A 461,373-nucleotide genomic window follows, 5' to 3' on the forward strand; every position below is an offset into this window, starting at 1 on the left:
TACACACGATCTCGGTGTAGTGGCAGGAATGTGTGATCGTGTAGTAGTGATGAAAGAAGGAGAAATAGTAGAGACTGGCACAACAGAGGACATATTTGAGCAGCCAAAGCATGTCTATACAAAAAAGCTGTTAAATGCTTTACCAAGACTTGATGAGAAAAAGAAGGTGAAACGAAAAGTCAGTATAACTTCAGAAGCCCTTGTTCACCCAATCCTTGAGGTTAATTCATTAAACAAGCATTTTGATCTTGGCAAGGGGAAGATAGTAAAAGCAGTAGATGACATTAGTTTTCATATCCAGGCTGGTGAAACATTAGGGCTTGTGGGAGAATCAGGATCTGGTAAATCAACGACAGGAAGATCGATTTTACGCTTGCATGAGCCAACTAGCGGTGAAACCCTATTTCAGGGAATTCCTGTTAATCGACTAACTAAGAAAGAGTTGAAAATGCTTCGACGTCATATGCAAATTATTTTTCAAGATCCTTATGCAAGTCTTAATCCAAGGTTTAAAGTTCTTGATATTATTGGCCAGGCGCTAGATATCCATCAGCTATATAAAGATACTCATCTCCGTTTAAAAAGGGTAGAAGAGTTATTAGAACTGGTAGGATTGGAAGCAAGTCACGCTTACCGTTATCCACATGAATTTTCAGGCGGACAAAGGCAAAGAATTGGCATTGCAAGAGCACTGGCAGTGGAGCCATCTTTCATCGTTTGTGATGAACCGTTATCTGCGTTGGATGTATCTATTCAAGCACAGATAGTAAAGCTTCTAGAAGAACTGCAACAAAAACTGGGTCTTACGTATTTATTTATTGCTCATGACTTAGCTATGGTGAAACATATTTGTGACAGAGTTGCCGTCATGTATGCGGGGAAAATAGTAGAAATTGCCGAAAGCGAAGAACTTTATTCCAATCCTTTACACGATTATACAAAGGCATTACTTTCCGCCATCCCAATCCCTGACCCTAAGATAGAGAAAAATAAGAAGATAATGAATCCAATAGATAATCGACAAATAAAATATGAGGTGGAGAATACACAACTTAAAGAGGTTTCAACTGGACATTGGGTAGCGATGCCTGTTTAGCATTGCTGCTCTGATAGGAAAATTCATAATATTATACACTTTGAGGTACTCCTAATTCATTAGATAGCTTTCATAATTTTTAATTTAAAAAAATAATCCATAAAGGTAATAGACGTTTTTGTTACATTATAATTCCGCAAACTCTTCTAACTATAAAGGACAGTTTACCTAAACAAAAGATAGAACTTAAAAACATTTAGAAAAAATGGTATTCTTAATAAGTGATATAAATTCTTTAGAAGAAGGTTGAAAAGTAGTGAGAATAGGATTTTTTGATTCTGGGATTGGTGGAATGAGTGTTCTTCACCAAGCAGTGCGGTTGCTTCCAAATGAAGATTACATATTTTATGCAGATACCTTACATGTTCCGTATGGTGAAAAATCAAAAGAAGAAGTACGAGATTATATTTTTAGTGCAGCAGATTTTTTAGCTGATCAAGGTATTAAAGCATTAGTGATTGCCTGTAATACGGCAACTAGTATCGCTGTAGACGATCTTCGCCAGAAATATGATTTTCCTATTTTGGGAATTGAACCTGCAGTAAAACCAGCAATTCAAAGCTGTGAAGGGAAACAAAAAAAGGTATTAGTATTGGCGACTAATTTAACACTTAAGGAAGAAAAGTTTCATAATCTTGTCAGAAGTTTGGACCAGCATGATATTGTGGACAGTTTAGCTCTTCCAGGTCTTGTCCAATTTGCCGAGAACTTTGAATTCAGGGAAGAGAAAGTAATCCCTTATTTAGAAGAACAATTGGCTTCGTTCGATCTTAGGCAATATGGAACAATAGTGCTTGGATGTACCCATTTCCCATATTTCGAAAACAGCTTAAGAGCAATATTCCCTGGGAATACGAATATCATTTCTGGAAGTATTGGAACGGCAAAGAACCTGAAAAGAACTCTTGAAGAAAAGAATCTAATTAATATAGAGGGAACTGGCGATATTACATTTTTCCAATCAGATATTAAGATAGAAGCTCAAGAAACATTAGCAAAGTATAAAAAATTATTAGGAATATTAGATAAAGTAATATCTTGATGCATTTCGAAGGTTGTCTTTATTAATTTAGTCAATATAATAGGGTAAGGTAAATAGAAAGGTAAGCCTGTTTATTCGGCTTACCTTTAATCTTGTAGTTATTTTTGCTATTTTTCTTTTTGCGTAATTTTATGAGGTTCAGGGAGGAATATGTTTAAGATGGCTGCTCCTACAAGGATTATAATGGAAAAATAAAAAGAAATAGTATAACTACCTGTTTCATTATAAAAGAAGCCTGGTAAATAAGCGCCCAATGCTGATCCTATTTGATGACTAAGAAATAGCCACCCTAAAATGAATCCAATGGAATATTCCTCAAAATACTGCGTTGCCAGCAATTGCGTTGGAGCAACAGTAGCAAAGTCGACCAATCCAAAGATTACTGCAAAAATGAGTAATAAAGTGGAATTGTGACTAGACAAGAGAATCGCAATAGATAATGCCCTTATTCCATATAAAAGGAATAACATTTTGCGACTGCTCCAGCGGTCAGCAATTATACCTGATAGTAAGATACCAATAATATTAAACCCAGCTAGTATACTTACGGCAGCACTAGTAACACTTGTTGAAAAACCATGATCATGCGAAAATGGTATAAGATGTGTATCCATTAATCCTGTGGTAGTAAAACCACAGATCGCAAAAGGTAAAATTAAAAACCAAAACTGTCTTTTTAGAAAGACATTCCATATGGAAGTGTTTGTATCTAGAGTCTTTTTTGGAACTGAATCGTCTTCGGCAATTTCGCCGCCAATAGGAACTAACCCTTTCTCTTTAGGATGATTTCGTAAAAATAAAAGGACGATAGGAAAGACAAAAAGCACTAAAAAGGCGCCTAAGATAACAACGGTCATTTTCCAATTTAGTAAGTGGATCAGCAAAAGGGATCCAGGGACGAGAAGCATTTGTCCCGCACCAAAGCCAGCCTCCATAATTCCAAACGCTAGTCCACGTTTTTCATTAAACCAATTGGTTACAACTACTGTTGCAGCTACATTAGAGGCTCCTCCCACACCGAGAGAAACCATAATTCCATAGAGAAAGAATAACTGCCAGGGATGTGTTACAAAAGCCGTGAGAAAAATACTTATACCTACTAAGAAAGTGCTAAAAGATAAAATGAGCCGAGCCCCCAATTTATCTACTAGTCTCCCAATAAGTGGTTGAGACAGTCCATAGATGATAAAACTCAACGTGGAGATAAGTGAAATGGTTCCTCTATTCATGGAAAATTCTGTTTCCCACGGCTCAACAAAAGCTCCAAATGAAAGACGAACACCTTGGACGGCTAGAAAAGTCAAAAATGTAACAAAAACAATAATCCATGCGTAATGAAATGTTCTTTTCATATTTACCCCTCAAATAATAGTAATTAGCTTTTTTTTAGATCTAAATCCCAGCGTTCTTCTATTAAATCGGCTCCCCACAAAGATTTTTCCTCTTGTATTTCCGTTATTTCAAACCCAAATTTTTTATATAGTGGTCTAGCTGTAACCATTTCACTAACGGTCCAAAGAAAAATTTGCTCATAATCATGTTCTTTACAATATTGGATAAGAGCGTTAATAAGTTGAGTGCCGATTCCTTTTTTGTGAAAGGATGGATTTACTAAGAACCATCTTAACTGTCCTATGTTATTGCCATCATTCACTAAGCCAATACAGCCTGCAAATTCGCGATTTATTTCTGCAATCCAGATTCTTTCGATATCAGCACGAAATGTCTCCTCCAGATAGGCTAAAAAACTGTTATCCCATTTATGGACTTGATTATAAAATAACCATTGATGTTCAATCATGTTGTTAATATCTTCTAAAGTATAATAACTTCTAATAGAAACGGTCTCCTCGTTTTTTTCGTTAAATGAGGCAGAAAGAATTTCTTGGATTGTACACATGGAGGCTATTAGCTTTTGCTGCTGCTCAGGGTTCAAAGATTCACGTATGTATTCTACTTGCTGATTAGCTTTTTTCTCCAACTCTTTGTAAATCAATTCCCCATGACTGGTAACATATAAAAGATGATTACGGCCATCATCTTTACACTTTTGCTTATAAACCATTTTCTCTTTTTCGAATTTTTTGACAATTCTACTTACATAACCGCCATCTAAATCTAATCTTTCTTGAATATTTTTGGCTGTACAATTTTCTGTGTTATAAATTTCAAAGAGAATACGAGTTTCTGTTAATGAAAAAGGGCTATTATAAATATGTTCATTTAGAAAGCCTAACACATCTGTGTAAAACCTATTGAATTTTCTGAATTCAAACCCAAACTTACTCTGCACATCTATCATTTTTAACACCTCAATTAATAGTATAATGTCATTATTTTCTTATTCTAGTCAAAATACTTGCTGAAGTCAACTATTTATTGAGCGTTATTTTTTAAAAGATAAATAGGTTAGTTTGCATGTAAAGTAGGAAAAAACGTTCCTGCAGGGATAGGAACGTTTTTGTTAAAGGGAGACTAATAAGTTTTCGATCAGCCGTCAAGTTCTTTCGACTTTCATTTTTCACTTTTCATTCTAGTACTTATGCTGCTCAGTGATAGATTAGTATGGTGAATGTTATTTTTATAGGTGGCATTGGTATTTTCCACGTGATGGTAGTACTTTAAAACATCCGTGTCTTTGAGAATATTTCCAGTCAGAATACATAAGGCGGATTCTTCTTTATCAATTACCTGTTTAGAAACTAAATTGCGCAGTCCGGCAATGGTTGCTGCTGAAGCAGGCTCACAGCCAATTCCGCTTTTATCAATCATAGCTTTAGCATCAAGAATCTCCTCATCTGTTACAGATATAGTAACTCCCTGTGTTTGGAATAGAGTATGCAATGCTTTTTTCCAGCTTGGTGGATTACCGATATTCAACGCAGAAGCACGAGTGTATGGAACAGGCTCAGGAATAAGTTCCTTTTTTTGTTGGGATACCATTTTATGAAATGGGCTAGCGCCTTCTGCTTGAACAACTGCCACTCGCGGCATTTTCTTAATTAATCCCAGCGTATATAAATCAGATAAGCCTTTTCCTAATGCTGTTGCATTGCTTAAAGCACCACCAGGAACGATTATCCATTCAGGTAATTCCCAGTTTAAATACTGTGCGATTTCATAAATAATACTTTTTTGACCTTCAATTCTAAATGGATTGATAGAATTACAAACATATAATTCAAGCTCATGGCTATATTTTTCTAAAAATTGAATGCCGTCGTCATAAGTCCCTGGAAAACTAAACACTTTTGCACCATAAGAAACTGTCTGTAGAACTTTATTTAAAGAGATATCTTTATCTGGGACGAATACATAAGAATTTGCGCTAGCAATGGATGCGTACATCGCTAAAGAAGAAGAAGTATTTCCGGTCGACGTACAAGTGAACTTCTTATATCCTAAGGAGTTTCCATGAGAAACAGCAACAGTCATGCCGTTATCCTTAAATGAACCACTAGGGTTCTCACTTTGTGCCTTGACAAAAACTTGTTTAAGCCCTGTATAAGTTTGTAGTAATTCTGAAGCATATAATCCTGTATTCCCTTCATATTTTGTGACAATAAAGTTATCAGGCAACTCAGGAAAGATTAACTCTTTGTATCTCCATACTCCACTTGCATAAGGTGTCATCCGTTCTGAAAGTCGTTCTTTAAATAAATGCTTTAAAAAATCAGCATCGTAATGTTGGAAATCATGCACGATATCAAGCAGACCGCCGCATGAACAATGATAGGCAAATTCACTTGAAGTAAATACTTTCTTACAGTCAATACATATAAATTTCATCGTTTTGGGTATCTTCTAGATCCCATTCACCTCTTTAAAAGAAAATTTTTATTGCGAATTAGCTTTTGTAATTTTAGAATAAAAGAAAATAATAAATAAATCTAATATATATTTATTTGACATTGATAACTTTTATCTATGAATCTAGAGGTGTAATATGAATCTTCACGCATTGAAGCTATTTCACATCGTGGCTGAAAAAGGAAATGTTACTCGCGCTGCAGAGGAGCTGAATATAAGTCAACCCGCTGTAACAGCGCAAATAAAAAAATTAGAACAAGAGATAGGGATGACTTTATTAGCACCGAAAGGAAGAGGGATTTTATTAACGGAAGTAGGAATAGAACTTGCCAAACACTCTAAAAGAGTATTTTCCCTTGAAGGAGAAATGGAAGCATATCTTGACCAATATAAAAATGGTTCGATTGGAAAGCTGCGTATTGTTGCAACCTATCTTCCAGCAAATTTTCTGTTGCCTAAATGGCTTGCAAAATATAAGCGAAGATATCCTGAGGTTGAAGTAGAATTAACTACTACTAATTCGCTTAAAGCGATGGATCAAATAATTAATTATCAGGCAGAAATAGCTTTCATTGGTGGGAAAAGAGAGTCCCATCCATTTCTAAACACAAGCGAATTATTTGAGGATGAAATGTGGTTTGTAGTGCACAAAAACCATAAGTTTGCTGCAAAAAAGGTTACATTAGGACAAGTTATGTGCGAGCCATTTGTATTTAGAGAAAAGGGTAGTTCTGCGCGGGAAAAGTTGGTTTCGCTATGTACAATAAACAGCATTAATCAACCAACCGTCGGCTTACAAATTAATGGATTAAATGAAGCGATTAGGGTTGTCATGGAAGGTTATGGGATTACTTTTGTCTCATCTCTAGAAGTTAAAGAATATATTGCTCGTGGAGATTTAGCAAAAGTGAATGTAGAAGGGGTTGAGTTAAAAAACCCTATCTCCATCTGCAGGAGAAGAGAAGATGAACTTTCAATGCCTGCCCAACATTTCATCCAAATGGTTATGAATGACGAGAATAATTAACTCGCAGTTAAAGAGGAAGAAGGATGGATGGAGTTGTGTTATTTATACAAGGGGGGAGAGAAAAAGAATGAAAAAAAATAAAAGCAATGCGGAACATTACCTATGGGGAGATAATTGTGATGGATGGCATTTAGTGAAGAGCCAAGATTTGAGTATAATTCATGAACGTATGCCTGCTCATACATCAGAAGTAAGACATTATCATCAACACGCACGCCAGTTTTTCTATGTTTTATCAGGAGTAGCAACGATTGAAGTTGACGGCAAAGAAATAACTTTAAAACCGTACGAGGGAATAGAGGTTCCACCTTTAGTGCCACACCAAATGTTTAATAAATCAAATAATGAAGTAGAGTTTTTGGTGACTTCTCAACCGACAAGTAAAGGAGATAGGGTTTTAGTGGATTAAAAAGATTCATGAATTTAAGAAGAATTCATGTTATTTTGTTAGAGTAGGATTGCTAAAAAATAGTAATCAGGAAAAATATGCTTTTGTAACAGGGGGAACTGAATTATATGGGGAACAACTCATTAAAAATAAAACAGATAGAAGCAGCTCTGTATAAATCTTGGTCTTTAGAATCAAGTTCAAAATGGAGGGAGGACAATCCAGCTAAGGGACATTGCGGTGTAACCACATTAGTAGTAAATGATATATTAGGTGGAGAAATTAAAAAAACTAAATTTCCTGATGGATGGCATTTTTATAATGTTTTGGATGGGAAACGATACGATTTTACAGCATCTCAATTTAGAGAAGCTATCGTATACATGGATTTTCCTTCAAACAGAGAAGAAGCATATATGGATACAAATGAGAAACAGTATAATTATTTAAAACAAAGAGTTTTGAAAAACTTGGATATTACTTGAATTAATGATGCTTTCCTTTAGAGTTTGGATGGCATTTTCTTATGGTGTACAACGAAGTATGTGAGTTTCATAGGAAAAATTTTATAGGAAATATAATTGTGGATTATATTGGTAAATGAAGAGGGGAATTAATATGCTATTAGATTTAAAGGGCGATTCGCAAATGGATCCAATTGTCGGAATGCTATATTCCATGGTAGAAAATAATTATCAAAGACTCAAATCGATTGTGGCTGGTATGAATCAAGAGGAGCTAGAATACAAAGGTCCTAGTCAAAATGACAATAGTACTGCGCAATTACTGAGACATTTAATGTATGTTGACTTAAATTGGGTCTACCGAATAAGAGGAAAGCTAATTCCCAAAGAACTTGAAGATAGATATGGACCAATGTTAGATAAAAATAATCAATTACCGCAAGTTACAGATATTTCATTAGAAGTACTTCTAAACGAATATGATTATGTTTTATCTTTGCTTAAATCTTTATGCTGCCAGCTAACGGATAAAGATATACTTCAAACAGTGGAATATGAGGATGGAAACGATGCAACCATTCAATGGGGGATTTGGCATCTGGCAGACCATAACAGATATCATCAAGCACATATTAATCAATTGCGTAAATGGTTCAATACATACAATTAAAAGATTTATGTTCCATAAAGAGATAATAATAGTGGATGTCAATAGAATAGGGTGGAAAACAAAATGGATAATGGGTAAAGAAAACAAACTCTAATTTAGTAGTGAAACAAATTCGTTTCGATATTCCTATATTTTTCCAACCTTTAAACATTGTTAGTAGGAAAAATGGAGCAGACAGAATACACATGGATTCATTGGAAGCTTTTTTAGAGCCTGCAGGTGAAGAAAGACCGTGTCTTAAAACTTTAAAACCTATAAAAGCGAAGTGTATCCAATCAGCAGGGATTACCACCAGTTTTCTTTCTTAAAATAAATTACCCGAACAGTTCAACGAAAATTCTTCGTATAATTGTTCGTTTTTTTATTTGGTTAGAATATTATTCCCAAGAACCTTACAGTTACTTGTTCCCTTTTTCTTATTCGACTTTAAATCGGTATAATAGGAACGATCGTTTAATTGTAAACCAACTTATCCACAAGAGAAAATCTCTACCAGATTAAAACATAATAAAGCTAGCAAATAATATCAAAAAATATAATCGGTTATCCTCTAATATTATAAGTGAGGTGAGTAAGGTGTATCGCAAAGTAGCTCAAGATGTAATTTGTTTTCTAGAAGACTATTTGTTAGAAGATTGGCATTTAGAGGATTATGCATCAAAAATCGGTTATTCAAAATTTCATTTATCACGAATCTTTAAAGAGGAAACTGGATTGACGATAAGTGAATATATTCGAAAACGAAGACTGGCAACAGCAGCAATGCAATTATTATATTCAGATGAATCGCTAATTGACATTGCGTTTAAATTACATTTTCAGTCACAAGAAGCTTTCACACGTTCTTTTAAAGAGCTATATACAATGCCGCCAGGAAAATACCGCAGAGTAATGCGAATACTTCAAGGAATGGAGGAAAAAGTGATGAGTGATCATACAATAATTAAAGGATGGAATTTAAGCGGTTCAAACCCAGCATTATATGAAATGAGAACAGATGAACAAGTATTTCATACAGGTACGAAATCAGGCTTGCTGACTTCAAAATCAGATATAGGAGAAGGACAATTTGGAACAATGATGCAAAGTTTTTCTGCAGATAATTGGAAAGGAAAACGTATTAAAATGTCTTGCTTTATAAAGACAGAAGAAGTTAGAAAGTGTGGAGTCTGGTGTCGAGTAGACAATGCTTTAAGCGATGTAATCCAATTTGATAATATGGACGATCGGCCGATAGAAGGTACAACAGATTGGAACTTTTATACGATAGTTTTAGATGTTCCGAAAGAAAGTAAATCGATCCACTTCGGAGTCCTGCTAACAGGAAGAGGTAAAGTATGGGCTGATGGTTTTAAATTTGAAGAAGTAAATCTTTCTGTGCAATCGACTAATATGCTGATACGAGATACTTTACCGCTAGAGCCAATTAATTTAGATTTTAATGAAGTCTGATGATTTTTTCTATTAGTTATTGATTTACTGCAACTTTCTAAACGTCGCTAGGTTAATAGAAAAAAGCTTAATAAGAATATTCGATCATGCTGCATAATCAAAGGATATTTGAAATGGCTGAAGAATTAGAAGAAATGTTTTAAAATTGCGAAGTAATAATTTAAATAGTAAGGCAGCAATTTTCTTATGCTAGCGCTAAGAAAAATAAGTACTTTTGTAATGGAAAAATTGTAAAAGGTCATATTTATGAAGAAACACATTAAACTCCTTCAGTTTAATACAATTTTTTCTCGAATACTCGCTTATTCGCAGAACTTCGTACCCGTTAGATTAGGTTAACGGTGAAGGAGTATAGATAAGTGAAGATTTATAAATCTATGTGGATATACCTAATGTAGAAGCATAATTTAAGGCATCCAGTTAATAAAGCAGGATGCCTTTTTTTGCAGAAAGATATAATTTATACAGAATCAAGTACCTTTAATATCTTATGTATATTCTTTAAAGCTAATATTTATCCGTGAAAATCTTATTCCAGCAGAACAGTTTGCTTTGCAAGAGGATGATCCAGTGCAACGAAAAATCAGAAAGTTTCTTCGATTAATAGCCTCTACTTCAAGTCTTGTTGAAAGAATGGTTCGTCGAGCATAAAAATACATCTGCCGTTCTTTCAAAAGTGTTTGTTAGATTTGTAGATTTGAAACAGAAGTTAATACATACTCCTGGATGGCGTAACGAAATAGCAAAAGACATGAGGAAGCAGGTAGGCACAAAGAACTTCATTGAAACTTATTGTTATGATACTATTAAGGATTCCAGTTTCTTGTACAACAACACTATGAGCTTTGTCTAATTAGTCTAGAATGCTCTGACACGAAAAAGTGATTACCCGCAGTGGTTGAAGAGGAGGGTTCTATGAAAAGGAAATAATCAGTAAAACCTGCTGAGAAATTTCATTGCTAATATTATCGGCCAACTTGAACTTTATTAAAGGAACAAAGAGGATTAATTAAGTAAGATACGATTAAAATCGAATTATTACTTATTACGAATTATAATTTTATCCTAAGCTAAGAATAACAAAAAAACAAATAATGAGGTGAAACGTTGCCTGAACATATTGAAGTTATTTTAAGATCTATTACTTCTTTTGGACTTTTATTGATTGGTGCCCGAATATTAGGTAAACAAACTATATCGCAAATGACTATCTTTGATTTTGTTGCAACAATTTCGATGGGAGCAATATCAGCGAATTTAGCATTTAATACTTCTATAAAAGTACATCATACGATCATTGCATTTTCTATTTATGTAATCGTTATTTTTCTCATTGCGATATTGTCGTTGAAAAACAGGAAAGCAAGAAAATTTCTAGCTGGCGATCCAACTATTGTAATACAAAATGGTAAAGTTTTAGAAAAAAACATGAATAAAATGCGATATACAATAGATTATTTAAATCAACAACTTAGAGAGAAAGATGTGTTTAATGTAGAAGAGGTTCTATTTGCCATTATTGAGACGAATGGGTCAATGACAGTATTAAAAAAGCCACAATATAGGAGCGTAACTAGGCAGGATTTAATGGTGCAGGTGCTGCCTGAACATAGGCTGCCAATTGAACTCATTATGGATGGTGAAATAATTAAGGAGAACTTAGAACAAAATAATCTTTCCGATTCTTGGCTGCAATCAGAGTTAAGAAAACGTAATGTAACGAAAAATGAAGTGGTTTATGCAGTTCTTGCAGCGAATGGGAATATTTATATTGATACTTTTACAGATCATATTCATTCGCCTATTGACAAAGAATAGTAATGATAAAAGAGCTAGTTATCGTTGGAATTATATTATGCAGATATAGTATTTTCTAGTTTGTTAAAAAACGTATCTGGCACTAACTAGACATGCTCAAAAAAAGGTAATTAACGTATATTGTTGATAACTACCTTTTAGGAGAGATGTGCTTTGTACAATTATAATGGTCTGTATTTGAATCACTTCATTAACAGTGGTAATTATGTGATGCCCTACGTTTATCCAAGTACAAATGGGTATAGAAATAATCGTTATGCGGCTCGGGCTAAATCCTTTTCTAGAGAAGAAGCGGCAGCAATTGCTTTACTTTTAGGTATTGATTTCAATAAAAGTATGTTTGATTTAGATGAGTTCTGGGTGGGAGTAAATACAGAGCTTGAACATGGAAAAATATCTAGTCAAACAAATGTCACAGATGATGATCCTATTATTACTGGAAAGATTGCATTAGCTCATCTTAATGAGTTCCCTGATTACTACAAAAGATTAAAGGCACTGGAAGAGGAAGCTAAAGCTTATTGGAATAAATGATGAAGCTGAAGCTTATATTGCAAAACGAAATAGCCAAATTGTAAAGATGAATAATCGTTCATAAAATTAATTAGTTAAAAAAAAATAAAGCAGCTTGAAGACAAGATAATTCCTATTGGTATCAGGGCTACTGCGTGAACTACACGAGGGTTTAGCATTGATTTAGTAGTAAGATAAGTGTATTCACGCTGTTGGTATTAGAAATAAACCTTCATGAAACTGCATCCTTAAAAAATGAGAATGAATATAAGAATCTTTCTTTAGTATTTCTGTTTAATTATTAGAATTTATTTAGAAGCTAGAATAATTATATCCTAAATTCTCTCAATATCTGAATATATTATTTGGCTGACTGAGTGTCTTTTTGAATGGAGCGAATTGTTTCGGCTATACCTACTTCAAATGAAGTTTGGATTAAGGAACCAATTGTCTTTTTATACTTGCTGCCATCTAAGTAAACAGGAGTTTCTGTTAAATAAGACATTTCAACCATCTCTTTCATAACAGGGCTGAATATTCCAATCAGCTTTAACATGTATCTTGTTAAGGGGATTACCGTAGCAGATTTTCCTGCTGTAGATTGGGCTATCTGGATGAGTCTCTTGCCGGTTATAATGTTTCCTGGGATATTCCAGTTTTGTCCGTATGCATCATTATTCATAGCAAGTTCTATTATCATTTTTGCCGCATCGGGTAGATATACATACTCTCTTGGAATAGAAAGAGAACCAATATAAGAAGATATTTTTCCTTTCGCTATATTTACCAACGTCATCCCTAAATAGGAGTTGAAATTTGCTGTAGGGCCATAATAATCTGGAAGTCTTATAATCATTGGTTCGACCTTTATCCAATCATTACTGAAAATTAGTTTTTCTAATTCAAGTTTAACTTTTCCCTTCTTAGTATGGGGATTTTTTGGATGTTCCTCATCGACTAATGGGGTTCTTGCTTTTCCATAGGGATATATTCCATCAATAAATACGATTTTTTTGCTACGTTTATCCGCAGCAGTCATGACAGCCTTTCCTAAAGGGATTTGAGAATGATGCATTTCCACATATGGAACAGCTGCACATTGAAAAATTACGTCAACATCTTTAGCAGCCTCATAAATACTGTTATTGTCAAAGGCATTTCCTGCTTTCAATGTCAATAAATTGCTATTACTCAATTTTTCTTTTAAGCTACGAAGTTTTTCCATAGATCTACCAAAAGCTATCGTTTTAATTCCTCTATTTAGTAATTCCTCTGTAATGGCAGCTCCAGTACCGCCGGTTGCACCTAATACAATAACATTTTTCATAATAAGTTCAGCCTTTCTATTTTATTTAGTAATTGATCAATAACTAAATTTTAATAAAATAGACGATAGTTAGTCGTCTATTTCCATTAATTTTGGCAAATTTAAAGCTAGTGATATGTTACACAACATTCCACGGGCTAAAAATAATAAAGTTTTTTCAGAGGGGTTAGAGACACCAGCTGTTTGAAAGGCCGTATATACGATGGAATGTACCTTTAAAAACTCCTCTTGCATAAGTGTAACTATATTAGTTTCTCTTATTGTTTGAGCCTGCATTTGTAGCAAGATTTCATTTTCATAATTCCTCATAATTCCTTCATAAGCCTGAATAAGTTCCTTTTCTAGATTTTCTGCAGAAGCAGCTTGGATAACTTGTGTAAAAGCAGCTTGAATTCTAGACCATGATAATTTTAAGGCTTCTTCTAGTAATAGTTCTTTTGAAGAAAAAAAACGGAATATATAAGGCTGAGAAATCTCCGCTTTATTAGCAACCTTCATTGTTGTTGCCCGATAATATCCTTCTTGTGCAAACACTTCGATGGCAGCAGATAAAATTTCATCTCGGCGATTACTTCTATTTTGTTTTTCTTTCAATAAATTCCCATCCTTTTATTTAGTGATTGATCAATTACTAAACAAAATATAATGTATAGTTGGAAAAAAATCAAGCATAAACAGTAAAGATATAAAATCAGTTAGACATGACCTATTCTTAGTTAAAAAAATCAACTTTAAGAGGGGGTGTGGCAGGCAATAAAAAGAAATAAAAAACAGTACATTATAACTGTGACCTACAGAAACCTTTCCCAGCTAATAGGGGAAGCCGATATTTACTTATCAAGGTCTATAAGGTGTTTTTTTCTCATAAAATACTTTGGAGGTGAAAAAATGGCAAGAATAGCATACAGGGATGCAGATATTGATTTAATGGCAAGAATGATGAGAGCGGAAGCGGAAGGTGAAGGAAACCAAGGAATGCTCTATGTCGGAAATGTGATTGTTAACCGTGTTGTTGGAGATTGTTTAGACTTTAAAGATTTACGGACTGTTGAACAAGTCATTTTTCATGTTCAAGGGGGAAATTACTCTTTTGAAGCTGTTCAAAAAGGAAATGTCTTTTATCAAAGAGCAAGAGAATCGGAAAGACGGTTAGCGCTTCAAAATGTGAAATACTGGAGAGATCATCCCGCAAAATTTGCTTTGTGGTACTTTAATCCATATGGCCCTTGTCCATCCACATGGTATGATCAGCCTTTTACTGGTCAATTTAAACAACATTGTTTTTATGAACCAAAGGCCGGAACTTGTGAAAGTGTTTATAGAGGATGAACATTTATAAATAAGCTGAAAATATGCATGTTATTTGCATATTTTTGGCTTTTTTAGAGGGGAAGATTTAAATATACCCCATATTTTAAGCTGCCAAACTAGTTATGGAAGAAAATAGGCATGCATTTATACAACGGATAAGCTACCTAAAAATAAAGAAAACATACAATACTTTAGACATTGATAAAAAATAAGGTGGTTATGTTTGTATGTATAATCAAGAAGTATATCCTACTACGAATGCCTATCAACAATCAGAGAGACTGAATTTTCTATTCCCATCAGCGCCAGGATCTATAGGAACTCCAGGTATCCCAGGTCCTGGATTTGGAGGCCCTGGAGGTATACCTGGATTCGGAGGACCATCAGGTATACCTGGATTACAACCTTCACAAGCTCCAACCGCACCTCCTCCCGCATTTATTCCACAGCAAGCAGCGGCTTCACCATTTGCGATTGATCCAGGTGCCATTAGCTTGTGCATGTTTCGAAATACTTATATATGGCTAAGTAATGGAGATAGCTTTTGGTTTTTTCCTGTTTTCATAGGACCAAGATCTGTAGCTGGTTTTAGATGGAACGGCAGGTTTTGGATGATTTTTGGTATTGATACAAGAAGAATTGTTTCGTTTACATGTTTTTAAATGATTTTTTAGGGTGATGCTTCCAAGCATTGCTCTTTGTTTTGTTTAAGTATACATGCTATTTATACTTTTACAATGCCAATAGCAAAAAAGATTGGGCGAGAAATATCGGTGACAGACTATTTGCTTCTTAATAGCCAATGAGAATTAAGTACATTTTTGAGCGGGAAGGAGAATATCTTAAATTATACCCAGCAAGAAAAAGTGTTGAATGGAGGAGCAAATGTTACAAATAGCAGGAACAACCTTTCAGCTTCCAGAAAATTGGCCATTGGATCAAATCGGAAGAAGTATTTTGCAGTACATGCAAGATGATCATAACATGTATTCTTATCCTTCATTAGAGGAATTGCAGTTCGAATTGACAATGCGCAAAAATATCATTAATAGTGCAAGAGCAATGAATGAAACAGAGGCACAGTTTACTGTTTTCGAGCAATCTCGGTGCAACCCTGCTTACTGGCAACTAACCTCGGCCGGGGGGTTCTCGCTGAGCCCGGATGTGCAGCCTTCTGATGCCATTATGGATATTTATTCGAACAGTTCGCTGTATGCATTTGAATGTGCAACTGCTGCTGTTATTATCATTTATCATGCTACACTACAGACGATCGGGAAACGTGCATTCGATACTCATTTTCGCAATCTTTATCTATACAGCTGGCATGTTGACACAGACCTCGGCCTTGTTACGTTTAATTCCAATAGTTTTTTGCCTGGTGACATTATCTACTTTGAAAATCCCGATTTTGACTTAGCAGCCCCATGGTTTAGAGGGCTAAATGCCATACTTTTGGATGATGGGAGGTTTTTCGGACATGGCTTTTCCATAAGAACTGATCAGGAAATTATTCAAAATCTTAATGAAATAAGAATACCAGCAAGTAATCGATCTGCCTTTCTGTCAAGTTTGGTAACGAGACCATCATTTACCCATTTATCCAGATTGACACGGCAGCAGACAAGAAGCGCTACGTTCAAACTACAACTACCTGTTGTACATCATAACCGCAGTTCTATTTCAACTCTAAGGTATCAGAACTATCTAGTGCAGCTAGGATATATGTACAAAGGTTAATTTGTTTTTATTCTGCAACATGGTGGCTGCTGGGTACATACCCATTTTTCAATAGACGGGCTCCATTTTCATTTTTGAGAGTATGATGTAGGGATAGCCTTACTCAAAGAAAGGATGAATGAAAATGTACGCAAACGTAAATGCACCTCCAACTTTTGGTGCAAATGCTGCACCTCAGCCGAATGTATCACCTGAATTTTTTCCGAGTGCGCCATCTTTCCCTACCTATACAGCACCAGCTTATACAACACCTGCCTACGGTTATTGCGCACCAGCTTGTCCAAAGAATGACTTTGTTTTAATAGTTGTATTGTTTATTCTATTGATTATTGTAGGAGCATTTATTTGCTTCTAATTACCATGACGCTTTTTCTTTAAGCTATAATAAAGTTTTCCCCAAAAAAGAATGGTAGTGACACCTAGTTGATAGCCGGTGCTGATCAATGGTAACATCTTGTTTGTTCCTTGCCATCAAGGAGAGGAACTGCTAAATCGAAAGAGACAAGGGAAGGGGCAATTGGTCCGACCTAAATATAAAACATATATATGAAGTGGTGTGCATTCCTTCTTACAAATAAGGAGTGCTTTTTTCTATTCTTTTCAACTTCAGCCGAATAATGATATAGTAGCCGTAATTGGAGGTGCTCTTGTGAATGAACTAGAAGAGATTTTAGAAAGATCTAAATATAGGTATGAAATCATTCATCATCAAAAACCGATTCACTCAAGAGAAGATGGCATGAATTATTTTGAGATTGAGGCAGGACAGACTGCTCCCACGTTCATTTTGAAAACAGATAAAGGATACTTTGTTTTTATCGTGTCGGGTAAGCGTGACAAACTTGATTTGAAAAAAATAGCAATTCTATTAGACTGTAGCAAAGTAAAATTAGCATCTCCAAAGGAAGTTAAAACGGTGACAGGATTTGAGGTTGGTAGTGTTCCGATGGTCGGTTTAAATTTGCCTTGTGTCCTTGATAAAAAGCTTTTTAAATATGATTTTGTCTATGGAGGTACAGGAAAAGCTACATGCACATTAAAAATCGAACCCCAAGCCTTGCAGGAATTAAATCATGTAGTGGCAATATTAGAATCCTGATAAATAAATGATTGACTATCACCTTAGGGGGTAGCTTAAGCTTTAGTTGAGAGGTGGTAGTATGTTAATAAGTGAAGCAAGTCAGACAACAAATTTAACGAAAAAAGCGATTGAGTATTACATCGAACAAAAATTAATCATTCCGAATACGTTAGAAAATGGCTATCGGGATTTTAGCGAAAAGGATATTGAATGTTTAAAGAAAATTTATGTACTTCGGAAACTGGGACTGAGTACAGAAGAAATTAGGTCCGTGCTTGTTGATAAGACAAATAACATATTACTGAGGATATCCATCCAAAAAGAATTGACGTTACAGAGAGAACAAGAGAAAAAATCCTTATTGAACGAACTCGGCATTTGTAAAGATTATGCTGAAATAAGTAAGAAACTGAGAGCGATAGAACACCATGAAACTGTAACCGAAAAGATATTAGAGGCTTTTCCAGATTACTACGGTCGATTTATTTGTCTGCATTTTGCACGATTTTTAAAAGATCCTATTACTACTGCGGTGCAGCAATCGGCATATGAAGAAATCATTGCGTTTTTAGATAATGTTCCGCCACTTCAGTTAGCGGAGGACTTACAATTATTCTTAATGGAAAATACAAACAATATGGACACAGAAAGTATGCAGGACATGCTGGCGAATATAAAGCAGTCTATTGAAGATCCTGATCAGTTTTTAACGGAAAGTAAGGATTTTATAGAGCGATACTTGGAGTACATAAAATCTGAGGAATACAAAAATTCTCCCATTAATAAAATCCAACAAATTTTCAAAGAGTTTAATAATACAAGTGGCTATTATGATGTATTCATTCCTGCTATGAAAAAGCTGAGTGCTTCTTATGCAGCATATTGCAAGCAACTGGCATCAGCAAATGAAAAATTATTGTTAAAGTATCCAGCATTAGATACCTTGAAAGAATAAAAAGAGCGATTTTGCTCCTTAGCACATAGTGGATATTATTTTTTCTGCTTCTGCCATTATGTTTTGGATTAATATTTTTGCAGATTGTTGTTTAGCTAATCTTGGGCTTTGACCAGCCCAAAGTGATATAAATTCTTTGTTATTTTTAGAGACAGCGCTTTTTCTAATATTGCGAGGGATAAGGTATTAACTGTGCAGAATGCCAGAGGGCATTATTTTTTACCTGGTGGCGAAATAGAAAATGATGAAAGTTATCAAGAATGTCTAGAAAGAGAAATGCTGGAAGAAACGGGATATAAAATATCCATAGGTACTTTTATCGGTGATGCAAAGAGATATTTTCGATCGAGTAAGAATGAACCATTAATAAACGAAGGATATTTTTACATGGCGAAACTGTTAGAAACAATACAAGAACCTATGACCACTTTATTAAGTGGATAGATATTGGTAGTGTGAAAGGCCAGCTTTTTCACGAACATCATTGTTGGGCAGTGTATCAGGCCTTAAGCAGAGTTGGTTAATCTCTTTCGGCTGAATTAAAGGATTTTTTTCAGTCTATATATTAATAAAAAAAGGAGTCTCTTTTATAATGAAAAGAAACTCCTTGTAGCTTGAATAGGGACAATTTTGCTATTTTATTTTTTTAAATGATAAGGTACGGTTGTTATTACAACATTTCTTCGGTACAATAAAAATGTTCTAATCAATAAACTAGATTGATTATGAAGGATATTGTGCCAGCCTTTCTTCGGTATAAATTGCGGAATCACCACTGTTACCTGATAGTTTCCTTCTTTTGCTTTATGTTCAATTGTATCAACAAATTTTCTAAGGGGGTTAATGATACTTCGATAATATGAATGAAGTGTCACAAGCCTAATTTCGGGCTGCCATTTATTCCATTTCGCTTCGAATACTTTTTCTTCTTCTCTCTCAAAAGAAACATAAACAGCAATAATTTGTTCTGGTTTAAGTGATTTAACGTAATTTAACGTATTTTCCACGACATGTGTCATTCCTGCTATTGGTACAATCATCACATTTCCCTGAATAGTCAGTGGCGGTTCAGAAGTAGTAAGTCTAAGCTGATCACCAACTGCTAAATAGTGCTTATTTATTTTATAAAAGATAAACACGATGATAGGCAAGAAAATTAAAATCGACCATATTTGGGAGAATTTTGTTATAAAGAATACCATTGTAACGATGAAACTGATCGCTGCACCAATGGTATTAATAATAAATTTCGGTACCCAGCCTTTTGGTTTTTCTCTAAGCCATTTAACCATCATGCCACTTTGAGACAAAGTGAATGGGAGGAAAACACCAACAGCATAGAGTGGAATTAAATGCTCTGTTTTTGCGTTAAATACTAATATTAATAGGATGGAAGCTAGACCAAGAATGATTATCCCATTGGAATAACCTAGACGGTCTCCTCTAATGAGAAACATCCTAGGAACAAATTTATCTTTTGCAAGATTAACTGCAAGTAAAGGAAAAGCAGAATATCCAGTATTAGCAGCAAGAATTAAAATCAAGGCTGTAGTTACTTGAATAAAGAAATACATAAAATTACGCCCAAAGACTCCCTCAGCAATTTGAGAAACAACGGTCACTTCTGCTTTCGGTGTGATTCCGTAAAAATAGGCGAGAGTAACAATCCCTGCAAATAATACCGCTAGTAAAGCTCCCATCATGACTAGTGTTTTAGCAGCATTGTTAGGCGCTGGTTTTTTGAAATTGGGAATCGCATTTGAAATTGCTTCGACTCCTGTTAAAGCAGAGCTTCCTGAAGCAAATGCTTTTAATATAATAAATAAGCTGATTCCCGCTACAGGAGTACCGATTGGCGTATGCAATTCAGATGAAACATTTCCGGTTAATATATTATAGATACCAACACCAATTAGAATAAATAATGCTAAGACAAATAAATAAACGGGATAGGCTAATATAGAAGCAGATTCCGTCACTCCTCTCAAATTCAAAACAGTGAGAAGAAGTACAAATGCAATGGCAATCTCTGCGTTATAACCATGTAAAACAGGAAAAGCAGATGTAATGGCATCTGTACCAGCAGAGACACTTACTGCAACCGTTAAGATATAATCTACTAACAAGGAGCCTCCAGCAATTAAACCAGGAGTTACACCTAAATTGCTTTTGGACACCATGTAAGCACCGCCGCCATTTGGGTAGGCAAAGATGATTTGTCTATAGGACAAGATAAGGGCGCTTAGAAGAATTAATACTCCTACTGCAATCGGGATGGAATACCAAAACGCAGTCGCACTTATCGTTATTAAAGCAATTAAAATTTGTTCAGGACCATATGCAACCGAAGATAGAGCATCGGAAGATAAAACCGCTAAAGCTTTTGTTTTGTTGAGTTTTTGTTCACCTAGTTCATAGGATTTCAATGGACGTCCAATTAATAATCTTTTAATGGAACCTAACATGCGAATTCACCGCCTGATTATAAGTGTTATTAATAACTACCTCAAATAATGTTTTTACTCATTTACGTAATTAAATAAAAAAGCCTACAAGCCATTATTAATAGACTTGTAGGCACGTTAATTTTCTTGTGTCACAAGTTCCACCTTCCTTCTCATAATAACGCTTACGAGGTTAGCTGTCGGATTCGGGCCTTGAGTAGCCCTACCTTAAAAAGGATTCACCCCATGGGCATAATAAATGCCCAGCAAAGAATGGTTCCCCCGTACCGTATGGTTTCAGCGATCTAGAAATTTGAAACAACGATATTATCTTACTCTTGTACTTGGGAAATGTAAATAGTTATTTTGTGTAATAATTGTGAAGCTGGAAAAGCTAATAGAAATAGCTATTTTCCTTTTCACTGACTTAATAAAAGTTAATTAATAAAGGAGGAATTTTATGAGCAAAGAAAACAAATTTATTATTTCAGATGAATTTTTAGATCAATTAGCAAAAGAAATTAATCAACTAAATGGAGAACCAGAAGAGGAAGAAAGTAAAGATGATGAATCGGGGGAATAATAGCTTTAAAAAGAAACAAAAGTTGTTAATGATATTTTAAAAAAGAAGACTTTAATTATTTTATTGGAAAGAAAGCATGAAGAGAAAATTACCTGTGGATTTGAAAGATAAGAAAGAGAATAATAATAAGCGCGCATCAAGCAAAAAATTTACGAACTAAGTCTGGTTCTACACCGTATCCATATTAGTAAATTAGTTGCTTCCTATCGCGCTTATGTTGGAATGAATAATTTTTTTCTAAACTTACAAACTTGCATTCTCGCTGTTTCTATTTTTATCTATTTAACATAGATATCAAATTACAATATAAAAATAAGGGAATATTAATCCCAAATTTGCGATCGTTCAATCCCCATTGTCCTCATATAGCCCAATAACTGACCTGTATGTACTGATTCGTGATAAGCAATACGCAAGAGCATATCCTCAAGTGGTCTAATATAACCAACATCTGAACGGTCAATCATTCCATTTTCCAGGTCATCATTACTAATTGATTTAATATATGTCAAAAATTCCTTACGATATGGTTGAGAGAATTTTAATTCTTCCTCAACGGTTGTAAATTCCTTTTGCTCGAATGGATTGTGAAAAGAATTGGGCTCGATACTGCCTTTGTTAATAAGCATTTGATGATAAAGATATTCTCCTTCAATAACATGTCTAATCATGTCAGCACATGAAAGGGCCTCTTCGTCTGGCTTCCATTTTAGCAGCTGAGGAGGGATTGCTTTCCAAACTTTTATACTTCTACGTCGTACCTCTTTAAAATTTAAGATTAATAAATCTGTTTTGCCCATTAGGTGAATCTCCTTTCAAATTGATATTTATAATAGTAGCATATAAAAACTTCGGTTATAATCGAACTATCAATGTAAAGGGAGGATGGTCATGGCTATTAGCCCAGATTTTTCATATGTTGCAAAACTAATGGCTGATTCATCAAGAGCGGCTATGTTGGAGGCTCTTCTCGGACTTGATGGACTTCCAGCGAATGAACTAGCAAGAAAAGCAGACGTTACCTTACAAACAGCAAGCAGCCATCTTTCTAAAATGGTTGAAGGAAAACTGATCCGTGTAGAAAAACATGGCAGACACCGCTATTATAGTCTAGCAAATACCGATGTTGCTAAAGCAATAGAGACATTGATCGTTATTGCCCCACCTGTGCGCATTCGCTCATTAAAAGATTCTTCACGAGCAGAAAAGCTTAAAATCGCTCGAACTTGTTATGATCATTTGGCAGGGATACTTGGTGTAAAGTTAACCGAAGCCTTTATTGTAAAAGGATATATGATTGAGGAAGAGGATAATTTTAGCGTAACGGAAGAGGGAGAAACGTTTTTGCGTGATTTTGGAATTGATCTTGACACTTTGAGAAATAAAAGAAGACATTTCGCTAGAAAGTGTTTAGACTGGAGCGAAAGGCGTTATCATCTAGCAGGATCATTAGGTCATGCAGTTTTATTAAAATTATTAGAACTTAATTGGATTGAAAAGCTGCCTGATCGAGCAGTGAAAATTACCATAGAAGGAAAAGAAAAGTTAGAGAATATCCTAGGTATTGAAATATAAAGAATTTATCTTGAACTAATGATAGAAGGAGAAATGCGGATATTCATATAAATAAAGTAGTGTTTATAGTGCACGAAGGTGATTTCTAATATAAATAATAAGACAGTAAGAAAAGAATAAAGCTTTGATTTTAAGAAATCAGGTAACTGGTCATGAGAATGAGATAAATGCTAGAACTCTTTTATATTCATAGCATTTGAAGGATTACAATTGATAATAAGACTATATGGAAGTGATTTTTTTTCAAGGTTTAATTAAAAAGTCTCTCATTAATGATAATGGGAGACTGTTAGCAGCATGAAAGTATGCGTTAAAGGTTATCTTTGTTTGAATAACTTGAATTGATTTTTATTTTCAAAATAAAATTGAAGGAAATATAATAATGGTGCTTTTAAAAAGAAATAAATAAAAAATTGGAAATAATTAAATCGAACCAATGAATAATATTTTATTTTCTTTGCAAAAAATGAAAAAGGAAATGCAAAGAAGGCATGTATCATTGCATTGATTAATAGATATTTCTTGAAATTTCCATATGCCAATTTTAGTGTCCATAGTGAGATAAAGACAAATGGTCCAGCATTAAATGGTAATTCACCAAACCAATAAGAATTTGGTTTATTATAGAAAACCCACCACTTTCGTTTTTTTCCAATCCATGCATTTAAGATTTCGATTATCCCTATAGTGAGTGTGGCAGGAAAAAATCTTTTTATATTACGTGAATCTATAAGAGTTAACGATAACCATGATAGAACAAGCAGTAAGATATTGTATGACCGTTGTAGTTTTAATGACATCTTAGAATCCTCCCTGTTTTTCATAGGATTCTTTTTTCGATTATTTATTATGCATAAAAAATGCCATTTTGTTTCTAATTTAACGAATATAAAAGATTAAGTACACGCTATTATTAATGTCTCAATTAGTAAAGTAATTTGAAGCAATTCTTTGTTAGGACCTTACCTAAGTTTTTGGGGGAACTGCAGGAGAGTTATTGCTGATTGCTATTCTAATGATGGTTACATCTGCATAGTGGATATTCAAAGTCGGTGAACGTAAAAGAAACGATTGACTGTTACACCAATCGCAGAAGAAATTTGGAATTAGCTATTTACCCATACGAATATTCTTTACGGTCTTCTTTTCAATGCTCAAGTTTTCATAAATTCTCACTCCGCCATTTCCTAAGGGAGCTTGTGCTAATAGTCCAACCTTTATAATCTCATCAACAGGCAAGCTGAAATATCTCATCATATAATAATTTTCCCCATCTATGGAATAATGGAATGCGAATGAATGTCCACTTCTGCAAACTTGTAACCATACAGCATTAGCATCAATATTGCAACCGTTCGCATCATCCGACTCTTCCTTTGTTACAACGCTTACAACTGCATGTGTATCAAAATCAGTTAATTCAAAACATGCCTTTGCCCAATAAGTCATATCCTTCATAACCATTATGGAAGCAGAATCATAAGTGTCCTTAAAATCATGAGAAACTTTTACTTTCATGATAAAATCTCCTGCTACCTCTGTATAATAAAATGGCGCGTTGCACAATGATTGAGGTGTGATACCTTCTGCTCCAATTGCGCCATTGTTACAGAAAAAATCAGTTTCTTGTGGAGCGTATATTTTTATTCTGCCGTCTTCTTCCACGATAGTGCTTTCGTTAATCCAGGTGAAATTTAACATGTTTTCCCTCCTTTAAAAATAGAGCTATTTGTAATCCATCATATTACCTCCTCGTCTAATATTATAGACTAAAAGTGACTTCCAACAAATAACAACATTTTTACATAGAGGTCCTATTGGATAAAAAATGTATTTCATAACAGTCCAAAAAGAGCATAAAAAGACAGGAAATTATCTTTCCTTTTAAGTATAGTCAGATTTAGAAACAAGAATGGAGAGGATTTCATGATTAATTTTGAGGTGGATATAATTCAAATTAGGGATCGTTCTTTTCATATTGGTTTAAAAACAGCAGAGAGAATATTGGATCGTTCTATTATTAAGATGTGGAGTGAGGTTTTCGAACAGGACATTGATTATAAAAATATGCACTCCATCTATTCCGCTTATGCTCCACATCTTTTAGAAGAATTAGAAGGGTTGGCACAGGGGCTGGGGATTTCGTCTATCAGAGCTGCATCTATGTTCAGCGGTTATCAAGTTCCCAAGATAGATGCGATGGGATGCACGGCTATTCTTACAGATGAAACATATGTTCGCAACTACGATTTTTCCCCTGATCTATACGATGGTATTTTTAGTTGTATCCAAGCGGAGGATGCGCTGGCCACCGCAGGATATAATTTGCAAATTTTAGGGAGACATGATGGAGTAAATGAGGAAGGGCTAGTAATGGGGTTTCATTTTGTAAGTTATAGTGGCTATACAAAGGGTATTTCCCCATGGGCTGCAATACGGATGGCCTTGGATACTTGTTCTTCGGTCGATGATGCATCTGCTCTGCTAAAAGAAATCCCTCATTCAGCCTGCTACAATTTTTCGGTGGGAGATAAAAAAGGAAACATCGCGGTGATAGAAGCTACTCCAGAAAAAGTGTGCATTAGAAAGGATGAGAAGCTCTTATCATGTGTTAATCATTTTCAAACTTCGGAACTCCAAGATAAAAACAGATTAGCTATTGATGGTTCCGTCAAAAGAAATAATTATTTACAATCATTTCAAGGGAAGAAACGAACACAGCAAGAGTTGTTTAGCATTTTTGCAAAGAAAAGTTCTCCTTTATTTTTTCGGAATTATGACGAACTATTCGGAACACTACACACATTTTCCTACTCTTTCCAAGAATCAAGAATTCTTACTTCTCTAGCGCAAGGAAGGGCCGTTCTCGATTTTAATTTTCATGATTGGACAAATGGAGAAGATCTTGTCAGCAAAAAGATGACAGGTTATATCGAGACCATTAATTAGTTTAATTACTTTTATTAATAAACGTCTAAAACATTGGTATATAAGGGATTAGACGTTTTTAGGATTAACTTTTATTTAGAAGTTACGATTGTTTTATTTTAAAAAAAGAAAGTGGTCTTATATAACTATCGGGGCAGTTTATGTATTGAATGAAAGGGAGCATAAAGATAAAGTTTGACCGAAAACACAACATAAAACGATTTCACCTTAAAATCAAAAGAAGCCATTGTGAATAGAGATTAAATAACATGGCTTCTTTCTTTGGGAAAAACTTATCTATTTTAACATACTTTAATAATAATCATCAGTTGCTATCCCGTTATATGTCCAAGTAACGAGGTTCTTACCATAGATAGTAAAGAGCCATAATATCAAGCATTCTAGTAGTTTGAATGCTTGATATTATGATTTAAAGGTAATGAATTATAGTATTTCTACATATCCTTCTGTCCCATTCACCCTGATCCTTTGTCCGTCTTTTATTAGTTTCGTGGCATTTTCTACTCCAACCACAGCTGGTAATCCGTACTCCCGTGCAATAACGGCTCCATGCGTCATAAGTCCACCAACTTCGGTGATGAGACCCTTTATTGATACAAACAATGGTGTCCAGCTAGGATCAGTAAAGGTGGTGACTAGTATATCTCCATCTTCTAAATCTGCGTCTTCCAAGTTTAAGATAACGCGAGCGCGGCCCTCCATAATTCCTGAAGAAACAGGTAGACCTGCAATTGCTTCTTCTGGCAGATTTTCACGTTTATACTTACCTTCAATGATTTCGCCATCAGATGTTATCACACGTGGGGGAGACAGCTTTTCATATATGTTGTAATCTTCTTTTCTCTTGCTGATAATTTGATAATCCAGCTTATTTGTGCGTACTACATTGTGGAGTTCTTCGAATGTGAGATAGAATATATCTTCTTTTTCATGAATAACTCCCGCTTGCACGAGCTGGGTAGCTTCATTCAATATGGCCTGCTTGTAAATGAAGTAACGGCTGATCATACCGAATTTCGGATATTCACGATAACCGATGAAATTTCGGATTAGGTCAATCATCTGTTTTGTTTCGTTTGCTTTTTGTTCACCATCCGGTAATTGTTTTAAACGCTCCAATAACTCTTTTTCTTTTTGCATAGCTTCATGAAGCCCTTGTTCAAATAACTGCTGACTAGCATGGGGTTCAAAGTTTTTGATATTACCAAGAATCATGGGAATAAGTGTAAGTGGTTTTTCACTCCAACGTGGTCTCGTAATATCAATTTCTCCAGCACATCGCATTCCGTATTTGTTGAGAAATGCCCTTATGGCATCGCTTGCTTCCTGACCACCATGTAACTTGAGCATTTCATTCAAAAAGTTATCATCTTTTACACTTTGCAAATAATCAATTACTTTTGGAAAAGGTCGAATCACATCTGCGACATCCAAGAGAGCTAAACCCATTTCTGAAGTAATATTATTCGAGACAGATTGGGAAATGGTGTCCGCCGCGTTTTTTTCTCCCAGCCATTCGTTCATCTTCTCATTGAGCCATGTTGCTGCATTCATAGCAGCCATAAATACAGCAGTGCTTTGCGGATCAAATAATATCCTCTTTAATTCCTGAATATCTTCCAGAATAAAATCAAATAACGCTGATCCTGATTTAGTTTTAATGTTATGTTTTAACTCTTCAATGGATATTTGGCTACGCTTTATGAAATCAGCAACGATGGATGGATTATTATTTTCTAATTGTGCCTGCCTAGCCGTACTGCCTCTTCTCTGACTCGGAGCTTGATCATTATCAGGTAATCGCTCTATAAAATCTTCCCGCTCCAAGATGGTCATGAGTGCATCTTTTAGGAGTGGATCGTGCTGTCCCATGCCATTTAATAACACGTTTCTGCTAGCAGGTGAAGCAAGCTGCTGGGTGACATCAACAAACAACCTTCCACCCGCTATACGCATAGGTGCGTTTGTCGTTAACAGAAAAAAAGACAATCCCAGTGGTTTAATTGCATCAGTCATCATTTGCTGATGACCGACAGAGATATAGACATGGTTTTCTTGATCATTTGCCTCCGGAATTGGGAAAAGCGTAGTAATGGGACGACTCTGAACCATATAAAATTTATCATCAACTAAACACCACTCAATATCTTGAGGACAGCCAAAATAATCTTCAATCTTTCTTCCGATGCGTGCCAGTTGCAAGATTTGCTTATCAGTCAGTGATTGTGTTTTTTGTTGTTCAAGGTTAACGGCTTGCGTCTTTGTTCCGCCGTCATTAACAGCAGTTACAGCCAACTTTTTGGCAGCGATCTTTTTATGGACAATTTCATTTTCTTGAATCTTATAATTATCGGCTGATACCAAGCCAGAGACTAGCGCTTCTCCAAGTCCAAAACTGGCATCAATCGATAGTGTTTTTCGGTTGGAGGTAAGGGGATCAGCTGTAAATAAAATCCCAGAAGCCTGTGGAAAAACCATCCTTTGAATAATGACAGATAAATAAACTTGCTGATAGTCGAAGCCATTTTGCATTCGGTAGATTACAGCACGATCTGTAAATAGAGAAGCCCAACATTTCTTGATATGCTCCAAGATGGCTTCTTTGCCGATGATATTTAAATAAGTGTCTTGCTGGCCGGCAAAAGAAGCATGCGGCAAATCCTCAGCAGTTGCACTAGAACGTACTGCATATGCATGTTTCTCGCCAAAACGGGCGAGATAGGTGACAACTTCACTAACAACATCGGAGGGAATATCCGTTTCCATGATGATTTGCCGAATTTTCCTAGAAATCTCACTTATTTGCTTTTGATTTTCTATTTTTAAGCATGTAAGATTTTCTACTAATGTTTGAAATGTTTCGTTATGTTCGATGCTTTTTTGATAGCCTGCTGTTGTAACACAAAATCCATCTGGTACTTGTATTCCATGAATTTTTGATAATTCTCCTAAATTAACTCCCTTTCCACCAACGAGCATATATTCTGTTTTTCCAACTTCTTTCAGATCGAGGACCAAAGAACTCATTCGCATCTCTCCTAACCATTAATGTTCTATTGATTTTAGCAGTAATAAAGGAGAATAAATAGTCTATAATAACCATTTTTTGTATGGTATAATTAATATAGAGGGTACTATAAAAATAAAATCTAGCTTTACAATAACTTAATTCATGTCATTTCTTATTTAACTTTATATTCTAATATTTAATAGGAGATATTAAGCCTTTATCATACACACTGTGCGATACTTAATAATGAAGTATCGTATTTTAATTGAACAATAGGTGTATGAAAAAACGCTATCTCATGATATATAATGGACAAGAAATAAGGAGGAGATTCATAATGCTAAGCAATAAATTTTGTAGAATCGGTATTTTGGCGGGGATGGGTCCACGTTCTACTGCTCCATTTATTGAGTCGGTTTTAGATGAATGCGAACGACAATATGGTGCAAAAAATGACATTGATTTTCCCCATATGATTATTTATTCATTACCTACACCCTTTCATCCAAAAGAACCTATTATTAAAGAAGATATGGTGAAAACTTTACAAATAGGAATACAATCTTTAACAGAAGCTAATTGCGATTTTATTGCTGTTCCTTGTAATGTAGTCCATCAATTTTATGAAGATATGACAAAGATGACCAATGTACCTATTCTTAATATTATCCAAGAAACAATAAACGCTATTGGTGTCCAAAGTTCAAAAGTTGGTTTAATTGGTACCAGAAGTACAGTAGAAAATCAGCTATACCAGCCTTACCTACACAATAATAATAAAGATATTTATTGGACAGAACGTATTCAAAGCCAGGTTGATCAATTAATTTATGATGTTAAACAGAATCGCGAAATGGAAGAGCTTATTCAACAATGGAAAAATATAGAAATGGATCTTGCGGAAAATGGTGTAACAGATGTAGTTTGTGTATGTACTGATCTATATTTTTGTGGATCTTATACTTCTTTAAATTTCTTCGATTCATCAAAAATTCTTGCTAAAAGTTTAGTAGAAAGATATTTAGCCTTTAAATAGGTGATATTCGTGTTCAACTATAGGGTGGTTTATGTAGAGGATAAATAGTTGCACGGAGGGGAGTATAGGAAGTTCTATTAAATAGACATCTTTATTTTATGATCATAAATAGAGTGCGTTTATATAATACATATTAATGTAATACTTCAAAGATTTATAATAAAAAACGTCTAAAACCTGATATATAAGGAATTAGACGTTTTTTATTTCAGTTTAAAAAGGAATAACATGTACTTCATGTAAAAAGAAGAAGACTCCTGTGTAACTTCGTGAGCATTCCTTTAGTAAGTAAAACCTTACTTTTGATAGAAGGTGCAGTTTACTAGAAGTGGTTTCTTAATTAAATAGCACTTAAAGGACTGTTTTGTTATTAATTTGAGTGTATTATGTCCATAATTCTTTCTGGGTGGTGGAAGTGCCGTTAATTAGTATAAAACAAATGTTTTTTAGTAAATAATACAATGGTTAAACAATATTATTTAAAGGGGGATAAGTATGCAGCACCATCGAAAAACAGAACTTCAAAATGATACATACGAAGAAAAAGAGATGATTTCAGATAATTCACAAAGTCTACCTCGTCACATGCAAATGGAGCTGCCGCATGAATTATCGGTAAATCCTCTATTTGCCCGTGAAGGGGAATCGGACGTTCCGCGTTTCCACATGGCTGATAAAGGCATGTTACCAGAAACAGCCTATCAAATCGTCCATGATGAAATTGCACTTGATGGCAATGCTCGCTTAAATCTTGCCACATTTGTTAGCACATGGATGGAACCAGCTGCAGAGCACTTATATACTAAATCATTCGATAAGAATATGATTGACAAAGATGAATATCCACAGACAGCCGAAATTGAGGAGCGATGTGTCCGCATTTTAGCCAACCTCTGGCATTCGCCCAACCCACTTACGACGATGGGTGTTTCTACAACTGGTTCATCGGAAGCCTGTATGCTCGCAGGGCTTGCGTTAAAGAGACGCTGGCAGAACATACGCAAAAGCAAAGGGAAATCGGTGGAGCGTCCCAATATTGTATTTAGTTCTGCTGTTCAAGTTGTTTGGGAAAAATTCGCGAACTATTGGGAGGTTGAACCACGTTATGTGAAGGTTAACCCTGATCATCCCTTATTAGATCCTCAAGGGGTCCTCGGCGCAGTGGATGAAAATACAATTGGTGTGGTTCCAATCCTCGGTGAGACCTATAGAGGGCTTTACGAACCGGTTGCTGCTATTGCAAAAGCGTTGGATGATTTACAAAAAAGAACGGGTATTGACATTCCCATTCATGTAGATGCGGCTTCTGGAGGATTTATAGCGCCGTTTCTTCAACCAGATTTAGTTTGGGATTTTCAATTGCCAAGAGTGAAATCAATCAATGTATCTGGACATAAATATGGATTAGTATACCCTGGGCTTGGCTGGATAATTTGGCGGGAAGCTGCAGATCTCCCTGAGGATCTCATCTTTCGTGTCTCTTATTTAGGTGGGAACATGCCGACTTTCGCCTTAAATTTCTCTCGTCCTGGCGCACAGGTGCTCCTTCAATATTATAATTACCTGCGTTTAGGGAAAAGTGGCTACTATGAAGTTCAAAGGGCTTCTCAGAAAGTCGCTCTTTTTCTAAGTGAGGCTATTCAAAAGATGGGATCGTTCGAACTTTTATCTGATGGTTCGGATATTCCAGTTTTTGCTTGGCGACTCAAAGATGGTTATACATTGAACTGGAATCTTTATGATTTATCCCGACAATTACGCGTGTTCGGCTGGCAAGTACCCGCCTATCCATTGCCTCCAGATATGGAAGAAGTGACGATAATGCGCATTGTGGTTCGCAATGGATTTTCCATGGATCTCGCGCATTTGTTTATGATGAATCTCAAACAAGCTGTTGCTTTTTTAGATTCTCTAGACGGACCCATGCCACATGATTCAAAGTCTAATAATGGGTTTCATCACTAAAAGGGAATAGGTCCCATTGTCCTTAAGTTCAGCTAACTATTAATGAAATTAATATACTTAGATAATCCCTCCAAGCAGAAGTTTATTGGAGGGATTTTTATGGAGATTACGTCAATCAGGGGAATATGCATTTGACAGCTTATAAAACATAAACATAGATGATTCACTTGGAAAGAAAGGTTTCTAATCGACCCTTATAGTATATCTTAATAACCAAATAGTTTATGATAGTAATAATTACAATGAAATATTAGTTAATAAAAATATTGAAAGAAAGGAGTGTTAAAAAATGCTCGAAAATAGAAAAGTTATAATAACAGGTGCAGCCTCTGGGATTGGAAAGGAAAGCGTCAGAAAATGTTTAAATGAAGGTGCTTCCGTCATTGCTTGCGATATTAATAAACACTCCTTGCATAGCTTGAAACAGTCAATGGGTGACTGCTATGATCTACATACGTATCATTTGGATATAAGTAACTATGAAGAGGTTCATAAATTTTTTGTATATATTGATAAAGAGCATTCTGATATAGATGGTTTGGTCAATAATGCAGGAATTTATTTAGCTAAAAATATCTTGGATTATCAAGTAAATGAAATTGATAAAGTTTTAGATGTAAATGTAAAGGGATTTATTTATTTTTCGCAAATGTTTGGTAAGAAATTGATGGAAAGCAAGTCAAATGGAGTAATCGTAAATATGTCTTCCGTGTCAGGCATGGAAGGCAGTTCAGATGCAATTTACGGGCTCTCCAAAGCTGCCATAATAGGGTTAACTAAAAGCTGTGCCATGAATTTCTCACCGTATATTCGAGTTAATGCCGTTGCACCCACGATGGTAGATACATCTATGATGGATACAATACCGAATTGGAGAAAAGAGGCATATCTAAGCCACCAGCTTATTGATAAGCCTGTCTTACCGGAAGATGTGGCTAATACGGTTGTTTTTTTATTATCAGATAAAGCTAAACATTATACTGGTGCCACATTTGATATTAATAATGGAGGATATTTAAGATAATATATAATATGATGCTTTTGTAGTCTTTGCTAAACAAATAAGGGAATGGCAGTTATAGCAGTATTGTAAGTTATAGGCAAAAGAGAACCTAATATAGTTAAGAATTAATAAAATTTGATTTATGTAATTATAAGATTCGATTTTATTTAGGAGGGGAATCATTGAAGCATAAAAATTGGATATTATATGAGGATTTTGCAGATAAGAGTTTAAATGAAAATCTGGAGTGGCGTTGTGAACCAAAGAAATGGTTTATAGACACGAAATCTTCCCAACTTGTTTTAGAAACAGATCAAGAAACCGATTATTGGCAAAAAACTCACTACGGTTTTGAAGTAGATAATGGCCATTTTCTCTTTACCAAAACTAACAAGAATTTCAGAATGACAACAAGAGTTAAAGCTATTCCAAAATCTAAATATGACCAAGCTGGACTGATGATTCGATTTTCGGAAGAGGTATGGGTGAAAACTTCTCTAGAGTACATTCCAGATGGGTTAAGCAAGCTGGGTGCAGTTGTCACTAATAAGGGCTATTCCGATTGGTCTACTCAATATGTAGACTGTGAAGAAGTTCAAATATATTACCGTATATCCAAAATTGGACAAAATTGTTATGTGGATTTTTCATGGGACGGGGAAGTATGGAACCAAATTAGAATTGCCCACTTAGATGTGGCAGAAAATTCAACTATTTTAGCAGGAGTCTATGCTTGCAGTCCTCAAGGAAGAGAACAAGAAGTTCGTTTTGATTTTATAACAATTGAAGAGCTAAATAATGACCCAGCAACGGCATATTTGTAAGTCAACGATATTTACTATAAAGTATAAGTGTTTTATTTAGATTAGATAAAAGAATTACTATGGCGCATTAATCCAATAAGGGATAATGCTTCTTTTTTGTTCTTGTACGAACGGGGTGTAGTATAGCGCAAGAAGGATGATTTAAAGCAATCTAGAATAGTAAAACGGAGTTAATTGTAGGATAGAAAAGAGAAATTCTTCTTGAAAATAGATAAAACCAATGCGGCTTTACATCAACAAGTGGATACTGAGCTTAAAGAGCTAAATGTCGTTTAAATGCTGTCCATGTGGATGAACAGACTTAATTCCTTTCAAATAATAAGCATACAGCTAACGAAAATTTTATAGATTAAAGTACTTTAATCATTTGACGAGTCATGTTATAGTAAATACTACAAATGTAAAAGATGGGAAGTGATGAATGTAATTTTAAAAAATCTAAATATAGAAAATAAGCTAAATTATAGAGTTTTACGATCATTAAATGACTAACGAATTATTTTAAATAATTTTTTTGGCTTTAAAAACTACAAATGTAGTATTTAGAGAAAAGCGAATCTATATCCAATATGGAAGAACAAATGTCAAAATACGTATATTCATTGTTATGAAAGGGAGGGTGCCGTTGAAGAAAAAAAAAGAGAGGACAAAACCATTTGTTTCCTCCTTCCGAATAAATATATTATTTTTAATTGTTTTTTTGCTGTTCTCGCTTCTTATTTTAAGGCTTGGAATTGTGCAAATAGTAAATGGAGAGGACTATAAGCGGGAAGTTGACAGAAAGGAGAATGTAACTGTAAAAATTGCTATGCCGCGTGGGGAAATATTAGATCGAAATGGGAAGTTAATTGTAGGGAATAAGCCGTCTAACGCCATAACGTTCACAAGAGCACAAAATAGTAAAACTGAAGAAATGTTAAAAATTGCAGAAAAGCTAGCGATATTTATTAAAAAGGATTCTAAAGAGGATTTAAAAGCAATAACAGAAAGAGATAAAAAAGATTACTGGATGATAAAACACCCAAATGAAGCAGAAGCGAAAATTACTGTAGCTGACAAGAAAAAGCTTAAACATGATGAACATTACGATACAAAAATTTATCAGCTAACCTTAGACCGTATAACAAGTAAAGAAGTAAACTCATTTACTAAGCAAGAACTAGAAGTATTAGCTATTTATCGTGAAATGAGTAGCGGATATCCGTTAACACCACAGATTATCAAAAAAGATGCTACAACTAAAGAAGTTGCAATGATTAGTGAAAATTTAGATTCCCTGCCTGGTGTTGATACAACGATAGATTGGGATCGCTATAATCTTTATAAAGATACAGAAGGGAATGAAACTTTAGACTCAGTCATTGGTAAAGTCTCCTCTTCTAAAGAAGGCTTGCCTAAAGATTCTATTGATTATTATTTAGCAAGAGGCTATAGCAGAAATGATCGAGTAGGAAAAAGTTATATTGAAAATCAATATGAGGATGTATTGCAAGGGCAGAAAGAAAAAATCAAAAACATAATCGATAAAAACGGAAATATATTAGAGTCTGAAGTCGTGCAAGAAGGAAAACGAGGTGATGATTTAATCCTTTCAATTGATATCGATTTACAGCGTGAGATTGAAAAGATAATTGCAGAAAAAATAGGTAAAGCTAGAATTGGTGAGCCTTATCTCGATCGAACATTTGTTACTGTTATGAATCCGTATTCCGGTGAAGTTCTTTCCATGGCGGGAAAACAATTTGAGCAAAATAAAAAAACAGGTAAAACGGAAGTAAATGATTTTGCATTAGGAAATATAACGACCTCATATGAAATGGGATCAGTTGTGAAAGGAGCTACTGTATTAACGGGTTATCAAACAGGTGCAATTGTTCCAGGTGAGGTACTTAATGATCGACCTTTAAAATTTTTAGGAACGAATGCAAAAAAATCTTGGAATAAGACAGGATTCGGTCCAATTAATGATCTTTATGCATTGAAACGATCTTCTAATGGATATATGTTTTTAACGGCCATGAAATTAGGTGGACAGCAAACCTATATTCCCAATGGACTATTAAGTATTGATAAAGTGTCTGCGATTGAAACATTCAGATACAATTTCTCTCAATTTGGGCTAGGAGTAAGAACAGGAATTGATTTACCTGGTGAACACAGTGGTTATGGTGGCGGTCAAATTCCTCCTGAATCCGGAAAAGTATTAGACTATGCGATTGGGCAGTATGATACATATACTCCATTGCAAATTGTCCAATATATTTCCACTATTGCAAATGGGGGATATCGAATCCAGCCGCATATTGCCAAGGAAGTACGTGAACCTAACCAAGCAAATGAATTGGGACCTATTATTCAGGAAATGAAACCAAAGGTGTACAATAAAATTGACATGAAGGAAGAGTGGATTAAACGTGTGCAGCTTGGCTTTAAGCAAGTAGTGAATGAGCCACTTGGAACCGGATATGGAATAAAGAACAAAGAATATAAGATTGCTGGGAAAACAGGGACTGCACAGGCGTTATATAATGGCCCGCTACCACATAGCCAAGGCCTAATGCTCTGGAATATTACATTTGGAGGGTATGCACCTTATGATCACCCGGAAATTGCTGTTTCTGTCACTGTCCCTTGGTTACGAACAGACCAATCACATGTTAATTTAGAAATAGCGAATGATGTGTTTAAAGCTTACTTTGAACTAAAGGAAAAGCGGTATGATTCTGAATAATTATTGTGTTTAATTTACCTTAATTACTACAAATGTAGTAATTAAGTGGAAGGAAATGAGGGGAAGAGAGTTGAGTAGCAGAGTAGAAAGAAAAAAGAGAAGAATCAGACCCTATATCATATTGATATTGATCTCTTTAGCTGGGATTATCAGTTTAAGTCTATATATGATTACGAATAATAGTGAGAATAGCCAAGGACAAAAAGTTGCTAATGCCTTTATTCAAATATTAGTGAACAAAGAGTATGAAAAATTAGGAGAAGTTCTCGAAAAAGACTCATACGACTCATTAGGTTATACGTTGAAGGAAGTGATCGACAAATATGATCATATATTTAATGGAATTAATATTGATGGGATTCACGCATCCAATATGGACCTAAAAAAAATTAATCGCAATGAGCAAGAGTTAACCTATCAATTAAGCTTAACAACTCCTTTAGGTAGATTAGATAAAATTAATTACCAAGCAAGGATTATCAAATCAGGAGATCAGTATTTGATAAAATGGGACCCTTCATTAATTTTTCCTAATATGGAGGGAAAAGATAAGGTAGCTTTTCATCAATGGAGAGCAGAACGTGGAGAAATTAAAGATCGCCTTGGCAATGGCATTGCCGTGAATGAAAACTTTAAGGAGGCAGGGATTGTTCCGAAAGACTTACTCAAAGGAAATGAAAAAACGAAGCGACTGCAAAACATTAGCAAACAATTAAATATATCTATAGAAGAGATTCAACAAAAACTGAAACAAGGATGGGTAAAGGATAACCTATTTGTTCCTCTTAAAATTATCGAAGCCAATAATGCGGAAGTCATACCTGGGATTTCCTATCAAAATACGAACCTCCGTTATTACCCTTTAAAAGAAGCTGCGGCACATTTAATTGGTTATATCGGAGAAGTAACAAGGGAAGATTTAGATAAAAATTCTGATTTGAAAGAAGGAGACATGATAGGGAAAGCCGGATTAGAAAGAGCTCTTGATAAAGAGCTGCGTGGGAAAGATGGTGGAGAAATTCTGATTGTCGATGAAAATGGCAAAACCAAGCAAACAATTCAAAAAGCTGAAAAAATAGATGGAAAAGATATTAAACTAACCATTGATGCTTATATTCAAATGGAGGCATACAATCATTTGAAAGAAAATCCAGGTTCTACTGTAGTCATGAATCCGAAAGAAGGTGGTCTTTATGCTGTAGTTAGCTCTCCTTCATACGATCCGAACAAAATGGTTCGTGGCATATCACAGAATGAATATGATAAATATGCTAAGGATGAAAACAAGCCATTTCTTTCAAGGTTTGCTTCAGCTTATGCTCCAGGCTCCACTTTTAAAACGATTACAGCTAGTATCGGGCTTGATGCGGGTGTGACATATCCAGAAAAGCGAAGAATAATAAATGGGTTTAGTTGGCAAAAGGATAAATCTTGGGGAGGGTATTCCGTTACTCGTGTTTCTAATGTACAACATGTCGATATGAGAAAGGCACTTATTTATTCCGATAATATTTATTTTGCTCAAGAAACGTTAGAACTGGGAGAAAAAACGTTTCGAAATGGGCTGGATAAATTTATCTTTGGCGAGGAATTAGATTTACCAATCGCAATGAATCCAGCGCAAATTTCAAATCACAGGACATTTAATTCAGATATCCTTCTTGCTGATACAGGATATGGACAAGGAGAATTATTACTTTCACCTATTCAACAAGCTGCCATGTATTCTGTTTTCCAAAACGAAGGAAAAATCGTTTATCCGAGATTGCTAGAAGACAATAGCAGGCCAAAAACTAAATCAGCGATTACCCCTTCAACAGCAAATGAAATGAGAACCTTTTTAGAAGCTGTTGTGAGCAACCCAAATGGAACGGCTCATCTACTCTATAATCAACAGTATCAGTTAGCAGCCAAAACGGGTACCGCTGAATTAAAGATGAACCAAGGAGAGAAAGGGGATGAAAATAGCTTTTTACTAGCTTTTGATACAGGGAATGATCAGTTTCTTTTACTTTCATTAGTGGAACACTATTCAAAAGGTGGTTCGGCTACTCAATTAAATAAATCATTCATTGATGAGTTGTATGAATATTTTCAGTCCTTCTGATGCTTTAATAATTTGGGTCAACCTGCTATAATAAATACTACAAATGTAAAAGCAGGAGGGTCATGATGAAGGAAATTCCGCAAATTTCTGAAGCTGAATATGAAGTGATGAAGGTAGTCTGGAACTATGAACCGATTTCCACTCCTGAAATCGTGGAGAAAGTATTAAAAAATAGCGATTGGAAGCCGAATACAATTCATACAATGCTTGTACGTCTAGTGAAGAAAAAAGTATTACAAACAAGAAAAGATGGCAGAGCATTTATTTATACATCACTTGTTAAAGAGAACGAATATGTGGAACAGAAAAGTAAATCTTTCCTGAAACAATTTTTTGGTGGTACATTAAACTCAATGGTATTAAATTTTATTGAAAATGAACAGCTATCAAAGGAAGACATTTCAGAACTAAAGAGCATCTTAGCTGAGAGGGATAAGAAAGAAGGGGAAAAATAATGGTTGTAACCCGGTTATTATTAAGTACGCTTGTTGTATCCCTCCTTATTTTAATAATTCTGTTAATCAAAAGAGTATTTTACAACCAGTTATCCCAGCAATCACATTATAAAATTTGGTATTTTCTTTTTGCTCCAATAATTACTTGCGTGATTCCATGGGATTTTTTACGGTTTCAAGAAATATTTCAATATATGCAAAACTTACTATTCAACGAGAAAGAGATAACTAGGGGCAATCAAACGTTCAGTGGTTTGGACATTTCACAGACATCCAATCATGATTTTTTGAATGATTTCTCTATTTCTGTGAATAAAACAAATACAGAATTTTTTCAACAGTTCTTTTTTGTAATTTGGATCATTGGCATCATGGTTTTCATTGCGAGTGCCATTTATGCAATTTATCAAATTAGGCAAATTAAAAAGTCATCTACGAGCATTAAAGATCAAAATATAAATGAATTGTTAGAAGAGTGCAAGGAGATTGTCGGGGTAAAAAGAAAAATAATTTTACGGGAGACCGCGCTTATTAACTCTCCTATTACATTAGGATTGTGGAAGCCATATGTATTTTTACCCCAAAAAACAAAAGAAGAATTCTCGTTAAGTAAAATAAAATATGTCTTTTTACATGAATTATGCCATCAAAAAAGTAAAGATAGTTTCGTTAATTACCTAATGTGGTTAGTTCAAATTATTTATTGGTTTAATCCATTAGTATGGCTGGCTTTAAAAAAAATGCGAATCGATCGAGAGTTAGCATGTGATGCTTCTGTTCTAAGTCTTTTGGATGAAAGTAGATACACCGAATATGGCTATACAATCATTCATTTTGCGGATAAAAAGTTTAACCGACCATATAAACAGTTTTCCACTGGAATAGGAGGAACGAAAGAACAACTTAAACGACGAATTCAGAGTATAGCTAACTACAGAGTGGATTCTCCATTACTAAAATGGAAGAGTAAAGTTATTTATGCACTATTGGCAATGGTTGTGTTACTCTTTACTTCGCTTTCCTCTGCACTCGCTAGTTCAGACGATAAGTATCATTTTAATGAGAAAAATGTTACTTATGAAGATCTTAGTTCTTATTTTAATGGGTATAAGGGTAGTTTTGTTCTATATGATCCTATCAAAAAACAATATCAAATATATAATCGTGAAATGAGTGAACAGAGGGTTTCCCCAAATAGCACATATAAAATTTATTCTGCATTATTCGCTTTAGAAACGAATGTAATTTCCACTACAAGCAACGAGCAATTGTGGGATGGAACGGCATATCCTTTTGAAAAATGGAATACCAATCAGAATTTATCAACCGCTTTGGAGAATTCTGTTAACTGGTATTTTCAACAACTTGATCGTGAAGTTGGGAAGAAAAAGCTACAAAGTTATTTTCACAAACTAAACTACGGGAATGAAAATCTGTCAGGTAATATAGATAACTATTGGATGGAATCTTCTTTGAAAATTTCTCCAATTGAGCAAGTTCAATTATTATTTGCATTAGAAGAAAATAAATTGGGCTTTAAAGAGGAAAATATTCGTTCAGTAAATAATGCTATTTTCATAGATGAACAAAAGCAGGCACAGCTATATGGAAAAACAGGAACTGGTACAATTAATGGAAAAGAAATAAATGGTTGGTTTGTTGGCTTTGTGAAAAAAGATGGCTATAGTTATTATTTTTCGATAAATATTCAAAATAAAACTGGAAAAGCCAATGGAAAAAAGGCGGCTAATATCGCAAAACGAATATTACATGACAAAAATATTTTCTAAATAAACCTAGTATGATACATGAAAATTATAGCGGCTTGAATATTTTAAAGATGACTAGATTAGGAGAATTTAATACTAGATTAAATACCTTTACTTTTTTGGAAGAGTCTGTCACTAAGGGATACATATGTCTCTTTAGTGACAGGCTTTTTTCTGAATTATGTTTGGTTTGGGACTTTAATCGATTTTATCATCTGTCGTATTGATCCGAGATGGTAGGCGGAGTGAGCGAGCGCCCCCAACAAACCATTCGATGTTTGTTTATCTAAGGAGCGAAGAGAATCAATCTTTTTTATTAGTTTAGTGTATTCTTGTTGAAGTTCGTCAGTAAATTGAGCCCATGTGATTTTATCAACGGTTGTGATTTTCCATGATGCTCCCCAGTCCTTACTGGGTACTTCCCCATTTAAGTAAGAGTTCGCAACCCATAAGTAATAGCGGGTATGATCTGTTTGTGCGGCGATTGTCGTACCGTTGACAGGCAATGAAGCATCTTCTGCCGATATCTTTTCAAGTGTTCCGAATAAACCACTACCAGGTTTCGCTTCTGTGTACCAGCTTGCGTTTTTTTCAGGTCCATCATATGTTTCCTTCAACAATGTTCTAACAGCTACCAACATCGGATTGTCCATCTCAGTACCTCCTGAATTTAGTGTTTAACCATCAAAAATACTTTTGATGGTTAAATTATAGCTGGGTTGATTCTAACTGTCAATTTGTATTATGATAGTTATAGTAAAGGAGCTTTGAATATGCCGGAAATGAACTCTTATATGATGGTCGGAGAACGTTTGTGTATGGATTTTATCAATACCGTCAGTTGGCGTGAAAGTGATGAGAAAAGGCGGGATTGGTTTACGAGTTACGCTAAAATAGTCGACTGGTGCATCCATGCTGACGTCTTGACCGAGCAACAAGCAAAAGTACTTCTTTTAAAGGCTGAGGAGAAACCGTCTGAAGCGGGAGAAGTTCTAAAGCAGACTATCGAAATGCGGGAAGTCATGTATCGAATCTTCAAGTCCGTTTCAAAGGGGACATCGCCACAACCGCTTGACCTTGAATGTTTCAATGAATCTGTAAGTAAATTCTATCAAACTTTGCGTGTAATCCAGGAAAAGGATCATTACACATTGAAGTTCATGGATAACGAGGAAAACTTGGACACTATGCTGCCTCCAATTTTGCAATCTGCTGTTGATTTACTTGTTTCTAAAAACGATTTAGAACGAGTCAAAAAATGTGAGGGAGATTCTTGTGGATGGTTATTTTTTGATACGAGTCGGAACAGGAGCCGCCGCTGGTGTTCAATGGCTGATTGTGGCAATCGAGCTAAAGCCCGCCGATTTTATCAAAAAGAAAAATGATTAAATTTTCTCTGTCTAGAAATAGTAATTGGACAGGCAGGAAATAAAAGTGGTTTTCAAAGATTATTGACTTGCTTAATAAATAAATCGTAGCTTATAAGCTATATCATCAATTTTGGTGATTGCCCCTTGGGTGAAGCGTTAGAAATACGAGCAAACCATGAAGGCATAATTATCCATTCTGATCAATGCAGCGTCTACGCTTCTTATACATATCAAAAAATAGGATTAAAGAAAAAATTTAGTCATTAGTATGTCACGCCGAGGGACTATTGGGAAAACACAGTCATTGAGTCTTTTCATTCGAATGTAAAATTAGAGAGGTTTCAAAGAAGTAACAGAACATGTAGAACAATTTATGAGGATCATAACGAAAAAACATAGGCTGCCCCATTTGGCTAGGTCAGTCTAATTTAAAAATATAATTTTTTTAACTTTTGCAGTTTCTAATAACCTCTGTTATAAAGTTGCCGGATATCCTAGACTAGAACTTTCATTAACTGCCCGAAAGGAATCCTGAAAAGTGTACGCTATTTAATCTATATCTTTTATGCTTCTTTTTTGTTCTGGTACTACCAGGAATAGTTAGTTACACAAAGAATATAATAAATACAATCATAATTTAAGTATTATAGGGGGAATTTATATAAATCCCATTTTATTAGATATTCCGTTACGAATCGAAACAGATAGACTTATTCTTCGAGCACCACATCAAGCTGGTGACGGGGATGTCGTATTTCATGCTATAAAGGATTCATTTCATGAGTTAAAGCAATGGTTAAGCTTATTCCAAACAATTCCTACTGTGGATGAAATTGAAATTATCTTGAGAAATGCCCATATTGATTTTCTGAAAAGAGAAAGCTTTCGTTATCTTATCTTTCATAAGGAAACTAAAGAATTTATTGGAACTGCTAGCCTTCACGGAATTAATTGGAAGATTGCTAAAGGTGAAATTGGATACTGGATTAATACAACATATACTGGCAATGGATATATGACAGAAGCAGTAAGAGCGTTAATTAATCATGGCTTTCAACAACTCAAATTTAGCAGGATTGGAATAAGATGTGAATCAACAAATGTTAAAAGTCGTTCAATTCCAGAAAAACTAGGTTTTAAATTAGAAGGAACCTTAAGAAATGATGATTTGTCTGCGGATGGTAGCAGGCTAACTGACATTTGTATTTATTCAATAATAAAGGAAAATCACCCTTGAATTAATGGGTGATTTGGTCAATAAACTAGGCTGTTTTTTGATATAGTAAAGCTATATTAGTTAATTTAATGATGTGTTCATTATACGAGTTTGATAGAAAACTAAGATTACTTCTGAGTGAGAATAAAATTAATAGGAAGCTAAATAAAAAAAAGTAGGTAAAAACAACTGAAGATCGTTTGTTTTCACCTACTTAGTTTTTGTTAATAACCGGAGTCTTCTGAGGTAAGGTTATCGGTCATTTTATAATCATATTTTTTTAATGGCTTTTCAGCGGGTCCTTCAAGCACTTCCCCTGTATACGAGAACCTAGAACCATGACACGGGCAATCCCAAGATCGTTCACCATCATTCCATGCAACCTCACACCCCATGTGCGTACAAGTTGTATCGACAATATGAAGCTTACCCTCTTTATCTCTATACGCTCCTTTTTTGTGCCCATTAATTTCAATAACAGCTCCCTCATCATGGGATAGGTTATTAATATCGTTCTGAGGAATTTCCAACTTTCCTTTAATTAGGTGACTAACAACGTTCGCATTTTGCGTTAAGAAATTTTTTAGACTTGGATTCAAATTGAAACGGGAAGGAGTATACAATTTCTGGTACTTGCTCTTTTTACCAAGTATGGTGTCTCGGAATAAAAGCGCAGCTGCAGTTCCGTTTGTCATTCCCCATTTCCGGTATCCAGTAGCGATTAAGATATTTTTTTGACCGGAAGTAATTTCGCCAATGTATGGAATTTTATCCAGAGTAGTTAGATCTTGCGCTGACCATCGGTAGGTAATATTCTCAATTCCGAATACTTTTTGACCAAAAGTCTCTAAGGCCTCGTAATGCTTCAATGTTTCTCCACCTTGTCCTGTTTTATGACTTTCTCCAGAAATGAGAATCATTTCTTCTCCATTAATTATTGCATAGCGTAGAGATCTTTTCGGCTCATCTGCACTAATATACATACCACCTGGATAGTCTGTTTTTGCTTTTGCAGCAATAATATAAGAACGGTCTGCATGCATTCTTGTAGAATAAAGTCCAGCACCTTCATAAAAAGGGAAATGAGAACAGGCAAGAACATATTTCGCTGTAATTCGTGCTCCTCCACGGGTAAGGACTGCGGGGTGTTCGCCAGTATCGATATTTACAGCCGTTGTATTTTCAAAGATGTATCCTCCTTTTTCGGTGATTATTTTGGTAAGATGAGCCAAGTATTTAAGTGGATGGAATTGAGCTTGATCTTCCATAACAAGTGCATTATATATTTCTAAATCGAAAGGAAGTTTGTTTACGAGTTTTCCTTCAATATGAAGCTCTTCATAGGCTTCTGCTTCTTTTTCTAGTTTACGGGCATATTCTTCTGTTGTGCTATACACATAGGCATCTTGATGAGTGAAATCACAATCAATTTGATGCTTATTAACCGTTTCTTGAATGAATTCTAAAGCATCGGTGTTCGCCTCATAATATAATCTTGCCGTGTCTTTCCCAGCATAGCGGATTAGTTCCTCATAAATTAAATCGTGCTGGGCAGTGATTTTAGCTGTGGTATGTCCCGTTGTTCCGTTCAGTAATTTGTCTGCTTCAATTATAGCAACTTTCAGCCCTTCATTTACCAACAGATAGGCAGAAGTAATGCCTGTAATTCCGCCACCTACAATAGCTACATCAACTTGCATGTCATCCTCAAGGCAGGGGTACTCTGGTAAATGAATAGTGTTTGTCCAATAAGATTCAGCGTTAGGTGGTAATTTTTCCTTATAATTAGCGTTTTCGGCCACTTTAACTCCTCCATTTAATAGTTTTTAACATTATTATTTCCGTTTACTAGAAGGATAAACTTTTAGTTTGGAAAACCGTGAACTTTTTCACCGCTTGTAATGTGGAATAAATGATTTTATGACCTATTTTTATGCGTATCTTGGCTGTATCACTATAAGTCCTAATATGTAAACATGACTAAAAGAGAAGGATAAAAAATATTAACAGCTTGTTATTAAAAAAAATCAATTCGTTAAAAAATGAGATATGTTAGTCAAAATTGTTGGAATTTTAAAAAGAAGAGAATAAAGAATATGGTGGATTTATACATTTGTTCCGATATTATTGATCTTATCTAAATAAAAATAGGTTGGTTAAAAACAGGAAGAAGTTTCTGCTATAACAGATATATAATAAATAAAGGAAGTAAAAGATAGGAGGTAATGAATGGATGATTTGGGAAGAAAAATGAAAAGCAGTGAGTACCTGTAATAATTATTATGATGGCATGTTTTACTATGCAGTCATTACAACAGGAATCTTCTGTAGGCCATCCTGTAAAGCCAAGACACCCTTGCAGAAGAACATTATTTTCTTCGATTCCATAAAGGATGCACTAAAGAATGGGTTTAGACCATGTAAAATGTGTAGACCAGATCTTAGTGAAACAATTTACGACCCAAATAAAGATTTGGTAGAGAGAGTAAAAGAACTAATTTCTAACAACTACAGTAAATCTTTTGAAACTAAGAAAATAGCACCGATGCTTGGAGTGAGTAATAATCATCTAGTTAGACTTTTTAAACAGTATTATGGCAAGACAATTTCTGAATACTTAATTGAGTTGAGATTAAAAGAAGCAACTAGGTTGTTGACTCGTACAGATACAGAAATTACGAAAGTCGCCTTTGAAGCTGGCTTTCAAAGTATGTCTAATTTTTACAAGATTTTTAAAACGAGAACAGGCTTAACACCAAAAGAATATAGAATGAAGTGTTTATATGGTAGTTATTCCATATAATGCATTATTCCCTCTAGATAAATTTAAACTGAAGGAGATAAGTATATGAGAAATAATTTTCAATTCATTGCGTTACAAGATAATGAGTTTAATGACCTATTCTTAATGGATGAAGAAGAACTAATAAATATTGGAGCAGTCAAAATGATAGCAGATAAGAAGCCTGGATTTCCTTGCAGGGTAAGCTTGAAGGATGCAGAAATAGGAGAAGAAGTTATATTATTGAATTACCAATATCATTTTGTTAATTCACCTTATAAAGCAAATGGACCCATATTTATACGAAAAGAAGCAACTACCGCTATGTTAGATGTAAATGAAATTCCGGATATCATATATCATAGGCTTCTTTCTTTACGCGGTTACAATATTGACGCAATGTTAGTAGATGCTAGGGTTACAGAAGGTGTGAATGTGAGGGAAATGATAGATGATGTATTTGATAATGAAGAAGTAGCATATATTCACATTCATTACGCTAAACCAGGATGTTATAGTTGCCTCGTTAAAAGAATGTAAAATGATATGAATCATTTTATTACTGAAACTCAAGCTTCAAAAATTTCTAATAATAAACGTCTAAAACGCTGATACATAAGGGATTAGATGTTTTCTTTATTATACCTTATTTAAGGTTAAGAAGGATTAACGCTTATCCATTTTAAAAGAAGGAGTCCGGTTAATTCTATTAATCTAAGACTTTCTAGCTAGTGAGGATTCTAATTGGTTAACAGAGCAAACCATTCGGTATAAAGGAGTTATAGGTAAACAATTTTTCGGAGAGATTGCTTTTTTAGCAGTCTCTTTTGTTGAAATAATTAGCATAGTTAACGGATCTTTTCTAATACAAGTTCCTTTAGTAATCTGTATCGAATTATGTCTTAACTGGCAAGTGTTAAGGGGAATTAATCCTCTGAATCAATAATTAGGCAGGAGCGGATATCAACTGGAGGATTCCATCATATAGTAAACAGAATAAAAACCCAATTATAAAGAACAACCCTAGATATAAATGGAGGTACTTTTCTATGAATGAATCACTTATTGTTCCAAGTATATATCAACCTAATTTGAACTTTATCGAAACCCAAATCGCTATAAATAAATTAAAACATCACTTTGAGAATCACTTTTCTAAAGAGTTAAATTTAACAAAGATTTCCGCCCCGATTATATTAAAGGCAGGAAGTGGTATTAATGATAATTTAAATGGAGTAGAGCGCATTGTTACTTTTAATGCAATGGATGTGGAACATTCACAAATAGAAATAGTTCAATCATTGGCCAAGTGGAAGAGAATGGCCCTAGGACAGTATGGATTTAGTTATGGTGAAGGGTTATACACTGATATGAATGCAATTAGGAGAGATGAGGTTTTAGACAATCTACACTCTATGTTTGTTGATCAATGGGACTGGGAGAAAGTTATCAGCTTCGATGAACGTCAGTTAGCGACTCTAAAATTAGAGGTCCAAAAAATTTATAGTGCTATAAAGTCTTCGGAAGATTTCTTATATACGTTATATCCTCGTATCGAACCCACACTGCCAGAAAATATTCATTTTATTACGACACAAGATCTTGAGGATATATATCCATCTCTAACACCAAAACAGCGGGAAGATGAAATAGCCAAGGAGTTTGGGGCAGTTTTCATTATGAAGATTGGAGGGGAATTGTTATCTGGTATCAAGCATGATGGACGTTCGCCTGATTATGATGACTGGAATCTAAACGGAGATATTATTTTATGGTATCCTCTGTTAGAAAAGTCTATCGAGATATCTTCTATGGGGATACGTGTGGATGAGAAGACACTTTTGCAACAATTAAAATGCTCAAAGAATGAAAATCGGAAAGATCTAGAATATCACCAAGGCATACTAAATAAAAGACTTCCGTATACAATCGGTGGCGGGATAGGCCAATCGAGATTAATGATGTTTCTGTTAAAGAAAGCACATATTGGCGAAGTTCAAGTATCTGTTTGGAATGATGCTATTATTACTGCTTGTAAAGAAAGTAATATACCGCTTTTGTAATTTTTTTAGGCAAGGGCAGAATATCAAGTTTACACAACCAGAGTTAGAGAATTTTGCTAAGCTGCGGATTAGATACTAAAATAATTGCAGGTGAATTATATACTTGGAGAGATAAACTTAAAAGAATTATAATAGGCTGAAGGGAACGTAATGCTAAAGGTAGGGAACTATCCATATGATTGGAATAAAGTATTGAAAAAGAAAAAACATCCACTTAAAAATCAGAGTGGATGTTTTTTGGGGATAAAAAAGTAATACTAAGATTCATCATTATCTGTTTTTGAGTTTGGATGAAATTCTTCAGCCATTTCAGTTTGAAACTGCAGTTTTTCCTGTCGTGGATTGGATTTCGCTTCCTGTATAAAGTTTTGAATAAGGTACTTATGAAAGAAGTATTCGAAAATTAAAACGCCTATAGAGGCAATTAACGACATCATAACCGTATTCCCTCTATATGTGAAATTTTCACTCATTAGCCATATAACAAAGAAAGCTAATCCGAAATCCGAAAGGGTAGCAACTAGATTATTGGTGCGCGGAAGAATAAGTAAATCGCCAATAATGTATGCTAAAACTCCTAATACAACCGTAATCATGAAGACATTTGTAAATGGCAAATTAAATAGAATCATTAAAATTAACGATAATAGAACAAGTGTTGAAAGAAATTTTATCGCAAAAGCTTTAACATGTTTCATTATTACACCACCTTTCTTCATTAAATTATTGTGGTTTTTAATTTGGTTTTTATACAATCGTTTTCTTCACTATAAAGGTTGTGCTTAAATAATTGGGTGCATTTGTTTAAGCGCGGTAAACATTACCTAAGAATGATCAATCAATTTAGATACTATTTAAGACTTAATAGAAAATATAGAGAGGAATAAAAGCAATCCGATAAAAGAGAAAATACTTTAAAATATAGCTGAAAACGAAAAAAGAAGCAATCTATTATCTTTACAAGAAAATGATAAAAGGATTATGATTACTTTGAATAAAATTATGTCTAAATCGCTGGTGCTTAAACAGAGTTTGGGATTGATTTGTGCGAACAAAAATTAAGCGAAAAAGAGGTTATATCGATATCTTCTTCTGGAGGGAGGTGCGAGAATATGAATAAAACAGACATTGAATATAAAATTTTGGAATTAAAGAACGAATATTTACAGGTACAAGACAATCTAGAAAAATTGGAATATGTAAATGGAAATATACGCCCTTTAGAAAATAGACTTACTAAGATTGAAGAAGAACTGAAATCTCTTTATAATAGGCTAAAGACAATTTAGAAGAATCTGCTAAATCTATACAAATGGTGAATAGAATAAAGCTATTTTTCATATGTTATGATTAAGACTCCAATGTTTAAAAAAACTTTTAAAATCGTTATACCATAAGGCTTAGACGTTTTTTGTATACCATCATATGCTTATGATGAATTAAAGGAAGAATATGAATGGGTAAAACAAACAATGCTTCGCTTACGCGGATACATACAAAAAAACACAGATATACTTGCGTTACTAGAGAGCTTTCATTATACAAAAATAAGATTTTAGCTTGTTTCATATTAAAATTGAATACACCTTTAAAAAACCAGCTGCCAGAGACAGCTGGTTTTTTGTTATGGAGGGACACTACAAGAGAAGGAAAATATTTTACCAAAAAAATTTTATTTATTTTTTTGATTCCGCTTGCAATTATTAGATAATTATAATAAGATTTACTTAACTTAATATATTAACATATTAACCTATTAAGTTAAGTCATACATATTTTAATTGGATCGGGGGGATTAGGATGCCTAAGTACCTAAAAATAAAAAATAGTTTGCTGGAAAGATTGACAAATGGTGAATTTCAACCTGGTGATAAGTTTTATAGTGAGTCGGAGCTTAAAAAAGAGTTTAATGTAAGCAGTATCACTGTAATTAAAGCAATTACAGAGTTAGTGAATGATGGGTATTTGGTACGTTACCAGGGAAAAGGCACTTTCGTATCGAAGGCAAGACGGGGGAAAATTGTTAAATTTACGGAAAAAGAAAATATTCAGTATGATGAAGAGGATGTCAAAGTAATAGAAGTGGAATTAATGAAAGACCCACGGATCGCAAAAGAATTACGGATTGCAGAGGATAAGCTTTTTTATTCCGTAAAACGGATTCGGTATAGTGATGGGTGTGCTTTTATATTGCAAAATACCTTTATTTTACCCGAATTCATCGGGAATGAAGAGATCGAAAATCTGGAAAACTTTAAATCAATTTATGAAATGATAAAAAATAAATTTGGCATCAATCTATTTCAGGCAGAATTTACGGAAACAACCGAAATAATCTTTCCAGCTCCACATGAAATTTGCGCAGAAATAGATCTTAAAGAAGCTGCTCCTGTTGTTTTTACAAAAAGGCATACGTATCTTGCAAATGGTAGAGTGGTGGAGTATATCGAGAGTTACAAACGTTGGGACTATTTTAATATAAGAATTGATTCCGTTTAGTATAGGGAGCTGAAAAAATGAAAAATATTGTTATACTTTCTCATCAAGGCGTTGCATCAGGGTTGAAAAGATCTGCACAAATGATAGTAGGAGAATTCAACCCTCTCATAACAATTGAATTAACAGAAATGGGTGTAGAAACTTTTACGAATGAAGTACAGCAGTTTCTGCAAAATGAGGTCATAGATAAACAAAAGGAATATTTAGCCTTTGTTGAATTAAAGGGGGGCACCCCCTATAACCAAATTGTAAAGGAAACATTGAGATTAAACCTTGCTGATAAGGTGAGAATTATCTCAGGTGTTAATTTACCATTAATTTTAGAAGCGTTTTATTTCGAAGAGGATGATCTGACCATTTTAGAGAAAAAAGGAAAAAGAGCAATTGAATTTTGTCAGTTGGAAATGAATGTATCTAATTTAGATGAATAGGGGAATGGTATATGGCTGGTATTGAATGGTGGCAAATAATTTTATTAACCCTTTATGCTGCATTTGCAATTTATGATGGAAATAACACGACGTTTGGATTTGTTAAACCTACGATGGCAGGATTTTTTGCAGGATTAATCTTAGGTGATATCCAAACCGGGCTAATTGTTGGTGGTACATTAAATCTTCTTGTTCTTGGCGTTGGAAATTTTGGCGGAGCATCGATTCCAGATTATATGACAGGTGCGCTTCTTGGTACAACATTTGCAGTATTGAGTGGGGAAGGTGCAGAGTTTGGGGCAACATTAGCAGTACCAATCGGTTTGTTAATGGTTCAATTAGATGTATTAGCCCGTTTTACGAATACTTTTTTTCAACATCGTGCAGAAAAGTTAGTCAAGGAAGGGAAAACATAGAAGGCAACGTATATGAATATTTGGGGAATAGTACCAACTTCTCTTTCGCGAATGATCCCTGTTTTTTTAGCACTTGTACTAGGATCTCATTTTGTTCAAGATGTTGTGGATTGGATTCCTACATGGTTAATGAAAGGATTATCAGTTTCGGGTGGCATTTTACCAGCATTAGGTATAGCAATTTTATTACGTTATTTACCGATTAAACCAAACTTTGCATTTCTGTTAATTGGTTTCTTCTTAGCAGCCTATCTAAAAGTACCGGTACTTGGAGTAGCGATTGTTGGGGTAGCACTTGCGCTTATTTACTTACAATTTTTTGCGAAAGCAGAGAAAGAAGAACAAGTTACACCAGTAGGAGGAATGGGTGATGAGTAATAATCAAAAAGAATTAAACAGTGTCTTTTGGAGATGGTATTTCCTAGGGCAGGCCGGCTGGAATTATGAAAAGATGCAAGGTTTAGGTTATTATTATAGCATTTATCCATTATTGGAATCGGTTTATGGGAAGCAAGAGAATAAAGAAGAATTGAAAGAAGCATCATTGAATCAGCTCCAGTTCTTCAATACCAATAATACTATGGCTCCGATGATATTAGGGGTAAATACAGCTATTGAAAGTGAAGAAGGAATTAAGGCCAAAGAAGTAGTAACATCTATTAAAACAGGCTTAATGGGACCACTTGCTGGTATTGGAGACACCCTGTTTTTTATGATTCCAACCACTATAATAGGTTCAATTGCTTCTTATCTTGCTCTTAAGGGGAATCCAGCAGGATTAATATTGTGGATAGTTTTCGGAATAGTTCGACTAATATGTATGCGTTTGTTTGTAAAGGCTGGACATAGAGAGGGCACGAAACTTATCAGTGAAATAGGAAATCGCTTGAAAAAAGTAACAAGTGCAGCCAATATTCTTGGAATAACAGTGGTTGGTGCGCTCATTCCAAGTGTTGTGAAAGCAACCTTTGGCTATCAATTTACACAAGGTGAGGTCAAATTAAACTTACAGGACATTGCTGATCAAATAATGCCAGGGCTTGCTCCTGCATTAATTGTCTTACTAACTTACTGGGTTTTAGGTCGTAAGAAGATGAATTCAACAAAGGTTATTTTTATGTTAATTGCTTTTGGTATTATTGCTTATAATTTAAAAATTTTCGCTTAAAAAGGAGTGTGCAGGATGGAAGGAATCGTTCATATCCGTGTAGATGATCGTTTAATTCATGGTCAAGTGGCTACACGATGGGCAACAGGTTTAAAAGTTAATCGGATTATGGTTATTGATGATAAAGTGGCAGCGAATGAATTGGAGAAATCGGTGTTAAGAATGGCAGCTCCTTCCGGTGTAAATACATCGATTTTAGATGTTGAAAAGGCTGTAAATAATATTAAAAATGGAAATTATCAAGGACAGCGTGTTCTCGTTGTAATCAAAACTCCTGAAGTGGCAGTTCAGCTATTGAAGGCAGGATTAAATGTGAAACAAGTGAATATTGGAAATCTCTCGAATCGACCGAATACGTTACAAATTAAGAAATCTGTTAGTTTGTCAGAATCAGAGAGAAAAGCAGTAGACTTCCTAATCGAAAAGGGTGTTGAGGTGACAGCCCAAATGGTGCCTGATGATCCAGCAGCCAATATTATTTCCTACCTATGAGGTGAATAAATGGCAGAGTTACAAAGTATCAAAGAGAAGTTATTAGAATCAGGCAACCTATTAACAAATGATGATATCGAGAAAGAGCTTGATTGGATTTGCGCAAAGCTAAAGTCGAATCTAGCACGATATCAGAATAAATTTCCCTCTGCAGAAGTGACAAATGGAAAATATCGTTTGAAAGACAATGATGACTGGACAAACGGCTTCTGGACAGGGATGCTGTGGATCGCCTATGAATATACTCAGGATGCAGCCTTTAAAAATGCTGCACTTGAACAAATAAAAAGCTTTAAAATTCGCTTAAAAGAGAATATTGTGTTAGATCATCACGATCTCGGCTTTTTATATAGTTTATCAGTAGGTGCTGGTTATCGTGTTACTAGTACGGAAGATTTTATTCCACTGTTAAAAGGAGCAGCAGATAAATTATTAGAGAGATACCAGCCTAAGGGCAAGTTTTTGCAAGCATGGGGTGCATTAAACAATGAAAAAGAATATCGCCTTATTATTGATTCCTTAATAAATTTGCCCTTATTATTCGATGTCTGGCGGTTATCAGGGGAAGAGAAATATTATCAAAAAGCAGTGAACCATTATCACCAAGTGTGCAACCACATCTTTAGAGAAGATTATTCAACATACCATACGTACTATTTTAATCATGAAAATGGGGAACCTCTATCTGGAGCAACGCACCAAGGTTATCGTGATGATTCATGCTGGGCAAGAGGGCAAGCTTGGGCTGTTTTAGGATTGCCGCTTAACAGCTTATACAATCCATCACTGCGAAATGAATTCGTCTATGAAAAAACGGTTGATTATTTTTTGGCAAACCTTCCTGATGATATAGTACCTTACTGGGATTTTGCCTTTACGAAGGAAGATGGTCAAGTACGCGATAGTTCGTCATTGGCTATAGCGGCCTGTGGTCTTTTATCTGCGAAGAAAGTCAGTCTTTATCCGGATGCAGACAAATTAGCTGCTGGAATGGTGAAAGTGCTACGAGATTCGTATACTTCTCAAAATGTGGAAGGGAATGAAGGTTTACTATTACATGGTGTTTATGCATATCAAGAGGGTAAAGGCGTAGACGAACCTAATCTATGGGGAGATTACTTCTATATGGAGGCATTATTTCGTCTATTAAGACCTACCTGGGAAACATATTGGTAATAAAATGTTTAACGATGTTCATGAAATAAGATGGGAGGATAAGATGACAAGCTTTCAAATTGGTAAAGAGTTCTTGTTAAATGGAGAGGAATTTAAAATTATTTCAGGTGCAGTTCATTATTTTAGGATTGTGCCTGAGTATTGGGAGCACAGCCTCTTTAATTTGAAAGCACTCGGCTGCAATACGGTAGAGACTTATATTCCTTGGAATTTACATGAACCACAAGAAGGAATATACAACTTTGACGGGATTGCAGATGTTAAAGAATTTATAAAGACAGCTGAAAGGCTTGGATTATATGTCATAGTAAGACCTTCTCCTTATATTTGTGCTGAATGGGAATTTGGAGGTTTACCAGCATGGCTTTTAAAAGATCGGACAATGCGAATCCGCAGTCGTTCATCCAATTTTTTATCAAAAGTAGATACTTATTATCAATCACTATTTGATGTGATTAGACCACTTCAAGTTACAAAGGGTGGTCCTGTTATTATGATGCAAGTGGAAAATGAGTATGGATCCTTTGGAAATGATAAAGAGTATGTGAAAAGAATAAAAGATTTAATGGTTAAGCATGGGGCAGAAGTACCACTATTTACTTCTGATGGCACATGGCATGAGGCTTTAAAAGCGGGAAGTCTTTTGGAGGATGATATTCTACCTACAGGAAACTTTGGATCCAAGTCAAGTCATAATCTCAAAGAGTTAGCTGCTTTCCATCAGGAAAATAATAAAGCATGGCCGTTAATGTGTATGGAATTTTGGGATGGCTGGTTTAATCGCTGGGGAAACGAAATTATCAGACGGGACCCAGATGAGCTAGCTGGTGAAGTGGAGGAACTACTGCAACTTGGAAGCATCAATTTTTACATGTTTCATGGTGGAACGAACTTTGGTTTTATGAATGGTTGTTCAAGCCGTAACGGCATTGACCTTCCGCAAATCACCTCCTATGATTACGATGCCCTTCTAACGGAGTGGGGAGAACCAACAGAAAAATATTTTGCTGTCCAAAAGGCCATAAAAAAAGTAGTTGAAAACTGCTGGCAAGATCAACCGCGAGATTTAGTCAGAAAAGATTTAGGGAGCGTCAAACTAAACCGAAAAGTCTCTTTATTTAGTACGCTTCCGACTTTAAGCCAAAAGATAACTCATTCACATACACTAACAATGGAAGAATTAGATCAGAATTATGGCTATATTCTCTATCAAACAAAAATAGACAATAGAGAGCAAATCGACAACTGTCAAGTCGTTGAGGCAAACGATCGAGTACAAATTTTTGCGGATGAACAATGGATTCACACTGAATATCAGGAAACACTCGGCAGTTCTTTTGTTTTACCAAAAGAAACAAAGGAATTGAGTATTTTAGTGGAAAATGTTGGACGGGTAAATTATGGAGGAAGATTACTCTCGCCAACCCAACGAAAAGGAATTCGTTCTGGAGTGATGATTGACATTCATTTTCATCATTATTTTGATCATTATCCATTAACATTAGATGACTTAAGCAAGGTAGACTTTTCTCGCAGCTGGGAGAAAAATCAACCAGGTTTTTATGAATATGTGTTTGAATTAGAAGAATGTGTGGATACATTTCTAGACTGTTCGGGTTTCGGGAAAGGGATGGCAGAATTAAATGGTTTTCATTTAGGGCGTTTTTGGAATGTAGGCCCAACCGGTTCATTGTATATACCGGCTCCTTTGTTAAAAAAAGGAATGAACCGTTTAATTATATTTGAAACAGAAGGTATCTACTCAGAAGAAATCCATTTTGCTAATAAACCAATATATATAAAATAATTTCAGATTACCATATACTTTATCTCCCCTGATTAGACAGATAGAAAATAATAATGTCAAGATCAGGGGACTTTTTTGAACAAATTCCTTATAGAACTTGTTTTGCTCTAATGACAATTCAAAGATTACTTAACTGTCGACCAGTTAATGTCGAGCTTAATAATACCTAGTTTAACTCTCATGACTTTATCTAATAAAAATACGATTCTAACTAAAAGCTATAATCCACGTTTTGATTACAAAACTGTATATGGAGGATGGGAAAATGCAAAAAGGAATTAGTGTTTTTTTATTCACTTTCATGATAATTAGTTTCGTTCTCCCTGCTCGTAACATCACAGCTGAAGAAACGATAAACGAGAACTTGATCCAGAATGGTGGGTTTGAGACGGTAACGAGTAATAGTTCTTGGGCAAATAGTGAGGGGCCAGGAAAATGGAGCACCTGGATTCCAAGTGGTACCCCGGAGCTGCGAATGGACGATAGTGTATTTTACGAGGGTGAAAAATCTATTTCTATCAAAGCCACAGAAACTAGCAGAGCGGATGTTCTCCAAGATGTTTCTGTCAAGTCTGGCTTCACTTATCAATTATCTTTCTGGGTCAAAACAGAAAATATTGAAGCCTCTGGTGGAGGTGTATTTGTCCGAACACAATATTTAGATAGTGCGAACAAAAAAATCAGCGATGGACCTTCTACTGAAAAATTAAAAGGTTCACAGGATTGGAACACAAAACGGCTTGGTTTAACGATTCCTAATAATGCAAGTAAAGTAAGAATAGAGTTATTTTTTGAAACAGCAAAAGGACAGGCTTGGTTTGATGAAGTGGCTTTGAAAGAATCAGATAAAACAGTAACGGATTTTTCGTTAAAGCAAAATGCCGTTAAGGTAGGAATAGGAGAGACAGTGACTTTGGAGCCTGTTTTTACACCGGCTGATGTGACAGACAAAACGGTAACTTGGACATCCTCCAACCCTGAAATTGCCTCTGTTAATAGCGCGGGCGTTGTTACAGGCGCAGAGTCAGGAGCTGCGACTATTAAAGCAACATCAAAAGATGGCGGTTTTACGGCAGAATGTCTAATTAGTGTAGATTCTGTGGAGGACATTGGGTACTATGATGAGCTCCGATTAAGTTGGTTCCATAAACTTACAGGAAATGAGCTTTATAATCCGGCTGATCAGGATGCAGCCGCCTATATGAGTGGCTTAGAAAAGAAAGTTACAAATAAGGATGGAACAGGTATATGGGATATGATGAATAAAATGGAGAATCGAAATTCCTTGTGGGCAGATAATGAAAGTACAACTAATTCAGCTCAAATTACTACCTCCTATCAACGCTTAAAGGATATGGCTCTTGCTTATTCAAGTAAAGGTTCAGCATTGTTTCGCAATCAAGCTTTAAAGACTGATATTATTATTGGATTAGATTGGTTGCATAATAATCGATACAATGCTGATAAAGAAGAATACGGTAATTGGTGGGACTGGGAAATTGGAATTCCCCAAACGTTGAACGATATTATGGTGTTAATGTATAACGATTTATCATCGCTTCAAATTAATAATTATATTAAAGCAATTGACAGGTTTGTTCCTGATCCTGCGAAACGGGTTTCACTTGGTGACCCAAACTTCCGTGAAACAGGCGCAAACCTTTTGGATAAGGCTTTAGTTGTTTCTCTTCGCGGTATTATCGAAAAAAATAGCGGAAAGGTACTGAAAGGGCGTGATTCCATTAGTAAAGAATATATCTATGTTAACAGCGGGGACGGTGTATACAGAGACGGTTCACTTGTTCAACACTTTAATGTTGCATACACAGGGGGATATGGAGCAACATGGGTCGGCCGAACAGCTGATATGTTGTATTTATTAAAAGATTCACCATGGGAGGTCAAGGATTCAAACGTTGACAACGTATTTAACTGGGTGAGCGATTCGTTTGAACCACTTATTTATAAAGGCGCCATGATGGACATGGTGTCAGGCAGAGGTGTTTCGAGGCAGAGCACCAATGATCATGCAACAGGCAGATCGACGATTTTGAGTTTGCTTCGGTTAGCAGATGCCGCTCCACAAGAACATGCATTGTCCATTAAACAAATGGTCAAAGAGTGGATTCAAACAGATACGACCTTTAGCAATTATGTTAATGGTTTATCCATTTATCAAATCCATCTTGTCCATACACTGGTGAATGACACAACGATCGAACCGAGGGGAGAGTTAATCAAGAATCAAGTGTTTGCAGGCATGGACCGTGTTGTTCATTTGCGTCCTGGTTTTGGTTTTGGAATCAGTATGTTTTCTGATAGAATTTCAGGTTTCGAATATGGCAATGGAGAAAATAAAAAAGGCTGGTACACAGGGGCTGGTGCTACATATTTATATAACAATGATTTAAAGCAATTCAGCAATGATTACTGGCCAACTGTGGACAGCTATCGATTACCAGGAACAACAACCGATCAATCGAAAGGAACACTAAAAGATTGGGAAAGCTACTATAACCCAAGGTCATGGGTTGGCGGTTCTAATCTGGATGATCTTTATGGTGCAGCAGGAATGGATTTTTCCCTTGAGAAATTAACGGGAAGTTCATTAAAAGGAAAAAAATCATGGTTTATGTTTGATGATGAAATTGTGGCATTAGGTGCAGCTATTTATAGCACGGGAGAATCTGAAGTAGAAACAATTGTTGAAAATCGACAATTAAATGCCAACGGTAATAATAAGCTATTGATCAATGGAGAAGAAAAGATAAAAGAACTTGGTGATTCAGAGGTCTTAAACGATGTTCAATGGGCTCATTTAGAGAAAAATGTTCAAGGATCAGATATAGGCTATTATTTTCCCAATTCACCTAGTCTCCGTGGTTTACGGGAATCAAGAACAGGATCTTGGAATGAAATTAATAGTGGAGGATCTACCGAATCCATTACAAGAAATTATTTAAGTTTAGCCTTTGACCATGGCAAACAGCCTGTAGATGAAACTTACTCCTATGTTCTTTTACCTAATAAGGATGTGGAACAAACAAAAAATTACAGCGAGAAACCTGATGTTACTATTCTTGCCAATACAGCATCTGTTCAGGCAGTTAGAGAGGAAACACTTAAGCTAACAGCAGCAAACTTTTATCAAAAAGACACAGTAGGTTTCATTAAAGCAGGGAGCGCTGCATCTGTAATGGTAAAAGAAGAGAAAAATGGCTTGACACTTTCCGTCTCAGATCCGACACAAAAACAGGATAAAATTAGGATCGAGATGAATAAAACAGGACTAGAAGTAGATAAGAAAGATGATAAAATAAAAGTTCTGCAGACTTCCCCAACCATTCAGGTGGAAGTGAATGTGGCCAATTCGATTGGCAAAACACATTCTATTCAATTTATCGATAAAGAATCTCCAACTATTTCAGCGCCAAAAACGGATGATATTTATCGAACGGACACCGTCAATTTAACATTTGCGATGTCTGATTCTTATAGCGATATAGCAAGTAAAGAGTTTTACTTAGATGATGTGGCTGTAAGCAACCCGATAGAAATCAAACCGTATTCTCTATCTTTAGGAGAACATACCATTAAGGTAATCGCTACCGATCAGGCTGGAAATGTGGCTGAAGAAACATATCAGCTAAACGTTATAATGGATATCAATCATTTAAGGGAAGCGATTAATTATGGAAGAGACAAAGAATGGATAAATAATGAGATCGCTAATAATCTACATGTAAAGATTAACCATATTATTCAAAAGGAAAAGATGAATAACAAACAAATCAGGAATAATTTACATGCCATGACAAAATTAATTCAAGCACAATCCGGTAAAAAGATCGATGAATCCTTTGCCAACTTACTGTTGGAGGATATATCTAATTTACTTACCTTATATCAATAAAACATATATGTGAATAAGCATGGATATCTTTATAGTTATGGAAGAGACGGTATTTGATGATATTATAATCCCTAATTGACTTACTTGTTGTAATCGTTTTCGTTATATAGATGAAAGTGAAATTATCAATATTCTTCTCTTATGTTGGAAAAGCTATGGAAGTGCGAAAGGACGCACTAACTATAGAGTTACTAAACATGAAGGAGGATTATTGATGGGGATTTTATCTGGAAATCCAAAGGAAGAGCCGTTACACTATGGGGAAGTTTTTGATATTTGGGCATCGCAACTAGTCGGAAATAGTATGACAGCAGGCTATCAAACGATGTTGAATCATGCTGGTGATGGGGATTTAAAGAAGTTATTAGTCGAAGTTATTGAAACTTGCAAAGAAGAAAAAAGGCAGCTGGAAGAGCTTTTAAAAGAAAATGGTGTCGGTTTACCACCGGCTGCACCCGAACCTCCTGATGCTTGTTTAGAGGATATTCCAGTCGGTGCAAGAATACCAGATCCTGCAATAGCCGCAACACTTTCTGCTGATATTGCTGCAGGTTTAGTAACTTGCAGTCAAATAATTGGTAAATCCATCAGAGAAGACGTTGCTGCTATGTATGGTCAATTTCATACCAAAAAGGCAGCTCTTGGAGCAAAAGTTCTTCGCTTAAATAAAGAAAAAGGCTGGCTTATCCCACCGCCATTACATCTTAATAAACATGGTGATTGTTAATTCTCAAACACGGTTAATACTAGCCGTGTTTTTTGTTTTGCTAGCTAACGAGCTATTCACAAAATTGATGCTTTAGATCGATGAGAGAATTGTAAATACATAAAAGATAGTAGTGTTTAATAATATAGTCTCTGTTTTGTTAATTGTGGTATCCTGAATTTAATAAATACAAGTGGGGTACTTAAAATGACTGTTTCGACCATACTATCTGATATTGCTAATTTAAGTGACAAAGAAAAAAGTATATTTTAGATTTTTTAACTCGCCATTTACGCTTTCTGCTTCTCAGCACGGTGGATTAATTGACGAATTAAGAGAAAGAAAAATTTCTAGTGGCTTTCATTGTCGCCATTGTGTAAGCCTTTTTGGTAAAAGAAATGGTCGCCAACGTTACAAATGCAAAGACTGCTCAAAATTAAGCAACCACCTTACAAATTTGCCTATGTATAGAACCAAAAAAGCAGACAAATGGGTGAATTTTATTGAATGTATGTTGAAAGGTTTATCGTTACGAAAAACAGCTAAAATCGTTGGCATTACCCACGTTACTGTTTTTTTATTGGAGACATAAAGTTTTATCTTCATTAGTTAAAGAAGGGTTAGATTCATTTGAAGGAATTGTAGAAGTTGATGAGACCTATTTCTTGGAAAGTTCAAAAGGTCGAAATATTATTTCACGTCATAAGCACAGAAAACGGGGCGGATCCGCTACTAAAAGAGGAATATCCAATGAACATGTTTGTGTATTAGTAGCAAGAGACCGAAATAAGACTACCCTATCTAGACAAGTTGGGTCAGGAAGGATTTTAACTGAACAAATCGATGGAATTCTTACACCCTATCTTCCTAGTGATACAGTGTTAATTTCCGATGCCCATAATTCATATAAATTTTATACTACTAAAAACGATATAGAGCACGTTGTTATCAATGGAAACAAGAATGAATATGTCAAAAAAGGCATTTACAATTTGAACAACATCAATAATTATCATTCTAGATTGAAGAAATGGATTAATCGATTTAATGGTGTATCAACAAAATATTTGCAGCTCTATTTAGTTTGGTTTCAGTTCCTTGATAATAGAAGAATGGAAAACGATTTAAGTAAGAAAAAATCAATGCTAATTATAGCTAGTGTGAACTGAACCTTGGAAACTGCAAAGATGTTGAGATTAAGAGAGATTGCTTTTTAATAGGTAGAGAGGAATTTTAAAAATATGAGAAATAAACAAATAAAGAAAATTGAAATACCGAAGTGGGGAAACTATTTGCGAGGGAGATGGCGTGAATGTTTTGCAAGTCATCTTTCAAAAGAGGAACAAAAAGAGATTTGGATGGATAATTTCCTCTGGCACTTATGTAGTTGGGAAAAGGTTAAGTGCCTTGAGAAGGATGAAGCAATAACAGCATTTCTTAATCAATCAAAGAATAAATGTACAATATTTTATCAATTTATTGACGATGCTTACCTTCTTGAAAATGGAGACACTCTTTCAATCAATGAACTACCATATATCGAACGCCACATGTACTATAGTGACATTTATGTAATGGATTGGAATTACAAATGGACATTTATTATGACGCATGAAACTGAATGTGGTCCATATTTTATTCAGAGAGATTAATTTAAAATTAAAACAACTCGCCTTCCAAATGGAATTTAGCGAGTTTTTTATTTGATAATTTTAAAACAACCTTTATCTTTAACATAGCCTACTTTTTTTGAAGAAGAGGAAATGAATAAAAAAGGTTTATTATAATAATAAAAGAGAAAAGGAGTTTAATACCACGTATTTTCAAGTAGAGTTGTGTATCCGAAAGGCGTATTCATCTAATCTTTGAACAGACTAGAAAAAGTTACCGGTTGTTTCTGCTCTTAAAATATATAACAATGATATAGCAAGATAGCAGTCAACCAAACAGGGAGGAATATCATGAAAAAAACTAAACTATTATTATCACTAACTATGAGTATCGCGATTATCATTTCTGTTATGGGTATGAATCCAACTGTTTTAAAAGCTCAGACAACTGGACATGATCCAGTAATTTATGTTCACGGAACTGGCGGCAACAGTACAAACTTTCTTGCAATAAAAAATTATTTACTTAAGCAAGGCTGGTCTTCTGATGAATTATTCGCTATTGAATTAATTGATAAAACAGGCAACAGCTTGACGAATGCAAAGCAGCTTGAATCATATGTAGATAAAGTGTTAAAGGAAACTGGAAAAAATAAAGTGGATATTATCGCTCACAGTGCTGGTGGAATCAATACCCTTAAGTATATCCAAAATACGGGCGGAACGAAGGTAAATGATGTGATTACATTGGGATCTCCCAACAAATTCATCACATCAAAAGCACCTGTAGGGGAAGATCCTAATCACAAAATCCTATACACTTCTATTTACAGCAAAAATGATTATTTAGTTCCTAATATGCTTTCAAAATTGGAAGGCGCTAAAAACGTACAAATAAGCGGTGTTGGCCATTTGGGATTAGTTGTAAATAGTCAGGTAAATGAGTTAATTAAAGAAGGTTTAAATGGTGGAGGAAAAAACACCAATTAAGATAAGAACAATAAAGAGCCCTTCGATGTGTAGTATAAGCATGGAAGGGCTCTTTTAGTATGTTTTTGTTTTGATTACTTACGGTCTACATCCTCTTTAAATTTTCCTGCGGCTTCTTGCATTTTTCCTTTCAGTTTATCTTTTTTACCATCAGCTTGCATGCTTGTATCGCCTTTTGCATTACCAAGCTGGTCTTTTACTTCGCCTTTTACTTTCGATACGCCACTTTTAACTTTATCCGCTATACTATGTTTATTTTCTGCCATGATTCAACACTCCTTATTTCAGGTTATGTTTAATTTGTACCCTGTTGTTTTTTTCGTTAAACGTTTGTTTGATTAATTTAGCGATAAAGGTATAGCCTATATAGATGCTCAACAAATTCCAACATCAATTATACAAAAACGCTCATAAACACATCCTCTGAAACATGATTTTTCGAGGGGAGTGGTGACCAAATTTGAAAATTGCTTGAATTCAAATGATTTGATTTTTATTTTATAGTTTATTAATATAATAAAGTGACAAAAAACTGATTTTTCAGTAATAATTTATTACAAGAGGTGTTTATTCAATGAGTAAAGTTGCAGTTATTACAGGTTCAGCCGGTGGTTTAGGGCGTGGTATTGCAGAGCGTTTACTTAAAGATGGTTTCAAAGTAGTAATACATGACATCAATCAAGAGTTATTGAATGCCACTCTGGAAGAAATGAAATCTCAAAATGCTGATGTAATTGGTGTTGTGGGAGATGTTTCAAAACGAGAAGATCAGTTTAATCTTGTCCAAAAAGCAGTAGACGCATTTGGACGTTTAGATGTATTTGTAAACAATGCAGGTATTGATGCAGTTAAACCTTTCTTAGAAATTGAAGAAAATGAATTAAACCGCCTATTTAACATCAATGTAAATGGTGTAGTTTTTGGTACACAAGCTGCTGCTAAACAATTTATAGCGCAAGGGTCAAAAGGTAAAGTCATAAACGCTTGCAGTATAGCAGGTCATGAATCTTTTGAAATGTTAGGTACTTATTCTGCTACAAAACATGCAGTACGTTCATTTACACATTCTGCTGCGAAAGAACTTGCCAAATATCAAATTACAGTTAATGCTTATTGTCCAGGGATTGCGAAAACAAAAATGTGGGATCGAATTGATGAAGAAATGGTACGTTATAGTAATGGTGCTTTACAACCAGGTGAAGCATTTGCTCAGTATAGCGCAGATATTGCATTACAACGTTACCAAACACCAAGAGATGTAGCAAACTTAGTATCATTTTTAGCTTCTGATGATGCCGATTATATTACAGGACAAGCAATCTTAACAGATGGTGGCTTAGTTTATCGTTAATTTTCTAAAGTTTGATTAGATAACTTTTAGAGAGGCTGCTGTTTGTAAATGCAGACAGCAGCTTCAAAATTCATTGTCCAGCTGTTTTCTACTTATTCTTTTCAAACGGTTGTCTACCTTCTAATTATTAGCGCACAGAAATAGTCTATTTATCGTAACCTAAATTGGCGCCTTTCTAGATAATATTAATAGAGCCATAAACCGTTCCATTATCCTCCAATAAAATCTTCATTTTATCTCGTTTTCTATTACAACTACAAAATAGATTAGAAGAAAAGGAATTTAGCCCCAAAAAAGCCAATCCACCAATCAATTTTCTCGTATCCGTATTTTCTTCTCACCAAAGATTCAATCAACAGTCACTTTATTTAATCTTGCGTTATCAGTATCTTTATCAGGAGAAAAAGTGAATTAAATCCAAGAATAAACATTTTCCTCCGCTATCCCAAACCATTGTCAGAGTAAAACATTGTTTTATGAATCAAAGACATGTATAAAACTCCTTTTCTATCATTTAAACAGTTATTTATTAGCGAAAAAGGAAGAAATATGGGAATCTATGTTAAAATGAATAGGGAAGGTTAAACTTTTCGGAAAAGACATAAAGAGATTGGAGTTTTAAAAAATGAAAAAAAGCAGTATATTTTTTGCAGCAACCCTGTTTGTTCTTTTATTAGCAGGCATGTCTGCATGCAGCAATGCATCTGAAAGTGATTCAGCGAACAACACAAATAATAAGCAGTCAGAAACTGATCAGAAAGCAGAAAACAAAGACGTTTCTTCTCCGTCTAATGAGTCACCTGCAGATAGTACAGAAACTGCTGAAAATAGTAAGGATAGCCAGATGGATGAACCGGCCAGCGAAGATAAATCGCAAGCTGACGATAAAGTAGAGGGAAGAAAAGCGGAGTTTATCAAAAAATTAGATAACATCCAAAAAGAAGTAGATGCTATGCCTGATAAGAAGGATTCAGATAAAGGCGTAACAAATGCAATGAAAAATTACTATGGTGTATCCTATGAAAAGTACGATGAGGTTTTGAACGAGATTTATAGCATTTTAAAAGCAGAGTTAGCACCAGAGGTAATGAATAATTTGAAAACAGAACAAATGAAGTGGATTGAACAAAAGGAAGCGGCAGCAAAGGAAGAGAGAGAAAAATATAGTGGCGGTACGTTTGAGAATGTTGCCAATTATATTTCTTTATACGAATCAACTAAGAAAAGATGCTATGAATTAGTGAATGAATATATGGCAGATTAGCCGTCTTTATCAATGCCACCTGGATACGACATTTATAGGCAACATATGTCGGACAAAATGTCTCTAAGTTTTATAACATAGGAAGTGAAAGGAGGGAATCTATGGACTGGCTGGATAGAATGAATAATGTACTAGACTACATAGAAGCAAATCTAGAAGGAGAGATAGACTACAAAGAATTAGCCAAAATTGCGTACTGTTCCGAGTTCCATTTTTCGAGAATGTTTGCATCTATATCTGGATTTACCCTATCTGAATATATTAGACGCAGACGGTTAACGCTTGCTGCTTTTGAATTACAACAAAGCGATAGGCGGATTATTGAAATTGCTCAATTATATGGTTATGAATCGGCTGATTCTTTTTCTCGCGCTTTCAAGAAACTGCATGGAATAAAGCCTTCTGAATGCCGCCATCAAGGAACACAGCTAAAGGCCTTTCCAAAAATCTCCTTTCAAATCGCTATGAAAGGGGACACAGAAATGGAATATCGAATCGAAAATATAGACTTTGAAGTAAAGATTGTTGGGAAAAGTAATCCGGTTCAAACAAGTAAAGCTTTTAAAAAAATCCCGACCATCTGGAGCAAAGCGAAAAAAGATGGATTTATGCAGGAATTGATTGATCTATCTTGGGAAAATCCGAAGTGCTTACTGGAAGGCATTTTAGGTATTTGTGGGAAAGAAGCCGCCATAATGGACGAGGAATTCAATTATTTTACGGGTGTCCGGTATGAGGGAGAAGCAAAAAATGGGATGGAAACCATCTTAATTCCTCCAGCAACATGGGCTGTTTTTCCCAATATCGTAGAAGCATGGAAACGATTATATTCCGAGTGGGTTCCTACCTCTGGATATGAGCTTGCTAATTTACCATGTATAGAATGTTATTATGGCCCAGGACATAAACCTCGCCATGAACTCTGGGTGCCTATTATTCCTAAACCATCCAAGTAAATGACTATAAAAGTAGCTATTAAGAAGGATAACGATGTTTCTTCTCTAATATCTTTATATCGACAAACCGAAAGCCCTGCTTCTTACACAGGGCTTTTTTTAAAATCTCCTTTAAGGATCGAATACATATATAAATCATCAAACTTTCCGCGTGTATACTCATAATGCCTTAATAGGCCTTCTTTTAAGAAGCCGTGTTTTTCGACTAATTTTTGCGAGGCTGTATTGGCTGGTTCGATTAAGGCCTCGACTCTTTCTAAGCTAAGCTGTTGAAATCCATAGGCGAGAACAGCGTTGAGGGCTTCGCCTGCGATTCCTTGCCCCCAATAGCTTCTGCTTAATTCATAGCCAATTTCTGCTTTATAATGCTTTGGCTGTCTATTCAGAAAGCCGCAGCTTCCTATAACGATGTTCTCCTTTTTCAATGTGATGCACCAGCGTATGCCAGTGCCTTTTTCCCAGATTGATTTGTACCAATTTATTTCTTCTAATACATCATCTGCTGACTTGTAAGGTTCAAGCCCCATATGCTGCACTACCTCTTGATTCGATAAGTAGATATACATATCTTTTGCATCTTCATTTGTTGCCTGTCTTAAATGCAAACGCTCTGTTTCTATGATAGGGAATGGCTGCTTCATTGACAATACTCCTTTTTTCTAAATACAATGGATAGGTGTATACTTCAACAAGAAACAGATAAATTCCTTCAATTGTCAAAAGTCCGCAGAATATATATTTGAATTAAAATAATAGAAGAGGAAGTGAAACAATGGATTTGGAAACAGTTATGCAGGAACTAGAAGCACTAGGGAAGGAAAGAACGAAAAAGATTTATATGGGAAACGGAGCGCAGGAGCCGGTTTTTGGGGTTGCAACAGGTGCGATGAAGCCACTTTCCAGGATAATTAAGAAAAATCAGCCCTTAGCAGAAGAACTATATGCAACGGGTAACTATGATGCCATGTATTTTGCAGGGGTTATTTGTGATCCAAAGAGCATGACAGAGGAAGATTTTGAACGGTGGATTGATGCAGCTTATTTTTACATGATTTCCGATTACATAGTAGCCGTTTCTTTAGCGGAAACTGATTTTGCCCAAGCTGTTGCTGATAAGTGGATCGAAAGCGGAGAAGAATTTCGTATGTCAGCCGGATGGAGCTGTTATTGCTGGCTGTTAGGAAACCGCAAGGACGAGGAGTTTAGTGAAACCAAGCTTGCAAGCATGTTGGAGCAAGTGAAAAATACGATTCATCAAGCTCCAGATATTGTGAAATCCTCTATGAACAACTTTATTGCCACTGTGGCCATTTCCTATGTTCCCTTACATGAGCTGGCAGTAGCAACAGCTAAAGCAGTAGGTCCAGTGGAAATCAAGAAAGGCAAGAAAAAAAGCACGACCTCGATTGTAGCAGACAGAATACAAAAAGAGCTGGACAGGGGAATGCTTGGGTTCAAGCGGAAATATGTAAGATGTTAAAGAAAAAGGCCAAATTCCTTCATGTTCAGGGGGAATTTGACCTTTTATTTATCCTTTGTATTTATGAAAAACCTTTTCTAAACCAGAAGGCAAATGTCTTAGTCATATATAAAACGAGGAAGTCGATACTGACAGCAAGCCACCAATGCCAGTTTAGATCATGAATAAGATTGCTATTTTTCTCTACTAAAAACATATAAAGATGTATGCCATTGCTAAAGATTAAGTAATAGAGGAAAATTTTTAGCCGATGTTTCTTTTCCGGATAATAGAGAAGAAAAAGAACAGCGAAGGTTGGCAATACTATGTAGTAGAGGGAGAAACTCATTTTTGTTGCATGCGAAAATTCTCTATATGGAAATCTCACCAAGTCCATCGATACTTGTATATGTGTAAAGATCCAAGCAGTTGCATGGGCAAATAAAAAAACAATTTGAAAATATCTTTTTCTCTCTTTCGGAATAAAGCGAATGAGTAAAAACAAACAGACAACCCATGAAACAATTAAAATAATTAGTTCCTTATTCATTGTATTTCAGTTCCTTTTTAAACCAACTATAGTAAGTATGGTTAATATACAATGTGACCATAACACTTAGCAGCGTATAATATCCGTGCCAACTAAGATAGTCCACGAGTTCGGTGTAGCGCTCTATTACTACTTCAAGACAAGTAAAGAATCCAGCAAAGAGAAAATAATAGAAGAATTTTCCTGTTTTTTTAAATTTTTTGGGAAAGTATAAACTAAACATAATCGCTGTCACAGGGAAAAGGAAAAACTCAAATGTAAAGCTAGACCGGTTAAATTCGTTTGCGGAGGAGAAGAGTTGAACAGGGTAGTCAATCATATTCCATTCCACAGCAAGTAATCCGGCAGGCCAGGTAATAATCTGCAGAGATAAAAATATCACCCACGCATCTCTCGTTTTCTGTTTGGGAACAAGTAAGAAAATGGCAAGGATACTGATTGCGATAATCCCAACTAAAATCCATCTTTCCATATTCATGGGGAATTTCACCTGCTCAAATAGATAGTTATTCATAGTATTGCCGCGGGGACAGAATTTATCCAGAAAAATAAAATGGAAGACTTCTAGATTATTCTACCCTTAACAAGTGAAGGCAGGTGGAAAGCAACTGTCCATTGGCAGATAGAGAAGTAATAGCAGCAAACAAATTTATTGCTTGCGTTCTCTGGCTTTCCCGTAATGTTTCCAAACATAATAAATGCACCAAAATACAATCGGCAAAGATAAGGGAATATAACTCTTTTCTGGTGGAAGAAAGAGAATAAGTACAATTCCTATTATTAAAAAAGAAGGCATTAATAGCCAATACTTTTTATCTATGTTCATTTGTACCACTCCAAATAGTTTGTTTATTACATATACGCGCTAGTGGATGAGAAAGTTTCCTTTCGTTATCAAACTTTCCCCAAGAATGAGAAAAATGCTGTTTTTTCTATAACCAAATTGTTAAGACTGCATATGATAAAGTGGATGGACAACCAATAACTTGCCAGCTAGGAACGCGAAAAACTCTGCTCATTTCATCCTGAGCAGAGTTTTTTTTAGCAAAAAATTAATAATCAATCTGTTTATGATTAATTTGGATAGATATTTTATCGGGAACTTCTTTTTTTGTTTGTTCCAGATTGGAGACGGAGGAAGTTTGGAGGCGATGGGAATCTGGTGGACCAATGACAACAGATTCCTTCAGCGCAGAAAAAGCATTGGCAACCTTTTCTGAATCCACTCCATATGCTGCTTCAAAAACCTCTGGTGGAGTTAAGCGTAATGTATCGGAACCTTCCGCACTTTCAAACTGGTCATTATTAAAGAAGAGATGTAAGTGCAATTTCTCTGTCGTCGGCTGTATCCAATGCCACCATGCCATTGGAATAAATACGACATCCCCAACCTTCGCATGGTAATGATGAAGTTTTCTTGTATCTGGATCAACAATCGAAATCATTGCTTCTCCGGATACAATGACATCTAATTCCCATGCGTTTGGATGCCAATGTGGCTCTCGCATATGTCCTCTTGTTAAAAATAAATCGACAAAGGCTCCACCGATCATAGCTGGTAATTGTGTGGAAGAAACTTTATAGGCAATGTTTTCGGGATTTCTTTCAAAAAATACATTATCACGACTGTTATAAATAAGATTAGGAGTGCCACTTGATGAATGAATATTCGTGTTATCAGGAATATAGCCTGACTTTGACATGCGTTTTTCCTCCAATACATAATTTTTAAGGAATAGATCCTATTTTTTAATATGCACATGGAATGACGATGGTGTTAAGGAGAGCAAGAAAAGAGGAAGAAAAAATGGAAGATGCCATAATGCATCTCCCATTTTTTAAGCTTAATTATTTAAATCCATAAGGCCTGATGCATGCTCATTTGGCATATCTGGCAGTTCTGGAACTGGATAGCCTTGCGGTGGTGGAACGACATTTAAATCGCCATTATTTCGGCTAGGGGTTGTGCCTTGAAAAATCTCACCGATTCTCGTGTCGTCTAGGCGGAAATTAAATTGGGCATTGTGGAAGCCCATCTCTACATATTTGCGGCATTCAGGATATTTATTAATATCGTAGTTTGGAACAGGCAGAATTTTCCCCCAATCTACTCCTAATGTTTCTAATGCTTTGGCAAAAGCATTTTGATGAGCATTATCACGAACGATTAAAAAAGCAATCGTTTCTCTTAATGTCTTATTATCGCTCATTTCATAAATTCTTGATTTTTGAAGAACTCCTGTTGATTCTAACATTACATTATTGAGAAGATTAGCAACGAGGTTTCCATGGTCGTACACCCAAGAACCATTCCATGGATTTCCGCCTGCATCGACAGGAAGAGAAGCTTTTGCACCAATTATATAATGGTGAGGGTTTGCCCCGCCTTTGATGACATCATCTAAAGGAGCTCCATCACTTGCCATATTTCCTGGCATGCTACCACCAGAATCGTTTAGAAGCTGATTGATAGTGGATTGTACAAGCTCTACATGGCTAAGCTCTTCCAAGAATACGCCGCGGATAAGATCACGATACTTTTTTGCTTTTCCACGGAAGTTAGCGCTTTGAAAGGAGAACTGCATTAGTGTTCTCATTTCTCCAAACTGTCCGCCTAATGCCTCCTGCAATACTTTTGCTGCATTTGGATCTGGTTTGTCTGGGACGATCATATTGATTAAATCTTCTTTATAAAAATACATACATCATCTAGCTCCTTTTTGATAATCTGCATATCGTTTTTATGATTCCAAAAGTAGCTGAATCTATTCTGTACTAGAGAGAGTTGGAAATTTTTTGATAGGAAAAGATGATGATTTTTGTTAGAGTGAAGGAAGCATTTTGCTAATGGGGGAACATGAAAAGATTAGTCATCATGACAGTGGGCGTGACACATAGCGGAAAGTCCACTTTTTACGCAAACGTTAAAAGCAGACTTGAAAACGCGATTGTCATGGATCAAGATAATCATGCAGAATTTTTGCAGACCTATTATGAAAAGCTTTTGCCAAAGAAGTGGCCTAATCTTATTAAGCATGCTCTCACAAAAACAATTGTTGATTATGCCGTCCATCACTCTGACTGTCATCTCATTTTGAGTAATAGCAATCGCGAAAGTCGGATGGAACTGCTTCAATAGTATAAAACACATGGTTTCACGACGATTCTTGTCCATTTTGATCTGCCGATAGAGCTGCTAAAGGAGAGAATTGCGAGAAGCAAGCAGGGAAAATTACGTTTGAGAACAGCAGCCACTTACGAAGTCGCTTCTTGAGCGTCAGCATAAATAAGCAGCGAAGGGGTAGCGGATTATTTATATAGGGTAAAGCAGGAAGCAGATATCTCAGTTACGAGGGATTTGATTGTTAGTATATTTAAGTAGGCTAAAAAAATTGATTCCTGAGATGAATGGAGTCCATTTTTCATGACCATTAATCTCAGGATTTTATTTATTTAAGGCAACTTAAAAAACAGCATTTTCCTTAAATAAATAGTAAGATAATAGCTTTTCTGTATTTGCTTTTAATTCTGTATTAGCAAATCGGTGAACTTCGTGATAGTTGGCTACATAGTAATGATACTCGGTAAAGTTTTTATCCATATTGCCTTTTATTAGTTTTAATTTCTTTCTATCCATTTTTTCTTTGAAGCCTTTTAAATCATCTTGGACTTTTTTCATCGTATGTTCGATTAAGTTTAGATAGACTTGATTAAGTTTAAAGGGAGTTGTTTTTGCTTGCTGGTAATCTCTTTCTAAAACAGTTAGCAAGAGAGGCAAATAAATGAGATGTTCCAGTATTTTTATGTCTTCCTTTGATAGTCTATTCATGGTGATTTCCTTTAAATTATAGGCGTTCCACATCGATTAATAGATGGAATGGAATGTAGTGAATAACATTGGTTTCGTCTTCTATCCGAAGTTCCTTTTTTAAGTAGTCAATAAAAACAGTTCTGCCAATGAATGTTTCGATAAATCCATTTTTAAATAATGAAAATTGCAGAAATAAATGATATTCCATTCCCTCGTGAATAAGTAAATCGATATCATTTAATTTTTCTTGATCTAATTCTGGCTTTTTTATTTTTTTCTCATTTAATAGCTCTTCTTTCACAGCAGCAACATGTTCTGGCAGCATCATTGCTACCCATTTTTTTGTTCCACGGTCTTTAATCATGTAAACACTCTCCTTATATTATTATAATAAAACGAACAGACGTTCTTTTCAATACTTTTTTGAGAACGTTTGTTCGTTTTATAATATGCACATAATGATTATATATATGTGAAGTTAGAAAAAATCGTAGCGTATAGGAAACCACTGGTTAGGTGAGTGCGTATAAAACATAAAAGCGAGGGTGATCGAAGAGAGTAGGGGATTTTCGGTTTCGCTAATAAACGTGGAGGAGCTGATTATATGTTTGACTATCAATTTGTTTCCATTCCCGTTAAAGGATTGAGTGGAATACTCAAAATGGATTATCAACCAATTTGTTCATGAATATGCAAGAAACGGTGGAGTTGCTTTTAACAATGGAGCTAGTTTTTGAAAAAAAACGAAAAGAAGGGGAAGGCAGTGGGCCTTCCCTTTTTATTTAATCGGTCTTTCCAGTGTCAATAATTCGTCTTCAAGAGAGCTGGCTCTTTCTTCCACGATTTTTCTTGCATCTTTTACTCCAGCATTATAAAAATGGGGAGCAAGGGAGTCTTTCACAAAGTCTAACACTCGTTCGGCAGCAAATTCCGAAATCTCTTCTTCTCGCTCTTGAGAAAAAAAGAATTGAATGTCTGCAATCATTGCTTTTTGTTGTTCTCTAGTCAATTTATAAAACATGGTATCCCGTCCTTTATTTTGAGTTTTCCCATTCTTCACGCAACAAACCATAGATAACATGGTCGACATAATGGTCATAAAGCCATTCTGCTTGTCTAATAATCCCTTCTTCTGTAAATCCAAGTCTTTCTGGAAGTGCTCTGCTTTTTTTATTTTCGCTTGCTGCTGCAATTTGAATACGATTAAGCTTTAATTCAGTGAAGCCATAATGGATGATTGCTTGGCATGCCTTTGTCATAATTCCCTTTCCCTGATATTCTTCCCCTAACCAATAGCCAATTTCACCAATCTTACTTGTACGGTTAATCACGTTGAAACCAATGGTTCCGGCAATTTTTCCTTTATAGAGAATGGCTGTGGATTTTGGATAGCCGCCCATTTCAATAATTTCTTGCAGTCTTTGCCGAATATTTTCTTTTGTGTCTTCTACTGTTCGCGTATAATCGAGCCAGCCGAGCCATTCCTTTAAATAGGCTTTATTTTTCATCGTTAATTGGAAAAATTGTTCGGCATCATTTAAACGGAACATTCTCAGTGCTAAATCTTCATCAATTGTATGTTCAAACATATGTATCCCTCCGCGGTTAGATTATGTATATTCTTTCATTGTAAGGGAAGTGAATCAGAAGTTCATTACTTTTTTCTTCGCTAACACAATAGTTGTAATTCGAGACATCTCCTGTTTTAATAGAGAAGAAGATATGATTTTTGTGTCATTATTAAGGAGGATATATTCATAGTGGAGATAGGTATTAGTACGTTTGTAGAGACAACTCCAGACCCGCATACAGGGAAGGTAGTAAGCCATGCAGAGCGAATTCGTCAAGTAGTGGAGGAAATTATTTTAGCAGATAAAGTTGGGTTAGATGTTTTTGGCGTAGGAGAACATCATCGAAAAGATTATGCCGCGTCCGCCCCTGCGCTTATTTTAGCAGCAGCAGCCACACAGACAAGTAAGATTCGGTTAACAAGTGCGGTGACGGTTCTTTCTTCTGATGATCCGGTTCGGGTGTTTCAAGATTTTGCAACATTGGACGGGCTATCAAATGGACGTGCCGAAATTATGGCCGGCCGAGGTTCTTTTATTGAATCATTTCCGCTCTTTGGCTATGATTTAAATGATTATAATGAATTATTTGATGAAAAATTAGATTTGCTTTTAAAATTGCAAGCATCCGAGAAAGTAACATGGAGTGGAAAGCATCGTGCAGCTATTCAGAATCGTGGTGTTTATCCACGGCCAGTGCAAGATCCACTGCCAATATGGATTGGAAGTGGAGGAAATAGTGAGTCTGTTGTACGAGCTGGGATTCTTGGATTACCACTAGTGTTAGCGATTATCGGAGGAAACCCGGCAAACTTTGCCCCGCTTGTCGACCTGTATTACCGTGCAGTGGAGCATGCCGGTCATGATCCGAAAAAGTTAACGGTCGCGTCTCATTCTCATGGATTTGTAGGAGAAGATCCACTGCTTGCAGCAGATGCATTCTTCCCATCTACTCAATATGCCATGAATGTGCTTGGGAAAGAAAGAGGATGGGAACCATATACTCGAGAAACTTTTGATGCCGCTTGCAGTGAAACTGGAGCCTTATATGTCGGAGATCCGCGTACTGTCGCAGATAAAATTATTGCACTGCGCAAAAATGTGGGAATCACACGATTTATGCTCCATGTTCCTGTTGGCAGCATGCCACACGACCAAGTGATGCGTTCAATCGAATTGCTTGGAACAGAAGTTGCCCCAATTGTCCGCAAAGAAATTGCCGAATGGGAAAGTAATAATTAAAAAGATAAGGACCGCTCGTTAAGAAGCAGTCCTTATCTTTTTATCGGAGATGATAAATTTTTGAAACCAGTAATTAAGAAAAGAGAGGCCATATGCAATTAAGAATAAATGAATGGATGTGAATTTTTTTAATTTATAAAAGCCTACTTTTTGAAAAAAGGAATTTAGTGGAAACGAAAAAATAAGATCCATGATTAAGTTTACTAATGTGTACACAAGGAATCTTTTTTGTGTTAAATGAAATATCCAAATATTAATGGCGGCGAAAGGTCCGAATATAAACCCTAATGCGTCTGCGACCAATGATTTTAATCCGCCTTTGACCTCCCACCATTTAAAGATAAGTGATAAGAGCGTTTCAATTAAGAGGATAGAAGCAGAGAAAAAAGTAACCGGAAGAAATTTTTTAATTGCTGATTTTGGAAGAAAAAACAAGCTTCCCCAACTAATCAGAACCATAAAAATTCGTAAAATAACAATCGACATTGGATTTCATCTCCATTTTGAAATTTTCTTAAATATGAAATATCTTTAGTTTTCTTCTATAATAATAATTTTATTCTCAGTAGAGTCGGAAAATTGCAGAATAAAGTTTGATTTGCTAAAGGGGATGGAACAGCAGAAAATAAAAAATCCATCATTAATTAATGATGGACTGGCAGTAAGGACAGGTGATATCAGTTAACTGCTTAAATTCAATTCGTTTAAAGTCTGATTTTTTAAAGGTGGAGTATGATTTATACTTTGATCCACACATACAATAATTTTTGTCCTTTACAACATGTCTAAGACAAGGCTTTTCATCCGTTACTACAGTTGGGTAAAACATTAACATTCCTCTTTTCTAATTTTATAAGGCAAATTAGACAGGAAGATTTATTAACAAGATATACAATAATCTTGGCAACCCGGCTGCCATAGCATTTCGCTTTAGGCCCGTGGCTTTGCGTCTTTTACTTTCGTAAAATTTGCCCAAACTTAATTCTACCATGTTTCTCTGTTAATTCAAGGTATAAAGTCATGATTTTTTAATGTTTTTTGTAAAAAAAATGAGTTTATAGTCCTATTTGCTGTCAAATAGGAAATATAGACGCGCGTAAATACTAATTTCAGATATATATTCGATTATATTCATGAATGTGGCAGAGGAAAACGGGATGGATTTTTGGGTATACGGCCAAAAGTGGAAGGAAAACGGGATGGATTTTTGGGTATACGGCCAAAAGTGACGAAGAAAGAGGATGAATTGCCACTATATCAGCTAAAGTGGAGGGGGAATCAGCCAAACTACAGAATATATCAGCCAAAGTGGAAAGAAAATCAGCCAAACCACAGGGTATATCAGCCAAAGTGGAGAGGAAATCAGCCAAATTACAGATATATCAGCCAAAGTGGAGAGGAAATCAGCCAAATTACAGATATATCAGCCAAACCAAATAAAACCCCAACAAAAAAGCCGAGTAGCAATCCAATAGGGCGCGCTTTCTTTATAATTACGCCAAAAAGGATTTCTTCTCGAGCTTATTTATTAGCTTATAATATTTAATTAAAATAAATAATAAGAACGGATTAATAAGAAAGGAGTAGGCGAGTTTCCACCAGCCGTAATGAAAGAATCCCCATGGGGAAGGGAGTAAAGTAAGCCACTCGTATCCCACAATGATAAAATTCCATAGGAAAATAAACAAAATTTTATTTAGAATCCGCTTTTTCATCGGATAAAGGTTTAAGAAAATAATATTTACAGGCGGTACTAAAAATAGAATATGAATGATGGATTCCCAATCTACTTCGGTTTTGCTGAAGTACCAGTAGGCATGATATCCAATATCAATATATAAGTCAAATAGCTGTTGAAATGCAATCGTGAAGATCCATATATGTAAGATTTGATTTACTGTTAACTTTTTATTTGTTTTATAAGCAATCAAGTTAAATAAAAAGACAGAGAGTAATAATCCAAGCATAACATCCTCCTGGAAGTAATTAGATAGTTATACTATTTACTTACTTTGATTAGATTATCCTATATATGTTTTTTTACATTTCTTCTTCTGTAAATATATCTTTTAACATTTTCTCCCGATATTGCAAAAAGTATTTAGTAATTTGATAATGTTCTGTATCCTCATATGCTATTTCTTCGATTTGATCCCCGTCGAAGCTTAGAATTGTTGCATTTGGATACCCTAATAGAATCGGAGAATGGGTGGCAATAATAAATTGACATTCTTCTGTTTCTGCTAAATCATGGAGGATGCGGAGAAAGCTTAATTGCCGCTGCGGCGATAGCGCTGCCTCAGGCTCATCGAGCAAATAAATGGCTTCCCCTCTAAAACGATGGAGAAAGAGGGATAAGAAGGATTCGCCATGAGATTGCTGCAATAAGGACTTTCCGCCATAGCTCGCGAATTTTTTATTACTATCGAACTCATCTAGTTGATCAATATGGGTGGCAAATTGATAAAAGGATTCGGCCCGCAGAAAGAATCCATTGGTGAGCTTAGTCGGGGACCAAGATAGCTGCAGATATTCTCCTAAATCCGATTGAGAAGCATGAACCTCATAGCGGTTATTTCTTCCGCCGCCTGCTGTGTTAAATTGACATTGATAGGCAATTGCCTCAAGCAAGGTCGACTTTCCAGAACCATTTTCCCCTACAAAAAAAGTCACTTTATTTTGAAAATCGAGGGAGCTGAAATGGCTAATAGCAGGGATTGTAAAAGGATAGCTATTTTTTGATGGGATATTTTCTTCTTTTAAGCGAATTTGTTTTAGCATTTGAAACACCTCATTTTTGTTTATTTTTTATGACCGCCAAGCAGCTGTGCGCGCTGCAAGGCTGTACCGCCAGAAGTGTAGGAAACAGCACGTAAAAGGGCGGTCGATCCATAGCGATTTCGAATAGTATCGACAACATACCCAAGCTTTCTTTTTTTCCAGCCTCCTGTATCAAATAAATCTAATTGCATTTCATTATCATTCTCTAATTTTGTAATAGAAACAGAAATTTGTCTAACGGTTTGTCCTCGGTGATGCTCATGAAATAATTCAAGACAAACTTGATAAATAATCATGGTTACATTGGTCGGATTTTCGATTGTTCGCGAGCGCTGGAAACCGCCGCCGAACTCATCTTTGCTGTAGGAAATGCCTAATGTAACGGTGCGCCCTGCATGGTGATTACTTCGTGCTCTTTTGGCAACATCTTCGCACATTTCAAGAAGAACTGATTTGATTTCATCAATCTCTTTATAATCCCGTAATAAAATCTGACTTTTCCCATAGCTGATTTGTCCCTGCATAATAGGTGCGCCAATTTCCGATAAATCAATGCCCCAAGCATGATGGTAAAGTTGATTGCCCATAATTCCAAATTTTTTCTCTAGTAAGCCTAAATCATAGTGTGCAAGTTGACCAACAGAGAATATGCCCATATTATTTAATGTTTTTTCCGTTCGCTTCCCAATCCCCCACATATCGCGTAAAGGGGAGATAGGCCATAGTTTATCTGGAATGTCTTTATAAGTCCATCTGCTTATACCACCATCTGCTTTTTTTGCTTCTAAATCGAGGCAAAGCTTCGCCATCAGCATATTGGGACCGATGCCGATTGTTGAAGGCAGCCCAAACTCACGCATAATATCAGCTTTTATTTTTTGTGCTATTTGGAAGGGAGTGCCCAAGCTTTTTTCCATTCCACTGACATCCAGAAAGCTTTCATCGACAGAATAGGTATGGACAGCAGTCACAGGGACATATCGAAAAAATAATTTCGTTATTTCCGTTGACACCCGAACGAATAGTCCCATTTGGGGATTACTTACAATAATTCGTGGATCATCTGGTATTTCAAAAAGGCGGGAGCCAGTCTTTATCTTAAAATCCTTTTTCATAGCAGGAGATGCCGCAAGTACGACACTGCCTTTTTGATCGGTATTGCCGACAACAACTAGATGACAGGTTAGAGGGTCTAAACCTTTAGTGACCGCTATAATACTTGCATAAAAGCTTTTCATATCAACGCAAAGAATCGCTCTATTGGCCAATTGGTCATAATCAAACACGGTAGTGCTCCTTTTTTTATTGTTTTGTATGTTTACTAAGCTGTGAAAAGGAATAGAGTGCATATGATTATTCTTATCCTTGAATACGAAACTCTTGTTTTAGATGGTTTTGCCAGTTAAACGATCGATCGTTCCATGGTTAAAAAGATCATAGTGAAGCAAAAGATTATATTCGAGTCCTTCTAGTAAGAGTAGTTCTATTTCTGTATTTTATCTTTTTCTAAAATGAGAATTGATATTTTTTCGGGTTACTCTAAAATCTCTTTTATACTTTGAACATGCTCCGGCGGCAGCATCGCTGTCCATTTAATCGAACCTCGATTACGTATTCATCATCTCCTTAATGGTTTTATCATATCAGAACAAACGTTCGTAAACAAGAAGGGGAACAAGAAAAATAAGAGGTAAAAGAAGGAAATGAATTATTAGAGAATAAAAATTTTACGTATCCAAAAAGTAAAAAAACTTTCAACGTCTATAAAACAAGAATTGACAACAAGAAATTATCGTGCTAATATTTTGTTAATTCAAAATCGAATAAAAACTCTTATATAGAGAGGTGGAGGGACTGGCCCGTCGAAGCCTCAGCAACCATTCTTTTTAAAGAAAAGGTGCTAATTCCAGCAAAGCTACTATGCTTTGAAAGATAAGAGGGGGATAAGGATACAAGGTGAAACCTCTCTTTTTTTTAAGGGAGGTTTTTTATTTTTTACACAGGACAATTGAATAGCGCAAATAGGTGCTGTGAATGAAGTATTCATAGCTTAAAAGGGAAGACCGGTTAGAATCCGGCACGGTCCCGCCACTGTAAAGAGGAGCAATTTCTCAATATCCACTGTCTTTTTAGATGGGAAGGGGAGAAAGAGTGATGATTCTAAGTCAGGAGACCTGCCTATTTTGTAAGTAAGCTACTCTACGTGGATATAGAGGAGGGAGACCATGTGTTGGGACAAAGCGTATCTCAACTCTAGTTAGTGCTGACTAAAATGAGAGAAAATCTCATAAGAGTCTGACTCCACTGTTTATCCAAGAAGCAAGAATGTAGGAAGCTTCTGTAAAGAGAATGTGGATGTCAGACTCTTTTTTTACTAACTTTCGGCTGAGAAAAAATAAGAAATGGGGAAAAGAAATGTACAAAAGTTCTAATTTAGGCTATCCGAGAATTGGAGAAAAGCGAGAATGGAAAAAAGCATTGGAACGTTATTGGAAGGGAGAGTGTTCCGAAGAAGAGCTTTTACAAGAAACGAAAAACCTTCGATTGAAAAACTTACAAAAGCAAAAGCTTCAAGGAATTGACTTGATTCCAGTTGGCGATTTTAGTTTCTATGACCATGTATTAGATACGGCTGCAATGTTTGGGCAAGTGCCAGCTAGATTTGCTTATGATGGGGGCAGGGTCCCGTTACAAACTTATTTTCAGATAGCTCGCGGAAATCCGGCTGCTGTAGCAGCAGCCATGAAAAAATGGTTTAACACAAATTATCACTATATCGTGCCAGAGCTTGGGGAGAGAACACCAACATTAACGGAGAATCGCCCGCTGTTTTTTTATCGGGAAGCAAAAGCAGCATTAGGAATCGAGGGGAAACCAGTATTATTAGGACCGCTGACCTTTGTCAAATTAGCAAAAGGCTATGAAGAAGATAAGCTTGCAGAAACAGTGGCATCCTATCTTCCTTTATATGCGCAGGTTTTAAAAGAGCTAGAAGCAGAAGGGGTACAATGGCTTCAAATTGATGAACCATATTTAGTAACAGATGTCACAGCAAGAGAATGGGAGATCACGCAGCAAATATATCAAACATTGCGAGAAGCGGCTCCAAACTTAAAAATAATTCTCCAAACCTATTTTGATTCTGTAACAGATTATAAAACAATTGTTTCGTTGCCTGTTGCAGGAATCGGTTTAGATTTCGTTCATGATGATGGAGAGAATTTAGTATCCATCCAGCAATACGGATTTCCCCAAGATAAAATCCTAGCGGCAGGCATTATTGATGGTAGAAATGTATGGAGAGCTAATTTAGAGGAAAAGTGGAATCTGCTTACAGAGATACAGAAAGCAATCGGAAGTGATAAGTTAATTGTTCAGCCGTCATCAAGCTTACTTCATGTACCGGTAACAGTGAAGGAAGAGCAAATCACTCCCATTTTAAAAGAAGCACTTTCTTTTGCAGATGAAAAACTACAAGAATTAAATGCATTAACAGAAGGAATTAGAAAAGGAAAAGCAGTTATTCAAGCAGAAATCAATAAAAGCGTAGAAGCAATCGGTCAATTGAATGCCTCCTCAGCAAGAAATAATCAACGCCTTCAAGAAGAATTAAAATGGCTTCCTGATAAAGTGGAAAGAAGCGAAAATGCAAAAATCAGACAGCAAGCACAACAAGAAGCTTTTAAACTCCCTATTCTTCCAACCACTACAATCGGAAGTTTTCCGCAGACAAAGGAAGTAAGGAAGGAACGCTTGCGATGGCGAAAAGGAGAAATAACGAATGAGGAGTACGAGACTTTTATTCAAGCAGAAATAAAAAAATGGATGGAAATACAAGAAGACTTGGGATTAGATGTATTGGTACATGGAGAATTCGAACGAACCGATATGGTTGAATATTTTGGCGAAAAACTAGCTGGTTTTCAGTTTACAACATTCGGCTGGGTTCAATCCTATGGTTCCCGCTGTGTGAAGCCGCCTATTATATATGGAGATGTGGCCTATGTGAATCCAATGACGGTGAAAGAAACGGTTTATGCCCAAAGTCTGACGAATAAGCCTGTGAAAGGAATGCTGACAGGGCCCATTACGATTTTAAACTGGTCTTTTGTAAGAGATGATATTTCACGAGCAGAAGTTGCCAAACAAATTGCCTTCAGCCTTAAGAATGAAGTAGAGGAGCTGGAGAAAAACGATATACGCCTGATCCAAGTAGATGAACCGGCACTTCGTGAAGGGCTGCCATTGAAAAAAGAAAAGTGGCAGGGCTATTTAAATACTGCCGTCTATTCTTTTAAACTTGCTACCACTTTTGTGGAAAAGGAAACACAAATTCATACCCATATGTGTTATTCGAATTTTGAAGACATTATCGATGCTATTGATGCCCTGGATGTGGATGTCATTTCTATTGAAACTTCGAGAAGTCACGGTGAATTTATTCAAACATTTGCAAATAAAACATATGAGAAAGGAATTGGCCTTGGTGTATATGATATACATAGTCCTAGAGTGCCAACAAAAGAAGAAATAATGCAAACAATCGGAAACTCCTTAGGTGTTTTGGATCCACAATTATTCTGGATTAATCCTGATTGCGGCTTGAAGACTAGAAATGAAGAAGAAACGATTCGTGCACTTGAAGTAATGGTAGAGGCAGCGAAAGAAACAAGAGAAAAGCTATTTGTGCAAAAACAGTAATTGATCGTAAAAACTTGTAACCTTGGTTGCAAGTTTTTTTTGCATTCCCATTAAAAATGTCCAAGGTTTGCCACAAAGTTTTTTTCAAAAAGCTGAATAAAATGGTCATTTCATGTATAATATTAGTGGCTTTAAGTAATGACAGATAGATAAGCGCTTAAATACAGTAACTAAAAGTTGAAGAAGTACCGTGTTTTTATCTATAATAAATAAGTTGAATGTATAAGCAGAAAGAGAGTGTTCATAATGGGTCGTAAATGGAACAATATTAAAGACAAAAAAGCTTCAAAAGATGCAAATACTAGTCGGATTTATGCAAAATTCGGACGTGAAATTTATGTAGCGGCTAAACAAGGGGAACCAGATCCAGAATCTAATCAAGCATTAAAAGTTGTACTAGAGCGTGCAAAAACATATAGTGTACCAAAACACATCATTGATCGTGCGATTGAAAAAGCAAAAGGCGGTTCCGAAGAAACATATGACGAGCTTCGCTATGAAGGCTTTGGCCCTAACGGTTCGATGGTAATCGTTGATGCTTTAACAAATAACGTAAACAGAACTGCTTCAGATGTTCGTGCCGCATTTGGCAAAAATGGCGGAAACATGGGAGTAAGTGGATCTGTTTCTTATATGTTTGATGCAACAGCTGTTATCGGTGTAGAAGGAAAAACAGAAGAAGAAGCATTAGAGCTACTAATGGAAGCAGATGTAGATGTCCGTGATATCATGGAAGAAGAAGATTCTGTTATTGTATACGCAGAGCCAGATCAATTCCACGCTGTCCAAGAAGCATTTAAACAAGCTGGTGTAACAGAATTCACTGTAGCCGAGTTAACAATGCTTGCTCAAAACGATGTAACATTAGATCCAGAGGCACAGGCGCAATTCGAGAAAATGATTGATGCAATCGAAGATTTAGATGACGTGCAGCAAGTATACCACAATGTGGATTTAGGCGAGTAAGCTGGATAAGAATAAATGATACCCCCCACTTTTGGATGGATGAGAGCCATTCAGAAAGTGGGGTTTATTTGTTGTTAGAAGAAGTATATCCACAGTCTATAAGCTGGGGAATTTTTAACTTATTCCCCAATAGCCAACCATTAGGTAGAATTTTTCCAATTCTCCCTTGAACCTCCAGTTACTTGAGGAGTTATAATGAGATTAAACTTTGAATAGGGGGAATTTTAATGGACAAAAATAACAAGTTTTCGATTGGGGAATTCTCAGAAAAGACAGGAGTATCAATTCCTACATTACATTATTATGATGAGATTGGTATATTACGACCCGAAAAGAATCCATCATCCGGTCACCGAATTTACAATTATCAGGATATTGTAACCTTACAGAAAATTCTTAGCCTAAAATTTCTAGGATATAGTCTAGATAATATTGCTAATTTGTTATATGAATCAAGTTTTACTACTGATTTGAATGAAAGTTTGTCTCTCCAATTGCAAGTGTTAGAAAAAGAACAAGAACAAATTGAACAATCCATAAAATCTATTAAAAGAGTAATTAAGCTAGTCAAGGAAGAAGGAGAAGTAGATAGTGCTGTTTTATTTAGCCTCATTCATAGCATGCGTACCGAATATATCCAAGAAGAGTGGATGGAGCGTCATATGTTAACAGATGTTGTTGAAGAGCTATCAAAGAAATCGGAAGAAGATAAAATCACTTTAGATAAAACATATATTCAGATGTCTAAAAAAGTAAAACGATTATATGGTAAACCAGTAGAGGATCCAGAAGTCCAAGAAATGATAAAGACCTATATAGAAGCATCCTTGGCATTTCTTGGGGAGGATTTGATGCAAAAGCTGGCTGATACTAATATGGAAGAGCTTGATATTCAAGAAATTGAAAATATGACACCATCTCCTTTTACAGAAGAAGAACAACAATGGATTAATCAAGCAATGGAATTTTATATGAAGCAAGAAGAATTGGAATAGATAGATTTAACCTTGAAGTTAGAGAGAGAGAGAACTATTAATAGGGTATGCTTGCGGGATTTAACAGGTCTTTCCTTAAATAAAAGGGAAGCCTTTTTTTATGCTGGAATAAACAAAAAAATATTAGTAGAGGTAAAACTTCCCTTGGTTGAGAATCGTCTAATCATTGAAAGAGAGTAAATAAAGGGATGTACCAGCTTACAAAACATAGCAAAGTAATGGAGGGGAAAATGAAGAAAATAGGAAAAGTAGTTTTAAAGATAAGTTTCGTGTTTTATTTATTAGCACTAGTTTATTTATTATTCTTAGGCACAAGAGCGATCTTCTGGTCAGATATATCATGGATAGAATATATAAAATACTCATCCAATTTTGTCCCATTTAAAACGATCACTACCTATATTCTAGCAATGTTTAACGGAAGTATGAATATGTATATACCTATCGAAAATCTTTTTGGTAATTTTATGATGTTCATGCCAATGGGTATATACTTACCTTATTTATTCAAGCATTTAAACAAATTTAGCAAATTTATTATTTCGATGTGTTCCTTACTAATAGTTATTGAAGTAGTACAAGTAGTTACAAGATTAGGGAGTTTCGATATTGATGATTTTATCTTAAATATGTTAGGTGCATGGATAGGATATGGTATTTGGAAAACAAAAGTTGTCCAATATGTACTTAAATGACTTATGTTGAAGAAGGAGTACAACGAGAGAACAAAGAATATAAAAGGCGAGAATTTACAAGGGGATGATGTACGATGGAAGGGATACTGCAATCATTTTTAGAAGCGGAAATTTCAGATCAAGAGTTTTATGACGGCATTATTGATTTTATTTATAATGGCAATATAAGATGTGGAGAATATGAATGCAATGAATTTGTCATTCGGAAAATGGATCTTTTAAATTTCGTCGTTTATGTAGAGTATGTTATAGATGATAAGAGAGAAATTCACGGGTCTTTTTCTATCGCTAAAAATAAATTACTTCAAGCTATTAATGAATATGCACGAAAGCAAGGATTTTCCATAAGAAATTTCGAAGGTTATCCTAAACATAAAGGACATTGATCTAAAAAAGATTAATGTCTTTTTCGTTTGGATGTTTTATGGAAGAAAAGAGACGGTTTAGTAAAATTAAAGCAAGGGAAGAAACGATGGTGGATATTGTAAATTATAAAATATGGACTGTTTGTATGATTCAAAAGGACATAAATGCTGAAGAAAGAAGAAACAGATTAATTGAAGAAGAGTTGAAACCATCACTAATATTGCTATTCCAAAAAATGCTGGGATTTTTTCTTGTCCTTATAAAGATGATGGTCATCATATGTTAGTAGTTCAAGGTTTGAGCAAACATTTGGAATTTCCCAGGGGGCAGACAGGAATTAGGAAAGGAATGTGCAAAACGAGAAATACAAGAAGAACTCGATCTTTATATTCATCAACTTACAGAGATTTTTATTTCGGACATACTAAGTGGAAGGACTATTTCTATTTTGCAGCGTCTGTTGGTAGAATACCTTCGATAAATGAAATGGATAAAATAAAAGGGTTTAGATTTATAAATAGTAATGAAAAGGTTAATTTTCCAATTGAGTTATCTTCAGCAATAAAAACAGTATTAGCTAGTAATCTTGTCCACGATAAAATAACTAAATGGATTTAACGTTTAGGTGGTTTCCTTTAAATAAAAGGGAGCTTTTTTTACGTTGCTATGGGAAAGACTAGTGGAATAATGATAAAAAGAAGTAGCATAAAGTCCTCTTACAATGAGGGGAAGCTAAAATCTAAGTATTAGTATTTTAGCTTTGTTCTCTTGGCAAATTATGCATTAAAAATCATCTTAATAAACTCATTTTTTCTCTCCCCCGATATTAGGCATCCATCCACCTTGACCCAAAAAGTTCCCATTTTTTGAAATGGAATCATAAAAATCTAACTCTTTTCATTGTAAGGATTCTGATTAACTCAGTTTCATCACTGTTTCTTAATCAATCAGCAAGATTAAACATGGGCTTTACCTCGTCTAGCTGAGTACTTAATTTTAATACTAATAATAGGGAACAAGTCTAGGTCTCCATCCTCTTAAAAGCTAAAGTTCAGGAAGCGTTCTCCTAATATTTCGTGTTTATGAATAAATGAGCGTAAAGGATAAAGAATATAAAATATTTCACTTATCTTCAATAGGAAGAGGATGATCATTTGTTAAGGAAAATCACTCGAAGTAAAGTACAAGAAGTAACAGAAGAGAAAAAGGAGACGACTCTTTCAACAATTCTTCATGAAAATCAAAATATACTACAATCGATTTTTCATTCATGCTTTGATGTAGTATTCCATTCATTTAAAATTTTCAATGAAATAAATGCGATTGTTATTTATATAGATGGGTTGAATAATAAAGAGGTATTAGAAGATCATGTATTAAAACCATTGCAGCAAAGGGAAAATAAACATACAACAAGCTTAAAAGAGAACATAGAAGAAAGCGTATTTTCGACAGATGTAAAGGAAGTCACTACAGTAGAGGAAGTGGTTAAGGAAATATTAAATGGAAAACCTGTATTAATGGTGGATTCTATCAATAAAGCATATACTTTTGGTTTAGCTAATTGGCAGAAACGATCAATTGAAGAGCCATCCAGTGAAAGTGTTGTTAGGGGACCAAGAGAAGGATTTATAGAGACTATGCAGATTAATCTATCACTCATTAGAAGAAAGATTAAAAGTTCTATGTTAAAAGCAGAATTAATCAATCTTGGTAGATATACGAATACAAGTGTGGCAATCACCTATATCGACGGTCTAGTAGAGGTAGATCTCTTAGAGGAGATAAAAAGAAGACTAAATAGTATTCAAGTAGATAGTATTTTAGAGAGTGGATATATAGAGGAGCTAATAGAAGATAACTCGTATTCTCCATTCCCACAAATTCTCAATACAGAGCGACCGGACGTAGTTGCAGCGCATTTATTAGAAGGAAGAGTGGCTATTTTGGTAGATGGAACGCCTTTTGTTTTGATTGTTCCAATCAGCCTCATAAGCTTATTGCATTCATCTGAAGATTACTATGAGCGTTTCATAATAAGTACAGCAGTACGAATTCTACGTTTTGTGTTTATGGTTATTTCGCTTTTATTACCGTCACTTTATGTTTCAATAGTTACGTTTCATCAAGAAATGATTCCGACAAATTTATTAATTAGTATTGCAGCAGCAAGAGAAGCTGTTCCGTTTCCAGCGGTTGTTGAAGCACTTATTATGGAAATATCCTTTGAAGCGCTAAGAGAGGCAGGAGTTCGACTGCCAAAGCAAATCGGCTCGGCGGTAAGTATTGTCGGAGCACTAGTTATTGGGCAAGCGGCAGTTCAGGCTGGATTAGTATCTGCACCAATGGTTATTGTAGTTGCTTTAACTGGAATTGCATCTTTTATGTCCCCTTATACAGCTACTGGCTCAGCATTAAGACTATTACGATTTCCGATTATGTTGTTTGCAAGTATGTTAGGCTTGCTCGGAATCATGCTATGTGTGATTGCTATTATCATTCATTTATGTAGTTTACGCTCATTTGGTCTTCCGTATCTTGCACCACTAGCGCCAGTCAAGAATTAAAGGATGCGATTGCTAGAGCTCCATGGTGGAAAATGGATACACGACCAAGTTTAACGGGAAATGTTAATAAGTATCGACAGAGGGCAAGCCAGAAACCAAAAACAAAAAGAAATTAATGCCAAAACCAATTAACAAGATGTAATCTGCTTCCTGGATCTTGTTTTTGAGTATTTAGTAAATAGAAGCTAAAGGATCGAATTATTGCTTTATTATTAAAAACTCTATTATGAAAGGACTTACTTATATGGATAAGCAATTTCTATCTGAAGCAATTAAATATAAAATGATCATGCTTATTCTTTTTAGTTCAATATTTTTAACTGGATGCTGGGATAGAAGAGAAGTGTTTGATATGGCTATTGTCTTAGGAACAGCAATCGATAAGACAGATGACGGACAAATAGAAGTAAGTATTCAGGTTTTAATTCCCCAATCAATAGGAGGGAGTTCCGAATCTGGTGGACAAGGTGGTAATAAAGAGATTGTGATGGTGAAAAACGGGAAAGGGAAAACTATTTCAGATGCTACATCTAATTTAGAGATGCAATTATCTAGAAATATATTTTGGGGACATTGCAAAATGTATATTTTTAGTGAGAATTTCGCTAAAGAAAATGGAATTAGAAAGGAGCTAGAATATCTTATTCGCCATCCCAATCCTAGAGAAAGAGCGTATCTTTATATAGCAAAAGGGCTTGCTAAGGATATGTTAGAAGTAACTCCAGATTTAGAGTTATATGTTGGAGAAGGAATGAGAAGGTTAGTAGAAAAGCAAATAGTTGTGAAACAAACAATTAAAGATGTAGAGGAAATGCTGACAAGTGATACAAAATCAATTATTTTGCCTTATATGTACATAGAAAAAAGTGAAAAGGGAGAGGCATCTATTGTTATTACCGAAGCTTCTATTTTTAATAGAGATAAGATGGTCGGAGTTATTAATAATGATGCAATGAGGGGAGTTCTCTGGCTCCGTAATGAAGTCAAGATAAATAGTATTACAGTTCCTTTAAAAGAGCGAGAATATATATCTGTCAGAGTGACTTCAGGAAAGACTAGCTTGAAACCGAAAATCATTAACGGAAACTGGAGGATGGATATAAATGTGCAGATCAAATGTGAAGTTACTCAAAATGGGACAAATTTAAATGTGTTTGACCCTAAAATAGTGGCAACATTAGAAGAGGAGTTAGAAAAGGCAACGAGGAAAAAAATAGAAGTAGCACTTCAAGCTGTTCAACAAGACCTCAAGGTAGATGTTATAGGTTTTGGCGAAGCATTCCATCGTAAATATCCAAAGGATTGGAAACAAGCGGAAATCGATTGGGAATATTATTTTTCAAATATCAAGACAAAAACGAAAGTAAAGGCAACTGTATTGCGATCTGGATTAACCACATCATCATCAAGTTTAAAATAGAGGGAGTGAGTCAAATGAAGTGGCTTTCTTTATTAGGGATTACGTGTTTGATTGCTCTTATAGTTATTTATGAGTGGCCGAGGGTAAAAATAGCAGAAAAAAGGGGGAAAGTCGTTTTTTTATTTCTAACGATTATAGGTGGAGCATTATCTATTGTTTTACTTTTTTTTCCTCAGTTTCCTGGTCCGATTGAATGGGTTCATACCATTTTCAGACCAATATGTAAGTATTTAGAATAATGATGATATGTGCCAGAAAAAAATTGGGTTATGAATGTTGCAGTGTTGTTTCTTGACCGTTTTTAACTCCTCAATATTTTTTTGTATTATGCTTAGGACTTTTGCAAGGGAAACTAAATAATGGTGTGTGATTGCTTCATAGCATTTAACCGTAATATGCTATCTCCCTATTTGAAAAGAAAAGCTGTTTCCATTAACAAAGAGCTAGATTTGAATGATTTAAGCTGTTTTTATATTTCTTCTATAAAGGAGATTAAGAAGATGAATAACAAAATAAGAATTTCAGCTAAACAAATGATGTCTTTATTAATGATGACTATTATTTCAACAGCTATTCTTTCGATTCCGGCAGTTACATCAAAGCATGCTGGGCATGATATGTGGGTTTCTCCTATATTCTCAAGTATAAGTGGATTAATTACGGCATTTATTATTTTACAACTTCATAAATTATATCCCAATGAAACCATTTTCCAGTATAGTAAGCATATTGTGGGGACTTTTTTATCGAAGTGTACAGGTTTAGCTTATTTGCTATACATTCTATTGGTCACAAGCATTATTGTAAGAGAATATGCAGACTTTATCTTAACTTCTCTTTTATATTCTACCCCTTTAGTGGTAATTATAGGAGTAATGGTTATTCTTTGTGCCTATTCGGTTAAAAGTGGATTGGAAGTATTTGCACGGGCATCACAAGTATTTTTGCCAATTTATATCTTCTCTTTATTAGTATTATTATTGTTATTTCATGAATTTGATGTGAAAAATATGCTGCCGCTTTTTGAGGGTAAATGGAAATCGATGCTTCATGGTGCGTTGCAGCCTGCACTTTGGTTTAATCAAATTTTTTATATGGGGATATTATTGCCATATGTCAAGGATAAAGCGACAAAAAAAGTAGTGGGGTATAAAGTAATTTTATATAGCTTGATAGTTATGTTTTCTTTAAATATTATTTGTCTTTTTTTGTTTGGCGAGAATGTGGATAGTTACCAATTTCCTGTATTTACAGCGTTTCGCTATATTTATATCCCTCCGTTTTTTGAACGTTTTGAATCAGTTCTTGTAGTTATTTGGGTATTAGGTGTATTTATTAAAATTTCGTTATTTTACTTTACTTTGTGTTTAGGAACAGCTCAATGGTTAGGTGTTGAAAAAGAAAAAACTTTTGTCTTTCCATATGGTATTTTAATCATAATCATAGCCTTATGGGTTAGTACGAACCTAGCAGATTTAAATAAATTCATCGAAAGCACAATACCTGTATTAGAGATTGGGCTGTATGTTCTAATTCCACTTAGTCTTCTTCTCCTTTCATTTATTAGAAAAAAGAGAAAAGCAAGTGTATAAATTGGGATGATTAAATGCTATAGATCTCGTTTTAAGGTTAGCATGAACAGTTATTTGGTTCAGGAAGTGATCATTATCCTATAGGTAATTATATAATTACTATCTCGGATGCAAACTTTGATTTTTGAGTGGAGTAGAACTAACAATTATTAAATTCAGGTGATAGGCCAACTATTTAAGGATTATCATTCATAAAAAGAGAAAATTTTCATATCATTTCATGAATTTTCTTTGGGAAAATAGAAACTTAGTCAGGAAATCAGCCAAAGCAGCGGGGAAATCAGCCAAACTAAAAAATATCAGCCAAAGTAGCGGGAAAATCAGCCAAAGCAACCAAATATCAGCCAAACCACATACAAAGAAGAGGATATGTTTTCCTTTTCGCCGAATATAAAAGCAAGCTATTCTATCGAAAAGGAGAAAAATAATGAATACAATCATCCACAGAGTGGGAACAATTTATCTGCCAGTTGAAAATCCAGAATTAGCCTCAAACTGGTATCAAGAAAAATTAGGAGCAAGAGAAAATTTCAGAAATGAAGATAAAGCTATTTTAGATTTTGCGAATCAAAGTTTCTTTCTTGTTAAAGCAAAAAAAGGAGAAAAAGCAGCCTTTCAAGATGATGCAGGAAATGAGCATTTTTTTCTGACATTTGAAGTCGATGGGATAGACCAATTAAAGAAACTTCATTACTCCTTAAAAGAAAAAGGTGTTACGGTTGACGATATTGAGGATAGAGGACATCCAGGCAACAATTTTGTCTTTTACGATCTTGATGGAAATAAATTTGATGTGTGGAGTCAGTTAAGCCCGAGCTTTAAAGAAAAATACTTGCTTAACGATAGTGAAAGATAGATGATACATAATTCGAAAACTCCAGAGCATACTAATGTTTTGGAGGTGGCTGTAATGGATGAAAAAGACTATCAAAAAATTTACGATGATTATTTGCAGCAAGCAAGTAGCGAAGCTCAAATAGAAGCGGCCGAAGAAATCGATCCCAATATAGAACAAATTGTGGCTGTTCGTAAAAATGAGGATGATGATATTATTGCTTTTAAAACAAACAGTGGTAGAGAATTAGATTATATTACTGCCCTTGATGAAGCTAAAGCAGGAAAATTAGCGCATGTGGATGTTTTTCATAAATATGGCAGGGATATTATCCGTAGTGAACCAGATGGGATTAAAGAAAATAACTTAGATAATTTGCCTACTTTTTAAATAGGGAAATAAAAGAGAATATTCAAGTGGTGGATATTCTCTTTTAACATTTGGGAGGAGAGAGCTATAAATATACATACATATATATTTAATTCAAAAAGAGAAAAAATAGCTATCTCAGAAGAGAAAGCAATAAGCATAGCAAATAACTATCAAGTGCGAAATAATGGCTATATAGACGGCTTCATCCAAATAACGTATTATGATCATAATATAACATCAGAGGAAAACAATGATGATGTAGAATTAATATGGATTGGTCTCCTGCGAATGACGTTAGAATACTTGGAAAATGGCAGCGGAGAAACGAGTTATTTTATGAACGATCAGACTTGGAAAATGGAAAGAATCAACACAAAGCCAGAAAATCAAATATTGTTCAGTATCAGAAACAAGCAGGGGAAATTCGCAGTTGCAGAGCAAATGTTTCTAAAAGAATTACTAAAAAGTGGGGAAGAATTCACGAAATTTATAAGTGAGTTATCTCAGCCAAATAGTATAACTGTTTTAGAGCCAGTAATAATGAAAATAAAAAAACTAGTATACTAGCTCTAACTATTGACTATAAATTTAATTTAAGGTAATATTTTCTAAAATAAATACGGAATAGTTGGCTAAGAAGAGAAGAGTAATTTTGATTCATTATTTAAAGAGAGCTCCAGCTGGTGAAAAGGGGTAATAAGAATCTTAATGAAAAAAGACTTGGAGCTTTCGCACGGATCAAAGAAACCCTCTTTGTGATACTGCGACGGGATCTCCCGTTATAGAGATAGGGTATAATCAATTTTTTAATTGCCGTACCCGAAGAGGTTGATATGGCAACATATCAATAAACTGGGGTGGTACCACGAAGTTAATAATAACTCTCGTCCTCAAGATGAATAATCTTGGGGGTGAGAGTTTTTTTATTTTATAAGTATAAGTAAATAATCCAATAAAAGGACTGGAGGGCCATAGAATGAGCCAGGAACAAACAACGCGGAGAATAGAAAAATTAGCGGCATTAAGATCACAGGGAGTTTTCGTATATCCAGAAAGATTTGCGACAAATTATGAACTTTATGAAGCAGCTTTACTGGAGGATGGCACAGAAGCAGTGCGGGTGGCAGGAAGAATCATGGGGATTCGCCAGTTTAGTAAATTTAGCTTCCTGACGATTTCAGATATTCAAGGAAGTCTGCAGCTGCTTTTGAAAAAAAAAGAGGTCGGAGAGCAGTCAGCTAATGATTTCGCTTACTATTTAGATGTAGGAGATTTTATTGGTGTGGAAGGGAGAATGTATTCGACGAAAACAAAGGAAAAAACGCTGCGAATAGAAAAATATGTTTTACTAGGAAAAGCTCTGCATCCTCTGCCAGAAAAATGGCATGGGTTAAACAATGTAGAAACCCGTTATCGACAACGTTATTTAGACCTAATGATGACAAAGGAAACAAAAGAAAGAATGTTAACACGAACAAAGTTAGTGCGTGCGATTCGGAGATTTTTAGAAGAAAGAGATTTTCTAGAAGTGGAGACACCTGTGTTACAGCATACTTCTTCCGGGGCATTAGCTCGTCCATTTAGAACGTATCATCATGCATTGGATTCGGAACTAAATTTACGAATTGCACCAGAGACTTACTTAAAAAGATTAATAGTAGGAGGTTTTACAAAAATATATGAGTTTGCTAAGTGCTTTCGAAATGAAGGAGTCAGTCCTCAGCATCTTCAAGAATTTACAATGGTAGAAGGCTATGCGGCTTATTGGAGCTATGAAGATACAATGGCACTTATGCGTGATCTACTTCTATATGTTCTGAATGAGACTTTTCAAACAACCGTTATTCCAGTCCAAGGAAAAACAATTGATTTTTCTTTAGACTGGAAAGTCGTCTCCTTTAGAGAGCTAATCCTCCAAGATACAGGCATTGATATTGATTTATATCCAAATGTAGATGACTTGTATGAAGAAACAAAGCGGAGAAATATCTATTTAGAACAAGACAATATCGAGACCTTAGGGAGAGGGAACTTTATCGATTTGCTATATAAAAAAATGTGTCGTCCGCAACTAATAGAGCCAACTTTTTTAATCAATCATCCTATTGATTTGTCACCCTTGGCAAGAGCAAATGATCATAATCCCGCAATTACGGATCGCTTTCAACTAGTAGTAAATGGGGTTGAAATTATCAATGCATATTCAGAATTAGTGGATCCTCTTGAACAAAGAAGAAGATTAGAGGCACAGGCTGTGTTGAAAAGCGGCGGTGATCTGGAGGCGATGGAAATGGATGAGGACTACCTATTGGCAATGGAATATGGAATGCCGCCAATTTCTGGTTGGGGATTTGGAATTGAACGGCTTTTAATGATATTAACGGACAGTGAGACAATTAAAGATTGTGCACTATTTCCATTAACGAAAAAAGTTTAATGGAATTTTACAAAAGAAAAGCAGTAAGCATACCTTTTTAGTAAAATAGCAATAGAGACCAAAAAGTTTTGGTCTCCATTGCTTTAGATTAGGAAATTTAAAACGCTTATTTAATTGAAGTAGGAGAGGTCAGCTGATAAAAAGAAAAATAATTGATTTCTAGATTGAAAAAAGAGATACCTAATAGGTGATATGTTTTCCAAAAAACTGGATGGAATCAGATTGGTCTGTTAAAATCTAATGAAAAAGAAGAATGAGAGAATGATAACAAATATAGTGAAACAGCTGTAAAGGAAAAGAGGGACTAATTTTGCAAGATCATATAAATGCTATCGCAGCAAGCATCCCAACACCCGCAAAAGGGAAAAGAGTTGTGGTTGGGATAGATGGGCTAAGCCGGTCTGGAAAAACAACCATAGTGAAAAAACTACAAGCATGTCTCCATGAAAAAGGATTTTCTGTAACAGTTTTACACTTAGATGATTATATTGTACAAAGAAATCGGCGTTATCATACCAGCTATGAGGAATGGCATGAATACTATCATTTACAATGGGATGTCCAAGCTTTACAAGAATCACTTTTTAAGAAACTAAAAGATAAAACAGTATTACAGCTGTGTAAATATAATCCGGACTCTGATACCCACCAAATAGAAAAGATTTCCTTATTGCATACCGACTTAATCATAATGGAAGGAGTTTTCTTACAACGAAAAGAATGGAGAGAATTCTTCGATTTTATCCTCTATTTAGATTGTTCCAAGGAAACTAGATTTGCTCGAGAAAGCAAGGAAACACAGCAGAATCTAAATAAATTTAAGAATAGATACTGGAAGGCAGAGGATTATTATGTAAACACAGAATATCCCAAAGAACGAGCAAATATGGTGTTTAAAGTTTAAGGAAAAGTAGCGATTACATAATATGGAGACAAGATTGTGCAATCGATTTTTGCATAAGCGAGGCGGGGGATTACTTGAATATGATCTGATGTTGATTACTTCAATAGCTATTATCGATGTATAGTAAACATGGAGTATACGGGACAGTAGATTAGGTGCTTGTATGCCTTTTGCTAATAGTTACTTGGAGGATAATGAATAAGGTAAAGCACAATGATGTGCGGAAAGGGTGATATAGGATGACAGGTAATATAGAACAATTTGTTACACTACTTCCGGTAAACAAGAATATGCTGGTTGATTTTAAGCAGGAATTACACGAAGCCTTTTTAAAAGGGTTAAAAGATAGTTTTCCAGAGCATGACAATCCAACCGAAATAGCACCGGTTCCACCTGAAAAGGATGTTGACAAAATGCTCACAGAACCAGATGCAGAGATTTATCATCTCGTAATGAACGGAGAAAAGCTGGGTGGGGCAGTATTAAAAATTGATGAAGACACACAGCATAATGAAGTTGTATTTTTATATATGAATGCGAATGCACATGGAAAAGGTATCGGGACAAAAGCATGGCAAGCAATAGAGGCGGCATACCCAGAAACAAAAGTTTGGGAGCTATATACACCTTATTTTGAAAAACGCAATATTCACTTTTATGTGAATAAATGTGGTTTTCATATCGTGGAATTTTTGCATAGAGGTAACCCAGGCCCAGACTTTGAAGTGGATGAAACGAAACCAGATACAGAATATGAATTTTTCCACTTTAAAAAAGTCATGAAGAAGTAAGAGCGTAATTTTATAATTTAACTAAAAAGTTGACTATTTAGTTAAATTAACTTTCAGCTTATATAAAAGCTGCGTTTTTATGCGTTGGAATGGATATAGTCTTTTGATATGTGTGTAATAAACAAAAAGAAGAAGGCAAAACTTGCATTTCCAATGATATAATCATAGGGTTGTTTTCGATTAATCAAGAGAGGAGATAGTATGAATAGTATACGTTTTTATAGTTTCTGGTTTGCTAAGACAAGCATAGCCTTAGCAGATGTCATTTACATTATGGTTATTACCACATACATATATCAAAAAACGGACTCTGCATTAATGTCTTCGTTGTTTCCTTTATTCAAAGCTTTGGCTAATTTAACTGCTGGTCTAACATCCCCATTAATTTATAGAAAGTTTGCTTTCGCTAAATTAATGGTAAAGTTTCAGGGGTTGAAGGCATTATTACTTACTTTTTTACTACTCGGTTTTTTGCCGATAACGAATCATATTTATGTTTTGCTGCTATTTATTTTAGTTATATCTTTTATGGAAGGATGGGGGAACCCATTACTTAACTCTGTTACACCTAAAATTGTATCAAAGGAAAATCTTGTGAGAGCTAACAGTTCTTTATCCATCACAACTCAATCTGTTCAAATAGCTGGTTATAGCTTTACAGGTTTTGCGGTAATAAATTGGGGGCATAATTCTACTTTGGCGTTTAATGTAGTATTGCTCTGGCTTTCTGTATTGGCTTTATATATTACATCAAAACATTTCGTTTCTAATATGGAAGTTCCTGTCGAAAATAAATCCAAGTGGGCGCTGATGAATGAAGGATGGAAGATTTTATGGCATAATCAGACGCTTAGAATGGTTACTTTAATGGATGTTATTGAGGGAATGGCAGGTTCCATTTGGGTTGGAGCAATAACATTGGTGTATGTAAAAGAAGCCCTAAACCAAGGAGAGCAATGGTGGGGTTTTATTAATGCAAGCTATTATGTTGGCGCTATTTTGGGGGGGATAATCACCATATTCATAGCTAAAACAATTCAGAAGCATTTGATATTTAGTATGGCGATTGGTTCGTTAGTATTTAGTATTTTTACTTTAATTTATGGGCTGACCAGTAGTCCTATATTGGCTCTTCTGCTTTGTATTGCAATGGGTCCCGCCTACCAAATAAGAGATGTGGCTCAACAAACTGCATTTCAAATAAATATTCAAACCATAGACTTACCCAAGGTGTTTGCATCCCAAAGTATTCTATTATCAACTGTTTCAGGTTTATCCATTTTTCTAATAGGTTTCATTGCTGACTTTGTTGGAATACGAGCCGTTTATATATTTGCCGCTATCTTAATCTTTATTTCTGCTTTATTATCGTTTACCTTAGTTAAGGTAAATAAAAAGAAATTTTCTACTGTGGATGTTAAGTAATATTAAATGGGGCAATTCCTGACTTGGAATAGTGCTTTTTTAATCATACTAAATAGCATCTTTTGTTGAATCGAAAAGCGAATACTAGTGAAACTTCTAATTAGAAAAAAATGTAATATCTCTCTTAATCTTTTACGTAATTGAACTGAGTATCTACTGTAATAATATTAAAATTGTAATATACTATTATAAACGGGTTAACATTGTTAATTCTGCTTTCGTCAAAAATTTCTAGAATGATTTATAAGAAAACACCATGAGGAGTCTTGACATGAAAAAGAAAATGAACTATTTAATCTTACTTTTAACTGCCATCTTTATAGTTGGTTGCTCCAACGTAGAAGATGTATCGAATACGGATGGGAATGCTAATTCACAAGAAGTAACTACTAAAAATAGTGAAAAAGAAAAAACATCGACTGGAAAACAAGTAGTAGAGGAAACGGTAACCCAATCAAAAAATGAACTGTTTAAAGGATACAAGCTTATTGAAGTGGATGGCGGTGATTTGTCTGGGCATCGTGAACCAAATGTTGTTGTTGACGTTGGATATGGGGATCGTGAATATTGGGCATTTACAAATAAGCATGGGCAGCTAGTCCGTGTCGTTGCTGAGAAAATCATTCTACAAGATGACAAAAATGAACCAGTAACATCGTCTGGCAGATACTATTCTGATGAAGCAAAGGTTCCTGGTGTCGAGAGAGCAGATTTAGATGAAGGACATATCATTGCAGATTCACTAGGCGGAGTGTCGAATGCTTATAATATTACCCCACAAGATAGTACGCTTAACCGCCATGGTGATCAAGCCTATATGGAAGACGCAATCCGTAAGGCAGGTGGAGCTACGAACTTTGAAGCCATCATCACCTATCCTAATACAGAAACGCAGATTCCTTCTAGATATCAGTATACCTATACTATAAAAGGAAATGTCATTAAGGATGAATTCGACAATATGAACCCTGATGAAGTAAATAAATCACTTGGACTAACTGGTAGTAAGTCTTCCGAGTCAACTACTTCAAAGGAAAAAGAGGATATTTCAACTATTGATACAAACGGTGATGGTCAAGTAACAATTAAAGAAGCAAAAGCAGCAGGATATAGCATGCCTATAACAAGTGATCACTGGCTGTACAAATATATGCGCGATAATGATAACGACGGTATGGTGGGGGAGTAAGCCGCTAGAACTTTAGGAGATTGGAAAACTCCTCTTATACTAGGAGGAATTATTTAAATTCAGGCATCGAAGTAAGAGATAAAAAGTCCGAATAATAACTATTGATTAACACGTAGTTGGTGTTGGTAAAAGTAGTAAGAGAAAATCGGACTCCGGTAGCGAAGGAATTCTCTGTAAACACATATAAATCGAATGAACTTACGATGAAATGAGGAGCGTTAATTAAAAAATGCAGCTGATACTATCAGTTGCATTTTTTTGTCCTTCTAAGCATCTCTATCGTCATCCGATTTGTTTTATGGACAGCATGAAAATGAAAGTTGCTTCACTCATTTTTTGTGAGCTAACTTTTGCTATTAATATATCTAAAGGTAGAGAAGAATTTATTTTCTTTCAGATAAGTCTTCTATAAAAAGAGAGTTATCGAAAGTATGATAAATGCGTTTAAAACCTTTGGAAGAAATAAAATGCTCTAAAAAAGAGCTGTTAATATCATTTTCTGGTTATTTAAAGCAAAGATTTAAAGTCCTTCCATTGGAACGATTAGTTTTGCTATAATTTAAAAAATAAAAAACTATAAGGGACTCTCCTTTAATTAAAGGGAAGTATTTCTCATATTTTGCTGTAGAAGCAGGGGAGTTCAAGAAGAGACTATACAGGATATAGAAACAATTGAAATTTTGGTTGATGAAAAGTCAGGAACCATTATGAATACAGAAGACACACATACGATTTATTCTTTCCCTATTAACACAATCAAAAAAATTAATGGGTTATTTCACTAATGGTTGCGATACTTTTACAAAAAGGTATCGCATTTTTTACTGAAGAGGGAGGTTAGTGGAAGAAGGAAATAATGACTTTATAGCGAAAGATATAATATTAAGCTAAATTAGGGGTGTTCAAAATATTAATAAAATTCTTTGTATATAACTGGCAAGTAAGAGATGAATGGTTTGACTGGTGTAATCAATTAACAACTGAAGAGTTATTAAAAAATCGTATTGGCGGAGTAGGAAATATTTTATTTACACTTTTCCATATAATTGATGTGGAATATAGTTGGATTCGTGGTATTCAAGGGAAAGAGGATGTAGTATTTCAGTTTGATGACTATCATACACTTGAAAAGGTTAAAACTCTTTCAGATAAATTAAGGAATGAAATCGCTGAATTTTTGAAAAACACAGATGACTTGAAGGAACAGAGTGTCAGTGTCCCTTGGGATGAAAAAAAATATGCTGTGAATGATATTATTCACCATATTATTGCACACGAAATTCATCATATCGGACAACTTTCAGTTTGGTCGAGAGAATTAAAACTACAACCTCCATCTTCTAATTTTGTTGGCAGAGAACTAAAATTTGTTCATTTTTCTTGAACTATCGGGGCATTTTTTTTCATAGAAAGTCAATTTATATATTGAAACAACCGCACCAATTAAGGCATAGCCTTAATTAATAACGGAGCACTATAAAGGAACATGGAGAAGGAGGGAATTTTATCTTAGGAATAAAAAATTACAATCCCAAATTGTATGAAGAATCATTTAAAATCATAGCAGAATATAAATATAAGCTGGAATCTCTGAAAGGGCAAACAATAGAAGAACTATGGGTGTCCTGGGATAGTATTAATGATGAATGGTTTAATGACCTGCCAGTAATATTAAAATTTAAAACTTGCCAGTTAGAACTATGTGCATACAAGACTAATCAATATGCTGTAACTTTTGATCACATTGACCTGTTACAAGAGATTAATTACTTTGGTAGAAAACTAGTTTGGAAAAAGAACAAATTGGTAGAGCTTAATAAATTTTTTAAGAAAGAAATAAATACTGTTGAAATTATTCAATGGATGGAACAATTGATTGGCGTCGGTTTTGAAACTAATGAAGGTTTTTTTGCAATATGTAATGGCTTAGATGAAAATGAAATTGTTACAAGAAAGCATATAGATCAGGATTACAAATATATCACTATATAGTTTACACAAAGGGGAACTTGCTTAAAATAGGTAGCATCATTGTAAGAAACTAAAGTAAGTGAAGAATTGTTCTTAAACTATACCGGGGCATTGATCCAAGACGGATGAATGCTTTTTTATTTATGCAGGCACTAAAGGGGGCTGGTTAATTAAATAGCTAGAAGGAATTTTAATTTACATCTCATTAGAATAATTGCTAAGGAATTCATGAATTTTGTGTTATAGTTTAAAATATAAGGGGAAAAATGGTGATTATTTTATGTTGATATCTTTAACAATAAATACTAAGTGAGGTAATAAATATGAGGAAAGCTTCAATGGCATCATTTTTAAAGAATTATATAGGATTAGCAACAATTATGTTATTAGCTTACCTAGTTTTAGGACCAAATGAACATACATCCCTACCTTTTGTGCTACTTATGGGCATACCAATAACAGCATTCATGCTTTTTACTGGATTAGATGAAAAACTTAAAAAAATTTTCCCTTAAAATAAATGAAATGATCTTGGGAGGGGCAGTTGCTATAGGCAGCTGTTTTTTTTATGGTTTTAAGGGTCAACTTTCCTGTAATAAATAAAGTTATGAATAACTATAATACGCTAGTTCTTCAGGAAACTGATGTATTGATCCAAGACGGATGAATGCAATTTTATCTATTAAGGTATTAAAGAAGCTGGTTAGGGGAATAAGGACTTCATCACTATTAGTGTGTAGTGGACTTAGATGATCCAGTTAAAATAACTTCTGACCAACTTTCAATAGAAGATGTGGAGAAGGTTGAAAATAGTGACTTCGACGGAGATTCGATTGCTCACCAGTGGGTGCTGCAATTCATTAATTTAATTAATATGCTCTACTTTTATCGGGCGGCAGAAAATCAAATTTTATACTTATCTTTTATAAAGAATGAGATGAAGTTACATACAAATTCAACGAGTAATTGGATCATGGCTATCACTCCGTTTTTCTTTTTATTATATTGTATGGGCGAAACGAAGTATTAATTACATAAAATATAGGAGGAATTCAAGGGAAGTTTTCTACTTACAAGTACAGATTTTACCTAAGAATATAGATGGAGTCGGAAAAGACGAATGCTGATATACAGAAAAAACTAGACAATGAAATTACCTTACTATCGAGATAGCATTCCTGCAATAAGTGAAATCTTGCTATTGGTAAAGATTTGTTAAATAACGGGAACTTTTTCTAAAACTAATCGTAGTAATACTAATAATATATATTTATCCTATTTCACCATAACTAAATCAAAAATAGACAAGGGCGTGAAAACTATGAAGTTATCTTTATTAGAAAGAATCACTCTTATTATCCTAACTATTTGTACAGTAATTTTTATTTATGGTTTTATAGTAAATCAAAACATAATGTCACTAGTATTTTTATTGATCCCTATTATATATATTACAAGGCTTGTTATAATCAAAAAAAGAAAAAATACCCCAATTTAACTATGTTTAAGTTTTATAATAATAAAAAAACAAAGATCCGGATAAGGTGTGTCATAAAATTTTGAGCTAAGGAGTGATAAGGTTGATCGTCTTGAGAGGTATTGGAAGGTTTCAGGAGCTGCCGGAAATGGCGATGCATATTTATAAAGGAAATATTCCGGCTTTAGAGGCGGAAATCGCAGCAGGCTGGGATATTGAGGAGGGTATCGTACTTAGTAAGCGTATTTCTCTTAGTCCGTTAGATCTGGCGCTAGTATTGCAGAAAAAGGAGGTTATAAAGCTGCTGGTAGAGCATGGCGTTAACCTGAATGTTCATCATAATCCGGCTTTTTTGAGAGCTGTACGTTATTGCGGGGAGGATATCGTCCGTTACATTGCAGCGCAAGGAGCTGAGATGGACAAGCATAATCAAACGGGGTCGGGTGCATATTCAGAAGCCTATTATGGCAACAAAAAAAACATCCCGCTTATTCATGAGCTGGGATTAGATATTAAGCTGTACGGCGGTGCCATCATACGTGAAGCTGCATCGGACCATGACCTGATGACACTCAAATATTTGCTCGATCATGGGGTGGACATCAATTATAATCAACCGGATATGGTCTATCCTTATCAAGCTACTCCATTAACGGTGGCTGCTCGTATGGGGAATATGGGCATGGTTAAATTTTTGATTGAACACGGTGCAGATGTTACTAAAGCGGAAAAAGACGGCGATCGGCCATATACGATTGCGGTCAGCAATAAGGATACGGTCATGGCTAATTATTTGAAATCGCTGGAGCCGGCTGAATTCCATGATCCAGCGAACAAGAAAAATGAGCTTAAAAAATATAAATTACCCGATGAACTGGTCTGCTTTCTTACAGGAAATCAGCTACGCATTGAGCTAGCGCAAAATGAATATGAAATCGAGTATATAGATTTTTTTACGCTGAACGATACAATTGAGATGAAAATCGGTAGACAAAAGCTGCTTCGTCTTTCAGCTGATATCGACAATTACTCTGACCTACAGTTGGTTTGGAACCCAAAGAATAAAGGCCTGATAGGATGTTATGATGTAGAGCATCAGACGTATCTGGATTTATGCAGCTTTACAGAGTTCCTCGAACAGCCTGAATTGTACCTAATAAAGTATCTTGAGGGAGAATTGTAAAGATAAGAAGGATGGAAGATCAGATGAAGATTTTAGCAAAGAGAACAGATGGTATTTTTTTCTTTTTTCTATAGATTATAATTTAGATTTTCTTGAACTTCAATTGATGTGATCTACCTTTATCTTGTTAAGCTAACGGGGCAGCATTCCTGTAATAAGTGAAATCTTACTCATGTAGAAACGAAGCAGGTTAGTTTTATGTAGATCAGGGTTCTGCGTAAAATTACACAAGAGCAACAGGGGAGATATTAAATGATTAAAGGAATATTGAATTTAAGCGAACCATAGTTAAAAAGTACGTAGAACTTGCTGTACGAGCTGGTGTAAATTAAAAGGAACTTGGGCAGATGGGAAAAATCCGATAAAAAATTGGGAATGTCACAATAGAGCCTTCGAGACTCGAAGAAAAATCCTAAACGATTGGTATGATGAAAAGAGTTCCAATTATTTTTGAAGGGAAAAACCCGGAAATACAGCAATGTGGAAATCTTTGACTATGGAAAAAATAGATCAATTAAAAAACTCTCTAATGTTGAATCTAAAGGTATGATTCAAGCATCTACAAACTTTTCTGATGGACGTATGGAAGAAAAAGGAGAGCTTGATCAGTATATAGGAGTAGCAGCAACAGAAGAATGTCCTGAAAACTTTTCAAAACTTGAAGTTCCTGCATTAACCTGGACGATATTTGAATCAACGGGAGCTTTTCCTAGTACTTTACAGGAAACTTGGGGGAGGATTTTTTCTGAGTGGTTTCCATCTTCTAATTATCAAGTAACAGAAGGACCCAAATCTTGTCGATTAAAACCAAAGATTTAACTTCACCATTTGTGAAAAGCAAAATTTGGATTGCAGTTATAAAAAAATAAATTTATTTTTTAGATCAAAGAGCTGCTTGTGTCAGCTCTTTTTTTCTTAAGAGATGGAATGATTGTGAGTGCGATACCTCAACAAAGAGGTATCGTATTTCTTGCTAAAGTAGGATAGTTGATTAAATTGAATAATAGATGTGCTAGAATTGGTAATAAGTGTGGGATTGGGTAAATATAGCATACAAGTGTAGGGGGATTAAAAATGAAGATTCGTTCAGTAAACAGTTTAGATTATTATGAAATCTCGCCATTACTAAATCAATGGTGGGGGGGAAGACAAATGGCTGATAAGTTACCAAAGCTCTTTTTTGATCATTTTACAGATACAAGTTTTATTGCTGAAAAAGATGGGGAAATAGTGGGGTTTCTAATTGGGTTTTTATCACAATCACAGCCTGAAGAGGCATATATTCATTTCGTTGGAGTGCACCCAAAATATAGAAAACACAATGTAGGAAAAACACTCTACAATAAATTTTTTTATGTGGTTAAACAAAAAGGTGCTAGTATAATCCGTTGTGTAACCTCACCTATTAATAAAATTTCAATTTTCTTTCATACTAATATGGGTTTTGATATTGAACAAGGAAATGCAGTCGTAGATGGAGTTACTGTTTATAAGGACTATGACGGACCAAATCAAGATAGAGTTTTATTTAAAAAGAATTTACAATAAATTTGGGAGCTCATAGAACTATCGAGGAATTAATCCATGAAGGATTTACCTTTTTTGGCTATGGTACGAACGGAGCAGGTTAGTGCAAGAAGGATAATTCAAAGTAACCTAGAATAAGTATTTAGATTAAAGGAGTTAAAATATTAATAAAGGAAGAAGTAGGAAAATGAATAACAGAGTTAATGAATTTTGGAATCAATTTTGTATAGACACCCAAAAAGAAGGGGTTCAATATAAAGATGCTACTCAATTTGGTGCTTCGGCTGATTGGTTAGCAGAATTAGTTGTAAATGGAAAAAAGACAGCTACAACTTCGGGTTATGTGTTTTACGAAATTGAAAAAGAAGCTATTCCTAAAGTTGGTGAATATTATATTATTTTAAATGGTAAGGAAAATCCAGTTGCTATTATTGAAATTGAATCAGTTCAAATTGTTCCAATGAATGAGGTAACCGAGGAATTTGCTTTAGCCGAAGGTGAAGGTGATTATCAATTCTGGTGGGATGCTCACGAGAAGTTCTTTACAGAATTATTAAAGGAATATGATATAGCATTTACACAAGATATGTTAGTTGTGTGTGAACGATTTAAAAAGGTATATCCTAAATAAGCAATTAAATGATATAGAATAATAAGTAACTTTTAATTTAATAGTTGTACCCTATTCCTAAAAACAAGTTGAATATAGCAACTTGTTTTTTATATTAAAAGTTTAGCACTCCTGTTATAAATAATTTTCTTGTACCACAAAACGGGCAGCCTCAGTTCAACAGTGATTTTTAACTAGTGTTCAACAATCGGGCTATATTCAGGAATACTATATTGTGAATATACTATTAAGTATTGTGTTAGTTTAATTGTTGCCTTAGCACATTCATTTTCTGATGTTAGTTTAGAAGTAGTTAGCCAGAACGTAACTGTAAAGTTGCTGGACTACAAAAAATTACATGAAAAATCCCGTATCAATTTTACTAAGTAATATTGATACGGGATTTTAGTGTTTATTTACACAGTTGCTTCTTCTATGTCTGCTTTCAATTCTTTAAACCAATTTAAGTTCACTAAATGGTGTGAACGAGAATTTTCGTTCATGCGACGAAAATAATCAATTTTACCAGGTAATTCTTTAGTGATAGCTAGGTATTCATCGAGAAGAGCAATTCTGGCTTCAGTTTGATCAATTTGTGATTGGATTAATTCTAATAATTTATTTTTATCGAATTCATCTGCAAAGAGTAACGACCCATAGAATTGTAAGTTTACATACTCGGATTTAGTCCCATATTTGACCATTAATTTATCGAATTCTTCTCTTCCTAAAGACGTGATTTTAAAGGGGTGCATTTCACGCCCATTGTTTGGACTTATTTGATGTGTTTGTTCAATCAAGCCTTTTTCTTCAAGTTGTTGTAAATTGTAATAAAATGATCCTTTAGTGAAGTTAACGATATATTTATAGTGTCGTTTTTCCATTAAACTTAATAGTTCGTATCCATGAGCGCCAGGGTTTTGAATAAGTAAGCCAAGGATAAGTAAGGGAATCAAGGGCGCATCACCTTCGTCATTTGGGCTTCAAATTCAGCGTATGTGATTTTACCTAGAGTCAAATTCATACTGTGAATATAAATTTGTTCTGTTTTTGAATAGTTATTGTTTATTTTTAGTGATTGATTTTCATCTGAAAGAGGCTCTAAGATATGACATTTTTTCGAAAATGCTTCGAAGTAGCGATAACCGAATTTTCGTTGAGAAACGGCGTTCAAATGAATACCATCTGGATTGGCAGTTAGACCTTTTGCTGATACAAAATAACAATTTTGCTGCTCGTGAGCGAATCGACGTAATTGGTCGTTTATTTCTTGAAACTCTGATGAGTACTTTCCGAAACCAGATTTTCCTAGAAAATCACCAAGCTCACCAATGATTAATGGAACATTTTGAAGGTTTAATTCTTTACGTAAAGTTTCCATGATAAGAGATAACTTTTCATAATACGTTTCATGTAGAGAATTATTGCTATCACTTTCACCTTGATGCCAGAGGATTCCACAAATTTCACTAGTTTCAAGTGCAAATCGAGCTTCAGATAAAGCATGTTGAAAAAGAATACCCTGCGGATGCCAATCGTTCAAAGAACTGCCACCTTCCGCACAAGGAATCAAACCAATTTCTTCATCCGGGTTGGCATTCGACCAAGCCTGTGCAAAAGATGCTGCTAGACTTACACCAGCAACAGGGCGGTCATAATTAATAGGCTCTGTCATCATTTGCCACTGACCGTTGCGAAGCATTTTTATTTTTTCATTATAGATAGGTTCTACCTCATGCAAGAATCCTCGACCTGCCATATTCGATTGACCTAACATTAAAAAAGATTTTATCATTTAAATTTCAATCCTTTACATAATAGTCGATAGTCTAATTAGATTTCCATATTATATAGTCTAATTAGACTAACGTCAACACACTATTGCTAGTGAATTTTTAATTACGAATTAATAAAGAACTGCCAGCGTTCTAATACCTATTGAAAGAAAATATTGAGCAGCACTAATAAGGTCAAATTTCTTTTATAAAATATAGATCATTACTTTATTGATTAAATAAGCTTGAGGAAGAAGGATATTAAAAATATGGATTTAAAATTAAGTTGGAAGGTTTGTAAAAAAATGAGGAATATTTTGGTTATTCTAAACCAGTAAAAGGTATTAAAATAAGATTTATGAATTGAAAAACATCAAAGTACAGGGTGCGATTATCATCTTCCACAATCAGGCACTAAAAGGACAGGTTAAGAAGGAAAATGATAAGATATAAAAATAAGTTGAAAGGTGGGAAGTAATGAATACTATTTTAGAGGATTTATTAGAGCTTAAAGAGATAAATGTTGAACATAGATAGACTGATTAGTTCGAATAATATAAAAAATTAGTTGTATTTTTAAAAAGTAATACTGGAGGGGGATTATGAATAGAGGTTGGCAAGATTATGTTCTAGTGAATGACAGAAAAATTTTTATAAATGTAGTAGGCGAAGGAGATGCTATTATTTTTCTGCATGGTGGTTCTGGTAGTAATCATAAATTCTTTCTTCCTCATGTACTACCATTATCTAAGAATTATAAACTTATACTTTATGATCAAACTGGTTGTGGTAAATCGGAACATTTATTAAATAACGAATATTCAATGGCTGATGAAGTAGAAACATTAGAGATGTTGAGGAAAAAACTGAAGTTAGATAAGATACATTTATTTGGTGAATCATGGAGCTCTATACTTGCACTTCTTTATGCCACTGAGTACCCTGAAAATGTAAATAAATTGTTTTTAACGGCTGCAATTGGTATTAGTTCCAGCGGTTACAGACAATTCTCCAAAGAATTAATAAAAAGAATGTCAATACTAGATAAAATTAAACTTTTCATAATCCATAATAGAATGAAAAAAGGTAAGTCTGATGACAGAAATGTTGAAAGTTATCGATCCTTATTATGTATATTCATATGACAACATTCAGAAAAAAGATCAATCACCCATTAATAATATAGTAAATAATCGAATAGGTGATGACATTAGAAATAACTATAATTTAATTCCCCAAATCAATAAATTATCAAAGATACCTATTATTGTAGTACAAGGAAGTGATGATATTTTAAACCCAAAGAGGATAAAGGAGCTGCTTTTAGATTATATTCCTCATGCTGAACTGATTGAGATTGAAAACTGTGGTCACTGGGCTATTATAGAGAATCCTTCTGAACTTAATAGAATTGCAACTGAGTTTTTTCAATAACTTATAGTTGATTCACTGAACTGGAGATTATTTGCCCCCAAAGAAGTATCTTAACTTTACGAACTAAAGGAGGTTAGTTAAACAAGAAGATAAGGTATCATTGAGTTATATAAATCAATAAAGGAAGTGTATAAGTGTTTTATTTTTCAAAAAAGAAGAAAATACGAGGTTGGAAAAGACATAAAAGAAAAATCGAAAGATGGAAGCAAAATGCAATCAATTTAGATATGGACTACTTAAGGAATTATCAAAGACAATACGAAAAATTATGGATTCATCCTTTTTATAAATTAGAACGAAGAAACCCTCCTAATTGGTATCAAAGCCTTTTACTTGATGCAATGATCGAGGTTTACCTAGAGTGGCATCAAAAAATGAAAAAAGAAGAGGAAGACTTTTATTTGAAACTCTGGCTTTATGACCCTCATTTTATTAACTCACAAATTGTTGTCGCATATAGAAATTGTCTTGATTTTTATGATGAAACCTTCAAAAGAAGGCAAGAAAATAAGGGATTTCCTTTTGATAAATTTCATTCTTTGAGAGACAAGTTAGAACAATTTGAATGGGATTTGCATATAGAGAGTGATTATTACGATGAAAATGACTTAAATGAATGGTTAGAAGAAGGTGCTTTAACCGAAAAAGAAGTATCAAGAATTAAGGGAAAAGCCTATGATGCCGTAAGAATTAAAGATGAAGATGGGAGTTTCCTGCAATATAGTCTCGACAAGGGAGATGTTTGGATAGGGACTTTAAAGAGATAAGATAATACACTAGTTCTTCAGCTAAGTGTTACATTGATTCAAGATGGAGGAATGCACTTTTATCTATTAAGGTGATAAAGGATGAGTTTAGTTCAATAACTATTTCTACATCACGAGATAGGTTCTGAATGCTTTTTAGGAAATAAAAAAACATCTACATCCTTTAAAAATATAGATGGTATATGTTAAATGAATTAGCCCCGTTAGGTATAACGGTCAACACAATAAATCCAGGTCCAACTGATACTGGCTGGATGACAGAGGAAATAAAAACTCAATTAAAACCGATGTTTCCTTTTGGTAGAATAGGTGAGCCGAAAGATGTTGCAAAAACCATTAAATTTCTAGTGAGTGATGAAGCAACTTGGATTACAGGTCAGATTATTCATTCAGAAGGTGGATTTAAAAGATAACCTATACAAAAAGACTCATAGCCTGAAGCCTTTTATTATATCAACATAGATATGAGTTTGTAAACTATTGTACTTAAAGTAACAGGTACTTTAGTTTAATAAACTAGGCTGTTACTTGCCATGGCTAAAGCTATATTATGCTAATGTGCCAAAACCCACCATAACTCTTAAATAATGCGGTTCAAGGTGGGGCATTTTATTTTTTTTAGGAGAAAATGCTTTGGCTTTGAAAAAAATAGTAATCAAATTAAGTTACCTATGATGGCCTATCAAGTTACCGACGACTTTCTAGTAATGGCAGCTAATGTATCGTTCGATGGATTGTACTTATCGTATGAACGCTTAAATCATTAAACGTCTAAAACCATGCTAAATAAGGTCTAGACGTTTCTTTATTATTCAATAATCTAGTTAATAGAAAAATGAACATTACTTCTTAAATAATACTGTGCATTAGTATAAACCAAATAGAGAGTCTAGCTGGAGTTAGGACAAGCTAGATTATTTTGCCATTTCCCAGCATTGCATTAATTGATGAATGCATTCCTCGATTTTTTCTAAGGGGATGCCTCCAAATCCTAACAGGAATGTTGGATACTTATATTCGATTGGTTCTATCAGATAATCGCTTAAAGGATAAATGGAGATGTGGCTTTTTGCTGCGATAGCTTTTAACTCATTTTCACTTTTTTGCAAGGGAAGGGAAATTAAAATATGCATCCCGGCTTGATCTCCAGTGATGATGACTTCAGGATAATCTGTTTTAAAGATATGGGTCAGTCTATCAAGTTTTTTACGGTAAATTTTCCGCATCCGATTTAAGTGTTTTGAAAAATAACCGTCTCTCATGAAGCTGGCTACTATATGCTGATCGAATCTAGGGACAGTTGCCGAATAATAACTGAATGTTTCCTTATATTTCTTCAGCAATGTGGAAGGCAAAAGAAAATAGGCCAATCGCAATGAGGGCATTAATGACTTGGTGAAGGTACTTAGATAAATCACCTTGTCGTTTTGGTCCATCCCGTGTAAGGCGGGAATGGGTTTACCGGTGTAACGAAACTCGCTGTCGTAATCATCTTCAATGATATAGCGAGTTTTACTTTTTGCTGCCCACTGCATTAACTGTGTTCTCCTTGTGGCGGAAAGAATCGCACCTGTCGGAAATTGATGAGAAGGTGTAATATAGACTACATTCGCCATTGTTTTTTCAAGCTGTTCCACTATCAATCCGTCTTCATCAACTGGAACAGGGATCGTTTTATTTTGCAGTTGAATTCTTGGGCTTGCTGAATAGCCAGGATTTTCAAGGGCTATGGTTGAATCTTTTTCAAGCAACCGTAAAATCATGGGGAAGAGTTGTTCTGTTCCTGAACCAATCACAATTTGTTCTGGCTTACATACAATCCCTCGTGATTGATAGAGGTATTTGGCTATTTCCGCCCGTAAAGTGTATTCCCCTTGTGGTTCTCCAATCTGTAGCAACTCCTTTGACGGTGTATCAAATAAATTTTTTGCATACTTTCTCCACTGGGAAAAAGGAAAGGAATCTGTATCGATTTTTCCAGGATGAAAGTCAATTCGGATCATTTCTTTCCCTGTATCCTCTATAGGTAACTCATCATGTTCTGTTTCAATATAAGGCAATTCATTTATATCCTCTACAAAAAAACCGATCCGTGGTTTTGAGACAATAAATCCCTCTGCAACTAGCTGAGCATATGCTACTTCGATGGTTGTTTGGCTGATATTTAAGAAATCGGCCAATTTTTTTTTGGAGGGGAGTTGCATTCCAACTTCAATTTGTTGGCTTAAAATAGCAGATTTGATTCCCATATAAAGCTGCTCATATAAGGGTTTTGTTGTGTTTTTATTCAATTCAAACATAAGCATATCCATTCGGGAACTATCCTTTCTGACCATGTTATTTTTATAAAAATTGACACTTTTTATATTGTCAGATTTTATTATACTAGTAATCATGAAGAAGAGGATATTCTTTTTTTAACTGAAAAACAAATACTCGAAGGAAGAGGAGAATATGCATGTATACGACTAAACAAAACAAAACGAGAATTCTGGTTCTCAATGCACTTTTTATTACTTTAACGTTTCTTGCTACAATGTTTATCAACATCAGGCTGCCATTGATGGGAAATGGGGGGCTAATCCATTTGGGTAACGTGCCGTTTTTGATTGCTGCATTTCTTTTTGGCAAGAAATCAGGTGCGATTGTAGGCGCTTTTGGAATGGCTTTATTCGATATTATGTCAGGCTGGACATTATGGGCTCCATTTACATTTATTATCGTTGGTACTATGGGATATATAGCTGGACTTATCGCGGAAAAGATGCCCGGCAAAAAGTCTTTTGTATATATACTGGCAGTTGCAGTTGCCATGATCATCAAAGTTGTCGGCTACTATTTTACAGAAGTGATCCTTTATGGCAACTGGATCCAGCCATTCGGTTCCGTGCCAGGTAATATCATGCAACTTGTCATCGCCGGCATCATCGTCGTGCCACTTACAAAAGGGTTTGAGCAACGGATTCTTAAGAGTGTCCATTAAGAGTGCCTGGCACCACAAAAAGACAAAAGGTATTAAAATGTCCTTTCTGAGAGGACATTTTAATACCTATAAATAGTGTGCCACTCATTAACCAATTTGTTTTGGTATTAGAAAAATTCATACAAGCCTTCGTCAAAATATCGAAATTCATCTATGGTAATCTGATAGTGTTTATAGCCTGCATAAAACGCTTCTTTAAACTTTTTATTATGAACAAAGCTTCTAATGGCCAATGCTTCATCATAGCGAGGATCACCAACTGTCATGCCAGCGACATCAATGAACTTTGTTGCAGCACCATTCACAACAAGAACATTGTCTGTTGTGCAATCTCCATGTATAATCGTTTGGTTTATTGGCGCTGGCTTGTTATTTTTCAACAAAGTGAGAAGTTCAATGGATCCTTCTGTCCATCCTTTTTTTACATAATACTCTGCTTTTAGGAGACGTTCAGATAGCCATTCATTTGCATAATGGAAAGGATCCAATATTTCTGTAGTATGCAGTTTATGTAAAAGTCGGCCAAAGCTTTGAACTAAAGCACATTTCTCTGTGTCTGTTTTTGCTTGGTTTAAAGCTGCCGTTAAGGTAATCCCTTGTTCATAGGACATGATTAAATGACTGCTGGCTTGTTCCTTTAAAAAACCATAGTAATACGGAACAGGAATAAATTCTTTCCCGATTAACTTTTCTAAAACACTTGCTTCTGTCTGTAGCCAATCGCGATATTTTTCTTCAAAAGCACTTTTTAGTATATAGGTACCACTTCTAGTTTCCACTTGATAAACGGTTGAGGTACTGCCTTGTTCAGCAACAAGAGAAATAGATGGAAGTGATCCAATTATTTTCTCTAGTTGCTTTAGTGGTAACTTCAATTCATTCACCAGCTTTCTATTATTCTATTTTTCATGGTCGAGAAAAGAGCAAAAGAAGAATGCTTGATAAATAGGTCACTAGAATAATTTATAATAATATTATTATGTTAACTAGTGTTTTGAGGATATTTTTTCAAGCATAGCCGCCAAAATGATGGAAGAGTGCAATAATTTATTGCACTCTTCCATCATTATCCTTTTTGCGAAACATATTTAAAAGCAAGTCACAGATTAGATAGACAATGACAAATGCAATAAAAACGTTGTACCAAAGAGTATCAATGTTTGTTAAGATTAATAGAAGACCTAAACCAGTAATCAAAATTTTTATCAATAAATGTAACTTATTCATTATGAAACACTCCTAACCATTTTTTTAAATAAAAGTAACCCCGTTTAAACAAATTAGTAGTAATAACTCTATCAAAGAAAAAACATAAAGAGCTAAAAATAAATCAAAGTAGAATTCTCCTTTAGGAATAAATTCCGTCTTATCTGTTAGCAATAATTGGAATAGAAAGAATATAAGCGTGACGAAAAGGAGTAATACATATATACATATCCAGTGATGATAAAAACTTATCTACCAGTTACTGCGCTAAATCCATAAATTTATAGGCAAAAAAATAATGATAAAAAAGCTGTAAAAGAAAATCGATATCGTTCAAATAAAAGAACAAATACAAATGTAGGCAAAAAATAGCGGCATTTATTAGTAAGATGAGTACGTATGATTGCGTTTGCGGCAAATAAACATCTCCAGAAAAAATCTATTATAATTGGAAATCAAGGTTCATTCTAAAAAATTGAAGTAACAAAAGATAAGGACATTGCCGATAAGGCCGCTAATTTGAATGACTCCTTTTTTTAAGAAACCAAAGTTAATCCCAATGAGAGGAAGAAGCCAAAGGAGTATAATAGAAAGAGTATTGGAAATAGAGAAATCCATAAAAAATTCAAGGATATAAGCCATCAGCAATATAATAAAAATAACAAAAGATCCAACGCCAAAGAAAATCTGTTTTATATCATCTCCTTTCCTATTTTGTTTAATATTACCATATTGTTGTTTTTTCGGAAATAGAAGAAAGCAAATGTCCTTATTTGATGGCTGTATTTGCAGCTTATATAAAAATGAGAAGGAGTTTGATAGATAAATGCCTATATATTTCACCAACCAAACAATCGAAGTGGTAAATCAATTAAATAAAACTGGCTATTTAACTGGAAACGCAGAATTTGTAGATAAAGATTTTCTTCCTGCTTATAAATGGATGATAGAACAAATGAGTAAGAGGCTGAATCATAATGGTTCCTATCCTATTTGGGTGTGGACGACCAAACCAAATTTACAGAGGGAAGGACATTTTAATAGAGGAACAAAAGCTGTATGTTTAACAGTCGAGATACCAAAAAATCAAATTCTGTTTTCTGATTTTTATGCTTGGCATTGTGTGTTAAATAACGGTTTTTGCCCTATGACTGAGGAGGAAGATACTTTATTCGACGAGGGAAGATTAACGATTACAAAGGAACAAAGCTGGGAAAGAATTTTCGATTTAGCTAAATTGCGTAGCTCAGAAATGTGGAATAACGGGGACCAAGTTGTTCAAGGGGTGACACCCATAATCCAGAAAGAACAGATTGTAAATATGGAATATTTTATTGCAAAATAATAGTTTTATCGAAATAAAATCATGGATTAAAAAGAGGAATTAGCTTCATTCTATGGAATTTTTTAAATAACGTCATAGACTGGGAGAAAAAGATGAAAAATATATTAGTGCTAGGCGGCACCCGTTTTTTTGGAAGGAAGCTTGTGGAAATGCTTTTGAAAGAGGGACACCGTGTTACGATTCTGACTCGGGGGACAGTAAGTCATCCCTTTGGCAACGAAGTGAAACATATTATTGCTGATCGTTCTAGAAAGGAACAATTACAACATCATTTCGCAGGTCAAACCTATGATATTGTTTATGACAATATCTGTTATACGCCTAATGAAGCAAAAGACTTTTGTGAAGTATTTAATGGGAAAATTGGAAAGCTGGTGTTTACTTCCTCTTTATCTACTTATTCTGTAGATGGAAACGAAAAAAGGGAGGCAGATTTTCATCCATACAACTATCCTATACAACTTGACAAGAACGAGTTTGTTTATGATGAAGGAAAGCGGCAGGCAGAAGCAGCATTTTTCCATTATGCAGATTTCCCCGTTGTTGCGGTAAGATTTCCAATTGTGTTAGGGGAAGATGATTACACGCGCCGACTGCATTTTCATGTTGAGCGGATTCAACAGGATAGAATGATCGGCTTTGTTAATACGGAGGCAGAAATGTCCTTTATTCTTGCTTCGGAAGCGGCCGCATTTTTAAAGTGGGCAGGTTTTTCAGAGGTGGAAGGGCCATTTAATGCGACAGCAAATGGGAAGATTACAATGAAAAAATTAATCCATATAATCGAAAAGGTTACAGGGCATACTGCAAAAATTACCCTTGACGGAGATGAAGAAAATTTCTCTTCGTATGCTATTCCTGCATCATGGTATATGAATACGGAAAAGGCAGAAAAAGCAGGATTTACGTTTACGAATCTGGATGATTGGCTGCCAGCTTTGATTAAGAAGATTGCAAAAGATAATAAAAAATAATGCACTACTGAAAATTTACAAAATAGGATAAAAACGTACCGAAGAAGAAATCCTCCGAGAATAAGACCATATTTAGTGTATGTCTTATTCTCGAAGGATGTTTTTGTTGAAAGGAAAAAGGAGAAAAGAAATTAAAGGAAGATACCTATTATAAAATGGTCTGTTCCGATTGCTAACAACGGAATTATCAATAATAGAAAAAATTTAGTTGATAGGATAAGTCATATACAAAAGATAAATAGCTCTACAAAAGCAATTTTCGGGATACTAGCAGTTGCTTTGTCAACGCAAGAATAGATGTTTATATTTTATAACACTTCCCTCATCTGTAAATTTAACTAAATACAAATTGACATATCGCATTTTTTAGATATAATAAAAGACATGAAACCTATTGAAATCTTTAAAGCCTTATCAAATGAATCAAGGCTGCAAATTTTACACTGGCTAAAAGAACCTGAACGTCATTTTGTACCCCATGAAGGGATTGATATGAGAAAAACAGGGGTATGCGTTAGTCAAATAACAGAGCAATTAAAAATGACGCAATCGACAGCTTCTCAATACCTAAATATACTTTTGCGAGCTGGTTTGATTAAGACAGAGCGTATTGGAAAGTATACGTATTACAAAAGAGATGAAGAAGCAATAAAAAATATTGCAGCTATTTTGGAGCAAGAGATCTAAAGTAAATGTAACTGAATTCTCTCGGAGAATTCAGCTTTATTTACGCTAAACATATCGACATATCACGATATGTTTATACTTATGATTCACATATCGTCTTTTCTAGATATGTGAATATATTATACGAAGGAGAGATTATTTTGTCTAACACATTTAAAATTTATATTTTAGCACTTATTAGTTTTTTAGTTGGAACATCGGAGTATATTATCTCTGGTGTATTGGATAACATTGCAGATTCACTAGGAATTACTTTGGCGGCTGCAGGACAATTAATAACGATATTTTCACTTGTCTATGCAATCTTTACACCCATTCTTATGGCACTTACGGCAAGCATGGATAGACGCAAGCTTATAATCGTATCATTAGGCTTGTTTGTGATAGCAAACATACTTGCATTCTTATTGCCAGGTTACACGTTATTTGTTTTCTCAAGAATAATAATGGCATTAGGTGCTGGAATGGTAGTTGTTACAGCTCTGACTATCGCGGCAAAAATAGCACCTGAAGGTAAACAAGGTAGTGCCATTGCTACTGTAGTCATGGGCTTTACAGCATCTTTAATCATTGGTGTTCCTCTAGGGCGAATTATTACAGATGCATTTGACTGGAAAGCAGTATTTGGCGGAATTGCGTTACTTGGATTATTAGCGATGATCATCATCTCATTTGTAATACCACCAACAAAAGGGGATGAACCGGTTCCATTAATACAACAACTTTCTCTACTAAAGGATCGAAAAGTAGCGATTGGTTTATCCATCACCTTCTTCTGGCTTGGCGGGTATTCAGTCGCTTATACCTATTTATCTCCTTACCTTTTGAACATTTCGGGTATCCATGAAAAATTATTAAGTGGTGTTCTGCTTATATTCGGAGTTGCTAGTTTATTCGGCTCGAAATTCGGTGGTTATAGTACAGACAAATGGGGTGTATCACGTACATTAATAGGTTCGATGCTACTACACATTGTTATGCTTATTCTTTTATCATTAATCACGCACATTTATGTTGGTGTTGTAATCATCCTAATATTGTGGTCCTTTGCTGCGTGGACATCAGCTCCAGCACAACAGTTCAATTTGGCAACCATAAAACCAGAATCATCAGGTGTACTTCTAGGACTAAACCAGTCAATGATACAATTATCGATGGCTGCAGGGGCAGGAATTGGTGGGATATTTGTAGAAAAAGTATCGCTAGGTTCCATAACCTGGGTAGGAGTACTTGGATTAGCTATAGCTATTTTTATGGTATTAAAGTCTTCTCGTGGCAGCTACATAAAAAGTTGAAAACAAGGTGAAAGGACAAAAGATTTCAAGTATAATAGGTTTCTCTATTGGAACACAAAAAGGAAAAAACAATCCAATTAGATATGTAATTAACATGAAAAACGACCGGATTTCTGTCTGGCCGTTTTTCATATCCTATATACGCCAACAATAAGAAATAAAATGGAATAGTAACGACTAATAAAAAATCATTATTTATAATATTGGCGTAGTTTGCAAGTGATTTGTCGCGGTTTGCTAGTTACAAGACATTATCGGGGAGGTATTATTAAACGGTACCATTTGTAAAGAAGGACACAATTACACTTAAAACCTACTAATGTAAATAGAGAAAGGAGGCCCATATATGACGTTGTATGCTTCTGACCGTATTAAAGTTCCGGCAGGATTTTGGACAGGATTAAGTCCATTGGGGATAGACGCTCTCGATGTAGTTCGAAAAGCACAATTGCCATTAACCATTATTTCTGATTCAGTTGTCACCACAGCCCAATATTTTGCGATATGGCAGGCTTATTCCGCTCTCATTGATGACACTGCGAAAGGAATCATCAAGCTTGCGGCATCCTTTGAAACAGATCATTTCCCACCGACTGTCTTAGCAACTTACCATGCTCGTGACTACCGTGATGCCTTAAAGCGGATGGCTAGGTACAAACAACTGTGCCCTCCTGAAAGCTTACATATTACCGAGGAAGGGGAACACTGTACAATTGAAATAAAATCATTGCATAGTGAACAACCCGGTCTGACCATATTAATTTGTATTACGATGGCATTTCTTCTCGAACTGGGACGTCGGGGGACAGGTCAACATTTGACAGCAAGATTCGTAGAATTTTCGAGCCATTCAATTGGCGACCGACAGTTACTTGAAGATTACTTTGGCTGCCGAATTCAGCTCGGTACAAATTGTAACAGGTTGACTATACATCGAGCAGATCTGGATCGTCCCTTTGTCTCATACAATGCAGAATTGCTAGAGATATTAACTCCCGTACTGGAACAGTCGTTGAATGAGCAGGCACGAAGATCTTCTATTACTGAGACAGTCAAGTGGATCATGAAACGCAGCCTAACAGGAGGTCGCCCTGATATTCAGACTATCGCGAGCGAGTTAGGGGTAAGCGATCGTACCTTGCAGCGACGGCTTACGGAAGAAGGCACGAGCTTCAAGCATTTGTTAACAAAAGTTCGACATGAGCAGGCAAAAGAGTACCTGGCAGACCCCTCACTTGATATTAAAGAGGTCGCCTTTTTAATTGGATATGAAGACCAAAACTCCTTCTATCGAGCCTTTCATCTTTGGGAAGGCGCTACTCCTTTAAAATGGCGCACTGAATATTTCGGTTTAAACTTGATTAATTGACCGTTTACTTTTGGAACTGTATTAACAGTCGGATAAGTATTAATAATAACTAGAATTTACTTAAAACTAAAAGGAGCAATGGATTATGCAGCTAGATTTAAAAAATAAAACAGCTTTAGTCACTGGATCATCAAGAGGGATCGGCAAAGGAATTGCCATTGAACTAGCAAAAGAAGGTGTTAATGTACTAATTAATGGCCGAAATTACGAGGAGGTGGAACAAACTGTAAATGAAATTAAACTAGAGTTCCCTGATACCTTCCCTCAAAATGCCACTGTTGATATAGTAGATATTCAACAAAGGGAAGCATTATTTAAAAAGCATCCTCAAATTGATATTTTAGTTAACAATATGGGGATTTATGAAATAATGAAATACGAGGACGTCAACGATGAAGTATGGGAAAAGTATATCCATACCAATGTTCTTGCCGCAAATGGATTATCTAAATTTTACTTACCGAAAATGATAAAAAATAATTTTGGTAGAATTATTTTTATTGCGAGTGAAGAAGCAGTTATGCCTTCGGGACAAATGCCGCAATATTGTATGACAAAAACAATGCTATTATCATTGTCAAAAAGTCTATCTAAATTAACAATAGGAAAAGAAGTCACTGTTAATACGATTATGCCAGGTCCAACACTCTCCGAAAATGTTCATCAAATAATTGAGGGGATGTATCCTAATGAAGATATGACATTTTCAGAAAAAGAGAAAAAATTTATGACTACAAATCTACCTCAGTCTGAAATCCAGCGATTTATCAGACCAACTGAGATAGGTAGATTAGCTGCCTTTATATGCAGCCCTTATGCATCCGCCTTCAAAGGTTCTCCGATCCGTATGGATGGAGGTATGGTACCGACTATTTTCTAGCACCTTTATTAAACAACTCTTCGTCAAATATCAAGAGGGTATGCTTTCTTTTTCTGTTTCGTGTTGTTTACTGAAAATCACTCTTTTACTATTTATGCGAACTGCGCACCACTATTATTTTAAAGCCTAATATTTATACATAGTGCTTTTGTGAATAAAAATAAACAATTAAAATGTTCTATTTGTACTAAATAAATTGAAACTAATGAAAGTCTTGAGGTTGAACTAAAATTGTCCAACCCAGCTAAAATGCTTATGAAGTTTTTGAATGCATCACTGTGCAAGCATACTAATATTACTCTGTTCAGTATGAAAAAAGGTGAGTTTTTTAACTCATCTTTTTCATCTCCTTATGTCGCAAATTTATTAATTCAATGTATTCTAAAGCACAAAAGAACATTTTTCATTGTTCCAGAAAAGCGCTCTTAACATAAGATTTGATTAAGAATATGTTTTTTCTGGACTTTTCGTTCCGAAAACTTTATACTACTTTATATGAATGGGGGTGTTATAAATTGGGTAGAAGGATTAGCTTTAATAAAGAACAGGCTTTGAATAAAGCTATGTATTTATTTTGGGAAAAAGGCTATGATGCTACATACATATCAGATCTTATTGAAAAGATGGGAATAAGTCGATCAACACTCTATGAGAGTTTTGGAGATAAGGATGAACTATTTAAACTGGTTTTAGAACATTATAAAAACTATGGCCGCCAAAAAAGAAATTTACTTTTTAGCGGAATAGACACTAAAGGATCACTTAAATCTTTTTTTTATCAACATATTGAAAAATGCTATTCAGATGACAATCCAAAAAGTTGTATTATAACTAATTCTTCACTGCTTATTGGACATATTGATCCTTCCATAGAAGAAATACTTATAAATGATTTTAATGAATTAGAAAAAGTATTTAAGCAAGTCATTGAAGAAGGAAAAAAGAAAGGAGAAATTTCACAAGAGGCTGACTCTGAATTAGTTGCATATTCTTTATTAAGTTTAAATCATAGCATTAATTTAATGTCCAGATACAAAAAAGAGAAAAATCTAGCCTATAATCTAGTGGATAAGACTATTGCAGACCTATAGTCTTTCTTTTTTTAGTATTTCGGAACGATCGTACCAAAATAAACAAAAGGATTGATAAAATTGATTAAAAAAACAAATTTTCTAATTTTCATTTTGGCAATTAGTTGCGGATCACTTGCTGCTAATATTTACTATGCTCAACCAATCGTACAGTTCATTGCAAAAGATCTAAACATCTCTTCTAATTTATCAGGATTGCTCACTACTTTGACCCAAATTGGATATGGATTGGGATTATTTTTTATTGTTCCAATGGCTGACTTATTTAAAAGCAAAAAAATAATTACTATTCTGATCGGGCTAACCGTTATTTCATTAATTGGTACACTGATTTCTTCTAATGGAATTGTCTTTTTGTTATTAACAATCATCATTGGTATTGGGGCCTGTGCAGCTCAAATATTAGTTCCGCTAACTATAAGGATTGTACCTGTTGGGGAGACAGGTAAATATGTAGGTAAAGTGATGAGTGGTTTATTGATTGGAATTATGATTGCTCGTCCACTATCTATCGGAATAACTGAATGGTACGGCTGGAGAATGGTTTTTCTATTTTCATTAATAATCCTTGTTGCTGTATTACTGATTATTTTAAAATTTTTGCCTAATTATGAAGTTGTATCAAATAGTAACATGTCATATTCCAATTTAATTGCTTCTATGGTGAAGCTGCTAATAAATACTTCTCCTTTACAACAAAGAGCTTTTTATCACGCATGTTTATTTGCAGCATTTAGCCTTTATTGGACGGTACTCCCAATTTTATTAAGGTCTGAACCACTAGATTTTTCAAATAACGAAATTGCATTAATTGGATTTGTTGCAATTGCTGGCGCTTTATTAACTCCTACTATTGGTAAACTAGCAGATAAAGGCTATATTTTTGCAATGACTAATGTATCAATGGCACTCGTTCTATTATCTATCGTACTATTATTTTTTGTTCAAGATCATTCACCATTGAGTGTGATTCTGATCTTAATCTCAGGCATTAGCATCGATGTTGGGGTATCAGGAAATTTATTATTAGGTCAAAAAGTTATCTTTAGTTTGAATCCCGAGGAAAGAAATAGACTTAATGGATTATATATGACTATTTTCTTTTTAGGAGGAGCATTTGGTTCATGGATTGGAAGTTATTCATACTATAAATTTAATAGTGAAGTACCATTGCTCATCGGAACAGCTTTGCCTTTAATCGCGTTATTAGTTCATTTAATAAAAAATAATACAATCAATATATCAAAAAACAATAGTAAAAATATATCCTGATTATCTTAATGCCTCCAAAAGCTAGAGTCAGATTCTAATTTTAGGACGGTAGTAGCGATATTTGCTAACTCAGGAGCATATTATTACTTATCTTTATTCGTTAGATCAAGGAATCCTTAAAGAATAAGGTAAGGGAAATGAAAACGCCCGAATTTCTATTTCTCCTTTTGAGGCGGGTGCGAGAGCCAGTTAATCGGTCACGCCTCAAAAGCTGAAATTAGAAATGATGGCCAATGACGAGTTTAATAGATATCCTCAAGGAATCTGGTTTGCATATAAACTTTACAAAATTTTTTTAAACAGCTGCATTAAGATAGATCAATTTTAACAGTTGCTACAGGAGAGGATTATTTTATTTACTGACCATGCTGTTGAACATATAGTTTATAAGTATACTAAATCATTTGTACAAACTGGTGGGGATATCCCTCTTGTTATGGAATCAATTAGTCTGATATATTACTCTACATAAATGCGACTAGGGAAAGCTAAGACTTGCTGGAGACCGACTATTTTTAGTTAGATAAGTTTTTTTATATCATTAATCACCTGTAAATGCATGCCTTCGTGAAAAATCGTACGAACCAGCACTTGTTCGATTGTATGCATGCCCATATCAATTGGTGGATATTCTTTTTCGAGAATAGCTCCATATTTCTCTAATATTGCTTGTGGTTGTGATTGCAAAAGTACTTTTAATTCCGTAAAAGAAGGTGTCTCCACTGTAAAGTTGGCTGGCGTAGTACCGAAACCAAACCATTGATTGAATTGTTTTGAGATAGCAGTGGGTACTTTAGTCAATGCCTCAATCCATAATAACTGGTCAACGTATAGGTGACCAAGATTCCAGCGGATATTATTCCTAAAGCCCGCTGGAATGATTTCTGCTTGTTCTTCTGTCACCAATTCAACAGTCCCTAAAAGTTCCTTTCGATAGGTTTCTAATTGTTTAAGCAAAACTTCCTGACGTGGTTTCATTTTATCCACTCCCTAAACATTAATTTACTCTAAACATTCGCTGTTTTTTTGTTTTTTCCTGCACTGGAAGAATAGAGATTTGTCTAGCGGAAATACTAGAAAAAACAGAATTACAGTTAGGAGAAGAACAATGCCTCGCAAGGATGTAGAGATTAGTGAAGAAGTAGAAAAGGAACAGACGAATACGAAAAAGAAAGAAGGAGAAGAAGATAAATTAAACCGGATGCTGGCAGCCGTATTGGAGTATATTTCCGATGATGAAGTAGAAGAAATCGACATTGATTACATATTGGATCAGACAGAAGGACTACGCGACTGGTGGAATCAATACCGAGAGAAAAACCGCAAACGCATGGAGAAAGAAATAAAAGAGTCATTAGGGGAATTATCCCTTGAAGAATTGGAGAAGATACGGGAACAAATAAAGGCAAAGCAATAAAAAAAATGGTTTTCATCGTCACTGTTGAAAACCATTTTTTAATTTTTTTATTAAAAAAGCAGAAAAATGTGGATGTGAACAGCATTTTCCTTTGATAGAATAAGAGAATCGAATTGGTAGATACAATATTAAGAAATTCTTAAGAATTTTGCTTGGCAGATGTTAAGAATTTTTTTCTATGATAGAGACAGCGAAAGAGAGAGAAAGCAGGTGGTTTTAAGGTGGAGAATGTCAATGTGCTCGTGGTGGACGATGAAAAAGAAATAAGAGATGCTATTGAAATTTATCTTAAAAACGAAGGGATTACGGTATTAAAAGCAAGTGATGGAATAGAGGCATTGGAGATCTTAATGGGAGAAACAGTCCATTTAATTTTAATGGATATTATGATGCCAAATTTAGATGGAATTTCGGCTACTTATAAAATTCGCGAGCAAAAAAATATTCCGATTATTATGCTGACAGCCAAAAGCGAGGATACAGATAAAATATTGGGATTGCAAATAGGGGCAGATGATTATATCACCAAGCCATTTAATCCAATGGAGCTTGTTGCACGAGTGAAATCGCAGTTGCGAAGATATGTAACACTTGGCACCTTTGATGGTGTGAAGAAAAAAATAGACCTTCATGGATTAACATTAGACCAGGAGGCGAAAGAAGTTGCGGTAAATGGAGAAAGTGTAAAGCTGACTCCTATTGAATATAAAATTGTTGTTTTATTGATGAAAAATGCAGGCAGAGTATTCTCGATTGCAGAAATTTATGAAAGTGTTTGGAAAGAACCTGGATACAATGCCGAAAATACGGTAGCAGTACATATACGAAAAATACGTGAAAAAATTGAAGTGGATCCAAAAAATCCTCGCTTCTTAAAGGTGGTGTGGGGCATTGGCTACAAAATCGAGAAGTAAAGGCTTTTTTATTGTTTGGACACTGCTTATTACACTCGCGCTGAGTGGAATTGTATCTGTAGATATGTGGTTTAACCGTTATTTACACACGGATTTTTATCAAACATCGATATTTCAAGAAAGGATGCAATATTATAAGGATCTTCTAAGTGAAAATGAGTTATATTATGTTCCGATTGAAGAGGCAAAGAAAAAAATAACCGTATCAGCTAAAGAAATAAATGAATACCGTTATTATTATGGTGATTTAAATGAACAAATTCAAAACATAAAAAGTCAGTATGAAGAGCAAATTCAGACCGCTAAAGAAACAGGAAGCTCAGAAGCAGAACAGCTATATACAGAAGAAAGAGATAAGAAAATAGCTGATATTACGAAAAATTTCCAAAGTGATGAATACGTAGAAGATAAGATTAAGAAAGAAAAAGCAAGGCAATTAGATGAATACTATCAAGAATTACAGAATAGAGAATATGAGTATAAAGACTGGACTGATTCCTTCCTTTTTTATTTTGAAAATAACAAAACTGGAAAAATAGTAACAAATGTTGATCTTGCACCTGGCGAAACGATTGAGAGTAAGCTGAAACAGAAAAAAACAAAATTTCTTAGCGATATCCATATAGACCCAAAAGATGAGTGGGAACAGCATTATATTTCCATAAATTCTCCTTGGTATGAGTTTGGTGATTCCGATGATGTTGCTATAGAAGTGTCTATTCTAAATGACATCAAGAAGAATATCGGCAGCTTTGAAGGAGTTATTGCGGTTCCTGAAAATCTAAGTGCCAAGAGTATGCTGCATACAGACATGGATAATTATAAAACGCAACAAAAGCAAGTGATCTACTTTAGTGTTATTAGTATCATCAGCCTAGTTGCCAGCTGTATTCTCCTTTTAGCACAAAGAAGTATCTTAACACAATGGGAATACTCATTTTATAAGAAAATTCCAATTGATATCGGTTTAATTTTTCTCCTTATAAGTTTAGCTGTTGCTATTATAGGTGTATGGGGAGTAAATGATCAAATAGAATTAAATTTATATAATGACGGCTCCTATTGGAAGGAAATTATTTTATTTGGCTGTTTAGCTTGGCTGTTTATATCCTTGTCCTTTATCCAAATGTCTCTATTATATAAGGAAATAGTAAAAGGCGATAAATCAATTTGGACAAAAACATTTGTTGGAAAATGTGTTAAAACAATCGGAAAACCAATGCTGCTATTATTTTCAAGTAGAAGTCCATTGACTAAATTAATCCTTTGTTTAATGATTGTTTTCGCGCTAGGATTTTGTTTAATGGCAGTGATTGTGGAACCATTTTTTGTGTTGTTCTTTCTTATTGCGGTCATAATTATCGGCATACCAGCCATCCATTATTTAGTGAAAAATGCAAAGTCTCTAGGTCAGTTAGTTCTATATACAAAGGAAATCAGGAGCGGTCGAAAAGTAAGTGACTTAGATATAAAAGCATCTAGTGAACTTTCAGCATTAGCAGAGACAATCAATACACTAAAAAATGGCGTGATTTATTCCCAAAATGCTCAAGAAAAAAGCGAACGCCTAAAAACAGAGTTAATTACGAATGTCAGTCATGATTTGCGAACACCTTTAACATCAATCATCAATTACACGGAATTATTGAAGAAAAAAAATCTATCTGAGGAAGAAAAAGAGGGATATCTAGGTATTATCGATCGGAAATCCCAACGATTAAAAGTACTAATTGATGATTTATTCGAGGTTTCGAAAATGGTCAGCGGCAATGTGGAATTAAAGAAGGAAAAAATAGACTTAGTGCAGCTTTTACAGCAAGCGTTAGGTGAATATGATGAAACAATTAAAGCGACAACACTTGATTTTCGTGTAACCAATCAAGAACCGTCGATTTATGCAACTGTAGATGGTCAGAAGCTTTGGAGAGTATTTGATAATTTAATAGGCAATATTTTGAAATATTCTTTAGAGCATTCACGTGTCTATATTTCCATTAAACTAGAAAAAGACCAAGCTATTTTGCAGTTTAAAAATATATCTAAGTATGAGCTTGACGATAATCTTGATGAATTATATGAGCGTTTTAAACGAGGGGATACATCGAGGCATACAGAAGGATCAGGTCTAGGACTTGCGATTGCGAAATCAATCATAGATCTACACCAAGGCATGATGAAAATCGAGACAGATGGCGATCTATTTAAAGTTACGCTCGCATTAAATCTAAGCGATTTGTAGTGAAAAGAAGTATGAATAAAAAACAAGCAGCCAAGCTGTATGCCTTAATATTTCCGATTACTCGCAATAAAAAGACAGCAACAAAAATAGTAATGGAAATGCTTCAGGCTGATGATAACCTAGGAGAGAAAGAATTAGCTCGCAAAGCAGTTAATAGAGCCATTGAAATGGTGAAAAAATAAATACGAAAAAATACTTTCTTTTCAACTAGAAAAGGAGGTATTTTTTCGTAGGAGAAATTTATAGTAAAATAATGGAAAGATTGCAAAAAATCGCAAAAAAAGAAGGGATGGGGGAAAGCAATTGACTCAAAATACACAACCGCAATATGCACCGCCTAAACATATTGTTTCGGCTGCTTCGATTGTCATCAATGAACAAAAGGAAATTTTATTAATCAAAGGACCCAAAAGAGGCTGGGAAATGCCAGGTGGCCAAGTGGAAGAGGGAGAGTCACTGAAAGCTGCTGCGATAAGAGAAACAAAAGAGGAATCAGGAATTGATATTGAAGTAATAAAATTTTGTGGAATCTTTCAGAATGTAAATGGTTCTATATGCAATACATTATTCTTAGCTAAACCGGTTGGCGGGGAATTTACTACATCACCAGAAAGTTTAGAAGTAGGATTTTTCCCTATTGAGGAAGCGCTCAACATGGTGAAATATAAGAATTTTAGACAAAGAATAGAATACTGTTTGGATGAGAAGCGACAACCTTTTTATGTAGGATTTTAATGTAGTAAAGAATCACAACAAAGACAAGAAAATAAGTGAGGGAAGAATGACAACTATTGGTCTTATAAGACACGGTATTACCGAATGGAATACACTGGGGAAAGCACAAGGGATTTCAAATATTCCATTAAATAGACTTGGAAAACAACAAGCAATGGCTATAGCAAATAGACTATAACAGGAAGAAAAATGGGATATTCTTATTACAAGTGACTTGTCTCGAGCAATAGAGACAGGAGAAATAATTGGACAAAAAATTAACTTACCCATAAGTCATATAGAAAAAAGAGTGCGCGAAATAGATTGTGGCAAAATAGAAGGTTTTACCGTATAAAAAAGTCTGTTTAGATAATTATGAGAGAAAGGCAGTGAATGATGAGCAGCTATAAAGCAGTTCTATTTGATTTAGATGATACTTTGCTTGATAGAGATAAAGCAGTAGAAAAGTTATTTTTCATTCTGTTAGAAAAGTGTTATGTAGATATTAGTGATTCCTTAAAAAGGGAAATGTTGTTAGAATTCAAAAAACAGGACAAGCAAAGCTACGGTCAAAAAGATAAAACAAAAGTTTTAGAATCATTTTTTGCTATGTTTCCACCAAAATACAGAATTCCACATAATGACATATTAGCTTTTTGGAATAAGCATTTTCCTTATTGTTTTTCTGTAAACCAAGCGAGAATAAATATAGTAAATAAGATAAAGAATCAAGCGAGGGTTGCAATTATCACAAATGGTACAATCCATAGACAAAAAGCAAAAATACAGAATACCAATTTACATAGCTATTTTGATCCAATTATTATTTCCGATGAAGTGGGGTTGAGTAAACTGACAAACGTATATTTGAACTGGCTTTAAATATGCTGAATGTTCAGCCAGAGGAAGCATTATTCGTTGGGGATGACATAGAAATAGATATAAATGGTTGTCAAAATGCCCATATAAAAGGTGTATGGTTTAATCCTCGAAAGATCAAGAATCCTACCGAGATTAAGCCATTTGCCGAAATTCATTCTTTTGATTGTTTATTAAATTATTTTTCATAAGATAATAATGTTGGTTTCAGAAAACAGAAGTAGACGTATCCTTCCATAAGGATTCGCACACATTTTTTAAATGTACCTGCGTGAATATCTAAAAAGGCTGAACCATCCGGTATAGAAAAAAGGGGGATGATCCCTTTTTTCTTACAATAAATAACTATCTATTTACCTATAAAACAAACGCAAAATAAGCTTCTTCCTGCTCAGTATCCTCGAAATATTTAATGCCCATATACTGAAAACCAATTTTGCCGAGTACATCTAAGGAAGCTTTGTTCTCAATACTTGCAGAAGCAATTACTTTTTGGATATTCCCTTGCTCTTTTGCGAACGTTAAACAGGCAATGCCAGCTTCTGTAGCATACCCTTTATTCCAATTAGCTTTGGAGAAATGGAAAATAAGTTCAGCTTGATCAACAGATTCTTCAATATTAAAGCCTGCTGCTCCAATAACTTGATTGGTTGTCAAATCAATAACACCATAAACGGAAAGGCCAAAATCTTTTTGGCATTGCTGATAAAAGTCAATAACTTGAGGCAATAATGCAGAGGAAGTGCTGCCACCACAATATTTCATAACTTCTTCATTTCCCCAAAATTGTTCACATGCATCTATATCTTCTATTGTTAATAAACGAAATCCTAGTCGCTCACTTGCAAAAAGTAAATCCAATAAAAAAACTCCTTTAAAAAATTCTAGTGTTTATCTTAATCATTTTAGCGTATTGGAGCCCGTTTATGCAAAATTAAATTGTCTCAGACCGCACTAGTGGAGATATTCTAGACCGAAAAATAGAGGATCGTAAAAAATCACAAGGATAACAAATTATATACAATTAGAAAGGTAGAATGGGTTCTTAACGGTCAGCAAGAGTCAAACTATTTGAGGAAATTAGATAGGAAAATCGCAGTTAGATCAGAAGGTTGCAACAAACCATCAAGTGGGCGATAAACTTCCACTTGATGGAAGTTATAATATATTATGAAGTTTCATATTTACTAATAGAAGTTGTGATACTTTCAGCTAGTTGGGAACAGTCTCCTTCAAACATGTGAAAAGTTAAAGAATGTAGTAAATGGTCGAATTGATCATGTGGAGATTCTTCATTGCTTATTTCGGTAGACCAATTAATTTTAGGGATGGAAATAACAAACGAATCAGTTGTTTTCATGATGTATAGTTTCGTATCTTTTAGTCCATGTTGGGCAATATCTTCTAATAAAGTAATCATTTCAACAACCTCCCCCTATTTTTATTTCCATTATACTCCTTTTTTTCGACGTAATTTTCCAAAAATAGAAAATTTAATAAAATTGTTAAAGGATTGTTATGTTTGAAATAAAAAGAGGGAGGATTATTTTGTTATTCTTATCGAGAAGAATTAATCATGATAATTTTTAACTCATTATAAGTATCTTATTGAAAAAATGGGATATTTTGAAAAAATGAAACGGTAAGAATTATCGTGAATAAAGAGCCAGCAGATGTTAATAAAACGATTTTGCGATTGTTTTGTTCTTTCGATGGCTTCAAAAGCTCATAAATTTGTATAGACCATACAGCTATTGCGGCTAATGCAATAATAAAGATAGCGGTACTATTCATATTTTTCACTCCTCAGGACAGTTTTTTATGATCTATCATTTGTAGAAGAGATGACTGTCTATTATAAAGCGTATTACTTTAAAATCAATTTTATCTTCACAAAAGTCATCTTCATCATATTCTACGGATTTGATAGAAAAATGGTTTCATTTTTTTAGTGCCATATTTTGCTATGGAGAAAACGCGAAAGTTGTAGAGAAGAGAAAGCACGAGAAATCAACTTTTGAAAAGGTTAATGTTTCAAACAATAGCAGACTGTTATATACTTATAGTTCATTATGTACGTTTTTTACCAGAATAAAAGGATAAGACTAACTAATGATACGTAATATATAAGAAAAATCGGAGTTGATTTTATGAGTAAAGCTAAGGCTAAAGGTAAAGGCGGTACAGGCAGAGGAACAGATAAAAAAGGCTGGAATCGTTGGCAGGCTAGTGCCAATAAAGCTAAGAGTAACAAACCCTATAAAAGCAAAGGGGTTAAGAATCGTAAAAATACAGAAAATACTAGCAATCCTGCTACAACCGAAAAAAAGAACTAATCTCCATATTTAGGATTTCTTACTGAATAGATAAAGTAGCGATGCTTCCTTTAGGAAGGATCGCTTTGTTTTATTCGCCAATGGTAAGTTTTCTTGTACAAGAAAACTTACCATTGGAATGTCATAACCATTTTGCTTTAATAATATGTTTGACAGATGGCATTTCAATAATTCCTTCTCCAGAAGTAAAATGTCCGCCAGAAGGTAATAAAATAAAAGGAATTTCAAGTTTATTTGCTAAGGAATTCGAGATTTGCCAATCGATGATTTTATCGGTTCTGGATGAAATAAAAAAGGATGCTCCTAGTAAATGCTTGATTTTATCCAAATTTAATTCTTGCATATAGGGATCAAATTGTGGGAACGCTGCAATGGGTTCTGCAAATCCAGAAACAAAAATAGCCCCTTTAATTTGTACATTATGACGTAAAAGTATCTTAAAAACGTAATACAGCCTAAACTGTGGCAAATAAAATAAACATTGTTCGGTTCTTTGATAGCTCTATCTAAATCAAGATCCCATTGCGTAACATTTGCAATTGTGGCATCTGTATAGTCCACTATTTGTATATGGAAGGAATTCTTAAATTCTTTTTTTATATCAGAAAGCCAATTTATTTTTGGTGATCCGCCATATCCATCAATCAAGTATAATTTATTCATTTAATCTTCTCCTAATACTACGATCTAGAGTAATAAAAAAATAACATAGCGTATTCCACCAGAAGATATTTATAATTTCAGTTCTCCCTTTTTGATCGTTAAAAAACGGTTATTCCAAATAGATTCATGATGGTCAATAATATTATCTGCATTTAAAATAGAGCCGTTAATGGTGCTATGAGTGTTTTGATAAAGGAGATTTTGCTGAAATCCCAAGCTATAGGCTGCTCTGATAGTAGTATCAAGACAAAACTCCGTTTGTGCACCAGCGAAAATAAGCTGTTCGATTGCCTTGCTTTTTAAATACTCTAAAAGTTCTGTTTTGTAGAATGCATCCCATTTTGATTTTTTAATTATCTTATCAGTAGTAGATAACAATAGATTTTGATGCAATTTCCAATCGTTCTTGCCCTCATAAAGCGCGGACTGCTCATTCGGATCTGTATGCTGAATAAAGATAACCTGAATATTTTTTTCATGTGCTTGCTTGATTAGTATATTGATGTTTTTTACTAGTTGAATTCTATCGTATAAATAGTTTTTGGGATGGTTAAAGAAAATTTCTTGCATGTCGATGATTATAAGAGCCTGTTTCATAAAATTCCACTTCCTGTTCGTTTCTTTTAAAGTATAGCAAATTGAAAAAGAGCTATACAAGGATATTTAAGATGGAAGCTATGGTTGCTTTGAAATTCATTCTTGTTTAAAAGTCAGAATTAATGAATATTTATATTGAACTTATGATAGATTCGTCTATAATTATAAGAACGAACATATATTCGCTGTAAGGAGGGAGTTAGGGTGAATACCTATATAGGTAGTGCACTAAATCAAATAGAAATAGCTTTAAAAACAACAATCGAAATGGTAGAGACTATAGAAGAGGCTGACCTACAGCAAAGGCCAGATGATAATAAGCGTTCAATAGGTGAGCTCTTAGAGCATATTGCCGTTATTTGTAAGGCTGATTTATTGATATCAAACGGTGCAACACAAAAAGAGATGGATGAATATTATTCGAGTGTTGCATTACTAAACATGCAGGATATAAAGAATGCTATTGCAGATAATTATAAAACATTAAAAGATATTTATATGAATCTCACAGAAATAGAATTACAAGAAAGGACTACATCATATTGGGGAGTAACCTATTCAAGGTACGAGTGGTTGTTAGAAATAGTCGCACATATCTATCATCATAGAGCTCAATTACATACACTACTTGTCTACTGCTGTGGAAAAGACTTAAATATCTCATTATTTGAATAAGGAACTTCCATAGATACATACATTTTTAATCAATAGGGAGGATAAAAGATGCCATACTGCAAAGTGAAAAATGCAAACATATATTATGAAGAAATAGGCGCAGGAATTCCCATTATCATGCTACATGGATTTACGCCAGATCATAGACTCATGAGTGGTTGTATGGAGCCTGTTTTTAAAGAGAACGACGGTTGGAAACGGATATATTTGGATTTACCTGGTATGGGGAAAACTATGGATTATGACTTAATCAGTAATTCTGATGAGATGTTAAAAGCCGTTGCAAGCTTTATAGATACAAAGATTTCCAATCAACCATTTCTGATTATAGGAGAATCCTATGGCGGCTACTTAACTAGAGGAATCATCAAGCTCTATAAAGAGCAAATATTAGGCGCTGGATTCATTTGCTCGATGATTTTACCAGATAAAGAAAAGAGGACACTCCCAGAACACACGATTGTTTATGCCGATAATGAATTTTTATCCAACTTAGTAGAAGAAGAACGTAATGATTTCAAATCCAATCAAGTAGTTTTAGATGAATACAATTGGAAACGATACAAGCAGGAAATTTTATCAGGATGCAATATTGCTGACACAGCATTTTTGGATAAAATTCAAAAGAACTACGGGTTTTCTTTTGCGATCGATGATGTTCTATTTCAGAAACCAACTGTCTTTTTACTAGGAAAACAAGATTCTGTAGTCGGATATCAAGATGCGTTTGCGATTCTAGGGAATTATCCCAGAGCAACATTTGCCATTTTAGATCGAGCGGGTCATAACTTGCAGATTGAACAGACAAAGTTATTTACTGCGCATATGAATGAGTGGTTAGATAGGGTTGAAGAAGAGATGTAGGAAAAAGTAGTTTGATAGATTGGAATCAAAGGGGAGTAAAAGAGCAGTTATATTTTGCAAATTAATGTAAAATACAACTGCTTTTTTGGATGATTTAACTATTTTTCAGGGTAGAAATATACCCTGATTAAAAAAAAATAGAAACGGGTAGAAAATAGATAATTATAAAAAAATCAAAAGGAAGAAATCTGTAGTAAAATGATTCATCTAAAGTGTACCACTCTTTAGAATATGACATATAATTTATGAAAAAGGTGATTTGTATAAAACATTTTTGGAAGCCATTTACATTTTTTGTGACAGTAAGCCTCTTTATTATATTTTTCCGATACACCGATATTTTTCAGGCGATTCGTGAAGGGGAGTTAAATTCGGTCACATCTGTATTTAAAGAGAATATTTCTTATGCACTTATTGTCAGTTTATTCCTTATGATTATCCAAAATAGCTTTACCGTTATTCCTTTAATTTTAGTAATTACCCTCAATTTTTACTCATTTGGCTTCATCTATGGCTTTTTATGGAGTTGGTTTTCTAGCATTATAGCCGCAATCATTATCTTTTTAGCCATTCGTTTTTGGTTCCAAGATTTCGTGATTAGAAAGGTGCAAAATCACCAAGAAATGTTAGATAAAATCGAACAAAAAGGAATGCGCTATGTATTCTATGGAAGGGTTTTTCCGTTCTTTCCGACAAGTATTTTAAATATCATTGCTGGTGTAAGCAAAATATCGATACGACCTTTTACCATTGGCACAGCAATAGGCAATTTCTTTTACTTCTTTATCCTTGCGTTAATTCCTTATGGTGTTTTCTCTACAGATATTAATCCATTAGCATTAATCGTAATTATTTTATTGATAACAGGAATTTTTTATTATTTCAGCAAAAAGAAACCTTCCGTTATGGAAAGGGTAAAGGAAATAAGGAAAAGAGCATAAATTAATTTATTCCGAAAGGTAGATTACTACTTTTCGGCTTTTAATATGAAAAAAATATGAAACTATTTCCAATTATCCTACGTATATAAAATAGAATAGCTAGTGAGGGAGGAATACAGTATGTTTGGAATTATAATGTTGGTATTTGTGGCAATTATCGTGGCTCAAATTTTTTCTCGCAAAGAAAAGACAAACAATATAAATAGCCATAATTATCAGCCTTTTCAAGGAGAAATAGGAGATAGCTCACAAGCGTCTATCTTTGATGGAGGAAATGACTGCGGATCTTCCTTTGATAGTGGAGGAAGCTGTGGTGGAGAATAGGAATAATATCGCTGGAATTTTCTATTTATAAAGAAAAATCGAAACTTTTATACGATATCAATCGTCCAATAATAAAGAGGAATGAAAGGGGACAAAAAAGATCGCATGTTTATGGTGGTAACAATAATTGCTTTTATTTTTGCCTGTATTTGGGTTCTAATGGATACGATTTATTTTTCCAAACCACCAAAACCTGAGGTATTATGGAAGAATAATAGAATTCCGACAACAATTGGCTCAAATTGCTGGCAAGGTTCATTAAAAGGATCTTGTGTTGATTATGTCTATGCATCTCCTTGGGATATGGGGTTACAAAATGGTTCTGTCAAAGTGGAACCGAATTCAACTATTACCATCGATTTTAATAAAAAGCCATTAGCTGGATCTTTACAGGTTGCAGAAGTGTTTGAAGATGGAGAAGAGGAATTTATCAAGGTAGATAAAAATAAAATGACGGTCCCAGCCAAAAAAGGCACACATGTTTATATGATTTATGCTAAATGGGATCAAGGAAATCCCAATTATACGTTTTCTATTAGAGTCGAATAAGGTTGTCTAAACCTAGAGCTAGGGATAGACAGCCTATTTTATCGTGACGATACATATTTTATCTATAAAAAAGGAAGGGAAATGAATGAAAAATCATCCAATATTCAATTTGTTGATCGCACTAGTATTTTTAATATTATTTATTGCCAGTAAGAAGTTATTTGCCAATTACTTAGCAGCACTTATTATTTTTGGTGCCTTTTTTTGTATTTACTTAGGGCGGTCTATCCTTTCTTTAATCCGATATATTGATGAGAAGAAAACCAAGGATATATCTGTCAAAAGCAAGCATAAATGAACAGGAAAACCAACAGTAATCCCTGTATGCTATTTTTAAGGATGTGATGAATGTGACATGGTTGGAAGGGTTACAAAAGGCATTAATATATATCGAAAATAATTTGGAAGAAAAGCTTGAAATAGAAGCGATTGCGCGTGTCGCAAATGTTTCATTATTTCACTTTCAACGCACATTTACAATTCTTACGGATATACCAGTGGGAGAGTATATTAGACGACGCCGATTATCGATGGCTGGACAAAGTTTGCTTCATTCGAGCGAAAAGATAATCGATATTGCTTTAAGATATGGATATGATACACCAGAAGCATTTACGAAAGCATATCGCAGACAGCATGGAGTTACACCAAGTGAAACGAGACGAGGAATTGGTAGTCTAAAAATATACAATCCACTAGTCATTCAAGTACAGCTGAAAGGGGCAGAACCAATGAAAGTAAAAGTAGTGGAGAAAGAGGCATTTACGATTGTCGGAATGAAAAAATCTTATACTTTTAAGGAAGATGAAAATCTCCGTGAGATTCCAAAACTGTGGGATGAAGTTAATAAGAATGGAACAGTGAACGAGCTTTTGCTGCTGACTAGGGGAGAAATTCCAGGCGTTCTTGGTGTTTGTGTAGAGGAGTCAGAAGCAGCGGGTAAGGATATGGATTACTGGATAGCGGTTGCAACAGAGGATAAATCTGAAAAATATGATCAGCTCGTTATTCCAGCATCAAAGTGGGCAGTTTTTGAGGTGAATGGACCAATGCCGGAAAGTATGCAGAAAGTTTGGAAGCAAATATATTCAGAATGGATGCCGTCCAGTGGTTATCAACAAGCAGGATTTATTTCCTTTGAACGCTATACAGATGATGATTCATCAAGCGAAAATTGCTACTCTGAAATATGGATTCCCGTTAAATAACAAAAAGCGATGGAATGACTATGCGTGCATAGGTCAGATACCATCGCTTTTTTCATAAATGGTGATTGTTATAGATTTAGAATATGTGAGTTTAAGAGAGAGGGATGCTAAATTTGGAGTATTGGAGGGAGATTCAGTATTTTAATATACGAATGAAAACCATTTTATAGAAGAACCGAAGGAAAAGTGGAGTTCAAAAAGGAGATGAAAGCCATTATTCAGGGTAACCGAAGGAAAAGTGGAGTTCAAAAAGGAGATGAAAGCCACTATTCAGAGGAACCGAGGGAAAAGTGGAGTTCAAAAAGGAGATGAACGCCACTATTCAGAGGAGCCAAGGGAAAAGTGGTGATCATAAAGGGAATGAAAGCCACTATTCAGGGTAACCGAAGGAAAAGTGGAGTTCAAAAAGAAGATGAAAGCCAATAATCAGAGGAACCGAAGGAAAAGTAGAGTTCAAAAAGGAGATGAACGCCACTATTCAGAGGGACAAGGGAAAAGTAGTGTTCATAAAGGGAATGAAAGCTATTATTCAAGGTAACCGAAGGAAAAGTAGAGTTCAAAAAGGAGATGAAAGCCACTATTCAGAGGAACCGAGGGAAAAGTGGAGTTCATAAAGGGAATGAAAGCCACTATTCAGAGGGACAAGGGAAAAGTAGTGTTCAAAATCCCAGGAGTTCAGCCTACAAAACCTGGATGTTTCGCCATTGTTCTCCGACAGTGCATATCCTCTTGTCTCCATGCAGTTCTCGTTCTCTATTGTAAAACTGTTATTATTGCCGCAAGCATCTGTATTTGCTGATGCACCGCCATTATTAATGGTTTGTCCTAGCATATTCATTTTCTCTGTAGGAGCTTCTCTATAAAATTCTTTCCCATGGTAGATTATCAGTCATCTTCATAAATTAGCGAAAAAATAAACAAATATGCATAGCCAGAATAATAGCAATAGATGAAATGGCAGCAACCAGAATATCTCTAAATGGATGGAATCTAGTTGTTGCCTTTTTTCAGTTGTCAATAAAAGGGATAATATCCGTAAGTAGAATAAGCAGGATTATAGCCATATGGTTGTGTGTATGAAGGGTAAGTTTGGCCATAATTCCAATGTTGTTGTTGAGTCGTTGGTACATGGTGGAATGGCGTAATAATTAGAGGATTACCTGCAGTAAAGCCAGCAGTTGGAGTAACTGCACCAAGAGGAATAGCCCCGACACCCACTGCACCATGTCCCACTCCTGCAAAACCACCGGCTCCAATTGGACCAACAGCACCAATATGTCCACCAAAAGCTCGATTTTGAAAATTCATTATTGTTTCACCTCCTCCAATACTATATGTAGACGGAAATGATTGGCGCTTGCCTTTCTTTTATAAAAATAAAAAAGTATTGGATTCTTCCGAAAAGTATGTGTATAATAAGAAAAAAATATAGGAAATCGTAGAAAAAGAGAGTAGCTGGTTGTAAAGCAATAGCGAATTAGGGACGGTGGAAGCCTAATGTGGAGCAAGCAGTGAAACGCACTTTGGAGATATCATGCTGAAAAGGGAGTAGGCATGATCGGTAACAGGCCGTTAACTGATTTAAGTGGTTATGAAAATAACAATTAGAGTGGTACCGCGGGAATTATATACTCTCGCCTCTTCGTATGAAGGGGCGGGAGTTTTTTTATTTTATTAAAATATCTAATATAGAAAAGGAGAATATAGATGAACATCAAATCAGAACTAGCAAACGTATTAGCATCAAAATTACATGTAGAATTATCACCAGAAGCGATTGAACAGTTATTGGAAAAACCGAAATATGCTCATTTAGGAGATCTTGCTTTTCCCTGTTTTACACTTGCCAAAAAGTTGCGAAAAGCACCTGCGTTAATTGCGGAAGAACTTTCTCATAAGATAGAATCTCCGCTGATTGATCATGTTGAAGTAGTAGGAGCTTATATTAATATTTTCTTAAATCAGCAATTAATTGCCTCTAAAGTAATCAAGGAAGTTCTCGAACAAAAGGAGCATTATGGAGATTTACCTAAGAATAAGGGTGTAATGACAATTGATTTGTCTTCACCTAATATTGCAAAGCCATTTTCAATGGGGCATTTGCGTTCTACCGTTATCGGAAATGCTCTTGGCCTTATTGCTGAGAAAAATGGTTACACACCGATTCGCATAAATCATCTTGGTGATTGGGGAACGCAATTTGGTAAATTAATCGTCGCCTATAAAAGATGGGGAAATGAAGAGGAAGTGCGGAAGAATCCTATTAAAGAATTATTAAAGTTGTACGTGAAGTTTCATGAAAAAGCAGAAGAAGATCCCTCGCTAAATGAGGAAGGGAGAAAGTGGTTTAACTATCTAGAACAGGGAAATGAAGAAGCCATTAATCTTTGGAAATGGTTTCGAAAAGAATCGTTAGAAGAGTTTAATAAAATCTACAAACTATTAGGAATTACATTTGATTCCAATGATGGCGAAGCTTTTTTTAACGACAAGATGGAAAGAGTTGTCGAGTTATTGAAGGAGAAGCAGCTTTTAATAGAATCAGAAGGGGCGCAAGTAGTAGAGCTTGAAGACTTCCCACCGTGTTTAATTAAAAAAAGCGACGGTGCGACACTTTATGCTACACGGGATCTAGCTGCAGCGATCTATCGTCAAGAAAACTACCATTTTGTGAAAAGTTTATACGTAGTTGGAAATGAACAAACTCTCCATTTTAAGCAGTTATTTCAAGTGTTAGAGAAAATGGGCTATGATTGGGCAAAAGGAATGGCTCATATTCCATTTGGTATGATGCTGAAAGACGGCAAGAAGATGTCAACGAGAAAAGGGAAAGTTGTTTTATTGGAAGAAGTGCTTCAAGCAGCTATTCAATTAGCGGAGAAAAATATCGAAGAAAAAAACCCTTCTCTTGAAAATAAAGAAGAAGTGGCAAATCAAGTAGGAACAGGAGCAATTATCTTTCATGACTTAAAGCATTATCGCCTAACCGATATTGAGTTTTCTCTAGAAGACATGTTGAAGTTTGAAGGAGAAACAGGACCATATATCCAATATACACATGCAAGAGCCTGTTCTTTATTGCGGAAAGGAAATTTCGTCCCACCAGCTAACTTAGACAACTTACAGTGGGATGGGGTAAGTTTTCCGATTGTCAAGCTATTAATGGATTTTCCGACGACCCTGGAAAAAGCGAATGAGCATTATGATCCTTCTGAAGTGGCAAAGTACGTTATCGATTTAGCGAAAACATTTAATAAGTATTATGCGCATATTCAAATTTTAGAGGAAAATAGTGGGAAAACAGCGAGACTTTCTCTCGTATATGCTGTAACAGTTGTTTTAAAAGAAGGCTTAAGATTACTTGGAATTGCTGCACCAGAGGCAATGTAATAGAAAGAAAATCCCTTGATTAAAGATGAATCATCTTGGCTAAAATGAGGAATAGCTCAGTTAAAGTACATTTGTCATAAAATGTTCACAGAATAGACATAATCTAAGCTGTTTTTTCTTTGAACGAAGTACCCCTATTTGATATGATGAAAGAGGTTAACACATTCAAAGTAGTGTTAACCTCTCTTTTTGCAAAACTGCAGAAATAAGGAAAGGAGATTTGAAATGATACATAAAAAGAAATTTATATCTGGATTAGTAGCATTAGCAGCTGTCTTCTTTATAGCATTACCAGTTAGCGCTCATGTTACCGTGAATCCATCCCAATCTACTACAGAGGCGTGGGAAACGTATACTGTAAGAATTCCAGTTGAAAAAGATGTGGATACAACAAAGGTAACGATTAAAATTCCCGAAAATGTGGAGTATAAAATGTATGAACCTGTCGATGGCTGGAAAACGACTACAACAAAAGATGATAATGATAAAGTGGCAACTGTAACTTGGGAAGCAGAATCAGAAGAGACAGCTATTAAGGCTGGTCAATATCGCGATTTTACTTTTAGAGCACAGAATCCAAAAGAGCCTGGCGATATAGCATGGGATGCATTCCAGTACTATGCAGATGGCAGCATTGTGGAATGGACTGGAGACAGTGATGCTGAGCTGCCTCATTCTATCACAAATATTGCTCAATCTAATGAAACGGTTGATAGTCATGGACACAGCACAAAAACGGATGATGCAGCAGATGATCAACAGAAAGACAAAGATGCCGAGCATGCAAATGAAGGTACAAATGTAAATACGATATTATCGATTATCGCTATTGTTTTATCATTAGCTGCAATTGTAATAATTTTTATAAGAAAAAAATAAGAACTAGTTAAAGAGTTCATTCCTTAAGAGAAGTTTAACTTCAAGGAATGGACTTTTTTTTTTTGAGAATTTAAGGACATCGGCAGGGAATTGACCATATTGGTTCGAGTAGTAATAAAAAATATTACATTCCACATAATAAATACATACTAAATAGAAAAAGGAATGATTATGCAAAATACATTACGATATATTTCCATTGTATATCTAGTTCTTCTATCAGTTGGCCTATTTGCCCATGTGGAAATAATTCCAGGTGTTTTAACAATAGTCAAAAGAGATGCGTGGATTAGTGTGGTTATAGCGCTGATTGTTGTGCCGCTGTGGGTATTATTACTTCACAGAATTAATGGAATCGTACATACAGATTCTTTTATTAAAATAGTAAAACGGTATACCAGCACCATACAATACTATTATTTCTTATTACCATTAGGTTTATATATGTATATTAGTGCTTTTATAACAGCGAAAGATATTATTTTCTGGTCACAATTAACTTATATGAAAGACTATAATATTTTTTTGCTTGGAGGCACTTTACTGTTTTTATGTTTGCTGTGCAGCAATTTAGGCTATTTTCTATGGGGATATTGAGCACTATTTTATGTCCGATAGTGATTTTCTTAGGTTTTTTTATTTCTTTTGCAAATACGGAGAATAAAAACTATGAATTATTATTGCCCGTACTAGAAAACGGATTTATGCCTGTTTCAAAAGGGCTCATATATACGCTATTACCAATAATAGAGCTTTTTGTCATTCTTTTTCTTTCATCCATAGTAAAAAAATCAATCACAAAAAAGCAGCTCTTTGTGTTAAATGTTTTGATTATTGGTTTAATGATTGGACCGACAATAGGGGCGATTGTCGAATTTGGAGCAGAGCTTGCTTCCCAATATCGCTATCCAGCATATGAGCAATGGCGGTTAATAGCTATTGGAAAATATATTTCACACACCGATTTTTTTGCGATTTATCAATGGTTATCGGGTGGCGTGGTTCGGATCAGTTTATTTGTGTTACTAACAAGCCTTATATTTACAAAGGATGAAAAGAATAGCAAGCTGTTAACTTTTCTTTATATTTTTTTATTTATTGCACTGCTTATTCCAGTGGATCAAAGTATATTTTCCGAGGTTGTTTTCCTTTATTTTAGACCAGTATCCTTAGTATTATTGATCATCCAGATAGTATCTTTAACTCTATTTATAGGGAAAAGAAAAAAAGTGACTAGGAGTTGAGTTTGTGGATTATCCTCTTTTTACGTCAGAAGCGTTAAAACAATTATTTAATGAATCCTCTGATATTATGGTGAAAGAGGATAAGGGAGAATTACAGATTATCATGGTCTACTGTGTGCCACTAAACAGATACAAGCATGATTAAAACCATACATTTTCCAGTATTAGGGGCGGAAGAGTCGAATATCTATCAATATGTTCAGATGGAAAGCTTTAATAAAAAGGAATTTAATCGAGAAAAAATTCAAGAAGAAGTTTTTTCCGGAAAGCTACTAGTTATTCCCCCAGGAGAAAAACTTTATCTTTATGATATAAAGAAGTTTCCCAGTCGACAACCTGATGAATCTGTCGTAGAGGTATCAGCGATCGGCCCAAAAGATGGCTTTGTAGAAGATATAAATACAAATATAGGCTTAATTCGTAAAAGACTACGTACCTCTTCTCTCATTATAAAGGAATATACAATTGGAAAAAGAACAAATACAAAAGTAGGACTTCTTTATATGAATGATATTGTGAATAATGAAATTCTCGCTGATATTAAGGATCGCCTTTCTCAGGTAGATATCGATGTTTTAACTAGTTCTAATATTTTAACGGAATATCTGGAACCGCGGAAGTTTTCTTTAATCCCAACTATCCACTATTCTGGAAGAGCGGATTTTATTGTCCAGGCCCTAAATCAAGGTAGATTTGCCATTGTGGTGGATGGTTCACCCACAGCATTAATTGCGCCTGTTGATTTATCCCTTTTATTTAAATCGGCAGAGGATGAAAATTCAAGTTTTTATTATACTTCCCTGCAGAGAACCCTAAGGATTATTGGAATTTTTACAACCATTTTGCTTCCCGGTTTTTATACAGCAATTATTACCCATCATGTAGGACAATTGCCATTACCAATCCTAGCAACAATCTCTGTATCTAGATTAGGATTGCCTTTTTCCCCTTTAATTGAATCGCTTCTAATGGTTGTAATGTTTGAATTGTTTTTTGAAGCCGGCTCTCGATTGCCAAAAGGGATCGGACAAACAGTTTCTGTCCTTGGTGGCTTAATCATCGGTGATGCTGCGATAAGAGGGGGAATCACTTCTCCATCTATGCTTGTAATAATAGGAATAACCGCGCTAACAAGCTTTACATTAGTAAATCGCTCTTTGGCAGGAAATTTATTTTATTTTCGTGTTTTTGTCTTATTAATAAGTTATTTTTTGGGCATTTACGGTTTTTTCTTAAGTTTTATTTTCATCATCTTGTATATAGCAAGGTTAGAATCCTTTGGTGTTCCAATGTTCTCCAATATAACGACGCCTTATGGAAAAGATATTTTGTTTACGTTTTCTCCGGATACCTAATAATCTTCTAAAGAAAAGAAATGCTGGTTTGTCCATTAAAGATGAAAAAAGAAAAGGTGACTAAATGAAAAAAATAGTTATTGCTTTCGTTTCTCTTTTCTTCCTTGCAGGGTGTACAAATATTAAGGAAGTTCAATATCAAGCATATGCGGTTGGTTTAGGGATTGACTATAAAGATAACCAATATATCGTAACCGTTCAGTTTTTGGATTTTTTAAATGTTGCCAAATCAGAACAGGGAAAAGGGGATCAACCTAGTAAGGTGTGGTTAGGAAATGGGACTGCCAAGTCGATTGAAGATGCTATCGACCAAATAAATAAAGGAATTCAATTACCTTTGAATTTCGACCAAGTGAAAGTTATTGTATTCGGAAAATCTCTGTTGAAAAGCAAATTAAAACCAACATTAAATGCCCTTGATTCTAGCTATAATATTAGATTGACCGGGAAGGTTTATGGAACAAACCAGGCTATTGAGGATATATTCACGGCAAAGATTCCTTTTTATTATCCATTTAATGAGTCGCAAATAAGTTATCCAGACGCCATGCAGCATCAAAGCTCTACGGTTCCTCCTTTAACTTTACAAAAATTCATGTATCAATTTAACGAAAAAATTAATACCATTCTTTTGCCATCACTAGAGGTTAATAAGGAAATTATAAAAGAAGACCAGAAAGATTATGTTGTTCCATCCATTAATGGAGCGCATCTATTTAAAGAGAAAGAATGGAAAGGCTTTTTAAACACCGATGACTTATCTGGATATATCCGGGTAAACAATGAAACCGAACGTACTAAGTTAAATATCAATAATGATGATAACGAAATGGAGATAGAATTGATTAAACCGAAATTAAGACAAGTAGTAAATAAAGATAAAAAGAAATATTCTTTTGGGCTTAAAATAAGAATAGATGCAACTGTTCTGAGTTCGAATGAAAGAACAAATGCTAATAAAATGAAAAAGCAGTTAAAGAAACAACTTGTCGAAGAAATATACACTTCTTATGAAAAAAGCAAAGAGATTGGTGCAGATATTTATCAATTTGAGAACTACCTTTATCGATATCATTGGGATATATGGAAATCATCTGAAGAAGATGAGTTTCCGACGCTAGATATTGATGACATTGAAATCAACGTGAAAAACTTTAAGAGTGTTCCTAAACTCCATTCAAAATATCAACCATAAGAAACAAGCTGCACATTTGTAGCTTGTTTGTTTTTTGTCATACTATTGATTGACGCAAGAACTACAGGTAGAGTATGCTAGTCTAGTTTAAGTAAATGAATCATCCTAAATTTTCAGGATTGTCCACATATAAGGCTACAATATAACCGCAGTGACCACAATACTTTGCTGATATTGTAGAGGAATTCTTCCTACGGTTTTTTTCGGGATACATATGAACTTGACCAACAGTTGCTGCCATTACTCCTTTTTTTATTTCTTCACTATTGCATTTTGGGCATATATTATTTTTCATACGAGAGTTCTCCTTGTTTATATGGCTCACTAATTATATTGTAACATGGTAAATCCCTTCCTGAAAAATAACAAAGTTACGAAAAGGTTGCTGACAATTGTATTAGCGGAACTAGATTAAGATTAGCTGACAAACTATCCAAGTCTATAAAATAATCTCAAATTTATAAGTAAATATGGTTGGAGTAATGAACTTAAGATAAAAAAGGTATGTTGTATCGAAAGAGCTCAGTGTTGTTTAATGAGGAGAAATTAAGCTATAATGAAACAACATAAAAACGAGATAGCTGTCTTATATGGAGACAAAATTAGGAAAAGAAGTGTGGATACAATGGAGTGGAAACCTGATCGACAAGTAAAAAAAGCAATATATAAGCAGCTGGCAGACTACATTGAAAATGGTATCGCAGATGGATCCTTTCCCTTAGATAAACCGCTGCCATCGGAAAGAAAGCTAGCAAAACTGCTAGAATTAAATAGAAGTACGGTAGTTGCTGCATATGATGAGTTAGAGTCGAATGGATTAATTGAAAGAAAACGCGGCAGCGGAACAATGATAAGTAAAGATATATGGGGAATAACCAAGAAACGTGTTCCTAGCTGGAACCGATATATAGAAGCGGGATCTTTTCTTCCTAATGTACCTGTCATGCAGCGGATACGAAAAGAAATGGCAGAACATGATTTAATTAATTTAGCTAGTGGGGAACTTTCTGAAGATCTTTTCCCTTTAAATTCATTGCGAAAAATTACTTCTGATCGAGCTTACATAGGATCATTGGGGTACGATCATCCACAAGGAAGTGAAGTTCTAAGAAAGACCATTACCAATCATATGGAGAAATATCGTGGTTTACAAACAACGCCTTCTTCTATATTGATTACATCTGGAGCCCAGCAGGCTTTACATTTGGTTATTCAATGCTTGCTGAAACCTGGCGATGCGGTAGCAATGGAGAACCCATCTTACCATTATAGTCTTCCGCTATTTGAATCAGCCGGAGTTAAACCTTATTATTTGACTGCAGATGAAAATGGTATAAAACCTGAGGATTTAATCTTATTACACAGAAAACACCGAATTAAGATGATATTTCTAAACCCAGCTTTTCAAAATCCAACTGGCGTATCTCTCGGTCAAAAAAGAAGAAGAGAGATTTTAGAAATTTCTTCTCAATATGGTATTCCCGTGGTAGAGGATGATCCATATAGTTTAACTTCTTTTAGCGGAAAGCCATTGCTTCCGCTAAAATCGATGGATCAAAATGGCAATGTATTATATATTAGCTCTCTCTCCAAAATTGTCGCCTCTGGTCTGCGAATTGGCTGGATTATTGGACCTAAGCCAGTGATAGAAAGGTTATCCGACGCTAAGCAGCAGATTGATTTTGGCCATTCTAGTTATTCCCAATGGGTAGCAAACGACTTCTTAGAATCACCTTCCTTCGCAGTCCATTTAGATAATTTAGTTAAACAACTTGAAAACAGAAGAAATCAAATCATCGAAAGCTTGGATACATACTTAAAAGAAGAAGTGGAATTTCTAACACCTAATGGTGGGATTCACCTGTGGTGTAAAATAAAAAAAGCAGTCAATGAAAATCGCTTATTAGAAGAGTCGTTAAAAAATGGTGTTATTTATGCGCCTGGATCTACAATGGGGTCAAACGCTAACTATGTTCGTTTTACGTATGCGAAAGAGACAAAAAGCAATATTGATGAGGGGATAAGGAGATTTGCTGCAGCGCTTAAATCCAGTAGAGAATAATGGGGGAAAGATGCAAGGATAAAACTTGCATCTTATTTTTATCCCATGAGAAAAAAGTGGATGGTCAACTTATATGGGAATTGGATGGTCTATTTAGAGAGGAAATTTAGTACTATTAATAACGTAGAAATATTAATTGAATAAGTAATGGAGTGAATGGAAATGACCTGGATTACTATTATAGCATTAGTGTTCTTTTGTATAATAAAAATTTTAATGACGTGTTTGCCAACAGGAGTAGTGGATTGGCTGTTGGATAAATATAGATTGCATTTAAAACTTAATAATATGGAAACAGAAATAATCTACAATGAAATGAAAATAGATGGAGAGAATAAAGAAGCAATTATTAAGATATTCAACGAAGCGATTGTTAGAGAAAAGTATAGTTTATATCCAGGAAGTGAAGAAACATATCTTAACGCTAAAGATGCGGAGTATTCTCTTGTTATTCATACAAAAAAAGGGAATAAGAACATAAACTTATTTTTGAATAGTTATCAAGACCATGTAGATATTGTGAAAAAGTACAAAAATAAAATGGTTGCATATAGCACCTATCCACTTCAACTAGATGTTTTAACTAAAAAATAAAATATATTTTTACAAATTTATAAAAATCTACTAAAAGGCTAAGCATTTTCTGCTGCCAGTTTAGTAGTTTTTTTATGCATTTTTTGAAAAAAAATATATTAAACAATAATGACAAGGAAATTGGCAAAAAATGTCGAATTTAATACATATAATTTTATTTTGGAGTGTTGCATATAATGGAATTTCTTGTTGACAGTGAGTACTTTAATAGAGCGATAACAGATGTGAGCAAAGCAGTATCCCAGAAAACGCCATTTCCTATTCTTTCAGGTATCAAAATAATGGCTACTAAAGAATCATTAATTGTTATAGGAAGTAATGCTGATATCATAATTGAACAAGTAATTCCGATGGAAATAGATGGAGTACAAGTGCTAGAAGTAAAGGAGGTAGGCAGTGTTGTACTATCAGCAAAATATGTAAGTGAGCTTGTGAGAAAATTGCCGGGTAAAATTCATCTAACAGTAAACGAAAAGCAAATAGCTACGCTTAAAGCGGATGAAATCGTGACAACACTTAATGGTTTTCATGCAGAAGAATATCCAACGCTTCCAAGTATGGAAGAAACAACGCATATTAGAATAGAAAGCACCTATTTAATCGAGATGATCAACCAGACAGCTTTTGCTGTATCAAAAAGTGAAGCGAGAGCCGTTTTGACTGGCGTTAATATGTTATTCGAAGATACAAAACTTACATGTGTAGCTACTAATTCTCATCGACTAGCATGGAGAGAGCTTCCAATTGAATCTGGTGTAAGAGGTGCATTCATCGTGCCAAGTACAAGCCTCCATGTGCTGACCAAGTTAATGCAGAAAACAACGGGAATGATTAAAATATTTGCTACTGATCGCTATATTGTATTTAAAACGAATTCAACTACTCTTTATTCTCGATTAATCGAAGGGAATTATCCTAATGTCGCTGGATTATTCCCCAATAACGCAAGGACAAAGATTACAGTTAATACAAAACAGCTGTTAAAAGGAGTAAATCGAGCTTGTCTTTTTGCAAGTGAATGGAAGAATAACAATATCCATATGGAAATAAAAGATGGTTCGAAATTAAAAATCACCTCTAATTCCTCGGAAATTGGAAAAATAGAAGAAATACAACCGATCAATAAGCTTGCTGGAGAAACAGATTTAAGCATCTCTTTAGATGGAAGCTTCCTTATGGATGCATTAAAAGCAATAAAGGAAGAAGAGATAAAAATCAGTTTTGGAGGTTCCATGAGACCGATATTAATGGAACCAGTTGGAAACAATTCATATATGCATTTGATTTCTCCTGTGCGCTCTTATTAAAGTCCTTTTGATTGGATCATTTGTAAGACAAATCAATGAATGAAAATAAAGAAAGAAGGAAGCGTTATATGATATTAGAAGCTGTGCTGTTACAAGTTAAGGAAGGAATGGAAGCAAAATATGAAGAATCATTTCGCGAGGCATCGAAAATTATTTCTTCTATGAATGGGTATATTTCTCATGAATTACAGCAGTGCTTAGAAGTAAAGGGAAAATATTTGCTGCTTGTTCAATGGGAAACATTAGAAGACCATACAGTTGGCTTTAGACAATCGAATGAATATCAGGAATGGAAAAAGCAGCTACATCATTTTTATGATCCGTTTCCTACGGTTGAACATTTTAAAAAGGTGAAACTTTAACCTAGATGCATAAGTATTTCGCATGAAATAAGAAAATTAGTTTAGTTAACTATTAGGAGAAAGAGCCATGACAAAAGAATTTACTGCCTACCATATTGTCACAAATAAAAAAATGAAGCTTGGACAGATCATTAACTTTGATGAGCATCAAAAAAATACTTTACACCATTACTTTTTTGAAAAAGAACAATTAAACAATCAAAATGAAGACTTTATGCAAATACTTAATAATCATTTTACGGAAACAGGTTTACACTTAGATAAAGAGAATGCCGAAGTGGTTGTTCAGTATGCAGGGCACACCATGAGAGCAATTAGAGAAGTAATAGCTGAAATGGTGAGACTCCAGGATTTTCCTAATCATCCGTCTAGATTGTCTTGCCTGTATGCTGCGAAAAGCTATGAGGATGTCTTAAAATGGAAAGCACTTTTTGATTCCTATAATCGCAAAGTATTACAAATTGTGAAACTTCATGTGTCTGGAAATTATTTTGAAGGAGACGGAGAGCTTCTGCCTAATTTAGAGGCTGTTCCTTTCCATAAAAAATGGAACAAGCGAGAGAGTATTGGAAGGGGAATGCAAAAAATGAACTTCCAGAGCTTTTGATAAATGGAAGAATAGAAGTAATGGAGATTATTCATGAATATTTAGATGAAAGTAAGTCGTGAAAATTCGATAGAAGAATGTTTTAGAAACCCTCGTGGGCGGCAAACGTATGAAAGGAATAAATAGCGAGGGTTTCATAAAGGGAAAATCTATTGTTTGCAATAAATACATTACCATCTATTAATGGGATAATCTTATTGTTTATTTACTAATTTTATAGGAGGGCTTGAAATGAAAAAAGAAAAAGATGCTCCTGAAATAAGAAGAGAAAAAATGCGACAAGAAGAATTGAAACATCCATCTAGTAGTATGCACGGCAGCAATCTTGCTGACTTAGTGGGCGGGTTAGGGTGGAAAGGTACTGGAATACTCATTCTAAGCATAATTGTGGGGGGAATCATTTATGCTGCCCTCTTTCAATAAAGCTGTCTGGCATTTAATGAGAGACCGCACTATTCTATATAAGCTTTGGGAAACAAAATAGTGAAAGCTAGAATCAACTGTAAGAATAGAGATTTAAGCGAAAAGAGGAGTATTAACAGTGATTAATTTAACTTTAATGAATGCAGGTGAATATCAAGGATATCTGTCTAGTGCAATTAAAACGTATGCGGAAGAAAAGGTTTTAGCAGGAAATTGGAAAGAAGAAGAGGCACTTAAGAAGGCAGAGGAGGAATATACAAGACTTTTGCCCCAAGGCGAGAAGACAGAGAGTAATTTTTTATACACCATTCGAAAGGGGGATGAGGCAGTCGGCATTATATGGCTTGCACAAAAGTCTGAAGAACTAGGGTTTATTTATGACATTTATATACTAGAAAAATACCAAGGAAATGGATATGCTAAGGAAGCTTTAAAGAGTATAGAGAATGTTGGTCAGAAACTAGGATTGAAAAAAATAGGTCTCCATGTTTTTGGTCATAATAAAGTAGCCAGAGGATTATATGAAAAACTAGGATATGAGACCACAAATGTATTGATGGAAAAAGACATTTAATATAAATCCACGCATGGTAGGAGTTAATGGTTTCATGTCCTGAACAGGCTGTGAATAATAAGGGTTTAGAAAGAAGTAAGATGCTTGGTAAGCTATTTACAAATGATTTAAAATAGCTTACTATTATACATAGTTTTACTATATACATAGATTATCTTTGTACTATTGTAAAGTTTAATTGATTTAATAAATAGAATTCAGAGGAAGGAGAGAAAGGAAAGAATTGAAGTATTCTGTCATAGGATTAATTTTTCAATTAATTTTTGTTTTCACAATAACTATCTTTAATCCAATTCGAGTTTATGTAATGAATCAATACTCCGTTTATCCTGTAGCATTATTTGAGTTGCTTTTAGGAGTTATAAGTCTAATTTGTGCATTAGTGGGGCTAATAAAGAAAGAGGTTAATGGTCTTTCACTCTTTGTTTTCCTTTTCAGTTTACTAATCTGTGTTTATTTTGTATTTGTATATCTATTAGGAGAAGCAGGAAATCCACCTGAGATTCCATGGTTGTATAAAAAGTAAAAAAATGTATAAGTTAGTTTTCTTAAAAAATATTTTTCGCAGGACCAAAATTGTTTCTTAAAAAGTTAATGGGTGTAATAAGAGGAAATTAAAGAGGAGAGATGTTTTTTATGAAATTTTTACGAGATGATAATTGGGATAATGACGGGTATTGTGAATATTTAAAATCTATCCAGCATGTCTTTGATCCATATACGGGCGAATTCCTTGTGACAAATTCATTCCATGATGGAAGGTTTAAAAAAATGGAGTTAATCAATCATTGTGAAGGAGATATAGATGAAACAATGGATGATCCAACATCAATTAGAGTGGTTATAGAGCACTGGGATGGTACTGTATATGAATTGGTTTGGGATAAAGTGAGAAGATTTTACTTTGATTATGATATTACACGAAATATTGTCGTTAATACAAAAGAAATAGTGGATAATGGAAGAAGTGGGATTGATAATTGGGGTTATGACGAAATTTTAATAACGGAAGATAAGATGTTTTCACTTGAAATAGAACTGCTTTCAAAAACACGGATGTTTATCATCTGTAGACAGTTTCAAATCAAGTCATATTCGGCATAATTAATTCAAAGTACTAGACAAAGTTATAAAATTGATACATAGAAAAAACTTTAATTTAAAGAAGTCAGGAACTTTAAGCTATAGTTATTAAATATGTAGTTTTGGAGGGGAACTATGTTTAAAGTAAAACCCCAATGTTCTAATTGCGGTAAACATATTGAAAGAAATGAAGTAGTTTTTGTCAAAATGCGCTATCCAGAGCGAAAAGGGATGACCGAAATAAAGGCTTTTATCCAAAATGAAGGAAAATTAATTTGTGAAGCTTGCTTTAATACTAAGCAATTTTAAGCAAAGACAAATGGAATGGGATTGGGTGTTTTTCGTCATTACCGTTATATAATCATTAATTTTTTAATAAATTGCTAATTAGGAGACTTAAAAATGTATGAAACTAGATGGGCAACTTACAACGAACTGAATATTGTGGCAGAATGCTGGTATAAAATGGCTTGTGAAATGGGAGAAATCGACAGAATTCCAAAACCAAGTCTTCAACGGCTGGAAGAAGTGAAAAATCTATTTCGGAAAGAATTTGAATTAGGAAATTTAATGTTTCGAGTTGCTTTAGATAGTGATGAAAAAATTGTTGCTTGTGCTGGAGGGTTAATTAGAACAGAGTATGCTTTTCCACTTGCGGAAGAACAAAGTCTTTTTGGGTGGATCATAGCTGTATATACGGTGAAAAACCATCGTAAGAATGGGTTAGCTTCTCAATTAGTTGAGGAAATATGTTTATGGCTAAAACAAAAAGGGGCTAAACGAGCAAGATTATGGTCCAGTTCATCTGGCCGATCTGTTTATGAACAGCTAGGGTTTCATAATATGATGGATTTAGCAAAACCTCTTTCTTAAATGAAAGAAATGATAGGAAGGAAGATATAGATTTCAAGTATTGATTAAAGAATTCATCATTATGATGACATAGAGATAATTATTTTGCAAAAGGTGTTGTAATATGATTAAGGTACCAATAGATCAGTATTCTATAATAAAAAAAGAGATTAGGGAAGCTCCAACATTTGCCCATAGTATATTAGATTTCATGATAGAGGGTACTGTATACAGTGATTGTACGAATTATAATTCATTGCTTTTTCAAGCAGCTTCAGGCTTGTTTTTTGTGACAGGTAGTCCTTCGAACGAGCTATTTATGGAGCATTTAATTGATATTTTTGAGAAAACAGTTTTAAAGGGTAATAGATTTACGTTATTTTCCAATGAAATCGTATGGGAGCAGGCAATAGAGAAGTTTCTAAATAAGCGAGTAAGAAGAATCGAACGTATTGCTTATTCCTTTGATTTACCAACATATATTAATAGAACAACAATAGCTAGTCCGTATGATGTCTATCGAATTAATTCTTGCTTAATTGAAAATAGTTTAGAATTCAATGAAAAATATTATGAGGAGTATTGGGATTCTAAAGAGAATTTTCTTCAAAACGGAATTGGTTTTTGTGTGAAAGATAAAAATCGGATAATTGGGGAAGCGGTTTCTATTTTTAAATCTAATAACTATGCAGAAATAGATATAATAACAGAACCAGCGTACAGAGGAAAAGGGGTTGCAAGTCTTGTTTCGCAACGATTTATAGATTATTGTCTTTCTATCAATATTCATCCGCGATGGGATTGTGATGTTGATAATCGTGCATCCGCATATTTAGCTAATAAATTTGGGTTTACCAATCCTAAAAAATACGCTATTTATATAAAAGCATAGTTGTGAAAATAATATTTCTACACATAATAGAGTTTTGCCAGCCAGCTATTCAAAGAGAGCGAGGAAAACCTTCTGTTTCCTCGCTAGACTCTATTATTCTTTCACGCCAATTATTCGAATCCTTTTATAGTCAGCCATCCATTTTCCATCAATATATAAAGTATCCTTTACATTTCTTTCAACCTTTGCAATGATTTCGTTCTTAGCTTCTGTTGGAATATTATGAAACAGTTGGCTTCCAAACATGTCAATCCAATTTCTTAAGCCATTTTCCCCAATTAAGGGAGTTGATCGATCAAAGTGTTGTGCAAAGGTAACCCGGAATCCGACTTTTTCCATTAAATTTGAATACTCCCCGACACTTGGGTAAAACCAAGGGAAATGCTCTGCGCTGAACGGGAATCCTGCTTGCTTTATTTGCTGTATCACTTCATTTGTTATTGTTTCTACATTGCCTTTTCCGCCAAATTCAGCAACAAATCTTCCACCTTGTTTTAAACATTGGTAAATACCTTTTAATGCTTGGATTGGAGGGTGTACCCAATGGAGAGTGGCATTAGAGAATACAGCATCAAACTCATTTAGATAATCCAAGCTTGTAGCATCACGAACCATAAAAGTTAGACTAGGGTATTTATTAAGAGCTTGGTTTATCATATTTTCTGATTTATCAATACCTAATATTTCTACCCCATATTTGTGGATGGTATTTGTTAAATCTCCTGTCCCACAGCCAAGGTCAAGAATTTTCTCTCCTTGCTTTGGAGCTAATAGCTCGACTAAATTATTTCCGAATTTTGAAACAAAGGAATGTTTATTATCATATAAACTTGCATTCCAATTATCGGTTTCACTTTGATAGCTTCCCATTCTCCCACTCTCCTTATGTATATATTTGTAAGTAGAATTATAATGGAAAAAAGGGATAAAGGGAATTATAAAATAAGTATTTAACAACGAAAGTTATGAATAGGGAAGCTAATATGGATGTACTTTTGATGATGTTTTTCCAAGTTGAAAATGGCGATGGATTTAGAATAGAATAACGGTGACTGAAAAGGAGATAAATTATAAGAAAAGAAACGGGCATTAAAAAGAGGAAAACGTCGAATTCCTCTTCTTATGGCTTAATAGCCAGCCCAAAGACTATAGGCATATTTGTTTATGTTCATGGTGTGTTGCAAATGTTTTTGGAAAAAATCCAATTGTCCTTCGTTGATATCAAAAGTTCCAACAATGGGATGTTCGCTTGATAAATTAAAAATGCTTCGATACTCAGCAAGTGGAATAGCTGGAAGTTGTTCTTCTCCTACAATTATCATGGAGGGATCGTTGATTTCATACCATTGTACTTGCCTGATCGTTTCTTCCTCGGAAAAATAGTATGGTGATTGAAATGCTTCCACATAAAGTCCGTTCCTTGTCGCATAATCGATAGCAGATGGGCAATTAACGTAAGAACCTATGTACATATAGTAATCCCATCCAAAATGCACAAAGAATTTATCTTTAGCATATAACTGACATTCTAGGAAATTTCGCAATACCATTTTGCAAATAAGGCGTATTTCATTCCTCTCTATAAGCATGTCTTCTTGTAGCACTAACTGATCGAATGCAGCTTCATATAAGGAAGCGGTTAAATCTCTTTCTGAGACTTCCTGTTTTGTTAGGTTTAAAATTCTTAATGAATGAATCCCGCTTTCTTCCAAGAATTTCATAACAGCCTCAACATAAGCATTCTCGACTTGAAGATATTCATCTAAAGTGAATTTTTTACCGTTAATGATCTCTCCAATCTGGGTAGGGGAAGTCCATTCCTCCGTTAAGGTAAAGTAGCCATTTTCATCCCGAAACGCTGGATTGTATTTTGTCACACGCCACTGATATTTTATGTGATTAATCATCCTGCACCTCCTCAAATAATTATTATCATAACAGTAAAGACAATGAAAAGTTATTTATTAGTTACTAATATATAGCCTTTTCTTAAAAGGAATAAACAACAGGAAAGGAAATAACTCTTCCTTTAACAGCAAATGACAGACCAAGCTGTGTTATTTGGTCTGTCATTTGGATATAATTTCTCTGTTAAAAATTGAAACTTCCTTATCCTATTTCTGTTTTTTGCCGGTTTTAGCTGCTTCTCTATTTGGAACAGATTGAGGGGAATGATGTTTTTCACTTCCACCATTTGGCGGCCCATATGTATGAGCATCATCCGTAATTTTGGCACCTTCTAGAAAATTATCCTTAGTTTTCATGTATTTCACCTCCGTTTGTAGTATGTGTCTTGTCTAAAATATTATTTATTTGCTGGGAATCCACTTAGTATTAACAGAGTTTTCTTGTCCTGTTGAGTGAAACTAATTCCATTCTGAATCGTATATATAGATAACAATGGGAAGACAGGAGTGAGAGTATGATGGAGATAGTTTTATCAATAGTAGCTGTAATCATACTTGTTATTTCAGTAATTAGCGTGATTAAACAAAGAAAAAAAGCAGGTGTAACTGGATTTAAAAGTATGTTGACACCAATTTCCTTTTTTCTTATAAGTATAAACTGCTTATTAGCCATTTGGTTTAAGTATATGGGACTTGCTGTTTGGCTCATTAATGTAGTTTTGTTATTGCTGGCAGCTTATTGCACAAAATATTTGCCGGAAACTAAAAAATGAACGGGAACTACGGCGAGCAATTTTTTACAAAGAGCTTATGTTGATAATCTAATTATCGCATAAGCTCTTTTTTTCCTTTATTCACTTAGATAACAAGAAAATTCATTTTTGGAATAGCCTAAATATAGATGTTTAAAAATTCGCTAATCCTTAGTAAATAATCTTATAACATAAATAATGTAAATGGTGGTTGCACTATATAGTAACTTTGTATATAATGTGTATATAGTATATATACATTATATTAAGTGTGAAAGATAAAAGAAGAGGGATAAGCATGCAAATAATTATTTCAAACAGTTCAAAGGAGCCGATTTATGAACAAATTACCAATCAAATTAAGTCGTCTATCTTAGCAGGGGAACTAAAGGAAGGAACAGCGCTGCCTTCCATACGCAACTTAGCTAAAGACTTGCAGATAAGTGTGATTACAACAAAACGAGCATATGAAGAATTGGAGAAAGCTGGTTTTATTTACTCGATTGTTGGTAAAGGGTCGTTTGTGGCTGAGCAGAATTTAGATGTAATCAGGGAGAAGAAATTGAAGGTTATTGAAGAACAGCTAAGTGCTGTTATCGCCAATAGTAAAGAAATCGGCTTGCCGTATGAGGATTTACTGCAGTTATTCAATATTTTGTATGAGGAGTGAGAAGAATGGAAAATGTGGTAGAGCTAAGGAATGCCACGAAGAAATTCAAGGGTTTTTCTGTCAATAATATAAATTTAGAAGTGAAAAAAGGCTTTATAACGGGTTTTATTGGCGAAAATGGAGCTGGGAAATCAACTACGATTAAGATGATGATGAATTTATTAAAGCCAGATGCTGGCCAAGTGAAACTCTTTGGATTAGATTATCAAACACATGAAAAGGCAATCAAGGAACGGATTGGCTTTGTATATGATGGCAATGTATTTTTTGAAGGACTGAACTTAATCGATATAAAACGCATTGTGGGACCTGCATACAAGCAGTGGGATGATAGATTATTTTATCAGTATGTAGAAAAATTTGAGTTACCACTAAAAAAAGCTATTAAGACTTTTTCAAAAGGAATGCAGATGAAGGCATCTTTAGCAATCGCTTTATCCCATCATGCCGAATTAATCATTATGGACGAACCTACAGCAGGCTTGGATCCTATCTTTAGGAGAGAACTGTTGAATCTGTTACAAGAGTTAATGGTCGATGGCAATCGTACTCTGTTTTTCTCCACTCATATTACTACAGATTTAGATCGTATTGCCGATTATATTGCCTTCATACAAAGAGGAGAATTGATTTTTAATCAATCAACACTGGATATCACAGAGAACTATGCAGTTGTTAAGGGAGGGCTGGATTTACTGGATAGAGACACAGAAAAAAGCTTTGTTCATCTAAATCGTGGTCCAACGGGGTTTGTGGCATTAACAGATGATCGAAAAGAAGTGGAACAGGTATTTGGTGAGAGTGTTGTGATCGAACATGCGACATTAGAAGATATTATGTACTACACAAAAGGAGGAATGCAATATGTTTAATTTAATAAGACGTGATGCAATCCTTCAGAAAAGGCAACTCTTAGTATTTATCCCTTTTATCGTATTTTTTATTGTGATGAATTTAGACTCTGTTTACATTTTTCTCGTCGCTAGTATTTTTATCCCGTTTAATGCATATGCATATGATGAAAAAGCAGAGACAAATATATTATTAAATTCCTTACCTTATACACGAAAGGAAATCATTGCATCACGCTATATTGGGGCAATTGTGTATATGTTAGCATCTATTCTACTAACAAGTGCAGCCTTGTTTCTTTTTAATAAACCATTTACACTTACAGATATTGTCGTTGGGAGTGGTTTTTTCTTGCTGTTTGCTGCTTTCACCTTTCCGTTGTTCTATATGCTTAAGCCTGGCTATATTACAACAGTGGTTATTATCAGTTTTCTTGTATTATCAGCCATAGGCCCTAGAATCGTTACCTTTCTAGGGGAACATTTAACCAGCATAACAGGTTTTATTATCAATTTATCCCTTCCAACTTTATATACAGGAGCGACCATTTTTATTCTTGTTGTCTATTTAGCCTCATGGGGAGTGGCGACAGTGATTTACCAGCGAAAAGTGTTTTAATATAAATCCCTTCAATATCCAACAAAAATGTAGGTACAGCACTATAACAGACTGAAAAACTGGAGAAGCCAGTAAGTGAAAGAGAAGTTATCCATCAGTGGGGGAAACGAAAGTCTCCATTGATGGGAATTTCTCTCTTTTTTTCAATATAGATTGCTCTATACCTACAAGCTAATGTTTTGTAAGGTTCCAAAATGTCCATTAGAAGCTTGAAAGGAAATTGCGATATTAATAATCAATTGGATCAGAGATCACTCTTGAAATAAGAAAATTTTTTGGGTAAGACAAATCCCTTTTTAAAATGTAAAAAAGTTACCAAGAGTAAGAACGGAAACCTTTTACTAAAAAAGTACTCCTGTTATAATACAAATAAAGATTCTATGTAATAACTAGAATAAGGGGGATACTTATGACTGGTAAAATAGATACAAAGGAAGTGTGGACTCGGTTTATTCAAGAAGGATCTTTAGAACCAGCAAATTTAACACCAGAGATTGAAGAATCTTGGCATCTTTGTCGGCAAAAAGGCTTGAACCCACATGATGGAATAACTGATTGTATCTTGACCCCAGAGGAATTCGAAGAAAGATTGGTAGAAAATGAATTATTAATTACTTTAGCTAAGCAAAATGTTAAGCGTTTACAAAAGTTTCTGCGAGGCTGGCGTTTTGTTATTATTTTAACGGATAGAGATGGGTACATATTATATAAAGAAGGGGAAAGTTCAATTAACATTGCAGCAGAAACGATCCGATTCAAAGAAGGAGCAAAATGGGGAGAAATAGAAGTAGGAACAAATGCAATTGGTCTCGCGGCAAGATATAAAAAACCCATGATGGTTAGAGGGTATGAACATTTTTCGAAAGCATCCCAACAATGGAATTGTTCCGCCGCACCAATTTTTAACCAGCATAAAGAAATGATAGGAGTTTTGAATGTATCTAGTCTCTATCAATCTATTAACCAGCCATATGTGTTAGCATGTGTTAAGCTTATTGCGGATTCCATTTCACTTGATTGGAAAAAAAAGATGCACGAGGATATGGAGTTTTTGCTGCGAACAACTTTCCAAAGCACTGGACAATACATTGTTTGTACCATTGATAAATACATTTGTGCCCTTCCAAAAAATCTTCAGCAAAAATATCAAAAGTGGATTGGCACATCATTAAGTCGATTCGCGCAAGAGACTGGCGCAGTATCTGCTGTACATATCCCAATTATGCACCAACATCGACTCATTGGATATCGAATACCTCTCCGTGCGGAAACAAGCTTTGTTTTAAATGGAAGTAGAGGAGTAAGCGAAAGTTATAAGCAAGTGATGGAATCTATTAAAAATGTCGCACCCACAGATACTACGGTGCATTTAATAGGAGAAACAGGAGTTGGCAAAAAATTTCTTGCGAGTTGTATTCATGAAAATAGCCCAAAATCCACGTCCCCTTTTTATAAATTACACTGTTCGATGCTAACTAAGGATATTCTTCAAAGATTTCTTTCTACAGATTTGCAACGTTTGACTAAGAAAAAGCATCAAGTGGTTGAGGAAGCAACAATTTTTTTGGAAGAGATAGGAGAACTGTCGATTTCCTCTCAGCAAATGCTGTTAACCATCTTACAGGAAAAGGAAAGGGAACATCATAAATCTTATCGTTTTATCACATCTTCCACGAAAGATATCCGTGATCTAGTAGAGCAGGGGATAATAGATCAGGATTTATTCTACTATATTTATGCCTATCCCATTTATCTTACTCCTTTGCGTGAACGAAACGAAGATATAAATGCTTTGATTGATTACTATTGTGACAAAAACAATTGGCATCCGGAGTGGAGGATAAATTGGAAATTACTATTTTCAAAGGGACAATGGTATGGAAATGTTCGCGAATTATATAATGCTCTCGATCGATGCAGAATTTTATATAAAGAGGTTGCGCCAACTGAAGAACAGTTGTATGAGCAAGTAATGATCGCGGAAAAACATATGCAAAAATCGTACTATAGAAAGGATCCGAAGACTAAATTTGAAATTCAGGCAATTACAAACGCATTAAAAAAACATCATGGAAATGTATCAGAGGCAATAAAAGAACTAAATATGTCTCGTGCAACACTATATAGAAAAATAAAAAAATATCAACTAAAAAATTTTTTATAAATGTTCACATTCTCAGTTTGGGAAATAGTGAGACAAAAGTGAGACAAAATTACATGATTGGAGAATAAATAAGACAACCGAAATGGTGGTCTTTCACATTCTCCAATCTTTTTTTTGTTTAATGATAAACAGGTTTTTGCAAAGTAATTATTGACTAAGAAAATGTGCGTCTTTTTTTAAACAAAATGATGGTGAGAAAAGTGAGAAATAATGAGAAAATCTGTCTCATTTTAGTAGTTGAAAAATACGATATATATTGATTTATCAATGTTTTAAGCGCTTTCAAAAAATAAAAATATGTTGTATCATCGAAGTGTGTTAATACTGGAATATAGAATGGAGGAAAGAAAATGAAGAAAGAAACTGCTTATTGGGCCTATACGAAAATGAATGAAATTAGAAAGTTTGAAGATCAAGTTCATAAGATCTTTTCAACCGGGGCTATCCCAGGTTTTGTTCACTTGTATGCAGGAGAAGAAGCAATTGCTGTTGGTGTATGTGCACATTTAACGAATAAAGATTATATAACGAGTACACATAGAGGTCATGGTCATTGTTTGGCTAAAGGCTGTGATTTAAATAGTATGATGGCAGAGATTTTTGGAAAAGAAACAGGGATATGCAAAGGCAAAGGAGGTTCTATGCATATTGCTGACCTTGACGTTGGCATGTTAGGGGCTAATGGCATTGTTGGTGGAGGATTCCCCCTTGCAGCTGGTGCCGCTTTAACAGCCTATGTTGAGGGAACAGATAGCGTAACTGTCTGCTTTTCTGGAGATGGTTCTAATAATCATGGAACATTTCATGAAGCAATAAACATCGCTTCTATCTTAAAGCTGCCTGTTGTTTTTGTAGTAGAAAATAACGGTTTCGGGGAAGCCACTCCATATCATTATTCTACTTCCTGTAAACAAATTATTGATCGTGCACCTGGCTATAGTATTCCAGGAGTAAGAGTTGATGGAAAAGACTTAGTAGCTGTTTATAATGCTGCTAAAGATGCAGTGGAACGAGCTAGAAATGGAGAAGGTCCTACTCTTATTGAAGCGGTTACGTATCGAAATTATGGTCACTTTGAAGGAGATGCACAAAAGTATAAATCGGAAACAGATCGTGAGAAGTGGCCAGTAGATGAAGACTGTATCGAAATCTTTAAATCGTATGCTTTTGCGAATGATTTGTTAACGGAAAAAGAAGTGGAACAGATTGAGAACGAAGTGGAAAAGGCAGTGGACAATGCAGTAGAATTTGCAAAAAATAGTAAACAGCCTGACCCATCCATGTTATTAGAAGATGTGTATGTCAACTACAAATAATAAAAGAATGAGGTGAAGGAAGAATGGGAAGAAAGATTACATTTTCACAAGCTATCAATGAAGCAATGGATATTGCTATGGAGAGAGATAATAAAGTTATCTTAATTGGAGAAGATGTTGCGGGTGGTGCAACTGTTGACCACTTACAAGACGAAGAAGCATGGGGTGGCGTTTTTGGTGTTACCAAGGGATTAGCAAATAAATATGGCCGTAAAAGAGTTATCGATATGCCGATTGCGGAAGCTGGATATATGGGAGCAGCTGTAGCATCAGCAGTTACTGGTTTACGTCCGATTTCAGAATTAATGTTTAACGACTTTATTGGAAGCTGTTTAGATGAAGTGCTTAATCAGGGAGCGAAAATGCGTTATATGTTTGGTGGAAAAGCAAGAGTGCCTTTAACTATTCGTACAAACCATGGCGCTGGTGCAAGTGCGGCCGCACAGCATTCCCAGACTTTATATGGTATGTTTACCGCTATTCCAGGTTTGAAGGTAGTTGTGCCATCTAATCCATATGATGCAAAAGGTTTATTACTATCAGCAATTGAAGACGATGATTTAGTTGTATTCTTTGAAGATAAAACTCTTTATAGCATGAAAGGGGAAGTGCCGGAGGGATACTATACCATTCCGCTTGGAAAAGCAGAAGTGAAGAGAGCAGGTAGTGATCTTACCATTGTGGCAATTGGAAAAATGGTCCATGTTGCGATGGAAGCAGCAGATATTTTAGCAAGTAAAGGAGTGGAAGTGGAAGTAATCGATCCACGTTCATTATCTCCACTGGAAGAAGAACCAATTTTAGATTCTGTCGAAAAAACTGGAAGGCTAATTATTGTCGATGAAGCAAATCCACGCTGTAGTGTAGCAACCGATATTGCAGCACTTGTCGCTAATAAAGGATTTGATTATTTAGATGCTCCAATTAAAACAATAACGGCGCCACATACTCCAGTTCCATTTGCAACTAATTTAGAGCAATTATATATACCAAACGCAGAAAAAGTTGTCAATACGGCATATGAATTAATTAATGAATTAACTTTAGCTCGATAAGTGGAGGTGAAAATATGTCAACTGCTATTGTGATGCCGAAATTAGGAATGACCATGAAAGAAGGCACCATCGTGGAGTGGTTAAAACAGCCTGGAGAATCCGTCACGGAAGGGGAAGGAGTGGCTGTTATTAGCTCAGAAAAACTTACAAGTGAAGTAGAGGCACCATCAGATGGAGTACTTCTTAAAATTATCGAAGACGTCGATAATGAAGTAGAAGTTGGAAAGCCAATTGGAATAATAGGTAATGAAAAGGAAGCGGAAAGTGAAAGTAATCATGATGTTAAGGAAGGAAAAGATTCAACGTTAGAGGAAAAAGAGCCGGCACAACAAGAGGCGGAAGTGAAAGTGAAAGATACAAATAAACGAATTCGGATATCTCCTGCTGCAAGAAAACTTGCCCAACAATTGCAAGTGGATACACAAAAAGTTACAGGAACAGGACCAAATAATCGAATCACGCGAAGAGATATTCAAGCATTTGCTGACAAGCGTGGAGAAGAAAAAGTACCAACAAAACCAAAAGTGGAGCAAGAAACTGCAACTGTTGTACAACCAACAGGCGTAAACGGTGAAAAATTATCTGTTATGCGTCAAACCATTGCAAAACGAATGCAGCAAAGCCTGTTTACAACTGCACAATTAACATTGCATCGAAAAGCAGAAATTAATGCCCTGCTAGATTTTCAAAAGGATATTAAGAAACAAATAATGGAAAGTGAACTTGATGTCCGATTAACTTTAACGGTGCTTATTGCCAGAGCCGTTACATTAAGCTTGCGTGATAAGTCCTTTATGAATACTCATTTAATTGATGACCAATTATATTTATTTGATGAGGTGCATTTAGGAATTGCCACATCTTTAGATGCCGGATTAGTCGTCCCGGTAGTAAAAAATGCAGAACGGCTTCCGCTCGGGGAATTAGCAAAAGCTATATCGTCTGTAACGGAAAAAGCAAGAAATGGACAATTACCAGGAAATGAACTAACGGGATCAACTTTTACTATTTCTAATTTAGGCCAACAGGGAATTGAATATTTTACCCCAGTCCTAAATACCCCTGAAACAGGAATTCTTGGTGTAGGAACATTTATCGACGAATTAAAACTAGAAAATGGAACAGTAAAAACAGTGAAAAAATTACCTTTAAGCTTAACGTTTGATCACCAAGTGCTTGATGGAGCACCAGCAGGAGATTTCTTGAACCGAGTTGTTTATTATCTAGAACATCCATATTTACTAGTGTTATAGATAAAAAGAGTGTAAAAAGTAGATAGGCACGCAAATGAAAAATGATTGCAGCTCTATACCTGTTAGGAAGCAATATTTATTGAGTGTTTGAGAAAATTTAAGAAGCGGAGCAGTGCGATTTTTCTCTGTGATCGTGCTGCTAACTTAAAAGACAAATTCAATATGATTGCTTTGGTTCGAAGCATGGATACTAATTGTCGGCAATAGCTCACCATTTTTCTGTTGCCTCTCTGTAGAAGGAAGGGAATCAAGAATGAAAAAATATGATGTCGTAGTCCTAGGTGGAGGTACGGGAGGGTATGTAGCAGCAATACGTGCCTCTCAAAAAGGAAAGACAGTTGCAGTAATAGAAAAGGATAAGCTCGGTGGAACTTGTCTTCACCGTGGCTGTATTCCAAGTAAAGCATTATTGCGTACAGCAGAAGTATTTACTACATTTAAAAATGCTGCAAGCTTTGGGGTAGAAGTAAGTGGAAATATAGCAGTGAATTTTCAAAAAGCGCAAAAAAGAAAAGAAATGATTGTGCGCCAATTAGAAGCTGGAATAAAAGGATTGATGGCGAAAGGGAAAATTGATGTCTATGAAGGGACCGGTTTCTTTCACTCTAATTCCATTTTAAAAATCACTGATCGAGCAGGAAAAGAAACAAGTATTGAAGCAAAAAATACAATTATTGCGACAGGTTCCAAACCAAGATCCTTGCCAGGCCTAACATTAGATGAAAAGCAAGTTCTTTCATCAGATGGGGCGCTGTCACTTAAAGAATTACCTAAAAGCATCATCATTATTGGTGGAGGGGTTATTGGCATGGAATGGGCCTCTTTACTTAATGATTTCGGTGTAAAAGTTACAGTTTTAGAATATAGTCCGCGAATTGTCCCGACAGAAGATGAGGACATTTCACAAGAATTACAAAAAATTTATACAAAGAAAAAAGTACAGATTGTAACCAATGCTTTAGTTGATGCAAAGAGTTGTAGATTAACAGAAAAAGGGGTGCAAATTAGCGCCGAAGTAAATGGAAAAAAAGACATCTTTTCCGCAGAAAAACTGCTTGTCTCCGTTGGAAGAAGTCCTGTAGTGGAGGGAATTGGTTTAGAAAATACCGCAATTAAACTGGAAAAAGGCGCAATCGTTGTAGATGAAAATTGTCGTACACATGATCATAAAATATTTGCAATTGGAGATTGTATCCCAACACTTCAATTAGCCCATGTTGCCATGCATGAGGGTATTCTCGCAGTGGATACAATTGTCGGGGAAGAAACATATTTGATTCCGTATGAACAAATACCCCGTTGTATTTATACCGCACCGGAAATTGCAAGTGTAGGGATATCTGAAGCAACAGCTCAAGAAAGAGGATATGAAGTCAAAGTTGGATATTTTCCGTTCCAAGCAATTGGAAAAGCACTTGTTCATGGAGAGAAAGAGGGGTTTACCAAGATAATTGCCGATAAGAATACAGATGACATTCTTGGGATAACGATTATTGGGCCACATGCTACAGATTTAATTGGCGAAGCTGCATTAGGTCAAATGCTCGAAGCAAATCCTTGGGAAATTGCCCATACCGTTCATGCCCATCCAACCTTATCAGAAGTATTAGGAGAAGCTGCTTTGGCAGTAGATGGTCTATCACTTCATATGTAATGACAATTGGCTAATTTGTACGATTTGTGTAGATAATATCGATCGTAATTAGCCATTAACCTGTGCAGAATAGTGTCTGCACAGGTATCATATCGTTTGCGGATTGTGAAAAAAAGAAAAGTAACATTAAAACAATGGTTTCCACTCTTTCTAGCTACTGAAAGCAGAATTTTTGCAAGAAACCATGTCATCCGTTAAGCTGAAAGTAAGTTTATTTCCATTCTTATATATATAAGAATGTTACAAAGGCAGGAGATGGTATGATGAAGGTTACAATCACCGATGCAGCTGTTGAGAAATTCCGTAGCTATGAAGTTCCTGAGGGTGCAGTTTATCGATTAAGTACCATTTTTAGTGGCGGCTGCAGCTATGTTTACAATTTTGATTTAGCGGTTGATTTTCCACAAGAAGAGGATAAGGCATTTGAGGATAATGGTTTAACGATTTATTTAGATCCATTAACGATTAAGCATATTAATGAAGATTTAAAGTTCGACTATGTGCAGGGAAAAGGCTTTCGTTTAATTGGACCAAGTGAAATTTATTCTTTCCATTTGGAAGTAAAGCAAAAAGCGAAATAAGGTTGAAAACCGATCAGGTCCTCACATTGGGTCTGATCTTTTTTGTTTAGCGCGATGAAACTATACCTCTCTATTTTCATATAAGGATATAAAGTGAGGGATTAGTTAATGGTTATGTATTTCTTGATGCTATCGTTAGGAATCATTATTCTATTGTTTTAATGTGTTGAACATTAAATTTATATAGTTAAAATAATTTAGTAATTTCTATTCTAACTTTTATTCTTTTCGGTATATACTTATTTAGAGGAATAGTGTCGCAGTACTTTTTAAGTTGATATACCATTATAAATGGAATTATTTATGAACAAAGCATTAGATAAGAATGAACCATCATTTCGTTTTATAATAATAAAAAGGAAGTGAATCGCTTGATTAAATACGAATCCCTTCATCATGTAAGTCTTACTGTAACCGATTTAAAAAAGGCTAAACACTTTTATGAGAAAATATTATGCCTAAAAGAACTTCCCCGCCCTAATTTTGATTTTCCTGGTGCCTGGTACCAAATACAGGATCAGCAACTTCATTTAATTGTCTATCCAAATTCCCAGACAATTCGCAAAGATAAATCGATAAACAGTCGGGAAGGGCACTTTGCTCTCCGAGTTGAAAATTATTATGATACGCGTAGTTGGTTAAAGAAGCATAACGTGGAATTTTTAGAAAAGCCTTATGGAATAAGCGGATTTGCCCAAATATTCTGTGCAGACCCAGATGGTAATTTGATTGAACTGAATGTGGATCAGAAAGATTTATAAGGAAAAAATGCCATGAAAATAGATAATGGGAAACAAAGAAAAATACAAGCTAAATATATAGAATTACAAAATGAAGATAATAAAAAAGATAATATTACGGAAAAGATTGCAATTGTTTTTAGTTTGCTCTTTCTATTTAAAAAGCAAACATCACTATGATAGATGTTAAAACAAATAAACATAATAATCCAACAAATAAATAGGCCGATATTTTTACAAACTTTGGAAAAGAGTTAATGTTATAGTTTGTAACTCCTATTTGGTCGCCTGTTGCTTTTTGCAAATGAGCAAATTCTTTAGGTACAAAAATTTCATCGTCATTTGAGAAATCAGCGTCATTCTTCTGTGTTTCATGTGTTTTTATTGTCCTCACCACTTTTCGTTCCTATTTTATCTTTTTGTCATTACTTCAAAATTGTATGGATTATTATGACTTAATTATATCGTTATTTCCTTTTAATTGGAAATTTTTCTGTGTTATCTTCTGATAACAGTGACTAAGAAATCTGATTCTTCTCAATCAGTAAAAGGAAATAGCATGGAGGCGGGGGATTTTAATGGAATTAGTAAGACCATCAAAGAAATATAGCAAACAATTAATGGAATATAGATCAGCTTTTTTACAAATAGAAGAACAGCCATATGGTGGAAGCTCTTTGCAAAATTATACAGATTTTCATGAATGGCTTAATAAAGTAAACAGCCAGGAAAAAGGTGAAAACCTCCCACCTAATCGGGTTCCTGCCACTCAATTTTTAAGCATAAAGAATGGGGAATTAATGGGACTTATTAATATCCGCCATCGATTAACACCAGAACTATTGATGGAGAGTGGGCATGTTGGCTATAGTATCCATCCAGCCAAACGAAGGAAAGGGTATGCGACAGAACAACTGCGACTTAGTTTACTAGAAGCAAAAAAGCTTGGTTTAAATAAAGTGCTAGTAACCTGCGATAAAGAAAATACCGCTTCTGCTAAAACGATTCAAAAAGTTGGGGGAGTGTTAGAGAATGAAGTAATTTCCACAGATGGGAAGGAGATTGTTCAGCGGTATTGGATTGAAATTAGGTAAAGTTATATAACCGAATAAAAAATTTAGCAAACTACATTGCAGTCCATTTAGTAATTGATTGGACTGTTTTTTTTGATAGGAACAATTTTATTAAAAAGAACCGAATCGTATTTAGGAGTATATATACCTTTATAAATATATGTTCAACCTGTTTATCAATAAAAAAAGTATAAAAATGAATAAAAATTTATTGTAAAACGATAAAACATGTGGTAAATTTCAATAAGATAATAAATAGAAGAGGTGTTTTTTTATGAAAAGAGGAACTACCCTTTTTTTAAGGGTTGCTGTTGTTCTTATTGGAATTCCAGTTCTTGCTTTAGGATTATGGGGAATGTATGGCTTGGCTAAAAACCCAGTAAATCCAGATTATGCACATATACTATATCCGCTTGTATTGGGAATCTATCTATCTGCAATCCCATTTTATATGGCACTTTATCAGGCTTTTAGACTTTTGGGGAATATTGATAGGAATGAAGCATTCTCTGAGATGTCTGTTAAGGCATTAAGCCATATAAAGAAAGATGCAATCAGCATTAGTATCTTATACGTTCTAATGAAGCCTTTTATTTTTCTCTTAGCTCAGACAGACGATGCTCCAGGTCTTATCCTATTTGGAATGATTCCGATTTTTGCTTCCATTGTAATTGCGGTTTTTGCAGCTGTTCTTCAAAAGCTTTTACAACAAGCGATTGATATAAAATCAGAAAATGAGTTAACAGTCTGAGGTGAATGAAATGGCAATTGTAATTAATATTGATGTGATGTTAGCAAAAAGGAAAATGAGTGTAACTGAACTTTCAGAGAAGGTTGGAATCACAATGGCGAATCTATCTATTTTAAAAAATGGAAAAGCAAAGGCTATTCGACTTTCAACACTAGAGGGGATATGCAAAGCTCTAGAATGTCAACCAGGAGATATTTTAGAATATCGTAAGAGCCAAGAAAATGAATAAGTAAAATTGCAAAGGCTATTTGAAAAGTATTGTGACGTATTTTCTAACATAGAGAAATTAAAAACATTTCGGAAGGAGGGAAAGGAATGAAACTACCTTTTTTCAGCAAGAAACAAGCAGCAGTATCCGACCTTTTTCTGAACGAAACGATACCGGAACATGTTGCCATCATTATGGATGGAAACGGACGCTGGGCAAAGAAAAGAGGAATGCCTAGAATTGCTGGTCATAAAGAAGGGATATCAACTGTAGTGAAAATTGTAAAGACCGCCGTTAAATGGAAGGTAAAGGTTCTTACGCTATATACATTTTCTACAGAAAATTGGAAACGACCAAAGACAGAGGTTGAGTTCATATTGAGGCTTCCTAAAGAGTTTCTATCTATATATCTACCAGATCTGATAGCTAGTAATGTTCGCATAGAATTAATAGGAGATATCGAAAAGCTTCCAGCTCATACCCGTGAAGCTGTTGAGGACGCAATCGAACGTACGCGTGATAATGACGGACTTTTGCTGAATTTTGCGCTTAACTATGGAAGCAGACAAGAGATTTTACATGCGATGAAAGAGATATTTTTGGATATTAACAATGATGAATTTTCGCTACAGGAATTGGATGAACAGAAGTTTTCAGACTATCTATATACAGCTGGTATGAAGGAACCAGACCTCCTTATTCGAACAGGTGGAGAAAAGCGAATAAGTAATTTCCTCCTATGGCAGCTGGCGTACACAGAATTTTGGTTTACTGATGTATTATGGCCAGATTTTTCGGAGAAGGAATTTCTATATGCGTTGGAAGATTTCTGTAAACGAAAAAGACGCTATGGTGGATTATAGGTGGAAGGAATATATTGTGGTAATAAATAACGATTATGCTATTGGGAATTATATAAAAAGTGCAACCTCAAATAATACTTTGTTATATTGATATAATGAATAATCGATAAAGTAGGGAGACTGGAAAATGGAAACGAATGTTTTTGAACAGCTGGCCAAAAGATATGATACAGAAGATAGAAGAGAATTAGCTAATGTGATTGTGAAGGAAGTAAGAAGAGAACTTGAAAACAGTACATCTCTATCTTTATTGGACTATGGGAGCGGAACTGGTCTCGTTAGTTTAGAATTATCGGATTTGGTAGCTTCGATTTTGTTAGTAGATTCATCCGAACAGATGCTGGAGGTTGCCCAAGCAAAAATAGCTAATAGAGGAATTATGAATGCAGATATCCTATATTCTGATTTTACGCAAGACACTCCGAAACATAAGGCAGACGTTATTTTAATGTCATTAGTTCTTCTTCATATCCCAAATACTAAGAAGATTTTACAAGCGTTATTCCAAATTTTAAATCAGGATGGCAAATTAATTATCATCGACTTTGAAAAAAATGATAAAATAAACCATCCAAAAGTGCATAACGGTTTTACAGAGGAAGAATTAAATGAAATATTGTCGGAAGTAGGTTTTCGTTCATCAAAAAGGAAAACATTTTATCAAGGTAATCGTATTTTTATGAATCAAGATGCTTCTTTGTTTATTTCCAGCAGTATAAAGTGAGTTTCAGATGTGGAAGCATCGGCTAAATAGTTTCTCTCTTTTCCTGTTCTGCTTCGTGATATTCGTCTGGCAGATCACTAAGGTAGAGAACGTTGCTTAAAAGTTTAATATCACTATGTATTTGCTTTTTAAGTTGTGCATCTTCACATTTATAATAATCAGCCATTAAACGTTTGATTTCGTTACAAATAAGTTCGATTCGGAGCATGATACCGATCCCTTCGAGTATGATAGACTATACTAATTATGTACCAATTTACTAATGAATGAAAGTGTTAAGTGTTATTTAGTTGGTAGAAGATAAAAAAGAAGTCGTATCCGAACGTGAATCAAGTTTTAGCATGATCGGATGAATTACCTTCTCTCCTTTCCCATGAATTAATTTGATTTTTCTTCGCAGATTAGGCTTTCTTATTGACAAATATAAAAATTTGACATATCTTATAGTTAGTTTCATACTTAGTTATAAATTAATTTTCGCTTAAAAATTAAGACTTTAGCATTCTTTTAATAATGATATTGACTGAATGAAAAAGTAACTTAATAAAGTAAGGAAAAGTGATTTGATAAATAAGTATCCTAAATTATTGTACGAATGTCTTTTATTAATTAAATGAAAATATAAAACCAAATAGAGGTAGCTCTTCAAACAATTCGATGTAATTAGTTGAAGAGAAGCCGACAATTTTTTGAGTTCTCATGATTTGCAAATCATGGTGAATTTAAAAGATTGTCGGCTTTTTTATTGGAAAAATGAAAGGTTTTTTGAAGTAAGTTAGTTAAAGGAGTTTTTAAAATGTTTCTTTTGCACAGTATGCCATCATTACTGTTAGTGTTTTTTATGATGATTATTGTTTCGATGCTGAGTGGACTATTATTTTTGCATCAAAAAGTGCCATTAAGCTATGTAAGGATTCATATCTGGATTGTGTCTTTACCGCCTTTGTTCGCTTTAATCGCGCTTGCGAATCCGAATGGAGCAGAAAATGCAGGTCCTTTTCATATGGATTCCTTGGCTTGGCTGATGACTTTTTTTGTTCTTGTCATTGGTTTAATTGTTCAACGTTTTTCAATCCGCTATTTAATGGGAGATCGATCTTATCGTAAGTATTTTACCCTTTTCACTTTTACCACAACTGCCGCTTCCATTGCTTGGCTAAGTGGAGATCTGCGATGGTTGGTTCTATTCTGGGGAGTAACGCTAGCAGGATTAACCTTACTTATAAGATTAAATAATGGCTGGAAAGTAGCTACTGAGGCTTCTAAATTATCTGGTTATCATTTTTTAATCGGTTGGGTGTCCTTGTTATTGGCAGCAGTTTGGTTATCTCACAGTACTGATTCTTGGCAATTATCAACCGCACTATCGATTGAAAATCTAGCTGGAATTTCGGCATGGGAAAGAACTGGAATTAATTTATTGATTGTCCTAGCGGTTATCATTCCAGCAGCCCAATGGCCTTTCCAAAGATGGTTAGTAGAGTCTGTTGTGGCACCAACACCTGTTTCAGCAATAATGCATGCAGGAATTGTCAATGCAGGTGGAATCATGCTTACTCGTTTTTCTCCACTATTTAATGGCGATTTAGCTCCCACTATTTTATTACTAATATTTGCCGGGATATCTGTCTTGGTTGGAACTGGAATTAGTTTAGTACAAGTTGACTATAAACGTCAGTTAGTTGGCTCGACGATTGGACAAATGGGTTTCATGCTCATTCAGTGTGCCTTAGGTGCATATGTTGCTGCCATTATCCACCTTATTCTACATGGTTTATTCAAAGCGACGCTATTTTTACAGTCGGGTTCAGCAGTGCGACGAAAGGAAGAGTCTAGTTACAGAAAAACACAGCCCGCTTTTTTATGGACGATCGCAGGGTGGATTTTAAGTTTTGCTGTGGGGCTAGTTTTTTGGCTTCAAGCACCAAGAGAAGGCTATCAAATAATTAGTGCGTTAATTTTAGTTTGGTCTATTTCTATTTCTTGGCGACAGCTTGTTGCTTTTGGAGAAGGGAGCATTGGCCGGATTGCTGGTTTAATTTTTGTAGGAGGAACCGCTGCTATTTATTCTTTTATTCATCATTTTTTCTATGACATATTACAGACTGCTGTTTTCCAAGGTTCGCAGCCGCCATTAGCTGTTGTTCTTATCGTTGGTTGTCTTTTATTAGTTGGCACTGTAATAGGGGCGATCGCTGCTAGAAATCGTTCGTCCATCTTCTTTACTGTCCTATATCTTTGGTTAGTGCGATTAGGAGAAGCAAAGCCAAAAGCAGTAGAAAGTCATCCGAGCTATCTAAAACAACAATTACCATAAAAGGAGGTAATGTGTGATGAGTATTACATCTGTATTAACAAAAGCTAGTTCAAATAAAAAAAATATACCAGATAATTTTGTAGAAAGCGATATTAGTAGTTACATTGAAGCTGCCAGCAAAGTAATTGCGCCGCTTTGGCCAATTTCTACGTTCGCAGCCCGTCATCCGTGGATGGGACTTGAAAAACAAACCTTTGATCAAGTGGCAGATTGGTTAAAACAGACTCGTGATGTTGATATTTATCCTAGTGCCTCTATGATCCTTTCAGCGAAAAAAAAGGGAGAGATTAAAGAGGTATTTGTTAAACAAGGTCTTAAACAATGGCTTGCATCAAATCCCTTTAATATCCCACAAGATGTGGCAGAGCGTTTTTGCCATGCGGCATTAAATTTGGAACCCATTCCATCCAGCTTGCTCACATCTCATGAATTAAAGAAAAAAGCAGAAGAATATAGGAAGCATCATACAGATTTTGCCCATTATTCGTCTGTGCAGCCAATCAGTTCACATCTACAAAGTAAAGATAAGGAAAGATTAATCAATATACTCGATTACCATGTTATTAAGTGGTGTAAATTATATCTTGATGAGTCGCAGGCTGCCTGGACAATGCCACATCGAGAGGAAGGTTTTTATCGTTCTTGGCGCCGGCTGATTTGTTATGATCCTGCCCTTACAAAAAAACAACGTGAAAGTTTAAAAAAGTGGCCAGAAGAGGCAGAAATAGCCTTGAATAAAGGATTAAATGCTCTTTCTATTCCTGAACCAGAAAAACAGAAATATCTTGAAGCACATTTAATATCTTTGCCTGGATGGGCAGGAATGATGCTCTGGCGTTCTAAACAATCGAGTGAGGAAAATAACCTGCTAACCGAATATTTAGCAGTAAGAATTTCCTTAGAATGGGTGCTTATCAATCCGCAGCTCCCTTTTATTCCGAAAAGCTACGAAAATAATCAGTCCATAGATGGTCTTTTAGCAGCTTTGATTCATTGGGGGAGTCTGTCATTAGAGGAATGGTCTCAGTTGTCTAGTGCACAACAACAAGAATACTTGTTATTTGCAGCAAAATTTGATGAGAAGCTTTGCAGAAAACTCTGGCTGGAAGCTTGGGAGCAAACACATGCTGAACAATTAAGTCAAAAAATTAGTGCGAAACAATTCAGTACAAACGATAAGGCAACAACATTAGCACAATTTGTATTCTGTATAGATGTTCGCTCCGAGCCATTTCGCCGTCAGCTTGAAAAAGAGGGACCATTTGAAACAATAGGAATGGCTGGTTTCTTTGGAGTACCGATAGCTACGAATAAATTAGGAAGCGAACACAGTCACCCATCCTTGCCAATTATGCAAAAGCCATTGCATAAAATCATGGAGAGTACGGATGAGAATGAACTTAAAGCCTTTCAACAACGTCAGCAGACCGTTCATTCCTTTAGCGATACTTTCAAATCGATGAAACAGAATTTACTTGCAAACTTACTATTACCAGAATTAAGTGGTCCTTGGCTAAGTCTCCAAATGGCAGCACGCAGTTTTGTCCCAAAAAGTGCCGATCGCTTCATTCATAATCTACGCAAAAATTGGCTGCGTAAACCAAATACAAAACTGGTTCTTAATCATGTTCATCAAACAGAGAACGGGATACCAATTGGGTTTACCGAGGAAGAGAAAGTTAATTATGCCCGCCAAGCATTAAAAATGATGGGGATAACAGAGAATTTCAGCCCGTTAGTTGTTATATGTGGACATGGAAGCCACAGTACTAATAACCCTTATGCATCTTCTCTTGATTGTGGTGCCTGTGGCGGGGCTTCAGGTGGATTCAACGCGCGAGTCTTAGCAACTTTGTGCAACCTGCCTGAAGTAAGAAGAGCATTGTCTTTAGAAGGAATAGACATTCCTAAGGAAACGGTTTTCGCAGCTGCTGAGCATAATACAACCGTTGATGAATTAGACTGGATTTATGTTCCAGAGCTTTCCAAATCAGCACAAGAGGCTTTTCGTCGGATTAAAGCCATTTTGCCAAAAGTAAGCAAACAGGCAAATACAGAGCGTTTAGCTAAAATACCGCATTTCCCATCCCAACGCAAAAATTCTCAGTCTGAGGCCTATTGCTTGGCAGAGGATTGGAGTGTGATCCGTCCCGAATGGGGCTTAGCTGGGAATTCAGCTTTTATAATTGGTCAACGTGATTTAACAAATGGCTGTGACTTGGAAGGAAGAGTCTTTCTTCATAACTATAATTGGCAGAAGGATGAAAGCGGAGAAATCTTAGATAATATTATTTCAGGTCCAGGAACGGTTACTCAATGGATAAATCTAGAATATTACGCATCAACAGTAGCTCCACATTATTATGGAAGTGGCAATAAGGCAACACAAACCGTAACAGCAGGTCTTGGTGTTATGCAGGGGAATGCGAGTGACTTGTTAACGGGCTTACCGTGGCAATCTGTTATGCAATCAGATGAAGCTGCATTTCATTCACCACTTCGCTTACTGATTATAATTCAGGCACCAAAAAATTATGTAGAGCGATTATTGCAAACTAATGCTGCGTTTCAAGAAAAAGTCCAAAATGGCTGGGTTCGCTTAGCAAGTGTCAGCCCAGAAGGCGATTGGGAGAATTGGTAAAGGAGGGTTCGAGATGATTTTAGATAAGACAAAAAAAGTATTATTTTTGATGGATGTTAGAGATGGATTGGAATCAATTATAAAAGAGGAAACCAATATACAGCCTGAAAACATGCTAACTATAAAATGCTTTGGTCCTGTTATCTCCAATCCTTTTGGAGATATAATGAGGTCAATTATTATTGCTGTCTTTCAGGAAAAAGTAGAAGAAATTTTTGTTGTCGGAACAAGCAGTGAGGCCGATCGTTTTATTTCGATAGATGGACAATTTAAGTCAAGAATACAGACATTGGATTATCTGTTTCAAAATAGCATGCCTGAATTTACTGGTGAAACGATTAATGAATGGCTAAATGGAAAACAAAATACTGGTGACAATATCAAAAATTGTGTTAAGATGATTTGTCATCATCCATTAGTGCCACCAACGGTAAAAGTGCGAGGTTTACTGATTAATAATCAAGATGGAAAGTCTTCTGTTGTGGAAATAAATACAAATAAAACAGCTTAAAAATGTTGAAATATGCTAATGCTGATGGTGTTGCAAATCAGAATGGTATATATTCATTTCTATATAAGAGGTTTTAATCGATTTGTATTAATTTTAATAATAAAGGATGTTCAAGTGTTAAATCATCTTAGATGGCAAATATAGAAAAATTAGTTTTTATCTGTTTAATAGGGGATGCATAATAAAATGAAATTAACAAAAGGTGCTTGTGAAGCGGAAATAAGTAAAGCAATAACACAATGGGAAAAGGATTTCCTTGGTCGGGGATCCTTATCTGTTAAAACAGATATATTACGCGACATGATCATAGTGAATTTGCAGGGCATTCTAACCCCAGCGGAATATACGGTGTGTGAAACAAAAGAAGGACTATTAACCATTAAGAAAACACGCTCCGAATTAGTGGAATCAGGTGTTGAAGAACTAAAAAAATGTATATTAACCATTACGGGAGAGGAAGTAAAAAGCTTTCATACAGACTTAAGCTCTCGCACAGGTGAACGAGTGATGGTATTTAAATTATATAATAATGTTGAAAATCTCTTTGCGTAAAAGGTTATTATCAATTTTTTTAGAAGAAAATAAAGACATTTAATCAGTCTGCGCATAACTTCTACTTATCTTCTTTCATAAGAAGAATAAAAACCCGAATTGGGTTTTTATTCTTTTTAACTGCCTCATTATTTTATAACAGTGTCGTATATAAAAAGGTCGTCTACCGTTGTAGCCAATGCAACGGCTAAGCTAAATGCTAATTGTAAAGTGGGATCATATTTATCATTTTCAATTGCATTTATCGTTTGTCTTGTCACATTACATAGTTTTGCTAATTCTTCTTGAGATAATTTTGCCGATTTTCTTAATTCTCTAATACGATTTTTCATTTATCCACCATATTTCCTCTTAGATAATAATAATGAAATTAAATATATAACTGAAATTGTAACAAGAAAACTAAATGGTTTCATCCCCTCATAATGGCTGTTCGTCCAAGTTGTTACATAGATAGACTCCATAATCTCTAACAATAAAATCCCGATTACAACTACAAAGGTGTATGATTGTGCTCTCATTTTAATGTAATTTGCTCTTTCATCTCCTAATTTTGGTAATGACACAAGATTCGTTACAATTAATAGAATACATATCACTAAAATAATAAGTAATAAAGCAACTATCCAATTCATCATTCCATCTCCTTTATTAAAATGTAAAAAGTATTTTACATATTTATTTTATCATGAGTTTAATATATGTCAAATTGTTTTTACATTTTTGTTTGTGACAAATTGAAATAATCATGCAACGAAACAATAGAAATTGAAAGGAAAGTAAGCTCAAGTGGGGGAATGACAGTTACCTCTAGTTTTTCTGCAACGTCCATGCACCCCTAGTTTGCAGTCAAAGTTAAATAAATAGATCCTCATAGTGTACATTTTGATAATTTTCCATTGATTTTAATAAGCTACATTAAGCAAGTATCATCCCTTTTTCCTCCTTTGCATAGTGACATGATAAATATATGATTATCTCTAGCTAGATGTATCTTTTGTTTATAAATAATTCAATAGTTGGAATATTATGTTATTATTGATATAGAAAGATAATAATAAAGTCTATTTCGGATAGAAACTAAAGAGGTTGTTAGGTAAAAGTATAGGTTGATGAATCAATGGGGGTGGTCAAAGTAGTGGAATCAGAAAAGCGAAAAAAGAAACGTAGTAAATGGGTGAATTATTCAATCGGAGTTGTTGTATTACTAGCAATTATGGGGGGATCTCTTGTTATATATAAGCATTTTATAGTAAAAACAAATAATGATTCCTTTGTGGCAGAAACTAAAGAAGGAGAGATTCTTGATGAAACAGGGAAGGAGAGCATTGATTATTCTTATTGGAACGAAGATCGGGCAATATCAACTCTGCATAAAATGACACACCAAAAAGTGTACGCATCCGATAAGTGGGGCGCAGTGCAAATGACAAATGATAGAGTAAATCGGCTTTATGAAATTGTAAAAAACAGTAGTTTTTCCAATAAAGATAACCTCTTAGGGATTCTGGAAAAATGGAAGGTTGGAGACTTTAGCACGGTTGATAAAGATCATAATTATTTTTGGAAATATCAAGGTGGAAACGTTGGGGAAGCAACTGGCATTATGACTGCAGAGGATGAACAAAGTTTCATAGAAAGTACATTCAAACAGACTCAAAATGATGCCGAGGAATGAGTTCCTCGTTTAAAGATGCCAAATGAAAGGATCCAATAAATGAAAAGGATAATAGTTCCAACTGTTTTTATACTAGGAGTAATCGGAATTTTCGTTCTTTTTCTGCCACGAGAGGGTTTTGATATAGAAATCGAAAATCAAGCAAACAAGGATATATCCGGTTTGTATTTGACCTATGAAAATATTAAAAAAGATATTGAAATTCCAACCATTATGGCAGGAGAAAAAGAAGAATATCAGGTGAGTGTAAAAGATAATTCTTCCGATAACTTTGAAGAAGCAGCATTAAAACTAGTCTATGAAGACAATGAAGGGAATCAACAAACAGAGTATATTATTGGTTATTTTGAAAAGGGGTATTATGGAGAAGCTAAAATTAATATCTTATCTGTTGATGAAAAAGGGAAGCTAGAAATAGAAGTAACTGAAAATACAAAATTATTTTAACAAGTCAATAGGGTGAAAAATTATGATTCATAAATTAAAAGAATACGTAGAGAATGCAAGTGAAGAAGAAGTAAGGTCATTGTTATTTCTTATTCTGCTACAAATAAGTGTGGAAGAACAGCCAGATGAGGAACTTGCGAAAAATCTAAGAAAAACTTATCAAGATTATTTACAAACTAAAATTGATCAACTAAAGCTTGAAAATAAAAAGGATTATAAGGTCGTACATATTGTTTTTGGTGAATCTGCTGCTGGTAGTTTAAGAATGGCACTTAAAGAAATGGGAGTGCAAGAAGAGGAAAAGGTTATCTATTTTTCAGATGATTTTTCCTTTGGACCATTATGGAAGATAGAGGAGGAAATAGGATTCGCACTTAGGCATAAATGGTTAATAAACCATATTAATTATGATGATGAGTATTTATTTAGCTATAAGAGAAAATTCCATAAAACAATTTTAGAAGTAAAGAATATCAAAGAACAGGCGCATATCATCATTTGGGCAGGTGAAAATGCTAATGAACAAACGGCACAACGCTTTGTTCTTTCTTTATTACAACATAAAACGAATGATATTTTCTTAATTAACCCCTTGGAATACAATAAAGAGATAGCTTCCAAATCGGATGCAGAGGACCATGCAATACATACTGGCGAGTTTACATCTGAGGAGTTACAAGTCATTTATCAAAAAAATAACTGGAAACAGCCACTTACAAAGAGTGCACGATTAAAGTACATCAATGAGTGGAAGAAGATATCCCAACAGAATAAAAATTTAAGAATCTGGGCGGATAAGAAAATTGATAGTGTTGGCGAAGACTATTACGATAATTATATAATAAAAACAGCTAAATTATTACATAAAGAACAGAATAATGCAGATTTTATAAAATCTGCGCGGCTAATAGGAGAGATTATTGGAAATCTCAATCAAAGGATCGGAGATATTTACTTCGAATATCGATTAATCCGATTAGTATTAAAAGGGATATTTGAACTAGAAGGGGTTCCTAAAGCTATGCGGTATTACAGTGTTAAGCTGCAAGAAGGTTATAGGTAGTAAAATCTTTCATATTGTCAATTAACATAAGGAGAATATCTTATGATAGAGAATGAAGAACAAACAGATATTTTTAATTTAGCAATAAAGAAGCTCTGCAAACTTAATAATATTTCTCCAAGGAAACCGAGATTTGAACTCATTGACAACTTAGTTGTGATAAATATTAAAAACCACTTAAAAGATGGCGTAGATTCCGACTTTTTTTTCATATTGAACTGGGTATACCAAATAATAGCCTCATTAGGAATAAAGTTTCGTCAACAATTAATGCTCTTTCCGAACTCGAGGAGAGTGGCTAGTATAGCTGTTTCTTTTAAAAAGAAGGATTATGATACTTTAAATAGAAATTTAAGGGAAGGAAACATTCCTATTTAATAAAAATTTATCCAAACTTAGTGAAACTAAATGCTCCCATAAACGTATGTATAAATATATAAAAATAACGTTTGAACGGAATTCAAACAACGAAACTAAGTTAGCTGATAGGGGGGAAAAATGAATAAAGTTGCAATCTTGATAATCGTTGGCATACTACTACTTATGACAGGAATTTACGTATCTGCTTTTCTATCCGCAAATTGGGTAATGATTGGTACAGCACTCACTGTTGTAGGAGGCATTATGACGGGCGGTAGCTCATACTTCCTAATAAATACAAAAAAATAGCCAGATACCTCAATTCCAGAAGAAAATGCCGATTGACAAAGGGGACAAATATGCCTACTAACAAAGGGAATAAACATCCCAAATTGGAAAACTATTTAATATATGGAATGATTTTTGGATTATTAGCTGGTTCTTTATTAGGTACATTTGCAATGATTTCAGGGCATGTATTTATAGCAATAGGCAGCTACGGAGCAGGAGCGGCTTTAGGAATGCTGGTAGGTACCTTATTATATACCATTAAAAAAGGGCGTAGCTAAATAAAATTTATATTCACTGGAAGAGAAAGCAATTATTCCAATTTGAAATAAGTTTTCTCATCAATTCTTAGATAACTATTGAATATTTGTAAATTAACGGAGGTAACTTTAGTGGAAGATTGTTTAATATGCAATCGGATAGAAATGATTAAAAAAGGAACCAATAAGTATTTCGTCAAAGAACTGGAAACAGGTTATATCGTTATTGGTGATCATCAATATTTTAAGGGCTATACATTATTCCTTTGTAAAGAACATAAAAATGAGTTGCATGAGTTGGATAGTGATTTTAAAGAAAAGTTTCTTGTCGAAATGAGTAGGGTATCAGAAGCAGTATATAAAGCATTTAAGCCTATCAAATTAAATTATGAGCTTTTAGGAAATGGTGATTCTCACATGCACTGGCACATATTCCCAAGGAGCGAACAAGAACCTAATCCAACCCACCCAGTATGGTGGACACCTAGAGACCAAATGTATGCTGAGAATGTGAAACCAAATGCTGAAGAACTATCTGCAATGAAAAAATTATTAGTAAGTGAATTAGATAAGATAATGACGTCATACTAAAAACGAAAAGCTGCAAAGAGAAATTAGCACACATAATTTCTCTTTTTTGTTTGGAATAACAAATAGATCTTTCCACTTGAATTTATGATTGAGATATAATCTAAAACCCATTTTAGCGTTATCTTCCAATGATCTTCCTTTTATGTTAATCCACTTTCGCAATTTATCATTCAACAAAATCTTCCTTAAAGACAAGTTTCTTTCTTGACGTGGATGCTATTGTGTGACAAAATAAACTACCGAACGGTTGGTAGTTATATAGGGGAGGTAATTAATTTGAATAAATATTGGATGATGGTTTTTAGTGCTGGAATCGTCGAGGTGGCATGGGTTTCAGGCTTAAAACATGCATCAAATCTTTGGGAATGGAGTGGAACCATTTTCGCAATTGCTATTAGTTTTTATCTAATGATATATACGACAAGATATTTGCCAATTGGAACAGTTTACGCTGTATTTACAGGATTGGGAACTGCTGGAACAGTGATCGCAGAAATAGTTTTATTTAATGAACCAATTAACATAGCAAAAATAATATTGATGCTTGTATTACTAATTGGGGTAATTGGTTTGAAAATAGTAACAGATGAAGCAGCAAATCAAGAGGAGGCTTGAATAGATGGCATGGTTAGCTTTAATTGCAGCAGGTTGTTGTGAGATAATTGGCGTTATAAATATCAAAAGATTAACGATGAAAAAGTGGGATGCGTTCCTTTATTTAATCATTGGGTTTATGTGCAGCTTTGCCTTGTTATCTTATGCAATGAAAACTATATCAATGGGAACGGCATATGGTGTATGGACAGGAATTGGTACAGTTGGTTCTGCTCTATTAGGGATGTTTGTATATGGAGAACCAAAGGATGGCAAAAGAATTTTATTTATATCGATGATACTTGTTGCAGCTGTAGGTTTAAAACTAATCTCGTAAAGGAGAGAGTCCGATGAAAAAAGAAGAAATAAAAAAAGCGGCAATTAAGTTCTTTTTGCAAAATGGCTTTGAAGGAGCCTCTCTTTCAGAAATTGCTGAGGAAGCTGGGATAAAGAAAGCTTCTATTTATTCTCATTTTAAAGGGAAAGATGAATTATTTCTTGAAGTATTAAGGGAAGCAAAAGCAGAAGAGATAAAACGCAAAGCGTATTTTTTTGAAAAAAAAGACAGTCATAATCCCGAAACTTTTCTTTACGAATATTTACTATACACAAAAGAATTGTTCCAAGAAAATGAAATGTTGAAGTTTTGGCTAAGAATGGGATTTTTCCCACCCTTACATTTATATGATGTCATCCAAAGAGAGGTTTTTGAAGCAGAGCAATTTCAAGAAGAACTAATTGGCCAAAAAAGCAGCAAATGGATCAAACATAGCCAAATTCATGTAAAAGATACAAACACTTTTAACCTAGCATTCACAGGGATCATCATGGCTATTATGGTTGAAATAGTTTATTTTCATTCGGAAAAAAGAGTAGATGATAAGCTAGAAGCTTTGTGGGAAGTTTTTTGGAAGGGGGTTTCCAGTTAAATAAGAAAGGAGGGGAAATTATTGCAAAAAAACATTATCATGCATATCCCATTAAATGCACGATAATGTTTTTTGCTCCATCGAACCAAAGAATATTGGAGCAAACATGAGATGTGGATTTTAAGCCTCACCAAATCCTACTGCGAATGCTAATAATGTAAAAAACACACCTGCTGCCCCATTTAAAAGCACTCCAAGGATAATATTGCTCCATTTTTTCGAAAAAAAAGACAATGCCTATTAGAGATAAAATAGGGAAAAGCAAGAAGAAAATGCCTGCGTTTTTGGTGCTGAGAAATAAGGATAATATAATACAAATACCTACCATAAGCAGGGACAACCATCCATTTTTAGTCATTTAAAATTACTCCAGTCATTTATCGCAGTAATGTATTTTACAATATAATCAAACAAAAAAGAGGGTTATTACCAATTAATTTAAATGTTGCATAATTTTTTAGAAAGTTATTATAAAATAGCCCTTTTATGCTCAGGTAAGCGTATTTCTCATGACTATTTTGGTAGTTTTAGCATTGATTTTAACTTTTTTTGTACCATCTAAAGCAAAAACGAAAGAACAAGTTAACAGAGTTTCCTCTTCTCTTATTAAGAACGATGATTTTTTAAATCTTTTGTCGTTACAGTGAAGATCATTGGATGCCCGTAGAAATCCCCATTATTTTCCTTGGTAATCTTAAATCCTTCTTTTTCATAAAATGATATATTAGGATTTCCTTTATAAACCGTTAACGAGAGAGTCCAAGGATCAGAGAATTTATTAACTCCTGTGTTCAATAATTGTCTGCCGATTCCTTGCCCTTGGAAATTTGGATGGATATAGAGGGACTCTAAGTATATATCCTTCTTGCATAAATCTCCTGGAAAAATGTATATCCTGTAATTTCATCCTTACTTTCTGCAACAAGCGTTAAAGAAGAGTAAGTCGTTTATCCATTTCACCATCTGAATAAGCATCATTTAAAACTTTCGCTTGTATTTCTTCTGGAATGATTACACTAAATGTATTTTTCCAAGTGACGACAGCAATTTTCCGGATGGAAGCTATATCTGATCTATTCATTTCTCTAATAGTAAACATACTTATATCATCTCCTTTTAATGGTGTTTACTAGTAAATGGCAACATAGATTATTAGCGTAAAACTATGTAAACACTAAAGCTGAAGTGAGATTTATATAGTAATAACGAGGTGTGGAAGAAATAAGTTTAAGGATATATGAAGTTTGGCTGATAAGCCCCTAGCTTTGGCTGATAAAAATGAAGTTTGGCTGATAAGCCCCTAGCTTTGGCTGATAAAAATGAAGTTTGGCTGATAAGTTCCTAGTTTTGGCTGATAAAAATGAAGTTTGGCTGATAAGCCCCTAGCTTTGGCTGATAAAAATGAAGTTTGGCTGATAAGCTTCTAGTTTTGGCTGATAAAAATGAAGTTTGGCTGATAAGCCCCTAGTTTTGGCTGATAAAATCAAAGTTTGGCTGATAAATTCACCAATTTGGCTAATTCACTCCCTGCAATTGCTTAAATCTGCAAGAAGAATGGATGTTTGATCAACAGATGACAGATCCTTTGATAAATTTAAATTAAAAATGGAACCAATGAATGTTTATTTAGAAAAACACATCAAAACTTTTGAACAAATATAAGAAAGACCATTTGATGAGAGTTATGTGAGGGATAGAGATAGTTAACTGTTGAGTTTGAATATCTTACTGGCATATATTCTAATTATATTTACAACAAAAGAAAAACTCAGACTTTCAATCATTTTTTCATTAAAAACCACTGGCAGAAGAACTTAGCGCAGAGTTAGATTTATAGAAGTAAAACAGGTGTCTTTGGAAATAATGGCAGTATGATATACTAAATATAACCTATGTAAAAAATTTACTTTTAGTCATAAAGAGAAAATATTTTATTATTTCTTTTTAGTATTTCAATGATATTAACTAGTCTATTTGTAACATTTGTTGCTCTGTATGGTTTCCGAGAACCTTAATAACCCAGTTATATAGTAATAGTGAGAATAACTGCGCATTAAGAGATAAGTGTTTATTTATTGAGGGAGGATAGTTGAATAAGAAATGATTTAATCTCTATTGGTTATATAATTGTAGATTACCTTTGTGGAGGAATAAAGATGCTTCAAATACTGAGAATATCAGATAATTTAATTATTGTCATACATGAAATCTATGGCATTAATCAACATATAAAGAATTTTTGTGATATTTTATCAAATCAGGATTTTGATGTAATCTGCCCAAACTTATTAGAACGGGAACAACCATTTAATTATTCTGAGGAGAAAATTGCCTATCACAATTTTATGGAGACTGTAGGATTCTCCGATGCTGCAGATAAAATAAAGAATTTATTAGCAGGTGTTAAAAATAAATATCAAAAAATATATATTATTGGATTTAGTGTAGGGGCAACGATTGCTTGGTTGTGCAGCGAGGAAGATTGTCTTGATGGGGTTGTGGGGTACTATGGTTCGAGAATAAGGAATTTCACGAAAATAGTACCACTATGTCCTATAATTTTATTCTTTCCTCAAGAGGAGCAATCATTTAATGTGGATGAGTTAATTTTAAATTTAGATAAAAAGAATATAGAAGTACATAAATATTTTGGACATCACGGATTTAGCGACCCATACTCTATAAAATTTAATGAGAAATCATCCCAACAAGCTTTCAATGAAATGCTAAACTTCTTAAAGAAACATTGATTTATTAAACAAGGTTGATATTCATCTAAAGGGGCAAGTTCAAGAAGGATTTTTATCGGTTATTCAATAATCGAGCCTTATTTTGAATAGCATTCTTTTATGAAATGTTACCAAAAGAAGATTTTGGGACTTTGAAATATTTATTCGAGGTTCTCGCAAATAAATGCGAATAAATATATGGGTGGTACAATTGCTAAAACAGAAATTAGGAATTTTAGAGCATCAACAGAAATTTATAGATTTATACAAAAATTAGCAAATTTTAATGAAAATTTGCTTAGAAAACCAATTGGAGAAGGAAAATGGTCTGTTATAGAAATCATAGGTCACTTTTATGCTTAGGATGAATTTGTTTTACAATACAGAATTCCATATTTATTATCAGCTAAAGATTTGCCCAAAGGTCCTAAAGCTGATGATTTAAACTCTCAATCTGCAATTAATTGCTAGAACCGAAGATATAGAGAGTACCTTTAAAAAATGCATACATATTCGATACGAGTTAATCAATCAATTAAGCAACATATCTGATGATAATTGGTTAATTGAATTACAGATTAATCAATCTAAACTAACACTTTATGAGTACTTAAAAGGATTAATAGAACTGCGTTAGGATAAAAGACGTAGAGGAAAAAACATTGGAGTTGTATGTAATGAATATCAAACTTAATAAAGCTATAGATCTACGGAAAAATGGAAAGCTCAAAGAATCTAACGAACTGATTGGTGAATTGGTAAGGGATTTCCCAGAGGATGCTATATATAATTATCAATATGCCTGGAGCTTTGATATATTGGGAGAAGAAGAAAAGGCAGTGCCATATTACGAAAATGCTATAAAAATAGGATTACCTTCTAAGGATATGGAAGGTGCAATATTGGGATTAGGGAGTACATATAGAGCTTTAGGAGAATATGAAAATTCAAAAGATGTATTCTTAAAAGGAATGGAATTATTCCCAGATAATCATGCAATTCAAGTATTTTATTCCATGACCTTATACAATTTAAAAGAACATAGTAAAGCGATGGAGCTGATACTAAAGTGTTTAATTAATACGACAAATGACACTGAATTACTAAGTTATAAAAGAGCTATAAATTTCTATTCAGATAAACTAGATGAAACTTGGAAGTAATTTATATATTCAACAAAGTTTTGCATCCTTTCCTTAAACAAGGAGAGGACTGCTCTATGTCACAAAAGGGACAGTTTAGCTAATAAAAAACTTTTTTATAAAAGAATAATGGATACCATAAAATCATAAGGTACCCATTGAAGAAAATTTATTTAGCTTCCACTTCACTAATAAATGCATGCGTATTGCCTTCTGTATCTTTAAAGAAAGTCATCCAAGTTTCCATTCCACTCATCTTTGCCACAATATGTGGTTCGTCGACAAAGGATATTTCCTCATTTGTAAATTTTTCATAGGTTTCCTTTATGTTTTCTACTTGAAAGTAAAGGACAGAACTTGGATGAGCAAACTCTTCTTTTTCAGGTAAACTGAGTAGAATTCTTGTTCCATTACAATCGAAAAATGCCATTGTATCTGTTGAAAAAAGTAAGGGAAGATCAAGAGCCTTGTAAAACTTTACTGCTCTATTAATGTCTTTAACTGGTACTCCGATTTGATTTATCTTTTGTATAGTAGTCATTATTCTCTCCTTTATTGTGTCATACCACTATAATAATTCATAAATGCTGAAACGGATAGGGATGCAGCTTGATTTTTCCGAAAATACTGATTTTAGATAACTGGTTTGGGTGCATAATCTACAGGTGTAGAATAGGTACTAATGTGAATTAAGAAACAAATAACTAGTAAAAATGTGGGGGATTGATTCTAGAAGGATTAATGCTTTTTTTATGAATTTATTTACTAACAAAGCTGAACAAAAATCAAATAATACCAGAAGTATAAAAGAAAAATATTAAAGAGGGAAAGAAATTGATAAAAGGAATATATAAAGGAGAATCTCCTACTTAATAAAAGTGAGAGATTCTCTTTTTAAATATTATAAAACATTTAGCTGTTGCTTATATCTTTCAAAATTAAAGAGAGTTGTAATATATTGTTCGGCCTGAATATACACTTTAGAAGTTAAAAGTAGCAGCATCTAAGAATTAGTTAGATAAATCAATAAACCACCTAAAATTATCTATTTTATTTTCGTTCATTATTTTCTCGCAAAAAGCGAATAAATTTTTTTAAACCTGGTATTTGCTGTTTTTTGTTTTTGATTAAAAAGTCTATTTTTATCTTTTTAGGTAGTTCTGTAAATATGATTTCCTTGGTACCTTTTCGAGTTTCTGCAATATCTGCAGGTATTATGCTGATACCCAATCCATCGTGAACTGCTTGAATAATAGACTCGAGAGAATCAAATTCAATGATGTGAGAACTATGAAAATTGCTTTCTTTGGACCACTCCAATAATTGTTTTCTATATATGCAATTTCTATCACTATTAACTATCAACGTCTGATTAGAATTAATATGAATGGGGTTAAGTATAGGGGAAATTAGTATAATTTTCTCTAAGTAACTATAAACAATCTCGCAATCAGATGTATTTTTACTACTATTATTTACAAATATACCATCCACTTCACCATAGAAAAGCATTTCTTCTAACATCAAATTATTACTTGTTCTTACTTTCACATCTAGATTATTAGATTCTTTTAAAAATGCAGAAAGTAAGGAAGGAATCTTAACGGCAGAAATTGTTTGAGAAGCTCCTATTTTTAATGATTCTCTCCACTTATTAGGATTAATAGCTGTTTTAGCTTCGTCTATCAATTGTAGAATTTCATTTGTATAATCTAATAATTTTTCGCCTTCTTCAGTCAATGTTACTCCCCGATTATTTCGCATAAATAATCGCACGCCTAGTTCATTTTCTAAATTTTTTATTCGTTGACTAACGTTTGGTTGTACATATCCTAATTTTTCGGCTGCTTTTGATACTGATTGCAATTCTGCAACATGTTTAAAAATCTTTAATTCATGACTTTCCAATAGTTTCGCCCTTCTCTCTGATATCATTTAAAATGATATCTAATTCATTATTCTGTATTATACTCCTCATTTTAATTAAAGCATAATGTAATAGTACAAATAAAAATAAGTAAGGATGATACGGAAATGGAATTAATGAATAAAGTAGTAATCATTACCGGGGCTGGAACTGGAGTAGGAAGAGCTACAGCTGTAAAACTAGCTTCTGAAGGTGCAAAAGTAGTGATAAATTACAACCAATCTGAAAAGGAAGCTCATAAAGTTGTTAATGAAATAAAACAAAATGGCGGGATAGCTATTGCTTATAAAGCAAATGTAGCTAACGAAAAGGAAGTAAAGGAATTAGTATCCCAAACTGTTCAAACTTTTGGATCTATAGATGGATTAGTAAATAATGCGAGTATCACAGCGCAAATAGCTATGGATAACTTAGATGCATTAACAGATGAAATATGGGATTCTCTTTTCAGTGTAAATGTGAAGGGAATGTTCCATTGCATAAAAGCCGTTGTCCCTTTTATGAAAAAACAACATTCTGGAGTAATTGTAAATATGGGGAGTGTAGCAGGAATGACTGGTATAGGTTCGTCTATCCCATATGCAGCAACAAAATCTGCTATACATACGATGACAAGGTCATTGGCTATCGCATTGGCACCTTCCATAAGAGTTAATAGCATTTCTCCTGGAGCTGTTGAAACAAGGTGGTGGGCTGGTAATGAAGAGAAGATGTATCAACTTGCAGGCAAATTACCACTACAAAGAATTTCCACACCAGAAGATATAGCTGAAGCAATAGTTTTTCAACTAATTCAAAAATCTATAACCGGACAAGTATTTACTATAGATAATGGTCAAACCCTCTAAATAGAGGGTTTCAGACTGTAGACAAACTCGATAAAATCGAGTTTGCATACAGTCTTTTTTTATTTAAAATATTTATTAATAGATATTTTAGAGGTGATGGATAATGATGACAAGAAACAATAATACTGAAAGAGATCAGTTAGAAGTTATCGCAATTGACCAATTAGTACCACAAGATCATTTGGTGCGTAAAATTGAATCTGCTATTGATTTCTCCTTCATTTATCCATTGGTTGAAAAACTCTATTCAACACTAGGTCGTCCGAGTATTGATCCTGTTGTATTGATTAAAATGACATTTATTCAATATGTATTTGGTATTCGTTCTATGAGGCAAACCATTAAAGAAATTGAAACAAACGTGGCATATCGCTGGTTCTTGGGATTCGGTTTTTATACAGAAGTTCCTCATTTCTCTACCTTTGGTAAGAATTATGAGCGTCGTTTTAAAGAAACGGATTTATTTGAACAAATCTTTTATCGGATTCTAAAAGAGATTACAGATAAAGGTTTATTGAGCGCAGATCATGTATTTATTGATTCAACTCATGTTAAAGCTAGTGCTAATAAACGTAAATTTGAAAAGAAAACAGTGAGAAAAGAAACTCGAGCTTATGAAGCGAAACTTCAGGCTGAATTAAATCAAGACCGTATTGATAACGGAAAGAAGCCTTTTCCACCTGAAAAGTTTGAAAAGGAAGAGATAAAGGAAATTAAGAAAAGTACTACTGACCCTGAAAGTGGGTACTACGTAAAAGATGAAAGAACAAAACAGTTTGCTTATTCTTTTCATGCTGCTACTGACCGAAATGGTTTTGTGTTAGGATCCATTGTAACGTCTGGAAACATTCATGATAGTCATATACTTCAACCATTAGTAGAAAAAATAATGGATAAAGTAAAGAAACCTTTAGCTATTGCTGCTGACGCGGCCTATAAGACTCCTGCGATTTGTAATTTTCTAATAGAGAATGGCATCACTCCTGCACTTCCTTATACTCGACCAAAAACAAAGGAAGGGTTCATCCGTAAACATGAATACGTTTATGATGAGCACTATAATTGCTATATCTGTCCGCAAGGAGAGATATTATCATACACAACAACCACGAAGGAAGGATATCGGCAGTACAAATCCAATCCCTTGAAGTGTTCAAAGTGTCCTTTACTAAAACAGTGTACTCAGAGTCAAAATCATCAAAAGTTAATCCAACGCCATATCTGGGAAGACTATTTAGAAGAAGCCGAACACCTTCGTCATAAACAAGAAGTAAAAGAAATATATGCACGTCGAAAAGAATCCATTGAACGAGTCTTTGCAGATGCAAAAGAAAAGCATGGTATGCGATGGACAACCCTACGGGGACTTAAAAAATTGTCCATGCAGGCGATGCTAACTTTTGCTGCAATAAATCTTAAGAAATTAGCCAATTGGACTTGGGGAAGTCCAAAAATGGCATAAAAAATATGAATAATAGGCAATTTATACTTATTTTTAAGATAGATTCTAAGAAGAAAATCAAAAATTAAAAAGGCATTTGGGAAATATAGCTTTCCCAAATGCCTTTTGTCTTCAATCTGAAACCCTCTAAATAGAGGGTTTTATGTATTAAGCTGCCGTTCTGTATTTGTTCTGTTTGTCAAAAAAGCCAGTGATCCTTATTGCACATTCTATTAAGATGAATTAGTGTATTCCTTTTTGACTATGTTTCACAGATTGTAAGTAATAGCGATTTGTCTTCCGCAGTTAAGGAGGAAAAAAATATATAATAATGTAATATACAGGAGTTTTCAGAAGGTCGTCGAAATAGTTATCTATAATCAGAAGGAGTGTGATTAGTTATGTCTCGCGCGAAAGACGTTTTGCAGGATCAATTGTTAGCAAATGCGAATGATCCTAGCTGGTACGTATCGTTTTCGGAATCTGTTGTAAATTTAACAGAGGAAGAAGCGTTTTGGAAACCTAATGATGAAAGCAACAGTATTGCAGAAATTGTACAACATCTTCTTTACTGGAATGAAACTTGGCAAACAAGATACAAAGAATCTCATGTCAATGCTGTTGCCCCTATAAATGATAATAATGAAAGCTTTGTTATTCCAGAAAATATAACGTTTGCTGCTTTAAAAAAGTCTCTTTTAGCTGTTCTGCTTCAATGGCAAGACCTACTGACACAAGAAAAGGTTGATAATGATGTAATTGGTTTTCCGGAGACGGCAAAGTGGTGGGAGGTTCTAAGCAATTTGACCACTCATAATGCATACCACATTGGACAAATCGTTTATATTCGGAAACTGCAAAAAAGTTGGAAAACTAATCTTAAAGGGGATTAAATAAGGTAACTTTTATTTCATTGCTCTGTTATGGATTTACCCTTAGTAAGAAGTCATATTTTATACATAAAGGTATCAGAATTTGTTAAGGTAAAAAGAGTAAGAGTATTTTCACTTAAGCTATCGAATGTTTAATTTACAACGAAAAATAGTAAGATGATAAAGCGCTTGAATTTTTTTCAAGCGTTTTATCTGTATTTAAGGTGTATTACTGCTTTTTTAGGTTTTCCGCGCATTAATGGAACTAATTGATTTTCCGTTATTACACTATATGATAAACTGTTTTTAACAGAATTTTTCGAAACGAATTGCGCTGTTAATATAATTTTTACAAAAATAGATTCAGATACTCAGGAGGTACAGAATGAATATAGAGAAAAGACTATATGAAGGAGCAGTAGCGTTAATAGAAAAAAGGTATCCAGTAGGTTGGGGAGGCGCTGCTGCTATGTATACAAATGAAGGGGAAATATTGACTAGTGTTGCTCCTGAAATTATTAATGCTTCTACAGAATTATGTATAGAAACAGGTGCTGTACTTGAAGCACATAAACTTGCTGTCCGAATTACCCATTCCATTTGTGTAGTGAGGGAAAATGAAAAAGCTGCCTTTACAATCCTCACGCCATGTGGAATATGCCAGGAAAGGCTTTTTTATTGGGGATCAGATGTGAAAGTAGCTATTACGAATCCTGGCAATGAAATTATTTTTAAGACATTAGCAGAAGTTCAACCATATCATTGGTATGAAGCATATCGAGAAAGATAATCCACTTTAAGACATCCCAGGTATGAAACTTAAGAAACCTTTAAATTACTGCTAGCGACCTAACAGGATGATGATTGATAATATTCTAGTAGAAAAATTAATGGAGTTTATTAGCAAAGTGAAGATAAGGAATAGGGAGAATGGCTAATCTATAATTATTCTATGTAATCCGTATTATCAACCAAATGCTTCTTATAGGAGACGACATCATAATAACCAGTTATATTTTTCCTCCCCGGGATACGAATGACCATTCGAATGAAATTATAAGGAGGATTATGGGCTCCTTCAAACCCAACTACATGTAATGTGACATCATACGAATCTTCATGTTCGTTAAAAGTAATCGACTCCTTTTTTTTCATTCATATAAAGCTGGTTATCGCCATGCTTCTCCATGATTTCAAGTATGGTTGGACTGAGAAATCTTAAAAAAGCAGACTCTGTTAATGCAGAGTTTACCTTTGGAGGAATGCCTTCTGATATGGTGGTTACATCTACCACAGGATGTAAAGATGTGAAAAGAAGTAATCATAAAAAAGAGGTTCTCATAATAAAAATTTTCTCCTATAAATATTGTATTATGATTAGCTTTTGTTATTATTTTGGAAATATACAGTTGGAAAAAGAGGGTAAGGAGCATTTACCCAATTCTATCGAGCTGATGTAATTTTCATATAAAGGGAAATAGTGTTATATGCATAACAATCTTATAAAAAATAATTCTTCTTTTTCTCTAAATGCATATTTTGAACAACCATTGTCTTAAATGTATAATTGCTATTTTTTTCATTTATAGCTTTAGTTGAAATACAATAGAACCTTTCGAACTGGTAATATGCAATATCATACATTTATAACTATAATATTTAGGAGGCAGCCTATTGTATGTCTATTGGTTCGGTCAACTTTTCTGGTTATTAACTGGTGGCGCCTTCTTAGTCTTCCTAATAGGATTACGGCGCTGATCTTGGGAAATTGTTTTAATTAGTGGAATTCTCTTTTTTGTGCCTGCCCTTTATTTTTTAGGAGCGAATAATTGGTTTCGATTATTAGTGATTGTACCGTTAATTCCATTTTGGTCTGCATTTAGGATAAAAAAGAGCATGTAGCCTTGTTATAATGGAAGGGGATTATTTTCCTTTTCAATCACAAAATCATTGTTTTTTTCCACGATTCTTTTCCTTGTAGTTTTATAATTGTGAGCATGATATTTATATTCTCTTCTGTATTGGGGATTTTTCTATTTATTTCCATCGCGATTCATAATTATTTGTTTCTATGATCTTTTTTATACCGCCTGGCTCATCAACATTGCGAAAGTTAGTTCTAAGTAAGCTAGTGGCTTTTTTAGTATTTAAAGAAGTATCAAAAGCATGAAAAGGTTTTTCGTACTTGTTAATGGAAAAGGGCAGAAGATTTGTAGTTGCAAATCCAAGTTGCAATAATCTTTTGCCATAAAAAGAATAATAGCTTTCCTTTTGTATTGGACCAAAGTGTAAAATTCCTGTTAAATTCATATTGATGATTTCGATTATTGCGTTTGATAAATCATCAATATGAACAAAAGTTTTGAATGTGTTGGCAGGGGCATGCGCATATCCATGTATTTTAATTTCATGAACGAGTCGTTTTGTTCTAGCTTCAATCTCTTGATTAGCATCTTTGCCATAAATAGGACCTGTCCGAATAATTAGATGGTTTGTGTGATTTGTAAGGAGTAAATCTTCCCCAATGTGTTTGGCATTTATATATGTAGATAATGGTGCTCCACTAGGTAGAAATCCTGGTAGATCTGTTTCAGAATAGTTACCTTTGCCGTCCACAAAAACTGCATCTGTTGACAAATATATTAATTTTGTTTTTGGAGAAATGACAGTTAATATATTGTGGAGGCCAATTTCAATAAGCTGCTTCTCATTTTCTCCATCCATCAAAGACCAAATAACAACATCAGGATTAATATGGTTCATTAGTTGGGTTACTTGATGTTTGTTATTCATGTCCAGTTGTAAAATATGTGAATGGGCATTTGCAAAACGAGAAGTCCCGTAAACGGAAAAATCAGGTATGGATGAGGCAAGTGCAAATAAGGAAGATCCTAAAAATCCAGTAGATCCTAATATGATAATTTTCATAAGCAATACTCCTAGTTCATGAGTTTAGAAAAATCTGTTAATATGATAGTATCATAATTTAATTGGAAGAATCATGAATTTTTTTAAAAGGAGAGATTATTGATAGAAATTAAAAATATTGGGCGTATTTGTCGGACAGATTCAAGAGGCAATATCATAAATGATTCGACTATAAATGCCATAACGCCAGAATTTAAATGTATTATAGAAGCGGCGGTAGCAACATATGTATCTCATTTAGGAGAACATTTACATAGTGTGTATATTAGAGGTTCTATTCCTCGTGGGTTAGGAATAGATAATGTATCAGATTTGGATACAATAGCTATTACCAATAAAAATATTGATTCCATTGACTTAAATTGGGTTGATAGAGCAGAAGAAGTCTTAAATGAAAACTTTAAAGCAGTTGATGGTGTTGAACTTAGTTTTTATTTTATTGAAGATATTTTAGAGACTACTAACTTTTCGATAATACCATTTATGATAAAAACTCATAGTATTTGTGTTTACGGAGAAGATATAAGGGATTTTTTACCTAACTATAAAGCAGACAAAACACTTGCCAATGAACATCTTGTCAATTTAAAAAGTCAAATTCAACAGGCAAAAGAAGAACTTTCTGGGAACGAAGATGTTGAAGATGTAGTGGATTGCTGCAGGTGGATTATGAAAATTATAATTAGGGCAGGACTAGCCTTGGTTTTAGTGGAAGAAAACAAATACACAAGGGATTTGTACCCAGCATATAAACTATTTTCTGAACACTTTCCAAGCAAACAATCTGAAATGAAACAAGCACTGGAGTATGCGGTTAACCCAATAACTAATTCAGAAGTAATCATAAACTTTTTAAATGTAATGGGAGACTGGATGATAAGTATCACGGAAAAATGGCTGCAAACTCATAATCCTATAATGGAGAGAAATATGAAAATATAAAAAGCGAGATAGGCATAGTGAGTTGCAGATTCGGGGATAAATAAACGCTATTGGATATTTTTTTATTCATAAGGCATACTGCCAAAAGAGAATTATATGCAAAAGATTATCATTCAAAATTATAACGAATTAAATATTAAATATCTAGTTGCGTCCTTCGCTTCATTATTTACCTTTAGAAAGATACATCATATAGAGAAATCTAGAAAAGAGATTTATAATCTGATAGTGCATCTTGACCAAGAAAATGATGATAAGAAATTATAGAGTAGTAGAGGCGATTATTGAAGATCTAGAGGATATAATATATAGATTTCTGACCTTTGAGATAATGGATTTAACATAAAAAATAGGGGGTGAGATTATGATTAAAGTTAGAAAAGCGGAACCGAAAGATGTCGAAGGAATTGCAAAGGTATGCAGGGATGGCTACTGGGCAACATATGAAGATCTCAGTTCAAAAGAATATATTACTAGAATTATTTCAACGTTTTATAATCGAGAAAGATTTCACAAGGAAGTTACGGAAACAAGTAGAGAATGGGGAGGCTATTTTGTTGCCATTGATAATGATGAAGTAGTCGGTGCCATTGGTGGTGGCATGATAAATGATACCGCTGGCGAAGTGTTTGTTTTATACATCAATCCGGATAGGCGGAATGAAGGCATTGGTACAAAATTATTAGATGTTCTCACAAAACAGCTGAAGGAAGAGTTCGCTGCAAGTGAGCAATGGGTGTCAGTAGCGAAAGGTAATCAAAAAGGAATCCCATTCTATGAAGCGAAAGGATTTATTTTTAAGAAGGAACAAGATACATACGGCAATGTAGAAGGAGAGAGTTACACTTCCTTGCGATATTGTCGAGTAATTTAAAAGCAGAAAGTAATTAACTATAAATGTACACATTTTTCTATATGTATTCAAGTAGACCATCTAATTTGATTTCTTAGGTGGTCTTTTGAATTCTTTTAAACGGAAACAATGATCGAATAATGCTAATAAATGAATTATGGCGATTTTTAAATAAATGATGATCACAGCAATAATATAGAATTATCAAAAAGGAATAGTCAGATTAGACTACAAAAAGTTGGAACAATAAGGTAAAATAGACTTTTACATAGTAGTGAGGATAAAAAGCTTACCTATTAGACCCTTCTTATGACAAGTAATTGAACGGCTTAGTGAATAAAGATTACAAATTGTATACTATAAAAACTTCAGTTATGATTATGATGTACCATTTTTAAATAACCTACGATTTAATATAAATGTGAGGACTGTTTTAATGATAGACAATGAATTTTTACCTAGTATAAAGCTTTATCGTATGATTATTGGCTTATTCATCATATTAATGAGCGCAGGGATAGTGATAGTTTACATAGAGGATAATCGAATTATTTCGATGTCTTTAATCTTGCAATTTTTATTCGTTGTAAGTATTTCTATTCTACTAGTCATTTTTCCCAAAAAAGATACATTAAATTTTAGAGCAACGATTATATTTTTGATGTCTGCCTATTTTTTCTTTATGTATTTACGGTTTCCTGACAGATTTGCTTTGATATTGCTGATTTGTTTTATACCAGTTATTCCTGTCTTGTTTTTACATATTAGATTATTTTATATCACATTGTTAGGGAATATTACTATTATGTTATGCGTAATTATTTATTTGATGATGAATAAATCCCCTGGCATACATAGTTATAGCTATTTGGATTTTATAGGAGTTATCACTAATTTCTTGGGGACACAGCTTTTGCTGCTGTTTCTTTTCCTGCTCTTTCAAAAAAGAATGAAAGATCAAGAGCTATATTATGTTCAAGTTAAGCAAGCTGAAAAGCTGAGGACAACAGGGCAGCTTGCGGCAGCTGTTGCACATGAAATTCGTAATCCTATTACGGTAGTAAAAGGATTTATCCAGCTTCATGAAAAGGATAAGGAAATACCAGAACATATAAAAAAACAATATAAGCTAATGTTAGATGAGCTAGAAGCAGCCGAAACGGTTATTACTGATTTTTTATCATTAGCAAAACCAAGCGAAACGAAGACGGAGATTATTTCAGTCAAACTAGCTCTGCATACTGTGATGGACTTACTGAATTCATATGCAATGAATGATACGATACATATTGAATTAGAAAGTGAAACGGACTATAAGATTCAATGTAATATCATGGAATTTAAACAATTATTCGTAAATTTATTGAAAAATGCGATTGAAGCCTCCCAGCCTGGTGATACAATTCATGTAAAATTAATAGGAGAATTAGACATATTAAAAATTGTGATTATCGATAAGGGTACAGGAATGAACGAAGAACAATTAGAGCAGATTGGAACACCTTTCTATTCTTTAAAAGCGAAAGGAACAGGGCTTGGATTAATGATTTGCTATAATATTATCGAAAAGTATGATGGAACCATTCATTTTAAGAGTAAGGAAGGAAACGGAACAGAAGTTACTGTTACTTTTCCTATTGTATAGAAATAATACCTGATTTAATTATTCATTTTTAGTACATCACTAAGTATTCTATTAGGAAGCCATTAATCATTGTTGAAATGCGATGATTAATGGCTTTTGTTTTTATGAAGTAAATAACTAAGCTCAAAAAGAAAGTTATCTAAATAAGGTGAAACTTAGAATTTATTAGGAAATTAGTATTATTATTTTTCTAAATATTAATAGTAAAACAATCAATCACAGTGTCTCCTATTCAAAACATTAGGATGGTTATTAAGATTTCTTTCGCTAAAAATAGAAAAAATGTTTCTCGAGACTATTTTTAGAGAAACTCTAAATGGGGAAGAATATCTCTACTGGTATTCTATCCAAGGGGAAGGTGAACAAGAAGTAGAACAATCAGAGCATTTGCTTGATAAATAGCATATTGAGTTTTGGAATGAACGTATAGATGATATGTCTAAGCTGGTTGATATAAAGACAGAAGTTGTTATGATTTCTCATAAGGTGAAATAGAGTATGAAGTAAAAGTTTAAGATCTCCTATTGGAGGTTTTTTGTTTATATATTGGTATAAAAATACTGATTTAGAGAACAAATCGCTACTGTTTATCTTGGATAGCATAGTATTGTGAGTAAAACCTTAAAGATTGTATATATCTATTCAATAGATGAATAGAATAACTTCCATTACAAAAACATACATATATACTTGAAAGGGGGCTGGAAGATGAAAATATCCAAGTCTCATAGCTTAATATATTACATAAATATTAGTATTATGGGGATTATTGTAATGTTTGTCTGTATAGCAGTTACTACAACATCAGTTTTCTCATTGAAATTAACTTCAAATAATATGATGGATTTATTAAAGCCAGTTAACTCCACTGAATTATTTTCTGGATTTTTTCATATCTCGAATCATTCATTTCCCCCCTCTAATGCTAGTGAGCATACAGTTTCAACTCTTTTTTTACAACTATCAGCTAATGTGCGACTTGATGATATAAGGACTTTGCTTGGTCGCGAACTACCTACATTGGCGAACTTTCATACAGAAATTGTCGTGGCTGAGGAAGGGACAACTCTTGCTAATCTACCATTTGAATCAACTCCCTCAAAGGATATGCTAGAAAATCCATTAGTGGTCGATGAAGAAAAAGTTAAGGAAGAAGAGCAGAAGGAACAGCCAAACAAAGATGAAAATAAAAAGGTAGCTGGGAAACCAAAGAATAAGACAATATTTATTTACAATTCACATAATTATGAGGCATATCGCCCATTGTTAAAAGACACTGCTAACAACCCCAATGTTATAAGTGCTGATGAAAGAGCCAATGTGGTTGGAGTAAGTGCAAAGTTGACTAAATTACTCGAGCAAGAAGGAATCGGTGTTGAATTAGATAAAACAAACATTAATCAATTAATATTGGATCGAAAGTGGAATTATACTTATTCCTATACTGTATCAAAAGAAGTAGTTGAAACGGCCCTAAGCAATAACAACAAACTTGGATATTTAATAGATATACACCGCGATGCAGCAGGAAAAAAGCATACAACAGCATCTATAAATGATAAAAGGTACGCCAAACTCTACTTTGTAATAGGCAAAGAACATAAAAACTACGAAGAAAACCAAATATTTGCAGTTAAGATCCATAAGGAATTAACTAGGAAGTATCCTGGTATATCTAGAGGAGTTTTCTTAAAAGGAGCCGATACGGGGAATGGGGTTTACAATCAAAATTTTTCTAAAAGAGCATTATTGTTAGAAGTAGGGGGAGTGGATAATAATAATGAAGAAATAAACCGCAGTATTGAGGCGTTTGCAGAGATTTATAGCAGGTTGTACTGGGAAGAGAATAAAGCAACGCAACAATAATAACATGATAGCTAGGAAAATTTTAAAAATTTCCTAGCTTTTTTAGTTTTATTATCTGTTAAAATTTGTCTATGTAAGCGGGCGTTTTAAATTATTTTACTGAAATTAGTGAGGATTTAGATGGAAGGAGAAAAGTTTTGATAAAAGGTAAGATAATACGGTTATTTATTTGCTCACAAAAAAATAAAAAAGAATGAAAGACTAATAAAATTTACACTTTAAGTGATTTGTTATCCAATTTAAAATATTTCCTATAATGTGTTATATTGGAAATGAAAACGTGAGTATAGGAGAGTACAAAATGACACTTGAATCGTATGGTAACTATTATGATAAACGTGTGGAGTCAATTGATGAAAAAATATGTGAATTAATAAGTCAAAGAAAAATAATATCAAGTGATCCTGGAGATCCAACTTCGCAGCATATAGCTATTTGGTCTAAAAAATATAATTTGAATGGGGAGTTTTTAAATGATGTTTTTAGCCATTTACTAAGAGAGGATATATATAAACCAATAGAAGTACCTAAAGGATTTCTGAAAAATAAACCAGTTTTAAAATCGTATGAAGATAATAATGTTTTCTATTCAGTACCATTTATTCGTCAATATGAAAATGCCAGCGTGGTTCACTTGAATATTGATAAGGACGTCTCCGAAGAGAAGCCTGGAGATATGCACCATTTTATATTTATAGAACTTTCCATCAATGGCACCAATATTGTTTACGACTGTCGAAACGATCATGGTGGAGCTTCCGGTGGGCATATATCATTCGAATTCATTGTAACACCGCCCTTGCCTGATAATATGTCAAACATTAAATTAATATTTAAGGAATACAATGAGCCTCTCAAAAGAAAGCCAACTGGTCTTGAATTCGAGTTTACTTTGGACAAATAGTTCTACTATTATATAAGTATCTAACTGTATTGGTAGCATATTCTTTCTAAGATGAATAGAGGAGGATTTTAAAAATTTTCTTCTATTTTCATATAAAGAATTATTAGAATGTTCGGGAACTTTTATGTAATTAGAACGTGCAATAATGAAAAATCTATGGGAGGTAAGGGATAACTTTGCGGGGAATCAAATACTATCTTTTGATATTTACAATATTCTTCTTATCATCATGTCAACAAAATGAGGTAGTAGAACAAGAAGAAAAGGTAAAAGAAGGACTTACATACTCATTCCAACATCCTGAAACTGGTCAAGCGTACAATATAATTCACGTATATAAACTATATGAGAACTTCGAGAAAAGGATGAAAAAAGATGTAAATATGTCAGAAAGTCAGGTGTTTGACGAGGAAGTAATTAATCCTATTTATGAGGCATGTTATCAGGATGCAGAGTATTTCACAGAGACTGTTAAAGCACCAGAAAATAGAGAAGAAGTTAATAATATCATTCAAACAATGGATGTGAAGGCTATAAATTCAGCCATTGAGGAAAGTTTAATAAAATCTTCTAATTATATACCATCAAATCAAAAAACGAATATATGTATTTATCCTACAGAGGCAACTAAGAGTACAACTTTAATGTTTACAGAGGGAGCAGGAAAAATCAGTGTATTATACAATGAATTTTTTAATGAGGAAACTCTTAAAGCAGGAATTGCTCACGAATATCATCATAGTGTGTGGACGGAAAAGTACTTTAATAATTCTCACTCTCATACCGTATTGGATAACTTAATTCTTGAAGGAAAAGCAGTAATGTTTGAAAAGCTTGTATATCCAGATATTACTCTAACTACTGTTAATTACAATTTTAATAAGGATGATTGGAATCAAATTGAACCAGATTTATTCCAAGAAGATCCCTACAGGTCAGCAGAAATAATATCGGGCGGGAATGTACTGCCTTATAATTATGGTTACAATGTCGGTTATCAAATGATGAGATCCTATTTAGATTTACATCCAGATTTCACACCCCAAGAATGGACAGCTCTTGGCGCAAGAGAAATTTATGAAGAAGGAAAATACAACGAACATTATCAATAATAGAAGTTACATATCGAACTAATCCCTTTTACTCTAATACAAAACATTCTCCAGCAAAACAGTGTAAGAGATGGGGAAATTGGTATTTCAACTAATTATATTTGTTAAAATCAAGGTGTTTATATAAATGTTCCTCCTCTTCATTAGGATTGGGGGAAGCTTGTCTAATTTCCTTATCAACTCGTATATATTCATATTTTTGGTCCGGTTCATCTCTAAAAGTCACAAACGTGGTAAAGTGATAGCTTGCTTTTGTCAAGGTAGTATCAATTTCTAGTATGTCCTCTTCTTGATATTTTTCCAAAAGATATGCATATACGTCATTTTTTAATGAATGTTTTTGATAGTTGATATATCCTAATATAGCAAAAGGACATAGTATGATTAGCCAAGTCACGGTAGTAAAGATAATAAGCGCTTTTTTCTTCAAATGTTTGCTCCTCTTTTAATAAGACTTACCGACAATTAAAAAGTCAATAAACATTGTTTATGATACGATCTTTTTCTTGCCTAAATCGCCTTATGGATTCATCTATAAGAAAGAACATAATAGATATACTTAAGGAGTAGATAGTGAAAATCCAAAGAAAAAAGAAAGGTAGAAAACCAAAGAAAACATATAATATAAAGCTGAATGCAAGCCTGCCTTGAGGAAGTTTGCTTGTTATTTTCTCTATTAAGATGGAGATCGGAAGCCCATATAGAAGTAAACCTAAGCTGAAAAAAAGAGTATAGCTTATAAGATCTTCTTTTAAATCAACATCTTGAATAACCGGTTGAGTAAAAAATGAGTCTAGTGGAAGAAAAACAGTAAATACAAAAGTGGATAAAAATAAAGTCAGAATAGCTGATACTACTTTTCTTTTAAGCATGTTGTCTTCCTCCAATTCTCTTCACTTTCTTTATTTTAACAAATAATGTAATTAAAAAGGAGAATCGTTTAAAAAAAATGAATTTAGAAACAGAGAAAAAATTTTAACATTAGGGAGGGGGATCGACAATTAACCATGATTAAAGCGATTATATTTGATTTAGATGGTACCTTATTGAATAGAGATGCATCAATAGAAATGTTTGTGGATTGTCAATATGATAGATTGAATATAGAGCTTGGCCATATTCCCAAAGATACATATACAAAGAGATTTATTGAATTGGATCAACGCGGCTATGTTTGGAAGGATAAGGTATATCAACAATTAGCAGCTGAATTCGAGCTTAAGGAGATAACATGGGAAGAGCTCTTACAAGATTATCTTAGCCAATTTAAAAATCACTGCATGGCTTTTCCCAATCTTAAGAAGATGTTGGAGGGATTAAAAAGCCAGAATCTTCTTTTAGGAATGATAACCAATGGGTTTGGACAATTTCAAATGGATAATATGAAGTCTTTGCAGATTGAAAAATATTTTGATGTCATATTGGTTTCCGAATGGGAAGGAATAAAAAAGCCGGATCCTAGGATATTTAATAAAGCTTTAAACATACTGAATGTGCAGCCAAATGAAGCTATATTTGTCGGAGACCATCCAGAAAATGATGTGCTTGCTGCGAAAAAAGTAGGGATGAAAGGGATTTGGAAGAAGGATTTGCATTGGAGAAATGCCGAAGCAGATTATATTGTAGATGATTTAGGAGAATTGCCTTTCATTATAGAAAAGTTAATGTAAAAATAGAACGATGCTAAATGGAATGATATTTTAAGTCGAGAAGCGTATAAAAGAAAGGATTTGAAAAAGGAGTGGAATAAGGGATGAAGCGAGATAAAGAAGAGAAATTACAAAAACAGAAAATGGTCCAAGAACTATATAGAGAAAGAGTAAAACAGAAAAGTAAAGATAAAAACGACAACCGAATTGGAAAATTAATTGTAAACCTTTGCATTGTGGTGTTTTTTGTATGTACGATAATGGCAATCTTGTTTGACTGGGGAGTAAAAGTGCCACAGTTTTTCGGGATTTAGAGCCCAAAATAAAACAAATATACTGGTGCTCTATAATCTTTTAAGAGTAAATAAAATGTGAGGGGCTATATGAACCATATTGGAATAGATTTTGATGATACACTTGTTGATATGAGAAAATCGATTGTAAAACTTTTAAATAAAATACATAACAAAAATTGGGATTACGAAGAAATGGTAGAGTATGGAGTTTCGGATTTATATGGATATTCCTTTGAAGCATTTGTAGATTTTTTTACAAACAACCAAAAGGAACTGCATTCAGCTAAACCATATCCATTTTTAATTGATGTACTTAGTGAACTAAGCAAAACTTCAAAACTATCAATCATGACGGGGAGGCCTAAAGCGTGGATGAATTCAGCGGAACTTTGGATAGTTAAAAATAAGTTACCCATAGATGATATAGTATGCGCTTCAGAATATATAAATGGTAAGCCTGAATGTGCTTTCATTCATAATGTTACTCTATTTATTGAAGACAACCCTACCCATGCACTATCTATTGCAAATAGTGGAATAGATGTATTGCTACTTGATAAGCCATACAATCAAATGTGTAAGCACGAACGAATAACAAAAGTGAAGGACTGGGAAGAAGTAGGTAGGTTGTTATTAAGTTATGGCTTCTATAAATGAAAAATAACTTTGAATCCATTATAGAAGCTAATTAATCTACACAAATCTTAATTCGAGCAACGGCCTCTTTATAATGAAGTATACAATCATTTATTGATAATACAGCGAAATAGGAAAAAGAGGTTAAATCTTCTATTATAGAATTATCATAAATAAAGTTAATATGTAATGGTTTTTTGGGGATGATTTTTTCTTCTAATAGTATAGTTGAAATATCATGATAGATATGCTCTATTGTTTCGCCCATAGCTCTTTCAATGGAAAATCCACCTGCTAGACTAGTCCACCAAGTGAAAAAGGAATCATATATTTGATCAAAAGCAGTTAGATTATCGACATTAACATCACACAATTCATGATAAAATAAGTGTTTTTCATTATAGAAAATATCCTGGTCAATATCTCTATTCTCAGAAATACTTTTCGTTACCTTAGTCCATAAGTCGCGATACTGTAATAAAAAATCCTTTCGAAACTCGCACGTTGTTAGCGGATAGGGGAATTTCCAATTATCCTTATTATCATTTTGGTTGAGAAAGATATTTTGAACATAAACCAAAAAATTTAATGAATAAGAAGCTTCTGCTATTATTTGTAATGAGTTTTTCATACGTTTCCTCCTAATTTCTCACAGCACATTTCAATATTTATTCCGCTTTTTTCTGAAGTAACAGAGAATCAACTTTCCAAAAAAGAGATGCACACAAAATAAAAGATGGAAGAATGGAAAGGATCTTCCATATCAAAAAAACATGGCAACAATCCATGTGACAACACCAGAAAAAACATTATAGATCGCGAGGTAGAGAATGCTAAATTTTTTTGGTCTTTGATTTAGCAAAATTTGCAGCGGCGACGCAATAACCAGATAAAAGCAAAAGAAAATAAAACTAAATAATAGTATTCCCAACAAACTAAAATAAGAGGAATTAATAAGGTAAATCGTACTAATGCAAATAGCGGTTATCAGAGAAGTAAGCAATGAGTGAGCGATCATATCAATATCTATCTTCTTTAATTGCATGAAATTTCCCCCATAAATGCATCTATTTCATCCTTAAATCGTGAAGTTTCTTCTAGAAACGGATAATGATTGCTTTGATTAAATATCAATAATTTTGAATGAGGAATGCACTCATTCATTTCAAGCGAATAGGAAAGAGGGCATTGAACATCGAATTTTCCACAAATGATTAATGTTGGAGTTGAAATCAACTTAAGCTTCCTAGTAACATCAAAAAGTTGCACTTCCCGGCTAAAATAGTTCAGTCTAATCGAGGATATTTTCTTTTGAATAGGAAGGGAAAAATACTCTTCGTAGTTTTCAGGAGTATATAAGGATAACTTTGTTCGTTCTTTCGTAATTCTCATCTTTTCTGTAATTGTTAAATCAGATCGTTTTAGCTTTTCTATCAAATCTTGCATTTTCTTAAAAGATGGGTGTTTATCATTGTATATACAGTCAGGAGAAAATGTCATATATTCTCTTGCAGCAGCTCCTACTAAAACAAGTTTGCTCAAACTGTTAGAGTAATATATCCCATAAATAACTCCTAGAATACCCCCAGTGGAATGTCCTGCCAAGTTCCATTTTTTAAATCCTAATGCTTCCCGTATTGCTTCTAAGTCGAAGATAGACTCTAGTAACCCTAGTTCATATGGTTGAGTAGCCTTATCGGAGCTACCAGCTTCTCTGAGATTAACTAGAAATACTTTATGCGTATCGACAAAGGATTCTGCAAAATAATCTCCTGTCTCATTAAATTCTGCATAATGGTGGGTTATACAAAGAGGTTCACCTTGCCCTTTAATAAAAATTTCAAATTTTCCCCTAGAGGTATTTAATAACTTTCTAGTCCAATTCTTCATATATACTCCCTTCAAATGCAATAAGGTAATCTCTTGTTATGTATGAGGATGTAAAAGGTTTACTTATTAATCTGCTAATTTTATTAACTCAGCATCATGCCGGATATTTGTTGAAAGCACTACATAGTTGTTACCATATTTTAGCATTTGGGAGAGAAGTTATAAACAGTTTTCGTAAGACAATCGAAAAATTATATCCTGCAGGTAATATGATAGGATAAAAAAACGAAACATTTATTAAGCTCAATCTTCAAGACATTTTTTACTTCATAGTTATTACAGCACCAAGAGGAATCCTTCTAGGGGCGATTAATTCCATCACTTTTTAAAGGCTCTATATCTTATTTAATTTGCATAATATTTCATTACCATTTATTGGTCTTTTTTCAACAAGTATTTTATAATCTATTAATAAAGGAGGGGAAAACTTGACACAAAAAAATAAGAAAGAATTTATATCCATTATTTTAACATTATTCTTATTCTTAGCCTCAATTGCAGTTTTTCTTTTTGTAAGGGGTTCTAATTTAACTCTATGGATACCAATATCCTTATATTTATTAATAGACTTAGGCCTACTAGTTTCACTTATTATAGGTGTACAATCTAAAAATAAAAACATAAAAATTTTTAGTATTTTATCTAATATTATTTTGTTGATTCCAATAACCATTTGGACATATTTTTTGTTGCTGGCAAATGGAATTTCAGAAAAATAAAAATTATTGCTGGCTTAATTTTAATGGTTATTTGAAAAGATAATTAAAAGGATGGATTTAATGGAATCATCAAAACTTCTAAGAGGAACATTTCTTTTAACGCTAGGAACAATTATCTCAAAAGTTCTTGGTATGCTCTATGTTATTCCTTTTTATCATATAGTAGGGGAAAAAGGAAATGCTTTATACTCGATGGCTTATATCCCTTATTCTATTTTTATCAGTATAGCCACTGCTGGCTTGCCATTAGCAGTGGCAAAGTTTGTTTCTAAATATAATTCTCTAGAGGAGTATGCAGTAGGGAGAAAACTATTTAAATCTGGGCTTATTATGATGAGTTGTACTGGAATTGTTGCATTTGTTATTTTATATCTCTTTGCGCCCATTTTAGCAGCAGCTAGCATACCTGATAACGCCGATGTAAGTGTTCAAGATGGGACGACTGTTATTCGTGCGGTTAGCTTTGCTTTAGTCATAGTTCCATTTATGAGTTTAATTAGAGGTTTTTTTCAAGGGCATCAATCAATGGGACCTTCGGCAGTTTCTCAAGTAGTTGAGCAGATTGTACGAGTTATTTTTATGCTTTCTGGTGCTTATATCATACTAAATCTCTTAAAAGGAAGTTTGGTTACTGCGGTCAGTGTAGCAACTTTTGCGGCATTTATTGGTGCAGTTGGAAGTTTAGTAGTCTTATTATGGTATTGGTATAAAAGAAAACCCCATCTTGATTAGCTTCTTTTAGAAGATAAAGGAGTCATTGATGTTTCACTTAAGGAAACATATAAAGAGATTATCGTATATGCAATCCCTTTTATTTTTGTAGGGCTTGCAAATCCATTATTTCCAGTTTATTGATGAACTTACTTTCAAAGGTGCAATGGAATCTATCGGCTTAAAAGATCAAGTAGTAACTGCATTTGGTGTTTTGACTTTAAATACTCATAAACTTGTCATTATTCCAGTCTCTTTAGCAACTGCTTTTTCGTTAACGCTAGTTCCTGCCATTACGAAGGCATACACAGAAAAAGATCATGTCAGTTTAGTTCAACAAGTGAATCAAACAATTCAGATTGTTCTATTCTTTACATTACCTGCTGTTGTAGGTCTTTCGCTGCTTGCCGAACCGATCTATACCGTATTTTATCATCATAAAGAACTTGGTACGGACATATTAAGAATATATGCTCCGGTAGCTATTCTATTTTCCCTTTTCTCTATTACAGCAGCGGTTCTTCAAGGAATTAATAAGCAAAAATATACTATTATAAGTTTGCTGTTAGGTTTAATGGTGAAATTATGTCTGAACATACCACTTATCAAAATTTTTGCAACCAGTGGGGCAGTAATAGCTACTAGTATTGGTTATTTAATGGCAATTATAATTAATTTTTATGTGATAAAAAAGTTTGCTGGCTATTCTTTAAGATTAGTTATCAAAAGAGTACTGCAAATAGGATTCTTTACACTCGCTATGTTTATTGGAACACTATTTACCTATATGCTATTAACTTTATTTTTATCAGCTCAAGCTAAGGTAGACGCATGTATTATAGTGATTGTTTGTATGGTTGTGGGAATAAGTATTTATTTTTGTCTAAGTGTTAAGTCTAATTTAATTATTCAGCTCTTTGGGGAACGAGCAATACGAGTAATAAAGAAGTTGAATATCAATAAATCTTTTTAAATGGAGTCTACTATGCTTTATTCTATTTAATATGAGAAGCCTAGATATTTGGAGTTGAAATTATAATGGGGAGTTATGGTGGATAAATTAATAGGCTCTCAATTAAATAGAGAAGTATATAATATCAGCCATAATATGAAGGGAATCAGCTGAATAACGAATTTATTAGCCAAAGTAAGAGGGAAATCAGCCAAACAAGGAAATTATCAGCCAAAGTATAGTGGGAATCAGCCAAACTAGGAAATTATCAGCCAAAGTAAGAGGGAAATCAGCCAAACAAGGAAATTATCAGCCAAAGTATAGTGGAAATCAGCCAAACAAGGAAATTATCAGCCAAAGTAAGGTGGGAATCAGCCAAACAAGGAAATTATCAGCCAAAGTATAGTGGGAATCAGCCAAACTGCGAAATTATCAGCCAAAGTAAGGTGAGAATCAGCTAAACTAGGAAATTATCAGCCAAAGTAAGAGGGAAATCAGCCGAACTAGGAAATTATCAGCCAAAATAAGAGGGAAATCAGCTAAATTACGAAATTATCAGCCAAAGTAAGGTGGGAATCAGCCAAATTACGAAATTATCAGCCAAAATAAGAGGGAAATCAGCCGAACTAGGAAATTATCAGCCAAAATAAGAGGGAAATCAGCCAAATTACGAAATTATCAGCCAAAAAAGAAGAGGATCAGGCCGAACTGCATATAATAAGTAGAGAAATTTTTAAAGCATTTTTGCACATACAGCATTAAACAGGATAGATTACCAATTCATATGAGGGGATGATTAGGAGAATGCGTACTAATGAAATGCTGTCTCAAACATTTTTAACCTTTGCAGAAAAGGAATGTAAGGGATCAAGCGTCCTCTACGCACTTTTGTCTAAACAAATTGCAATGGATAAAACGCTTCTTAATATTGCTAAATGTGCTAGAGTTGGGCAGCCTGTCCCTAATCTATTATTTGGTGCCGTTCACTACCTTCTGTTAAAGGGGACCAATCACTCGCTAAAAGATTATTACCCTAGTATCACAGAGAATCCCAAAACAGCTAAGGCTTCGTTTCCTATTTTTAAAGATTTCTGCCTCAAATATCAAAAGGAGATTACATGGATTCTCCAAACGAAGTTAGTTCAAACGAATGAGGTGAGAAGATGTTCTTACCTTTATCCTGCTTTTTGCATGATATATAATCTAGCTAAGAAACCGCTAGCGTTAACCGAAATAGGCACTAGCGCAGGCTTTCAGCTTCAATGGGATAAGTATGCCTATTCATACGGTAAAGAATGGTATGGAAATTCAGAGTCAGAACTGCCAATTACTGCGACTGTAATAGGAGAAAATATGCCATTCTTATTGAAAACTTCTCCTCCTGTTACGATAAGGATTGGTTTTGATTTACATACGATAGATTTACATGACAAAGACGAAGAATTATGGCTAAAAGCATTGATATGGCCAGAACATAGAGAGAGATTATTCTTATTTGAAAAAGCGGCAGATTACAGAAGAGAAGGTGCTTTGAACGTAGTGAGCGGTGATGGAGTAAGCTTGCTGCCATATTATGCCGAAACTATTCCAGAGGGCAGTGCCATTTGCATCTTTCATACCCATGTAGCGAATCAAATACCAAGAGAAGGGAAGGAGCTTCTGTTACAAGGTGTGGAAGAAATTGGGAAGCACAGAGAAGTATTTCATCTTTATAATAATATTCAAGATAGATACTTACACTTAGATTATTATATGGCCGGTAAGAAGAGTGAAAATAGCATTGCAGAAACAGACGGACATGGACGATGGTTTAAATGGTTAAAAAATGATACTAGATAAGGAAGTAATTAAGTTCTATGATAAAGAGCTAGCTTTATACTAAAATAAGGGAATATACTTCTAGGGCTATTAAATGTGGAATGTATATAATAGGAGGCATTAAAATAGGATGGGGTTACTGAATATTGGGAGCCTGGTGCTTGGTTTAATTGCTTGGATATTGCCGGCTACAAACTTAATGAGAGATAAAAAGAAAGTTCAGAGAAATGGGCTAATGATTTGTTTTCTTAGCATGGGTGCTTGTGCGATTTCTATCTCTTTTCAGATTTTCTATAGCTATTATCTTGTAAAAATGGAGGATTGGAGTGCAATGATGGACACATCAGGTGGGGTAGTGGTTGCGACTGCCTTTCTCCTTTCTGTGACAATTATTTTGAACACGGCGAATTATATTATATATCGTAAAGTTACAGCAAAATAGCCTTTAAAATAAATACATATAAACGAAAAAGGACACTTATTACGGTGTCCTTTTATTACTTTAACAACATCTACTTAATGTAAAATCAACTTCAGCAAATATTTCTAGTTAATTCCAAAAAAAGAGTTATAATGTAGCTAGAAGAAAAATTAAAGGAGTTTTTATGGAATTAATAACATCAAAGGTCATCATCATATCTATTTTACTGTTAGTGATTACAATGATAGAAACATTAGCCTATTCAACGAGAATATCTGGTACGAGAGTTAAGTTAATAGCTACTGCAATATCGTTATTTAGCACGATGGTTATTGTTTCGCGATTTTCTACTATGTTTCAACAGCCATTAACAGCAAAATTGATAGCAGAAGTTCCCAAAGGGGCAGACAAATTAACTTTTATTGCGGCGCAATATCGAATTTTAATAGGAGTAACATCAATGGGGGTATTAATTGGTATCCTGTTGTTTCCAACATTTATAAATATCTTTTCACGAGCAATTGTCCAATTAGCAAATGAAAGAGGGTCCATGCTAGCTCTTTTTTCTAAATTATTCAAGAAGAACAACCTAAACAAGCTTCTAAAATGTCTTAAATTACCGCGATTATCCTATTTTAAAGGAATTACCTTAAACACAGTTCCAAAGCGTTTATTTGTATTAAATGTCATTATTTCAGCTATATTTACGACGGGTGTCATATCCTCCATATATGCTTCCATGTTAGTTCCAGCAAAAGTTTCTCAGGCAGCTTTAATGTCCTCAGGGGTAATAAACGGGATTGCCACCATCATTCTGACCTTATTTATTGATCCAAAGGCGTCTGTGTTAGCTGATCGCGTCATGAAAAAACAAACGGACTATATTTATTTGAAAAGCTACTCATTAACAATGGTTAGCTCTAAATTTATCGGCACGATAGTAGCGCAAATAATCTTTTTGCCTGCAGCTTATTATGTGGCTTGGTTTGCAGAATGGCTTTAATCTAAAATAGGAGCTGAAAAGTAAATTACCGCCATCAATAAAATTGTCGTTAGATCTATTAGCTTTTCAAACGAATGGAAGAACATTTGAGAATTATCAAAATAATTTTTACTAAAGGAGGAATTAAAAATGACAGTGTCATTAGAGTTTAGGTTAGCGACATTACAAGATTTAGATCAAATTGTAGCTATGCTTGCTGATGATATGTTAGGCAGTAAGCGAGAGCGCTATGAACAGCCGCTTCCTGCCAGTTATCTGCAAGCGTTTCAAGCTATTGCAGAAGATCCCAATAATGAATTAGTGGTAGCATGTTTTGGAAATGAAGTAGTTGGTGTTCAACAAATTACTTTTACTCCATATATTACCCATCAAGGAGGATGGCGAGCGACTATTGAAGGGGTAAGAACTGTCTCTTCTGTACGAGGTAAAGGGGTAGGTACTCAACTAATTAACTGGGCAATCGAGCGTGCTAAAGAAAGAGGCTGTCATTTGATTCAGCTTACGACTGACAAACAAAGACCAGATGCCATGCGTTTTTATGAACGATTAGGCTTTCAAGCAACACATGAAGGGCTGAAAATGAAACTATAGCAAGGAGGGTGGAGAGATAAAGTGGTTCGGCTGTTATCAATAGAGAAGCATTAAATCTGTAGGAGAATGTATATAGTTGATGAACATTCCATTTAAAAGATAAGGAGGAGAGACGATGTTTGAAATCTTGAATGTAAATGCTGAAAACGTGGATGAATACGGATTTTTTTGTATGAGAAGCAAACCGAAATCAAAAGGGTATCAAAATAAACTAGCGTGGATGAAGAAACGGTTTAAAGAAGGGTTAAAAGTAAAAATCCTTTTAGAAGACGGTAAACAAAGAGGTTTTATTGAGTATATTCCCAGTGAATTTACATGGCGAGCGATAAATGCCAAGAAATATATGGTGATTCACTGCTTCTGGATCGTTGGCAAGAGCAAAGGAAAAGGTTATGGGAGCAAGCTTTTAGAGGAATGTATAAAGGATGCGAGAGAATTACATTTGGATGGTGTTGCAATAGTCACCAGTAAGAAAAGCTGGTTACCAGACAAAACTCTCTTTGAAAAAAAGGGTTTTAATCAAGTGGATAAAAGAGGGGATTTTGAATTAATGGCTTATGCTTTTCAAAATGATCGGAAACCTAGCTTTATCGATTGGTCGCTGATAGCAAACGAATATGATAATGGGATTACGGTGTTCAAGTCAGACCAATGTCCGTTCACGCAAGATGCTGTTGATAATTTGCAAGCGGCAGCAGATGAGCATGGCTTAAAAGTAACTGTCCTTGAAATGAACGATAATGAAATGGTACAACATCTGTCTCCGACACCTTTTGGCGTATTTACTGTTATATATAATGGGGAAATCATAACTTATCATCCAGAAACAAAGAATAAATTTCTACAATTAATAGAAAGACAGGATTTGAAAATGAGTAAGTAAACATGAGCGAAATGAAATAAAGAGCAATCTTCAAATGGATTCTAAAAGTAGAGCAAAGTCTAGAAGACAATGCTCCATATACTTTTTCCCTAAATAGTAAATTTAGTAATAAGAATTATTCCTTATTATTTGCTAAAGTCTGCCTGTTATCAGCTAAAGGAGGTTGCTCTAGCCATCCATACTTTATTAATAACTCACATCCATCTTCAGCGTATAAACCTACTTCAGCCATGAATTTTGTATATTCTGCCGCAATATCTCTTCTTTGAGAAATAGATAAGCCAGCACCATAATAGCCAACTGCAGAAGAAACCAATGTAACGATATGGTATAACATTAATTTATCAGAAAAAGGAGAAACGGTGGAATTTGTTACCTCCGACACCCATGTTTTTGGAGAAGATAAGTCTTCCTTTGTAAGGATAGTATTAAAAGTAGTGAAGTGGTTCAAACAAATTTTTTTGCCTCTTTCAAAATATTTTTGAATATCTTTTGTTTGGCAAACCTGAGCAAAGCCTAATTCTAAAACTGTTTTTACTACGTCTTTTTTCATGTTAAAGCTCATACCGCTTATTTCAATAGCGTTTAATGGTCGTTTTTTCCCAAACCATCCAGCTAAATAACTTTGGTTATCGACAAATTTGACTTGCTCTGGTGTATTAATTCTAGCAGTTTTACTATAGAATCCTTTATTTAGCATGATGGAAACGATCCGTTTATGTAACTCCATCGTTTCCTTGTTACATTGGATAAAGTAATCTAACTGGTCAGCTCTTGATGATGTAGAAACGGCACCTGCATATCCAGTCAATCCTAGTAAGGTCATAATATGTAAATACGCTATAATAAAAGCGTCTGCAAAGATAGAAGGAGCATTTAAATTAACATCTTCCTCCACTGAAAAACCTTTGGGAATGGGAAGGTTCTCTTGAGTAAAGAAATCAGTAATTTTAGTGATATGGGTTTCAGCAATGCTAAGGGAAAAGTAGAGTACTTCTTTAATGTCTTCGTCTTTTGCTTTTTCAATTGAATGGGTAAGAATACATATGGATAAAGAATCATTTATGTATTGAGTCCAAAGGTTCGCTATTTCAGCTGTGGTTAGTTCTACATCATGACTGATCTTCTTCATAAAAGCTCCTCCAACAAGTGCATATATCAAATACAATTTTATTTTTTGATTTTATATTAATATTTCATAGTTGCGCCATTTCTATGTAAGAATTAAACAAAATGTTAAAGAAGCGAAAATAGGTTAAAGTGAGTAGGCTATAATAGATGTTTCCATAATAGATACACAATTTATACGAGTAAAATGGTTTACTTAGGAAGTGAACTGTTTAGTGCAAGCTGTTTAATCGTATTGGCTAAATCTCTTACATCTTCTTCCATATTGTCTTTGCCCATCGATATCCGAACAAACTCTTTTGCCTCTTGATCAGCCAATCCTAACGCCTTCATGGTTTTGGAAGGGGCTTGTTTTCCGACCTGGCACGCACTGCCTGTGGAGATGGCAAATCCACGACGATTACATTCAAGCATAAGCCATTGACCTTCTATCCCTTTAACTCGTAATCCGATAATTCCTGGATATTGATCCGTACATTCAAAAACAGTAACGGTTTCTTTCGGAAGCATCTCTGTAAATAACCTTCGGAACTTAGAATGCTTCGTTTCGTTCTCCGAAATTGTAGAGCATGCCTTTTGGGCAGCGACGGTCATACTTGCAATCCCAGCTGTGTTAACTGTACCAGAGCGAAAGCCATTTTCGTGGCTACCATTTAATACGATTGGAATCCAAGGAACATTTGGATTAATATAGGCAAGACCGACACCTTTGGGTCCATAAAATTTATGACTCGAAAGGGATAATGCATCGACATAGGGGGTTACTTTTTTAACCTCTATTTTTCCAATACTTTGCACCATATCACTATGAAAAAGAACATGATGCTTTTTACAAATCGCTCCGATTTCTTTTATTGGTTGGATTGTACCAATTTCAGAATTCACATGTTGGATAGAAACAAGCACGGTGTCAGGACGAATTGTTTCTTCTAGTAACCGAGTATCGATTAAGCCAGTTTCTGATAATGGCAAATACGTAATTTCATAGCCTTTGTCTGCTAAGACATGCATCGTACCGTGAATTGAAGCATGCTCTGCTATTGATGTAATAAGGTGTTTTCCTTCCTTTTTTGTCCCCTTAAGTAAGCTTTGCAAAATAAGAAAATTACTTTCTGTACCACCGCTTGTAAAGTAAATGCCTTTTTTATCTACGTTTATTAATCTTCCCCATTCTTCACGGCAATTCTCGACGATTCTAGTAGCTGTATCTCCCATATCATGAAGACTGTTCGAATTTCCAAAGTATTTACAAGCAACTTCGACATAAGTAGAAGCAGCATCGGAATCTAAAGAAGTAGTTGCTGCATAATCAAAATATTTCATCAAAAATTCCTCCAAAAAAATCAGTTGTTTACGGGAACCAGATTAATAAGCTAAAAATCTATCCATAAAAAACCCTTGCCTTAATTTTAAAACTATGTAAATATAAGTGTCAAGACACCTGTAAAATAGGATGGTGAAAAATGGACACGGATGTATTGATTATTGGTAGTGGAATCGCTAGCTTGCAGCTAGCTAAAAAACTTTCAACAGATTTCAATGTGATAATTCTCACAAAATCTAAAATAGAAAGCAGCAATTCTTATTTAGCTCAAGGTGGAATTGCTGCAAGCATGGGAGATTCAGATGATTATAGAAAGCACGCACTTGATACATTTGAAGCTGGACGCTTTCACAATAATCCTGAAGTAGTAACGAAAATTACAAACGCAGCACCCATCTTAATAAATGAATTGCGGCAGGGGGGATGCAAATTTGATGAGGATATGGCAGGAAATCTTGCATTAGGAATGGAAGGTGCTCATTCGGAAAACAGAGTAGTACACAGTGGCGGTGATACTACTGGAAAACAGTTGATGCAGTATTTAGTGGAAACAAAGACTAATAATATCAAAATCATCGAAAATGTTTTCGTCTATGAATTAATGGTAAATACTAATACTAAACAATGCTTTGGCGCAAAAGGCATATTTTCAGATGGAACACGAACAGAATTTTATAGCGCTCATACTGTTATTGCAACAGGTGGGTGTGGAAATCTTTACACCTATACGAGTAGTGCTTCCACCATTACGGGAGATGGAATTGCGCTTGCTTATTTAGCAGGGGCAAATATTAGCGATATGGAGTTTATTCAATTTCATCCTACCCTGCTTTATGTTAACGGAAAAACGATTGGACTGATTTCAGAAGCTGTCAGAGGAGAGGGTGCAAGACTAGTTACAGCTTTTGGAGAGTACGTGATGGAACATGTCCATCCTTATAAAGACTTAGCTCCACGGCATATCGTCTCCCAAACAATTTATCAGTATTTATCGAAAGGGGAACCAGTCTATTTAGATATTTCCATGATTGCAAATTTTCAAGAGAGATTTCCTACAATTACAAATATGTGTCTAAAAGCAGGCATTGATTTGCAGAAAGGTCTGCTCCCAGTTGCGCCAGGCAGTCATTTTTTAATGGGGGGAATTGATACAGACCTGCATGGAAGAACAAATATCGATAGTCTTTATGCAATTGGTGAAGCAGCTTGCACAGGTTTTCATGGAGCGAACCGTTTAGCAAGCAATTCTCTCTTAGAGGGTTTATATATGGGGAAAAACCTTGCGACACTTCTTCATAAAAAGCAAAAAATAAAAACGGAAACGATTCAATGGAAAAACGAAGAAAAAAATGAGAATTTCTTTCCGATTTTGCCAGAAAAAGCAGAGATTCAAGATCGAATGATGGAGTATGTAGGCATTGTCCGTAATGGAATCCACTTACGGATGCATCTTGAATGGCTTGAAGGTTTCAGAATAACCAATCTGGAACAGATCACTTTAGAAAATAAGTCAGTCGAGGAGATAGAAAAGTATTTTATGCTTTTAACAGCTTTTCTAATTACCAAATCTGCATTGGAAAGAAAAGAAAGCAGAGGGGGCCACTTTCGTTCTGATTATCCTATGGAAAAGAATGAATGGATGAAAAAAAAGATCTGCATGAATCGTGAACAAACAAAGGAGAATCAAAATGAACCAATTAAAATTGCAGAAACTGCTGGAAGCATTTTTTATGGAAGATATCGGTGAACGTGATGTGACGACAGATGCGATTTTTCCCAAAGAGCAGCAAGGAGAAATCGTGTTTTTATCGAAGGATAATGGAATTTTTTGTGGGGAAGAGATTATTCAGGTAGGATTCCAAGTTTTGAATCCGGCAACAGAAGTCACAATGCGTATCCATGATGGAGACCGAATGGAAGTAGGTCAAAAATTGGCGACGGTAAGAGGAAAGATTGGTGATTTATTAAAAGGGGAGCGTGTTATTTTAAATCTTGTCCAAAGAATGAGTGGTATCGCCACAAAAACATGTGAAGCAGTAGAAACTTTAAATAGTGGCTACACCAAAATAAGTGATACGCGAAAAACGACACCAGGGTTAAGGATGTTAGAAAAATATGCGGTAACAGTTGGCGGAGGGCATAATCATCGCTTCGGATTGTATGATGCGGTGTTGATTAAAGATAATCATATTGCTTTTGCCGGTTCGATCGCTAATGCTGTAAAAGCGGTTAAACAGTCAATTGGTCATATGGTTAAGGTAGAAGTTGAAACGGAAACAAAGGAACAAATGTTTGAAGCTCTAGCTGCTGGCGCTGATGTAATTATGTTTGACAATCGAAAGCCTGAAGAAATTGTGGAGTGGATTACACATGTTCCAGAAACTGTAACGACAGAAGCATCTGGTGGAATTACATTAGAAAATCTTGCTTCCTATCGAGAGTGTGGAGTGGATTATATTTCATTAGGATTTTTAACCCATTCGGTGAAAGCAGTAGATATTAGTGTGAAAGTAAGCTTTGATTAAAGAGTAAAAAGGGGAGAGGAAAATGAATCTTTTAGAGGGGCTGCAAGCATCAAATACAATACCAGAGAAATACTTGGCCATGTCAAATGCGGAATTAGAAGAAAGAGTGGTTAGTGTAAAGAATCGATTAGGCAAAAAACTATTTATTCCAGGTCACCATTATCAAAAGGATGAAGTTATTCAATTTTCTGATGCTACAGGGGATAGCTTAAAGCTAGCGCAAGTTGCGGCTGAAAATACAGAAGCAGAGTTTATTGTCTTTTGCGGGGTTCATTTCATGGCAGAAACAGCTGATATCCTTACTACAGAGAAGCAGAAAGTCTACTTGCCAGATATGCGGGCGGGTTGCTCGATGGCGGATATGGCCGATATTTATAAGACTAATCGAGCATGGATCAAGCTGCAGGAATTGTTCGGAGACACGATCATACCACTAACCTATGTAAATTCAACAGCAGCCATTAAAGCCTTTGTCGGAGAAAATGGGGGAGCAACCGTAACTTCTTCTAATGCTGAAAAAATGGTATCCTGGGCCTTTACAAAAAAGGAAAGATTACTATTTTTACCAGATCAGCATCTTGGAAGAAATACTGCCTATAATTTAGGGGTTCCTTTAGAGCAAATGGCCATTTGGGATCCGGCCAAAAATGAACTTGTTTATGAAGGCGTGATAGAAGATATTAAAGTAATACTCTGGAAAGGTCATTGTTCTGTGCATGAAAATTTTACCGTGAAAAATGTCGAGCAAGTTAGAAAGCAATATCCTTACATGAAAATTATTGTCCATCCAGAGTGCAGCAGAGAAGTTGTCGCGGCAGCTGACTTAGCTGGTTCAACCAATTATATTATTGATGTAATCGAAAATGCAGAGTCTGGAAGTGCTTTTGCTATTGGTACGGAAATGAACCTAGTTAATCGGATTATGAAAGAACACCCGGATAAAGAAATTATTTCCCTTAACCCATATATGTGTGCTTGTTTAACAATGAATCGGATTGATTTACCTCATCTCGTATGGTGTTTAGAATCAATTGAAGACAATTTTGAAAGGAATCGAATTAATGTCGAAGAGCCAATAGCGTCTAATGCAAAAATAGCATTGGATAGAATGTTGGAATTATCCTGAATTCTAAGCTGAAAACTGCTTTGTAAAATAAAGGCAGTTTTTTTGGTTAAGTTAAGATGCCATTACATATCGCAACAATAAAAAGAAGTAAGTTATAATTTAACCAGAATATTTATTCAAAGTTGAATTTTCAAACAGATGGTTAATGACAAGTATTCTATCTTCCTTTAAAATATAGGTAATATATGGAGAATGGCGAAAGGTGGAATATACGCTGAATAGACGTCATAGACAATGGAAGAAACAAATACAAGCCTATATAAATGAATGGTATCTTCTAGCATTTTTATTAACTGGAGATAGAGTAACAGCAGAACAATTGTTAAATATGGCGGTAGATCAAGTAAAGGATAAGTGGTCCTATCGCCATTTTGAGCGTTTATGGGCAAAACCAGTAATCAAGAAATATATTAAATTTAGTCGAAATAATGAATGTAATGATAAATTTTTGGATTTTAGCACACTATTAAATCGAATAGGTTTGCTGGAAGGAAATGCCCGAGTTGCTTTTTTACTAAAGTATTATTACGGCTTTTCTTATAAGAAAATAGCGCGGAATCTACATATCTCTGAGAGAAAAGCGAAAATAATAATTTATGATGCCCTTCTTCTATGGACAAATAATGGCAAGTTAATTCCCATTGAACAAGTTGAAGCTGCTATAAATAAAGATATAAATCTCGCAAAAAATTTTTTACTAGATTCTTTCCGTTTTGAAAAGAAAAACCAATACATAGAAACTCGCCTTAAAGGTAAGCGAAAGGCACTATTCCTTATCTTTACGATAGTTGTTTTATTTGCTGGTGGATCCATTAATCAGAAAACGCTAGGAAAGACAAGAGTCAGTCTCGGACCGGATGTATATAAAATTTATAAGGAGGGAGGCGTGTTTCAGCTAGGAAGGGAGATTCAACAAAAAGGCTATACCGATATTTATGCCTATCCAGAAGAGGAAAATAATATTTTATATGTCCAATTTAGCACAGCAGAGAGTTTAGAAAATAAAGAAGAGGTAACAATGTTCATCGAATCTTATTTAAAGGAAAGGGACTTGGATTACGAAATTAGATATGAAGAGATGAACCAAGTGATTGAAGCAGAACAAACAGATGAACAAACAGCAGAGAATAAACAGCTGGAAATGGAACAAGAAATATACGAATTACTTACATCAAATACCTATTATTATATGCAAAACTATGTAAGTGATTCATCTGGCGAATCAAGGGAAATCCTTTTATCTGAGTCTATTCCAAAAGAAGAAGAAACGATGATCAAGGAAGAAATCAAAAATATTATGACAAAATTTGATAGTGAATGGAACTTCTCATTCGGAAAGGTCGATGCAGAAGTTGTAGAGATGGAAAAAGCAATGTGGAATATTGTACCAGCTCTTTTAGAAGCTTATATGTTTGGCGGCGACAAATATAAAGTATATGATGTCTATCCAACATATGAAGACGAGCAATTGAAATTCGATATATATACTGAATTAGCCTTCACAACAGATGAAGATCGGGCGAAAAACATAGAAACAGCCAAAGAGTTAAAAAGATCTATACAATTCTTTTTCCAACATGAAGACATTCAAAAACTCTTTAACCATGCTCCCTATGTTATAAAAATATATGGAAATAATAGAAAAGAAGTAGAATTCGATATTTAACACAAATATTAGGGAGGGGTCCTAATGAATAAATCGAGGCAAGCTCCAAGTAAAAGAAATCATTCGCTTTGTCACTGATTTTTTGAAAAAGAAAAATACATCCTACATCGTCCAATAATATTATCGGGAAGATACTCTTGGGGGAAGAGAAAGAAGCTTATCAAGTTATTACAGAAGCGGAGAAAAAAGGGATAAAACTATGGCTAGGGGATTTTTCCGAACAAGGGAAAGTAACAGAATAATGTAACCATTTACTCAGCAGAGAAGGAAAAAATAAAAATTGATTGATAAAATTCCGTATATTTCATAAAGGATTGGTAATAATGCTTACAGGTTAAACTGCGCGGAAGAATGTGATAAAATAATAATAATAGCTTATATATATTTTGGCTAAATGTTAGTAAAAGGCAGTTGAATCATTTGACAATTAAAGAAAAAGTTGTGGTGCTAATTGGACCTACTGCTGTAGGAAAGACTAATCTTAGTATTGAACTGGCTAAAAAATACAACGGAGAAATTATAAGTGGAGATTCCATGCAAATATATAAGGGGATGGATATTGCGACAGCAAAAATCTCTCCAGAAGAAATGCAAGGGGTTCCGCACCATTTAATTGATATTGTAGAACCAGACGAAAGTTTTTCCGTCGCCCAATTTCAAGAGCTTGTGCGCAAAAAAATAACAGAGATTACAGCAAGAGGAAAGTTGCCATTTATTGTAGGCGGAACTGGTTTGTATATTCAAGCGGTTTTATACGATTATCAATTTCAAGAAACAGCTTCAGATCAAGCGTTTCGGATGAAACTGGAAGAAATGGCGCAGAGAGAAGGAAGCTTAAGAATTCATGACAGGCTGAAGGAAATAGATCCTGAGGCTGCAGCTGCTATCCATCACCATAATGTACGACGTGTAATAAGAGCACTCGAGGTCTTTCATGTCACGGGAAGAAAAATGTCTGAAATCCAAAAAGAGCAGAAGCAAGAGCCACTCTATGATACAGCATTAATTGGTTTGACAATGGATAGAGAAATTCTTTATGAGCGAATTAACAAAAGAGTCGATCAAATGCTTGAAAATGGATTGTTAGAGGAAGTGGAGCATTTTTATCATCAAGGCATAAGAGACTGTCAGTCCATTCAAGCAATTGGCTATAAGGAAATCTATAAGTATTACGATGGACTTCTAAGCTTACATGAATCGATTGAAGAGTTAAAACAAAATTCAAGAAGATATGCCAAAAGGCAATTAACTTGGTTTCGCAATAAAATGGATGTACAATGGTATGATATGACAGAAACCGTCAAAACAAATGACATAACAAAAAAAATACAGGAAATTTCTTCTTATTTAGAAGGAATGCTAGAGATTAAATCGAATACATAATAGTAGAGAGAAAAGAGGAGGATTTTCATGAAGCAATCAGTTAATATTCAAGATCAGTTTTTAAATCAATTACGTAAAGATGGCACAAACGTAACGGTATTCTTATTAAACGGATTCCAAATACGTGGATTTATAAAAGGTTTCGATAATTTCACGGTATTATTTGAATCAGAAGGTAAGCAGCAGTTAGTTTATAAGCATGCAATTTCTACGTTTGCTCCACAAAAAAATGTACAGATTGATTTAGAAGGCACGCAAGTTCAGTAAAATAGTCTCATTATAGGGCAAATATAAGTCCTATTGTTCAATCGAGTTAAAGATAGGGATACATAGGCATTTGCAAGGAAATGAATATGGAATAGCTTAATGAGAAACAGACTAAATCAAATATAGGTTTAGTCTGTTTTTTTATCCTTTCTCGTGTATGAAAAAGAATATATTGGTCGTCTGATAACAGTTTTTGGGTTCAAATTATACTGATTTAGTATGGATAAGAATTCAGCTTTAATTGTTTCGGTAAAAAAACGTTTGAAGTTAAAAATATGCTAGCCATTTTATCTCCTTTTTTGCTTAAATATAATATTTGAAATATTTCTTTATTTCAGCATAATAACTTACTCCATAGAATGGACTCTCCAGAAGTCTCCTCGAAAGCACTAAAAAAAATAATCTAAAATAGTTTAATGAATAGTAAAGGTTCTGAATATACATTAATAATGGGGAATAGTAGCAAACAGTATGAATCAATGAAAAGGCTTATAAATAGTGATAAATAATGCTTTTGTTGGGCAAGTGTTTAAAGCGTTTTGTTTTAAGAGGAGGTGTGGCTTTTGGAGCATCCAATCCGGATGAAGAATAATGGACAGATCAGCGTAGTAATCAATTCACAGAAAAAGAAGGTTCTTCCAAAGGAAAAGCCAGAAGCTGAGTCAATCCCCAGAAATGTTCCGAGTGAACATGAAGCACTTAGGGAAATTGAAGCGGAATTAGGAAGTCTTGTTGGCATGGATGAAATGAAAAAAATGATAAAAGAAATATACGCATGGATTTATGTAAATAAAAAAAGAGAAGAAAGTGGCCTGAAAACTGGAAAACAAGCATTGCATATGATGTTTAAAGGGAATCCAGGAACTGGTAAAACAACGGTTGCGAGGTTAATTGGCAAGCTTTTTCAAAAAATGAATGTCTTATCAAAAGGGCATTTAATCGAAGCCGAGCGTGCTGATTTAGTTGGTGAATATATCGGACATACAGCACAAAAAACAAGGGATCTCGTGAAAAAAGCAATGGGCGGAATTTTATTTATTGATGAAGCCTATTCTTTAGGTCGAGGTGGAGAGAAGGATTTCGGGAAAGAAGCAATTGATACATTAGTCAAGCATATGGAAGATAAACAGCATGATTTTATACTAATATTAGCAGGCTATTCTAGAGAGATGGATTTTTTTCTCTCATTAAATCCTGGCCTTCACTCCAGATTCCCGCTTGTCATTGACTTTCCCGATTATACGACAGATCAGCTAATGGAAATTGCTGATCGAATGTTAAAAGAAAGGGAGTATGCTTTAAGTCATGAGGCAGAAAAAAAACTTAAAGAACATCTTTCATATGTACGAAATGTCCAGCATCCAAAAAGTTTTTCGAATGGCCGCTATATTCGTAATATCATTGAAAAATCGATAAGAGCACAAGCGATGAGGCTACTATTAGAAAGTAATTATGATAAATACGAACTTATGACTCTTAGAAGTAATGATTTAATGTTAAACTCCCATGAAAAATAAGGATAGCAGGTTATTCTACAAGAAGTAATTCTCGTGGAATAACCTTTTTTCTGTATTTTTCTAAAAAGGCATTTTTACTAAGACATATTTTGGGTAACCTTATAAGGAGCAAATAGAAGAAACATTGTTTGTTTGCTATAATAGATAAAGTTCGACATGGAAAGAAGGTTTACATACTTGAAAGAAACTAAAATAGAAAAAGAAAAAGTAATCCTGGTCGGCTGCGAGACACAAAATGATGCTGCCCGATTTGCATATTCGATGGAAGAACTTGCGAATTTAACGAAAACAGCAAATGGAGAAGTTGTCGCTACTCTAACCCAAATGCGAGAAAGAATTCATCCTTCTACATATATTGGCAAAGGAAAAGTAGAAGAGCTAGAAATGCTTGCAGAGGAGTTAGAAGCAGACTTAATCATTTTTAATGATGAGTTATCGCCAAGTCAGGTGCGTAATGTATCAAAAAATTTGGACGCTAGAATTATTGATCGTACACAGCTTATTTTAGATATTTTCGCTTCGCGAGCAAGATCGAAAGAAGGAAAGCTGCAAGTAGAGCTTGCTCAATTACAATACTTATTGCCGCGTTTAGGCGGTCAGGGTCTGCAATTATCGAGACTAGGAGCGGGGATTGGGACAAGAGGTCCTGGTGAAACAAAGCTTGAGTCAGATAGAAGGCATATTAGACGGAGAATTGATGATATTAAAACGCAATTAAGTGTGATTGTCGAGCATCGTGATCGCTATCGAGAGAGAAGAAAGAAAAACAGAGCATTCCAAATCGCCTTAGTCGGCTATACAAATGCCGGTAAATCGACACTATTTAATCGCCTTTCGGAAGCAGATTCATTTGAAGAAGATATTTTGTTTGCAACTTTAGATCCAATGACACGCAAAATTATTTTGCCAAGCGGATTTTCGGCACTGATTACGGACACAGTAGGCTTTATTCAAGATTTACCAACAACATTAGTTGCTGCTTTCCGTTCTACTTTAGAAGAGGTCCGAGAAGCTGATTTATTGCTTCACGTTGTGGATAGTTCCAATGAGGAATATTATCAGCATGAGGAAACCGTACATAAATTACTTGAAGATTTGGAAATACCTGCAATTCCGCATTTAACGGTCTATAATAAAAAGGATTTAGTGCATCCAAAATTTGTCCCTACATCCAAAACAGAAAGTATTTTAATCAGTGCTTTTGATAAAGAAGACCGGGAACAGCTAAAGCAGACAATTGAACAAATGATGATGGAAAACATGGAATATTATGAAACAACGGTTGAAAGTAATAACGGGAAATTATTGTCGCAGCTAAAAAATGAAACAGTCCTGCGAAGCTTAATTTTTGATGAAGAAACGCAAAACTATTTGTGTAAAGGGTATGCGTTTAAAGAACATGCTATTTTAAACTATAAAAAGTCGATAGAAAAAGAGGAATGGGAGAAATAAATGTATAAACAGTTAACATATGGAACACAGCTAGAAACATTAGTAATGGAAGTGGAAGAACAAATAAAGGAAGTACATCAATCAATCGATAAAAGAATTGATTCCAATCAATTTCGTGTCTTAGCAAGCTTTCAAAATCACAAAGTAAGTGAATCACATTTTATTCCGTCTACTGGGTATGGATATGATGATATTGGTCGCGATACTTTGGAAAGTATTTATGCGGAAGTGTTTGGCGGGGAAGCTGGTTTAGTGAGACCACAAATTATATCAGGAACACATGCTATCAGTACGGCGCTATTTGGAATCCTTCGACCAGGCGATGAACTTCTATATATTACAGGCAAACCGTATGATACATTAGAAGAAATTGTTGGGATACGAGGGGAAGGGACTGGGTCGCTGCGAGAGTTTAACATCGGATATAACAGCGTTAATTTACTTCCAGATGGACAGCCAGATTATGAAAAAATCGCTGCGTCTATCCATGCAAATACAAAAATGATTGGGATACAGCGATCAAAGGGCTATGCAACGAGACCTTCCTTTTCCATTAAAGAAATAGAAAAAATGATTGCTTTTGTTAAAGAAATTAAAAGTGATGTAGTTGTATTTGTTGATAATTGCTACGGGGAATTTGTCGAAGATTTGGAGCCGTGCCATGTTGGTGCTGATTTAATGGCAGGTTCTTTAATCAAAAACCCTGGTGGGGGAATTGCTAAAACAGGCGGCTACATTGTCGGAAAAGAGGAATTCGTTAAAGCTTGTTCTTACCGCATGACGTCTCCAGGTATTGGGGCGGAGGCAGGGGCTTCACTTTACAGTTTACAAGAAATGTATCAAGGGTTCTTTCTTGCTCCACATATAGTTGGTCAAAGCTTAAAAGGAGCAATTTTCACAGCAGCTATGCTGGAGAAATTGGGGATGAATTCTTCGCCTAGCTGGAATGCAAAAAGAACGGATCTTATTCAATCTGTTCAATTTGATGATAAAGACAAAATGATTGCTTTTTGCCAAGCCATTCAATATGCTTCGCCGATAAACTCCCACGTAACGGCATATCCTAATTACATGCCAGGATATGAAGATGATGTCATTATGGCAGCTGGGACTTTTATTCAAGGTGCAAGTATTGAATTAACAGCAGATGGACCTATCCGACCTCCGTATGTTGCTTATGTTCAAGGGGGATTAACGTACTCGCATGTTAAAATTGCTATATGTATTGCCATTAATCAATTATTAGAACAAAAACTGATTACTATTTGAGTATAACAATCTGTTACATCAGTTGGGAAGAAATTGTAACATTAGTTGACATCTTTTTTCCCCAATCATATAATGAAGGGGAATTAAATCAATTTAAAGGAGCCGAATGCTATGTCTGGTAGTCAAATTCGTCGATCGATGCCTCTTTTTCCAATAAGTATTGTCATGCAATTAACAGAGCTGTCTGCTCGACAAATTCGTTACTATGAAGAACACGAATTAGTGGCTCCAGCAAGATCGGATGGCAATAGAAGACTTTTTTCATTATCGGATATTGATAAGTTATTGGAGATTAAAGATCTAATTGATCAAGGAGTAAACCTTGCTGGAATTAAACAAATATTCTCTGTTCAAGAAAAACAAGTGCTGACAGATGAAGTAAAGAAAGAAGCAGAAAAAGCACGCAGAGAATTATCTGATGAGGATTTGCGTAAATTATTGCGTAAAGAATTATTAAATGCAGGTCGCTTTAATGATACTCATCGTCCCTCTATGAGACAAGGAGACATGTCTCGTTATTTTCAAAAATAGATAAGAAGAAAAGTAGGGAGTGGAGGAATAGTCGTGGCTAAAAATTACACTAAAGAAGATATCAAAAGGTTTGCAAGTGAAAGTGATGTGAAATTTATCCGTTTACAGTTCACGGATATCCTAGGAACAATCAAAAACGTGGAAATTCCAATTAGTCAGTTAGATAAGGCATTGGATAATAAAATGATGTTTGATGGTTCTTCTATCGAAGGCTTTGTACGTATTGAAGAATCAGATATGTACCTATATCCTGATCTAAACACTTGGGTAGTATTCCCATGGACTGCTGAAAAAGGAAAAGTAGCACGTTTGATTTGTGATATTTACAATCCAGATGGAACACCATTTGGAGGAGATCCTCGTAATAATCTTAAAAGAGTCTTGAAAGAGATGGAAGATCTAGGATTCACGGATTTCAATCTTGGGCCTGAGCCGGAATTTTTCTTATTTAAATTGGATGAAAAAGGCGCACCTTCTTTAGAACTTAATGATAATGGTGGTTACTTCGATTTAGCACCAACAGACTTAGGAGAAAACTGTCGTCGTGATATCGTGTTAGAATTGGAAGAGATGGGCTTTGAAATTGAAGCATCTCACCATGAAGTAGCACCAGGACAGCATGAAATTGATTTTAAATACGCGGATGCAATTACAGCTTGTGATCAAATTCAAACATTTAAATTAGTTGTTAAAACAATTGCTCGCAAGCATGGACTTCATGCAACATTTATGCCAAAACCATTATTTGGTGTGAATGGTTCAGGTATGCACTGCAACCTTTCTCTATTCAAAAATGGCGAAAATGTTTTCTATGATTCAAAAGGTGAATTAGAATTAAGTGAAACAGCATTGCAATTTATCGCTGGTATCGGTAAACATGCTACTAGCTTTACAGCCATTACTAACCCGACTGTAAACTCATATAAGCGTCTAGTACCTGGTTATGAAGCACCTTGCTATGTTGCATGGTCTGCTAGAAATCGTTCTCCACTAATGCGTATTCCAGCTTCACGTGGCTTAAGTACTCGTGTAGAAGTACGTAGTGTAGATCCAGCTGCTAACCCATACTTAGCAATGGCAGCTTTATTAAAAGCAGGTTTAGACGGAATCGAAAACCAAATGACTCCTCCTGCTCCAGTAGATCGAAATATCTACATCATGAGCAAAGAAGAAAGAATTGCGGAAGGCATTGTTGATTTACCATCAACTTTAGCGCAAGCATTAGATGAGCTAAAGCAAAATGAAACAATGATTGACGCTCTAGGCGAGCATATCTTTGATCACTTTGTAGAAGCTAAAGAGATTGAATGGGATATGTTCCGTGTCCAAGTGCACCCATGGGAGCGCGACCAGTATATGGAAATGTATTGATTGGAAAAATCCTTTATTCATAAGGGATTTAGCTAAATTATTTCATGGGTGGAAATGGTTAGTTATTGGTCAGAATAACTAGCACCCATAAAACGCCCATGAAATTAAATTTTTCCGAGGACATTATTCATATGACTTTCAAACTTAGATAAAGAATTTTCTTCAATTTTTTTAGATATATGTGAATAGGTATCTACAGTGACTTGGTAGTTTTTATGACCAAGTCTTTTTTGTATATATTCTATAGTTGCCCCAGCTTCTAATAATAAAACTGCGTGAGTATCTCTAAGGGCATGAATCGGTATTTGAGGTAATTCTGCTCTTCTCAATATGCTTTCAAGATAATATCACCAGGCTGCATTGTGATGGAAAATGAATCATTACCCAAAAAATAGCGTAGCGTAAATTCATAATTTTTCTGATACTTATAAATTATGTAAAGATGTTTTGCTTTAGGTGAAAAATAATTAGTTTCTATCACGAAGTCCTTTGAGACAAAGAAGTCTGCATTCAATTGCTCTCGAATATTTTTTATAAAAACCTCACTAAATTGTAAATATGACATAAGTATTCTTAACCATCCTTTTATGTAAGATAGTGATAAATACGAAAAGATGAAAAAATGTTTCAATAAAATTAAAAAAATATAAACAATTATTTTCTATTAAGTTTAAATTGTTTGCATTTATACATATTAAATTTATATCATTAAGAAAATATTCAAAGAGAAGCGTTCCTCCTTAGGGGGTTTTTTTAGATTGCTAGGATATGTATTTTTATAGAAAAATATGGTTGATTTTATAGAATGGATATAATATAATACTTTAGTCATAGGTATATATACATAAAGGGGGAGAATTAGTGAAAAACAGAAAAGTATTAATGTTTCTAATGGCATTTGTACTCACATTGGGTACATTTGTTACATTTAGTAGCACTGTAGATGCAGCTTCAAAGTCATCATTAGAAAAGCAAGTTAAAGATTTAAAAGCGGAAAATAGCAAGTTGAAAAAACAAGTCTCTTCAAAAGACAAAGAAATAAAGGATTTAAAATCAAAAGTTTCCAGCAGAGATAAAGAAATAAAAAAACAAAAGGGTAATGTAGCTTCTAAGGATAAAGAAATAAAAAGTTTAAAATCAACTATATCAAGTAAAGATAAAGAAATAAAAAGCCAAAAAGATAAGGTAGCATCTCGTGATAAAGAAATTAAAAGCCTAAAGGCTAAAGTAATTCAACCTCTTGACGCTAAGTTAAGTTATCTTGGTAATACAAAAAGCGGTAATACAACAATATCAAGTAAATCGGTTCCTGTCTTAGTTAACTACAATGGTGTACCTTACGCTCCTGTTCAACTATTAGGTTCAATGTATAATGTTGGTACTTCTTATAATAGTAAAGTGAAAACTTGGTACTTAGGTGAAGGTACAAATGGAGTTTATATGTCTGATGTCTTTGAGGAACCATATCATCAAACTGGTAGCTCATATACCAATGAAGATTGGGCTTTAAAAACAGGAGGAAATAAATATTCCAAAGGTTATGCATTCTATGTTGCAAACGATAACGAGAGCAACGTATATGACTTTAACCTTCAAGGGAAGTACTCATCTATTTCTGGTATGCTAGGTTTACAAGATGGTGGTCAAATTCCTGGCCATATTGCATTTTATGGTGATGGTAAATTAATCAAAGAGTATAACTTTAATGCGGGTGACTTACCAATTAATATGTCTATATCCGTTAAAGGTGTTAAAAAGCTTGAAATTAAAACAGATAGTAAGGCAGTTTGGTATGACAATTATTTTGTTTTGGCTAATATGAAACTAAAATAAAAATATAAAAGCGTTCTTGATTGAACTGTGCCCCATTTTACGGACAGTTTAAAAAAGTGCTAAGCAGCAATTAGATGGTCCCGGTATTGTACCGGGGTCATTTTATTTAATCCCCATGGATAACGATAATGGTTATATTCCACGATTACTCTATCTACTTCACTTTTAACATCTTTTATATTATCTATTATGAGATAAAAAGGAAAGCGTAAAACTTCTGTATTTATATGAACTTTTGCCTACTATTATGAGATAGTATATGTTCCGTGTCCAAGTGCACCCATGGGAGCGCGACCAGTATATGGAAATGTATTAATGATAAAAGCCTTGGTATTTTTATACCAAGGCTTTTTTAGATGGAATAGACGAAATTTTATTAAGATGGAAAATTAAAAGGATAGTTTGCCAATCCAATAAATAAGCTAGGTGATTATCCTAGCTTACGCGTTTATTTAAAAAATAAAGAAACCAAACTGCATGATTTTGTTCATCATGGGCTGCTCTGATAAATGCTTCTTTAATTTTTAGATTATCAGTTTTGGAAGCAGTTTCTAAGTAAAAATCAACGGTCTCTTGTTCATCTTTAAATGCAAAGTCTATTCCAGCGTTAAACTGTTTTGGGCAATTTTCTATCATTTTGGGTTGATGGTTCTTCCCCGTCAATTGTGTATATAAATTCGAAAAAGTTCTGAAGTGTCGCATTTCATCATTTCTAATTTCCGTGATTCTTTCCTTGATTTCTTTTGATGGTGCTAGGTTAATCAGATGTTGGTAACAAGAGATAGCAGAATACTCACCATCAATTGCCTTCTCAATGAATGAATAAATATTATTTCTAGAATGAGCATGAAAAAGCGTAGTAAAACCTGGTACACCTGGAACGTAAGATCCTAGAAATTGTGGATAAGGATAAGTAGTTGAATGATAAGGGGGATATTTCAAATTGATAACTCCGTGGGAATAGTGAACATGACACTTATTATCCTGGCAATGCAATGGCTGATTCCAAGGACCAGCTTGAAAAAATGTAGTGCCGTGATATATTGGACCGTCAAGCCCTGTAATAACTTCTGGATACATAGTTTACCTCCTTTTACTTTTAGATATCTTATGTTAATTAGTTCCAGAAAATGTTTGTCTAAAAATAAAATGGGTTTTGTAAGAGAGAAGGAGAACGGGAAGGGGCTATTTATGAGAATAATAAGCTTAAACGTATTAATTTATTAGAAAATAAAGAATTGGATAAGTAAGCAATCTTTCGAAAGTGCTTTTGCTTGTTAGGTTACTACCTCAACTTGTCATACTGTTCATTTATAAATTTTATTAGTAAGGACGGGGAATGGGAGAATTTGTTTAGGAGCACATTTTCTGTGTGAGATTTAAAATAAGTGAAATAGATTCAGTTAGGAAATTCAGTATTCTCTTATCCATATAAGACTTCTTTATTTTTCCTATATCTAATAATTTGTATGATGATGCTGATTGTAAAAGAAGTAGCAGGAAATACAACAAGCCAAGATTCTAAACATTAATATTAGAAATAAGGCAAGGGAAACAGTACTTTTGAAAAATGTTAGCAAGGAAAAGGAAGTGTAAGAGCATGAAAAAACAATCAAGTTAAATGGATAGCTTATTTTACCCTATATATAAGACATTCAAGTTGAGTTAAGAAAATTGATTTCGTTTTTGGATCAATTATTTCTATGAGCCCATTTTCTTCAAAATCTGAAAAGCAAAAGTGAATTCTGCCGTTGTATATTACCTTTTGGCCGAACGTTATAATTTTATTCAACAAATCATCCTTTGTTTTTTATTTCAAAAAAATAATTTCATTTACTTAATTAAATAATTGATATATGAAATTTAGATTAATGATAGCTTTACCCTAACATAAAAAAAGATTAGAGTATACAAAGACAGCTACTTTCCCAGTATTACATAAGATAACCAAATGAGGTGGCAAAGAAAAATAAAAATGTGAAATGCATATATAATTGTTTTATACAAGAAATCGTATCAATTCCCCACTACCTTTTTAATCGTAACATACTGCAGCTTCCCCATTAATTGCGATCACCTTTTGGAATTAACCTTAAAAAATAGGTAAGAAGATTTATGTCGAAAAATGACGAAATATATAGATTGTCCATTAATTTCTTTTCTTTAATAATGAAAGGGAGGGAGGTGCAAAGATGGAGTTAAAAACTACTGGAAGAAATAAGTACGATATGATTATGGAGTTAATAGCCTTACATGTGAAACAGGCAGATTTTTTTGGAGATGATGTAAGGCCAGAAGAAATTGAAGAATTATTTAAAAAATATTCAGAAATAGTAAATAGGATTTAAAGTATAAAAAGCATCCAGTGGATGCTTTTTACATGCAAAGAAACTCCAAAGAGGATTTTATACCACTTTCTACATTATTGCAGTTCCTCCATGTAGATTTAGGTACAATTTCAGTCATCAATAAAAATATGTAGTTTTTCTGTTTGTCTTCTCATGAGACAGATCACTTTGGTGTCCATATGCTTATATTCGATCCTTTATGACTTGGTATTTTTGTAATCAAGTCTTTTTTATTATATGTAATACTTGCTGTGTTTCATTCAAAGGAGGAAAAAGATCAAGCTGCAGCTGGAAAATAACGTCCTTTGTTTACTCTCTTTTGAATAATCCAGCTATAAATCAAACATTATTGTCACATTAAAATTACAGTACTGTTCGTGTATAAAGAAAAATGTTATCTATTTGGAAGGAGAAAAATCGTATTTTACTTTAAATTAAAAGTCATAGTATATCAAAAGAGAGGATTTAGATATTTATGATTTTTTCAGAGGTTAATATTCACTTATTTAGGTACATTAATGATTTAGGAAAGCAATACACCTTTTTGAATATACCAATGATACTTATTGCCGAGTATATGGTTTATTTCTTAGCTATTGCAACTTTGCTGCTCTGGTTCAGTAGCAAGAAGAAAAATAGGATGATGGTATTATGTGCCATGGTTAGTTTCCTATTTGCAGAAATTGGAGGGAAAATAGCTGGAATACTGCATTCAAATTATCAACCTTTTGAAGAGTTTGTATTTGGCAAGCAAAAAATGCATAAAACGGCAATCAAAAATGTAACCACTTGCCAACGAAATTTAATTCTGAATAATTGACTCCTTATAACGATAACTATCGCCTTTAAATACAATCAAATGCGAATGATGGATGAGTCGATCAATTACTGCCTCCGTTAATATTGGATCCCCAAAAACGTGATTCCATTGACCGAATTGAAGGTTTGTCGTGATTATGATGCTTTTGGTTTCATAACACATCGAAATAACCTGAAACAATAATTCAGCCCCTTGTTTGTGAAGAGGAATGTAACCTAACTCATCCAAAATCAAAAGATCCAATTTCTCTATTTGCTTAAAAAGCTTATTGAGATTACCTTTTTCATTTGCTTCTAATAATCGATTAACTAATGATGCCGCTGTATAGAATTTAACAGCTTTGCCATACCTTTGTATGGCATTCAATCCAATTAACGTAGCTAAATAGGTTTTACCTGCACCTACACCCCCATAGAAAATTAGATTTTCTTGCTGCTTCATGAATACTCCATTTAATAGGTCTTCACTACTTAGTCCTGCTGTTAGGACAATGTCCTTCCAATCAAAAGGTTTCCCATTGACTTTAGGTAAGCTTGCTTGTGTAAGTAAAAGATTTGTTTTTCGTTCTTCTCGTTGCTCAATTTCTTTTTCAAAAAGCTTCAGTAAATACTCTTCATTTGATGTGGCTTCTATCTCTTGATAATGTTCTCTAATCCAACTTAATTTCAATCGTTTAGCGAATTCTTGAATCTGCGTACTCAATTTATTTCAGCTCCTTTTAGAAGCTGATTATAATGCTGTAGACCTCTAGTAGCCTCCGGCATAATAGGCAATGACTTTTGGAGATGTACTTCTTCGCGTATCCCTCGACCATTAATTAGTTGGTAGAATACTTGTTTAATTGATTCAACCGAAGGATGACCATGCTCTGATGCAATCTTCAGCGCTTCAGTAATTTTACTAAAATCATAATCTTTCATCACTGTACCTAATAACTTCAGGGCTTCTGATTTTTCAGAGGAAGTACATGAATTAAAATATGTTTGCCATTCTTGTGGTAACTGCTCATAGAAACTAGTATATTTAAGTGCCATAGGACGTTTGGCCATTAGATTTAAGTATGGCTGCCAATTAATCGATTTTCTATATTGACCATAGAGTCGAGGATGGCTAACGACTAGTTGATAATCATCTGTAAGAATATCAATTGAATTATATGAAATACGAATTAGAACCTTATTTAAAGCGTATCTTGGTGAAGTAGAATATAGATTTTTTTCTACTTTAATATAACCGTACTTATCGGCTTTCACTGTTTCGTATCTGATGCATTGGTATTCCTTACTTGGTAAAACCAAAAAGGCTTTCCGATCCTCTTCAAACAGCTGGGATATGAAAGATTCCTTTTCATAATGTTTTCTCTCACGATCTTTCTCAGCTTTTTCCCACAACGTCTTATTAAGTTCGTCTAAATTCAGTACGTGGAGACCAGGCAATAAATAATTGTTTCTCACATATTTCACCATTGCTTCCACATGACCCTTTTCATTCCCACTATTAGGATTACAAAATTCACTTTCGAACCCATAGTGTAGAACGAAGTTCTGAAATTCCTCTGTTAACTGCCGTTCGCCATTTGGCAATACCTTCTTTACGGCAGCTGAAAGATTATCGAATCTAATTGTTCTTGGAACACCACCCATATGGTGAAAAATACGCTTTAATCCTTCTAAAAAACACTCTTTGTTTTGAGCGGGGAATACCTGAAAATAAAATGAATTACTATATGGATAAGAAAGAACCAGATAGGGTAGAGTTATCTGTTCCCCTTGATATTTAAACGGAGCTTCTCCAAAATCCACTTGAGCTGACCCAGGTTTGCTCTCTAGTGATAACGCTGCTTGATTCGCTTCATTTAATAGTTCTTTTTTTCGATGGGATATGTAGTTTCTTACTGTTCGATCAGAACCCTTAAAATCAAACTCCTCTTTTAATTGCTCCCAAATTCTCTTTGCAGTTCTACGGAATTTTCTCTTTTGTTTAAAATCTTCTATTAACCATTCATCTACTATATGTTTAATAGGATCCATCACTGGAGATGGTCTGTCTTGTTTGATATTTTCTACAGGACTAAAATCATCCTGTTCTGCATACTTCTTAACAGTTCTACGATCTCTTCCTATTCTTTGTGCAATCTCCGAATAGTTACTGTCTTTTATGTTTACCTCATGTCTGATATAATTAATTTCGGCCACTGCCAACATCTCCTTAATACCTCCTGCGCTTGTTTGTCCCAACAGGAAGTGTATGTGTATTTTGGAATGTTGACAAGTGGTTTTTTAATTTGTGCAGGGCCTACGGCCCTATTGCACAAATTTAATGCCATACCCTACATTTTTATGATGCCATAAACAGAAGAGTTGTTAAATGTAAATAAATTGATTGAAAAGGCTGTGGATAATTCTTTTCCAAGCGATCATACAATTTTATTTTTTTCCATTTGTCTATCCTTTTATTTGTTTAAAAGAGGGATTTGGTTGTTTTGGGTTATTCTTGCACTTATTGTTGGGATATCGCGTATATGGGTTGGAGTACATTATCCAATGGATGTTTTCGTTGGGGCATTCATTGCGACTATGTCATCCATTTTAGTATATTTGACTTTACCAAAATTAAAGTTGACTAATCAATTTTTAGCCTATTATGAGGATTTGGAACAACGCCTTTCTAGAAAAGTTTTTTCAAAAAATAAAGGTTCAAAGGATATATAACAGTTGTTTACAGTAATAGTATGAAAAAATAATGCAAGCCTCCTTCTAAGCGGCTTTGCTTACTGGGATAAACGAAGCGTGAATAATCCTTCAAAAGCAGCGTATGATAAATCACTCCGCTTTTGAAGGAATTTGATTAATAAAAATCTAATCTGAAGCTAAAAGTGAATACAATTTGAGATCAATAAAACGATTCTTAGCCTTTTCCGCTTTTCTTAAAGTTCCTTCGTAAGTAAAAGATAACTTTTCTATAAGTCTGATTGAATTAAAGTTATCAGGTTCGATTTTAGCTTCAATCCTATTTAGGTTTAAATCAGTAAAAGCAGATTGAATTAAGCATGAAATTGCTTCTTTTGCATATCCTTGTCCCCAATGGAGTTTGCTTAATTCATATCCTATTTCCGCTTTCGCATTGTCAAAATCAATAAAATTAAAGCCACAAGAACCGATAATTTGGTTCGATTCCCGCTCAATGATGGCGTAGCGAATGGCTTTATCTTCCTTTGCTAGCTCATCTAAGAAAAAAATCATTTCTTTAGCTTGACTTTCCTCTGTGAAACTGTCGATATTCATAAATTTTGTCACTTCTGGATCCGACCAAATCGGAAATAAACTAGTTGAATCTGAGTCTCTCATTTTTCTTAATAATAGTCTTGTAGTGTGTAATTCTGTAATCAATATTTTCCCTCCATTTTATAAGTTTAGTTTGGGGTTATATATTGATATCTGTGCATAATTCAGTCCCTTCGTATTGATCTTTTTTTATTATAACAAGACTGTTATGAGAAAGAAATAAAACTAACCAAAATGCGATTAACAACCACTATATTTATGAAAGAAGTCCAATAGTATTGGAAAATGGTAAGAGGTTAATGAGGGGGGATGACATGATTAACAGCTGATAATAAAAAATGATACTTCTTTTTAAAGTAAGTACCATTCGTCTTTTTGATAATTTGAGTTTAACTGCAGAAAAGTATGCAGTCATTAAGTGATCATTACTTAATTTTCTTAATGAATCCACCGTTGCAATCTCCTTTGATTGTTAATTAATGTATATTTACCTGAATTTGAGCAATATAAACTAACTATAGGGAAAATTAAGAAATCTATATTTAAACAAAGGCAGTACTGCTGCTTTCTTATTTTTTATGGTTTTCTTTATAGAAAAATTATTAATGGCACAATCATTTGTTTCACCATTTTCATACTATATATGGAAAGGACAAGCAATTAATAAATCCTTTGATTGCTTGGAGGTATTCTTTTAATAAAGGGGTGAAATTTATGCCATTTACAATTTTCGGTTTTGATTTAACTGTTACTATTTTAAATATTCCTTTTAATGCAGAATATAGTATTACTATTGGTAAAGAGCACAAAGGGAAACATCATCATGATCATCATCATCTTCCTGTAAAAGCATAATTATAATGGTTTAAGAAGGCTATAAATATGATCTATTTATAGCCTTTCCCATGCATGCCTAGAAGAGTAACGATGAGAAGTAATCACTAAAGCAGCGGATTAGTCCGCTGTTTCATTTGGTACTAAATTTAAAAAACGGGCAAATCCAAGAAGCATATATTGTCGTTTACTATACATATCATCTATTAGTTTACAAAAGTTTTTATAAGCGAATTCGTCTTTAGCTTTTTTGCGTTTTTCTCCAAGACTTTGCAATGATTTACTAAGCTTTTCTGCTTCGAAACGGTATGTTTTTTCCTTCTGTTCATATTCCTCGATTTTTGCTTTGATATTTTCCGGGATATAGGTTTCTGGAATAAGGAGCGAAACCATTGCTTTTATTTTTGGTATCTCCAGTTGATTTGCTAAATAGGTACGGTGATTCCCGTCTGTTGCAACTGTATATTTCCCATTAGGAAGCCTATATAAATGTAAATCGACGGGACATTCATCATGCCAGCCCTTTTGTTCAAGTGAATTTCGAAGTTCTTTCATTTTATCGCTGTTCTTTACTTGATTAACTGGTGTAGAAAGGCCGATGATGTCATTTGGAGATACAGATATGACACCATAATCAACTGTAACAAAAGGTTTATAAGTCTTCACTATTTGATCAAAGAGCATCCATCGTTTTCTAAATAATTTAATCAATGGAAACACCTCCTAATTAAAGCTATTTTAATTACAGGTAGTCTCATGACAACTAAATGATAATAATTATTTCAGACTATAGACAAACCTGTAAATAGGAGTTAATAGGAGTTTAGTAATCCATCATTTTAAAAAAAACGATTACGTATCAGAAAATTCGTTTAGTTAAATGGTATAATAAGTTAGATAGATAATAAGTAAAGAGGAAGAAATAAGAAATTATATAATTATATATGTAAACGGATTCATACAAAAAGAGAAACGATTATTTTTTTCTTTGTCAAGTTCTCATGAAAAACAGTAATAAATCGTTATATCTATCATATAGTACGAGTGTAATCATAGAAAAAGTGGAGGTGCCATTTTACTAATATGAGTGGATTAGTGTTTTTTCAATTGCTTGCCGCGTTATTAGTAGCATTTATATTTTCGTTTTTACCTATCTTAATTTTTTTTATAGTTGTCCTATTTTCAAAATTGAAAGGGTTTACTTTGTCTGGGAAGTTTACAAATAGCTATTTGTTAATCGGCACACTCTTTAGCTTAGTTGTTTTGTTCTCATTTAGTATTCCGACTGTCTTACATTATATTGGAAAATAAGCTGAATTTAAGAAAGATAGCTCCCTATGACTGAAGAATAACTTCTCCGGGGAGCTTATTAATTATAGATTAACCTCTTTTATTTCATAAAATATAAAAACCAAACGGCATGATTTTGCTCATCATGCGCGGCTCTTAAAAAAGCTTCTTTTACTTGATGGTTCGTTGTATTATAGGCGATTTCTAAATACATATCGACAGTCTCTTGTTCATCAAGAAAGGCAGCATCGATTCCTTTTCGATAATTAGTTGGACATTTTTCTTTCATTATTGGTGTGTGTTTTTTTCCTGTTAATTGAGTATATAAATTGGAAAAAGTATTATAATGTCTAATTTCATCTTTTCGAATTTCTGTTATGACTGTTTGTTCCTTTTTCGAAGGAGCGATATTTTTTAGGGTATGATAACAAGAAATGGCTGCATATTCTCCATTAATTGCTTTTGTAATTTGTGAAAGTAAATGGTTCTTTCGGATAGAAGTTTGATTAGGTTGCCTATAAAGACTGTAGGAATATGATGGTAGATTAAAAGGTGTAAAATATTTTTGATGAGGAGAATTGGATAGTTGGCTCCATTGGCTATGAGAGGAAAATGGATATCCTTCCAGCCTATGCGGTATAGCTAGGTTCATCTTAAAACTCCTTTGTTTTTGCTTTATCTTATTCTTAGTTCTGTGGAAAGTTGGTTGTCTTTATTAAAATGGGTGTCTAACAGCAAAGATAAAAAAATCTCCCCGAAAGAGTAAAAAGTTTTTAGGATAGAACATTAGTTCGCAAATGACTTGAATAAGAACGAATGTTCTTGTATAATGAAAAAGAAGGAGGAGTTAACGATGGTAAAGCAATTAGAAAAAGCATGGAAAGAAAAAAGACCAATTGAGATTATCTATGTAAAAAAGGATAATACTGTCTCCCAGCGTACAATACTGGTGTATGGAGTCACAGACATATACATAATGGCCTATTGTCTAAAAAAGAAGCAGCCACGCATTTTCAAGTTGGGTTCCATCTTAGCAGCCTCCTTTGTAAAAAAGAGACATCCATTGTATGCTTAGAAGCTTTTTCCTGAGGAGATAGCTTTTTATTTTTGAACAGATAAGATTGAATGTTGTTGCAGATGAATGGGAGCCAGTATAGATATTTCAGACTTGTAGGGTTCTTTCTAAAAAAGGGGAATCTATCATATTAGATTGTGAATCTATAAGCTTTTGTTCTAATTAGTGAATCATTAGCTGTAGATCGTTTGCTGGTATTATAAAATGCTCCGATTTCCTTGTGTTTAGCTTTATTAAAATCATCTATATTTACTAGACATATTATCCGCGTTTCTATTAATAGACTTTTCTCTTAGTAGTTCTGCATATTTTGACAAAGAATAGTATAAAAGCTCGGACAAGCATTGTTTCCTTACATAATATATATTGTAAGTGAAATTCAAAATTTGAAAGGAGCGAAAGAGAATGGGTCGTCATAATAATAATGTAGGTGGTTCAGGTAATAACAAACATTGCAATAAATGTTCTAATCGTGTTTCCCCAGTAGAAGATATCATCCATCCAACTAAAACAGTTGTTCGTACAACAACAAATGAACGCAGAATCCGTAATATTCATCCAACAGAAATCATCAATGTAAACAGAACTGTAGTTCGTAATGAAAACTTTTTCCCTGTAACAGAAAGACAAGTAAACGAAACAGTAGTGGAAGATTTTGATTGTGGAGCTGACATTAATAACTCAAATAACTGTAGACCAAGAAGAAGATTCTTCTAATGCAAGTAGGAAAGGGCACCTGTTTAAATATATATAGGTGCCCTTTTTTGTATAAGCGAGGATCTGTATTCAAAAAAGGACAAAAAAAGAAAGCACAATCCGTGCTTTCTTTTTACGGATTAATAACTTCCTAAATAGGAAGCCCCAATGATAATTAATAAAATGAACAATACAACTATTAAAGCGAAGTTACTACTGTAACCGCCGCCACCGCCATAACAATCTGACATGTGTGCCACCTCCTTCTACTAGTTACAATATATCCTATGTAAACAAGTAGAAGAGTGAATGGACAAGAATCCCATAGGTAGAACAAAAGGCTTTTTCATTAAAGGCTTACAACTAATAAATAATAGACTAGATATACTAAAAACGAAAAAAGCCTCAAGAACAATCACATATATGATTGTTCTTGAGACCTTAGTAATCTTTACATGAATTAATAACCGCCTACATAAGATGCACCGATGATAATTAATAAAATAAATAATACGACGATTAAAGCAAAGTTACTTCCAAATCCGCCTCCATATTCAGACATATCAGTCACCTCCACCTATAGATTTACTATATGATATGAAAGTGACCGACTATGGTGTGGACAAGTTCATCAAAAATTGTTAAATATGTAAAATGGTCAATAATCTAAAAAAGGAGTTGATCTAGGGAAAAATAACTGGATAGCGCTTACTTTTATATCTGAAAAGAAAAGTGTTCCATTTTATCAAAAAAATAAACCTATTGTGTGCAGACATCTTCTAATTGTGTAAGCTGAGAATTATGTACGAGTTCTACCTTAAAAACATTATAAATATCCCTAATTTCACAGTAACCTGTATCATAGCAAAATAAAACTTTGAACACTCTGCCTTTATACAAAACCTTCCCTTCTTCCATTATAAACCTCCTTGATATTAGGTGTACTTAGAGATGATTTCTTGTTTCAATTACCCAATCTTGAAATAATATAAACCTATTTTTTATTATTTTTTTTTGAAAAATAGGTTCCCGTTTTCTTATGTGCTATGAATCTTAGGAAAATCATAAAAATATAATAGGGAATTAGTGAAAATAAGACTTCTTTTAAGCCGTTAATCCAGTTAGAATAATAGGAAGGAGAAAATTTTTCCATTTCAACATTGTTGAACACAGGTTGGTAAATAGAAAGTGTACTATTCTTAAAATGGAGGGATCAAGGTGAAAAAAATTGCTGTGTTCTGTGGTTCAAGTACAGGTGCTTCGCCAATCTATACGGAGGAAGCAATTGCGTTAGGGAAGGAATTAGCAAGAAGAAATTTAGAACTTGTATATGGTGGATCATGCGTAGGTTTAATGGGAGCCATTGCAGACAGTGTGGTGGAAGCTGGTGGTAAAGTAATTGGTGTGCTTCCAGACTTTTTGCAAGAAAAAGAGATAGCACATCCAGCTTTAAGTGAGTTAATTATTGTTAAGTCCATGCATGAACGAAAAGCAAAAATGACTGAGCTTGCAGATGGCTTTATTACTCTTCCTGGCGGTGCAGGAACGATGGAAGAATTTTTTGAGATATTTACTTGGGCACAGCTTGGATTACATAAAAAACCTTTAGGAATTTTGAATATTAATCATTATTACGATCCTCTTGTGGGATTAATTAATCATATGGCGGATGCGGAATTTTTACAAGAGCAATACCGTTCCATTGCGATAGTAGATTCTAATCCAAAACAATTACTTGATCAATTCACTACTTATACCCCGCCAGCCATTAAAACGTTCATTGAAGTAAGTCAATCGTAATTTTTTTACCTTTAAATTTATTCATGATAGGAGTAGAACAGCTATGTATCTAGTACAGAAGTTTTATGATTTAGAAGATTTCAAGAACGTGATGATTCCTCATCTAGAGAAAGATGAAGCGGTAAATGGATTGCCTCTTGGAATTTTAATGAACGCTAATCAAGATGTAAAGCCACCTGTAATGGCTGGCTTATATGATAATGAACAACCTGTTCTCATGTTATTGCAAACACATCCAAAACAAATCATCGTCGCAGTATTTGAGAGGATTTTGCCTAATGATTTACCACTTATTAGCAAGTTGGTACATGAAAGTATCACGGATATTCCTGGTTTAATTGGAGAGAAAGCAATTGTAGAAGAACTTGCCATTCATATTGCCTCATTACGCAACTTAAAAGTTGTTCTTGGCATGGATCAACGTATTTATCAATTGAAGGAATTAAAGAAAAAGGCAGATCATACTGGTATTTTTAGATGGGCGAATAAAAGCGATCAGGCCATCACCCAGCAATGGGTTTATGATTTCGCAGTTTCAATCAATGAGCCTATGGAAATGGACCAAGCTGCTAAACGGGCAGAAGAACTGATTGATAGTAATCGGCTAGCGTTCTGGGAAGTAAATAATCAGGTAGTCAGCATGGCTAATGCAAGCAGACCGACGAAAAATAATATAACGATAAATTTTGTTTATACACCAAAGGAATTCCGAAAAAGAGGGTATGCATCAAATTGTGTTGCAGAGCTTACACAACGATTATTATCCTCTGGATTTTCCTCTACGAGTCTTTATACGGATATAACAAATCCTACGTCCAATAAGATTTACATGGAAATTGGATATGAGCCAAAGATCGATTCTATCTTATTATTTTTGGAGAAATGAAGGTCTTTTCAAAATTACAACGTCAATAAGGAGGAATAAAAAATATGGATGAAAAATATCCAATTGGATTATTTGAATGGCAAAGCGAAATTACCGAAGAAGTCTTACAACAGTGGCTTGCTGAATTGGAGGAATATCCTGATAAACTAGCAAAAGCAGTTGTGTCTTTAAATGAAGAACAGTTAGATACTCCATATCGGGATGGCGGCTGGACAATTCGTCAAGTGGTGCACCATGTAGCAGATAGCCATATGAATGCCTATATCAGAACAAAATTAACTTTAACAGAAAAAGAGCCGACGATTAAGCCGTATGAAGAAGCACAATGGGCAGAGCTCGCCGATTCTGCACTGCCTCTTTCTGTCTCGCTCCAATTGCTTACTTCACTTCATGAAAGATGGACGTATTTACTCCGTTCCATTCTCTTTACTGATGATAGAAAAAAAGAATTTTTACATCCTGAAAATGGTAAGCAGTCGATTGAATTATTAATGGGAACGTATGCCTGGCATGGTCGGCACCATCTTGCTCACATTATCAATTTATGTAAAAAGATGGGGTGGGATTAAGAAGATAGTAGGAAAGCTCTTTCTCAGTAAACAAGGGATTATTTGAATCTGAATAGTTTTCCGAAAAGGACAATTTAATTTCGTCTCTGTGCTTAAATAGATTTCGAGAAGATAATGAAGGTTTGAACCGGAGCCGGAATACAGAAGGATTGGGTTAGTCGCGATTACTTTATGATTGCAGGCTCTCCAGTCTTGTTGCGCTGTTTTTTATGTGTATTCCGGTTACTCCGTTTAATCCTTTCATTTATAATGGAATTCTCCTCAGAATAAAAAAGTAAGGGATTGTATTGTTCTAGCTACTTAATTATTATATAGTAGCCATTACCTCATTAACCTTTACAAAATTTATAGACTGTTCTTTTTTGTTTATTTTCTTCATTAGACAATGAGAATGGTTAACGGATTTTCCTCAACCATTCATAAAATTTCCTTTTTTTTGCTTACACCACCTATATTTTTGAAAATATCCTCATATACATATAGAGATTTGTTTATTATTGACCAAGTTTTTTTATAATTGAATAATCTCATAAAATCCATTCTAGAATAATCTCGAGGAATAGAAGAGGAGGGGCACTGTGACGTATATTGGAAAAAGTGTTTTTCGAAAAGAATCCCTCGAAAAAGTGACAGGGAGAGCAAGGTATACGGCTGACTATCTCGCTAGTGATGCTCTACATGTGGAAATGGTGAAAAGCTCTTATGCTCATGCAAATATTCGCTCCATTGAAATAGAAGAAGCACAAAGGCTAGATGGCGTACGAGCAATAATTCTCGGAGATAATCTTCCTCTAATTGGGGAGGAAGTAATTGATCGACCGGCCCTTGCAGTTAATAAAGTTCGTTATTATGGGGAAGTAATTGCGCTTGTTGTAGCGGAAACCATTCCTATTGCCAAAAAGGCAGCACAGCTTATTCGCATTGAATACGACCCTCTACCTATTGTAAATTCACCGCTTCAAGGTCTTGAAGAAAACGCACCTCTTCTTCATGAAAATATGCTTGATTATACAAAAGACGAAGGAATATACCCTGTAGAAGGAACAAATATTATTAATCATACTAAGATCAGAAAAGGGGATATTCAGGCAGGTTTGCAAGAAGGGGAAGTCAAAATAGAATCTCATTTTTCCATTCCTTTATCCGATCATGCCGCAATGGAGACAAGAGCAGCTCTTTGTGAAATTACCGAAAGCGGGATTGTCCGAATTGTAACCAGCTCTCAAGCCCCTTATATGGTGAAAAAAATTATCAGCAGGGATTTCAAGGTGGAAACAGGGAAGGTTGTGGTGGAAACTCCCTTTGTTGGTGGTGGCTATGGTGGCAAGGCATCTGTACAGCTTGAAATTTTTGCTTTTATTGCATCAAGAGCAGTCGGCGGGCGAAAAGTGCGTTTATTTAATACAAGAGAAGAAGATATTGCGGTTTCGCCAGTACATATCAGTTTAGAAGCAACCATTCAGCTCGCTTGCACAGAGGACGGAAAACTAACAGCTGCAAAACTGAAATACGTATTTGATGGGGGCGCATATGCCGATAAATCTCCACATCTTAGTACAGCTGGAGCGGTTGATTGTACAGGACCTTATAAAATAGAGAATGTTTGGTGTGATGCTTTATGTATATATACCAATCATCCATATCCTGCTCCATATAGGGGCTTCAGTCATGGAGAGGTACATTTTGCTTTTGAAAGAGCAATGGATATGCTGGCAAAAAAAGTGAGAATGGATCCTCTTCGGTTTCGCAGAATAAATGCAATCCGTCCAGGTGATACCACACCAACACAAGTGTTGTTAACAAGCAGTAAAGTTGGAAATGTTGAAAAATGCATTGATCGATTACATGAAATGATGGAATGGGAAAAAGGACAATTAGAAGAAATTTCTCCTAATAAAGTACGCGTAAAAGGAATCGCATGCAGCTGGAAAAATTCAACTATTGGTCCTGGTGTCAGTTCGGGTGCCGTTATTACCTTTAACTCCGATGGGAGCATCAATCTTATGTCAGGCTTAGTGGAAATAGGTACGGGAACAAAAACGGTCTTGGCACAAATTTTAGCAGAGAAGATGCAAATGAAGGTGGAGAGAATTCATGTAAGAATGACGGTGGATACACAAACAGAACCAGAGCATTGGAAGACAGTAGCAAGCAGGGGTACGTTAATGGCCGGTAGAGCAGTAATGGCTGCAGCAGATGATGCCATTCGCCAACTGAAAAAAATGGGAGCAATCGTATTAAGGGCTTCAGAAGATGACATAGAGGTTGCTAATGAAACGGTATATTTACGAGATAATCCGCAAAAATTAGTGCCTTTTAAAGATATTGTTTATGGTTACACCTTTCCCAATGGCAATTCTATTGGTGGGCAAATTATTGCAAATGGAAGCTATACACTTACTGGATTAACGAAATTAGACCCTGAAACTGGTGCAGGGAATCCTGGTCCTGAATGGGCAGTCGCAGCACAAGGAGTCGAAATAGAGATAGACATAAAAACATTTCGCTACAAAATCCTTAAAGCAATAACCGTTGTAGATATTGGCGAGGTATTGAACTACAAAGGAGTACTGGGACAAATTAAAGGGGCCATGAGCATGGGCATTGCTTGGGCTGGAAGGGAAGCCTTTTATTTTGATGAGAATGGGAGGATTCTTAATCTGCAATTACGAACCTATCGGCCTCTAAGGTTTGGCGAACATCCTAAATATGAGGTAGCAATAATAAAAACACCTCATTTAGAAGCGCCGTTTGGAGCAAGAGGAGCAGGCGAACATGGTATGATCGGTATTCCTGCAGCAATAGCAAATGCACTTTCAAAAGCAGTTAATCATGAATTAGTCCGGCTGCCTTTGACTCCAGAATCCATCTGGCGGCAGACAAAGGAGGAAGTACATGGACTTTGAATTTAAGAAGACATCTACTATCGGTCAAGCATTTGCACAGTTTGCCAAAACAAAGACGGAAAAACGACAACCTGCTTATTATGCTGGTGGCACAGAAATCCTCACATTACAAAGAGTTCAACAGTTAAACATTGATGTAGCCATTGATATTAAAGATATTCCAGCTTGCCTTGTTCATCAGCTGACAGAAGACTATCTTGTTTATGGTTCCTGTCTCACTCTAACTGAAATAGAGGAACATAATCATTTTCCATTACTAACAGATGTCTGCAAAGAAATTGCCGATCGTACTGCGAGAAATAAAATAACAGTTGGTGGTAATATTTGCGGTGCTATTTTTTATCGAGAGGCTGTTTTACCTTTTCTTTTGACAGACAGCATTCTTGTGCTTGCTGGCAAAAATGGATTGAGAACAGAATATATTCATGATGTTTTCCATCAGCAATTACAGCTTCCAGATGGAGAATTATTTGTGCAGGCATTTATTGAAAAAAGGTACATAACTTGTGCGTACATTGCCATTAAAGTGAGGCAGCAATGGGAAACCGGTTATCCGTTAATTACCATTGCTGCCTTAGAAATAGATGGTGAAATTCGAATGGCCTTTAGTGGTTTATGCCCTTATCCGTTCCGTTCCCTCATATTAGAAAATATAATCAATAATCGAGTGCTCAGTCGGCAAGAACGAATCAATCAAATCGTAAATCAATTACCTGGACCCATTTTAAATGATGTCGAGGGATCAGATGAATACCGTATATTTGTGCTTACAGATCTTTTAGAAAAAGTAATAGCACGACTGGAGGGAGATTAATGGTCGAAAAAGAACCTAATTTGCTGACGATGAAGTTACGTGTCAACGGGGAAAATCATTTAGTAGTCATTCCTCCATATAAAACCCTACTAGCAGTATTAAGGGAAGATTTATTTTTAACAGGATCTAAGCCTGGCTGTTTCAATGGAGATTGTGGCGCATGTACCATTATGGTTGATCAAATGGCGATGAAATCGTGTTTAATGCTTGCAATAGAAGCTGTTGGAAAGGAAGTAATAACTATAGAAGGATTAGAGAATAGTCCTCTTCAACAAACATTTATCGAGGAATTTGCTTTCCAATGTGGGTATTGTACATCTGGGTTTATTATGAACGGCCATGCATTGCTTCTAAATGAAAAGAATCCTGATAAAGAAAAAATAAAAGAATGGCTAGAATCGAATATATGTCGCTGTACAAGTTATGAAGAGATCGAAACAGCGATGTTTAAAGCGATAGAAAGAAAAAAAATATAAGATTAAATGCCCCTGTAGTCTAATATGTATGCTGCAGGGGCTTTTTTAGTTATTGCTTTAATTGACTATTTGAGTTATGACGCACATCTTCTTCTTTTGTTTCCGCCATGCCGTATAAACCATTCATTTCTTGTTCATCTTCATCTAGACCTAATCGATCTTGAAAGTTCGCATTTTTTACATTAGGATCTTTCATCTTTGTTCCCTCCTTTTTAAGTTATTACTTTCGTTAGTTTGTGAAAAAATGAAAATTATATGTGATATAAAAGAAAAGGTTAATTAGGAAGTGCCTTTTTTATCTTTTCAAAAATACTTTTTAAGATAACGCCTAGTATGATAAAACCAATAAAAGATCTTGTATGGGACCAATACTCGCCTAATATAAACATTTTTCGAAGCATAAATAATGGTTCAATAATATAAGAGAATAGAATCGACCAACCTAATGTCGCTAACATAAAGTGTTTCCAATTTGTAAAATATTGATAGACAATCATAGCCGTTATTGGAATAATGACCAAATTAGCAGGAATGAGAGGACTGATAATGGGGATAATTTTGTCTGGATAGCTCCATAGCATAAACTCAGTACCAATAACATCAAGGATCATGCAAAAAGTGGCACACACCATCCCATAAGAAAAAATTTCAAAAAAACGATTTTTATCTACAAGTTTCCACCAAATAAAATAAGGAATAATGGTTGCGAGAAATAGAATCCACCAGTTCGTCGACAAAAAGTCATGCTGCAGCCAATGATCGATGGAAAGTTGAGTTAATTTTTCTTTTTCTTGTTCGATTTCAATATTGCTAGGATAGTGTAAGATAAAACTTAACATGTATGTCACCACTTTTTATCCTTGATTTGAAGAAGATTTTATAAAATTAGTATGAGTGTATTAAAAAATTATTATTAGTATTAATTTATGTATACATAAATTTACCAATAAAGAGGATATTAATAGTTATAAAGGTGGGACAACAAATGAAAAAAAAGTGGAAAAAATACAAAGTTTATATTATTGGCTTATTTTATATCCTCTTTATTAATGCGTTAATTGCAGCAAGCTATATTATTGGGTTTAAGGAATTCAAAAAACTAATTACTTTCTAAACCAATTGTCTATATTGTGTCTACACAATATAGAAAGTGTCCTTTGTTAGTTAGAGGACACTTTTTTTTAGGCGTAATGGAGTGCAGGAAAAAGTATTTGAGCTGAGATCTGTTAAGTGATATATTTAAAATATTATGAAAATTCTAAAGGGGGGGTCTGTCATTGTCGTTAGAAAATGTACAAGCATATCTAAGTAAATGGAATAAAGAGAAAGATATACTACTATTTACAACTTCTAGTGCAACGGTTTTGGAGGCAGCTGAAACTTTAGGGGTAGAACCACAAAGGATAGCGAAGACATTGTCATTTCGTAAGGATAATAATGCGATATTAATTGTTACAGCAGGTGATGCTAAAATTGATAATAAAAAATTCAAACAAGCTTTTTCGGAAAAACCAAGGATGCTTTCACCAGAAGAAGTTTTAGAGAAAACTGGTCATGCTATAGGCGGTGTTTGTCCTTTTGGATTAACGGAAGATTTACCTGTCTACATGGATGAATCATTGAAGCGATTTAATACGGTCTTTCCGGCTTGCGGCAGTAGCAATTCAGCTATTGAATTAACCAATGAAGAACTTTATATATACGGAAATGTAGAGGAATGGGTGGATGTATGTAAGGGTTGGGAGTGATACAAAAAAGAAATTGTTTGAGCATTAATTAGAAAAATAATCATCAGCTCTTTTTTTGTATTAGCCAAATAGGTAATTGTGCAATATATATATAGGAACTTATGGACTTTATTAATATGAGAATAATTTAGTAGCTTTAAAGGGGACTGCATCGTGAGAGAAGCTTATCACTATGTGATAAGCTTCTCTCAGACTGTCGACAAACTCCTAATTCGGTAATTAGGAGTTTGTCTTAGTTTATATATATACATTCTTTTAAATAAGAGTTGATTTCCGTTGCAGGGGTTCGCTTTCCGTGGGGCTCGCGCTGAGCCGCTTCGGCCTAAAGGCCTGCAGGGTCTCAGACTGTCTCGCAGATCCCACAGGAGTCTCACCCCTTTCACTCCAATCAATGCATAATAATACCATTTGCATTTCCTAAATTCCTTTTGTCAACAAGCTTCTCTATTTTCTGCCTCTTATTCTACTATTAAATATTATTGAATATGACGATATACACCAATTACTTTTCCAAGAATACTTACATTTCGTAGGATAATCGGTTCCATGGTGCTATTCTCTGGCTGAAGGCGGATAAAATCGCGTTCTTTAAAGAATCTTTTAACAGTAGCTTCATCTTCCTCTGTCATTGCCACCACTATATCTCCATTATTTGCTGAATGCTGCTGTCTCACAATAACATAATCACCATCTAAGATCCCAGCTTCAATCATACTTTCTCCCATTACTTCAAGCATGAAAATTTGTTCATCACTTGGTGCTAGTCTTTCAGGCAGTGGAAAATATTCTTCTACATTTTCAATTGCCGTAATAGGCATACCCGCTGTTACCTTACCGACAACAGGCACATTAATAATATTATATTTTGGTATATTGCTTTCTTCTAAATCCAAAATTTCAATTGCTCTAGGTTTCGTTGGATCACGACGAATTAACCCTTTACTTTCTAACCTTGCCAAGTGGCCATGTACCGTAGAACTCGATGCAAGACCAACCGCTTCTGCAATTTCACGAACAGAAGGTGGATATCCTTTTAGCTTTACTTCTTCTTTTATGTATTCTAGTATGTCTAATTGCCTCTTTGAAAGCTTCTGCATTATATGCACCTCGTTATTTTATTCTTGCATTAATTATAGCATGTTTAAGAACAGGATACAAACATAAGTTCTATTTTATTGTTGACAGGAAACGTTTGTTCGTATTAAACTAAAAATATAAACGAACATACATTCTAAAAAAGGTGGAATTATAGATGTCTAAATTGTGGGAAAAATATTCATATACTATTATTCTTTTAATTTGTGGTTTTATAGCGTGTATAATAATTGTAGTTAATACAGGTGAAGCAGATTCTAGCAAATATTTATCGGTTACCGTGAAAAATGGGGAAACTGTCTGGGAAATATCTAATGAATATGCAGGCTCTTATAATATGTCAAAAAAGCAATTTATTAAATGGGTAGAACAACAAAATAATATCTCTGCAAATAATATTTCGGCAGGAAAAGAAATACTTATCCCAGTACGTGAAGAGGATCATCAACTAATGTTAGCATCAGAATAATAGAAAAGGAATTATAATAGTAATGAATAAGGAAAAGAATGCAATTATCTATTGTCGTGTAAGTACAGATAAAGAAGAACAGACCACATCCCTTGAAAGACAGGAAGAGGAATTATTACAATTGGCAAGTAAAATGGGCTTTGAAGTAAAAGAAATCATCTCCGAAAGAGCAAGTGGATATGATTTAGATAGAGAAGGATTACTGGAACTTTTATCAAGGATAAAGGAAAAGGATATATCGTCCATTCTTATCCAAGATGAGACAAGATTAGGCAGGGGAAATGCTAGAATAGCGATTTTACATTGTATATTAAAGGAAAATGTCAAAGTTTATAGTGTTTCTTCATCAGGAGAACTTACACTTTCTGAAGCAGATGAAATGGTATTAAAAATTGTAAGTATTGTAGAAGAATATCAGCGAAAGATACATAATTTAAAGATAAAAAGAGGCATGAGAAGAGCTGTAGAAAATGGATATCGCCCTGATAGAAACTTAAAAAACTTAGGAGATCATTCAGGAAGGCAGAAGATAGATGTTCCTATTGAAGAAGTGGTGAAATTAAAGCAAAATGGGTTAACGTTTGCCGAAATAACATCTACTTTAAAAGGATTAGGCTACAGCTTTTCTAAAGCTACTATACATAGGAGATATCAAGATTATATCGAGCAAAAAACAGAAAAGTAATGGAGAAATCTCCATGTCAGTCTTTACAATAGGAAACTGCTTTTATTTATGTTATAATAGATTTCATCAAGCCAGTTACAAGTAAACTGGGCTTTTTTATTTTATTATGCCAAAATAAAAATACACAGTTAGTGCATTATTGACAGATGATGAAACAAGTTATCTTATCGCACAACCATGAAAACTTTAATAAAAGGAGTATAATATGTATCCTAAAAATAAACTTGATCGTATAAATGAACTCGCAAAAAAGAAAAAGGAAACTGGCTTAACGCTAGAAGAAGCAAAAGAACAAACAAAATTACGCGCAGATTATTTAAAAAATTTTCGTTCAACTATGGTAAATACAATTGAAAATGTAAAAATTCTTGATCCAAATGGAACGGATGTAACACCTCAAAAGATTAAAGATATTCAAAATAAAAAGAAATTACACTGATTTTTTCCTTTAAATCTAACCTTAACATTTATATGTTAAGGTTTTTTATGTTTTCTAAAGGAAATTATGGGTAAAATACAAAATAAATGTCGAAATTATATAGTGGTGCTTCTTTCTAGTGTACATATATAGAAAAAGAATCATATTGGCTACTAAAATCAAGGAAATGAGAGGATGTTGAACATTGAATACAAAATTAGATCATTTATCTATTGCTTCAATTAGAACACTTTCTATTGACACAATCGAAAAAGCTAAATCAGGCCATCCAGGAATGCCGATGGGTGCTGCACCGATGGCTTATACGTTATGGACATCTTATATGAATCATAACCCTAAAAATCCAGAGTGGTTTAATCGAGACCGCTTTGTTTTATCTGCAGGACATGGCTCTGCTTTACTATATAGCTTATTACATTTATCAGGCTATGATCTATCCCTTGATGATTTAAAGGGGTTTAGACAGTGGGGAAGCAAAACACCAGGACATCCAGAGTATGGACATACCGCAGGAGTGGATGCTACAACTGGACCCTTAGGACAAGGAATTGCGATGGCGGTTGGTATGGCACTTGCAGAAAAACATTTGGCAGGTGTATATAATAAAAATAATTATCCAATTGTCGATCACTTTACATACAGTATTTGTGGCGATGGGGACTTAATGGAAGGAGTATCTGCAGAAGCGGCTTCTCTAGCTGGACATTTACAGTTAGGGAAATTAGTTGTGCTATATGATTCCAACGATATTTCTTTAGATGGTGATTTGGATAAATCGTTTTCCGAAAGTGTAGAACAGCGATTTAAAGCATATGGATGGCAATATATCCGTGTCGATGATGGCAATGATACAGATCAAATTGCAAAAGCAATAGAAGAAGCAAAGAAAGATCAATCAAAGCCTACATTAATTGAAGTGAAAACGATTATTGGTTTTGGCGCACCAAATAAAGCTGGAAAATCATTAGTTCATGGAGCGCCACTTGGTGCAGATGAATTAAAATTAACGAAGGAAGCTTATAATTGGACGTTTGATGAAGATTTTTATGTTCCAGAAGAAGTTTATAATCATTTTAAAGAAAAAGTCTTTATGAATGGTGAGAAAAGAGAACAGGAATGGAAGGAACTTTTTGCAAATTACGAAAAGGAATTTCCGGAACTAGCTCAGCAATTAAAAACTGCTCTAGCAGATACATTACCACAAGGTTGGGATCATCAAATACCTGTATATGAGGAAGGCAGCAGTCTAGCAAGTCGTGCCTCTTCAGGGGAAGTTATTAATAGCATTTCAAGCGAGCTGCCATTTTTAGTTGGAGGATCTGCCGATTTAGCAGGAAGTAATAATACAATGATTAAAGGAGGAAAGGATTTTACTCCTGAAACGCCTGATGGAAGAAATATATGGTTTGGCGTTAGAGAATTTGCAATGGGTGCAGCTTTGAATGGAATTGCTCTTCATGGAGGATTAAAAATATTTGGGGGTACTTTCTTTGTATTCTCTGATTATTTAAGACCTGCGATCCGTCTCGCTGCTTTGATGGGATTACCTGTTACGTATGTTTTCACCCATGATAGTATTGCGGTAGGTGAAGACGGACCAACTCATGAACCAGTTGAGCAATTAGCTTCATTAAGAGCAATGCCTAATCTTTCTGTCATTCGTCCAGCGGATGGTAACGAAACAGCTGCTGCTTGGAAAATTGCACTTGAGTCTACAAATAAGCCAACTGCTTTAGTCTTAACTAGACAAAATTTACCGACTATTAAAGGGACAAAAGATAATGCATATGAAGGTGTATCGAAAGGTGGATATATTATATCTCCTTCTAAAACGGAAACCCCTGATGCATTATTAATAGCAGCAGGTTCAGAAGTCGGCTTAGCAGTTGATGCACAAAAAGAATTAGAAAAAGACGGAATCAATGTTTCAGTTGTCAGTTTACCAGCATGGGACCGTTTTGAACAGCAAACAAAAGAGTATAAAGAAACCGTTATTCCAAAAAACGTAAAGAAGAGATTAGCAATCGAAATGGGAAGTTCTCTCGGCTGGCATAAATATGTTGGAGATGAAGGAGATGTTCTTTCAATTGAAACTTTTGGAGCATCTGCGCCAGGAAATAAAGTATTAGAGGAATATGGATTTACAGTGTCCAATGTGGTCAAACGGTTAAAATCATTACTAGAAAGTTAACTCATCAAGGATGGCTGGAAAAGAATTCTTCACCAACCAATGGGGGGGATCGCATTTTCCATTCCATCCTATTTTCTTCGTTCGACAAAATAAGTCTGTTTTTTTAACACCTTGAGACACATCTTGGAGATATCCTTCTTTATAATAGAAGGAAAAGAAGTGGACAGGTTGGTGAAGATTCAGTATGAGAAGATATCAATTGTATTTAATTAAAGAAAAAATCGCTATTCACTATAATGGTAGAGAACGTTTGTTTTACAATTTATTTTCGGACCATACTAAAACAGACGATGGACCATTAAAGGAGATCCTGCAAAAACAAGTGGATTTTATTACGCTTCCTATTTCTAGATGGATGATCGAAAATCAACTATACTCCGCTTTACAAAGAAACAAGAGCTTCCGATATAAAGATGGTACTTTTTATATTGAAAACGGAAATTTAAGCAGTGCAACATTAACGATAAAAGATGATTCTTTATTTATAGAAGCAAAGGGTTACTATGATGCGGAATCCATTTTCTTTGAAATTATAAGGAAATACGAACCTTCTTTCTTAGCAATTGATGTGGAAAATGGCCGATTTGGCTGGTTAAAACCAATTAAGGAAAGAAATTTTGTCTAAAATGGAGAAATTCTGTAACAGATATTGTATAATATTATCTGGTCTAGTACACTAAAGTATAGACAACATGAAGGAGGAAAAAAGATATGCCTTGGTACGCATGGTTAAGTATTGTCGTAGCACTAATCGCCGGTATCGTTATCGGATTTTTTATTGCGCGTAAATACATGATGAACTACTTAAAGAAAAACCCACCAATTAATGAACAAATGTTAAAAATGATGATGATGCAAATGGGAATGAAACCTTCTCAAAAGAAAATCAATCAAATGATGACAGCAATGAACAAACAACAAGGGAAATAATAGGACAAGCATTCAGTAAAACCTATTTTTCTGTTTTGATAAGAGAGGATTCTGTCATTATTTATAAATAAATGGTAATTCTCATCAGAATTTCTAAACCACTTTTTTCTGATTCCAAGGTTGTAGAGTGAATTTTTCATCTATCAATTTGAATGGAAGTGGTTGATTTTTCTTATTATCTATTCGAAACCACTAATCTGTATGAAAACTTCAGCAGAGAGGTGGTTTTATTTTGTTTTTGGAAGATGTTTTGAATGAGTATATGTATCACTGCAAGTCCAAGGGATTTACTCGAGCCACCATTAAAAATAAAAATCAAGAGTGTAAGCAATTGTTCGAGTATTTAAAAGTTAACAGAGGAATAACAGATTTAGAGAGTGTGACTACATTTGACTTAAAGGCTTATTTACGAAAGAAACAGAAAGATGGCTTACAATATTACTAGGATGGTGGATGGTATGTTCAAACCGAAAAAAGAATCACAAAATGAAGCTGAATTTGTTTTTATTGAGGACTTGGTCCCGGAGGATCATCTTTTAAGAAAGGTTGATAAGTACATTGATTTTTCTTTTATTGGGGAGAAAGTCCGTCCCTTCTATTCAGAGAAAAATGGGCGTCCTTCGGATCCAATTATGCTATTTAAGATGATGTTCATTGGTTATTTTTATGGCATCCGCTCAGAGCGACAATTAGAACGCGAAGTCCAGATGAACGTGGCATACCGATGGTTTCTTGGCTTAAAGCTCCATGACCCCGTTCCGGATCATTCAACCATCAGTTGGAACCGACGAACTCGTTTTAAGGATACAAACATCTTTCAAGAAATCTTTGATGAAATTGTCCTTCAAGCTATCAATCATAAAATGGTCGGTGGAAGAGTTTTATTTACTGACTCCACTCACCTTAAAGCAAATGACAATAAGCACAAGTTCACTCGTGAAGAAGTAGAAATGGAGACTCGTGAATACATAGATGAACTCAATAAAGCTATTGATGAAGACCGATCAAACCACGGAAAAAAGCTCTAAAAGATAGAGAGGAGGTGATAGAGACAAAAGAAATCCGAAAAAGTACAACCGATCCGGATTGTGGCTTTATGTCCAGGGATAACAAGCAGGAAATGTTCTGTTACCTTGACCACCGAACAACGGATATGAAGTTTAATATTATAACTGATGCCTATGTTACTCCTGGAAATGTCCATGACTCTGTCCCTTACCTTTCTAGATTGGATCGCCAGATTGAACGATTTAGATTTAAAGTGGAAGCTGTAGCAATAGACTCAGGTTATTTAACGAATCCCATTTGTAAAGGTCTTCACGACAGAAGTATTTTTGGCGTCATTGCCCACCGAAGATTTCAGCCCACAAAAGGACTTTTCCCAAAGTGGAAGTTTACTTATGACAAAGAAAAGGATGTCTATGTTTGTCCGAATGGCCAGGAGTTAGTTTATCGCACTACAACAAGAGAAGGATATAGAGAATATAAGTCGGATGCTAAAAAATGTTCGGAATGCCCACTCCTGAAGGAGTGCACAAGGTCAAAGAACAAACAAAAGGTCATAACACGCCATGTGTGGGAAGACTTCAAGGAGAAGGTACGCCTAAACAGACTCTCCCTTTCCGGAAAAATGCTTTATAAACTTAGAAAAGAGAAAGTCGAGCGAAGCTTCGCAGATTCAAAAGAACTGCATGGGCTTCGCTATTGCCGGTTACGGGGCTTGCACAACGCGAGTGAGCAAGTGTTACTCACCGCAGCGTGTCAGAATATGAAAAAGATCGCCATGCACCTAGCCAAGCTAGGGTAATTGTGACGATCCTTGTTTTTTACATAAAAATGATGGAAGGCATTGAAAAAAATAAATAATAAACCAAATTAAAAAGCTTGTGGAAGAAAATATAGTGGCTTTCTCCACAAGCTGAGGACTCTTACAAGTCCTTTTAGTTTAAATACATATAAATTCTTCTTTTTATTATCACTATATAACTACTCATAGAAATCTTTTTCGACAGCCATCAATCATTTATCAAATCTATGTACCGTAATAATTCGTATAATTTGTCTCTACCTAACCAATTGATTTACTCCTAAAAAAATATTTGTGTGGACAAAGTATATTGTACACACAGTCCAATAATACACTTTACCATTCGCATAACTATTCGTTAACAAAACACCCAAAATGTACCATCTAAATACAAGCTAAAAGTAATAATGGGAGAATAACGTACATATAAAATAGTAAATATATACAGCGTTAGTAAAAATGTTATAAAATTTTGAAAAAAAAGTTTTGAATTACCAAAAAAAAACCTAATTTATTATATACTAGTAATATATTAACTTAGGAGGTTTAAGAATATGTATATGAAAGTAAAAAGATTCGGTGTATTTTTCTTGTGTTTCACTTTATTTTTATCAGTTCTTACTCCAAAAGTAACACTAGCTGAAGAAAACGAAGACATAGAAGTTAGTGAAGAAGAAATCAACAAACTAGCTAAAGAATTAGAATTTGTATTTGAAGAAGTAGTAAAATTAGATGATGATGGAAATATTGTGAATATTAATTTTGAAAAGTATGATGAGACATTTGGAATGGATGAAAATATTGAGCAACTAAAGGAAGAGAGTTTAGATATATCTAATGAAGAAGTTACAAAATCTTCAGATTTAATTAGTACGTTTTCAATTAATAGAACCCCTTCTTGGTATCCAAGTCAAAATAAGCGAGATAAAATTGATGCTTGTATTCGTAAGAAAATAAAGGATAATTATAGGGATACTTTATCAATTGCAGCTATTACAACTTTGATTCAATATGTTAAGGATGGAAATTATAAAAAGATAGCCAAAAGATTATTAAAAATGGGCGTTAAAAATAATGCGCTATCAATGGCTGTTACTCTAGTATATTATCACACGCAATGTGTAGCTAAATATCAACATTTGAAATAAAAGGACTGAGGAGGTTAGAATGTTTATAAAGAATTTTGTTTATTCTTTTATCGTTTATCCTGTTATATTCTTTACTGTATTTTTACTATATGGGATATTTGATGATAGACCTTATCATAGTACTCCATCTGAAGTAGCAATTATTCTTTGTATATACTACTTTATCCTAAGTGTATATCATGGAATTATAAAAAAATGGACTAAAAAAGAGGATGAATCTTAGTTAAGGAACCAAATTATTCTTCAAATTCTATAAATATAGTTAATTTTTATATGAAATAACGTAAAAAAAACTAAGGATAAAGTCTGTTTTAAATATTAATATGGAAACCTAACAAATGGAAGAAGATGTCAACTTATAATTATAAAAGTAACTATTAGAAATCATACAGATTCAATTTTGTATTGGGGTTACTTAAAAGGAGAGATTATATTGAAAGATATAGGAAGTAGTTTTTAACAATGACCACAATTTTGTTGTTGGTTTGAGATTGAATAATACTCTGACGGTGTTGTCAAAATCATAATACCGTCTATTTCATGTTAAAATGAAAAATAAATAAAAGTTAGTTGGTTTTTTACTTTATCTATGGACAAGCTATATTAATCGTGGTTTATTTATTCATAATAGATTAGTAGAATTGAATAGATAATAAAACCTTGATAAATTAACATTGATAAATTAACATTTATACCGATTAAAATTGATTTTTTATGAAACCTTCTCAAAAGAAAATCAATCAAATGATGACAGCAATGAACAAACAACAAGGGAAATAATAGGACAAGCATTCAGTAAAACCTATTTTTCTGTTTTGATAAGAGAGGATTCTGTCATTATTTATAAATAAATGGTAATTCTCATCAGAATTTCTAAACCACTTTTTTCAGATTAAATATGAAAAAAGTGGTTTATTTGTATTTTGATAATAATTTTCAATAAAAAGAAGACAAAATTTCAAGGCAGAGGACGACAAGACATAATGGAAATCAACTCATCATTTCCCCGGAAACCGCAAGATATGACAAAAGGTTCAATAGATTCGACAATCATGTGAAAGATACTTTATGAAGACAGCCTTGCTCTATAGCAGCTGGATATTACATTTTTTTAGTGACTAAAAAAGCCGAACAATCACAAAAATTTTGTCATTGTTCGGTTTTATTTTTGTCAGAATTACATTTGTTTTAAAATAATCAAACGACACTTCTGTTTTAGTTGACAGATAACTTATGACAATATTAAACTTAAGATGTATACGAACGTACATTCGGTTATAAAGGAAGGAGGAGAATAATAAGACAAACAGCCATTCAAGCAAAAGAACAGTATTCGTTCTAGGAATCCTCTTTAATTATAGGAAGAAAAACTAATATTTCCACTCTATTAAATATTTTGAAAATATAATAAAATTTCTTTCCAGTTCCTAAATATTTTGCTAAACTAGTGAAGGGTATTTTTACATATTTAGTTGCCAACAGATAAGAGGTGTGTATGGGTTGAAAGTTTTTTTAAATTTAAAATGGTATTTTATCCAGGAGAAGAAAGCTTATCTTGGAGGGGTTTTTCTGTTGATTTTAGTTGCTATCCTTCAATTGATTCCTCCGAAAATAGTTGGTATAGTCGTTGATCATATTCAAGGAAAAACATTAAATTGGAGCAATTTATTACAGTGGACAGGCGTTTTAGTTGTTTCGGCATTAGCAATGTATGTACTTCGTTATTATTGGCGAGTACTGATATTCGGGTCCGCTGTAAAGTTAGGGAGATTATTGAGAAATCAGCTGTATAGTCATTTTACAAAAATGTCTCAGTCCTTCTATCAGCGAAATCGTACTGGAGATTTAATGGCACATGCAACAAATGATATACAGGCGATTCAACAGACAGCAGGGCAAGGGGTGCTCACTTTAGTAGATTCTTTAGCAACAGGTGGCTTTGTTATTATTGCAATGGCTACAACAATTAGCTGGAAGCTTACCCTTATTTGTTTATTGCCAATGCCATTAATGGCGATATTAACAAGCTATTATGGTTCTTTAATACATAAGTACTTTCATCAAGCTCAGGCTGCTTTTTCATCGTTAAATGATAAAACGCAAGAAAGTATTTCTGGAATGAAAGTATTAAAAACATTTGGCCAAGAAAGAGAAGATGTTGAAGACTTTCGCAGATCATCTCTTGATGTAGTTGATAAAAATATTAAAGTAGCTCGTGTAGATGCTCTATATGACCCTACTATATCCATTATTGTCAGTATTTCTTTCTTTTTAGCAATTGTATTTGGGTCACGGTATGTTATTAATGGAGAACTTAGTTTAGGACAGCTCGTTTCTTTTACTACTTATTTAGGACTGTTAATTTGGCCAATGCTGGCATTTGGATGGCTCTTTAATATTATGGAGAGAGGGAGAGCTTCATATGACCGTGTTACGGCATTAATGGAAACTAAGGTAGATATTATCAATAAGCCCGCAGCTATTACAACACCGCCAGCGGGGGATATTGTGTATGATTTAAAATCTTTCTCTTATAACCATAAAATTGATGTTCTGAAAAATATTCACTTTTGTTTGAAAAGAGGGCAGACTCTAGGGATTGTCGGCAAAACAGGAGCTGGAAAAACGACGCTTTTAAAATTGTTATTTAGAGAATATGACCATTATGATGGAAAAATTATGATTAATGGAACAGAAATAAAGGAAATGGGTTTAGATGCATTGAGAGTATCCATTGGATATGTACCACAGGAACATTTTCTGTTTTCTGCCAGCATCCGAGATAATATTGCTTTTACTAATCCCAATACTTCAGAGGAAGAAATTCATAAGGCCGCTGTATTAGCAAATATTCATGATGATATTCTTGGATTCACAGATGGTTATAATACAGTAGTTGGCGAAAGAGGAGTATCTTTATCAGGGGGGCAGAAACAACGCATTTCAATCGCGAGAGCACTCCTGATGAATCCGGAAATACTTATCTTAGATGATTCTTTATCAGCAGTCGATGCAAAAACGGAAGAAAGTATTCTGACAGCTCTAAAGGAAAATAGGGAAGGTAAAACAACGATTATCACTTCCCATCGATTAAGCGCTATTGAACATGCCGACCTTATTATCGTACTAGATGAAGGGGCAATTATTCAAAGTGGGAACCATCAACAGCTTGTGAAGGAAAGCGGCTGGTATAAAGAAATGTACCATCGCCAGGCTTTAGAAGTAATGGTAAGCATGGGGGATACAAATGGATAAAACTATTAAACTCACAAGTGAACAGCAAAGAAAAGTATTATTTCGATTACTAGGTTATATAAAACCACATAAAAAAGCGGTAATGATTGCATTCTGTCTCTTAATTTTATCGACATTGGGAGAATTAGCTGGACCATATTTAATTAAAGTCTTCATAGATGATTATTTAACACCAAGAAATTTAGCCGTTCAGCCATTAACTGTTTTGGGAATTACCTATATTTTCATTCAAATCATGAACGTAGTAATTATGTATTTTCAATTATATAAGTTCCAAGAAATTGCTTTATATATTATTCAGCAGCTTCGGGTTGATATATTTTCGAAGATTCATACACTTGGACTCCGCTATTTTGACAAAATACCCGCTGGAAGTATCGTTTCGAGAGTAACAAATGATACGGAAGCAATTAAAGATATGTTTGTCAGTGTCCTTGCAACCTTTATTCAAAGCGGATTTATGATTTTTGGTATTATCATTGCTATGTTTGTTTTGAATGTTAAGCTTGGGGCAATTTGTTTAATTTTACTGCCAATCTTAGGATTTATTATTTATACGTATCGGAAATATAGCTCAAGCTTCTACCAAGATATAAGAGAACGATTAAGCCAATTAAATGCAAAACTTAGTGAATCTTTACAAGGAATGAGCATAATCCAAGTATTTAGACAAGAAAGAAGATTGAAAAATGAGTTCGATGATATTAATACTAAGCACTATCAAGCAGGAATGCGTAATATCAAGTTAGAAGGGTTACTCCTCAGACCTGCCATTGACCTTGTTTACGTACTTGGGCTTATTCTTGTTTTAAGCTATTTTGGGATATCTTCTTTTAACAATCCGATTGAAATTGGGGTATTATATGCCTTTGTAAGTTATTTAGATCGTTTTTTTGAGCCAGTCAATAATATGATGATGCGCCTATCACTTTATCAACAAGCAATTGTGTCTGCCTTTCGCGTATTTACCGTATTAGATGAAGAAGATATAGAGCCATCTTTAGTTGCTGATAGCAAAAGTAAAATTGAGAATGGTGTGATTGAATTCAAGGATGTCACTTTTTCTTATGATGGGAAACAAGATGTGTTGAAAAACATCTCATTTACGGCTAATGAAGGGGAAACTGTTGCATTAGTAGGACATACAGGAAGTGGAAAAAGTTCTATTGTCAATCTACTTATGCGGTTTTACGATTTTGGAAAAGGGGAAATTCTGATTGACGGCAAATCATTAAAGTCTTTCAGTAAAAGAGAACTTCGGGAAAAAATGGGGTTAGTACTTCAAGATCCATTCCTATTTTATGGAACAGTAACAGATAATATTCGTTTATATAATAAGGAAGTAACGGAGAAAGAAGTTATCGAAGCAGCTAAGTTTGTGCAAGCTAATCAATTCATTGAAAAGCTAGAAGATCAATATAATCATAAAGTGGTAGAAAGAGGTTCTGCTTTTTCAAGTGGACAGCGCCAGCTTATTGCATTTGCGAGAACCATTTTGACAAATCCGAAAGTACTAATATTGGATGAAGCAACAGCCAATATTGATACAGAAACGGAAGAAGCTATTCAACTAGCATTATCGAAAATGCGTAAAGGCAGAACAACCATCGCCATCGCTCATCGCCTTTCTACCATTCAAGATGCAGATTTAATCTTAGTGCTTCACAAAGGAAACATTGTGGAAAAGGGTAACCATCAACAACTTCTGCAACAAAAAGGATTGTATTATAAAATGTATCTACTACAAAATGGAGCTGCCGATTCTATTGAAGAGACAGTAGAGCATAAAGTGGAACTCACATAGAAAGGTGATTTAACTTTAGAATGATAAAATTAAACCGAAGTTCGCTAATCTAGCAGTGAACTTCGGTTTTTTTGCTTTTTCTCTTTTTAGATATTCCATTGTTTTTTTGATTTTGGGAAAGCAGGAAACTTATTTTTTAAATTTATTTCATTATATTTATTTAGTAATACATCTAATTCTTGACTGCATATAATGGCTGAGGAAGATGAAAAACCATGTTTCATAGCAATTTCAATAAGCTCTGTACGCTTTAATTCAATTTGAGTAAGCAATTGCTTTTTTAGCATGGTTAATTTTCCTTTCCGTCTAAATTCTGTTATTTAATAAATGTTAAAGTGGAAATTAATTTACTTAATTATATCTATTTTTGGAAGTAAATGCAAAAATATCGCAAAGATACATATATAGGCTGTACAAGCATATAGTTATAAGAAATGGAGAAAGGAGAGATAGATAGTGGTAGATATAAATTTTTTTATTGCATTAGGGGCAGGTTTTTTGAGTTTTATTTCTCCATGCTGTTTACCATTATATCCTGCTTATTTATCCTATATAACTGGAATGTCTAGCGGACAGTTAAAAGAAGAGAAACTACTTAATAATGCTAGTTTAATTCATACAATTCTATTTCTTTTTGGATTTTCGATTATTTTTATTGCCCTTGGTTTTGGTTCTTCCTTGATAGGAGAATATTTTAAAGTCTATCAAGAAGAAATAAGAAAGATTGGTTCGCTTATCATCATATTTTTTGGTCTAACTATCATTGGCTTAATAAAGCCTCAATGGTTAATGAAAGAATATCGGTTTTCTTTTAAGACCAGACCAACTGGTTATCTGGGATCCATTTTGATTGGATTAAGTTTTGCGGCAGGATGGACTCCCTGCAACGGTCCGATTCTAGCAGCGGTTCTATCTTTAGCAAGCCTGCATCCAGAAACAAGCTTACTATATTTAGGAGCATATATTATCGGATTTGCACTTCCGTTTATTTTTTTATCCTTTTTTATTTCTCATTGGAACAAGCTTAAAAAGTATAGTGTACAGTGGACGAAATTTGGCGGATTCTTTATGATTGTGATGGGAATTTTATTGTATGTAGATGGGATGAAATGGTTAACACGTGTTATTTCACCAATTTTTGGTGATTTTCGAGGTTTTTAATCATTACTCCATGCTATAATATTTAACAAGCACAATGGCAAGAGATTTAAAATAGGATGAATTACATAATTTTATACCATGATTTGTCAACTTCGATGCCGAAATACATTGAAATTATGATAAAGATTCGCTATATTGGATTAGTAATAGTAATAGTAATAGTAATAGTATTAGTATTTTATTTACCTATTAGATATTGTGTTTTCGGTTGTTGAGGAGGAAGTAAGATGGCGCGAATATTGATTGTGGATGACGCAAAGTTTATGAGACTAACACTCTCAAATATTTTAACTAGATCGAATCATGAAGTTATCGGAGAAGGGGAAAACGGGAAGGAAGCAATAAGATTATATCGCGAACTGGATCCAGATTTGGTCACAATGGATATTACAATGCCAGAGATGAACGGATTAGACGCAGTTAAAGAAATTAAGAAAGAATTTCCCCAAGCAAAAATTATTATGTGTTCAGCAATGGGCCAGCAAAAAATGGTAGTGGAAGCAATTGAAGCTGGTGCGAAGGATTTTATCGTAAAGCCTTTTGATGATACGCGAGTATTAGATGCAATAAATCGAGTTTTAAAATAACAAATATAGTAGATGCTTTTATAGGATATGATATAATCATATCCTATCTTTTCTTTGTGTCTATTTATATAAATAGACAGTGTGCTGATCTTAGTGGTAAGATTAAAAGTATTCTTAAGGCAATGATAAAAGGTTAGTAAAGGGGTTTTTCTATGACTTCTGTCATAATTTCAACATGTATTGCAGTGTTTATGGGTGTCTCCGTTATGGTTATGAGAATGAAAGCGGCTAAGAAGCCAGTTTCACCAAAGAAAATTATATTGCCGCCTTTTTTTATGAGTACTGGAGCTTTAATGTTTATTTTTCCATACTTTCGTATTAGCGGACAAGAAATTTTACAAGCAGCTATTGCTGGAATCTTGTTTTCATTTTTATTAATTAAAACAACAAAATTTGAAATAAAAGATAATGATATATATTTAATTAATTCAAAGGCATTTATCTATATATTATTTGGACTCTTAGCAATCAGAATTGTGGCAAAGTATATTCTAAGTAGTTCCATCGATGTTGGCCCATTAGGCGGCATGTTTTGGATGCTTGCTTTCTGTATGATTGTTCCTTGGAGAATTGCCATGTTTATAAACTATAAAAAATTAACAAAGAATTTAAGTACAACTAACTAACAGGATATACAGAAAAATTAGCTGGATGAGTAGAGTAGTCATCCAGCTAGTTTTTTAGCTAGAAGAGATGAAGAAAGTGGTCAACACATGCACAAAGATTAGAAATAATAAATAAAGGCGATAAATAATTAGACAGCAGCAAGTTTCTTACATTTGATTTTGTTTTTGACTAAACGAAAGCAGACGATAATAGAAGTAGATCTCTTCATAATCTACCTGTACTTAAAGCTATTATTGTTTCCATAGCCGTTCATAAATTACTTTATTACCCACATTTTTTAAAAGGTATATATCAGGATTACTAAGATTTTGCCAATCATCAAACCCGAAATTTTTATTATAAAAATTTAAAAGTAATGACATTAGATTCCCATGTGTAACAATGATTGTATTTTCATGTTCATTATTAAAAACGTCTTCAATAATTTTTACTATTCGTTTCATCGCTTCCTGACTTGACTCTCCACCTTCAAATGTTAATTCGAAATCTTCAAAAGTTGCTTTTAGTTTATCCAACCAGTCAGAAAGACTTTCTGTGCTTAATACACGTTCTATTAATTTTCTATTAATCTCTATTTCTAAATTTAATCGCGCTGCAAGTGGCTGGATCGATTGAATAGCACGCTTATAAGGACTCGAAATAATACGGTCAATTTTAATTCTTGCAAAAAATTTAGATATTTCTATTGCTTGTTTAAAACCTTTATCAGTAAGTTGCGCTTCCGATGGTTGGCCTTTAGCCTCGCAATGTCTTATAATATAAACTTTTTTCAACAAGATCACTCCAATTATATGTAAATTTTCATAATATTTTAATGACACAATAAGTGAATTCACTAATTCAAATGATAGAGTCGATTATTCTTTTTGCAACAACAAAAGGAAAATCGACTCTATTTAGGTGATTGATCCTTCATTAAGTTATTCTGCTTTAATCTGTCATTATTGTCATTTAGATTTATCCTTAAATATAGTCTGCTTTGCAAGCTGGTGTCCAAATACAGATACGCCTGTTGCGATAATTCCATTTGTGATAGCTTCAAATGTCATTCCATAAGCAAAAGCTGCTAAAGAAATGGAGGTTAGAAGAAGAATCCAAATGATCAACCAATCAGAGATAATGGGTGTTTGTTTAAGTGCATAACCAATAATCCATAGGACCGGTACTAATATATAATAATGTTCCAGTAGAAAACTCTGTAACCATTCCAAAGTATCTTCCCTCCTTTATTTTATATGATTATCGTATGCACAGATGAGAAAATCGGATTGTTTACATAACCATTGTCATCAGCAGAAAGTACTATTTTCATGCTTCTAAAAAAACAACTGTCCTTTTTGACTTTTTCTCTCTATTTAAAAGTTGAAAGGAGGTGAGAGTTGATGGCACAAGCGCTTTGGAATGAAGCAAGTTTAAAGTTGGCTTTTCTAAATGGAATGAAAGAAAATGGAGAGCCGAATCTTGTAACAAAGACGTTTAGAAATTTAAATGAAATGGCAACTCCAGAACAAATTTTTGCAGCTGCACAAGGGATGGCAACATTAGTGACCTATTCTTTGTACTCGGTTGAACGAAATGACACTTCAGAAATAGTAGAAGCATAGTGATTTTCACAGCAATAGTAAAAAAATAGAAAGGAGAAATTATAATGGCAAAAACATTAGAGATCACATTTGAAACGAGTAATGGAAAAACTTCAAAATTATCCCTTGAAAGCCCGATTGAACCAGTTAATTCTGAAGAAGTATTAACTGTCATGCAAAGTATTATTGCATCCAAGGTCTTTACTTCAAATAATGGTGATTTAATGGCGGTAAAAGGAATTCGATTAGTGGAAAGAATGGTAACAGATTATGAAATCTAACGCATAAATAGCAAGTTAAACAGCTTACCTATTGCGTCTGGGAATAATTAATCCGCCTGAAACGTAATAGGTAAACTTTATTGGGAGGCGTACAGAGTGGATGAGGTTATATCATTTATAAGCCAAGTAGGGTTTCCGATAGTTGTCAGCTTTTATCTGCTGAATCGTATCGAAACAAAGTTAGATATAATGATAAAATCTATTCAGAGTTTACCAGAATTAATCAAAAAGTAGTATATCGCTAAAAAAATAACCGGAATTTATAATTATCCGAAAAATGAAAGGGTTTTCTATTGACAATAATAGCTAAAACTGTTAAATTTACATTAACCGTTATTGACGTATTTAGTATGTTATTTATTCAATCAACAACTTAAAATGATAGATTAATAGCCAAATGCTTATGCGTGAAAATGGTAATTAAAAGATGAAGCTAGCAAGCTTTTTTAGGAGGATTTTTTTACATGAAAAACGGTAAAGTAAAATGGTTTAATGCAGAAAAAGGGTTTGGATTCATTGAAGCTGAAGATGGTAATGACGTATTTGTACACTACTCAGCGATTCAAGTTGAAGGCTTTAAATCTCTAGAAGAAGGCCAAGACGTTTCATTTGAAGTTGTTGAAGGTGCACGTGGACCACAAGCTGCTAACGTTACTAAAATATAAGGATAGCTACTCTTCATATATAAAAGGTCAGACCAAAAAATGGTCTGGCCTTTTTCTTTTGGTAATCTGTCAAACGAATAATGTCTCCTTTTATAGAAATAATTGGTTTACTCCTTCTCTGATATCCTCATCTTTTCATAGTTTGTTATAATAATAGAATATATTCTTTTATTAATAATTAATATACTAAAAAAACGTAAGTTTTTTTCATAAACATAGAGGTGAAAGTAATGAAATTTATTCATACAGCCGATTGGCATTTAGGAAAATTAGTGCATGGTTTGTATATGACAGAAGATCAACGATTTATGCTGAAACAATTTATGGACCTAGTGGAGAAAGAAAAACCAGATGCAGTTATTATAGCCGGTGATTTATATGATCGCTCGATCCCTCCGACTGATGCCGTGAATTTATTGGATGAAGTATTATATTTTATTAATGTCGAGTTAAATACTCCGATTCTTGCGATCTCCGGAAATCATGATAGTGCCGAAAGATTATCTTTTGGAAGCTCTTGGTATCAGAAGAATCGTTTTTATTTAAACGGTAAAATAGAAAATAGCTTTACTCCGATTTCATTTTCTGGTGTGAATTTTTATTTAGTGCCATACTGTGAGCCGGTAGTGGTAAGAAAATTATTAGCGGATGATACTATTCTTAATCATCATGATGCAATGAAAGCGATTATTAGCAAGATCGAAAGTAATTTAAATATAAATGAGCCAAATGTATTCATCGGACATAGCTTTGTACTTGGCGGAAAAACAACAGATTCTGAGAGAATATTATCTGTTGGCGGATCTGGCTGTGTCGGTGCAGAATTATTTGCGCCCTTCTCTTATACAGCTTTAGGACATTTGCACAGTCCAGATGCTATACATCATCCAACTGTAAAGTATTCGGGATCATTGATGAAATATTCTTTTTCTGAAGCAAAACAGAAGAAATCAGTATCTATCATTGAAATAGATGAAAAAGGGAATTTCACGCAAAGCTATCAAACATTAATGCCGAAAAGAGATATGCGAGAAATGGAAGGATACTTAGAAGAATTGCTAGACGTTTCCTATTATCAGCAGCAAAAAGTAGATGATTATTTAAAAATTACATTACTTGATGAAGGGGCAATTCTTGATCCGATTCAAAAATTAAGACAAGTTTATCCCAATGTTCTTCATTTAGAAAGAAAAATAGAAAATAAAGACCGGAAAGAAAAGAGTATTTTACAAGTTCAAAAAGAAGTTCAAAAAAATGAATTAGAGTTATTCGCTTCTTTTTATGAAGAAATGACAACAGCCGATTTTACGCAAGAAAAACAGGAATGGATGACAACGGTCATTAACCAGGTTCTAAGAGAGGAGGGAGCGAAATGAGACCATTAAAGCTAACGATGCAAGCATTTGGCCCATATGCACGAAAAGAAGTCATTGATTTTACTGTTTTAGGAAATCGTACTATGTTTGTTATTTCAGGAAAAACGGGATCTGGGAAAACAACGATTTTTGACGGAATTAGTTATGCGATATACGGGAAAGCAAGTGGAGAAGACCGCAATGGTCCAGAATTAAGAAGCCAGTTCGCTGAAGACTCCTTATTAACAGAAGTCAGTTTTGAGTTTAAGTTAAAAGAAAACCGATATTTAATTACAAGAGCACCTCAGCAAGAGAAGAAAAAGGAAAGAGGAGATGGATATACAACTATCGGTGCTAAGGCAGAATTATATACGTTTGATGCAGATGGAAATGAACAACTTGTTGCCTCCTCTATCCGTGATGTCGATGAAAAAGTAAAAGAAATCATGCAAATAGATAGCAATCAGTTTCGGCAAATTCTAATGATCCCTCAAGGAGAATTTCGTAGATTGCTTACATCCGATAGTAAAGAAAAAGAAAATATCCTACAGCGATTATTTCATACGGAAATGTATAAGCGGATTGAAGAGAAGTTAAAGGAACAAGCACAAGCACTAAAAAAAGAAGTAGAACAAAAAGTGCTGTTACGTACCAATGCCTTATCGAAAATAACGGCAGTTTATCATCAGGATCTCATCACTCAATTGGAAGCAGATCGTGATAATGATGTGGCGATTCTTCCTCTATTAAAAGAAGAAATTGTATTAATGGGAGAAGAGATAGAAAAGCTACAGAAAAAATTGGATCGGAAAAACACAGATCGAGATAGTTTGAAGCAACATTTATATGAAGCAGAATCTATATTAAAACAAATAAAGCTTAAAGAAGAGCTTTCTACCCGTTTAAAAGAACTAAATAATCAACAGAAGGAATATGCAGAAACAGAAAATAAAATTAATATGGCGCAAAAAGCAGCGCTTCTTGCCCAACAGGAAGAAATTTGCCATCATTTAAAAAAACAAATCGATGAAAGAAATTTAGAAGAGAAAATGATTCAATTCAAGTTAGAAAAGCTTAATAGTCAATTAAAAGAGGCAGAAAAACAACTAAATCAAGAGGTAGAAAAAGAAGTAGAACGAAAACAGTTGTCTGATTATCTTGTCGATTTAAAAAATATGGAGAAGGATGTCTTTCGTTTTGCGGAAGTAGAAGGAAAACTAAGCATTATAAAAAAAGATTTAGATAGTCTAGGGGCTAAGGAAGCGTTACTTCAAAATCAACGAAAAGAGAAAGAAGTAATGATACAAAATGTGAAAGAACGTTTAAAGCAGTTAGACGGAATAAAGGAAATGCTGCTAGAAAACAAAGACAAGCTCCGGAATTTACAATCTATCTTAGAGAAAATGAATGATTATTTAGAAGTACTAAATCGCACGATGAGACAAAAAGTAGATGCGGAATCAAAGGAAAAAATGCTAGACAATACACTAAGAAGAGTGGAAGATGCAAAAAAACTAGTAGAAGAACTGGAAAATAAATGGCTTATCAATCAATCATATATTTTAGCGAGCAGCTTAAAGCCAGACGAGGCTTGTCCAGTTTGTGGAAGTGTACATCACCCTGATCCGGCAACAAATAGAAATCATGAAGACAATGCAACGGAAGAAGACCGTAAGAATGCGAAAAAAGATTTTGAAGCAATAGAGAGGGAAAAGGCAAAAGCAGAAGCGGCTTGGCTTGAAGCAAATACACAGTGGAAATTATTAGAGGAAGATGCTCAAAATAAGCTAATGAAAGTGAAAGATATTTATCCGGATTTTACTAATGAAGAAAGTACGATAGCAGTAAATACGATTAAAAGCGAACTTCACAGAATTAATACCGAACAGAAGAGACTTGAGGAACAATTGACAGAAAGAGATAAGATGGAACAATCTCTTGTTAGTGCTGAGCGCCGCTATCATGAATTGCAATCTGAGCTTGAAAAAATAGCAGTGGTGATGCGAGAGACTACTATCCAATACACAGAACATAATACCACATGGAAAAATATGAAAGATGCTATTCCAGCTGAACTGCGTGATCTATCTCGGTATAAAACAGTGTGGAAGGAAAGTTCGCTTCAGTTAGAGAAGTTAGAAGCTCAATTAAAGTTAGCGCAAGAAAAAGTGCAGATGTCGAAAGAAAATTGGCAAAAAGAATCCGTCCGTTTCGAAAGTGTACAAAAACAAATTAAACAGCTCACTGATAGCTTGCAGACAGAAAGAGAGATTTTTTTAGAAAGCATGACAAAGCAAGGTTTTTCAACCTATCGCTCTTATTCAGATAGTAAATTGTTGGAAAAGGAAGTAGAGAAGCTCAAAGAGTCAGTACAAGCTTACCGAGAAGAATGTCGGTCTGTTTCCGATCGATTAAAGGATTTAGAAAATACGCTTAAAGATATTACCATTCCGAACATGGAAGATCTTCAAAATAAGCTTAAGACTATTATCGAAGAAGCAAATAAATTGCAGGAAGAACATACAAATATGTTAATAAAGCAAAAAGAAAATAAAGAAATATATAATCAGGTGATTTCAATAAATCGACAAGTAAAGGATCTGGAAAATCAGTATAAACTTGTCGGTCACTTATATGATATTTCCAGAGGACAAAATGCTCAACGAATTACTTTTGAACGCTATGTATTGGCTTCTTTCCTGGATGAAATATTGCTTCAAGCCAATAGCAGATTAAATAAAATGACAAGCGGACGATATCAGCTTGTCCGCAAGAGTGACCGATCAAAAGGAAATGTCCAAAGTGGTTTAGAGTTACTCGTATTTGACCAGTATACAGGCCAAGAAAGGCATGTGAAAACACTGTCAGGAGGAGAAAGCTTTAAAGCTTCACTTGCCCTAGCGTTAGGATTGTGTGATGTTGTGCAAAACTTTGCTGGTGGTATTTCCCTTGAAACGATGTTTATTGACGAAGGTTTCGGTACATTAGACCCAGAATCATTGGATCAAGCAATTGAAACATTGATGGACATCCAAAATTCAGGTCGATTAGTTGGGGTGATTTCCCATGTTCCAGAATTGAAAGATCGAATGGAAATTAGACTCGAGGTAATCGCTGGGCAAACGGGAAGTACTACGCGATTTGAATATTTACGATAACGAAATGAAAGAATCATTTTGGAGGAAAACCTAATAATAACTTTAGAAGCTGGGAGCGGTATTTTGCGAAAAAAAAGAAAGAAGCATGGAAGAAGCCTATTTATTATATTGATTTTTTTCTTTATTCTTCTATTATATTGGAAATTAAACCAGCCTGATTATAGGGATGTTCCAATGCCTGTTGAATTAAACCCGGTTGTAAATGAAAAGAAGGATATTCTTGTTAAAAAAGCTGGTGATATTGGAATTCGGGTAGTTATCACAGAGGACTTCAGGAGTGTAGAGGAACAGAATCGCTTATATGAACAAGGAAGAACGAGAGAAGGTTCCATTGTCACAAATGCAAAAGGAGGCCAGTCGTATCATAATTATGGACTAGCGATTGATTTTGCTCTTATGGATATTAATGGAGTCGTTATTTGGGATATGAAATATGATGGTAATGGGAATGGCAAAAGCGATTGGTCAGAAGTGGTTGAAATAGCGAAATCTTTAGGTTTTCAATGGGGTGGCGATTGGGCAAACTTTAAAGATTATCCCCATTTTCAAATGGATTTTGGTTTAACAATTGAGGAATTGCAAAAAGGGAAAAGGCCTGAATAACAAAAAAGAGGGTGACTCATAATAAAAGATGTCATCCTCTTTTTTCTATTAAGAAACCACCATCTATCTATCCGGACGCATTACAATTACATTATGTGAACGTCTTAAAGCTCATTGGTAGTTGGCTAGAAATTAGACTAAATCACTTAACAGGTAATGATAAATCAATTGACCAGTTGCCTCAATAGACGAAAAGTGGGTGCGTTCGTATGCATGAGAGGAATCGATACCTGGTCCGATTAATGCATGTTTAATATCATGACCAGATCGTATTGCGGCAGATGCATCCGATCCATAATATGGATAAATGTCTAATTGATAGGGAATTTCGTGTTTTTCAGCTAATTGAACAAGATTTTTTCGTAAGGCATAATGGTATGGTCCACTACCATCTTTCACACAGATGGAGACAGTATACTCGTCTGTGGATTGTCCGTCTCCCATTGCCCCCATATCAACAGCCATATATTCGATTGTTTCGATTGGAATATTTGAATTGCCGCCATAGCCAATTTCCTCGTTATTGGAAAGAAGAAAATTAGTTGTATACGGAAGCTCAATATTATTTTCCGTTATTTTTTTCATTAATAATAACAGAATGGCCACACTAGCTTTATCATCTAAATGCCTAGATTTAATGAATCCAGATGGGGTAATCTCCACCCGCGGATAAAAAGAAACAAAATCACCAACAGAAATGCCTAGTTTTTTAACATCTTCTTGGTTTTTTACGATTTCATCAATTCTAACTTCCATATTAGCTTGATTGCGCTCAGCAGTTCTTGCTTCCTTATATACATGAACTGATGCTTGATGAAGGAGAATTGTCCCTGTATATGTCTTGCCAGAAGAAGTTTCAATTATACAATTTTCTCCTTCAATGCTGTTATACGTAAATCCGCCAATTAAATCTAAGCGGAGGCGACCATTTGCTTTGATTTCTTTCACCATAGCACCAAGTGTATCAACGTGCGCAGTCAACATCCGCTGCTTTTCTGAGATTTTGCCTGGAATAGTTGCAATTAATCCCCCTTTATTATTTCGATATGTTGAAATATTTGCGCTATGTAAGTATTTTTCCATTAATTGAATAATGGTTTCTGTGTTTCCTGAAGGACTTGTAACATTCAATATTTGTTCTAATAAATCGAAATATTCTTTTTGATCAATTTGTACCAAGTAGAATTCCTCCTTTTAATATCCTAATCATTATACTATTAATAATGGAAAGATTAAATATGCTTATCCGCTGTTTAACTTACTTATTCCTAGGGTAGTAAGAAAGAACTGTGAGTATTTACCATTTTCCTTTTGCGAAAAAAATGTTAGTATAAATTCTTGTCGAAAAAACACAAAACATGTGCTTTTCTTTCTTTTTTTCGTATAAATATAGATATTGCTGGTAATATTCATTAATTTAATGTAAGATGTGGTTAATTTGAAATCTTCTTAATGTAAATTTACATTAATAGGAAGGAAAAGAAATGACCATTTTGAAAATGATGTGTTATAATGGATTACGTCATTTCATCATCTGCTACTTCTGAAAGAAGATGAACAAAAAGAAGGGCAGTAACATATGTAGATAAGGTAGCACTAATTAAGGGAAAATAAACATTATATTAAGAGATATTAATTATTTGAATTGAGGTGAACGGGATTGAAAGGTACGGTAGAATTATTTCGCAAATTTTTAACAAAACATTCTTCTTTCTTTTTAATCGCCATATTTTTATTTTGGATGAAAACGTATATTGGATATAAAGTAGAGTTCAGCATTGGCGTACAGGGACCTATGCAGGAATTTCTACTATTTATTAATCCATTGAGCTCAGCGCTGCTCTTTATTGGACTTGCTTTATTTGTTAAAGGGAAAGCACAGCCTATCTATATTACGATTATTACGGCATTAATGTCAGCATTATTATATGCAAATATAGTGTATTATCGCTTCTTTACGGACTTTATAACAGTTCCGGTAATAACGCAGGTTAAGGTAAATGGTGGACAATTAAGTGATAGTATTCTATCGTTACTTAAACCTTATGATATACTTTATTTCCTAGATGTAATTATTTTAATCGTATTACTTGCAACTAAAGCGTATAAACCTACGGTACAAAAAAATAGAAGAGCAGCAAAATCCGTTTTTGCACTAGCTATTTTAACATTTGTTATTAATTTAGGTTTAGCGGAGGCAGATCGCCCGCAATTATTAAGTCGTTCATTTGATAGAAACTATCTAGTGAAATATTTAGGTGCATATAACTTCACAATTTATGATATCGTCCAAAATGCGCGTTCAGAAAGTCAAAGAGCATTGGCGGACAGCAGCGATATTACGGAAGTACAAAACTTTATTAGTGCTAATTATGAAGAGCCAAATGACAAATACTTCGGAGCTGCAAAGGGTAAAAACGTTATTTATGTTTCATTAGAGTCTTTACAAAGCTTTATTATTAATTACAAATTAAATGGAGAAGAAGTAACACCATTTTTAAATTCACTTATCAAAGATGACAATACGTTCTATTTTGATAATTTCTTCCATCAAACAGGACAAGGAAAAACATCTGACGCAGAATTTATGATGGAAAATTCTCTATATGGAATGTCCCAAGGAGCTGTTTTTGTAAACAAAGCGCAAAATACACTGCAATCAGCACCAGCTATTTTAAAAGGGGAAGGATATACCTCCGCTGCATTCCATGGAAATTATAAAACTTTCTGGAATCGTAATGAAATGTATAAAACGATTGGATATGATTATTTCTTTGACGCAGAGTATTATGATATGTCAGAAGAAAATACAAAAAACTATGGTATGAAGGATATACCGTTCTTCGAACAGAGTATGCCTCTGCTTGAAGGGTTAAAGCAGCCATTCTATACAAAGTTTATTACACTATCTAATCACCATCCATTTGAAATGGATGAGGGGGATACTGACTTCCCAGCAGGTGACTTTGGTGACAATGCTGTAAACCATTATTTCCAATCTGCTCATTATTTAGATGAATCAATCCGTTTATTCTTTAAAGAACTTAAAGAATCTGGTTTATATGATAATTCAGTGATTGTTATGTATGGTGACCATTATGGAATTTCTGAAAATCATAATAAAGCAATGGCAAAAGTACTTGGTGAAGAGGAAATCACACCATTTATGAACACGCAGTTACAACGTGTACCATTATTTATTCATGTACCAGGTGTAGAAGGAAATGTCGTAAGTAAATACGGTGGCGAAGTAGATGTAATGCCAACGTTAATGCATCTTCTCGGTATTGATACAAAGGACTATTTACAAGTTGGTTCTGATTTGCTTTCTAAGCAGCATCGTGAAACTGTTCCATTTAGAAATGGTGACTTTGTTTCTCCTACACTAACGAAGATAGGCGATAACTATTATGATGCTAATGGCGAGTTAGTGGATGCAGAAAAAGGAAAAGAACAAGCGGAAGCAGCAGCTGCTGAATTACAAGCATCTGATAGCATCGTGACGAAGGATTTATTGCGATTCCATAAACCAGATGGATTTAAACCAATAAATCGTGAGGATTATAATTATATAAAAGGTAATACTAGCAAGGCTGATTCAGAGGAATCAGCGGAAGAATAAGCAAAAAAAGTCTCTTTCCAGTGAGTGGAAAGAGATTTTTTTGCTAATAAACATAAAAATATTTTATAATCATTTTTGCTATATCTGGTTATCAGACAGGAGAGGTTGAAATATTTTCTTTAGGTTGCAGGCTATTTATCATTATTTCGGCTTATGGATCTATCAAGATTTTATGAACGTGTAGGAGTCCATTTTTGTCTTTCTGCTTAAAAATGAGCGAAGGAGTTAGGTTTAATCAAACGGAACATGGCAAAAATATAACTAAACACATAATAAATCCCATATCCGTAAAGGATATGGGATGTCTTTTATTATAATAATGGTAATTTGTTGATAGATATGTTAAAATAAATGAATCTGTTAGTGAATTCATTTTTAGAAAAGAATATATTATTTCTATAATAATGATATCACAAAATGATTCTGCTTGTCAAGATAATTTATTAGGGGTGGAGACACTATGAACAATAAGGAACAACTAGAAAAAGACCAGGAACAAAAACGAATAGATTTCGTTCGTAAACAAATTGAAGAGAAGCTAACAGTATTAGAAACTGATATTAACCATATTGGCGGTGATGTAAGTCAGCTGCGTTCTAGTTTCTGGGAAGATGTTACTGTAAATTTAGATGAACCAGATGATGTCATTGAAACATTTACAAGTATTAAGCAGCAAGCAGAACTACTTGGTGAGCGGGAGCGAACATATGGACAGATTCATAAACAACAAAAGATTCTTCATAAATTAAAGGATTCTCCTTACTTTGGAAGGATTGATTTTAAGGAGGAGGGGGAGGAAACTGAACCAGTTTATATTGGCATACGTTCATTTATGGATAAAAAGAATGAAGAGTTTTACATATATGATTGGAGGGCACCGATTTCTAGTGTTTATTATGATTATTCACCAGGACCAGCGTCTTATCAAACACCAGGTGGTAAAATTAATGGGGAATTATTGTTAAAAAGACAATTCATTATCCGTGATGGAAAGCTAATCAGCTTATTTGATACTGGTGTTACTATTGGAGATGAATTATTACTAGAAGTGCTTGGTAATAATGCCAACTCCATGATGAAATCAATTGTTGCTACTATTCAAAAGGAGCAAAATCAAATTATTCGAAATGATAAAAGTAAATATTTGCTTGTACAAGGAGTTGCTGGAAGTGGGAAAACTTCCGCGGCTTTGCAACGAGTTGCCTATTTACTATATAAACATCGAGATACATTAAAATCGGATAATATTATGCTATTTTCGCCAAACCCATTATTTAATAGTTATGTTTCCACTGTCCTGCCAGAGCTGGGAGAAGAGAATATGCGTCAGTCTACCTTTTATGAGTATTTGCAATCAAGGATTGGCAAATCTTATCAAGTGGAAGACTCCTTTTCTCAATTAGAGTATTTGTTAACAGAAACAAACAAGGCAAAAAAAGCGCAAAGATTAATAAGTATTCAATATAAAAGTAGTGCTGCATTTAAAGAGCTAATCGATGAATATCTTCAACATCTGCAGAATGATGGGATTGTATTTAAGGATATTATGTTTCGGAAAAAAGTATTTATCTCTAGCGAAGAACTGACGCGAAAATTTTACGAAATGGATAGCACTATTACGATTCCCAATCGAATGCAATTATTAATTGAATGGGCGCAAAAGGAAATGAAAAAACATGCTAAAGCAGAAAGAAATCAACCTTGGGTGGATGAAGAAATTCAGCTGTTAGATAAAGAGGAATATTTAGAAGCATTCCATGCATCTGAAACGAAAAATGGAAAAGAGCAAGAATTTGCGTATTTTGAGGAAGAGGAAAAATTTTTACGCAAGATTATTGTAAACCGATATTTTAAATCTATTTATGCAGCCGTAAAAAAAATGAGGTTTATTGATTTTGCTGCTATATACAAAAATATTTTTCATTTAGCATGTCCTAAAGAGTTATCAAAGGAAGAGTGGCAAACGATAGGAATACAAACGATTGCTAATCTTAATCAAAGCTTCCTTGCGTATGAGGATGGAACTCCTTTTGCTTACTTAAAAGATAAACTAGAAGGCAAAAAATCAACGTCTGGTATTCGCCAAGTATTTATTGATGAAGCACAAGACTATTCTGATTTCCAAATTAACTATTTGAAGGAACTTTTTCCCTATAGTAAAATGACGCTTTTGGGCGATATTAACCAAGCTATCTATGCACACCATCACAATGAGATTGTTGGAAATGAAGAGAGTGAAGAAGTTGAACGAATAGAGTTAATGAAAAGTTATCGTTCAACAAAGGAAATAATTGAGTTTACAAGAGGCTTGACTGTAAATGGAGACTTAATTGAACCATTTAATCGCCATGGTGAAAAACCTGCAGTCGTAAATGCGGCAAATAGTGAAAAGAAAATAAAGAACATCCAAAAGAAAATAGAAGAGTGGATGGAAAAAGGCCATAAAACAATTGCGATCATTTGCAAAACAATTGAAGAAAGTAAGGAAGTATATAAGCGACTTAAAGCAAAATTGGATGTTCGTTTGATTCAAAAAGGAACGACTTCTTATGAAAAAGGTATATCTGTGATACCAGCCTATTTAGCAAAAGGAATAGAGTTTGATGGAGTTATCCTTTATAATGCTTCCAGCTATGAAGGCGAATTAGAGAAAGAATTATTTTACACAGCTTGTACAAGAGCAATGCATGAACTGACTATGTATATAGAAAACGGAAAACAAAATGAGTATTTTGAAAAAATAGATCATACAACCTATGTCTATGAAGAATTGGAAATTAATTAGCTAAATTTGTAGTTTAAAATACAGCTCCCTTTATCTATGCTAATGGCGGATTATCCTTCAAAGGAGCAGGGAGACGGGAGCTGATTTGATATTTAGTGTTAGTTCGCGCTATTTTTACCAAACCTCTGCCAGATCGAACCAGTAATGACAGATGGTTTCTAAGCCTTTGTCATAGTTTTCGAGATGAAAATGTTCATTTGGAGCATGGAAGTTTTCATCTGGTAAGCCGAATCCCATTAAGACAACTGGTAATTGCAAAATTTGATCAAAAGCGGCTACGATAGGAATAGAACCTCCACCGCGTGTATAGGAAGTAGGTACTTGATATACTTTTTCATACGCTCTTCCAGCTGCTTGAATAGCTTTATGATCAAAGGGAGTAACATAGGGATTGCCTTTATCAAATAATTGAACCGTTACATCCACTCCTTTTGGCTTATGCTTTTCAATATGCTTCTTCAATAAAGCAACAATTTCATCTGGATCTTGCGCTGGAACTAGTCTACATGTTATTTTTGCTCTCGCTTCAGAAGGGATAACTGTTTTGACGCCCGTTCCTTGAAATCCACCTTTAACTCCATTTATCTCAAGGGTTGGGCGTACCCAAAGTCTTTCTAAAGTAGTGAACTCTTTTTCTCCAAACAGGGAAGGAGAGCCGGTTTGTTCGATAATTGATTCATCTGTGATATCCAATGCTGTAAAAGCAGCTTTTTCCTGCTTTGTTAAAGGAGTTACCCGATCATAAAAGCCTTCGACAGAAATGACTCCATTCTCGTCATGAAAACTTGCTAATAGGTGGCTTAAAGCTGTAATAGGATTTTGAATTGCTCCTCCAAATAACCCAGAATGCAGATCACTTTTTGGACCTTTTACATAGATTTCCATCCCACATAATCCTCTTAAGCCATAGCAAATCGTTGGTTTCCCTTTTTCCATCATCCCTGTATCTGAAATAACGATGACATCGGCACTTAATAAATCTTTATTTGCTTCTACAAAAGACGGTAAGGCTGGACTGCCGATTTCCTCTTCTCCTTCGATGCAGAATTTAATATTTACTGGTATTGAACCTGTCGTTTTAAGAATTGCTTCGATTGCTTTAATATGCATAAAAACTTGGCCTTTATCATCACTGGCTCCTCTAGCATAAAGCTTTTCGTTACGAATTTCGGGTGTGAAGGGAGGAGATTCCCATAATTCGAGGGGATCAACTGGCTGAACATCATAATGTCCATACACCAATACGGTCGGCTTCCCTTCCTCATGTAGCCAATCTGCATAAACGACAGGATTGCCGCTTGTTTGATGAATGGCAGCATTCTCTAATCCAGCTTTTGTTAAAGCGTCCACTAACCATTCTGCGGTTCTATCAATATCTGTTTGATGTTCAGAAAGGGCACTAATACTTTCTAATGATAAAAAGGAGAATAATTCCTCTAAGTGCTCTTTTCTTTTTTCTTTTAAATATTGTTGAATAACATCCATTCTATCCATTCCTCCAATTATTTCGATATGGAAAATAAATTCGCTTATATAAGAAGAATATCCTCTTTTTTTGAAAATAAAATATATTGAAAAATAAATAACTTTATTGTAAAATTACACCATTAGTTTAAATGGTATGAAATGCATGTGATTATAGAAAGGATGCATAAAATGCAAAAAAATATGGTTATTTTTTTTAATCGGATGGTAGAATCATTGTATTCGAAGGAATATATAACAGAAACGAGTTATACCGATATTAAGTCTGGTTTCCAAAAGTATTTAGAGGACGAGGCGTTAAAAGAAAATGGAGAAATAGAAGAAAAAGTAAAAGTAATGGAGAAACAAGAAAAGAAAAAGCAGCCTTCCATACAAAAGAAACAACATACTCCTGAACAGCTGCGCGAACGAAATATAGGGGTGTTGCTTTATTTAGGAGTTTTTCTATTATTAATAGGTGGATTAGTGGTTGCAACTAGTAATTGGGACTCTATGCCCGGTTGGTTGAAGGCAGTATCTATTTTCTTTGTTTCGATCTTATTTTTTGGTTTTGCCATGTTATCGAAAAAAATAATAAAGATCGACCATACAGCCTTTGCTTTCTTTCTTCTGGGGAGTCTTTTTCTTCCAATAGGATTTTTGTCAATAAGCTTTTTTCAGTTAGCAGGTGACTATCTTTCTATATATGGCGAGGGACGTTTCTTATTAGGAGTAATCGCTGGTTTGGTTCTATTCCCTATATATGCAGCTTTAGCGATTTATTTAAAGTCCCGTCTCTATAAAATACTAACGATTGGGACTATCACTGGAACGATTGCCTTTCTGCTTGCTTTTTTACCATTAGCACTAGATGGATTCTTCTTCTTTATGATCATTTATCAATTTATAACCATCTATGTTTTATTAAGGTATCAGCACATGAAATGGATTAATTATTTTCAGAAGGAACTCACACCCATTGTTCAAGTGCAATTAATCTTAACTGCTTTATTTATGACTTTTCTGTTTGAGAGCAGTGTGATAAATGGCTTTTACTATTTGATAATCAGCAGTCTATTTATTATGACCGTAGCATTAACGAAACGAAAGCATGATCATTTTTACATAACTACTGCTATAGCCTTTGGGCTTTATCGAATTTTTACCTATCCAATTCTAGAAGACTTATTGCCAATAGCCTTTGCTTGCTTTAGTATTTTCCTTCTTTCTTTTGTCTTTATCTTAAAAGGAAAGATAGAGTGGGGGAAAGTTTGGGAGTTTACAAGCTTTGTCATTGCTCTGGCAACATTTTTCGTAACCATTCTTTTTTATTGGGAACTTTTTCTCGCTGGAAGTTTGTATTTAGTGTTTGCCTATCTCTTACTGGCTGTAGAATTCATCCTTTTAGCAAAAAGGCTAACATATGTAATTATTCGTTATTTGCCGGTTCTCTTTATCAACCTAGCTTTATGGAATCTTGCTCTGTTAATTCCATTAATAAAAGATCTCGACAGTTTTTTCCTTGTCAGCTACGGGATTAATATCGGGCTTTTATTTTTGCTAGGGATTTTTAATAATTGGTATCTATTACAGGATATTAGAAAACCTTCTGCCATTTATAATATTGCCTGGATGGTACTAATAGCCTTTTTATCAACAGCAATCTTTTTAGGGAAATGGTATATACCTTTTATGATAGCAGGAATTGCCCTAAGTCTATATAGCGGCAGTCGTTTCATAAAAAATAAAATTCAGCAGCAACTTCTTGCCTATATAATTCCGTTTACTGTTTTTTGTGTTTATTTTACAACAGCAGAATCCATTAGCTTAATCCAGAAGCAAGGACTTCCATTGTCAATAGCATTAGGAAGTTTAGTTACCATCTTAACGGGAAGTATATATGAAAAAATCGATAAGCAGATGGGGAGAAACGGCTATTTCATTGGACAAATCATGTACGGATTTGGATTGCTGTTAATTTTGGAATATTTCATACTAAACAAATGGGTGGCTACAGGAATATATTTAGCGTCAATTTTTATTTTTTATGATTTGTATCGAAAAATAAAAAACATCCTTATAGCCTGGTTAATCGGAATCGTTAGTTTGATTAGCTATTTCAGTCTTGTAGGTTCTATTTGGAACACAGATACAATTGTTTTTGAACTACTTATGAAGTATGGCTGGATTGGTCTGTTTATGCTGTCTTTAGGATTAAAAAACACATCATTCAAGCTGCCGTTTCTCACACTTTCCCATATTTATATTATCGGAAGTATTATCATTGATCGATTAATAATAGAAAATAATTCCTTCCTGCCGTTTATCTATTTATTCATTGCTTATAGTATAAGTGTCTATTTAGTAGCGAATAAATATGTAAAAATGACATTTCGATATGGTAGCTATCTATCTAGTTATTTCTTTATAGCAGCGGCTTTTCCTTTTGGCTTTGCAGGAGGGAATGCTTATAACATCGCATTTACGGTAATGTCAATGGCGTTATTTGGGATTTATTATCTGAAAAAAGAAAAGAAAGAGCTTGTTTTCTTTTTCTTACCATTTAGTTCAGTTGGGATAATATATTGGATGTTTGCATCACCTTTTACTATCATAACTTACACCATCATCCTTGTTTATATTGCACTCCTGCTACTTATGATCCATCTAGAAAAATTATATCTTGTTTCGTTTATTGGAATAGTTTTCCTATTTATGAATAATGAAGTATTCATGCATGATTTTCTGCCAATCGATCGGTATCTGTTTACGCTGGTTTGGGGAGTTATATTTATGCTTATTAGCACTATTGTATATCCAGTCATTACAAAGTGGCAGGAAGAAGGAGAAAAGTGGATTGATTTTTATTTCCTAGCAAGTTTTCTTACCATTTTCTCTTTATACGTAATAGAAACAAATTTAAAGTGGGATAATGTTATTCCGGGAGTGTTACTCGCATTGCTAGTATTTATCCAAAAAAATAGGGTGGGGAAAGAAATTAAATGGGTACCTCAACTTATTGGCTTGGTTACACTCCTGTTGCCATATTACTCTATGTTATCAATTATTTCTATCCAGGAATATATCGAGACAGAGCTAAAAGTATTACCAGTACTTGTCGTCATGGTTGCCGCAAAGAAGATCGTCAAGCATGCGTCCGGACTATTAACGAAGATCGAATGGGGAGTTGTAACCATTTCGGCCTTGCTCTTAGCAATGGATGGCTATCTCTCTCATACAATCTATGATGCCATCATTTTGGGTGGGCTTGCGGTAATATCCATTTTATCAGGATTTTATTTCCGCTATAAATCTTATTTCTTTGTGGGAATTGGTGTATTAATATTAAATGTATTATTGCAAACTAGACCATATTGGGGTAATTTTCCTTGGTGGGTATATTTATTAATTGCTGGAACTATTCTAATTACCATTGCAAGTATGTATGAAATGCAAAAGCAAGGAAAACAACCAAAAATATTCACAAAAATACTTTTGTGGAAAAATAGAATAAGGAATTTTTTAAAAACTTGGAAATAGCCTAAGTTTATGAGATTCCGCCATAGCACACGAAGGTACAACTTTAACCTTCGTGTGTTTGTTTGGGATTTAATTGGCTGTGGTACGTGCATATGTAAAAATCATTCTAACTAGTTAGGGGATTATTCTGATCGATTATTTTTTCCGAATTCCTCTGAATGTGTTAACGTAGCTGTTACTACATATCTTTTTGGTGCATGTCCAATAAAGGAGAAAGGATAACAGGTAGTTAGTGTTAGGACAGGTCTTGATTTAGGAGTAAGAATGGTTCGGTCATTAGGCGAGACAATAGAGAATTTCGTAATTTTATATTCATATTCTTTTTCCATTGTTTGAATTATAAGAGAATCATTCTTTTTTAAATCTCTCAAGAATCGGAAAAAGGTGTCACGATGTCCTGACAATACAACATTGTTGTTTTCGCCAGGTAAAGCACTTTTGGGATAATGACCTGCTCCCTTAGTTAAGATCCCCGTACTTATCCCCTCATAAATAGGAATCGTTTTCTCTGATTTCGGCACGAGGATGACTCCCATTTTTTCTCCTTCTTTTAAAAATACTGATGGAGAGAAAACTACTTGACTATCTTTAGGAAGGAATGGTTGTTTTGTAATAGTTTCCACTTTCATATAACAAGACAAAGTATAGAAAATCATTCCTAATCCTATCAAAATAGAGAGGATCCCCATTTTCTTTCTAATTTTCATAGGGAACTTTCCTGAAGGTTACAAACAACCCTAGTAATACTAGCATATACCCTATGCAAAGCATAATGGGAAGAGAAGATGCCGTATTAGGAAGCTGAGCAGCATATAAATTAGCTAAACCTTCTGTCACTTCCGTCAATTCAACTACTTTGTCGATAGCATCTACAGAAGATACCATATCAGATGTCACAATTGCATCTCCAATTAAAAATTGATCATGATCGTATAATTCAATCGCAACTGTCGTATCCATCTGTTTATGTTTTAGATCATTCAAGGAAAGTTCGTTTCTTTTTCCATTATCATCGATACTAATGATGACTGGCTTTAAAGCAGTTGCTGTAAAAAAATCTTTCCAGAAATCAGTTAATGCATGGTTTCCTTCCTTGCTTATTCCGCCTTCTTGATCCATAGCTTGAAATGTTGATAATTTTACTTTCCAATCCTCCACTTTTGCAGCTAAGAAAGCAGGGTCCAATTTATTCAGATGGCCATAAAATTGTTGCTTCTCCTTATCATCAAAACCAATATTCTCAAGAAATTTTTCTAATTGCAGCATCTTATCTTCATGGTTTTTATAAAAATCAATCGCTACTTCTAAATCTTCTAAAAACCAGAAATCATCTACACTTTCATGAAATCCAGCCAATAAAATATCTAATTCTTCCTGTGTCATCGAATTTTGTACAAGCAATTTATCGAGATTAGCTGGCGTGATTGGAGTTCCAAGTTGTTTTTTCAAAACACGAATATTATCAAAATCACTTATTTTTAATCCTTTAAAGGATAAATACTCTTCTAAGTCTTCTGTGCTCCATCCTAAGTTATTGGCTAAGCTCTCAATCTCTTTCTCACTTGGAGAGGCGGCAACTGAAGAAGCTTGAAGAGATAAACCCCAAAAAAGAAGAAAAGAAAAAAGAACTTTTTTCATTAGACAAACCCTCCATCATCTTTGTATTGGTAGTGTTTGTTAATTTATGAAAATAATACGTGCATATTAGAAGAGATTTTGGAAATAGGGACGATTTTTTTAGGTGGTGAAAGATTATTGGCGAAAGTCGAGAGGATTTCTAGACTAAAGCGGAAAATATCAGCCAAAATGGGGAGGGAATCAGCCAAAGGAGAGAAAGAATCAGCCAAAATGGGGAGGAAATCAGCCAAAGGAGAGAAAGAATCAGCCAAAGTGGGGAGGGAATCAGCCAAGGAGAGAAAGAATCAGCCAAAGTGGGGAGGAAATCAGCCAAAGGAGAGAAAGAATCAGCCAAAGTGGGGAGGAAATCAGCCAAAGGAGAGAAAGAATCAGCCAAAGTGGGGAGGAAATCAGCCAAAGGAGAGAAAGAATCAGCCAAAGTGGGGAGGGAATCAGCCAAAGGAGAGAAAGAATCAGCCAAAATGGGGAGGGAATCAGCCAAAGGAGAGAAAGGATCAGCCAAAATGGGGAGGAAATCAGCCAAAGGAGAGAAAGAATCAGCCAAAGTGGGGAGGAAATCAGCCAAAGCAGAGAAAGAATCAGCCAAAGCACAAAAATATCAGCCAAAGCATAACAAATACAAAACCCGTAAAGCGGGTTTTGTATATAAAAAATTATTTAAACTAGAGTAAACATAAAATCGATTAATTATTCAAATCTAATTCATAATGAAAAAATTGCGTATCCTTTTTATAGCCATTCTTCTCATATAATCTTTGGGCAGTTAAATTATCTACAGCTGTACTAAGACTTAGACTATTGGCTCCGTTATTCTTTGCGTATTCTTTTGCTTGTTGTAATAACATTTTTCCGATACCTTTTTTCCTTGCTCTTTTTTGAACATATAAATCATTTAATATCCATATTTTTTTCATCGATAAAGAGGAATAGGTAGGATAAAGTTGAGTAAAGCCTATGTAATCATCACCGTCTTGAACAACGAAGATTACAGATTCGCTGTTTTCGATTCGTTCTTTTATATAACTTGCTGCACTCACGATATCATCTTCTCGTTTATAAAACATGCGATATTCATTAAATAAGCGAGCTACTCCTTCGATGTCTTTCTTTGTTGCTTGCGATATGTTCATTTTACGCTTACCTCCACCAAAAATAATTTGTCACACATTAAAATCATTTCCTTCTATTTCTTGTCCCTTTATTTTAAAATGAAATGAGTATATTACATAGGTACAGTTAGGAGATATTTTAAGGGTACAAAACCGAGAGAAAAAGGAGAGGGAGAGCATGAATATGGCTATTCATTTGCATAAAGACAGCACGGAGCCAGTATATATGCAATTATATAATTATTTTAAAGCAGAGATTTTAACAGGGAAGATAGAAGCGGGCACAAAACTACCATCCATTCGATATTTAGCAATATATATTCAGATTAGTAAAAATACTGTTATTGATGCATACCAGCAATTATGGATGGAAGGGTATGTAGAAAGTAAAGAAAAAAGTGGGTATACGGTTGTTTCCTTACCTAGTTATGAGTATAAAGATGGACAAAATCAATCAGAGCATAAAAATAATGAGAAGCAAATGGAGCCGTATTCCGTTAATTTTCATTATGGAGATATTGATCAAACTAATTTTCCAACAAATGCTTGGAAAAAGACCCTTAAAGAAATAATGGAGGACAAGCATAATAGGTGGATGAATTATGGAGATAAGCAGGGAGAATTAAAATTAAGAGAAGAAGTGGCTGGATACTTATATAGGTCACGTGGAATTCAGACGACAGCCGATCAGCTTGTTATTACAGCGGGGACAGAGCAGCTAATCCGAGTTGTATTATCACTTTTAAATGATTGCCCATTACATATAGGGATGGAGGAGCCAGGTTATAATGACGTGCGCAATGTATTCCAGGAAAAAGGGCTTGCCATATCTTCTATTCCAGTATTAGAAACAGAAGGACATGACTTATCTTCCTTATTAAATAGTTCTTGTAATTTGGTCTATATTACCCCTTCCCATCAGTTTCCTACAGGAAAGATTATGCCTATTTCAAAGCGGATTGAGCTATTAGAGTGGGCAGAAAGGGAGAACGGTTATATAGTAGAAGATGATTATGACAGCGAATTTCGTTTTCAAGGTTCGCCAATCCCAAGTATGAAAGCAATTGACCAGCATGATCGAGTTATATATATGGGGACTTTTTCTAAATCATTCTTACCAACATTAAGAATAAGCTATATGGTATTACCTAATGTTTTACTGGAAAAATGGAAAACGAAAAGGTATAACGAGACTCAATCGAGCTCCCCGCTATTACAGCTAGCTTTAGGGAAATTTATCCAAAAAGGAGGATTTGAACGGCATATTAAGCGTATGCGAAAAGTATATGAAAGAAAATATACTTTTTTGATCCAATGCATCAAGCAGTATATGGGAGATAAGGTAGAAATAATTGGTGAAAAAGCAGGTTTACATTTGCTTATTCGTATAGCTTTTAAAAATGAAGCCATTCTGCTATCAGAAGCAGAAAAAATAGGGATTAAGGTTTATTCTACAAAACCATATTTTGCTGAGGAAAGAGAGTGTTATCCTCTGTTATTAGGGTTTGGAGGATTAGAAGAAAAGGAAATAGAAGAAGGAATTATAAGCCTAGCAGACGCATGGTTTATGTAGAGGAGGAATATTTTTGGTATCTTTTGGCACATTTATAATCGGAGTAGCTGTAGCAATTATTACTTTTTTTGTACTCGACAATTTTACACCTCCTCTATTTCTAAATATTTTTATATGTTATGTAATTGTATTTGTTACGATGTTAATGACAACCTGGTATCGTATTCATACAACTAGAAATATTGAGAAATTGGAAAAACTTTTTAGAAAGAATAAAAAGCATCCCTATTATAGCTTTGTTTATGCTTTAAGTTTGAAAGAGGATAAAAGGGTAATTATAAGCTACCGGAAACTAATGAAACGAAAAAAATATCAAGCTCATTATCCGTTATTTACGATTTTATTTTCTCTTTATTTTGGAAAAACTCTAGGCCTTAGAGAAGAAGCTGAGAAAATAAAAGATTCGGAAATGAAGTCCTATTATTTAGCTTTAATAAATATTGAAGAGCGGCAATTTAATGCTGCCTGGCAATGGATAGAAAGGCTAAATAAGAAATGGATGAAAGAAGCACTATTAGCGGAAATTGCATTAAAAAAAGAAGAAAAGGATGTAGCGAAAAAGCATGCTAAAAGTGCTTTAAAGCATACGAAAGGAATACAATATTATATCTTAAAAAAGACATATGAAAGAGAATTCGCCTTATAAAAATTGAATGTCAATAATAGATGTTAGTTTCTTGTTTTGCTGTTGTTCCTTCTGAATAAAAATTTCAAGAATTTCATTTGCGAATACAGCATGAATGGGATTTTGATCAATTGAAACTGGAAATTCAATTGATCTTTGTTTTTCTTCAAAAAGATTAGAATCATGAATCATTGCCTTAATAGTAAGCACATTTTTATTTACAGAAAGATAGATGCTGCTCTTCTGGCAATTCGTTAATAATGCTTCCACAATAAATTCTTTATCCGTTTCGTACACATCAATTCGAAACTCAGTTTCATCTAATACCGAAGTCAACGGATCAAGAAAATGGTTTTTCAGCCATTCATCCATTAAACTTAACCAGTTATCATCATTCATATATAATCCTCCTTAGTATATTTAACATATTCTGATAAGGAGGAAAGCGTGATGAAAAATGTAAAAAGGTTGTCTAAAGGCATTACACCTTATTAAGACAACCCTTTTTTTACTCATCATTTTCCACATAAGGCTCATGCTCGTATGCAGGCAAGTCACCGAACGTTGTCATAATGCATTCTTCATCCAAGCTTTCTTCATAGCGTTTATGCTGTTCATTTGGATAAACCGTTATATTTTTCCCTTCTATATCCACACCGACAAAGTTTTCGTAATCTTCCACATAGCCAATGTTCTCATCACTTTCTGTGTAGACGTCATTATAATGGTCATAAACAGGATGAGCAAAATCAGATGGCGTTTCCGATGTTCCCCAGCTAGATACTTCCTGCCAAGAATCCTCTGCATCATATACGACAGATTCATCTTTATTATCCATATCGAATTTTCCGAAAGGAGGCATTAATATTTCTTCTTCCACAGGTCGCTTCTCAGAAATTTTCTGATCAGGAGAATGCTCCTTACAATAAAGTGTTGTAGGGATAACTTCCAATCTTTCTATCGGTATATCTTGAGAGCATTCCGCACATTTTCCGTATGTTCCTTCATCTATTGCCTTTAAAGCATTTAACACACCCATATATTCATGATGGTAATGTTCAGCAAGGGCAATATCCTTTTCGCGTTCATAAAGCTCCGTTCCTTCATCTCCTGGATGATTATCATAACTGGATAGCTCTCCAAGAGACTCATGGTAATGTCCATCTTTCAAATCTAAGTTATCATTATGTTCAAATCTCACTTCTAAATCACGTTTTTGTTCCGTTAATACTTTTTGAAAATGGGACATTTGTTGTTTATTTAGCATAATAACCTAATCCTTTCAAGAAGTCGTTTGCTTTATTAGTATGAGCAAAAGAAACGATAACATTAAAGGAAATATGTACATAATTCAATTTCTACGAAAATAAAGATGTTTTTTATTCCAAAAAAAATCGTTAAATATTGCTAGCGAATTGAGAAAAAAAGTAGGGGAAAATAGCATAGTATTTCTTATTTGAATAGGAGGTAATTGATCATGGAAAGGAAAAGCTTTGCTCCACACGAATCATTAGATTTACATGAAGTAATAAATTTTAAAACACTCTGTGTAGCAAAATCCAAGTTAATGCAAGGGCTTGTGTTTGATGAAGATTTAAAAAAATTAATGCAAAAAGATGTAGAACAGTCTATTCAAGCACTTAGCGAGTTACAAGAAGCATATAAGGATGTGCCATTCGCAGCAGAAATTCCTCAAATGCGTCCAACGCCAATTATAGGTGGAGAGGAGGGTGTTATCCATTGAATAATGACTACTTAGATCCTATTAATGCGTTAAATATGCCAGAGCTTGCTGATATGACATTTGCGGTTGATTTTCTTATTCGCGCAAAAGAAGGGGTGAGAAATATAGCAACAGCGTTAACTGAAACAGCTTCACCAGACTTAAGAGTACTTTTACGAAAACAGCTTAACCAGGCAATCCAGATGCACCAAGAAATAACAGATTTAATGGTAGAAAAAAAATGGTTCCATCCCCATGATCTGAGTGAACAATATAAGTTAGATCAACTTTCGGCAAAGAATACTATTATGATTGGAAATATGCATTTGTTTACTGGTGAAACGAATCGAAAAGGAATGTTTGATCGGACGCCTGATCAGCATTAAATAAGGAGGTTAGATAGAATGAAAGCAGTAACGTACCAAGGGATTAAAAATGTAGAAGTAAAAGAAGTAGAAGATCCGAAGATTTTAAAACCTGATGATATGATCATTAAAGTGACAAGTACTGCAATATGCGGATCTGATTTACATTTAATTCATGGAATGATGCCAAACTTACAAGAAAATTATGTGATTGGTCATGAACCGATGGGAATAGTTGAAGAGGTAGGAACAGAAGTTACAAAAGTTAAAAAGGGTGACCGGGTTATTATTCCTTTCAATATTGCCTGTGGGGAATGCCAGTACTGCAAAAGTAATTTAGAAAGTCAATGTGACAATTCCAATGATAATGGAGATGTTGGTGCTTATTTTGGCTATTCAGGCAATGCTGGTGGTTATCCAGGCGGACAAGCAGAGTATTTAAGGGTTCCTTTCGCAAATTTCACTCACTTTAAGATTCCAGAAACTTGTGAAGAACCGGATGAAAAATTGACGGTTATTGCCGATGCAATGACAACTGGATATTGGAGTGTAGATAATGCAGGTGTGAAAGATGGAGATACAGTCATAGTGTTTGGGTGTGGACCAGTTGGATTATTTGCGCAAAAATTCGCATGGCTGAAAGGGGCAAAACGCGTCATTGCTGTCGATTATGTTGATTATCGTCTACAGCATGCGAAACGTACAAATAAGGTAGAAATTGTTAATTTTGAACAGGTAGAAAATGTGGGTGCTTACTTAAAAGAACTCACAAAAGGCGGTGCCGATGTGGTGATTGATGCTGTTGGCATGGATGGAAAAATGAGTGATATGGAATTTCTAGCGAGCGGCATGAAGCTGCAAGGCGGTACAATGAGCGCTCTTGTGATGGCTGCCCAAGCGGTTCGGAAATGTGGAACCATTCAAATTACTGGCGTTTATGGCGGCAGATATAATGCTTTTCCATTAGGAGATATCATGCAGCGCAATGTCAATATTCGTACTGGACAAGCACCTGTTATTCATTACATGCCATATATGTTTGAATTAGTTTCTACTGGAAAAATTGATCCGAGTGATGTCGTAAGTCACGTATTACCATTGAGTGAAGCAAAACGAGGCTATGAAATTTTTGATACGAAAATGGATAATTGTATAAAAGTTGTCTTAAAACCATAAGAAAGGCAGGAGTATGAAATGGATTATGTACTACATGAAGTATTAGAAGTTCAAGAACTAGCTACATTCAAAACGATTTGCATAACAAAAGCTAAAACGATGCGCGCACTTGTTTCCGATCCACAATTAAAAGAATTAATGCTGCAAGATGTGGATATATCAACAAGGCAGCTACAGGAATTTTCATCTATTTTATCGAAGGCGCAAGAAATGCCAGGAATTGGGGGAGAGAACGGATGAATTCCATTATTGAATATTTTACAGGTATGGATGCATTAACAGATCAAATGATTGCAACAGATCTATTAATTTCTGCCAAGAGCGGAATTAGAAATTATTCTATGGCCATCACAGAAACGGGACATCCGGAGATAAAAGAAATCCTTGTCCGCCATCTAAATGAAGCACTTGACTTACATGAACAACTATCCAGTTATATGGCTGAAAAAGGGTGGTACCATGCATGGGATCCAAAGGAACAAGTGAACTTTAATTTGCAAAACATTCATACTGCTTTAAACTTACCGATACTTTAAGATATAGAAGGAACTCGTTTGTTTGAACGGTTCCTTTTTTCTTTTGGGAAAAGTTGTAACTATAAAACAAAGTAATTAGGGAGAATAGTTAAAATATTTACTTGTAATGTAGTATAAAAGCTGATTAGTAAAGTAACTTTTTGAAAAGTGAGAATAATTATTGAAACCCCTTACAATTAATGTTAATATGCCTATATACCAGCTGTGATTATTAGTCAGATAGAAAACTTTATTACATAAACAATTCGCTGAAGGAAGAACTGTAAGATTCAACATGCTGAAAGTTTGAACATAGCGAATCAGTCAAATGTTACTTACACAGGGAGCTGCTTTATTGGTTGTAAAGAATGGAGGAGCATAAAAAGCAGAAGCTTATATTCCTAAAGATAATCTGTCAGCAATTTAGGAAGAAAGAAAATTTATTTGATAGCATCTTTTATGAATGGACCATGGCACAGGGATTGGAATGACTACGAAAGGAATATCAGTAAACGGATAAATCAAAGAAAGCTGGGAGGAGAGGATTACTATGTCGAAAATTACATTTCTTGGTGCAGGAAGTACCGTATTTGCTAAAAATGTTCTTGGAGATTGTATGTTCGTTGATGCCTTAGAAGGATATGAGTTTGCGTTATATGATATTGATAAACAGCGTTTACAGGATTCGGAACAAATGCTTACTAATTTGCAGGAAAGTCTAGGAAAAAACATTATCGTAAAAGCGTATACGGATCGAAAAGAGTCTTTGAGAGGAGCTAAATATGTAATCAATGCGATTCAGGTAGGCGGCTATAAACCAAGTACGGTAATTGATTTTGAAATCCCCAAAAAATATGGCTTACGACAAACGATTGCCGATACAGTCGGTATTGGGGGGATATTTAGAAATTTACGAACTATTCCCGTTATGCTTGATTTTGCAAAAGACATGGAAGAAGTTTGTCCAGATGCCTTATTCTTAAATTACACAAACCCTATGGCTGTGCTAACCGGAGTTATGAATCGTTTCACGCCGATTAAAACAATTGGACTGTGTCATAGTGTGCAAATTTGTACAAAAGAATTATTTGAAGCAGTAGGGATGGACCGAACAGGAGTGAAAGAGAAAATTGCCGGTATAAATCATATGGCATGGCTTCTTGAAGTAAGCAAGGATGGAGTTGATTTATATCCAGAAATTAAGCGGAGAGCTCGTGAATTGCAAAATACAAAGCATGGCGATATGGTTCGATTTGAATTGATGGATAAGTTTGGTTATTATGTAACAGAGTCATCTGAACATAATGCGGAATATCATCCGTATTTTATTAAATCTCGTTATCCTGAGTTAATTGACCGTTTCAATATTCCATTAGATGAATATCCTCGTCGCTGTGAAAAGCAAATTAATGATTGGGTTGCAATGAGAGAGGATCTAGTTAACAATAAAGCCTTGGAACATGTTCGTTCCCGTGAATATGGATCACGCATTATCGAAGCGATTGAAACAGATATCCCCTTTAAATTTGGTGGCAATGTGCTTAATACAGGAAGATTGATCAGCAATCTGCCGGAAAAAGCATGTGTAGAGGTTCCTTGTATTGCGGATCGAAGCGGGATTACTCCAACCTATGTAGGAGATCTCCCTGAACAGCTTGCAGCTTTAAACCGGACAAATATTAACACACAATTGCTGACAATTGAAGCAGCAATGACATTGAAAAAGGAATATATTTACCAGGCGGCAATGCTTGATCCACATACAGCTTCTGAGTTATCGATGGACGATATCATCTCCTTATGTGACGAGTTAATAGAAGCACATGGTGACTGGCTGCCGAATTTTACAACGGAAACTAGTGTTGGGTTAGCTAAATAGTACTCTCAAATATAGAGTGATCGTTTCCTTAAGGATTCGGTCTCTTTTTTCTTAAGATGCTCATTCATCATACATAAAAGGATTGTAAATTTGTATTTGTATTCTTATTATTAGTATAAAAACTATTTCATGGATTAATTACTGAAAAACAGTCAATTTAAAATGATGGAGAGGAAGGATGTGCATTTTTATCCTTATTGACTGATGTTGGTTAGGCTATTTAATTAAAAAGGCCAAATGAGTGGCCGCATATTGACCACACATTTGACCACACATATGCATTAATTGGGGTAAATACTTGAAAAACATTTTAATATAAGCTGCTTTGTTAACTAGAATGTTGTAGAGTGAATTAGTGTACTTTTCTTACATATCGTGATGATTATTATGTTTTTGTCTAGAATGGTTACGGTTCTTCACCTTTTTGCTCCCGCTAAGTGGCTCTGGCTGACCAGATTGATTTCCTTTAGGAGCATTTCTGTGCATATCTTTGCTATCATTTTTGTTCACTTTTTTCTCTCCTTTCTATTATCATGAAGAGGTAATGCAATACTATCCTTTATAGAATGGTTTTTTATACACTGATTTATACCGCATATTTTCACGATTCTCTGCACAACTTATTGGTAAGCACCATGAATATAACTAGCAGGAGGATAAGAATATGCCTTATCATAGTAATAAACAAGAAGCTTTTCAAGATGCTCAACGGAATTTATTTGAAACACAAAATCTTTATCAAGATATCGTAAAAGATTCTGCAAACTATGGACATCAACTAAAGCATTTAAAACAAGAAATTAATGAGACCTATCAACAAATTGAGAATGCTCTGGAAGTAGCATCTGAGCATCAAAGACAGCAATTAGAAAGCTTTCAAAGAGACTTAAAAAGCATTGTGGATGAAGTAAATGAAATTTAAAGAAGTAGACCATCAGAAAGTTTGCAGCTTTTTCGATGGTCTACTTTTTGCTTTGAAAAGAAATGCCATAAGATAAACTTATCGTATTTGATAACTTTCTTATTATTTACTTATCACATTCCTTGTATTAAAATTATAAATGGTAAATAGATAATAGAGATCAAATTGTTCGACTATTTTTCTATTGTTGGTATATGATTACAATGAGGGGGTAATACATATGGCAAAAGATTTTTATAATGCCCGCCAAACGTTTGAAGTGGGTGGGAAGCGTTATCACTACTATCAATTAGCAGCTTTAGAAAAAGCAGGAATCGGTAAAGTATCGAAATTACCGTATTCTATCAAGGTATTACTAGAATCAGTTTTACGACAAATGGATGATTTTGTTATTAAACAAGAGCATGTAGAAAATCTCGCAAAATGGGGGACAGATGAGGTAAAGGAAATTGATGTTCCTTTCAAACCTTCGAGGGTAATCCTCCAGGATTTCACAGGTGTTCCAGCAGTGGTTGACCTTGCATCTTTACGTAAAGCAATGGCTGACCTAGGGGGAGATCCTAGCAAAATTAATCCGGAGAAACCAGTTGATTTAGTTATCGACCATAGTGTTCAGGTTGATAAATATGGAACACCGGATGCATTAAAAGCAAATATGGAATTAGAATTTGAAAGAAATGCAGAAAGATATCAATTTTTAAGCTGGGCGCAAAAGGCATTTGATAACTATCGTGCTGTACCACCAGCAACTGGTATCGTTCACCAAGTGAATTTAGAATATTTAGCAAATGTAGTACATGTAAATGAAACAGCTGAAGGCGAGTATGAAACATTCCCTGATACGTTAGTAGGTACTGATTCTCATACAACGATGATTAATGGTATTGGTGTTCTTGGCTGGGGTGTTGGTGGTATCGAAGCGGAAGCAGGTATGTTAGGACAACCTTCTTATTTTCCAGTTCCGGAAGTTGTAGGGGTAAAACTTGTTGGCGAAATGCCAAATGGCTCTACTGCAACAGACTTAGCCTTAAAGGTAACGCAAGTACTTCGTGCAAAAGGAGTAGTTGGAAAGTTTGTTGAATTCTACGGACCTGGTGTGCCGCAATTACCACTTGCTGATCGGGCAACTATTGCGAATATGGCACCAGAATATGGAGCAACATGCGGTTTCTTCCCAGTTGATAAAGAATCTTTAGCTTATATGAGACTAACTGGTCGTTCTGAAGAGCAAATCAATGTGGTTGAAGCTTACTGTAAGGAAAACGGTTTATTCTTCGATCCAAACTTAGAACCGGTTTATACGGATATTGTAGAAATTGACTTAGCAGAAATTGAGCCAAATCTTTCTGGTCCAAAGCGTCCTCAAGATTTAATTCCACTTTCTAAATTGAAAGAGGTATTCAATGAGTCTGTAACAGCTCCAGAAGGAAACCAAGGGTTTGGCTTAAAAGCAGACGAATTTGATAAAGAAGTAGTAGTGAACTTTGCAAATGGGGATTCTACTACAATGAAGACAGGTTCTGTTGCTATCGCCGCAATTACAAGCTGTACAAATACATCGAATCCATATGTATTAGTTGGTGCAGGCTTAGTTGCGAAAAAAGCAGTCGAAAAAGGAATGGAAGTACCTAAATTTGTAAAAACTTCTTTAGCACCAGGTTCAAAGGTTGTTACTGGTTATTTAAGAGATTCTGGCCTTCTTCCTTATTTAGAACAAATTGGATTCAACCTTGTAGGATATGGATGTACTACATGTATCGGTAACTCTGGTCCGCTTCGCGAGGAAATCGAGAAGGCTATCGCGGATTCTGATTTACTTGTAACAAGTGTGCTATCTGGTAATCGTAACTTTGAAGGACGTATCCACCCACTAGTTAAAGCAAACTATTTAGCTTCACCGCCATTAGTAGTTGCATATGCTCTTGCTGGTACTGTTGATATTGACTTGCAAAAAGAACCAATTGGAAAAGATAAGGATGGGAATGATGTATTCTTCAAGGATATTTGGCCATCTACAGAAGAAGTAAATGAAGTAGTACATCGTACAGTTACACCTGAACTATTTAATAAAGAATATGAAAGAGTATTTGATGATAACGAACGCTGGAATGAAATTCAAACTAGCAGTGATTCTTTATATAGCTTTGATGATACGTCTACTTATATTCAAAACCCGCCATTCTTTGAAGGCTTAAAACCTGATCCAGAGCAAGTATTACCATTAAAAGGCTTAAGAGTTGTAGGGAAATTCGGTGATTCTGTAACGACTGACCATATTTCTCCAGCTGGTGCCATTGGTGTAAATACTCCTGCAGGTAAGTACTTAAAAGATAATGGTGTACAGCCACGTGATTTCAACTCATATGGCTCTCGTCGTGGTAACCACGAAGTAATGATGAGAGGGACATTTGCGAATATCCGTATTCGTAACCAAATTGCTCCAGGTACAGAGGGTGGTTTCACTACGCACTGGCCAACTGGGGAAGTTACCTCCATTTATGATGCATGTATGAAGTATAAAGACGAAGGAACTGGCTTAATGGTTATTGCAGGGAAAGATTACGGAATGGGATCATCTCGTGACTGGGCTGCAAAAGGAACAAATCTGTTAGGCATTAAGACGGTTATCGCAGAAAGCTTCGAAAGAATTCATCGTTCTAACTTAGTGTTAATGGGAGTACTTCCACTACAGTTTAAAGAAGGCGAGAATGCGGAAAGCTTGGGATTAACTGGAAAAGAAACATTCAATGTTTATGTAGATGAAACAGTTAAACCACGTGATTTTCTAGAAGTTACAGCTACTACGGAAGATGGTAAGAAAATCACTTTTGAAGCATTAGTACGTTTCGATTCAGAAGTAGAGATTGATTACTATCGCCATGGTGGTATTTTACCAATGGTATTACGTGATAAATTAAAAAATTAATAGATTAAGAGAAAAACTCTCTCTATTTAAAGTTGACTTTATTTTCTAATCTTTGGGTGAAATTCTTTGCTCACAAGTTAGTAAAAAGTCTCTCTATAGAGAGAGTTTTGTCATTCTAACTAAAAGTCTATTTTACTTAATAGAAACTATAACTTAAGGAGAAAGCTATTTTATGAAAATAATTCCTGTACGTTATGATGTGAATAAGCTTCCTTATATAATAAGAAGTGCGGAGGAAAGCGATGCAGAACAGCTTGCTAGTGTTAGGTTACAGATCGATGGAGAAACAACTTTTCTAGATCGCGAACCTGGAGAGGGCTTACTTACTGAAAAAGAATTTAAACACTTAATCCGCTCAGATAGCGAAGCGCCAAATCATTTGTTTTTACTTGCAGAGAGAGAAGATGGGCAAATTATTGGCTTTTCTCGTTGTGAGGGTTCTAGTTTGCGACGTCTTAAGCATAAAGTCGAGTTCGGTATTGCTGTCTTAGAAGAATATTGGGGATATCAAATAGGTACCCATTTATTAGAAGAATCCATAAATTGGGGAGCGGAAAATGATATTACAAAAATGACATTATCGGTTATAGAGTTAAATGAAAAAGCGATTAAACTATATAAACGATTTGGCTTTGAAATAGAAGGAGTCTTAAAAAAAGATAAACGATTAACTAACGGGAAATATTATTCTACCATTTTAATGTCTCGATTTTTCTCCTAATGGTATGGAAAACGATTCATTAGTAATTTAGAATAAACTTTGTTACTATGTATATGTTAGATAATAAAGGAGTGATGAAGATATGGCATTAACTTTTGGAAAATTGGTAGAAGAGGCTAGAAAAAATGTTCCTGGTATTTCTTCTGTTGAGGCAAAAAAGAAAATTGAAGAAAACCCAAATACTTACATAATTGATGTTCAAGATGCTGCAGATGCTGGTGCTTGTGGTTTAATTCCTAGTTCTGTTAATATCTCTTTAGGAATGCTTCCAATTCGCGCAGATTTGGAATTACCTGAAGAATTAAGAGATCCAGAATTAGCGGATCGTAACCGTCCAGTTATTGTTACATGTGGTCTTGGTGGACAAGCGTCACTTGGTGCCTACCTATTAAAGCAAATGGGCTTCACAGATGTAGCCTTCATTGAGGGTGGAACTACCGCGTGGAAAAAAGAGGGTTTTGAAACAGTTTAATTAAGATATGTTATTAAATCTGCCGGTAAACAAATGTTTATCGGCAGTAATAGTCTTTTCCTTATGTTATTAATACCCCAATTGTTTATCTACGAGGTTCAAAAGTTCCTTGCCTTCTTTAAAGCGCTCGATATTTTCTAAGAATACATCCATGTAACGCTCAAGAGTATTGGGAGAAAAATATGCATTATGTGGGGAAATAATCAGATTTTCCAATTGCCAAATAGGATGTTGTGGTGGTAATGGCTCTGTTTCAAAGACATCAAGAGCTGCTCCTGCAATTTTCTTTTCTTTTAAGTGATTAATGAGCTCTTCTTCCACAATTGTATTTCCTCTTCCGATATTAATTAAAAAACTAGTTTTTTTCATGCTTTCTAATTTTTCTTTATTAATAAGATGGTACGTTTCTGGCGTTGAAGGTAAGGCTAGGATCAAAAAATCAGTTTCTGCCATCACTGATTCTAGCTGTTCAAGCCCGACAATTTTGTCGGCAGGATCGTCAGTTGCACGTATGGACGGTCTTTTTTTGCAGCCAATCACAAACATATCAAGTGCTTTAGCACGTTTCGCGATTTGCTTGCCAATCTCCCCATAACCAATAATCGCAACGGTTGCCCCTGAAAGATTGGTTATAGGGGTAGATGTCCAACTTCGATTTAGCTGATTCCGAATCATATAAGAAATTCCCCTCGCTAAACCTGTCATCATTGCAATTGTATGCTCTGCTATAGGTACAGAAGTGCATCCTTTTGTATTTGTAATGATGATATCATTCTTTTTCATTTTCTCTGTCAAAAGTGCATCTAAGCCAACACTTAAAGATTGAACCCATTTAATATAGGGCGCTTGTTCAGTGATGGCTAATGAATCTGTTAATCCCAAAGTCAAGACTATGTTGCAATCACTAATATCTTGCTTTATTGGCGGTTCGGGCTCCCCGAATTGCCATGGATCTACTATATATTCCGCGCCTGAAGATTTTATTTTATCTAAATACTTTTGTGGAATAGTTCTTCTGATATATATTTTAGGAATTGTTTTCCTGTTTATCATTAATTTACTCCCTTAATCATTTGTTTGCTATTTACATACTCATAATAAGTATTTGCGAGTCGTTTAATGGCTTCTTCAATGATATCCTCCTGACAGAAAGTAAAGCATAATCGCATATGATTATATCCTTCGTCTTTTAAGAAGAAATGCTTACCAGCGATATAGGAAACTCCGGCTGATGCTGCAGCATCTATAAATTCACTTGTGTCAATATGGCAAGGAAAGGTAATCCAAAGAAAAAATCCGCCATTTGCTTCATGAAAGGTAACATCATTACCAAAATATTGCTTTATGGCGGAAACCATGGCGTTTTTACGCGATAAATAAAGAGAATTTAAATAGCAAATATGTTCATCCATACCGATTTGATCAAGTAAATTTTTTGTAACCTCTTGAACATAGACGCTTGTTAACCCATCTATTTTTAAAATTCTCATTTTTTCGATAATTTCTGTTAAGCCAATAGCCCAGCCGAGTCGTAAACCTGGGGCGATAATTTTGGAAAAAGTACTTAAGTAAACGACTCGTTCAGGTCCGTACGAATAGATAGCAGGATTATATATTCCGTCAAAAGAAAGCTCGACATAAGCATCATCTTCGATAATAAAGAAATTATACTCATAGGCTAATTCAGCAAGTCGTTTTCTTCTGTCTACTGATAGATTAACCCCACCAGGATTTTGATAATTCGGTATTACATACATTAATTTGGGGAGCGGTAAATTGTTTTTTACTCTTTCGCTTAATTCTTGTTCCACTAAATCGACTCTTAAGCCATTTTCATCAATAGGAAAAGAAGCTAATTTTGTTTCTGCTAATTGAAATGTTTTCAATGCGCCGAAGAATGTAGGGGCTTCTACCCATACTTCATCGCCAGGGTCGGTTAAGGTTCTTGTAACTAAATCTATTGCTTGTGAACTGCCTGCAGTTATAAGTATTTCATTCTCTGTGGCTTTTATCTCACGTAACTTTGATCTTTCTTTAATCCAGTTAATAACAGCGTTTACTCCTGTTCCGCCACTATAAGCTAATGCGTGTCTTCCTTGTGTTTGCATGGCAGCTTCTGTAGCGGCGGTCATTTTATCAACCGGAAGTGATTCGGGTGCTGGAAAACCAAATGATAAGGGAATCAGATTTTCTTGATTTTGAGCGAAGGCGGAACCGATTACCTCGATGTCAGGAAATCTTCTACTATAGGAAAAAGGTTTTAATAATTGCATGCGTATCACCGTCCAAAATTTATTTAAAAGCTTTATAAAGATAGATTTTAATAAATATAAGCTATTTATTTCGTGATGGGAAATATTAAAAATGCCTAAAAATGAGAGAAAACAAGAGATAGATCGATAAAAGCATAGTTAAATAACGAATATTCGGAATTTTGTAATTTTTATAATAAATTTTTGTTATTGCTTCCATATAGGCAAATATCTGTTTCGGTCAATAATCTTACATATGACCATCATTCGACAAAAATTACAAAAACTATCTAACAGGATATAGGTGGAAAAACGGACAATACGGTAAGAAATAAATGTAAACGCTACCTAATAAAATTTTTAAAAAATTAAAAAAAAACATTGTTTTAACAGAATTTTTTTCTTATAATGAAATCAAGTTAGATAATAGAACATGAATTGTGAGGTAAGTTAACATGAGTGAAATTACATTAGAGAAAATTGAAAGTATTGTAAAAGAAAAAAATGTAGAATTATTACATCTACAATTTGTGGATATTGAAGGAATTTTAAAAAATATTACAATTACTGCTCAACAATTAGATGATGCTGTTGAAGGAAAAATCATGATTGACGGTTCATCCATTAAAGGATTTTCTCCTATTAACAAATCAGATTCTTATTTATTACCAGACTTAAACACATTCGCAGTTTTACCTTGGACTGAAACAGAAGGATATTCAGAAGCGCGGTTCCTTTGTTCTGTAACAAATCCTGATGGATCTTTATTTGAAGGTGATACTCGTAATGTTCTCAAGAAAACAGTCGAGCGCGCTGCTGAAAATGGATATAGTATTTCTGTCGGACCAGAGTTAGAATTCTTCCTATTTGCAACCGACGAAAATGGATATCCAACTACAGAATTAGGAGATAGAGGCGGCTATTTTGAACCATCACCAAAGGATTTGGGAGAAAAAGTCCGCGTTGAAATTTTCAAAACATTAAGAGCAATGGGCTTCACTATCGAAGCACTTCACCATGAAGTAGCAGAAGGTCAACATGAGATTAACTTCAAATATGCAGATGCATTAACTGCAGCTGACTTGGCTACAACATATAAATGGGTTGTGAAAACAATCGCTTCTCAATATGGTTTACACGCAACATTTATGCCAAAACCAGTATTCGGAATTAATGGTTCAGGAATGCATGTTAATATGTCATTCTTTAAAGATGGAGAAAATTGCTTCTATGATGCGGACGATGATTTAGAATTATCTGAAACAGCCTATTCGTTTATAGCGGGTGTTTTAGAAAATGTTAAGAGTTTCGTAGCTGTTACAAATCCTCTAGTAAACTCTTATAAGCGTTTAGTACCAGGATATGAAGCACCTTGCTACTTAGCATGGTCTGCATCCAATCGTTCTGCTTTAATCCGTATTCCTGCCAAACGCGGAATGGCTACTCGTGTGGAGCTTCGTTGTCCAGACCCATCATCTAATCCATATTTAACATTTGCTGTTATCGCTGCAGCAGGTTTAGATGGAGTGGAAAAAGGCTTAAGAGCACCAGCACCAATTAACGAAGATATCTTCCATATGACAGATGATCGTCGTGAAGAACTTGGAATTGACAGCTTACCTGGTGGTTTAGAAGCTGCTATTGCTGAACTAGAAGCAGGAGAAATTGGTCTTAAAACACTTGGAGAGCATGTATTCACTGAGTATGTTGCTGCGAAGAAAGAAGAGTGGGATAGCTACCGTACAACAATCCATACTTGGGAAATTGAAAACTATCAATATAAATTCTAATTCATAAGTTAATAGATTCCATAAACTGCAAATAACCACCTTTTCGGGTTGTTGATTTGCAGTTTTTCTTTTTATTCAAGCAATAAGCGTAATATTCACTATGCCTCTAGGGGAATTCCTTCTCTTTTTTATGTTCTTTTCTTTAATTTCCGGTAAGTTATGATAAAATAAAGAAGGATGTATGAAATAGAATGGATACGTCATCAGATTATTGTAATAAGGAGATTTGCTAAATGGAAAAAGTATTGATATTTGGTCATAAAAATCCGGATACGGATACTATTTGTTCTGCGATTGCGTATGCAGAATTAAAAAAGGCACTTGGAGTAGAAGCAGAGGCTGTTCGTCTTGGTGACGTTAGTGGAGAAACAAAATTCGCATTAGATTATTTTAAAACAGAGGCTCCTCGTTTTATTGAAAAGGCAGCTACAGAAGCTAATTCAGTTATCTTGGTAGATCACAATGAATTCCAACAAAGTGTGGAAGACATTAAAGATGTTACAATTTTAGAGGTTATTGATCACCATCGTATCGCTAATTTCGAGACAAGTGATCCTTTATACTACCGTGCTGAACCAGTAGGTTGTACGGCAACTATATTAAATAAAATGTATAAAGAAAATAATGTAGAAATTAAGAAAGAAGTTGCTGGATTAATGCTTTCAGCTATTATTTCTGATTCCTTATTATTTAAGTCACCAACTTGCACAGAACAAGATGTACAAGCTGCCAAGGAATTAGCGGAAATTGCTGGTGTAAATGCAGAACAGTATGGATTAGACATGCTGAAAGCTGGTGCTGATTTAAGTGATAAAACAGTTGATCAATTACTAAGTATTGATGCAAAAGAATTTACAATGGGTACATATAAAGTAGAAATTGCGCAAGTGAATGCAGTTGATACAAATGATGTCATTTCCAAACAAGCTGAATTAGAAACGTCTATTCAAGCAATTATCGACAAAAAAGGATTAGATTTATTCTTGCTTGTCGTAACGGATATTTTAAATAACGATTCTGTTGCTGTTGCTTTAGGCAATAAAGCAGAAACAGTAGAGAAGGCATTTAATGTATTATTAGAAAATAATAGTGCCTTATTAAAAGGTGTCGTATCTCGTAAAAAACAAATCGTACCAGTTTTAACAGAGACTTTTGAAGCGCTATAATCACTTGTTCAAATGGTCTTTTAATAAATGGTGCTGATTGGGAAAGCAAACAAGTGAATTAGAGCATAAGAGGCAGGTCTGTTCGCATTGTGAACGGTTCTGCCTTTTTTATTGGTCTAAGTGTAATTGGTTGAAATACTGCTGTCCTATTAGTTATGTAATTAATTGGTAAATTTTTGTTGGGATATATGATACGTTTAAAGTAAATGAAGAGGGCGTGATATGAAAGTAATATTCAAATTGTTTATAGGGATATTTATTGTTTTTACATTAACAGGGTGCTGTGGTGAAGATACATGTGAACTGCACTCCATTTTTTGTACACTAAAATAATCGGGATGCAGTGCAACGTTGAAGTTGTTGTGGCTTAATCTATGGAAAGCGAAGTGATTCTGTCGACGTTTTTTCTATAATATGTAAGTTGAATTATATATATTTCATTTCCAAAGAACTACTTATACTTTTAATGGGAGTCAAAAAAGCCGTCATTGTAACTAGAATGCAAATTATCTTCCTGTTAAAAATTCAACAAATTTTACGCACTCAATTTAATAATTATAAATTAATTGGTTAATCTATAAGAAGGTTAACAGTAGAACTTAGAAAAATACTTTACCAAATAAGAGGAGGAGGGCATATGTCACTAAAAAAAACAATATTTATCTTTCTGTTTTTTTCTAGCTTTTTCCTTATTATGTCCACTAATGTAGAAGCAAAAACAGGTTTAAATATTGGTGAGGAAGCGCCAGATTTTAAACTGAACGATTTAAATGGAAAGACAGTGCGGTTGTCTGATTATAGAGGAAAATCTGTCATGATAAATTTTTGGGCAACTTGGTGTCCACCTTGTAAAAAAGAGATGCTTGATATAGAAACTTTTTCTAAAAAAATGCAAGATCATTGGGTTGTTCTCGCGGTTAATGTGGATGGTGGAAATGAAAGAGGAGTTAGACAGTTTGTAAAGGAAAGAAATTTAACATTCCCTGTCTTAATAGATAATAACGATATGGTTTCAAATCAATATCACATTCTTAGTATTCCCACAACGTTTTTTCTTAATGAAGAGGGAATCATTATTAATAAGGGTTTCAGTATGTTAACACTTCAACAAATGATGAAAATGACACAAGATTAACAGAGTAAAGTTCACAAAAAATTAACAATGTAAGCGGTTTACAAAGGGAGCAACCTATACTATAATTACAAATGTAGCAAAGGAGTGCACACCTTGTTTATTTTCTGAAAAAACAAACTTTTCAAATAGATTTAAAGATTATTTCTTTTTATTGTAATAATTATCTAACTTTTTGGGAAATATGTGAATACAAAATACTTATTAAAGGAGAATGAAGATGAGAAAACCTCGTAAACGTTCATTTCAAGAACTCGTATTAGAAAATAAAATGCAGTTATTAAAGGATCGAGAAGCGATTGAAAAAATAGAAGAACGGTTAGAAAGAAAACATTTGAAAAAAGCACGTTAATGAAGAAATTACCATCAATTCTGCTTGTTCTTTTGTACAAACTATAGTTGAAGGAGTTGATTTGATGAGTAATCCTAAAAAAGACAGCAAACACTTTGTTCCAAGTCATATCGGAACTAAATCTAGAAGCTTTGGTGGGAACAAAGGAAAGCAAATGCAGGACAAATCAGGACAACATGCTCAAGTAATACAAACAAAGGGCGAATAATCCTTCCTATCGAATAAAGGAAGATGAATAAAAAGCAATGGCTTCTTTTCTAATTGAGGCTATTGCTTTTTTTGCCTTCTATGATTGAGTTACACATTTTTCAAGGATAGCAATTTGCATCCTGCATATATTATGGTTATCAGATATTCACAGTGTGAAAAGTACATAATCATTAACGAAAAAGAAGGAATATGTTAGTATTAATAAGGAATTAAATTTATTAAGAGATGTGAATATATTGAATAACGAGAAAATAATTACAAATAGAAAATATCCAGAAATTTTTCTGATAGAAAAGGAATTTGAAGAACATGGATTTGTGCAAGATGAAAAGAAGATTTTAGATGAAATACAAAAATTAACTGAGGGTGAGAATGGAAAAGAAATCTCTCAGTTATTAACGATTGCTGCTTTATCAAGAATGTACACCGATAAAGAAGATACGATAGCGGTTGCCTGGTTGAATAAAGCGATTGAGCTGGATGAAGAGAATAAAACAGCTCTAAAATACCTTTCCCAATTCGATTGGAAAAATTTCAGCGGCTTACTGGATTCACTGGTTTTTCCTAATATTCGCGAAACGGATAATCGGACCGCCAAACGAAAAATTGCTGAGCAATATATTAATAATTGCCGCTCGTTTTTAGAACAGATGGATGAGGAAGCTACCCATCTGCAAAATCAGAAGAAAAATGCATCCCTATATGAAAATAGGGATGCTGTTGCAAAATATGAAGCAATTGAAGAATTATTACAAAAGGTAATGGAGAAAACGTCTCAGTTATTAAAATCAGCAGAAGAATATGAAGAGTCTATTAGCGGCGTGTTTCACACATCGATTTATTATGAGAGTGTAAAAGAATTAATTGAAGAATTGACTGAATTAAAGGATGAATGGACAAGCCTTTTTGTAGAAGATGTAGAGGAAGATAATAAGTCTCTTTCCTCTTTAGAGGAACTAGAGCAAATGGTAGGATTGGATGCTGTAAAAAAAAGAGTTTATGATTTTTATCAATTTTTACATTATCAAAAGTCTCGGAAAAAGCTAGGCTATAATATTCAAGATGAATTAAGCTTAAATATGATATTTACAGGAAATCCAGGTACTGGGAAAACTACTTTGGCAAGATTGATGGCAAAGATTTATCATGAATTGGGCGTATTGCCAAGCGCTGAAGTTGTGGAAACAGATCGGTCTCAATTAATCGGCGGCTTTATGGGACAAACAGAGGAAAATGTCCGTTCTGTGGTAAAACAAGCGGTTGGCGGTGTCTTATTTATCGATGAAGCCTATAGCCTAAAAAGAGAAGGACAGTCTGGAAATGATTATGGTCAAACGGCAATAGATACTCTTGTATCTTTAATGACAGGTTCAGAATTTGGTGGTAAATTTGCTGTCATTTTAGCAGGATATCCTGAAGAAATGCGTCAATTTTTAGACGGAAACCATGGTTTAAGAAGTCGCTTTCCTGCTTCTAATATGATTCATTTGCCAGATTATACACCAACGGAATTATTGGTGATAGGAGAAAGAATTGCTTCAGCGAATGACTATGTCATGACTGAGGACGGAAAAAAAGCATTGCTAAAAAGGCTTGAGAGAGAACAAGTAGATGAGAGCTTCGGAAATGCTCGAGCTGTTCGCAATATTGTGCTGGATGCAATATTTAGCAAAGGTTCTCGCAAAGCAAACGAACAAGAAATATTTAAATATACTCTATTGCAAGAGGCTGATTTTGTTTGTGAAGAAGATGACAAACAACTTGATCCTGCAAAAGAGCTTAATGAATTGATTGGTTTAGCAAAAGTGAAAGATGAAATAAAAAAAATTATTGCGCTAGTTAAGGTGCAGCAATTGAGACAGACTAAAGCCAAAAAGAATCTGCCTATTCAACTGCATGCTGTCTTTACGGGAAATCCAGGTACCGGAAAAACTACTGTAGCTAAACTATACGCCCAGTTTCTTAAGGATTGCGGAATATTAAAAAGAGGTCACTTAGTTGTTACAAGCAGGGCAGATTTTGTCGCCGGCTATGTTGGCCAATCAGCTATTAAGACAAGAAAAAAAATAAGAGAAGCCCTTGGCGGGGTGCTATTTATCGATGAAGCATATTCATTGTTAGGAAATGGTAGTCAGGATTTTGGGAAAGAGGTTGTTGATACATTAGTCATGGAAATGACAAAGCATAATGAGAATTTAGTTGTTATTCTTGCAGGATATCCGAATGAAACCAATACTCTATTACAAAGCAATCCAGGATTAACTTCAAGGTTTAAAAAATTTATCCATTTTGAAGATTATTCTGCAGCAGAATTGGTTGAAATCATGAAGTTATATGCGGATAAATACGATTATTTATTATCAACAGATGCAATCCAATTACTGCAAAATATGCTGCCGACTGTATCTACGGATGGAAATGGACGATTTGCAACTAATTTAATCGATGAAGCAGTTCAATTACAGGCTTTACGACTATCTGAGCAATTAGAACAAGAAATAGATGCAGATGTTTCTATAATAACTGCTGAGGATATCGAAAGTGTCCTAAAAGAGAAAAGGAGAATCGACGAATAGCTGGTGACGAATACAGATGGACAATTACTTTTTCTCAATAAGAGATATTGAAATGGATTATGTTGATATCGATATGATAAGGTGCTCGTTAAACAATTGCTAAAAAAGTCAGCTTCAAATGTTGTATTAGAGCATAAACCTTGATATATAGGGATTTATTGGAGTTTTTTATTTGTTTTTTAACTTGCTGATTTTTCCTAACTTATCCTGAATTATTCTTGTAATTAACAAATTGCGGTGATTATAGTCAATCCAAGATAATCACCGTGACAACAAGGGGTAAAAAATATACATCATTTGTTTAATGATTCAATTTTAGTTGCCAGAAGAGACCTAGCTGTAAGTGTAGGAGGGTGAGGTTAGAAGAGTGGTATTTTTGAAAGTGAATAAAGAAAAATAAACGATATACTAAACATTGGAAATCGTGCGCAAGAATTTGTTGCCTATAAGTATAAAAAAACTGAGGCTGAAAGAGAAAAAATAAATAACTTATATTAGCACTTGCATTATTAGGAAAAAAACATAAGGAATACTCATCCTCACCCTAGAACTCCTTAGCCATAGACTTAAAAGAAACAGAATTAAAATCGAACTTGATGAGTTTAAAGGTATATATTTGCTCCATAATACGACACTTGCTAAATTTTATTATATGTTGGTACTTTTTATAGAATTTACAACAAAAAGTAAAACAAATACAAATCTACAAAGCCTGCAAGAAAATTATGGATATAGTACGATAGAAACAGAGTGAAAATGAAGTATGGTTTAGGGAATACTTTCAATTGGAGTGATTAAATGGTTATAAATGATGTTTACCTAAGAAGAAAAAACAAATTACTATTGAATAAAGGTAATGAAAAAACTCCACAGAAAAAATACATTGCGACAATATTATTAAACATTGATAATTTGGGATTTACATTATCAAATGATATTATTGAAATCCTATATACATATTCCATAAGTCAATTAAATAGTTTCTACATTGCTTTAGTTAAAAATTTAAAAGAGTTAGTAGGAGCAAACAAACAATACAATCCAATGTATCCTAATTTTCCCCACCAAGTAATGGATGCAGATGCCTCAGAATTATTCATTAATGCTATTTTTCATTACTGGTCTTTTGGATCATTACTTCCTAATTATAACAAAGAAGAGAGATTACCATTATATGATATAACAACCAAGAAAGTAATAGAGACGGGTACCGAGGAAGAATTTGAAAGTATTTTTATAAATCTATTATCTTCTAAAACTTCTATTTCTGAAACTGATAAAGAGGATTTAAGTTGGTTTTTCAATGAATATCCTGACAAAGTTAACAATATCTTACCTAAAGAAATACCTTCAAAAGAAAATGTAGCTTTGTTATCTATATTGTTACTGCATAATAACATAAATACTTCTGTATTATTTGATTATGTAAAGACAGCTACTGATGTATTAAGAATTGCCGTTGCTATGTCAGAAGGCGATATTAGTTTAGCAACTAATACAAAGTTTAAAAGTTTCAAACGTAAGGAAAGACGTTTATTAATGTCCTTATTAGAAAATTGTTCTAATATTGAAGAGGATATGAAACGATATAAGAATAGATGGATTAGATTAGGTGAAAGATTACATCCTACAGAATTTAAAAGATATGAAAAAGTAAAAGAGGCTTTTACTAAGCTGAGAAATAATCAACCAATTCAAACTTTTAATGGTGTGTTAACTAATGCGCTAGAAAATAATAGAATGGATCAAGCATTATCTTTATTAGTGAAAAGACCAGGGGAATTCGCACGTAAATTAGATCATTTAATAAGATTGCATACTAACCCAAATGTAATACTAAATGAATTTAAAAATGTGGCGGATAGTGTTGAAACTACAGTGCTATTGCAAGTTAGGGAGCACTTTAAAAATAGAAATAATCAAAAAGAGAAAAGAACATTTTTCCCTAAAGGTAATGTTGCTAAATTATTTGTCATTGATAATAACCTTCCTGAGATTGAGGAGAATATATGCAATAGCATAGTACAAATCTGCGAAAATAGTTTAGTAAATGAATATAAGAAAAGGGACTATCTTGGTAAGGTTTATCTAGATGAATCATTAAAAAATTATCTTGTGCCTTTTTCGCAACGTTCAGCAAGTAAGTCACTTAAATCAGTAGTAAGAGGTTCAAAATTAGATATAAGCGATTCAACCAGTACTATTCGCTCCTTTATTTATTGGAAAGAAAATAATTTGGATAGAGCCGATATAGATTTGTCTGCAGTAATGTATGATGATAATTGGGATTACTTAGAGCATGTGTCCTATACAAATCTGAGATCATCAAAGTATAAAGCTTTTCATAGTGGTGATATTACTTCAGCTCCTCATGGAGCAAGTGAATTTATCGATTTAGAAATTGAATCTGTTAGAAAATTTGGAGGAAGATATATAGTGCTTTCAATCCAATCCTTTACAGGTCAAACTTTTAGTGAGTTACCCGAATGTTTTATGGGATGGATGAGCAGGGAAAATCCCAATTCTGGAGAAATTTACGAACCTAAAACAGTCGAGAACAGAATGGATGTAACTTCTGAAGCTAGAGTAAGTATACCTATGATAATCGATCTTCATGAAAACAAAGTGATATGGACAGATATAGCACTTAGAAACAATCCTGATTATTACAATAATGTGGAAGGTAATAAAATAGGTATGGTATTAATGGGTAAAGCAATGACTACTTTAATTAAACCTAATCTTTATGAGTTAATAGAATTGAATATTAAGGCAAGAGGGGAAAAATGTGATAATATAGAAGAGGCAGATATTGTATTTTCTATAAATCAAGGTGTTACTCCTTTTGACCAGGATGTAATTGTGTCACAATATTTATAAGTTAAAATTGGGCTATTGCTTGTCTTCCTTCTATATCCATCTTCCTGAATTAGATGAGCAAATTCCCCGATTGTTTAATTAAGGCTATGTTATATCTTCCTTCAAACTACAATCTGTGTGAATGAATTAGATATGACAATTTCCTTTATAAAGGTTAGGGTGATAATAGCCCTGACCTTTTATTTACTATATTGCGATTGGATTTATTTAAAAGATGTAGTATTATGGATAATATTCGTTGGTCTTTTCTGTTTTGAAGCAGTAATAACCAGGGAATTGGACTACTTAAGATGCTTTCTAATGAAAAATTAAATTCTAGTTGATACCATATTTACATACATAAAATGAGTAATATTATGACTGTATTAAAAGAATTTGTTGAATAAATAAAAAAGAGAAAGTGTAAGTCTCTATTATAAGTAATTTAGTTGATGAATTTATGAGACTAGGTGAAAGAGTTATTAAATTAAACAGCTTATATATAATGTTGGACAATAAAAATCTTTTTAAGAACCTATGGTCATATAATGCATCAATTGCCATATCTGATGCAGTTAAGAAATTTAACGTTATCACAGAGTGATAAAATGGTGATTATTTTATAAAAAGTTGAGAAAAGGAAGTGCTAGAAACCGTGGTATATGTGAGTTCTAGGGATATTGAATTGTATTATGCTGATACCGATATGATGGGGGTTATTTATCATGCGAATTATCTTAAATTTTTTGAACGAGGAAGAACAGGTTTAATTGAAGATCTTGGGTATAGCTATTTAGAAATGGAGAACAAGGGGTATTTTGCACCTGTTTATGATGTGTATGCCCAATATAAAAAGCCATTACGCTATGGAGATCAGGCAAAGGTGAAAACCTGGGTAGAAACAAACGATGGCATAAAAACAGTTTATGGATATCAGATAATTAATCAGGACGAAGAAGTTTGCGTAGAGGGAACTACTACGCATATTATCGTTTCAAAAGAAACATTTCGTCCTAAATCGTTTAAAAAGATGTTTCCAGAATGGTTTAATAAATATGAAGAAATTAAAAAGCAACCTTCTGACAAGTAAGGATAGCAAAAGGGAGTTGCCGATATGGCCTTTGGTTTGAAGAAAAGCGAACTAAGAGAATGGAAAAGAAAAATTGATAATGGAGAAATTGCTTTTTTAACTCATTATTGGCTGGATGATCGTTTTCCAGACTGTAAGACTGTTACGAAAGTTGGCTGTGCGGATCTAGAGAAATTAAAAACCTGGGGAAAGAAATATGGCTTAAAAGAGGAATGGATACATTATCGTCATGACGGCTATTCCCATTTTGACCTATTAGGCGATACTCAAAAGAAGATTTTAAAAGAGGAAGGGATTGACCAACCTTTACAATAGAGATTAGGTATTGGAAGGTAACTTTTTTTACACTTGATCGAGATAAAGCTAGAAAAAATGTTATTATAAAAAAACAGTGAGACACTAGATGTATCTCACTGTTTTTTAACATTCGTACCACTAAACAATAATAGTGCTTAATGAGCATGACGGTATTCTGGTTCATTTGCAACTTCATTGAAATCTGCAAATAGATCATAATCATCAAAATACCACAAATCCTTTTCTTCGATATAGTAATGGATACCATCTTTTTCTGTTTCTACTCCAATGTTAACCGGCTGCTCATTAGAGATTCCTAATGAAAATCCTTGCTGAACAGTACTGCATCCACCATAACGTGCAAAGAAGCGTACATAGTCACCGTCTTTTAACATCATTTCATCTTTATACCATTCAGCTGCTTTATCACTAATTACAATTTTCATATTAACACCTCTTATGAATTTTGCTTCGACCATTGGAAGCATTTTAATTCTATTCTAATTATATGTTCATTATAAAGGAATGGACGAGAATTATCTAATATTTGAATTTAAGATTATTTTAAAATGTTTGTAAAGAGCTGCAAGTTTTATTTTAGTCTGCTTGTCCCTCTTTTTGCATATGCTCCATGATTTCTTTATAAATAGAAGGACTGTATTTATTGATTGCATGCTGTGAATCTTGCAATGGATACATTTTATAATCTTTTTCAGCCTTACTAGAAACAAAAGTGGGATAGAAAGAAGGTGCTTCCATCGTAATAGATGTCTGCTTTCCTAATTGCTTTTTCTTGACTGTAACAGTTACCATTCCACCAATATCCCGATACTCTTCGTCCTGACCAGATAAAAAGTTTCCTAATGAATAGACTACTAATCCTTTATGTCCATTATGACCTTTTACCCACTCGATTGGCTGCAAAACATGTGGATGACTGCCGAATATAATATGCACACCTTCATCTACAAAAAATTGTGCCAATTCTTTTTGCTCATTAGATGGGAACCGTTGATATTCGTTTCCCCAATGAATCATCATCACGACAACATCTGCTTCTTTTTTTGCTTTTTGGATTTCATTGCTCATTCTTTTTTTATCCAAGAGATTTACAATATACTCTTTTCCTTCAGGAATAGGGATTCCATTTAACCCATAAGTATAGGCTAAATAAGCAACTTTAATGCCCTTTTTCTCTAAGACAACGACTTTATCTTGATCATCCTTAGACAAGTAGGTTCCAACATGAGGGAGACCAATTTGATTTAAATAATCAAGGGAGAGCTTTTGTGCATCAACTCCACGATCGAGGGCATGATTATTAGCCGTTGTGACAATATCGATGCCTGCTTTTTTTAAACTATCGGCAATATCATGAGGGCTATTGAAAGCAGGATATCCGGATAAACCAATCGATTCTCCGGCAACAATTGTTTCTTGATTTGCTATTAGCAAATCAGGTTTTTTTAATTCACTTGCTATATTATCTAGCATTTTATCAAAATTAAACCGATTTCCTTCTCGTGCGTCATTGTAGACACGATCATGGATTAAAATATCGCCGATAGCAGCTAATGTTATTTCGCTGGATTCTTCTTTTGCTAAATTTTCTTTGTCTCTCCCTGAATTAGAACGTACTTCTTTATAGGTAGAAGAGGAGTTGTCAATTGTATTTATAAGTATTATGCCGATTATACCAAAAAGAAGAAGGAAGAAAACGAATAGTAGATATGTTTTTTTCTGCATAACTAGCCTCTTTACTAATCTAAATTTTATTTGTTTCTTTACAATTAATAGCATACCAAAAAAATATTAGTTTGTAAGGAAAATAGGGAATTTTTACATAAAATAGGCTAACAGTAACTTTTTTGTTTCATATTTTCTTTAAGAAATATACAACGGAAAACAGATACTCATAGTTGTACCTTTGTCCTGTAAACTCCAGACTTTCATCTTTCCATCATATTTCTCAATTAGTTGTTTACATACATATAGTCCCATGCCTGTTCCGTTTTTTTTAGTTGTTTGCAGTGGTGTAAATAAGTTGTTTAATTGTGCTTTCGGTATTCCGCAGCCATTGTCTTTAATCTCAATAACTAATTGATTTTTTTGTTTTCTTGTGACAATTGCTATTTCTTTTGGAATAGATGAAAGATTTGCTTCTGTAGCTTCAAAAGCATTTTTGACTATATTAACAAACACCTGTGTGAAATGGTGTTTATTGCCTTTACATAAAAGTTCATCTCTAGAAAATTTCGTTATTAGATTTATGTCTTTTAAATTAGCTTCACATTTAAAAATAGGTATTAAATTTAGGAGTAATTCGTTTATAGATAATGGAGTAATATCGTCTCCTTGTGTTTTCGAAAGTGTTAAAAAGTTTGTGATTAGCTCATTTGCTCGTGCTAATTCTCCCAGAGCGATAGCAGTGTACTGGTGAATAAGTTCGACATTATTTGTTTGCTTTATTAATTGAAGGAAGCCACTTACAGTAGTTAATGGATTACGCACTTCATGTGTAATACTAGTAACCATTTTAGCGATATTTTCACTGTAAGTGGTGGAAAGGGACAGTGATTGCAAACTATCAGTTAGTGCTTCCATGGTTGCTGATTGTTCTTGCAGCTTTGCCTCCACACGCTTCCATTTATTGATAAAACATTGAAAAGTTGCCTCAGGTTCATGAAAAGATGTAGTTGGTAAGGTCATTTTGCATTCGCTCCTTTAACAATTATAGTAAAAGGTATGACGAAATAAATCATTTTATGTCAAATAAATATTCGACCAAGAAAAAAAGACCATAATCGGTCTTTTTTTCTTATAACCAGTTTACTTTTGGCTCTGTTTTATTAATAATTCTTTTAATATTCGCTCGATGTCTATAGACAACAAAAATAGTAAGAATCGCCAAGATGATAATGAGTAATTTATCTTCCCATAGAATAAAGGAATATATTAAACCTGCCAAACCAGCAACCATAGAGGACAGCGAAACATATTTTGATAAATAGAGGGAAATAAAAAAGACCGCAACAATAATCAGGAATAAGATAGGTTCGTGTCCAAGAAGAATTCCTGCTGAAGTAGCAACTGCTTTCCCTCCCTTAAAACCTGCGAAAATGGGATACATATGGCCAATAACAGCAAATACTCCAATTATAAGTGGATTTATATCCATTTCCACATTCCAAATAAGTGTGACCAACAGTGGAAGGACTGTTGCAATCGTTCCTTTCAGTATATCGGAGATTGTAACAGCAAAGCCTGCTTTTTTTCCAAGAACGCGAAATGTATTTGTACCACCTAAATTTCCACTGCCATGTTCTCGTATATCTATATTGTAAAAGGATTTGCCTATTATTAGTCCAGAAGGAATAGATCCAATTAAATAAGCGAGTATAATTAAAAGTCCAATAATCAATTTCGTATTCTCCTTCACGTATGTATACTATTTGCCTTTATATTGTACCATGTAATTGCTAAAACTCATCATTTTTTCAAAAAAATAATCTATATATCTTGCCATTAAAGGTAAAAACTAAAGGAATACAAGCTGAAATTTGGTGAGAAGAGGGGAAGAGATGAAACGAATATTCTTTCTTCTATTTATTATTTTTATCATGTTTTATAGTGGTACCATTTATCATCATTTGAAAAAGCCACTGCCTAAAGGGTTGTCTATAGAAGGTGTTATTCATCAGGTAAAGGATGTTGAACTATTAATAGATATAACCTACAAAAACAATAAAAAAAACAGAATGGTTCAACATGAAATAATTAATTCTATGCTAAAGGAAGTAGAGAAGGCAAATGAATTTATCATAATTGATATGTTTTTATTTAATAATGATACAAATGAAGACCAACAATATCCAAAGATAGTAGAAAAATTTACAGAAGCGTTAATTAAGAAAAAGCAAGAAAACCCAATGATAAATATTATTTTTATAACGGATAAAATTAATACTGTGTACGATTCGTATCCTTCAGAAGAATTTAAAGAATTAAAAGAAAACGGAGTGAAAGTGATTGAAACTGAGCTGAACGATTTGCGAGATTCTAATCCACTTTACTCTGGCTTTTGGCGTATGTTTGGACAGTGGGTAAAAACAAGAGGAGATGGACATCTGCCAAATTTTCTTGCAAAAAGCGCTCCAAAAGTTTCAGCTATATCCTATTTAGAGTTACTAAACATAAAAGCAAATCATCGTAAAGTTATGATTACTGAAAATACAGCAATTATCTCGAGTGGTAATATTCATAATGCAAGCGGTTATCATTCAAATGTTGCCTTTAAATTGCATGGGAATATCCTTAACGAATTGCTGAAAAGTGAGGAGAGTGCAGCAAGATTAAGTGAACCGATTGATTTGCCGAGAATAAAAGAACAAGCTGAAACAAAAAATACTAATGTGAAAATTCAATTATTAACAGAAGGAAAAATTGGTAAGCATATACTACAAGAAATTAAAAATACCCAAAAAAGTGAAGTTATTTGGATTGGCATGCTCTATTTAGCAGATCAAAAAGTAATCAAGGAAATAAAGGCAGCTGCCAAAAGAGATGTAAAGATATATATAATATTAGACCCAAATCAAAATGCATTTGGCAATAAAAAAACAGGCTTACCCAATATCCCCGTTGTAGCTGAACTAAGAAAAGCAAAAGCCGCAAACAACATTCACATTAAATGGTATAACGCAGGAAAAGAGCAATTTCACCCGAAACTCTTATATATAGAAAGATTGAAAGCTAGAGAAAGCACCATTATAAGCGGCTCAGCCAATCTTACGCAAAGAAATCTTTATGACTTTAATTTGGAGACAGATATAAAAATTATCGCGAGACAAAAAGAAAAAATTATGAGAGATACAAAGAGGTATTTCCAAAAATTATGGGAAAATGAGCAGGCTGATTTTACAAAAGAAGTTGATAGGCAAAAAAACTTCCCCATTTTTCGCTATATTATTTATCGTTTGCAAAGGATGCTAGGCTTTACGACTTATTAAGTTAATTAATAATTTCTGATCCTTTTCAAATACTAATATTACGGAAACGGAGGGAAAGATAATGAATAAAAAAGATATATTAACCTCATCAGAGCTTGCAACATTATGGATGACTTATCAAGAAAAAACAATGTTTCTTCGATTTGTTGAATATTTCCATGCTGTTAATGAAGACAAGAAAGAGAAGAACTTCTATGAAAGTCATCTCACCAAGTTAGCAAAAGAAATAAAGAAAATTGAAGCAATATTGACAGCGGAAGGAGCTATTATTCCGCATGGGTTTTCTGACCAAGATGTGAATAAACAAGCACCGCCTTTATTTCAGCCAACTTTCGCCTTGCAAATCGTAAGAATGCTCGCAGAAATAGGCATGGGACTACACGCTTTACATTTAGCAAGATCTTATCGAAAGGATATAATTCGTTTATACCAAGATTTATCTGTTACAACCCAGCATTGTTATGAAGAATGTACTGAACTGCTAATAGATAAAGGAGCCTTAAGCCGCCCGCCTCAAGTCGCAATGCCTGAACAAGTAGAAGTGGTTGTTAGTACGGAATATTTGAAAGGTACAAACATATTAGGTGATAAAAGAGTTTTAAATACGGTAGAGGTTTCTTTTCTCTATCAATCAATTGAAAGCAATAGTATTGGGCAACAATTAATAACTGGATTCGCTCAAGTAACAAAAGATCCTGAGTTAAAAAAATTCTTTACACAAGGTAAAGAACTTTCCAAAAAAATAATTGCGAAACTTTCAAAGAAATTAACGGATGATGATATACAAGTTCCATTAGGGTGGGTTGGTAGTCCAACGCTTTCTACGATTGCTCCATTTTCCGATAAATTAATGCTTTATTGTATAAGTTTATTTTGTAGTTTTGGACTTGGCAGCAATGCCATTGGTACGACCTTTAGCTTGCGCAAAGATTTGTCAGCAACCTTTATTCCTCTTATTGCGAAGATTTATGATTATGGAGTACAAGGGGCGGAGTTAATGGCTGAAAAAGGATATACAGAAGAGCCGCCAGCAATGGAGAATCGTCAAAATTTAATAAACAGAAAATAGTTCTTTCCTATTTAAAGGGAATGGCATTTTACTTATCAGTATATAGAAATAGTGCTATGATATACCATATAGATGATCTTGTTAAAGGGAGATGGCGCTATAGTGACTGGATTTTTCAGTTTGGAAAAAGATTTAGCACAAAAAATAAATAAACTTAAGGAAATGAGCAGGGGATTCTCAGAAAGAGCAAAGGAAATAGATGAAAGTGCATCTTTTCCTTTTGATAATGTTAAAGAATTACAGGAATCAGGTTACACAAGTTTAACCATACCAAAAGAGTTTGGCGGTCAAGAAATTTCTTTATATGAAATGGTAAGATTACAAGAAGTGATTGCCCAAGGTGATGGGTCTACTGCTTTATCCATCGGTTGGCACATGGGAATCGTAAGAAATATCCAAGAAGCAAATTGGAATAAAGATACATTAAGAGAGATATATGAGAAATTATTAACTGGCTCCTTAATAAATGGAGCTGCGACAGAACCGCAAACTGGTAGTCCCACTAGAGGTGGAAAACCTCATACAACCGCTGAAAAAAAGGGCGAGGATTGGGTTATAAATGGTCATAAAACCTTTACAACAATGTCTCCTGTTTTAGATTATTTTCTTGTAACAGCATCCATAAAAGATACAGATAATGTAGGGAATTTCTTAATACCTAAAGAGTGCAGAGGCATTCGTATTGAAAACACATGGGATAGCATTGCTTTAAGAGGAACAGGAAGCAATGATGTTTATTTTGAAAATGTGGAAATTCCAGCTCGTTATTTTGTTGAAAAATTAGATAGTCGAAAAAAAATCAATCCATGGCTTCTGCATATTCCGGCATGTTATTTAGGAATCGCCGGTGCTGCACAAAAAGAAGCAGTTACTTTTGCGAAAAACTATTCTCCAAATAGTATTAAAGGAACAATCAGCGATATTCCGAGTGTAAGATCTAAAATAGGAGACATAGAGTTAAAAATGCAAACGGCTAAACACTTTCTATATTCTGTAAGTAAAAAATGGGATGAAGCAAATAAAGAGCAACAATCCCATATGCTGCCAGAATTAAGTGCTGTTAAGTTAGTAGCTACGAATACTGCCATTGAAGTGGTAGATATGGCAATGCGCATCGTCGGAGCCCGCAGTCTTTCTGCAAAAAGTCCGCTTCAACGCTATTACCGAGATGTACGCGCAGGCTTACATAACCCACCAATGGATGATATGACACTTGATCAGCTGGCGCAAAAGTCTATTAATGAATATTAAATAATATTTCAAAAGGAATTTTTGAAAAAAACTTATCTATCATCGGAGTCGAGAGTATTAGGAAACAACGGATGTTTGTTTTGGAAATAGATGGTGGCTGGAATACTACTATCCCAGCCACCACAAACATATGTTTAGCTAACTTTTTTCCTATCAACCTTTATTCTATACGTCTGATAAAGGCGTAGAAAATAATTTTCTATTTTAAACGCACCATTTATGTATCTTTTTAATCCAATCACTACCAATTCCTCTATCAAAATTAAACCAAGGAATGCAAAAATGAAAATACTCAATAAAAATCCCTCCTTCAGCAAGCTTTATAACTTCTATTTCTATTCCTTTTTTTTCGAAAATCAAAACAATGGACTATCATAAAATAATATGAACATCTATCTTTTTAAGAACATAAATATAAATAGTAAATTCCAATAAAAAAGTAGTGCGAAACCATTGAAAAATATAGAAGAATAACGCATAATCATATCTTGAATAATCGTTTTTAAGGATTTTAAACACATTTATAAAAAAGTGCTTTACCTATATAAGGATATAAAATAAACATATAAAGGGAGATGGAAGATGAAAATAAGAGTTTCTGCCGTACAATACAAATTAGAAAACATTAAGTCATTTGAAGAATTTGCTAAACAATGTGAGCATTATGTTCGAACAGCACTTGAATTTGGTGCGGAATTTGTGTTATTTCCTGAATTTTTTACAACACAGCTTTTATCCATGGGAGATGAAAATAACGCTTTAACAATTAATGAGCTTCCAGGATTTACGGAGCAATATCAGGAATTATTCAGATCATTTGCTGTGCAAACGGGAATGCATATTATCGGTGGAACTCATGTCATTCGCAAAGAAGATAAATTATATAATGTAGCGCATTTGTTTTATCCAGATGGAAGAATAGAAGAACAAGCAAAGCTTCATATCACACCTACAGAGGAATATGAATGGAATATGGAAAAAGGAGACTCCTTCCGTATTTTTGATACAGAGAAAGGAAAAATTGCCATTCTAACTTGTTATGATATTGAATTTCCAGAAATTGTCCGTATGGCAAAAGCAGCAGGAGCAGATGTGATTTTTTGTCCTTCTTGTACAGATGATCGTCATGGTTTTCATCGTGTTCGCTATACTTGTCATGCAAGAGCCATTGAAAATCAAGTATATGTAGTTGTAACAGGAACAATTGGAAGCTTAACGAATGTGGATTTTATGCGAGCCAACTTTGGGCAGGCAGCAGTCATTACTCCTAATGATATCCCATTCCCCCCACAAGGAATTCTCGTTGAAGGGGAATTAAATAATGATATGATTGTAACAGCAGATTTAGATCTTTCCTTATTATATGAAGTAAGAGAAAAAGGTTCTGTCACAACATGGAGAGATAGAAGAACAGATCTTTATCCAGACTGGAATTCGACTGTGGAAGGATGATTACTGCATGATCTTTAGTGAGTTTTTTCTTTATGATGAGGAAAAACCGATTCGATGTACGGTCCGAAATTATCAAGAAAAGGATTTTAACGAACTAATGGCTATTCAAGCAGAATGTTTTCCTGCCCCGTTTCCAGAAGATCTCTGGTGGAACGATGAACAATAAGCAAGTCATCTTGCTTATTTCCCACAAGGGGCAATCTGTGTGGAAGTGGAGGGAGAACTTGCTGGATCATTAACAAGTCTCCGTACAATTTATGATCCTGAACATTCCCAGCACACATGGGAGGAAATAACCGATAATGGCTATATTACCACACATGATGAGAATGGAAATGCCTTATATGTAGTCGATATTAGTATCCGGCCAAAATATCGTAAGCTCGGTCTAGGTAAAGTGTTAATGCAAAGTGCCTATTATTTAGTTATACACTTAGGCATAGAACGATTGCTGGGCAGTGGAAGAATGCCAGGTTACAAGAAGGTGTCTGAAAAGCTTTCTCCCGCAAAATATTTGGACTATGTAATGGCAGGCAAATTGCAAGACCCTGTTCTAACGTTTTTGCTGCGATGCGGAAGAACGCCAGTAACGATATTGTCTAACTACCTGGACGATGAAGATTCTTTAAATTATGCCGTATTAATGGAATGGAAAAATCCCTTTCTAAACATATAAAACAGCGAATGTCTTATTTGATCTTCGAGGAGTGAATAGATTACTCCTCTTAAGATCGAGTGAGACATTTTTTATTATTTAAGGTATTCGGATTATGGTTGAGATTTCCTACTTAAAAGAAAACACCTAACATTAATCGGATAATAGTCACAATTTCCCCATTCATATAGAAAATCTAATAAAAAATATCCTCTAACTATTGACACTAACGTTGCGTAATTCTTTACAGTAGCAGTTGAAGGAGGTACAAAAAGATGGATAGGAGAGTAAAAGGAGTAGCTGAAGCGGGATATAATTTTCAATAAACTTGCACCCTTTGTGATCTATCTCCCGAATCTAAAAAAGTATAAGTAAAATTAAAGAATGGTATGGCTTTTTTAATGAAAAACTTGCCAAATACTATCCTGTTCCCTTTATGGATAGACAATCCATATTAACGATTTACCGAAAAACTTTGATAAATTGGTATTCAGATAATCAAAAAAGGTGGTAGCAATGAAAATAGTAATCGAAAATACAACCGAGCAATATGAAAAGTTGTTCTCTATGGAGGATGAAAAAGAAAACTACTTTCGGTATTCCATGATGAAACCTTTTGAAAAAATGTGGAATACTATTAATGTTCCTTTAAAAGCTAATCAATCTAATGGATATGACGTAATATTGGCTACAAAAATGCTTGGGTATCTTGATGTTACGAAAACCGAAATCGGAAAGATAGCGTTAGAGAATCTAGAGAAGATTCAAGCACTTCAAACGGCATATGATACCTTAAATCACTGTGTTGATTTTATACAAGAGAACAACTTAAAATTAAATACTGATGAATTGAAATTTGGAATGTATATAGCTGATCCTAAAAAGCTACAATTACAAAAAGGTTATTGTGGCTTTGGGGGAATTCCTGGGTTTATTCAAGTGGCAATTTTCCCCAACTCTTATAATATACCTAAAATCCCTGCTGTCATTGCACATGAATTTCATCATAATCTCCGTTTCTCTTATTTTGATTGGGATCATGGTAATGTTACGGTTGGAGATTACCTAATAATAGAAGGTTTAGCAGAGTCATTTGCAAAAGAGTTATACGGAGAAAAACATTTAGGTCCTTGGGTTACTTCTTTTCATAAAGAGGATTTAGAATACTCAATCGAAGTAATAAAAGATGCATTAAATGTTAAGGGATTTGCGGAGGTTAGCAGTTATATGTTTGGTGACACCATTGCAATAGAACAGGGATATCAACCTGTTGGCCTATCACCGTTTGCGGGATATGCAGTTGGGTATCATGCAGTACAGTCCTTCATAAAAACCAATAATGTGGGGATAGGAGAAGCAACCTTACTTAGTGCAGAGGAAATACTAAACAATTGTGAAATGTTTTCTTAAATCGTTTTTTTATATGAGGGGCTGGGACAAAACTAAAAAGACTATGCTTAAAGCTGAATAATCATTTGGTTACTGGAGCGCAATGGAACGAACTTGTTTTTTAGCTATAAAAAGGATAAATCAATGAAAAAAAATCGAACTATTACAATGTTTTATTGTATTATAGTTCGGTTTTTCTTTGTGTAAAATCCTTTTGCCCCACCCTCTTTTCTTGTTTAAGCAATTCATAAATGATTTTTATTGAATATAACCAATACAATAAAGGAAATGAAATAATGATCACCAATATGCTCTAAGATTCTTGATAGGAAGGAGAGTAAATCTGATTATAAATATCTGAGGAGAGAATACTTTATTATCCTCTCCTCATTACCAATAATATGGTACAAGTGCTAATTACAAAGCCTTTACCGATTCTTTGAATCGTTTAATCAAGACGTTGTTCGAGATTACACATCTGAAGCCATTAGTTTTAACCCTCTTTTTACATTCTTTTCCGATTACCATAATAGAGTTTAATTTCTATAATTTAAAAGCTTCTTGTACGAAAAAAGCAGCATAAACTGTGATAAAGTCTTTTTTTATATAATGAGGAAAAAACAATAAAACAAAAATAATTGACATGTAATTAATTAAGTTATATATTATTAAATGGTTAATAATTAAGAAGTTAAACATTTATTTATTAAGTAATTTTAGAAAGGACGGGGGATAGGTGCATAATGGCGAAGAGCTTTTTGAAGTTGCAGCGATGTTTGGCAACTTTATTAAAAATATAACTAGTGATTTTAATAAAAATAGCAGTGATTTAAATATTACTCAATATAAACTGCTTTTTCATTTAGATAAGGAAGGATCCCTAAATGTTTCAGATCTTGCTAAAAGCGTACACATTACAAATGCTGCTGTAACAACTATAACCGATCAGCTATTGGCGGAAGACTATATTACAAAAGATCGATCAAAAACTGATCGAAGAGTGGTCAATATTACCATTACCGATAAAGGAAGAAGTATCGTTAATAATATGAAAAAAGAGCAGCAGAATAAAATGAAGGAACACTTTCATAAGCTAACAGAGGAAGATATTCAACATTTAAAACGTATCTTTAAATTATTAAACGAGAATTTCTAAAATTTTATAAGAAAAGAGAGAATGCAATGGAACATTTAACACACAAGAAAAAACTGTCAATTATGATAGCTATCATGGCAGCTATGTTTTTTGCAGCGATTAACCAAACAATCGTTAGTACTGCAATGCCGAAAATTATTTCTATCCTTGATGGGATGGACTATTATACATGGACCATTAATATTTATATGCTTACATCCACAATTGCCACAGTTCTTGTAGGAAAGCTATCCGATATGTATGGACGTAAGCCGTTTTTATTAATCGGGATATTATTATTTATGGTTGGTGCTTTCTTAACAGGTACTTCCAATGATGTATTTCAATTTATTGCCTACCGTGGTATCCAAGGGATAGGTGCTGGTATTATTCAATCTTCCGCTTTTACAGCAGTTGGTGACTTATTCCCGCCTCGTGAACGTGGAAAATGGATGGGATTATTAACAGCTGTATTTGGTTTCTCCAGTGTTCTAGGACCTCTATTAGGAGGCTACTTAGTTGATCATTTAGATTGGCACTGGTTATTCTGGATTTTCTTACCAATCGGTATTATTGCTTTCGGTATGATTATGGCACTATTCCCTAAAGTTGAAGGAAACGGAAAACAAAGTATTGATTATATTGGATCTTTATTTATGACTGTTGCTATTGTTCCATTATTATTGGCCTTTTCATGGGCAGGAACAGAGTATGCATGGGGATCTGTACAAATTCTCGGATTGATTGCAGCTAGTATTGTTTTTGCTATTGTGTTTGTATTGGTGGAAAAGAAAGCAAAAAATCCAATTTTACCATTACATCTATTCAAAAATAATATTGTGACTGTTTCTAATATAATTGGTTTTATTATGAACTTTGGAATGATGGGTGCCATGATTTATCTATCTTTCTTTGTTCAAGGGGTATTAGGGATTTCTCCTACTTATGCTGGTTATGTAACAATGCCGATGTCTATTGTTATGGTTATCTCCAGTACCATTATCGGTCAGTTAATTTCAAAAACAGGGAAATATAAACGTTTTGCATTAATCGGAGTTCCAACAATGATCGCTGGTATGGCCATTATGATCTTTATGAATAGTGTACCAATGGCGATTTTAAGTATGATTGTGTTTGGTTTGGGATTAGGTATTGGTATGCCGGTATTTTCAATTGCTACCCAAAATGCCGTTTCCCATAAAGAATTGGGAGTAGTAACTGCTTCCACTCAATTATTCCGTAATCTAGGTGGTACAATTGGTATTGCTGTCATGGGTACCGTTATGGCAAATAATCTAAAGACAAACTTGCAAGATACGATGCAAAACTTGCCAGTAGTGAAAGATTTAGCAACATTAGATCCGAAAGTAACAGAGCAAATGGTTGGTTTCGCCAATCCACAAGCATTGATGAATAAACCATTACTTGAACAGACAGAAGCAAATTTACCCGCAGATGTACAACCGATATTTGCACAAATGATTCAAGGAATCAGAGATGCATTAGGAAATACATTATCAACGGTATTCTTAACTGGAACCATCGTATTAGTTGTTGCCTTTTTATTAGTATTCTTCTTAAAAGAAATTCCTTTAAGAACATCTAATCAAGCAGCTCCTGAAGAAAAGAAGGAAGAAAATATCGTTTTAGATAGACAAAAATCTTAATACGAATGCGATTTGGCTGTCTCCAAATTTTTGGAGACAGCCTTTTGTTTGCTTATTTCATGACAGGAACACAAATTGCAACCTATTTTTGGAAAAACCTGAAATTTTCTCGCACAACCTTTTTTCTGTTATAATAAGTTATAGTAATAGAATGAAAAAAGTAGGGATGTTAAATGAAAATTATCTGTTTTGGAGATAGCCTAACTAGAGGTGTCTCATTTGTAAAAGGTAGGATAAGAATTATTAAAGATAATTATCCCGCTTTGCTTGGAAAATTATTTGCCTTAAATAATTCGGATGATACGATTGTCTTAAATAAAGGTGTATTTAATGACAATTCTGATTTATTACTGAAGCGACTAGAGAAGGATGTTCTTTCTGAGGAGCCGAAATATGTTTTATTAAACGTTGGTGGGAATGATTGCAATTTTCAATGGCAAGAAGTAGCCGAAGATCCTGATAGTAATCATGAGCCGATTGTTCCGATAAATCAATATATCGAAAACATTGCTCAAATGGTCACAAAAATGAAGCAATCTAATATCACGCCAATATTGTTAACTTTGCCACCACTTGATCCAGTAAGATATTATAAATCAATTGCAGAAAGATATGGGACAACTATTAGTCATTGGATTAGCTGCTGTGGTGGGATAGAGCATTGGCATGGTTTATATAATTTTCATTTAAACAAATTAATTGAGCAATTAAATCTTCCAAGTATTGATGTTCGCTCAGCTCTTAAAAAGGCTGGGAATATTGCTGATTTTATCAGTGATGATGGAATTCATTTAAATGCTGAAGGTTACAAGAAAATGAGTTATTTCATTTTTGAGGAGATGAATCGATTAACCGGCAGACAACACGAACAATTATCGTAACTTATCTTTTTTTGTAAGAAAATAGTGGGAATAGTTTTTATACACACTAGGTATGGAATATTTTTGGAATTTGCGATAAGATAATGGGACAAGCAGTCATCAATAGGTAGATTTAAATAGTGGAGGAAATTCAGATGAGCACATTGTACGAAAAAATAATTGATGTTTTGCAACAAAAAGGACCGACAACCCTTTCCGCTATTTTTAATGAATTAAATAGTTATTTAGGAGAGGAAGAAACACCTATTTCTATGTCCTCCATAAAGTCTGTACTTTCTCGAAAAAAAGACTTGTTTGAGGTTTACGATGATATAGTATCCATTCACCCAGAAAAAGAAATTACAAAACTAATTGTTGAATATAAAGTAAATCAAGAACATTCTTTCAGTATTCATATCGATTTTGATCTTCGCAACTACTTAATTCAAGAATGGAGTCAGTTTCCAATTGTGATTCCTCCGGTTTTTAATAAAATTGAACCGGAAGAGTTTGATGCTTTAAGGATGGAATTATATCGCTTGAAAATGTGGGATTGGGAAGAAGAGCTGCTAGGAATTGAAACGGTTAAATGTACTGCCCGATTGGTTACTGTAACCTCGACTTATACGGTCGATTTAGTGAATATGCAATCAAAGGAATGGAGACAACTGCAGAAAATGATTTCTCTTTTTACTGATTTAGAATTATTGCTTAAATAAGTTAATCGATTGGGAAGTATGAGTGATAAATAGACGCAGTTATTGTCCCTTGATAAGGTAAAGAGGCTAGCTGCAACCATTCATTTATAATAGGGATAACAAAGCCAAACAATTATACGCAACTTCGTATAATTGTTTGGCTTTTTATTTTGTTTCATATTAGAATAGTTCGTTTTCTAGATTATTTCATACGTGTTAGGTGGAAAATATCTTAGGAATCATTTGGGAAATATCGGAAGGATTTAGCGATACATAGTCCATAATCCAATATCTTCAAAGCCGATTTTTTTATAAATTTTACCAGCGTCAGGATTATCGTAAAATAAGCAGACAAACTGTTTGTCGTCTAATATATCATTAATAAGAGCCGTCATTAGCTTACTTGCCAATCCTTTATTCCTGTAGCCTTTATGTGTGCAGACGCCGACAATCATTGCTGAATGGGAATTTTCGGCCGTAGTGGAGACCGTTGATATAATTTCTCCTTTATCGTTTTCCAGAAAATATGTCCGCCCGGTTTGAGACTCGATCGCTTTCTTGAGCATATTTTTCGAATCTTCTGTAGTAGTAAATTCAGCAAGAGAATTCCGTAATGTGACAATGCGATCAATATCATCAAGGGTAGCCTTTTTGATCATATCTATTTGTTTGATCTCTCGCTTTTTGCCGCATTGAGCAAAATAAGTCACTTTTTTCTTTCCTAAATTTAAAGAGGGAAGCTTTTCAAATTTTTCTACTAAATCAGCTCTTCCTGATAAGGTTACTGGATTCGTATTGGTTTCCATTATAGCTGCAAAAGCTTGGACATCAAAATGATCTTTATCGACAGCGTAAAATATATAGCTTTCAAAATATTTGAGAAGTACTGCTTTTATCTCTCCACTATGGAATTCTCCCCAAAGTTTTTGAAATGCAGAATGATACCCGAATGCCTCAATATCGCCAATAATAAAAAGATTCATTGAAGGGTCTTGAAGCAAAAATCTCATTACCTCAGCATGATCTTGCTCTGTAAGTTCTCGAATCATTGTATAACCTTCTTTCTGCTTTCTGAAAATAGTTAATTGTAAGTTTATCATAATATTAAGAATGTATATAGAACTAAAAGGATAAAAATAGGATAATTATAAATAGTATTTTACAGTTAAAAAATGAACACAGACAGAGGAAAGAAAAATCCAATCCAGTTTTGCTATCAGCTGGATTGGATTTTTGAAGTTAGTAAACATCTTACTAGAGAATAATATTAATAGGAATTGCTGGATAAGACGTTAAAGTAACGTGCATCTGGATGGGCAAATACCATTGCTGAAACAGATGCCTCTGGCTCCATCATACATTCTTCTGACAAGGTTATGCCAATATCTTCGGGTGACAATAAGCTGAACAATTTTTTCTGGTCTTCCAATTCAGGACAAGCTGGATATCCAAATGAAAATCTTTGTCCTTGATATTTTGCTGTAAAGCGATCCTTCATTGTAAAAGTTGCCGGGTCAGGGAATCCCCATCTATCTCTAATTTGACGATGAATTAATTCTGCTAACCCCTCAGCTGTTTCTAGTGCAAGGGATTGAAGGGCATGGGATTCAAGAAATCTTCCATCTCGTTTTAGCTGTTCTCCTGCTTCCCGTATACCAGTACCAGCTGTTACAGCAAAAAAAGCAACATAGTCCATCACTCCACTATCCACTGATTTTAGATAGTCTGCTAAGCATAAAAATGGTTCTCTTTCTTGTCTTGGAAAATCAAAGGTTTCGATTATTTTCGTTTTGTCTTTTGAATCATAGATATAGATCTTGTTGCCATCTGATTGAGCAGGGAAGAAGCGATAAACCGCTTTTGGCAGTATCCAATTATTTTGTTCAGCCTCATTTAACAGTTGTTCAATCATATTATTTAATTGGACAGCTTTATCGTCTTTCTTTTCTAGCAAAACATCAATTTTTCCTTTAACTCCTAAATGGTGACCTAAGAGCATTTGTTTATTAATATATGGTTTAATATGACTAGTCGTATAAGTCGTTAATATATGTCTTTTGATATCTTGCGGGACAAAGACGGGAGCATCTGTGTTAACAGTTTTTCTTTTAATACCAGTGATAACAGGTTTTGTATATTCTTTTACAGGACTAGCTGAAAGTAATTGCTTTTTCTTTTCATGTTCCTGTTTATGCAAATCGAATTCGTCTTTATTAGTCAGCTGATTTGCAAGAGATAAGCCATTCATAGCATCTTTTGCATATAACACTAATCCATCATATTCACGTGAAATTTTTGTGTCGGTAAATTTTCTTGATAATGCTGCTCCGCCTACTAAGATAGGAACTTCTATGCCAGCTTGTTTCATGTCTGCAGCTGTTAGTACCATCTGTTGTGCCGATTTGACAAGTAAGCCAGACAAGCCAACAATATTTGGTTGTTCCTTTTTAATAGCAGAAACTAAATCTGCTGGGGGAACTTTGATGCCGAGATCAATCACTTCATATCCGTTATTAGAGAGAATGATATCAACGAGATTTTTGCCGATATCATGAACATCTCCTTTAACAGTTGCTAAAATAACTTTCCCTTTAGTAGAGGTAGAAACATTTTTGTCCATATATCCTTCTAAAAAGGAAACAGCCGTTTTCATTACTTCTGCGCTTTGCAGCACTTCTGCGACAATTAGCTGATTATCATTAAATAAGCGGCCAACTTCCTTCATTCCATCCATAAGAGGACCATTAATAATATCTAGTGGGGCACTATATGTAGTAAGTGCAATGGCTAAATCAGCTATTAATCCTTCTTTTGTTCCTTCAACAACATAATAAGCTAACCGTTCATCTAATGTTAAATTTTCAAGTGAATTGATCTTTTCTTTTTTCTTATCTCGATAAAAGTCCGTAAAAATAGCCAACGTTTCATCTGTTGTTTCAAATAATAGCTTTTCAGCTAATTCAATTTCTTCTTTACTAATGGACGCAAATCTTTCCAATTTTTCTGTATTAACGATTGCGTAGTCAAGGCCTGCTTGTGTGCAGTGATAAAGAAAGACACTATTTAATATTTCTCGACCGACAGGAGGGAGACCAAAGGAAACATTGCTTATGCCAAGAATAGTTTGGACGTCCGGGCATGCTTGCTTTATTTCCTTAATTCCTTCAACTGTCGCTAATGCTGAGCCGATGTACTGTTCATCTCCCGTTCCTACAGGAAAGACAAGGGGATCAAATATTATGTCTTGACCATTAATTTGATATTTTTTCGTTAACAAATCATATGATCGCTTTGCTATTTGTAGTTTTTTCTCTACAGTAACTCCCATGCCATCTTCATCAATAGTTCCAACAACAACAGCGGCTCCATACTTATGGATGAGAGGGGCGATAGCTTGAAATCTTTCTTCGCCATCCTCCAGGTTAATACTATTAATGATTGCTTTTCCTTGTGAGTAGGAGAGTGCCTTTTCTATTACTTGTTCATCAGTTGAATCAATAACAAGTGGTACCTTGACTTTTTTTACAACTTCTTTCATGAAAAGCTCCATGTCTTGCATTTCATCTCTATCGGGATCTGCTAAGCAAATATCAATAACATGGGCTCCGCCTTTGACTTGAGCTCTGGCAATTTCTGATGCTTCTTCGTATTTTCCTTCTTTTATCAACCTTTTAAATTTTCTAGAACCAATAACATTTGTCCGTTCTCCAACCATAATTGGTCTTAATGTAGGATCATCATAAATAAAGGGCTCAATTCCAGAAACCATGTGAAAATTAGTTTCTGCAACTTTTCGCGGGGAGATTTCTTTCATTTTTTCGGCAATTGCACGAATATGCTCAGGTGTAGTACCACAGCAGCCTCCAACAATATTTAGCCAGCCTTCTTCTGCGAATCCAACGAGTTTATTGGCTAGAGAGGAGGCAGTTTCGTGATAGTTTCCTTCTTCATCAGGCAAGCCAGCATTAGGATAACAGCTAACAGCAAACTTAGACAGACTTGAAAGTGAGCGAATATGATCCTGCATAAACTCTGGGCCTGTTGCACAGTTTAAGCCAATAGCGATAGGATGCATATGTTCAACGGAAATGTAAAATGCTTCGATCGACTGTCCGGCAAGAGTAGTCCCCATTGGTTCAATCGTGCCAGAAATCATTAGCGGAAGTTCTTTCCCAGTTTTTGTAAATGCTTGTTTAATACCTAAAAATCCAGCTTTAACATTCAGCATATCCTGACTTGTTTCTAGAAGGAGAAGATCAACACCGCCGTCGATTAATCCTAATGCTTGCTCTTCGTAAGAAGAAATGAGTTCTTCGAATGTAGTGCCGCCAGTGACACTTAATGTTTTCGTTGTTGGGCCCATTGCACCAGCAATAAATCTTGGCCAATCAGGTGTAGAATATTTCCTGACTGCTTCTTTGGCAAGTTTTGCTGCTTTAACATTTAGCTGGTAAGCAATGTGTCCTAGATGATATTCATCTAGGACAATTTTAGTTGCACCAAATGTATTGGTTTCAATAATATCTGCTCCGGCATGGAGATAGGATTCATGAATTTTCGTGATAATATCTGGTCTTGTTAGATTAAGATTTTCATTGCATCCTTCTAATTCTTCTCCACCAAAATCGGCTGCCGTTAAGTTCTCTCGCTGGAGCATTGTTCCCATTGCGCCATCCATAATGATAATTTTTCGTTTAAGCTGTTCAGCTAATGAAGTTTGTTGCATCAGTTGTCCTCCTAAGTGCAGCAGTTCGTAATTTCGTATAGCGAGCTAATTCTACAGAAAGCTCATACCGCAAAAACGGTGTTATTAAGTAAATACCGTTAAAATAATTGGCTGCAGTGTCGATTAAAGATTTGGTGATTTTGAGACCTTGCTGTGCTGCTTGTACTGGGTTGTCTTTAAATTGTGCCATGGTGCGCCGAATGGAGTCATCTATTTTTATGCCAGGAACCTCGTTGTGTAAAAACTCCGCATTGTTACTGCTTGTTAATGGCATTAAACCAATATAGATAGGTGTGTCAATGTGTTTTGTCGCTTCATATAATTCGATTATTTTTTGTTCGGAGTAAACAGGCTGGGTTATAATGTAATCAGCACCGCATTCTATTTTTTTCTCTAACCGTTTTACCGCTTTTTCTACCTGACGTACATTTGGATTAAATGCAGCTGAAACAGAAAATGTCGTTTTTTGTCCTAGATTTTTCCCAGAGAAAGAGAGACCTTCATTTAATTGCTTAATCATCGAAATTAAGTCAAATGAAGTCATATCATAGACAGAAGAAGCACCAGGAAAATCCCCAACTCGAGCTGGATCTCCTGTAATAGCTAGGACATCATGAATTCCTAATGTATGTAGTCCCATTAAGTGAGACTGTAAACCAATTATATTACGATCCCGACAAGCAATATGAACGAGAGGGCGAAGCCCAATGTTTTGCTTTACTAATGTAGCAATTGCTGTATTGGAAATCCGTGCAGAGGCTAAACTGTTGTCTGCAAGTGTTAATGCATCTATACCTTCTTCTTTAAGTTTTTTTGCACCTTCAAAGAAGCGCGTCGTATCTAGTTTTCTTGGAGGATCTAATTCCACAATAACAGAAGCTCTGGTTTTTACAATTTCCTCCAAAGGGGTGTAATCCCTAGGGGGAGGGGAATGCTCCAATATAGAATCAACAACAGCCTTATTAGTTTCAATTGTTTTTTCTGTAATAGGAGAGGCATCCTTCAACACTTTTGCGAAATTTCTGATATGTTCAGGTGTTGTTCCACAGCAGCCTCCTAAAAGTCGAACGCCTTGCTTTCTAAATTCTTCTGCTGATCTTTGGAAATATTCCGCATTGTCTTTATATTCGAACTTTCCGTCAATATAACTTGGTAAACTAGCATTTGGAAAGGCAGATAAGTATGCATTCCTCGGTAATGGTATTTGTTCAAGTGAAGCAATCATATGGTGTGGTCCCAATCTGCAATTCAACCCAATAATATCAGCACCTAAATTCTCTAATCTATCGAAAGCAGAAGCAAGGGATATTTGGTTTTGTAAAATCCCTATTTCGTGTATGGAAAGCTGGGCTAGGACTGGAATATCTGTTTCTTTTTTCGTAATTTCCAGGACTGTTTCGAGTTCCTCCAAATCATAAAATGTTTCCAAAAGAATGCCGTCGACATCTTCTAATAACAAGCAGTAAAGCTGTTCACGGAAACTGCGCTTCAACTCTTCTAAACTAATAGCTTGAGGCTTCATTCCTCTATTTCCACCAATTGTACCAAGTACATTTACATTTTTATTTTCCACGGCTTTTTTGGCAATTTTTACGGCTGCGCTGTTTATTTCCTTCACGTTATCTTCTAATCCGTATCTTTGTAATTTTAAATAGTTGGCAGCATATGTATTGGTTTGGATAATATCTGCGCCGGCATGGATATATGCTTGATGAACCTGCTCAATCTGTTCAGGGTGAGAAAGGTTTAAAGATTCAAAGCATGTATCTTTTCCATAAGAATAGAGGAGGGTGCCCATAGCACCATCACCAATTAAGATTTCATTTTTTAGCCTATCGAGAAAGTTCATTGTAAGCCTCCAGTTAAATAAAATGTAACTCTGCTGTCTTCTTAAGAGCTATATCAAAGTCATTGATTAAATCTAGTGGATTTTCTAATCCAACGGATAAACGTAGAAGGGAATCTGTAATTCCCCGTTCTGCTCTAGCTAAAGGATTCATCGCAGCATGAGACATTTTTGCTGGATAGGATAGAATCGATTCAACCGCACCAAGACTAACGGCGAATACAGGCAGTTTTACATTCTCTACAAAAGTACGCATTGCTTCTTCTGAATATAACTCAAAGGAGAAAACCGCGCCTGGATTTAGCGCTTGTTTTCTTTGGATCGCATATTGAGGGTGGTCTTCGAATCCTGGATAATGCACTTTTTTTATTAATGGGTGGTTTTGCAAATGCTCTGCGATCACTCTTGCCCCTTCACTTGAATGCTTCATCCGAACATGCAAGGTCTTTATTCCTCTAAGGAGTAGCCAGCAATCCTGAACACCAAGAACTGCGCCAAACGAATTTTGTAAATAACCAATTTGCTTTGCGAGCTCTGCATCTTTAACTACTGCTACTCCAGCGATTACATCGCTATGACCAGATAAGAACTTAGTAGCACTATGAAGTACAACATCCGCACCTAGCGTTAATGGTTTTTGTAAGGCTGGTGTTAAAAACGTATTATCCACGAAAGTAAGTGCACTGTATTTTTTGGCAAGTAAGCTAATTGCTTCAATATCTGTTACTTTTAATAAAGGATTGGAAGGAGTTTCTACATAAAGCACTTTTGTGTTTGGTAAAATAGCTGCTTCAACTTCTTCTAGATTCGTCATATCTACAAAGGTATGATCGATTCCAAATCGGTTCAATACGGTCGTCACCATACGATATGTTCCACCATATACATCTTCAGAAATAACGACATGATCACCTTGTGATAATAATAGAAAAGCAGTTGAAATTGCAGCCATTCCAGAAGAGAAGGCAAAGCCATGCGTTCCTTCTTCTAATTCTGCCACCACTTCTTCTAGTGCTTCTCTTGTCGGATTTAAGCTTCTGCTATAATCATATTTTCCAAATTCATCAATATCCTTTTGGTGAAAGGTGGAAGCGTGCTGAATTGGCACGCTGACAGCTCCAGTGTCTGGATCGAATTTATGTTTATTATGAAGCAATTTTGTTTCAAATGTATATGATGTTGTCATATTGTTACCTCCTGTGCAATTCCCTTTGCAATAGAGAAAGCTTTATCTAGATCTTTGATTAAATCATTTGCATTTTCAATACCAACTGAAAAACGTAATAGTCGATTATCGACACCAGTTTCTAATCTGACTTCTAGTGGAATATCTGCATGAGTTTGAGTGGCAGGATATGTAATAAAACTTTCCACCCCTCCAAGACTTTCGGCAAATGAGATTAACGTTAAGCTTTGCAAAAATGGATTTACCCAAGATTCACTTTGGATTCTAAACGAGATCATTCCGCCACGACCAGGGTAGAGGACATCTACAACAGCCTCATGTTTTTGCAGAAAAGTAGACAGTATTTTCGCATTCTCTTCATGTTTTTCCATTCTTAACGCCAGTGTTTTCATTCCTCTCATCAATAACCAAGAATCAAAGGGACTTAAAACAGCTCCAGCAGAATTATGGTGTAAGGCGAGCTCATTACAAAGCTCTTCTCCTTTTGCAACAATAAGACCAGCAAGAACGTCATTATGCCCACCTAAATATTTTGTTGCACTGTGGATAACGATATCAGCACCTAAACGGATCGGCTGTTGGATAATAGGAGTATAAAATGTATTGTCAACAATAAGCAGAATATTGTGTTCTTTTGCGATGGAAGCAATCACAGAAATATCCGTTTGTTCCATTAAAGGATTCGTAGGAGTTTCAAGGAAGATTGCTTTTGTTTTTGAGGAGATGGCCGCACGCACAGCATCTGTATCTGAAGTATTAACGTACGTACATCGAAGGCCCCATTTTTTATAACCTTGTTCTAATAGACGGTATGTGCCGCCATATAAATCTTTAGAAATAATCCATTCATCACCGCTTTGAAAAAGGGAAAGGATTGTTTGAATTGCTGCCATTCCTGAACTACACGCAAAGCCGCGGTCGCCTTCTTCTAATTCGGCAATTGCATTTTCTAATATTTCTCGTGTAGGATTTCCTGTCCGTGTATAATCATAGCCAGTCGACTCTCCAATACCTGTGTGACGATAGGCAGTGGAAAAATAAACGGGCGGATTAACTGCACCAGTAGTTGTTTCACTTCTATTACCAATTTGCGCTAACTTTGTTTCTAAACTATACATTCTATAACTCTCCTATTCTCATATTTGGAATTTTTATGTAATCAAAACAAATCAAGAAGTGGTCAAGAAAAATGACATGAAAAAAGTCTTCTTCGTTATAAGAAGAAGACTTTGATTATTAATGGTCATTCTTCTTATCTTTCAAGCTTAAATGCTTGATGGAATTAGCACCTTTTCAGTATGTAAAAATACTGAAGGTTGCTGAGGTTTCGCTGGGCCATTCCCTCTACCTCTCTTGATAAGAATTACTTATGTAATTGACTATTAATTTACTATATATTTCGTTTGTTGGCAAGAAATATTTTGTTATTTCTGAAAAGAAACTATATTCTACCTATTGTAATAAAGGTGAATATATCATCACATTTCTTCGATAAGCTGGTACACATCAACATCTAACTCGTAATCTGGATTTGTTTTCGTATAGATAGTTGCTTTTTTTGTTTTTTCATTTACATTCTGGATAATGATCTTTTCTCCTTGATAACTAACATCTACCATATCTGCAGCATTCATAATTTCAATCGCACGTCCAATATTCATTGATCGACCTCCTAAACTTACCAAAAACTCTCTATTTAATGAAAAGTAATTAACGATTGTTCATATAGATAATTATATCTTCATGATCACTTCGATTCTTTCGTATGAATGTACTAAATCTGTTGTCAGGGCTGATAGTTATCCGAAAGGTTTCTAACATTATAATGGCTCATTCCATCAATTATATGCCTTATTTTTTTCTTCTCATCAAATTTTAATGTTACTTTCATGCTTTTTTACAAAAAGAGGTATACCATAAGTTTTATTCACTTAAGCACATTAGAAAAGTTTTTTAACTTATAAAGTTAACAGAAAAAGTGCTTACTATATGTATTAATGGGGAATGGAATAATAATTCTCCATACTTTCATGCAAAAGTTCAATTCAAAGGAGAGATGAAACATGCATTTTCTTCGCATTGCGATGATTGTTTTTAGTTCCATAACTGCAGCGTCTTTATTCGGATTTCAATTTGTAGAAATGGCACATGCTATTATGGATTCAATGTTTTCGAAGCAAAATTAAAGATTACGGGGTAAATTTTGTATATCAAGCTTCTAACATGATAAAATAATCATATCTTTAGGCAGGTTAAAGCAGTTTTGTTGAAATTTCCTTTCATTATAAATCAAATTTCAACATTCCGCTTGTAACATTGCTTATGTAAAATAGAGAGCGTGGTATAATGAAAAAAATTTTGATTATAGAAGACGAAAAAAATTTATCGAGATTTATCGAGTTAGAATTAACATATGAAGGATATAAAACAGAGGTTTGCTCAGATGGTAGAAGCGGTCTTCAAAAGGCACTAGAGGAAGATTGGGATATTATCTTATTAGATTTAATGCTGCCTGAATTAAATGGCATTGAAGTATGTAGAAGACTCCGTCAAACAAAAAACACCCCAATATTAATGATAACTGCACGGGATAGCGTTTTAGATCGAGTTTCTGGATTAGATAGTGGCGCAGACGATTATTTGGTTAAGCCATTTGCGATTGAAGAACTGCTTGCTAGATTACGTGCATTATTTCGCCGTATAGAGCCACAAACAAATACTTCCAATCAAATTATGACAAAGTTGACTTATAAAGATATTACACTGGAGGTGGAATCACATATCGCCAAAAAAGGAGAAGAGATTCTGTCCTTAACCAAAAGAGAGTATGATTTGCTTTATATGTTCATGACCAATATTAATATTGTCTTATCAAGAGATATATTATTAGAAAAAATCTGGGGCTATGAATCAGAAGTAGAAACAAACGTAATCGATGTATATGTTAGGTATTTAAGGAATAAGCTTGATCCATCTGGACAAGAAGTATATATCGAAACGGTCAGAGGGATAGGATATGTGATGAGATGAAATGGATAAAAAAAATATCTCTTTTACCTTGGAAATGGAAATTAACGCTTGGATTATCATTTAGTATTTTTTTAACTTATTCTATTTTTTCCTTTTTTGAATTTCACACTGTTTCTTCTTGGTTATTAAATCAGGAAGAAACAGATGTAAAACAAACAATGAATCAAGTTGTTAAACAATTGAACCTGCAAGAAAAGCATCCTACAGACGAAGAAATCACTGCAAATGTCACTTTATTAGAAAAACTCAATAACGATAACCAGCTTATTCGTATTTTAGATAAAAATGGACAAGCCATCCTTGCAGATATGAATGGAGATTTCCCAATTATTGAGCCAAATCAAATATATAATGATGAACAGTTTCATTATATTTCAATTGGAGATCATAATTCATTAGTTTATAGTAAGGAAATTAAGACAAAAGCATTTAATGGCAGAGTAGAAATTATTCGTTCCCTGGAATCCTTAGATAAAGTGAGAGAACACTTATGGTTTGCCATGACAATGTTTGCAATTGCTGCACTAATTATCAGTGCCCTTATTGGTTATTTTATTTCCTATTTATTATTACGACCAATTAATTCGATGACAAAAACAATGAAAAAAATTAAAAACAGTGGTTTTAAGGAAAGGATGCCAGTCTATCCTCAAAAGGACGAAATCGCTGATTTATCTCATATTTTCAATGAGATGATGGATGTGATTGAACAATCCTTTCAGCAGCAAAAACAATTTATTGAAGACGCTTCCCATGAATTGAGAACACCGGTTTCTGTCTTAGAGGGTCATCTTTCCATGCTGAATAGATGGGGGAAGAATAATCAAGATATATTAGAAGAGTCACTCCAAACATCAACTGAAGAAGTTGCTCGACTAAAAAAACTAATTATCAGTTTATTAGACTTATCCAAATTAGAGCAAAATAGAATGGAGTCAGATTTAACGCCAGAGAGGGTAAAGTGGATTTTTGAGCATACTATTCGTGATTTTGTAATGCTTCATGATGATTTTACTTTCGAGGTAAAGCTTGACTCTCTCCATCTTTATGAGGTATCTGAACAACATTTGCAGCAAATAACTACTATATTACTTGATAATGCGGTGAAATATTCTGTACATGAAAAAAATATTTTTCTGCATACGTATGAAACAGGCAACCATTTTATCCTAGAAATTACCGATCATGGAATTGGAATACCGAAAGAACATCTTGAAAAAGTATTTGATCGGTTTTATCGAGTAGATAAAGCTAGGAGTAGAGAACAAGGTGGAACAGGACTTGGATTAGCCATCGCAAAGCAAATTGTAAGCTTATATAATGGGTCAATTGAAATTAAAAGTAAGGTTGGTCAAGGAACAAAAGTAATTGTTCGCTTTAATATATAGTTACTACTAAAGAAAAAGGGGGAAGATGAGCAGGGCGCCGAATATAGCCTGAGCGAAGCGCCTGCAATTTCTTTTGAAGTATTCATATTAAGAGCAACTAACTAAGCCAGACAAACAGATGAAACAATGTTTGTCTGGCTTTTTTTATCCAAGTTAATTATATTTCACATTCTTTTCCTTTGTCATGTAAAATTTTATGCTGCATAAGATTACTAGTAAGATTGTTTTTTTTCTGAAGATAAGGCCGATAAAAAATATTTTTATTTTTTTTACCATAAAAATGTGTAAAACTTTTGAAGCTGTAATTAAACCATGATAGAATAGAAATGTAAACGTTTTAAAAAAGTTTTTTCACTACAAGGTGTAAAGCGCAATAACAAAGGGAAGATAAAAATGATAATTAAAGTGGTGGAGGGAAATTTTCATGGAGAAGCCATCTGATGGTACAGTCTCATACCAACCAAGATTTTATGGGCCGAATTTAGGGCTTGTAATGGAGCTTTATGAGAAATACGTTCAAGATCCAAATTCAGTTGATGAAGAAATGAAAAGGCATTTTGATCAATGGGGACCCCCGATTGATAATCAAGAGAAAACTAACACGAATCATTTATCTCTACAATCCGAAGTTCAAGTTGAAAAAATTATTGCAGCAGTAACATTAGTGAATAAGATAAGAGCCTATGGACATTTGGCGGCTGATATTTATCCATTAAAGGATCATAAGAGAGAGTATGAGTTATTTGATTTAGCTCGTTTTGATTTAACGAAAGAAGATTTAGAAAAGATTCCAGCCCGTTTAATTTGTCCAGATGCTCCTAACCATATATCAAATGGCTATGAAGCGGTTCAATATTTAAAAGAAATTTATACAAAGACCATTGCATTTGAATACTATCATGTTAATGATATTAAAGAAAAAAACTGGCTGCAGTCTAAAGTAGAATCAGGGAGCTTAAAACCAGCATGTCATAGAGAGTTAAAAAGAAAGCTTCTAAAAAGGGTAATAGAAGTAGAAGAATTTGAAAGTTTTTTACATAGAACATATGTCGGTCAAAAGAGATTTTCGATTGAAGGTCTTGATACAATGGTCCCGATGATAGATAAGATTATATCTGAATCAGTAGTAAATGGTGCTCAAAATATTAATATAGGAATGGCGCATAGAGGGCGATTAAATGTGTTAGCACATGTATTAGAAAAGCCTTATGAAATGATATTTGCAGAATTTCAGCATGCTCCTAATAAACAGTTGGTACCATCTGAAGGGTCCATAGGTATTAGCTTTGGCTGGACTGGGGATGTAAAATACCATTTAGGCTTAGATCGACAAATTAAATCAAATAATGTTTCAAATGTTCGGCTGACTCTTGCAAATAATCCAAGTCATCTTGAGTTTGTAGGTGCAGTAGTAGAAGGATTTACTAGAGCGTCACAGGATGACAGAACAAAACCTGGGTTTCCAGAGGAAGATTCTACTAAATCACTAGCTATTCTAATCCACGGAGATGCTGCTTTTCCTGGGCAAGGAATTGTTTCGGAGACTTTAAATTTAACAGGATTAAAGGGTTATCGAACAGGTGGAACGATCCATATTATTGCTAACAATACAATTGGATTTACAACAGAATCTAGTGATTCGAGATCTACTAGATATGCTAGTGATCTTGCAAAAGGATTTGAGATTCCAATAATCCATGTTAATGCAGATGATCCAGAAGCATGTATAAAAGCTGCAAAACTAGCTATCGAATACAGAGAGAAGTTTAAGAAGGACTTTTTAATCGATTTAATTGGCTATAGAAGATATGGTCATAATGAAATGGATGAACCAATGACGACAAATCCATTAATGTACAAGTTAATTCACGAACATCCAACCATTACTAAGCTGTACGGGGAAAAGCTAGTTGCGGAGGATGTGATAAAAGAAGAAGAAATCCAAGCTTTGAAAGAAGAAGTTACAAGAAAACTTAAAGAAGCACATGATAGAGTACCGAAGAAAAATGAAGATCCGGTTATTACTAATCCGCCTAATTCTGTGGAGCGACAATTGCCGAATGTTAATACGGCTGTTCCGATTGATCAATTAAAACATATAAATAATGAGTTGCTTTCCTATCCATCTCAATTTCAAGTTTTTGATAAATTAGGAAAAGTTTTAAAGCGGAGAAATGCTGCATTGGAAGGAGAAGGTAAGATCGATTGGTCTTTAGCGGAAACATTGGCTTTTGCAACGATTTTAGAAGACGGAACACCAATCCGACTTTCTGGGCAGGATTCGGAACGTGGTACGTTTGCTCATCGTAATATTATTTTACATGACTATGTAACTGGCAACCAGTATTCACCTTTACATACCTTATCTAAAGCGAAAGCATCATTTGCTGTTCATAACAGTCCGTTGTCTGAAGGTTCTGTATTAGGATTTGAGTACGGTTACAATGTTCATGCTCCCGAAACACTTGTGTTATGGGAAGCGCAATTTGGTGATTTTGCTAATGCAGCACAAGTAATGTTTGACCAATTTATTGCAGCTGGCAGAGCGAAATGGGGACAAAAATCTGGTTTAGTTATGCTTTTGCCACATGGTTATGAAGGACAGGGACCAGAGCATTCAAGTGCAAGATTGGAGCGATTCTTAATTTTAGCAGCTGAAAATAACTGGACTGTTGCAAACTTATCATCATCTGCTCAGTACTTTCATATTTTAAGAAGACAGGCAGCAATTTTAAACAAAGAAGAAGTACGACCTTTAGTTATTATGACACCAAAAAGCTTACTGCGTAATGCTGATGTTGCTTCTAATGGATTAGAATTCAGTGAAGGTGCTTTTCATTCTGTTTTGGAAGTAGATAATACTGGTGAAAATGACAATGTTGTTACACGCTTAGTTCTATCTACAGGTAAAATTTCGATTGACTTATATCAAGCACACAAAAAGCTTGAAAATGGAGAAGCAATCCATCTTGCAAGAGTTGAAGAAATTTATCCTTTCCCAGAAGAGAGGCTAACAGAAATTATTCAACGCTATCCAAATTTAAAAGAGGTAGTATGGGTGCAAGAAGAACCAAAGAATATGGGAGCATGGAGCTTTATGGAACCAAGAATTAGAAAGCTAATTTCCAATTCTATTTCCTTACAATATGTTGGTAGAAGAAGAAGATCTAGTCCTGCTGAAGGGGATCCAATTGTTCATCGTAAAGATCAAGCAAGAATCATAAATGAAGCATTGACTATGGAATGAATTGAGGGGGAAAATTAAAATGGCAGAGATTAAGGTACCAGAATTAGCTGAATCAATCACCGAAGGAACTGTAGCGCAATGGTTAAAGAAAACAGGGGAATATGTGGAAAAGGGCGACTATATTGTTGAATTGGAAACAGATAAAGTAAATGTGGAAATTATATCAGAAGAAAGTGGAATCATTCAAGAATTAAAAGCAAATGAAGGAGATACTGTTCAAGTTGGTGAAACAATTGCGATAGTAAATGCAGAAGGAGCTGCTGAAGAACCACAGACAGCAGAAGAAAAAAAAGTTGAAAAGGTTGAACCAGAAACTCCAAGTGCAGAAGAGCCAAAAGAACAAAAAGAAGAACTAGTTAATAAACAACATCCAATTGCTTCACCTGCTGCTCGCAAGCTGGCAAGAGAGCGAGGAATCGATTTAACAGCAGTCCAAACGAATGATCCATTAGGAAGAGTAAGAGCCCAAGATGTTGCAGCACATGATCAAAAGGCGGCTTCATCAGTTTCACCACAGTCAGCCCAAACGCCGAAAGTGGAAAAGGAAGCACCTGCTGTAGAATCAGATAATCGAGTGGAAAGAGTGAGAATGACAAGAAGAAGACAAACGATCGCTAATCGATTATTAGAGGTTAAACAAAATACGGCAATGCTAACTACTTTTAATGAAGTTGATATGACTAATATTATGGCATTAAGAAATCGTAGAAAAGATGCATTTCAAAAAGAGAATGATGTGAAGCTGGGCTTTATGTCTTTCTTTACAAAAGCTGTCGTAGCAGCTCTAAAGAAAGCACCATTATTAAATGCTGAAATCCAAGGTGACCAAATTGTCTTAAAAAAATATTATGATATTGGTATTGCTGTATCAACAGATGAAGGGCTTGTGGTACCAGTCTTAAGAGATGCTGACCGTAAAAACTTCGCTGAAATAGAAAGTGAAATATTAGACTTTGCAAGTAAAGCAAGAAGTAACAAACTATCTTTAAGCGATTTACAGGGTGGGACATTTACTATTACAAACGGCGGTGTTTTTGGCTCCTTGTTATCTACTCCAATTCTTAATGGACCGCAGGTCGGTATACTTGGAATGCATAAAATCCAGCTGCGACCTGTAGCGATCGATGCAGAGAAAATGGAAAATCGACCAATGATGTATTTGGCTCTTTCTTATGATCACCGTATCATTGATGGGAAAGAAGCAGTTACATTCCTAGCAAGAATAAAAGATCTACTAGAAGATCCTGAGTCCCTATTGTTTGAAGCTTAATTACTTTGCTAAATATAGATACAGGGAGTTTCTACTACCGGAAACTCCCTGTATCTTTTTATAATAGAATAGTATTTGAAATCGCACAAAAAGTGTTGATTCGAACCAATAGCTAAGGAGTTTTCTGGATGAGAAACATGTCTAGGAGGCTTTGCTAAAAGAAGAAATAAATCATTATATGGTAGAAAATTTTCCGTGTCTGACAGAAGAAGCTTGGGTACATGGAAAATTATACGATGGAAACATTGATTATCCATTTTTAATATTAGCTGATCATAAAAAGTGTATGGAGAACTATATGCTGTACCATTTGCGGATTTGTTGATTTTAGATGGATTTGCTGACCATTACCAAAACGGCATTGATAATTTATATGTCCGAAAGATCGTTACTGTTCATCAAAAAGAAATTACTGGGGAGGCATTTACTTATGTTTGCAATAAACCAGAAATGCTCAAAAAGGAAATTACAGGAGGCAGATGAAGAGCATATCGAAACAAAAATTAAATATAATGTTACACTAATATAATATTTTTTTGGGTTTAAGGGACAGTTTAGCTGTGGTATAGAATAGTAACTACATCTTAGAAAGAAGGTCATAAAATGTATATTCAAGAACATAAAAACTTTTATGTCATCAAATATAATCATACATCGTATTATGCATTGGATTTCAAACGCTTGGATTGGATTAATGGCAAATGCTACATGACTTTTTTACAAGTAGATACAGGAAAATGGTTTACATTTGAAAGAAATAAGATAATGTGGATGGAAAAGGAACTACAGAATTTAGTTTCATAACGAGAATCTATTGCACTATGTATCGGTTTCCCTTTATACTAGGATAGTACTAGAATGAAAGGAGCAATAAAATGATACATGAAAACTGGGAAAAGAAACCATCTGTTAAAAAAGTAAAATGTATACATACCGATGCAAACAAATACATTGTTAATAGAGTGTTAACAGTAGGGAAAGAGTATGAAGTAAAGAACGAGACAGAGGAATTTTACTTTGTTGTAGATAACTCTGGTAAAATTGGCGGTTTTTACAAAGACTATTTTCAAACAATATAAGAATATAAGATGTCTTTTATGATAGAAAAGTTATGGATCTTTAGTGGATGAATGGATTAATAGAAATCCTTTGATGATCATAACGATTCTTTTCATTAGACATCTTTTTTTATTATAATTATAATTCTGATTTGATATTATTGAATTGTTAAGGGAATGAATAATAATGAACTATATATTTGTTGGGATTGGCGGTGTGATTGGGAGCATTTTGCGGTATATTGTAGGACAAATTCCTTTTGTCTATGATTTTCCCTTGCAAACATTGGGAATAAATATTGCTGGTTCCTTTATGCTAGGATGGTTTACAAGTGCCATTATAAAAAGACAAAAGCTAAAATCAGAGTATGCTGCAGCCATTGGAACAGGCATGATTGGTTCTTTTACTACCTTATCAACTTTCAGTATGGATACAGTCCATTTGTTAATTGATGGTAGTGATCTGCTCGCTATTTGTTACGTTGTTGGTAGTGCTGTTATCGGAATTAGCTTTGCGTATGTAGGAATGAAAATTGGAGAAAGAAAGTGGAGCAAATCAAATGGTTAGTAATCTTTTATTGATTGGAGTTGGCGGTTTTATTGGCGCTATTTCTCGTTACTTTTTTATAAATGAACTAAAAAAAATAATGGAAGCGTCTATCCCAATCCCGACCATGATTGTCAATATAGGCGGGTCGTTTCTACTTGGATTAATCGTTGGAATGGATGTGACCGCCAGTGTTTATTTTATTTTAGCAATTGGCTTTTTAGGAGCATTTACAACCTTCTCTACTTTTGCTGTTGAGGCAGTAACATTATATCGAGAAAAGAGAAGAATGGGGTTATATATATACATATTAGGGACATTCTTAGGGGGGATTTTATTCTGTTTTGCAGGGTGGAACGTTGGTCTCCATTTATAAAAGAAACATTTATTATCTAAAAAAAGGACAAATTTCACGCGTGGCTTAATGCTTTATCACGTAAAATTTGTCCTTTATTACTTATTTGTCTGTAGCTACCTTTGTATTACTAGGTTGAGGTGGATATAGTTTTCTTCCGATTAAAGACTGGAAGATAAGGAAAGTTCCACCGACTGTCCAATATAGTGGTAGAGCTGCTGGAGCATTTAAAGACACTATTACAATCATAATAGGAGAAATCAATCCTATTTTACTCATTTGCTTTTGTTGTTCTTGTGTCATGGTACTTTGCGATACTCTAAATTGTAAATAATAAACAATACCTGCTAACGCGGTTAGAATTAAATCTGACTGTCCTAAATTAAACCATAAAAAGGAGTGGCTAGCTATTTCTTGAGAACCACGTATTGCATAATAGAATCCCATTAAAATCGGCATTTGAATCAGCATTGGTAAACATCCAATATTAAGTGGGTTAATATTATTTTTTTTGTAAAGATCCATCATTTCCATTTGCAGTTTTTGCTGTTCTTTTTGATCTTTAGTGGCCTTAATCTTTTTCTGAATTGCTTCCATTTCAGGTTTAATTGTATCCATTTTGGATTTCATTAATTGTTGTTTTTTATATTGTTTCAGCATTAAAGGCATTAAGACAAGTCGAATTACTAAAGTGATCAGAATAATCGCAAGGCCGTAGCTTCCAGCAAATACATCTGCTGTTCCGTGAATAATTGCCGTAAAAGGCTCAACAAATATTTTATGGAAAAATCCATCATTATTTCCGCTTGCTGATGAAGAACAAGCACTCAGTAAAATAGTTGATAAACCTAATAGCATGATTAATAATGTATTTTTTGATAATTTTTTCATTGTAATTCCTCCAAATTGTTAATTAAATACTAGCTAACAAAGGAGGTAATTGGTTTCTCTGGATCATCATGTGAACTCTCTATTCTTTTACGGATATTTTTAACAATCCAGTGCAAAATAGGAGTATTATATTTTTGAACATTCATATTTATCGTTGTAATGGAAACATCTAATGACAACCTTTGATCTGTTGCAAAGAATTCTTGCTGAACCGTTGTCTTAATGTTCCAATCCCATAAATATTTCAGTACTAGACCTACTAAAAATGTATAGTAAACCGTTTGATAACTAGGAAAAAACGTTAAGTCTAATAATAAATCAATCATTTATACACCTCATTATTAGTGAACAAATAAAATTATATCGAAACTAGGGCTGAAAAGCAATTAACAACTAGAGATAAAGGTCAAGATTACAAATATTAAGTATATTTTATGACATTTTTTAATGCTGAATGATAAAAGATATTACCCTTCAAGAGGTACTATTTGCATAAAATCAGGAATAATTAAGTATTTACAATAGGAAAAAATAAAATGAATGGTATAATAAATGATAGTTTTAATATAATCAAGGTGTTTTCTTATAGGATGTTTTTAATAAGTTCTGTAAAAATTAAGGGGGGATTTAATGAAAGCTCTAATTAATATTGATTACACTTTTGACTTCGTAGAAGGCAATCTACCATGTGGTGAACCAGGCATTGCAATTGAGAATGAAATAGTAAAAATTACGAAGAATTTTATCGATAATGATGATTTAACTGTATTTGCAATTGATTTGCATACATTAAATGATCCATATCATCCAGAATCAAGGCTATTTCCACCTCATAATATTGCTGAATCAAGAGGAAGAGATTTATATGGAACACTTCAAAAGACTTATGAAGATCACAAAGATTTAACCAATGTGTATTGGATGGATAAAACTAGATACAGTGCTTTTGCAGGCACCGATTTACATATAAAATTGCAAGAGAGATCCATCAAAGATATTTATCTAGTTGGCGTTTGTACAGATATATGTGTGCTACATACTGCTGTAGATGCTTATAATCTTGGTTATAATATTCATATATATGAAAATGCCGTTGCTTCATTTAATGAAATTGGCCATCAATGGGCATTGGAACATTTTAAAAATGTACTAGGGGCTACTATCCTTTAGTCGTTTAGGGGTTGCAGGAGGACTATAATGAGTTTTAATTTTAAAGATGACAGTTTAATGTTACATACGGACTTATATCAAATTAATATGGCTGAAACTTACTGGGAGGATGGCATTGCTGAAAAGAATGCTGTTTTTGAAGTGTATTTTAGAAAATTACCTTTTAATAATGGCTATGCTGTTTTCGCTGGTTTAGAGCGAGTGATTCAATATCTAGAGAATCTGCAATTTTCTGAAGGGGATATTGAGTATTTAAGACAAGAAGGCTTTAAAGAAGACTTCCTAGCTTATTTGAAAGATCTGCATTTTACTGGAAGTCTACGGTCAGCAGCAGAAGGAGAAGTGGTTTTCGCAAATGAACCATTAATGAGAATTGAAGCACCACTTGCGCAAGCACAAATTGTCGAAACGGCCATCTTAAACATTGTGAATTACCAAACATTAATTGCAACGAAAGCTTCCAGAATTAAAAATGTTATTGGTGATGGAATCGTAATGGAGTTTGGAAGTAGACGTGCACATGAACTAGATGCAGCACTATGGGGAACAAGAGCTGCTTTTATCGGTGGTTTTAATTCCACCTCAAATGTCAGAGCGGGTAAATTATTCGGTATTCCGATTTCTGGAACGCATGCTCATTCTATGATTCAAGCCTATCATGATGAGTATATAGCTTTTCATAAATATGCGCGAAGACATAAGGAGTGCGTTTTTTTGGTAGACACATATGATACTTTGCGATCAGGCGTCCCTAATGCTATTCGTGTTGCAAAGGAATTAGGCGATAGCATAAACTTCCGAGGGATTCGCTTGGATAGCGGTGATTTAGCTTATTTATCAAAAGAAGCAAGAAAAATGCTAGATGAAGCAGGTTTCTATGATACAAAAATAGTTGCAAGTAATGATCTAGATGAATACACGATAATTAACTTAAAAGCACAAGGGGCAAAAATAGATATTTGGGGAATAGGAACCAAATTAATTACAGCATATGATCAGCCAGCACTTGGGGGCGTATATAAGCTTGTATCTATTGAAGATGAAGAAGGCAACATGCAAGATACGATTAAAATTAGCGGGAATCCAGAAAAAGTGACTACACCTGGGTTAAAAAGGGTATATCGAATTATAAATGATATAAATGGTAAATCAGAAGGGGATTATATTTGTTTAGAATCCGAACATCCTGAAAACGAAGAACGCTTAAAGATGTTTCATCCAACCCATACGTATATAAGCAAATTTGTGACTAATTTTACTGCAGTAGATATCCATCAAGATATTTTTAAGGATGGTAAGTTAATATATGCAACCCCTGATATCATGAGCATTCAAAAGTACTCAGAGCAAAGCTTAGAAATACTTTGGGATGAATATAAGCGTTCCTTAAATCCTGAGGAATATCCTGTAGATTTAAGCCCATTATGCTGGGAAAATAAAATGAGTCATATAGAAAAGGTCAAAGTATCTATTCAAAATCGCAAATGAGGAGGAAATAGCATGCGAGATTTACAAGAAAGAATTATGAAGGATTTAAATGTACAACCTGAAATTAATCCAAAACAAGAAATTGAAAAAAGAGTTCAATTTTTAAAGGATTACGCTAAAAAAGCGAAAGCAAAAGGATTTGTTTTGGGAATTAGTGGTGGCCAAGATTCATCTTTAGCAGGAAGACTGGCACAATTAGCAGTAGAAGAATTACGTGCAGAAGGCTATAATGCAACTTTTGTAGCTGTAAGATTGCCATATGGAGTTCAAGCAGATGAAGTAGATGCAAAACGTGCATTGGAATTTATAAAAGCGGATAAGGAATATGTATTTAATATTAAAAATCCTGTTGACGACGTGAAAACTGTTTATGATGACATGAGTGACACGCCATTAGCTGATTATCATAAGGGAAATGTAAAAGCTAGAATGCGAATGATTGCACAATATGCAATTGGCGGACAAGAAAATTTACTAGTGATAGGTACTGATCATGCTGCCGAAGCTGTTACAGGATTCTTTACAAAGTATGGAGATGGCGGTGCGGATGTTCTACCATTAACAGGATTATCAAAAAGACAAGGAAAACAATTATTAAAAGAGTTGAATGCAGAAGAGGCTCTTTATTTGAAAGTGCCAACTGCCGATTTATTAGATAATAAACCAGGGCAAGCAGATGAAACCGAACTTGGTATTACTTATGACCAATTAGATGATTATTTAGAAGGAAAAGAAGTTACACAAGATGTGGCAGAGAAGATTGAAGCTCGGTACTTATTGACAGAGCATAAGAGACAAGTACCTGCATCAATGTTTGATGAATGGTGGAAAGAATAGTAGAAAAGAAAAAGAGACCAATAAATTAATTGTCGGTCTCTTTTTCTTGGCAATTTTCTCTCTTAAATTAATGACACAGCACAAACATGTACCAATAATTAACATACTCTATAATGTAAGTACAAAATATGTAAATGTTGTTTAACAATATTTTGTACGAAAAAAATTATAGGAGGGAAATAAATGATTAAAATTCTAGGTTTAGACGTAGAAGTTACACTCTTAAATATCCCTATATCCTTTGAATCTGAATTATCTGTAGGCTGCAAGAAGAAGTCATGTTGTCCACACAAACCACCAAAACCGCCATATCCGCCATACCCCCCATACGCTAATCGTGATGCTTAAATAGGAGAATAGCTAGTAAGAGGCATTGATATCACATTGTGAATTAATGCCTCTTATCTATGTTTTTAAATCTTTACATCATTCTATTTAAAATAGCAGTCGCAAAATCAACTGATTCTTGTGTAGGTGGTTCGATGTCTTTTAAAGGATATTCTAATCCGAGCGTCTCCCATTTATATACACCTAACTTATGATAGGGGAGTATATCAATTTTTTCTACATTTTCAAGTTTTGCAATGAAATCACTTAGTCTCGTTAAATCTTCTTCTGTATCATTAATTGTAGGTACTAAAACATGTCTTACCCAAATAGGGATTTTCTTATTTGATAAATAGGTTGCAAAATCTAAAATATGATCATTTCCCATACCAGTTAATTTAATATGTTTTTTACGGTCGATATGTTTTAAATCAAGCAAGACTAAATCAGTATATTGCATTAATTCATCTAATTGTGCTTGGAAAGAAGGGGCTTTTGAGTAACAACCACCAGAAGAGTCAATCGTTGTATGAATACCAAGTTTTTTACACTCTTTAAATAATTCTATTAAAAATGGTATTTGTAATAAAGGTTCCCCGCCACTTACAGTAATACCACCACCAGATGGTTCGATAAAAGGAAGGTATGTTTTTAAATCATTGATAATGTCCATAACAGACATTTGCTTTCCTGTACCAATTTCCCAAGTGTCTGCATTATGACAAAATTGGCAGCGAAGTAAGCAGCCTTGGGTAAACACTACATAGCGAATGCCTGGGCCATCTACTGTTCCAAATGTTTCTATTGAATGTATATTGCCGTTCATGATTATTTTCCTCCTTATAATAAACCCGCAATCCAGTATAGTAGTAGCACTGTAAGAAGAGGGGGAGAGGGAATAAGAAAATCCCTCAGCCCAGTCTTTAAGAATTACATGGATTCATGGAAAGTACGACTAATAACGTCTTGTTGTTGCTCACGAGTTAATTTGATAAAGTTAACTGCATATCCAGATACACGAATAGTTAATTGCGGGTATAATTCTGGATGTTCCATAGCATCTAATAATGTTTCTCTATTAAATACGTTAACATTTAAGTGGTGCCCAGCTTTTGTTGCATAGCCATCTAAAATTGATACTAAGTTATTTGCACGAATATCTTCTTCTTTACCTAAAGCTTTTGGCACAATGGAGAAGGTATTCGAAATACCATCTAATGAATAATCGTAAGGTAACTTAGCAACAGAAGATAGAGATGCTAAAGTTCCTTTTGTATCACGGCCATGCATAGGGTTAGCTCCTGGAGCAAAAGGTTCCCCTGCACGACGGCCGTCTGGAGTATTACCTGTTTTCTTACCATATACAACGTTAGAAGTGATGGTTAAGATAGACATAGTATGCATAGAATTGCGATATGTTTGATGTTTACGTAGTTTTTTCATAAAGCTTTCAACTATCTCAACTGCAATACTATCCACTGCATCATCGTTGTTACCGTATTTAGGGAAATCTCCTTCCGTTTCGAAATCTACAGCAAGACCGTTTTCGTCTCTAATAACTTTAACTTTTCCATGTTTTATGGCACTTAATGAGTCTGTAACTACGCTTAATCCTGCAATACCTGTAGCCATTGTCCGAAGAATCTCTGTGTCATGAAGAGCCATTTCAATTCTTTCATAGCTGTATTTGTCATGCATATAATGGATAACATTTAATGTGTTGATATAGAGGCCAGCTAACCATTCCATCATATTATCAAATTTTTCGGTAACCTCTTTATAGTCTAGGTATTCAGAAGTGATTGGTTCAAATTTAGGTCCAACCTGGATTTTTAATTTCTCATCTTTACCACCATTAATTGCATATAATAAACATTTAGCAAGGTTGGCACGAGCTCCAAAGAACTGCATTTGTTTACCAATTTCCATTGCTGATACACAACATGCGATTCCGTAATCATCGCCCCATTGAGGTTTCATAATATCATCATTTTCATATTGGATTGCACTTGTTTGAATCGACATTTGCGCACAGAATTTTTTAAAGTTGTCTGGTAACTGTGTAGACCATAGAACAGTTAAGTTTGGCTCCGGTGCAGGTCCTAAGTTATCTAAAGTATGAAGGAAACGGAAAGAGTTCTTTGTTACTAAAGGTCTACCGTCATTAGCCATACCGCCAATTGATTCGGTTACCCAAGTAGGGTCGCCGCTGAATAATTCATTATAGTCAGGTGTACGAGCAAATTTTACCAGGCGTAACTTCATAATAAAGTGATCCACTATTTCTTGTACTTCTTTTTCTGTTAATGTGCCATTTTCTAAGTCTCTTTCTACATAAATATCTAAGAAGGTAGATACACGCCCTAAGCTCATTGCAGCACCGTTTTGTTCTTTTATTGCTGCAAGGTAGGCAAGATAAACCCATTGGAATGCTTCTTGGGCATTTGCTGCTGGTCGTGATAAATCAAAGCCATAGCTTGCACCTAATTCTTTTAATTCATGTAGAGCACGAATTTGTTCAGAAAGTTCTTCTCTTAATCGGATTGTTTCTTCTGTCATAACAGAACTTGTTGCTTTTTTGTCTTTTTGTTTTTCATTAATTAAGAAATCGACACCATAAAGTGCAACGCGACGATAGTCACCAATAATTCTTCCACGACCATATGCATCAGGAAGACCTGTAATGATTGCAGCTTTTCTAGCTAATCTCATTTCATCTGTATAAGCATCAAAAACTCCTGCGTTATGGGTTTTACGATGTTCAGTAAAGAATTTCACTAATTCTTCATCCGCTTTATAGCCGTATGATTCACAAGCTTGAACAGCCATTCTAATACCGCCGTTAGGTTGGAAAGAGCGTTTGAAAGGTTCATCTGTTTGTACACCGACGATTTTTTCTTTTGTTTTATCTAAATAGCCAGGGCCGTGAGAGGTAATGGTTGATACGATATCAGTATCTAAATCATAAACACCGCCTCGTTCTCTTTCTAGTTTACTTAATTCCATTACTTGTTCCCATAATTGTGTAGTTTCTAATGTAGGACCTGATAAGAAAGCAGAATCTCCATAATATGGTTTAAAGTTTTTCAGGATGAAATCACGAACATTTACTTCTTTCTGCCAAGATCCATTTTTAAAGCCTTCCCAATAATTAGTTGTTTCAACTTTTTCCATTATAATCACCTCATGATTTAATAAAATATATAACAGAAAGCTTTTTTCTTTCTGTTTTAACTATAACAGATAATATGTGAGAACAATCACAATAATTGTGTACATCTTGCGAATTTTCTGTGTCGTATATGTGAACTCTAATAATACCAAGGGTTTATAGAGGTGGTTTTAAAAGGGTAAAAGAAGAAGGTTGGAAAATATCTTTTATATCTGTTATATAAATTTATGATTTTTTCTCTATTCTGTTATACAATAGGGTAAGTATTCATCGTGGAGGAAAGAGAAAGGAAGTGGAGATGTTTTCCTTGTAATAGAATATTGCTATTCATTTTGTCCATACTATTGGAAAGTAATAAAGCTATTTACATAAAAATTTTTGAAAAAAGTTCCGTTTCTTTTCTTCCATATATAAGGTAAGATTAATTTTAGGTCTCTAATACTAGAATTAACATAAGCGAAATGTATGAGGTGTAAATATGTCAATCAGAAAAAAAGAAATCTTGATCAATATAGCGAAGATACTACTGCCGATTGTTATATTTATCATCGTTTTAAGAGAAATTAAAAACATGATTGTATCAGCGGATATAAACCAATTATATGAATATTTACAGACTATCCCATTTCATAGTTTGTTTTACATTGCAATAGGCGGATTCATGGCGACTCTTCCCATGTTTTTTTATGATTTTTTTCTTGTAAGGCATTTAAAGAAGCGTGTTCCAATTGTAGAAGTAGGTAAATATTCATTTATTAGTAATTCTTTTTCAAATTTAATTGGTTTTGGTGGTTTAATTGGTATTGCCTTACGAAATTTCTTTTATAAAAGATATGAAAAAGACCGAAAAAAACTATTTAAAGGGATTGCGGTAGTAACGATATTTTATTTATCTGGTATTAGCTTATTGTCTTGGATTGCTATTCTTTATAGTAGAAGACTGAATTTAATGGAAGATCATTTTTGGATATTTGCAGCCATTATTATAGTAGGATTAATATTTCCAGTGCTCCTCGTAAGTTATCAGAAAGCCAAGCAGCATAACTTTGTCTTTGACCAAAATCAGATAGTTGGTTTGATAATTGTTTCTCTGTTGGAATGGATATTTTTATTTGCATATTTATATTCTATCGCTAGAATAATAGCATTGCCAGTTTCTATTGGGGATTTTTTCTTGCTTTTCTTAGTTGCTGCTTGTACTGGAATAATCAGTATGATACCTGGTGGGATGGGTTCTTTTGAATTAGTATTTTTATGGGGGATTGAATCTTTAGGGATTGAATCAGAACAAATGTTGATAGTCCTATTTTTATATCGAATTGGATATTATCTTCTACCATTTTTATTGGCAGCTTTTTTATTTATAATAGAAATTGGAAAAAACATTAAGAAAAATGCGGCAGCCTATTTAAAGGCTTTTTCAAGTGAATAATCTATATGTTTAGCAATAAAAGTATACTTGAATAATGATAAAAAAATACAGAAGCGTTTCATTTTTGTGACAAAATCCCGATTGACCTTTATTATTCTCAATTATTTGGTACAATAGTCATGGTATTTAAAACATAGAAAATAATAGGTGGGGGAAAATGAAGGAAACGACCATTGTATTTTGTTTCGTATTATTATTATTTTGCTTTCCTGCTATAAGTAATGCTAAAGATAATAAGGAACCTGAACTAATAAGTGAGGCAGCTTTCTTATTAGATAGTGATACTGGAGCGGTATTATATGAAAAGAATGGGTATAAAAAAATGTATCCGGCAAGTTTAACAAAAATAGCGACTGCCATTTATGCGATTGAGCATGGAAAATTAGATGATATTGTTACAGTAAGTGAGAACGCGTATTCAGCGGAAGGGACAAGAGTTTATTTAGAGAAAGGCGAGCAAGTAACACTGAGACATTTACTTGATGGAATGCTAATTAACTCTGGTAATGATGCAGCGATAGCTATTGCTGAATACCTAGATGGTTCTATTAGTAATTTTGAGACAAATATTAACAAGTACTTAAAGGAAAAAGTCAATGTTCATTCCACGCATTTCAAAAATCCAAATGGTTTATTTGATAAAGATCATTACACAACTGCAAACGATTTAGCATTAATCACCCAGTACGCCATGAAAAATGAAACATTTAGAGAAATATTCGGCACAGATGAATTAAAGTGGGATGGTCTGTCTTGGGATACTACATTAGTAAGCCATCATCAAATGGTAAACGGTAGTCGCCCATACGACAAAGTGACTGGCGGGAAAACTGGTTTTGTAGACGAATCAAAACAGACTTTGGCTACTACCGCTGAGAATGGGGAGCTAAGTTTGATTGCTATTATTTTAAAAGGGACATATAAGCAGGATGTATATAATGATACGGAAGAACTAATGGATTATGGCTTTAGTCAATATATGCATAAATTAGTTCCAGGAGGAAAATCATTTTTTGCTAAGGGGACAACTTATGAAACTTCAGATGAAGTTAACATAACGGTTCCACGCACAAAAGGAAAAGATGAGGTTAGCTCTTCCGGTGTTTTAATGATTAAAAATGAGAACGATGATATTATTCAATCGGTACAATTAGCAAATGCTGAGCCAGCAGAGGAAACGTTTAAAAAGAATATTTCGGATGAAGCAGGAAGAGACGAGAAGAAATCTTCGTTTCCAGGAATAGTTTTCCTTATTCCGTTCGCCATTTATTTCATCTATGTGATAAGAAAAAAGGCAATTAAACGTTAAAAAAACGGGGAATCCCGGTTTTTAGTGGAAGGGGTGAGACTCCGCTGGGATCTGCGAAGACAGTCTGAGATCCTGTAGACCTTTAGGTCGAAGCGGCTCAGCGCGAGCCCCACGGAAAGCGAACCCCTGCAACGGAAATCAACTCTTATTTAAAAAATGTATATTTAATAAACTAAGACAAACTCCTAATTACTGAATTAGGAGTTTGTCGACAGTCTGAAAAACGGGGAATCCCGGTTTTTTTATTTATACATATTTGCAATATTTTTTTGTAATGCTTCATCTTCTAAATATTCATCGTAATTCATTTGCTTATCAACAAGTCCTTGTGGGGTAATCTCAAGAATGCGATTTGCAATTGTTGATACAAACTGATGGTCATGAGAAGTGAAAATTAATGAACCTTTAAAGTTGATTAATCCATTATTTAAAGCTGTGATGGATTCTAAATCTAAATGGTTAGTAGGTTCATCTAGAAGTAGAACATTTGCGCCACTCAGCATCATTTTAGATAACATACAACGAACTTTTTCTCCACCTGATAAAACGCTAGGTTTTTTCAATACTTCTTCTCCAGAAAATAACATGCGGCCTAAAAATCCTCTTAAAAAGCTTTCTGTTTGATCATTGGGAGAATATTGGCGAAGCCAGTCTACTAGAGTTTCGTCATCGTTATTAAAATACTCCGAGTTTTCAGCTGGAAAATAACTTTGAGAAGTAGTAACTCCCCATTTATAAGTGCCACTATCTGGCTCCATTTCGCCCGCTAAAATACGGAATAGAGTAGTCTTAGCAATTTCATTTGGACCAACTAGGGCAATCTTATCATCTTTATTCATAATAAAGCTTACATTATCAAGAACTTTAACCCCGTCAATGGTTTTTGTTAGGTTTTCAACTCTTAATAAGTCATTACCAATTTCACGCTCAGGAGTAAATGCAACATATGGATATTTTCGTGATGAAGGTTTAATGTCATCTAACGAAATTTTATCAAGTAATTTTTTTCGAGAAGTAGCCTGTTTCGACTTAGAAGCATTTGCACTAAATCGAGCAATAAAGTTTTGAAGTTCTTTAATTTTTTCTTCTTTCTTTTTGTTTGCATCGTTTGCCATTCTAGAAGCTAATTGACTTGATTCATACCAAAAATCATAGTTACCCACATAAATTTGGATTCTACTATAGTCTAAGTCTGCAATATGTGTACAAACCTTGTTTAAGAAATGTCTGTCATGGGACACAACAATTACAGTATTGTCAAAGTTAATTAAAAATTCCTCTAACCACTTAATTGCATTAATATCCAAATGGTTAGTAGGCTCATCTAGTAAAAGAACATCAGGTTCACCGAAAAGTGCTTGCGCTAATAACACTTTCACTTTATCGGAACCGTTTAATTCCGCCATTGTCTTATAATGAAGCTCCTCACCAATGCCTAATCCTTTTAAAAGAATCGCAGCTTCAGATTCTGCTTCCCATCCGTTTAATTCGGCGAATTCTCCTTCAAGCTCTGCGGCTTTCATGCCATCTTCATCTGTGAAATTTTCTTTCATGTAAATCGCATCTTTCTCTTGCATTACTTCATATAATCTTGCATGCCCCATTATTACCACTTTTAATACTTCATGTTCTTCATATTCAAAGTGATTCTGCTTTAAAACAGCAAGTCTTTCTCCAGGTCCTAAAGAAACATTCCCTGATTGAGCTTCTATTTCACCAGATAGTATTTTTAGGAAAGTAGATTTTCCTGCACCGTTTGCTCCGATTAAACCGTAGCAATTACCTGGTGTAAATTTAATATTAACATCTTCAAATAATTTGCGATCGCCGTATCGAAGACCTACATTCGTAACTGTTATCATTTAAAAATCCTCCAAACTCCAATATCCTTAAAATTATATCATTTTTCCTATCAGAGCGCGAATTATTTTAAATAAATCTTTCTTTAGATGAATTTTTCAGATGAAAGTTATCCGCATTCCAAAATAAATAATTTGCTTTAGCAAGATAAGAATCTAGTATTTATGGATTCATTTATGCTTAAAAAACCAAAAATATGAAAAATGCCCGATAGAAAAATGAAAAAATGTTTACGATAATAGAACCAAAGGGTAAAAAAATATCATAAAATAAAGGGTTTTCTTCTAATAAAGAGAATTTATTAAGAAGAGATGATAGTGTTTTAATATGTCTCTAAACTAATAAACGATTGTCTAAAATTATTTATGATTTGTTCATAATTTTTTCATAAATTTCTAGTACACTAAAACTATTAAGAAAAAAGGAGTCGTATATGATGGCTAAAAAACAGCTAGTTGATTTAGTTAATAAAATGAAAAAATCTGGTATAAAAATTAGCTTTACAAAGCCAAGATCGCAGTTTTCGGTAGCAATTCAACAGAATAGTAAATTATCGACTACGACACAGTGAGTTTATAAGCTTATTTCTATTTGAATAGTACATAATATATATTTGTTTTTGTAAATGAGATGTTTTTTCCTATAAACCAAATTGTTAAAAATTGTTCATTTTTTCACAAGGTAATTCGCTTTTCCTTTTGTATAATAATGTTATACAGAAAGGAAGGTATTGCAATGGAAATTCATCCAGTTGATAAGGCTATTAATTATGCATTGAAAAAGAAAGAAACAATCGACGATTCTTTCTTTCGTTATTTTGTAAAAGCCATTTTAGCAGGAATCTACATTGGTTTTGCTTTAATGCTGTGTTATCGTTTAGCACAACCATTTTTCGATATTCATTCGCCTGCCACCTATATGATGACTAGTTTATTTTTCGGGTTGGCGCTAGTCCTTATTTCGTATGGTGGTGGGGAGTTATTTACAGGAAACACAATGGCATTTGCTATGAGTACTTTGTCAGGAGCAACTAGTTGGAAAGATACTATTTATAATTGGGTTAGTACATATTTTGGCAACTTGGTTGGAGCGTTATTTTTTGCTTTACTAATCTATTACTCAGGCTTATTTAGCTTAGTTCCTAAAACAACTTGGCTTATGGATGTTGCTAATTCTAAAATGAGTGCTACAACAGTTGAATTATTTGTTCGAGGCATCCTTTGTAACTGGTTGGTTTGTTTGGCTATTTGGATACCGATGAATGTGAAGGGGGATGTCGGAAAAATAATTGCCACATTATTAATTGTCTTTGCCTTTATGATTTCTGGTTATGAGCATAGTGTCGCTAATATGGCGCTTTTCTCTATTGCCCTCATCGTACCACATCCAGAGACAATTACATTGGCAAATGCTTTACATAACTTAATACCTGTTACAATCGGTAATATCGTTGGCGGAGCATTCTTTGTTGGCGCATTAAACCTCTATATTTTTCCTAAGAAAAAAAGAAAAACGAATGAATCCTCTTTACGTGTTACTACACCTAAATCATTAGCAAAGTAACAGCCATTTTTTATTGACCAGAAAACTGTCGAAATCATATTTCGACAGTTTCAGTTTCTATCCTAGATGACTCATGCTTAGATAGAAGATTAATCCCATACATGCAACAAATCCAACTGTTGGTCCTCCTTGCTCAAAAGCTTCGGGAAGCATAGTGGAGCAAACCATTGCAATTAATCCACCGGCACCAAATGACTGAATTCCAGAAAGCATTACTGCTGATGCGTTCTCTAAAAATAAATATCCCACTGAGCTGCTTATCGCGGAAATAAGGATGACACTGCTCCATAAAAATAAAATTTTCTTGTTTGAATAGTTGTCTTTTTTTAGACCCACCGTTGAAGAAAGGGATTCAGGAAAATTACTGATGAAAATGGCGATCAAAAAGAGCATGTCCACCTTCTGTGTTATTAATAGACTTAATCCTATAATCATTGATTCTGGTATCGCGTCCATCAGAGTGCCAATATAAATAGCTAGTCCGGAATGACCTTCTGGATTTTTATGTGATCGTTTCCGATTGGATCCGCCCTTTTTATAGAGAAATATTTCAATTAAAGTAAATAAACCTGCACCAGTTAAAAAAGTAATAGCTGTTGTAATGATTCCACTTTTATGTACAGATTTAATTAAAAGCTCAAAAGAAGAGGCCCCTATTAAAATACCAGTACCCAAAGCCATAAAATAAGCAATAATCCTTTTGGGTATCATTAAAAACAAACCAGCGATAGATCCCACGAGTAAGGAAAGGCTTGCTATTGCCCCCCACATTGCTGCAACTAACATATGAAATCTCCTTTTTTCTTATTCCTACCCAACTATTTTGAAATTTACACATTTAGAAGCTACTTTAAATTGGGTATTCCTATTTTGGAATATGCAATTTTTCATTCTGTTCACCTCAAGCTGATTGTAATTGAAGGGAAATTTTTCAGATTTAATTTTATGAAATGATCAGTCAAAATATCCGCTCTCCTTTTATGATAGTTGTCCATTCTTTTTTTAGACTTGTACATAGGATAATAGGGATGAATGGTTGGAGGTGTGATAAATGTCTGCTAAGAATTTTTATAATCAGTGTTCAAACGGTGTTGGAAGATGTGTAAGAATCCGAACCCATAGTGGTGAGGTTCATACCGGAATCATCGAAAGAGTCACTCCTAATAAAGTGTATATTCGACCAATAGGTGGAAATCGTCGGAGCCATGGTGGATTCGGATATGGTTATAGACGTGGTAATAGACCCGGCTGGGGCTGGGGTTGGGGCTGGGGATTTGGTGCAGCCGCTGTAGGAGTATCTTTAGGGTTAATCGCTGCATTGGCCTTTATTCCTTTCTTTTAAACGATTATTAAAGACAGATTTCTTTCTGAAAGGAATCTGTCTACATACTATAATATATTTTCAGCTTTTTCTTCAAACGCCCAAACAGGACAAACTCTAGACTCATATGATGCTTATGTGTATGAGGGAGGTGGAATAAATGAGTGGTGGCCATACAGCTGGTTTTGGTGGAGGTTTTGCTCTACTAGTAGTGCTATTCATTTTATTAATAATTGTAGGTTCTTGCTACGTCGGTTTCTGATAGGAATAAAGATAGAAAAAGGGAGTGTTTCATAAAATGGGTTACGGAGGATTTGGATACGATAATTGTGGATGCGGTTATGCTGCACCTGTTGCTGCACCAGTAGCTACTGGCGGAGGATTTGGATTCGGAAATGGTTTTGTTTTAATCGTAGTACTGTTCATTTTGTTAATCATCGTTGGAGCTGCTTGGCTATAATTTTAAATTAAAGGCTGATCCTCTACTTTCGATTAATGCCGTTAGGAGAGGTGTAGCTTAGCATAATTGATAGCTTGCTAATTCATCTATATGGGAATTAGCAAGCTGCTTATTATTTTTTGTCGGAGTGCTATAACACTTCTATTTGGACAAGCACTTGTAGCGATAAAGCTTCATTCAAAATTCATCCAATTAATGTTACAATATTTTAAAGATATGTTCGGATAAAAGTGGGGAGATTTAGGTAATGATGGATAAAGCACGTAGTATTTTAAAAGAGTACTTTGGATATGACCATTTTAGAAAAGGACAAGAAGATATTATTCGCCTATTATTAAATGGTGAAAATGTTGCAGGAATTATGCCAACTGGCGGGGGGAAATCTATTTGTTATCAGGTGCCCGCGATGATTTTCCCTGGATTGACGATAGTTATATCCCCTTTAATTTCTTTAATGAAAGATCAAGTAGATGCACTAACAGAAGTTGGCATTCCAGCGACTTATATTAATAGTACGTTACATAATGAAGAAGTGCAGGAAAGGATATATGATATAAAAAACGGTCATTATAAATTACTTTATATTGCACCAGAACGACTAGAAGCAGATTATTTTACAGATTTATTAAAGGAAGTTTCCCTATCTTTTATTGCTGTAGATGAAGCTCATTGTATTTCACAATGGGGACATGATTTTCGTCCAAGCTACGCAAAGATTGGCTTTCTCATCAATAAATTAGTGGAAAGGCCACTTGTCGCTGCGTTAACAGCAACGGCAACACCTAAAGTTCATGAAGATATTTGTCAATTATTAAATATTCCTTGGGAAAATACAGTTAAGACAGGTTTTGCTCGTGATAATTTATCTTTTTCCATTATTAAAGGGCAAGATAAAGGGAAGTTTCTCGAATCCTTTTTAAAGAAAAATAAAGAGGAATCTGGGATCATTTATGCAGCGACTAGACAAGAGGTGGAAAAACTGTATGAAAGATTAGCAAAAAAAGGCTATTCAGTTGCAAAATATCATGGCGGTATGAACGATGGGCAAAGAGAGGCTGAACAGCAAGCGTTTATAAAAGATGATGTATCCATTATGATTGCCACAAATGCATTTGGTATGGGGATTGATAAAAGTAATATTCGGTATGTCATTCATTATCAGCTTCCAAAAAATATGGAGGGTTATTATCAAGAAGCGGGAAGGGCAGGACGTGACGGTCTACAGAGTAAGTGTATATTGTTATATTCAGCACAAGATATTCGGATTCAGCGTTTTCTAATTGATCAGACAATAAGCGATCCAGATAAACAGAAGCAAGATCTCGATAAATTACAATCCATGATAAATTTTTGTCATACAGAAGATTGTCTTCAAGAATATATCTTGCATTATTTTGGTGAAGAATATACAGAGAAATGCGGCCAATGTTCGAACTGTACAGATGAAAGGACGGTAATCGATGTTACAGTGGATGCCCAAAAAGTATTGTCGTGCATGATAAGAATGGGTGAAAGATTCGGAAAAACAATGATTGCACAAGTATTAACTGGTTCAAAAAATAAAAAATTAATGGATTTTCAATTAAATCAAATTAAAACATATGGCCTTATGAAAGAGCAATCAGCAAAAGAAATTAGTGATTTTATCGAGTTCCTTATTTCTGAACAATATATAGATGTAAGTACAGGTACGATGCCAATATTAAAAGTTTCCAATAAAGGAAAAGAAGTTCTTTTAGGAAAAATAAGGGTGGTCCGAAAAGAACAAATAGAGACAGTAAAAGTTAGTGAAAATAACGCATTATTTGATTACTTGAGAGGTGTTCGCAAACAATTGGCAGAGGAAGAAAACGTTCCTCCATTTGTGGTATTTTCCGATCAAACATTGCGAAATATCTCAGTGCTAATGCCAACATCGCATGAAGAATTTAGAGAGATAAAAGGGATAGGAGACCATAAGTTACAAAAATATGGAGATGTAATCATTGATCATATTTTAGCGTTTCAAAAAGAGGAGACTTATTCAGCTGACAGGGAAGATATTCATTCTTCCGAAGTAAGGACAAAAAAAGACAAAAGAGCAAAAAAACAGGTGGAAAATTCCCATCTCCATACTTTTGAGTTATGGAAAAGCGGATTATCCATTAAGGAAATCGCAAAAGAAAGACAATTAAATGTTCAAACGGTAGAAAACCATCTGCTACGCTGCGGAGAAGAAGAAATAGAGATTGATTGGACAAAATTTCTAAAGCCAGAAGATAAAACGAAGATAGTGGAAGCAATTCAAAAAGTGGGCATGGATAAATTAAAGCCCATTAAAGAAGAACTTCCAGAAGAGATTAGTTATTTTATGATTAAAGTTGCGATAATGCTAGAAAAAAGAAACCAACAAATTCGAAATTAACAAAAACGACCTCTAGATCTTGGCAGAGCCGTTATCTCGAGGACGTTTTTAGTTTTTTATATACTCTCATCTAATCTTTGTCTTAGTTCCTTTAGGCAGGCATTTAATTGTAAAACGGAAGAGAACGTACCTTGTGCTTGCAGTACATTGCCACCACCTTTCCCTTCATATCCTTGGATTGTTTCCTTAAGAAACTTTCCACAATGAAGAGGATAATCACCATTCTGCTGTATTAGTATTTTTTTATCTGTTTCCGAACTCAGGAGAATAATGCTGCTAGATTGTTTTTGCAATAGATATTTGGCAAGAATAGATAAATCCTTGATTGTTTTGTCTGCAAATGAAAGGAAAATTACTTTTTCTGTATGTGTCGAAAGAATTTGTTCTGCTAAAAACGCTATATTTTCTCTTTTTAGTGTTTCTAATTCTTTAGTTAATGCCTTTTTCTCTAATTCCACTTTATTTACACGATCTTCAAGCTGCAGTTTATTTGTTTTAAAAAACGTTCCTAAGTTATCTAATATAGATTGTGCTGTTTGATAGTCACGAATGGCTCTCCACCCACTTAAAAAGAAAATCCTCGTTTGACCACGATGTTTTTCAGTTTTCAATATTTTAAAGACGCCTAATTCTCCAGTTCTGCCTACATGTGTTCCAGCACATGCAGAAAAATCCCAATTATCGATTTCCACGATTCTTATATCACCAGTTACTTTTGGCAGCTTTCTTAAAGGAAATTTACTCACTTGTTCATAGGTTGTAATATGCGTTTTGATTTCTAAGTTTTTCATAATATAGGAATTACAGGATTTTTCTAGTTGAGTCATTTGTTCCTTTGTTAGATCAGCTGTATCTATATCAATTGTTGTGTACTCTTTTCCTAAATGAAAGCTAACTGTTGGAATTTGATATAATTCTTCCAAAACAGCTGATAACATGTGCTGAGCAGTATGCTGCTGCATATGATCATATCGTCTATCCCAATCTAATTCACATGATACGAGTTTATTTTCTGGTTTTCTTTCCATAAGGTGATAAATTTGATTATCCTTCATCTGTACATCTACGACACGAATCCCGTCAATGAATCCAGTATCTGCTGGTTGACCTCCACCTTCTGGATAAAACGCTGTTTCTTTTAAAAGGACATAAATTTGATTTTTCGTTTCGATAACTTCCTTTATGGTGGTTGTCCATTTTGTTTCATATGGAGTTGAATAAAATAACTTTGTAGACATTATTAGCTCCTTCACGTTGAGTTTTCATCATATTACCATAACGATTACACTTAGTTACAGATTTTGAAAAATATTTGTTCATTTTTTTCGCTTTAAAGAAAATGGATGGTAAATGGGTACTACCCATTATGATTGTAAGTAGTAATAGGTGGTTTATTTCTTTCAATGTTTTGGTTTACATACATAATTATTAGAAGTGCTGGCAATAATAGTTTAAAAAGGGGGCGTGCTCATATGTTTTTTAATCGGAAAGGTGTGGAAGAAAAACCGGAAGAAGTGTTAATGAGTATGGAAGTATATGCATGTAATTCCTGTAACGGGTGGATGAGAAAGGATTTTGCTACAGACGATCTTCTTTGTCCTTTATGCGGAGATCAGACAACAGCTGAAATGAGAGAGCTTCCTCAAATCAGTAATTAATTATTAATCGCGAAAACTTGATAAATATATTTATTTTTGTTGTGCCAAGTCGTCGAGATTTCCTAATCAATATCCTTATTTAGGAAACTCTTCGACTTTCTTCATAAAATATTCAAGTCCTTTCATATCCCACTATTAAATCTCTCCACAGACGAATGGTTATGTGGCTATTTTGTGAATCATTTATACAAAAATGCTTTCTTATCTGTTTTATTTGATTTACAATCAAATAGAATGCAAAAAATAGATTAGGAGGATTTTTGTTGTATAACTCCATATTAATTTTCATTAGTATCCTAATCGTATATATGGCATGCTATTCTTCGTTTGATTTATTTCAATTAGTAAAAAATGGAGAGAAAAATAGTAGATTTTTGTTTTTAGCAAGCACATTTACGATAGGTTTTGGATTTTGGATTTTAAGTTTTATTGATATGATGATTAAAAATGTGTATGCAACTGCTAACTATAATATCCCTATCACTATCTTATCAATGGTAGTAGGCATATGCTTTAGTGGTATGGCATTTTATGCGCTATTAGATAAGAAAAAAAAGAAGAGAAGGATTTATGTATCTGCTTTCTTTTTTAGTCTTTCTTTATTATCAGTATCCATTATTGGTTTTTATTCAATCGGCAGTATAGTATATTATCAAATTCCGCAATTATTTATCAGTTTTTTATTGTTATTTTTTGTATTTTTTATTTCGATATGGCTATCATTTTATCCTGTTAATATCTCTGCCGTTTTTAAAAAATGGATACGTCCTGTATGTAGTTTACTAATGACAGGAGTGTGTATGATCAGTCATTTCATTCTCTTAAGTGATGTAAGTGCACCAGAAGTTTCCGTTGTGAGGGATTCCTATCAAAGCAGCTTCATTATTTACATTGCATTATTTGTTTCTGTCTTAGTTTTAGGTGGGTTAATTGGAACAAGTACCTTAATTGGAGAACGAATGGATGTAGGAGCAATTAATGTGAGAGATATGCAGCATGCTTTGGATGAGTCTGCAATCGTTGCTTTTACTGATAATAATGGAATGATTACATATGTAAACGATAAATTTGTGGAAGTATCGAAGTATAGTCGTGAGGAATTGTTAGGACAAAATCATCGTATTTTGAATTCTGGCCATCATTCGCCTGAGTTTTTTCGACAATTATGGAATACGATTAAAAAAGGGGAGATATGGAAAGGGGAGATACTCAATAAAGCAAAGGATGGTACGCTATATTGGGTTGATACCGTAATAGTCCCTTTTTTAAATAAGGAGGGGGCACCTTATCAGTATGTAGCAATAAGACGTGACATTACAGAGCAAAAAATGGTTCAGCATCAACTGGAAGAGTCTGTACGTGAAGTAAGTGACATTACCTATGCATTAGAACAATCAAGTATTATTGCATTTACAGATAAAAGAGGAATTATTACAAATGTTAATTCTAAATTTTGTGAGATATCCGGATATAGTAGACAGGAATTAATCGGGAAGACCCATCGTATTGTAAATTCTGGCTATCATTCAAAAGATTTTTTCCGAAATGTTTGGCAAACAATTGGAAAAGGAGAAATTTGGAAGGGGGAAATCCGAAATAAAAGGAAAGATGGCTCCTATTATTGGGTGGACACAACTATAGTCCCTTTTTTAGATAAAAACAATAAGCCTTATCAATACTTAGCTATTAGAAATGATATTACAGAAAAGAAACGAACAGAAGAAGTTCTTCATCGACAAGATAAATTAGCCGCGATTGGTCAATTAGCAGCTGGTGTTGCTCATGAGATCCGCAACCCTCTAACTTCCATAAAAGGATATGCGGAATTTTTGAGTATGGATGAAACCGAGAAAGATCGACAGGAATACTTTGAGATTATTCTAGATGAAATTGAAAGAGTAAACTCTATTGTCGAGGAATTCATGCTTCTTTCTAAGCCGACTGTTTCTGTATTAGAGAAAAAACCGCTACTTCCTATTATAGATAATGTTCTTTCGATTTTAGATTACCAGCTGCGAAAAAATAAAATCCAATTGAATCGCTACTACGAAGATTCCAATCCTTTCGTAGAATGTGACGAGAATAAATTAAAACAGGTTTTCTTGAACTTTATAAAGAACGCGGTCGAAGCAATGCCTGATGGGGGATCTATTGATATAAATGTAAAAAAAGAAAAGGGGAATATTTCCATTTTAATCAAAGACAGCGGAATTGGCATGTCAAAAGAGCAACTAAAAAAAATAGGTGAGCCCTTCTTTACAACTAAAAAAGAAGGCAATGGACTTGGACTAATGGTCAGTTTCAAAATAATTGAGAATTTAAATGGAAAAGTATATGTTGACAGTGAATTAAATAAAGGAACAAGCTTCCATATAACCTTACCTTCCGTTCATTAAAAAATATGTTTAAAAAGAAAACAGGTGTAAGTTAGTTGATTATTCTGACGATTCGTATTGTGTTTGTTATTGGATTGTCATATACGTAATCGAATTAACAACTGCCTGTTCTTTTTTTTGACGTTTTTCATGTTAAGATTATACCTGTTAGCTCAACTGGAGCTATTTTAGGAGGTATAAAATGAAAAAAATCTTTTCTATTCTAACTTGTGCGTCAATACTAACTACAGCTGCTCCGTTTGTAGGTGCAGAAGAAATGAAAGTTGAAAAAGGAGATACCCTTTGGTCTATTTCACAAGAAAAAAAGGTAAGTGTTGATGATATAAAAAGATGGAATGATTTAGATAGTGATATCATTAAAGTGGATGATACACTTACTATTAAAGAGGTAAAGAAATACAAAGTAAAAGCGGGAGATAATCTATGGAAAATCTCTAAAAAATATAATACAACTGTAGATCAGCTGAAGGATTGGAATAAGCTGAATAGTGATACAATACATAAGGATGATGTATTGATTGTTTCCAAAGAAGGTTCTGAACAAAAAACGTCAGAATCAAAGCCAGTTAACAAGCCGGTTAAAGCAGATAATACAGTAAAGGCTGAAAGTACAAATTCAGCAGCAAAAGAAATCACAGTCACTGCAACAGCATATACAGCAAATTGTGAAGGCTGTTCTGGTGTTACAGCAACTGGAATTAATTTAAAGGATAATCCAGATAAAAAGGTTATCTCAGTTGATCCTAACGTAATTCCTCTTGGCTCTAAGGTCTATGTTGAAGGATATGGTACTGCAATTGCTGGTGATACAGGTGGAGCAATTAAAGGGAAGAAAATCGATGTTTTTGTTCCATCTCAAGCGAAAGCATTAGAGTGGGGAAGAAAACAAGTATCAGTAAAAATTCTTGATTAAGTAAATAGTGCTGGAAAGTATTCCAACAAAAAATAAACCTAGACGATTATACGAATGTTTTTATTAGCATCTTCGTATAATTGTTTAGGTTTTTTTATTTGGTTATAAACCAGTTACCATTTTATTTTTTTATCGTTTCATCCTTTTCAGAAGAAACGAAGAATCGCTGAATTGGCTGTGAGATGCTTTTGATATTGTTTTCTATTTTTTCCGCTAAATAGTGTATTCTTTCGAAGATAAATTCTTTTAGATAGTCGAGCTGTCGACTGATTTTATTGACGCTCCCAGTTGTTTCCTTCATGCTTTCTAATAAGGTTTGCTGAAATATTTCTTGTAAATCCAGCTTTTCTGCAATATGTTGATAGTTCGTTTCTGTTTCCGTGATTTTTGTTTTCACATCTGTAGCAAGCTGATTAAAGTCTTCCATTTTATTAGAAATCATCGCAATATCTTTCTCCTGAAAAGATAACTGGTCAAATAAAGCTGTTTGCCGCAGAGATTCTTCCTCTGTTAAATCTTTTTGCTCCTGCGCTAGTAAGATAATAGTGTCAAGTTGTTCTTCTATTTTGGATGTTTCATTATCCAAAGCAGTAAATTTAGTTAAAAGCTCCTTTGTAGCTGAATCATTAAGTTCTAATTTTGAATCGATTTCGTTAAATTGTTGAAGATGCTTCTTCTGTTTCTCAATCGAATCTTCCTGAAATTTATTCCATAATGTCATTAGTTGCTCATTTTGTTTGTGCTGTTTAAAAAGATATTCCTGTAAATAATTATGGTGGTAACGGGATTGATTATTTAAACTTTCTGCAGAAAGTTTGGGAAGATAAATTTTTGAAGAATTGCTGTGATGTTCATTAATAGGCATTTTTCCCCTCCTTTCTCCTTCTTTATCCTATTGGGAGAGAGAAAAAAGGGTGCAGGGAGGATAATTTTTAAATAGAAGAAAATAGAAAGTATCTACATAAAACACAACATGAGGGATCTGTATGTACTTGCTATTTTCTTCTAGAAATTACATAAACGGAGGAATTCCTTTACTAATTTCTGATATTATGGATGTAATGGAGGCGATATCTTGATCGTCAATGTTAAACGTTTGTCTAATCTTATTTTCTAAATCTTTACTAACTCTTCGCTTTCCGACTTCCACTAAAGCAATTAATGCAAAGCTGCAATTTAAAACACGGGCAAAATCTCTCTGTGTCATTTCGTAATTTTTCCTAATAAATTTAATAATTTCTTTATTCATAGTCCACCTCATTTAATTAAATAAAAGAATAAATAAGAAAGACGAAAAGAAGAATTTTTTAATCCAAGATATGAGAATTATAGTTGATAATCAAGGAAATGTAAATATATAAAGCTAGTAAAAATGAATACAAATATTTTGAAACCTCAACAATTCTTTTGTAATTTTTAGATAATTTATTCAATTTATCTAATTACCTCTTTGATTATTATTTAATTAGTCCAATGACATATAAAAGGGAAGGAATTAATATGATGTAATAACATCCAATGTAATAAAAGGTAACAATTATTTTCGATCCGACTAAAAATTTGATTGGAATGGAGGAGTTAGCATGTCTTCCGATCATTATGCTGTTATTGATGCGGTTATTGCAATGGAAAAAAACAATTATTTAGCGACAATTGTGAATGTGGAAGGAACAGCCTACCGAAAAGAAGGAACTTTGATGTACATCACAGAGACCGGTAAAGAAGAGGGATTACTAACAGGCGGATGTGTAGAACAGGATTTACTCGCACGAATCGAAATGCAGAAAGAAGCAAAAGCCTTTCTGATGGAATACGATCTGCGATCTGAAGATGACTTAACATGGGGGCAAGGCGTTGGATGTGATGGGAAAATTTATATTATGGTTGAACCGATCACACCAGCAACAAGCGCTGTTTTTCAGCAATTAAAATCATATATGCAAAAAGGAGAAAGTGTCAAACTTATTAAGAGTTTCCATAAAATAAATAAATTCCTTGTTAATACGGTTATTCCACTAGGAAAAGAAGAAACAAATCCAGCATTAACTTCTTTTTTGGATACCGGAAATAATTATATATTTACACAAGTTCTCTCTCCTCAACCAAGATTAATTATCTATGGGGCAGGACCTGATGTTAGGCCAGTTGTTTATTTTGCAAGCAAAGCTGGGTTTTATGTCATTTTATCTGATTGGCGAGAAGCTAATTGTTCAGTAGATAATTTCCCTGATGCAAAAGAATACCAAATAGGTTCTCCGACTCAGGTACTAGACGCAATAAATCCCTCAGAAAATGATTATCTATTATTGATGACACACAACTTTAGTAAAGATCAGGAATTCGTACATTTACTTTTGGAACGAAGGGTGAAATTCTTAGGCTTATTAGGCTCCAAAAAGAGATCGGAAAAATTATTGGCAGAAAAAATAAAGCCAGATTGGGTCCACTATCCAGTGGGGATATCTATTCATTCAGAAAGCCCAGAAGAAATCGCCATTAGTATAACAGCACAATTAATTAAGATAAAAAATAGCAAGAATTCTGTTATGGGGAAAATTGGATGATTGCAGCTCTATATTTAGCAGCAGGGAATAGCAAGAGGATGGGTGAACATAAACTGTCCCTTCCTCTTCGGAATGAACCAGTAGGTAATCATGCATTATCCGTGTTGCTGACCTCGCCATTTGTTGATTTTGTAATTGTTATCACCCAACCAGACGATGACTTAAACTGGATAACTCCTGTCAATAAACTCTTATTAAATGGAAAAAAAGGGAAAGTGATTAATTGTGACGAATCGTCTCTAGGACAATCTTATTCCTTAAAAAAAGGGTTTAGAGCAGCTATCGAGCAACAAGCTGAAAAGATTCTTGTATGTTTAGCAGATCAACCTTTCATTACCCATGATATGATTGATAAAATCGTGACTACTCCATTACACCCTCCATATAAATATGTAGCAAGCATGCATAATGGAGTATACAAACCACCGATTTTGTTCCATCAGAGCGCATTATCAGATGTAAACCAGCTAGAAGGAGATAAAGGAGCTAGAAAATTATTAAAAGATGGTATATTGCAAGGAGAAAAGATTGAATTTTCTGAAGAAGAATATTTTATTGATATTGATACAAAAAATGATTATGAAAAAGTGCTGAAAAGGAGGGAATAACATGCATGTTTCAACACTCAATTATCCGACTACTGTGGAAATACCTACCACCCTAGCTGCTATTAATAAATGGAATGAATCAGATTATGCCTTCATTTCTGGCGGAACGATCCTTCAAGTAAATTGGGAAGCAGGTCATGACAAGCCAAACCATCTTATTAGTACAGAAAAATTAATAGAGTTAAAAGGAATCTCAGAAGTAGAGCGAAATGGTCAATATTTCTTGCAGATTGGTGCAGGCATGTCTATTTCTGATTGTTTAATCAACCCATTGGTACAAAAAAAGGCTCCGCTTATAGTAGCAGCATGTGAAAAGATAGCAGCTCCTGCTATCCGTAACAGAGGAACAATTGGCGGAAATATATGCAGCAAAATTGGTGATTGCATTCCTGCTTTATTAGTTTTGGAGGCACAATTAACATTTTTTAATGGCAAGGAGACCTACTTGGTCACATTAAAGGATTGGCTGGCATCACAAAAAAGCCACTCATCTGAATTGTTAACAAAAGTGCTCATACCAATAGCAGCACCGAAGACAGAAACATATTCTTTTTTTAAAAAGATTGGTAGACGGGCCAGTTTTACTGCCGCTATTATCTCGATTGCAGGGTATCTAGAGTTTGAAGAAAAAAATATAAGAATAATAAGAATTGCAATTGGCGGCGGCAGTCACATTCCGACTCGTCTTATAAGCACAGAAAGGGAGTTTACCCGCTCACATAGTGCTATTGATTGGTCCCGCATCTTTAAAGTAATTCAGGAAGATTTCTCTTCTTATACAGATCCCTTTATATCAGAAGCTTATCGCAAAAAAGTCGCAGCAAACGTAATTGTTGCTAATATGAAAGAATTACTCCAATAGAGAAGAAGGGAGTTGTTAAAATGGTTCTTGATATCGAAAGCGCTGGTAGTCGTTGGAAAATAAGAAGAGACGGCGAGCCTAAAGTGACCGGAAAACTTAAGTATTTAACAGACTTAACGTTTCCTAATATGCTCTATGGAACCGTTCTAAGAAGTGAATATCCTCATGCGGAAATTGAATCGATTGATACTAAAGAAGCAGAAGAGCTTGCTGGGGTTTTTGCTGTTATCACCTATAAGGATGTACCAGGCTTAAATGGCTTTGGGATTGTTATACAGGATCAACCTGTCTTTTGTGAAGAGAAAGTCAGATATGTAGGCGACGCAATTGCCGCTGTTGCGGCTAGAACAAAGGAAATAGCACAAAAAGCCATTTCCTTAATTAAAGTAAAGTATCAGCCGTTGCAGACAATAACAGATCCAGATGAAGCCTTAAAAGACACTGCAATCAGGCTGCATAAAGAAGGAAATCTCCTTCACCATGCTGCTTTTAAGAAGGGAAAAAGCAATATAGAGGAAGCTTTTAATAAGTGTGAATGGATCATAGAAGAAACGTATCAGACACCAAGACAAATGCATGCTTATATGGAAACGGAAGGTGGTGTGGCTGTACCAGATGAAGCAGGAGGCATTACCATTTATGCACCAACCCAGCATGGTTTTAAAGATCAGCTGCAGCTTTCTCGAATTTTAACACTCCCGCTGGAAAAAATCCGGATTATCTCTAGCCCGATTGGGGGCTCATTTGGAGGGAAGGACGAATTAAATGTTCAGCCCTATATCAGCTTGCTGGCATTAAAAACACAGCGACCGGTGAAAATCCATCAATCAAGAAGAATATCGATTAAGGCTGGTTTAAAAAGACATCCAATGAAAATCTATATGAAGACAGGTGCCGATGCATCTGGAAAAATAATTGCCCACCAAGTGAAGATTACGGCAGATACTGGTGCTTATGCGACTTTAGGACCGGCAGTACTTGACTTTGCTGTAGAGCATAGTACTGGTCCATATATAATCGAAAATGTAGATGTTAATGGCTATTCCGTTTATACGAATAACGGCGTTGCCGGTGAATTCAGAGGATTTGGCGGCAATCAAATCACCTTTGCATTAGAAACGCAAATTGAACGCTTAGCGGAAAAAGCAAAAATAGATTCAACTAAATTACGCTTCACTAATTTACGCAAGACAGAAGATTTTGGCCCGGTAGATCAGCCTATTGTTGCAACAACTGGTGCTTATGCTGTCCTTGCTGAAATTACCAAGTCAGCAATACTTCAAAAAAACTTGGACACCAATGCGATGGATGGAGATGGGAAAATAAAAGGAAGGGGATATAGTATTACCATGCATGGAGGGGGGTTGGGATATGGAAGAGCAGATGCTTCTGGTGCCCGATTGGCTTTAAACAGTGCAGGAAAATTAGAGGTGTCTTTTGGTTTCGAAGAATGTGGGCAAGGATTAATCTCAACCATTGAAATGATTATGACAGATACCTTTTTTTGCGTGTCTAGTGATATTGAAATTATTATTGGTGATACAGCTAAAGTTCCTCATTCTGGATCTTCTACTGCCTCACGAGCAACAAATATGGTGTGGCTAGGGATCAGTAAATTAAAAGCTCCATTTAGCGAAAAACTCCTTACATTAGCAGAAAAACAAACTAAATGCTCAAAAGAAAGCTTATACCTTGGTAAAAACGGCATTTGGAAAAAGGAAGAAGAAAACAAGGGACCAGCGCTTATTCTTTCCTATAAACAGTTAGCAGATTCATGTGAAGAGCTACCAACTGTTTCAGCAAGCTATCACTTTCCTACTACGCCAAACTCGATTGACGGCGGTCACTTCCTATATACTTTTGCTGGAGTAGCAGCAGAGGTCGAAATAGATATTTTAACCGGGATCGTTGCAGTAACTAGGATGGACCATGTTATTTCAGCTGGACCTGTAGTGAACCCAATGGGATATTTAGGGCAAATTGAAGGGGGAGCTAATATGGGGTTAGGATTTACGATTATGGAGGATGCAGTAATGGAAAATGGCCGATACATGAATGAAAATTTTGATACCTATCTTATTCCAACGATACTCGATATTCCGATAGAGACAACGGTAACAGCCATAGAAGAATTAGTCCCCGGAGATGACTATGGGCCAAGAGGTGTGGGGGAAATCGGCACAGTTGCTGTTGCTCCTGCTATCATTTCCGCCATTCATGACGCAACAGGCATATGGCTTAATCAACTACCAGTGCGTGCGGATATACTATTACAAGCATTGGAAAAACAACAAGGTTTACTAGATTAGGAGGGGGCAAATGGATACAAATGAAATCACGGAAACAACCACTTTTAAGGTGAATGGAGAATCTTTAACGCTAAGTCTTCCTCCAACATTTCGCCTTGTTGATATTCTTAGGGAGGTTTTAACTTTTACTGGGACGAAAATAGCTTGCGAAGCTGGTAGGTGTGGTGCTTGCTCAGTCATCATGAACGGAAAGCTGGTGAATTCCTGTTTAGTAATGGCATATCAATTAGAAAATGCAGAAATTTTAACGATTGAAAGCTTAGCAGAAAAAAATCTTCATCCCATCCAAGAAGCATTTTTACAGGCGGGCGCACTACAGTGTGGTTACTGTACTCCTGGGATGGTAATGGCATTAAAAAGTTTACTAGATGAAAACGAGCATCCCTCTAGAGCGGAAGTACTGACTGCTTTATCTGGAAACCTTTGTCGCTGTACAGGATATGAAGGAATTTTAAGAGCTGTTACGTTGTTAACTAATAAACGGGATGAAAAGGGATGAATATATGTATACGATAGCAGAAATTAATCAAATGAATCGACAGGAATTCATCGAAAAGATTGGCTGGGTGTTCGAGCATAGTCCGTGGATTGCCAATAAAACTTGGAATTATCGCCCCTTTCCAAGCTTAAATACACTCTATCAACTAATGGTACAGGCAGTAATGGAAGCGCCAATTGGAGATCAGCTTGATTTAATCCGGGCACATCCTGATTTAGGCGGGAAGTTAAAAATGACCTCCTCTTCTAGTAAGGAACAAAAAGGTGCTGGCTTGAATCAATTATCGGAGCAAGAATACATGCAATTTGCAGCCTTAAATAAGACCTATTCCGAGAAATTCGGCTTTCCGTTTATCTTAGCTGTCAAAGGTCATACCAAGGATTCCGTTTATCAGTCCATGAAAGAACGTGTAAACCACACAAAGGAAGAGGAATTTCAAACTGCATTAACCGAGATATTTTCTATATCGAAATTCCGATTAGAGGAAATAGTCAAACTAGAAACAGAAGGACAAGGTGCATAGATTATGAAAATGGGCATAACAACTCATGTATTAGATTTATCCAAGGGGAAACCAGGAAAAGGGATAAAAGTTGAGCTGTGGAGATTACTAGATTCTGAAAGAATTTTTTTAGCAAGCGGAATAACCAACCAAGACGGCAGAGTCGACACTATCCTATTAGAAAAAGTAGAGACTGGAGAATTCGAATTAGTATTTCATATACAAGAGTATTATCGTCATTTAGAAGAACAACACCCATTTTTCACCACGATTCCTATCCGTTTTTATACAGATGAAACCCAGCCGCATTATCATATTCCTTTATTATTATCTGGCTGGGGATATCAAACCTATCGGGGGAGCTGATGACTTGGTGGATTTAGATTTAATCATTCAAAATGGAATCCTTGTAAATGAGGAAACATTATATAAAGCTGATGTCGGAGTAAAGGGTGGGAAAATAGTCCTGGTTGGTTCGGAAATTAACGGAAATAACGCTACAAAAATCTTCAATGCGGATGGACTATATCTATTTCCCGGTGTTATTGATTCACATGTCCATTTTAACGAGCCAGGAAGAAGCGACTGGGAAGGGCTTGAATCAGGCAGCAAAAGCTTAGCTGCTGGTGGTGCAACTTTATTTTTTGATATGCCTCTAAATAGTCATCCACCTACAACAACAGAATATGGTTTCCAGCAAAAAGAAAGGCTAGCAAAGGAAAAATCAATTATTGATTACCGTTTATGGGGCGGAATTGTTCCAGGAAATTATGATGAGATTGAAAAATTAGTAAAATGTGGTGTCATTGGTTTTAAAGCATTTATGTCGAATAGCGGGATAGAAGATTTCCAAAGCGCTGATGACCGCACTTTATATCAAGCGATGCAAAAAATCGCAGCCTTACATAGTATCTTGGCTGTACATGCAGAAAGTGATACGATTACAGAGTTTTTAAGCAAAGAAATCATCCATCAACAGACGAATCTTGGCCTTGCTTTTTCCAATGCAAGACCGATATTTTCGGAAGTGGAGGCTGTTCAACGCATCATTGCTTATGCCGAATCCACAAAGTGTAAACTGCATATTGTTCACATTAGCAGTTCGAAAGTATTGGAACCAATAGTTTCCGCAAAGAAGCGAGGGCTGGACATAAGCGTCGAAACATGTCCTCATTATTTGTCATTAACAATCGATGACTTAGAAGAATTAGGAGCAGTCGCAAAATGTGCTCCACCCCTGCGTTCTGATAAGGAAGTAGATGACTTGTGGAAAGCAATCAAACGAGAGGAAATTGATATGATTGGATCTGATCATTCACCATCTCTGCCATCGATGAAAAATGGCAATTTATTAGAAGCGTGGGGTGGAATTGCCGGCTGTCAAACAACCCTGTCTGTTTTATTAGAAGAAGGCTATTGGAAACGAGGAATTTCTCTTCCGCTTATCGCAAAAATAACAAGTACGAACCCAGCTAAACGCTTCGGTCTCTATCCACAAAAAGGAAGTTTCGCAAATGGAAGTGATGCAGATATAGCTATTGTTGATTTAAATGAAACCTATACACTCCAAAAGGAAGATCTGTATTATAAGCATAAAATAAGCCCTTATATAGGCAAAACGTTTAGGGGTAAAGTGAAAGCAACTATTTGCAAAGGAGAAATAGTTTATTCAACTCTTAATGGATAGCAAGACTTTCACAATTTATTAATAAGGATACAGGAGTGTTTAGTGTCTGTAATTAACCATGATTGAGGAGGAAAAACCTCTAATCATGGATTGTTTTGTTTCCTTTTGTATAGAAAGTATTTATTTGCCAATGAAAACCACTTACACCATCTTTTCCGCAAAAAGTGGCGTTCATCTGGAGAATGAAAACCACTTATATTATCTTTTCCGCAAAAAGTGGCGTTCATTTGTTGAATGAAAACCACTTACGCCATCTTTATCGCAAAAAGTGGTGTTCAACTGGAGAATGAAAACCACTTACGCTATCTTTTCCGCAAAAAAAAAGCGTTCATTTGTTGAATGAAAACCACTTACGCCATCTTTATCGCAAAAAGTGGCGTTCATCTGGAGAATGAAAACCACTTACGCTATCTTTTTCGCAAAAAGTGGCGTTCATTTGTTGAATGAAAACCACTTATGCCATCTTTTCCGCAAAAAGTGGCGTTCAACTGGAGAATGAAAACCACTTACGCTATCTTTTCCGCAAAAAAAGCGTTCATTTGTTGAATGAAAACCACTTACGCCATCTTTATCGCAAAAAGTGGCGTTCATCTGGAGAATGAAAACCACTTATATTATCTATTCCGCAAAAAGTGGCGTTCATTTGTTGAATGAAATCCACTTACGCCATCTTTATCGCAAAAAATGGCGTTCAACTGGAGAATGAAAACCACTTATATTATCTTTTTCGCAAAAAAAAGCGTTCATTTGTTGAATGAAAACCAATTATGCTATCTTTTTCGCAAAAAGTGGCGTTCATCTGGAGAATGAACACCACTTATGCCATCTATTCCGCAAAAAGTGGTGTTCAACTGGAGAATGAAAACCACTTACGCCATCCTTTCCACGAAAAGCAGCGTTCCTCTTCCCTAAATGCACTAACACTTATCAACAATTAATTTTTCCATCATTATAACAAAATACGAATTATTAATAACTGAATTATAAAAACGTTCGGAAATGGAGAAAAAAATACTTGAATAGAAGAGATTTTTACGATATTATGCAGAATAAAGGAATAATTAATTGTTTAGGGGGATTGGCAATCGTGTTAGGAGCACCAAATACTTCACAAGCAAGAAAGATTATGTTATTAGGTTCTGGAGAATTGGGTAAAGAGGTTATTATCGAAGCGCAGCGACTGGGACTAGAAACAATCGCAGTCGATCGTTATGAACAAGCACCAGCAAGTCATGTTGCCCACCGCGCATATACAGTAGATATGCTTGATGTTAACCAATTAAAAGCAATAATTGAAAAAGAAAAACCAGATTATATTGTTCCTGAAATTGAGGCGATTGCAACGAGTGCGCTTATGGAGCTAGAAGAAGAGGGGTATTCGGTAGTTCCAACTGCTAAAGCTACCTATTTAACGATGGATCGTGAAGGTATAAGAAGATTAGCAAGTGAAACGTTGAACATACCGACTGCAAAATATGCATTTGCCAATAACATAACAGAATTGAAAGATGCCGTACATAATATAGGTTTTCCTTGTGTAATAAAGCCAGTCATGAGCTCTTCTGGAAAAGGGCAAAGTATTTGCCGGAGCATAGATGAAATTGAATTTTCCTGGAAAGAAGCTGTTGATGGCGGAAGAGGGAAGAAAACAAGAGTCATAGTGGAAGAGTTTATTGAATTTGAATCAGAGATTACGCTTTTAACCGTACGTTCAGTTAATGGCACTACCTTTTGTCCTCCAATTGGGCATACCCAAAAAGACGGAGATTATATAGAATCATGGCAGCCTCATTTCATGTCGGCTGAACAATTAGATGAGGCAGAAATGATTGCTAAGAAAATCACGGATAGTCTGGGTGGATATGGAATTTTTGGTGTGGAGTTATTTTTAACGGAAAATGGTGTTTATTTTAGTGAAGTCTCACCACGCCCTCATGATACTGGAATGGTAACAATGATTACTCAAGACCTTTCTGAGTTTGCGTTACATGTTAGAGCGATTTTAGGGTATCCAGTTTCAGGAGCGAAACTACATAGCCCAGGTGCTAGTAAAACATTAAAAGCAACTGAAGAAAGTAACAGCTATTTCATTCAGGGGATAGAAGAAACGCTATCATTTGAAAATACCCAAATACGCATTTTTGGAAAACCAAAGACAACAAAAGGGCGGAGAATGGCAGTAGTATTGCATACAAATGAAACGGTGGATTTAGCGTTAGAAGGGGTAAGGAAAGCTTCCGCGCCACTTTCCATCACCTATTCTAGCTGACTAGAAAATGTAATTTAAGATAATTTACAAATAAACACAATAGGGGTATTACAATGAAAACAAAAAATCGTTGGCTTATTGCTTTATCTGCAGTTGGTATTCATATTTCAATCGGATCTGTATACGCATGGAGTGTATTTACAAAGCCGCTTGAATCACAGTATAATTGGACATTAACGAGTATTTCCTGGACTTTTAGTATTGCGATCTTATTTTTAGGATTATCAGCGGCGTTTTTAGGACATTTTGTTGAAAAATACGGACCACGAACTTCCGGCATGTTGTCTGCTTGTATGTTCGGTTTAGGGATGGCTGGTGCTGGATTTGCTACAAGTATCGAATCTTTACCACTTCTCTACATTACTTATGGAATGTTTGGGGGGATTGGCTTAGGGGTTGGGTATATTACTCCTGTATCAACATTAGTTAAGTGGTTTCCGGACCGCAGAGGATTGGCAACTGGATTAGCTATTATGGGATTTGGTTTTGCTGCAATGATCAGTAGCCCAGTTATGAATCATTTAATTAATACAGTTGGTATATCTAATACTTTTTATATTCTTGCAGCTGTTTATTTTGTTATTATATTTGTTTCAGCACAATATTTAGAAGCACCTCCAAAAGGTTATTTGCCGAAAGGTTTTCAGCAATCAGTTGAAGCTGGTAATGTAATAGTAAAGGAAGATTTATCACAATTAACAGCAAATGAAGCAGTTAAAACAAAAAGATTTTGGGCGTTATGGATTATGCTATTTATCAACATCACATGTGGTATTGCTATTCTTGCCGTTGCTTCGCCCATGGGACAGGAATTGGCAGGCATGTCAGTTGCGGGTGCTGCGACACTAGTTGGGATTATGGGTGTATTTAATGGAGTTGGAAGAATTGCATGGGCTACAATTTCTGACTATATCGGCAGACCCAATGTATATACTTTGTTTTTTGCTGTTCAAGTAGTTGCATTCTTTGCACTGCCACATTTACATCATTATATTGCTTTTTCCATCATTATTTTTATAATTATGTCTTGCTATGGTGGAGGTTTCGCGTCCATTCCAGCTTATATTGGTGATATTTTTGGCACAAAACAGCTAGGGGCTATTCATGGTTATATTCTTACAGCTTGGTCAGCTGCAGGTGTTGCTGGACCTAGCATTGTATCATGGATTCGTGACACAACAGGAAGCTATCAAGGAACATTACTTGTTTTCTCTTGTATGTTTATTGTATCTCTGGCTGTTTCTTTACTTATTCGTTTAGATATTCGCAGATTAAAAGAATTGAATAAATCAGTGACAGAAAGTAATAGCTTCTAATAGTATTTAAAAAAGACTTATCACGTTTGATGCATCTAAAATTTTCTCAAACGTAATAAGTCTTTTTCTATCTAAGTCTTTGCAAGTATACGGATTAGTAGTATAGTAGGTTCATTGGAAATTTGCAGCTTAGTTAGGGGAAATTAGAAAATGGAAAATTTTAATACGCAATTTTTGTATTCCGTGATTATTATTGGCATGGGGTATTTCTTTAAACAAAGAAATATTATTAAAGAAAAAGATGGAGAAGGGCTTGCAAGGATCATTTTCAATATTACTTTACCTTGTTTAATCATCACCACCTTACATAATGTCATAATTGAAAAATCTTTGTTAATATTGGTATTTCTTGGTTTATTCTATGGTGTTCTTATTTCCATAATTGGACTATTTCTGTTCCGAAATGAAGCGAATAAGCAAAAAGGGATGTTAGGTATGTTGATACCCGGATTTAACATTGGTATTTTTGCATATCCTTTGGTGCAGGGTATATGGGGGGCTGAAGGGATAAAATATTTTGGTATGTTCGATATTGGGAATGCCCTTGTCACTTTCGGAATTAGTTATTTAATTGGCAGCTATTATTCACAAGAAGGATCCGAACTTTCAGCGAAGCAAGTGGTAGGGAAGCTGGGACGATCGATCCCGCTGATGACCTATGTACTTATTTTCTTCATCAGTATTGTAGGTATCGAGATACCCCATCAGATAATTGATGTGACATCTACCATTTCGAAGGCTAATATGCCACTCTCTTTGCTGCTTCTCGGTATTTATTTGAACTTTTCTTTTGAAAAGAGTCACTGGAAAGGAATTGGAAGGGTACTAGGGATTCGGTACGGGACAGGGCTTTTTTTAGGCGTACTAGCATATTTTTTATGGCCAGCAGAAGATATGTTTCGTTATACCATTTTAATCTGCTTAATCTTGCCGATGGCATCAAGTGTTTTACCGTATAGTGTGGAGTTTAAATATAACCAACGATTTGTAGGAACTGCTGCTAATTTATCGATAGTCATTAGTTTTTTCTTAATTTGGATGATTGGTAATTTAATTGTATAAATAGAAAGTTTGTTAATCGTAAAAACGAGGCTGGAATCAATTTTCCAGCCTCGTTTTTTATTCTGTCAGGAAGTTTTCGGTATAATATGGTTGAGACTTATTGTTAAAGGCAACTCCTACGCCGAGAGAGGCGAAATCTTTTTGAAGAATATTTTCTCGATGGCCGCTCGAATTCATTAAGCCTTCGTGAGCAAATATACTGCTGTTTTGGCCATAAGCCAAATTTTCCCCTGCTATCGTGTAACGGATACCATCGTTAAGCATGCGATCAAATGGAGATTCACCCTCCAGATTAGTATGGCTGAAATAATTATTTTCTGCCATATCTAAACTATGTTTTTGAGCCGTATCACGAACTGCCTCATTCCAAGTCAGCGGCTTTAAATGGTTATTGACACGACTGGCATTAGTTAAATCAAATAATTGGTATTCAAAGCCTTCTTTTAATTTTTCATTTCCTTCCACATAAAAATCCTTGCGATTTTCTTCTAAGGAAGAGCTGATAATTTGCAGAGCAGTTACGGTGTTATTTTCATGCTTATCAAAGAATACCGTTACATATGAATCATCAAGTGCGAACACTTCGTAATCTCTGTCCTCTGCCATTTTATAAAAAACAAGTCCTTTTCTTATCTCTGTTAATGGTTTTCCTAATGTTTTTAAGACAACTTCTTTCTTTGTTCCTTTTTTTATCCCGTTTGTTGAAGCAATTAAATCTTGATTGGTATATATAGCTTCTACTTGATTATGTTCATCATAGCCTACCATAACAAAATTGTGATAATTTTGATGATAGGCATACCAAGAGATGCCGTATTCATTAATTGTTTCACGCTTTGGTGATCCCAGTGACTTTTCAACCGACTTTTTATCATCGCCGAGAGATATATTATGAATCGAAAAAGGATGGTCTTGCGGTGTAACTAATTCTGGTTTATCAATTTCTTCTGTATCTTCAGTATTTTCTTCAAAATTCCAGTCTGGTAACATATCCTCTGCATCTTTAAAAAAGGATTTTATTTTTTCAAACTCATCAGTAAAAGATTGGAAAAAGGAAGTGATCGAATCTTGATTTATGCGATTTTCCATGGAACCAGAAGGTTTGCTTTCTTCAGCATTATGTCCATTGTCTTTAAGATAAAAATTATATGCCCCATATATAAGGAGAATGGTAATAACCCATTTTAATAGTCTAATCATTGATAGTAACCTCCAATAGTCTTCTAATTATAACCAAAAAAATTAGGTTTAAAACTATTTTATCTGGGTATATTGAGATAGATTGTTTTTCACTTTTTATCCTATTTAATTATTATACCATGTCATTACGTCCTAATTGGTTTGTCTAGACTGTGTAATCAATTTGTAAAGCATCTTTATTATATGTAAACAGTATAAACTGCTATAATGAATATAACCGTTCCCATTTGGGAAATTTTAGTTATAAGCACTCTAGACAGATTTAAGACGGTTTTAAAGGAGGCTACTATGCATTTAATTAGAACCGACATCGATGAGATTTTAACAAACACAGCCGATTTAGAGCAGGAAATATCCACATGGAATTTAATCGACATAGAAATTGATGAACTTTTAGAAGACACAAAGCATTGGAATTAATTGTTGCAACCAAATGTACAAATTTTGTAGATATTGGTTGCTTTTTTTGTGCTGTAAATAACTATTAGTAAAAATTTTTACATCTTTTTTTCGAAATTACTTTCACTACAGTAAGTTTGCGTTATAATAAATAGAAATAATATTTAAGATGAGGAGAATGGAAACGTGACAGATCAAACAATTACTGTGACTTTAGCAAAAGATAAAAAACCGAAACCAGATCCTTCTACATTAGTATTTGGTAAAGTATTTACAGACCATATGTTTATGATGGATTATACAGTAGACAAAGGTTGGCATGATGCTCAAATTTTGCCATATCAACCAATAACTTTAGATCCTGCTTCTGTTATTTTCCACTATGGCCAAGCAGTTTTTGAAGGCATGAAGGCATACTTAACGGAAGAAGGTAAAGTGCTATTATTCAGACCAAAGAAAAATATGGAGCGTTTAAATAAATCAAATGACAGACTTTGTATTCCAGAAATAGATGAAGAGTTTGCCCTAAATGCCTTAACACAATTAATTAATATTGATAGAGAGTGGATTCCGAAAGGGGAAGGTACTTCTTTATACATAAGACCATTTATCATTTCCACACAGCCGTTCTTAGGAGTTGCTGCATCAATTAGCTATAAATTTATGATCATTTTATCTCCTGTTGGTTCGTATTATAAAGAAGGAGTTAAACCGGTTAAAATCTTTGTGGAAAATGAATATGTTCGTGCAGTTGCTGGTGGTACAGGATCTGCTAAAACTGCTGGAAACTATGCAGCAAGCTTAAAAGCGCAGCAAATTGCAAATGAAAGAGGATATTCCCAAGTTCTTTGGCTAGATGGCGTAGAAAAGAAATATATTGAAGAAGTTGGAGCGATGAATGTTTTCTTTAAAATTAATGGGGAAGTATATACCCCTGAATTAAATGGAAGCATACTAGAAGGGGTAACCAGAAGTAGTGTTATGGAGTTGCTGAAATATTGGAATATTCCTGTAACAGAAAGAAAAATAACTATTGCTGAAATCTTTGAAGCACATAAAAATGGTCAATTAGAAGAAGCATTTGGTACAGGAACAGCTGCTGTTATCTCCCCGATTGGTGAGTTCTTCTGGAACGAGGAAAAAATCGTTTTAAATAATGGAGAAACAGGGGAGTTAGCATCCAAATTATATAATACAATTACAGATATTCAAAATGGAAGACAAGAAGATCCATTTGGATGGGCTGTTGAAGTGAAATAATTCCTTTTGCGAGGAAAATAAAGGAGTATCTTAATGGTGAATAAAAGCCACACGCTAAATTTTGGATGGAATTTAATAGCACATAAAGATTATAAACTTTTCTCTAATCAAAATGAATATGTTTTAATGGATTGGGATGGGGACGTTGTCTTATGTGTTTCTGTTCAAGACCATGAGATTGAAATCCTTCGTAGTAATTGGAATCTTCATTTTAAAGTAAATTTAGCTTTTAAAACAATCAAGGTGTTTAATGAGCCTGATGAAGAAGAATGAACCAGTAAATTTTTAAAAGAAGAATAACGGAAATCTTAAAAGAGATAAAGCTTCGATTATAAATCGAAGCTTTATCTCTTTTATATGCGAATAAAATAAATCATTAAACAGATTTCGTAACCAAGGGTTCTAAAATAAACATATCGATTACCTTTGCTATACCATCGTTGTTATTTGTATCAGTTACGTAATCTGCAAGCTGCTTTACATCATCTGGCGCATTGCCCATAGCAACTCCAAGGCCAGCAAATTCAATCATGGCAACATCGTTATAACTATCACCTATTGCAATCACTTCTTCTCTAGAGATACCAAGTTTTTCAATAAGTATCGCTAAGCTCGTCCCTTTAGTAACACCTAATTCAGTAAATTCAAGAAAGTATGGCTTAGAGCGCATGACACTTAAATCATTAGCCAATTCTTTTTGTAGTCTTGCTTCTACCTCTTTAAGATAATTTTCTTCTTTCACCATTAATACTTTTACAACAGGAGAAGAAACGGTCTGCTTAAAATCCGCAACTGTTTTTATCGGCAAGCCTGTAAGTTTTCCTTCGATTTCGGTAAAAGGATTATTTTCTTGCGTAATAATTTCGTCATTCATATAAGTATGAATCCAAATGTTTTCTCTCTGGCTCAAATCAAATAGCTGGTGAACAGTTTCGGGAGAAAGTGTACTGCTGAATAATTCTTCGTTTGTTTGACAGTTAGTTATTTTTGCTCCATTGAATGAAAGAATAAAACTGCCATATTCCGCAAGTCTTAATTCTTTTGCCGCGTCCAGCATTGCATATGTTGGTCTTCCAGAAGCGAGAACTACTTTTACACCTTTTTCTTGTGCAAGCATTAAAGCAGTTTTGGTTGCTTCTGAAATAATATGGTCATCTGTTAATAAAGTATCATCCATATCTAATACGATCATTTTATAGCTCATCTGTATTTCCCCTTTCATAACCTCTTTACAGAATACATGAAAATAGAGAAATAGCCAATATCAAATTGGTGATAAAAGAGCGAAACAAAACTTCGAATTGCACCTTTTTATGTTTATAAATTTCTCTAGTGGGAAGTAATTAAATACAGTTACTAATTAGGAGTTAAATAAAAAATAAAATGGAATAAATTACCTCAAAAAAGTATTTGAATTATCAGAATATTACTGCTATACTATAAAAAAGAACAAGGGGTTGATTCAAATGGAAAAATATTTATTAAATGCACCAAAACAGTCTGTAGGAAATGTTGTGGATTCTTTATTTGCAGAAATGGTATTGGAAAAGGCCCTTTATGACTTTCAAAAAGCTGCACTAAAAAAACAAATCGATGAAACATTAATTGCTGGTGACAAAGAATTATTTTATCGTTTAACAAAAGAATTAAATCAATTAACTGCAAAATAACTACCGTAAAATATATAATATACTCATATTCGCTATCCTTGAGGAGAAAAACCTCGCTATATTTCTGAGAAGAAATTCAAGCGAGGTTTTCGCCTGAAAAAGGATAGTTTTTTTATTCCATTACCTAATTTCAGAACAAATAAAAACTGCTGATAAACAATATGTTTATCAGCAGTTTAAGGGACACTTAAGTGTGTCCTACGTATTGAGGCAATAAACTACGCTCCACATAGCGCAATAACGTTCATTGACTTATTCAATATAGCTCATCGCTTGATAAATATATCACATATAAATGATGCTGACAAGCTTTTTAAAAGAATAGTAGTTTTATTGTCCAATTGAGCATACGGACTGCATTGTTTTCCGAAAAATTAGCATTGCTTTTGAACATGTTAAAAAACTGCCAATGGAGCTTATTAATTGTCACAAAACTAAATTAGATATTGATCGTCATTCCAAAATAGAAGAAAGAGTAGTATTAGTCTTTTCTGCTTTACATAAAAGCATTCTGCTATGTATCATTATTGCATATACATAAAATCTCTTCTATTTTAAACAAAATGATAAGACTTTTATAAATAAGGGTAAAATAGAAACAGAAAGAATGGGAGGAAGTTTATGCAAACATATAAAACAAGGGAAGAAGTTGCTGATTGTGAAAAATGGAATTTACGTGATATATACGAATCAGAGGCTGCGTGGGATAACGATTTAGAAGCGGTAAAAGAAAAAATAACGACTCTTTCAGGATTCAACGGAAAAATTACAAACGGAACAACCTTATTAGCATATCTAACATTATCAGAGAAAGTTAGTTATTTATATAGGAAAGTCTACGCATATGGCATGCTTCTTTTAGACCTAGATACACGGAATACACATGCTCAAAGTCTTATTGAAAAAGCTCGGTTAGTAGGCCAAAAATATAGTAGTGCCACTGCCTTTTTTATGCCATATTTATTATCCTTAGATGAGCAGGAATTGAATACTTACATACAAGAAGAAGAGGGCTTAGCGTATTTTGAAAAAGATCTCTTGGAATCTTTCCGCTATAAAAAACATGTATTAAGCAAAGAGAAAGAAGAGGTACTATCTGAACTTGGAGAATCGTTATCTGTTCCTAGTAATGTGTTCGGTATGATAAATAATGCAGATATAACCTTTGGGGAAGTAACAACTGATAATGGTGAAAAGATTGAATTAACAAGAGGAATGTATGCAAAAAGAATAGAAGATGAGGACCGAGATGTTAGAAAAGAAGCTTATTTGGCGTATTATAAGCCATATATTGGTCTTAAGAACACAATTGCTGCGACCTTTAGCGCCGCCGTTAAAAACAATGTAAAAACAGCAAAACTTCGAAATTATCCTTCTGCTTTAGAAAAAAGTTTATTTGGTGATCAAGTACCTGTTGAGGTTTACGATAATTTAATTAGTACGACGAGAAAAAATTTACCTTATATGGATGACTATATGAATTTTCGTAAGAAACGGCTGCAACTTGATGAGCTTCATGCTTATGACTTAAGCGTTCCACTAGTTGGCGAGGCCGCTAAAGAAGAGATCAGCTATGATGATGCTTTTCAGATTATGCTGGAGGCGCTGAAGCCTCTTGGTGAAGAATATTTAAGTGTGTTAAAAACATTTAAAGAAAAACGATATATAGATGTACGTGAAACTCCTGGGAAACGTTCAGGTGCTTACAATTTAGGCTTATATGGCGTCCATCCGTATATTTTACTGAACCATCGAGATGATTTAGATAGCTTATTCACCTTAGCTCACGAATGCGGACATGGTATGCACTCTTATTTTAGTAGTAAGCATCAGCCGCAAATAAGTGCAGGATATAGTATTTTTGTTGCGGAAGTAGCATCTACTGTTAATGAAGTCTTATTAATTCGTCATTTGTTAAAAACAGAAGATGACGAAACAAAACGCGAGCATTTATTGCATCATTTTATTGATAGCTTTAAAGGAACCTTCTTTACACAAGTTATGTTTGGTGAGTTTGAAAAAGCGGTTCATGAACAAGCAGAAAAAGGGTTGCCACTGTCTTTGGATTTTTTCAATCAAACCTATGAAGAATTATTTAAAGCATACAATGGCAGTGCTTTAATAATAGACGAACAAGTGAAATATGGATGGGCAAGAATTCCGCATTTCTATCGTCCATTTTATGTATATAAATATGCGACTGGCTTTGCTTCTGCGATTAATATTGCTGATAAACTTCTCGAAGGAAAGAAAGAAGATGTAGAGAACTATTTAGAGTTTTTAAAAAGCGGAAGTTCGGATTATCCTCTTGAACTTCTAAAGAAAACCGGTGTCGATTTGACCAGTCCTGAACCAATTAATCATGCATTAACAATTTTTCATTCTTTAGTGAAGGAAGTATTAAAAAAATAAAAAAGTTTTCACAAAAAAATAAGGGTCCATTACCTTTTGCAAAAGTGTGGCCCTTATTGCTTCTTTGTTACTGATATTTTTCTAGAATCGTGAAAAAGTCGATGATAAATCGACGAAATGTTTGTACAGAAGGTGGCAATTCTCGATTACTTGGTACGATGATACCAACTGTACGACTAATAATTGGATCCTCAATAGGAACCTTCACTGTAAATTTGGGAACAGTATCATAAAATGTACTCTCTGGAAGAAGAGTTACACCCATTCCTGCGGAAACTAACCCTTTGATTGCATCTAAATCCTCCCCCTCAGCATTAATATTAGGTAAAAATCCTTCTTGTTTACATGCATCAATCGCGATTTTTTGCAATATATATCCTTCGGGAAATAAAACAAATTCATCATTTCGCAGATCCCGTAAGCGTAGTGATTTTCTTTCACTCAAAATATGATTGCTTGGTAATAGTGCGAAGATTTTCTCTGTAAATAGAATATTTCCTGTTAATAAGAAGTCATCTGTTGGTACAGGTCCTAAAAATGCTAAATCTATATCTCTATTTTTTACACCTTCGGTTAAAAAGTGATAAGAGCCTTGCCTTAATTGAAACTTTACATGTGGATGCTTTTCTTTAAATGCTGATATGACAGTAGGCAGTAAGTGGCTTGCAAGACTAGTTGGAAAGCCAATTTTAATCGAACCTCTTTCTGGGTCCAGATAGGCATTAACTTGTTCTACAGCTCGATCAACTGATTTCAGGATTGATTGGGAGTGGGTTAAAAAAATTTTTCCAATTGGAGTTAATTTAACATTTCTTCCTTCTCGTTCAAATAATTGAACACCTAATTCATCCTCCAAATTTGCAATTTGACGACTAACAGCAGATTGAGCAACATGAAGATGCTCAGCAGCTTCTGAGACATGCTCTCTTTCAGCTACTTCAATAAAGTATTTTAGTTGTCTAAGTTCCATTTTTACCGACCTTCTTTATAATAATCTCTTTTTTAGATTAGTTCTATCTAAATGATATATTGTACATATGAATTTGTATAGTATAATTAAATTATCTGAATAAAAAAATTTGTTAGAAAATCTGACAGGGGTGGTTGAAATGACGTACAACCAAATGGAAAAGGCACAGGGCTTATATAGACCGGAATTTGAACATGATGCATGTGGAATCGGACTGTACGCTCATATAAAAGGGGAAGCGACGCATGACATTGTGAAAAAAGGTTTAAGTATGCTTTGTAAATTGGATCATCGCGGCGGCCAAGGGAGCGATCCTTTAACAGGAGACGGAGCTGGATTAATGGTTCAAATACCTGATACCTTTTTTCGAAAAGAACTTAAGGAATTCAATCTTCCCGAAAGCGGAAAATACGCAGTAGGAATGATCTTTTTTTCTAAAGATGATCCTCACAGAGAAATAATCGAAGCAAAAATTAACGAATATATTAAAGAAATGGGTCAAGAACTTATTGGCTGGAGAACTGTACCAACAGATTTCAGAAAAATCGGAAAAGTCGCACAAGAAAGTTGTCCGATTGTCCGCCAAGTATTCATTCAATCAAGCATAGAAAACAAAGATAAATTAGCTTTTGAGCGAAAATTATATATTATCCGTAAACTTGCTGAAAATTGGGGAAGAGCAGAAGAAAAAGAATTTTATTTCGCAAGTTTGTCATCTAGCACCATTGTTTATAAAGGACTTCTCACATCAGACCAAGTCGAAAGCTTTTATTTAGATGTGCAGGATCCGGCTTTTGTATCCGCGTTTGCTATTGTTCATTCCCGCTTTAGCACAAATACTTTTCCTAGCTGGGAAAGAGCACATCCAAACCGTTACTTAATTCATAACGGAGAAATTAATACTTTACGAGGAAATTTCAACTGGATGAAAGCAAGAGAGCAGCAATTTGTATCAGAAGTTTTTGGAGAGGATTTGCAAAAGGTACTGCCGATATTAGATGCAAATGGTAGTGATTCTTCTGTATTCGATAATGCACTTGAATTCTTTATCCTCTCTGGACGCACACCTGCCCATGCAGCTATGATGATGATCCCAGAGCCTTGGACTGAAAATCCCCATATTTCAAAGGCGAAAAGAGATTTTTATGAATATCATAGTAGCTTAATGGAACCATGGGATGGCCCTATGGCAATCACTTTTACGGACGGTAAACAAATCGGTGCTATATTGGATCGTAATGGTTTGCGTCCAGCAAGATATTATGTAACGAAAGATAATTATATTGTTTTTTCTTCAGAAGTGGGAGTTGTTCCAGTCGAAGAAGAGAATATTCTTTATAAAGAGCGTTTAAGTCCTGGGAAAATGCTATTAATTGATCTTGAAGAAGGTCGTATTGTTTCAGACGAAGAATTAAAAAATACCATTGCTTCGGCACATCCTTATGATGATTGGTTAGATGAAGTTATTCGACTAGAGGAGAATGTAGAAGAAAAAGCAGAAGACTTTACGGATTTACTTGCAAGGCAGAAAGCATTTGGCTATACGTATGAAGATGTCCAAAAAAATCTACTTCCAGTTGTTTTGGAGGGAAAAGACCCGATTGGATCGATGGGAAATGATACGCCGCTTGCTGTCTTGTCTAATAAGCCGCAATCTTTATTTAATTATTTTAAACAGCTATTTGCACAAGTAACTAATCCGCCAATTGATGCTATTCGGGAACACTTGGTTACATCTACTTTAACTTGGTTAGGTGCTGAAGGTGATTTGTTACATCCTGATGCAAGTAATTGTCATAGAATCCAATTGAAAACACCAATATTATCAAATAGTGATGTAGAACAATTACGATCTCATACATTTACTGAATTTACAGCCCGAACACTAGATAGTTTGTTTACAGATGATTTAGAAAGCAGTTTAAATCAGCTCATGCAAAAGGCAGAAGAAGCAATTGCACAAGGTGTGTCCTTGCTTATTCTTTCAGACCGTGCAATGAAACGAGAAGAAAAAGCGATTCCCGTTTTATTAGCTGTCAGTGCTTTACATCAGGATTTAATTAAAAAAGGTCTGCGGACGAAAGCAAGTATTATCGTAGAATCTGGTGAAGTAAGAGAGGTTCATCATTTTGCAAGTTTAATAGGCTTTGGAGCCGATGCAATTAATCCCTATTTAGTATACGCAACCTACAATCAAGCAATCAAAGATGGGATGCTGTCCCTTTCCTATGAAGAGGCGGTAACAAGATATAATACAGTCATTACAGAAGGTGTTGTAAAAGTAATGTCTAAAATGGGTATATCTACTGTCCAAAGCTACCGAGGAGCTCAAATTTTTGAAGCTGTCGGTATCGGCGAAGAAGTTATCGACCGTTATTTTACTGGTACTGTTTCACAGCTTGGCGGTATTGGATTAGATATAATTGCCGAAGAAGCAACGAAAAGACATGAATGGGGTTATCAAGATGGGATGGACGAAACATTAGATTCGGGGAGCGATTTTCAATGGAGAAAAGGCGGGGAACATCACGCTTTTAATCCGAAAACAATCCACACCTTACAATGGGCATGCCGCAAAGGAGATTATTCCTTATTTAAACAGTTTTCTGAGGCTGCAAATGAAGAAAGCATGAGTTTTTTACGAAATTTATTTGCGTTTGATTCAGCACGACAGCCTATCGATATGAAGGAAGTGGAATCAGTAGAATCTATCGTAAAACGATTTAAGACTGGTGCAATGTCCTTCGGTTCTTTAAGTAAAGAAGCACATGAAACATTAGCAATTGCCATGAATAGATTAGGTGCCAGCAGTAACAGTGGGGAAGGCGGAGAAGATCCTTCTCGATATATGATAGATGAAAATGGCGATAACAGAAGAAGTAATATTAAGCAGATAGCTTCTGGACGTTTTGGGGTTAAGAGCCATTATTTAATAAACGCAAAAGAATTGCAAATTAAAATGGCTCAAGGAGCAAAGCCCGGTGAAGGAGGTCAATTGCCAGGGAATAAAGTATATCCGTGGGTTGCTGAAGTTCGCGGTTCTACACCAGGCGTTGGATTAATTTCCCCACCCCCGCATCACGATATTTATTCTATCGAGGATTTAGCTCAGCTCATTCATGACCTGAAAAACGCCAATAGAGACGCACGTATTTCAGTAAAATTAGTTTCAAAAGGCGGAATTGGTACCATCGCTGCTGGTGTTGCAAAGGGTGCTGCCGATGTAATTGTTGTAAGTGGATACGATGGAGGTACAGGGGCTTCACCGAAAACAAGTATTAAACACACTGGGCTTCCGTGGGAATTAGGTTTAGCAGAAGCGCATCAAACGTTGATGCTAAATGGTTTACGAAATCGTGTTGTTTTAGAAACAGATGGTAAACTGATGACAGGAAAAGACGTAGTACTTGCAGCCCTTATGGGAGCCGAAGAATTCGGCTTTGCTACAGCACCACTTATTGTAATGGGATGTGTGATGATGCGAGCTTGTCATTTGGATACATGCCCAGTGGGGATCGCTACCCAAAATCCAGAATTACGCTATAAATTTGCTGGAGATCCAGATCATATTGTCCATTTCATGCGTTTTGTTGCAGAAGAAGTACGTGAACTAATGGCACAATTAGGATTCCGCACAATAGAAGAAATGGTTGGAAGAACAGATGTATTAAAGGTAAGTGAACAGGCGCAATCGCATTGGAAAGCAAAAGATTTAAACTTATCGAAACTATTGTATCAAGTCGATGGACCAAGAACATTCGAAACACCACAAAACCATAAAATTGATGAAAGTTTAGATATTCAAAAAATACTTCCAGCAGTTCAAAAAGCTATTGTCAATAAAGAAGCGCTCCACTTGCATTATACTATCCAAAATACTAATCGTGTAACAGGTACAATTGTTGGCAGTGAAGTATCAAAATTATATGGAGAGGAAGGACTTCCTGACAATACAATCAATTTACATTTCACAGGTTCAGCGGGTCAAAGCTTTGGTGCTTTTATTCCCAAAGGCATGAGCATGTACTTAACAGGTGATGCAAACGACTATATTGGCAAAGGGCTTTCTGGAGGAAGAATTGTGGCAAAGGCACCAGCAGACAATTCATTTATTGCGCAAGATAATGTTATTATCGGAAATGTTGCATTTTACGGTGCTACAAGTGGGGAAGCGTTTATTAACGGAAAAGCAGGAGAAAGATTTGCGGTTCGTAACAGTGGAGCGAGTGTTGTAGTAGAGGGTATCGGTGATCATGGCTTAGAATATATGACTGGCGGAGAAGTCATTATTTTAGGTGATGTCGGAAAAAACTTTGCTGCAGGTATGTCAGGTGGAGTTGCCTATGTTTTATCGAAAGACGCGGACAAATTTAAAGCAATGTGTAATAAAGAAATGATAATCTTTGAACAATTAGAAGAACAAGCAGAAATAGAGAGAATAAAAGGGCTTATTAAAAAGCACATTGAATTAACAGGTAGTTTAGCAGGTCAACAAGTACTTGCTAATTGGGATAAATACGTTCAACAGTTTGTCAAAGTTATTCCAAAAGATTACAAACGAATGATCGCCAACATTCAAAAGGGACTTGAAAATGGTTTATCGGAAGAAGATGCCGCAATGGAAGCTTTTGCGAATAATTCCAAACAAGACAAAAAAAAACAAGCAAATAAAATTAGCGTATTAGTGCAGTAGAAAGGAGAGAACAGAATGGGAAAAGCAACTGGATTTATCGAATATAATCGGGAGGAAGCGGAAGAAAGAAATCCGCTTTCCCGTCTAAAAGATTTCAAGAAATATTCTGCTCCTTTCTCTGATGATGTACTTCAAAGACAAGGGGCAAGATGTATGGACTGTGCAACACCATTCTGTCATATCGGGATGGAAATTGCGGGAAGTACATCCGGCTGTCCAATCCATAACTTAATCCCTGAATGGAACGATTTAGTTTATAGAGGAAGATGGAAAGAGGCATTAGATCGTTTATTGAAAACAAATAATTTCCCTGAATTCACTGGTAGTGCTTGTCCAGCTCCTTGTGAAGGTTCCTGTACTGTAGCGATTTCAGATCCTGCTGTGGCGATTAAAAATATCGAACGGACTATTATTGATAAAGGATTTGAACAGGGCTGGATCCAGCCGCGGATACCGGCAAAGAGAACAGGGAAAAAAGTAGCCGTTATTGGTTCAGGACCAGCAGGGCTAGCTAGTGCAGATCAGTTAAATCAAGCAGGGCATTCCGTAACTGTGTATGAACGTGCAGATAGACCAGGCGGATTATTAATGTATGGGATACCTAACATGAAAATTGAAAAAAAAGATGTGGAAAGAAGAGTGAAACTACTTACACAAGAAGGTATTGATTTTATTACTAATACAGAAGTAGGGAAAGATATAACAGCTTCAGAATTAAGAGAACAGTATGATGCTGTTATTCTATGTACTGGCGCGCAGAAACAAAGAGATTTAGTAATGGAAGGCAGAGATGCTGAAGGTGTGCATTTTGCCATGGACTATCTATCTGGTGTAACCAAAAGTTTACTAGATTCCAATTTTCAAGATAAAAACTTCATTGATGCTGCTGGAAAAGATGTGATCGTCATCGGTGGCGGCGATACAGGTGCAGATTGTGTAGCAACTGCATTACGTCAGAACTGTAAAAGTGTAGTTCAATTTGGGAAGCATCCAAAGCTTGGGATAATGCGTTCAAGTGAAAATATGTGGCCAGCAGCGCCTAATGTATTCACATTAGAATATGCTTACGAAGAAGCTGAACAAAAGTTTGGTGAAGATCCAAGACAATATGGTATTCAAACAAAAAGAATGGTAAAAGATAGCGACGGAAAGCTAAAAGAGCTTCATACTGTTTCGATGGAAAAAATAAAGCAAGCAGACGGAACGTTTATTTTCAGAGAAATTCCTGGTACGGAAAAAGTATGGCCAGCACAGTTAGTATTTATTGCAATCGGCTTTGAAGGTCCAGAACAACCAGTACTGAAACATTTTGGACTAGAAACAACAAGTCGTAAAGTTGCTGCGGTATATGGCGATTTCACAACGAATTTGGAAGGTGTATTTGCTGCTGGTGATGCACGCAGAGGGCAAAGCTTAATCGTATGGGCAATTAACGAAGGCAGAGAAGTTGCCAGAAAAGTTGATGAATACTTAATGGGAACCTCGATTTTACCCACTGTAAATGCATAAAACGAGAAAAAAGATGTGATTAATGAGATATCACATCTTTTTTCTATATCCGTTAATATCTAACCTATAAAATCTCTTTTACAAAGGAAGAAAATTTTACGCATTCAAAATATTAATAAAATTCCAAATAAACGCTTTCCTTAAAACAATTAATAATCAACTTATAATCTAAGCCATTTAGCTATTTCAAGTGTTTTTTATTATCATTTTACAAAAAATATAATATAATAGGAAAAATACTTTTTTAAACGGATTAATACGGGTAGGATAAAGCAAATAAAGTTTATCAGACACTCTCTCAATATCGAGTGTTATTGTATATAAAGAAAGGAAGTGTCGGAGATGAGAGACGTTAAACTTCTCGATATATATAATCATCATATTGCACAAAAATATATTACACGTTCAGGTTTAGCTCATGCTCTGGCAGTTGCTTATCATGCTTTTGAAATGGCAAAAGAATCAAATGTCGATGTCGATAATGCAGCTAAAGCCGGATTTTTACATGATATGGGACACTATACATGGTATAAAGATGGAAAATGGGATTATAAATTATATAGACAAAATGACATTCATCCAATAAAAGGGGCAGAAAGAGCACATAAATTATTAATCCGTTTAGGAGAAAATCCAATTAAAGCAAAAGAAATAGCTTTAGCCGTTCTTTTCCATACAGATAGTTTCATTCCTGGTGGTTCCGTGATTTTAACCCCCTTACAAAAAATTGTTAAACTAGCTGATGAAAAGGACGAGGAGCCTGGGGGACATCATCACTATCGTACGATAACAAAGGAACGGGCAATAAAGAGTTTAGAACGATTAGATGCAAAAATTGATGAATATATAGAACAACAAACGAAGAATAGCAAAGAACTAGAAGGATAGAACTGGATTTCCCTGTTTCTATTCTTCTTTTCTTTTAAATGCTATAATAGAAAAATCGACTTTTTTAGAAAAGGAATTAAAGGGGAAAATGACAAACATTATCACTACCATTAAACAATGGCAGCAAGCACTACAAATCGAGATCAATCATTTAAAAAAATACGGGCAATCGAAAGTTGCTTTATATAATGGAATTCTCCTAAACACAGAAAATGACTTTACGTATTATTTTGAAAGCATCAGCAATCTAAAGGTTCCAATTGGATCAAATGTAATGATCCACTGGGGAAGTCAGGCTGTAAGGGGGAGAGTATTGTCGGCAGATGGCAAGAGCCTTCTTATTATTTTGGAAAAGGAGATTGGGGAGGATGTCTCAGAAGCATATTTATCCCATGATCCTTGGGAGCTATTAGAACAGCTGCAAATCCGTTTTGATACTATTAAAAAAAATAAACGTAAGCTTAGTAGAATCGTTAAATTAATGCAACCTAGTGAAGAAACAAAGCACCCAAGTGAGCAACTGAAAAATCATGTTCATGAGCTCTCTTTAAGATGCAAATATAACCCCGTCTCCTTTGTGTGGGGGCCGCCTGGAACAGGCAAAACATATACATTAGCTAGAGTTGCTCTACAACGTTATTGGAAAGGTAAGAGGATTTTACTCTTAGCACAAAGTAACCAGGCTGTAGATGTTCTACTCACGGAAATAACGACGACGATTAAAGAAAAGGACCGATTTAAAATAGGGGATATCCTTCGCTATGGGGGAAATAGAAATAATGCATCACTTGAACAAGAAAAAATTACAACAAGTTCCTTATTAGATAAAAAGGATATGGATCTTGCCAAGCAAAAACAGTATTTTTTTGAAGAAAAACTAAAACTTAAACAAGACCTTTCTTATTCGTTTACAACAAGAGATTCTGCTCAGTTATTAGAGATGGAAGAGAAATTAGCAAATGTGATGGAAAAAATCAGAAAAAGGGAACTGCAATTTGTACAAAAAGCAAAAATTGTTGGCACGACAATAGTAAAAGCTGCCACAGATCCAGCCATCTATGAAGATGAATACGATTTAGTAATAGTAGATGAGGCGAGCATGGCATATATTCCACAAGTCGCTTTTTCTGCATCACTAGCAAAAAGAATCATTATTTGTGGAGATTTTAAACAGTTACCTCCTATCGCAACTAGCCGTCATGCTTTAGTAGATAAATGGTTAAGAGAAGACGTATTCCACGCGACAGGCGTTGCCAAAACGGTTCATAGTTCATCGCTTCATCCTCAGCTTTTGTTATTAAACGAACAAAGAAGGATGCATCCAAGCATCTCTCAATTTACCAATAAATATATCTATCATTCCCTTGTAGGAGATCATAAGAGGGTGGAAAGAAACAGAAAAGCAATCGCAGAAAAACTACCTTTCCAAGGAGATGCCAATATTTTATTAGATTCAAGTCAATTTGGCGCATATGCCACCTTTGAGAGAGCTTCGAAGTCCCGTATGAATTATATCCATCTATTATTAGCTCTGCAAGTTATAAATGAGGCTTTAAGTGAAAAAGGAACAACGAGTATCGGCTATGTTACTCCATATCGAGCGCAGGCAGAAATAATGGAAGCAATGGCAGCAGAATTTTTCCCGGAAGCCATCATGGAAAAACGACTAATTGTGGCTACAGTTCATCGTTTTCAAGGAAGCGAAAGAGATATAATCATCTTTGATAGTGTAGAAGGACAGGCATTTTTAAAGCCTGGAATGCTTTTAACTGGTAAAGAAAGCGGTCGGTTAATAAATGTGGCGATCAGCAGGGCAAAAGGAAAATTTATTCATATAGCAAACAGGAACTATATAAAAACAAAAATAGATAGGAAGAAAACGATCCGACAGCTTGTCAATCATCAAGAAAGTTTTAATAAAGTGGTAACCAACCAACAAATTGGCGAGTGGATTCAAAAGAAGAATCCTAAGCTATTTTGGACGCACGCACAAAGAGTAGAATTACTAGAAAAAGATATCAAACGATCCAACCATACAATAATAGCCTCTTTTCCAAAACAGAACGAGATATTAAAACAACAATGGAAACAGCTTCTTAATAGAGGGAGTATAGGTTCAGCTCCTGGTATACCGTTTCCTTTCATTATTATTGATGAAAAAGTTATTTGGTTTGGTTTGCCGTCCGAATTAGTGAATGGCAGTACTCCACCGTCACTAGCAGTGCGTATACATTCTCCTTATTTAGCTAGTTATCTATTAAAATATATATCATGAGCAAAAAGCATTATCCGAAGATTTGGGATAATGCTCTTTCTTTAGCTATTATCAGTTATTCATTGTACAAATAAAAACGTTTTCGTTAAAATAGGAAAGAATCCATACAGAGGAGATGATGTTATTTGAGTAGAAAACAAAGAGGTGGTATAGTATTTTTCTTGAGTTTAGTCCTTCTTTTACTACTGTCAGGCTGTGGCACAACGAAAAGTGAGCCATCAAAAGAAGAAAATACAACACAAGCAAAAGTGATTTCACCAGACGACTATCCTATTGTAACGATTACGATGGAAGATAATTCGACCATTACATTAGAACTTTATCCTGATAAAGCCCCTAATACAGTCAATAATTTCGTTTCATTAGTGAATAAAGGTTTTTATGATGGATTAATTTTTCATCGGATTATTCCTGATTTTATGATCCAAGGCGGCGATCCCAATGGGAATGGAACAGGCGGGCCAGGCTATTCGATTAAAGGAGAATTTTCAGAGAATGGGTTTGAAAATGACTTAAAGCATGAAAGAGGCGTAATTAGCATGGCAAGGTCTCAACTGCCTGATTCTGCTGGGTCACAATTCTTCATTATGGTTGCAGACGCCCCTCATTTGGATGGAGAATACGCCCCGTTCGGGAAAGTGATAGAAGGCATGGATGTCGTCGATAAAATAGTCTCTTCAAAAAGAGATAAGAATGACAAACCAGTAGAAGAGATAAAAATGAAACAAGTTACTGTAGATACAAAAGGTATCGATTATGAAGAACCAAAGAAAATAAAAGAATAATGGATAAAAGGAACGTAATATTTTCTTTCTTTCCGAAAAGATGATATGATAAAAGCTGATTTTGAAATAAGGAGATGTTGATCATGGCAACTAAAGGATACATATTAATGCAAAATGGTGAAAAAATTGAATTCGAATTATATCCAAACGAAGCTCCTGGAACAGTAGCTAACTTTGTGGAACTTATTAAAAAAGGTTTCTATAATGGTTTAACATTCCACCGTGTAATTCCTGGTTTCGTCAGCCAAGGCGGCGACCCAAATGGAAATGGAACAGGAGGACCTGGATACACAATCAAATGTGAAACAGAAGGAAACCCTCACAAACATGTGGAAGGAGCTCTTTCTATGGCACACGCTGGCCGTGATACAGGCGGAAGCCAATTCTTTATCGTACATGAGCCACAACCGCATTTAGATGGTGTTCATACAGTATTTGGACAAGTTACGTCCGGTATTGCTGCTGTAAAAGCAATGAAAAATGGCGATGTTATGGAAAAAGTGGAAATCACTGAAGAATAAATACAACAAGGCAGGCTGAGAAATTGGCTTGCTTTTTTATATGAATGGTTGGTGATTAGAATGTACAAAGATAAAGTTGTCATTGTAACTGGGGCTAGTAATGGTATTGGCAAAGCAATTGCAAAAGCTTATTTGCAAGAAGATGCCTATGTTATCCTAGCTGATATAGATGAAGAGCAAGGAAAACATGTACTTGATTCTATAGAGCAAAAAGAGAGAGCAATTTTTATAAAAACCGATGTTCGAAACGAAGCAGATATCATTCAAATGGTTGAGACAACACAAGCGAAATTTGGAAAGATTGATATCTTAATTAATAACGCCGGTAAAGGCATTTTTAAATCATTTTACGATTTAACGATAGAAGAATGGGATGATGTGATAAATACGAATCTCCGCAGCGTGTTTCTTTGTTCAAGAGAAGTCGCAAAAATCATGCGAACTCAAGGCGCAAAAGGGTCGATTATTAACATGTCATCTAGCAGAGCCTATATGTCGGAACCTAATACAGAAAGCTATAGTGCTAGCAAAGGTGGAATTATGGCTATTACTCATGCTTTGGCAAATAGTTTAGCTGATGCACATATAACAGTTAACAGCATATCACCAGGCTGGATCGAAACGAAAGATTATGAAAATCTGCGAGAAAGCGATCATGAACAGCATCTATCACAAAGAGTAGGTAAACCTGAGGATATTGCGAGAGCATGTCTTTTCCTCACAAATCCGCAAAATGATTTTATTACAGGAACGAATCTTATGGTAGACGGTGGTATGACAGTAAAAATGATTTATGAAGAATAATAGAAGGTATTTTTTCTTCTTTCCTTTATTACAGTTGCTATCTGAAAATGATAGGAGTATAATAGCTTCCATATGATTACATATAATAATGGAGGCTCATTAAGTGGACGTTTTACATCAAATATTATCAACCTATGCTTCATTTTTTGATTGGAAGATGTGGGCAGAAGTATTAACAGATCCAGTATCATGGGGATTAATCGGATCGTTAGTCATTTTAGAAGGCTTATTATCAGCAGATAATGCGCTCGTATTAGCAGTAATGGTAAAACATTTACCGCCAGATAAACAAAAAAAAGCATTGACATATGGTTTATTCGGAGCCTATTTTTTCCGTTTCTTCTTTATTGGAATTGGTGTTTACTTAATCCATTTTACCTGGATAAAAGTAATTGGAGCAGCATACTTAGCATGGATTGTAATTAAGCATTTCTGGCTTGGTGAGGAAGATGAAGATGCCTCAGCGATGAAGAAAGACAGTTGGACAATAAGATTGTTCGGCGTATTCTGGGCAACTGTTATCTCCGTAGAATTAATGGATTTAGCCTTTTCGGTTGACAGCATATTAGCATCTTTGGCTGTTTCAAATGAAATCTGGATTCTACTGATTGGTGGAATGCTCGGTATTTTAATGATGAGAACTGTTGCCAAATTATTCTTAGTTCTCATTGAAAAAGTTCCAGAATTAGAGAATACCGCCTTTGTATTAATTGGGATAATCGCGGTAAAGATGTTTGCTAGCATTTTTGGATATGAATTAGATCACTATGTATTTTTTGGGATTCTAATTGCTGCGTTTATTATCACATTTATCATTCATTTTATTAACAAAAATAAAAAGGTTTCTGAAGAAGTTGCTTCTTCAAAAGAAAAATAAATGTATTTTGCCTGTTCCGTTTGTGGACAGGTTTTTTTTATTTAATTATTTCGTATACTTATTAGCATAGGATGAAGCAACAAATGAATCAGGCTTAATTTTTGGTTCGATACCTATTGACTCCATTCTTGCTACCATTTCATTGACAAATTCTCTTGTTTTATTTCTTCTGCCTGCTCCAATATCTATATGTCCCTCTATCGAGAAAGTTGCTCCTTGATAAACAAAGGGGAGGACAACATCAATTAGTTGGTTTTTCCTATCCTCTGTGAACAGACTAACTACCTCTTCTGTAAGTGTTGTCTCATAGGAGATTTTCTCATGAAGTCTTAGAATCTTCCTTGGTATGATCACTTTTCTAATACATGCCCAAGCACCTTTTCCTTTATTCATAATGACTATTCCTGTAATAAACTTCGTATGTGTGGAATGCACTTGTGAATCTGTACCAATCATTAATTGATAATTTCCCGAAGGACTTCTAGACATAAAAGCAAGGATACGCTGAAAAACGATATCAAAGGTCATATTTTTCTCTTGTAAGTTTTGAAAAGTCATTTCCATATGCCTGTCTAACTCCACAAAGAATCCCTCCGTATAAACGTTATTTCCACCACTTTTATAACATTGTATGATAATCAAATGGATTTATCCCTGTAACTAAATTTGTATTATCGTATACAAAGAATACTGAATTGGTGTAAAAAATGGTCTTTATTTAGATGAACATAATAATGAGTTTTATAATAAAAAATGGAATTAAACTGAAACTTAATTTCTTCTTATCCGTCTAATCATTAACAAAACGCAGGAGGAAAAAAATGAAAAAATTTCTAATTATATTTAATTGGTCGTTATTATTTCTATTATTATTAACTGGATGCTCACAAAATTCCGAAGATAAAGCAGCTGATAGCAGAGATTATGAAAAGGCTGATTCCAATGTCATCGATGCCCAGAATGAAATAGGAGAACTACCCGCAACAGATAGTAAAACGGTAAAAGAAAATAACGGTCAAGCAATTAGTAATAATGACCGATTAGTTATTTATAATGGGAATCTATCCTTAAAGGTGAAAGACTATCACAACGTAGAGAAGCATATCCAATCAAAAGCAGCAGAGCTAGGCGGGTATATAGTGGAATCATCCATTCATGATAGTGGTACTGATTATATAAACGGAACTATTATCGTAAAAATACCTCAAAAGCATTTCCAAACTTACCTAAACGATATCGAAAAGAAAAGTATAAAGGTTACAGAGAAGAGTATCACCGGCAACGATGTGACTGAAGAATATGTGGATTTGCAATCACGGCTAAAAGCTAAGGAAGCAGTGGAAAAAAGGCTACTAGCTTTAATGGAACAAGCAGAAAAAACAGAAGACCTTCTTAAAATTTCAAATGATCTTGCAACTGTGCAGGCAGAAAAAGAACAAATATTAGGTAGAATGAAATACTTAAAAAATAACGTAGACTATTCGACTGTCACGATCCAACTGGAAGAAGAGTTAGTAAAAGTGGGTTCTATTCAAGATAAAGAGTCTTTAAATACATGGGAAAAAGCAAAAAGTCAATTCGTGAGCACGATTAACGGGTTAATTTCCTTCCTTTCAAGTGTCATCGTGATGATTGTTGGATTATCACCAATTTTAATTCCTGTTGTAGTTATTGTAATAGCTTGGATTATATATAGAAAAAAGAAAAACAGGTCAGAGTAATTTTATCGTGGCTATGCTATAATGGAATTAAATTCCTCCAGTGGGAGTTTAATCTATTAATATCATCACATTCATATTTATTAAGGAGTGGCTAAAGAAATTGAAATCAGCTGATCAATATCTTATCCGCCATGCGAAACTAGAAGATGCAGAAGCAATTTTTGCTATTCAGCAATCTGTGATTGCCGAAGAAGATTATCTGATAACTACTATCGAAGAGTTTAATCAAACACTGGAAGATCAACAGGCATGGGTCGCTAAAATTTTGCATCATAATGAGAGAGAAACTATCCTAATTGCGGAAGAAACCAATAAAGTAATTGGCTTTATTGTCTTTCAAACAAAAAATAGACAAAGACTTAATCACACAGGATCACTTGGGATGATGATAAGTAAAAAGCATAGAAGTAAAGGAATAGGAAAATTACTTATAAAAGCACTACTAGCATGGGCCAAAGAAAACCCGCTGATTGAAAAAGTTAGCTTAGGTGTTTTCTCAACAAATACTAGGGCTATTTCTTTATATACTTGTATGGGATTTATAGAAGAAGGTCGTAAAATAAAAGAAATCAAACTGTCAGAAAATGAATATATAGATGATATTTTAATGTATAAAATGGTGATCTAAATAGAACCAACTAATTTTTAAAGAGAAAAGAGGGAAGCAATATTAATAAGAAATCAGCTTTTCAAAGAGAGCTAAAGTCGTGGATTATTGCACTTATTTGCGCATTACTATTTGTGTTTATTTGCCGTAACTTTATTTTTGCCCCTGTTAAGGTAATAGGACAATCCATGCAGCCAACATATGAAAATCAAGATAGAGTGATTGTCTCTAAAGTTGGCCAAATCAAGCATTTTGATACCATCGTCTTTCATTCACCAATAGAAAAAGAAGATTATATAAAAAGAGTAATCGGCTTACCTGATGATACGATTGAAATTTATGATGATACACTTTATATTAATGGCGAAAAATATGACGAACCATATCTTCAAGAGAAAAAGAAGCATTTACTTCCTAATCAGAGATTGACGGAAAATCTTAAAGTTACAGTACCTAAGGGGCATCTATTTGTATTAGGGGATAATAGGCAAAATAGTATGGATAGTAGACAGCTTGGTTGTATATCAGAGGATGCTGTTGTCGGGAAAGCTGTTTTTCGATTTTATCCTGTTATGGAAAATTATTAATTAATAAAAAAACAGTCTTGGATAGGAGCTCACGTCCAGAACTGTTTTTTTATTTAGAACGATTTACAAATTCACATACCATTGCTTATGTAACATTTTCTCTAATTGAATGACACCATGTCTTGCCAATTCGTTTATTCGCTCTGTAACTTCATTTATTTGTGTCTCTCCAGTTTTGCAAAGTATAATTGCCTCTTCAATAAGAGACTCGCGACTTTGGTCTAATTGTTTAAATTGATTCATGCGTGAATTTATTTTTTCCCCATTTAGTTCTTCCTGCATGTTTTGTATATTATTTTAGATACTAATGATAAAAATAGAAGAAACGGTTTGTTTACATAATATTATTATGATGAATTAAAAACTTGTCTAATTATGAGGGTTGACACAACTGTTATATCTGTATATACTGACTATATACAGATATAACAGTTGAAAGGTGTTTCTAATGAATATTTTTATCTCCAATTCCTCAGAGGAGCCTATTTATTTGCAAATAGTAAAGCAAATAAAAGAGCAAATAGTAGCAGGTGAACTAAAAGAAACACAATCTCTTCCTTCTATTAGAAGTCTTGCAAAAGAACTTAAAATTAGCGTTATTACAACTAAAAGAGCCTATGATGAACTTGAAAAAGACGGTTTTATTGTTACAGTCGCTGGAAAGGGCTCATATGTTGCAGCAATAAACAAAGAAATACTTCGTGAAAACAAATTGACAACAATCGAGGAACATTTAACAGAAGCCAGCAGTACAGCTAAGCTAATCGGGTTAACATTAGAAGAATTACAAGAAATATTAAAAATTATTTATAAAGGATGAGCACAGTGGAAAACACATTAGAACTTATCAATGTATCGAAGAGCCGACAAGGTTTTTCTTTAGACAAGATTAATATTACCTTAAAAAAAGGATTTATAATGGGCTTTATTGGTCCAAATGGAGCTGGAAAAAGCACAACAATCAAACTAATTATGAATTTAATCAAAAAAGATAGCGGCATGATTAAAGTCTTTGGATTAGATAATGAAAAGCATAGTATGAAAATTAAAGAGAGAATTGGCTTTGTTTATGATGATAATCACTTTTATGAAGAGTTAACAATAAAAGAAATGAAGAACATCATCCGCCCATTTTATTCACAATGGGAAGAAAGCACATTCCTTAAATATGTTAAGGATTTTTCTCTACCAATGGATAAAAAAATCAACGAGCTGTCAAAAGGGATGAAAATGAAATTCTCATTAGCTATCGCTCTTTCTCATCAAGCTGAACTCTTGATTATGGATGAACCAACTTCTGGTTTAGATCCACTGGTTCGGACTGAATTGCTAGATGTACTGCAAACATTAATACAAGACGAAAATAAGGCAATCTTTTTTTCGACTCATATAACCTCAGATTTAGATAAGATAGCCGATTATATTACTTTAATTAATAATGGACAAATCATTTTAAATAAAACGAAGGATGAGCTGTTAGAAGAATATACTATGGTTAAAGGCAAAGATAGCACACAGATTATCAATGATAAAAATTTAATCGGTTTAAAGAGTAATGATTTTGGTTTTGAAGCATTATGTAAAAACAAAGAAGAGGTAAGAAAGCAATTTGGAAATTCTTATTTCTATGAAAAGCCAACTTTAGAAGATATTATGGTGTTTTACACAAGAAGGAGTGGTGGTCATGTATCATCTAATTAAAAAAGACATTCTTATCCAAAAAAGATCAATAGCCTTATCACTATTGTTAATTTGTTTCTTCTCTGTTTCTCTTTCCAGTCTTGGAGAAGTTGGACTAATGGTTGGAATACTAGCAATTACTTATCAACTCCTTCTGGGAGCAAGTGCATTAGAAGATAAAAATAACAGTGATAAAGTTCTTATTAGTCTTCCGATAAAACTATCTACAATAGTATTATCAAAATATGTGTCCATCTATGTTTATGCAGCTTTTGCAGCAATTGGCTTTTATCTGATCCATGTTCTTGTGAAACTATTTCACATTCCGTTGGATGTTCCTTTTAGTTATATCATTCTCATAGGGGGAGCAATAATGGTAACAATATGTTTTTCTATTTCTTTACCTATGATTTTTAAATTTGGCTATTTAAAAGCCAAAATGGCTAACTTTATTCTTCTTTTCGTAATAGTGTTTGGAACAACTGGTATAATGAAGTATTTTGCAAAACTAGATAATCAATTTATCCAAGAAACGATGATTCGTTTATCGACATTATCAAAAGCAGAACTGGGATTAATCCTGATAATTCCACTTCTTCTTCTTCTTCTTCTAGTATCCTATTTTATCTCACTGAGCTTTTATAGTAAGCGAGAATTTTAAATATAGTGAAAAGAAAGAACATGTACATTTAAAGGTACTGTTCTTTTTTTATTTGCCACTCCGCTATCTAAATGTATACCTGTCATTAAAGTTTTAAATCTCTTCTAATTAATTTCTCATCATTACCGCGCATAATATCTCTTATGTGCGGTTTTTTAAGAATTATTGTATACTAGAATTATTACTATATAGATTAGGTGGCAATACATATGATCACAAAAGAAACATTATTTTCTTGGTATGAAGAAGAGTTAACGCTCTTTCGAACAGAAATGGATAATAAGGACTACAGTATATTTACGATCGATAATTATTTACGGGACATCTATTTATTCCTCGAATTTATTACACGAAAAAAAGAAGTATATATGGACTTAAATTCAGTAAAAAAATTACAGGTTACCCTTTTTATGAACGAACTAAAAACTAAGCGCGCAAATTCTGCTAGTTCGAGAAATAGAAGATTGACAGCCATTCGATCCTTTTATAAATGTTTAGTGGATTATGAGCTTGTCCTAAAAAATCCCGCTATTGATTTGGAGAGCGCGAAAGAACAAAAAGGAAAACTACCAAGTTATTTGGAAAAAGACGAATTAAAATCTTTTTTTGAGATGATTGGCAAGGTATCCCAAAAGCAGCATCAAAGACGGAACAAAGTCATCCTTGGACTCATGGCATTTGCAGGATTACGGGTAATGGAAATACACTCTCTTAATCTGTCGTCCATTAATCAAAACAGGGGGATTCACGTACTGGGAAAGGGAAATAAAACTCGTTATATTCCGTTACCGAAAAAGTTGATGGAAGAATTACAATTATATATAGAAGAAAACAGGATTTTCCCCATGAAAGGACAGGAAGATGCACTCTTTATTTCAAGGAGAGGGAAGCGAATATCCAGAAGACGTATTCAAGAAATAACGGAGCGGATCATTGATCAAATGCGAAAAGAATATCCGGAGCTAAAATGGAAGGAAAAAGGGATTTCTAGTCATAAATTACGACATAGTTTTGCGACACATTTAGTTAGAGATGGACGAGATATCCGAACAGTACAAGAGCTACTCGGTCATACTAATTTAAATACAACACAGAAATATACGCATGTATCTGATTTACAAAAAGAACAAGCAATGGACTTGGAAATTTCAGAATACATATAAGTTTATCATAATTTTATTATGTAAACTAAATGACTTTCTTATTCATAATCGGACATTTGACAGCATATATATATCCATGATGTATGTTAAAAAGCAATCTCTTTTATTTGCTAGAACAGAAAAAGAATGACGATAAAAGTAAGATTAGTTTGTCAATGAAAGATAAGGGAAGTGTTTTGATGCCAAGTAAAAAGCATTCAATTATCGTCCATGCAAATGCAAAAAAGGTTTGGGATTTTGTTCGCTCTATGAACAACTGGGCACCATTAGTGCCAGGATATGTGAACCATGAAATCATCAACGACACAGTATCAACTTGGGAATTTAAAATTGATATGGGGCTTTTTAAGAAAAAAATAGAAATGAAGGTAACGATATTAGAGTGGAAAGAACCTACAAAGGTTACCTTTGACTTAGAAGGAATTAATGATCATTTTAAAGGAAATGGCTATTTTATGGTAGAGGTAAAGGATGCTAATTATACGAAAATGACAGGCTATTTAGAAATTAATTCAACTGGTACTTTTCCTACTATAACAAATAATCTTATGGAGCCCAAGCTAGAAGAAATCGCAGAGGAATTGACAATTGCAGTTAGTAAGGCTATTGAGGATTTGCAATAATATGATTATGTTAACTTAAAGCATTAAGTGATAAAGGAATATTCTTTTAATCATTTAATGCTTTTCTAAATTTTATGTAAATTTCCCTTTCCTATACTTGGTTAAATAGGCATTGTCCATTATGATAAAGATTACTAATTATTTTGGAGGTTTGTCATTGAAAAAAGGACAACAATTGAAGAATAGGACAAATTTTTTAGAAATTTTCCTTATTTCCACAAAGCTAGGATTGACATCATTTGGTGGCCCCGTTGCACATTTAGGCTATTTTTACGATGAGTACGTAAGTCGAAGGAAATGGCTGGATGAGAAAAGCTATGCTGATTTAGTTGCCCTTTGTCAATTCTTGCCTGGTCCAGCAAGCAGTCAGGTTGGGATAGGGATAGGAATTTTACGGGGAGGACTCCTCGGTGGGATTATTTCTTTTTTAGGATTTACATTTCCTTCTGTTATTGCTCTAATAATCTTTGCTAGGATGATAGATGTCTTAGACATAGGGAATGCGGGTTGGATACACGGTCTAAAAATAGTTGCGACAGCCATTGTTGCCCATGCGATATTTGGTATGGCAAAGAACTTAACACCAGACCTAAAAAGGAAGACCATTGCACTTTTTGCATTAATACTCACACTTTTATGGCAAAGTGTCTTTTCCCAGGTAGGAGTAATTATTTTATCAGCTATCATTGGTTATTTTCTTTATAAGCAGCAAGTGAGACAACAAAATCAGGTGGATATTTCTTTTCCAATTTCAAAACAAGTAGCAAGTGTTTCTTTAGTCTTATTTTTTTCCCTTCTGTTTCTTTTACCGATAATTCGCGAGGTATTTTCATACCAATGGATTGCTATGTTTGATAGTTTTTATCGTTCTGGGTCTTTAGTGTTTGGAGGAGGACATGTAGTATTGCCACTTTTAGAGCGCGAATTTGTCCCAGGTGGATGGTTGAGTGAAGCATCATTCCTAGCTGGATATGGTGCAACCCAGGCAGTTCCTGGTCCTTTGTTTACGTTTGCTGCCTATATTGGAACCGTCTTAAATGGATGGGGTGGGGGACTACTCGCGACATTCGCCATCTTTCTGCCAGCTTTTTTATTAATTGTGGGAACACTCCCATTCTGGAATTTTGTCAGAAAAAATCCAAAAATTCAAGGAGCTATAATGGGTGTAAATGCTGCGGTTGTTGGTATTCTAGTCTCATCTTTTTACCAGCCTATTTGGACAAGCAGTATCTCAGATGCGAGTGATTTTGCTTTTGCAGCCATTTTATTTTCGATGTTAGTCTATTGGAAACTGTCGCCATGGATTGTTGTTATAACGGGTGCATTGGGCGGGATGCTGCTTCCTTATTTGTAGTTATAACTTTTCTAAAAAAACCTATAAACGAGAGAGCCTCGTTTATAGGTTTTTTGGTGTTTTAAGCTTGTGTTAATTGGTTATATAAATTTCCCATTTCAATGGCATTAACGGCAGCTTCCCAGCCTTTATTTCCAGCTTTTGTACCTGCTCGTTCAATTGCTTGCTCGATGTTTTCTGTTGTAAGAACTCCAAAGATAACAGGTATTTCTGTACTTAACGAAACGTTTGCTACGCCTTTTGCTACTTCATTGCTTACGTAGTCAAAATGAGGTGTTGCACCCCGAATAACAGTACCTAATGTAATAATAGCATCATAATTACCAGACGCGGCCATTTTTTTGGCTGCTAAGGGAATTTCATATACACCAGGCACCCACATAACAGAAATATTATCCTCGTTTACTCCATGTCGGTTTAATGCATCTTCTGCTCCAGATAAAAGCCTTGTTGTAATAAATTCATTAAAACGGGATACAACAATCCCGATTTTTAAATCAGTCCCAATTAAATTTCCTTCAAATACTTGTTTCATTCTTTATTCCACCTTTTGTAATAAATTTTGTCGGTATTGAATTAAATCTTGAATCGTAATCATTTTCAAAGCAAATTCTTCAGCGATTTGCTTTAAATCATCCACTCTTGCCATTGTTCCATCTTCCTTTAATACTTCCACGATCACTCCAACTGGATTAGCACCAGCTAGTATCGCTAAGTCAACAGCAGCTTCAGTATGTCCATTGCGATTTAGCACACCGCCATCCTTTGCAATGAGAGGAAAGATGTGTCCAGGTCTTGTAAAGTCATCGGCTTTAGCGTCTGAATCAACCATTTTGCTTATAGTAAAAGCTCGTTCATATGCACTAATCCCTGTTGTTGTCTCTTTATGGTCGATACTAATTGTAAATGCAGTGCTTCTCGGATCTGTACTATTAGTAACCATTGCAGGAAGGTGTAGTTTTTCTGCTAAATTTTGTTGAATAGGGACACAGATTAGACCGCGACCCTCTTTTGCCATGAAATTGATCATTTCTGGTGTAACGTGATCTGCCAAGCCGATAAAATCTCCTTCATTTTCACGATCTTCGTCATCGCAAACAATTACCACTTTGCCATTTTTTAAATCGTTTAATGCATCTTCTATGGAATCAAACATCGTTTTCTTCCTTTCGTTTAATAAATTTATGATTAAAAACCATTTTCTCTTAAAAATGAAGCAGTTAATGTTGAATCTTTTTTTATAGCTGGATTTTTGTCTCTATTCATAAAGGAATAAAAGTACTTAGCTAAAAGATCAAATTCAATATTCACTAGTTCACCTTTTCGCTTATTCCCAATCATGCTTACCTTAGAAGTATGCGGGATGAGTGATACAAAAATAGAGGTTGGAGTCGTTTGGAAAACCGTTAAACTCGTTCCATCAATGGTAATAGAACCTTTATCCATTACTAAGTGTATTTGCTCCTCTGGCATCTGAATTTCAACTAATGTACTATTTTCTATTTTTTTTGTTGATATAATCATGCCCGTACAATCAACATGCCCAGACACAAAGTGCCCGCCAAACCTTCCATTGGCAGCCATTGCTCGTTCTAAATTAACAATTGTGCCGCTATTTAGAAGCCTTAAAGTCGTATCGTTAAACGTGTTTGGCATAACATCGACTGTAAACAAACAATCACGGAAGGCAGTAACTGTTAGACAAACCCCATTTACGGCAATGCTGTCACCAATTTTCATATCCTCGAGAATCTGTTCTGCTTGAATCGTTATAGAAATAGTGTGCCCCGTCTTTTTACTATGCTTTACAACACCTAATTCTTCGACTAATCCAGTAAACAATGGAAATTCCTCCTTTCTGCAGAGTGTATTTATAGCTCTTAAATAGCAGGGGGTCAAACATTATATGGATAGAAAAAAACACTCCTTAAAGTCCATAAAAATACAAAATAAAACCCCGTATAATAAATTTATACGGGGTCAAATACATACTTAAATAAACATGTGGACGATAGAATAGCTGTTTTTTATGGATTGTTGTTTGTACTTAACGCTGTCAATGGGCATTTCACCATTCTTTTCAAAAAAGACCACTCTAAGCTTAGTATATTTAGCAGTGATCACTTCAACTGTGAGCGCCCTTATTACTGCATCTCAAATACAACAAAACATCTCTATAGAAAAACAGAAACAGAAAAAGAAAGGAGACTCATTCTTTTCATTCTATCAATCATACCATTTTGTTTATTGTTATTTGCCTTCTCCCATCCAGACTTTACTGTCGGCTTTGGTTTCTCACCAAATCCACCGTTTTATAAATTTAAATCTTACAAAACGGGTCACGGGCTTAGAGTTTTACGTCCACTCATCACCGCCGGTTGGGAATTTCACCCGACCCCGAAGGCGATCACACATAGTGTGTAATCATAACTATTTAATTAACTGTATCGTACACCTTTTCCTTTTAATTATCAAATATTTTCTTTCAAGCACCATCTTTGCACTTCGAGTAAAGGGAAAATAATCTCAATAAGGTGTTTCTTTTATCGAATTGGTCACACTAAAAGAAAAAGGGGTGGCACAAGAATGAAAATTACAGAAAATGTTTTTGGCTATCGTACAGCAATTGCGAATATAGCATATATAGCAGGACTAGGAAATAGGAAAGAGGAATGGGTACTTATCGATACAGGCGTTCCTTATTCTGCTCCATTTATTTTGAAAAACACAGACCAACTTTTCAAGGGAAAGAAACCATTAGCAATCATTCTAACACACGCTCATTTTGATCATATCGGTGCATTACAAACACTTGTTAAGAAATGGAATGTACCTGTGTATATACATGAACAAGAAATTCCCTATTTGGAAAGTAAGAAGAAATATCCGCCACCTACGCCATTAAGGGAAAAAGGGATGATGTCCTTTCTTTCACCATTTTACCCGCGAGATGGCATTGATTTTCATTCCAGTATCAAGCCTATTCCATGGGATGGTTCTTTACCATATTTAGATGACTGGAAATGGATTCATACGCCAGGACACACGGAAGGACATATTTCCTTATTTAGAGAAAAGGATCGGTTGCTTCTAGCAGGGGATGCGCTGATTACAGTCAAACAAGAGTCATTATTTGCCGTTTTAACCCAGAAAAAAAAGATTCATGGTCCACCCGCATATTTTACACCAGATATAAACACCAGCTTCCAATCGATAGAAAAGCTATTAGCACTAGATCCGCAAATTTTATATACAGGACATGGTATGCCAATGTACGGAGCTGAAATAAGGGAGGGAATTAGGGAACTTCTTTATCAGTATAATACAGAGAATTTAGTAAAAGAAATTTAATTAATCATAATATAGTTATGTAAACTAAAAGTAGACAAATCATTATTTTGCCATCCCATATTTATAGGTGTTTGGAAAAAAACGATTTGTCTTTTTATTTTTCTCTATCATTTTGAGATGGCTATAGCGTCATTTTCTGCCAAGATATAATCCTTTAACGAATAGCTATTTCATGATACCCTTAATAATTAGAAGATTGATATAGTTAGGAGTATTTTTATGAAATTAGTAACTTGGAATGTTAATGGAATTAGAGCTTGTGTGAAAAAGGGCTTTCTCGATTTTTTCCAGCAAATAGATGCAGATATCTTTTGCCTTCAAGAGACAAAACTACAAGAAGGACAAATTAAACTAGAATTAGAAGGCTATCATCAGTTTTGGAATTATGCAGAAAGAAAGGGCTATTCAGGAACAGCCGTTTTTACAAAGGAGAAGCCACTTTCTGTTCAATATGGCATTGGAGAAGACTTTGAGGAATTGGAAGGGAGAGCCATTACCTTAGAATTTAAAGACTTTTTCCTACTGAATGTATATACCCCTAATTCAAAGCGAGATTTAAGCAGATTATCTTATCGAGTTGAATGGGAAAAACAACTAAAAAACTATATATTATCATTAGAAGCTATTAAACCTGTTATTTATTGTGGGGATTTAAATGTGGCTCACCAAGAGATAGATTTGAAAAATCCGAAGCCGAATATTGGAAACTCGGGATTCACAACTGAAGAAAGAAACGAAATGACAAGCTTACTTGAATTAGGATTTGTTGATAGCTTTCGATATCTATACCCAGAGCGAACCGATGTCTACACATGGTGGAGCTATATGGCGAAAGTAAGAGAGAGAAATATTGGCTGGCGTATTGACTATTTTATCGTTTCTAATCAATTAAAAGAGCGCATCCAAGATGCAACTATTCATTGTGATATAATGGGAAGCGATCATTGCCCTGTACAACTTGATATAGAAATATAATTTAATAAACAGGGCATTTTTATCATGCTATCATGTTAGAAAACAAATATGGTACAGATGCCCTGTTTTGTTGTGCAGATATCAATCCATTTAAAATAAATTTATATCGTTTCATTATACATATTTAGAAGGAGCGAACCGCAAATGAATTTAAAAGGAATTCATCACGTTTCTGCGATGACGGCAAAAGCAAAAGAAAATTACTCATTTTATACAAATATTTTAGGTCTACGGCTAATAAAGAAAACAGTCAATCAAGATAACCCCTCTGTCTATCATTTGTTTTATGGGGATGAGCAAGGCAGCCCAGGAACAGAACTAACATTTTTTGAAATTCCCCATATGGCTCTTAACAGAGAAGGAGTAAGCAGCATTTCTGCTACTTCTTTACGTGTTCCAAGTGATAAAGCATTAGAATTTTGGCTAAAACGTTTCGAAGAATATAATGTTAAACACGGAGAAATCTTAGAGAGAGCAGGCAGATTAACATTAGAATTTAGAGATTTTGAAACACAACGGTTCTTTTTAGTATCTGATGAAAACGATAATGGAGTGAAGGCTGGTATTCCTTGGGAAAAGAGTCCTATACCAGCAGAGTTTGCGATTACAGGTCTTGGACCAGTACAATTAACGGTAAGACGCCCAGAAGCGACTATTAGCGTTTTAACTGATTTACTTGGATTCCGCTTAAAAACTTCGTATCCATCCACTATGGAGAATCAACCCCCTATTCTGGTATTCGAAACAGGGGAGGGTGGCTCTGGGGCGGAGGTACATCTAGAGGAGCGAAACGATTTGAAAGTGCAGCGCCTTGGTAGAGGCGGTGTTCATCATGTAGCTTTACGAGCGGATAATGAGGAAGAACTTTATTATTGGATTGAAAAGGTGAATGAAGCTCGCTTCCAAAACTCAGGATATGTAGATCGTTTTTATTTTAAATCACTGTATTTTAGAGATCCGAATGGAATCTTGTTTGAAATTGCTACAGATGGCCCTGGTTTTGCAACAGACGAAGATCTAAAACATTTAGGGGAATCTCTTGCACTTCCACCATTTTTAGAGTCTAAGCGGTCAGATATTGAGGCAATCCTAGAACCATTAGACACAAATAGAAAAGAAAAGTAATAGCTAACCGAAACGATAAACGAAAAAACAAAGTAGTATGCAAATATGCTACAATATTGAAAGAAACAATTGTTGGAATTACTAGGGGGAAAATGAATAATGAAATGCGTATCAATAGATTTAGATGGTACCTTGCTAGATGACCATCATCAAATATCTGAAGCAAACCGAATGATTATTCAGAAATTAAAGGATCAACATATAGAAGTAATTTTAAATACAGGACGTCAATACGCAGATGTTATTAAAGTAGACGGCGTAAAAGAATTAGAACTTCCCATTTTTTGTTTAAATGGCAGCATGATGTACGACGAAAAAGGAAAGCTACTATATGAAACACAAATTTCCATTGATTTATATCAAACTTTACTTAAAGTATTACAAAACTTGGAAGTAGGAGTTCTAGTTTATACGAATCAAGGTGGATTTCCAGGAACATTGCCAATGCTTCGCGGCAAATCATGGGATGAGATTCAAACACTCTTTGATCAACAAGATTATGAGGCGATCCTGCATTTAAAGGATGTAAAAATTTATAAGTTAATCGCCGTTGTCGATGAAACACAGCTAGATAAAATCGACCACGTTAAAGAAATGCTTAGAAAATATGAGGCTATTTCGTTTTCCTCTTCTTTTCCTAACAACTGTGAAATCACATCAACTGATGCACAAAAAGGGAAAGCGATTAGACGGTATGAAAATCTTCGGAACCTTACTTTTAATGAGATTTACTCATTTGGTGACGGAGGTAATGATATTACACAATTTGAAGTATCAACAAGATCTTTTGCCATGGAAAATGCTCCTGAAGAAATCAAAAAAAGAGCAAGCGACGTTACGAAAAGTAATAATGAGGATGGGTTTGCATACGCCATTGAAAAGATTCTGAAATTAGTGTAACCATCATATATTAGACTAGTTAAAGCCGGGATCTCTATACTAACTTCTGGCTTTTTCGCTGTGAAAATCGATACGAAGAATAGGAGTCGAATCTACTTTGAAGAAAATTGTGTTTACAGGCGGGGGATCTGCCGGCCATGTTACCCCTAATATCGCTATCATAAATGAATTAAATAAACAGTACTGGGATATTTCGTATATTGGCAGTAAAGCGGGGATTGAAAAGGACTTAATCGCAAAGATTGACATTCCATATTATTCTATTTCGAGTGGTAAATTAAGAAGATATTTATCAAAAGAAAATATAAAAGATATATTCAAAGTAATGAAAGGCTGTTATGACGCAAGAAAAATTTTAAAGAAAATCAAACCAAATGTTGTTTTCTCAAAAGGTGGATTTGTATCTGTACCTGTTGTCATCGCAGCCCGCCAGTTGAAAATTCCTGTCATTCTGCATGAGAGTGATCTAACACCAGGTTTAGCCAATAAATTGTCTGTCCGTTTTGCTTCAAAAATTTTTACATCTTTTGAAGAAACCTTACATTATCTGCCAAAAGAAAAAAGTAAAGCAATCGGTTCTCCGATTCGAAAGGAAATACTAACTGGATCTGCCTCTAAAGGGAAGTTCTTCCTTGGTTTTACTAGTCAAAAGCCGATTCTTACAATTATGGGGGGGAGTTTAGGGGCCAAGAAAATAAATGAAATCGTTCGTGATAATTTAGATACATTATTACAATCCTATCAAATTGTGCATCTATGTGGGAAAGGAAATCTTTCAGAAGATCATGCAGGGATAAATGGATACAAACAATTTGAGTATGTCTATAATGAATTAGCTGATATCCTAGCAGCGACAGAATTCGTTATTACGAGAGGCGGATCTAATTCTATTTTTGAATTTCTTGCCTTAAAAATTCCTATGCTTATTATTCCATTAACCAAACAGCAAAGCAGAGGAGATCAAATATTAAATGGGAAGGTCTTTACGGAAAATGGTTACTCCTATATGATAGAAGAGGAAGCATTAACAAAAGAGCATTTTCTTCATACCTTAAAACAAATGCAAGAAAATAAGCAAGGTATGGCAGAAAAGATGGAAAAGAACAAAAGCAAAAATGCTTTAGAAGAAATTATAAAAGAATTAAATCGCTATTAATATACATGTATCAGGCTATAGGTAGAGTTTGCATCTTCCTCTCTACTTGTAGTCTTTTTCATTATGCAGAAGATGATTTCACTTGATAATTTTGATAGAAAAAGCCAAAATAAGAAAATGGAATTCGTATATTTGAACGGAAAGTAGGTAAAATCCATGCAATCATTTACAGACATTGGATTGTCTTCAACAATTATTGAAAAACTTCATAAACAAGGAATAAAACAGCCAACCCCTATTCAAGCAAAGGTTATTGCACCACTTCTTAAAGGAAGCGATGTAATTGCGCAAGCACAAACAGGTACAGGAAAGACTTTTGCTTTTATATTGCCGATTTTAGAAAAAATGATTATCGATGCAAATCATATACAAACACTAATTTTAACCCCAACTAGAGAACTTGCTATTCAGATAACGAATGAAATCATGAAAATGAAACAGGAAGCAGTAAATGTTCTTGCTGTATACGGGGGACAAGATGTCGACAAACAGTTGAAAGTCTTACAAAAAGACGTTTCCATTGTCGTAGCGACACCAGGAAGATTAATTGACCATATTAAACGAGGAACAATTGATTTAAGCAAAATCTCCTATTTTGTTTTAGATGAAGCAGATCAAATGCTTCATATTGGCTTTTTAGAAGAAATTAGCTATATTATGCGACGTATCCCTAAGTCAAGACAAACAATGCTATTTTCCGCGACTATTTCAAGGGAAGTCGAAAAACTTGCGAAGAAATATACGAAAAACGCCGACTATTTTACTGTTGAAGCAAAACAAGGACCAGCAAAAACCGTTAAGCAAGTAAGTATACATACAACTGATCGTGCCAAGCAAGGTACATTAATGACCTTAGTGAAGGAAGCAAATCCGTATATGGCAGTCATTTTCTGCAGGACGAAACGTCGAGTAACTAAATTATATGAAGTATTGCTCGCAAATAAATTTAGCTGTGGTCAATTACATGGGGATTTATCGCAGACAAAAAGAGAGCAAGTAATGAAAGCATTTCGTGATGGAAAATTCCAATTGTTAATTGCGACAGATGTAGCAGCAAGAGGCTTAGATATTGATGGAATTACACATGTATATAATTATGATATTCCGCAAGATGCGGAGTCTTATGTCCACCGAATCGGCAGAACAGGAAGAGCTGGTACAGAAGGATATGCAGTTACCTTTTATTCATCTGATGATAGACCATTGTTAGATTCAATAGAGAATCAATTAGATATAAAAATAGAAAAAATACAGCAACCCAAAAAGACAGATTCAACTAAACAAAGCGAAGAATCTAAACCAGCGAAAAAGCCATACAAAAAACAAAGCCATACAAAAAAGAAGGACGAAGTTATTCGTTCGTCTCAATCAGATAAAAAGGGAAGTGACAATAAGCGTAAGTCATTTTCAACAAACAATAAACATAGGGGTAATTCAAGTCAATCCCCAACAAAAAAATGGGCGAAACCTAAAAAACGAGATGGAAAAAGATAAAGAAGGTTCCCCTTTGCTTTAGGTTCCTTTTGAGGATTTAAAGGGAGAATTTTAGGCTTAGCTATCCTAATTTTCTACCAGAAAAAACGATTGTATAATGAAGGGAGTTCATTCCATTGTTAAAAAAAGAAATAAATAAGTATATAGAAGAGTGCAAATCACTAAATTCAGGAAAAGTAGTTCTTTTCGAAGAGGAAATGAATTATGTTAGAAAAGAAGGCCTTGCAGACGATCATATGGTGATGGAACAGACAGCTGAGCGTTTTTCTGATTTATATATGGAGCTTGCCAATAAAGAAACAGACGAAGTGGTGCAGGAAAATGCTCAAGAGAGGATTCTTGAGGATACTGTAGACTATTTAGAGAGAAATATAGACATTTATCTCTATGTAGAGACAAAAGCATTTGACATTGTCTCTATCGATTCTATGTCCATAGAAGTTGATTCTGTTTTTGGTACCTATGAAGTTTTATGTGGATTAAAGAGTCCTAAAAAAACAGAAAAAGAAATTCGAGCATTTATGGAGAATCAACTAATAGGTGATGACACGCCTTACCAATTAATGTTCAATGGTAACGATGGCGTTTGGGATGTCAATTTCCCGTTAGAAAAAATCAACGGCTTCGATAAAGAAATGCAAATCGGGGATGCGTTAAAATTAGCTTATTTATTTTTATTCTCTTTAAATGAAAAATTATCAGCATAGCACTTTTTTGTTTTAAAACCGGATAAAATTAGATACATTTCGAATGTTTGGAAGCGAGGGAGAGACTTGACAAAAGAATCAAATCAAAAAATACAGATCAAATCTAGCGAATTTTCATGGAATAGCGAAAACGGTGTATTCCACTTTGACGGCGCTCCAGCACTATTATTTTGGGATAATGCATTTGAGATTTTTTTAAGCACCATTATGGAAATTTCCGGTCCTGATGCATCTAATGCCGTTTTTGAGACAACTGGTTTCCGGATGGGACTGCTAGTAAATGATTATTATCAAAATCGCTTTTCCATTGAAGAAATTATCAAGAAATATAGTGAAATATATTCAAGTGCGGGCTGGGGAAATGTAACGATAACAGCGTTTAACAAAGACAAGCAAACGGTAACGGTACGTTTGAAAAATTCATGGGAGCACCGAATCTTCCAATCTTTAAATCCAAGCCAATCTGCTGTATTATTACCGAGTCATTGGGCAGGTGTTTTTAGCGGACTATTTAAAGAAAAGATGTGGTATGAGTTAACTAAAAGTCAAACGAGGGGAGATGAATATGATGAATTAAACATATTCGTTTCTAACCACACTCCCCATCAAAGTGTCCATGAACTAGTAAGAGGGAAAGAAACAAAATACATTACAGAATTAGAAACAATAGTTGAGGACCGCACGAAAGAGCTATCCACTTTGATCAGGCATTTATCTACACCAGTCATGCCTGTCATGAAAGGCATCCTCGCTATACCGCTAATTGGGAAATTTAATGAAGAGCGTTTTGAAGATTTACTGCAAAAAGGTTTGCAGGAATTTTCCGAGCGTCGAGCAAGTTATTTACTTCTTGATTTAACTGGAATAAGCGAATTCGATCAGTTTATTATTTTTCGACTGCAGGAATTGGTAAAAGCAATTGAATTAATTGGCGGGGAATGCATCCTCGTAGGGATTAATCCACATTTAAGTGTGCAAATTATTCAATCAGGCGTTGATTTAAAACATATCCATACCTTTGCGACATTAGAACAAGGCATTGAATATGCAATTGAAGCTCTTGGTTATCGGATTGAGAAACAACCCTGAGTTAACGAAATAAAATAGTATCCATCCCCATAGCTTAAGAGAATTAACCTTCCTGCTAAACTATGGGTTTTGGTTTATCCGATTAAGAGAGTGCCTGCAATTACATTCATACATCATTTAGAATTATTCTCCAAATGTCTTATCCCCACAGGCTATGGATTCTCTTAAACAGATTGAATCTGAGAGAATTTAACTTAAGAAGATTCTAAACTTCTTGTAGAATATGTTAAAGAAAAACACTAAACTCTCTTATCTAGTTTTGGCAGGAGTAATTAATATTTTAAGAACATAATGGGATCTGCCGACTAAATGAGGATATCATACGAAGTAAGTTACAATCTAGAAAGTCGAATTCCTATCAACATTAAGGAATTCGACTTTCTAGAGCAGATCATTCTTTTTGTATTAGTGCTCGGAATTCAGCGTCTTTTAAAAATTTCAGTTTAAAGCCATTCAAATTTCGAGATAGTTTTGTTTGTTCAAATGAAGTCAAATCATTTGCAAAAAAGGCCAACTCAGTCTGGTTACCGTCTTTATCTGTAGCATACATTGCCGTTGTAATAATAAATGCAGTAGATCCACCCTTTTGCCCTGCATGAACAAGCCATTTTCGATTGTTTGGATTTTCCATTAACTGTTCCATTACTGGATCAAGATATTTATAGGTGTTTTCATCAAAATATGTTTTGTTATTTAGTTTTTCCATAATATAGACATAATCCTCTGAAGTTGATCGCGGTAAACGATTAGACCATATTCTTTGAACATCCATGTCTAAAGTATTCACTATTTGTTTTTTTTCTTCAGCAGCTGGAGGGTGGTTCAGCCATTTATTGTGTATATCCATCGCTCTTTTACGATATTCAGAAATATCCATACTTTTCATTACTTCGAGCATTTCTTGTTTAGTTATATTTTGCTCCTTCATTAGCTGGGTAGGGATAAACAACGCACTTACTATCGGATACAAAGGTTCATGATTTGAAATCCCTAGGCTTTCTAGAGAAGTATTAATATTTTCAAGCCCTAGCACATGAATTAAGTATTCGGTATTTGCATTTGAGCTGTAAGCAATCATTCCCTTAGCTACTTCACTTAAATGAACTTTATCTGTCTCTTTACCATCGTTTAGGTTAGCAATCCAAGCTTCATGTGCTCCACCATCTGTTTTAGGAATATAAAAGCTGTTTAGTTCCTCTAAACTAACTTCCTGCAACGGATCAATTTTCCCCTCTGCTGCCTGTCGTGCATATTCCATGGCGATAATAATTTTAACGGTGCTTGCTAAAGGTAACTGTTTATTTTGATTAACTTTTACCCACTTTTGTTTATTATAGTTGATCGAAAGCGCAACTCTTTCACTTTTTGCATTTTCCTTAATAAATTGAAAAATATAATCAGGATCTTCCTTGTTAATTTCCTTCTTAAACATATAAATTCCCATTCCGATCATGAAACTTAGCAAAACGATAATACCTATTGTAATCCATAGTGTCATTTTCAAGACAATCTCCCTCATTTTCTATTTGTAATCTATCTACGAATAATAGGATAGATAAGTTTCAATTTTAAGGGTAATATTCCTCTCTCTTCTTCATAGTCTCTAATTTTCCTAGGTGGTATAAAACAATTGGTCCCGTTTCGCTTGTGGAGAATTATTTACTTTTAGGTTTTAGCAATCTTCTTTATGTTTATGAATACTTTGGAGATTTCTTGCAATTGTAAAGCAATCATTAATCATTAATTTAGCTGATTCACCACAAGAAATAATGAAAACAGTTAATTTATACTACCATAGGAAATAAACTTGCTTTATACTTACTACTCAAATTAGAATATTTTGTTATATTTAGTTAGAAATAGTTAAAGAGCTATAGCTTAGAAGATAGTTCTGCTTTGAGTTTAGATATATTTTTTGTACTACTGGTTAGTGAAGAAGCTTTTTCTTCTTACAGGTAAATATTAAAATAGGAAGGAAGATTTGAATGTCAATAATTGATATAAAGATATTGATTACAGGAGTAACAGGGACTTTAGGTGGTGAGGTTGCAAAAAGATATTTAAAGGAAGGTGCAATGGTCAAAGGGTTAGTAAGAGACGAAAAGAGTTATAAAGAAATGAAAGAAATCGGCATAGAACCAATTATAGGAGAACTTACTAATCGAGGTTCATTAGTAGAAGCAGCTAAAGATATTGATATTATTATTCATTGTGCGGCTTATTTAGGCGAGGATTTAGAGAAAGCGATGAATTCAAATGTAATTGGTGTGGAAAATTTAGCGAGCGTAGCAATAGAATTAGGTATAAAGAGATTTGTACATATATCAACTTTATCCGTTTATGGCGAGCCAACAGAGGGATATTTTGATGAAAATTCACCAATTACAGAAAGTCATCCGGAAGTATATATTAAGACTAAAGCTCATTCTGAAAGAATTCTTAATAAGTATAAAAATAATGGACTCGGCTTAATCATTTTAAGACCTGGAGCGATTTGTGCAGAGAAAAACTCCTATTGGGGTGATAGACAAGTTGAACGGATGATAAATACCGACATTGTTAACTGGGTAAATCCAGATGACCTTATACCATGGGTACATAGAGATAATTTGATTGAAATGATTTTTGTCGCTATATTAAAGGGTATTAGTGGTGAAATTTATAATGCAATTGATGGAAACTATCCTGATAAAGAATATAGATTAGAATTAATAAATGCTATAGGTAAAAAATATATACTACCAGAGCGCAGATTAGAACGTCCAATTTATTCTAATAAAAAAATCAAAGGATTAGGATATATGCCAGTTAAAACATTTGAAGAAACTATTTCTAACCTAAAAAAAGTTGCTTTGAAGCACAATAAATATATTAACTAATAAATAACTAAAGGAAAATGAAAGGACTGATGCAATTAATGGATATTAGAAAACCTAATGATCTTGAATTAAAAATGGTATTATCTCTTTCGCCACAAGCTATTTTTGATGGTACTTTAGGACAAGTTGAACCTACGAAGGAAAAAATTGACCAGCTTGTTAAACCACTTTTGGAAAAAGGAAGCTACTATTTAATAGCCACAAAAAACAACAAAATAATGGGCTGGATTTTTATAGGGACAAGCAAAGACCAATTTACTGATAGGATGATTGGATTTATTTACGAGCTATTTGTTATAGAAGAATTCAGAGGGATAGGAATCTCCAAACTGTTAATGAGAGCAGGTATTGACCATCTAAAACAAGATGGATATTCAGAAATCCGTCTAAGTGCATTTGCAGGGAATCACGCAATTAAACTGTATGAGAAATTGGGATTTAACATCAGGACAGTTACTATGAGTTTACAGTTATAAGAGACTAACTTATTTTATTAATGAGTGTTAATCAAAAAGGTAGCCAACCTACCTTTTTGTTCAGATATTAACGCGGAGATCAGGTTAACATAATTTGCATTCTTTGTGTGGCTGAGACAATAGAAGAAACCCCCTGGTTTAAACAACACTTAAACATACATTTTCCATTTCCTTTCGTAAAACAACCTCCGAAAATATACTTTCTACATTATAAACATTGGTATTTTCACCTAAAATAACTTCATATATTCAATTTATTAATACTCTAGTAAAAGGCACTGTTGTTTGCTTGTTATTAAACAATAGTGACAGCAGCTTGTAAATGATCAATTCTTTTTCATAATCCTGAGTATGTTTATTGTTTAAGACTATGCAAAATAAATCTACAGCTGCTGACCAGACAGCTTTATTTAGTTATTGTTCCCTTTCATCGTGACTTCCTTCCTTTTATCCAATTGTTCTTCCCCCCAATAGCAAATTGCATCTAATACAGGAATCAGTGACAAACCCTTATCTGATAAAGAATATTCTACTTTTGGAGGCACTTGAGGATATTCCTTCCGATTAATTAGTTGATCACTCTCTAGTTCCTTTAATGTATTGGTTAGTGTTTTAAAAGAAATATTGCCAAGCCTCCGTTTCAACTGGTTATAGCGAATAGGGTTATTGTTTAAATATAAAGCATATAAAACTGTCATTTTGTATTTCCCACCAATTAATGACAAAGTATATCCAAAACCAGTATCCTTCAAATTCTCTTCAAATAGATAAGAATCGTTTTCCATTCAGCACTCTCCTTTAGGTTAGTATCACACTTTAATTACCGTACTTGTAAAAATATATAGCATACAATAAGATGAATGTACATCAAAATATGATGCAAATAAGGGAGAAGGAGGAACTAGTAATGAAAACAATTGTCTATGCACATCCATGGGAAGGAAGCTATAATCATGCAATCTTAAATTCTATCACGAAAGACTTAGAAGCTAAGGAAGAAACATTTCAAGTGATCGATCTTTATAAAGACGGGTTTAATCCAGTATTTACAGCAGAAGAATTGGCGCAATTTAATAGTGGAGAAACACCATATGAATTAGTTAAGGACTATCAAAAAAAATTAAGTCAGGCAACTGAGTTGATTTTTATATTTCCTGTCTGGTGGTGGGACTTACCTGCTATTCTAAAAGGGTTTATTGATAAAGTGATGTTGAGCGGATTCGCTTTTCTAGAGGATAAAACAACAGGTGCTTTGAAAGGCTTATTGACAAATATAGAAAAAACAACTGTGATTTCAACTTCTACAACGGATAAAGATTATATTGAATCTGAAGGAGGCAATGCTATTCAAGGAGTTTTCATTAACCGAACTTTAGCTGACCTGGGAGTTAAAAACGAATACACTAAATGGATTCATTTTTCTAGAGTTAACTTAACAACAGATGAGAAGAGGAAGCAATTTTTAAGAGAAATAACCCAAGAAATTTAAAGTAGATGGAATGAAAGAACGATATTTATGAAGAAATATACTTAAACGAATAGTAGCGTTCGCATTATAAGCTTAACCAGTTTTCAATGGTTGACCTTTTTTAACAGAATCTATTATACTAGCAGCCAGACTAGGCCATATGTGGGTGGGCATTGAACCTGTCAACTAAACTGTCCGCCCCCTATTTGTAGAAACATGTTTGAGGCTGGTTGGGACGTAGATCTTGTATAACAGCGAAGCTATGATACTTCAAGAAGGAATAGGAGTTACGGGTAAGTAATTTATAAAAGGAAGATAAGCAATAAACTGTAGTTAGTAAGGGTGGTTAGTTAAAAGTTTATTAAGGGGTAGTTTTCTTACTATTATGCTTACTGTGGCATAGATAAGTTTTATTAATGATAATTTACAACGTTTTATAGAGGCCCATACAACCAGTCATCTTCATTTTTATGAGCAAGTTTCTCATCTAAATAAAGGATTTACAAACTTTACATATTGATCATAAAGTGTCATAAATAGTTTTTCATGGTTTTGGCAAAAATAAGGGAGGAAATAAAAAGGAGAGAATGAATAAATGCCGGAATTGCCAGAAATGGAAAACTATAAAATCTTATTAAATAAATTGATTACCACTCAACCCATTACCTCGATAGCCGTTAACCGAGAAAAGTCCATTAATATTACGAAACAATCATTTGAGAATCAATTAGTGAATACTACTATTCTTCGCGTGGAAAGGCGTGCGAAACATCTACTCTTTTACTTAAACAATCAAAAGGTTCTTCTATTGCATTTAATGTTAGGTGGATGGATGTTTTTTGGAACCGAAAAAGAAAAACCAAATAGAACCATTCAAATCCAACTAACATTTGGAGAAAATCACTTGTATTTTATTGGACTCCGATTAGGTTATCTACATTTACTAACTCTTGAAGAATGTAAAGAAAGGCTGAACGACTTAGGTCCAGATCCTATTGAACCTCATTTTACTGAAAACAGCTTTCAAAACATCATTAACTCTAGGAAGGGGACAATAAAGCTTAAATTAGTCGATCAACATTTTATCTCAGGTATTGGCAATTGTTACTCCGATGAAATCTGCTTTGATGCGCAAATCTTACCGACTCGGAAACTAGAGGATTTAAAAGAAATGGAGCTAAATAAGCTCTATAATTCCATACTGAAAATATTAAGAGCGGCAACTCATATGGGTGGTTATATGGAGCATCCCCTTTATATAGGGGATAAAAAAACCGGAGGATATGATAAGCTTTGCAAAGTATATGACAGAGAAGGAGAAATATGTCCAAGGTGTCAGCACAAAATAGTATTTATAAAAGTATCTTCTAAAAAGTGTTTTTATTGTCCAGGTTGTCAGTTTTAATTATTCATGCGGATAATTCTGCAATTCCTGGACATAATATACTTTTAACAACTCAACGCACTTTTATCAAGGAGAAGTATAAGGAGTGAGAAGATGACTTTATGGAAAAAGGGAATAATAGTAGTAATGTTATTCTCTATATTCTTGTCTGGAAGCACACCTAACACATTTTCACCGAAAGTATTCGCAGCAGAAGATCATAAAAAAGCTACATTGTCCACGGCACTTGAATCACTGTTAAATATAGAACCCGAATTAAAAGGAAGTTTAGCAGGAATTAGCATTCGCGAACAAGAAACAGGGAAAATTGTTTATGAACATATGGCCGATTTACGACTAACGCCAGCTTCTAATATGAAGTTACTAACTTCAGCAGCAGCATTGAACATTTTAGGAGAAGACTATCAATTTATTACAGAAATTTATGGAGATGGAAGAGTAGAAGATGCTCATTTAAAAGGAAACTTATACATAAAAGGAAATGGGGATACAAGCCTTTTAGCCTCTGATTTAGCAAAACTCTCGAAAGAAATTAAAAGGAAAGGGATTAGCTATATAGATGGAGATATAATAGGCGATGACTCCTGGTATGACAACATTCCTTTTTCAAGTGATTTGGCATGGAGTGATGAATCTACCTATTACGGGGCCCCAATTTCCGCTTTAACACTATCACCAGATAAAGAATATGACGCAGGTACTGTATTGCTTGAAATAAAACCTGGTAAGAAAAAAAATGAACCCGTCATAATCAATACTTTGCCAAGAACAAGCGAAATTAAAATTGTCAATAATGGTATAACAGCAGATAAAGAATCTGCTGCAAGTTTAAAAGTTAACAGAGAACATAACAGTAAAGTAGTAACAATAACAGGAAGCCTGCCAATTGACGATTCCTTAAAAAAAGAGTGGGTATCTGTTCATGATCCTACAAGCTATACATTAGATGTGTTTCAACAAGCTTTAAAGAAAGAAGGAATACAGTGGAAAGGGGTGGTCAAAAAAGGAAGAACACCACAAATTGCTTCTATCCTTACCACTCATTCTTCGATTCCTCTCCGTGAATTACTACTTCCATTGCTGAAATTAAGTAATAATACAATTGCTGAGACATTAATCAAGGAATTGGGAGTAGTCAAAAAAGGAGAAGGTAGCTTTGCAAAAGGACTCGAGGCCTTAGAAGAAGAATTAGTGGCTTTTCATCTTGATCCAACTAAGATGGTTATTCGAGATGGGTCCGGTATATCGCCTATAGATTTTATTTCAGCAAACGACTTAAGTTTGTTTTTATATGAAGTACAAGCACAACCATGGTTTCCCTCATTTAGTCAATCATTACCTGTATCAGGTCACGAGGAAAAAATGATTGGCGGAACACTGCGCCATCGATTGAATTCTGAGAATACTAAAGGAAAAATCCTCGCAAAAACGGGGACACTTACCTCTGTAAGTTCATTATCTGGCTACATGGAAAGCAAAACAGGCAAGAAATATATTTTTTCTATTTTATTGAACCATCTAACGGATGAAGATAAGGGAAAAAAGATTGAGGATAAGATAATGGAAACATTGGCAGAATATTGAGGTGGCTGCTTTGAAATGAGGCTGGGACAAAACCCACCTCTAAGACGAAAAAAACGGTGAAATTTTACGACAAGTAAAATTTCACCGTTTTGCTTATTTTTACAATAAAAAATAAGGACAACTTCTGATAAAATTAAGTTACCATACCAAATCTAATCAGAAAGAAGTGTCCTTATGTTTAAAGATTATACCATGAATCAAATCGTTTTGCCTCTAGATTTAGAAGTAAAGTTACAAAATAATGATATTGCCTTCCATGTCCATCATTTAGTGGAAAGTATTCCTCAAGAAGCGTTTGAACCATTTCTTCGAAACGAAGGTTGTCCTGCTTATCATCCACGCATGATGCTTAAAATTATTCTATGTGCCTACACTCAATCTGTCTTTTCGGGGCGTAAAATGGAGGCCCTATTAAAAGACAGTATCCGTATGATGTGGTTAGCTCAAGGGTATGAACCAAGCTATCGTACAATTAACCGATTTCGCGTTCAACCAGAAGTAAAAGATTTAATTCGTCAATGTTTCATCCAATTTCGCTGCCAATTGATCGAAGAAAAACTGATCGATCAAGAAGCGATATTTATCGATGGCACAAAGATTGAAGCGAATGCGAATAAATTTACGTTTGTCTGGAAGAAAGCGATTGAGAAATTTCATCAGAGTTTAATTGATAAGTCAAACCAGTTGTACAATGAGTTGCTTGAGAACGAAATCATACCCCAAATGGAACGGGAAAGTGATGAACAGCTATCATTTGGAGAGCTCACTCAAATGGTTCAAAAAGTAGACGAAGTAGTGACCGAATATGATAAACAAATGGAAGAATCTTCAGACGTTACTGAACGAAAAGCCTTACGAAGTGAACGAAAATACCCGAAACAAGTGCGTAAACAGTTGATTGATTTTGTCTTGAGAAAACGGAAGTACCAACAGGATTTTAAAATCTTTGGACCACGTAATAGCTATTCTAAAACAGATCTAGATGCGACATTTATGCGAATGAAAGATGATTATATGAAAAACGGGCAATTGAAAGCTGGTTACAATGTACAAATCGCAACGGAAGGTCAATATGCGCTTGCTTATAGTTTATTTCCAAATCCCACAGATACACGTACGTTAATTCCATTTTTAGATGAGATAGAGCAACATTATTTCGAGTTACCGAAACATATTGTTGCAGATGCAGGTTATGGTAGTGAACAAAACTTTAGTGATATTCTCTCAAACAGAAACCGAGAAGCACTGATAACATATAACATGTTTTTGAAGGAACAAAAGAAAAAGTACAAACAAAATACATTTAATCCTGATAACTGGGAATATGATCAAGAAACCGATACATATATGTGCCCTAATCAGAAGCGTTTAGAATTTCAATATCATTCTGTCCGAACGGACGCTACAGGTTTCCAAAGGAGTTTCAAAATCTACGAGTGCGAAGACTGTTCAGGATGCCCATTCCGCTCATCATGTACCAAGGCAAAAGAAGGAAACAATCGAAAACTAATGGTGAACAAAAAATGGGAACAGCAAAAAGAATATGTGAGAGCGAAGCTTTCAGAAGAGAAAACGAGTGCCATCTATCGAAAACGCAAAACCGATGTGGAACCAGTTTTTGGATTCTTGAAGGCTAATTTGCGTTTCACTCGATTTTCTGTACGAGGAAAATCGAAGGTGGAAAACGAAATGGGCCTCGCGTTAATGGCAGTGAATTTAAGAAAATTCACTGCCATTAACTAAAATAATAGAAGAATTAACACGAAAAAATAGAGAAAGGTGAATTTGAGTGGACTCAAATTCACCTTTCTCTTTATTAGAGGCTAGTTATGTCCCAGCCTCATTTTTTATAAATTATTTTTCGCCATTTTTGCTAAGTCGGTAATGTATGCGAAAAAGTCATCTCTCTTTACATCATATACAACAGAAACAGCCCGTCCATTGTCACTTATTAAGGTTCTCCCTTGGGACGGCGCTTCTGTTAAAGCAATTGATTTAACTTCTTTCATTTTAACTAGTTCTTTTTTTCCAATCGTTGCTGTTGTTAGTACATCCCAAAGATAATAGGTAGAGTTCGTTTCTACATGAACAAGAGGAGGACATGCAGCATAGCATTGACCAACAAAATCAATCCCTGTAAATTTTCTTAATGATGCCCAATGATTGCGGACAGAGAGGGTTAGTGGAACTTGATTCGTACTTTCTAGCGCTACCATTTCAATCTGTAAATCACTAGCCCAAACAGCTGCAACTGCCCAAGGATCCCAAAAAGCATTCCATTCAGCAGTTCCATCATGTTCTGGTTCCTGTACATTACCAACCTCTAAAAATGTTCCACCCATCCAGACTAATTTTTCAATTTTTTCTTGAATATCTGGAGCGATTTCAAGTGCTCTTGCTAAATCTGTCAGCGGTCCAGTAAATAAGAGTGTTGTTTTATCGGGATTTCCCCTTACTGTTTTAATTAAATGTTCATGTGCTGGAAGTTCACTTTCAGGGGTATTTATTTCACCGCTTTCATTTAAAATCGGCAAGGCATCCACATAAAACGTGTGCATTCTCCATTCTTTCGGAAATGGATTAACCCCGCGAGAATTAGATCTAGCAACTTCTACTGGTCCTTGACCAAATCGATCAATAATCTTTCTACTTGCACTGATGCCTGGTTCTAAATAGCCATCTGCTGGGATAACTGATACACCAATTAAGTCTACTTCATCCATTTGTAAGAGAAGAAACAGAGAAACTAAATCATCAATTCCGGCATCATGATTAAAATATACTTTCTTTTTCAAAAAATTCACTCCTATGTAAATAAACTTATAAACTAGTTATTTTCTATACCTATTCTATAATACTATCAGATCAATGTGAATAATTAGTAAATTAAATAAAATATCTATTTATTAATAATATTCAATTTAAGCTTTAAGTGACAAGAATGTTTAATGAAGAAAAAGAACTTGGAAAACCTCCAAGTTCTCAAAACAATATAATTATTAACAACAGCCTTACTTACGACCGAAGTCTGCTTTGATTTCACCATACTTATTCGTATCCCATTTTAGAATTTTATTTGAATAGTTATTTTGCTTCAGCCATTTTTCGGCACGCTCAATTAATTGCCACAATTCTTCTGTACGCTTATCTCTTACTAATGTTGTATTAGCCTTTTTATTACGTACCCAAGCTAACGCCGTCATACTATCACTGTATATGGTGGTGTTCTTGCCTTGTTTTTGCAAAAGACTTAATGCATGTACAATTCCTAAAAATTCGCCAATATTATTCGTACCGAATACTGGACCATAATGGAAAAGAACTTCTCCTGTTTTCGTATCAACGCCTTGATATTCCATCATTCCAGGATTACCACTACATGCCGCATCAACAGAAATGCTATTTTCCTCAATCGCCGCCAATGTTTGATTAGATTGTTTTTGAGCGGAAGAACTTTTGGATGCTGATTTTGATATATTTCCATCTTGCTTAAAGGCTTTTTCTGCTTCCTCCAAAGTAGGAAATGACTTAAAAGAAGCCCCTTTAAAACCTTTTGTTTGCTTTTCACATTCCGCCCAAGTAGAGAAAATCCCTGTTTTTCTACCATTCCATACTACATAATATTTTTTTGCTGCCATATTTTCATCCAACCTTTCACAACTATTAAATAATCATATCACAGGAAGGGATCGAAACGAAAATGCTGACAGATCTCCACAATATGTTTGAAAAGGCTTTCTATAAATCTAGGAATTTACTATAATGATGTTGAGTAAAATAGGGAGGGGAAATAAATTGCTGCAATTACTTCCACTAATGATTGAACGAGTCGGTATTTTAGTTATTTTTGCCTTCTTATTATCGAGAATAAAGATTTTCCGATCGATTATTCATCATGAGTCACAATGGCACGATAAACTATCGTTAATTCTTATCTTTGGCGTCTTCGGAATAATTAGTAATTATACTGGAGTCGAAATATTAAAAGGAAGTATTAGCACCCATACATGGCAGCATAAATTAGATGTTTCAAGTGCTATTGCTAACACAAGAATTATGGGGGTAGCCATTGGTGGAATGATTGGTGGCCCATTAGTTGGCCTGGGAGTAGGATTAATAGCTGGCCTTCACCGATTAACTTTAGGTGGATTCACTGCACTAGCTTGTGGATTATCTACCATTGCTGCTGGATTATTGACTGGACTGCTTGGGAGGAAATACTCCATTAAACAGGATTCTGCATGCAAAGCAGTGATTATCGGCATCACCATGGAAATTATTCAAATGCTATTTATCCTTTTAATTGCTGCCCCTTTTGAGCTTGCATTCGAACTTGTCAAAATCATTGCTTTTCCAATGATTGTCATTAATGGGTTTGGAATGCTGATTTTCATCTATATCATTCAAAATATTCTGTTAGAGGAAGAAAAAACGAAAGCAGCACAAACGAATATTGCTTTAAATATTGCTCAATCTACGCTTGCTTACTTTCGTCAAGGACTAAATCCTGAATCTAGCAAGCAAGTTGCTAAAATTATGCTAAAAGCTACTAATGCTGATGCAGTATCCATAACGAATCGATCCATTGTTTTGGCACATGAGGGCCTCGGCGGAGATCATCATATCCCATTAGAGAAAACTTCTACTAAACTAACAGAAAAAGTGTTAAGGGAAGGAAATATTCTTATAGCGAAAAAGAAAGACGAGATTCAATGCAGCAATCAAGCATGTCCGTTGCACGCTGCCATTTTGTTACCATTGAAAGCAAATAATAAAACTGTCGGCACTCTTAAATTATATTTTGCCAATCCCAAAAATATTCAATTAGTAGAATATACTTTGGCAGAAGGGTTAAGCAAGTTATTTTCTTTACAGCTTGAATTAGCAGAAGCAGAATTACAACAAAAATTATGGAAGGATGCAGAAATTAAAGCATTGCAAGCACAAGTTCATCCTCATTTTCTTTTTAACAGTATGAACACCATATCTGCGCTAATTCGTACAGATGGAGAAAAAGCGCGGCAGATGATCCAAAGATTATCTACTTATTTCCGCAGCAACATACAAGGGGCTAAAAATATGCTGATCCCTTTAAGTCAAGAATTAGAGCATGTTCATGCCTTTTTAGCATTAGAAGAAGCGAGATTTCCCAATAAGTTTATTATAAAAGAGTCCATAGAGCCGGAATTAAAAAAAGTCCTTATTCCGCCGTTTACATTACAACCTCTAGTAGAAAACTCCATTCGTCACGGTTTTTCCAAGGGTACAGTTGGGACCATCACGATATGTGCATATAGAGAGAAAGATAGGATGGTATTAATTACAGAAGACGATGGGAAAGGCATGAGTGAGGACACTCTATACATGATTGGGCAAAAAAATATATCCTCCAGTACAGGAACAGGTACGGCACTTTGGAATATTCAGGAACGAGTGAAAAAGTTATATGCGGAGAAAGGCAAATTCACCATTGAAAGTGAATGGAATAGAGGAACAAAGGTGATGATTACATTGCCTTCTAAGGAACCAAGCATATGGAGGGAAGTAGATGATTAAAGCATTAATTGTCGAAGACGAACCATTAGCAAGAGATGAATTAAAATATCTCTTGAAAAGAAGCAGCAAAATAGAGATAGTGGCCGAATGTGATGATTTGGAAACAGCTCTGTACATAATTGATAATCAAAAAATAGACGTTATTTTCTTAGATATTCAACTTGGGGAAGATAATGGAATGAATTTAGCGGAACAGTTAAAGCATACCGCAAATCGCCCTGAAATTGTCTTTGCAACTGCATATGATGAATATGCACTTCAAGCTTTTGACGTAAATGCTGTCGATTATATATTAAAACCGTTTGAAGAAGAACGAATTAATCAAACGATTTTAAAGATCCAGAATCAGCGGAGCGAAACTAAAGAAGAAACACACGGAAAAGCGCCAAGCAAACCGTCTCTTCAAAGTAATAAGTTAGCCGTCACAGCCAATGACAAAATAAAGATTATTGATTTAGATAAAATCGTCTATATAAGTGCACAAAATGGCAAAACATTGCTAATTACAGAAGAAGAGGAATTGGTCATTACTTTTACATTAACGCAATTAGAGCAAAAGTTAGTAAATAGTCCCATTATGAAAGTACATCGGTCTTTTTTAGTTAATAAAGAAAAAATTTGTGAAATCGAACCATGGTTTAATTCTACGTATTTACTATGCATGAATAATGGCGAAAAAGTGCCTTTAAGTAGAAACTATACAAAAGAGATTAAACAATTATTCGGATTTTAAGTAATTTTAATTGTTATATATACAGACTGGATATTGTATTTTATCCAGTCATTTTTGCATTTCAGCTAGTTTTCTATGCATTTTACCTTGAAAACGCTTTTTTATCCTTTTCATTTTTTATAATAAAACCATTAAAGGAGGTAGATAAAATGAATGCGGTTACAATCGTTATTGCATCTGCTTGTATTTTAATGATTGCTTATCGGTTATATGGGACTTTTATGGCAGTAAAAGTATTAAAGCTTAACGATAAAGAAAAAACTCCAGCACATGAACTTAATGACGGAAAAGACTATGTACCGACCAATAAATGGGTGACCTTTGGACACCATTTCGCAGCAATAGCGGCAGCTGGTCCCCTTGTAGGACCTATTCTTGCTGCACAGTTTGGTTATTTGCCTGGATTGATTTGGCTGTTGATTGGGGCTGTTATCGGAGGGGCTGTACATGATGCGGTCGTATTATTTGCGAGTATGAGAAAAAAAGGAAAATCATTATCTGAAGTAGCAAAGGAAGAACTTGGCCCCGTTGCAGGTTTTTGCACAGGACTTGCTATGTTATTTATTATCACCATTACCATGGCTGGTTTATCGATGGTAGTTCTACATGCTTTAGAAAGAAATCCATGGGGGACATTCTCGGTAGGAATTACTATCCCAATTGCAATGGGTGTAGGCATATTTTATAAAAAAACAGGTAATCTCAAACTATGCACAACCATTGGATTTATTCTGTTAATGATAGGTGTATTTGTAGGACCGATGATCCAAGACACCGTAATGGGAGATTGGTTAACTCTTGATACAAAAACATTAGCTATTATTCTTCCTATTTATGCATTCTTTGCAGCTGCTCTACCTGTATGGCTGTTATTGGCACCGCGAGATTATTTAAGTAGCTTTATGAAAATCGGTGTATTTATCGCCCTTATTATTGGTGTATTTATTATTAACCCTGCTATTGAATTTCCTGCATTTACGGAATTTGTAAATGGAGGGGGACCAGTTATCGCAGGACCAGTATGGCCGTTTATTTCCATTACGATTGCATGTGGTGCTATTTCCGGATTTCATGCCTTTGTCGGCTCTGGCACAACACCAAAGATGCTTGATAAGTGGACTGATATTAAAGTAGTTGGTTTTGGTGCGATGCTCGTCGAATGTTTAGTAGGGATTATGGCACTTATTGCTGCAACTGCTCTTCATCCCGGAGATTATTTCGCGATCAATTCTAGCCCAGAAGTATTTCGAACACTTGGCATGAGTGTATCAAACTTACCAGAATTAAGTCGTGAAATCGGCATTGATTTAGAAGGAAGAACGGGAGGGGCAGTTACCTTATCAGTTGGAATGTCTTATATTTTCACAGAAATTTCTTGGTTCTCCCATCTAGCATCTTATTTCTTCCAATTTGTGATTATGTTTGAAGCGGTCTTTATATTAACAGCCATTGATGCAGGGACGAGAACTGCACGCTATTTAATTCAAGATTTTCTTGGTGAGTTCTACAAACCACTAAAAAGAGTGGATTGGCTGCCTGGTTCTATTTTCGCAAGTGCATTAGCATGTTTAATGTGGGGATATCTCTTATTTTCAGGAGATATTAGCTCGGTATGGGCACTATTCGGTGTCTCAAATCAGCTCATGGCAACGATCGGGCTGATTGTTGGAGCAACCGTTATTTTAAAAGTGGCTGATAAACGTAGATATATGCTGACTTGTCTTATACCGATGGCATATTTATTTGTAACAGTAAATTATGCTGGGGTGTGGATGGTTAAAAACGTTTATTTAAACCCAGAAGCGTCAGGTTATAATGTGCTTAATGCCGTACTATCAATCATCATGCTAATATTAGGGGTTATCATAATTATAGCTGCAACCAAAAAATGGTTTGACACCTGGAATACGCCCCGCGTTCATGTGGAAGCACCGAATCTAAATTAAGATAGAATGGTTTAAACTAATTTTCCTGTCAAAGCTATACCCAAATAATCTACGAATCTTGCTGTGTTATTTCGTATGATTGTTTGGGTTTTTTATTCATTTGAAAATTGATTTTCCATCTGACTTATATTTTAAAAATGGAAGTGACTATAAAAAGATTTAGATTTGTTCTTATTCCCATGTCCATTCCCATTTTGCATATATCCACACTATCTTTCCCCAATAAATAGATTTCTCAAATAAAAATTATAAACGAATCCTAATAAGTGTATTCTATGTATACGTATACTTAAAAACTTATTGTCAATAGTTTAACTTTATGGAATTATGGATAGTAAGGGAGAAGTATTTTTGTTATATTACCTAGTAATAATTTTAATAAAAATTTTCTTGACATAAATAAACGTAAGGAGTTCTTCTATGGATTATAAACACAGTGAAACAAAATGGATGGTAGCCATTTGTTTTTTTGTACTTTTATCTGTAATTTTAAATATCTTTGCTGCTTCTATAAATAAAGAGCTTTTTATTCTACTGCAATTAATTATTACTAGTGGCTTACTATATGTTTTTTATCAATTAATAAAAAAGTTCACCTATGTACTTGGCGAATTTGCTCAAAGCAATAAAAAATTACAGTCTATTTTTGACACACTGGACATTGCGATTTGGTTTCATGATTTGAAAACAAATAAATTAATGGTAACAGCTGGAATTGAAGCTATTTATGGTTATTCAGCAGAGGCATTTTATAAAAATTACAATTTGTGGAAAGATGTAATCCACCCAGCTGATCAAGAAGTTTTGACGGAACGAGCAGAGCTTTTAACCCATCAAGATGTCGTTGTCAGCACTTATCGTATTATTAAACCAGATGGAAAAATCCGCTGGATAAAAGATAGAGGAATCGCTGTATTTGATAAAACAACTGGGGAAATGACCGAGTTTACAAGCGTGTTAATTGATATAACGGATAGCAAAGAAAACGAAGATAAATTCAGTAAACTGGTCGATATTTCACCAGATATTATTGCAGTAGTAGTTGATTACAAGTTTCAATATATAAATAAGGCTGGCACCAAAATGTTAGGTAAAGACTATAGTTCTTTACAGGGACTAGCCATAAGCGATTTACTTTTTGCAGATACTTATCAAAATATTGTGCAACAATATAAGAAAAGCAAAAAGTTAAACCAAAATGTCGTTGAGATGGAAATTGAATTGACGAAAGAATTAACGAAAAACGTATTTTTGGAAATCAATTGCATGCCAATTCTTTTTGGCGGACAAGAAGCTGTTTTGGTTGTTGGAAGAGATATTACATCCCGGAAACAGGCGGAATTAAAAATTAAAGAACTAGCTTTCACAGATACGCTAACAAAATTACCAAATCGAAACAGTTGTATGCATCATTTAAATGATCGACTCTATAACCAAGAAGTGGAAAGAATGTCTATATTGTTTTTAGACTTGGATCAATTTAAACGAATAAATGATACGAAAGGACATGGGATAGGAGATATCATTTTACAAGAAGTATCTACTATTTTGCAATCAGCTATCGAAAAAAATGATTTTGTTGCTCGCCTGGGGGGAGATGAATTTTTAATCCTATTAGAGAATAAAACAAAATTAGAAACAGCTGAGACTGCCCAAAAAATAATAAACCACTTTTCTTATCCTATTGTAGTGAAAGATGACGAATTTTTCGTGACACCAAGTATCGGTATCAGTATGTATCCATTAGACGGAAAAGATCAAGAATCATTAATAAAAAATGCCGATACAGCGATGTATGTTGCCAAAGACCAGGGAAAAAATAATTTTCAATTTTACTCCGCTTCCATTGCAGAAAAAGGAGCGCGAAAAATGGAATTGGAGATGGCACTAAGAAGAGCTATTAGCAATAAAGAACTAGAGTTGTACTATCAGCCGCAAATCAATATCTATACTGGCAGCATATTTGGTGTCGAAGCTCTGCTACGTTGGAAACACCCGGTATACGGCTATTTGTCTCCAGATGAATTTATCCCAATTGCTGAGGAATCTAATCTAATACTATCGATTGGAGAATGGGTCATAACGGAGGCATTTGCGCAGAAAAAGAAATGGGAAAGAGAAGGAAAAAAAGATTTAAAACTTGCTATCAATATTTCGGCTCGTCAAATTCAATACACTGATTTCATACCTTTTCTACAAAAAGAAATAACAAGATTAGAAATAAATCCAGAAAAATTCGAGTTAGAGATAACGGAAAGCATTATGCAAAATATTGAATTAGCCCAAATCGAATTAGCTAATATTAAAAACCTTGGCTTTCAAATATCGATTGATGATTTTGGCAAAGGCTATTCTTCGTTAAGTTATTTAACATCACTGCCTATTGATACCATTAAAATTGATAAAACTTTTATTGATGATATAGGCCATCCTATCCACAAAGGCTCTTTAGCTAAAGTCATTATTGATATGGGACATAATATGAATTTTTTTGTCATTGCAGAAGGAGTAGAGACAGAAAATCAAATCGATTTTCTCATTAAACATCAATGCGATATCGTACAAGGTTATTACTTTAGCAAACCATTGACCTCATCTGAGTTAGAAATGTACTATTTATAAACGAGAAATCTTTTTCATTTTTTGTTTCTAAGGATATACTATTATCATAAAGAAATTCTTTTTTATATTTTATAAAAAGGGATGCAAAAATTTTTCGTAAAGTTGGTGAAAAAATGCCTTGTCAATCTAATGAAGAATTAGAAAGTATCTTGTTAGAAGCAAAACAATATACACATAATGGGAAAGTTGCTGATTATATCCCAGCACTTAGCAAAGCAAATCCAGATGATTTATCTGTAGCTATTTATCACTCTGATGGTACATGTTATTCAGCAGGCTGCATTCATGAGAAAATTACTTTACAAAGCATTTCAAAAGTCATTACTTTAGCATTAGCACTAATTGAATCAGGAGAAGAGTATGTTTTTAGTAAAGTTGGCTATGAGCCTACTGGCGATCCATTTAATTCTATTGTAAAACTAGAAATGAGTAACCCATCGAAGCCATTAAATCCGATGATAAACGCAGGCGCTCTTGCTGTTACTCATATGATTAAAGGGAACACAGTCGATGAACGATTCCAGAAGATCATTGAATTTGTTAAGCTCTTATCAGGAAATAGTGATATAGGTTATTCAGCAGAGGTGGCTAAATCAGAATTTGATACATCGCATTTGAATAGAGCACTTTGTTTCTTTATGAAACAACATGGCATCATTAATGAAGATGTGGAAGAATTATTGGATTTATATACAAAGCAATGTTCAATCGAAGTAAATTGTTTAGATTTAGCACGAATCGGGATCGTATTTGCTTTAGATGGTAAGGAACCTGTCACAAACAAACAGTTAATGCCAGCACATGTAGCTCGTATTTGCAAAACATTTATGGTTACATGCGGCATGTATAATGCATCTGGAGAATTCGCTGTTCGGGTCGGAATCCCTGCAAAAAGTGGTGTTTCCGGCGGAATTTTAGGCGCAGTACCTTCTCGCTTTGGAATTGGCATTTCTGGTCCCGCACTAGATGACAAAGGCAATAGTGTTGCGGGCTTAAAACTATTAGAAATTCTTGCAAAAAAATATGATTTAAGTATGTTCTAATAATAAAGCTTATCACTAATCTTTTCTATTAAAAATGAGGATTAGTGATTTTTTGGTTATTCCCCAATCTGTTCGGGTAACATAACTGTACCAATTGTTTAAAAGGGGGATAAACATGAGTTTAACACCTCAGCAGCGTATAGAATTACATGGTTTTAACAATTTAACTAAGTCATTGAGCTTTAATATGTATGATATCTGTTATACTCGAACAAAAAGCGAGAGAGAAGCTTATCTTCAATATATCGATGAGCAGTATAACGCTGAGCGGCTGACGAAAATCTTGAAAAATGTTTCCGATATTATTGGCGCACATGTTCTAAATATTGCAAAGCAAGACTATGAACCACAAGGAGCAAGTGTAACACTGCTCGTATCTGAGGGACCAGTTGCTGATACTTCAAAAGAAGTATTTGAGGAATCACCTGGACCACTTCCAGGCTCCGTTGTTATGCATCTCGACAAAAGCCATATAACGGTCCATACATATCCTGAATATCATCCAGATGAAGGAATCAGTACATTTCGTGCCGATATTGATGTTTCGACGTGTGGAGAAATTTCGCCATTAAAAGCACTAAACTATTTAATCCACACTTTTGATACAGATATAATGATTATAGATTATCGTGTAAGGGGATTTACCCGTGATATACATGGGCATAAACTATTTATCGATCATGATATCAATTCCATTCAAAATTATATTCCCGAAGAAGCAAAATCACAATTTGATATGATTGATGCTAATATCTATCAAGAAAATATATTTCATACAAAATGCAAGTTAAAACAATTCCATTTAAATAATTATTTATTTGCCTGCAAAGAAGAAGAACTGACTGAAGATGATCGTATGATGATAACAGCAAAACTCACACAGGAAATGAATGAAATTTTTTATGGGAAAAATATAAAGTGATCTATTACAAAACTGGCGACAACTTTTAAATAAAGCGAAGCCAGTTTCTTCATTTATCGTAAGATATTTATAAATCTAATGTATAAATATACTAACGATATTATTTTTAAACATATTTTTCTAGCTTTTTTATAAAAAATTGGTAAACTATTATTGTAGAAAGATAGAAAGGTGCGAAAATGATGAAACAAATCATCCTAGATACAATTAATGAAAACGAAGCAAAATTTAAAGATATAAGTATTTATATTGGAGAAAATCCTGAGTTAGGCCATGAAGAATTTAAAGCTTGTGAAATTTTAACTGATACCTTAAAACAGCATGGTTTTAACGTTGAAATAGGGATCTGTGATTTACCTACTGCCTTTAAAGCAACCTTTGACAGCGGCAATGATGGTCCCGTTATCGGCTATATGGCAGAATATGATGCACTTCCTGAGCTTGGTCATGCATGTGGACATAATTTAATCGGGACTATGGGAATTGCTGCTGGAATTGGTCTTAGTAAAGTTTTAAGCGAAACAGGAGGAAAAGTGATTGTTTACGGTACGCCTGCTGAGGAAACAAAAGGCGGGAAAGTAACAATGGCAGAAGCAGGAATTTTTGAGGAGCTAGATGTGGCAATGATGGTCCATCCATTAGATAATTATATGACGAGCGGCGATTCACTTGCAATGGACGCTATCCAATTTGAATTTTTCGGCAAAGCTGCTCATGCTGCAGCAAGCCCGCATTTAGGCATTAATGCACTAGATGCTGTATTACAGACCTTTAATAGTATCAATGCTCTAAGACAGCATATAAAGTCAGATGCGCGTATCCATGGAGTAATCACAGAAGGTGGAAAAGCGGCAAATATTGTCCCTGACTATGCTGTTGCACAGTTTTATGTCCGAGCAGGAAAAAGAGAAGAAGTTAATAAATTAGTAGAAAAAGTAAAACAATGTGCAGAGGGAGCTGCCCTGCAAACAGGTGCTACAGTTAAATCTAGTTTCTATGAATTCTCCTATGATGATATGATTACCAACCAAACTTTATCTGATTTATTTACAAAACAGCTTGTTGATTTAGGCGTAGATGCATCTGAAATACAGGAGCAGCGGGATGGTTCAGGATCCCTTGATATGGGCAATGTTAGCCAAGTAGTTCCATCTATTCATCCCTATGTAAAAATCTGTAATGAGGCATACGCTTGTCATACTCATGAATTTAGAGAAGCTGCTATGTCTGATCAAGGTAGAGATGCCATGATTTTAGGTGCAAAATCAATGGCTCTTACAGGTTTAGAAATTCTTACGAATAAAGAATTACTCGCAGAAATAAAAGCCGAATTTATAAAAAATAAAAACTAGTATTTTTCCCTTACATTCAAATGATAACCTAATTTGAATGTAAGGTTTTTTTGTTAAATTAAGGCATTTTTATGACATTTATCCTTCTTTCGATATAGAAGAAAAAGATTCATTTATAATAAATAGGTCCTATTCTCAATCGTAAAGGAGCTATTAATCAAAATGAGAAAAATACTAAAGCGATTTCATTACAGCATGACGATTAAAAAGAAACTTTATGCAAGCTTTTTTGTTCTATTATTTATTCCAACTATCTTTATTGGGAGCTTTTCCTACTTCAATTCCAAAAATCAGCTAGAGGAAGAAATAATGGACAATGCTTCCCAGCAAGTTAAACGGTTAGACGAAAATATCAACAGCGAATTATCCACTAAAATAAAGCAAGTGGATAAACTTCGAAAAGATTGGGGAGAAGAAAGTAAACCTGTATCAAACGAGCAAATACTTGCTACACTAGAAGACTATTATTATTTTTATGATGACATTGACAGCATATTTTATGCTACAAAGCAAGGACAATATATACAAAAGCCAGATAGGCAAATGGCAGATAATTACGATCCAACCGCAAGTGAATGGTTTATTAAAGCAGAAGAGAACCCTGAAGAAATTTATATTTCTGATCCATACATATCTGCAAGTACAAATGAAATGGTTGTTACGATTGCTGGAAGCACCAAAGATAGCGATAAAGTAATTGGTTTAAAGATTAAACTTAGTGCCATACAATCTATTGTGAGCAATGTCACAATAGGTAAAAAAGGATATGCTTTCCTTATTGATGAAAATAATGCTTATATGGCACATCCTAGTGAAAAAATTGGAGAAATCGGTACAGAAAACTATATCGAGCAGATGAATAGGAAAGAATACGGGACTTTTACATATAGTTTGGATAACAAAGAAAAAAAACTTACTTATCTCACCAATAAGCTTACAGGCTGGAAAATAGCAGGGTCCATGTATGCAAAAGAAGTATCAGAGGCTTCATCTCCAATCTTAAAAGCATCATTTTGGGCCATCATTCTTTTTGTTTTCATTGGTTCCATTCTTATTTATTTCAATACCCAATCTATCCTTAAGCCACTAAATCAATTAAAAGAAAAAGCAGGACTAGTTGGGAAAGGTGATTTAACACAAAAACTAATTGTTAAAAGGAAAGACGAAATTGGTCATTTAACTTCTTCCTTTCAGAAAATGCAAGATAGTTTAAGGCACATTATTATCTATATGGAAAAAAGTATCAGCCAAGTTGCTGCCTCTAGTGAGAATCTTACCATCAGCTCTACTTCATCAACGAAGGTTGTTGAAGATTTAGTGTCTGTTACCCAAGAAATAGCATCTAAAGCTGATTATCAAAAACAACAGATAGAAGCAAATTCTACTAAGCTGAAAGAGATCACCGAGAGAACGGGATTTATTAGAGAAAACTCGTTGTCCATGTCCAATTTAAGCACAATGACAGTTGAAAAAGCGAAAGAAGGAGAACGCGCCATCTATCAAGCAGAAGAACAAATGCAGCTAATTGTGGAATCAGTCAATAAGTCTGATAAACAAATTGATGATCTGAATAAGCGTTCAAAAGAAGTGGAATCAATTATTCAATTGATAAGTTCCATTGCAAACCAAACGAATTTATTGGCTCTTAATGCTGCAATAGAAGCAGCAAGAGCAGGGGAAAGCGGAAAAGGTTTTTCGGTAGTAGCAGAGGAGATTAGAACATTAGCGGAAACTACGCAACACTCTGCTACAGAAATTGAGCACCTAATAAAAGGGATTCAAACGGATACACATTCAACAGTAGATCGAATGAAAAGTGTTCATCAGCAAGTAGATGGGGGACTATCCATTATGTCTTCGGTCAAATCAGCATTTCACTCTATTTCCACTAGTATGAATGAAACGACGCCGATTATTAATCGAGTAACTATCTCTTCTGAAGAGGTGTATCAACACATTAAATTGCTTTCTGAAACCTTTGATACATTACTTTTATTTAGCAAACAAAATGCTGAATTATCAGAAGAAATTTCAGCAGCTTCTGAAGAGCAGCTCGCATCCTTTGAGGAAGTATCTGCTTCTGCCATTACACTTGCTGAAACAGCTGATCATTTAAAAAATCTAATCAGTCAATTTCATTATTAATAATAAGAAATGTCTTCCTATCCATTAAATAAAATTACTTTTCTTTAAATACTATATTTCAAGTAGGCTTGAAATATAGTATTTTTGGGTAGTATTACTTCATATGAAAGCTTCTCAATAATTTTCATTGTGAGAAAAGCTACAAATTATATGGAGTAGGAGAAATGATAGATGGAAAATCAGACATTGATGCAATTTTTCGAGTGGCATTTAGACGCCGATGGTCAACATTGGAACCGATTGAAAGAAAAAGCTGGAGAATTAAAGGAAGCTGGTATTGATTCCATTTGGATTCCACCTGTGACGAAAGCTGCCTCCAATGAAGACAATGGATATGGCGTTTACGATGTATATGATTTAGGGGAATTTGATCAAAAGGGCAGTATTCGTACAAAATATGGAACGAAAAAGGAATTACTGGAAGCTATTGAGGCATGTCATAATGTCGGAATTCAAGTCTATGTGGATGTGGTAATGAATCACAAAGCAGCAGCAGATGAGAAAGAAACATTTAAAGCAATTGAAGTAAATCCTGAAAATAGAGAAGAAGAGATATCAGAACCACATGATATCGAAGCATGGACAAAATTCACTTTTCCAGGAAGAGGAGATACTTATTCATCCTTTAAGTGGAACTTCCAGCATTTTAACGGAACCGATTATGATAATAAGACAAAAAAAGAAGGGGTATTCCGCATTGTAGGCGATAATAAAATGTGGAATTCAAACGTCGATGATGAATTTGGAAATTATGACTATTTAATGTTTGCAAACATTGACTATAATAATGAGCTAGTCCAAAATGAAATGATTTCATGGGGAAAATGGCTTTACGAAACACTAAATTGTGATGGCTATCGATTAGATGCCATTAAACATATAAACCACGATTTTATAAAAAAATTCGCCACTTCCTTGCTGAAAGAAAAAGACGATTTTTATTTCGTAGGTGAATTTTGGAAAGCTGATCTGCAAGAATGTCAGGAATTTTTAGAGCAAATGGATTACAAAATCGATTTATTTGATGTCCCACTACACTATAAATTGCATACTGCCTCCATGGAAGGAAGTAACTTTGATTTAACAACGATTTTCGAGGGAACGTTAGTAAAAGAAAATCCTCTTAATTGTGTAACATTTGTTGATAATCATGATACACAGCCAAATGAATCATTAGAATCATGGGTAGAAGATTGGTTTAAGCAAATTGCCTACAGCCTTATTTTACTTCGAAAAGACGGCTACCCAACCATATTTTATGGAGATTATTTTGGAATTAGCGGGGACGAGCCAATAGATGGAAAAAAGGCAGCCATCGACCCCTTATTATATGTTCGCAAGAAAAAGGCTTACGGCAAACAGGATGACTATTTTGATAATCCAAATATAATTGGTTGGGTTCGCCATGGAGAAGCTGAAATGGAAAAATCCGGATGTGCTGTTGTTATATCCAATAAGGATGATGGAAACAAAAAAATGTTTGTTGGTGAATCACGAAGTGGTGAAGAATGGATCGATTTTACAAATACAAGAAAAGATCGCGTGACAATTGATGAAGATGGATACGGCGAATTTCCTGTTAATGCGAAGAGTGTTTCCGTATGGGGATTAGCTGATTAAAAAAGTGTGGGGATATTGCGAAAAACAACATCCCCACACTTTTTATGAGGAAAAGAATAATTTCATCATTCCTTGATAACCAAAGTACACGCCAAATATAACTAAGGAAGCACCAGAAATAATGGAAATGCCTCTTAAAGTTCTAAGTGTAAGAAAACGTCTAAAGCCGTTTGTTAAAGCAGCTACAATCAAATCCCATAAAGTAAGACCAAGAAAAATCATACTGCTATATATCAATAAAGAACTAGTCCCATTTTCTTGGGCCGTTTTTGCTAATATCGAGCCATATATGCCTAACCAAAATAAAATGGATAATGGACTTGTTATAGACATGATAAAACCTGTTAAAAAACATTTAAACAAAGAATCTTTTCCTCGAAGGGAATCCAATTTAAGATGCTGGGCACCTACAATACTTTCCATCCCCGTATAAATCAAAATAAAGCCCCCAAATAGCCAAAGAAATATTTGAATGATTTCTATTTCAAGAAAATGAACCATTCCTATGTATACCATTATCATAAAAATACCATCTGCAAGCATGGATCCAAAACCAACAATCCAAGCATGCCAAAAGCCATTTTTAATTCCTTTATCAATTCTAGCGGAATTTACTGGACCAATCGGAGCAGCTAATGTTAATCCTAATAAGATATAGCTAAGTAAGATGGTCATACTGAACATTCGTTTCTCCCACATCCTTTCTTGTACATGCTATGTAAAAAAAATAGATGATATGTGATTTTAATTAGAAAAATGAAAACTTATTTATAACCAATGGATAACAACGCTTTATTAGCAAAATAACTTCACTAAATATTTAAACCAACATAATTGAGAACGTTAAAAAAGAATAAGCCATCTCTCTGTTCTTCTTTTTTATTTGGCGATAATAAAGGAATTTCTTTTACTTAGTGCTTTATTTAGCATATAATAGTATACGCGAAAAAGATTCGAGAACTGATATAAACAAGGAGAATTTACATGATAGTAAAAAGTGAACAAGACATTAACGGTTTAAAAGAAATCGGGAAAATCGTAAGCATTATCAGAGAGGAATTAATAAAAAATACAGTACCGGGAGTGACGACAAAAGAATTAGATAATCTGGCTGGAAAGTTATTTGCCGAACATGGTGCGGTTTCTGCCCCTCAAGAAATGTACGATTTCCCAGGATATACTTGTATATCTGTAAATGAAGAGGTCGCTCACGGAATCCCAGGAGATCGTGTCATTCAAGAAGGAGATTTAGTTAATATTGACGTTTCTGCAAGCAAAAATGGATATTTCGCTGATACTGGAAAATCGATTGTAGTAGGAAATGGCGATCCTAAGCTTATTAAACTCTGTGAAGTAGCACAAGAAGCTTTTGAGGAAGGGCTTAAATGCTTCAAACCAGGAGCGAAGAAGAATCGTATTGGAAAGTTTGTATACAACACAGCAAAAAAGAACGGATTTACGGTAATTAAAAACCTGACAGGACATGGAATTGGAACATCTCTTCACGAGAAACCAGATCATATTCTAAATTATTTTGATTCATGGGATACAGAACTGCTTCGAGATGGAATGGTAATCGCTTTTGAACCATTTATATCAACCGGTTCAGAGGAAGTAGATGAAGGAAATGATGGCTGGACATTTACTACTAAAGATAAAAGCTATGTTGCCCAGTATGAGCACACTGTAATTATTACAAAAGATAAACCAATTATAACAACTTTATAAATATAAAGATGCAAGCTCTGTACCAAAATAAAGTACCAGACCATAGACAAACACCTTACAATTCAAGGTCTTCGCCTATGGTCTTTTTTTATTCCTTTTTGCGACAACTGTTCACTATGACAAGGACAAGTATGACTACTTTGCTACAGGGAAGACACTGAAAAAGTTCAATTTGAGATTGTAAGATATCCCTATTCTATGTTCATTTATGAAAAACTGGTGATACAATGTATTTATGTGTTCACGCAGACAAATATTTGTAAATTAATAGTTCGAATTAGGAGTAGTGAGGTGCTAAATTCAAAGTAGAGAATTGCTTTACCGCTTGAAAAGGAGAGAATTTTTTTGAAGAAGAAGTTTCTAATCACCGGCTTAGTCTTATTTATAGTTATTTTTTCAAGTTTCTATGCATATGCTTCAACTCTGTCCATTTCTGGTAAGTCAGACAATGGCATGTGGAAGTATACCTATAAGAAAAATTTAGATCTAAGTGAGCCTACAGGCTGGCAGGGTAAATTAAAACAATTAGATAAACAAAAAGTGGAAGTAAAAGAATTAACATTTACAGACAACGATGAGATATTAGCACAAACTGATTCCTTTGTGGAAGGAACAGACATAGATGGGTCAGTCACTACTCTGCATCCTTTTGCTACAGAATTTTATTTAGGAAATAGTCCGAAAAGAGGGCATATTTATAAAATGGCTGTAAAATGGCAGAAAGAGGGAGAGACATATGAGGATACTTTCACGATTCATTAAACAATTGAACTCCATCGATTTCACAGTAAACTTAAGCTCTGTAAAGCAGAGCTTATTTGTTTAGAAAAATTTAAAATTGGGAAAAACATAATAAAGCAATTGACAGTGCTTTTTAGAAAGTTCTTAAAACGAATAAACGATAAAAGAATCTATAATTGTGAATTTAGCGACATTTCCCTCTATTTATATATCCATTGACATTGATGGTCAGATCCCGTAACCTAGTACATGTAATTTCATAACAAAATCCTTATCAGCTCGAGATGAGGTAGAGGTCGCGATTTTTATTAGTAAAAAGAGGGAAAGCCAGAGAGCTTATTGATTGCTTTTGAAAGGAAATATCGCCGAAGCACTATTATTCTCTGATAATAGTAGCTGGGTCTGCATACGAATAGGTGCAGAACTGTCATAGGATCTTACTATGATGAACTATCCTGTTTATCTGATGGTGTTTTAGCGTTTCACACCATTTAAAGGTGTGTTTTTTTTATGCCTTAGAAATAATAAAAATACAATTGATTGTATACAGATATAAGGCTTCAAGTAAATCTCCTATGTCCTAGCATGAGCAAAATACATCATAAAGGAGACAAATATGAACACAAAAGGAAAATTAGGATTGGGGATATTAATATCCTTAGTCGTTGGAAATATGGTTGGCTCGGGAATATTTATGCTGCCACGCTCATTAGCGGAAGTCGCAAGTCCAGCTGGGGTTATTCTTGCATGGTTATTAACCGGATTTGGTGTGTTAGTTACAGCCTTAGTATTTGGAAATTTAGCTATACGCAAACCAAAATTAACAGGTGGTCCACAAATTTATGCGAAAGAGTTATTTAAACGAGGGTCCAAAAAATCTACTTTATCTGGTTTTATGTCAACATGGGGATATTGGATTGGAAATTTAGCGGGTAATGTTGCCATTATCACTACTTTTGCAGGCTATTTATCCACTTTTTTCCCTATTCTAACAAGTGAAGCAGCATTAATAAATATTGGCTCTTTTACCCTTTACGTGGGAAATGCGTTAACCTTTCTTGTTTGTACCATTTTATTATGGGGAACCCATTGGATCATTTTAAACGGTCTAGAGAATGCAGGAAAATTAAATATACTCGCTACTTCAGCAAAAGTAATCGGTTTTATGCTATTTATTATTATTGCTTTATTTGCATTTGAAACAAGCAATATCCTTCCATTTGCTGAACCTAAAGTAAATGCATCAGGTCATTCGGTTGGTCTGTTCGGACAAATCAACAGTGCAGCTATCACCACATTATGGGCATTTATCGGGGTAGAGTCGGCCGTCGTTTTTGCCTCTCGCGCAAAAAAACAGTCAGATGTTAAAAAAGCAACCATTATTGGACTATTAATTGCATTAGCAATCTATATTGGTATAAGCACACTTGTTATGGGAATTCTTTCCCAAAATGAACTAATTGCTTCGCAGAAACCTTTAATCGATGCGATCGAAACTGTACTGGGACCAATTGCCGGTAAAGTACTAGCAGCTATCGGGTTAATCAGCTTATTTGGCTCTACGATCGGATGGATTATGTTAAGCGCAGAAGTACCTTATGCTGCTGCTAAACAAGGAATTTTTATTCCTGCTTTCTTAAAGGAAAATAAAAAGGGTATTCCAACCTTTTCTTTAGTCGTGACCAATATTTTAGGGCAATTGTTTATTTTCTCCACCGTTTCAAAGAGTATTTCGCAGGCATTTGACTTTATCATTTATATTGCGACATTAAGCTATCTTGTTCCTTATTTAATTTCGTCTATTTTCCAATTAAAATTAGTTATGTCAGGAGAAACGTATACTTCCATGAAATCGAGAAGAGTAGACTTTGTTATTGGTATCATTGCAACGATATATTCTATATGGGTAATTATTGCAGGAACTGCAGATATTAAAACATTTAGCTTCGGAGTACTTTTACTATTAAGTGGAATTTTTTTCTATAACCAATTGAATAAAGGAACTAAACCCGAATAACACAATTGTCCGAGAGGTAAAAACTTTGTTTTTACCTCTCGGATTTTTTCTTATAACGGATTAAAGTGATTCACTCACTGTATTATCATCCCATTCCACTTCATGCTCTTTCGCAAGTTTATCTAATTCATTCATATATTGTCGAATCAGTTTACGAGCTTCCTCCAGCATAGCATTTGCCTCTTCTATTAGCGCGATATCCTGTGTTTCTAGCGCTGTAAGTATTTTCACAAATGCATTGTATTGTGTGTCAGCACCTTCAATATATATTTCATGAATTTCTCTTAATTCCTCTGTTTCCACTTGTACTGAATTCAACTCTTTAATAAATTCATTATAATTGGGTATAACCGTAGTTTGGATTGTATCATACATGGTCCAATCATCCGTATAATTAATACCCGAAACAGAATCGTATGCAGAAACAGCCTTTACTTCTAATTCAAACGCTGTTTTCATATCTTCATTTACATATTCAAGTAAATCCTCTCGAACTGGATCCGTTGAACAAGCTGTAATTAAAAACAGAAAGGGTAAAAACAAGATTTTAATAACTTTTTTCACTACTCCACCTCCTTCTCCTTACTGTATGAGGGAGTGGAAGTCCACTATGAAAGCTAATTGGAAAAAGATGAGCCTAATTTTCTACAAGTATCTTGCAATGCAAAATACCATATGGTAAGATAAGTTTAAAGATAGAATGTTGCTATACAATATAGCGTCTATCTTGCTATACAATATAGTCTGAATAGAAAGGATATATGTCCATGTCAAAAAGTCAGATGTTAAAGGGAGTTTTGGAAGGATGTTTACTTGCAATTATATCCAAAGGAGAGATTTATGGTTATGAAATGATTGAAAAATTAGAAGCTTATGGATTTACCATGATTAGTGAAGGAAGTATTTATCCTGTACTTTTACGAATGAAAAAGGAAGAGCTTGTTACAGTAGAAACAAAAGCATCTCCATCTGGTCCAAAGCGCAAATATTATTCTCTTGCGGATAAAGGAACTAAAGTCCTAGATGAATTTGCTGATACGTGGACAGAACTGGCAACAAGTGTACATTGGTTATTAAAAGATATAAGGGAGGAGAAGTAAGTGAAATTATCGAAAGAAGCAGAAACTTTTGTGGAAAATTTATATCTATATTTATTAACAACAGGAAAAAAGGAAAAAGAAATCAAAGAGATTGTCGAAGAATTGACCGATCATTTACAAGAAGCAGAAGCAAATGGAAAGAATATATCAGAAATAACGGGAGATTCCCCAAAAGCATATATGGAAAGTTTAGCAAAAGAAATGCAGACAGATTTAATCGAATGGGGGAAACTATTACCACATGTATTTATTAGTTTAATTGCCTATACCTTAATTGGAAAAGTTATTTTAGGCGAAAATCAAATATCTTTATTAGTTGGATTAGGTTCTCTATTGATTAGTGTTGTCATGCTTGGTATGTACGTTGTCATATTCCGTTTCATTTCATCAAGAAATGTCTCTAATAAAAAAGCATTTGCCATAATATTCCCCTTACAATTATTAATTATAGGAATGTTTATTGTGTTAATGTTCTACGGGAATAATTATGGACCAGTATATATGATTGATACGGTAACTAAACAACTACTATTCTTTCTTATTCCTTTTGTTTATTTATGCTGGTTTGCTTGGTGGAGTAAATCATGGGTTGTCTTTTTCCCTGTTATTCTCTATCTTCCAAACCTTCTAGTAAAACCTTTACCTATGTCAGAAGAAATGAAGACTATAACATCATCCATTATTTTCTTTGTATTCTTGTTCGGGTATTTTATCTGGATAATTTGGCAAGGAAAAAAGGCGCAAAAATCTACTTAATAACCTCTTAAAGCATATCTGAAAAAGATATGCTTTTTTGTAAAAAATAATTGAATATTAATTCATAATAATGTATAAATATAATTATAAGAATTCGAAGATTAAAGGGGAAAAGAAGCATGGATTACATTATAACAGAAGAGCTCCCACCATTCATAAAGTTTGCCCGATTACATGAGGACAGCGGTTTATTAAAAAATAAAAAAGGAAACTATACCCGGGAACAATTGTATAAAGCAGCAAAAAACAGCTGGTACTCTGTTTCTATTTATAATGATCAAAAACTTATCGCCTTTGGTCGCATGATATCAGATGGAGTATATCAAGCATTAATTTGCGACGTAATGGTTCATCCTGATGAGCAGGGCAAAGGATTAGGAAAGCAAATAATTGAAAAGCTCGTATCTAAATGCCAGCAATCAGGTATTCAATCCATTCAATTATTTTCAGCCAAAGGAAAACATCCCTTTTATAAAAAATTAGGATTCATAGAAAGAGAACAAGATGCTCCTGGCATGTCTCTCCATCTTTAAAAACTGCATTTTGTATGTGGTTTTTTTATTTTTTTCTTGTGCATATCCATCCTTATTCTGGTAACACTATTTACGTACTTAAAGAGGAGGAGTGTAAAGAAGAAGGAAATGACTATTTAACATCTAGGAAAAGTCTGAACCAATAGATTAGGTCATCTACTCGATTAATAACCAGCAAATCGAAGAGCCTTTATTACTATTGATCTAATTTACTTTCATTGTTGCTTTTAATATGTTACATAGTTTTTTAACTTTTTTCTATTAACTGCTTTAAAAATCTGTTTCATTTTATACCAGAATTTGCATGTATAGAAATAGGTTAACCAAGAATTTAATGGGTAAAAGTAAATAAAGAAAAGGTATGTAATCCATTTACTATTTCATTCCTTTTATTAGTATTATGCAAGTTCTTTGAGAATGAGAGTAAAAAAAATACCGTAACCCCAATATTTAAATGGTTTTACTCCATCCTTTACTTCCAACAGCATGAATTAACATTTATTGGATACAACTAATAATGACTAATTACTAGGAGGTTATTTATTTGACAGAGAAAAAAGATATGAATAATAAAAAGGGACAAGATCAAGATCGCGAAACGTTAACAACGCGACAAGGACATCCTGTATTAGATAATCAAAACATCCGTACTATTGGGAACCGCGGTCCTGCCACACTCGAAAATTACCATTTTATTGAAAAGATCTCCCATTTTGATCGGGAAGAAGTACCAGAGCGTGTCGTACATGCACGTGGGTCTGGAGCATTTGGGTATTTTGAAACTTACGGAAAAGTAGGAAATGAACCGGTTGAAAAGTATACTCGTGCAAAAGTGTTTTCCGGAGCAGGGAAGAAGACACCATTGATGGTTCGTTTTTCTACTGTTGCTGGGGCGAAGGATTCACCTGAAACAGCACGCGATCCACGTGGATTTGCTGTAAAAATGTATACCGAAGACGGAAACTGGGATTTGGTTGGAAATAACCTTAAGATATTCTTTATTCGTGATGCCATGAAGTTTCCAGATATGATACATGCCTTTAAAGCAGATCCAGTTTCAAACGTACCAAACCCACAACGTATGTTTGATTTTGTTTCCCGCACTCCTGAGGCTACACATATGATAACCTTCCTTTTCTCACCATGGGGAATTCCAGCTACATATCGTCATATGCAGGGTTCTGGGGTGAACACTTATAAATGGGTAAATGAACAAGGTGAAGCAGTATTAGTAAAATACCATTGGGAACCAAAACAAGGCATTCGCAATTTGACGCAAGAGGAAGCAGAATCTATTCAAGCCAAGAACGTTGGCCACGCTACACAAGATTTATATGAAGCAATCGAGCGTGGGGATTATCCTGAATGGGAGCTTTACGTGCAAATCATGGAGGATGATTATCATCCAGAACTAGATTTTGATCCTCTTGATGATACGAAGCTTTGGCCAGAAGATAAATTCCCATGGTTGCCAGTTGGGCGTATGGTCCTCGATCGTAATCCGGTCGATTTTCATACCGAAATTGAGCAAGCCGCTTTCGGTACTGGTGTACTTGTAGATGGAATGGATTTTTCTGACGATAAGATGTTACAAGGGCGCACCTTCTCTTACTCTGATACTCAACGCTATCGTGTTGGTGCAAATTATCTGAAAGTACCAGTAAACGCTCCAAAAGCACCTGTGCGCACAAATCAACATCGTGGGCAAATGGATGTACGTGATCCGAAAGAATCTGGGGACAACCCACATATCAACTATGAACCATCTATGCTTGGTGGTTTTAAGGAGGCAGGGAAAGAAGAGCGGGTGCCTCATCA

General features: G+C 34.6%; 473 protein-coding genes, 13 pseudogenes, 7 riboswitches and 2 other annotated features (2 of these 495 cut by a window edge). Of the genes and pseudogenes, 362 read left to right on the top strand and 124 right to left on the bottom strand.

Annotated features, from left to right (window positions below; genetic code table 11):
• Positions 1–1,096 carry the 3' portion of a dipeptide ABC transporter ATP-binding protein gene (locus NST77_RS06275; protein ID WP_163186555.1) on the top strand. Its footprint begins 635 nt before the window's first position, so the window shows 1,096 of its 1,731 coding nt (coding positions 636–1,731); the start codon falls outside the window, past its left edge; it ends in the stop codon at positions 1,094–1,096.
• A gap of 256 nt (positions 1,097–1,352) precedes the next feature.
• Positions 1,353–2,138, top strand: coding sequence for a glutamate racemase (gene murI, locus NST77_RS06280; protein ID WP_163186557.1), 786 nt, complete (start codon positions 1,353–1,355; stop codon positions 2,136–2,138).
• 107 nt (positions 2,139–2,245) lie between these two features.
• Here the strand turns inward: murI and NST77_RS06285 are convergent, their stop codons facing one another.
• The 3 genes from NST77_RS06285 to thrC all read right to left on the bottom strand — a co-directional run bounded on the left by NST77_RS06285 (position 2,246) and on the right by thrC (position 5,927).
• Entirely contained in the window at positions 2,246–3,490 is a 1,245-nt protein-coding gene (locus NST77_RS06285) for an MFS transporter (protein ID WP_095329275.1), read from the bottom strand.
• Between the two features lie 23 nt (positions 3,491–3,513).
• The gene (locus tag NST77_RS06290; RefSeq protein ID WP_095329276.1) at positions 3,514–4,440 is read right to left on the bottom strand and encodes a bifunctional helix-turn-helix transcriptional regulator/GNAT family N-acetyltransferase; all 927 of its coding nucleotides are present in this window, start codon (positions 4,438–4,440) and stop codon (positions 3,514–3,516) included.
• A gap of 212 nt (positions 4,441–4,652) precedes the next feature.
• Complete coding sequence (thrC, locus tag NST77_RS06295; protein WP_095329277.1) at positions 4,653–5,927, bottom strand: threonine synthase; 1,275 nt, start codon at positions 5,925–5,927, stop codon at positions 4,653–4,655.
• A 157-nt stretch (positions 5,928–6,084) separates the two neighbouring features.
• On the opposite strand from thrC, the gene NST77_RS06300 reads away from it, so the two are divergent.
• The 8 genes from NST77_RS06300 (at position 6,085) to NST77_RS06335 (ending at position 12,301) form a co-directional block, all read left to right on the top strand.
• Positions 6,085–6,975, top strand: a complete 891-nt coding sequence (locus tag NST77_RS06300; protein ID WP_095329278.1) for a LysR family transcriptional regulator — start codon at positions 6,085–6,087, stop codon at positions 6,973–6,975.
• A gap of 67 nt (positions 6,976–7,042) precedes the next feature.
• Positions 7,043–7,384 carry a cupin domain-containing protein gene (locus NST77_RS06305; RefSeq protein WP_095329279.1) on the top strand — a complete coding sequence of 114 codons (342 nt, stop codon included), beginning with the start codon at positions 7,043–7,045 and terminating at the stop codon, positions 7,382–7,384.
• A gap of 107 nt (positions 7,385–7,491) precedes the next feature.
• The gene (locus tag NST77_RS06310) at positions 7,492–7,848 is read left to right on the top strand and encodes a YunG family protein (protein ID WP_095329280.1); all 357 of its coding nucleotides are present in this window, start codon (positions 7,492–7,494) and stop codon (positions 7,846–7,848) included.
• A gap of 133 nt (positions 7,849–7,981) precedes the next feature.
• Complete coding sequence (locus tag NST77_RS06315; protein WP_172859351.1) at positions 7,982–8,497, top strand: DinB family protein; 516 nt, start codon at positions 7,982–7,984, stop codon at positions 8,495–8,497.
• 101 nt (positions 8,498–8,598) lie between these two features.
• A complete protein-coding gene (locus tag NST77_RS06320; protein ID WP_204259870.1) occupies positions 8,599–8,805 on the top strand; it encodes a hypothetical protein in 207 nt (68 codons plus the stop codon).
• Positions 8,806–9,073: 268 nt separating this feature from the next.
• Positions 9,074–9,949, top strand: coding sequence for a helix-turn-helix transcriptional regulator (locus tag NST77_RS06325; protein ID WP_095329282.1), 876 nt, complete (start codon positions 9,074–9,076; stop codon positions 9,947–9,949).
• A gap of 1,107 nt (positions 9,950–11,056) precedes the next feature.
• Positions 11,057–11,767, top strand: a complete 711-nt coding sequence (locus NST77_RS06330; RefSeq protein ID WP_095329283.1) for a DUF421 domain-containing protein — start codon at positions 11,057–11,059, stop codon at positions 11,765–11,767.
• Between the two features lie 153 nt (positions 11,768–11,920).
• Positions 11,921–12,301: a DUF5661 family protein gene (locus NST77_RS06335; protein ID WP_235850226.1), complete on the top strand. Its 381-nt coding sequence runs from the start codon at positions 11,921–11,923 to the stop codon at positions 12,299–12,301.
• Positions 12,302–12,641: 340 nt separating this feature from the next.
• Here the strand turns inward: NST77_RS06335 and NST77_RS06340 are convergent, their stop codons facing one another.
• A complete protein-coding gene (locus tag NST77_RS06340) occupies positions 12,642–13,607 on the bottom strand; it encodes an NAD-dependent epimerase/dehydratase family protein (protein WP_095329284.1) in 966 nt (321 codons plus the stop codon).
• A 69-nt stretch (positions 13,608–13,676) separates the two neighbouring features.
• Positions 13,677–14,201, bottom strand: coding sequence for a TetR/AcrR family transcriptional regulator (locus NST77_RS06345; RefSeq protein WP_095329285.1), 525 nt, complete (start codon positions 14,199–14,201; stop codon positions 13,677–13,679).
• 294 nt (positions 14,202–14,495) lie between these two features.
• Here NST77_RS06345 and NST77_RS06350 point away from each other — a divergent pair, with 294 nt between their 5' ends.
• From NST77_RS06350 to NST77_RS06380, 7 genes are all read left to right on the top strand, one after another.
• Positions 14,496–14,936 carry a cell wall hydrolase gene (locus NST77_RS06350; RefSeq protein WP_047940108.1) on the top strand — a complete coding sequence of 147 codons (441 nt, stop codon included), beginning with the start codon at positions 14,496–14,498 and terminating at the stop codon, positions 14,934–14,936.
• Positions 14,937–15,145: 209 nt separating this feature from the next.
• Positions 15,146–15,580: a collagen-like protein gene (locus tag NST77_RS06355; protein WP_328587981.1), complete on the top strand. Its 435-nt coding sequence runs from the start codon at positions 15,146–15,148 to the stop codon at positions 15,578–15,580.
• Positions 15,581–15,803: 223 nt separating this feature from the next.
• Positions 15,804–16,658: a protein-glutamine gamma-glutamyltransferase gene (locus tag NST77_RS06360; protein WP_095329286.1), complete on the top strand. Its 855-nt coding sequence runs from the start codon at positions 15,804–15,806 to the stop codon at positions 16,656–16,658.
• Between the two features lie 124 nt (positions 16,659–16,782).
• Positions 16,783–17,013 carry a YjcZ family sporulation protein gene (locus tag NST77_RS06365; RefSeq protein ID WP_217279710.1) on the top strand — a complete coding sequence of 77 codons (231 nt, stop codon included), beginning with the start codon at positions 16,783–16,785 and terminating at the stop codon, positions 17,011–17,013.
• A 294-nt stretch (positions 17,014–17,307) separates the two neighbouring features.
• Positions 17,308–17,757 (top strand): aminoacyl-tRNA deacylase, encoded by a 450-nt coding sequence (locus tag NST77_RS06370; RefSeq protein ID WP_095329288.1) that lies wholly within the window; start codon positions 17,308–17,310, stop codon positions 17,755–17,757.
• Between the two features lie 61 nt (positions 17,758–17,818).
• Entirely contained in the window at positions 17,819–18,694 is an 876-nt protein-coding gene (locus NST77_RS06375) for a MerR family transcriptional regulator (RefSeq protein ID WP_095329289.1), read from the top strand.
• 168 nt (positions 18,695–18,862) lie between these two features.
• Positions 18,863–19,138 (top strand): NUDIX domain-containing protein, encoded by a 276-nt coding sequence (locus NST77_RS06380; protein WP_412973416.1) that lies wholly within the window; start codon positions 18,863–18,865, stop codon positions 19,136–19,138.
• Positions 19,139–19,332: 194 nt separating this feature from the next.
• Here the strand turns inward: NST77_RS06380 and NST77_RS06385 are convergent, their stop codons facing one another.
• A complete protein-coding gene (locus tag NST77_RS06385; RefSeq protein WP_095329290.1) occupies positions 19,333–21,159 on the bottom strand; it encodes an APC family permease in 1,827 nt (608 codons plus the stop codon).
• 146 nt (positions 21,160–21,305) lie between these two features.
• A riboswitch (cyclic di-AMP (ydaO/yuaA leader) is annotated at positions 21,306–21,451 on the bottom strand.
• A gap of 147 nt (positions 21,452–21,598) precedes the next feature.
• On the opposite strand from NST77_RS06385, the gene NST77_RS06390 reads away from it, so the two are divergent.
• Positions 21,599–21,721 (top strand): hypothetical protein, encoded by a 123-nt coding sequence (locus NST77_RS06390; RefSeq protein WP_095329291.1) that lies wholly within the window; start codon positions 21,599–21,601, stop codon positions 21,719–21,721.
• 323 nt (positions 21,722–22,044) lie between these two features.
• Here NST77_RS06390 and NST77_RS06395 read toward each other — a convergent pair whose 3' ends face one another.
• Positions 22,045–22,521, bottom strand: a complete 477-nt coding sequence (locus NST77_RS06395; protein ID WP_095329292.1) for a DinB family protein — start codon at positions 22,519–22,521, stop codon at positions 22,045–22,047.
• A 91-nt stretch (positions 22,522–22,612) separates the two neighbouring features.
• Between NST77_RS06395 and NST77_RS06400 the strand changes: the two genes are divergently transcribed.
• Positions 22,613–23,296 (top strand): ArsR/SmtB family transcription factor, encoded by a 684-nt coding sequence (locus tag NST77_RS06400; protein WP_341122806.1) that lies wholly within the window; start codon positions 22,613–22,615, stop codon positions 23,294–23,296.
• A 317-nt stretch (positions 23,297–23,613) separates the two neighbouring features.
• Here NST77_RS06400 and NST77_RS06405 read toward each other — a convergent pair whose 3' ends face one another.
• Positions 23,614–24,096, bottom strand: a complete 483-nt coding sequence (locus tag NST77_RS06405; RefSeq protein ID WP_095329294.1) for a hypothetical protein — start codon at positions 24,094–24,096, stop codon at positions 23,614–23,616.
• 310 nt (positions 24,097–24,406) lie between these two features.
• Entirely contained in the window at positions 24,407–24,997 is a 591-nt protein-coding gene (locus tag NST77_RS06410) for a DUF1349 domain-containing protein (protein ID WP_095329295.1), read from the bottom strand.
• A gap of 225 nt (positions 24,998–25,222) precedes the next feature.
• Here NST77_RS06410 and NST77_RS06415 point away from each other — a divergent pair, with 225 nt between their 5' ends.
• Entirely contained in the window at positions 25,223–26,245 is a 1,023-nt protein-coding gene (locus NST77_RS06415; RefSeq protein WP_095329296.1) for a C45 family autoproteolytic acyltransferase/hydolase, read from the top strand.
• 423 nt (positions 26,246–26,668) lie between these two features.
• Here NST77_RS06415 and ppsA read toward each other — a convergent pair whose 3' ends face one another.
• Entirely contained in the window at positions 26,669–29,272 is a 2,604-nt protein-coding gene (gene ppsA / locus NST77_RS06420) for a phosphoenolpyruvate synthase (protein WP_095329297.1), read from the bottom strand.
• A gap of 320 nt (positions 29,273–29,592) precedes the next feature.
• Here ppsA and NST77_RS06425 point away from each other — a divergent pair, with 320 nt between their 5' ends.
• The 8 genes from NST77_RS06425 to NST77_RS06460 all read left to right on the top strand — a co-directional run bounded on the left by NST77_RS06425 (position 29,593) and on the right by NST77_RS06460 (position 41,166).
• On the top strand, positions 29,593–30,291 hold the full coding sequence (locus NST77_RS06425; RefSeq protein ID WP_163187574.1) for an aspartate/glutamate racemase family protein: 699 nt from the start codon (positions 29,593–29,595) through the stop codon (positions 30,289–30,291).
• A gap of 495 nt (positions 30,292–30,786) precedes the next feature.
• Entirely contained in the window at positions 30,787–32,256 is a 1,470-nt protein-coding gene (locus NST77_RS06430) for a glutamate decarboxylase (protein WP_341122807.1), read from the top strand.
• A gap of 289 nt (positions 32,257–32,545) precedes the next feature.
• On the top strand, positions 32,546–33,280 hold the full coding sequence (locus NST77_RS06435) for an SDR family NAD(P)-dependent oxidoreductase (RefSeq protein ID WP_341122808.1): 735 nt from the start codon (positions 32,546–32,548) through the stop codon (positions 33,278–33,280).
• 161 nt (positions 33,281–33,441) lie between these two features.
• A complete protein-coding gene (locus NST77_RS06440; protein WP_123257527.1) occupies positions 33,442–34,083 on the top strand; it encodes a DUF1349 domain-containing protein in 642 nt (213 codons plus the stop codon).
• Positions 34,084–34,708: 625 nt separating this feature from the next.
• The gene (locus tag NST77_RS06445; RefSeq protein ID WP_445668906.1) at positions 34,709–36,814 is read left to right on the top strand and encodes a peptidoglycan D,D-transpeptidase FtsI family protein; all 2,106 of its coding nucleotides are present in this window, start codon (positions 34,709–34,711) and stop codon (positions 36,812–36,814) included.
• 70 nt (positions 36,815–36,884) lie between these two features.
• Positions 36,885–38,921: a penicillin-binding protein PBP4(5) gene (gene pbp4 / locus NST77_RS06450; protein WP_176474178.1), complete on the top strand. Its 2,037-nt coding sequence runs from the start codon at positions 36,885–36,887 to the stop codon at positions 38,919–38,921.
• 65 nt (positions 38,922–38,986) lie between these two features.
• Positions 38,987–39,376: a BlaI/MecI/CopY family transcriptional regulator gene (locus NST77_RS06455; RefSeq protein WP_095329304.1), complete on the top strand. Its 390-nt coding sequence runs from the start codon at positions 38,987–38,989 to the stop codon at positions 39,374–39,376.
• A complete protein-coding gene (locus NST77_RS06460; protein ID WP_123259546.1) occupies positions 39,376–41,166 on the top strand; it encodes a BlaR1 family beta-lactam sensor/signal transducer in 1,791 nt (596 codons plus the stop codon). Before NST77_RS06455 ends, NST77_RS06460 begins: the two co-directional genes overlap by 1 nt.
• 158 nt (positions 41,167–41,324) lie before the next feature.
• Here NST77_RS06460 and NST77_RS06465 read toward each other — a convergent pair whose 3' ends face one another.
• A complete protein-coding gene (locus NST77_RS06465) occupies positions 41,325–41,798 on the bottom strand; it encodes a hypothetical protein (protein ID WP_095329306.1) in 474 nt (157 codons plus the stop codon).
• A 120-nt stretch (positions 41,799–41,918) separates the two neighbouring features.
• Here NST77_RS06465 and NST77_RS06470 point away from each other — a divergent pair, with 120 nt between their 5' ends.
• Complete coding sequence (locus NST77_RS06470) at positions 41,919–42,530, top strand: CGNR zinc finger domain-containing protein (RefSeq protein ID WP_095329307.1); 612 nt, start codon at positions 41,919–41,921, stop codon at positions 42,528–42,530.
• Between the two features lie 646 nt (positions 42,531–43,176).
• Positions 43,177–43,752, top strand: coding sequence for a GNAT family N-acetyltransferase (locus NST77_RS06475; RefSeq protein ID WP_095329308.1), 576 nt, complete (start codon positions 43,177–43,179; stop codon positions 43,750–43,752).
• Between the two features lie 203 nt (positions 43,753–43,955).
• Here the strand turns inward: NST77_RS06475 and NST77_RS06480 are convergent, their stop codons facing one another.
• Positions 43,956–45,533, bottom strand: coding sequence for an FAD-dependent oxidoreductase (locus tag NST77_RS06480; RefSeq protein ID WP_095329309.1), 1,578 nt, complete (start codon positions 45,531–45,533; stop codon positions 43,956–43,958).
• A gap of 458 nt (positions 45,534–45,991) precedes the next feature.
• Here NST77_RS06480 and NST77_RS06485 point away from each other — a divergent pair, with 458 nt between their 5' ends.
• From NST77_RS06485 to asnA, 3 genes are all read left to right on the top strand, one after another.
• A complete protein-coding gene (locus tag NST77_RS06485) occupies positions 45,992–46,534 on the top strand; it encodes a bifunctional transcriptional activator/DNA repair enzyme AdaA (protein WP_095329310.1) in 543 nt (180 codons plus the stop codon).
• A gap of 45 nt (positions 46,535–46,579) precedes the next feature.
• Entirely contained in the window at positions 46,580–47,053 is a 474-nt protein-coding gene (locus NST77_RS06490) for a DUF1203 domain-containing protein (protein WP_095329311.1), read from the top strand.
• A gap of 536 nt (positions 47,054–47,589) precedes the next feature.
• Entirely contained in the window at positions 47,590–48,576 is a 987-nt protein-coding gene (gene asnA / locus NST77_RS06495; RefSeq protein WP_412973417.1) for an aspartate--ammonia ligase, read from the top strand.
• Between the two features lie 257 nt (positions 48,577–48,833).
• Here asnA and NST77_RS06500 read toward each other — a convergent pair whose 3' ends face one another.
• Positions 48,834–49,274 carry a YndM family protein gene (locus NST77_RS06500; protein WP_164463863.1) on the bottom strand — a complete coding sequence of 147 codons (441 nt, stop codon included), beginning with the start codon at positions 49,272–49,274 and terminating at the stop codon, positions 48,834–48,836.
• Positions 49,275–49,688: 414 nt separating this feature from the next.
• Between NST77_RS06500 and NST77_RS06505 the strand changes: the two genes are divergently transcribed.
• The 14 genes and pseudogenes from NST77_RS06505 (at position 49,689) to NST77_RS06570 (ending at position 63,784) form a co-directional block, all read left to right on the top strand.
• Entirely contained in the window at positions 49,689–49,865 is a 177-nt protein-coding gene (locus NST77_RS06505) for an SE1832 family protein (RefSeq protein ID WP_164463616.1), read from the top strand.
• Positions 49,866–50,032: 167 nt separating this feature from the next.
• Positions 50,033–50,287, top strand: coding sequence for a hypothetical protein (locus NST77_RS06510; protein WP_123257533.1), 255 nt, complete (start codon positions 50,033–50,035; stop codon positions 50,285–50,287).
• 89 nt (positions 50,288–50,376) lie between these two features.
• Positions 50,377–51,075 (top strand): GntR family transcriptional regulator, encoded by a 699-nt coding sequence (locus NST77_RS06515; protein ID WP_095328283.1) that lies wholly within the window; start codon positions 50,377–50,379, stop codon positions 51,073–51,075.
• 17 nt (positions 51,076–51,092) lie between these two features.
• Positions 51,093–51,506: a PTS sugar transporter subunit IIA gene (locus NST77_RS06520; RefSeq protein ID WP_341122809.1), complete on the top strand. Its 414-nt coding sequence runs from the start codon at positions 51,093–51,095 to the stop codon at positions 51,504–51,506.
• Positions 51,507–51,517: 11 nt separating this feature from the next.
• A pseudogene (locus NST77_RS06525) lies at positions 51,518–52,300 on the top strand (PTS mannose/fructose/sorbose/N-acetylgalactosamine transporter subunit IIC).
• Positions 52,293–53,090 carry a PTS system mannose/fructose/sorbose family transporter subunit IID gene (locus NST77_RS06530; RefSeq protein WP_095328286.1) on the top strand — a complete coding sequence of 266 codons (798 nt, stop codon included), beginning with the start codon at positions 52,293–52,295 and terminating at the stop codon, positions 53,088–53,090. Before NST77_RS06525 ends, NST77_RS06530 begins: the two are co-directional and overlap by 8 nt.
• Positions 53,091–53,105: 15 nt before the next feature.
• Positions 53,106–53,582 carry a PTS system mannose/fructose/N-acetylgalactosamine-transporter subunit IIB gene (locus NST77_RS06535; RefSeq protein WP_123257534.1) on the top strand — a complete coding sequence of 159 codons (477 nt, stop codon included), beginning with the start codon at positions 53,106–53,108 and terminating at the stop codon, positions 53,580–53,582.
• Positions 53,583–53,591: 9 nt separating this feature from the next.
• A complete protein-coding gene (locus NST77_RS06540; RefSeq protein ID WP_341122811.1) occupies positions 53,592–54,758 on the top strand; it encodes a glycoside hydrolase family 88 protein in 1,167 nt (388 codons plus the stop codon).
• A 43-nt stretch (positions 54,759–54,801) separates the two neighbouring features.
• The gene (locus tag NST77_RS06545; protein ID WP_341122812.1) at positions 54,802–56,565 is read left to right on the top strand and encodes a glycoside hydrolase family 35 protein; all 1,764 of its coding nucleotides are present in this window, start codon (positions 54,802–54,804) and stop codon (positions 56,563–56,565) included.
• A gap of 265 nt (positions 56,566–56,830) precedes the next feature.
• Positions 56,831–60,478: a polysaccharide lyase family 8 super-sandwich domain-containing protein gene (locus tag NST77_RS06550; RefSeq protein ID WP_341122813.1), complete on the top strand. Its 3,648-nt coding sequence runs from the start codon at positions 56,831–56,833 to the stop codon at positions 60,476–60,478.
• Positions 60,479–60,692: 214 nt separating this feature from the next.
• Positions 60,693–61,205 carry a DUF3231 family protein gene (locus NST77_RS06555; protein WP_341122814.1) on the top strand — a complete coding sequence of 171 codons (513 nt, stop codon included), beginning with the start codon at positions 60,693–60,695 and terminating at the stop codon, positions 61,203–61,205.
• A 186-nt stretch (positions 61,206–61,391) separates the two neighbouring features.
• Positions 61,392–62,353: pseudogene (locus NST77_RS06560) on the top strand (IS1595 family transposase).
• Between the two features lie 72 nt (positions 62,354–62,425).
• Positions 62,426–62,836: a DUF4275 family protein gene (locus NST77_RS06565; protein WP_095328293.1), complete on the top strand. Its 411-nt coding sequence runs from the start codon at positions 62,426–62,428 to the stop codon at positions 62,834–62,836.
• A 309-nt stretch (positions 62,837–63,145) separates the two neighbouring features.
• On the top strand, positions 63,146–63,784 hold the full coding sequence (locus NST77_RS06570; protein WP_123257537.1) for an esterase/lipase family protein: 639 nt from the start codon (positions 63,146–63,148) through the stop codon (positions 63,782–63,784).
• 74 nt (positions 63,785–63,858) lie between these two features.
• On the opposite strand, the gene NST77_RS06575 is transcribed toward NST77_RS06570, so the two are convergent.
• Positions 63,859–64,050, bottom strand: coding sequence for a CsbD family protein (locus NST77_RS06575; RefSeq protein WP_095328295.1), 192 nt, complete (start codon positions 64,048–64,050; stop codon positions 63,859–63,861).
• Between the two features lie 308 nt (positions 64,051–64,358).
• On the opposite strand from NST77_RS06575, the gene NST77_RS06580 reads away from it, so the two are divergent.
• From NST77_RS06580 to NST77_RS06590, 3 genes are all read left to right on the top strand, one after another.
• The gene (locus tag NST77_RS06580) at positions 64,359–65,135 is read left to right on the top strand and encodes an acetoin reductase (RefSeq protein ID WP_095328296.1); all 777 of its coding nucleotides are present in this window, start codon (positions 64,359–64,361) and stop codon (positions 65,133–65,135) included.
• A 625-nt stretch (positions 65,136–65,760) separates the two neighbouring features.
• Positions 65,761–66,399 carry a lysozyme inhibitor LprI family protein gene (locus NST77_RS06585; protein ID WP_341122815.1) on the top strand — a complete coding sequence of 213 codons (639 nt, stop codon included), beginning with the start codon at positions 65,761–65,763 and terminating at the stop codon, positions 66,397–66,399.
• Between the two features lie 101 nt (positions 66,400–66,500).
• Positions 66,501–67,355, top strand: coding sequence for an AraC family transcriptional regulator (locus NST77_RS06590; RefSeq protein ID WP_095328298.1), 855 nt, complete (start codon positions 66,501–66,503; stop codon positions 67,353–67,355).
• A gap of 83 nt (positions 67,356–67,438) precedes the next feature.
• Here NST77_RS06590 and NST77_RS06595 read toward each other — a convergent pair whose 3' ends face one another.
• Positions 67,439–67,996, bottom strand: coding sequence for a GNAT family N-acetyltransferase (locus NST77_RS06595; RefSeq protein ID WP_341122816.1), 558 nt, complete (start codon positions 67,994–67,996; stop codon positions 67,439–67,441).
• Between the two features lie 131 nt (positions 67,997–68,127).
• Between NST77_RS06595 and NST77_RS06600 the strand changes: the two genes are divergently transcribed.
• Entirely contained in the window at positions 68,128–68,835 is a 708-nt protein-coding gene (locus NST77_RS06600) for a DNA alkylation repair protein (protein WP_095328300.1), read from the top strand.
• Positions 68,836–68,896: 61 nt separating this feature from the next.
• Here the strand turns inward: NST77_RS06600 and NST77_RS06605 are convergent, their stop codons facing one another.
• The 5 genes from NST77_RS06605 to NST77_RS06625 form a co-directional block, all read right to left on the bottom strand.
• Positions 68,897–69,364, bottom strand: a complete 468-nt coding sequence (locus tag NST77_RS06605) for a CBO0543 family protein (protein WP_095328301.1) — start codon at positions 69,362–69,364, stop codon at positions 68,897–68,899.
• On the bottom strand, positions 69,357–69,842 hold the full coding sequence (locus NST77_RS06610) for a CBO0543 family protein (protein ID WP_095328302.1): 486 nt from the start codon (positions 69,840–69,842) through the stop codon (positions 69,357–69,359). Before NST77_RS06610 ends, NST77_RS06605 begins: the two co-directional genes overlap by 8 nt.
• Positions 69,843–70,013: 171 nt before the next feature.
• On the bottom strand, positions 70,014–70,190 hold the full coding sequence (locus tag NST77_RS06615) for a hypothetical protein (protein ID WP_164463618.1): 177 nt from the start codon (positions 70,188–70,190) through the stop codon (positions 70,014–70,016).
• Between the two features lie 226 nt (positions 70,191–70,416).
• Positions 70,417–71,067, bottom strand: coding sequence for a cupin domain-containing protein (locus NST77_RS06620; RefSeq protein ID WP_341122818.1), 651 nt, complete (start codon positions 71,065–71,067; stop codon positions 70,417–70,419).
• A 141-nt stretch (positions 71,068–71,208) separates the two neighbouring features.
• A complete protein-coding gene (locus tag NST77_RS06625) occupies positions 71,209–72,066 on the bottom strand; it encodes a manganese catalase family protein (RefSeq protein WP_095328304.1) in 858 nt (285 codons plus the stop codon).
• Positions 72,067–72,221: 155 nt separating this feature from the next.
• Between NST77_RS06625 and NST77_RS06630 the strand changes: the two genes are divergently transcribed.
• A complete protein-coding gene (locus NST77_RS06630) occupies positions 72,222–72,503 on the top strand; it encodes an AAA family ATPase (RefSeq protein WP_235850182.1) in 282 nt (93 codons plus the stop codon).
• A 324-nt stretch (positions 72,504–72,827) separates the two neighbouring features.
• On the opposite strand, the gene NST77_RS06635 is transcribed toward NST77_RS06630, so the two are convergent.
• The 4 genes from NST77_RS06635 to NST77_RS06650 all read right to left on the bottom strand — a co-directional run bounded on the left by NST77_RS06635 (position 72,828) and on the right by NST77_RS06650 (position 74,764).
• Positions 72,828–73,193 (bottom strand): hypothetical protein, encoded by a 366-nt coding sequence (locus NST77_RS06635; RefSeq protein ID WP_095328305.1) that lies wholly within the window; start codon positions 73,191–73,193, stop codon positions 72,828–72,830.
• Positions 73,194–73,209: 16 nt separating this feature from the next.
• Positions 73,210–73,539, bottom strand: a complete 330-nt coding sequence (locus NST77_RS06640; RefSeq protein ID WP_095328306.1) for a YolD-like family protein — start codon at positions 73,537–73,539, stop codon at positions 73,210–73,212.
• A gap of 414 nt (positions 73,540–73,953) precedes the next feature.
• Complete coding sequence (locus NST77_RS06645; RefSeq protein WP_095328307.1) at positions 73,954–74,196, bottom strand: DUF2164 domain-containing protein; 243 nt, start codon at positions 74,194–74,196, stop codon at positions 73,954–73,956.
• 13 nt (positions 74,197–74,209) lie between these two features.
• The gene (locus NST77_RS06650) at positions 74,210–74,764 is read right to left on the bottom strand and encodes a GNAT family N-acetyltransferase (RefSeq protein ID WP_341122819.1); all 555 of its coding nucleotides are present in this window, start codon (positions 74,762–74,764) and stop codon (positions 74,210–74,212) included.
• Positions 74,765–74,935: 171 nt separating this feature from the next.
• On the opposite strand from NST77_RS06650, the gene NST77_RS06655 reads away from it, so the two are divergent.
• On the top strand, positions 74,936–75,985 hold the full coding sequence (locus NST77_RS06655) for an LLM class flavin-dependent oxidoreductase (protein WP_123259536.1): 1,050 nt from the start codon (positions 74,936–74,938) through the stop codon (positions 75,983–75,985).
• An 18-nt stretch (positions 75,986–76,003) separates the two neighbouring features.
• Here the strand turns inward: NST77_RS06655 and NST77_RS06660 are convergent, their stop codons facing one another.
• The gene (locus tag NST77_RS06660; protein WP_123257541.1) at positions 76,004–76,471 is read right to left on the bottom strand and encodes a hypothetical protein; all 468 of its coding nucleotides are present in this window, start codon (positions 76,469–76,471) and stop codon (positions 76,004–76,006) included.
• Positions 76,472–76,625: 154 nt separating this feature from the next.
• Positions 76,626–76,814: a hypothetical protein gene (locus tag NST77_RS06665; RefSeq protein ID WP_141231309.1), complete on the bottom strand. Its 189-nt coding sequence runs from the start codon at positions 76,812–76,814 to the stop codon at positions 76,626–76,628.
• Between the two features lie 70 nt (positions 76,815–76,884).
• Positions 76,885–76,968: riboswitch (cyclic di-GMP riboswitch) on the bottom strand.
• Between the two features lie 182 nt (positions 76,969–77,150).
• Here NST77_RS06665 and NST77_RS06670 point away from each other — a divergent pair.
• Positions 77,151–77,531 carry a hypothetical protein gene (locus NST77_RS06670; protein WP_341122820.1) on the top strand — a complete coding sequence of 127 codons (381 nt, stop codon included), beginning with the start codon at positions 77,151–77,153 and terminating at the stop codon, positions 77,529–77,531.
• On the opposite strand, the gene NST77_RS06675 is transcribed toward NST77_RS06670, so the two are convergent.
• The 3 genes from NST77_RS06675 to NST77_RS06685 all read right to left on the bottom strand — a co-directional run bounded on the left by NST77_RS06675 (position 77,479) and on the right by NST77_RS06685 (position 80,004).
• Positions 77,479–77,952 carry a hypothetical protein gene (locus NST77_RS06675; RefSeq protein ID WP_095319988.1) on the bottom strand — a complete coding sequence of 158 codons (474 nt, stop codon included), beginning with the start codon at positions 77,950–77,952 and terminating at the stop codon, positions 77,479–77,481. The two genes, NST77_RS06670 and NST77_RS06675, sit on opposite strands and share 53 nt — an antisense overlap.
• A 73-nt stretch (positions 77,953–78,025) precedes the next feature.
• Positions 78,026–78,766, bottom strand: coding sequence for an AAA family ATPase (locus NST77_RS06680; protein WP_123257544.1), 741 nt, complete (start codon positions 78,764–78,766; stop codon positions 78,026–78,028).
• Positions 78,767–78,786: 20 nt separating this feature from the next.
• Complete coding sequence (locus NST77_RS06685; RefSeq protein WP_217279845.1) at positions 78,787–80,004, bottom strand: Y-family DNA polymerase; 1,218 nt, start codon at positions 80,002–80,004, stop codon at positions 78,787–78,789.
• Positions 80,005–80,596: 592 nt separating this feature from the next.
• A riboswitch (SAM riboswitch) is annotated at positions 80,597–80,705 on the top strand.
• Positions 80,706–80,772: 67 nt separating this feature from the next.
• Positions 80,773–80,962, top strand: a riboswitch (cobalamin riboswitch).
• Between the two features lie 219 nt (positions 80,963–81,181).
• Between NST77_RS06685 and metE the strand changes: the two genes are divergently transcribed.
• The 28 genes and pseudogenes from metE to NST77_RS06825 all read left to right on the top strand — a co-directional run bounded on the left by metE (position 81,182) and on the right by NST77_RS06825 (position 106,810).
• Positions 81,182–83,467: a 5-methyltetrahydropteroyltriglutamate--homocysteine S-methyltransferase gene (metE, locus tag NST77_RS06690; RefSeq protein WP_341123732.1), complete on the top strand. Its 2,286-nt coding sequence runs from the start codon at positions 81,182–81,184 to the stop codon at positions 83,465–83,467.
• Positions 83,468–83,713: 246 nt separating this feature from the next.
• Positions 83,714–84,433 (top strand): YebC/PmpR family DNA-binding transcriptional regulator, encoded by a 720-nt coding sequence (locus NST77_RS06695; RefSeq protein ID WP_047940162.1) that lies wholly within the window; start codon positions 83,714–83,716, stop codon positions 84,431–84,433.
• Positions 84,434–84,660: 227 nt separating this feature from the next.
• Positions 84,661–85,428, top strand: a complete 768-nt coding sequence (locus tag NST77_RS06700) for a MerR family transcriptional regulator (protein WP_123257547.1) — start codon at positions 84,661–84,663, stop codon at positions 85,426–85,428.
• A gap of 230 nt (positions 85,429–85,658) precedes the next feature.
• Complete coding sequence (locus NST77_RS06705; protein ID WP_123257548.1) at positions 85,659–86,123, top strand: VanZ family protein; 465 nt, start codon at positions 85,659–85,661, stop codon at positions 86,121–86,123.
• A gap of 74 nt (positions 86,124–86,197) precedes the next feature.
• Positions 86,198–86,509 carry a hypothetical protein gene (locus NST77_RS06710; RefSeq protein ID WP_123259533.1) on the top strand — a complete coding sequence of 104 codons (312 nt, stop codon included), beginning with the start codon at positions 86,198–86,200 and terminating at the stop codon, positions 86,507–86,509.
• Between the two features lie 38 nt (positions 86,510–86,547).
• On the top strand, positions 86,548–86,775 hold the full coding sequence (locus NST77_RS06715; RefSeq protein WP_123257550.1) for a hypothetical protein: 228 nt from the start codon (positions 86,548–86,550) through the stop codon (positions 86,773–86,775).
• A complete protein-coding gene (locus NST77_RS06720) occupies positions 86,769–87,107 on the top strand; it encodes a hypothetical protein (protein ID WP_235973371.1) in 339 nt (112 codons plus the stop codon). The genes NST77_RS06715 and NST77_RS06720 overlap by 7 nt, the downstream gene beginning before the upstream one ends.
• 536 nt (positions 87,108–87,643) lie before the next feature.
• On the top strand, positions 87,644–89,056 hold the full coding sequence (locus NST77_RS06725) for a spore germination protein (RefSeq protein WP_341122821.1): 1,413 nt from the start codon (positions 87,644–87,646) through the stop codon (positions 89,054–89,056).
• A gap of 226 nt (positions 89,057–89,282) precedes the next feature.
• The gene (locus NST77_RS06730; protein WP_341122822.1) at positions 89,283–90,476 is read left to right on the top strand and encodes a Ger(x)C family spore germination protein; all 1,194 of its coding nucleotides are present in this window, start codon (positions 89,283–89,285) and stop codon (positions 90,474–90,476) included.
• A gap of 14 nt (positions 90,477–90,490) precedes the next feature.
• Positions 90,491–90,715 (top strand): hypothetical protein, encoded by a 225-nt coding sequence (locus NST77_RS06735; protein ID WP_341122823.1) that lies wholly within the window; start codon positions 90,491–90,493, stop codon positions 90,713–90,715.
• Between the two features lie 261 nt (positions 90,716–90,976).
• Positions 90,977–92,068 carry a GerAB/ArcD/ProY family transporter gene (locus NST77_RS06740; protein ID WP_341122824.1) on the top strand — a complete coding sequence of 364 codons (1,092 nt, stop codon included), beginning with the start codon at positions 90,977–90,979 and terminating at the stop codon, positions 92,066–92,068.
• Positions 92,069–92,288: 220 nt separating this feature from the next.
• On the top strand, positions 92,289–92,462 hold the full coding sequence (locus NST77_RS06745) for a hypothetical protein (protein ID WP_341122825.1): 174 nt from the start codon (positions 92,289–92,291) through the stop codon (positions 92,460–92,462).
• A gap of 33 nt (positions 92,463–92,495) precedes the next feature.
• Positions 92,496–92,924 carry a VOC family protein gene (locus NST77_RS06750; protein WP_095328325.1) on the top strand — a complete coding sequence of 143 codons (429 nt, stop codon included), beginning with the start codon at positions 92,496–92,498 and terminating at the stop codon, positions 92,922–92,924.
• 54 nt (positions 92,925–92,978) lie between these two features.
• Positions 92,979–93,293: a DUF3892 domain-containing protein gene (locus NST77_RS06755; RefSeq protein ID WP_095257469.1), complete on the top strand. Its 315-nt coding sequence runs from the start codon at positions 92,979–92,981 to the stop codon at positions 93,291–93,293.
• Positions 93,294–93,449: 156 nt separating this feature from the next.
• Complete coding sequence (locus tag NST77_RS06760; RefSeq protein WP_095328326.1) at positions 93,450–93,842, top strand: hypothetical protein; 393 nt, start codon at positions 93,450–93,452, stop codon at positions 93,840–93,842.
• 58 nt (positions 93,843–93,900) lie between these two features.
• Positions 93,901–94,170, top strand: a binding site (T-box leader).
• An 81-nt stretch (positions 94,171–94,251) separates the two neighbouring features.
• Positions 94,252–95,712: a lysine--tRNA ligase gene (gene lysS, locus NST77_RS06765; RefSeq protein WP_095328327.1), complete on the top strand. Its 1,461-nt coding sequence runs from the start codon at positions 94,252–94,254 to the stop codon at positions 95,710–95,712.
• 310 nt (positions 95,713–96,022) lie between these two features.
• Positions 96,023–96,616, top strand: coding sequence for a kinase (locus NST77_RS06770; RefSeq protein WP_095328328.1), 594 nt, complete (start codon positions 96,023–96,025; stop codon positions 96,614–96,616).
• Between the two features lie 239 nt (positions 96,617–96,855).
• Positions 96,856–97,407 carry a GNAT family N-acetyltransferase gene (locus NST77_RS06775; protein ID WP_095328329.1) on the top strand — a complete coding sequence of 184 codons (552 nt, stop codon included), beginning with the start codon at positions 96,856–96,858 and terminating at the stop codon, positions 97,405–97,407.
• A gap of 201 nt (positions 97,408–97,608) precedes the next feature.
• Entirely contained in the window at positions 97,609–98,832 is a 1,224-nt protein-coding gene (locus NST77_RS06780; RefSeq protein WP_095328330.1) for an MFS transporter, read from the top strand.
• Between the two features lie 271 nt (positions 98,833–99,103).
• Complete coding sequence (locus NST77_RS06785) at positions 99,104–100,021, top strand: DNA/RNA non-specific endonuclease (protein ID WP_095328331.1); 918 nt, start codon at positions 99,104–99,106, stop codon at positions 100,019–100,021.
• 913 nt (positions 100,022–100,934) lie between these two features.
• Positions 100,935–101,405: a DinB family protein gene (locus NST77_RS06790; protein ID WP_095328337.1), complete on the top strand. Its 471-nt coding sequence runs from the start codon at positions 100,935–100,937 to the stop codon at positions 101,403–101,405.
• A gap of 152 nt (positions 101,406–101,557) precedes the next feature.
• Positions 101,558–102,013 carry a hypothetical protein gene (locus NST77_RS06795; protein ID WP_095328332.1) on the top strand — a complete coding sequence of 152 codons (456 nt, stop codon included), beginning with the start codon at positions 101,558–101,560 and terminating at the stop codon, positions 102,011–102,013.
• 317 nt (positions 102,014–102,330) lie between these two features.
• Positions 102,331–102,507, top strand: a complete 177-nt coding sequence (locus NST77_RS06800; protein WP_341122826.1) for a hypothetical protein — start codon at positions 102,331–102,333, stop codon at positions 102,505–102,507.
• Between the two features lie 224 nt (positions 102,508–102,731).
• Positions 102,732–103,022 carry a hypothetical protein gene (locus NST77_RS06805; protein ID WP_095328333.1) on the top strand — a complete coding sequence of 97 codons (291 nt, stop codon included), beginning with the start codon at positions 102,732–102,734 and terminating at the stop codon, positions 103,020–103,022.
• A 550-nt stretch (positions 103,023–103,572) separates the two neighbouring features.
• Positions 103,573–104,652: an ankyrin repeat domain-containing protein gene (locus NST77_RS06810; RefSeq protein ID WP_341122827.1), complete on the top strand. Its 1,080-nt coding sequence runs from the start codon at positions 103,573–103,575 to the stop codon at positions 104,650–104,652.
• A 419-nt stretch (positions 104,653–105,071) separates the two neighbouring features.
• Positions 105,072–105,521: pseudogene (locus tag NST77_RS06815) on the top strand (GyrI-like domain-containing protein); the annotation flags it as partial.
• Positions 105,522–105,726: 205 nt separating this feature from the next.
• Positions 105,727–106,200 (top strand): GNAT family N-acetyltransferase, encoded by a 474-nt coding sequence (locus NST77_RS06820; RefSeq protein ID WP_341122828.1) that lies wholly within the window; start codon positions 105,727–105,729, stop codon positions 106,198–106,200.
• A 166-nt stretch (positions 106,201–106,366) separates the two neighbouring features.
• On the top strand, positions 106,367–106,810 hold the full coding sequence (locus tag NST77_RS06825; protein ID WP_095328339.1) for an ASCH domain-containing protein: 444 nt from the start codon (positions 106,367–106,369) through the stop codon (positions 106,808–106,810).
• A 395-nt stretch (positions 106,811–107,205) separates the two neighbouring features.
• On the opposite strand, the gene NST77_RS06830 is transcribed toward NST77_RS06825, so the two are convergent.
• Together NST77_RS06830 and NST77_RS06835 are read right to left on the bottom strand one after the other, a co-directional pair.
• On the bottom strand, positions 107,206–107,745 hold the full coding sequence (locus tag NST77_RS06830; RefSeq protein WP_172860336.1) for a PadR family transcriptional regulator: 540 nt from the start codon (positions 107,743–107,745) through the stop codon (positions 107,206–107,208).
• Entirely contained in the window at positions 107,742–108,584 is an 843-nt protein-coding gene (locus NST77_RS06835; protein WP_095328341.1) for a sialate O-acetylesterase, read from the bottom strand. Before NST77_RS06835 ends, NST77_RS06830 begins: the two co-directional genes overlap by 4 nt.
• A gap of 582 nt (positions 108,585–109,166) precedes the next feature.
• Between NST77_RS06835 and NST77_RS06840 the strand changes: the two genes are divergently transcribed.
• From NST77_RS06840 to NST77_RS06855, 4 genes and pseudogenes are all read left to right on the top strand, one after another.
• Positions 109,167–109,709: an alpha/beta fold hydrolase gene (locus NST77_RS06840; protein ID WP_171509570.1), complete on the top strand. Its 543-nt coding sequence runs from the start codon at positions 109,167–109,169 to the stop codon at positions 109,707–109,709.
• The gene (locus NST77_RS06845; RefSeq protein WP_204259839.1) at positions 109,672–109,998 is read left to right on the top strand and encodes an alpha/beta fold hydrolase; all 327 of its coding nucleotides are present in this window, start codon (positions 109,672–109,674) and stop codon (positions 109,996–109,998) included. The genes NST77_RS06840 and NST77_RS06845 overlap by 38 nt, the downstream gene beginning before the upstream one ends.
• A gap of 191 nt (positions 109,999–110,189) precedes the next feature.
• Complete coding sequence (locus NST77_RS06850; protein ID WP_371471106.1) at positions 110,190–110,765, top strand: hypothetical protein; 576 nt, start codon at positions 110,190–110,192, stop codon at positions 110,763–110,765.
• A gap of 191 nt (positions 110,766–110,956) precedes the next feature.
• Positions 110,957–111,178: pseudogene (locus tag NST77_RS06855) on the top strand (SDR family oxidoreductase); the annotation flags it as partial.
• 501 nt (positions 111,179–111,679) lie between these two features.
• Here the strand turns inward: NST77_RS06855 and pdxR (NST77_RS06860) are convergent.
• Complete coding sequence (gene pdxR / locus NST77_RS06860) at positions 111,680–113,077, bottom strand: MocR-like pyridoxine biosynthesis transcription factor PdxR (protein WP_171509571.1); 1,398 nt, start codon at positions 113,075–113,077, stop codon at positions 111,680–111,682.
• A 146-nt stretch (positions 113,078–113,223) separates the two neighbouring features.
• Here pdxR (NST77_RS06860) and NST77_RS06865 point away from each other — a divergent pair, with 146 nt between their 5' ends.
• Positions 113,224–113,748, top strand: coding sequence for an ECF transporter S component (locus NST77_RS06865; protein WP_123257558.1), 525 nt, complete (start codon positions 113,224–113,226; stop codon positions 113,746–113,748).
• A gap of 107 nt (positions 113,749–113,855) precedes the next feature.
• Here the strand turns inward: NST77_RS06865 and NST77_RS06870 are convergent, their stop codons facing one another.
• Together NST77_RS06870 and NST77_RS06875 are read right to left on the bottom strand one after the other, a co-directional pair.
• Positions 113,856–114,632, bottom strand: a complete 777-nt coding sequence (locus NST77_RS06870) for an aminoglycoside phosphotransferase family protein (RefSeq protein ID WP_249878638.1) — start codon at positions 114,630–114,632, stop codon at positions 113,856–113,858.
• Positions 114,633–114,795: 163 nt separating this feature from the next.
• Entirely contained in the window at positions 114,796–114,975 is a 180-nt protein-coding gene (locus NST77_RS06875; protein ID WP_095328347.1) for a hypothetical protein, read from the bottom strand.
• Between the two features lie 805 nt (positions 114,976–115,780).
• Between NST77_RS06875 and NST77_RS06880 the strand changes: the two genes are divergently transcribed.
• The 8 genes from NST77_RS06880 to NST77_RS06915 all read left to right on the top strand — a co-directional run bounded on the left by NST77_RS06880 (position 115,781) and on the right by NST77_RS06915 (position 123,867).
• The gene (locus tag NST77_RS06880; protein WP_172860291.1) at positions 115,781–116,299 is read left to right on the top strand and encodes a DUF3841 domain-containing protein; all 519 of its coding nucleotides are present in this window, start codon (positions 115,781–115,783) and stop codon (positions 116,297–116,299) included.
• 92 nt (positions 116,300–116,391) lie between these two features.
• Positions 116,392–117,273: an NAD-dependent epimerase/dehydratase family protein gene (locus tag NST77_RS06885; RefSeq protein ID WP_172860292.1), complete on the top strand. Its 882-nt coding sequence runs from the start codon at positions 116,392–116,394 to the stop codon at positions 117,271–117,273.
• 384 nt (positions 117,274–117,657) lie between these two features.
• Positions 117,658–117,960: an ArsR/SmtB family transcription factor gene (locus NST77_RS06890; protein WP_047940192.1), complete on the top strand. Its 303-nt coding sequence runs from the start codon at positions 117,658–117,660 to the stop codon at positions 117,958–117,960.
• A gap of 140 nt (positions 117,961–118,100) precedes the next feature.
• Positions 118,101–119,255: an MFS transporter gene (locus tag NST77_RS06895; RefSeq protein WP_341122830.1), complete on the top strand. Its 1,155-nt coding sequence runs from the start codon at positions 118,101–118,103 to the stop codon at positions 119,253–119,255.
• A 346-nt stretch (positions 119,256–119,601) separates the two neighbouring features.
• A complete protein-coding gene (locus NST77_RS06900) occupies positions 119,602–120,624 on the top strand; it encodes a helix-turn-helix transcriptional regulator (RefSeq protein ID WP_172859274.1) in 1,023 nt (340 codons plus the stop codon).
• Between the two features lie 85 nt (positions 120,625–120,709).
• On the top strand, positions 120,710–121,504 hold the full coding sequence (locus tag NST77_RS06905) for an SDR family NAD(P)-dependent oxidoreductase (protein WP_123257561.1): 795 nt from the start codon (positions 120,710–120,712) through the stop codon (positions 121,502–121,504).
• 515 nt (positions 121,505–122,019) lie between these two features.
• Positions 122,020–122,595: a TetR/AcrR family transcriptional regulator gene (locus tag NST77_RS06910; protein WP_095328354.1), complete on the top strand. Its 576-nt coding sequence runs from the start codon at positions 122,020–122,022 to the stop codon at positions 122,593–122,595.
• A gap of 60 nt (positions 122,596–122,655) precedes the next feature.
• Positions 122,656–123,867 carry an MFS transporter gene (locus NST77_RS06915; protein WP_172859273.1) on the top strand — a complete coding sequence of 404 codons (1,212 nt, stop codon included), beginning with the start codon at positions 122,656–122,658 and terminating at the stop codon, positions 123,865–123,867.
• Positions 123,868–124,386: 519 nt separating this feature from the next.
• Here NST77_RS06915 and NST77_RS06920 read toward each other — a convergent pair.
• Positions 124,387–124,845 carry a DinB family protein gene (locus NST77_RS06920; protein WP_095328356.1) on the bottom strand — a complete coding sequence of 153 codons (459 nt, stop codon included), beginning with the start codon at positions 124,843–124,845 and terminating at the stop codon, positions 124,387–124,389.
• Positions 124,846–124,975: 130 nt separating this feature from the next.
• Between NST77_RS06920 and NST77_RS06925 the strand changes: the two genes are divergently transcribed.
• The 7 genes and pseudogenes from NST77_RS06925 (at position 124,976) to NST77_RS06955 (ending at position 130,221) form a co-directional block, all read left to right on the top strand.
• Entirely contained in the window at positions 124,976–125,284 is a 309-nt protein-coding gene (locus tag NST77_RS06925; RefSeq protein WP_095328357.1) for a hypothetical protein, read from the top strand.
• Between the two features lie 221 nt (positions 125,285–125,505).
• Complete coding sequence (locus NST77_RS06930) at positions 125,506–126,198, top strand: response regulator transcription factor (protein ID WP_095328358.1); 693 nt, start codon at positions 125,506–125,508, stop codon at positions 126,196–126,198.
• The gene (locus tag NST77_RS06935) at positions 126,176–128,437 is read left to right on the top strand and encodes an MFS domain-containing histidine kinase (protein WP_172859272.1); all 2,262 of its coding nucleotides are present in this window, start codon (positions 126,176–126,178) and stop codon (positions 128,435–128,437) included. The genes NST77_RS06930 and NST77_RS06935 overlap by 23 nt, the downstream gene beginning before the upstream one ends.
• 11 nt (positions 128,438–128,448) lie before the next feature.
• Complete coding sequence (locus NST77_RS06940; RefSeq protein ID WP_156485459.1) at positions 128,449–128,619, top strand: hypothetical protein; 171 nt, start codon at positions 128,449–128,451, stop codon at positions 128,617–128,619.
• Positions 128,620–128,740: 121 nt separating this feature from the next.
• The gene (locus tag NST77_RS06945; RefSeq protein ID WP_095328360.1) at positions 128,741–129,172 is read left to right on the top strand and encodes an NUDIX hydrolase; all 432 of its coding nucleotides are present in this window, start codon (positions 128,741–128,743) and stop codon (positions 129,170–129,172) included.
• 46 nt (positions 129,173–129,218) lie between these two features.
• Positions 129,219–129,506, top strand: a pseudogene (locus tag NST77_RS06950) (histidine phosphatase family protein).
• A 41-nt stretch (positions 129,507–129,547) separates the two neighbouring features.
• Positions 129,548–130,221, top strand: a pseudogene (locus NST77_RS06955) (HAD family hydrolase).
• Between the two features lie 166 nt (positions 130,222–130,387).
• Here the strand turns inward: NST77_RS06955 and NST77_RS06960 are convergent.
• The 3 genes from NST77_RS06960 to NST77_RS06970 all read right to left on the bottom strand — a co-directional run bounded on the left by NST77_RS06960 (position 130,388) and on the right by NST77_RS06970 (position 131,824).
• Positions 130,388–130,891, bottom strand: coding sequence for a GNAT family N-acetyltransferase (locus tag NST77_RS06960; protein ID WP_163185606.1), 504 nt, complete (start codon positions 130,889–130,891; stop codon positions 130,388–130,390).
• Between the two features lie 307 nt (positions 130,892–131,198).
• Positions 131,199–131,450: a YueH family protein gene (locus NST77_RS06965; protein WP_123259517.1), complete on the bottom strand. Its 252-nt coding sequence runs from the start codon at positions 131,448–131,450 to the stop codon at positions 131,199–131,201.
• 185 nt (positions 131,451–131,635) lie between these two features.
• Positions 131,636–131,824: a hypothetical protein gene (locus NST77_RS06970; RefSeq protein ID WP_095328363.1), complete on the bottom strand. Its 189-nt coding sequence runs from the start codon at positions 131,822–131,824 to the stop codon at positions 131,636–131,638.
• A gap of 356 nt (positions 131,825–132,180) precedes the next feature.
• Here NST77_RS06970 and NST77_RS06975 point away from each other — a divergent pair, with 356 nt between their 5' ends.
• Positions 132,181–132,366 carry a DUF3934 family protein gene (locus NST77_RS06975; protein WP_095328364.1) on the top strand — a complete coding sequence of 62 codons (186 nt, stop codon included), beginning with the start codon at positions 132,181–132,183 and terminating at the stop codon, positions 132,364–132,366.
• 121 nt (positions 132,367–132,487) lie between these two features.
• On the opposite strand, the pseudogene NST77_RS25940 reads toward NST77_RS06975, so the two are convergent.
• Positions 132,488–133,029: pseudogene (locus NST77_RS25940) on the bottom strand (RBBP9/YdeN family alpha/beta hydrolase).
• A gap of 69 nt (positions 133,030–133,098) precedes the next feature.
• Positions 133,099–133,626 (bottom strand): isochorismatase family protein, encoded by a 528-nt coding sequence (locus NST77_RS06990; protein WP_095328366.1) that lies wholly within the window; start codon positions 133,624–133,626, stop codon positions 133,099–133,101.
• Positions 133,627–133,830: 204 nt separating this feature from the next.
• On the opposite strand from NST77_RS06990, the gene NST77_RS06995 reads away from it, so the two are divergent.
• The 9 genes from NST77_RS06995 (at position 133,831) to NST77_RS07035 (ending at position 139,050) form a co-directional block, all read left to right on the top strand.
• Complete coding sequence (locus tag NST77_RS06995; protein WP_095328367.1) at positions 133,831–134,301, top strand: DinB family protein; 471 nt, start codon at positions 133,831–133,833, stop codon at positions 134,299–134,301.
• 48 nt (positions 134,302–134,349) lie between these two features.
• The gene (locus NST77_RS07000) at positions 134,350–135,165 is read left to right on the top strand and encodes an alpha/beta fold hydrolase (protein WP_341122832.1); all 816 of its coding nucleotides are present in this window, start codon (positions 134,350–134,352) and stop codon (positions 135,163–135,165) included.
• A 245-nt stretch (positions 135,166–135,410) separates the two neighbouring features.
• Entirely contained in the window at positions 135,411–136,106 is a 696-nt protein-coding gene (locus tag NST77_RS07005) for a TVP38/TMEM64 family protein (protein ID WP_095328369.1), read from the top strand.
• 120 nt (positions 136,107–136,226) lie between these two features.
• On the top strand, positions 136,227–136,430 hold the full coding sequence (locus tag NST77_RS07010) for a hypothetical protein (protein WP_095328370.1): 204 nt from the start codon (positions 136,227–136,229) through the stop codon (positions 136,428–136,430).
• A 111-nt stretch (positions 136,431–136,541) separates the two neighbouring features.
• Positions 136,542–136,979 carry a hypothetical protein gene (locus NST77_RS07015; protein ID WP_164463855.1) on the top strand — a complete coding sequence of 146 codons (438 nt, stop codon included), beginning with the start codon at positions 136,542–136,544 and terminating at the stop codon, positions 136,977–136,979.
• Positions 136,980–137,064: 85 nt separating this feature from the next.
• A complete protein-coding gene (locus tag NST77_RS07020) occupies positions 137,065–137,277 on the top strand; it encodes a hypothetical protein (protein ID WP_163185594.1) in 213 nt (70 codons plus the stop codon).
• A gap of 46 nt (positions 137,278–137,323) precedes the next feature.
• On the top strand, positions 137,324–138,187 hold the full coding sequence (locus tag NST77_RS07025) for an AraC family transcriptional regulator (protein WP_341122833.1): 864 nt from the start codon (positions 137,324–137,326) through the stop codon (positions 138,185–138,187).
• 412 nt (positions 138,188–138,599) lie between these two features.
• Positions 138,600–138,725 carry a hypothetical protein gene (locus NST77_RS07030; protein WP_341122834.1) on the top strand — a complete coding sequence of 42 codons (126 nt, stop codon included), beginning with the start codon at positions 138,600–138,602 and terminating at the stop codon, positions 138,723–138,725.
• A gap of 166 nt (positions 138,726–138,891) precedes the next feature.
• On the top strand, positions 138,892–139,050 hold the full coding sequence (locus tag NST77_RS07035; RefSeq protein ID WP_163185588.1) for a hypothetical protein: 159 nt from the start codon (positions 138,892–138,894) through the stop codon (positions 139,048–139,050).
• Positions 139,051–139,201: 151 nt separating this feature from the next.
• On the opposite strand, the gene NST77_RS07040 is transcribed toward NST77_RS07035, so the two are convergent.
• A complete protein-coding gene (locus NST77_RS07040) occupies positions 139,202–139,495 on the bottom strand; it encodes a hypothetical protein (RefSeq protein ID WP_095328374.1) in 294 nt (97 codons plus the stop codon).
• A gap of 122 nt (positions 139,496–139,617) precedes the next feature.
• Positions 139,618–139,832: a binding site (T-box leader), on the top strand.
• 62 nt (positions 139,833–139,894) lie between these two features.
• Between NST77_RS07040 and argS the strand changes: the two genes are divergently transcribed.
• The 7 genes from argS (at position 139,895) to NST77_RS07075 (ending at position 146,250) form a co-directional block, all read left to right on the top strand.
• Positions 139,895–141,577 (top strand): arginine--tRNA ligase, encoded by a 1,683-nt coding sequence (gene argS, locus NST77_RS07045; RefSeq protein WP_095328375.1) that lies wholly within the window; start codon positions 139,895–139,897, stop codon positions 141,575–141,577.
• Between the two features lie 225 nt (positions 141,578–141,802).
• The gene (locus tag NST77_RS07050) at positions 141,803–142,456 is read left to right on the top strand and encodes a YcnI family copper-binding membrane protein (RefSeq protein WP_095328376.1); all 654 of its coding nucleotides are present in this window, start codon (positions 141,803–141,805) and stop codon (positions 142,454–142,456) included.
• A 171-nt stretch (positions 142,457–142,627) separates the two neighbouring features.
• Positions 142,628–143,053, top strand: coding sequence for a hypothetical protein (locus NST77_RS07055; protein ID WP_095328377.1), 426 nt, complete (start codon positions 142,628–142,630; stop codon positions 143,051–143,053).
• Positions 143,050–143,700: a GerAB/ArcD/ProY family transporter gene (locus NST77_RS07060; protein WP_176474147.1), complete on the top strand. Its 651-nt coding sequence runs from the start codon at positions 143,050–143,052 to the stop codon at positions 143,698–143,700. Before NST77_RS07055 ends, NST77_RS07060 begins: the two co-directional genes overlap by 4 nt.
• A 4-nt stretch (positions 143,701–143,704) precedes the next feature.
• Complete coding sequence (locus NST77_RS07065) at positions 143,705–143,845, top strand: hypothetical protein (protein ID WP_176474148.1); 141 nt, start codon at positions 143,705–143,707, stop codon at positions 143,843–143,845.
• Positions 143,838–145,055, top strand: coding sequence for a spore germination protein (locus NST77_RS07070; RefSeq protein WP_341122836.1), 1,218 nt, complete (start codon positions 143,838–143,840; stop codon positions 145,053–145,055). Before NST77_RS07065 ends, NST77_RS07070 begins: the two co-directional genes overlap by 8 nt.
• A 64-nt stretch (positions 145,056–145,119) precedes the next feature.
• Entirely contained in the window at positions 145,120–146,250 is a 1,131-nt protein-coding gene (locus NST77_RS07075) for a Ger(x)C family spore germination protein (protein ID WP_095328380.1), read from the top strand.
• Between the two features lie 100 nt (positions 146,251–146,350).
• Here NST77_RS07075 and NST77_RS07080 read toward each other — a convergent pair whose 3' ends face one another.
• Positions 146,351–146,545, bottom strand: coding sequence for a PF20097 family protein (locus NST77_RS07080; RefSeq protein WP_095328381.1), 195 nt, complete (start codon positions 146,543–146,545; stop codon positions 146,351–146,353).
• A gap of 330 nt (positions 146,546–146,875) precedes the next feature.
• Between NST77_RS07080 and pdxR (NST77_RS07085) the strand changes: the two genes are divergently transcribed.
• The 12 genes and pseudogenes from pdxR (NST77_RS07085) (at position 146,876) to NST77_RS07140 (ending at position 155,006) form a co-directional block, all read left to right on the top strand.
• Complete coding sequence (pdxR, locus tag NST77_RS07085) at positions 146,876–148,312, top strand: MocR-like pyridoxine biosynthesis transcription factor PdxR (RefSeq protein WP_095328452.1); 1,437 nt, start codon at positions 146,876–146,878, stop codon at positions 148,310–148,312.
• 162 nt (positions 148,313–148,474) lie between these two features.
• Positions 148,475–148,906, top strand: a complete 432-nt coding sequence (locus NST77_RS07090) for a YfmQ family protein (protein WP_341122837.1) — start codon at positions 148,475–148,477, stop codon at positions 148,904–148,906.
• Between the two features lie 176 nt (positions 148,907–149,082).
• Positions 149,083–150,213: a DNA polymerase III subunit beta gene (gene dnaN / locus NST77_RS07095; protein WP_341122838.1), complete on the top strand. Its 1,131-nt coding sequence runs from the start codon at positions 149,083–149,085 to the stop codon at positions 150,211–150,213.
• 68 nt (positions 150,214–150,281) lie between these two features.
• A complete protein-coding gene (locus NST77_RS07100; RefSeq protein ID WP_095328384.1) occupies positions 150,282–150,575 on the top strand; it encodes an antibiotic biosynthesis monooxygenase family protein in 294 nt (97 codons plus the stop codon).
• A 67-nt stretch (positions 150,576–150,642) separates the two neighbouring features.
• A pseudogene (locus NST77_RS07105) lies at positions 150,643–151,244 on the top strand (DUF2441 domain-containing protein).
• Positions 151,245–151,413: 169 nt separating this feature from the next.
• On the top strand, positions 151,414–151,605 hold the full coding sequence (locus tag NST77_RS07110) for a DUF6366 family protein (protein WP_341122839.1): 192 nt from the start codon (positions 151,414–151,416) through the stop codon (positions 151,603–151,605).
• A gap of 118 nt (positions 151,606–151,723) precedes the next feature.
• The gene (locus NST77_RS07115) at positions 151,724–152,179 is read left to right on the top strand and encodes a GNAT family N-acetyltransferase (RefSeq protein WP_371471088.1); all 456 of its coding nucleotides are present in this window, start codon (positions 151,724–151,726) and stop codon (positions 152,177–152,179) included.
• 223 nt (positions 152,180–152,402) lie between these two features.
• Entirely contained in the window at positions 152,403–152,705 is a 303-nt protein-coding gene (locus NST77_RS07120) for a hypothetical protein (RefSeq protein ID WP_095328386.1), read from the top strand.
• 110 nt (positions 152,706–152,815) lie between these two features.
• A complete protein-coding gene (locus NST77_RS07125) occupies positions 152,816–153,283 on the top strand; it encodes a hypothetical protein (RefSeq protein ID WP_172860018.1) in 468 nt (155 codons plus the stop codon).
• A 114-nt stretch (positions 153,284–153,397) separates the two neighbouring features.
• Positions 153,398–153,571 (top strand): Fe3+ hydroxamate ABC transporter substrate-binding protein, encoded by a 174-nt coding sequence (locus tag NST77_RS07130; RefSeq protein ID WP_123257571.1) that lies wholly within the window; start codon positions 153,398–153,400, stop codon positions 153,569–153,571.
• 93 nt (positions 153,572–153,664) lie between these two features.
• Positions 153,665–154,135, top strand: coding sequence for a GNAT family N-acetyltransferase (locus NST77_RS07135; RefSeq protein WP_123257572.1), 471 nt, complete (start codon positions 153,665–153,667; stop codon positions 154,133–154,135).
• A 103-nt stretch (positions 154,136–154,238) separates the two neighbouring features.
• Positions 154,239–155,006, top strand: a complete 768-nt coding sequence (locus NST77_RS07140) for a GNAT family N-acetyltransferase (RefSeq protein WP_123257573.1) — start codon at positions 154,239–154,241, stop codon at positions 155,004–155,006.
• Between the two features lie 93 nt (positions 155,007–155,099).
• On the opposite strand, the gene NST77_RS07145 is transcribed toward NST77_RS07140, so the two are convergent.
• From NST77_RS07145 to NST77_RS07155, 3 genes are all read right to left on the bottom strand, one after another.
• Positions 155,100–155,876 (bottom strand): class I SAM-dependent methyltransferase, encoded by a 777-nt coding sequence (locus tag NST77_RS07145; protein ID WP_123257574.1) that lies wholly within the window; start codon positions 155,874–155,876, stop codon positions 155,100–155,102.
• A 257-nt stretch (positions 155,877–156,133) separates the two neighbouring features.
• Positions 156,134–156,913 carry a DUF7683 domain-containing protein gene (locus NST77_RS07150; RefSeq protein ID WP_123257575.1) on the bottom strand — a complete coding sequence of 260 codons (780 nt, stop codon included), beginning with the start codon at positions 156,911–156,913 and terminating at the stop codon, positions 156,134–156,136.
• A 207-nt stretch (positions 156,914–157,120) separates the two neighbouring features.
• Positions 157,121–157,270 carry a hypothetical protein gene (locus tag NST77_RS07155; RefSeq protein WP_163185526.1) on the bottom strand — a complete coding sequence of 50 codons (150 nt, stop codon included), beginning with the start codon at positions 157,268–157,270 and terminating at the stop codon, positions 157,121–157,123.
• A gap of 161 nt (positions 157,271–157,431) precedes the next feature.
• On the opposite strand from NST77_RS07155, the gene NST77_RS07160 reads away from it, so the two are divergent.
• The 11 genes from NST77_RS07160 (at position 157,432) to NST77_RS07210 (ending at position 168,589) form a co-directional block, all read left to right on the top strand.
• On the top strand, positions 157,432–157,686 hold the full coding sequence (locus tag NST77_RS07160) for a hypothetical protein (protein WP_095328454.1): 255 nt from the start codon (positions 157,432–157,434) through the stop codon (positions 157,684–157,686).
• Between the two features lie 277 nt (positions 157,687–157,963).
• Positions 157,964–158,335 carry a GntR family transcriptional regulator gene (locus NST77_RS07165; RefSeq protein ID WP_047940229.1) on the top strand — a complete coding sequence of 124 codons (372 nt, stop codon included), beginning with the start codon at positions 157,964–157,966 and terminating at the stop codon, positions 158,333–158,335.
• A gap of 5 nt (positions 158,336–158,340) precedes the next feature.
• Positions 158,341–159,207 carry an ABC transporter ATP-binding protein gene (locus NST77_RS07170; protein ID WP_171509582.1) on the top strand — a complete coding sequence of 289 codons (867 nt, stop codon included), beginning with the start codon at positions 158,341–158,343 and terminating at the stop codon, positions 159,205–159,207.
• A complete protein-coding gene (locus tag NST77_RS07175) occupies positions 159,200–159,805 on the top strand; it encodes an ABC-2 transporter permease (RefSeq protein ID WP_095328394.1) in 606 nt (201 codons plus the stop codon). The genes NST77_RS07170 and NST77_RS07175 overlap by 8 nt, the downstream gene beginning before the upstream one ends.
• A gap of 409 nt (positions 159,806–160,214) precedes the next feature.
• A complete protein-coding gene (locus NST77_RS07180; RefSeq protein WP_341122840.1) occupies positions 160,215–161,969 on the top strand; it encodes a sigma-54-dependent Fis family transcriptional regulator in 1,755 nt (584 codons plus the stop codon).
• Positions 161,970–162,319: 350 nt separating this feature from the next.
• A complete protein-coding gene (locus tag NST77_RS07185; protein WP_095328396.1) occupies positions 162,320–163,285 on the top strand; it encodes a thiamine pyrophosphate-dependent dehydrogenase E1 component subunit alpha in 966 nt (321 codons plus the stop codon).
• Positions 163,286–163,308: 23 nt separating this feature from the next.
• Entirely contained in the window at positions 163,309–164,340 is a 1,032-nt protein-coding gene (locus tag NST77_RS07190; RefSeq protein ID WP_095328397.1) for an alpha-ketoacid dehydrogenase subunit beta, read from the top strand.
• Between the two features lie 14 nt (positions 164,341–164,354).
• Positions 164,355–165,593, top strand: a complete 1,239-nt coding sequence (locus NST77_RS07195) for a dihydrolipoamide acetyltransferase family protein (protein WP_095328398.1) — start codon at positions 164,355–164,357, stop codon at positions 165,591–165,593.
• Positions 165,594–165,846: 253 nt separating this feature from the next.
• Complete coding sequence (lpdA, locus tag NST77_RS07200) at positions 165,847–167,247, top strand: dihydrolipoyl dehydrogenase (RefSeq protein ID WP_341122841.1); 1,401 nt, start codon at positions 165,847–165,849, stop codon at positions 167,245–167,247.
• A gap of 263 nt (positions 167,248–167,510) precedes the next feature.
• Complete coding sequence (locus NST77_RS07205; protein WP_164463626.1) at positions 167,511–167,828, top strand: HesB/IscA family protein; 318 nt, start codon at positions 167,511–167,513, stop codon at positions 167,826–167,828.
• A 371-nt stretch (positions 167,829–168,199) separates the two neighbouring features.
• The gene (locus tag NST77_RS07210) at positions 168,200–168,589 is read left to right on the top strand and encodes a VOC family protein (protein WP_095328401.1); all 390 of its coding nucleotides are present in this window, start codon (positions 168,200–168,202) and stop codon (positions 168,587–168,589) included.
• A gap of 136 nt (positions 168,590–168,725) precedes the next feature.
• Here the strand turns inward: NST77_RS07210 and NST77_RS07215 are convergent, their stop codons facing one another.
• Complete coding sequence (locus NST77_RS07215; RefSeq protein WP_095328402.1) at positions 168,726–168,962, bottom strand: hypothetical protein; 237 nt, start codon at positions 168,960–168,962, stop codon at positions 168,726–168,728.
• Positions 168,963–169,146: 184 nt separating this feature from the next.
• Here NST77_RS07215 and NST77_RS07220 point away from each other — a divergent pair, with 184 nt between their 5' ends.
• From NST77_RS07220 to NST77_RS07240, 5 genes are all read left to right on the top strand, one after another.
• A complete protein-coding gene (locus NST77_RS07220) occupies positions 169,147–169,662 on the top strand; it encodes a GNAT family N-acetyltransferase (protein WP_171509583.1) in 516 nt (171 codons plus the stop codon).
• Positions 169,663–169,915: 253 nt separating this feature from the next.
• Positions 169,916–170,392 carry a DUF2975 domain-containing protein gene (locus NST77_RS07225; RefSeq protein WP_341122842.1) on the top strand — a complete coding sequence of 159 codons (477 nt, stop codon included), beginning with the start codon at positions 169,916–169,918 and terminating at the stop codon, positions 170,390–170,392.
• 10 nt (positions 170,393–170,402) lie between these two features.
• The gene (locus NST77_RS07230) at positions 170,403–170,621 is read left to right on the top strand and encodes a helix-turn-helix domain-containing protein (protein WP_095328405.1); all 219 of its coding nucleotides are present in this window, start codon (positions 170,403–170,405) and stop codon (positions 170,619–170,621) included.
• 86 nt (positions 170,622–170,707) lie between these two features.
• Positions 170,708–171,463 (top strand): isoprenyl transferase, encoded by a 756-nt coding sequence (locus NST77_RS07235; RefSeq protein WP_095328406.1) that lies wholly within the window; start codon positions 170,708–170,710, stop codon positions 171,461–171,463.
• A gap of 127 nt (positions 171,464–171,590) precedes the next feature.
• The gene (locus tag NST77_RS07240) at positions 171,591–172,187 is read left to right on the top strand and encodes a methyltransferase domain-containing protein (protein ID WP_163185532.1); all 597 of its coding nucleotides are present in this window, start codon (positions 171,591–171,593) and stop codon (positions 172,185–172,187) included.
• A 22-nt stretch (positions 172,188–172,209) separates the two neighbouring features.
• Here the strand turns inward: NST77_RS07240 and NST77_RS07245 are convergent, their stop codons facing one another.
• The gene (locus NST77_RS07245) at positions 172,210–172,395 is read right to left on the bottom strand and encodes a hypothetical protein (RefSeq protein WP_095328408.1); all 186 of its coding nucleotides are present in this window, start codon (positions 172,393–172,395) and stop codon (positions 172,210–172,212) included.
• A 588-nt stretch (positions 172,396–172,983) separates the two neighbouring features.
• On the opposite strand from NST77_RS07245, the gene NST77_RS07250 reads away from it, so the two are divergent.
• The 4 genes from NST77_RS07250 (at position 172,984) to NST77_RS07265 (ending at position 178,208) form a co-directional block, all read left to right on the top strand.
• Positions 172,984–174,504 (top strand): NADH dehydrogenase subunit 5, encoded by a 1,521-nt coding sequence (locus NST77_RS07250; protein ID WP_123257585.1) that lies wholly within the window; start codon positions 172,984–172,986, stop codon positions 174,502–174,504.
• 16 nt (positions 174,505–174,520) lie between these two features.
• Positions 174,521–177,145, top strand: coding sequence for a DUF2309 domain-containing protein (locus tag NST77_RS07255; protein WP_341122843.1), 2,625 nt, complete (start codon positions 174,521–174,523; stop codon positions 177,143–177,145).
• A 13-nt stretch (positions 177,146–177,158) separates the two neighbouring features.
• The gene (locus NST77_RS07260) at positions 177,159–177,656 is read left to right on the top strand and encodes a carbonic anhydrase (RefSeq protein WP_095328411.1); all 498 of its coding nucleotides are present in this window, start codon (positions 177,159–177,161) and stop codon (positions 177,654–177,656) included.
• Between the two features lie 186 nt (positions 177,657–177,842).
• Entirely contained in the window at positions 177,843–178,208 is a 366-nt protein-coding gene (locus tag NST77_RS07265; protein WP_047940244.1) for a DUF2294 domain-containing protein, read from the top strand.
• A gap of 128 nt (positions 178,209–178,336) precedes the next feature.
• On the opposite strand, the gene NST77_RS07270 is transcribed toward NST77_RS07265, so the two are convergent.
• Positions 178,337–178,540, bottom strand: a complete 204-nt coding sequence (locus NST77_RS07270; RefSeq protein ID WP_095328412.1) for a helix-turn-helix transcriptional regulator — start codon at positions 178,538–178,540, stop codon at positions 178,337–178,339.
• Positions 178,541–178,843 (bottom strand): DUF2178 domain-containing protein, encoded by a 303-nt coding sequence (locus NST77_RS07275; protein WP_204259949.1) that lies wholly within the window; start codon positions 178,841–178,843, stop codon positions 178,541–178,543. It abuts the gene before it with no gap.
• A 485-nt stretch (positions 178,844–179,328) separates the two neighbouring features.
• Here NST77_RS07275 and NST77_RS07280 point away from each other — a divergent pair, with 485 nt between their 5' ends.
• From NST77_RS07280 to NST77_RS07325, 10 genes are all read left to right on the top strand, one after another.
• Positions 179,329–179,886 (top strand): DUF6241 domain-containing protein, encoded by a 558-nt coding sequence (locus NST77_RS07280; RefSeq protein WP_123257587.1) that lies wholly within the window; start codon positions 179,329–179,331, stop codon positions 179,884–179,886.
• A gap of 39 nt (positions 179,887–179,925) precedes the next feature.
• The gene (locus tag NST77_RS07285) at positions 179,926–180,333 is read left to right on the top strand and encodes a hypothetical protein (RefSeq protein WP_249937934.1); all 408 of its coding nucleotides are present in this window, start codon (positions 179,926–179,928) and stop codon (positions 180,331–180,333) included.
• A 22-nt stretch (positions 180,334–180,355) separates the two neighbouring features.
• Positions 180,356–181,396: a DUF1835 domain-containing protein gene (locus NST77_RS07290; protein ID WP_123259499.1), complete on the top strand. Its 1,041-nt coding sequence runs from the start codon at positions 180,356–180,358 to the stop codon at positions 181,394–181,396.
• 42 nt (positions 181,397–181,438) lie between these two features.
• On the top strand, positions 181,439–181,774 hold the full coding sequence (locus NST77_RS07295) for a hypothetical protein (RefSeq protein ID WP_341122844.1): 336 nt from the start codon (positions 181,439–181,441) through the stop codon (positions 181,772–181,774).
• A 165-nt stretch (positions 181,775–181,939) separates the two neighbouring features.
• Positions 181,940–182,065 carry a hypothetical protein gene (locus tag NST77_RS07300; protein WP_341122845.1) on the top strand — a complete coding sequence of 42 codons (126 nt, stop codon included), beginning with the start codon at positions 181,940–181,942 and terminating at the stop codon, positions 182,063–182,065.
• Between the two features lie 32 nt (positions 182,066–182,097).
• Entirely contained in the window at positions 182,098–182,325 is a 228-nt protein-coding gene (locus tag NST77_RS07305; RefSeq protein WP_341122846.1) for a hypothetical protein, read from the top strand.
• A gap of 111 nt (positions 182,326–182,436) precedes the next feature.
• Positions 182,437–182,895 (top strand): HIT family protein, encoded by a 459-nt coding sequence (locus NST77_RS07310; RefSeq protein ID WP_235850188.1) that lies wholly within the window; start codon positions 182,437–182,439, stop codon positions 182,893–182,895.
• Positions 182,896–183,171: 276 nt separating this feature from the next.
• A complete protein-coding gene (locus NST77_RS07315) occupies positions 183,172–183,510 on the top strand; it encodes a DMT family transporter (RefSeq protein ID WP_095328419.1) in 339 nt (112 codons plus the stop codon).
• A 4-nt stretch (positions 183,511–183,514) separates the two neighbouring features.
• Positions 183,515–183,826, top strand: coding sequence for a DMT family transporter (locus NST77_RS07320; protein WP_095328420.1), 312 nt, complete (start codon positions 183,515–183,517; stop codon positions 183,824–183,826).
• A gap of 13 nt (positions 183,827–183,839) precedes the next feature.
• Positions 183,840–184,418 carry a TetR/AcrR family transcriptional regulator gene (locus NST77_RS07325; protein WP_095328421.1) on the top strand — a complete coding sequence of 193 codons (579 nt, stop codon included), beginning with the start codon at positions 183,840–183,842 and terminating at the stop codon, positions 184,416–184,418.
• 606 nt (positions 184,419–185,024) lie between these two features.
• Here the strand turns inward: NST77_RS07325 and NST77_RS07330 are convergent.
• On the bottom strand, positions 185,025–185,312 hold the full coding sequence (locus tag NST77_RS07330; protein ID WP_163188537.1) for a GNAT family N-acetyltransferase: 288 nt from the start codon (positions 185,310–185,312) through the stop codon (positions 185,025–185,027).
• A 34-nt stretch (positions 185,313–185,346) separates the two neighbouring features.
• Positions 185,347–185,517 carry a hypothetical protein gene (locus NST77_RS07335; protein ID WP_341122847.1) on the bottom strand — a complete coding sequence of 57 codons (171 nt, stop codon included), beginning with the start codon at positions 185,515–185,517 and terminating at the stop codon, positions 185,347–185,349.
• A 1,057-nt stretch (positions 185,518–186,574) separates the two neighbouring features.
• Here NST77_RS07335 and NST77_RS07340 point away from each other — a divergent pair.
• The 3 genes from NST77_RS07340 (at position 186,575) to NST77_RS07350 (ending at position 188,310) form a co-directional block, all read left to right on the top strand.
• Complete coding sequence (locus NST77_RS07340) at positions 186,575–187,168, top strand: dienelactone hydrolase family protein (protein WP_123257591.1); 594 nt, start codon at positions 186,575–186,577, stop codon at positions 187,166–187,168.
• Between the two features lie 177 nt (positions 187,169–187,345).
• Positions 187,346–187,510 (top strand): hypothetical protein, encoded by a 165-nt coding sequence (locus NST77_RS07345; RefSeq protein ID WP_163188531.1) that lies wholly within the window; start codon positions 187,346–187,348, stop codon positions 187,508–187,510.
• A gap of 314 nt (positions 187,511–187,824) precedes the next feature.
• On the top strand, positions 187,825–188,310 hold the full coding sequence (locus NST77_RS07350) for a tetratricopeptide repeat protein (RefSeq protein WP_095328427.1): 486 nt from the start codon (positions 187,825–187,827) through the stop codon (positions 188,308–188,310).
• Between the two features lie 148 nt (positions 188,311–188,458).
• Here the strand turns inward: NST77_RS07350 and NST77_RS07355 are convergent, their stop codons facing one another.
• On the bottom strand, positions 188,459–188,830 hold the full coding sequence (locus NST77_RS07355) for a VOC family protein (protein ID WP_095328428.1): 372 nt from the start codon (positions 188,828–188,830) through the stop codon (positions 188,459–188,461).
• Positions 188,831–189,339: 509 nt separating this feature from the next.
• Positions 189,340–190,197 carry a LysR family transcriptional regulator gene (locus tag NST77_RS07360; RefSeq protein ID WP_341122848.1) on the bottom strand — a complete coding sequence of 286 codons (858 nt, stop codon included), beginning with the start codon at positions 190,195–190,197 and terminating at the stop codon, positions 189,340–189,342.
• A gap of 126 nt (positions 190,198–190,323) precedes the next feature.
• Here NST77_RS07360 and NST77_RS07365 point away from each other — a divergent pair, with 126 nt between their 5' ends.
• From NST77_RS07365 to NST77_RS07380, 4 genes are all read left to right on the top strand, one after another.
• A complete protein-coding gene (locus tag NST77_RS07365) occupies positions 190,324–191,064 on the top strand; it encodes an SDR family NAD(P)-dependent oxidoreductase (RefSeq protein ID WP_095328430.1) in 741 nt (246 codons plus the stop codon).
• A 103-nt stretch (positions 191,065–191,167) separates the two neighbouring features.
• Positions 191,168–192,526, top strand: coding sequence for an IS1182 family transposase (locus NST77_RS07370; RefSeq protein WP_171509454.1), 1,359 nt, complete (start codon positions 191,168–191,170; stop codon positions 192,524–192,526).
• Between the two features lie 380 nt (positions 192,527–192,906).
• A complete protein-coding gene (locus NST77_RS07375; protein ID WP_163188512.1) occupies positions 192,907–193,398 on the top strand; it encodes a DinB family protein in 492 nt (163 codons plus the stop codon).
• Between the two features lie 364 nt (positions 193,399–193,762).
• Positions 193,763–194,167, top strand: coding sequence for a cytidine deaminase (locus NST77_RS07380; RefSeq protein WP_341122849.1), 405 nt, complete (start codon positions 193,763–193,765; stop codon positions 194,165–194,167).
• 155 nt (positions 194,168–194,322) lie between these two features.
• Here the strand turns inward: NST77_RS07380 and NST77_RS07385 are convergent, their stop codons facing one another.
• Complete coding sequence (locus NST77_RS07385) at positions 194,323–194,532, bottom strand: hypothetical protein (RefSeq protein WP_341122850.1); 210 nt, start codon at positions 194,530–194,532, stop codon at positions 194,323–194,325.
• Positions 194,533–194,564: 32 nt separating this feature from the next.
• On the opposite strand from NST77_RS07385, the gene NST77_RS07390 reads away from it, so the two are divergent.
• Positions 194,565–194,837: a hypothetical protein gene (locus NST77_RS07390; protein ID WP_341122851.1), complete on the top strand. Its 273-nt coding sequence runs from the start codon at positions 194,565–194,567 to the stop codon at positions 194,835–194,837.
• A 577-nt stretch (positions 194,838–195,414) separates the two neighbouring features.
• Here NST77_RS07390 and NST77_RS07395 read toward each other — a convergent pair.
• Positions 195,415–196,305: a sugar nucleotide-binding protein gene (locus NST77_RS07395; RefSeq protein ID WP_341122852.1), complete on the bottom strand. Its 891-nt coding sequence runs from the start codon at positions 196,303–196,305 to the stop codon at positions 195,415–195,417.
• A 99-nt stretch (positions 196,306–196,404) separates the two neighbouring features.
• Here NST77_RS07395 and NST77_RS07400 point away from each other — a divergent pair, with 99 nt between their 5' ends.
• From NST77_RS07400 to NST77_RS07430, 7 genes and pseudogenes are all read left to right on the top strand, one after another.
• Entirely contained in the window at positions 196,405–197,247 is an 843-nt protein-coding gene (locus NST77_RS07400; protein ID WP_341122853.1) for a nucleotidyltransferase, read from the top strand.
• A 364-nt stretch (positions 197,248–197,611) separates the two neighbouring features.
• Positions 197,612–198,121, top strand: coding sequence for a GNAT family N-acetyltransferase (locus NST77_RS07405; RefSeq protein WP_341122854.1), 510 nt, complete (start codon positions 197,612–197,614; stop codon positions 198,119–198,121).
• A 415-nt stretch (positions 198,122–198,536) separates the two neighbouring features.
• On the top strand, positions 198,537–199,745 hold the full coding sequence (locus tag NST77_RS07410) for a sensor histidine kinase (RefSeq protein WP_095328437.1): 1,209 nt from the start codon (positions 198,537–198,539) through the stop codon (positions 199,743–199,745).
• Between the two features lie 273 nt (positions 199,746–200,018).
• Positions 200,019–200,240 (top strand): annotated as a pseudogene (locus tag NST77_RS07415) (DUF6176 family protein).
• Between the two features lie 213 nt (positions 200,241–200,453).
• Positions 200,454–201,611, top strand: coding sequence for a stage II sporulation protein P (gene spoIIP, locus NST77_RS07420; RefSeq protein WP_341122855.1), 1,158 nt, complete (start codon positions 200,454–200,456; stop codon positions 201,609–201,611).
• Between the two features lie 301 nt (positions 201,612–201,912).
• A complete protein-coding gene (locus tag NST77_RS07425; RefSeq protein ID WP_163188504.1) occupies positions 201,913–202,515 on the top strand; it encodes a hypothetical protein in 603 nt (200 codons plus the stop codon).
• Between the two features lie 176 nt (positions 202,516–202,691).
• Entirely contained in the window at positions 202,692–203,627 is a 936-nt protein-coding gene (locus NST77_RS07430) for a DUF2268 domain-containing putative Zn-dependent protease (protein ID WP_341122856.1), read from the top strand.
• Positions 203,628–203,718: 91 nt separating this feature from the next.
• On the opposite strand, the gene NST77_RS07435 is transcribed toward NST77_RS07430, so the two are convergent.
• Both NST77_RS07435 and NST77_RS07440 read right to left on the bottom strand, forming a co-directional pair.
• Positions 203,719–204,057: a DUF3139 domain-containing protein gene (locus NST77_RS07435; protein WP_341122857.1), complete on the bottom strand. Its 339-nt coding sequence runs from the start codon at positions 204,055–204,057 to the stop codon at positions 203,719–203,721.
• A gap of 43 nt (positions 204,058–204,100) precedes the next feature.
• Positions 204,101–204,499, bottom strand: a complete 399-nt coding sequence (locus NST77_RS07440; RefSeq protein WP_095328443.1) for a hypothetical protein — start codon at positions 204,497–204,499, stop codon at positions 204,101–204,103.
• A 135-nt stretch (positions 204,500–204,634) separates the two neighbouring features.
• Here NST77_RS07440 and NST77_RS07445 point away from each other — a divergent pair, with 135 nt between their 5' ends.
• The 3 genes from NST77_RS07445 to NST77_RS07455 all read left to right on the top strand — a co-directional run bounded on the left by NST77_RS07445 (position 204,635) and on the right by NST77_RS07455 (position 206,229).
• Positions 204,635–205,297, top strand: coding sequence for an HAD family hydrolase (locus NST77_RS07445; RefSeq protein ID WP_095328444.1), 663 nt, complete (start codon positions 204,635–204,637; stop codon positions 205,295–205,297).
• A gap of 83 nt (positions 205,298–205,380) precedes the next feature.
• On the top strand, positions 205,381–205,590 hold the full coding sequence (locus tag NST77_RS07450; protein ID WP_095328445.1) for a hypothetical protein: 210 nt from the start codon (positions 205,381–205,383) through the stop codon (positions 205,588–205,590).
• Between the two features lie 69 nt (positions 205,591–205,659).
• Positions 205,660–206,229: an HAD hydrolase-like protein gene (locus NST77_RS07455; RefSeq protein ID WP_163188496.1), complete on the top strand. Its 570-nt coding sequence runs from the start codon at positions 205,660–205,662 to the stop codon at positions 206,227–206,229.
• Positions 206,230–206,260: 31 nt separating this feature from the next.
• Here the strand turns inward: NST77_RS07455 and NST77_RS07460 are convergent, their stop codons facing one another.
• From NST77_RS07460 to NST77_RS07465, 3 genes are all read right to left on the bottom strand, one after another.
• Positions 206,261–206,839, bottom strand: a complete 579-nt coding sequence (locus NST77_RS07460) for a hypothetical protein (RefSeq protein ID WP_123257607.1) — start codon at positions 206,837–206,839, stop codon at positions 206,261–206,263.
• Between the two features lie 132 nt (positions 206,840–206,971).
• Complete coding sequence (locus tag NST77_RS25945; protein ID WP_163188494.1) at positions 206,972–207,253, bottom strand: UPF0715 family protein; 282 nt, start codon at positions 207,251–207,253, stop codon at positions 206,972–206,974.
• Complete coding sequence (locus tag NST77_RS07465; protein ID WP_341122858.1) at positions 207,244–208,098, bottom strand: alpha/beta fold hydrolase; 855 nt, start codon at positions 208,096–208,098, stop codon at positions 207,244–207,246. Before NST77_RS07465 ends, NST77_RS25945 begins: the two co-directional genes overlap by 10 nt.
• 428 nt (positions 208,099–208,526) lie before the next feature.
• Between NST77_RS07465 and NST77_RS07470 the strand changes: the two genes are divergently transcribed.
• From NST77_RS07470 to NST77_RS07505, 8 genes and pseudogenes are all read left to right on the top strand, one after another.
• Positions 208,527–208,817, top strand: a complete 291-nt coding sequence (locus NST77_RS07470) for a hypothetical protein (RefSeq protein ID WP_249878586.1) — start codon at positions 208,527–208,529, stop codon at positions 208,815–208,817.
• Between the two features lie 60 nt (positions 208,818–208,877).
• A pseudogene (locus tag NST77_RS07475) lies at positions 208,878–210,501 on the top strand (putative polysaccharide biosynthesis protein).
• Positions 210,502–210,721: 220 nt separating this feature from the next.
• Positions 210,722–210,886, top strand: a complete 165-nt coding sequence (locus NST77_RS07480) for a hypothetical protein (protein WP_341122859.1) — start codon at positions 210,722–210,724, stop codon at positions 210,884–210,886.
• A 398-nt stretch (positions 210,887–211,284) separates the two neighbouring features.
• Positions 211,285–212,319, top strand: a complete 1,035-nt coding sequence (locus NST77_RS07485; RefSeq protein ID WP_341122860.1) for a DUF2332 domain-containing protein — start codon at positions 211,285–211,287, stop codon at positions 212,317–212,319.
• Positions 212,320–212,428: 109 nt separating this feature from the next.
• Positions 212,429–212,740, top strand: coding sequence for a hypothetical protein (locus NST77_RS07490; RefSeq protein ID WP_163188486.1), 312 nt, complete (start codon positions 212,429–212,431; stop codon positions 212,738–212,740).
• Between the two features lie 163 nt (positions 212,741–212,903).
• On the top strand, positions 212,904–213,722 hold the full coding sequence (locus NST77_RS07495) for a lipid II flippase family protein (protein WP_095328458.1): 819 nt from the start codon (positions 212,904–212,906) through the stop codon (positions 213,720–213,722).
• Between the two features lie 129 nt (positions 213,723–213,851).
• Positions 213,852–214,313, top strand: a complete 462-nt coding sequence (locus NST77_RS07500) for a GNAT family N-acetyltransferase (RefSeq protein WP_095328459.1) — start codon at positions 213,852–213,854, stop codon at positions 214,311–214,313.
• A 115-nt stretch (positions 214,314–214,428) separates the two neighbouring features.
• Entirely contained in the window at positions 214,429–215,196 is a 768-nt protein-coding gene (locus NST77_RS07505) for a GNAT family N-acetyltransferase (protein WP_123257614.1), read from the top strand.
• A gap of 115 nt (positions 215,197–215,311) precedes the next feature.
• Here the strand turns inward: NST77_RS07505 and NST77_RS07510 are convergent, their stop codons facing one another.
• Together NST77_RS07510 and NST77_RS07515 are read right to left on the bottom strand one after the other, a co-directional pair.
• The gene (locus NST77_RS07510) at positions 215,312–216,328 is read right to left on the bottom strand and encodes a DUF3231 family protein (protein ID WP_341122861.1); all 1,017 of its coding nucleotides are present in this window, start codon (positions 216,326–216,328) and stop codon (positions 215,312–215,314) included.
• Between the two features lie 188 nt (positions 216,329–216,516).
• Positions 216,517–217,647, bottom strand: coding sequence for an IscS subfamily cysteine desulfurase (locus NST77_RS07515; RefSeq protein ID WP_095328462.1), 1,131 nt, complete (start codon positions 217,645–217,647; stop codon positions 216,517–216,519).
• 140 nt (positions 217,648–217,787) lie between these two features.
• On the opposite strand from NST77_RS07515, the gene nadB reads away from it, so the two are divergent.
• From nadB to glnA (NST77_RS07570), 11 genes are all read left to right on the top strand, one after another.
• Positions 217,788–219,395 carry an L-aspartate oxidase gene (gene nadB / locus NST77_RS07520; protein ID WP_341122862.1) on the top strand — a complete coding sequence of 536 codons (1,608 nt, stop codon included), beginning with the start codon at positions 217,788–217,790 and terminating at the stop codon, positions 219,393–219,395.
• Positions 219,337–220,173 (top strand): carboxylating nicotinate-nucleotide diphosphorylase, encoded by an 837-nt coding sequence (nadC, locus tag NST77_RS07525; protein ID WP_341122863.1) that lies wholly within the window; start codon positions 219,337–219,339, stop codon positions 220,171–220,173. Before nadB ends, nadC begins: the two co-directional genes overlap by 59 nt.
• 22 nt (positions 220,174–220,195) lie before the next feature.
• Positions 220,196–221,299 carry a quinolinate synthase NadA gene (gene nadA / locus NST77_RS07530; RefSeq protein ID WP_341122864.1) on the top strand — a complete coding sequence of 368 codons (1,104 nt, stop codon included), beginning with the start codon at positions 220,196–220,198 and terminating at the stop codon, positions 221,297–221,299.
• A 202-nt stretch (positions 221,300–221,501) separates the two neighbouring features.
• Entirely contained in the window at positions 221,502–222,965 is a 1,464-nt protein-coding gene (locus tag NST77_RS07535; RefSeq protein WP_341122865.1) for a sigma-70 region 4 domain-containing protein, read from the top strand.
• A 420-nt stretch (positions 222,966–223,385) separates the two neighbouring features.
• The gene (miaA, locus tag NST77_RS07540; protein WP_217279891.1) at positions 223,386–224,348 is read left to right on the top strand and encodes a tRNA (adenosine(37)-N6)-dimethylallyltransferase MiaA; all 963 of its coding nucleotides are present in this window, start codon (positions 223,386–223,388) and stop codon (positions 224,346–224,348) included.
• Between the two features lie 27 nt (positions 224,349–224,375).
• Positions 224,376–224,615: an RNA chaperone Hfq gene (gene hfq / locus NST77_RS07545; protein WP_031538267.1), complete on the top strand. Its 240-nt coding sequence runs from the start codon at positions 224,376–224,378 to the stop codon at positions 224,613–224,615.
• Between the two features lie 563 nt (positions 224,616–225,178).
• Entirely contained in the window at positions 225,179–226,132 is a 954-nt protein-coding gene (gene spoVK, locus NST77_RS07550; RefSeq protein ID WP_095328468.1) for a stage V sporulation protein K, read from the top strand.
• Between the two features lie 156 nt (positions 226,133–226,288).
• Positions 226,289–227,584 (top strand): GTPase HflX, encoded by a 1,296-nt coding sequence (gene hflX, locus NST77_RS07555; RefSeq protein WP_095328469.1) that lies wholly within the window; start codon positions 226,289–226,291, stop codon positions 227,582–227,584.
• A complete protein-coding gene (locus NST77_RS07560) occupies positions 227,585–228,853 on the top strand; it encodes a methionine gamma-lyase family protein (RefSeq protein WP_123259467.1) in 1,269 nt (422 codons plus the stop codon).
• A 111-nt stretch (positions 228,854–228,964) separates the two neighbouring features.
• Positions 228,965–229,384: a MerR family transcriptional regulator gene (locus tag NST77_RS07565; protein ID WP_016204997.1), complete on the top strand. Its 420-nt coding sequence runs from the start codon at positions 228,965–228,967 to the stop codon at positions 229,382–229,384.
• Positions 229,385–229,417: 33 nt separating this feature from the next.
• Positions 229,418–230,755 carry a type I glutamate--ammonia ligase gene (gene glnA / locus NST77_RS07570; protein ID WP_095328471.1) on the top strand — a complete coding sequence of 446 codons (1,338 nt, stop codon included), beginning with the start codon at positions 229,418–229,420 and terminating at the stop codon, positions 230,753–230,755.
• Positions 230,756–230,859: 104 nt separating this feature from the next.
• Here glnA (NST77_RS07570) and NST77_RS07575 read toward each other — a convergent pair whose 3' ends face one another.
• Complete coding sequence (locus NST77_RS07575; protein WP_235850190.1) at positions 230,860–231,084, bottom strand: tyrosine-type recombinase/integrase; 225 nt, start codon at positions 231,082–231,084, stop codon at positions 230,860–230,862.
• A 532-nt stretch (positions 231,085–231,616) separates the two neighbouring features.
• Between NST77_RS07575 and NST77_RS07580 the strand changes: the two genes are divergently transcribed.
• Positions 231,617–232,588, top strand: a complete 972-nt coding sequence (locus NST77_RS07580; protein ID WP_163188478.1) for an NPCBM/NEW2 domain-containing protein — start codon at positions 231,617–231,619, stop codon at positions 232,586–232,588.
• 59 nt (positions 232,589–232,647) lie between these two features.
• Here the strand turns inward: NST77_RS07580 and NST77_RS07585 are convergent, their stop codons facing one another.
• The gene (locus tag NST77_RS07585) at positions 232,648–232,815 is read right to left on the bottom strand and encodes an IS3 family transposase (protein WP_141231315.1); all 168 of its coding nucleotides are present in this window, start codon (positions 232,813–232,815) and stop codon (positions 232,648–232,650) included.
• A gap of 208 nt (positions 232,816–233,023) precedes the next feature.
• A complete protein-coding gene (locus NST77_RS07590) occupies positions 233,024–233,668 on the bottom strand; it encodes a ferritin family protein (RefSeq protein WP_141231314.1) in 645 nt (214 codons plus the stop codon).
• Between the two features lie 1,112 nt (positions 233,669–234,780).
• Here NST77_RS07590 and NST77_RS07595 point away from each other — a divergent pair.
• Positions 234,781–234,936 carry a hypothetical protein gene (locus NST77_RS07595; RefSeq protein ID WP_161798419.1) on the top strand — a complete coding sequence of 52 codons (156 nt, stop codon included), beginning with the start codon at positions 234,781–234,783 and terminating at the stop codon, positions 234,934–234,936.
• A 475-nt stretch (positions 234,937–235,411) separates the two neighbouring features.
• Positions 235,412–235,756, top strand: a complete 345-nt coding sequence (locus tag NST77_RS07600) for a hypothetical protein (RefSeq protein WP_341122866.1) — start codon at positions 235,412–235,414, stop codon at positions 235,754–235,756.
• On the opposite strand, the gene istB is transcribed toward NST77_RS07600, so the two are convergent.
• Complete coding sequence (istB, locus tag NST77_RS07605) at positions 235,739–236,458, bottom strand: IS21-like element helper ATPase IstB (protein WP_341122867.1); 720 nt, start codon at positions 236,456–236,458, stop codon at positions 235,739–235,741. The genes NST77_RS07600 and istB overlap by 18 nt on opposite strands.
• Positions 236,455–237,960, bottom strand: coding sequence for an IS21 family transposase (istA, locus tag NST77_RS07610; protein ID WP_171509407.1), 1,506 nt, complete (start codon positions 237,958–237,960; stop codon positions 236,455–236,457). The genes istB and istA overlap by 4 nt, the downstream gene beginning before the upstream one ends.
• A 189-nt stretch (positions 237,961–238,149) precedes the next feature.
• Between istA and NST77_RS07615 the strand changes: the two genes are divergently transcribed.
• Complete coding sequence (locus tag NST77_RS07615) at positions 238,150–238,467, top strand: phosphatase PAP2 family protein (protein WP_445668915.1); 318 nt, start codon at positions 238,150–238,152, stop codon at positions 238,465–238,467.
• Positions 238,468–238,614: 147 nt separating this feature from the next.
• Here NST77_RS07615 and NST77_RS07620 read toward each other — a convergent pair whose 3' ends face one another.
• Positions 238,615–239,145, bottom strand: a complete 531-nt coding sequence (locus NST77_RS07620) for a GNAT family N-acetyltransferase (RefSeq protein WP_095328477.1) — start codon at positions 239,143–239,145, stop codon at positions 238,615–238,617.
• Between the two features lie 151 nt (positions 239,146–239,296).
• Entirely contained in the window at positions 239,297–239,491 is a 195-nt protein-coding gene (locus NST77_RS07625) for a hypothetical protein (RefSeq protein WP_172860331.1), read from the bottom strand.
• A gap of 263 nt (positions 239,492–239,754) precedes the next feature.
• Between NST77_RS07625 and NST77_RS07630 the strand changes: the two genes are divergently transcribed.
• Complete coding sequence (locus tag NST77_RS07630) at positions 239,755–239,895, top strand: hypothetical protein (protein ID WP_163188593.1); 141 nt, start codon at positions 239,755–239,757, stop codon at positions 239,893–239,895.
• Positions 239,896–239,994: 99 nt separating this feature from the next.
• Here NST77_RS07630 and NST77_RS07635 read toward each other — a convergent pair whose 3' ends face one another.
• Positions 239,995–240,585, bottom strand: coding sequence for a hypothetical protein (locus NST77_RS07635; RefSeq protein WP_163188591.1), 591 nt, complete (start codon positions 240,583–240,585; stop codon positions 239,995–239,997).
• A 372-nt stretch (positions 240,586–240,957) separates the two neighbouring features.
• Here NST77_RS07635 and NST77_RS07640 point away from each other — a divergent pair, with 372 nt between their 5' ends.
• Positions 240,958–241,185 (top strand): hypothetical protein, encoded by a 228-nt coding sequence (locus NST77_RS07640; RefSeq protein WP_095328479.1) that lies wholly within the window; start codon positions 240,958–240,960, stop codon positions 241,183–241,185.
• A gap of 79 nt (positions 241,186–241,264) precedes the next feature.
• Here the strand turns inward: NST77_RS07640 and NST77_RS07645 are convergent, their stop codons facing one another.
• Positions 241,265–241,816, bottom strand: coding sequence for a ferritin family protein (locus NST77_RS07645; RefSeq protein WP_123257626.1), 552 nt, complete (start codon positions 241,814–241,816; stop codon positions 241,265–241,267).
• A gap of 201 nt (positions 241,817–242,017) precedes the next feature.
• Between NST77_RS07645 and NST77_RS07650 the strand changes: the two genes are divergently transcribed.
• A complete protein-coding gene (locus NST77_RS07650) occupies positions 242,018–242,239 on the top strand; it encodes a WYL domain-containing protein (RefSeq protein WP_095328480.1) in 222 nt (73 codons plus the stop codon).
• Positions 242,240–242,644: 405 nt separating this feature from the next.
• A complete protein-coding gene (locus NST77_RS07655) occupies positions 242,645–242,956 on the top strand; it encodes a spore coat protein (protein ID WP_095328481.1) in 312 nt (103 codons plus the stop codon).
• A 119-nt stretch (positions 242,957–243,075) separates the two neighbouring features.
• Here NST77_RS07655 and NST77_RS07660 read toward each other — a convergent pair whose 3' ends face one another.
• The 3 genes from NST77_RS07660 to NST77_RS07670 all read right to left on the bottom strand — a co-directional run bounded on the left by NST77_RS07660 (position 243,076) and on the right by NST77_RS07670 (position 243,853).
• Positions 243,076–243,186: a YjcZ family sporulation protein gene (locus NST77_RS07660; RefSeq protein WP_095328482.1), complete on the bottom strand. Its 111-nt coding sequence runs from the start codon at positions 243,184–243,186 to the stop codon at positions 243,076–243,078.
• 209 nt (positions 243,187–243,395) lie between these two features.
• On the bottom strand, positions 243,396–243,497 hold the full coding sequence (locus NST77_RS07665) for a YjcZ family sporulation protein (protein ID WP_095328483.1): 102 nt from the start codon (positions 243,495–243,497) through the stop codon (positions 243,396–243,398).
• 197 nt (positions 243,498–243,694) lie between these two features.
• Positions 243,695–243,853, bottom strand: coding sequence for a hypothetical protein (locus NST77_RS07670; protein WP_164463630.1), 159 nt, complete (start codon positions 243,851–243,853; stop codon positions 243,695–243,697).
• Between the two features lie 300 nt (positions 243,854–244,153).
• Here NST77_RS07670 and NST77_RS07675 point away from each other — a divergent pair, with 300 nt between their 5' ends.
• From NST77_RS07675 to NST77_RS07700, 6 genes are all read left to right on the top strand, one after another.
• Positions 244,154–244,735, top strand: coding sequence for an LOG family protein (locus NST77_RS07675; protein WP_095328484.1), 582 nt, complete (start codon positions 244,154–244,156; stop codon positions 244,733–244,735).
• 43 nt (positions 244,736–244,778) lie between these two features.
• The gene (locus tag NST77_RS07680; RefSeq protein WP_123257627.1) at positions 244,779–245,621 is read left to right on the top strand and encodes a GNAT family N-acetyltransferase; all 843 of its coding nucleotides are present in this window, start codon (positions 244,779–244,781) and stop codon (positions 245,619–245,621) included.
• Between the two features lie 44 nt (positions 245,622–245,665).
• Positions 245,666–246,190 (top strand): YfiT family bacillithiol transferase, encoded by a 525-nt coding sequence (locus NST77_RS07685; RefSeq protein WP_095328486.1) that lies wholly within the window; start codon positions 245,666–245,668, stop codon positions 246,188–246,190.
• A 578-nt stretch (positions 246,191–246,768) separates the two neighbouring features.
• The gene (locus tag NST77_RS07690; RefSeq protein WP_341122868.1) at positions 246,769–249,096 is read left to right on the top strand and encodes a xanthine dehydrogenase family protein molybdopterin-binding subunit; all 2,328 of its coding nucleotides are present in this window, start codon (positions 246,769–246,771) and stop codon (positions 249,094–249,096) included.
• Positions 249,086–249,910 carry an FAD binding domain-containing protein gene (locus NST77_RS07695; RefSeq protein WP_341122869.1) on the top strand — a complete coding sequence of 275 codons (825 nt, stop codon included), beginning with the start codon at positions 249,086–249,088 and terminating at the stop codon, positions 249,908–249,910. Before NST77_RS07690 ends, NST77_RS07695 begins: the two co-directional genes overlap by 11 nt.
• The gene (locus NST77_RS07700; protein WP_445668907.1) at positions 249,910–250,386 is read left to right on the top strand and encodes a (2Fe-2S)-binding protein; all 477 of its coding nucleotides are present in this window, start codon (positions 249,910–249,912) and stop codon (positions 250,384–250,386) included. The genes NST77_RS07695 and NST77_RS07700 overlap by 1 nt, the downstream gene beginning before the upstream one ends.
• 49 nt (positions 250,387–250,435) lie before the next feature.
• On the opposite strand, the gene NST77_RS07705 is transcribed toward NST77_RS07700, so the two are convergent.
• Both NST77_RS07705 and NST77_RS07710 read right to left on the bottom strand, forming a co-directional pair.
• A complete protein-coding gene (locus NST77_RS07705; RefSeq protein WP_095328489.1) occupies positions 250,436–250,582 on the bottom strand; it encodes a DUF4021 domain-containing protein in 147 nt (48 codons plus the stop codon).
• Between the two features lie 79 nt (positions 250,583–250,661).
• Positions 250,662–251,225 carry a CBO0543 family protein gene (locus NST77_RS07710; RefSeq protein WP_095328490.1) on the bottom strand — a complete coding sequence of 188 codons (564 nt, stop codon included), beginning with the start codon at positions 251,223–251,225 and terminating at the stop codon, positions 250,662–250,664.
• A gap of 146 nt (positions 251,226–251,371) precedes the next feature.
• Here NST77_RS07710 and NST77_RS07715 point away from each other — a divergent pair, with 146 nt between their 5' ends.
• Together NST77_RS07715 and NST77_RS07720 are read left to right on the top strand one after the other, a co-directional pair.
• Positions 251,372–251,500, top strand: a complete 129-nt coding sequence (locus NST77_RS07715) for a hypothetical protein (RefSeq protein ID WP_268877100.1) — start codon at positions 251,372–251,374, stop codon at positions 251,498–251,500.
• 163 nt (positions 251,501–251,663) lie between these two features.
• A complete protein-coding gene (locus tag NST77_RS07720) occupies positions 251,664–252,134 on the top strand; it encodes a YbaK/EbsC family protein (protein WP_341122870.1) in 471 nt (156 codons plus the stop codon).
• A 476-nt stretch (positions 252,135–252,610) separates the two neighbouring features.
• On the opposite strand, the gene lexA is transcribed toward NST77_RS07720, so the two are convergent.
• On the bottom strand, positions 252,611–253,231 hold the full coding sequence (gene lexA / locus NST77_RS07725; RefSeq protein WP_047944821.1) for a transcriptional repressor LexA: 621 nt from the start codon (positions 253,229–253,231) through the stop codon (positions 252,611–252,613).
• 155 nt (positions 253,232–253,386) lie between these two features.
• On the opposite strand from lexA, the gene yneA reads away from it, so the two are divergent.
• The 12 genes from yneA (at position 253,387) to NST77_RS07785 (ending at position 265,957) form a co-directional block, all read left to right on the top strand.
• Complete coding sequence (gene yneA / locus NST77_RS07730) at positions 253,387–253,698, top strand: cell division suppressor protein YneA (protein ID WP_095328494.1); 312 nt, start codon at positions 253,387–253,389, stop codon at positions 253,696–253,698.
• Positions 253,699–253,720: 22 nt separating this feature from the next.
• The gene (locus NST77_RS07735) at positions 253,721–254,383 is read left to right on the top strand and encodes a YneB family resolvase-like protein (protein WP_095328495.1); all 663 of its coding nucleotides are present in this window, start codon (positions 253,721–253,723) and stop codon (positions 254,381–254,383) included.
• A 205-nt stretch (positions 254,384–254,588) separates the two neighbouring features.
• Positions 254,589–254,822 carry a DUF896 domain-containing protein gene (locus NST77_RS07740; RefSeq protein WP_047944818.1) on the top strand — a complete coding sequence of 78 codons (234 nt, stop codon included), beginning with the start codon at positions 254,589–254,591 and terminating at the stop codon, positions 254,820–254,822.
• 184 nt (positions 254,823–255,006) lie between these two features.
• Positions 255,007–257,013, top strand: coding sequence for a transketolase (gene tkt / locus NST77_RS07745; protein ID WP_095328496.1), 2,007 nt, complete (start codon positions 255,007–255,009; stop codon positions 257,011–257,013).
• 184 nt (positions 257,014–257,197) lie between these two features.
• Complete coding sequence (sirA, locus tag NST77_RS07750) at positions 257,198–257,638, top strand: sporulation inhibitor of replication protein SirA (RefSeq protein WP_095328497.1); 441 nt, start codon at positions 257,198–257,200, stop codon at positions 257,636–257,638.
• An 86-nt stretch (positions 257,639–257,724) separates the two neighbouring features.
• Positions 257,725–257,943, top strand: coding sequence for a YneF family protein (locus NST77_RS07755; RefSeq protein ID WP_016205025.1), 219 nt, complete (start codon positions 257,725–257,727; stop codon positions 257,941–257,943).
• Positions 257,944–258,401: 458 nt separating this feature from the next.
• Positions 258,402–259,750 (top strand): IS1182 family transposase gene (locus NST77_RS07760; protein WP_095328501.1). Its coding sequence is split into 2 segments (ribosomal slippage): positions 258,402–258,966 and positions 258,966–259,750, totalling 1,350 coding nucleotides; the frame shifts between segments, so codons are not numbered across the junction.
• 554 nt (positions 259,751–260,304) lie between these two features.
• Positions 260,305–260,898 carry a hypothetical protein gene (locus NST77_RS07765; RefSeq protein WP_095328499.1) on the top strand — a complete coding sequence of 198 codons (594 nt, stop codon included), beginning with the start codon at positions 260,305–260,307 and terminating at the stop codon, positions 260,896–260,898.
• A 19-nt stretch (positions 260,899–260,917) separates the two neighbouring features.
• Positions 260,918–261,121 carry a hypothetical protein gene (locus tag NST77_RS07770; protein ID WP_163188556.1) on the top strand — a complete coding sequence of 68 codons (204 nt, stop codon included), beginning with the start codon at positions 260,918–260,920 and terminating at the stop codon, positions 261,119–261,121.
• 481 nt (positions 261,122–261,602) lie between these two features.
• Complete coding sequence (locus NST77_RS07775) at positions 261,603–261,749, top strand: hypothetical protein (RefSeq protein WP_341122871.1); 147 nt, start codon at positions 261,603–261,605, stop codon at positions 261,747–261,749.
• 649 nt (positions 261,750–262,398) lie between these two features.
• Complete coding sequence (locus NST77_RS07780) at positions 262,399–264,153, top strand: ABC transporter ATP-binding protein (RefSeq protein WP_249878574.1); 1,755 nt, start codon at positions 262,399–262,401, stop codon at positions 264,151–264,153.
• Positions 264,146–265,957, top strand: a complete 1,812-nt coding sequence (locus tag NST77_RS07785; protein ID WP_163188560.1) for an ABC transporter ATP-binding protein — start codon at positions 264,146–264,148, stop codon at positions 265,955–265,957. The genes NST77_RS07780 and NST77_RS07785 overlap by 8 nt, the downstream gene beginning before the upstream one ends.
• A gap of 86 nt (positions 265,958–266,043) precedes the next feature.
• Here the strand turns inward: NST77_RS07785 and NST77_RS07790 are convergent, their stop codons facing one another.
• Positions 266,044–266,244 (bottom strand): aspartyl-phosphate phosphatase Spo0E family protein, encoded by a 201-nt coding sequence (locus NST77_RS07790; protein WP_095328504.1) that lies wholly within the window; start codon positions 266,242–266,244, stop codon positions 266,044–266,046.
• A gap of 169 nt (positions 266,245–266,413) precedes the next feature.
• Between NST77_RS07790 and NST77_RS07795 the strand changes: the two genes are divergently transcribed.
• The 3 genes from NST77_RS07795 to NST77_RS07805 all read left to right on the top strand — a co-directional run bounded on the left by NST77_RS07795 (position 266,414) and on the right by NST77_RS07805 (position 268,331).
• On the top strand, positions 266,414–267,118 hold the full coding sequence (locus tag NST77_RS07795; protein ID WP_341122872.1) for a cytochrome c biogenesis CcdA family protein: 705 nt from the start codon (positions 266,414–266,416) through the stop codon (positions 267,116–267,118).
• 227 nt (positions 267,119–267,345) lie between these two features.
• Entirely contained in the window at positions 267,346–267,705 is a 360-nt protein-coding gene (locus NST77_RS07800) for a response regulator (protein ID WP_095328506.1), read from the top strand.
• Between the two features lie 152 nt (positions 267,706–267,857).
• Complete coding sequence (locus NST77_RS07805) at positions 267,858–268,331, top strand: CcdC family protein (protein ID WP_163188562.1); 474 nt, start codon at positions 267,858–267,860, stop codon at positions 268,329–268,331.
• 231 nt (positions 268,332–268,562) lie between these two features.
• Here the strand turns inward: NST77_RS07805 and NST77_RS07810 are convergent, their stop codons facing one another.
• Positions 268,563–269,114 (bottom strand): histidine phosphatase family protein, encoded by a 552-nt coding sequence (locus NST77_RS07810; protein WP_341123735.1) that lies wholly within the window; start codon positions 269,112–269,114, stop codon positions 268,563–268,565.
• A 165-nt stretch (positions 269,115–269,279) separates the two neighbouring features.
• Entirely contained in the window at positions 269,280–269,543 is a 264-nt protein-coding gene (locus NST77_RS07815) for a phage holin family protein (protein ID WP_095328509.1), read from the bottom strand.
• 171 nt (positions 269,544–269,714) lie between these two features.
• On the opposite strand from NST77_RS07815, the gene NST77_RS07820 reads away from it, so the two are divergent.
• The 7 genes from NST77_RS07820 (at position 269,715) to NST77_RS07850 (ending at position 275,977) form a co-directional block, all read left to right on the top strand.
• Positions 269,715–269,936, top strand: coding sequence for a DUF1659 domain-containing protein (locus NST77_RS07820; RefSeq protein WP_163188566.1), 222 nt, complete (start codon positions 269,715–269,717; stop codon positions 269,934–269,936).
• Positions 269,937–269,980: 44 nt separating this feature from the next.
• Positions 269,981–270,196, top strand: coding sequence for a DUF2922 domain-containing protein (locus tag NST77_RS07825; protein WP_163188568.1), 216 nt, complete (start codon positions 269,981–269,983; stop codon positions 270,194–270,196).
• A 96-nt stretch (positions 270,197–270,292) separates the two neighbouring features.
• Positions 270,293–270,430, top strand: coding sequence for a YvrJ family protein (locus NST77_RS07830; RefSeq protein WP_095328512.1), 138 nt, complete (start codon positions 270,293–270,295; stop codon positions 270,428–270,430).
• A 230-nt stretch (positions 270,431–270,660) separates the two neighbouring features.
• Complete coding sequence (locus NST77_RS07835) at positions 270,661–270,861, top strand: cold-shock protein (protein ID WP_031537602.1); 201 nt, start codon at positions 270,661–270,663, stop codon at positions 270,859–270,861.
• A 230-nt stretch (positions 270,862–271,091) separates the two neighbouring features.
• On the top strand, positions 271,092–272,237 hold the full coding sequence (locus tag NST77_RS07840) for an exonuclease SbcCD subunit D (protein ID WP_095328513.1): 1,146 nt from the start codon (positions 271,092–271,094) through the stop codon (positions 272,235–272,237).
• A complete protein-coding gene (locus tag NST77_RS07845; RefSeq protein WP_341122874.1) occupies positions 272,234–275,374 on the top strand; it encodes an SMC family ATPase in 3,141 nt (1,046 codons plus the stop codon). The genes NST77_RS07840 and NST77_RS07845 overlap by 4 nt, the downstream gene beginning before the upstream one ends.
• A gap of 63 nt (positions 275,375–275,437) precedes the next feature.
• Positions 275,438–275,977 carry a M15 family metallopeptidase gene (locus NST77_RS07850; protein ID WP_171509609.1) on the top strand — a complete coding sequence of 180 codons (540 nt, stop codon included), beginning with the start codon at positions 275,438–275,440 and terminating at the stop codon, positions 275,975–275,977.
• A gap of 132 nt (positions 275,978–276,109) precedes the next feature.
• On the opposite strand, the gene NST77_RS07855 is transcribed toward NST77_RS07850, so the two are convergent.
• Entirely contained in the window at positions 276,110–277,156 is a 1,047-nt protein-coding gene (locus NST77_RS07855; RefSeq protein WP_123257639.1) for a M42 family metallopeptidase, read from the bottom strand.
• A 562-nt stretch (positions 277,157–277,718) separates the two neighbouring features.
• Here NST77_RS07855 and NST77_RS07860 point away from each other — a divergent pair.
• Together NST77_RS07860 and helD are read left to right on the top strand one after the other, a co-directional pair.
• On the top strand, positions 277,719–279,599 hold the full coding sequence (locus NST77_RS07860; RefSeq protein ID WP_341123736.1) for an LTA synthase family protein: 1,881 nt from the start codon (positions 277,719–277,721) through the stop codon (positions 279,597–279,599).
• Between the two features lie 460 nt (positions 279,600–280,059).
• Positions 280,060–282,384, top strand: coding sequence for an RNA polymerase recycling motor HelD (gene helD / locus NST77_RS07865; RefSeq protein WP_123259453.1), 2,325 nt, complete (start codon positions 280,060–280,062; stop codon positions 282,382–282,384).
• 114 nt (positions 282,385–282,498) lie between these two features.
• On the opposite strand, the gene NST77_RS07870 is transcribed toward helD, so the two are convergent.
• Positions 282,499–283,869 carry a dipeptidase gene (locus NST77_RS07870; RefSeq protein WP_172859744.1) on the bottom strand — a complete coding sequence of 457 codons (1,371 nt, stop codon included), beginning with the start codon at positions 283,867–283,869 and terminating at the stop codon, positions 282,499–282,501.
• A gap of 204 nt (positions 283,870–284,073) precedes the next feature.
• Between NST77_RS07870 and NST77_RS07875 the strand changes: the two genes are divergently transcribed.
• Positions 284,074–287,388: a hypothetical protein gene (locus NST77_RS07875; protein ID WP_341122875.1), complete on the top strand. Its 3,315-nt coding sequence runs from the start codon at positions 284,074–284,076 to the stop codon at positions 287,386–287,388.
• Between the two features lie 122 nt (positions 287,389–287,510).
• Here NST77_RS07875 and NST77_RS07880 read toward each other — a convergent pair whose 3' ends face one another.
• Both NST77_RS07880 and NST77_RS07885 read right to left on the bottom strand, forming a co-directional pair.
• Positions 287,511–288,095: a class D sortase gene (locus NST77_RS07880; protein ID WP_095328521.1), complete on the bottom strand. Its 585-nt coding sequence runs from the start codon at positions 288,093–288,095 to the stop codon at positions 287,511–287,513.
• Positions 288,085–289,026, bottom strand: a complete 942-nt coding sequence (locus tag NST77_RS07885; protein ID WP_095328522.1) for a processed acidic surface protein — start codon at positions 289,024–289,026, stop codon at positions 288,085–288,087. The genes NST77_RS07880 and NST77_RS07885 overlap by 11 nt, the downstream gene beginning before the upstream one ends.
• 117 nt (positions 289,027–289,143) lie before the next feature.
• Between NST77_RS07885 and NST77_RS07890 the strand changes: the two genes are divergently transcribed.
• The gene (locus NST77_RS07890; RefSeq protein WP_341122876.1) at positions 289,144–289,692 is read left to right on the top strand and encodes a hypothetical protein; all 549 of its coding nucleotides are present in this window, start codon (positions 289,144–289,146) and stop codon (positions 289,690–289,692) included.
• Positions 289,693–289,709: 17 nt separating this feature from the next.
• Here the strand turns inward: NST77_RS07890 and NST77_RS07895 are convergent, their stop codons facing one another.
• Positions 289,710–290,156, bottom strand: a complete 447-nt coding sequence (locus NST77_RS07895) for a GNAT family N-acetyltransferase (protein ID WP_171509612.1) — start codon at positions 290,154–290,156, stop codon at positions 289,710–289,712.
• A gap of 157 nt (positions 290,157–290,313) precedes the next feature.
• Between NST77_RS07895 and pdxR (NST77_RS07900) the strand changes: the two genes are divergently transcribed.
• Together pdxR (NST77_RS07900) and NST77_RS07905 are read left to right on the top strand one after the other, a co-directional pair.
• Positions 290,314–291,708 carry a MocR-like pyridoxine biosynthesis transcription factor PdxR gene (gene pdxR / locus NST77_RS07900; RefSeq protein ID WP_341122877.1) on the top strand — a complete coding sequence of 465 codons (1,395 nt, stop codon included), beginning with the start codon at positions 290,314–290,316 and terminating at the stop codon, positions 291,706–291,708.
• A gap of 13 nt (positions 291,709–291,721) precedes the next feature.
• The gene (locus NST77_RS07905; protein WP_171509613.1) at positions 291,722–292,354 is read left to right on the top strand and encodes a hypothetical protein; all 633 of its coding nucleotides are present in this window, start codon (positions 291,722–291,724) and stop codon (positions 292,352–292,354) included.
• On the opposite strand, the gene NST77_RS07910 is transcribed toward NST77_RS07905, so the two are convergent.
• Positions 292,349–292,732, bottom strand: coding sequence for an Hsp20/alpha crystallin family protein (locus tag NST77_RS07910; protein ID WP_095328525.1), 384 nt, complete (start codon positions 292,730–292,732; stop codon positions 292,349–292,351). The two genes, NST77_RS07905 and NST77_RS07910, sit on opposite strands and share 6 nt — an antisense overlap.
• Before the next feature lie 109 nt (positions 292,733–292,841).
• Positions 292,842–293,600 (bottom strand): TraR/DksA C4-type zinc finger protein, encoded by a 759-nt coding sequence (locus NST77_RS07915; RefSeq protein ID WP_163187279.1) that lies wholly within the window; start codon positions 293,598–293,600, stop codon positions 292,842–292,844.
• Between the two features lie 210 nt (positions 293,601–293,810).
• Here NST77_RS07915 and NST77_RS07920 point away from each other — a divergent pair, with 210 nt between their 5' ends.
• The 6 genes from NST77_RS07920 (at position 293,811) to NST77_RS07945 (ending at position 297,991) form a co-directional block, all read left to right on the top strand.
• Positions 293,811–294,077: a spore gernimation protein GerQ gene (locus tag NST77_RS07920; RefSeq protein WP_095328527.1), complete on the top strand. Its 267-nt coding sequence runs from the start codon at positions 293,811–293,813 to the stop codon at positions 294,075–294,077.
• A complete protein-coding gene (locus NST77_RS07925) occupies positions 294,074–294,442 on the top strand; it encodes a spore coat protein (protein WP_163187277.1) in 369 nt (122 codons plus the stop codon). Before NST77_RS07920 ends, NST77_RS07925 begins: the two co-directional genes overlap by 4 nt.
• Positions 294,443–294,460: 18 nt before the next feature.
• Positions 294,461–295,597, top strand: coding sequence for a zinc-dependent alcohol dehydrogenase (locus NST77_RS07930; protein ID WP_341122878.1), 1,137 nt, complete (start codon positions 294,461–294,463; stop codon positions 295,595–295,597).
• An 18-nt stretch (positions 295,598–295,615) separates the two neighbouring features.
• The gene (locus NST77_RS07935) at positions 295,616–295,837 is read left to right on the top strand and encodes a hypothetical protein (RefSeq protein WP_095328530.1); all 222 of its coding nucleotides are present in this window, start codon (positions 295,616–295,618) and stop codon (positions 295,835–295,837) included.
• Positions 295,834–296,133, top strand: coding sequence for a spore coat protein (locus NST77_RS07940; RefSeq protein ID WP_095328531.1), 300 nt, complete (start codon positions 295,834–295,836; stop codon positions 296,131–296,133). Before NST77_RS07935 ends, NST77_RS07940 begins: the two co-directional genes overlap by 4 nt.
• 529 nt (positions 296,134–296,662) lie before the next feature.
• The gene (locus NST77_RS07945; protein ID WP_163187273.1) at positions 296,663–297,991 is read left to right on the top strand and encodes an alpha-glucosidase/alpha-galactosidase; all 1,329 of its coding nucleotides are present in this window, start codon (positions 296,663–296,665) and stop codon (positions 297,989–297,991) included.
• A gap of 366 nt (positions 297,992–298,357) precedes the next feature.
• On the opposite strand, the gene NST77_RS07950 is transcribed toward NST77_RS07945, so the two are convergent.
• The gene (locus tag NST77_RS07950; RefSeq protein ID WP_082138385.1) at positions 298,358–298,501 is read right to left on the bottom strand and encodes a small acid-soluble spore protein P; all 144 of its coding nucleotides are present in this window, start codon (positions 298,499–298,501) and stop codon (positions 298,358–298,360) included.
• A 154-nt stretch (positions 298,502–298,655) separates the two neighbouring features.
• On the opposite strand from NST77_RS07950, the gene NST77_RS07955 reads away from it, so the two are divergent.
• The 4 genes from NST77_RS07955 to NST77_RS07970 all read left to right on the top strand — a co-directional run bounded on the left by NST77_RS07955 (position 298,656) and on the right by NST77_RS07970 (position 303,032).
• Positions 298,656–298,913, top strand: coding sequence for a hypothetical protein (locus NST77_RS07955; RefSeq protein ID WP_095328532.1), 258 nt, complete (start codon positions 298,656–298,658; stop codon positions 298,911–298,913).
• Between the two features lie 220 nt (positions 298,914–299,133).
• Positions 299,134–301,839 (top strand): aconitate hydratase AcnA, encoded by a 2,706-nt coding sequence (gene acnA, locus NST77_RS07960; protein WP_123257649.1) that lies wholly within the window; start codon positions 299,134–299,136, stop codon positions 301,837–301,839.
• A gap of 172 nt (positions 301,840–302,011) precedes the next feature.
• Positions 302,012–302,560 (top strand): GNAT family N-acetyltransferase, encoded by a 549-nt coding sequence (locus NST77_RS07965; RefSeq protein WP_095328534.1) that lies wholly within the window; start codon positions 302,012–302,014, stop codon positions 302,558–302,560.
• Positions 302,561–302,642: 82 nt separating this feature from the next.
• Positions 302,643–303,032, top strand: coding sequence for a rhodanese-like domain-containing protein (locus tag NST77_RS07970; protein WP_095328535.1), 390 nt, complete (start codon positions 302,643–302,645; stop codon positions 303,030–303,032).
• A 69-nt stretch (positions 303,033–303,101) separates the two neighbouring features.
• Here the strand turns inward: NST77_RS07970 and NST77_RS07975 are convergent, their stop codons facing one another.
• Both NST77_RS07975 and NST77_RS07980 read right to left on the bottom strand, forming a co-directional pair.
• On the bottom strand, positions 303,102–304,085 hold the full coding sequence (locus NST77_RS07975; RefSeq protein WP_172860276.1) for a D-2-hydroxyacid dehydrogenase: 984 nt from the start codon (positions 304,083–304,085) through the stop codon (positions 303,102–303,104).
• Positions 304,085–305,305, bottom strand: a complete 1,221-nt coding sequence (locus tag NST77_RS07980; protein ID WP_095328537.1) for an aminotransferase-like domain-containing protein — start codon at positions 305,303–305,305, stop codon at positions 304,085–304,087. Before NST77_RS07980 ends, NST77_RS07975 begins: the two co-directional genes overlap by 1 nt.
• A 434-nt stretch (positions 305,306–305,739) precedes the next feature.
• On the opposite strand from NST77_RS07980, the gene glnA (NST77_RS07985) reads away from it, so the two are divergent.
• The 9 genes from glnA (NST77_RS07985) (at position 305,740) to NST77_RS08025 (ending at position 316,774) form a co-directional block, all read left to right on the top strand.
• Positions 305,740–307,074, top strand: a complete 1,335-nt coding sequence (gene glnA, locus NST77_RS07985; protein ID WP_123257651.1) for a type I glutamate--ammonia ligase — start codon at positions 305,740–305,742, stop codon at positions 307,072–307,074.
• 233 nt (positions 307,075–307,307) lie between these two features.
• Positions 307,308–308,240, top strand: coding sequence for a manganese-dependent inorganic pyrophosphatase (locus tag NST77_RS07990; RefSeq protein WP_123257652.1), 933 nt, complete (start codon positions 307,308–307,310; stop codon positions 308,238–308,240).
• 637 nt (positions 308,241–308,877) lie between these two features.
• A complete protein-coding gene (locus NST77_RS07995) occupies positions 308,878–309,375 on the top strand; it encodes a redoxin domain-containing protein (RefSeq protein ID WP_171509616.1) in 498 nt (165 codons plus the stop codon).
• A 217-nt stretch (positions 309,376–309,592) separates the two neighbouring features.
• On the top strand, positions 309,593–309,724 hold the full coding sequence (locus NST77_RS08000; RefSeq protein ID WP_031540139.1) for an FbpB family small basic protein: 132 nt from the start codon (positions 309,593–309,595) through the stop codon (positions 309,722–309,724).
• Positions 309,725–309,788: 64 nt separating this feature from the next.
• Positions 309,789–309,932 carry an acid-soluble spore protein N gene (locus NST77_RS08005; protein ID WP_016205356.1) on the top strand — a complete coding sequence of 48 codons (144 nt, stop codon included), beginning with the start codon at positions 309,789–309,791 and terminating at the stop codon, positions 309,930–309,932.
• Between the two features lie 238 nt (positions 309,933–310,170).
• On the top strand, positions 310,171–312,510 hold the full coding sequence (locus NST77_RS08010) for an AAA family ATPase (RefSeq protein ID WP_341122882.1): 2,340 nt from the start codon (positions 310,171–310,173) through the stop codon (positions 312,508–312,510).
• Between the two features lie 798 nt (positions 312,511–313,308).
• Entirely contained in the window at positions 313,309–315,390 is a 2,082-nt protein-coding gene (locus NST77_RS08015) for a TerD family protein (protein ID WP_163187263.1), read from the top strand.
• Between the two features lie 634 nt (positions 315,391–316,024).
• Entirely contained in the window at positions 316,025–316,459 is a 435-nt protein-coding gene (locus NST77_RS08020; RefSeq protein WP_341123737.1) for an acyl-CoA thioesterase, read from the top strand.
• A gap of 24 nt (positions 316,460–316,483) precedes the next feature.
• Complete coding sequence (locus NST77_RS08025) at positions 316,484–316,774, top strand: hypothetical protein (protein WP_172859561.1); 291 nt, start codon at positions 316,484–316,486, stop codon at positions 316,772–316,774.
• Positions 316,775–316,911: 137 nt separating this feature from the next.
• On the opposite strand, the gene NST77_RS08030 is transcribed toward NST77_RS08025, so the two are convergent.
• The 4 genes from NST77_RS08030 to plsY form a co-directional block, all read right to left on the bottom strand.
• Positions 316,912–317,202 carry a HesB/YadR/YfhF family protein gene (locus tag NST77_RS08030; protein ID WP_163186912.1) on the bottom strand — a complete coding sequence of 97 codons (291 nt, stop codon included), beginning with the start codon at positions 317,200–317,202 and terminating at the stop codon, positions 316,912–316,914.
• Positions 317,203–317,353: 151 nt separating this feature from the next.
• Positions 317,354–318,502, bottom strand: a complete 1,149-nt coding sequence (locus NST77_RS08035; protein WP_163186910.1) for a CapA family protein — start codon at positions 318,500–318,502, stop codon at positions 317,354–317,356.
• Between the two features lie 138 nt (positions 318,503–318,640).
• Entirely contained in the window at positions 318,641–319,465 is an 825-nt protein-coding gene (locus tag NST77_RS08040; protein WP_163186908.1) for a sensor histidine kinase, read from the bottom strand.
• A 109-nt stretch (positions 319,466–319,574) separates the two neighbouring features.
• Positions 319,575–320,177: a glycerol-3-phosphate 1-O-acyltransferase PlsY gene (plsY, locus tag NST77_RS08045; RefSeq protein ID WP_095328722.1), complete on the bottom strand. Its 603-nt coding sequence runs from the start codon at positions 320,175–320,177 to the stop codon at positions 319,575–319,577.
• Positions 320,178–320,337: 160 nt separating this feature from the next.
• On the opposite strand from plsY, the gene NST77_RS08050 reads away from it, so the two are divergent.
• The 3 genes from NST77_RS08050 to NST77_RS08060 all read left to right on the top strand — a co-directional run bounded on the left by NST77_RS08050 (position 320,338) and on the right by NST77_RS08060 (position 324,085).
• Positions 320,338–321,765, top strand: coding sequence for a phospholipase D-like domain-containing protein (locus tag NST77_RS08050; RefSeq protein WP_163186906.1), 1,428 nt, complete (start codon positions 320,338–320,340; stop codon positions 321,763–321,765).
• A gap of 61 nt (positions 321,766–321,826) precedes the next feature.
• Positions 321,827–322,834: a DUF3231 family protein gene (locus NST77_RS08055; protein ID WP_095328724.1), complete on the top strand. Its 1,008-nt coding sequence runs from the start codon at positions 321,827–321,829 to the stop codon at positions 322,832–322,834.
• A 72-nt stretch (positions 322,835–322,906) separates the two neighbouring features.
• Entirely contained in the window at positions 322,907–324,085 is a 1,179-nt protein-coding gene (locus NST77_RS08060; protein ID WP_163186904.1) for an acyl-CoA dehydrogenase family protein, read from the top strand.
• Positions 324,086–324,219: 134 nt separating this feature from the next.
• On the opposite strand, the gene NST77_RS08065 is transcribed toward NST77_RS08060, so the two are convergent.
• A complete protein-coding gene (locus NST77_RS08065) occupies positions 324,220–324,381 on the bottom strand; it encodes a hypothetical protein (protein WP_163186902.1) in 162 nt (53 codons plus the stop codon).
• Positions 324,382–324,667: 286 nt separating this feature from the next.
• Here NST77_RS08065 and NST77_RS08070 point away from each other — a divergent pair, with 286 nt between their 5' ends.
• The 7 genes and pseudogenes from NST77_RS08070 to NST77_RS08100 all read left to right on the top strand — a co-directional run bounded on the left by NST77_RS08070 (position 324,668) and on the right by NST77_RS08100 (position 331,962).
• Positions 324,668–325,537, top strand: a complete 870-nt coding sequence (locus NST77_RS08070) for a carbon-nitrogen hydrolase family protein (protein ID WP_095328726.1) — start codon at positions 324,668–324,670, stop codon at positions 325,535–325,537.
• Positions 325,538–325,544: 7 nt separating this feature from the next.
• Positions 325,545–326,213: pseudogene (locus NST77_RS08075) on the top strand (GNAT family N-acetyltransferase).
• Between the two features lie 495 nt (positions 326,214–326,708).
• Positions 326,709–327,602, top strand: a complete 894-nt coding sequence (locus NST77_RS08080; protein ID WP_163186900.1) for a DUF2268 domain-containing protein — start codon at positions 326,709–326,711, stop codon at positions 327,600–327,602.
• Positions 327,603–328,317: 715 nt separating this feature from the next.
• Complete coding sequence (locus NST77_RS08085; protein ID WP_123259437.1) at positions 328,318–328,737, top strand: MarR family winged helix-turn-helix transcriptional regulator; 420 nt, start codon at positions 328,318–328,320, stop codon at positions 328,735–328,737.
• Between the two features lie 26 nt (positions 328,738–328,763).
• Positions 328,764–330,383: an MDR family MFS transporter gene (locus NST77_RS08090; protein WP_163186898.1), complete on the top strand. Its 1,620-nt coding sequence runs from the start codon at positions 328,764–328,766 to the stop codon at positions 330,381–330,383.
• Between the two features lie 173 nt (positions 330,384–330,556).
• Positions 330,557–331,264, top strand: a complete 708-nt coding sequence (locus NST77_RS08095; RefSeq protein ID WP_163186896.1) for an SGNH/GDSL hydrolase family protein — start codon at positions 330,557–330,559, stop codon at positions 331,262–331,264.
• 134 nt (positions 331,265–331,398) lie between these two features.
• On the top strand, positions 331,399–331,962 hold the full coding sequence (locus tag NST77_RS08100; protein ID WP_163186895.1) for a hypothetical protein: 564 nt from the start codon (positions 331,399–331,401) through the stop codon (positions 331,960–331,962).
• 242 nt (positions 331,963–332,204) lie between these two features.
• Here NST77_RS08100 and NST77_RS08105 read toward each other — a convergent pair whose 3' ends face one another.
• From NST77_RS08105 to NST77_RS08130, 6 genes are all read right to left on the bottom strand, one after another.
• Positions 332,205–332,990, bottom strand: a complete 786-nt coding sequence (locus NST77_RS08105; protein ID WP_341122884.1) for a GNAT family N-acetyltransferase — start codon at positions 332,988–332,990, stop codon at positions 332,205–332,207.
• 218 nt (positions 332,991–333,208) lie between these two features.
• The gene (gene metH, locus NST77_RS08110; RefSeq protein ID WP_341122885.1) at positions 333,209–336,667 is read right to left on the bottom strand and encodes a methionine synthase; all 3,459 of its coding nucleotides are present in this window, start codon (positions 336,665–336,667) and stop codon (positions 333,209–333,211) included.
• Entirely contained in the window at positions 336,645–338,516 is a 1,872-nt protein-coding gene (locus NST77_RS08115; protein ID WP_123257661.1) for a bifunctional homocysteine S-methyltransferase/methylenetetrahydrofolate reductase, read from the bottom strand. The genes metH and NST77_RS08115 overlap by 23 nt, the downstream gene beginning before the upstream one ends.
• 13 nt (positions 338,517–338,529) lie before the next feature.
• A complete protein-coding gene (metC, locus tag NST77_RS08120) occupies positions 338,530–339,699 on the bottom strand; it encodes a cystathionine beta-lyase (RefSeq protein ID WP_163186891.1) in 1,170 nt (389 codons plus the stop codon).
• Positions 339,696–340,817, bottom strand: a complete 1,122-nt coding sequence (locus tag NST77_RS08125) for a methionine biosynthesis PLP-dependent protein (protein WP_095328736.1) — start codon at positions 340,815–340,817, stop codon at positions 339,696–339,698. Before NST77_RS08125 ends, metC begins: the two co-directional genes overlap by 4 nt.
• Positions 340,818–340,948: 131 nt before the next feature.
• Positions 340,949–341,062, bottom strand: a riboswitch (SAM riboswitch).
• A 115-nt stretch (positions 341,063–341,177) separates the two neighbouring features.
• A complete protein-coding gene (locus NST77_RS08130) occupies positions 341,178–341,360 on the bottom strand; it encodes an H-type small acid-soluble spore protein (protein ID WP_095328737.1) in 183 nt (60 codons plus the stop codon).
• A 402-nt stretch (positions 341,361–341,762) separates the two neighbouring features.
• Here NST77_RS08130 and NST77_RS08135 point away from each other — a divergent pair, with 402 nt between their 5' ends.
• The 10 genes from NST77_RS08135 (at position 341,763) to NST77_RS08180 (ending at position 350,615) form a co-directional block, all read left to right on the top strand.
• Positions 341,763–341,885 carry a hypothetical protein gene (locus NST77_RS08135; protein ID WP_268877103.1) on the top strand — a complete coding sequence of 41 codons (123 nt, stop codon included), beginning with the start codon at positions 341,763–341,765 and terminating at the stop codon, positions 341,883–341,885.
• Between the two features lie 160 nt (positions 341,886–342,045).
• Positions 342,046–342,729 (top strand): response regulator transcription factor, encoded by a 684-nt coding sequence (locus NST77_RS08140; RefSeq protein ID WP_123257663.1) that lies wholly within the window; start codon positions 342,046–342,048, stop codon positions 342,727–342,729.
• Positions 342,726–344,117, top strand: coding sequence for a HAMP domain-containing sensor histidine kinase (locus tag NST77_RS08145; RefSeq protein WP_095328739.1), 1,392 nt, complete (start codon positions 342,726–342,728; stop codon positions 344,115–344,117). The genes NST77_RS08140 and NST77_RS08145 overlap by 4 nt, the downstream gene beginning before the upstream one ends.
• Before the next feature lie 424 nt (positions 344,118–344,541).
• Positions 344,542–347,364, top strand: coding sequence for a 2-oxoglutarate dehydrogenase E1 component (locus NST77_RS08150; RefSeq protein ID WP_095328740.1), 2,823 nt, complete (start codon positions 344,542–344,544; stop codon positions 347,362–347,364).
• 19 nt (positions 347,365–347,383) lie between these two features.
• Positions 347,384–348,634, top strand: coding sequence for a 2-oxoglutarate dehydrogenase complex dihydrolipoyllysine-residue succinyltransferase (gene odhB / locus NST77_RS08155; RefSeq protein ID WP_095328741.1), 1,251 nt, complete (start codon positions 347,384–347,386; stop codon positions 348,632–348,634).
• A gap of 282 nt (positions 348,635–348,916) precedes the next feature.
• Positions 348,917–349,117 carry a gamma-glutamylcyclotransferase gene (locus tag NST77_RS08160; protein ID WP_123259431.1) on the top strand — a complete coding sequence of 67 codons (201 nt, stop codon included), beginning with the start codon at positions 348,917–348,919 and terminating at the stop codon, positions 349,115–349,117.
• Between the two features lie 120 nt (positions 349,118–349,237).
• Positions 349,238–349,438, top strand: coding sequence for a hypothetical protein (locus NST77_RS08165; protein WP_095328742.1), 201 nt, complete (start codon positions 349,238–349,240; stop codon positions 349,436–349,438).
• A 71-nt stretch (positions 349,439–349,509) separates the two neighbouring features.
• Positions 349,510–349,713, top strand: a complete 204-nt coding sequence (locus tag NST77_RS08170; RefSeq protein ID WP_095328743.1) for a DUF6501 family protein — start codon at positions 349,510–349,512, stop codon at positions 349,711–349,713.
• A 166-nt stretch (positions 349,714–349,879) separates the two neighbouring features.
• On the top strand, positions 349,880–350,260 hold the full coding sequence (locus tag NST77_RS08175) for a fluoride efflux transporter FluC (protein ID WP_163186887.1): 381 nt from the start codon (positions 349,880–349,882) through the stop codon (positions 350,258–350,260).
• A complete protein-coding gene (locus tag NST77_RS08180; RefSeq protein WP_095328745.1) occupies positions 350,253–350,615 on the top strand; it encodes a fluoride efflux transporter FluC in 363 nt (120 codons plus the stop codon). The genes NST77_RS08175 and NST77_RS08180 overlap by 8 nt, the downstream gene beginning before the upstream one ends.
• A gap of 81 nt (positions 350,616–350,696) precedes the next feature.
• On the opposite strand, the gene yidC is transcribed toward NST77_RS08180, so the two are convergent.
• Together yidC and NST77_RS08190 are read right to left on the bottom strand one after the other, a co-directional pair.
• Positions 350,697–351,485, bottom strand: a complete 789-nt coding sequence (gene yidC, locus NST77_RS08185; protein ID WP_095328746.1) for a membrane protein insertase YidC — start codon at positions 351,483–351,485, stop codon at positions 350,697–350,699.
• A 29-nt stretch (positions 351,486–351,514) separates the two neighbouring features.
• Positions 351,515–351,811 carry a hypothetical protein gene (locus NST77_RS08190; protein WP_095328747.1) on the bottom strand — a complete coding sequence of 99 codons (297 nt, stop codon included), beginning with the start codon at positions 351,809–351,811 and terminating at the stop codon, positions 351,515–351,517.
• Positions 351,812–352,115: 304 nt separating this feature from the next.
• Here NST77_RS08190 and NST77_RS08195 point away from each other — a divergent pair, with 304 nt between their 5' ends.
• The 4 genes from NST77_RS08195 to NST77_RS08210 all read left to right on the top strand — a co-directional run bounded on the left by NST77_RS08195 (position 352,116) and on the right by NST77_RS08210 (position 355,328).
• Positions 352,116–352,655 carry a cysteine hydrolase family protein gene (locus NST77_RS08195; RefSeq protein ID WP_123257666.1) on the top strand — a complete coding sequence of 180 codons (540 nt, stop codon included), beginning with the start codon at positions 352,116–352,118 and terminating at the stop codon, positions 352,653–352,655.
• Between the two features lie 27 nt (positions 352,656–352,682).
• Positions 352,683–354,143, top strand: coding sequence for a nicotinate phosphoribosyltransferase (locus NST77_RS08200; protein WP_123257667.1), 1,461 nt, complete (start codon positions 352,683–352,685; stop codon positions 354,141–354,143).
• A 12-nt stretch (positions 354,144–354,155) separates the two neighbouring features.
• Entirely contained in the window at positions 354,156–354,980 is an 825-nt protein-coding gene (gene nadE, locus NST77_RS08205; RefSeq protein ID WP_095328750.1) for an ammonia-dependent NAD(+) synthetase, read from the top strand.
• A gap of 183 nt (positions 354,981–355,163) precedes the next feature.
• Positions 355,164–355,328, top strand: a complete 165-nt coding sequence (locus tag NST77_RS08210) for a hypothetical protein (protein ID WP_163186885.1) — start codon at positions 355,164–355,166, stop codon at positions 355,326–355,328.
• Positions 355,329–355,401: 73 nt separating this feature from the next.
• On the opposite strand, the gene pflA is transcribed toward NST77_RS08210, so the two are convergent.
• Both pflA and pflB read right to left on the bottom strand, forming a co-directional pair.
• A complete protein-coding gene (gene pflA, locus NST77_RS08215; protein ID WP_095328751.1) occupies positions 355,402–356,133 on the bottom strand; it encodes a pyruvate formate-lyase-activating protein in 732 nt (243 codons plus the stop codon).
• 104 nt (positions 356,134–356,237) lie between these two features.
• On the bottom strand, positions 356,238–358,481 hold the full coding sequence (gene pflB / locus NST77_RS08220) for a formate C-acetyltransferase (protein WP_123259428.1): 2,244 nt from the start codon (positions 358,479–358,481) through the stop codon (positions 356,238–356,240).
• Positions 358,482–358,957: 476 nt separating this feature from the next.
• Here pflB and NST77_RS08225 point away from each other — a divergent pair, with 476 nt between their 5' ends.
• Positions 358,958–359,911, top strand: coding sequence for a lysylphosphatidylglycerol synthase domain-containing protein (locus NST77_RS08225; protein WP_095328753.1), 954 nt, complete (start codon positions 358,958–358,960; stop codon positions 359,909–359,911).
• A 157-nt stretch (positions 359,912–360,068) separates the two neighbouring features.
• On the top strand, positions 360,069–361,220 hold the full coding sequence (locus tag NST77_RS08230) for a D-alanyl-D-alanine carboxypeptidase family protein (RefSeq protein WP_171509621.1): 1,152 nt from the start codon (positions 360,069–360,071) through the stop codon (positions 361,218–361,220).
• 242 nt (positions 361,221–361,462) lie between these two features.
• Here NST77_RS08230 and NST77_RS08235 read toward each other — a convergent pair whose 3' ends face one another.
• Positions 361,463–363,082, bottom strand: coding sequence for an ABC-F family ATP-binding cassette domain-containing protein (locus NST77_RS08235; protein WP_095328757.1), 1,620 nt, complete (start codon positions 363,080–363,082; stop codon positions 361,463–361,465).
• A 434-nt stretch (positions 363,083–363,516) separates the two neighbouring features.
• Here NST77_RS08235 and NST77_RS08240 point away from each other — a divergent pair, with 434 nt between their 5' ends.
• A complete protein-coding gene (locus NST77_RS08240; protein WP_268874828.1) occupies positions 363,517–363,651 on the top strand; it encodes a hypothetical protein in 135 nt (44 codons plus the stop codon).
• 164 nt (positions 363,652–363,815) lie between these two features.
• Positions 363,816–364,643: a formate/nitrite transporter family protein gene (locus NST77_RS08245; protein WP_095321507.1), complete on the top strand. Its 828-nt coding sequence runs from the start codon at positions 363,816–363,818 to the stop codon at positions 364,641–364,643.
• A 57-nt stretch (positions 364,644–364,700) separates the two neighbouring features.
• Here the strand turns inward: NST77_RS08245 and NST77_RS08250 are convergent, their stop codons facing one another.
• A complete protein-coding gene (locus tag NST77_RS08250; protein ID WP_341122887.1) occupies positions 364,701–365,429 on the bottom strand; it encodes a ZIP family metal transporter in 729 nt (242 codons plus the stop codon).
• A gap of 265 nt (positions 365,430–365,694) precedes the next feature.
• Between NST77_RS08250 and NST77_RS08255 the strand changes: the two genes are divergently transcribed.
• The 4 genes from NST77_RS08255 to recQ all read left to right on the top strand — a co-directional run bounded on the left by NST77_RS08255 (position 365,695) and on the right by recQ (position 368,828).
• Positions 365,695–365,985, top strand: coding sequence for a hypothetical protein (locus tag NST77_RS08255; protein WP_095328759.1), 291 nt, complete (start codon positions 365,695–365,697; stop codon positions 365,983–365,985).
• Positions 365,986–366,124: 139 nt separating this feature from the next.
• Entirely contained in the window at positions 366,125–366,226 is a 102-nt protein-coding gene (locus NST77_RS08260) for a YjcZ family sporulation protein (protein WP_082138378.1), read from the top strand.
• A 36-nt stretch (positions 366,227–366,262) separates the two neighbouring features.
• On the top strand, positions 366,263–366,424 hold the full coding sequence (locus NST77_RS08265) for a YjcZ family sporulation protein (RefSeq protein WP_095328760.1): 162 nt from the start codon (positions 366,263–366,265) through the stop codon (positions 366,422–366,424).
• Between the two features lie 247 nt (positions 366,425–366,671).
• Positions 366,672–368,828, top strand: a complete 2,157-nt coding sequence (gene recQ, locus NST77_RS08270; RefSeq protein ID WP_095328761.1) for a DNA helicase RecQ — start codon at positions 366,672–366,674, stop codon at positions 368,826–368,828.
• A 56-nt stretch (positions 368,829–368,884) separates the two neighbouring features.
• On the opposite strand, the gene NST77_RS08275 is transcribed toward recQ, so the two are convergent.
• On the bottom strand, positions 368,885–370,066 hold the full coding sequence (locus tag NST77_RS08275) for an alanyl-tRNA editing protein (RefSeq protein ID WP_095328762.1): 1,182 nt from the start codon (positions 370,064–370,066) through the stop codon (positions 368,885–368,887).
• A gap of 234 nt (positions 370,067–370,300) precedes the next feature.
• Between NST77_RS08275 and NST77_RS08280 the strand changes: the two genes are divergently transcribed.
• From NST77_RS08280 to NST77_RS08290, 3 genes are all read left to right on the top strand, one after another.
• Positions 370,301–370,486, top strand: a complete 186-nt coding sequence (locus NST77_RS08280; protein WP_095328763.1) for a cold-inducible protein YdjO-related protein — start codon at positions 370,301–370,303, stop codon at positions 370,484–370,486.
• Positions 370,487–370,749: 263 nt separating this feature from the next.
• Positions 370,750–372,882, top strand: coding sequence for a PAS domain S-box protein (locus tag NST77_RS08285; RefSeq protein ID WP_235850202.1), 2,133 nt, complete (start codon positions 370,750–370,752; stop codon positions 372,880–372,882).
• A 181-nt stretch (positions 372,883–373,063) separates the two neighbouring features.
• A complete protein-coding gene (locus NST77_RS08290; RefSeq protein ID WP_095328764.1) occupies positions 373,064–373,795 on the top strand; it encodes a 3D domain-containing protein in 732 nt (243 codons plus the stop codon).
• A 121-nt stretch (positions 373,796–373,916) separates the two neighbouring features.
• Here the strand turns inward: NST77_RS08290 and NST77_RS08295 are convergent, their stop codons facing one another.
• Both NST77_RS08295 and NST77_RS08300 read right to left on the bottom strand, forming a co-directional pair.
• A complete protein-coding gene (locus NST77_RS08295; protein WP_341122888.1) occupies positions 373,917–374,660 on the bottom strand; it encodes a hypothetical protein in 744 nt (247 codons plus the stop codon).
• A 147-nt stretch (positions 374,661–374,807) separates the two neighbouring features.
• Positions 374,808–375,002: a helix-turn-helix domain-containing protein gene (locus NST77_RS08300; protein WP_235973392.1), complete on the bottom strand. Its 195-nt coding sequence runs from the start codon at positions 375,000–375,002 to the stop codon at positions 374,808–374,810.
• Between the two features lie 376 nt (positions 375,003–375,378).
• On the opposite strand from NST77_RS08300, the gene NST77_RS08305 reads away from it, so the two are divergent.
• From NST77_RS08305 to NST77_RS08365, 13 genes are all read left to right on the top strand, one after another.
• Positions 375,379–376,359: an XdhC family protein gene (locus NST77_RS08305; RefSeq protein WP_163186878.1), complete on the top strand. Its 981-nt coding sequence runs from the start codon at positions 375,379–375,381 to the stop codon at positions 376,357–376,359.
• A complete protein-coding gene (locus NST77_RS08310) occupies positions 376,356–376,967 on the top strand; it encodes a nucleotidyltransferase family protein (RefSeq protein WP_095328767.1) in 612 nt (203 codons plus the stop codon). Before NST77_RS08305 ends, NST77_RS08310 begins: the two co-directional genes overlap by 4 nt.
• A gap of 1 nt (position 376,968) precedes the next feature.
• A complete protein-coding gene (locus tag NST77_RS08315; protein WP_123257675.1) occupies positions 376,969–377,829 on the top strand; it encodes an FAD binding domain-containing protein in 861 nt (286 codons plus the stop codon).
• A 20-nt stretch (positions 377,830–377,849) separates the two neighbouring features.
• Complete coding sequence (gene pucD, locus NST77_RS08320; RefSeq protein ID WP_163186876.1) at positions 377,850–380,138, top strand: xanthine dehydrogenase subunit D; 2,289 nt, start codon at positions 377,850–377,852, stop codon at positions 380,136–380,138.
• Positions 380,139–380,148: 10 nt separating this feature from the next.
• On the top strand, positions 380,149–380,637 hold the full coding sequence (locus NST77_RS08325) for a (2Fe-2S)-binding protein (protein WP_123257677.1): 489 nt from the start codon (positions 380,149–380,151) through the stop codon (positions 380,635–380,637).
• 4 nt (positions 380,638–380,641) lie between these two features.
• Positions 380,642–381,160 carry a 2-oxo-4-hydroxy-4-carboxy-5-ureidoimidazoline decarboxylase gene (gene uraD / locus NST77_RS08330; RefSeq protein WP_123257678.1) on the top strand — a complete coding sequence of 173 codons (519 nt, stop codon included), beginning with the start codon at positions 380,642–380,644 and terminating at the stop codon, positions 381,158–381,160.
• A gap of 3 nt (positions 381,161–381,163) precedes the next feature.
• Positions 381,164–381,505 (top strand): hydroxyisourate hydrolase, encoded by a 342-nt coding sequence (gene uraH / locus NST77_RS08335; protein WP_204259879.1) that lies wholly within the window; start codon positions 381,164–381,166, stop codon positions 381,503–381,505.
• A 7-nt stretch (positions 381,506–381,512) separates the two neighbouring features.
• Positions 381,513–382,826 carry an allantoinase gene (locus NST77_RS08340; protein ID WP_338068395.1) on the top strand — a complete coding sequence of 438 codons (1,314 nt, stop codon included), beginning with the start codon at positions 381,513–381,515 and terminating at the stop codon, positions 382,824–382,826.
• Positions 382,827–383,269: 443 nt separating this feature from the next.
• Positions 383,270–383,428: a hypothetical protein gene (locus tag NST77_RS08345; RefSeq protein WP_341122890.1), complete on the top strand. Its 159-nt coding sequence runs from the start codon at positions 383,270–383,272 to the stop codon at positions 383,426–383,428.
• Positions 383,429–383,632: 204 nt separating this feature from the next.
• Positions 383,633–383,764, top strand: a complete 132-nt coding sequence (locus tag NST77_RS08350) for a hypothetical protein (RefSeq protein ID WP_341122891.1) — start codon at positions 383,633–383,635, stop codon at positions 383,762–383,764.
• 149 nt (positions 383,765–383,913) lie between these two features.
• Complete coding sequence (gene purT, locus NST77_RS08355) at positions 383,914–385,095, top strand: formate-dependent phosphoribosylglycinamide formyltransferase (protein ID WP_172859974.1); 1,182 nt, start codon at positions 383,914–383,916, stop codon at positions 385,093–385,095.
• Between the two features lie 53 nt (positions 385,096–385,148).
• On the top strand, positions 385,149–386,411 hold the full coding sequence (locus tag NST77_RS08360; protein ID WP_171509630.1) for an L-lactate MFS transporter: 1,263 nt from the start codon (positions 385,149–385,151) through the stop codon (positions 386,409–386,411).
• A 150-nt stretch (positions 386,412–386,561) separates the two neighbouring features.
• Positions 386,562–387,473 carry an AEC family transporter gene (locus NST77_RS08365; protein WP_095328776.1) on the top strand — a complete coding sequence of 304 codons (912 nt, stop codon included), beginning with the start codon at positions 386,562–386,564 and terminating at the stop codon, positions 387,471–387,473.
• Positions 387,474–387,530: 57 nt separating this feature from the next.
• On the opposite strand, the gene NST77_RS08370 is transcribed toward NST77_RS08365, so the two are convergent.
• Complete coding sequence (locus tag NST77_RS08370; RefSeq protein ID WP_341122892.1) at positions 387,531–388,673, bottom strand: CAP domain-containing protein; 1,143 nt, start codon at positions 388,671–388,673, stop codon at positions 387,531–387,533.
• Between the two features lie 288 nt (positions 388,674–388,961).
• On the opposite strand from NST77_RS08370, the gene NST77_RS08375 reads away from it, so the two are divergent.
• From NST77_RS08375 to NST77_RS08385, 3 genes are all read left to right on the top strand, one after another.
• Positions 388,962–389,093 (top strand): hypothetical protein, encoded by a 132-nt coding sequence (locus NST77_RS08375; RefSeq protein ID WP_268874827.1) that lies wholly within the window; start codon positions 388,962–388,964, stop codon positions 389,091–389,093.
• Positions 389,094–389,258: 165 nt separating this feature from the next.
• Positions 389,259–390,332, top strand: a complete 1,074-nt coding sequence (locus NST77_RS08380) for a branched-chain amino acid aminotransferase (protein WP_095328778.1) — start codon at positions 389,259–389,261, stop codon at positions 390,330–390,332.
• Positions 390,333–390,368: 36 nt separating this feature from the next.
• Positions 390,369–390,605, top strand: coding sequence for a hypothetical protein (locus tag NST77_RS08385; RefSeq protein ID WP_141231323.1), 237 nt, complete (start codon positions 390,369–390,371; stop codon positions 390,603–390,605).
• A gap of 103 nt (positions 390,606–390,708) precedes the next feature.
• Here the strand turns inward: NST77_RS08385 and NST77_RS08390 are convergent, their stop codons facing one another.
• Complete coding sequence (locus NST77_RS08390; RefSeq protein WP_095328779.1) at positions 390,709–391,536, bottom strand: Cof-type HAD-IIB family hydrolase; 828 nt, start codon at positions 391,534–391,536, stop codon at positions 390,709–390,711.
• Between the two features lie 262 nt (positions 391,537–391,798).
• Here NST77_RS08390 and NST77_RS08395 point away from each other — a divergent pair, with 262 nt between their 5' ends.
• The 3 genes from NST77_RS08395 to pepF all read left to right on the top strand — a co-directional run bounded on the left by NST77_RS08395 (position 391,799) and on the right by pepF (position 394,414).
• The gene (locus NST77_RS08395; RefSeq protein ID WP_095328780.1) at positions 391,799–392,002 is read left to right on the top strand and encodes an IDEAL domain-containing protein; all 204 of its coding nucleotides are present in this window, start codon (positions 391,799–391,801) and stop codon (positions 392,000–392,002) included.
• Positions 392,003–392,411: 409 nt separating this feature from the next.
• A complete protein-coding gene (locus tag NST77_RS08400) occupies positions 392,412–392,543 on the top strand; it encodes a hypothetical protein (RefSeq protein ID WP_341122893.1) in 132 nt (43 codons plus the stop codon).
• Positions 392,544–392,623: 80 nt separating this feature from the next.
• Positions 392,624–394,414, top strand: coding sequence for an oligoendopeptidase F (gene pepF / locus NST77_RS08405; RefSeq protein ID WP_341122894.1), 1,791 nt, complete (start codon positions 392,624–392,626; stop codon positions 394,412–394,414).
• A 67-nt stretch (positions 394,415–394,481) separates the two neighbouring features.
• Here pepF and NST77_RS08410 read toward each other — a convergent pair whose 3' ends face one another.
• Positions 394,482–395,384 (bottom strand): LysR family transcriptional regulator, encoded by a 903-nt coding sequence (locus NST77_RS08410; RefSeq protein WP_095328783.1) that lies wholly within the window; start codon positions 395,382–395,384, stop codon positions 394,482–394,484.
• Positions 395,385–395,523: 139 nt separating this feature from the next.
• On the opposite strand from NST77_RS08410, the gene gltB reads away from it, so the two are divergent.
• From gltB to NST77_RS08450, 8 genes are all read left to right on the top strand, one after another.
• Positions 395,524–400,077 (top strand): glutamate synthase large subunit, encoded by a 4,554-nt coding sequence (gene gltB, locus NST77_RS08415; RefSeq protein ID WP_341122895.1) that lies wholly within the window; start codon positions 395,524–395,526, stop codon positions 400,075–400,077.
• Positions 400,078–400,092: 15 nt separating this feature from the next.
• Positions 400,093–401,586: a glutamate synthase small subunit gene (gltD, locus tag NST77_RS08420; protein WP_095328785.1), complete on the top strand. Its 1,494-nt coding sequence runs from the start codon at positions 400,093–400,095 to the stop codon at positions 401,584–401,586.
• Positions 401,587–401,928: 342 nt separating this feature from the next.
• Positions 401,929–402,474 carry an HD domain-containing protein gene (locus NST77_RS08425; RefSeq protein ID WP_095257302.1) on the top strand — a complete coding sequence of 182 codons (546 nt, stop codon included), beginning with the start codon at positions 401,929–401,931 and terminating at the stop codon, positions 402,472–402,474.
• Between the two features lie 88 nt (positions 402,475–402,562).
• Positions 402,563–404,749: an AAA domain-containing protein gene (locus NST77_RS08430; protein WP_095328786.1), complete on the top strand. Its 2,187-nt coding sequence runs from the start codon at positions 402,563–402,565 to the stop codon at positions 404,747–404,749.
• Between the two features lie 125 nt (positions 404,750–404,874).
• Positions 404,875–405,534, top strand: a complete 660-nt coding sequence (locus NST77_RS08435; protein WP_047943442.1) for a peptidylprolyl isomerase — start codon at positions 404,875–404,877, stop codon at positions 405,532–405,534.
• Positions 405,535–405,617: 83 nt separating this feature from the next.
• Positions 405,618–406,055, top strand: a complete 438-nt coding sequence (locus NST77_RS08440; protein WP_047943443.1) for a peptidylprolyl isomerase — start codon at positions 405,618–405,620, stop codon at positions 406,053–406,055.
• Between the two features lie 60 nt (positions 406,056–406,115).
• A complete protein-coding gene (locus tag NST77_RS08445; RefSeq protein ID WP_095328787.1) occupies positions 406,116–406,859 on the top strand; it encodes an SDR family NAD(P)-dependent oxidoreductase in 744 nt (247 codons plus the stop codon).
• A 103-nt stretch (positions 406,860–406,962) separates the two neighbouring features.
• Complete coding sequence (locus NST77_RS08450; RefSeq protein ID WP_095328788.1) at positions 406,963–407,736, top strand: TerC family protein; 774 nt, start codon at positions 406,963–406,965, stop codon at positions 407,734–407,736.
• A 45-nt stretch (positions 407,737–407,781) separates the two neighbouring features.
• Here the strand turns inward: NST77_RS08450 and NST77_RS08455 are convergent, their stop codons facing one another.
• Entirely contained in the window at positions 407,782–408,300 is a 519-nt protein-coding gene (locus NST77_RS08455; protein WP_095328819.1) for a ribonuclease H-like YkuK family protein, read from the bottom strand.
• 257 nt (positions 408,301–408,557) lie between these two features.
• Here NST77_RS08455 and NST77_RS08460 point away from each other — a divergent pair, with 257 nt between their 5' ends.
• The 3 genes from NST77_RS08460 (at position 408,558) to lepB (ending at position 410,651) form a co-directional block, all read left to right on the top strand.
• On the top strand, positions 408,558–409,457 hold the full coding sequence (locus NST77_RS08460) for a DUF4349 domain-containing protein (RefSeq protein ID WP_123257686.1): 900 nt from the start codon (positions 408,558–408,560) through the stop codon (positions 409,455–409,457).
• A gap of 100 nt (positions 409,458–409,557) precedes the next feature.
• Complete coding sequence (locus NST77_RS08465) at positions 409,558–410,085, top strand: GNAT family N-acetyltransferase (RefSeq protein WP_095328790.1); 528 nt, start codon at positions 409,558–409,560, stop codon at positions 410,083–410,085.
• Positions 410,086–410,171: 86 nt separating this feature from the next.
• A complete protein-coding gene (lepB, locus tag NST77_RS08470; RefSeq protein ID WP_328587973.1) occupies positions 410,172–410,651 on the top strand; it encodes a signal peptidase I in 480 nt (159 codons plus the stop codon).
• 63 nt (positions 410,652–410,714) lie between these two features.
• Here the strand turns inward: lepB and NST77_RS08475 are convergent, their stop codons facing one another.
• Positions 410,715–410,894 carry a DUF2533 family protein gene (locus NST77_RS08475; RefSeq protein WP_235850203.1) on the bottom strand — a complete coding sequence of 60 codons (180 nt, stop codon included), beginning with the start codon at positions 410,892–410,894 and terminating at the stop codon, positions 410,715–410,717.
• A gap of 205 nt (positions 410,895–411,099) precedes the next feature.
• Between NST77_RS08475 and NST77_RS08480 the strand changes: the two genes are divergently transcribed.
• The 6 genes from NST77_RS08480 to chrA all read left to right on the top strand — a co-directional run bounded on the left by NST77_RS08480 (position 411,100) and on the right by chrA (position 416,132).
• Positions 411,100–411,471 carry a GntR family transcriptional regulator gene (locus NST77_RS08480; protein WP_095328792.1) on the top strand — a complete coding sequence of 124 codons (372 nt, stop codon included), beginning with the start codon at positions 411,100–411,102 and terminating at the stop codon, positions 411,469–411,471.
• On the top strand, positions 411,468–412,352 hold the full coding sequence (locus NST77_RS08485; RefSeq protein ID WP_204259877.1) for an ABC transporter ATP-binding protein: 885 nt from the start codon (positions 411,468–411,470) through the stop codon (positions 412,350–412,352). Before NST77_RS08480 ends, NST77_RS08485 begins: the two co-directional genes overlap by 4 nt.
• The gene (locus tag NST77_RS08490; RefSeq protein ID WP_341122897.1) at positions 412,336–412,992 is read left to right on the top strand and encodes an ABC-2 transporter permease; all 657 of its coding nucleotides are present in this window, start codon (positions 412,336–412,338) and stop codon (positions 412,990–412,992) included. Before NST77_RS08485 ends, NST77_RS08490 begins: the two co-directional genes overlap by 17 nt.
• Positions 412,993–413,201: 209 nt before the next feature.
• Entirely contained in the window at positions 413,202–414,155 is a 954-nt protein-coding gene (locus NST77_RS08495; protein ID WP_123259424.1) for a tyrosine-type recombinase/integrase, read from the top strand.
• A gap of 179 nt (positions 414,156–414,334) precedes the next feature.
• The gene (locus tag NST77_RS08500; protein WP_123259423.1) at positions 414,335–414,778 is read left to right on the top strand and encodes a CoxG family protein; all 444 of its coding nucleotides are present in this window, start codon (positions 414,335–414,337) and stop codon (positions 414,776–414,778) included.
• Positions 414,779–414,935: 157 nt separating this feature from the next.
• Positions 414,936–416,132, top strand: coding sequence for a chromate efflux transporter (gene chrA, locus NST77_RS08505; protein ID WP_235973253.1), 1,197 nt, complete (start codon positions 414,936–414,938; stop codon positions 416,130–416,132).
• A gap of 61 nt (positions 416,133–416,193) precedes the next feature.
• Here the strand turns inward: chrA and ribH are convergent, their stop codons facing one another.
• The 3 genes and pseudogenes from ribH to ribE form a co-directional block, all read right to left on the bottom strand.
• Complete coding sequence (gene ribH / locus NST77_RS08510) at positions 416,194–416,667, bottom strand: 6,7-dimethyl-8-ribityllumazine synthase (protein WP_095257294.1); 474 nt, start codon at positions 416,665–416,667, stop codon at positions 416,194–416,196.
• Between the two features lie 30 nt (positions 416,668–416,697).
• Positions 416,698–417,288 (bottom strand): annotated as a pseudogene (gene ribB, locus NST77_RS08515) (3,4-dihydroxy-2-butanone-4-phosphate synthase); the annotation flags it as partial.
• Between the two features lie 32 nt (positions 417,289–417,320).
• Positions 417,321–417,974: a riboflavin synthase gene (gene ribE / locus NST77_RS08520; protein ID WP_171509633.1), complete on the bottom strand. Its 654-nt coding sequence runs from the start codon at positions 417,972–417,974 to the stop codon at positions 417,321–417,323.
• 410 nt (positions 417,975–418,384) lie between these two features.
• Positions 418,385–418,541: riboswitch (FMN riboswitch) on the bottom strand.
• Between the two features lie 177 nt (positions 418,542–418,718).
• On the opposite strand from ribE, the gene NST77_RS08525 reads away from it, so the two are divergent.
• The 8 genes from NST77_RS08525 (at position 418,719) to NST77_RS08560 (ending at position 426,929) form a co-directional block, all read left to right on the top strand.
• Positions 418,719–419,483 (top strand): MBL fold metallo-hydrolase, encoded by a 765-nt coding sequence (locus NST77_RS08525; RefSeq protein WP_095328800.1) that lies wholly within the window; start codon positions 418,719–418,721, stop codon positions 419,481–419,483.
• Positions 419,484–419,702: 219 nt separating this feature from the next.
• Positions 419,703–420,458 (top strand): exodeoxyribonuclease III, encoded by a 756-nt coding sequence (locus NST77_RS08530; protein ID WP_095328801.1) that lies wholly within the window; start codon positions 419,703–419,705, stop codon positions 420,456–420,458.
• A gap of 144 nt (positions 420,459–420,602) precedes the next feature.
• Positions 420,603–421,583 carry a ring-cleaving dioxygenase gene (locus tag NST77_RS08535; protein ID WP_095328802.1) on the top strand — a complete coding sequence of 327 codons (981 nt, stop codon included), beginning with the start codon at positions 420,603–420,605 and terminating at the stop codon, positions 421,581–421,583.
• Between the two features lie 99 nt (positions 421,584–421,682).
• Positions 421,683–422,483, top strand: a complete 801-nt coding sequence (locus tag NST77_RS08540; protein ID WP_095328803.1) for an HAD family hydrolase — start codon at positions 421,683–421,685, stop codon at positions 422,481–422,483.
• Positions 422,484–422,580: 97 nt separating this feature from the next.
• Positions 422,581–423,639, top strand: coding sequence for an undecaprenyldiphospho-muramoylpentapeptide beta-N-acetylglucosaminyltransferase (locus NST77_RS08545; protein WP_095328804.1), 1,059 nt, complete (start codon positions 422,581–422,583; stop codon positions 423,637–423,639).
• Positions 423,640–423,795: 156 nt separating this feature from the next.
• Complete coding sequence (locus NST77_RS08550) at positions 423,796–425,133, top strand: DEAD/DEAH box helicase (RefSeq protein ID WP_095328805.1); 1,338 nt, start codon at positions 423,796–423,798, stop codon at positions 425,131–425,133.
• Positions 425,134–425,249: 116 nt separating this feature from the next.
• Positions 425,250–425,840, top strand: coding sequence for a branched-chain amino acid aminotransferase (locus tag NST77_RS08555; RefSeq protein ID WP_095328806.1), 591 nt, complete (start codon positions 425,250–425,252; stop codon positions 425,838–425,840).
• A gap of 66 nt (positions 425,841–425,906) precedes the next feature.
• Positions 425,907–426,929, top strand: a complete 1,023-nt coding sequence (locus NST77_RS08560; RefSeq protein ID WP_095328807.1) for an STAS domain-containing protein — start codon at positions 425,907–425,909, stop codon at positions 426,927–426,929.
• A gap of 391 nt (positions 426,930–427,320) precedes the next feature.
• Here the strand turns inward: NST77_RS08560 and NST77_RS08565 are convergent, their stop codons facing one another.
• Positions 427,321–428,427: a serine hydrolase gene (locus tag NST77_RS08565; protein WP_341122898.1), complete on the bottom strand. Its 1,107-nt coding sequence runs from the start codon at positions 428,425–428,427 to the stop codon at positions 427,321–427,323.
• A 487-nt stretch (positions 428,428–428,914) separates the two neighbouring features.
• Here NST77_RS08565 and NST77_RS08570 point away from each other — a divergent pair, with 487 nt between their 5' ends.
• Positions 428,915–429,808: an NAD-dependent epimerase/dehydratase family protein gene (locus NST77_RS08570; RefSeq protein ID WP_163186864.1), complete on the top strand. Its 894-nt coding sequence runs from the start codon at positions 428,915–428,917 to the stop codon at positions 429,806–429,808.
• Positions 429,809–429,846: 38 nt separating this feature from the next.
• Positions 429,847–430,284: a GNAT family N-acetyltransferase gene (locus NST77_RS08575; protein WP_163186862.1), complete on the top strand. Its 438-nt coding sequence runs from the start codon at positions 429,847–429,849 to the stop codon at positions 430,282–430,284.
• 410 nt (positions 430,285–430,694) lie between these two features.
• Here NST77_RS08575 and NST77_RS08580 read toward each other — a convergent pair whose 3' ends face one another.
• Positions 430,695–431,069: a winged helix-turn-helix transcriptional regulator gene (locus tag NST77_RS08580; protein ID WP_095328810.1), complete on the bottom strand. Its 375-nt coding sequence runs from the start codon at positions 431,067–431,069 to the stop codon at positions 430,695–430,697.
• 122 nt (positions 431,070–431,191) lie between these two features.
• Between NST77_RS08580 and NST77_RS08585 the strand changes: the two genes are divergently transcribed.
• The 4 genes and pseudogenes from NST77_RS08585 to NST77_RS08600 form a co-directional block, all read left to right on the top strand.
• Complete coding sequence (locus NST77_RS08585) at positions 431,192–431,773, top strand: NAD(P)H-dependent oxidoreductase (RefSeq protein ID WP_095328811.1); 582 nt, start codon at positions 431,192–431,194, stop codon at positions 431,771–431,773.
• 574 nt (positions 431,774–432,347) lie between these two features.
• Complete coding sequence (locus NST77_RS08590; protein WP_123257696.1) at positions 432,348–433,157, top strand: Fpg/Nei family DNA glycosylase; 810 nt, start codon at positions 432,348–432,350, stop codon at positions 433,155–433,157.
• 93 nt (positions 433,158–433,250) lie between these two features.
• Positions 433,251–434,741, top strand: coding sequence for a D-alanyl-D-alanine carboxypeptidase/D-alanyl-D-alanine endopeptidase (gene dacB, locus NST77_RS08595; protein ID WP_095328813.1), 1,491 nt, complete (start codon positions 433,251–433,253; stop codon positions 434,739–434,741).
• A 174-nt stretch (positions 434,742–434,915) separates the two neighbouring features.
• Positions 434,916–436,475 (top strand): annotated as a pseudogene (locus tag NST77_RS08600) (IS1182 family transposase); the annotation flags it as partial.
• A 113-nt stretch (positions 436,476–436,588) separates the two neighbouring features.
• On the opposite strand, the gene NST77_RS08605 reads toward NST77_RS08600, so the two are convergent.
• Both NST77_RS08605 and NST77_RS08610 read right to left on the bottom strand, forming a co-directional pair.
• Positions 436,589–437,536: a nucleoside hydrolase gene (locus NST77_RS08605; RefSeq protein ID WP_123257697.1), complete on the bottom strand. Its 948-nt coding sequence runs from the start codon at positions 437,534–437,536 to the stop codon at positions 436,589–436,591.
• A 216-nt stretch (positions 437,537–437,752) separates the two neighbouring features.
• Entirely contained in the window at positions 437,753–438,379 is a 627-nt protein-coding gene (locus NST77_RS08610; RefSeq protein WP_123257698.1) for a ribonuclease H1 domain-containing protein, read from the bottom strand.
• Between the two features lie 157 nt (positions 438,380–438,536).
• Here NST77_RS08610 and NST77_RS08615 point away from each other — a divergent pair, with 157 nt between their 5' ends.
• The 9 genes from NST77_RS08615 to NST77_RS08655 all read left to right on the top strand — a co-directional run bounded on the left by NST77_RS08615 (position 438,537) and on the right by NST77_RS08655 (position 452,680).
• A complete protein-coding gene (locus NST77_RS08615; protein ID WP_341122899.1) occupies positions 438,537–440,297 on the top strand; it encodes a sensor histidine kinase in 1,761 nt (586 codons plus the stop codon).
• Positions 440,290–441,030: a LytR/AlgR family response regulator transcription factor gene (locus NST77_RS08620; RefSeq protein ID WP_341122900.1), complete on the top strand. Its 741-nt coding sequence runs from the start codon at positions 440,290–440,292 to the stop codon at positions 441,028–441,030. Before NST77_RS08615 ends, NST77_RS08620 begins: the two co-directional genes overlap by 8 nt.
• A gap of 149 nt (positions 441,031–441,179) precedes the next feature.
• Entirely contained in the window at positions 441,180–442,976 is a 1,797-nt protein-coding gene (cstA, locus tag NST77_RS08625) for a carbon starvation protein CstA (RefSeq protein ID WP_341122901.1), read from the top strand.
• A 420-nt stretch (positions 442,977–443,396) separates the two neighbouring features.
• Positions 443,397–445,598: a sensor domain-containing protein gene (locus tag NST77_RS08630; protein ID WP_341122902.1), complete on the top strand. Its 2,202-nt coding sequence runs from the start codon at positions 443,397–443,399 to the stop codon at positions 445,596–445,598.
• 113 nt (positions 445,599–445,711) lie between these two features.
• Positions 445,712–446,641, top strand: coding sequence for a glutaminase A (gene glsA, locus NST77_RS08635; RefSeq protein WP_172859820.1), 930 nt, complete (start codon positions 445,712–445,714; stop codon positions 446,639–446,641).
• A 115-nt stretch (positions 446,642–446,756) separates the two neighbouring features.
• Positions 446,757–447,563, top strand: a complete 807-nt coding sequence (gene speD / locus NST77_RS08640; protein WP_163186856.1) for an adenosylmethionine decarboxylase — start codon at positions 446,757–446,759, stop codon at positions 447,561–447,563.
• Positions 447,564–447,745: 182 nt separating this feature from the next.
• Positions 447,746–448,915, top strand: coding sequence for a M20 family metallopeptidase (locus tag NST77_RS08645; protein WP_371471786.1), 1,170 nt, complete (start codon positions 447,746–447,748; stop codon positions 448,913–448,915).
• Between the two features lie 162 nt (positions 448,916–449,077).
• The gene (locus NST77_RS08650) at positions 449,078–451,060 is read left to right on the top strand and encodes a methyl-accepting chemotaxis protein (RefSeq protein WP_095328825.1); all 1,983 of its coding nucleotides are present in this window, start codon (positions 449,078–449,080) and stop codon (positions 451,058–451,060) included.
• A 171-nt stretch (positions 451,061–451,231) separates the two neighbouring features.
• On the top strand, positions 451,232–452,680 hold the full coding sequence (locus NST77_RS08655) for an alpha-amylase (RefSeq protein ID WP_095328826.1): 1,449 nt from the start codon (positions 451,232–451,234) through the stop codon (positions 452,678–452,680).
• A 42-nt stretch (positions 452,681–452,722) separates the two neighbouring features.
• Here NST77_RS08655 and NST77_RS08660 read toward each other — a convergent pair whose 3' ends face one another.
• Positions 452,723–453,364 (bottom strand): LysE family transporter, encoded by a 642-nt coding sequence (locus NST77_RS08660; protein ID WP_095328827.1) that lies wholly within the window; start codon positions 453,362–453,364, stop codon positions 452,723–452,725.
• Between the two features lie 300 nt (positions 453,365–453,664).
• On the opposite strand from NST77_RS08660, the gene map reads away from it, so the two are divergent.
• The 3 genes from map (at position 453,665) to NST77_RS08675 (ending at position 457,166) form a co-directional block, all read left to right on the top strand.
• Positions 453,665–454,408 carry a type I methionyl aminopeptidase gene (map, locus tag NST77_RS08665; protein WP_095328828.1) on the top strand — a complete coding sequence of 248 codons (744 nt, stop codon included), beginning with the start codon at positions 453,665–453,667 and terminating at the stop codon, positions 454,406–454,408.
• A gap of 345 nt (positions 454,409–454,753) precedes the next feature.
• A complete protein-coding gene (locus NST77_RS08670; protein WP_095328829.1) occupies positions 454,754–455,170 on the top strand; it encodes a hypothetical protein in 417 nt (138 codons plus the stop codon).
• A gap of 261 nt (positions 455,171–455,431) precedes the next feature.
• Positions 455,432–455,610, top strand: a riboswitch (Lysine riboswitch).
• A 155-nt stretch (positions 455,611–455,765) separates the two neighbouring features.
• On the top strand, positions 455,766–457,166 hold the full coding sequence (locus NST77_RS08675; protein WP_095328830.1) for an amino acid permease: 1,401 nt from the start codon (positions 455,766–455,768) through the stop codon (positions 457,164–457,166).
• Between the two features lie 60 nt (positions 457,167–457,226).
• Here the strand turns inward: NST77_RS08675 and NST77_RS08680 are convergent, their stop codons facing one another.
• A complete protein-coding gene (locus tag NST77_RS08680) occupies positions 457,227–457,730 on the bottom strand; it encodes a hypothetical protein (protein ID WP_095328831.1) in 504 nt (167 codons plus the stop codon).
• Positions 457,731–457,933: 203 nt separating this feature from the next.
• On the opposite strand from NST77_RS08680, the gene NST77_RS08685 reads away from it, so the two are divergent.
• The 4 genes from NST77_RS08685 to NST77_RS08700 all read left to right on the top strand — a co-directional run.
• A complete protein-coding gene (locus NST77_RS08685; protein WP_095328832.1) occupies positions 457,934–458,266 on the top strand; it encodes a PadR family transcriptional regulator in 333 nt (110 codons plus the stop codon).
• Entirely contained in the window at positions 458,267–459,022 is a 756-nt protein-coding gene (locus tag NST77_RS08690) for a DUF1048 domain-containing protein (protein WP_095328833.1), read from the top strand.
• A gap of 119 nt (positions 459,023–459,141) precedes the next feature.
• A complete protein-coding gene (locus NST77_RS08695; protein WP_095328834.1) occupies positions 459,142–459,555 on the top strand; it encodes a GNAT family N-acetyltransferase in 414 nt (137 codons plus the stop codon).
• Positions 459,556–460,117: 562 nt separating this feature from the next.
• Positions 460,118–461,373, top strand: the 5' portion of a protein-coding gene (locus tag NST77_RS08700; RefSeq protein ID WP_123260876.1) for a catalase. 373 nt of this gene lie beyond the right edge of the window; 1,256 of the gene's 1,629 nt are visible here — the first part of the coding sequence; its start codon is at positions 460,118–460,120; its stop codon lies off the right edge, out of view.

This window comes from Niallia sp. FSL W8-0177 (assembly GCF_038006285.1).
Taxonomy (GTDB): domain Bacteria; phylum Bacillota; class Bacilli; order Bacillales; family Cytobacillaceae; genus Niallia; species Niallia circulans_A.

What these genes read in the sequence shown, in the direction of transcription:
- NST77_RS07845 (WP_341122874.1), top strand. Translation starts at nt 272,234, where the DNA reads ATGAGACCATTAAAGCTAACGATGCAAGCATTTGGCCCATATGCACGA.
- odhB (WP_095328741.1), top strand. Translation starts at nt 347,384, where the DNA reads ATGGCAGAGATTAAGGTACCAGAATTAGCTGAATCAATCACCGAAGGA.
- NST77_RS06500 (WP_164463863.1), bottom strand. Translation starts at nt 49,274, where the DNA reads ATGAAACATGTTAAAGCTTTTGCGATAAAATTTCTTTCAACACTTGTT.
- NST77_RS07240 (WP_163185532.1), top strand. Translation starts at nt 171,591, where the DNA reads ATGGAAACGAATGTTTTTGAACAGCTGGCCAAAAGATATGATACAGAA.
- NST77_RS08190 (WP_095328747.1), bottom strand. Translation starts at nt 351,811, where the DNA reads ATGATTGATTTATTATTAGACTTAACGTTTTTTCCTAGTTATCAAACG.
- NST77_RS07660 (WP_095328482.1), bottom strand. Translation starts at nt 243,186, where the DNA reads ATGTCAGATTGTTATGGCGGTGGCGGCGGTTACAGTAGTAACTTCGCT.
- hflX (WP_095328469.1), top strand. Translation starts at nt 226,289, where the DNA reads ATGGAAAGAAGGTTTACATACTTGAAAGAAACTAAAATAGAAAAAGAA.
- NST77_RS08425 (WP_095257302.1), top strand. Translation starts at nt 401,929, where the DNA reads ATGAGAGACGTTAAACTTCTCGATATATATAATCATCATATTGCACAA.
- NST77_RS08575 (WP_163186862.1), top strand. Translation starts at nt 429,847, where the DNA reads ATGGATATTAGAAAACCTAATGATCTTGAATTAAAAATGGTATTATCT.
- NST77_RS07935 (WP_095328530.1), top strand. Translation starts at nt 295,616, where the DNA reads ATGGATTATGTACTACATGAAGTATTAGAAGTTCAAGAACTAGCTACA.
- NST77_RS06520 (WP_341122809.1), top strand. Translation starts at nt 51,093, where the DNA reads ATGAAAAATATTGTTATACTTTCTCATCAAGGCGTTGCATCAGGGTTG.
- NST77_RS07010 (WP_095328370.1), top strand. Translation starts at nt 136,227, where the DNA reads ATGTTTGGAATTATAATGTTGGTATTTGTGGCAATTATCGTGGCTCAA.
- NST77_RS08235 (WP_095328757.1), bottom strand. Translation starts at nt 363,082, where the DNA reads ATGATAACAGTTACGAATGTAGGTCTTCGATACGGCGATCGCAAATTA.
- spoIIP (WP_341122855.1), top strand. Translation starts at nt 200,454, where the DNA reads ATGAAAATATCCAAGTCTCATAGCTTAATATATTACATAAATATTAGT.
- NST77_RS06365 (WP_217279710.1), top strand. Translation starts at nt 16,783, where the DNA reads ATGTACGCAAACGTAAATGCACCTCCAACTTTTGGTGCAAATGCTGCA.
- NST77_RS08225 (WP_095328753.1), top strand. Translation starts at nt 358,958, where the DNA reads ATGTCAATCAGAAAAAAAGAAATCTTGATCAATATAGCGAAGATACTA.
- NST77_RS07495 (WP_095328458.1), top strand. Translation starts at nt 212,904, where the DNA reads ATGGAATTAATAACATCAAAGGTCATCATCATATCTATTTTACTGTTA.
- NST77_RS08550 (WP_095328805.1), top strand. Translation starts at nt 423,796, where the DNA reads ATGCAATCATTTACAGACATTGGATTGTCTTCAACAATTATTGAAAAA.
- NST77_RS06305 (WP_095329279.1), top strand. Translation starts at nt 7,043, where the DNA reads ATGAAAAAAAATAAAAGCAATGCGGAACATTACCTATGGGGAGATAAT.
- NST77_RS07355 (WP_095328428.1), bottom strand. Translation starts at nt 188,830, where the DNA reads ATGACTACTATACAAAAGATAAATCAAATCGGAGTACCAGTTAAAGAC.
- NST77_RS06615 (WP_164463618.1), bottom strand. Translation starts at nt 70,190, where the DNA reads ATGAACATAGATAAAAAGTATTGGCTATTAATGCCTTCTTTTTTAATA.
- NST77_RS08280 (WP_095328763.1), top strand. Translation starts at nt 370,301, where the DNA reads ATGTTTTTTAATCGGAAAGGTGTGGAAGAAAAACCGGAAGAAGTGTTA.
- NST77_RS08685 (WP_095328832.1), top strand. Translation starts at nt 457,934, where the DNA reads ATGTCAAAAAGTCAGATGTTAAAGGGAGTTTTGGAAGGATGTTTACTT.
- NST77_RS06405 (WP_095329294.1), bottom strand. Translation starts at nt 24,096, where the DNA reads ATGTCATTAAAACTACAACGGTCATACAATATCTTACTGCTTGTTCTA.
- NST77_RS07190 (WP_095328397.1), top strand. Translation starts at nt 163,309, where the DNA reads ATGGGAAGAAAGATTACATTTTCACAAGCTATCAATGAAGCAATGGAT.
- NST77_RS07685 (WP_095328486.1), top strand. Translation starts at nt 245,666, where the DNA reads ATGGATGAAAAATATCCAATTGGATTATTTGAATGGCAAAGCGAAATT.
- NST77_RS08015 (WP_163187263.1), top strand. Translation starts at nt 313,309, where the DNA reads ATGGTTATAAATGATGTTTACCTAAGAAGAAAAAACAAATTACTATTG.
- NST77_RS07500 (WP_095328459.1), top strand. Translation starts at nt 213,852, where the DNA reads ATGACAGTGTCATTAGAGTTTAGGTTAGCGACATTACAAGATTTAGAT.
- NST77_RS06465 (WP_095329306.1), bottom strand. Translation starts at nt 41,798, where the DNA reads ATGGACAATCCGATGTTGGTAGCTGTTAGAACATTGTTGAAGGAAACA.
- NST77_RS08305 (WP_163186878.1), top strand. Translation starts at nt 375,379, where the DNA reads ATGTCTTCCGATCATTATGCTGTTATTGATGCGGTTATTGCAATGGAA.
- NST77_RS07510 (WP_341122861.1), bottom strand. Translation starts at nt 216,328, where the DNA reads ATGAAGAAGATCAGTCATGATGTAGAACTAACCACAGCTGAAATAGCG.
- NST77_RS07075 (WP_095328380.1), top strand. Translation starts at nt 145,120, where the DNA reads ATGAAAAAAATAGTTATTGCTTTCGTTTCTCTTTTCTTCCTTGCAGGG.
- NST77_RS06880 (WP_172860291.1), top strand. Translation starts at nt 115,781, where the DNA reads ATGCCTATATATTTCACCAACCAAACAATCGAAGTGGTAAATCAATTA.
- NST77_RS08580 (WP_095328810.1), bottom strand. Translation starts at nt 431,069, where the DNA reads ATGGAAAACGATTCTTATCTATTTGAAGAGAATTTGAAGGATACTGGT.
- NST77_RS06625 (WP_095328304.1), bottom strand. Translation starts at nt 72,066, where the DNA reads ATGTATTTTTATAAAGAAGATTTAATCAATATGATCGTCCCAGACAAA.
- NST77_RS07590 (WP_141231314.1), bottom strand. Translation starts at nt 233,668, where the DNA reads ATGTATCCAGAAGTTATTACAGGGCTTGACGGTCCAATATATCACGGC.
- NST77_RS06540 (WP_341122811.1), top strand. Translation starts at nt 53,592, where the DNA reads ATGGCAGAGTTACAAAGTATCAAAGAGAAGTTATTAGAATCAGGCAAC.
- NST77_RS07055 (WP_095328377.1), top strand. Translation starts at nt 142,628, where the DNA reads ATGCAAAATACATTACGATATATTTCCATTGTATATCTAGTTCTTCTA.
- NST77_RS07345 (WP_163188531.1), top strand. Translation starts at nt 187,346, where the DNA reads ATGGGTGGTACAATTGCTAAAACAGAAATTAGGAATTTTAGAGCATCA.
- NST77_RS07135 (WP_123257572.1), top strand. Translation starts at nt 153,665, where the DNA reads ATGTATGAAACTAGATGGGCAACTTACAACGAACTGAATATTGTGGCA.
- NST77_RS07505 (WP_123257614.1), top strand. Translation starts at nt 214,429, where the DNA reads ATGTTTGAAATCTTGAATGTAAATGCTGAAAACGTGGATGAATACGGA.
- pucD (WP_163186876.1), top strand. Translation starts at nt 377,850, where the DNA reads ATGGTTCTTGATATCGAAAGCGCTGGTAGTCGTTGGAAAATAAGAAGA.
- NST77_RS08315 (WP_123257675.1), top strand. Translation starts at nt 376,969, where the DNA reads ATGCATGTTTCAACACTCAATTATCCGACTACTGTGGAAATACCTACC.
- NST77_RS08030 (WP_163186912.1), bottom strand. Translation starts at nt 317,202, where the DNA reads ATGAAAATTGTAATTAGTGATAAAGCAGCTGAATGGTATAAAGATGAA.
- NST77_RS06740 (WP_341122824.1), top strand. Translation starts at nt 90,977, where the DNA reads ATGAATAACAAAATAAGAATTTCAGCTAAACAAATGATGTCTTTATTA.
- NST77_RS06630 (WP_235850182.1), top strand. Translation starts at nt 72,222, where the DNA reads ATGAAAAGATTAGTCATCATGACAGTGGGCGTGACACATAGCGGAAAG.
- NST77_RS07235 (WP_095328406.1), top strand. Translation starts at nt 170,708, where the DNA reads ATGAAACTACCTTTTTTCAGCAAGAAACAAGCAGCAGTATCCGACCTT.
- NST77_RS08000 (WP_031540139.1), top strand. Translation starts at nt 309,593, where the DNA reads ATGAGAAAACCTCGTAAACGTTCATTTCAAGAACTCGTATTAGAAAAT.
- nadB (WP_341122862.1), top strand. Translation starts at nt 217,788, where the DNA reads ATGGACACGGATGTATTGATTATTGGTAGTGGAATCGCTAGCTTGCAG.
- NST77_RS08400 (WP_341122893.1), top strand. Translation starts at nt 392,412, where the DNA reads ATGGAGCTTATTAATTGTCACAAAACTAAATTAGATATTGATCGTCAT.
- NST77_RS25945 (WP_163188494.1), bottom strand. Translation starts at nt 207,253, where the DNA reads ATGCAATTAAAGAAGATAGATATTGATATGATCGCTCACTCATTGCTT.
- NST77_RS08455 (WP_095328819.1), bottom strand. Translation starts at nt 408,300, where the DNA reads ATGGAAATGACTTTTCAAAACTTACAAGAGAAAAATATGACCTTTGAT.
- NST77_RS08135 (WP_268877103.1), top strand. Translation starts at nt 341,763, where the DNA reads ATGCATTTTCTTCGCATTGCGATGATTGTTTTTAGTTCCATAACTGCA.
- NST77_RS06835 (WP_095328341.1), bottom strand. Translation starts at nt 108,584, where the DNA reads ATGATAAAATCTTTTTTAATGTTAGGTCAATCGAATATGGCAGGTCGA.
- NST77_RS07945 (WP_163187273.1), top strand. Translation starts at nt 296,663, where the DNA reads ATGTCGAAAATTACATTTCTTGGTGCAGGAAGTACCGTATTTGCTAAA.
- NST77_RS07195 (WP_095328398.1), top strand. Translation starts at nt 164,355, where the DNA reads ATGTCAACTGCTATTGTGATGCCGAAATTAGGAATGACCATGAAAGAA.
- NST77_RS08620 (WP_341122900.1), top strand. Translation starts at nt 440,290, where the DNA reads ATGATTAAAGCATTAATTGTCGAAGACGAACCATTAGCAAGAGATGAA.
- NST77_RS08590 (WP_123257696.1), top strand. Translation starts at nt 432,348, where the DNA reads ATGCCGGAATTGCCAGAAATGGAAAACTATAAAATCTTATTAAATAAA.
- recQ (WP_095328761.1), top strand. Translation starts at nt 366,672, where the DNA reads ATGATGGATAAAGCACGTAGTATTTTAAAAGAGTACTTTGGATATGAC.
- NST77_RS07370 (WP_171509454.1), top strand. Translation starts at nt 191,168, where the DNA reads ATGATGACAAGAAACAATAATACTGAAAGAGATCAGTTAGAAGTTATC.
- NST77_RS06430 (WP_341122807.1), top strand. Translation starts at nt 30,787, where the DNA reads ATGCAGCACCATCGAAAAACAGAACTTCAAAATGATACATACGAAGAA.
- NST77_RS08410 (WP_095328783.1), bottom strand. Translation starts at nt 395,384, where the DNA reads ATGGAACTTAGACAACTAAAATACTTTATTGAAGTAGCTGAAAGAGAG.
- NST77_RS07365 (WP_095328430.1), top strand. Translation starts at nt 190,324, where the DNA reads ATGGAATTAATGAATAAAGTAGTAATCATTACCGGGGCTGGAACTGGA.
- NST77_RS08395 (WP_095328780.1), top strand. Translation starts at nt 391,799, where the DNA reads ATGGAAAAATATTTATTAAATGCACCAAAACAGTCTGTAGGAAATGTT.
- NST77_RS08035 (WP_163186910.1), bottom strand. Translation starts at nt 318,502, where the DNA reads ATGCAGAAAAAAACATATCTACTATTCGTTTTCTTCCTTCTTCTTTTT.
- NST77_RS06735 (WP_341122823.1), top strand. Translation starts at nt 90,491, where the DNA reads ATGAAGTGGCTTTCTTTATTAGGGATTACGTGTTTGATTGCTCTTATA.
- NST77_RS08060 (WP_163186904.1), top strand. Translation starts at nt 322,907, where the DNA reads ATGATCTTGTTAAAGGGAGATGGCGCTATAGTGACTGGATTTTTCAGT.
- NST77_RS07300 (WP_341122845.1), top strand. Translation starts at nt 181,940, where the DNA reads ATGACAGGAATTTACGTATCTGCTTTTCTATCCGCAAATTGGGTAATG.
- NST77_RS07140 (WP_123257573.1), top strand. Translation starts at nt 154,239, where the DNA reads ATGATTAAGGTACCAATAGATCAGTATTCTATAATAAAAAAAGAGATT.
- NST77_RS08390 (WP_095328779.1), bottom strand. Translation starts at nt 391,536, where the DNA reads ATGAGCTATAAAATGATCGTATTAGATATGGATGATACTTTATTAACA.
- NST77_RS07515 (WP_095328462.1), bottom strand. Translation starts at nt 217,647, where the DNA reads ATGAAATATTTTGATTATGCAGCAACTACTTCTTTAGATTCCGATGCT.
- NST77_RS07245 (WP_095328408.1), bottom strand. Translation starts at nt 172,395, where the DNA reads ATGCTCCGAATCGAACTTATTTGTAACGAAATCAAACGTTTAATGGCT.
- NST77_RS07290 (WP_123259499.1), top strand. Translation starts at nt 180,356, where the DNA reads ATGATTCATAAATTAAAAGAATACGTAGAGAATGCAAGTGAAGAAGAA.
- NST77_RS07325 (WP_095328421.1), top strand. Translation starts at nt 183,840, where the DNA reads ATGAAAAAAGAAGAAATAAAAAAAGCGGCAATTAAGTTCTTTTTGCAA.
- NST77_RS06640 (WP_095328306.1), bottom strand. Translation starts at nt 73,539, where the DNA reads ATGATTAAAGACCGTGGAACAAAAAAATGGGTAGCAATGATGCTGCCA.
- NST77_RS07755 (WP_016205025.1), top strand. Translation starts at nt 257,725, where the DNA reads ATGCCTTGGTACGCATGGTTAAGTATTGTCGTAGCACTAATCGCCGGT.
- metC (WP_163186891.1), bottom strand. Translation starts at nt 339,699, where the DNA reads ATGACAACATCATATACATTTGAAACAAAATTGCTTCATAATAAACAT.
- NST77_RS08040 (WP_163186908.1), bottom strand. Translation starts at nt 319,465, where the DNA reads ATGACCTTACCAACTACATCTTTTCATGAACCTGAGGCAACTTTTCAA.
- NST77_RS08210 (WP_163186885.1), top strand. Translation starts at nt 355,164, where the DNA reads ATGATTAAAATTCTAGGTTTAGACGTAGAAGTTACACTCTTAAATATC.
- NST77_RS06580 (WP_095328296.1), top strand. Translation starts at nt 64,359, where the DNA reads ATGAGTAAAGTTGCAGTTATTACAGGTTCAGCCGGTGGTTTAGGGCGT.
- NST77_RS06425 (WP_163187574.1), top strand. Translation starts at nt 29,593, where the DNA reads ATGCTAAGCAATAAATTTTGTAGAATCGGTATTTTGGCGGGGATGGGT.
- NST77_RS07885 (WP_095328522.1), bottom strand. Translation starts at nt 289,026, where the DNA reads ATGAAAAAAGTTCTTTTTTCTTTTCTTCTTTTTTGGGGTTTATCTCTT.
- NST77_RS07145 (WP_123257574.1), bottom strand. Translation starts at nt 155,876, where the DNA reads ATGGGAAGCTATCAAAGTGAAACCGATAATTGGAATGCAAGTTTATAT.
- pepF (WP_341122894.1), top strand. Translation starts at nt 392,624, where the DNA reads ATGCAAACATATAAAACAAGGGAAGAAGTTGCTGATTGTGAAAAATGG.
- NST77_RS08195 (WP_123257666.1), top strand. Translation starts at nt 352,116, where the DNA reads ATGAAAGCTCTAATTAATATTGATTACACTTTTGACTTCGTAGAAGGC.
- NST77_RS08370 (WP_341122892.1), bottom strand. Translation starts at nt 388,673, where the DNA reads ATGATTAGACTATTAAAATGGGTTATTACCATTCTCCTTATATATGGG.
- speD (WP_163186856.1), top strand. Translation starts at nt 446,757, where the DNA reads ATGAGTTTAACACCTCAGCAGCGTATAGAATTACATGGTTTTAACAAT.
- helD (WP_123259453.1), top strand. Translation starts at nt 280,060, where the DNA reads ATGAACAATAAGGAACAACTAGAAAAAGACCAGGAACAAAAACGAATA.
- dnaN (WP_341122838.1), top strand. Translation starts at nt 149,083, where the DNA reads ATGGAATTTCTTGTTGACAGTGAGTACTTTAATAGAGCGATAACAGAT.
- ribH (WP_095257294.1), bottom strand. Translation starts at nt 416,667, where the DNA reads ATGAAACAAGTATTTGAAGGAAATTTAATTGGGACTGATTTAAAAATC.
- NST77_RS06565 (WP_095328293.1), top strand. Translation starts at nt 62,426, where the DNA reads ATGAGAAATAAACAAATAAAGAAAATTGAAATACCGAAGTGGGGAAAC.
- NST77_RS08480 (WP_095328792.1), top strand. Translation starts at nt 411,100, where the DNA reads ATGAATATTTTTATCTCCAATTCCTCAGAGGAGCCTATTTATTTGCAA.
- pdxR (WP_341122877.1), top strand. Translation starts at nt 290,314, where the DNA reads ATGAATATGGCTATTCATTTGCATAAAGACAGCACGGAGCCAGTATAT.
- NST77_RS07840 (WP_095328513.1), top strand. Translation starts at nt 271,092, where the DNA reads ATGAAATTTATTCATACAGCCGATTGGCATTTAGGAAAATTAGTGCAT.
- NST77_RS07160 (WP_095328454.1), top strand. Translation starts at nt 157,432, where the DNA reads ATGGAGATAGTTTTATCAATAGTAGCTGTAATCATACTTGTTATTTCA.
- NST77_RS07275 (WP_204259949.1), bottom strand. Translation starts at nt 178,843, where the DNA reads ATGAATTGGATAGTTGCTTTATTACTTATTATTTTAGTGATATGTATT.
- NST77_RS07185 (WP_095328396.1), top strand. Translation starts at nt 162,320, where the DNA reads ATGAAGAAAGAAACTGCTTATTGGGCCTATACGAAAATGAATGAAATT.
- NST77_RS07465 (WP_341122858.1), bottom strand. Translation starts at nt 208,098, where the DNA reads ATGAAGAATTGGACTAGAAAGTTATTAAATACCTCTAGGGGAAAATTT.
- NST77_RS07090 (WP_341122837.1), top strand. Translation starts at nt 148,475, where the DNA reads ATGACCTGGATTACTATTATAGCATTAGTGTTCTTTTGTATAATAAAA.
- NST77_RS07165 (WP_047940229.1), top strand. Translation starts at nt 157,964, where the DNA reads ATGCAAATAATTATTTCAAACAGTTCAAAGGAGCCGATTTATGAACAA.
- NST77_RS07335 (WP_341122847.1), bottom strand. Translation starts at nt 185,517, where the DNA reads ATGTTTACTATTAGAGAAATGAATAGATCAGATATAGCTTCCATCCGG.
- NST77_RS07170 (WP_171509582.1), top strand. Translation starts at nt 158,341, where the DNA reads ATGGAAAATGTGGTAGAGCTAAGGAATGCCACGAAGAAATTCAAGGGT.
- NST77_RS08295 (WP_341122888.1), bottom strand. Translation starts at nt 374,660, where the DNA reads ATGCCTATTAATGAACATCACAGCAATTCTTCAAAAATTTATCTTCCC.
- NST77_RS08630 (WP_341122902.1), top strand. Translation starts at nt 443,397, where the DNA reads ATGGATTATAAACACAGTGAAACAAAATGGATGGTAGCCATTTGTTTT.
- NST77_RS07380 (WP_341122849.1), top strand. Translation starts at nt 193,763, where the DNA reads ATGAATATAGAGAAAAGACTATATGAAGGAGCAGTAGCGTTAATAGAA.
- NST77_RS07445 (WP_095328444.1), top strand. Translation starts at nt 204,635, where the DNA reads ATGATTAAAGCGATTATATTTGATTTAGATGGTACCTTATTGAATAGA.
- NST77_RS07020 (WP_163185594.1), top strand. Translation starts at nt 137,065, where the DNA reads ATGAAAAATCATCCAATATTCAATTTGTTGATCGCACTAGTATTTTTA.
- NST77_RS07205 (WP_164463626.1), top strand. Translation starts at nt 167,511, where the DNA reads ATGAAGGTTACAATCACCGATGCAGCTGTTGAGAAATTCCGTAGCTAT.
- NST77_RS06620 (WP_341122818.1), bottom strand. Translation starts at nt 71,067, where the DNA reads ATGTCAAAGTCAGGCTATATTCCTGATAACACGAATATTCATTCATCA.
- pdxR (WP_171509571.1), bottom strand. Translation starts at nt 113,077, where the DNA reads ATGGATATGCTTATGTTTGAATTGAATAAAAACACAACAAAACCCTTA.
- NST77_RS07875 (WP_341122875.1), top strand. Translation starts at nt 284,074, where the DNA reads ATGGTAGAATCATTGTATTCGAAGGAATATATAACAGAAACGAGTTAT.
- NST77_RS07180 (WP_341122840.1), top strand. Translation starts at nt 160,215, where the DNA reads ATGACTGGTAAAATAGATACAAAGGAAGTGTGGACTCGGTTTATTCAA.
- glsA (WP_172859820.1), top strand. Translation starts at nt 445,712, where the DNA reads ATGCCTTGTCAATCTAATGAAGAATTAGAAAGTATCTTGTTAGAAGCA.
- NST77_RS07835 (WP_031537602.1), top strand. Translation starts at nt 270,661, where the DNA reads ATGAAAAACGGTAAAGTAAAATGGTTTAATGCAGAAAAAGGGTTTGGA.
- NST77_RS07695 (WP_341122869.1), top strand. Translation starts at nt 249,086, where the DNA reads ATGGACTTTGAATTTAAGAAGACATCTACTATCGGTCAAGCATTTGCA.
- NST77_RS06800 (WP_341122826.1), top strand. Translation starts at nt 102,331, where the DNA reads ATGGCATCATTTTTAAAGAATTATATAGGATTAGCAACAATTATGTTA.
- NST77_RS08645 (WP_371471786.1), top strand. Translation starts at nt 447,746, where the DNA reads ATGAAACAAATCATCCTAGATACAATTAATGAAAACGAAGCAAAATTT.
- NST77_RS08500 (WP_123259423.1), top strand. Translation starts at nt 414,335, where the DNA reads ATGCCAAGTAAAAAGCATTCAATTATCGTCCATGCAAATGCAAAAAAG.
- NST77_RS06660 (WP_123257541.1), bottom strand. Translation starts at nt 76,471, where the DNA reads ATGTCGATTGTTATTTTACGAATTTTTATGGTTCTGATTAGTTGGGGA.
- NST77_RS06570 (WP_123257537.1), top strand. Translation starts at nt 63,146, where the DNA reads ATGAAAAAAACTAAACTATTATTATCACTAACTATGAGTATCGCGATT.
- gltD (WP_095328785.1), top strand. Translation starts at nt 400,093, where the DNA reads ATGGGAAAAGCAACTGGATTTATCGAATATAATCGGGAGGAAGCGGAA.
- NST77_RS07110 (WP_341122839.1), top strand. Translation starts at nt 151,414, where the DNA reads ATGAAAAAAGAAAAAGATGCTCCTGAAATAAGAAGAGAAAAAATGCGA.
- NST77_RS07030 (WP_341122834.1), top strand. Translation starts at nt 138,600, where the DNA reads ATGAAAGCCAATAATCAGAGGAACCGAAGGAAAAGTAGAGTTCAAAAA.
- uraD (WP_123257678.1), top strand. Translation starts at nt 380,642, where the DNA reads ATGTATACGATAGCAGAAATTAATCAAATGAATCGACAGGAATTCATC.
- NST77_RS06315 (WP_172859351.1), top strand. Translation starts at nt 7,982, where the DNA reads ATGCTATTAGATTTAAAGGGCGATTCGCAAATGGATCCAATTGTCGGA.
- NST77_RS06435 (WP_341122808.1), top strand. Translation starts at nt 32,546, where the DNA reads ATGCTCGAAAATAGAAAAGTTATAATAACAGGTGCAGCCTCTGGGATT.
- NST77_RS07080 (WP_095328381.1), bottom strand. Translation starts at nt 146,545, where the DNA reads ATGAAAAATAATATATGCCCAAAATGCAATAGTGAAGAAATAAAAAAA.
- NST77_RS08325 (WP_123257677.1), top strand. Translation starts at nt 380,149, where the DNA reads ATGGATACAAATGAAATCACGGAAACAACCACTTTTAAGGTGAATGGA.
- NST77_RS07000 (WP_341122832.1), top strand. Translation starts at nt 134,350, where the DNA reads ATGCCATACTGCAAAGTGAAAAATGCAAACATATATTATGAAGAAATA.
- NST77_RS07395 (WP_341122852.1), bottom strand. Translation starts at nt 196,305, where the DNA reads ATGAAAATTATCATATTAGGATCTACTGGATTTTTAGGATCTTCCTTA.
- nadE (WP_095328750.1), top strand. Translation starts at nt 354,156, where the DNA reads ATGCGAGATTTACAAGAAAGAATTATGAAGGATTTAAATGTACAACCT.
- NST77_RS06750 (WP_095328325.1), top strand. Translation starts at nt 92,496, where the DNA reads ATGAATACAATCATCCACAGAGTGGGAACAATTTATCTGCCAGTTGAA.
- NST77_RS08535 (WP_095328802.1), top strand. Translation starts at nt 420,603, where the DNA reads ATGAATTTAAAAGGAATTCATCACGTTTCTGCGATGACGGCAAAAGCA.
- NST77_RS06890 (WP_047940192.1), top strand. Translation starts at nt 117,658, where the DNA reads ATGAAACCTATTGAAATCTTTAAAGCCTTATCAAATGAATCAAGGCTG.
- NST77_RS06585 (WP_341122815.1), top strand. Translation starts at nt 65,761, where the DNA reads ATGAAAAAAAGCAGTATATTTTTTGCAGCAACCCTGTTTGTTCTTTTA.
- NST77_RS07255 (WP_341122843.1), top strand. Translation starts at nt 174,521, where the DNA reads ATGAGTATTACATCTGTATTAACAAAAGCTAGTTCAAATAAAAAAAAT.
- NST77_RS06675 (WP_095319988.1), bottom strand. Translation starts at nt 77,952, where the DNA reads ATGCTTGGATTATTACTCTCTGTCTTTTTATTTAACTTGATTGCTTAT.
- NST77_RS07790 (WP_095328504.1), bottom strand. Translation starts at nt 266,244, where the DNA reads ATGCTAAAAAAGCAATTGCTTACTCAAATTGAATTAAAGCGTACAGAG.
- NST77_RS07970 (WP_095328535.1), top strand. Translation starts at nt 302,643, where the DNA reads ATGGCATTAACTTTTGGAAAATTGGTAGAAGAGGCTAGAAAAAATGTT.
- NST77_RS06720 (WP_235973371.1), top strand. Translation starts at nt 86,769, where the DNA reads ATGTTAGTAGTTCAAGGTTTGAGCAAACATTTGGAATTTCCCAGGGGG.
- NST77_RS08140 (WP_123257663.1), top strand. Translation starts at nt 342,046, where the DNA reads ATGAAAAAAATTTTGATTATAGAAGACGAAAAAAATTTATCGAGATTT.
- NST77_RS07230 (WP_095328405.1), top strand. Translation starts at nt 170,403, where the DNA reads ATGGCAATTGTAATTAATATTGATGTGATGTTAGCAAAAAGGAAAATG.
- NST77_RS07050 (WP_095328376.1), top strand. Translation starts at nt 141,803, where the DNA reads ATGATACATAAAAAGAAATTTATATCTGGATTAGTAGCATTAGCAGCT.
- NST77_RS06505 (WP_164463616.1), top strand. Translation starts at nt 49,689, where the DNA reads ATGAATAAAACAGACATTGAATATAAAATTTTGGAATTAAAGAACGAA.
- NST77_RS08145 (WP_095328739.1), top strand. Translation starts at nt 342,726, where the DNA reads ATGAAATGGATAAAAAAAATATCTCTTTTACCTTGGAAATGGAAATTA.
- NST77_RS08565 (WP_341122898.1), bottom strand. Translation starts at nt 428,427, where the DNA reads ATGACACTATGGATTACAATAGGTATTATCGTTTTGCTAAGTTTCATG.
- NST77_RS08090 (WP_163186898.1), top strand. Translation starts at nt 328,764, where the DNA reads ATGGAACATTTAACACACAAGAAAAAACTGTCAATTATGATAGCTATC.
- NST77_RS07040 (WP_095328374.1), bottom strand. Translation starts at nt 139,495, where the DNA reads ATGAATTTTCAAAATCGAGCTTTTGGTGGACATATTGGTGCTGTTGGT.
- NST77_RS06695 (WP_047940162.1), top strand. Translation starts at nt 83,714, where the DNA reads ATGGGTCGTAAATGGAACAATATTAAAGACAAAAAAGCTTCAAAAGAT.
- NST77_RS07405 (WP_341122854.1), top strand. Translation starts at nt 197,612, where the DNA reads ATGATTAAAGTTAGAAAAGCGGAACCGAAAGATGTCGAAGGAATTGCA.
- NST77_RS07285 (WP_249937934.1), top strand. Translation starts at nt 179,926, where the DNA reads ATGAAAAGGATAATAGTTCCAACTGTTTTTATACTAGGAGTAATCGGA.
- NST77_RS08250 (WP_341122887.1), bottom strand. Translation starts at nt 365,429, where the DNA reads ATGTTAGTTGCAGCAATGTGGGGGGCAATAGCAAGCCTTTCCTTACTC.
- NST77_RS06340 (WP_095329284.1), bottom strand. Translation starts at nt 13,607, where the DNA reads ATGAAAAATGTTATTGTATTAGGTGCAACCGGCGGTACTGGAGCTGCC.
- NST77_RS08570 (WP_163186864.1), top strand. Translation starts at nt 428,915, where the DNA reads ATGTCAATAATTGATATAAAGATATTGATTACAGGAGTAACAGGGACT.
- NST77_RS08360 (WP_171509630.1), top strand. Translation starts at nt 385,149, where the DNA reads ATGAAAACAAAAAATCGTTGGCTTATTGCTTTATCTGCAGTTGGTATT.
- NST77_RS08100 (WP_163186895.1), top strand. Translation starts at nt 331,399, where the DNA reads ATGAGCACATTGTACGAAAAAATAATTGATGTTTTGCAACAAAAAGGA.
- NST77_RS07560 (WP_123259467.1), top strand. Translation starts at nt 227,585, where the DNA reads ATGTATAAACAGTTAACATATGGAACACAGCTAGAAACATTAGTAATG.
- NST77_RS07350 (WP_095328427.1), top strand. Translation starts at nt 187,825, where the DNA reads ATGAATATCAAACTTAATAAAGCTATAGATCTACGGAAAAATGGAAAG.
- NST77_RS06825 (WP_095328339.1), top strand. Translation starts at nt 106,367, where the DNA reads ATGAATAACAGAGTTAATGAATTTTGGAATCAATTTTGTATAGACACC.
- NST77_RS06395 (WP_095329292.1), bottom strand. Translation starts at nt 22,521, where the DNA reads ATGGGCAAAACAGATTTATTAATCTTAAATTTTAAAGAGGTACGACGT.
- hfq (WP_031538267.1), top strand. Translation starts at nt 224,376, where the DNA reads ATGAAGCAATCAGTTAATATTCAAGATCAGTTTTTAAATCAATTACGT.
- NST77_RS08445 (WP_095328787.1), top strand. Translation starts at nt 406,116, where the DNA reads ATGTACAAAGATAAAGTTGTCATTGTAACTGGGGCTAGTAATGGTATT.
- NST77_RS06650 (WP_341122819.1), bottom strand. Translation starts at nt 74,764, where the DNA reads ATGTTTGAACATACAATTGATGAAGATTTAGCACTGAGAATGTTCCGT.
- NST77_RS07930 (WP_341122878.1), top strand. Translation starts at nt 294,461, where the DNA reads ATGAAAGCAGTAACGTACCAAGGGATTAAAAATGTAGAAGTAAAAGAA.
- NST77_RS07710 (WP_095328490.1), bottom strand. Translation starts at nt 251,225, where the DNA reads ATGTTAAGTTTTATCTTACACTATCCTAGCAATATTGAAATCGAACAA.
- NST77_RS06665 (WP_141231309.1), bottom strand. Translation starts at nt 76,814, where the DNA reads ATGTTTTACCCAACTGTAGTAACGGATGAAAAGCCTTGTCTTAGACAT.
- NST77_RS07805 (WP_163188562.1), top strand. Translation starts at nt 267,858, where the DNA reads ATGACTTCTGTCATAATTTCAACATGTATTGCAGTGTTTATGGGTGTC.
- NST77_RS07440 (WP_095328443.1), bottom strand. Translation starts at nt 204,499, where the DNA reads ATGCTTAAAAGAAAAGTAGTATCAGCTATTCTGACTTTATTTTTATCC.
- NST77_RS07870 (WP_172859744.1), bottom strand. Translation starts at nt 283,869, where the DNA reads ATGGATGTTATTCAACAATATTTAAAAGAAAAAAGAAAAGAGCACTTA.
- NST77_RS06510 (WP_123257533.1), top strand. Translation starts at nt 50,033, where the DNA reads ATGGGTAAAACAAACAATGCTTCGCTTACGCGGATACATACAAAAAAA.
- NST77_RS06700 (WP_123257547.1), top strand. Translation starts at nt 84,661, where the DNA reads ATGGACAAAAATAACAAGTTTTCGATTGGGGAATTCTCAGAAAAGACA.
- sirA (WP_095328497.1), top strand. Translation starts at nt 257,198, where the DNA reads ATGAGAAGATATCAATTGTATTTAATTAAAGAAAAAATCGCTATTCAC.
- NST77_RS07650 (WP_095328480.1), top strand. Translation starts at nt 242,018, where the DNA reads ATGGTAAAGCAATTAGAAAAAGCATGGAAAGAAAAAAGACCAATTGAG.
- NST77_RS06285 (WP_095329275.1), bottom strand. Translation starts at nt 3,490, where the DNA reads ATGAAAAGAACATTTCATTACGCATGGATTATTGTTTTTGTTACATTT.
- NST77_RS06515 (WP_095328283.1), top strand. Translation starts at nt 50,377, where the DNA reads ATGCCTAAGTACCTAAAAATAAAAAATAGTTTGCTGGAAAGATTGACA.
- NST77_RS07785 (WP_163188560.1), top strand. Translation starts at nt 264,146, where the DNA reads ATGGATAAAACTATTAAACTCACAAGTGAACAGCAAAGAAAAGTATTA.
- dacB (WP_095328813.1), top strand. Translation starts at nt 433,251, where the DNA reads ATGACTTTATGGAAAAAGGGAATAATAGTAGTAATGTTATTCTCTATA.
- NST77_RS08150 (WP_095328740.1), top strand. Translation starts at nt 344,542, where the DNA reads ATGGAGAAGCCATCTGATGGTACAGTCTCATACCAACCAAGATTTTAT.
- NST77_RS08025 (WP_172859561.1), top strand. Translation starts at nt 316,484, where the DNA reads ATGGCCTTTGGTTTGAAGAAAAGCGAACTAAGAGAATGGAAAAGAAAA.
- NST77_RS06820 (WP_341122828.1), top strand. Translation starts at nt 105,727, where the DNA reads ATGAAGATTCGTTCAGTAAACAGTTTAGATTATTATGAAATCTCGCCA.
- NST77_RS08070 (WP_095328726.1), top strand. Translation starts at nt 324,668, where the DNA reads ATGAAAATAAGAGTTTCTGCCGTACAATACAAATTAGAAAACATTAAG.
- NST77_RS07740 (WP_047944818.1), top strand. Translation starts at nt 254,589, where the DNA reads ATGTATCCTAAAAATAAACTTGATCGTATAAATGAACTCGCAAAAAAG.
- NST77_RS07130 (WP_123257571.1), top strand. Translation starts at nt 153,398, where the DNA reads ATGTTTAAAGTAAAACCCCAATGTTCTAATTGCGGTAAACATATTGAA.
- NST77_RS06635 (WP_095328305.1), bottom strand. Translation starts at nt 73,193, where the DNA reads ATGAATAGACTATCAAAGGAAGACATAAAAATACTGGAACATCTCATT.
- NST77_RS06785 (WP_095328331.1), top strand. Translation starts at nt 99,104, where the DNA reads ATGAAAAAGAAAATGAACTATTTAATCTTACTTTTAACTGCCATCTTT.
- NST77_RS06350 (WP_047940108.1), top strand. Translation starts at nt 14,496, where the DNA reads ATGGCAAGAATAGCATACAGGGATGCAGATATTGATTTAATGGCAAGA.
- NST77_RS06455 (WP_095329304.1), top strand. Translation starts at nt 38,987, where the DNA reads ATGAAGGAAATTCCGCAAATTTCTGAAGCTGAATATGAAGTGATGAAG.
- NST77_RS06550 (WP_341122813.1), top strand. Translation starts at nt 56,831, where the DNA reads ATGCAAAAAGGAATTAGTGTTTTTTTATTCACTTTCATGATAATTAGT.
- NST77_RS08660 (WP_095328827.1), bottom strand. Translation starts at nt 453,364, where the DNA reads ATGTTCAGTATGACCATCTTACTTAGCTATATCTTATTAGGATTAACA.
- NST77_RS06575 (WP_095328295.1), bottom strand. Translation starts at nt 64,050, where the DNA reads ATGGCAGAAAATAAACATAGTATAGCGGATAAAGTTAAAAGTGGCGTA.
- NST77_RS06355 (WP_328587981.1), top strand. Translation starts at nt 15,146, where the DNA reads ATGTATAATCAAGAAGTATATCCTACTACGAATGCCTATCAACAATCA.
- NST77_RS06970 (WP_095328363.1), bottom strand. Translation starts at nt 131,824, where the DNA reads ATGAATAGTACCGCTATCTTTATTATTGCATTAGCCGCAATAGCTGTA.
- acnA (WP_123257649.1), top strand. Translation starts at nt 299,134, where the DNA reads ATGGCAAAAGATTTTTATAATGCCCGCCAAACGTTTGAAGTGGGTGGG.
- NST77_RS07860 (WP_341123736.1), top strand. Translation starts at nt 277,719, where the DNA reads ATGAAAACGTATATTGGATATAAAGTAGAGTTCAGCATTGGCGTACAG.
- NST77_RS07880 (WP_095328521.1), bottom strand. Translation starts at nt 288,095, where the DNA reads ATGAAAATTAGAAAGAAAATGGGGATCCTCTCTATTTTGATAGGATTA.
- NST77_RS07490 (WP_163188486.1), top strand. Translation starts at nt 212,429, where the DNA reads ATGGGGTTACTGAATATTGGGAGCCTGGTGCTTGGTTTAATTGCTTGG.
- NST77_RS07975 (WP_172860276.1), bottom strand. Translation starts at nt 304,085, where the DNA reads ATGATAAACAGGAAAACAATTCCTAAAATATATATCAGAAGAACTATT.
- nadA (WP_341122864.1), top strand. Translation starts at nt 220,196, where the DNA reads ATGAATCTTTTAGAGGGGCTGCAAGCATCAAATACAATACCAGAGAAA.
- NST77_RS08240 (WP_268874828.1), top strand. Translation starts at nt 363,517, where the DNA reads ATGGCTAAAAAACAGCTAGTTGATTTAGTTAATAAAATGAAAAAATCT.
- NST77_RS06385 (WP_095329290.1), bottom strand. Translation starts at nt 21,159, where the DNA reads ATGTTAGGTTCCATTAAAAGATTATTAATTGGACGTCCATTGAAATCC.
- NST77_RS07770 (WP_163188556.1), top strand. Translation starts at nt 260,918, where the DNA reads ATGTTTATAAAGAATTTTGTTTATTCTTTTATCGTTTATCCTGTTATA.
- NST77_RS07225 (WP_341122842.1), top strand. Translation starts at nt 169,916, where the DNA reads ATGAAAAGAGGAACTACCCTTTTTTTAAGGGTTGCTGTTGTTCTTATT.
- nadC (WP_341122863.1), top strand. Translation starts at nt 219,337, where the DNA reads ATGAACCAATTAAAATTGCAGAAACTGCTGGAAGCATTTTTTATGGAA.
- NST77_RS06990 (WP_095328366.1), bottom strand. Translation starts at nt 133,626, where the DNA reads ATGAAACAGGCTCTTATAATCATCGACATGCAAGAAATTTTCTTTAAC.
- NST77_RS07980 (WP_095328537.1), bottom strand. Translation starts at nt 305,305, where the DNA reads ATGCAATTATTAAAACCTTTTTCCTATAGTAGAAGATTTCCTGACATC.
- NST77_RS07295 (WP_341122844.1), top strand. Translation starts at nt 181,439, where the DNA reads ATGATAGAGAATGAAGAACAAACAGATATTTTTAATTTAGCAATAAAG.
- NST77_RS07565 (WP_016204997.1), top strand. Translation starts at nt 228,965, where the DNA reads ATGTCTGGTAGTCAAATTCGTCGATCGATGCCTCTTTTTCCAATAAGT.
- lpdA (WP_341122841.1), top strand. Translation starts at nt 165,847, where the DNA reads ATGAAAAAATATGATGTCGTAGTCCTAGGTGGAGGTACGGGAGGGTAT.
- NST77_RS08165 (WP_095328742.1), top strand. Translation starts at nt 349,238, where the DNA reads ATGTATATTCAAGAACATAAAAACTTTTATGTCATCAAATATAATCAT.
- lexA (WP_047944821.1), bottom strand. Translation starts at nt 253,231, where the DNA reads ATGCAGAAGCTTTCAAAGAGGCAATTAGACATACTAGAATACATAAAA.
- NST77_RS08540 (WP_095328803.1), top strand. Translation starts at nt 421,683, where the DNA reads ATGAAATGCGTATCAATAGATTTAGATGGTACCTTGCTAGATGACCAT.
- NST77_RS08610 (WP_123257698.1), bottom strand. Translation starts at nt 438,379, where the DNA reads ATGGCAGCAAAAAAATATTATGTAGTATGGAATGGTAGAAAAACAGGG.
- NST77_RS07630 (WP_163188593.1), top strand. Translation starts at nt 239,755, where the DNA reads ATGCCATTTACAATTTTCGGTTTTGATTTAACTGTTACTATTTTAAAT.
- NST77_RS07920 (WP_095328527.1), top strand. Translation starts at nt 293,811, where the DNA reads ATGGAAAGGAAAAGCTTTGCTCCACACGAATCATTAGATTTACATGAA.
- NST77_RS06310 (WP_095329280.1), top strand. Translation starts at nt 7,492, where the DNA reads ATGGGGAACAACTCATTAAAAATAAAACAGATAGAAGCAGCTCTGTAT.
- NST77_RS07270 (WP_095328412.1), bottom strand. Translation starts at nt 178,540, where the DNA reads ATGAAAAATCGTATTAGAGAATTAAGAAAATCGGCAAAATTATCTCAA.
- NST77_RS06390 (WP_095329291.1), top strand. Translation starts at nt 21,599, where the DNA reads ATGAGCAAAGAAAACAAATTTATTATTTCAGATGAATTTTTAGATCAA.
- NST77_RS08275 (WP_095328762.1), bottom strand. Translation starts at nt 370,066, where the DNA reads ATGTCTACAAAGTTATTTTATTCAACTCCATATGAAACAAAATGGACA.
- NST77_RS06780 (WP_095328330.1), top strand. Translation starts at nt 97,609, where the DNA reads ATGAATAGTATACGTTTTTATAGTTTCTGGTTTGCTAAGACAAGCATA.
- NST77_RS07735 (WP_095328495.1), top strand. Translation starts at nt 253,721, where the DNA reads ATGAATAAGGAAAAGAATGCAATTATCTATTGTCGTGTAAGTACAGAT.
- NST77_RS08050 (WP_163186906.1), top strand. Translation starts at nt 320,338, where the DNA reads ATGAAACGAATATTCTTTCTTCTATTTATTATTTTTATCATGTTTTAT.
- NST77_RS07645 (WP_123257626.1), bottom strand. Translation starts at nt 241,816, where the DNA reads ATGAACCTAGCTATACCGCATAGGCTGGAAGGATATCCATTTTCCTCT.
- NST77_RS08310 (WP_095328767.1), top strand. Translation starts at nt 376,356, where the DNA reads ATGATTGCAGCTCTATATTTAGCAGCAGGGAATAGCAAGAGGATGGGT.
- NST77_RS06840 (WP_171509570.1), top strand. Translation starts at nt 109,167, where the DNA reads ATGAATAGAGGTTGGCAAGATTATGTTCTAGTGAATGACAGAAAAATT.
- glnA (WP_123257651.1), top strand. Translation starts at nt 305,740, where the DNA reads ATGAGTGAAATTACATTAGAGAAAATTGAAAGTATTGTAAAAGAAAAA.
- NST77_RS08490 (WP_341122897.1), top strand. Translation starts at nt 412,336, where the DNA reads ATGTATCATCTAATTAAAAAAGACATTCTTATCCAAAAAAGATCAATA.
- NST77_RS07990 (WP_123257652.1), top strand. Translation starts at nt 307,308, where the DNA reads ATGGAAAAAGTATTGATATTTGGTCATAAAAATCCGGATACGGATACT.
- NST77_RS07455 (WP_163188496.1), top strand. Translation starts at nt 205,660, where the DNA reads ATGAACCATATTGGAATAGATTTTGATGATACACTTGTTGATATGAGA.
- NST77_RS08345 (WP_341122890.1), top strand. Translation starts at nt 383,270, where the DNA reads ATGAAAACCACTTATGCCATCTTTTCCGCAAAAAGTGGCGTTCAACTG.
- NST77_RS08230 (WP_171509621.1), top strand. Translation starts at nt 360,069, where the DNA reads ATGAAGGAAACGACCATTGTATTTTGTTTCGTATTATTATTATTTTGC.
- NST77_RS07820 (WP_163188566.1), top strand. Translation starts at nt 269,715, where the DNA reads ATGGCACAAGCGCTTTGGAATGAAGCAAGTTTAAAGTTGGCTTTTCTA.
- NST77_RS08440 (WP_047943443.1), top strand. Translation starts at nt 405,618, where the DNA reads ATGGCAACTAAAGGATACATATTAATGCAAAATGGTGAAAAAATTGAA.
- NST77_RS07965 (WP_095328534.1), top strand. Translation starts at nt 302,012, where the DNA reads ATGAAAATAATTCCTGTACGTTATGATGTGAATAAGCTTCCTTATATA.
- NST77_RS08375 (WP_268874827.1), top strand. Translation starts at nt 388,962, where the DNA reads ATGCATTTAATTAGAACCGACATCGATGAGATTTTAACAAACACAGCC.
- NST77_RS07425 (WP_163188504.1), top strand. Translation starts at nt 201,913, where the DNA reads ATGACACTTGAATCGTATGGTAACTATTATGATAAACGTGTGGAGTCA.
- metE (WP_341123732.1), top strand. Translation starts at nt 81,182, where the DNA reads ATGTACAAAAGTTCTAATTTAGGCTATCCGAGAATTGGAGAAAAGCGA.
- NST77_RS07995 (WP_171509616.1), top strand. Translation starts at nt 308,878, where the DNA reads ATGTCACTAAAAAAAACAATATTTATCTTTCTGTTTTTTTCTAGCTTT.
- NST77_RS07655 (WP_095328481.1), top strand. Translation starts at nt 242,645, where the DNA reads ATGGGTCGTCATAATAATAATGTAGGTGGTTCAGGTAATAACAAACAT.
- NST77_RS07015 (WP_164463855.1), top strand. Translation starts at nt 136,542, where the DNA reads ATGGTGGTAACAATAATTGCTTTTATTTTTGCCTGTATTTGGGTTCTA.
- NST77_RS06535 (WP_123257534.1), top strand. Translation starts at nt 53,106, where the DNA reads ATGGAAGGAATCGTTCATATCCGTGTAGATGATCGTTTAATTCATGGT.
- NST77_RS08485 (WP_204259877.1), top strand. Translation starts at nt 411,468, where the DNA reads ATGAGCACAGTGGAAAACACATTAGAACTTATCAATGTATCGAAGAGC.
- NST77_RS06400 (WP_341122806.1), top strand. Translation starts at nt 22,613, where the DNA reads ATGGCTATTAGCCCAGATTTTTCATATGTTGCAAAACTAATGGCTGAT.
- NST77_RS06410 (WP_095329295.1), bottom strand. Translation starts at nt 24,997, where the DNA reads ATGTTAAATTTCACCTGGATTAACGAAAGCACTATCGTGGAAGAAGAC.
- yneA (WP_095328494.1), top strand. Translation starts at nt 253,387, where the DNA reads ATGTCTAAATTGTGGGAAAAATATTCATATACTATTATTCTTTTAATT.
- pflB (WP_123259428.1), bottom strand. Translation starts at nt 358,481, where the DNA reads ATGGAAAAAGTTGAAACAACTAATTATTGGGAAGGCTTTAAAAATGGA.
- NST77_RS07915 (WP_163187279.1), bottom strand. Translation starts at nt 293,600, where the DNA reads ATGCTAAATAAACAACAAATGTCCCATTTTCAAAAAGTATTAACGGAA.
- NST77_RS06975 (WP_095328364.1), top strand. Translation starts at nt 132,181, where the DNA reads ATGAGTAAAGCTAAGGCTAAAGGTAAAGGCGGTACAGGCAGAGGAACA.
- metH (WP_341122885.1), bottom strand. Translation starts at nt 336,667, where the DNA reads ATGCAACAAACTTCATTAGCTGAACAGCTTAAACGAAAAATTATCATT.
- NST77_RS06595 (WP_341122816.1), bottom strand. Translation starts at nt 67,996, where the DNA reads ATGAAGCAGCCATTCCCTATCATAGAAACAGAGCGTTTGCATTTAAGA.
- NST77_RS07265 (WP_047940244.1), top strand. Translation starts at nt 177,843, where the DNA reads ATGAAATTAACAAAAGGTGCTTGTGAAGCGGAAATAAGTAAAGCAATA.
- NST77_RS06705 (WP_123257548.1), top strand. Translation starts at nt 85,659, where the DNA reads ATGAAGAAAATAGGAAAAGTAGTTTTAAAGATAAGTTTCGTGTTTTAT.
- NST77_RS08350 (WP_341122891.1), top strand. Translation starts at nt 383,633, where the DNA reads ATGAACACCACTTATGCCATCTATTCCGCAAAAAGTGGTGTTCAACTG.
- NST77_RS08005 (WP_016205356.1), top strand. Translation starts at nt 309,789, where the DNA reads ATGAGTAATCCTAAAAAAGACAGCAAACACTTTGTTCCAAGTCATATC.
- NST77_RS08245 (WP_095321507.1), top strand. Translation starts at nt 363,816, where the DNA reads ATGGAAATTCATCCAGTTGATAAGGCTATTAATTATGCATTGAAAAAG.
- NST77_RS06545 (WP_341122812.1), top strand. Translation starts at nt 54,802, where the DNA reads ATGACAAGCTTTCAAATTGGTAAAGAGTTCTTGTTAAATGGAGAGGAA.
- NST77_RS06865 (WP_123257558.1), top strand. Translation starts at nt 113,224, where the DNA reads ATGTATACGACTAAACAAAACAAAACGAGAATTCTGGTTCTCAATGCA.
- NST77_RS08525 (WP_095328800.1), top strand. Translation starts at nt 418,719, where the DNA reads ATGAAAATTACAGAAAATGTTTTTGGCTATCGTACAGCAATTGCGAAT.
- NST77_RS06685 (WP_217279845.1), bottom strand. Translation starts at nt 80,004, where the DNA reads ATGAAAAGCTTTTATGCAAGTATTATAGCGGTCACTAAAGGTTTAGAC.
- NST77_RS06300 (WP_095329278.1), top strand. Translation starts at nt 6,085, where the DNA reads ATGAATCTTCACGCATTGAAGCTATTTCACATCGTGGCTGAAAAAGGA.
- NST77_RS08655 (WP_095328826.1), top strand. Translation starts at nt 451,232, where the DNA reads ATGGAAAATCAGACATTGATGCAATTTTTCGAGTGGCATTTAGACGCC.
- NST77_RS08130 (WP_095328737.1), bottom strand. Translation starts at nt 341,360, where the DNA reads ATGAATATTGGACGTGCGATTGAAATTATGAATGCTGCAGATATGGTA.
- NST77_RS08170 (WP_095328743.1), top strand. Translation starts at nt 349,510, where the DNA reads ATGATACATGAAAACTGGGAAAAGAAACCATCTGTTAAAAAAGTAAAA.
- cstA (WP_341122901.1), top strand. Translation starts at nt 441,180, where the DNA reads ATGAATGCGGTTACAATCGTTATTGCATCTGCTTGTATTTTAATGATT.
- NST77_RS07765 (WP_095328499.1), top strand. Translation starts at nt 260,305, where the DNA reads ATGTATATGAAAGTAAAAAGATTCGGTGTATTTTTCTTGTGTTTCACT.
- NST77_RS08200 (WP_123257667.1), top strand. Translation starts at nt 352,683, where the DNA reads ATGAGTTTTAATTTTAAAGATGACAGTTTAATGTTACATACGGACTTA.
- gltB (WP_341122895.1), top strand. Translation starts at nt 395,524, where the DNA reads ATGACGTACAACCAAATGGAAAAGGCACAGGGCTTATATAGACCGGAA.
- NST77_RS07940 (WP_095328531.1), top strand. Translation starts at nt 295,834, where the DNA reads ATGAATTCCATTATTGAATATTTTACAGGTATGGATGCATTAACAGAT.
- map (WP_095328828.1), top strand. Translation starts at nt 453,665, where the DNA reads ATGATAGTAAAAAGTGAACAAGACATTAACGGTTTAAAAGAAATCGGG.
- NST77_RS07680 (WP_123257627.1), top strand. Translation starts at nt 244,779, where the DNA reads ATGTATCTAGTACAGAAGTTTTATGATTTAGAAGATTTCAAGAACGTG.
- NST77_RS07705 (WP_095328489.1), bottom strand. Translation starts at nt 250,582, where the DNA reads ATGAAAGATCCTAATGTAAAAAATGCGAACTTTCAAGATCGATTAGGT.
- NST77_RS07025 (WP_341122833.1), top strand. Translation starts at nt 137,324, where the DNA reads ATGAATGTGACATGGTTGGAAGGGTTACAAAAGGCATTAATATATATC.
- yidC (WP_095328746.1), bottom strand. Translation starts at nt 351,485, where the DNA reads ATGAAAAAATTATCAAAAAATACATTATTAATCATGCTATTAGGTTTA.
- NST77_RS07340 (WP_123257591.1), top strand. Translation starts at nt 186,575, where the DNA reads ATGCTTCAAATACTGAGAATATCAGATAATTTAATTATTGTCATACAT.
- NST77_RS06875 (WP_095328347.1), bottom strand. Translation starts at nt 114,975, where the DNA reads ATGAATAAGTTACATTTATTGATAAAAATTTTGATTACTGGTTTAGGT.
- NST77_RS06905 (WP_123257561.1), top strand. Translation starts at nt 120,710, where the DNA reads ATGCAGCTAGATTTAAAAAATAAAACAGCTTTAGTCACTGGATCATCA.
- NST77_RS08175 (WP_163186887.1), top strand. Translation starts at nt 349,880, where the DNA reads ATGAACTATATATTTGTTGGGATTGGCGGTGTGATTGGGAGCATTTTG.
- NST77_RS06965 (WP_123259517.1), bottom strand. Translation starts at nt 131,450, where the DNA reads ATGATTACTTTATTAGAAGATATTGCCCAACATGGACTAAAAGATACG.
- NST77_RS07600 (WP_341122866.1), top strand. Translation starts at nt 235,412, where the DNA reads ATGATTTTTTCAGAGGTTAATATTCACTTATTTAGGTACATTAATGAT.
- NST77_RS06360 (WP_095329286.1), top strand. Translation starts at nt 15,804, where the DNA reads ATGTTACAAATAGCAGGAACAACCTTTCAGCTTCCAGAAAATTGGCCA.
- NST77_RS06745 (WP_341122825.1), top strand. Translation starts at nt 92,289, where the DNA reads ATGAATTTTCTTTGGGAAAATAGAAACTTAGTCAGGAAATCAGCCAAA.
- NST77_RS06645 (WP_095328307.1), bottom strand. Translation starts at nt 74,196, where the DNA reads ATGTTTTATAAATTGACTAGAGAACAACAAAAAGCAATGATTGCAGAC.
- NST77_RS08365 (WP_095328776.1), top strand. Translation starts at nt 386,562, where the DNA reads ATGGAAAATTTTAATACGCAATTTTTGTATTCCGTGATTATTATTGGC.
- NST77_RS07800 (WP_095328506.1), top strand. Translation starts at nt 267,346, where the DNA reads ATGGCGCGAATATTGATTGTGGATGACGCAAAGTTTATGAGACTAACA.
- NST77_RS06680 (WP_123257544.1), bottom strand. Translation starts at nt 78,766, where the DNA reads ATGCTAAAACAAATTCGCTTAAAAGAAGAAAATATCCCATCAAAAAAT.
- NST77_RS08080 (WP_163186900.1), top strand. Translation starts at nt 326,709, where the DNA reads ATGAAAATAGTAATCGAAAATACAACCGAGCAATATGAAAAGTTGTTC.
- NST77_RS08675 (WP_095328830.1), top strand. Translation starts at nt 455,766, where the DNA reads ATGAACACAAAAGGAAAATTAGGATTGGGGATATTAATATCCTTAGTC.
- NST77_RS06530 (WP_095328286.1), top strand. Translation starts at nt 52,293, where the DNA reads ATGAGTAATAATCAAAAAGAATTAAACAGTGTCTTTTGGAGATGGTAT.
- NST77_RS06925 (WP_095328357.1), top strand. Translation starts at nt 124,976, where the DNA reads ATGCCTCGCAAGGATGTAGAGATTAGTGAAGAAGTAGAAAAGGAACAG.
- NST77_RS07005 (WP_095328369.1), top strand. Translation starts at nt 135,411, where the DNA reads ATGAAAAAGGTGATTTGTATAAAACATTTTTGGAAGCCATTTACATTT.
- NST77_RS08095 (WP_163186896.1), top strand. Translation starts at nt 330,557, where the DNA reads ATGAAAATTATCTGTTTTGGAGATAGCCTAACTAGAGGTGTCTCATTT.
- NST77_RS06900 (WP_172859274.1), top strand. Translation starts at nt 119,602, where the DNA reads ATGACGTTGTATGCTTCTGACCGTATTAAAGTTCCGGCAGGATTTTGG.
- istA (WP_171509407.1), bottom strand. Translation starts at nt 237,960, where the DNA reads ATGTTGGCAGTGGCCGAAATTAATTATATCAGACATGAGGTAAACATA.
- NST77_RS07320 (WP_095328420.1), top strand. Translation starts at nt 183,515, where the DNA reads ATGGCATGGTTAGCTTTAATTGCAGCAGGTTGTTGTGAGATAATTGGC.
- NST77_RS06490 (WP_095329311.1), top strand. Translation starts at nt 46,580, where the DNA reads ATGAGAAATAATTTTCAATTCATTGCGTTACAAGATAATGAGTTTAAT.
- NST77_RS07670 (WP_164463630.1), bottom strand. Translation starts at nt 243,853, where the DNA reads ATGGAAGAAGGGAAGGTTTTGTATAAAGGCAGAGTGTTCAAAGTTTTA.
- NST77_RS07895 (WP_171509612.1), bottom strand. Translation starts at nt 290,156, where the DNA reads ATGAACATATCGCAAGCAACAAAGAAAGACATCGAAGGAGTAGCTCGC.
- argS (WP_095328375.1), top strand. Translation starts at nt 139,895, where the DNA reads ATGAACATCAAATCAGAACTAGCAAACGTATTAGCATCAAAATTACAT.
- NST77_RS08430 (WP_095328786.1), top strand. Translation starts at nt 402,563, where the DNA reads ATGACAAACATTATCACTACCATTAAACAATGGCAGCAAGCACTACAA.
- NST77_RS06755 (WP_095257469.1), top strand. Translation starts at nt 92,979, where the DNA reads ATGGATGAAAAAGACTATCAAAAAATTTACGATGATTATTTGCAGCAA.
- NST77_RS07665 (WP_095328483.1), bottom strand. Translation starts at nt 243,497, where the DNA reads ATGTCTGAATATGGAGGCGGATTTGGAAGTAACTTTGCTTTAATCGTC.
- NST77_RS08650 (WP_095328825.1), top strand. Translation starts at nt 449,078, where the DNA reads ATGAGAAAAATACTAAAGCGATTTCATTACAGCATGACGATTAAAAAG.
- NST77_RS08105 (WP_341122884.1), bottom strand. Translation starts at nt 332,990, where the DNA reads ATGATTCGAGAACTTACAGAGCAAGATCATGCTGAGGTAATGAGATTT.
- NST77_RS08695 (WP_095328834.1), top strand. Translation starts at nt 459,142, where the DNA reads ATGGATTACATTATAACAGAAGAGCTCCCACCATTCATAAAGTTTGCC.
- NST77_RS06555 (WP_341122814.1), top strand. Translation starts at nt 60,693, where the DNA reads ATGGGGATTTTATCTGGAAATCCAAAGGAAGAGCCGTTACACTATGGG.
- NST77_RS08495 (WP_123259424.1), top strand. Translation starts at nt 413,202, where the DNA reads ATGATCACAAAAGAAACATTATTTTCTTGGTATGAAGAAGAGTTAACG.
- NST77_RS07700 (WP_445668907.1), top strand. Translation starts at nt 249,910, where the DNA reads ATGGTCGAAAAAGAACCTAATTTGCTGACGATGAAGTTACGTGTCAAC.
- thrC (WP_095329277.1), bottom strand. Translation starts at nt 5,927, where the DNA reads ATGAAATTTATATGTATTGACTGTAAGAAAGTATTTACTTCAAGTGAA.
- NST77_RS07460 (WP_123257607.1), bottom strand. Translation starts at nt 206,839, where the DNA reads ATGAAAAACTCATTACAAATAATAGCAGAAGCTTCTTATTCATTAAAT.
- NST77_RS06775 (WP_095328329.1), top strand. Translation starts at nt 96,856, where the DNA reads ATGACAGGTAATATAGAACAATTTGTTACACTACTTCCGGTAAACAAG.
- NST77_RS06605 (WP_095328301.1), bottom strand. Translation starts at nt 69,364, where the DNA reads ATGAATAAGGAACTAATTATTTTAATTGTTTCATGGGTTGTCTGTTTG.
- NST77_RS07280 (WP_123257587.1), top strand. Translation starts at nt 179,329, where the DNA reads ATGGGGGTGGTCAAAGTAGTGGAATCAGAAAAGCGAAAAAAGAAACGT.
- NST77_RS06610 (WP_095328302.1), bottom strand. Translation starts at nt 69,842, where the DNA reads ATGAATATGGAAAGATGGATTTTAGTTGGGATTATCGCAATCAGTATC.
- pdxR (WP_095328452.1), top strand. Translation starts at nt 146,876, where the DNA reads ATGGAGTGGAAACCTGATCGACAAGTAAAAAAAGCAATATATAAGCAG.
- NST77_RS07250 (WP_123257585.1), top strand. Translation starts at nt 172,984, where the DNA reads ATGTTTCTTTTGCACAGTATGCCATCATTACTGTTAGTGTTTTTTATG.
- NST77_RS07450 (WP_095328445.1), top strand. Translation starts at nt 205,381, where the DNA reads ATGAAGCGAGATAAAGAAGAGAAATTACAAAAACAGAAAATGGTCCAA.
- NST77_RS07825 (WP_163188568.1), top strand. Translation starts at nt 269,981, where the DNA reads ATGGCAAAAACATTAGAGATCACATTTGAAACGAGTAATGGAAAAACT.
- NST77_RS07125 (WP_172860018.1), top strand. Translation starts at nt 152,816, where the DNA reads ATGAAATTTTTACGAGATGATAATTGGGATAATGACGGGTATTGTGAA.
- NST77_RS08260 (WP_082138378.1), top strand. Translation starts at nt 366,125, where the DNA reads ATGAGTGGTGGCCATACAGCTGGTTTTGGTGGAGGTTTTGCTCTACTA.
- NST77_RS06920 (WP_095328356.1), bottom strand. Translation starts at nt 124,845, where the DNA reads ATGAAACCACGTCAGGAAGTTTTGCTTAAACAATTAGAAACCTATCGA.
- NST77_RS07715 (WP_268877100.1), top strand. Translation starts at nt 251,372, where the DNA reads ATGAAAAAAAAGTGGAAAAAATACAAAGTTTATATTATTGGCTTATTT.
- NST77_RS06710 (WP_123259533.1), top strand. Translation starts at nt 86,198, where the DNA reads ATGGAAGGGATACTGCAATCATTTTTAGAAGCGGAAATTTCAGATCAA.
- NST77_RS08585 (WP_095328811.1), top strand. Translation starts at nt 431,192, where the DNA reads ATGAAAACAATTGTCTATGCACATCCATGGGAAGGAAGCTATAATCAT.
- NST77_RS08475 (WP_235850203.1), bottom strand. Translation starts at nt 410,894, where the DNA reads ATGAATCAATTTAAACAATTAGACCAAAGTCGCGAGTCTCTTATTGAA.
- NST77_RS07070 (WP_341122836.1), top strand. Translation starts at nt 143,838, where the DNA reads ATGATTAAAACCATACATTTTCCAGTATTAGGGGCGGAAGAGTCGAAT.
- NST77_RS07175 (WP_095328394.1), top strand. Translation starts at nt 159,200, where the DNA reads ATGTTTAATTTAATAAGACGTGATGCAATCCTTCAGAAAAGGCAACTC.
- NST77_RS07155 (WP_163185526.1), bottom strand. Translation starts at nt 157,270, where the DNA reads ATGAAAACTAAGGATAATTTTCTAGAAGGTGCCAAAATTACGGATGAT.
- NST77_RS06885 (WP_172860292.1), top strand. Translation starts at nt 116,392, where the DNA reads ATGAAAAATATATTAGTGCTAGGCGGCACCCGTTTTTTTGGAAGGAAG.
- NST77_RS08460 (WP_123257686.1), top strand. Translation starts at nt 408,558, where the DNA reads ATGAAAAAATTTCTAATTATATTTAATTGGTCGTTATTATTTCTATTA.
- NST77_RS07260 (WP_095328411.1), top strand. Translation starts at nt 177,159, where the DNA reads ATGATTTTAGATAAGACAAAAAAAGTATTATTTTTGATGGATGTTAGA.
- NST77_RS07485 (WP_341122860.1), top strand. Translation starts at nt 211,285, where the DNA reads ATGCGTACTAATGAAATGCTGTCTCAAACATTTTTAACCTTTGCAGAA.
- NST77_RS07410 (WP_095328437.1), top strand. Translation starts at nt 198,537, where the DNA reads ATGATAGACAATGAATTTTTACCTAGTATAAAGCTTTATCGTATGATT.
- NST77_RS08055 (WP_095328724.1), top strand. Translation starts at nt 321,827, where the DNA reads ATGAATAAAAAAGATATATTAACCTCATCAGAGCTTGCAACATTATGG.
- NST77_RS06590 (WP_095328298.1), top strand. Translation starts at nt 66,501, where the DNA reads ATGGACTGGCTGGATAGAATGAATAATGTACTAGACTACATAGAAGCA.
- NST77_RS08255 (WP_095328759.1), top strand. Translation starts at nt 365,695, where the DNA reads ATGTCTGCTAAGAATTTTTATAATCAGTGTTCAAACGGTGTTGGAAGA.
- NST77_RS06600 (WP_095328300.1), top strand. Translation starts at nt 68,128, where the DNA reads ATGGATTTGGAAACAGTTATGCAGGAACTAGAAGCACTAGGGAAGGAA.
- NST77_RS06375 (WP_095329289.1), top strand. Translation starts at nt 17,819, where the DNA reads ATGTTAATAAGTGAAGCAAGTCAGACAACAAATTTAACGAAAAAAGCG.
- NST77_RS08530 (WP_095328801.1), top strand. Translation starts at nt 419,703, where the DNA reads ATGAAATTAGTAACTTGGAATGTTAATGGAATTAGAGCTTGTGTGAAA.
- NST77_RS06290 (WP_095329276.1), bottom strand. Translation starts at nt 4,440, where the DNA reads ATGATAGATGTGCAGAGTAAGTTTGGGTTTGAATTCAGAAAATTCAAT.
- pflA (WP_095328751.1), bottom strand. Translation starts at nt 356,133, where the DNA reads ATGAACGGCAATATACATTCAATAGAAACATTTGGAACAGTAGATGGC.
- uraH (WP_204259879.1), top strand. Translation starts at nt 381,164, where the DNA reads ATGAAAATGGGCATAACAACTCATGTATTAGATTTATCCAAGGGGAAA.
- NST77_RS06460 (WP_123259546.1), top strand. Translation starts at nt 39,376, where the DNA reads ATGGTTGTAACCCGGTTATTATTAAGTACGCTTGTTGTATCCCTCCTT.
- NST77_RS06730 (WP_341122822.1), top strand. Translation starts at nt 89,283, where the DNA reads ATGAAAGGACTTACTTATATGGATAAGCAATTTCTATCTGAAGCAATT.
- NST77_RS07100 (WP_095328384.1), top strand. Translation starts at nt 150,282, where the DNA reads ATGATATTAGAAGCTGTGCTGTTACAAGTTAAGGAAGGAATGGAAGCA.
- NST77_RS08125 (WP_095328736.1), bottom strand. Translation starts at nt 340,817, where the DNA reads ATGTATAGTTTAGAAACAAAGTTAGCGCAAATTGGTAATAGAAGTGAA.
- NST77_RS07390 (WP_341122851.1), top strand. Translation starts at nt 194,565, where the DNA reads ATGATTTCAAGTATGGTTGGACTGAGAAATCTTAAAAAAGCAGACTCT.
- NST77_RS07150 (WP_123257575.1), bottom strand. Translation starts at nt 156,913, where the DNA reads ATGATTAATCACATAAAATATCAGTGGCGTGTGACAAAATACAATCCA.
- ppsA (WP_095329297.1), bottom strand. Translation starts at nt 29,272, where the DNA reads ATGAGTTCTTTGGTCCTCGATCTGAAAGAAGTTGGAAAAACAGAATAT.
- NST77_RS06415 (WP_095329296.1), top strand. Translation starts at nt 25,223, where the DNA reads ATGATTAATTTTGAGGTGGATATAATTCAAATTAGGGATCGTTCTTTT.
- NST77_RS08265 (WP_095328760.1), top strand. Translation starts at nt 366,263, where the DNA reads ATGGGTTACGGAGGATTTGGATACGATAATTGTGGATGCGGTTATGCT.
- NST77_RS07640 (WP_095328479.1), top strand. Translation starts at nt 240,958, where the DNA reads ATGAGTGGATTAGTGTTTTTTCAATTGCTTGCCGCGTTATTAGTAGCA.
- NST77_RS06940 (WP_156485459.1), top strand. Translation starts at nt 128,449, where the DNA reads ATGAATAAAAAACAAGCAGCCAAGCTGTATGCCTTAATATTTCCGATT.
- NST77_RS08180 (WP_095328745.1), top strand. Translation starts at nt 350,253, where the DNA reads ATGGTTAGTAATCTTTTATTGATTGGAGTTGGCGGTTTTATTGGCGCT.
- NST77_RS07595 (WP_161798419.1), top strand. Translation starts at nt 234,781, where the DNA reads ATGGAGTTAAAAACTACTGGAAGAAATAAGTACGATATGATTATGGAG.
- NST77_RS07375 (WP_163188512.1), top strand. Translation starts at nt 192,907, where the DNA reads ATGTCTCGCGCGAAAGACGTTTTGCAGGATCAATTGTTAGCAAATGCG.
- NST77_RS07220 (WP_171509583.1), top strand. Translation starts at nt 169,147, where the DNA reads ATGGAATTAGTAAGACCATCAAAGAAATATAGCAAACAATTAATGGAA.
- NST77_RS06715 (WP_123257550.1), top strand. Translation starts at nt 86,548, where the DNA reads ATGGAAGAAAAGAGACGGTTTAGTAAAATTAAAGCAAGGGAAGAAACG.
- NST77_RS06470 (WP_095329307.1), top strand. Translation starts at nt 41,919, where the DNA reads ATGCCGGAAATGAACTCTTATATGATGGTCGGAGAACGTTTGTGTATG.
- NST77_RS08115 (WP_123257661.1), bottom strand. Translation starts at nt 338,516, where the DNA reads ATGAACTTTCTCGATAGGCTAAAAAATGAAATCTTAATTGGTGATGGT.
- NST77_RS07385 (WP_341122850.1), bottom strand. Translation starts at nt 194,532, where the DNA reads ATGAAAAAAAAGGAGTCGATTACTTTTAACGAACATGAAGATTCGTAT.
- NST77_RS07910 (WP_095328525.1), bottom strand. Translation starts at nt 292,732, where the DNA reads ATGAATGATGATAACTGGTTAAGTTTAATGGATGAATGGCTGAAAAAC.
- lysS (WP_095328327.1), top strand. Translation starts at nt 94,252, where the DNA reads ATGAGCCAGGAACAAACAACGCGGAGAATAGAAAAATTAGCGGCATTA.
- NST77_RS08300 (WP_235973392.1), bottom strand. Translation starts at nt 375,002, where the DNA reads ATGACACAGAGAGATTTTGCCCGTGTTTTAAATTGCAGCTTTGCATTA.
- NST77_RS08290 (WP_095328764.1), top strand. Translation starts at nt 373,064, where the DNA reads ATGAAAAAAATCTTTTCTATTCTAACTTGTGCGTCAATACTAACTACA.
- NST77_RS07955 (WP_095328532.1), top strand. Translation starts at nt 298,656, where the DNA reads ATGCCTTATCATAGTAATAAACAAGAAGCTTTTCAAGATGCTCAACGG.